Source organism: Pseudomonas sp. AC532, assembly GCF_979258965.1.
In genome coordinates this window covers 5,001-452,387 of record NZ_OZ409888.1, presented here as the reverse complement: position 1 = coordinate 452,387, position 447,387 = coordinate 5,001, and the positions used below count along the sequence as shown (strand labels likewise).

Genomic DNA, 447,387 nt, shown 5'->3' with positions numbered 1-447,387 from the left:
GGCGCTTTCGATCACGCCACCGCCAAGACAGATATCGCCATCGTAGAACACCACGGATTGGCCGGGCGTGACTGCGCGCTGTGGTTGATCAAAGATCGCGCGGTAGCCAACTCCGCTGCGCTCCAGCGTGCAGGTCTGGTCGGCCTGGCGGTAGCGCACCTTGGCGGTCAGCTGGCGTGGCGCCTCCAACTCGACCGGGTTTACCCAGTAGATCTGCGAGGCATGCAGCGCGCGCGAGAACAGCCAGGGGTGCTCGTTGCCCTGGCCGACGATGAGCACGTTGCGCGTCAGGTCCTTGTGCAACACGTACCAGGGCTCGTCACTGGCGTCCTTGAGGCCGCCGATGCCCAGCCCCTGGCGTTGACCGATGGTGTGGTACATCAGGCCATGATGGCGGCCGATGCTCTCGCCATCGGTGGTTTCGATATCCCCCGGCTGGGCCGGCAGGTACTGCTTGAGGAAATCGCTGAAGCGCCGCTCACCGATGAAGCAGATGCCGGTCGAGTCCTTTTTCTTGGCGGTGGCCAGCTGGTGCCTCTCGGCAATCGCACGCACCTGGGGCTTTTCCAGCTCACCGACCGGGAACAGGGTCTTGGCGATCTGTTCGCCACCCACGGCGTGCAGGAAGTAGCTCTGGTCCTTGTTGGGGTCGAGCCCCTTGAGCAGCTCGCTGCGCCCTTCGAGATCGCGGCGGCGCACGTAATGGCCGGTGGCGATCAGGTCTGCGCCAAGCATCAGGGCGTAGTCCAGGAACGCCTTGAACTTGATTTCCCGGTTGCACAGTATGTCAGGGTTCGGCGTGCGCCCGGCCTTGTACTCGGCCAGGAAATGCTCGAACACGTTGTCCCAGTACTCGGCTGCGAAGTTGGCGGTGTGCAGCTTGATGCCGATGCGCTCGCACACGGCCTGGGCATCTGCCAGGTCGTCCATGGCGGTGCAATATTCGGTGCCGTCGTCTTCGTCCCAGTTCTTCATGAACAGGCCTTCGACCTGGTAGCCCTGTTCGAGCAACAGCAGGGCCGAGACGGAGGAGTCGACGCCGCCGGACATGCCGACGATAACGCGCTGAGTGGCTGGATCTTGCATGGTCGGTATCAATACAGGCTTCAAAGGGCGTGATTCTATCAGGATGCGCAGGACGTTTCAGGCCAACGCGCGAGCGCCGTTACATCGGCTCATGAACCAGGCTGAGGGGGAAGCGGGCACCCGCCAGGTAATCGTCCAGGCAGCGCAGCACCAGCATGCTGCGCAAGCGCTCGGCCTCGGCTTTCAGCTGTTCGGGGGTCAGCCAGCGGATGCCGCTGATGTCGCTGTCCAGCGCCCGCTCCGGATGGTGCTTGAGCAGCCTGGCGGTAAAACAGATGCGCTGGTAGGTCACACCGTTGCTTGGCGCGGTGTATAGATAAATACCGGTCACGCCGGTGAGCTCGACGTCGCAGCCGGTCTCCTCCAGGGTTTCCCTCACCGCCGCCTGCTGCAGGCTTTCGCGGGGCTCAAGGTGGCCGGCGGGCTGGTTGAGCACCAGGCGACCGCCCTTGAGTTCTTCGACGAACAGAAAGCGCCCCTCGTGCTCGACGATGGTGGCGACGGTGACATGTGCATGCCAGTCCATGCTGACTCCTTTTCAGGTACTGAAAACGACAACCCCGGCACGGGGCCGGGGTTGTCGATGCTACACCTGCATCAATGCATTGCTCAGGCCAGGGAGGCCAGGGCTGCGTTGAGGGTTTCGCTCGGGCGCATGACTTTTTCGGTCAGGGCCTTGTCCGGCGCGTAGTAGCCGCCGATCTGTGCCGGTTTGCCCTGTACAGCGTTCAGTTCGGCAACGATCTTGGCTTCGCTGTCGCTCAGTGCCTTGGCCAGCGGCGCGAACTGCGCCTGCAGCGCAGCGTCTTCGGTCTGTGCGGCCAGGGCCTGGGCCCAGTACAGCGCCAGGTAGAAGTGGCTGCCACGGTTGTCGATACCGCCCACCTTGCGTGCCGGGGATTTGTCATTGTCCAGGAACTGACCAGTAGCCTCGTCCAGAGTCTTGCTCAACACCAGTGCCTTCGGGTTGCTGTAGGTGTTGCCCAGGTGCTCCAGGGAAGCTGCCAGCGCCAGGAATTCGCCCAGCGAATCCCAGCGCAGGAAGTTCTCCTCGACCAGTTGCTGAACGTGCTTGGGCGCGGAGCCGCCAGCGCCGGTTTCGAACAGGCCGCCGCCGCTCATCAGCGGGACGATCGACAGCATCTTGGCGCTGGTGCCCAGCTCCATGATCGGGAACAGGTCGGTCAGGTAATCACGCAGAACGTTGCCGGTCACCGAGATGGTGTCCTTGCCGTCGCGGATGCGCGCCAGGGAGAACTTGATGGCCTCGACCGGCGACAGTACGCGAATGTCCAGGCCGCTGGTGTCGTGGTCCTTAAGGTACTTTTCGACCTTCTTGATCATTTCGGCGTCGTGGGCGCGCGCCGGGTCCAGCCAGAACACCGCCGGGGTGTCGCTCAGGCGGGCACGGTTGACGGCCAGCTTGACCCAGTCCTGGATCGGCGCGTCCTTGGTCTGGCACATGCGGAAGATGTCGCCTTCTTCCACCTGCTGCTCCATCAATACCTTGCCGCTGGCATCGCTGACGCGCACCACACCATTGGCCTGGATCTGGAAGGTCTTGTCGTGGGAGCCGTACTCTTCGGCTTTCTGCGCCATGAGGCCGACGTTCGGCACACTGCCCATGGTGGTCGGGTTGAAGGCGCCATTGGCCTTGCAGTCTTCGATCACCGCCTGGTAGATGCTCGCGTAGCAGCGATCCGGAATCACCGCCTTGGCGTCCTGCAGCTCGCCTGCGGTGTTCCACATCTTGCCCGAATCGCGAATCATCGCGGGCATCGAAGCATCGACGATCACGTCGCTGGGCACGTGCAGGTTGGTGATGCCCTTGTCGGAGTTGACCATGGCCAGGGCCGGGCGCTCGGCATAGACGGCCTTGATGTCGGCTTCGATCTCGGCCTGTTTGTCAGCCGGCAGCTTCTTGATGCTGGAGTACAGGTCGCCGATACCGTTGTTCAGGTTGAAACCGGCTTCCTGCAGGGCAGCAGCGTGCTTGTCCAGAGCCGACTTGTAGAACTCGGCAACGATCTGGCCAAAGATGATCGGGTCGGAGACCTTCATCATGGTGGCTTTCAGGTGAACGGAGAACAGCACGCCTTGTTTCTTGGCGTCTTCGATTTCGGCCGCGATGAAGCTGCGCAGCGCCTTCTTGCTCAGTACCGAGCAATCCAGGAGTTCGTCAGCCAGCACGGCGGTTTTTTCTTTCAGCACGGTGCTGTTGCCATCAGCGCCGATCAGCTCGATCTTGACGCTGCCTTTGGCATCGATCAGGACGGCCTTTTCGCTGCCATAGAAGTCGCCGCTAGCCATGTGCGCCACGTGGGACTTGGAGTCTGCCGTCCAGGCGCCCATCTTGTGCGGGTGCTTGCGGGCATAGTTCTTGACCGACAGCGGTGCGCGCCGATCAGAGTTGCCTTCGCGCAGAACCGGGTTCACGGCGCTGCCCTTGACCTTGTCATAGCGGCTGCGGATGTCGCGGGCTTCGTCGCTGTCGCCAGTGTCCGGGTAGTCGGGCAGGGCGTAGCCCTGGGCCTGCAGTTCCTTGATCGCGGCCTTGAGCTGCGGCACGGAAGCGCTGATGTTCGGCAGTTTGATGATATTGGCTTCTGGCGTGGTAGCCAGTGCGCCCAGCTCTGCCAGGTGATCACCCTGTTTTTGAGCATCGCTCAGAAACTCGGGGAACAGGGCCAGGATACGGCCGGCCAGCGAAATGTCGCGGGTTTCCACGGCGATATCGGAGGAGGCGGTAAAGGCTTTGACGATGGGGAGCAGGGAGTAGGTCGCGAGCGCGGGGGCTTCGTCGGTGAGGGTGTAGATAATCTTCGAGCGTGTGGTCATATTTGATTTAACTCTCTTTTTGCTGAACTTGCACAAGGCACTGATCCGGGTGAGGTGGCTTCTGGCCACAGCGCGGCATCAATGATGTGAATTCGAAGTTCCATCCCGATGATGTTGGGTGCCGCAATCGACCGATGGGCAGGCAATTCGCCTCAACAAGGTCGGCACGACAGGTGCTGGAAGCCGTACTCCAGGCGAATGCGCCTCAATGACTACTCAGTCAGCGCCCGAGTATATCAAACCCGCGGACGATGGCAGTGGCCAAGTTGCATGCGCCGCTACTGTCGTGCAACGAGTCGAGCGGCGCGCCGGTATCAGGCGCCTCTCGGTCACGACGGCCTATCTTTGAACGCTCAGCTCACAGGGACTGAGCCCAGGGCGAGCCAGGAATAAAAAAGCCGGTCTTGCGACCGGCTTCTTTTGGGTAGGCAGTGACGAACGGATCAGACCTCGACCGGCTCCCCGCGCACTCTGCTGGTGGCGGTGGTGGTGGCAACCTCGGACGCCGCCTGGGCAGCGCTGATGTTCACGGCGTGGAGGCCTTTGGGGCCTTGAATAATATCGAAGCTCACGGCTTGCCCAGCCTTCAGCGTTTTATACCCGTCCATCTGGATGGCTGAATAATGGGCGAACAGGTCCTCATCTCTGCCATCGGCCAGAATGAATCCGTAACCTTTGGCGTTGTTGAACCACTTGACCTTACCACTTAGCATGCTGATATCCCTCTGCAAGGAACCCCATTGCTGGAGTATCATCCACATTAGATCCCGCGCTCATGAGACTGCTCTCACCTGCGCAAGCCCTTTGACCCCGTAGGGGTATCCATTGGTTGTAACACCCTTTTGCCTATAGTCAAGGCAACGCACGAAGCAGCGATAAACGGGTCATATTCTCTGCTATCGGTTTCCATTCACTCACGAACCTTTTAAATCCAGCATGCATGCAAGTAGCCAGATTCGACTAACATTCAATCAGGATCGACCCGCACCGCATGAGGACGACTCGTCGGGAGTTGCCGTCGAGGAATCCAAGCCGGCATTGCAGGCGCCTCCGCTCTATAAGGTGGTCTTGTTCAATGATGACTACACCCCCATGGATTTCGTGGTCGAGATACTTGAGACCTTCTTCAACCTCAATCGCGAGGTGGCGACCAGGATCATGTTGACCGTGCACACCGAAGGTCGCGCCGTCTGCGGTCTCTACACCCGCGACATTGCCGAGACCAAGGCTACACAGGTCAATCAGTACGCGCGGGAAAGCCAGCATCCATTACTCTGTGAAATCGAGAAGGACGGTTAACGCCGGCCGCTTGGGCATGAGGTGAAGCTATGTTAAATCGAGAGCTCGAAGTCACCCTCAATCTTGCCTTCAAGGAGGCACGTGCAAAGCGTCATGAGTTCATGACGGTGGAGCACCTCCTGCTGGCTCTTCTGGATAACGAGGCCGCAGCCAGTGTGCTGCGCGCCTGCGGCGCCAGCCTGGACAAACTGCGCAACGACCTGCAGGAGTTCATCGACTCCACCACACCGCTGATTCCGCAGCACGACGAAGAGCGCGAAACGCAACCTACCCTGGGTTTCCAGCGCGTTCTGCAGCGTGCGGTATTCCACGTGCAGAGTTCGGGCAAGCGCGAAGTGACCGGCGCCAATGTGCTGGTAGCGATCTTCAGCGAGCAGGAAAGCCAGGCCGTGTTCCTGCTCAAGCAGCAGAGCGTGGCACGCATCGATGTCGTCAACTTCATTGCCCATGGCATCTCCAAGGTGCCCGGGCAGGGCGCTGCACCGGATGCCGAGCAGGAAATGCAGGACGAAGAGGGTGGCGAGTCTGCAGCCTCCAGCAACCCGCTGGATGCCTATGCCAGCAACCTGAACGAGCTGGCTCGCCAGGGCCGTATCGACCCGCTGGTGGGTCGCGAGCATGAAGTCGAGCGCGTGGCGCAGATCCTCGCCCGCCGCCGCAAGAACAACCCGTTGCTGGTCGGCGAAGCGGGCGTCGGCAAGACGGCCATCGCCGAAGGCCTGGCCAAGCGCATCGTCGACAATCAGGTGCCCGACCTGCTCGCCGACAGCGTCGTGTATTCCCTTGACCTGGGCGCGCTGCTGGCCGGCACCAAGTACCGCGGCGATTTCGAGAAGCGACTCAAGGCATTGCTGACCGAGCTGCGCAAGCGCCCGCACGCGATCCTGTTCATCGACGAGATCCACACCATCATCGGTGCCGGCGCCGCGTCTGGCGGGGTAATGGATGCGTCCAATCTGCTCAAGCCGGCATTGTCGTCGGGCGAGATCCGCTGCATAGGCTCCACCACCTTCCAGGAGTTTCGCGGCATCTTCGAGAAGGATCGCGCCCTGGCGCGGCGCTTCCAGAAGGTCGACGTGGTCGAGCCGTCGGTGGAAGACACCATCGGCATCTTGCGCGGGCTCAAAGGTCGCTTCGAGCAGCACCATGACATCGAGTACAGCGATGAGGCCCTGCGCGCCGCTGCCGAGCTGGCGTCGCGCTACATCAACGACCGCCACATGCCGGACAAGGCCATCGACGTGATCGACGAAGCAGGCGCTTACCAGCGCCTGCAGCCGCAGGACAAGCGCCTCAAGCGCATCGATGTGCCGCAGGTCGAAGACATCGTCGCCAAGATCGCACGCATTCCGCCAAAGCACGTCAGCAGCTCCGACAAGGAATTGCTGCGTAACCTGGAGCGTGACCTGAAACTGACCGTATTCGGCCAGGATGCCGCCATCGATTCGCTGGCGACGGCCATCAAGCTGTCGCGTGCCGGCCTCAAGGCGCCGGACAAGCCAGTGGGCTCGTTCCTGTTTGCCGGCCCGACCGGCGTCGGCAAGACCGAGGCGGCTCGCCAGCTGTCCAAGGCACTCGGGGTGGAGCTGGTGCGTTTCGACATGTCCGAGTACATGGAGCGGCATACCGTGTCCCGTTTGATCGGCGCACCACCCGGCTATGTCGGCTTCGACCAGGGCGGTCTGCTGACCGAGGCGATCACCAAACAGCCGCATTGCGTGCTGTTGCTCGATGAGATCGAGAAGGCGCACCCGGAAGTCTTCAACCTGCTGCTGCAGGTCATGGACCACGGCACGCTGACCGACAACAACGGGCGCAAGGCGGACTTCCGCAACGTGATCCTGATCATGACCACCAACGCCGGCGCGGAAACCGCCGCGCGTGCGTCGATTGGCTTCACCTATCAGGATCACTCCTCCGACGCCATGGAAGTGATCAAGAAGAGCTTCACGCCGGAGTTCCGCAACCGCCTGGATACCATTATCCAGTTCGGCCGGCTCAGCCACGAAACGATCAAGAGCATCGTCGACAAGTTTCTCATCGAGTTGCAGGCGCAGCTCGAAGACAAGCGCGTCATGCTCGAGGTCAGCAATGCTGCACGTGACTGGCTGGCAGAGCAGGGCTACGACGTGCAGATGGGTGCACGGCCGATGTCACGGCTCATCCAGGACCGCATCAAGCGTCCGCTGGCGGAGGAGATCCTCTTCGGCGAGCTGTCCGAGCATGGTGGTACCGTCCACGTGAACCTGGAGAACGGCGAGCTGACGTTCGAATTCGAGACCACGGCGGAAATGGCCTAACGCGATTTGGCGGGCCCTCGGGCCCGCCAAGCTGAACGCGCTCGGCAAACGACGCACACGAAAACGCCCGGCATATGCCGGGCGTTTTCGTGTGCGCGTGCTGGCAGGTGGGAAGCGTGGCTTCCTGCCTGTTAGCGGGCGCGGTAGGTGATACGACCCTTGCTCAGATCGTAAGGTGTCAGCTCTACGCGCACCTTGTCACCAGTCAGAATGCGGATGTAATTCTTGCGCATCTTTCCGGAGATGTGCGCGGTAACGACGTGCCCGTTTTCCAACTCCACGCGAAACATGGTGTTGGGCAGGGTGTCGACGACAGTGCCTTCCATTTCGAAGCTGTCTTCTTTCGACATGCAGTAAAGCCCTCGGTATCCAATGAATGGCCCGGCGCAACTGGCCCCAGGCAAAAGCGGCATGCATTGTGCCCGAAAACCAGGGTTGACGCCAAGGGTCTGTTCCTGTTTCGGTGCAAGTGGGATTACGGTGCAAAATCTTGCGGCGTGAACAAGCGGTTCGGGGAGCGCTGCGTTTACTCGCACTTGCGGGCAGGCGGGGTTTGCAACCGAGCGGGATACGGGCTTTTGGCCACGGCACCGCCGGGCGTTGTCAGGTGAGCGCGACCCAGCGCTGATTGACGAACAGTTCGATCGGGCGGTACTGCGTCTTGTAGTTCATCTTCCGGCAGTTCTTGATCCAATAGCCCAGGTAAACCGCCTGAAGCCCCATGCGCCGAGCTTCATCGATCTGCCAGAGAATGGCGAAGCGGCCCAGGCTGCGGCGTTCCTCGTCGGGGTCATAGAAGGTATACACCGCCGACAATCCGTTGGGCAGCACGTCGGTCACCGCAATGGCCAGCAGGCGGCCATCGTCCCGGAACTCGTAAAAGCACGAAAACGACAGGTCACGTACCAGGAAGGTGGCGAACTGCTCGCGACTGGGCGGATACATGTCGCCGTCGGCATGGCGCTGCTCGATGTAACGCACGTACAGCGCATAGTATTCCTCGGTAAACAGCGGTCTCACCGCACGTACCTGTACCGACTCGTTGCGCTTGCTGATTCGCCGCTGCTGGCGGTTGGGCATGAACCGGGCAGCCGGGATCCGTGCCGGCACGCAAGCGCTACACCGCTGGCAATGCGGGCGGTAGAGGTGATCGCCGCTACGCCGGAAGCCGAGTTCGGACAGCTCGGCATAGGTTTGCGCATCCATGGGCTGGCTGGGATCGAGAAACAGGGTGGTGGCCTGCTCGTCGGACAGGTAGCTGCAAGGATGCGGTTGGGTGGCGTAGAACTTCAGGCGAGCCAGCTCGGTCATGATCGACTCCTGGATTTAGCCTTGAATCAGTGTATGTCAGCCAGCGCAAGCCGACCAGAATGATGCGGTCACCGGTCGGCCAGTGCTACGCCGATCTGCCAGGACGCGGTGCTCGGCTGATCGAGGAAACGCTGCAGGTAATCGGCAAAGGCTACCCGGCTGATGGCCCGCGCGCCCAGGCTATGCAGGTGCTGAGTCGGCATCTGGCAGTCGATCAGCTCGAAGCCCCATTGTTCGAGGTGCTCGACCAGGGTCACGAAGCCCACCTTGGAAGCGTTGTCGGCACGGCTGAACATCGACTCGCCAAAAAACAACCGACCCATCGCCAGCCCGTAAAGGCCGCCGACCAGTGTGCCTTCCTGCCAGACCTCCACGCTGTGGGCCAGGCCCTGCTCGTGCAGCGCGATATAGGCCTGCTGCATGGGCGTGGTGATCCAGGTGCCATCGGCGTAGTCGCGTGGCGCGGCGCATGCCTGGATGACGGCCGCAAAGGCCTGGTCGAAACTGACCTGATAATGCCCTTGGCGAAGCACCTTGCGCAGGCTTCGCGACACATGCAGCTCGCCTGGAAACAGCACGGTGCGCGGGTCCGGGGACCACCACAGCAGGGGCTGGCCGTCCTGGTACCAGGGGAAGCAGCCATGCCGGTAGGCAGCGATCAGGCGCTCGGCACGCAGATCGCCTCCCGCCGCCAGCAGCCCGTTGGGCTCGCGCAAGGCTTTGTCGAGTGGTGGAAAGGTCAGCGAGTCGCGTTGCAACCAGGTGAGCATGGGAGAAACCGCGGCAGGGGAGGGCGGAGTTGAATCCGCAGGAGGTGATCAGCGCAAGCCACAGGGCTGCGCTGAGTCGTCAGCAGGGCTTAATTGTCGTCGAGGAATTTTTCGACGTCGAGAGCCGCCATGCAGCCTGCGCCGGCCGAGGTGATGGCCTGGCGGTAGACGTGGTCGGCGACATCGCCCGCGGCGAATACACCCTCGATGCTGGTGGCCGTGGCATTGCCTTCGTTGCCGCCCTTGATCAACAGGTAGCCGTCGCGCATTTCCAGCTGGCCCTGGAACAGGTCGGTGTTGGGCTTGTGGCCAATGGCGATGAATACACCGGCCAGTGGCAGCTCATGGCTGCTGCCATCCTGGGTATTGCGCAACCGGGCGCCGGTCACGCCGCTGGCATCGCCGAGCACTTCGTCCAGGGTGTGGTTCCAGTGCAGGCGCACGTTGCCGTTGGCGGCCTTGTCGAACAACTTGTCCTGAAGAATCTTCTCCGAGCGCAGCTTGTCGCGACGGTGCACCAGGTGCACTTCCTTGGCGATGTTGGACAGGTACAGCGCTTCTTCGACAGCGGTATTGCCGCCGCCGATGACCGCCACCACCTGGTTGCGATAGAAGAAGCCGTCGCAGGTCGCACAGGCGGAAACGCCTTTACCGGCGAAGGCTTCTTCTGACGGCAGGCCCAGGTACTGCGCCGAAGCGCCAGTGGCAATGATCAGCGCATCGCAGGTATAGGTGCCGCTGTCGCCCTTGAGGGTGAACGGCCGGCTCTGCAACTCGGCAGTGTGGATGTGGTCGTAGATGATCTCGGTTTCGAAGCGCTCGGCGTGTTTCTGCATGCGCTCCATCAAACCCGGGCCTGTCAGGCCTTCCACGTCACCTGGCCAGTTATCGACTTCGGTGGTGGTGGTGAGCTGACCGCCTGGCTGGATACCGGTGATGATGACAGGCTTCAGATTGGCACGAGCGGCGTACACGGCGGCGCTGTAACCGGCTGGCCCCGAGCCCAGGATAATCAGGCGGGAATGCTTGACTTCGCTCATAAAAACACCTCATAAGCCTTTGTCACAAAAGAGAATGCATGCTCAAATTGAGCCGCACGGACGAATAGTGGCCGCTATGCTACACCGAAGCATGGAACAAGCGGGAGCCGGTGGGGCGATCAGCTCCCCATCACAGGCGCAGCTTGCCGTACAATGGCGGCATTTCGTCCTCCACCGATCATTCGGCGCGCTACCGGCGCAGGAACAGATGCGTTTTGAAGAATTCTAGCTCTACAGCACCGGCGCCTGCCTGGCGCCAGCAACTGCCGTATCGTCTCAAGGAGGGCGCGCTGATCGCTCTCGGTGCGTTGTGCCTCTATGTGTGGATGGCACTGCTTACCTACGACCCGGCCGACCCGGGCTGGACCCATACCAGCAATGTCCAGCAGGTGCACAACGCCGCCGGTCGTGCGGGCGCCTGGTTCGCCGACGTGCTGTTCATGGCCCTGGGCTATTTCGCCTACCTGTTCCCACTGCTGCTCGGCATCAAGGCGCTGCAGGTGTTCCGTGCCCGGCACGAACCCTGGCACTGGAGCGGCTGGCTGTTTTCATGGCGGCTGATCGGCCTGGTATTTCTGGTGCTGTCTGGCGCGGCCCTGGCCTATATCCATTTCCAGAGCAGCGCGGGCATGCCGGCATCGGCCGGTGGCGCGCTGGGTGAAAGCCTCGGGCAACTGACCGTCGCCGCCCTGAACGTGCAGGGCAGCACGTTGTTGTTCATCGCCCTGTTCCTGTTCGGCCTGACCGTGTTCACTGACCTCTCGTGGTTCAAGGTCATGGACCTGACCGGCAAGATCACCCTGGATCTGCTGGAGCTGGTGCAGAGTGTGGTCAATCGCTGGTGGAGTTCGCGTCAGGACCGCAAGCAACTGGTCGCTCAGTTGCGCGAAGTTGACGAGCGCGTCCACGACGTGGCTGCTCCCGTGGTGCGTGACCGCCGCGAGCAGGCCAAGGTCAAGGAGCGTCTGATCGAGCGTGAAGAAGCGCTCAGCAAGCACATGATCGAGCGCGAAAGCCGTCCCGCTCCGGTGATTTCAGCACCGCCGCCCCCCAAGGCTCCCGAGCCGAGCAAGCGCGTACAGAAAGAGAAGCAGGCACCCTTGTTCATCGACAGCGCCGTGGAAGGCACCTTGCCGCCCATCTCGCTGCTTGACCCGGCCGAAGCTAAGAAGATCGAGTACTCGCCCGAGTCGCTGGCAGGGGTGGGGCATCTGCTGGAGATCAAACTCAAGGAATTCGGCGTCGAGGTGTCGGTCGACTCGATCCACCCCGGCCCGGTGATTACCCGTTATGAAATCCAGCCCGCCGCCGGCGTCAAGGTCAGCCGTATCGCCAACCTTGCCAAGGACCTGGCGCGTTCGCTGGCGGTGACCAGCGTACGGGTGGTTGAAGTGATTCCCGGCAAGACCACCGTCGGCATCGAAATTCCCAACGAGAACCGCCAGATCGTGCGCTTCTCCGAAGTGCTGTCGACCCCGGAGTACGACGACGCCAAGTCGCCGGTCACTCTGGCCCTGGGCCACGACATCGGCGGCAAGCCGGTGATCACCGACCTGGCGAAGATGCCGCACTTGCTGGTGGCCGGTACCACCGGCTCCGGTAAATCGGTGGGCGTGAACGCGATGATCCTGTCGATCCTCTTCAAGTCCGGCCCCGAAGACGCCAAGATGATCATGATCGACCCGAAAATGCTCGAGTTGTCGATCTACGAAGGCATTCCGCACCTGCTGTGCCCGGTGGTCACCGACATGAAGGAGGCCGCCAATGCGCTGCGCTGGAGCGTCGCCGAGATGGAGCGCCGCTACAAGCTGATGTCGAAGATGGGGGTGCGTAACCTGGCGGGCTTCAACCGCAAGGTGAAGGATGCCATCGAGGCCGGCGAACCGCTCTCCGACCCGTTGTATCGCCGCGAAAGCATGGAAGACGAAGCCCCGCTGCTGAAGACCCTGCCGACCATCGTGGTGGTGGTCGACGAATTCGCCGACATGATGATGATCGTCGGCAAGAAGGTCGAAGAGCTGATCGCACGTATTGCCCAGAAAGCGCGGGCGGCCGGTATTCACCTGATCCTCGCGACCCAGCGGCCGTCGGTGGACGTGATCACCGGTCTGATCAAGGCCAACATCCCGACGCGCATGGCGTTCCAGGTGTCCAGCAAGATCGACTCGCGCACCATCATCGACCAGGGCGGCGCCGAACAGCTGCTGGGCCACGGTGACATGCTCTACATGCCACCCGGCACCAGCCTGCCGATCCGCGTGCACGGCGCCTTCGTCTCCGACGAGGAGGTGCACCGTGTGGTCGAGGCCTGGAAGCTTCGCGGCGCACCGGATTACAACGAAGACATCCTGGCCGGCTCGGAAGAGGGCGGTGGCGGTTTCGACGGAGGAGGCGGCAGTTCGGAAGGCGGCGACGACAGCGAGTCGGACCCACTGTACGACGAAGCGGTCAATTTCGTGCTGGAAAGCCGCCGCGCATCCATCTCCTCGGTGCAGCGCAAACTGAAGATCGGCTACAACCGTGCCGCGCGCATGATCGAAGCGATGGAAATGGCCGGCGTGGTCACCCCGATGAATACCAACGGCTCGCGCGAGGTCATCGCACCCGGGCAGAACCGCGATTAATCTGAAAGAGGATTCACATGCGCCTGATTCGCCTGATGCTGCTCGCCGTGCTCACCACCGCGAGCCTGTTCGCCCACGCTGACGACGAGGCTGCGGTCAAACGCCTGACCGAGTTGCTCAACCAGGCGCAGACCATCACTGCGCGCTTCTCGCAGCTGTCCCTGGATGGCAGCGGTACCCAGTTGCAGGAAACTTCCGGCGAGTTGGCACTCAAGCGCCCTGGCCTGTTCCGCTGGCACACCGACGAGCCGATGGAGCAGTTGCTGGTGTCCGATGGCAAGCAGGTGTGGTTGTACGACCCGGACCTCGAGCAGGTGACCATCCAGTCGCTCGACCAGCGCCTGACCCACACGCCAGCCCTGCTGCTTTCCGGCGACGTTTCGCAAATTCGTGAAAACTTCGAGATCACCTTCAAGGAAGGCGGCAGCGTGGTGGACTTCATCCTCAAGCCGAAGTCCAAGGACACCCTGTTCGACAGCCTGCGTCTGTCCTTTCGCAACGGCGTGCTCAATGACATGCAACTGATCGACAGCATCGGCCAGCGCACCAATATTCTGTTCATGAGCGTGAAGATGAACGAACCCCTGGATGACAAGCAGTTCAGCTTCGAAATCCCCGAGGGTGCAGACGTCATTCAAGAGTAGGTAAGTCGTGGATCTGTTTCGCAGCGCGCCCGTCGCCCAGCCACTGGCCGCCCGTCTAAGGGCGACCACGCTGGACGAATACGTCGGCCAGGAGCACCTGCTGGCCCGTGGCAAACCGTTGCGCGAAGCGCTGGAGCAGGGCGCCCTGCACTCGATGATTTTCTGGGGGCCGCCCGGGGTCGGTAAAACCACCCTGGCACGCCTGCTGGCCCAGGTCACCGATGCGCACTTCGAGACGATTTCCGCGGTGCTGTCCGGGGTCAAGGAAATCCGCCAGGCCGTGGAAGTGGCCAAGCAGCACGCCGCGCAGTATGGCCGGCGTACCATCCTGTTCGTCGATGAAGTGCATCGCTTCAACAAGTCGCAGCAGGATGCCTTTCTGCCCTATGTCGAAGACGGCACGCTGATCTTCATCGGCGCGACCACGGAAAACCCCTCGTTCGAGCTCAACAATGCCTTGCTGTCTCGTGCTCGCGTCTACGTGCTCAAGAGCCTGGATGATGCGGCGCTGCGCAAGCTGGTCGAGCGTGCACTGAGCGAAACCAAGGGCCTCGGTGAACGGCGGTTGAGCGTGCCGGATGAGAGCTTCGAGATCCTCAAGAGTGCCGCGGACGGTGATGGTCGGCGCTTTCTGAATTTTCTCGAGAACGCCGCCGACCTGGCCGAGGACGGCAGCGAGATCAGCCCCGCGTTGCTGCTCGACCTGCTGGGCGATACCCGGCGGCGTTTCGACAAGGGTGGCGAAGCTTTCTACGACCAGATTTCCGCGCTGCACAAATCGGTACGCGGCTCCAGCCCGGACGGCGCGCTGTACTGGTTCGCGCGCATGCTCGACGGCGGCTGCGACCCGCTGTACATCGCCCGGCGCGTGGTGCGCATGGCCAGCGAGGAGGTTGGCAATGCCGACCCGCGCGCCCTGACGTTGTGCCTCAATGCCTGGGACGTGCAGGAACGCCTGGGCAGCCCCGAAGGTGAACTGGCGGTGGCGCAGGCCATCGTTTACCTGGCTTGCGCGCCAAAGAGCAACGCGGTTTACAGTGCTTTCAACGCGGCCAAGCGCGACGTCGCCGAGAACGGCTCCCGCGAAGTGCCGCTACACCTGCGCAACGCACCGACCAAACTGATGAAAGAGCTCGGTTATGGCGACGAATACCGCTACGCCCATGACGAACCCGATGCCTATGCCGCCGGCGAAGACTACTTCCCGGAAGATCTCGAGCCGCGCCGTTATTACCAGCCGGTACCACGTGGCCTGGAACTGAAGATCCGCGACAAGCTCGCCCACCTGGCCGAGCAGGATGCCAGCAGCCCGCGGCAGCGGAGAACGTCATGATCGTCACGCTCGTTGCCGTCGCCGCAGGTGGTGCATGCGGCACCCTGGCGCGATTTGCCACGGGCAACTGGGTCAATGCGCATTGGCCGCAGCATTTCTATCTGGCGACCCTGCTGGTGAACCTCGTCGGCTGTCTGCTGATCGGGGTACTCTACGGGCTGTTCCTGCTTCGCCCCGACGTCCCCCTGCCGATTCGTGCCGGGCTGATCGTTGGCGTGCTTGGCGGTTTCACCACTTTTTCTTCATTTTCCCTGGACACCCTGCGCCTGCTGGAAGGCAGCCAGGCCCCACTGGCCCTTGGCTACGTGGCGGTCAGTGTCCTGGGCGGCCTGCTTGCCACCTGGGCAGGCCTTTCGCTAACCAAACTCTGATCGACGAGAACCTGAAATGCTCGATTCCAAACTGGTGCGCAGCCAACTGCACGACATTGCCCAGCGTCTGGCCACCCGTGGCTATGAACTGGACGTGACCCGCGTCGAAGCCCTGGAGGCGCAGCGCAAGTCCGTTCAGACCCGTACCGAGCAATTGCAGGCCGAGCGCAACAGTCGATCCAAGTCCATCGGCCAGGCCAAGCAGCGCGGCGAAGACATTGCGCCGCTGCTGGCCGACGTCGACCGCATGGGCAGCGAGCTGGAAGAGGGCAAGCGTGAACTGGACGCCATCCAGGCGGAACTGGACAACCTGCTGTTGAGCATTCCCAACCTGCCGCACGAGTCGGTACCGGTAGGTGCGGATGAAGACGACAACGTCGAAGTGCGCCGCTGGGGTACGCCCAGAGCCTTCGACTTCGCCGTGCAGGATCACGTCAGCCTCGGCGAACAGCACGGCTGGCTGGATTTCGAAACCGCCGCCAAACTATCGGGCGCCCGCTTCGCCCTGCTGCGCGGCCCGATCGCCCGCCTGCACCGCGCCCTGGCTCAGTTCATGATCAACCTGCACACCGCCGAGCATGGCTACGAAGAGGCCTACACGCCTTATCTGGTGCAGGCACCAGCACTGCAGGGCACCGGCCAACTGCCGAAGTTCGAGGAAGATCTGTTCAAGATCAGCCGCGAGGGCGAGGCCGATTTCTATCTGATACCGACCGCCGAGGTGTCGCTGACCAATATCGTTGCCGGCGAAATCGTCGACGCCAAAGAGCTGCCGCTGAAGTTCGTCGCCCACACGCCGTGCTTCCGCAGCGAAGCCGGTGCGTCGGGCCGTGATACCCGCGGCATGATTCGCCAGCACCAGTTCGACAAGGTCGAAATGGTCCACGTGGTCGAGCCGGGCAAATCCTTCGACGCGTTGGAAGAACTGACCGGCCATGCCGAAAAGGTGCTGCAATTGCTCGAACTGCCGTACCGCGTCCTGGCGCTGTGCACCGGCGATATGGGCTTCAGCGCGACCAAGACCTACGACCTGGAAGTCTGGGTGCCGAGCCAGGACAAGTACCGCGAGATTTCGTCCTGCTCCAACTGCGGCGACTTCCAGGCCCGCCGGATGCAGGCGCGCTACCGCAACCCGGAAACCGGCAAACCGGAACTGCTGCATACACTCAATGGCTCCGGCCTGGCAGTGGGCCGCACGCTGGTTGCGGTACTGGAGAACTACCAGCAGGCCGATGGCACCATTCGCGTGCCCGAGGTGCTGAAGCCATACATGGGCGGTATCGAGGTCATCTGAATGATGCAGGCAGGCAACGCCAGTTGATGGCGCCCTCCAGGCAGTAGCGCCGACCCCGAGTTGATCTCGGGGTCATTATTTTCATCTCGTCACTTGCGGGCGACTGTAGCGGGCTTCGTCATGGACTTTCTTCCCCTGTTCCACAAACTGCAGGGTCGTCGCGCTCTGGTGATCGGCGGCGGCGAGATCGCCCTGCGCAAGGCGCGCCTGCTGGCGGATGCCGGCGCGTTGCTGCGCGTGGTGTCGCCCGAGGTCGGCACGGAGCTGCGTGAGCTGGTCGGGCAGGGGGGCGGTGAGCTGCTGGTGCGCGAGTACCAGCCAAGCGACCTGCAGGGCGTGTCGCTGGTCATCGCGGCCACCGACGACGTGCCGCTCAATGCGCAGATATCCGAGCAGGCTCAGGCACTCGGGATTCCGGTCAATGTGGTCGACGCACCGGCGTTGTGCAGCGTGATCTTCCCGGCCATCGTCGATCGCTCGCCGTTGATCGTAGCCATCAGCAGCGGCGGCGACGCGCCGGTGCTGGCTCGGCTGATTCGCGCCAAGATCGAAACGTGGATTCCCGCCACCTATGGCCAACTGGCCGGCCTGGCGAAAGTGTTCCGCGCCCAGGTCAAGAGCCTGTTTCCCGATGTGCAACAGCGCCGCGTATTCTGGGAAGACGTGTTCCAGGGGCAGATCGCCGAAAGCGTATTCGCCGGCAAACTCGGCGAAGCACGCCGTCTGCTCGAAGACAAGGTCAACGGAGCGGCGCCTCGGGCCCTCGGCGAGGTCTACCTGGTCGGTGCCGGGCCTGGTGATCCGGACCTGCTGACCTTTCGCGCCCTGCGTCTGATGCAGCAGGCCGACGTGGTGCTCTACGACCGTCTGGTGGCACCGGCGATCATCGAACTGTGCCGCCGCGATGCCGAGCGCATCTACGTCGGCAAGCGTCGCGCCGAGCATGCGGTTCCGCAGGAACAGATCAACCAGCGCCTGATCGACCTGGCCAAGGCCGGCAAGCGGGTGCTGCGCCTCAAGGGTGGAGACCCGTTCATCTTCGGCCGCGGCGGCGAGGAGATCGAACAATTGGCCGCCCACGGCATTCCCTTCCAGGTGGTGCCCGGCATCACTGCGGCCAGCGGCTGTTCAGCCTATGCGGGTATTCCGCTGACCCACCGTGATCACGCCCAGTCGGTGCGTTTCGTCACTGGCCACCTCAAGGACGGCAGCGCCGACCTGCCCTGGTCGGAACTGATCGCGCCCAGCCAGACACTGGTGTTCTACATGGGTCTGGTCGGCCTGCCGACCATCTGCCAGCAGTTGGTCGCCCACGGCCGTGCCGCGAGCACGCCTGCGGCACTGGTGCAGCAGGGCACCACTGAAAATCAGCGGGTGTTCACCGGCACCCTGGCCAACCTGCCGGACCTGGTCGCGCGCCACGAGGTACACGCGCCGACGCTGGTTATCATCGGCGAGGTGGTGCAACTGCGCGACAAGCTGGCATGGTTCGAAGGCGCCCAGCACAGGGATTGATAACCCTGCGGCGACGCAGCCGGTGACCCGGCTGCGCAGATAAGAAGCCTGGGCGCCATGCTGCGCCCAGGCTGAGGGGGTCAATCCTGGCGCTTGCGATTGACCGTCTGCGCCGCCTTGATCACATCGCTGCCGATCTCGGCTTCGAACTGCTGCCACACCGGACGCATGGCTTCACGCCAGGCATCGCGCTGTTCAGCGGTGAGGGTGATGATCTGGCTCTTGCCGGATGCCTCGATACGGCGACGGTCGGCGAGGTTGGCTTCTTCGGCCTGGCGATTTACCGCGTAGGTCACCTCGTCGATGATGGCTTCCAGCTCGGTACGGATCTGGTGGGGGATGCCGTACCAGAATCGCGTGTTGCTGATCAGCATGTAGTCGAGCACGCCGTGGTTGGTTTCGGTAATGAACGGCTGCACCTCATGCAGCCTCTGGCTGTACAGGTTCGACCAGGGGTTCTCGGCGCCCTGCACCTGACCACTCTGCAAGCCTTTGTAGACCTCGGCGAATGGCATTTTCACCGACTTGGCGCCCAGTTGGGCGAACTGCGCATCGAGCACGTTGGAGTTCTGGATGCGGAAGTTCAGGCCAGCGGCATCGCCGGGCAGGCGCAGCGCCTTGGTCGCCGACATCTGCTTCATGCCGTTGTGCCAGTAGGCCAGGCCGACAATGTTCTGGTCTTCCATGGAGCGCAGCAGCTGGCGGCCCTTGGCACGCTTCTGGAAGCGGTTGACCGCATCCAGGTCATCGAACATGAACGGCAGGTCGAAGACCTGCAACTGCTTGGTGTACTTGTCGAACTTGGCCAGCGACGGGGCGAGCATCTGCACCTCGTTGTTGCGCAGCGCTTCCAGTTCGTTGGCATCGCCGTACAGCGAGGAGTTCGGGTAGACCTCGACCTTGACCTTGCCTCCCAGGCGTTGATCGACCAGGCGCTGGAACATTAGGGCACCCTGACCTTTGGGCGTGTCATCGGTCACCACGTGGGCGAGTTTGATGACCAGGGGCGCTTCCTGGGCGAGAGCGGTGTAGGAGGTGAGCGTCAGGGCGCAGGCGGCCGCAACGGCGATCTTTTTGAACATGCGGGTGACCTTATTCTTATCGAGTATTTTTGGTCGGACACTGGTTGGCAGAAGCGTCCGTGCGAGAACCGGTTACGGCTGGGTGCAAATTCTACTGCAATCATGGCGCCATATTTGTGACATCCGTCCGAGGTGCTGCATGAAGCTCGGCAGATTAGCGATCAGCCACCGGATTACAGCCTTGTAGCAGCGTTTTTTGCGGCAATCCACTGCGACATGTACTGCGTGCTCTTGTGCTGGTGGTGGCGCAGCATCAGGCCGACGAAATTGCGCCGCCGGTGCAACTCGCGGGTTGCCCACAGCGCTTCGAGCCGGGTGACGAGCGCCTGGCCAAGGCAAGCGCGATCGAAACGGCTGGCGAGCAATGCGCGACCCTGCTGCTGCGCCTCGAACCAGTGCAACTGGTCCTGATAAAGCAGCACCGCGTGCGCGGCGAAAGCGTCCGCATCCACGGCGATTCGCCCCGGCCAGGGCTGGTCGCCATGCATGCCTTCGCTGCCTATCGGTGTGGTGACGCTGGGAGTGCCGCAGGCCATGGCATCGGCCAGCTTGCCCTTGATCCCCGCACCAAAGCGCAGCGGCGCCAGGCAAACCCTGGCCTGGGCCATCACCCGGTGCGCATCGTCGACCCAGCCCAGTACATGGAAGCCCTGTTTGGGGTTGTGCAGTGCGGTTGCCTTGGGCGGCGGGTAGGCGCCATACACGTGCAACTGAGCCTGGGGCAGGCGCGCGCGAATCAGTGGCCAGAGGGCGTGTTTGAGCCATAGCACTGCATCCCAGTTCGGCGCATGGCGGAAGTTGCCGATGCTCAGGAAGTGCTGCCGTTCGGCGAAGGGCAGTTCGTCGACCACGGGAGGGATGAGCATCAGCGCGCAGTCAAGAAGCAGTGCAGGTGGTACCCCGAAATGCTCCTGCAACAGGGTCATTTCGAACCCGGAAATCACTAGCGTCAGATCGCAGCGATAGATCGAGGCGACTTCACGTTGCGCGATGTCGCTGCCGGCCATGGTTTCGTACAGCACCTGCGACGTGGCCAGCACAGGGCCGACCTGCTGCCGCTCGGTTTCATTACCACAGTTTTTCTGGCTGGCCTTGAGGAGTGCATGGCGGGCGTCGCGCAGGCAATGCAGGTCACTGGTATCGAGCACTCGCAGCGCCGTTGGCCAGGCGCGCTCGACACGCCAGGCGAACTGTTCCTCGGTGAAGAAACGGTCGAACAGCACCAGGTCCGGCTGCAGTCGGGCGACGAAGCCGTCGAACGTGTCGCAGTTCAGGGCCACCTCCACTTCGTCGATCTGCAGCTCGTGCAGATCCGCACGGTGTGACGACAACGCCGCCGCACTGGCGAAGGTGACCTGCCAACCCTGGCCACGAAATACCCCGAGCAGCTCGAGCATCCGGCTGCCGGCCGCCGAAGAACGCGGCTCCGGCCAGACGTACCCGATGACCAGTACCTTGCGCATGCCGGCTCAGCGCTTGCCGCGAATGCTGCGCCACAGGGTCAGCAGCACCAGCGCGAATAGCGCAGCGATGCTGGCCAGGGTCCAGACGGTGAAGGGCAGACCGAGAATCTTGTAGTCGTTCTGGCCGCAGATGCCGCCGCTCATGAACACCCCTGGCCAATACTCGTGCAGCGGCAGGCTTTGGTAATAGAACGGGAAGGGTGAGCAACTGAAGCTTTCCATGACGCCCAGTTCGATCAGCGTGACGTGCGCGTTGTCGATCAGCGCCATGCCGCTGGCGGCGAGCAGCAACGGCCAGAGCAGCACTACCAGCCAGGTTTGCCGGGCCGCCGCCGCAGCGCTCAAGAGCAGGGCAAGCACGCAAACCAGGGCCAGCCACAGGCGGATCTGCACGCACAGTGTGCAGGGTTCCCAGCCAAAGACGTGCTGCGCGACCAGGGCGCCGGCGAGCATGACGGCGCTGGCGAGGGCGATCATCAGCAGCAGCGGGGCAGGCGTGGTAGGGCGGGACATGGGGTTCTCCAGAAATACGGGGCGGCCAGTACCGCGATCAGGTGCCGTTTGTACCGGAAGGTGGCGTGCACGGCAATCGAGGATTCAGATGGCAATCATCATTTTTCAAGCACACATGCCAACGCCGCCGCGCCAGTGATCGCGGTGTCACGGGATTGCGTGAAGAATCATAAAAAAGCCCCACGGTCAGGGACATGAACCGTGGGGCATCAATGGCCAGCTACGCCAGCCGGGAGGGAACGGTGCACTCAGGTCTGTGGCTGCCAGCCGCCACCCAGCGCCTTGTAGATGGCGACGATGCCCTGGTACAGCTCGACCTCGGCCAGGGCCTGGCTGTCTTCGGCGGCCAGGCGCTCACGCTCGGCGTCCAGCAGGACCAGGAAATCGGCGGTGCCTTCGCGGTATTGCAACCCTGCCTGTGCCGCCGCCGCGCGGCTGGCCTCCGACTGGCGCACCAAGGCGAGCAGGCGTTCCTGACGCTTGCCGTAATCGCTGAAGGCGTTTTCGGACTCTTCCAGTGCCAGCAAAACCTGCTGCTCGTAACCGGCCAATGCACCGTCGGCATCCGCCTCGGCGCCGCGCAGGCGGGCGCGCACGCTGCCCAGGTCAAACGCGGCCCAACTGATGGTCGGGGCTACGCTCCAGGCACGCGCCGCAGACGAACCCAATTGCGAGCCGCGGCCCGCGGTGAATCCGAGGAACCCCGACAGGCTGACCCGCGGGAAGAGGTCTGCGGTGGCCACACCGACCTGGGCCGTGGCGGCAGCCAGTTCGCGCTCGGCGGCGCGAATGTCCGGCCGCCGGCGCAGCAACTCGCCGGGGTCGCCAATGGGCAGCGCCTTGGAGATGGCCGGCAATGGCCTGGGCGCCAGATCCACGCTGAGCTGGTCCGGGCGCTGGCCGAGCAGGGTGGCAATGCGGTTACGGGCACGCACCTGTTCGGCCTGCAGGCGCGGCACCGTGGCTTCGGTGGCGGCCAGGCGGGCATCGGAGCGCAGCACATCCAGCTCGCTGCCCATCCCAACCTCACGGCGGCGCTCGATGATATCTCGCGAGGCGCGCTGGTTATCCAGGTCATCACGGGCAATACGCTCGCGCAACTGGGCGCCGCGCAGCGTGCCGTAAGCATCCACCAGTTCCGCGATCAGGCTGACCTGCAGCTGCTGGTAGTCGGCCTGGGCAATGTCGATCTGCGCTTCGCTGGCTTCCAGTTGGCGTTGAATACGGCCGAACAGATCGAGTTCCCAGGCCATGTCCAGGCCCAGGTCATAGCGTTCGCTGTTGACCCGTTCCTCGCTAACTCCGGGTTGCTGGCCTTTGCCGATCTCGCTGCTGGCCCGACTGGTCACGGTCGGCAAACGGTCATTGGCGACGTCGTCGCGGATCGACCGAGCGGCACGCAAGCGGGCGTAGGCCACGCGCAGTTCGCGGTTGTCCTGCAGCGACTGCTGCACCAGCTGGCTCAGCGTCGGGTCCTCGAACTGCTGCCACCACTGGGCTTCGAAGCGGCTGCTGTCATAGCCAGCCCCGGCGCTGTGCGCCGAGTGCACGGTGGCACTTTGTGGCGCCTGGTAGTCCGGGCCGACCGCACAGGCGCTGAGCGCCAGGGCCAGGGCAGTCAGCAGCAGGCTACGAGGGATCATGTCGGTCAGCGAGTTCATGCCTGTACCTCCTGCAGACGGGCCGCCTTGCGCGCCTCGCGTTTTTCCACGAAGGCGCGGATAAGCACATAGAACACCGGTGTCAGCAGCAAGCCGAAGAAGGTCACCCCGAGCATGCCGCTGAACACCGCGACGCCCATGGCATGACGCATTTCCGCACCGGCGCCGCTGGACAGCACCAGGGGCACCACGCCCATGATGAAGGCGAAACTGGTCATCAGGATCGGCCGCAGGCGCAGGCGACAGGCTTCCAGCACCGCGGCGACGCGGTCCAGCCCATGCTCCTGCTGTTCCTTGGCGAACTCGACGATGAGAATCGCGTTCTTGCACGCCAGCCCCACCAGCACGATCAAACCGATCTGCGTGAAGATGTTGTTGTCACCACCGGCTAGGATCACCCCGGCGATGGCCGACAGCAGCGTCATCGGCACGATCAGGATCACCGCCAGCGGCAGGCTCCAGCTTTCGTACTGGGCAGCCAGCACCAGGAAGGCCAGCAGTACGCAGAGCGGGAACACGAACAGCGCGGTGTTGCCAGCGAGGATCTGCTGGTAGGTCAGCTCGGTCCACTCGAAGCTCATGCCGTTGGGCAACTCTTCCTTGAGCAGTTTGGCCATTGCCGCTTCGGCCTGGCCGGAGCTGTAGCCAGGCGCCGCCGCACCGTTGATTTCCGCGGTAATGAAGCCGTTGTAGTGCATCACCCGGTCGGGGCCGGAGCTATCGCTGACCTTGACGAAGGTCGACAACGGAATCATCTCGCCGCGGTTGTTGCGCACCTTCAGTTGGCCAATCTGCTCGGCCTCCAGGCGGAACTGCTGATCGGCCTGCACGTTGACCTGGTAAGTGCGGCCAAAACGGTTGAAGTCGTTGGCGTACAGCGAACCGAGATAGACCTGCATGGTGTCGAAGATCTGATCGATGTCCACGCCGTGGGTCTTGGCCTTCTCACGATCGATGTTGGCCTCGACCTGCGGCACGTTGACCTGGTAGCTGGTGAACAAGCCGGCCAGTTCCGGTACCTGACGGCTCTTGGCGATGATGTTCTGGGTCTCCTTGTACAGCTCGTCATAGCCCAGGTTGGCGCGATCCTGAATCTGCACGCGGAAGCCGCCGATGGTGCCAAGGCCCATCACCGGTGGTGGCGGGAAGATGGCGATATAGGCTTCCTGGATGCCTGCGAACTGCCCATTGAGCTCGGCGGCGATGGCGTTGGCGCTCAGCGACGCGTCCTTGCGCTCGTCGAAGTCCTTCAGGGTGACGAACACGATGCCGCTGTTCGGGCTGTTGGTGAAGCCGTTGATCGACAGGCCAGGGAATGCCACGGTGTTGGCGACGCCGGGGTGCTTGGAGGCGAGGTCGGACATTTGCTTGATCACCGCTTCGCTGCGATCCAGGCTGGCGGCATCTGGCAACTGGGCAAACGCAACGAGGTACTGTTTGTCCTGCGGCGGCACGAAGCCGGTCGGCGTGCTGGCGAAGCCCAGGTAGGTCAGGCCCATGAGGCCCGCATAGACGATCAGGGCGATGCCGCTGCCACGCAATACGCGCCGCACGGTACCCACGTAACCATTGCTGGCCCGCTCGAAAACGCGGTTGAACGGCGCGAACAGCCAGCCGCCAAACAGCCGGTCCAGGCCGCGGGAGAAACGGTCCTTGGGCTCGTGGTGGCCCTTGAGCAGCACGGCGGCGAGGGCCGGCGACAGGGTCAGGGAGTTGAAGGCCGAGATCACCGTGGAGATCGCGATGGTCAGCGCGAATTGCTGGTAGAACTGCCCGGTAAGGCCGGAAATGAACGCGGTAGGGATGAACACCGCGCACAGCACCAGGGCCGTGGCGACGATAGGGCCGGTAACTTCCTTCATCGCCTGCTTGGTAGCTTCGACCGGCGTCTTGCCGAGCCCGATGTTGCGCTCGACGTTCTCCACCACGACGATGGCGTCGTCCACCACGATGCCGATCGCCAGTACCAAACCGAACAGCGACAGGGCGTTGAGCGAGAAGCCGAACATGTGCATCACCGCGAAGGTGCCGATCAGCGACACCGGCACCGCGGCCAGGGGAATGATCGAGGCGCGCCAGGTCTGCAGGAACAGGATCACCACCAGCACCACCAGCACGATGGCTTCGAGCAGGGTGTGCACCACCGCCTCGATGGAGCCGCGCACGAAGATGGTCGGGTCGTAGACGATTTCGTAATCCACACCCTGGGGGAAGCTTTGCTTCAGTTCAGCCATGCGCTCACGCACCGCATCGGAAATGGCGATGGCGTTGGAGCCCGGGCGCTGAAAGATCGGCATGGCCACGGCAGGCTGGTTGTTGAGCAGCGAACGCAGGGCATATTGCTCCGAGCCCAGCTCGATCCGAGCGATGTCCTTGAGGCGGGTGATTTCACCGTTTTCGCCGGCGCGGATGACGATGTTCTCGAATTCTTCCTCGCTGACCAGGCGGCCCTGGGCGTTGATCGACAGCTGGAAGCTGGTGTCGCTGGCGGCGGGCGGCGCGCCCAGCGAGCCGGCGGCTACCTGGCGGTTCTGCTCGCGGATGGCGTTGACCACGTCGGTGGCGGTCAGCCCGCGCGAGGCGACCTTGTCCGGGTCCAGCCAGACGCGCATCGAGTAGTCACCGAGGCCGAACAGACGCACGTCACCGACACCGTCCAGACGTGACAGCTCGTCCTTGATGTTCAACGCTGCGTAGTTGGACAGGTAGAGCATGTCGTAGGTGTTGTCCGGCGACGTCAGGTGCACCACCATGGTCATGTCCGGCGAAGCCTTGTCGACCGTCACGCCGAGGCGCTGCACTTCGGTCGGCAGGGTCGGCATGGTGCGCGTCACGCGGTTTTGCACCTGCACCTGGGCGGTGTCCAGGTTGGTGCCCAGAGCGAAGGTGATGGTCAGCGTCATGCGCCCGTCATTGTTGGCCTGGGAGGACATGTACAGCATGCCCTCGACACCGACGATGGCCTGCTCCAGCGGCGACGCCACGGTTTCACCGATGACCTTGGGGTTGGCGCCCGGGAAGTTGGCAGTCACCACCACGGTGGGCGGTACGACTTCCGGGTATTCGCTGATCGGCAACTGAAACAGCGAGATGGCGCCGCCGATCAGGATGATCAGCGATAGCACGGCGGCGAAGATCGGCCTTTGGATGAAGAACTGGGAAAAGTTCATCGCAGGTGTTCCTTTGTTTAGCGGACACAGTCCAGCCTGCCCGCGCCGTCATCGGCGCGAGCAGGTTCTCGGGGATATGTAAGGGGAGGGCGAGGCCCAGGTTGTTACTTGAGGCTGACCTTCAGCGGCTGCTCGTCTCGCGCGGCGCGGGCCGTAGCCACCGCACGGCGTTGGCGCTCAAGTGCCGCGAGGGTTTTCTCGTCGGCCATCGGCACGGCCTGGGGGTCGACTGTGCTGCCCGGTATCGCTCGCTGCAGACCGTTGACCACGATGCGTTCGCCCTTGGCCAGACCATCACGGACGATGCGCAGCCCCTCCAGCTTCGGCCCCAACTGCACGGAGCGGTAGACCACCTTGTTGTCGGCACCCAGTACCAGCACGAACTTCTTGCCGAGATCGGTACCCACGGCGACATCCTGAATCAGGGTGGCGTCGTAGGTGCTGCTGCCGACCAGTTTCAGGCGTGCATACAGGCCTGGGGTGAAGCGCCCGTCGGTGTTGTCGAACACGGCGCGGCCACGGATGGTGCCGGTGCGCGGGTTGACCTGGTTGTCGAGAAAGTCCAGCTGCCCCAGGTGCGGGTTGCCGTCCTCGTTGGACAGGCCCAGGTACACCGGACTCTTGCCACGGCTGTCCTGACCGGCCTGGCGGGCCAACTCGGTGTATTTGAGAAATGCACGCTCGTCGGCATCGAAATAGGCGTACACCTTGTCGGTGGATACCACCGAGGTCAGCAGCGACTCGCTGGCGGTCACCAGGTTGCCCGCCGTGACTTCGGCGCGGCTAACGCGCCCATCGATGGGCGCGATCACGCGAGTGAAGCTGAGGTTGAGGCGAGCGTTATCCAGCTCGGCCTGGATGCCGGCGACTGCAGCCTGGGCCTCCTGGGCTGCGGTTTTGCGCGCATCGGCCAGCTCGGTGGAGATCGCGTTGCCTTCACGCAAGCGCTCGCCGCGACGTGCTTCGCTGACGGTGCGGGCCTGGTTGGCGCGGGCTTGCTGCAGCTGCGCTTCGAGGCGCTTGACCTCGGCCTGGAAGGGGCGCGGATCGATCTGGAAGAGCAGGTCGCCTTTCTTCACCAGGGTGCCTTCGTTGAAGCTCACCTTGTCGATGAAGCCCGATACCCGAGGGCGAATCTGTACTGACTCGGGGGCTTCGAGGCGACCGGTAAACTCGTCCCACTCGTTGAGCGGTTGCTCGATGACTTCCGCCACGCTGACTTTCGCGGCCGGCATCTGGGCCTGCGCGACGTCTTCGCTCTTGCCGCAGGCGGCGAGTACCAGGGTCGCGGCGAGTGCAAGAGGGAAGGGCCAGAGCCGGGTGTTGGGCTGTTCCATGATGACGATCCGCCAAGGTGTTGGTAGTGATGGAGGCGGAGTGTGTTCTCGGCTACCCGAAAGGCGCGAATCGAACGCTGCGAAGATAAATATCACTGCGAATGATGATATTACGATTTGGAATATAAATAGCAAGCTATCTATTTATATCGCATAGCGCCGCCGCCCGTAGACCGCGGGTTTATTCGAGGCTGTCCGGGTCGCCAAAAAACATCTGGATGCGCGAACGCAGCCAGCGCTCGGCGGGGTCGTTATCCTGCGCGCCGCGCCAGGCCATGGACATTTCGAAGCTGCTGCTTTCGAACGGCGGATCTTCGGCGCGCAAACCGCCTGCTGCTGTCAGGGTCGCGGCGGTATAGTCCGGTACCACGGCAATCAGGTCGGTACCGGCCAGTAGTGTGCCGAGCCCGTTGAACTGCGGCACCGCGAGGACCACCTTGCGGCTACGATTCAAGCGCGCCAGTTGATCGTCGACGAAACCATTGAGGTCGCCGGCGAACGACACCATCGCGTGAGGACGTGCGCAGTATTCATCGAGGCTCAAGGTACCCGGCACTGCGTCGGCACGCAGCAGCTTGGGCTTGCTGCGGCGCAAGGTCTTGCGCTTGGCGTTGGCGGGCAGTTCCTCGGTGTAACTGACACCGACGGATATCTCACCGGACGCCAGCAGGTTGGGCATCAGCAAGTAATTGGCACGGCGCACCACCAGCACCACGTTGGGCGCTTCGGAGCGCAGGCGGCGGAGCAGGGCAGGCAACAGGGCAAACTCGACGTCATCGGACAAACCGACCCGGAACACCGCAGTGCTGGTTGCCGGGTCGAACTCCGAAGCACGGCTCACCGCCGTCGAGATCGAGTCGAGCGCCGGTGACAGCAGCGCGAAGATCTCCTGCGCCCGGGCCGTGGGCTCCATGCTGCGCCCGGTGCGCACGAACAATGGGTCATCGAACAGGCTGCGCAGTCGCGACAGCGCCGCGCTGATGGCCGGCTGGCCGAGAAACAGCTTCTCGGCCGCGCGCGTCACGCTGCGCTCGTGCATCAGTGTTTCGAAGACGATCAACAGGTTGAGATCGAGGCGGCGCAGGTCGTTGCGGTTCATCCAGGTACCAAATGTGCGGGCTTGCCAGAGCGGGACGCCAGTGAGAGCCTTGTGCGCCAATAGTACGAGCAGTTGAGCGAGTTGGGGAAGACACCGGTATCATTGCTATATCCACACGTTCTGGTGGCCTATATCACTGTCAGGCATGACGACTATCAATCGTCGCGGGTGGTGTAGACCAGGGGCAGCAGATAGAGTCGATGGCAGTGAATAACCCATCCGCGATCAGTTGAGGTTGACGATGTCCCGCATGATCCGTTTCCACAAGTTCGGCGACGCCAGCGTATTGCAGTGCGAAGAAGTGCCGACGCCAACCCCGGGTGCCGGTGAGGTGCTGGTGCGTGTCCAGGCCCTTGGGGTTAGCTGGGGTGACGTACTGTGGCGCCAGAACCTGGCGTCGGAAGAAGCCAAATTGCCTTCGGGTGTCGGCTCGGAGCTGGCCGGTATCGTAGAAGCCGTGGGCGAGGGCGTCGATGACCTCGAGGTCGGCGCACAGGTTGCCGCCTTCCCGGCGAGTACCCCCAATCGCTACCCGACCTGGGGTGACCAGGTGGTGGTGCCGCGCTATGCGGTAACGCCTTATCCGGACGTACTTTCGCCGCTGGAAGCCAGCGTGCACTACACCGGGCTGCTGTTCGCCTACTTCGCCATGGTCGATCTGGCCAAGCTCAAGGCCGGTCAGCATGTGCTGATTACCGAAGCCTGCCATTGCCTGGCGCCGCAGTCGGTGCAGCTGGCCAAGGCGCTGGGCGCGAAGGTGATCGTTTCCACCAGCGTGCCCGACAGCCGCGAGTTCCTGCGCGAGCTGGGCGCCGACAAGATCATCTTCACCGAAGAGCAGGATCTGGTGCTGGAAGTCGAACGCTACACCGAAGGCAAAGGCGCCGAGGTGATCCTAGACCACTGTGCAGGCCAGCAGTTGAAGTTGCTCGGTGACGTGGCGGCGACCCGAGGCAAGTTGATCCTCTACGGCATCAATGGTGGCAACGACGCGGCGTTTCCTGCCTGTGCGGCCTTCAAGAAGCACCTGCAGTTCTTCCGCCACTGCGTGCTGGATTTCACAGGGCACTCGGAACTGGGTATCGAGCCGGACTACGCTGCGGTGCAGCGTGCGCTCAAGCACATCAACCAGTTGACGGCAGACCGGCTGCTCAAACCGCGCATCGACAAGGTGTTCGCCTTCGACGAATTCGCCGAGGCGCATCGTTACATGGAAGCCTGCCCGGATCGCGGCCGCGTCGCGCTGACCCTGGAATGATCAGGCGCTGACACGAAAAAGCCCGGCATATCGCCGCCGGCATATCGCCGGGCTTCTTCATGGGGCGACACCTCCCTGTGTCAGGCCCGCAGCATGCCGCTAACCGATTAAGCTTTGATGACCGCGCTCGGCTAGCTGCTTTCACGCACCCGCAGTTCGAAACCCAGATCGATATGCGGCGTTGCCGTGCGGCCATCGAGCATCTTCAGCAACAGGTTCGCAGCCTCACGCCCGACCTCGGTACGCGGCGTATGGATCGACGACAGCCGCGGTACGGTATGGGCCGAGGCCGGCAGGTCGTTGAAGCCTACCAGCGCGACCCGTTCGGGAACGGCAATGGCGCAGCGTTGCGCTTCGAACAGCGCGCCTTGGGCCAGGTCGTCGTTGCAAAAGAAGATGCCGTCGACGTCCGGGTGGCGTTGCATCAGTTCGCGAAACAGCTGCCCACCCAGGCCAATCGATGAGGGCAGGGGATGCAGCAGCTCCAGGGTGGGGTCGTAGACGCCGGCCGCCTGCAAGGCGCGACGAAACCCCTCGCCGCGCTGCATCACGCGCGGGTCCAGCTGCGCCGCGACATAGGCGAGACGCTTGCGACCCTGCTGCAGCAGGTGGTGCGCCACGGCTTCGCCAGCCGCCTGCTGGGAAAAGCCGACACTGGCGATCCCGGGCGCGCTGCTCAATTCCATCATGTGCACACAGGGAATGCGGCTGGCACTGAGCAGGTGACGAGTTGCCTCGGTGCGGTCAAAACCGGTAAGCAGCATGCCCATCGGCCGGTACGGCAGGTAATTGCGCACCAGCCGTTCCTCCTCGTCGCGGCAATAATGGTAATCACCGATCAGCACCTCGATGCCGCGCGGTCGCATCACTTCGTGAATGGCGTCGAGCGGCTCGATGAACAACTGGTTGGACAGCGACGGAATCAGCACCACCACCGACGTGCTGCGCGCCGACGCCAGGGTGCGTGCCGCAGGGTTGGCTACATAACCCAGTTCGTCAGCAGCCTTGCGCACTCGCTCGGCGAGATCCGCCCCCACGGTGGTGACGCCGCGCAGCGCACGTGACGCGGTAATGGTGGACACGCCGGCAAGCTCGGCGACTTCCGCCAGGGTGGGCATACCGAGGGTACGAGAGTTGCTCTGCGTCGGAGATTTCATCGCGAGGGGGTTGTCATGAGCTTGAATTGGCGTTTAAGGTAGCGCTGTCTCGATGCGTTGGCAACGCTGTGCGTTGGTTTTTTCCGCCCTCGATTCGTTGTCCTGGCGACTAGAAATACAACATTCGAAGCAGCCATCCGCCGTTTCTGTTACCGGCCAAAGATAGCGCTGTCTTCCGCTGGAGTTGCGATATGAATACCCCTGTACGTGCCTTGGTAGTAATGGGCGTCTCCGGTTGCGGCAAGAGCTGCGTCGGTGAGTCGATTGCCCACCATATCGGTGGCCACCTGATCGAAGGTGACCAGTTTCACCCGCCTGCCAACATCGAAAAGATGAGCACCGGCATTCCCCTGACCGACGATGACCGCGCCGACTGGCTGTCTCGCCTGGGCGAGGAACTGGCCAGCGCACTCAAAACCCATGATCGGCCGCTATTGGCCTGCTCGGCGCTCAAACGCAAGTATCGAGACCGCCTGCGTGAAGCGGTTCCCGGCCTGGGTTTCGTGTTTCTAGAACTGTCCCGCGAAGAAGCGGCGCGCCGCGTAGGTGATCGGCCTGGGCATTTCATGCCCGCAAGCCTCATCGACAGCCAGTTCGCTACCCTTGAATCACCGAGCGGCGAGCCGGCGACACTGACGCTCGACGCGACGCTACCCATCGACACCCTCGGCCAGAAAGCCGCTGACTGGTGGCGATCTGCAGATGACACCCGCTGATAACCAGCACAACCAGGCTTCTCCCATAACAAAGACAAGTGGAGACGATATGAAAAGCATCCAAAGCGCTCGGTTCACCGGGCACATTCCATCTAAAGACAATGCGTCTGTGATTACGCCAACAGAGGAGGGCGCTCGTCATGAATGAGACGACGTTGGGCGCCGGCCCATTACTTGGCATCGCTGCGGGCGCCGTACTGCTGCTGCTGGTTATGATCATCCGCTTCCGCCTGCATGCCTTCCTGGCATTGGTACTGGTCAGCGTCATCACCGCGTTGGCGACACAAATCCCTTACGACAAGGTGGTTCCTACCTTGCTCGGCGGGTTTGGCACCACATTGGCAGCCGTGGCCTTGCTGGTCGGCCTCGGCGCCATGATTGGTCGACTGCTGGAAATCACCGGTGGCGCCCAGGTGCTGGCCGATACGCTGATCAACAAATTCGGTGAGAAACGAGCCCCCCTGGCGCTCGGCATCGCATCGCTGCTGTTCGGCTTCCCGATCTTCTTCGACGCCGGCTTGATCGTCATGTTGCCGATCATCTTCAGTGTGGCCAAGCGCTTTGGTGGGTCGACGCTCACCTATGCGCTGCCTGCCGCCGGTGCGTTTGCTGCCATGCATGCTCTGGTCCCGCCACACCCGGGGCCGGTTGCCGCAGCAGATCTGCTGGGCGCCAATATCGGCCTGTTGGTCATCGTCGGTACCATAATCGCATTGCCGACCTGGTACTTCGGTGCCTATCTGTTCGGGCAGTGGGCTGGCAAGCGTTTCGATCTCAAGCTGCCGAGCAGCTTCCTGACCGATGTGGAGCGTGATAACAGCGTTGCGCCTCCGCCGTTCTCGCTGGTACTGACCATTCTGCTGATGCCACTGGTGCTGATTTTCCTCGACACCGGCCTCAATACGCTGAGCGTAATGGGCGCGGTAGATGGCAACAGCGGCTGGGTGCAATTCCTGCGCATGATCGGCAAAACGCCAATCGCCCTGCTGATTACCGTACTCTTCGCACTGATCGCGTTCAGCGGCCGCCACTCCCGCAAGCACCTGGAAAAGGTCTGTGAGGGCGCGCTCGGGCCCATCTGCTCGATCATCCTGGTAACAGGGGCAGGGGGCATGTTCGGTGGTGTGTTGCGCACCAGCGGCATTGGCGATGCACTGGCGGGCACGCTTTCGGACACCGGGCTGCCGGTTATCGTTGCCGCGTTCGTGATCTCTGCAGCGCTGCGCGTGGCTCAGGGTTCCGCCACGGTGGCACTCACCACGGCGGCGGCGCTGATGGCGCCAACCGTGGCCGCGACGCCAGGGCTTAGCCAGTTCGATTTGTGCTTTATCGTCGTTGCCATCGCCGGCGGCGCAACGGTGCTGTCCCACGTCAACGATTCGGGTTTCTGGCTGGTCAGCCGCTTCCTGGAAATGGACGAGAAGACCACTTTGAAAACCTGGACGGTTATGGAGACGTTGCTGGGTGGTATCGCGTTCATACTGGCGCTGATCGGTAGCCTGATTCTCTAGCATCGCGCTGCAACCGAGGCCTGCGTAGCAGCTGATAAAGCTGCTACGCAGGCTTTTGTCATGTTTGGAAACATGCGTTCTAGACGGATTCCTTAAGTCACCTACAGTAAAGAGAGGAACCATAAAGGCCGCACGAGCGTGCCACACGGAGCGTTCTCCATGCCGACCTTATCCAGCAAAGCGCCGCCATTCATTCATACCAGCCAAACCGGCTCACGCAACGTGCAGCTGGAGTTCATCTGGGCAAACGAACTGGGCAGTGTCGCCCAAGCGGTAATCGCCACATTCCACGACGATCACGGCAAGCCCCTCAAACAACTCGCACTGCAAGGACCATTCAGCGAATCCGGCAGCGCGCGCAGAGCTGTCATCGCAAAGGCCAATGCCTGGTTTGATCATGGCCAAGAATGAAGCGCGCTGATGGATCCGTTTAGACACGATGGAGGAAGTCGCTGTAATGCAGGCAAAATCGGCGGACTGACTCCCTGCCACGAATAGCCAAGACTTCGCATAATGTATATTATGTTAAATGACAGGCTATGTTGGAAATGTTCATGAGCCTCCTAAGCCACTGATTCGACCAATTCGTTTTCGACGTCTACTTTTTCAACGGTCAATCCGAATTTCATGATTCGCGAAGACTGCCCGTCGAATATAGCCACCATCCAATCTTAGTGGTTATAGTTTCAGCCACACTAGGATTGGCAATGAATACATGACCTACGCACTGATAGACAACGCCACCCTCACTGCCGTCCAGCGCGCCACCGGCGCGGTTGCAGTCAAGACCAGCGATACGATCAATGGAGACCTGTGCGCGTTAGAGAATTTCCTGCAAGGCAACCTCTTTTACGACGACCTCCTCTGCATAGACAACTACAAAGCAGACCACAGAGAAAGCCGCAAGCAACAATTCCCCTACCTCAGGTTCTTGTCGCCTACCGAGTTCGGGCTGGACGGGGTTGATACGGTCGCTCAAAAAGAAGCATCGCTGATTCGTCCTGAAATTCGCGGCGGCGAGTTCGTGGATGAGGACTTTAGTGCCCTTTTGGAGCAACTGAAAATGAACATGGTCTGCACCTGGGATCAAGCCTCCAGTGTGTATTACCTAACCATGAGGATGCTGGGCTACCGTGCGTCCGACGACTATGGCAAATACAGTGCCCTAAGCGCAGCAATCTTCGCAGAGTTAAGCGATGCAAGTGAAACGCGCGGACGTTGGTCGAAAGATGTCAAGCTAGTGGGTTCGGATGGACACGAATTCAGCAAGTCAGAGTTCACTGGAGAGTATCCTGGTGCCTATGGAGGTCCCACCAAGCAACTGGAGATGTTCGTCGCCTCGCTGAACTGGCTCGCGTACAAATCAATTTATTACACGACTGCAGCCAAACACCTGAAAGCAGACTCATTCATTCATCCCATCAGGCATGCCTATCAAGTGCACTGGATGAAGAAAGCCGGCGCCTTCGGCCATGACTTCACCGCCCGCCTCCTGGCAAACCTCTCGGACAAAACCAGTACGAGCATTTCGGAAATCCAGTCGCACGGAGCAACTCAGACCGTTGCTTTGGATCTACCCTTGTTTTCGGCATGGCTGACTCAATCCGCCGGAAGCGTTTCCGGTGCGATCGAGGCAGCTCGACAGATCCGCAGCGAAGACCATTTCGTAACGATGCGTGAAACCCTAAAGGCCATTCGAGTTGCCTTCGACGAGCAAGGGCTCGCGAGTGGAAACAAGCGCATCACCAAGCTCATGGATGATGTCGACAAGATTTGCGGCGACCTTAAACGCAGCTACGGCCTCAGGTCTGCCCAAGGTATCCAAGGCAGCTTTCTAATCAAGGCGGCAAGCTCTGTTACTAGCCTATTTGGGGTTTCGTTACCCGACCGGGATTTCGCTCTCTCCACTCCCGAGTTCATGAAGTCAGAATCGACTAAGGCGTTTACAACGGTTGTCAAGGACATCACCAAGGAACTCACTGCCATGGAGCGCTTGGGGGGGGTGCGGGATCTGATGGCCAGGTGCTTCAAGATTGAAGGTGAAGACTTCGGCGGGCCGAAGGTTCAAGAGCCAAAGTTCCGGTGGGTGAAGTCTGGGTGGCAGATGCCTATGTGAAGTAGAGCCACCTGTGTATTTAGCGGCTAATCCGTCATACGAAACGAATAGATTCATCGCGTATAAACACTGGACAATTAAGCAAGGACTGTATGAATTCTTTTGAATTTTTACTCTTCCGCGGAAAGCATCAGCTGTGTTGGCGTGCCGATGCGGTAGATGATGTGTCAACGTTCGCAATGGACATTGCGCCGTGCTTCGCTCAATCCGTCAACCCTGTTAATAATCAATTGGCGATATCGTGCAGACAGGTATCTCACCTGCGCTGAGAGAACGGATCAACGTTTTCGTTGAACTTTACAAAGAAATTGTTCCCAGAACTTACAAGATAAAAAGCTTTGTCAATCAGATCCCTGACGGGGAACATTTCTTCTATTTACTGAATCGCGCGAATTCTCTAGAGACCTTCGAGCCTAACAATTGAGGCTGTTGGGAGGTGCCATGAGCGAACAGCTCCGGGGCAAACCGCACTGCTCAATTCTGAGCCTGCCAACTTCTGCCAGATTTTCAACCAAGTCCCAAAGCATGTTTTTTGAACTAGCATCCATCAGCCTCTGGATTGGGACCGTGAGAGGCCGGGGCGGCGAGGCGAGGGATGTCGGGAAAACTAGGTTCATGAACATCAATCGATGAACGGCCGTATTCGTTGCGAGGACTTTGAGTCAGCAATCTCCGTCCCTTGAGCGGCTTATGAACATCTGACATCGCCCACTTGTTAAATTGCGTATTAGGTGCAGTGTCCAACCTTGAGTCCCGTTTTGGGCTAATAACGATTGCAGCGCCTCGATCCCAGGATTCGCTAACTGATCCCGTCGTTGAGCCATGGGAATCGCATCTCACCTAACCCGTTGCGCTGGCTACGAAATTGCCCTTCGCGAGAGGTTTCTGCGAAGGATTGAGAAATCCATCAAGCGGACCCACAGCCTTGACACGATCAGGGCATAGCGTCTCTGGGTATGAGTGCGCCGGGGTACTGAATGACCCGTGCCGCCAGTCGATGTGCCGCTACAGCTGCTTGTTCAGCAGATGAGCCCCGCAACCAGGCAGCGAGATAGCCCGCGCTGAAGGAGTCGCCAGCCGCTGTGGTATCCACCACCTTCACGACCTTTTCAGCCGCTACCTCCACCTGCTGATCGCCCTGCCTGACCAGGCAACTTTGAGCACCGCGCTTGATTACCACGTGGTACGTGCCATAGCCGCGATAGCGCTCCAAGGTCTGTTGAACCGTGGTTTCCTGGAATAATTCGTGCTCGTCGTCGAGTGTCAGCAACGCGATGTCTACCATCGGCAGCAGGCGCCCGTAGGTATCAAGCGCAGCCTGCCGATCACGCCATAAGCGCGGGCGATAATTGTTGTCGAAGATCAATCGGGCACCATTTCGGCGGGCTTGCGCAAGGCACGGCAGCAGCTTGCCTAACCCCTCCTCCCCTACGACTGCCAGGCTGATGCCGCTCAGATAAATCATCGCATAATCTTGCAACTGGTCGAGCACCGCTGCCGCGCCAGGCTGATTGAAGCAGTCACGAACGGCCGCCTCATTGCGCCAATACAAAAAGCGCCGTTCACCCTGCGGGTCGGTCTGAATGCAGTACATACCCGGCAAACGCTTCGGCAAGCGTTGCACCAACGACAGGTCGAGATTCTCTTCGCTCCAGCTACGGCACATGGCGTCGCTGAAGCTGTCATCGCCCAACGCGGTCACGTAAGACACCTGCCACTGCTCCGGCAGCAAGCGACGCAAGTACACCGCCGTGTTCAGCGTGTCGCCGCCAAAACTCTGGGTAATAGTGCCATCCGCGTGCTGTTGCAGTTCGATCATGCACTCCCCTATCAAAGCGATACGGGTCATCAGGCGAACACCAATTGCACTTTCGCGGCGCGATTTTTGTCGCCGGCCATTTCAAGCGCTTCGACAATCTGCTCCTGACCGAACTCGGCCGATAGCAACGGCAGCGGGTCGACACGCCCGCTTTCCAGCCAGCGTACCGATGTGGCAAATTCGTCGATGAATCGGAATGAGCCTACCAGCTTTACCTCTTTGACCAGGAGCAGCCCAAGCGGCATTTCTACGGTGGCGTGCCCCATCCCCACCTGCACCACAGTACCTTTGGGCCGTGTGAAGCTTGCCGTCGAAGCGATCGCCGCCGGCGCTCCGGAGGCCTCGAAGCACACATCAAAGTAGCCGCCATCTTCGGCCCATGCGTTGGTAACCGCGTCATCGCCGGGGTCAACCGCTTGGTCGGCACCCATCCTCAGCGCCAGCTCACGGCAACGCGGGCTCATGTCAGTGGCTACAACCAGCGAGGCGCCCGCGTTACGTGCGGCCGCCATCACCAGACAGCCGATGGGGCCCGAGCCGGTTACCAGCACTTTCTTGCCGATCATCTCTCCGGCCTGGTGTACCGCGTGCAGCGCTACCGCGAGTGGTTCGGCAAATACCATCACAGCGTCCGAAGCGTGCTCGGCGTAAGGCACGCACTGCTGCTCGGCCACTGCCACGTATTCGCAGAACCCGCCGTTGACGTGTGGGTTGAACTGCGCACTGCCCATAAACCTCATGCTGCGACAAACATTTTGTTTGCCCTGCAGGCATAGGGAGCAGCGGTTGCATGGCTGCGACGGGTTGATCGCCACTCGCTGGCCAATCTTCAGCGAGCTGCCCGTTGGTACGGCCTGCACCACCCCAATGAACTCATGGCCTAACACCAGAGGATTCTTGAGGATCGACATACCCGCCCGCGCATGCTGGTAGTAGTGGATGTCGGAGCCACAGATCCCGCCCCGCGCAACTCGTATCAGCGCCTGTTCTTCAGGCGCATAGGCCAGCGGCTGCTGCACGTAACGAACGTCCTTGATGCCGAAGGCAACGCACGCACGGTTCTCGATGGTCTGGATGGTCATTGTTGTTATCCTTTTATTGAAGGGCGCGCGTCGCGCAGTTGATCGTTGCCTGGCTCAGGAGTGGCGCTGCTGGATGGCAGCGAGATGACTTCAATGCGCCCAACCAGAAATACATAGGCAAGCAAGCCACATAAGGCAACGCCGGCCATATACAACATGGCGTACTGAAAGCTGTGGGTGCGCTCTAGAATCACCCCGATGACGATCGGGCTGATGATTCCCGACAGGTTGCCGAATATGTTCAGGAAGCCGCCGAGGGTGCCAATCAGATGGCGCGGAATCACGTCGCTGCATACTACCCAGCCGAGGTTGGAGAAGGCATTGGCGAAGAAGGCGATCGACAGTATGGCAATGGCGATCACCGGCTGGTCTTCGAAGAAGTTCACCAGGCAGATGCTGGTAGTCACGCCCAGCCCCAGCATCACAGGCAGCTTGCGGGCCAGGGTCCGGGAATGGCCGCGCTTGAGAAGCATGTCGCTGAGGACGCCGCCGCACAGTACGCCACACATGGCCATCAGGTAGGGGAACATCGCCCCTATACCCGCATTGGCGATGGACAGCCCCAGGCCCCGCTCCAGGTAAACGATGAACCAGGTCAGGAAGAAGTACAGCGTCGATGAGGCCGCGAACTGGGCGATGAATAATCCCCAAACCGTGCGCTGGCGCAGCACGTGACGTACATCGGGCCAGTTCACCTTGGTGCGATTGCCGCGCTGGTTAGCTGACCCGTAGCCGCCGCCCTTGCGGATCAATTCGAGTTCGGCCTGGTTAACCTTGGTGCTGTCAGCCGGGTCGCGGTAGGCGATCAGCCAGTAGACGCCAAAGACGATACCTACGCCGCCGGAGATGTAGAACGACGCCTCCCATCCCCAGGTCACCACGATCCAGGCCAACACCGGCGTCAGCACAGCCAGGCCTATATATTGGGCGCTGGAGTACGCAGCCGTCGCCCGGGCTCGTTCATGGTCAGGAAACCAGTTGGCGATGATCTTGGTGTTGGAGGGGAATGACGGCGCCTCAGCAACGCCGACCAACGCCCTACACACCAGCAGCATCACGAAGGATCCGGTGGCCGTGGCAAACACCGGATGCGAAGCGAACCCCATGAGGAACGTGAACAAGCTCCACAGGATGATAGCGCTGCCGTATAGCTTGCGCGGGCCTACGCGATCGAGCACATAGCCCACCGGCACCTGGCTCATGGCATAGAACCAGGTGAACATCGAAAACAGCAGGCCCAACTGCGTGGGCGACAAATCGAACTGGGCCTGAATGGCGCTGCCCGCCACCGACAGATTGGCACGGTCCATATAGTTGATTGCGGTGACCACAAATAGCATGGCCAGGATGGAAAACCTTGCGCGTGTAGGTTTCATGTATCTTCCTTGTTATTTTTATTCAGGCAGAGACGTGATTTACCGAGGCAGCTACAACGTGGCAAGCCACCCGCCGTCGACGTAAATGATCTGGCCACTCACGTAGTTCGATGCCTGGGAAGACAGGTACACGGCCGTACCGATCAGCTCATCCGGCTTGCCCCAACGGCGGCTTGGATTACTGGCCTTGACCCAGCGGTCGAAATCGGGATTGTTCACCAGCGCGGCGTTCATCTCGGTGTGGATGTAGCCGGGCCCAATCGCGTTGCACTGGATACCGTATTCGGCCCACTCCGCGGCCATGGCCTTGGTCAGCATTTTCACCCCGCCCTTCGCGGCGGTGTAAGGCGCGACCGTGGCCCGGGCTGCTTCACTGGTGAGCGAGCCGATATTGATGATCTTGCCGCCTTCGCCGCGAGCGACCATGCGCCGGGCAGCTGCGCGACCGACGATGAACGCACTGGTGAGATTGACGTCCAGCACCCGTTGCCAGTCGGCCAACGGCAACTCGAGCATTGGTTGGCGGTGTTGGATGCCAGCGTTATTGATGACGATGTCGACGTGCACGCCCTGGCTGTCCAGGCTGCTGAACACGGCTTCGACCGAAGCCTCGTCGGCCACGTCGAATGCAAAACCGGTAGCGCAATGCCCCGCGTCAACCAGTTGCGAGACAGCTTCGTCCATACGTTGAGCGTTAGTGCCGTTAAGGACCACCGCAGCGCCCGCTTCAGCCAAGCCCTTGGCATAGGAAAATCCCAGACCGCGTGTGGAACCGGTGATCAGCGCGGTGCGCCCAGACAGATCGAACAGTGAAGACATAGATCGCCTCTCCTCTAGCGCGTCGAAGCGCATTGTTGTTTTGGAGTTCGCTCTTCGAAGCCTCGGATGGCCTACTCATAACATATGTTGATGGTTGTAGGACAAGGCTTCGCTTCGCCATGCTTCTATCCTGAACCGCGTTTTAGCCAACAATCAAGGGGTTTTTTCAGGAAAATTCCGCTTCCCTCCCTTTTGCTTGTGAAAAAACTTGCAGGAGATACCGGAATAGAGTCAACTTATGTGACAAGTTGAAAACAAGAAATGAGTGGTCCGCCGTGAAACCTCAGAACATCGTCAATGACGTCTACGAGCAGATGAAGCGCAACATCCAAGAAGGGGTGTGGCCGCAAGGCAGCAAACTGCCGTCGGAATCGGAATTGATCACCAGCTTCCAGGTCAGCCGCGTCAGTGTTCGCAGCGCAGTGCAGCGCCTGCGGGGACTCGGCATTGTGGTGACACATCAAGGCAAGGGAACGTTCGTCATTGATCATCTCGACCAGCAGGGTCTGAGCGACAACCAGCCGATCATGCACCTGTCGCGAACCGAGTTCGATGACATGCGCGTGTTTCGCGAGACGGTGGAGTTCCGTTGCATGGAGCTGGCCGTCCAGCACGCCACCGAAGCGGACATCGGCCTCATCGAAGCGGCGCTCAACCGCATGCTGGTCAATCGCGATGACTACAAGCGCTACTCCCAGGCCGACTTCGATTTTCACTACGCCATCGTCAAGGCGTCGCACAACAAGATCTTCATCCATGCCATGGATTCGATCCGGCACATCTATCTGTATTACCTCGAAGAATTGAACCGCGTTCTGGGCATCACCCTGGAAAGCGTCAACGCCCATATCAACGTGTACATGGCGATCAAGAACCATGACGCAGTGGCTGCCGCCGAAACGCTCAACCAGGCGATGGCCAGCAACGTCGAGGCTATCAACGAAGCCCACCCACGTTCATGAGTCGAGAACCATCCAAAAACCGGAGATCGAGATGGAATCCATAACAATCACAAATGTAAAAACGATTCTGACCGCCCCCGGCGGCATTGACTTGGTAGTGGTCAAGGTGGAGACCAATCAGCCTGGCCTGTATGGTCTCGGCTGCGCCACCTTTACCCAGCGGATCTTCGCCGTGGAAGCCGCCATTGAGCAGTACATGAAGCCTTTCCTGATCGGCAAGGACGCTCTTCGGACCGAGGATATCTGGCAGTCCGGCGCTGTCAGCGGTTACTGGCGCAGCGGCCCTGTCATGAATAACGCGCTGTCGGGCATCGACATGGCGCTGTGGGACATCAAAGGCAAAGTCGCTAACCTGCCGGTTTACCAGATGCTCGGTGGTCGCTGCCGCGATGGCGTGCCGCTCTACCGACATTGCGATGGTGAAGACGAGATTGCCGTGGAAGACAGCGTTCGCGCGGCCATGGAAGAAGGCTACCAGCACGTGCGTTGCCAGATGGGCATGTACGGCGGCTCTGGTACCGAGGACTTGCGGCTGATTGCCGGCAAGCTGGCCCGCGCCAAGAATATCCAGCCCAAGGTATCGCCGCGCACCAAGACCCCTGGCATCTACTTCGACCCCGATGCCTACCTGCGCGCGGTGCCCAAACTGTTCGACCATCTGCGTAGCACGCTGGGCTTCGGCGTAGAATTCATCCACGACGTGCACGAGCGTGTCACCCCCATTGCCGCCGTGCAGTTGGCGAAGAATCTGGAACAACACCAGCTGTTTTTCCTGGAGGACCCGGTTGCCCCCGAGCACCTGGAATGGCTCAAGACCTTGCGAGCACAAAGCAGCACGCCTATTTCCATGGGTGAACTGTTCACCAACGTCAACGAGTTCAAGCCGCTCATTCAGAACAACCTGATCGACTTCATTCGGTGCCATGTCAGCACCGTAGGCGGCATCACCCCAGCCAGGAAGATTGCCACCTTCGCCGAATTCCATGGCGTACGCACAGCCTGGCACGGCCCTGGCGATATTTCTCCGATAGGCGTGGCGGCCAACCTGCACCTGGACCTGAGTACCACTAATTTCGGTATCCAGGAATGGACACCGCTCAACGACAATCTGCTGGAGGTATTCCCGGGCTGTCCGGAAATCGATCGCGGCTACGCGTACCTGAGCGACCGCCCCGGCATTGGTGTTGACATCGACGAAGAAAAGGCCAAGCGCTTCCCCTGTCAGGGCGGTCTGCCCGACTGGACCAACGCACGTCTGCCGGACGGCACTGCTGCCCGCCCTTGACCGCGCCTGCCCCGGCTGAACATTCCGGCGCCAGCGCCGGGATGCCCTTCTATAAGAGCAGGGGACTACCATGAACATTGAATGGCATCACCGACCGAGGCTTTTGCCAGCAAACGTTGATTCAGCCTGATTTCGCTGATTTTCATCACTTGCAGTCTGGCTTACCTCGGCCGCGCCAACCATTCCGAATGCGCGTTGATCAGGCCGCGAAAGATTTCCCGCTTCCCATCTACACTTCAACGGACACCACCACGGAGTCCACGGAATGGCCAGCAAGAGCGATTTGGTAAGAGCGCTGAAGATCTACAGAGAAAGAGCCGATGACGCCGTTGCCGAGCGAAGCAGGCAGATCGGTGTGGTCAGGGACCAATTGGCCGAGCTGTTCAGGATGGTGGATGTCGATATCTCCGGCATCGCCGGATTGGACCTGATCCGCACTCAAGACCAGCACGCCTTCGATGGCGCGATCATCGAGCTCGAGTCGCTGAAGATCGTTCTGGCAGGAAACACGGTCGACATCCGACCGGAGATCGTCGACTCGTCCCTGCAGGTGATCGTCAGCGACCTGACCCCCGAGCATCCAACCCTTGTCGTTCGAAAGGAGCACGGGCAATGGATCGTCTTTTCGGACGATACTTTCCTGTCACGGTTCAGCAACGACTTTCTCTTGAACCACCTGGTGGACCTGGTGAATCGCTCCTGAGCGACCCGCCAGGTATGGGGTTCAGGCGTGCACGCAGGGGGCTGGCGCTCTGCGGGTGGCCAGCGGTGGTAGCACGCTGAGCAGGCCCAGCAGCGCCAAACCGGCGCCTACCCACAGCGGTGCGCGCAGGCCATAGCCCGCTTCGATGGCGGCCCCTCCTCCCCAGCTGCCCAGCGCCAGGCCAGCGGTAATCACCGAGGTATGCAGGGTATTGACCAGCGGCCCGGACTCGGCGGCTTTCATCACCCGCGCCACCATGGCCGGGTTCAGCGCCACGCCGGTCAGGCCTATGGCGATGAAGCAGCCGAGGTTCAGCCACAACCGCTCTCCGGCCAGGGCAAAGCCGACCATCGCCAGCACCAGCATCAGCAGGCCCCAACCCAGTGCCGTGAGCGTGTGACTGTCGGCATAACGGCCGACGACCATGTTGCCCAGCAGGTTGGCAACGCCATACAACGCCAGCAGCGGCGCCACCATGCCGGGCGCCACGCCAACCTCGTCGATGAGGATCGGTATGCAGTAGCTGAAGGCGGCGAACGTGGCACCGATGATCAGCCCGCTGGTGAGGTACGCCGCCCACAGGCTGCGGTTACCCAGCGTGGTCCACTGGCGTTTCAGGCTGCTTTCCTGGCCGTCGCTGGCGGGCAGGCACAGCGCTGCGAACGCGGTGCAGATCAGCGCAAGCGCCACTACCGCCCAGGAACTGGCACGCCAGCCGTAGTGATGCTCGATCCAGGCGGTCATCGGCACACCCGCCACCGGCGACAGCATCAGCCCTGCCAGCACGACCGCCACTGCCCTGCCCCTCGCCTCCTGCGCCACCATCGCGGCGCACAGGGTCATGCACAAACCGATGCAGGCGGCGCTGGAGACCCCCATGAAGATACGCGCCAGGGCCAGCACCGGGTAACTCGGCGCTGCGGCGGCCAGGGCGCCGGCCGCCACATAGACTGCCAGCAGTCCGATCAGCGCATGCTTGTTGCCGATACCCCGCGCAAGCAGCAGCACGGTGACCGGCGGCCCACCGAGCGCCATGCCCAGGGCATACAGCGCGATAAGGTTGCCGACCTTGGCCAGGCTCACGCCAAAGGCGTCGGCCAGCGCCGGCATCATGCCGGCGACCATGAATTCGGCGGTCACCAACGAGAAGATCGTAGCGCCAAGCAGGTAAACGGTAGCGGGCAGTTTGTGGCGATGGGTCATGGGCATTTCAGGCGGGAAAACGGCTGCACACCCTATGCATTGTTGATCCAATGGTCAAATAATTGCGGCGCATGAGCTCATCGCCGGACGCGCCGCCGGCCTAGGCTGGCAGCGGCCCCGCCGCCGCCTGACCACGGGGCGGCAGCTACAGCACGCTGGCGAGAAACTCGCGCAGCCGCGGGTGTTGAGGGTTGTCCAGCAGCGAACGGGCGTCACCTGCCTCCACCACACGGCCGTTGTCCATGAACACGATGTTGTCCGCCACCTCCCGGGCAAAGCCGATCTCGTGGGTCACCACCACCATGGTGATGCCGGAGTGCGCCAGTTGCTTCATGACCTGCAGCACTTCGCCCACCAGTTCGGGATCGAGCGCGGAGGTCGGCTCGTCGAACAGCATCACGTCGGGCTGCATGGCCAGCGCCCTGGCGATCGCCACGCGCTGCTGCTGCCCGCCGGAGAGCTCGCGGGGCCAGGCCTGCGACCGGTGCGCCAGGCCCACTTGGTCGAGCAACTGCAGCGCCCGCGCCTCCACGTCGGCACGCTTCTGGCGAAGGATGCGAATGGGCGCATCGGCGATGTTCTGCAAAACGGTGCGGTGCGGGAAGAGGTTGAACTGCTGGAACACCATGCCGATACGCTGCCGCTGCTGGGCGACGGTGTTTTCCGGCAACTCGTACAGTGCCTGGCCCTTGCGGCAATAGCCGATCAGCGTGTCGCCGACGTGAATGGTGCCGCCATCGAGCTTTTCCAGGTGATTGATGCAGCGCAGCAACGTCGACTTGCCCGAGCCGGACGGCCCGAGAATCACCGTCACCGAACCCGCGGCGATGTCCAGATCGATGCCGTGCAGCACCGTATTGCCGGAAAACTGCTTGTGTACGCCCCGCAGGCGGATGGATTCACTCATGACTCGGCCTCCTGCGTGCCTTTGTGGCGGCGCAACCAGCTGCCGCGCGCCGGGCCATTGCCGCGGCTGAAGCGTACTTCCACGTAATGCTGCAGCACCGACAGCACGGAGGTCATCACCAGGTACCAGGCGGTGGCGACCAGCAACAATGGAATCACTTCATAGGTACGCTGATAGATGATCTGCGCCGAATAGAGCACGTCCTGCAGCGCGATCACCGAGACCACCGCAGTGGTTTTCAGCTGGCCGATCACCTCGTTGCCCGCGGGCGGCAGTATGGTGCGCATGGCCTGGGGCAGCACGGTTTGCCGGAAGATCTGGCCCGGTCGATAACCGAGTGCTTTCGCGGCTTCGAGCTGGCCCTGGCCGACGCTCTGGATACCGGCGCGAATGATCTCCGCCGCATAGGCGGACTGGTGGATGACCAGCGCCAGAACCGCCGCGCTGAACGGGCTGATCAGCTCGTTGGTTTCTGCACGCCACACTTCGCCCAAGAACGGCAGGCTCAGCGACAGTTGCGGATACAGCGCCGCGATGTTGTACCAGAGAAACAGCTGCACCAGCATCGGCACGGCCCGGAAAAACCAGGTGTAGCCCCAGGCGACGCTGACCAGCACCGGGTTGGAGGATAGCCGCATCAGCGCCAGCAGCGTGCCGCCGGCAAAGCCGAACACCACCGAGATCACCGTCAGCTCGATGGTCATCAGCACGCCGCGCAGAATCGACTCTTCCGTCAGGTTCTGGGCCACCACGTCCCACTCGAAACGTGGATTGTTGACCATCGAGGTGGCCACCAGCGAGAGCAGCAGCAAGACGATCAGGGCGCTGAGCCAGCGCCCCCAGTGACGGTGCTTGACGATACGGAGCCCGGCGATGTCGTCGTCAGGCCGTGGACTCATCGCAGGTTTTCTTCATTGAGGCCGGCGCTTTGCACCGCACCAAAACCGATTTCCCACTTGTCGAGGATCTGCTGGTAGGTGCCATCCTTGATCAGCGAATTGAGCGCTGCCTGGATCGGTTTGCCGAGTGCCGAGTCCTTCGGCAGGGCGATCGACACGATGGTGTCCTCGATGGTGATCTCGCCCGCCAGTTTCAGCGCCTTGACCTGAGAAGCCTGATAGCGCAGGCCCTCGTACGGGCCGAAGAACATCGGTACGCGACCGCTGATCACCGCCTGCACACCTGCCGGGCGGTCCGGAAAGATCGGTACGTTGATGGCCGGCTTGCCATCCGCGACGCAGGCTTCGCTGGCCTGCTGCAGACGGGTCACCTGTGAGGTACCGGCGCCGGCACCGACGGTCTGTCCGCACAGTTCGGCGAAGGTATTGAACGGGCCTTTATCGGCATCCGCACGGCCGATCAGCGCCAGTTTGGAGGCGTTGTAATAGCCGACGAAGTCCACCTGTTCCAGGCGCTTGGCGTTGGCGTCGATGTTGGAAATCGCGGCGTCGTAGCGGCCGGATTTCAGGCCCGGGATGATGTTGTCGAAACCGCCGGTGTCGCGCAGTTCGAGCTTCACGCCGAGACGATCGGCGACCGCGCTGATGATGTCGATCTCGCGCCCGGCCAGGGTCTTGTTGTCGGCCTGGTAGAAGGTGGTCGGCGGCGTGTTCGGGTTGGTGCCGGCGATGATACTGCCGCGTTTCTTGATCGCCTCGGGCAGCGTGTCATGCAAGGCGGCATCGGCAGCGGGTTTGGCGGTGGCGGCGAACGGCACGCCCTTGTCAGCGGCGAAGGCGCCGGACAGTGGCAACAGCGCGAATGCGACAGCGGTCAATGAGTATTTCATCGGGTTATTCCTTCTCGGTCGCCAGCGGGGCAACGGCGGCAAAATTTTCATCAATGGAGGGCAAGCCGAGGTTTTCACGCAGCGTGCTGTATTGGTATTCGGTGCGGAATAGGCCGCGGCGCTGCAGCTCGGGAATCACCAGCTCGACGAACAGTTCCAGCTGCTCCGGCAGTACGGCGGGCATGATGTTGAAACCATCTGCCCCGCCCTGCTCCAGCCAGTGCTGGAAATCGTCGGCGATATCCTGTGCGGTGCCGACCACCACCCGGTGGCCACGCGAACCGGCGGCTACGGCGGCCAACTGGCGCAGGGTCAGGTTTTCCCGGGCAGCCAGCTCGGTGAGCAGCTTGACGCGGCTCTGGCTGCCTTCGGTGGCGGGGATTTCAGGTACCGGGCCGTCCAGCGGATAGGCCGTCATGTCCACGCCGAAACGGGCGGACAACTGCTCGATGCCGTTGTCGATGTCCACCAGTTCGTTGAGCTGGTTCCACACCTCCTGCGCCTGCTCGCGGGTGCGCCCGACGATGGGCATCACGCCCGGCAGAATCAGCAGGTGGTCGGGGTGGCGGCCGGCGTCACGTACGAACTGCTTCTGGCTCTTGTAGAACGCCTGGCCCTCCTCCAGCGAAGACGCGGCGGTGAACACCACTTCGGCGGTTTGCGCCGCCAGTTGCTGCCCGGCAGGTGAAGAGCCGGCTTCGATGATCACCGGGCGGCCCTGAGGTGAGCGCGCGATGTTCAGCGGTCCCTGCACCTGGAAATGCTTGCCCTTGTGGTTGGCCGCGTGGATCTTGCTTTCATCGGAATAACGGCCGGTGTCCTTCTCGCGGACGATGGCGCCCTCCTCCCAGCCATCCCACAGCTTGAAGGCCACGTCGAGAAATTCGCGGGCCATTTCATAGCGGTCAGCGTGGGACGGCAGGTCTTCGCGGCTGAAGTTGCGCGCTGCATCGAGTGAGAACGAGGTGACCACGTTCCACGCGCCACGGCCACGGCTGATGTGGTCCACCGAGCACAACGCGCGAGCCAGGTGGAACGGCTCGTCGAAGGTGGTCGACGCCGTGGCTGCCAGGCCAATGTGCTTGGTTTGCACAGCCAGCGCCGAGAGCAGCGTCAGCGGCTCCAGGCGCGACATGGTGGATGGCAGACGGTGCACGCTGGTGGCCAACGCATCGCCCACGAAGAACATGTCGAACTTGCCCGCCTCCGCGGTCTTGGCGATCCAGGTGAACCAGTCGATATCCGTGGGCGAACCCTGCGCGCCTTCGGCACGCCAGCCGCCTACATGGTGCCCCAGCGCCTGCACGAACAGACCGAGGCGCAGCTGACGGGGTGAAGCGGGTTGCACGGGCATAACCAAATCCTTACTGACAGCGAACGAGGGAAACCAGACGATGCAAGGCAGCATCGTCTGTGAGATTTAGGTCCTGGCTGATCGCGGTAATCCGCTGCTCAGGCAGCGCGTGCAGGTTCTTGCGCAGTTTGGCCTGCACATCGGTGGGCATGGCGGCGGTCTCCTTGCGCGTCACGCAGTGGCTGTGGCACGAACCGTCGGCCATGAACAGGGTGACGCGGTGAAAACGCAGGTCCGGGTCGAGCTCGTCGGCAGGCGCCGTGACGTCCGGCACACGCTGCACGCGTGCGGCCAGCGCGGCGATGGTCGTGTCGACCGGTGCTTCGCCGTAGCGTTCGAGGGACACCGTGCCGTTGATCAACGCATCGGCAATCACGTACTCCAGGCTGAAGCGCGCCTCGACCCCGTTCACCGGCGCGACGATGTTGGGTGCGGTATCGGCGCCTGGCGGAAAGCTGACCTCGATGCGCTGCACCTGATGCAGGTCGACAGTGCCTCCCTGGCGCAGCACGAACGCCGCCTCGGCCGCACTGTGCGTGCCCCCACAGGTGGGATAGCGCTTGAACTCCAGGCCTGGTGAAGTGATCCGCCACGGCGCGCCCCACCCCGCCAACAGGTCGGCGGGATGCTCCACACCGAACCCCAAAGCACTTAGAAAGGCTTCCAGTACCCCTTCGCGCTGTGCAGCAAAACCGCGGCGGGCCAGCTCCACGCTGTTCACTGCGCCGCGAGCGGCGAACCCGGCATGCAGCGCCTTGGCCGATGAGCCGAACTGGGCACGCAGCCCAGAGGCCTGGGTTGCTGCCAGGCCGAGGGCGACTTCGCTGAGCGCCAGCGGCAGGCGCAGCAAACGGCACGCGGCGCCCGTTGCGGCAATTACCCCGAGCGTCGCGGTACTGTGCAAGCCGGCGGCGTAATGGCGGGTGCCAATGGCTTTGCCCAGCCTTCCTGCCAGCTCCACACCGACGATATAAGCATCCACAAAGGCATCAGCCCGCACAGACGGATCTTCAGCGCTCAATGCCAGCAAGGTGGACAGCACCACGGTGCTGGGGTGGCCGCGAAAGGTCGCGTGATAATCGTCGAAATCCAGTGCATGGCTCATGTAGCCAAGCTGCAGCGCCTGGTTCTCCACGCTACCCGCAGCCGGAAATACCGAACGAACCGTTTCCAGCCCCGAGTCGACAAGGAGCCCCTGATGCACCGGCAGCAGGCAGGCGAAATAGTCGGTCAGGCCGTCGCGGGCAAGCGCCCGCTCCGGCTCACCGGGCTGGCCGTTGGCAAGCGCTCGGGCCAACTGGCCGCTAAGGGAAGTAGACAAAAGACACCTGCATAGTAAGGCTATGACACCTATCGATAATTTTTACCATCGCGCATTTTCCTTGGGCCACAAATGCGCGGCAAATACTCAAAAGACATTTGCTTATTTCTAAAGGAAATAACCGGGCCATCCGGTCAGCATTATGCATGCTCGACCTAGCGTACTACCCGCCTCCACGGCTCGAGGCAGGTGTTCTACAGCGCATTGCGTCTGCACGCCGCCAGGCCGGTCAGCAAGCCCGGCTTAGCGGCAAGCTTCGGGTATGCGACCCGAGCATCGCCCCCGGCAACCGCGACGCCGCTGCCTCGTGCTGCCGTTCCTGCAAGACGCGGGCGGTCGATACCACGCCGAGCAGGCTCAAGGCGCAGTGCCGGTGTGCAGGTCCAGCGGATATTCGACGACCAGGTACAGGCGGTCGATGTCCGCGCCCGCCTGGGCGGCGTTGGCACGGTGGGTGACGTGCGCCACGCTCATGGACAGCCCCCGCGCAGCGCCGGTTTGCACCCTATACCCTACGCCCAGGTCGCGCTCCCAGTGCTTGCCGCCGCGCCCCTGCTGCGGCCGATAGCTGCCACCCTCGAACGGATTGTAGGCTCCGCCCTGCGGCGCCCGGGTTCCGTCGACACCGCTGCCACGAACATAGCGCTCCGAAAACGACAGCCCGGCGAGGCCGATGCGTTGGCCATTCCACTGGTAGCGAGCCTGCCAGGATGCTTCGTTGGGTCCGTTGAAATCGGCGAACTTGACCGCATTCGCCAGGTAGATCGAATCGCCACCGACGAAATCGAACGGCGTATCACCCTCGACTTTCTGGTAGCCCAGGCTCAGCGTGTGCGTGTCGAGCGCCACCCGGGCCAACAGGCTGTAGGCCAAGGTGTCGATCCTGCCGGCGCGAGCCGCGCCCGCGTCACGGGTGCGGTAGAGATTGCCATCCACCGACCAGGTGCCCTGGTGCAGCTTGATGTTGGCGTACGCCTGATGCCAGGTATCCTCCAGCGATGAGGCATAGAGCGCCCCGCCCCACGGGCGATCGGGCGGCGCCCAGGTCACCCCGGCGAGGCTGATGCCGCTAAAGCGGGTCGTGGCACCATATCCGGAAAAGTCACCTCGTCCGGAACTCGAATCCTGGTTCTTGAATGCCTCGAAGTGCCCGGCCTGCAGGGTGACGCCGGGCAACGTCCGGTCATCGAAGAACCAGCCCGTGGCGTATTCCGGCTGAAGGCGCTTGTCGCCGGTGTCGAAGACGGGCGTTTGCACCTCCATCTCACCATACGCCAGGGTTCGTTGGCCGTGAACCAGGCGCACTGCCCCACCAGCGGAGGCATACTCGGCGGCACTGCGTCCGCCGCTGTCCACCGGCAGCAGGCCGGTTCCGGCATGGCCGCGTCCGCCATCGAGCTTGAAACCCAGAAAACCGTGGAGGTCGACGCCCACGCCCAGGGTGGAGGGCGTGAGGTCACTGCGGTAACGGCCGATGAAGCCTTGCGCCCATTCACGGGTCAGGCTCTTGCCACTCGCGCTGTCACTGCGAAAATCGTTGTGGATGAGGTAGTTGCGCGACAGCAGCAGCGCATCTGCGGCCATGGCCGGAGATCCGGCAGCGACCATAACGCCCAGGGCGACTGCGTGGCCTGCCTTCATGCCACCTCCGCATCGATGGGCGGCGCCGCCAGTTCGTCGGCAGGGCCGCTGCGCCAGGTGCTGAGCATGGAAACGGCCATACAGTGCTGGCCGGCAAGCAAAAGAGAGGGTTTCATGGTCCACCCGGGTAACGAACAGGGAGGCTGACTATCGGCGTATTCCCCGCCGATTGATTGCACCCCTGTGCCGAAGACACTCGTGCCGAGCCGGTCACCACGCGCTGATGCCTCGCCACCTGCCGGTCTGGGCGGCCACGGCACCGTCACGGGTGGTAATCGAGCCGGCACTTTCATCGGCGCGCAGGCGTCAGAAGCGCACGGCCTCGTTCAAAAAGGGAACCCCATGTCCGCAATCCTCAAGCAGCTCCAAGGTGACGCAATACCCGAGGCGTACCGCCAGCCGGTTCGCGATACCCTGTACCAGGTGGTAGCCCAGGACGGCGAAACGTTTCTGTTCGTCGATGAGCTGGAGGCAGCGGCGAAAGTCGTCGAGCTGACCGAGGTGCCGTCCAGATCCCAATCTTGAGCGGCGCTGCCGACTGACCGGCCAGAGGCCAGCCCTGCAGATCGCAACCCGTTCAGGTAAACGGCAACAGCACCCGCACCGAGAGCCCACCCTGGCTGCGGTTGCGCAGGGTCAGCGTGCCGCCGTGCTCGAGCACCGTGGCGCGCGCAGCCGAAAGGCCCAGCCCGACGCCGCCGGTGTCCTTGTTGCGTGAGCCTTCGATTCGAAAGAAGGGTTTGAACACGTCTTCCTGGTACTCGGTCGGAATGCCTGGCCCACGATCGGTCACGCGTATCTCCACGGCGTGCGCGCGCTCCTCGAGCATTACGCCCGGCTCACGGCCGTATTTGATGGCGTTGTCCAGCAGGTTGCTGAGCAGACGTTTGATGCCGATCGGGCGACCGACGTACACCACGCGGCCAGGGCCAGTCAGCCGCACCTCCACGCCTGCGTCCTTGTAGTCGTCGACCACGGTGTGCAGCAGTTCGGCGAGGTCGAAAGCGGTCACTGGTTCGAGGCGCGCGTCGTCGCGAAAGAATTCCAGCGCACTATTGACCATCGCCTGCATCTCGTCGACATCGCGAAACAGCTTGGCTTGCTGCTCACAATCCTCGACGAATTCGCCGCGCAGGCGCATGCGTGTCAACGGTGCCCGCAGGTCATGGGAAATGGCGGCGAGCATCTGCGTACGGTCGTTGATGAAGTGCTGCAACTGCGCCTGCATGGCATTGAAGGCGACAATGGCGTGGCGAATTTCCTGGGGCCCTTCCACGGTGATCGGCGGCGCACGGAAATCGCTGCCAAAGCGCCTGGCACCGCGGGCGAAGCGCTCCAGCGGGCTCGCCAGGTGCCGCGTAGCGACCAGCGCGACGATGATCGTGGACAGCAGCACCAGGGCGATGACGATCAGGTTGCGCGGCAACTCGTCCAGGCCCCAATTGCGTTTCACTGCGGAAAACTTCACCCACGAGCCATCACGCAGTTCGACCAGCAAGGCGTAACCCGCGCGCGGGTCGTCCGCCGGCCAGTCATCCGGCTCGTACCCCTCGATCCTGGCGTGTGGATTACGCAGCTGTTTGCGCAGAAAGTCCTCGCCGGTGCGAAAGTCCGCGTCGTTGTCTGCGTGCGGCAGCCCCGCCTGCTCATACGCGGGCAGCCAACTGGTGGTGTAGGCCTCGTCGCTCGCGGACCTGGCGATGGCGGGCCGCTGTGCGGGCGGCGCAGCGTCGATGATGCGGCTGATGCTACCCAGGCTTTCCAGCAACCCGGTTTCCAGCAGTGGCGGCCGCGCCCAGACACCGGCGAGCTGGCTGAGCAGCCAGGTCAGCAGCAGCGCCGTGAGCATCGCCGCCATGGTGGTCAGGGCTATCCAGCGCGCCACGGTGTCGCTGGGGCGGGTGAGCCTGGCCAGCAGCTTCACCGTTTCACCAGCACGCTGGGGGTGAACAGGTAGCCACTGTTGCGCACGGTACGGATCATCGGCGAGCCGCTGATGTCGCCCTCCAGCTTGCGGCGCAACCGGCTGACCTGCACGTCGATGCTGCGATCGAAGGCCTCAAAGGCCTCGCCACGGGTCATGTCGAGCAACTGCTGGCGGGTCAGCACGCGGCGCGGGTGTTCGGCGAATACCAGCAGCAGTTCGAACTCCCCGCCGGAGAGCGGAATCATCACCTTGTCCGGCGAACGCAATTCACGGCGGGTCACGTCCAGCTGCCAGCCGGCGAACTCCAGGGTCGGCCGCGGCTTGTCGTTGAGCACGCTCTTGACCTCGCCGGTACGGCGCAACACCGCCCTTACCCGGGCCAGCAGTTCGCGGGCATCGAAGGGCTTGGTCAGGTAGTCGTCGGCGCCGAGTTCCAGGCCCACCACGCGATCGCTCAGTTCACCCATGGCAGTCAGCATGATCACCGCTACCGCGTGTTCGCTGCGCAGGCGCTGGCACAGCACCAGGCCGCTTTCGCCGGGCAGCATGACGTCGAGGATCACCAGGTCCGGCAGCCGCCGCTCCAGCGCCTGGCGCAAGCTGTCGCCGTCAGTCGCCACGTCGACGCAATAGCCGTGTTGCTCGAGGAATTTCTTGAGGAGGGCGAGGACTTCGAGGTCGTCGTCCACTAGCAGTAAATGAATCACGCGAGGCTCGCTGCCGGTCGTTCGGGGATGGGTTATCTAAAACCATTGGCGCAGGCGCGTCACATATTTCAATTCGGCAATAAAGCTGCGAATCCGCAACAGTGCAGACATCCGTGGGAAAAACGGCGGCGGCAGCATGCCTGCAGTTCCCATCGAGGTTTCACCATGCCGACCATTGCCCTCTCCTTTCCCTTCGCCCGTACACTGGCGCTCTCCGTTGCCGTCGCGCTGGCCGCTGGCTGTGCCAGCACACCGCCCGATGCGCCGTCCGCCACCTGCCAGGCCCTGAGCCATCCGGCCTACGACCCGGCCGAACCCGTCAATCGCGGCATTTTCGCCTTCAATCGGACGGTCGACGACTACCTGCTGTCGCCGGTCGCTCGCGGCTATCGACACCTGCCAGGGTTCTTCCAGAGCGGCGTGCACAATTTCGTGGCCAACTTCGGCGAGCCCAAGGTGTTCATCAACGACCTGCTGCAGGGCAACGGCCGACGCTCGGCGACGACGCTGGGCCGCTTCGCGGTCAACACCACCGTGGGCATCATCGGTCTGATCGACGTCTCGGGGCGTCTCGGCATGCAGCGCCATGAATCCGACTTCGGGCAGACCTTCGGGGTGTGGAATATCGCCAGCGGGCCGATCGTCGAGCTGCCGCTGTTCGGCAGTGCCAACCTGCGAGACGCCACGGGGCGCGTGCTGAGCTTTGCGGTGTCACCACTGGGCGACAACAGCGACACGCTGGAAACCCTAGACGCGGTGGATACCGTAGGCGGCGCAGTCGACGGCCGCGCCGAAGCCCTGCCGCTGACCGACGAGCTGCGCAAACAGCCCGATTACTACACGGCGCTGCGCGATTCGGTGGCCGAGCGTCGAGCGCGCCTGGTGCTCGAAGGCAAGCGCGGGGCCGAACTGGACCTTGCCGACGGCTGCGAGAATGAGGTGATGGATGAGTGACGACAAGGTACTGCTCTTGCACCGGCGGATCAGAACGCCGGACATCGCTTCACTGCACTGCCGTGAACTGGATTTGCGCATCGACGCCGATGGCCGTCACCTGGTACTGAGCCGCTATACCGAGCTGTATCGCGGGCACCGCTCGATCTGGGGCGCGACCCATGATCACAAGGTGCCGCTGGTCAGCCTGTTGCGCTGGGTGATCAGCCGGGAGCATCGGTCCGCCAGCGTTAACCGCTGATGCATCAGCGCGAGTGGCCTGCCTCGGCAGCCGGCCGGCCCCTGTATGCCTTATCGTGCTCGCTTGGGCCGGATCAACGGGCAGGTCGAGCAGTATTCCACCGGCTTGCTGGCCTCGTAATAGAAGCAGCAGGTGCGGCGGAAGCGTACAGCGCGTTCACCCTCGTCAAGCAGGGTGAGCGGACGGTTGAAGTGCGCCAGGGGGTTGTAGTCGAGGCCGAATACGTCGGCAGGCGCACCCTCTGTCAGCCAGCGGAAATCATCGGCACAGCGCTGGCGAGTGGCTGCGCAGTCGAGTTTGGCCAGACGCTTTTCATACAGCGAATACACCCGCACCGCGGTGTTTTCCCAGAGGATGCGCCGCGACACACCGGTGGCCCGGTGGAAGGTCTCCCACAGCGGCTGGAGCAGGCCGGCGAAAAGCTCGATCGCCACGCCCTCGCGCCAGGCTTCACGGGCACCAGGCAGGGGACGGCTGATCGCCAGGTCGCGCAGCGCCAGCGACGAACTCCACAGGCCATTATCGTGGCCATACTCGACAATGGTGTTGTCCAGCGACAGCTGCAGCCCCTTGTCGTACGCCGACATGGCGTACAGGCAGGCGCCGGTGAGCAGGAACGATTGGCGCTTGCCCAGCAGCGATGCGCTGGTGCGCCTTGACGGCGAGCCGATCAGCGGGCCCAACACATCCAGCAGCGCGGTGCACACGGCCTCGTCGAGCAGGTCGCGAGCAGCCAGGCTGCGCGGCAGGTCGCGTTGCCCCGCGCCGCGCAGCCGCAACGGCCCGCTCAGGGTCGCCCATTGCGGCTCGGTGAAAGGCTGCCCGCGGTTCATCGCGGAATATCCCGGCCAAAGGGGATGCACAGGGGGGTATGAAAGAACGGGTCGGCAATGATCCGACAGTTCAGGCCGAATACCTCCTTGACCAGCGCCTCGGTGAGGATCTCCGCGGGTCGCCCCTGGGCATAGGCAGTTCGCTGATGCACGGCGACCATGTGGTCGGCATAGCGGCACGCCAGGTTGAGGTCGTGCAGAACCATGACGATGGTCTTGCCCTCCTCCCGGTTGAGTTCACGCAGCAGGTCCAGCACTTCGATCTGGTGGGCCAGGTCGAGAAAGGTGGTCGGCTCGTCGAGCAGCACCAGTTCGGTTTCCTGGGCCAGGGTCATGGCGATCCAGGCGCGCTGTCGCTGCCCCCCGGACAACGCATCGACGGGGCGCTCGGCCAGCTCGTCCAGCCCCGTGCGGGTCAGCGCCCGGGCTACGACCGCTTCGTCCTCGGCCGACCACTGGCGCATCCAGCTCTGGTAGGGGTAACGGCCCAGCGCGACCAGCTGGCGCACGCTGATGCCCTCCGGCGGCACCGGCATCTGCGGCAGGATCGCCAGCTCACGGGCCACCGCCGCAGTCGGTCTGCGCTGGATGTCGATGCCATTGAGGATCACCGCCCCTGCTTGCGGCTTGAGCAGCCGCGCGAAAGATTTGAGCAGTGTGCTCTTGCCGCAGCCGTTGCTGCCGATCAGCACCGAGACCTGCCCACGCGGCAACTCGATATCCAGACAATCGATGATGGTCTGGCGCTGGTAGGCCAGGGTCAGGTTGTGGCTTGCGATCGAGGTCGAAGTCATGCGGTGGGTTCCTCACTGCCGCTGCTTGATCAGCAGGTACAGAAAATACGGGCTGCCGAACACGGCGACGAAAATACCGGCGGGCAGGTCCAGCGGCAGGAACAGGGTGCGCCCGGCCAGGTCGGCGAGCATCACCAGGTTGGCACCGACCAGCGCCGCCATGCAGGCCTGGGCAGCGAAACCAATGGGGATCAGTTGCCGGGCGATATGCGGTGCAATCAACCCCACGAAGGCCATCGCGCCGCCCCAGGCGATCGCGCCGCCCGCCAGTGCCACGCTTACCGCGAGCAACGCGGCGCGCAGCCACTGCACGCGCACGCCGATACCGCGGGCCAGCCCTTCATCCAGCTGCTGGACCACCACGTGCCGGGCCAGCAGCATCAGCAGCGGCAGCAGGCACGCCAGCAGCGTGGCCAGCGCCCGGACAGCCGGCCAGCCGGCGCCATACACGCTACCGGTCAGCCAGACGTAGGCCGACAGGGTGGTCGACAGCGGGCTGAACACCAGCATGAAGGTGGTGGCAGCGCCCAGCATGGCCGACACACCTACCCCTATCAGCACCAGCCGCAAGGGTGAAGTGCCCTGCTTCCAGGCCAGCGTATACACCGCCAACGCGGCAACCCCTGCGCCCATCATCGCCGCCAGCGGCAAGCCCACCATGCCCCATGTGCCGCTGAAAATGGCCAGGTACAACACCGCCGCGGTGCCGGCACCACTGGACAGCCCGAGCAGGTCCGGCGACGCCAGCGGGTTGCGCACGATGGCCTGCAAAATCAGCCCGGAAACCGCCAGCGCGCCGCCGATCTGCGCCGCCAGCAACAGCCGCGGCAGGCGCAGCTGCTCGACGATGAAGGACAGGCTCGCACTGCCCTCGCCGCCCAGCATGCGCAGCACGCTCCATGGCGACAGCACCACCTTGCCAAGGCACAGGTTCACCAGCACGACCACGGCGCTGAACAGCAGGGCCAGCAGCAGGCGGCGCGCTGGCTGCGGCTCGACGCGCCGGGAAAACCCGCGCCAGCGGATCACCGTCGGCTCAGCCATGACGACCTCCGCGCCTGGCCAGGGCGATGAAGAACGGCGCACCGAAGAGCGCCGTCATCACCCCGACGGGCATTTCCTGCGGCAGGATTACCACCCGCGCGAGCATATCGGCGACCAGCAGCAGCGCGGCGCCGAGCAGTGCACAGCCTGGCAGCAGCACGCGATGATCGATACCGATCAGGCGACGCACCACATGCGGCACGATCAGGCCAATGAAGCCGATACTGCCGGCCAACGCCACTGCGCTGCCGGCCAGCATCACCACCAGCACGCCCAATTGCAGGCGAGTCAGCCCCGTACGCTGACCCAGCCCGACGGCGATCTGCACGCCGGCATTGAGCACATTCACCTGCCCGCCAAGCAGGCACGCTGCGAGCAGGCCCACCAGCGCACAGGCAATGAATGGCTGTGCGCTGGCCAGGCTGCGCTCGCTGAGCGAGCCGGCCAGCCAGAACAGCACCGTATCCAGGCCTTGCTGGTCGATCACCAGCAGCGCCTGGCTGAACGCAGTGAACAGCGCGGTAATCGCTGCACCGGCCAGCACCATGCGCAGCGGGTTGAGCGCACCCTGGCCGAGGTTGCCCACCAGCCAGACCAGTGCGCCGGCCACCGCTGCGCCGATGAAAGCGCTCCACAACCACTGCTCGGGCGAGCTGATGGAAAACAGCGACAAACACAGGATCAGCGCAAAGGTCGCCCCGGCATTGATGCCGAACAAGCCTGGTGATGCCAGCGGGTTACGGGTCATCGCCTGCATCAGCGCGCCGGCTACCGCCAGGCTGGCGCCCACCACCACGGCGGTCACCGTGCGTGACAGCCGCGTGGTGCTCACCAGCAGGTAATCGATGTTCGACGGAGCGCCGTGCAGCAAGGCGTCGAGCACGCTGGACGGAGCAATCCAGCGGGCTCCGATGGACAGGCTGAGCATGCAGCAGGCCAGCAGGCAGGCGGCGGCGACCGCCAGTTTGCCGAGCGCCGTCATGGCCGGGCAACCGCCAGCAGGGTGCGCTCGATGTCATCGAGTACCCGGTTGGCTCCGAGGATTCCGCCGGAAAATATCCAGGCCACGCCATCCACCCACCACACCTGCCCCGCTTGCGGCGCCACCATTTGCCTCCACAGCGGATGCGCCGTCAGGCTCCGGTAGTGGCGCTGCACGCCCGGGCTGTCGGCCCGGCCGAACACGAAGAACACATCGGCATTCACCACCGGCAGGCTTTCACGGTTGCTGAGTTTGATCGACACCCCCGTGGCCGCCCGGCTCTGCTCGTTCCAGACGAAACCCAGTGCACTGAGCACGGCCCCGGCGAAGCTGTCCGGCAGGTAGCTGCGCAGGTGGTCCTCACGCACATCCAGCACCGAGACACTGAGCGGCCAGCGCTCGCCAAAGCGTGCCTGCAGGCGGGCCCGCAGCGCGGCGATGCGCAGGTTCCAGCCGGCCTGCAAGCTGGCTGCCTCGCCCTGGCGCGCGGTGGCGGCGCCCATCACGCTGAGGGTCTTCTGGAACTCGAACACTTCGTCCAGCATGACCACCGGGCACAGCTGTTCGAGCAGCCCGAGGATCCGCTCATGACGAAAACGTGACGCCACGATCAGGTCCGGTGCCAGCAAGGCGATGTCTTCGAGGCTCGGCTGGGTTTCCAGGCCGACATGGGGAACGCCGGCCAGCGCAGCGCGCAGGTAGCGATACATGGGCTGTTCGCTCCACGAATCGACCACACCGGCCGGCCGAATGCCAAGCGCCACCGCCGTGTCGGTGGCGCCCTGGAACAAAGTGATGACCCGCTGCGGTGCCAGCGCTGAGGCCGAGCGTGGCCACAGCGCAGCGCTCGCCAGCACGCTCAGCGACAACCGCACCGCCTCGCGCCGGGACAGCGTGCGAGGCACTTCAAGCGTCATGGAACAACCACACCCATCCTCAGAACCCCAGGGTGGCCGACAGGATGAAGGTGCGCGGCGTGGAAACAGTCAGGCCCGGCTCACTGTCATCCGAGGCGCCGGCCGAGATCCAGTCACGCGTGTTGAGCACGTTCTCGACCGTGCCGCGCAGCGTGACGTCCGTATCGTCGACCTTGAAGGCGTAGCGAGCGCCGAGGTCATAGCGCTCCCAGGAGTCGATTTCCTTGGTGTTGGCCTGGTCCAGGTACTGGGAGCTGCTGTACATGCCGCGAGCGGTCAGAGTCAGCCCCTTCACCTTTGGGATGTCCAGTTCGGCGCCCAGGTTGGCGTTGTACTCGGGGGTCGCAGGGGCGCGATTGCCGTCGGTGGCGCCGCCGTTATTGGTATCGGTCAGCTCGCTGTCGATATACATCACGCCGCCCATCAGGCGGAAACCTTCGACGGGTTCGCCGAACAGGTTCAGCTCTATGCCGTGGTTGATGCGCTTGCCGCTGGGGCCGAAGGTGCCCTCGACCTGCGTGCCGACTGGATCAGCGGTCTCGTAAGCCGGCTGTTTGATACGAAACACGGCAGCCGTAACGGCGAGCTTGCCCATGTCGTACTTCGCACCGGCCTCAAGCTGACGACTGATAAAAGGCGGGAATATCTCATCTTCGTTGTTGGAGGTAGATGGAGCAATCTTGCCCTGGCTCAGACCTTCCATGTAGTTGGCGTAGAGCGACAGCTGGTCAGTAGCCTTGAACAGGACGCCGACCGACGGCGACAGCTTCTCTTCGTCGTAGCCGGTTTCACCTTTGACGCCGTTCTCCCAGTCGTCGACTTTGATCCGCTGCCAACGCGCGCCCAGGGTGACCAGCAGGCGATCATCCATGAAACCCAGCGTGTCGGACAACGCGACGCCGCTGAAACGGTTTTCAGTGTAGACCTTTGGATCAGGACGAGTGCGCACGGCCGGCTCCGGCGTGGCAATCGGGTTATACAGATTGCCCGCACGGTTGGCGTAACGCCCGCCACCGTTTTCGAAGTCCAGTTCGAAATAATCAGCCGCCAGGTTCACTTCATGACTGACCGCCCCCGTCTGGAACCACTTGCGTACCCCGGCATTGACCGTGCGCACGTCTTCATCGCGGGTGAAATCACGCGGCGAAATGGTGAAATCACCGGCCGCATTGGTGATCGACACGTTGTGGCGCACAAAATCGTGATTGCTCTTGCGCGCGCCCACAGCACCATAAACCATGGTCGAATCATTGATATCGTACTCGCCACGCAGCGCCCCGAAGGTGTCGCTGGTCTCGGCCTTGGTCCAGGCCTGGGCGTAGTTGTGGCGCACGTCACTGGCTCTTGGCACAGGCGCAGCGTCAGCGACGAGCACGCGCTCCTGGGGCGCATCGGTGTCGCGCTCGGTGTGACCGACATCCATGGACAGGCGCAGGCGCTCGTCGCGGAAGTCCAGGCCTACCACGGCCATCTCGCGGTTGACTTCCTGGTGATCCCATTCGGTATCGCCGGATTGCTTGACACCGTTGAAACGGATGCCGAAACGGTTGTCTTCACCGAATCGACGGCCGACATCGACCGCGCCACCCACCTGGCTGTCCGAGGCATAGGTGCCGGTGAATTCGGTGATCGGCTTGTCGGTGGCGCGCTTGGGTACCACGTTGATGCCACCGCCCACGCTGCCACGCGGCGAGATGCCGTTGACCAGTTGGGTCGGCCCGCGAAGGATGTCGACGCGGTCGGCCATCTCCATATCGATGGAATAGGTCGGCATGATGCCGTACAGCCCGCCGTAGGAAACATCGCTGTTGAAGAGGCTGAAACCGCGAATGGTGAACTGCTCGAAGCGACCGCCGGCCGGGTTGGTGGAACGCACCGCCGGGTCGCTGGCGGTCAGGTCAGCCAGGGTCCGCGACTGGTTGTTCTTCACCGCCTCGCTGGTGTAGGTGGTCATGCTCAGCGGCGACTCCATGAAATCCCGCGAGCCCAGCAGCCCCTGCGAACTGCGGCGTGCCACCTGACCGCCGGCGTAGCGCTCGCCTTCGACGCTTTCCGATGGCAGCGTGACGCCGGTGATCGCCGTCGGCGCGATTTCCATCGCAGCACTGCCATCGGCTGCGGGCAGCAGGGTGTAGGCCTCGCTGCCAACTGGCTGCAGACGCAGCCCGCTGCCCTGCAGCAGGCGCGCGAAACCTTCGTCGACGCTGTAGCTGCCGGAGAGCCCTTGCGTGCTACGCCCGCTGACCAGCGCCGGGTCGACCGAAAGGCTCACCCCCGCCTGGCTGGCGAACCGGCTCAATGCCGCCCCCAGATCGCTACCCGGGATGTTGTAGCTGCGCTCCTCGGACTGAGCGTGAGCGGCGAACGGCGCCACCGCCCCGAGGCCGAGAAGCAGGCTCAGGCAGACCGTCGAGTAGGAAATGGATGACACCAGACGAGGCCGATGACGTGTCATGAAAGGCATTGGCGAGATTCTCTATTTGATTCGACTACTACCCATGACAGGCCAGTACGCAAAAAGGGACAGCCACCTGAATAAATTTTCCCGCCCGACGACAAATCTGGCTCCTCCCGCAGGAGCCGCGACCCCGCGGCGAATGGCGGGCGCGACATCGACCCTGCGGTACGGCCGCCATCTTTCGCGCCGGGGGGACGCTACGGGCCTGCTGCATTCGCGTAGGAGCCGCGACCCCGCGGCGAATGGCGGGCGCGACATCGACCCTGCGGTACAGCCGCCATCCTTCGCGCCGGGGGCGACGCTACGGGCCTGCTGCATTCGCGTAGGAGCCGCGACCCCGCGGCGAATGGCGGGCGCGACATCGACCCTGCGGTACAGCCGCCATCCTTCGCGCCGGGGCGACGCTACGACGCGGGTGGAAGTCAGGCGGAGCGTTCGCGGGGTACCAGGGTGACCCAGTAGCGGGTGCGGGCATGCACGTCCAGCGGCAGGCTGGCGGCGAGCAGGTCGAGGATGCCGTCGGTGTTGGCCAGGCGGAAGCTGCCGGTGACGCGTAGCGACTCCAGGGCTGGCGACCAGCGCAGAATGCCTGGCCGATAGCGATCCAGTTCGCGCAGAAAATCGCCAAGCGGCTGGTTGTCGGCCATCAGTACCCCGTCGCGCCAGTCTGGCGCCAAGGCATCGAAGGTCTGGGTGGACTCGATCTGCCCGGCACGCAGGCGCACCCGCTGACCAGGCCCCACTACGAGCGGCGCCCTCCCCTCTGGTGCCAGCTGGGCGGAACCGCTGAACACCGAGAGCTCGCATGTTTCGCTGTACTGGCGAACGCAGATCGCTCCGCTATTGACGATCACCCGCCCCTGGGCGGTATCGATGGCAAAGGCGGATGCGCCGGCGATCCTTACAGCGATCTCGCCGCGCACCAGGGCAAGTTGCCGCCGCCCGGCGTCAAGGTTCACCGCCGAGGCGGTGTTCAGCTCGATACTGCTGCCGTCGGCCAGGGTTTGGGTGCGGCGCTCGCCCGTTGCGGTGGAGAGGTCTGCCCGCCAGACGTCGATCGGCAGTTCGCGCGACACCAGCCAGGCCGCTGGGGCCGCCGCCGCCAAACCGAGCATACCCTTGAGCATCCGCCTGCGACCTGCGTCCGGGCGGTCGAGGCTGGCCATGGCGAGCTCCGGCGGCAAGCCGGCGAAACGGCTGCGCAGCGCCTGAACCCGCTGCCAGGCGTGCTCATGGCTGGTACTCAGTTCGCGCCAGCGTTGCAAACCGGCATGATCCTGTTCACTGGCCTCGCCCGACTCGATCAGGGCCAGCCACCGTGCCGCGGACCGCGCCGTTTGCCGGGGCTCGTCAGCAGCCTCGCGGCTCAACACAGCTCGGCCAGCAGACAGTGTTCATAGGCTTGCGCCATGTAACGCTTGATGCTGCGCTCTGAAACTTCGAGGCGCTCGGCTATCTCCCGGTAACCCAGCCCCTCGAGCTGACTGAGCAGGAAGGCACGCCGCACCACCCGGGGCAAGCCATCGAGCAGCTCATCCAGGGCCTGCAGGGTCTCCAGCACCAGCCAGCGCTGTTCCGGCGAGGGTGCACAGGCATCGGGCAACTGCTGCAGAGCATCGAGATACGCCTGCTCCAGGCTGCGCCGCTTGTGCAGGTTGATCAGCAGGCGCTTGCCGATGGTTTTCAGGTAAGCACGCGGCTCCTGCAGGTCGGCGATGGCCTGGGAACCCGAGAGCACGCGAATGAAGGTGTCCTGACTGAGGTCGGCCGCATCCCAGCCGTTGCCCATTCTGCGGCTCAGCCATTGTTCCAGCCAGGTGCGATGGTCACGGTAGAGATCGTGAAAAGCCTGCTCACTGGGTACCGCCGAACCGAACATTGCAGAACACCTGCCTAGAGAACCAATAACGAGATCGATTCTAATTAACAACTGTCCGGAGCGGTAGCCTTGTCGGTGGATTTCGCCGCCAGACCGGCCATGCACAAGGATTGTCGACCCCGCCTCGGCGGCGGCGATCACCCTACAAGGTACAGGCAGGCGCTTACTACGTGCATTGCACTGTCAGGCTGATCACCCCGGCGGCATGCCGGGTGCCGCAAAACATTTGGCAAGGAGGGGCGCTGGCCTCTATTGTGCTGCGACTTTTTCGACAAGACGGTCTGCCATGAAGCCTCTCTCCCTCCTGTTGCTCGGCATCATCTGTTCCTCCGCCTGGGCCGCCGATGCCCCTGCGACGGCGCCGGCCCCCGCCGCGCACTGGACGCTGCTGGATCAGTTCGAGAAGGCATATACCCTGGATGACAATGCCCGGGTGGTGCTGGTCGCCCGCAGCATGTCGACTGCACAACTGGTCAACGGAGCACTGGAAGAGCAGCCGGCGGGTTTTCTCGAATCTCGCCACGTGGTGTACGTAGCCGATATCGAGAAGATGCCGTCGCTGGCGAAGATGGTGGCGATTCCCGCCATGCGCTCGGCCAACTTCCGCATCATGCTCGACCAGACCGGCCGCGTTGCCAGCCGCTATGACGGTGACCGGGAAACCGTGCAGTGGCTGGAGCTCGAAGACGGCAAGGTAACCCGTGAGCAGCGCTTCACTGACGCAGCAAAATTGCGCAGCGCCCTGGAGGCACTGCCGGAGTAAGCTGAGCCTTCAGGCGAACAGCATGTTCAGAAAACGACCGATGTACAGGTCACCCCGGTACGCCTGATCCAGGCACTCCTGGGCCTTGGCCAGGTGACCGTCGAGGCGCTCGCGCACCCGCTCCTCGCCGTACAGGGCCAGCAGGGTCGATTTGCCATCGTCCTTGCCCTGGTCCTTGGCGTTGTTGGGGTTGGCATCCTGCAGATCATCGTACAGCTGTACCGCGTGGCCGAGTTCCTCGGCGAAGCACTGCAATACGCTGCGCAGCGGCTGCGGTGCATCGCTGATCAGATAGGCCATGTCCATGATCGCGCTGAACAGCACACCGGTTTTCAGGTTGTTGGTCGCGGCGATCTCTTCTTCCGAGCGGGCATGCTTGCCGTCGCGCAGGTCCTGCAACTGGCCCTGCACCAGGCCCTGGGAGCCAACCGTGTTGGCAACGATCTCCACCAGTTGGGTGCGCACTAGCGGCCGCAGGCCCTCAATCGAGGCAACCACGCCGAACGCCCGCGCCAGCAAGGCGACGGCGGCGAGGATGGCGATGTCCTCACCAAACGCGAGGTGCACGGTTGGGCGGCCGCGGCGGATCTGCGCATCATCCATGCAGGGCATGTCGTCGAGAATCAGCGAGGCGGCGTGCACCATCTCGATAGCGCAGGCCAGGTCCAGAGATTGTTGCTGATTGGCACCCAGGCCATTGGCGGCCAGCAACAGCAACAGCGGCCGCATGCGCTTGCCGGGGGCCAGCGCGCCATCGCGTACGGCGGCGGCTACCAGGTCTCGTTCGTTGCTGACTGCAGGCAGCAGGGCATCAAGGCGGCTATCGATCGCCGCGCGCAGTTGTGCCAGGTGTTCGGTAAATCCGCTGTCGATCGTTGCAGTCGCATAGGCTGTCATCGTTCCCTCTCTTCTCTTGTATTCCCGCAACACCTGGACACGTATTCAAGTACTGCAGGAGCGCGGCAACCAAGGATCCTGACACCGAAATGATCGCAACTGAAGCCGCTTTGTAATATTGGAACGTCTAATGCGTGCAGTTGCCTGATAATGTGGCCAATTCGGGCCGGCTGGCTATCGACATGCTATTCGATTATTCCGTTCTGGACAGACCGCATGCACCCCAAAATGATTCCTGCGCAATGGAGCCTGCATGAATAATAGCGACCTGAGTCGGCGTAAGGATGACCATCTGGATATCGTTCTGGATCGGCACAAGGCGGCGACCTGCGTCGATGCGGGTTGGTCGCGCGTGCACTTCGAGCATTGTGCCCTGCCAGAGCTCGATCTGACACAGATTGATCTACGCGCGTCGCTGCTCGGCATCACGCTGCAGGCGCCGCTGCTGATCAGTTCCATGACCGGTGGCGCGCAGCGCGCCGAAGCCATCAACCGCCACCTGGCCGAGGCTGCTCAGGAACTGGGCATCGCCATGGGGGTCGGCTCCCAGCGCGTCAGCCTGCAGACCGGCAATGACAAGGGCCTCACGCGTGAACTGCGCCGCCTGGCGCCAAGCATTGCGCTGCTGTCCAACATCGGCGCGGCGCAGTTGCTGGAACCCGACGGCCTCGACCTGGCGCGTCGCGCCGTCGACACCCTGGAAGCCACTGGCCTGATCATCCACCTCAACCCGTTACAGGAAGCCGTACAAGCCGAAGGCGACCGCGACTGGCGCGGCGTGCTGACCCAGATCGCGCGCATCACTGCCAGCCTGCACGTGCCGGTGATCGTCAAGGAAGTCGGTGCCGGGCTCTCCGTCTCGGTGGCTCGCTCGCTGGTCGAGGCTGGTGTGCAGGTGATCGACGTGGCCGGCGCCGGTGGTACCAGCTGGGCGGCCGTCGAAGGCGAGCGCGCGGCGAACGAGGCGGATCGCGCCGTGGCCATGGCCTTCGCGGGCTGGGGCATTCCTACCGCGACCGCGGTAGCGTCGATACGCGAGGCGCTGCCGGAGGTGACGCTGATCGCATCCGGCGGCGTGCGCGACGGCGTGGACGCCGCCAAGGCCATTCGCCTTGGCGCCGACATCGTCGGCCAGGCGGCCAGTGCGCTGCCCGGTGCGACACTGTCGACCGAGGCGGTGATCGAGCATTTCCAGGTCGTGATTCGCCAACTGCGCACCGCCTGCTTCTGCACCGGCTCCGCCAACCTGGCCGCGCTGCGCAATGCCCGGCTGCTTTCGACAGGCTCCTTACGAACGACTCAAGCATGACCCACTTCGCCGTCATCGCCCCGCCCTACTACAGCCACTTTCAAGCCCTGCAAGCCCTCGCCGTCGAGCTGATCGAGCGGGGCCACCGGGTGACCTTCTTTCATCAGTCGGACGCCGCGCACTGGCTCAGTGACCCGCATGTCGCGTTTCGCTCGGTCGGTGCCGGCAGCCATCCGCCAGGCAGCCTGGAGCGCACCCTGCGCCAGGCCGCCCGACCGGACACTCCCTGGGGTCTGCGCCGGATCATCAAGCAGATGGCCGGCACCACCGCCATGCTCTGCAACGAGCTGCCTGGCGCGCTGGCCGACAACCAGGTGGACGCCCTGCTCTGCGACCAGATGGAGCCGGCCGGCGGGTTGGTGGCGGAAGGCCTGGGCCTGCCGTTCGTATCGGTAGCCTGCGCGCTGCCGGTCAATCGCGAGCCTGGCCTGCCGCTGCCGGTGATGCCGTTCGCCTACGCCACCGACGAGCGCAGCCAGCACATGTACCGTGGCAGCAGCCAGGTCTATGACTGGCTGATGAAACCGCTGGGCACCGTCATCAACGATGCGGCACGGCGCCTCAACATCGCGCCGCGCACCGCCCTGCACGACTGCCTGTCGCCCCTCGCGCAGATCAGCCAGACCCTGCCGGGCTTCGATTTCCCGCGCAGCCAGCTGCCCGACACCTTTCATGCCGTCGGTCCGCTGCGCAGCCTGGCGACAACGCGCGAGGGCGAGTGGCCCATCGATAAACAGCGGCCTTTCTTTTTCGCCAGCCTCGGCACGCTGCAGGGCGACCGCCTCGGCCTGTTCGAGCGGATCGCCCGTGCCTGCCGTCGCCTCGACGGCCAGTTGCTGATCGCCCATTGCGGCAAGCTGAATGCCGCCCAGGAGCGTCGACTCATCGACTGCGGCGCCACCTGGGTCACCGACTTCGCACCGCAACAATGGGCGCTTGAGCAGGCCGATGCGGTGATCACCCATGGCGGGCTGAATACGGTGATGGATGCGATTGCCGCGCGCACACCCATGCTGGTGATGCCCATCGCTTTCGATCAACCCGGCGTAGCGGCGCGCGTCGCCTATCGCGGCGTGGGTAGCCAGCTCAGCCGCCGGGCCAGTGCCTCGCGCATCGAGGCGGCTCTGCGCGCACTGCTCGCAGAGCCGTTACCGGGTTTCGACGGGCTGATTGCCGAACTGCAGCAGGCCGGTGGTGTGCCGCGGGCTGCCGATATCGTCGAGGCAGCGGTCCTGCCATCCACCATGGAGCGCGCTGAAGGCCTATGACTTACGACTTGATTCTCGCCGGCGGCGGCCTGGCCAACGGTCTGATCGCCTGGCGCCTGCAGCAGCAGCGGCCCGATCTCACGGTGCTGTGCATCGAAGAGCAACCGCAGCTGGGCGGCAACCACACCTGGTCCTTCCACGACGGTGACCTGAGCGAGGCCCAGCATCGCTGGCTGGCCCCGCTGGTGGTGCAACGCTGGTCGAGCTATCAGGTGCACTTCCCGTACCTGTCACGCACCCTGGAAAGCGGCTACGCGAGCATCACCAGCGAGCGCTTCGCTCAGGTCGTTACCTCAGCTTTGGGCTCGAGGCTGCGCCTGGGCGCGCGGATCAGCGAACTGAGCCCGACCCACGTGACCCTGGAAGATGGCGAGCGGCTGCAAGCCCGTGCCGTGATCGACGGCCGCGGTGCACGCGCCAGCCAGCAACTGGTGCTCGGCCAGCAGGCCTTCGTCGGCCAGTTGCTGCGCCTGGAGCAACCCCACGGCCTGACGGCGCCGATCATCATGGACGCCCGGGTGCCACAGGGCGACGGCTACCGCTTCGTCTACGTGCTGCCCTTCTCGCCCGACACGCTGCTGATCGAAGACACCCACTACGTCGACCACCACCGTGCGTCCACCGAGCAGTTGCGCGCGCACATCGCCACCTATGCCCATCGCCATGGCTGGAAGATCGCCGAGTGCCTGCGTGAGGAACAGGGGATTTTGCCGATCACCCTTGCGGGTGACTTCGAGGCCTTCTGGGACGAAGCAGCCGGCCAGCCGTTGTCCGGCCTGCGCGCGGGGCTGTTTCACTGCACCACCGGTTATTCCCTGCCCCACGCAGTGCGCCTGGCCGACTGGCTGGTTGGCTATGAGCTGCGTGATGCGGCCACCCTGGCCCATGACCTGCGCGCCCATGCACGCGGTGAATGGCGCAACCAGGGCTTTTACCGTCTACTCAACCGCATGCTGTTCCTGGCCGGGCGCCCGAAAGACCGCTGGCAGGTGATGCAGCGTTTCTACGGGCTGCCTGCCGGGCTGATCGAGCGTTTCTACGCCGGCAGCAACCCATGGCAAGACCGTGCGCGCATTCTGATCGGCAAACCACCGGTGCCCGTCGGCGAGGCCATGCGTGCGGCCGTCCGTCATTCCCCCCAGCATTTCGAGACTCGTTCATGAACCAAGCGAAAACAGCCATCGTCATCGGCGCGGGATTCGGCGGGCTGGCCCTGGCCATTCGGCTGCAGAGCGCCGGCTTCCGTACCACGCTGCTGGAAAAACGTGACCAGCCGGGCGGCCGCGCCTACGTGTACCGCGATCAGGGCTTCACGTTCGACGCCGGGCCCACGGTGATTACCGACCCCAGCGCCATCGAGGAACTGTTCGTGCTCAGCGGCCGCAAGCTTTCCGACTACGTGGAAATGCTCCCGGTTGCGCCCTTCTATCGCCTCTGCTGGGAGGACGGCACGCAGTTCGATTACGCCAACGACCAGGCTGATCTGGATCGGCAGATCCAGGCGCTCAACCCCAGCGACGTAGAGGGTTACCAGCGTTTTCTCGCCTATTCCCGCGCGGTATTCAAGGAAGGCTACCTGAAGCTCGGCGCGGTGCCGTTCCTGTCGTTTCGCGACATGCTCCAGGTCGGCCCGCAGCTGGCTCGCCTGCAAGCCTGGCGCAGCGTTTATTCGATGGTGTCGAAGTTCGTCGAGCACGACAAACTGCGCCAGGCGTTCTCGTTCCATTCCCTGCTGGTCGGCGGCAATCCGTTTGCCACCTCCTCGATCTACACGCTGATCCACGCCCTGGAGCGTGAATGGGGCGTGTGGTTTCCCAAGGGCGGCACCGGTGCATTGGTGCAGGGCATGGTCAAACTGTTCGAAGACCTCGGCGGCACCCTGGAGCTGAACGCCGACGTGGCGTCCATCGACACCAAGGGCAACCGCGCAACCGGCGTACGCCTGCAGGACGGCCGTCATTTCGCGGCTGACTGCGTGGCCTCCAACGCCGACGTGGTGCATACCTACGACAAGCTGCTGGCCGAACACCCGCGCGGCCGCCAGGAAGGGCGTAGGCTGAAAGGCAAACGCTTCAGCAATTCGCTGTTCGTGATCCACTTCGGTCTCAAACGCCCGCAGCCTCAGCTGCAGCACCACACGGTGTGCTTCGGCCCGCGCTACCGCGAGTTGATCCAGGAGATCTTCCACGGCCACACCCTGGCCGAGGATTTCTCCCTCTACCTGCACGCCCCCTGCGTCACCGACCCCAGCCTGGCGCCGCCCGGCTGCTCGAGCCACTACGTGCTGTCGCCGGTGCCGCACCTGGGCAACGCGCCCATCGACTGGGAAGTCGAAGGCCCGCGTTACCGTGATCGCATCTTCGACTACCTCGAAGAGCACTACATGCCGGGCCTGCGCGACGATTTGGTGACCTGCCGGATTTTCACCCCCAACGATTTCCGCGATGAGCTGTACGCCTACCAAGGGTCGGCGTTCTCGCTGGAGCCCGTGCTGCAGCAAAGCGCCTGGTTCCGCCCGCATAACCGCGACGCGCAGCTGGAAAACGTCTACCTGGTCGGCGCCGGCACCCATCCAGGCGCCGGTGTTCCCGGCGTGATCGGTTCGGCGAAGGCAACGGCCGGCTTGATGCTCGAGGACCTGCAGCCATGAGCAGCACTGCGCCGGACGATCAGGCGCTGATCGAACATGCCAACCAGAGCATCGCCGTTGGCTCGAAGAGTTTTGCGGCAGCCTCGAAGCTGTTCGACGAGCCGACCCGGCGCAGCGCCGTGATGCTCTACGCCTGGTGTCGCCACTGCGATGACGTGATCGACGGTCAGCAAGCCGGCCATGACGCAGTGACCATCAGCCGTGAGGAAGCAGAGCGGCGCCTGGCCCACCTCAAGGCGCAGACGCGCGCGGTGTACGCCGGCGGCGAGCTGGACGATCCCGCATTCGCGGCCTTTCGCCAGGTGGTGCGTGCCCACGGCATTCCCGAGCAGCATGCGCTGGAGCACCTGGCGGGTTTCGAAATGGACGTGGTGGAACGCCGCTACCAGACCATCGATGACACCCTGCAGTACTGCTACCACGTCGCCGGTGTCGTGGGGCTGATGATGGCCCGGGTGATGGGCACCCGGGACGAAGCGACACTGGACCGTGCCTGTGACCTGGGCCTGGCGTTCCAGCTGACCAACATCGCCCGGGATATCGTCGACGATGCCGCTGTGGGCCGCTGCTACCTGCCCGAGCAATGGCTGGCTGAACTGGGAATACCGCGGGATCAGGTCGGCGCAAGCCAATACCGCCCGGCAGTTGCAGTGCTCGGTCAGCGCCTGGTGGCACTCGCCGAGCCTTATTACGCCAGCGCCCAGGCCGGGCTCACCGCCCTGCCCTGGCGCTCGGCCTGGGCAGTGGCAACTGCGGGAGCGGTGTACCGGCAGATCGGCGTGAAGGTGTCAGCGGCCGGCGAACAGGCCTGGGACGCGCGCATATCCACCTCAAAGGCGGAGAAGATCGGCGCGGTACTGACCGGTTTGCAGCGCGCGCTTACGAGTCGTGGCGCCCGTTGGCCCGCTCGCCCTGCGCAGCTGTGGCGACGTCCGCATCCGCCTTGCGCAGCGGCCCGTCATGCATCGCCCGTAACTGAGCCTTCAGACGCGCCGTAGAAGGCGCGTAGAGAAACCCGAACGACACGCAGCGCTCCTTGCCGTCCACGGCGTGGTGCATCAGATGCGCCTGGTACAGGCGCTTGAGGTAGCCGTTGCGCGGCACGAAGCGAAACGGCCAACGGTGGTGCACCAGGCCGTCGTGCACCACGAAATACAGCAGGCCGTAGGCGGTCATGCCAGCGCCAATCCACTCCAGCGGATGCATGCCCTGAGTCCCCAGGGCGATCAGCACGATGGCCAACCCGGCGAACACCACGGCGTACAGGTCGTTCTTCTCGAACCAGCCTTCGCGCGGTTCGTGGTGCGAGCGATGCCAGCCCCAGCCCCAGCCGTGCATCACGTATTTGTGGGCGTAATAGGCGACGCCTTCCATCGCCGTCAGCGTGGCGAAGAACACCAGCGCATTGACGATCATCGCGCCACCGCCACGCGAGGGCTGAAGCGCTCGTTATGCCAGCGCTCGTCAAACCAGGTGCGGTGATACATCGGGTGGGTGTGGCTGCTCAAACGCATCGCTCCGTTATGCCTGTGCTATCGACCGCCGTCGCTGCCATCCGCTCCATTTTCAAGGAGCTTGGCTGCTTGGGGTGACGATGAAAAGTCGCACCATCCTACAAGAACTGCGCGGCGCTCGCCGCACTGTTGCGGCCGAACTGCGGCCGGCCTGGACGAGCGGAAAAAAGTACCGCCGTTCAACGGCTTGACGCCCTCGCAAGCGCCAGCGCTGCAAAGCGGTCCCTGCAGCGGCAACGCCCCGCCACATGGGGCTTCAAGCGGCAAATCCAGCCTACTCCATACGAGCCGGCGAACGAAGCGGCCACTTGTCGCAGGCCTGCAATGGCCGGAACTCGGGGGCAGTCGACGAAGAATGGTGCGCGAAACAGTGTGCCGCTATCCGTGAAAACCGATGATGGAGGCTCAACCATGAGCATGATCGACACCCTGTTGGAGAACAAGGGAACGCCGCTGGAGAAGCAAACGTTCACCTGGCGCGAATTGGCCAGTAGGCCCATCAGCAAGCTGGACGACGACGCCTTCACCCGCGTGCGGGTAATCCTGATGAACGGCGTCGAGTCGGACGCCTTGCGCCTCAAGCATTTCGGTGCGCGTTTCAACAAGGCACTGCAACTGCCGCTGGCACAGATCCGCCGCGTCGAGCATCACCAGATGACCGCCATCAACTGGCTCCTGTCATCCGACCATTCGCCGCTGGAAACCACCGTGGCTTACGAGCAGACCGCCATCGAGATCACGGCTGCAGTGGCCCAGAACGAACCCGACCCTTACCAGGCGCAAACCTATCGCTTCGGCCTGCTCGAAGATTTCGACCACCTCTACCGCTACGCCGCGATGCTCGACCGGCTGGAGGGCAAGGACGCCAACAACATCCTGCAGGGTTACACGGACATCATTCCAGGCAGGCCGACCAGTGAACATCACCGCGCACCGGAAGATGACCTTCGCGACAGCTATGAGAAGGACAACGCCGCCCTGATCACCAAGATCCATGCCGCGCTGATCACCGGGGCCGAGTACCAGACCCACGACTACTACATGAACATCGGCCCGCTGTTCGCTGACCCGGTGGCGCGGGCGCTGTACGCCGAGATCGCCTCCGTTGAAGAGCAGCACGTAACCCAGTACGGCTCGCTGCAGGACCCCAGCGAAAGCTTCATGGAGAAGTGGCTGGTGCACGAGGCGATGGAGGTCTACACCTACGCCAGCTGCGCCGAGCAGGAAGACAACCCGCGCATCAAGGCGCTGTGGGAGCGCTTCGTGGACTACGAGCTGGGCCACCTCAACCTGGCCTGCGAGCTGTTCAAGCAGCACGAACGACGTGACCCGGCCGAGGTACTGGGCGGCCAGTTGCCGAAGATGATCGCGTTCAAGAGCCAGCGTGACTTCGTTCGTGAAACCGTTTCCCGGGAGGTCGATTTGCGCGCTCACGGCGTCGACTATGTGCCCAAGGACAAAGAAAGCCGCGCCTCGCTCGACTACCGGTCGCGCCTCAACGGCGAAGGCGTGCCGGCCAACGTGGTGTCCGCCGGCTACACCTGGAAACCCGGCACCGAACTCAACACCGCGGGAGAACAATGATGAGCGAACGTCAAGTGAACATCGGCATGAACCGAACCGGCACACAGATGGCGCCAGAAGCCACTCAGCAACAAGTCGAAGCGACTCGCCTGTTCCCCGCAGACATCCCCGGCGATATGCGCAGCTACACCGAAGCGCGCCAGCAGGCTATCGGCACGGCCGAACGGGTTGGGTCGGTGCCGCCGCCGGCCTCGGCTAAGGGAATGGTGAAAACCGCAATCGACAAGGTTATCGGCAGCAACCCGGAGGTACTGCTCGACAAGCTCGGCGAGCGCCTGGCCTTCGAGCGCACCGGCGTGCGGCTGTATGAGGCGATGATCGCCAAGGCCACTTCCGCCGTCGGCGCGACGCCGGCCATGGTGGCAACGCTGCGGGAGATCCAGGCTCAGGAACTCGAACACATGAACCTGGTACGCGAAGCAATCGAAACACTAGGCGGCGACCCGACCACCATGACGCCCTGCGCCGACGTGGCTGCCGTCAAGGCCCAGGGCGTTTTGCAGGTATTGACCGACCCGCGCACCACGCTGTCGCAATCGATGAGCGCGATCCTGACCATCGAATTGGAGGACAACGCCGCTTGGGAATTGCTGATCGAACTGGCCCAGAAGGCCGGGCATCCGTTGATTGCCGAAGGGTTCAAGCCTGCCTTCGAACAGGAGGAACTGCACCTGGCCACCGTGCGCGAGCTGATCCGCCGTGACTTGCTCGGGCAGGCAACCTGACACCCGCGCCCTTGCCCAACTGGACGGCCGCCTGCGGGCGGCCTGCTTGTCTGCCGTCGCTTCCGCTCGTCGTGCTGGTGGAGCCTGGCCGAAGCGTGGCAGTCAACCACTGCACACCCCACGATGCGCTGTAGAAGGCAATGCCCGATGATTGAAACCGAGAAAGACAGGGAACTCAAAGCGTGGCGATTGCTGCTCGAAGATGACGCCTACCGGCTGGACTGCCCCAAGGACTACCACGCCACACTGATACAGCGCGCCGATGAGCTGCTGCAACGTGATGTGCTCTGCCGTGACGACTGGCAGCTGCTGGTGACCGCTGCCGACCAAGCCTATGAAACGACCCTCGATGCCCTGGCGGACAAGCAGAACGACTGCCTGCCGCTGTCGACGCTGCGACTGCCAGACATGCCATGACGGCCCGTTCGCCGGTCAGCGCAGCCCGCCGTTCGCCCTCACGGCCGGGCCACGCTGTTTTCCTGCCCTAGCTGGCCAGTACCTCTGCCGGTGCGGCGGTCATTTCCTGATAACCCTGCGGGTTCATTTTCTGCCAACGCCAGGAATCGGCGAGCATCGCATGCAAGCCGCGGTTGGCACGCCACTGCAATTCGTTCCTGGCTTTACTGGGGTCTGCCCAGCACTTGGCGATGTCGCCAGGACGTCGCGCGACGATCCGGTAAGGCAGCGCTCGGCCGATCACCTGCTCGAAGGCATGGACCATCTCCAGCACCGAATAGCCCTGCCCCGTGCCCAGGTTCCACACGGACACACCGGTAGTCCGGTTGAGCCGCTCCAAGGCACACAAGTGTCCCTCGACCAGGTCAACGACATGGATGTAGTCGCGGATACCGGTACCATCGCGGGTCGGGTAATCGCCGCCATAGATGCTCAACTGCGGCTGCCGGCCCACCGCGACCTGCAGCATGTACGGCAGCAGGTTGTTGGGAATGCCGTTGGGGTCTTCGCCGATCAGGCCCGACTCGTGAGCGCCGACGGGATTGAAGTAACGCAGCAGCGCAATCGACCAACGCGGGTCCGAGTGGGCCAGCGCCTTGAGCACGTTTTCCGCCATCAGTTTCGACTGCCCATACGGGTTGGTCGGAATGCCGGTGGGGCAATCCTCGCGGATCGGCATGCTCACCGACTCGCCATACACCGTGGCCGAGGAGCTGAACACCAGTTGGAAGATCCCGGCATCGGCCATCGACTGGCACAGGGTAATGCTGCCCGCCACATTGGTTTCGTAATAGCGCAGCGGGTCGCGAACGCTTTCGCCCACCGCCTTGAGCCCGGCGAAGTGCATCACCGCCGTGACCGGCCAGCGTGCGAACACCTCATCGAGCAACGCGCGGTTGCGAATGTCGCCCTCGATGAAATGCGCCTGGCGCCCGGCAATCAAGGCAACGCGGTCGAGCGACGCCCGCGAGCTGTTGCACAGATTATCGATAACCAGTACCTCATGGCCGGCCTGCAGCAGTGCGAGCACTGCATGAGAGCCAATGTAACCAGCACCCCCTGTGACCACTATCATGTCTGCCTCCGCTGAAATCAGGTCGCTCGTTAGGCAGCCGCCTCTGTCGTTACAACGAGACGGACTGATTGCCTGATGGAAAAGATCGACTACAGAGATAACGACGAGGGTCTGTTCGCAGTAGTTCAGGTCGCAGGATGAACGCGCTGCCGGAAGACCTTTCAGCCGATCTTTTGAACTGCTGGCAACCGCGCATCGTCCACTTTTCGCATCTACCCGCTTAACCGAAACGGCCGTGCTAGAGCGCGCCGCTTCGCTTGTGCGGTCCATTTGAGGAGAGCTGAACATGAGTTGGGCAGGATCTTTCCAAACCCCTATAGGCAAGTCCGCGGCGCCATCGAACCAGGCTGAGGCGGCGGTCGTCTTCGACCCCTCGATCGCGACGCTGCTGTGTCTTTCGCACCTGCGTTGGAGCTTTGTCTACCAGCGCCCACAACACCTGATGTCGCGTTTCGCCGCGTCCTACAACGTGCTGTTCTTCGAAGAGCCGATCGGCACCGACGAAACCGACCCCTGGCTGGAAGTACGCCCAGACGAACAAGGTGTGCAGGTGCTGGTGCCGCGCCTGCCTGACGGGCTCGATGAACACGCACGCAATGCGGCGATGCGCAGCCTGCTCGACGACTACCTGGCCAGGCTGCAAGTCGACGACCTGCTGCTCTGGTACTACACGCCCATGAGCCTGGCCTTCTCCGATCACCTGCAGCCGCGCGTGACCATCTATGACTGCATGGACGAGCTGTCGGCGTTCCATGGCGCGCCGCCCCAACTGGTGGCGCGTGAACGCGAGCTGCTGGCCCGCGCCGACCTGGTGTTCACGGGTGGCTACAGCATCTGGGAGGCCAAGCGCGAACTGCACGACAACGCCCACGCGTTTCCCAGCAGCGTGGACATCACCCACTTTGCCGCCGCCCGGCAACCGCAGAGCGACCCGCCCGATCAGGCTCGCATCGGCCTACCGCGCCTGGGCTTCTACGGGGTGATAGACGAGCGCTTCGACATCGAGCTGCTCAGGGCGGTGGCCACCATGCGCCCCGACTGGCAGTTCGTGATGATCGGCCCGGTGGTCAAGATCGACCCTGCCGACCTGCCGCGTCTGGACAATATCCACTACCTCGGCGGCAAGACCTATGACGAGCTACCGGGCTACCTGGCCGGCTGGGACGTGGCCCTGATGCCCTTCGCCCTGAACGCCTCGACCCGCTACATCAGCCCGACCAAAACCCCCGAATACCTGGCGGGCGGTCGCCCGGTGGTGTCCACGCCGATCAACGACGTGGTGCGCAGCTATGGCGATTGCGGGCTGGTGCTGATCGCCGGCACACCCGAAGAGTTCGTCGCCGCGTGCGAGCAGGCCCTCGCCCTGGCGGCGGACCGCGACGCCATGCTGGCCGCGGCCGACCGCATCCTCGGCGACATGTCGTGGGACCAGACCCAGGCAACCATGAAGGAGATGATCGAATGCGCCCGTTGAACCCGCAGGACAGCTCGCCGACTCCGGCACATGCTCAGCAATCCGCAGCTCACGACGCCCCCTTCGACTACCTGATCGTCGGGGCCGGGTTTGCCGGCAGTGTGCTCGCCGAGCGCCTGGCCGCCGGCCTGGACAAGCGCGTACTGGTCATCGACCGGCGCTCGCACATCGGCGGCAACGCCTACGACCACCATGACGAGGCTGGTGTGCTGATTCACCGGTACGGGCCGCACATCTTCCACACCAACGCGCAGCGCATCGTCGATTACCTGTCGCGCTTCACCGCTTGGCGCCCGTACGAACACCGCGTACTGGCCGTCGTCGATGGCCAGCAGGTGCCGATTCCCATCAACCGTACCACGCTCAATGCCCTGTACGGCCTGGAGCTGCAGAGCGATGAAGAGGCCGAGCGCTACCTGGCCAGCCGCGCCGAGCCGGTCGACACCATCCACACCAGCGAGGACGTGGTGGTCAACCAGATCGGCCGCGAACTGTATGAGAAGTTCTTCCGCGGCTACACCCGCAAGCAATGGGGGCTCGACCCTTCGCAACTGGACAAGATGGTCACCTCACGCGTGCCGACGCGCACCAACACCGACGACCGCTACTTCACCGACACCTTTCAGCAAATGCCGCTGGAAGGCTATACGCGCATGTTCGAACGCATGCTCGATCACCCCAACATCAGCATCCAGCTGAACAGCGATTACCGACAGGTGCGTGACCAGGTCGCCTACAAGCACCTGATCTATTGCGGCCCCATCGACGAGTACTTCGATCATTGCTTCGGCAAGTTGCCGTACCGCTCGCTCCGGTTCGAGCACAAGAGCCTCGAGCAGGAACACTTTCAATCGGTAGCGACGGTCAACTACCCGGACGAGACGGTGCCTTACACGCGCATCAGCGAATACAAGCACCTCACCGGTCAGCAACACCCCAGCACCAGCATCACCTACGAATACCCGTCTGCAGAGGGTGATCCGTATTACCCGATTCCGCGAGCGGAGAACGCCGAGCTGTACAAGCGCTACGAGCAACTAGCGGCCGAAACGCCGGGCGTCACCTTTCTTGGCCGCCTTGGCACCTACAAGTACTACAACATGGATCAGGTCGTCGGCCAGGCACTGGCGCTCTACAAGCGTATCGAGGAAGCTCACAACGGTCCGGCGCCTGGCGAGAGCGCCGAACACAGTGAAAGCCTGGCCCGGCAAGCACCGTAAGGACGACCGATGCACTTACCTTCCCTGTTCGACAGCTTCTTCCTGGGCGGTTTCGAGTGTTCCACCCATAGGCGTGACGACGGCCTGCGGCTCGACCTGGTCGACAGCACGGGGCACGCCCGCTGGGCGAGTCAGGACTATGCTGCCCTGCGCCGTCATGGCATCCGCTCGGCGCGTGACGGGCTGCGCTGGCACCTGATCGAATCGACCGCTGGCCACTACGACTGGTCGAGCTTTCTGCCGCAGCTAAGAGCGGCCGAGCAAGCAGGCGTGCAGGTGATCTGGGACTTATGCCACTACGGCTGGCCAGACGGCATCGACATCTGGCGGCCGGAGTTCGTCGAACGCTTCGCGCGCTTTGCCGCAGCGGCCGCCCGCGTGATACGCGAGGAAAGCGACCGGGTGCCCTTCTACTCGCCGCTCAACGAGATGTCCTTCTGGGCCTGGGCCGGCGGCGAAGTGGGGTATTTCTCGCCGCTGGGCCAGGGCCGTGGCGATGAACTCAAGCAGCAACTGGTGCGCGCCAGTATCGCCGCCATCGAGGCGATCCGCGGGGTCGAGCCACGCGCCCGCTTCGTTCAGGTCGACCCGGTGATTCACGTGGTGCCGCGCATCAACCGCGCGGACGCCCAGGCCGAGGCCGAGCGCTACCGGCTCGCCCAGTTCCAGGCCTGGGATATGCTCGCCGGGCTGCAGTGGCCCGGCCTTGGCGGCCGCCCGGAATACCTGGATATCGTCGGCGTGAACTACTACCCGAACAACCAGTGGTTCGCGGGCGGCGGCACGCTGTGGCGTGGCGAACCCGGCTATCGGCCGTTCAGTGGCATTCTCGCCGAGGTCTATCAGCGCTACCGCCGGCCGTTGCTGGTCGCGGAAACCGGCGCCGAAGGTGAGCAGCGCGCCGAATGGCTGCGCTATGTCGGCGAGCAGGTGCGCCTGGCGTTGCAGCGTGGCCTGCCACTAGAGGGCATTTGCCTGTATCCGGTACTCGACTACCCCGGCTGGACGGATGACCGCCACTGCCAGACCGGCTTGCTCGGCTATGCAGACGCGGGCGGCGAGCGTCCGGTGTGTGGGCTGCTGGCTGACGAGTTGCGCGAGCAGCAGGCGCTGTTCGATGCCCTCTTCGACCAATTGGCGGCCCAGGCATGAGCCGCGAGGCGCGCCGCGCGCCCGACGAACTGCCAGGCCGTCCGGTTGCCTTTCTCGCCCACTACGTACGCCGGCGCCCCTGGCATTTCGGCGGCATGTTCGTGCTGATCCTCGGTGCCGGGGCCTGCGCGGTGGCCGTGCAGTACGGCATGAAGCTACTGGTCGACGCGATGGCCACCGATGATCGGCAACAGGCCCAGGTGTGGTTTCCACTGAGCCTGTTCATCGGTTTGATCGTGATCGAAAACGTGTTCTGGCGCCTCGGTGGCTGGCTCGGCTGCCGCACCGTGGTGGCCAGTTGCGTTGACCTGCGCGTGGACCTGTTTCGCCACCTCACCGGCCACCCGATGCGCTATTTCGCCCAGCACTTCGCCGGCGCGCTGGGTAACCGAATTTCCGCCACCGGCCAGGCGGCGGGCGCCATTTACGGCGGCCTGGCATGGAAGATCATGCCGCCATGCGTGGACTTTCTAGGCGCGGTGATCGTGCTGTTCACCGTGGACACGCGCATGGCCTGGGCGCTGATCTTCTTCGTTGCGGTCGTCGCGGCGCTGATCACCGCCTTCGGCATTCGCGGGCGCAGCAAGCACCAGCGCTTTGCCGCCCAGGCCGCGCGGGTCGGGGGTGAGTTGGTGGACGTGGTATCCAACGTCTGGACCATCAAGGCGTTCTCCGCACGGGATCGGGAAAGCCAGCGGCTTGCCGAGGAAATCGGCCTGGAGGCTCATGCGCAGCGGCGCAGCTGGATGTATCTGGAGAAGGCCCGGGTGATCCACGACATCTGCCTGTCGCTGATGGCCGGCGGCATGCTGGTGTGGGCAATCCAGCTGTGGATCGCCGGCACGGTGACGGCGGGCGATGTGGTGATGGTCAGCGCCCTGACCTTCCGGATCCTGCATGGCTCTCGTGACCTGGCCCTGGCGCTGGTCGACACCACCCAGCAGCTCGGCGCCATCGAAGACACCCTGCGCATCATCGTCCAGCCTCATGAGCTTGACGACCCGCACACCCAGCTGGCGCTGTCGCGTGGCGATATCGAGTTTCGCCACGTGACCTTCGCCTACCCGGACGGTCGCCGGGTGTTCGAGCACTTCGACCTGCACATTCCGGTGGGCCAGAAGGTTGGCATTGTCGGGCCGTCCGGTGCCGGCAAGTCGACGTTGATCAGCCTGATCCAGCGCCTCGACGACGTACAGGCCGGCAGCATTATGATCGACGGGCAGGACATCAGCGAAGTAAGCCAGGACAGCTTGCGCGCGCGCATGGCGGTGGTGCCTCAAGAGACCGCGCTGTTCAACCGCAGCATTCGCGAGAACATCCGCTATGGCCGGCCAGGCGCTACGGACGAAGACGTGATCGAAGCGGCGCAGCATGCGTTCTGCGACGCGTTCATACGCGAATTGCCACAGGGCTACGACACGCTGGTGGGTGAGCGCGGGGTGATGCTGTCCGGCGGACAACGCCAGCGTCTGGGGATCGCCCGCGCCTTTCTCAAAGACGCCCCGATCCTGATCCTCGACGAGGCAACCTCGGCCCTGGATACCCATTCCGAGGCCGAAATACAGGCCGCCCTGGCCAACCTGATGCAGGGCCGCACGGTGCTGGCGGTCGCGCACAGGCTGTCGACACTGGCGAGCTTCGACCGCGTCGTGGTGCTCGAGCGTGGCCACATCGTCGAAGACGGCCCGCCCGAGCAATTGCGGCAACAGGGCGGCAGCTTCGAACGGTTGTGGCGCGTGCAGGCAGCGGGCTTCGACGCGACCTGACAACCGTCTGCGCAACGCGACTCATGTAGAAGCGTCGACCTCGGCGCGAAACGATATTTGATGCACCCTGATCGTTGTGTTGCCCCTGCCATTCGCCCCGGGGTCGGGGCTCCTACAGGTAATCGCAGTCGTCTAGGTGAATGCGTCACCCGCCACCACCGTAGAAGCGTCGACCTCGGCGCGAAAAGGATAGTGGCTGCACCTTGATTACTGCGTTGCCCCTGCCATTCGCCCCGGGGTCGGGGCTCCTACGGGTAATTGCAGTCGTCTAGGTGAATGCGTCACCCGAGGCCACCGTAGGAGCGTCGACCCCGGCGCGAAACGATCGTGGCTGCACCACGGTGTAGACGTTGCGTCGCCATTGGCTCGGAAGCGACGTTCGTCCAGGCACAAAAAAACCGGGCTCTAAGCCCGGTTTTTCGCAGCGTCTGGCTTATCAGCCGCGGCCTTCGCGGTAGAGGTTTTCGAAGCAGAAGTTGGTCGCCTCGATGTAACCCTCGGCACCACCACAGTCGAAACGGCGGCCTTTGAATTTGTAGGCCAGCACGCAACCTTCCTGCGCCTGTTTCATCAACGCGTCGGTGATCTGGATTTCACCGCCCTTGCCCGGTTCGGTGTCCTTGATCAGGTCGAAGATGTCCGGGGTGAGGATGTAGCGACCGATGATCGCAAGGTTCGACGGCGCGTCTTCGGCCTTTGGCTTCTCGACCATGTGGCTGACACGGAAGATATCGTCGCGGATCATCTCGCCAGCGATCACACCGTACTTGTGAATCTCTTCCATGGGCACTTCCTGAACCGCGACGATCGAGCAGCGGAACTGGTTGTACAGTTTGACCATCTGGGTCAGTACGCCGTCGCCTTCGATGTTCAGGCACAGGTCATCGGCCAGCACCACGGCGAACGGCTCGTCACCGATCAGCGGGCGACCACTGAGAATCGCGTGGCCCAGGCCCTTCATTTCCACCTGACGGGTGTAGGAGAAGGTACAGTTTTCGATCAGCCGACGGATACCAACCAGGTATTTTTCCTTCTCGGTGTCGCGGATCTGGTGCTCCAGCTCGTAGCTGATGTCGAAATGGTCTTCCAGCGAGCGCTTGCCGCGCCCGGTAACCATGGCGATCTCGGTCAGGCCGGCGTTGAGCGCCTCTTCCACGCCGTACTGGATCAGCGGGGTGTTGACCACGGGCAGCATTTCCTTGGGCATGGCCTTGGTCGCCGGGAGAAAGCGTGTGCCGTAACCGGCGGCAGGGAACAGGCATTTCTTGATCATGTGTTTTCCTTGAGTGGTCGATATTGCACAAGTCGCCGAGTCGCTGACGTCAGGAAGTCTGACGCAGCCGTTCGTAGTAATAGGGCAGTCGCAGCAAGGCGTGGCGCGCGGCGGCCGCGCGTCGTTCATTGTTGTCACCGGGGAAGGTGATGGTTTCGCTGGTCACCCCCTCGTGTTCGGCAAGGCGGGTGGCGCAGGCGAAGCACATGGCGCCATCGAACACTTCCTGACCGCTCTTGTCGTCGGCCGTCGGTGCACCGGTAATGGCCAGGATGATGTCGGCGCTACTGGTCTTCAGCACGCCCAGCGCCATTTCCCGCGCCACCTCCTCGCTGTTCATGCCGAAGGTTTCGATGGTTTCCAGGCTTACCCCGAGGCTGGCTTGCATGGCACGCTTGGAATACACCACGAAACCGCTTTCGAGAACGCCGTCGCAGCCCGGCACTGCCGCGACCGTGGCGGCCAGCAAGCCGGCAGTGGATGATTCCGCAGTGCTGAGCACCAGGTTGTACTTTTCCAGAAAGTGCACCGCCTGCTCGATGTTTTGCATGCTGGTGTAGTTCTCCAACCCAATTGTTACTGTGTGTCTATGGCAGTGGGTTGGGCACACAAGTTCCGGACAATTCGCGGCGACCATCCATCACTCTTGCTGAACTCTGCAGCCGCTGGTTTTTCCCACCTTAGACAGCCGGACGACTTTGAGGGGTACCAACGTGAACACTCTGCGCAAGCTGCAGGACACCCATGAACTGCACGATGTCAGCGACGGTTCGACCCGTGATGCCTTTATCCAGGCACTGAGCGAAAAGGCTCGTCCCTTGTTCGAGGAGGCCGCCAGCTATGCCCGCAACCATGACCTCGACGTGGTCGTCGATCTGGTTCTGGAAAACGACAAGCCGCGCCTGATCCTCGCGGTCAGCAGGCCGGACGAGGGACTGGTCAGCAGCTACAGTCTGGTTGCCAACACCGCGTCGCGGCGCATGCTGCACGAGGAGTACTACGCCGATAGCGGCGATATCCATCGCCAGGAATCGTTATTGGCTTCGGTCAATGAGAAGGTCATCGATACCCGTCTGGCCAACTTCTTTCGCAAGGGCTTCGGCCTACCCCTCGACTACATCAACGAGCGCCATCCCATCGGCTTCTGGTAAACGGTCGACGTGAACGCGGATCGCGCTGATCCCGAGCACTACCCGCTGACGGGCGGCTTCGCACGCTGGGCTTGGCGTGTCGATCCGTCTCATCGAGCGCCGGGCCCTGGCCCAGTTGCAGGCGCCGCCAGCAGACCGGCGATACCGCCCTCACCTACGTCTCGCCACAGAGCACAATTACGAGCACGCCCTCTCGCCGCTGCACCAGGCCACCCGCGTGCTGGTGCGGCTGTACCCGATGACCGCCGCCCTGCCGGTCTGCGTGGCTGGCTCGGCAGCTGAAGCAGCCGATGCACTGACTCAGCTGTCGGCTGCGCGCTGCATGTTGACGCGCTGGCGCCATTCCATATAAGTCTTGAGGAACAGCGTGAACAGCGCCATGCACGCCAACAGCGCCGCGGCGGTGAAGGCCGCGACGGGCTTGTAGTCGTTGTTCAGTTGATCGACCAGCAGCGGCAGGGTCAGGGTCTGGTTGAGGATGGTACCGGACACCACCGAGACCGCACCGAACTCGCCAACAGCTCGCGCGTTGGTGACCACCACCCCGTACAGCAGCGCCCATTTGATGTTGGGCAGGGTGATGTGGCGGAAAATCTGCCAGCCATTGGCGCCCAGGCACAGCGCCGAGGTTTCCTCGTCATTGCCTTGGGACTGCATCACCGGGATCAGGATGCGCGCCACGTAGGGTGCGGTGACGAACACCGTGACCATGACGATACCCGGCCAGGCGAACATCAACTGCATGTCGCGCTCGTAGAACCAGCGCCCCAGCGCGGTTTCCAGCCCGTACACGACCAGGTAGCAGAGACCGGCGACCACCGGCGACACGGCATAGGGAATGTCCACCAGGGTGGTCAGCAGCTTGCGGCCACGGAAGTCGTAATGGGTCACGCACCAGGCCAGCAGGATGCCGAAGCACAGGTTCAGCGGTACGGTGAGCGCCGCCACCAGCAGGGTCAGGCCGATGGCGTGCTGCATGTAGTCCTGGGACAGGTTGTCGACCAGCGCGCTCCAGCCACCGCTGAGTGCCTTGGCGAAGATCAACGTCAGCGGAACCAGCAGCATCAGCGCGACCGCGCCGAGGCCAAGCACGATGAGCAGCCATTGATGCCAGTGTTGAGGTTTCTTCATCTGCTTTGCCGCTGCCATTTGAACAGACGCCCCTGCACCACCTGCAAGGCGAAGAGCAGGAACAACGAGGCCAGAAGGATCACCGAGGCAATCGCCGCCGCCGCCGGGTAGTTGAACTCCTGCAGGCGCACGAAAATCATCAGCGAAGACACTTCGGTTTTGAACGGGATATTGCCGGCAATCATGATCACCGCGCCAAACTCGCCAAGGCTGCGCACGAATGCCTGGGACGCACCGGTGATCAGCGCGGGCGCCAGGGTCGGCAACACCACGTAGGCGAAACTCTGCATCTTGCTGGCCCCCAGGGTGCTGGCCGCCTCCTCGTATTCGGTGCCGAGGCTCTGCAGTACTGGCTGCACGGTGCGCACCACGAATGGCAAGCTGGTGAACACCATGGCAATCAACAGGCCAGGATAGGCATAGGCGATCTTGATGCCCACCGCGTCGAAATATTGGCCGAGCCAGCCGTTGGGCACCAGCAAGGTGGCCAGGGTCAGGCCGGCGACCGAGGTCGGCAGCGCGAACGGCAGGTCCACCAGGGCATCGACCAGCCGCCGGCCAGGGAATTCATAACGGGTGATGATCCAGGCGATCAGCAGGCCAATCAGCAACGCCGCGACGGTGGAATAGAACGCCGCGCTGATGGTGACCTTGTAGCTCTGCACCACGCGCGGGTCGCTGATCGCCTGCCAATACTGGGCCCAGCTCATGTCGCTGACATAAAGCAAAAGCGCCGACAGCGGAAACAGGATGACCAGCGACAGGTAGAAAACGCTGAAACCGAAGCTCAGGCCGAAGCCTGGCAGCAACGGATTCTGCAGAAAGAAAACGGGGGTCTTGCTCACTCGGAAATCCTTGAATGCACAAACCGCCGAGGGTCGGCGGTTTGTGATACAGCTGATGCGGTTCAGCCCTCGGTGCTCGTCACGATCTCGCAAGCCCCAGGGCCGACGCGCAGTCGATCGCTGCAGTCAATTACCGGCCTTCGGCCAGAAGCTGGTCAAGAATACCATTGCCATCGAAGTGCTTGGCAGTGATCTCATCCCAGGTGCCGAGCACCTCGGTCGGGTTGATCAGGCGTAGCTCCTGGAACTGGCCAGCGGTTTCGGCGGCCACTTCCTTGTCCTGCACGCGGTAGTGATAGGTGGTCAGCAGCTTCTGGATATCCTTGCTGTACTGGAAGTCCAGGTAGGCCTTGGCAACGTCACGGGTGCCCTTCTCGTCGACCACCTTGTCCACCACGGCGACCGGAAACTCCGCCAGCACGCTGACCGGCGGCACCACCACTTCGAACTCGCCCGATTTGAATTCTTCGCCCTTGGCGATATTGACCACTTCCGATTCGAAGCTCAGCAGCACATCGCCCTGCCCGTTCTGGGCGAAGGCGACGGTGGCACCACGGCCGCCAGTGGGGAAGTTCTCGACGTTGCGCAGGATATTGCCGACGAACGCCTTGATTTTGGCCTCATCACCCTTGAACGCCTCATTGGCGTAGAGCCAGGCACCCAGGTAGCTGTAGCGGGCGTTACCGGAGGTCTTCGGGTTGGGGAACACCAGCTTCACGTCGGCACGGGCGAGGTCATCCCAGTTCTTGATGTTCTTGGGGTTGCCCTTGCGCACCAGGAAGGCAGTAGTGCTGTAGTACGGCGAGCTGTGGTTGGGGAACTGCTCGGCCCAGTCCTTGCGCACCAGGCCACGCTTGGCAAGGATGTCCACGTCGGTCACCTGGTTGAAGGTCACGGTGTCGACCTTCTTGCCCTGGATGATGTCCTGTGCCTGGCGCGAAGTGCCGGCGAACGACTGATCGATCTTAAGGTCCTTGCCGGTCTCGGCTTTCCAGTGGGCCTGGAACTTGGGATTGATCTCGGCGAACAGCTCGCGCGCGACGTCATAGGAGGCATTGAGAATTGGCTTGTCCGCAGCCAGCACAGCGGCGCTACCGAGCAGCGAGGTGGTGACGGCAGTCGCCAGCAGGAGTTTCTTCAGCATGGTCTGTCATTCCTTGATGCGCCCGGGGCGGGCTGTGTTGAGTTGAGCGTACGGTTTCCGTCTGTGCGGAACACTCGGCAGCCGACGGATTCTGCCGCAAGCGCTTATTCTGCAAAAGCACTTTTTATTCATACTCTAATACGAATAAAGAATTAGAGTCCCCTGGCGTCGCTTGTACATGGCAAAAGGCCTCGCAATTGCGAGGCCTTGGAGTAGGCGGCACGTGCGGCCATCAACTGCCGGGATTGGCGTAAGCCTCTTCGAAGAAATAATCCTTCCAAGAAGCTGCCTTGTTCTTCAGCACGCCCAGCTCATGCAGCTTCTCGGCATAGATGAAGGTGCGTTGCGGCGACACGGTGAAGTCGTTCTCCGGGTCCTCGATGATTTTCCTCACGAAGTCCAGCGGCAGCCTGGAGTTCTCCACGCGAATGTAGGTTTCGGCCGCGGCGGCCTTGTCGGCCTCGATGATCTGCGCTGCCTCGACCAGCGCGTCGTAGAAGGCCTTGTAGGTCTTCGGGTTCTCGTCGTGGAATTTCTCGGTGGCGTACAGCACGTTGAAGGTGGCCTGGCCGCCAAGGATGTCGTAGCTGCTGATCAGCTTGTGCACATTGGGGTTCTCCAGCGCCTGGTACTGGAACGGCGGGCTGGAAAAATGCGCGGTGATTTCCGAGCCGCCCTTGGTCAGTGCTGCGGTGGCATCCGGATGCGGCAGGCTGACGGATATCTTGTCGAAACGCTGGAAATCGGCATTGCCGTAGCGCTTGGCAGTCTCGATCTGCAGGGTGCGCGACTGAAAGCCGACACCGGCAGCCGGCACCGCGATGCGGTCTTTCTCGCCAAGATCGTCGAGGGTCTTCACCGCTTCACGGTTGCTCAGCAGGTAATTGGGCAGCGAGCCCAGCGAGGCCACGGCCCTGACGTTCTGCCGGCCATGGGTGCGGTCCCACACGGTGAGCATCGGCGGTACGCCGGCCGAGACCACATCGATGGCGCCGGCCAGCAGCGCCTCGTTCATCGCCGTGGCACCGGAAATGGTCCGCCACTCGACGTTGATGGTGTCCAGGCCCTGGGCCTTGGCGTGCTTCTCGATCAGTTGCTGGTCCTTGACCACGTGCAGCACCAGGTAACCGATGCCGAACTGTTGAGCGATGCTGATCTGGCCTTCCGCGTGAGCCGCCAGCGGTGTGGCCAGGGTGCCAAACAGGCCCAATGCGGCGGCCAGGCGGCCGAGTTTGAAAGTGTTGGTCATCATCTCTTCTCGTCATGTGAGTTCAAGTGTGTTGTGCAGGCAACGTGTGCTACGGTTTCGTGTTAGCGCTGCATCCCCCAGCGCTTGACGGTCACGCGTTCCAGCGTGGCGAACACCAGGTTCTCTACCAGCAGGCCGATCAGGATCACGGCGGCCAGACCTGCGAACACCTTGTCGGTGTACAGCTCGTTACGGTTCTGGAAGATGTACCAGCCCAGGCCGCCCTTGCCGCTGGACGCACCGAAGACCAGTTCGGCGGCGATCAGCGTGCGCCAGGCGAAGGCCCAGCCGATCTTCAGGCCGGCAAGGATCGACGGCAGCGCAGCGGGCACCAGAATGAACAGCACGAAGCGCAGGCCCTTGAGGCCATAGTTGCGCCCGGCCATGCGCTGGGTTTCCGAAACGCCGAGAAAACCCGCGTAGGTATTGAGTGCCAACGCCCACAGCACCGAGTGCACCAGCACGAAGATCAGGCTGTTCTCGCCCAGGCCGAACCACAGCAGCGAGAGTGGCAGCAGCGCGATGGCAGGCAGCGGGTTGAACATCGAGGTCAAGGTGGACAGCAGATCACGGCCCAGCTGCGTCGACACCGCCAGGGTGGTGAGCAGGAAGGCCATACCGATGCCGATCAGGTAGCCCTTGATCAGTACCGACAGGGAAATGGCGGTTTTCTCTACCAGCTCACCGGTGCCTACACCTTCGATAAAAGCGCGCGCGGTCTGCAGAAAACTGGGCAGCAGCAGGTCGTTGCCCTGGTAGCGGGCCGCCAGCTCCCAGATCAACGCCAGTCCCAGCAGGATCACCGACTTGCGCAGCCAGCCCTGTTGCCACAAGCGCTGCCCCAGAGACAGCTCGCGCTCGACCTTGAGGCCAGGCAACGGTTGCAGGGGGATTTCGTATTCCTCACGCCGTGCGGGGGAAAGACTCATGGTTTCAATCTCCTCAGTAGGCGATGCGGATGTCGTGGAAGCCCAGCTCGGCGCCTTGGCCGCTGTCGACCTCCTCGTCGAACAGCAGGCGATGGATGCGTTGCGCGGTCTGTTGGAAGGCCACACCACCGAGGCTGTGCAGGTCGAACTGATGGCTGTTGATCTCTGCCCGCACGCGGCCGGGATGGGGCGACAGCAGCAGAATGCGGTTACCGACGATCAGCGCTTCTTCGATGGAGTGGGTAACGAACAACAAGGTGAAGCGCACCTCCTCCCACAGCTCCAGCAACTCTTCCTGCATCTTGCGACGGGTCAGCGCATCGAGGGCGGCGAAGGGTTCGTCCATCAGCAGGATCTTCGGCTGCATGGCCAGCGCACGGGCGATGGCCACACGGGCTTTCATGCCGCCGGACAGGGTGTGCGGATAGGCGTCGGCGAACGCCGCCAGGCCGACCTTCTCCAGGTAATGCAGGGCGCGCACCTCGGCGTCCTTGCGATTCAGGGTGCGCGAGGCCAGCAGCGGGAACATCACGTTCTGCTTCACCGTCTTCCACGGCGGCAGCTGATCGAACTCCTGGAACACCACGATGCGATCCGGGCCCGGCTCGCGTACCTGGGCGCCGTCGAGGCGGATGCTGCCGCCCACCGGTTCGATGAACCCGGCCACCGCCTTGAGTAACGTGGATTTACCGCAGCCGGATGGGCCGAGCAGTACGAAACGATCGGCACGGTCCACTGCAAAGCTGACTTCGTGGGTGGCGCGTACGACGCGCTGCGGGGTGCGGTATTCGAGGCTGACCTTGTCCACCTGCAGAACGGTGTCGAAGGCGCCTGCATTCAGCGTCCTGGCCGTGTGGCCTTGCAGAGGGGCATTCATGGTTTCAGCTTCCCTGACCGATGGCGGCATCTTCGAAGAAGTAGTCCTGCCAGGTGGCCGGTTTGTTTTTGATGGCGCCGACGCGGTGCAGGAAGTCGGCCAGCGGATAGGTGTTGGTGGGGGTGACGGTGAACTGGAATCGATCGTTGTCGATGATCTTCAGCAGGTCCTCGCGGCTGATCTTGGCGCCGGTGACGCGGATGTAGGTGTCAGCTGCCGCGGCCTTGTCCTTCTGGGCGAAATCGGCCGCTTCGGCCAATGCACCGACGAAGGCCTTGTAGGTCTTGGGGTTGTCGTTGCGGAATTTCTCGGTGGCATACAGCACCGTCGGCGAGTTCGGGCCGAGTAGCTCGTAGGTATCGAGCACCACGTGCACATCCGGGTTTTCCAGCGCCTGATTCTGGAACGGCGGATTGGAGAAGTGCCCGGTCAGCTCGGTGCCACCCGTCTTCAGGGACGCGGTGGCATCCGGATGCGGCAGCGCCACGGTGTATTTATCCAGGCGGTTGAATTCCTTGTCGCCCCACTGCTTGGCGGCGGCGTACTGCAGGAAGCGCGACTGCACCGACACGCCCACCGCCGGAACGGCGATGCGATCCTTCTCGGTAAAGTCGGCGATGGTCTTGACCTTGGGGTTGTTGCTCAGCAGGTAGTACGGGAAGTTGCCGAGCGAAGCCACGCCCTTGACGTTCTGGCGCCCGTGGGTGCGATCCCACACGGTCAGCAGCGGGCCAATGCCGGCACCGGCGATATCGATGGCGCCAGACAGCAGCGCATCGTTGACCGCCGAGCCGCCGGAGAGCTGCTTCCAGTCGACCTTGATATCCAGGCCTTCGGCCTTGCCATGCTTCTCGATCAGTTGCTGATCACGCACCACGTTAAGCAGCAGGTAAACGATGCCGAACTGCTCGGCGATGCGGATCTGCCCCTCGGCGTGAGCGACTTGCGGCACCGCCAGGCTGCCTGCAAACAGGCTGAAACTCAGCGCGATGCCACCGGCGAGGCGGCCAAAACGGGGAACGAAGGAAAAGCGCTTACCTGCCGACATGTCGAGGCTCCAGTCAAAGGTGCAGAAAGTGGGGATTAGCGAACGAGTTGCAGCAGGTTGTTTTTCAATGAGCTGTCAAAAAGGCACATCGCCCTGAATCGTGGTGCGGTGCATGCGCCGGCGCAGATGGCTCGGGCAGCCGGTCGCCAGATGGATCAATGCGCGGTTGTCCCAGAACACCATGTCGTTCGGCTGCCACTGGTGGCGGTAGATGAATTCGGGCTTCGCGCTGTGGGCATAGAGCTCGGCGAGGATCTGCCGGCTCTCGTCCTCGGGGACGTCGAGAATGTGGGTGGTGAAGTTCTCGTTGACGAACAAACCCTTGCGCCCGGTTTCCGGGTGGGTACGCACCACCGGATGGACCACGGCCTTGACCTCGGCCAACTGCGCCTCGGTCAGTGTCGGGCGGCGGATGCCCTTGAACACTTCATCGGCATAGCGGGCGGTGTAGGAATGCGCCGCACGCTTGCCATCGATGGCCTGGCGCAGCTCGGCTGGCAGTGTCTCGTAGGCCAGTTGCTGGCTGGCGAACAGCGTATCGCCGCCCTCTTCCGGCAGCTCCTGGGCGAGCAGCATGGAACCCAGGCTGGGGAATTCCTTGTAGGACAGATCCGAGTGCCAGAACTTGCCGGCATCGCCGAGACCGATCGGCTGACCGTTCTCGACGATATTGGAAATGATGAAGACTTCCGGGTGGTTGGCCAGCAGGAACTGCTTGAGCACGTGAATTTGCAAGACGCCAAAACGACGGCTGAAATCGATCTGCTGCTGGGGCGTAATGTGCTGGTCGCGAAACACCACGACGTTGTAGTCGAGGTGAGCCCGGTGAACGCGGGCGAAATCGGCGTCGTTCAGTAGGTGGCTGAGGTCGAGGCCAACGATCTCGGCACCGACTGCAGCGGAAAAGGGGCGCACTTCAAAAGTCTGCGCTGGCTGATGATTGGCAGAACTCAAGGACACGGCAGACATTCGCGCAACTCCACACGTAAGGGCGCCAGCAAGGCGCGTCTCAGAAGCAGGTGTTAGGCACCTGTATTCAGTCGTGCGGCACGCCGGTTAGCCGGTGGGTACGCATTGGCGAACTATATAGATATAAGAATCGCCTTTTAAATATCGTTTTAGAATTAACTTATGGCTGGATCATCGATACGCCAGCATCGCGCTACACGTGACTCCAGCGCCCATGCAGCCACCTCGCTGCGGCATCGAGCAGAAAGCCCAGCACGCCGATCAACAGCACCATCGCCATCAGCTCCGAGTAGGCCAGACGGTCGCGCGTGTCGAGGATGTAGTAACCCAGGCCGGCACTGACGCCGAGCATCTCGCAGGGCACCAGCACGATCCAGAGGATGCCTATGGCCAGGCGTACCCCTGTCATCACGTGGCCGACGATGCCGGGCAGGATCACCCGCAGCAGGGTTTCCCGGCGCGTCGCGCTGAGGCTGCGTGCCAACTGTAGCCAGCGGCTGTCGAGTTGCTTCACGCCAGCGGCGGTATTGAGCAGGATCGGCCAGACGGCGGCGAAGGCCAGCAGGAAGTAGATTGGCTGATCACCGACGCCCATCAACATGACCGCGATGGGCATCCACGACAATGGCGAGATCATGCGCAGGAACTGGAATGCCGGTGTGGTCGCCCATTCCAGATGACGCAGGCTGCCCACCAGCAAGCCCAGCGGCACGCCGATAAGTAATGCCAGGCCCAGGCCAATGAAAATGCGCCTGAGGCTCACCAGTACGTGCTCGGCAAGCTCCGGGCGTTGAAGTAGTTCAATCAGGCTGACCAGCGTGGCCTGCGGCGTGAACAGGGCTGCCAGGCCCTCGCCACTGCTGAACAACGCCATCAGCAGCCACCACAAGCCGAACAGGCTAAACAGACCGAGCACGCCAAGCCCCCAGGGCCCGGCGTGTATACGTAGCAGGTTGATCAAACGGTAATCTCCTCGACTCGCTCGAAGCTGTCCGGTGCGCCGAATGCCTTTAGGCCGCCAACCGCTTCGATAGCCGTGCGCACGAATCGATCATCGACGAGATCCCGGGCAGTGGTGGCGGGGTCAAGGCTGGCGAGAAAGCCATTATTACCTTCGATCAGGGTGCCCTTCAGACGACGAATCAGTTCCTCTGTGTAGCTAGGGAACGGATAGGGCTGGAAGTCGATGCGTTTGTCGGCCCAGTCACCATGCTGGATCGCACCGCTGGCCAGGTACGCCTCACGCTCGCTGGCTGCAGGAGCCAGGACTTGCTTGAGCACTTGCGGGGTGTGCGGCGTGTAGCGATTGCTGCCGTCCTTGGACAGCAACTGCGCTGCCTCCTCGCGGTGGTCGCGGGTCCACAACTGCGCTTTGACGATGGCGTTCACCACCTTCTGCGACCACTGCGGCCGGTTGTTCAGGTCGTGTTCATGCATGAACACCACGCAGCAGGCGTGATTGCGCCACACATCGCCGGTGAAGCGCTGGATACGGCCTACCTTGAGGTTTTCCGCCAGGGCGTTGAACGGCTCGGCGACGATATAGCCGGCGATGCGCTTGCTGGCCAGGGCGGGCGGCATGTCCGAAGGCGCCAGCACGATCAGGTTGACCTCATTGGCGGCAAGGCTGGCGGTGGACGCCTTGCTCACTGCGGTCAGGCCAGCGTCTCGCAGCAGCTGTTGCACCACCACGTTGTGGATCGAATACCAGAACGGGATGGCCAAGGTCTTGCCGCCGAGCTGTTTGACATCAGTGATGTCCGGCGCCACGGTCAGGCCCGAGCCGCCGACATGGTTCCAGGCCACCACCTTAGCTGGCACCTTGCTGCCGTATCGCGCCCAGACGGTCATCGGCGACAGCAGGTGAATGACGTTCACCTGGCCGGAGATGAACGCCTCGATCACCTGAGCCCAGCTACGCAGCAGCACCGGGCGTTCGGACTCGATGCCTTCGGCCTCGAACAGGCCGTTGTTGTGCGCCACCAGCAGCGGCGTGGCGTCGGTGATCGGCAGGTAGCCGATGCGCACCGGCGCGTCGGGCTCGCTGGCCGCCCGCGCCTGCAGGCTGTTCAGTAAAGGCAATGCGCCGGCTGCGGTCAGCAGTGTGGCGAGTTTGAGAATGTCACGTCGGGAATGGGTCGGATCGTCCAGGCACATGCTGTGGCTCCTGCAGGGGTGAGGGTGCGTGATCGCGGCTCGCCCGCCGTAGGGTTTTGAGGATGTCGACGCGTAGCGCGCCAAGCTCGTCGACCAGATCCGCACGGGGGTGCGGCAGGTCGATGTGCCACTCGCCCAACGTGCGCGCCGGGGTGTCGCCCAGTAGCAGAATACGTTCGGAGAGCAGCAGCGCTTCATCGATGTCATGGGTGATCAGCACGGCTGCGGTGCGCTGTTCACGGATGATCTTGAGCAGCAACTGCTGCATCTGCGCCCGGGTCACTTCGTCCAGGGCGCCAAAGGGTTCGTCGAGCAGCAGCACCTGGGGCTCGCGCGCCAGGCAACGAGCCAGCGCAGTACGCTGGGCCATACCACCGGATAGCTCAGCCGGATAACGGCCGCGTGCCTCGCTCAGGCCCACCGCGGCGATTGCGCGTTCAATCAACGCCTCGCGCAGGGCTGCCTCACGGCGTGGCTGCCGAGCGAAATCCAGGCCGAAGGCGACGTTCTTTTCCAGCCTCAGCCAGGGCAGCAGCGAGGGGTCCTGAAAGGCCACCGCCACCCGCGGATGCGGGCCACGCAAGGCTTCGCCGAATAGCTCCACCCTGCCCTGGCTCGGCTGCTGTAGCCCGGCCAGCACCCGCAGGAGGCTGGATTTACCTACGCCGCTGGGGCCGAGAATGCTCACCACTTCTCCAGCCTGCAGATCGAGCTGAAAACCTTCGAGCACTTGCTGCCAGCCCTTGCCCTGGGGGTAAGCGAGGCCTATGTCCCGAGCCTGTAATACCGTGCTCACGCCGACACCCCGGCGGCTTTCTTCTGTAGCTCGGCACGCAGTTGCACTAGGCTGGGGGTGACCACCGGCACGAAGGCCGATTCTCGCCAGCGCCTGGCGAAACCATCGCCATGAGGCTGCAAATACGCGCGGCCACCACTGGCCTGCAGTTCCAGTTGCAGTGCTTGGGCGACGCGCTCGGCCAGGCCGATGCGCAGTGCGAACAACGCCGCTGGCTGAGCGAGGAAGCTGCCGTCATGCAGCCCCTGCTCGAGGCGCAAGCGCTCGAGGCCCAAGGTGTTCGCCAGTTGCTCGTATTCGCGGTTCAGGATCGAGCGCTGCGCCAACGCCGCATGCACCTCAGCCAGTGCGCGCTGTGCCAGGCCAATCGACAGCCCGCACTGCAAGCCCAGGAACGCCGGGCGTACCTGCGGCAGAAAACGTCTGGCGTCGGCAGCGATCAGCCATTCGCGGGGCAACTGCGCCTGATGCAATTGCAACGCAGCGGTGTTGCTGGACTGCAGACCGAGCAGTTGCAGGTCCTCGCTGCGCTCGACACCACCCAGATCTCCCGGAAATGCCGCCACGAACGGCTGGGCATCAGGCAGATCGATCGCTGCCGCCACCACGAAGCCGCTCTTGCGCAGATTGGTGACCCAGGGCAGCCGTCCATTCAGGGTCCAGCCTTCATCGGCGGGCTGAGCATTGACGCCCAGCTCCTCGACACCCGACAGGTACTTCATTGCATTCGACAGTCCGGTGGCGCCGGCCTGTTCGCCACTGAGCAGCGCAGGCAGCAGGCGCTCGCTCAGCGCCGGGTTGTCGCCCTGCAGTAGATACTCGATGAATGCACGCTGGCCCCAGAATACGAAGGCGGCCGTCAGCGAATGGCTGGCCACATCGGCCACCGCGCGTAACGCGTCGACCACGTGGCCGCCCTCGCCGCCCAGCACTTTCGGCACGCCAAGGCGCAGCACGCCGGCAGCCGCCAACTGCGGCAGCACGGCTTCGGCATCGCACTGGCCGCTGTCCAGCGACCCGGCCTGTTCATCGAGCCAGCGGCTCAGATTGGCATCCAGCATGGCGAAATCTCCTCTACGGCTCACGCGCCGGCCTGATCCCAACGATAACGTTCCAGTTCCGGATTAAGCGGCGTGTGGGCGAAGCTGTTGGCGAAGTTGCACAAGGTGGCCAGGCTCACCCCAAGAATCACCTCCAGGGCCTGGCCCTCGGTGAAGCCTGCCTGGAGAAATGCCTGGTACGCCGTATCGCTGACATTGCCGCGGGTGGCGATAATCTCGCGAGTGAACTGAGCCAGGGTTTCGTAACGGGTGTCCGGTAGCTCGCCGCGGGCGCGCAGTGCGTCGACGACCTCGGCAGGCAGCTTGGCCTTGTTGCTGGCGACCGCCGTGTGGCCGGCAACGCAGAAGGCGCAGCCGTGGGTGGTCGCGGCGATCAACTGGATCACCTCGCGCTCGGCGAGCCCCAGGCTGGTATTGCCATTCAGGCCGGAGACGGTGATGTAGGTTTCCAGCGCGGCCGGCGCATTGGCGAGCACGGCCAGCAGGTTGGGAACGAACCCGGAAGCGGCCTGGGCGTTGCGTAGAAAAGGCTGGGCCTCTACGGGAGCGGTTTCCACGGTATGCAAGGTCACGCGAGACATGGGATAACTCCAGGGTTGAGCGAATTACGATCGATTCTCTTGGTTATAAGAAAGCCAAACAATATGAGAAAGTAGCTATTACTTGCTCTTGAGTCTTTTCATTAGATGAATTCGTCCCTACCCCCCTTTGAATGGTTATTAGAGAGCCTGGAACTGGACACCAGCCTGTTCCATGTCGGCCGTTATTGCGGCAACTGGCAAGCCAGCACCCACGGCCTGGCCAGGGCGAGTTTCCATGTGCTGCTGCACGGTGATTGCTGGCTGCACCTCGACGATGGCGGTGAGCCCATGGATCTGCATGCTGGCGATGCAGTGTTCCTGCTCCACGACATTCGCTATCGCCTGTCCAACGCGGCGGATGTCGATGCAGCGCGCTGCAGCCCCAAAGTCGGGATGCAGCCGTTGCAGCAACAGCCCCGCGAGGGCGTAGGTCTGGTCTGCGGATTTTTCCATTTCCGCCCAGGCCTGAGCAGCCTGATCCTGCAGGCGCTGCCAGCTTTTCTGGTACTGCGTGCCGGTGATCCATCGCTCAGTGCGGCGCGCCGGCTGTTCGAGCTGATTCTCGACGAGTGCGCGCGGGGCGACGGCCCTTCCGATGCCTTCCTCGAGCGGCTCAGTCACCTGCTGTTTCTCTACGTCTTGCGCGAACAAGGTCAGGCCGAGCAACTCGGCGGCCTGCTAGGCCTGGCGCGTCAGCCACAGTTCAGCGCGCTGATCGAACAGCTTATCGCCCGCCCCGAACACAGCTGGCCCATGGAGGAAATGGCCAGCTACACCGGGCTGTCGCGCTCGGCTTTCTGCAAGCGTTTTCAGGAACTTGCGGGCACCTCGCCTGGGCAAATGCTGATCAGCCTGCGGATTCGTCAGGCCTCACGGCTGCTCAGGCAAGGGATCGCCGTTGCCGACGCCGCCGAATCCGTGGGCTATCAGTCGGTAGCGGCCTTCACACGGGCGTTCGCCAAAGTCACCGGCATATTGCCTGGGGCATTTCGGAAACAGTTCAACGGTACTACGACACCCTAAAAATAAAGACGCCGACAGAAGCTGAGCTTTTGTCGGCGTTTTGGTCAGCGCGGGAGAGCTCGCGGCGTTTAGAAGGCCGGGACTACAGCACCTGAATATTTCTTTTCGATAAAGGCTTTCACCTCCGGGCTGGTCAATGCGTCTGCCAGTTTCTTGATGGCTTCGCTGCTCTGGTTGTCCGGGCGTGTTACCAGGTAGTTCACGTACGGCGAATCCTTGTTTTCCAGCACCAGCGCATCCTTGTTCGGGTTTAGCTTGGCTTCCAGCGCGTAGTTGGTGTTGATCAATGCCAGGTCGACCTGATCCAGCACGCGCGGCAGCATGGCCGCTTCGAGCTGCTTGAATTTGAAGTTGTGCGGGTTGGTAGCCAGATCCTTCGGCGTTGCCTGGATGTTGGCCGGGTCTTTCAGGGTCAGCAGACCCGCGTGTTGCAGCAGTTGCAGCGCGCGACCACTGTTGCTGGCTTCGTTGGGGATGGCGATGGTGGCACCGTCCGGCAGTTCCTTCAGGCTCTTGTACTTGCGCGAATAGCCGCCGAAAGGCTCGACGTGCACACCCTTGACGATTACCAGATGGGTACCGCGGCTTTCATTGAAGCTGTCCAGATACGGTTTGGTCTGGAAGTAGTTGGCATCGAGTTGCTTCTGCTCGACCTGCAGGTTGGGCTGCACGTAGTCGGTGAATACCTTGATCTGCAGATCAATGCCTGCCTCGGCCAGCTTCGGCTTGATCAGTTCGAGGATTTCCGCATGGGGAACCGGTGTGGCGGCGATAGTGAGTGTTTCGGCAGCGGACACCTGGGTGGTCAGCACAGCAGCCAAGGCGGCCAATAGAAGCGTCTTTCTCATGTTTATTCTCGGTAGCACCGGTGGGGTCACCAGCGGCGGTAAGGGTTGAGCCGTGACCAGGCAGGACGGCGCGCGGACAATAAGGCCGTGAGTTGTTGGAGGAAAATACTTTTAATTCATTCCCATATTTCTTTTAGGAACAACGGGGATGCTACGCACTTGTTGTGTTTCGGGCGGTCACTTCTAAAGTGTTAGTCATTCCTCTTACTGCGGTGAATGCCATGATCAGTGAAGCCCTGAGCCGTTTCGAACGACTCGAACTGGTTCCCCACGCCACACCGCTGCAGCATCTGATGCGCCTGTCCCATCATGTCGGGCGCGACATCTACGTCAAGCGCGATGACCTGACCCTGTTCGCCCTGGGTGGCAACAAGGCGCGCAAGCTGGAATACCTTGGCGCCGATGCCATGGCGCAGCATGCCGACACCCTGATTACCGCAGGCGCCATCCAGTCCAACCACGTGCGCCAGACCGCAGCGCTGGCCGCCAAACTGGGGCTGGCCTGTGTCGCGCTGCTGGAAAATCCGATCGATACCCAGGAACAGAATTACCTGCACAACGGCAATCGCTTGCTGCTGGACCTGTTTGGCACCCGTGTCGAGGTCGTCGACAACCTCGACGAGCCGGACCTGCTATTGATGGCCAAGGCCGAGCGTTTGCGCGCCACTGGCAAGAGCCCCTATGTGATCCCGATCGGCGGCTCCAACGCACTGGGTACCCTGGGTTACGTCAAGGCCGGTATCGAATTCGCCGAGCAGGTCAGCGCCATGGGCCTCGAAACCGGCACCCTGGTGCTGGCCTCGGGAAGTGGTGCGACCCACGCCGGCCTCGCGCTGGCGCTGGCCCATGTGCTGCCAGACTGGCATGTGCTTGGTATCACCGTATCGCGCCCGGCCGACCTGCAGCGTCCCAAGGTACTGGGGCTGGTGCAGCGAACTGCCGAATTGCTCGGCATCGGTGTACCGGATGAGTTGACCATCGAGCTGTGGGACGACTATTACGGCCCGCGCTATGGCGAACCCAATACCGGCACACTGGATGCGATCCGCCTGCTCGCCAGCAGCCAGGGGTTGCTGCTCGATCCGGTGTACACCGGCAAGGTATTCGCCGGGCTGCTGGACGGCGTCCACAAGGGCGCCTTCGAAGAGGGTAAACCCATCGTATTTCTGCATACCGGTGGCGCCCCGGCGCTGTTCGCTTATCAGTCCTTGACGCCTTGATCGCTATATATAAATAATTTTCAGTTATTTCCACAGCCGCCCAGTCAACCCTAGAGTGCTGCGTCCCAACCACTGTCCGAGGCTCCATCATGACCATCGCCACACTGCGTCGCCATTTCCTTATCGGTAGCCTCGGCCTGGCGCTCTTCGCCGGCCTTGGCGGTCAGGCCTTCGCGGCCGATGACTTACAGAAAATCAAGGAAAACGGCAGCATCAAGGTCGGTCTGGAAGGCACCTACCCGCCTTTCAACTTTCAGGACGAGAGCGGCAAGCTGGCGGGGTTCGAAGTAGACCTGGCCACCGCGCTGGCCAAGGAGCTGGGCGTGAAGGTCAGCTTCCAGCCGACCAAGTGGGACGGCATTCTCGCGTCTCTCGAATCGGGCCGTATCGACATCGTGATCAATCAGGTGACGATCTCCGATGAACGCAAGAAAAAATACGACTTCTCCGTACCCTACACCGTCTCCGGTATTCAGGCACTGACCCGCAAAAGCGACGTCGACAGCGTCAAGACCGCAGCGGATCTTGCCGGCAAGAAAGTGGGTGTTGGCCTCGGCACCAATTACGAGCAATGGCTGAAGGAAAACGTACCGCAGGCCGATATCCGTACCTATGACGATGATCCGACCAAGTTCCAGGACCTCAACGTTGGCCGTATCGATGTGGTGCTGGTCGATCGCCTGGCCGCATTCGAGATGGTCGCCAAGACCGGCGAGCGCATGGCCGTCGCGGGCGAGGCTTTCTCGCGCCAGGAGTCGGGGATCGCGCTGCGCAAAGGCAACCCGGAGCTGCTCGCGGCCATCAACAAGGCCCTTGATAAACTGCGCACCGACGGCACCTTGAAACAGCTCTCCGAAAAGTGGTTCAAGGCTGACGTCACGCAATGACGCCGGACACCTTCCAACTGGTGCTGGACTCCCTGCCCTTTCTGCTCAAGGGCGCAATCTGGACGATCGTTCTGAGCCTTGGCGGCATGTTCTTCGGCATGCTCCTGGGCTTCGGGCTTGCCCTGGTCAGGCTCTACGCCATCGCCCCGCTGGGCTGGCTGGCACGGGTGTACATCTCGTTCTTTCGCGGCACGCCGCTGCTGGTACAGCTGTTCATCATCTACTTCGGCCTGCCTGAGCTGGGGCTGCAACTCGAGCCTCTGACCGCGGCGCTGATCGGCTTTTCGCTGAACATGGCGGCCTATGTCGCCGAGATCATGCGGGCCGCCATCGCGTCCATCGACCGCGGCCAGTGGGAAGCCGCTGCCAGCATCGGCATGAGCAAGAGCCAGACGATGCTGCGCACCATTCTCCCCCAGGCGATGCGCACGGCGCTGCCACCGCTGGGCAACAGCTTCATCTCGCTGGTCAAGGATACCGCGCTGGCTGCCACCATCCAGGTGCCCGAGTTGTTCCGCCAGGCCCAATTGATCACCGCCCGCACCTACGAGGTGTTTGCCATGTACCTGGCCGCGACGGTGATCTACTGGATACTCTCCAGCCTGCTGGCGCACTTGCAGAACCGTCTGGAAGCACGCGTCAACCGCCACGAGGCGGATAACTGATGGCCTCAAGCATGATCACCGTTCGCAACCTGAGTAAATCATTCAAGGGCCAGAGCGTACTCAAGGGTATCGATCTGGATATCGCCGCTGGCGAGGTCGTCGCCATCATCGGCCCCAGCGGCTCGGGCAAAACCACCCTGCTGCGTTGCCTGAACCTTCTGGAAACCCCTGATGGCGGCAGCATCCGCGTCGGCGAAATCGAAATCGACGCCGGCAAGCCGATCAGCCAGCAACAGGGGCTGATTCGCAAGCTGCGCCAGCAGGTGGGTTTCGTATTCCAGAACTTCAATCTGTTCCCCCACCGCAGCGCCCTGGAGAACGTCATCGAAGGCCCGGTGGTGGTAAAGAAACAGCCTCGTCAGCAGGCTATCGAGTTGGGTCGGCAACTGCTGGCCAAGGTGGGCCTGGCCGGCAAGGAAGACGCCTACCCGAAGCGCCTGTCCGGTGGCCAGCAACAGCGCGTGGCCATCGCCCGGGCGCTGGCCATGGAACCGGACGTGATCCTGTTCGACGAACCGACCTCGGCGCTCGACCCGGAACTGGTAGGTGAAGTGCTGGCGACAATCCGCGCCCTGGCTGAAGAAAACCGCACGCTGGTCATCGTCACCCACGAGATGAGTTTCGCCCGTGACGTGGCCAACCGGGCGATCTTCATCGACGGCGGCGTCATCGTCGAACAGGGCGATGCGCGTGAGCTGTTCAGCGCGCCCAAGCAGGTACGCACCCAGCAATTTCTCAGCAAATTTCTCGGCGAGGCAGCCACGCATCACTGATCAGGGCTGGTAATAGGCATCCCACAGCCGGTTGCGAAATCGGTTGCTGGGGTCCACCTGGCGCTTGAGCGCGAAGTACTCCGTTGCCCCTGGGTAACCCTGTAGAAACTGTTCGCGGCTGGCGTGAATCTGATACGGCAGGTAATGCCGCCCGCCACAGCGCAATGCGGCTGCAATAAGGTCACGGGTCCAGGCAGCTGCCCTTTCCCGCTCTAGCGGCGATGTGCCCTGGCGGTAATACAGCACCAGGGCGAAAACTTCTTCCGGCGCCCAACTGAGCAACGTGCGCGGATCGGCCTTGGCATGGCGAATGGACACGTTGATCAGCTTGGCCTGGTGCTGATGAGTCAGGCGCGCCAGTTCGCCAACGAACCGTTCCAGCTGCCCTGGCGGCACGAAGTACTCCTGCAGCACATAACTGAAATCCGGCCCGGATATCGGCTCCAGCTCGCTGACATCGAGGCTGGCCTCGTGGTTGCGCCATTGCACCTTGGGGCTGCGATACAGCAGCGGATCGAGTGCCGCTTCGCGCAATTTGATGCCCGCCGGCGAGCCGCTCATGCGAATGCCCGCGCGCTGCAGATGGCTGCCCTGCTGCGCTGGGCTCAGGCGGTCTGTTTCGGTCAGCGCTGCTTCGGTACGCCGATAGGAAACCGCGCGCACCGTGGAAAAGTCATCGGGATAGAGAATGCCGTTGTGCATCACCAGGTCGGGCTGGGCGGCTATCTCGCGGTAGAACCAGGGCCGATAGTCTTGCAGGGCCATGACCTGACTTTCGCGGGCGATACGGGTGTTCTCGACCAGGCCCAGCGTTGCCTCGATGATGACCCCAAGGCCACCGTAGCCACCGACCACGCCATGGAACAGCGCGGCATTATGGCTCGGGGTGGCGTCAACCACGCGGCCATCGGCGAGCACCACACGGATGGCCTTTACCGACCCAGCGATGGGCCCCTCGCCTACATAGCGGCCATGCACGTTGACCGATAACGAGCCACCCACCGTGAAGTTGGCGTAGGACTGCATGATTTGCGGCGACAAGTCGTATGGGTCGATGTATTCGAGTATCGCGCGCCAGGTAATCCCGCTCTGTACGCGAATCTCGCGGCGCTCGGCAGAGAACGACAGCACCTGGTCGAGACCACGCATGTCCAGCAACAGTGCGCCGTCTGCAGTGGTCTGCCCTCCCATGCTGTAACGCCCGCCGCCAATGCTGACGGGCCCCACGTAACTGCGCAGCGCATCGACGACATCCTGCTCGCTGCGCGGCGCGATCACGCGCGCCATCACCACAGGGTTCAGACCGCTCACGTCGTTGACCACTTGCTGAGCGGTAACGTTTGAGCCGATCAGGCAAAGACACAGAAGCAAGCGGTGCATCGAACCATCCTTGGCGAGCAGTGGAAGTTGCGAGAACGAACAGTCAGGCGATGGGTTTCACTCGCGGTCCAGCAAGTGGAACCGGGGTAGTGAAAAGCGCCAGCGAATCGCGGCCAGGCGAATGCCCAGCACCACCAGCATGGCCACACCGGTATCCAGCCAGTGCGGGGTTTCCAGCATGCGCAGCAGCACGAAGGTCACCGCGCCGGCCAGGCAGGCGGTGGCGTAGATTTCCTTCTTGAAGATCAGCGGGATTTCGTTGCAAATGACATCGCGCATCACCCCGCCGGCGACGCCGGTCATCACGCCCATGATCACCGCCGTACTGGACGGCATGGCGTACTGCAACGCCACCTCGGTGCCGATCACGGTGAACACCGCCAGGCCGAAGGCATCGGCGATCAGCAGGCCCTTCTCATGGATCGGCCGGGTCAGGCGCACCCAGATCACGGTGCCGACCGCCGCCACCGAGGCGACCAGGATGTAGGTATCGTTACGGATCCAGCTTACCGGATGGTTGTCGAGAATCACGTCGCGCAGGGTACCGCCGCCCAGTGCCGTAATGATGGCGATCACCAGCACCCCGAACAGGTCCATGGACTTGCGCCCGGCCATCAGCGCGCCGGTGATGGCGAAGACCGCCACCCCGAACAGGTCCGCCAGGTAGAACAACTCACTCATCGACAACTCAGTTCACCGGCGTGCGCAAGGTGACGAATTCCTCGGCGGCGCTGGGGTGAACGCCGATGGTTTCGTCGAACACCTGCTTGGTCGCCCCGGCCTTGAGCGCGATAGCCAGGCCCTGAACGATCTCGCCCGCATCGGGGCCGACCATGTGGCAGCCCAGCACGCGATCCGTCTTGGCGTCGACCACCAGTTTCATCAGCGTGCGTTCGTCGCTCTCGGTCAGGGCCAGCTTCATCGGCCGGAAGCGGCTCTCGAAGATCGTCACCTCATGCCCCGCCTCGCGCGCCTGCTCTTCGCTGAGGCCCACGGTGCCGATATTCGGCAGGCTGAACACCGCCGTGGGGATCATCCGGTAATCGACCTTGCGGTACTCGTCCGGTTTGAACAGGCGACGTGCCACCGCCATGCCTTCGGCCAGTGCCACGGGAGTCAGCTGCACGCGGCCGATCACGTCACCGATGGCCAGGATCGATGGCGCCTTTGTCTGGTATTCATCGTCGACCTCGATATAGCCCTTGTCGTCCAGGGTCACACCGGTGTTTTCCAGGCCGAGGTTGTCGAGCATCGGCCGCCGCCCGGTGGCGTAGAAGATACAGTCGGCCTGCAGCGTACGGCCATCCTTCAGGGTTGCCTGCAGGCTGCCATCGGCCTGTTTGTCGATACGCACGATGTCGGTGTTGAACTGCACGTCCAGGCCACGCTTGCCGAGCTCTTCATGCAGGTGGGTTCGCAGGGAATTGTCGAAGCCACGCAGGAACAGATCCCCGCGATAGAGCAGCGACGTCTGTGCACCGAGGCCGTTGAAGATCGAGGCGAACTCCACGGCGATGTAACCGCCACCCACCACCAGTACGCGCCTGGGCAACTCGTCCAGGAAGAATGCCTGGTTGGAGTTGATCGCATGCTCGTGGCCGGGAATCTCCGGAATGTGAGGCCAGCCACCGGTGGCGATGAGGATCCGCTGCGCGCTGTAGGTCTTGCCACCGACCTCGACGCTGTGTTCGTCGAGGAGCCGCGCGTGGCCCTCGAGCAACGTCACGCCGCTGCCTACCAGCAGCTTGCGGTAGATGCCATTGAGGCGTTCGATCTCGCGGTTCTTGTTGGCGATCAGCGTCGGCCAGCTGAAGCTCGCCTGGCCAGGCGTCCAGCCAAAGCCTTCGGCATGCTCGAACTCGTCGGCGAACTGCGCGCCATACACCAGCAGTTTTTTCGGCACGCACCCCACATTGACGCAGGTGCCTCCCAGGTAGCGACTTTCCGCCACAGCCACACGGGCACCATAGCCTGCCGAAAAACGCGCTGCGCGCACACCGCCGGAACCGGCGCCGATTACAAAAAGATCGAAGTCGTAGGTCATCACAGCCTCCTGAACAGATGCAGAGCATACCGTAAACGCGGCCCCCTGCCCGCCTGGCACTTCGACCAAACTGTCAAGGCGCGGCCCTGTCTAGAGCTTTAATCAAGGAGCACATTCATGCGCCCAGTTCTCACTCATTTGGCGTTGCACGTGCCGGATCTACAGGCCTGCATCGATTTCTACGAAGACTTTTGCGCCATGTGCGTCATCCATCGCCGCCCCGGCAAGGGCTCGGAGATCGTGTGGATGGCAGAGCCGGGCCGCGAGAGCGACTTCATCTTCGTCATCATGCCAGGCGGTGAGCCGCGTCAACTGGCAGCGGGCGACTACAGCCATTTCGGCTTCGCGCTGCAAAGTCGTGCCGAGGTCGATGCAGTCGTCAGCAAGGCCCGCGCCGCGGGTTGCCTGCTCTGGGCTCAGCGTGACGAGCCTTACCCGGTGGGCTATTACTGCGGTGTGCGGGATCCGGCCGGTCATCAGGTCGAATTCAGCTATGGCCAGCCACTGGGCCCCGGCGCCACCCCGGTCAATGCCAGCTGAAGGGTGCGCCTGGGCCTAAACGGCGCAGCCGGAAACCAGAGCATGAAAAAACCGCCCGAAGGCGGTTTTTCGTTACGGCCGCGAGCTGTCAGCCTTTGCCGGTCTTGTAGAGTTTCTCGAAGCAGAAATTGGTCGCTTCGATATAGCCCTCGGCACCACCGCAGTCGAAACGCTGGCCCTTGAACTTGTAGGCCAGCACGCAGCCGTCCTGGGCCTGCTTCATGAGTGCGTCGGTGATCTGGATTTCGCCACCCTTGCCCGGCTCGGTGTTTTCGATCAGCTCGAAGATATCCGGAGTCAGGATGTAGCGACCGATGATCGCCAGGTTGGAAGGTGCGTCTTCAGCCTTGGGCTTCTCGACCATGCTGTTCACGCGGAAGATGTCATCGCGGATCATCTCGCCAGCGATCACGCCGTACTTGTGGATTTCGTCCATCGGCACTTCCTGCACCGCGACGATCGAGCAGCGGAACTGGTTGTACAGCTTGACCATCTGGGTCAGCACGCTGTCGCCTTCCAGGTTCAGGCACAGGTCATCGGCCAGCACCACGGCAAACGGCTCGTCGCCGATCAGCGGGCGGCCACTGAGAATCGCGTGGCCCAAGCCCTTCATCTCGACCTGGCGAGTGTAGGAGAAGGTGCAATGGTCGATCAGCCGGCGGATACCAACCAGGTATTTTTCCTTGTCGGTATTGCGGATCTGCTCTTCGAGCTCGTAGCTGATATCGAAATGATCTTCCAGAGAGCGCTTGCCGCGACCGGTCACCATGGCGATTTCGGTAAGGCCGGCAGACAGCGCTTCCTCCACACCGTACTGGATCAACGGCTTGTTCACGATCGGCAGCATTTCCTTGGGCATGGCTTTGGTTGCCGGGAGAAAACGGGTGCCGTAGCCAGCGGCGGGAAACAAGCATTTCTTGATCATGGAAGTCCCTGAATGAGAGAGGGTTATCGACGCCGAAGCAGTTTATCAGGACGCTCGCGGCTTACAACGGCAGGACGGTCATCACTTAAAACGTTTGCTCTGCCACGCAGTCACAAACCATGAAACCCACCGCAACGCGAGGTTCGCATGTCCATTGACAATGATTTGAAGAAAGAGGTTCTCACCCGCCTGCTGCATGCTCACCCCGAGGGGCTAGGCAAGGAGGTGCTGGACAACTTCCGTGGCGAGCACGCGGTCGCCGATACGCTCAAGCACCTGCAGGACAGCGGGCTGATTCACGATGGCGCCGTCACCGGCAGCGCTGGCGCGCTGTCGCTCAGCTATCCCATCAAACTCAGCGCCTCGGGCGTCGAAACGGCCAAACGACTCCACGCCTGATCAGTTGCTCTAGCCCGCCTGGCAAGCTGCGCCGTTTTCTCTCACGAGAAAACGGCGTTCAGCTGTAAGGGCCACCCGAACTCTGCCTTTTGCTGGGCGTTACCGCAAACGGTCAATCGCTAGTGGGTATTTCCAGGTGATTACCGACTCCGAAGCACTTATGCTTGTGTCGCTGGCCCCCGGCAAGCCAGCCAACAGCGCCTTCAGGTGCAAGGTTTCGGCTACCTGCATGGCCGGGGCAGCAAAGCTTAGCCCGCACTGATGGGAAGTTCATCCGTAAATCCGGCAAGAAAGCCTACGGCGCAACTACGCTCACCGTGGGGCGAGAGTACTGTCGCGATGGGACTTCGCAAGAGCAGGAAGACATCTACAGTCCCTGCCCTACCAGCCTCTCAAAGGACTTCCACCGCGTCAGCTGGCCAATCAAGGACCGACAGATGAACCGCACTCTCTCCATATCTCTGCTAAGCGCCGCCACTCTGTTCGGCCTCGTCGCATACAAGGCCGTCTACAGTGACCGCGACCCTGAAAGGGTGGCCGCTGAAGCGCTAGAAAGTGCGACCGAAGTTGCGCGAATGACCGCCATCATGGTCAATCGTGAAGCGCCCCAAATCATTGACGAACAAGTCCGCCTCGAAAAAGCCGAGGCTGGCCCGGGCGCTCTGGTCACTTACCATTACACGTTCATCAACTACGACGGGGGCGAGTTCACTGAAGACGCGGTGGCTGAGATGCGCACCGATTTGGTGAAACAGACCTGCACCAACGCAGCGCTCCGCAAACCCATCGGTGATGGCTTGAAGTACGAATTTCTTTACGCCAACAACTTCGGGGCGACAGTGGCCAGGGTTTCTGTGTCTGCGGCAAGTTGCACTGCAGCCGGGCTTGCTTCGGTAGCAGCTGAATAATGGATCGAGCCTGGCTCAAAGTGGATTTCCAACAGTCCGAAACACAAGGATCGGACTCTCCGAATCGACAAGACGTTTATCCAGGCCACGATCTGGTTGGCCTGGAACGCTAAACCTACCTGCGCCGCCCGGACGGCAAGCGAATCGGCCGCCATGTAGATCGCCCCGGCATAGAGCTACACCGTGGCCGTTCCGATCTGGTAATCGATGGTTTCATCGACTGGGTGGTCGACAACGACGACAGTTACCAAGCCAACCTGCACATCTACCCGCAGATCAAATACGACCTCGCCAAGGCCACGGGCTGGGGCAAGAAATTCTACGTGGGCGTCGAGTACGACTGCTGGAAACAAAAATATGGCATCGATGAGAACGGCCCGCTGGCTGACGACCTGGGCGGCACCAACCAAAGCGCCATCAGCCTGCTGGTCAAGACGCACTTCTAACCGCGGCCGGCCTGGTTGCCCGTGAAAAGGCGCAACGCTATGAACGCCGTCGAGTGAACGCGCAAGCCAGGTTTGAATTCGGAAAGAGTCACTCGCAAGGATGCAGCGTTGCGCCGCAGATGGTGCCCCGAGCCGGAATCGAACCGGCAAGACCTTGCGGTCGGCAGATTTTAAGTCTGCTGTGTTTACCAATTTCACCATCGGGGCGGCGAAATATGCGAGGGCTGGACTATATACACCCCCAGGCACCGCCGCAAGGTCAAAGGGCGCAATAAAAAGCCCCGTAAATCATTGATCTACAGGGCTATTGAGCGGGTTTCCGGCACGCATCGCGGAGGCCGGCACGCCGGCCAGGCTCGCCGCCATGGCCGTAGGTCCCGTTACTTGCTGCCGCGACCAACCAACAGGCCGATCAACAAGCCGAAACCCGAGGCGACTGCCACGGATGTCCAGGGGTTGCTCTCGATACGGTCCTGGGCGTTGCCAATGGTTTCACGCCCCAACTCGACTGCCTCTCGGCTCTTTTCGGTAATGGTGCCTTTGGCCTCATTGAGCAATGCGATCACTTTTTCACGGGCTTCGTGTGCCTTGTCGCCGGAGAACGATTCGGCGTCACCCAGCGCTTTGCTGGCCTGATCGAGAAGTTTCTTCAGTTCCTTGGCACTGTCCTGTTGAAACTGATCCAGGCCGCTTTCCAGCGAAGTTTTACGGGCCATTTGCGAATTCTCCATAAGTGATTGTCGCTCATTTGGAGGCACAGCCAGTCGCCATAGTTCAGGTTTTTTGCCGCACGCGGGGTCATGCCCCTACGAATCGAGCGGTATCAGCCCGGTATGAGCGACATGTTCGCCTGCCATGCCGCGCACCCGGGCGCGCAGATCGAAGGGCATGTCCGGCTTGAAGACGATCGCATGACCAATCAACTGGCCGTCTTCGTCGACGCGCTCGCGCTCCTCCTCCATCCAGGTTTCCAGCTCGTCACCCGTCAACCCAAGCTCTTCGGCCAGCAGCGCATGAAAACGCTCCAGGTCGTAACCGTCGAATTTTCCACCATCCATAATCGTCACCTCCTCGGTCAGTACTGCTAACTGAGGCTGCACAACGCGGCGGCAGTTCACACTGTGTGATCACGAGCGCCAGGTACGACGTCAGGCCTGCCTGCGATCTTCTCCGCAATTGAGGGCGCGCAGATCCTGGCGCAGTTGCATGACCAACTGGGATATCTGTCGCGACGTGGATAGCTCGGCCCGGGATATGCCGCTGACATTCAGGTACACCCGGTAGGTGACCGGATCCCTGATCTGGATGGTCACGGACTCGTTGCTATCGATGGTGCAACTGCAGGCCAGTGGCAGAAATGCACATTCGACGATGCGGCGTTGTTCAAGGACGGACATCATCTTGGAAACTCCTTCCCCCTGTTGATGACGATCGAAGTCTAGCCCGTTTGCATTCGCCTGCATGTGGCATATTGCCGCCGCTCATCGGCTCGCCTCGGGCGCCCTCGAAAACAGGCCGTTTCGGCTGTTCAACCACTGGTAAGCGAGCCTGAACCTTGCGTTAGCGCATCCCTCATTACTCTCACAGCCCCTGAGCCGGGGCCAACGTGGATAGACGATGAGGTGTTCCATGCAGACAAATCATAATGTTGAAGGCACAGAACGTTTGCTGTCACTGGCGGTTGGCGTGATGGGCATCAGCAGTGGAATCAGACAGGGCGGCGTCGGCGGCCTGATCAAGCTCGCGGCGTCGGTGCTGATCGCGAAACGCGGCATCACCGGCCACTGCCAACTGAAGAGCCTGCTGGGCTCCTGCGAACGCGATGGGGGTCACGACGAACGTAGCGCTCCGAATCCCGAACGCCAGGAGGGAGCGGCCTCGAAACCCGACAGCCCGCCTCGAGACAAGGAGTCGCGGATGGATAACGCGCTCGAAGAAACCTTCCCGGCCAGCGACCCCATATCGCCCTGACAGGGGCTTTTTTAGACGCGCCGCTCGGCCAAGGATAGGCCGAATGTTTCCGGACGCTCGGCTTGGGCCGCGGTAAGGGCTCTCTACAGGAGCCCTGAATCTGCCCTGGCAGCCAGACCAATAGCGCCATTACTGCCGTTGCGAGCACACAAAAAAGCCCCGTAGTCAGTAACTACGGGGCTTTGCGTTTGGAGGCTGAGGTCGGAATCGAACCGGCGTTCACGGATTTGCAATCCGGTGCATAACCACTCTGCTACTCAGCCTTTAAACTGAACGGGCCGTACATGACGGCCCGTTGAAACTGGAGCGGGAAACGAGACTCGAACTCGCGACCCCGACCTTGGCAAGGTCGTGCTCTACCAACTGAGCTATTCCCGCTTGTCTTATCGACGGGCGCCATTCTATAGCTTCGCAACGCCTAGTCAAGCTCTTGATTCAAAAAAGTTATTTCTTTTCTCCGGTGACGCTGAGATGCGGCCAGGCAGCCAGCAGGTATTGCACCATCGACCACAAGGTCAGTACCGCGGCAATGATCAGCAGCACATAACCGATCAGCACCCAGAAGCCGAACAGCGGCGGATTGCCGAGCAAAATCACCAGGGCCACCATCTGTGCAGCGGTCTTCCATTTGCCCAGGTTGGAGACTGCGACATGCGCCCTGGCCCCCAGCTCAGCCATCCACTCGCGCAGCGCCGACACGACGATCTCGCGGCCGATGATGATGGTCGCCGGAACTGTCAGCCACAGGTTGGCATGCTCGGCCACCAGCAGCACCAGTGCCGTGGCGACCATCAGTTTGTCGGCGACCGGATCGAGAAACGCACCGAACGGTGTGCTCTGCTCCCAGCGGCGAGCCAGGTATCCATCGAGCCAGTCGGTGATGGCAGCAAATGCGAATACCGCGCTGGCAGCCCAGTAGCTCCACGAAAATGGCATGTAGAACAACAGGATGAAGATCGGGATCAGCAGAACGCGGAGCACCGTAAGGAGGTTGGGGATATTCATCGGCTCGACTGGACGGTTAGGTGAGGCGGCATTCTACTCGCTGTGCAGGGCGGCATAAATCAAACCGGCCAGCTTTTTACTAATACCGGGTGCTTTGGCGATTTCTTCGGCACTCGCACGGGACAGTTCTTGCAGACCACCGAAATGGTTGAGCAGTTCACGGCGCCGCTTGGGACCGACCCCCGCCACCTCCTCCAGGCTCGACGTACGCCGCGCCTTGCCGCGACGAGCGCGGTGCCCGGTGATGGCGAAACGGTGGGATTCATCGCGAATCTGCTGGATAAGGTGCAGGGCCGGCGAGTTGCCCGGCAGGGTGAATTCGTGAGCTGCATCATTGAGGTACAGGGTTTCCAGGCCAGGTTTGCGCGTGGTGCCCTTGGCCACGCCGAGCAGAATCAGTTCCGGCACTTCAAGTTCGGTCAACACTTCGCGCGCCATGGCCAGTTGCCCTTTGCCGCCGTCGACCAGCAGGATGTCCGGCAACTTGCCTTCGTTCTGCTTGATCTTGCTGAAGCGACGACTGAGCGCCTGGTGCATCGCGGCATAGTCGTCGCCGCCAGTGACACCTTCGATGTTGTAGCGCCGGTAGTCCGACTTGATTGGGCCTTCGGGACCGAACACCACGCAGGACGCGACCGTCGCCTCGCCGCTGGAGTGGCTGATGTCGAAGCACTCCAGGCGCTGCGGCACTTCGTCCATGTCCAGCGCCTCCGCCAGGGCATCGAAACGCCCAGCCATGTGCTCGCGGTTGGCCAGGCGTGCGCTGAGGGCCTGCTCGGCGTTGGTGACGGCCAGCGCCTGCCAGCGCGCGCGGGTGGCACGCACTCGGTAGCTGATGCCCAGCTCGCGGCCGCGCAGCGCCTGAATGGCGGCAATCAGTGTCGGGTAATCCTCGTGGGGCGCGTTGACGATCAGCTCGGTCGGCAGGTCTCGCTCCTGGCTGCCGAGGTAATACTGGCCAAGAAACGCGACGAGCACATCCTGTACCTCTTCCTCGATGGCCACTTGTGGAAAGAAGTTCTTGCTGCCCAGCACCCGCCCACCACGCACGCTGATCAGGTGCACGCAGGCGCCGCCAGGGTTGACCATCGCCGCGATAACGTCCACGTCGCCGGTGCCGCCCTCCATGCTCTGCTGATCCTGCACGCGACGCAGCAAGGCCATTTGATCACGCAGCTCGGCCGCCCTTTCGAAATCCAGGTCCATGGATGCCTTCTGCATGGCCGCCGACAGCTCGGCATTCAACGCGTTGCTGCGCCCTTCCAGAAACATGACCGAGTGACGCACGTCTTCGGCGTATTCGGCCGGCTCGACCAATGCCACGCAGGGCGCCTTGCAGCGCTTGATCTGGTATTGCAGGCATGGCCGGGTACGGTTCTTGAAGTAGCTGTCTTCGCACTGGCGTACCAGAAAGGCTTTTTGCAGCAGCGCCAGGCTTTCGCGGATCGCCCCGGCACTCGGGTACGGTCCGAAATAGCGGCCCTTGCGGTTCTTGGCACCGCGATGGATATCCAGGCGCGGATAGTCGCCATCGGACAGAAACACGTACGGGTAGGATTTATCGTCGCGCAACAGGATGTTGTACGGCGGCCGCCACTCCTTGATCAGCGTCTGTTCGAGCAGCAACGCCTCGGTTTCGTTGGCCGTGATGGTGGTTTCAACCTGGGCGATCTTGCCGACCAGAGCAGCCGTCTTCGGGGCCAGCCCGGTCTTGCGGAAATAGCTGGCAAGGCGCTTCTTCAGGTTTTTTGCTTTACCGACGTACAGCAGGTTGCTGCTCGCATCGAACATGCGATACACGCCTGGACGACCGCTGCAGGTGGCAAGAAAGGCACTGGCGTCAAACACGGGGATAACTTCAGCTGGTGGCATCGACCATGCCGTGGCGTACCGCAAGCAACGCCAGCTCCACATCACTGGTGATCGATAGCTTTTCGAAAATTCGGTAACGGTAGGTATTGACCGTCTTGGGCGACAGACACAGTTTGTCGGAGATGCTTTGTACCTTCTGGCAGCCGGCGATCATCAGGGCAATCTGAATTTCGCGCTCGGAAAGCAGATCGAACGGCGAGTTGCTGCTTTGCGGCTGGAACGATTTGAGCGCCAGTTGCTGAGCGATCTGCGGGCTGATGAAACGCTGCCCACCGAACACCATGCGAATGGCCTGGACCATTTCCTCCAGCGCGGCGCCCTTGGTCAGGTAGCCGGCCGCCCCGGCCTGCAGGAGACGCGTCGGGAACGGGTCTTCCTCGCAGACGGTAACGGCGATCACCTTGAGGTCGGGATGGCTGCGAATCAGCTGCGGGTCGCTTCGAGACCACCGATGCCGGGCATTTTTACGTCCATTAGAACGACGTCAGGTTTCAGCTCACGGACCTTTTTCAGCGATTCCTCGCCAGAGTTGGCCTCACCGATGACCTGCAAGCCGTCGATGTCAGCCAGCATGCGTGAAATACCCGTACGAACGAGGTCATGATCATCGACTACCAATACCTTAATCAAACGAACACCTCGTACCTGCGCGAACGCCGCGCAGCAACTGCATGGGAAACATCACCATACCAAAAAACCTGACGCCTGAGTTAGCCACCAACGTCAAATCGCAAGCGTCAATTATAGGTACATAGTGCCTGCACGCACCCTGTTCAAGGCAGCCGGTACCGATGAGCCACCACCAGTGGCCAGCATTCGGGCAAATTCATCCGTTGCCCCGGTCATGCAGTGGTAAACGCCTCTGCTCGCCGGTGCCGAGGCCCGATAATTTATGCGGAACGCCCGAGCACAGGCACGGCTCTGAATTTACAGACCGTGGCACACACCGAGGAAATCCGCATGGACATGCTCATCAAGCAACTCAAGACCGTAACAGCTGGCCGCTATCACATCGTCACGGAAACTTCCTCGGACGGCATGCAGGTCGATTGCCTCGATCTGCAGTGCAACCTGGTGGCAACCCGCAAGCTCTCTGCGGCGCAGTTGCAGAACAAAATCCTGATGACGGCTGTCTATGCCGACCTCAAGGGATCGTTGGGCTATTGAGCGATCCCGTCCGGATCAGCCCTGCCCTGCTGCCGAACTGAAAGCCATGGGGCCAACGCGTGGCCTTCGACTTCTCAGCCTGCCATTGGCGCATGCCGGTGCGCATTTAAATTCTGCCAGCAAGGGTGACTTTTCCTCGCCCGACAATTACTGTATGCACATACAGCAAGCAGGATCCACCCCATGGCAGCCGATACCGCCCCAGCCTCCCCTTCGTCTTACCAAGCCCTGGCTGCACGCGTTTCCCGCACCATCAACGCACCCGCCGCACAACGCGCTCGCTCCGCGGTTCTGCTTAAAAGCGAGAGCGACAGCGCGGATGACTGGGCCAGAATCCTTGACGAGATCGCCGAAAACGACAATGTCACCATCGCTTGGCGCGATGATGGCGTGCAGTTGTTCTGGACAGTGCCTCAGGAAGACTGATGCCAGTACATCACTCAATCGTCGGCGCTTGCATGGTTGCCGTGAAGGCCACATCTCTCGCGCGGTGTTACGAATAGAACTAATCTAGCCTTCCGTAACGGCCGCCCTCACAAGTAGAAGCCATGCCAAACCACTCGCTCAGCATAAGCGTGCAGTTACCTGCAGGCAGTTCTTTGGCGACCAGGCTCAATCACGAGCTCATAGAGCACCTACCGGTGGGTGTTTACCTGTGTGATGCCTCGGGTACGGTCGTGGCCTATAACCAGAAGGCCGCCGAAATCTGGGGTGAGGCGCCAATCCTGGAGGACTCCCAGGTCAAGTTCTGCGGCGCCCACAAACTGCTCACCCCCGAAGGCGTGCACGTTCCCCACGAGCAGACGCCTCTTGCGGAAATTCTCGTCACGCAAAAAGCCATCACCAACTTTCGCACCATCATCGAGCGCCGTGATGGCAGCCGAGTGCCGGTATTGGCCAACATCGTGCCGCTGTTCGACGGTACGGGCCTGATGGTCGGATTCATGAACAGCGTTCAGGATCTGCGCCACCAGGCCGAACAGGAACTGGCCCAGCAGCACCTGGAAAGCGCGCTGTTCCAATCGCAGAAAATGGAAGTGGTGGGCCAGATTACCAGCGGCCTTGCCCATGACTTCAACAATCAGCTGGCAAGCATGGCGATGGCCCTGTCGCTCATGGAAACCGAGGTGGAAGCGGCGAAGTCCGGCAAGCTGAGCAAATATTATGCGCTGTGCAGGGAGTCGGTCGAGCGCGCCACGGGGCTTGCGGAAAACCTCCTGCGCTTTTCCCGCAAGCGCGCCAAGCGGCTGGAGCGCGTCGATCCCAACCAGATCCTGCTTGGCATGGCATCACTGGTCCGCACGGCGGTCGGAAGCAAGATCATGCTCAACCTGAGCCTCGCCCCCGAGGCACGCTTCCTGAAAGCCAACAAGCAGCAACTGGAAAGCGCCATTCTCAACCTGGCGATCAACGCCCGGGACGCGATGCCCAACGGCGGCACGCTGACGATAAGTACCCATGAGGCGCACCTGGACCGTACCAACTTCACGCAGCACAACTCCAACTTCAAGCCGGGCAGCTATACGGTGATCAGCGTCATCGATACAGGCTGCGGAATGACGCCCGACGTGCTGGACAAGGTTTTCGCGCCGTTCTTCACCACCAAGCAGGATGGCAAGGGCACCGGCCTGGGTCTGTCGATGGTGCGCGGATTCGTCAATGAAATGAACGGCCAGCTCACGGTGGAAAGCGAGCCCGAAAAAGGCAGCTGCTTTCGCCTGCACTTTCCCTGCTATGGCTCCGAGCATTCCATGGCAATCGATGGTTCCGAGCCGCGCTAGCCTGGTGCAGTGCAGTGCAGTGCAGTGCAGTGCAGTGCGCACGATCACGCGATGGCAACGCGTGCGAAAAAACGTCGCTCAGCCTTTCTGGCGGCACCTGGCGAGGGCTGGCGAATGGGCCGTGTTCAGCCATTTGGCATTATTTGCGCGCATAAAAAAATCCCGGCGGGTTGCCGGGATTTTCGATTTGGTGGAGGGCCAGGGATTCGAACCCTGGGAACGCTACTAACGTTCGCCGGTTTTCAAGACCGGTGCATTCAACCGCTCTGCCAACCCTCCAGGTCGACATGGAACACTTCATTTTGCTGAAACATTCCTTTGCAACCTTATGGGCTGCGGGCGGCATCTTACCGGAACGTAACACACTGTCAAACACTCTGATTGGGCAGTACCCAAGGCTCTGTTATGATGCTTCTCGACCTTGGTCACGGAACCAATAGCCTTTATCAGGAGTGTCGCCATGCGCGAACAAGATTACGCAAACAGCCCTTCACGGGTTGAACAAACCGCAGTCAGCAGCGTTCTGCGCAACACCTACGGTTTGCTGGCTCTCACTTTGGCATTCAGTGGCATCGTGGCATTCATGGCACAGCGCGCGAACGTGCCGTACCCGAACATTTTCGTGGTGCTGATCGGCTTCTACGGTCTGTTCTTCCTGACCGCCAAACTACGTGATTCCGGCTGGGGGTTGCTGTCCACCTTCGCACTGACCGGCTTCATGGGTTACACCCTGGGTCCGATCCTCAACCGCTACATCGGCATGGCCAACGGCGCTGAAATCGTCAGCTCGGCCTTCATGATGACGGCGCTGGTGTTCTGCGGCCTGTCTGCCTATGTGCTGACCACCCGTAAGGACATGAGCTTCCTGAGCGGTTTCATCACCGCCGGCTTCTTCGTCCTGCTGGGTGCCGTGCTGGCCAGCTTCTTCTTCCAGATCAGCGGGCTGCAACTGGCGATCAGCGCCGGCTTCGTGCTGTTCTCGTCGGCCTGTATCCTGTTCCAGACCAGCGCGATCATTCACGGTGGCGAGCGTAACTACATCATGGCCACGATCAGCCTGTATGTATCGATCTACAACCTGTTCATCAGCCTGCTGCAGATCTTCGGCATCATGGGTGGCGACGACTGATCGGCAATACCCAGGCACTGAGAAGCCCGCCGTTCGGCGGGCTTTTTTATGTGCGCTCGATTACCACCAAAGGCTACTGCTGAGCCTTGTCGCGCATGCCTTTGAGGGTGTTGAACGGGGCTTCCACCACAAACTTGTTGGCCAACCAGGACGGCACGCTCCCACCCGGGTCCGAATACGCCTGATAGACCACCTCGACCATGCCGTCGGCCTTGGGCGTCATCTTCCAATAGCCCTCTATCTCCGCGACACGCACATAGCCCTGCTCCGGCGGCTGGTAATCCGCAACACCGTGCAAGGTGCGGGTTACGCTGCCATCAGCACCCTGTTCGGTCGTTACCTCGATGATCGAATCGCGTGGCGTCACCGGCCAGGGCGTGTTGAACCGCGCGTAGGTCCAGCTCCTGGCACCTTCATGCTTGAGCAGGCGCTGCTCCCTGCACTCGTGGATCCATGCGCAGGAGGCCACGACATTCTCCTGCAACGCCATGAGGCTGCTCATCTCGGTTTTGATCAGCGTCACGCCGCGGTACGCCTTGTAAGGCGAACCCGCTACGTCAGCCAGGTAGACCTTGATGCCCTCCTCATCCTTGACCAGTTTCCAGTCATCGGCGTGGGCGGCTGATGCGATACACAGCGCGGTGCTTGCTAACAACAATCGAGTCAACGACATGCTTCCACTCCAGCTTGATCCTGTAGGGTCAGACAGCGGCGGCCGTGGCGCCCTCCAGCCAGGCGATCAAACGAATGGCGTGTTCACGGTCGGTACCACAGACATCGTAATCGGCCGAGAATGCCGAACATACCTCGGGGCGGTCCGGATGGCCGAAAATCGTGCAACGGTTGTCCTCGCTGAGGTTTACGCAACGCATGCCAGCTGGTTTGCCATGGGGCATGCCAGGGATAAAAGAGGTGATGGATGGGGAAATGCAGCAGGCGCCACAACCGGGACGGCATTGCATGAAACGAACCCTCGAGCGAACCACTGCGCTGAACGACGCTGATTCTAACGTGTCAGGAAGGCTGCGGGCAGCCCCGGTGATCAGCCCAGATCGAGGCGGATGCTGAAGCGCGAGCCTTGCCCTGGGGTGCTGGCTACGTCCAGCTGGGCACCGAGGATATCCACCGCCAGCTGGTGGGTGATATGCAGGCCAAGACCTGTCCCCCCTGCCCCCGGCGCGTGGTGAAGAATGGATCGAAGATCTTTTGCAGATGCTCTTCGGTCATGCCCTGGCCATCATCGATCACCTCGATCAGACACTGGCGCTGTGCCTCGTCCATCAGTCCGCGCACCTGGACCACGCCTCTGGTACCCGGACCGAAGGCGTGAATCAGAGCATTGTCGATCAGATTTTGCAGGATCTGCCCGAGCGGCCCCGGGTAACTGTCGAGCATGAGGCCGTGGGGCACCTCCAGTTCAACGCGGTGCATGCCCTGTCGCAGTTTTGGCTGCAGCAACAGCACGACCTCATCGACCAACTCGCGCAAATCGAAACGCCGTCGCTCGGTGCTGGCGCGGTCAGTGGCCAACTGTTTGAAGGCCCGCGTCAACTGCGCCATCCGTTCGAGGCTGGTCAGAATGATGCTCAAGCCGTCATCGGTGCGCTGCACGAAACGCTCCAGCGCCGTGCGCTTCAGCCCTTCGCGCATCGCGCCCTGAAACTCCTGGCTGGCCCTCTCCAGCGTGGAAGCGGCCACGCTGGCGGCGCCGATGGGCGTGTTCAACTCGTGTGCGACCCCCGCCACCATGGTGCCCAGCGAGGACAACTTCTCGGCCTGTAGAAGCGCACGCTGAGTTCGTTGCAACTGATCCACCGTGTGCTGCAACTGTTCATTGCTGAGCGCCAGCGCCTGGCTGCTGACATACAGCTCATGCTCGGCGCGTAACCGCCGCGTTTCATCGATGGCGCGGCGCACACTGATCAACAGGCCGAGGCCCTGCAGAAGGCCAAAGAACAGCAGCACTCGCCACAGCACATCGCGGCGCAAGGCGCTCAGCTGTTCGGCGCGAAGGTGTGACAGCAACACCCAGTGGTCCGCCTGGTTCGAGGTAGCTGAGGCGGCGTCGCTCGGACGGAAATGGCTGAAGGTCCAGAATCCGGCCTTGTCGATGAACGAGCCACGCTGGCTTTCCTGCAACCGTCGCCAGCTCGATGGTTGGCGGCTGGCCAGGGTCAGCTCAGGCTTGCCGAGCATGAAACCCCAGGCATGCTCGGGTCGCTCGCCCAGCATCCAGTACCCTTCGTGATCAAGCAGTTGCAGCGAACCACCGTAGGCAACCGAAGTTTCCTGCAACCGCCCAAGCAGCCGCTCGGCACGATAGTCGAGTATCAGGATGCCGCGCCGTTCACCGCGCTCGCTGAATACCGGCACCGCGGCCCGCAATATGGGCACCAGCGCGCTGATGGTGCCATCCGCCCGGTACTGCCGATCCAGATCGAAGCGAGACAGGTATGACTCACCGCGAAACAGGTGCATGGTTTCCACGAAGTAGTATGCCGCGGAGTCGTTCTGCAGATTGGGTGCATCGACAAGCTTCGCCTTGCCGGCCCCGCCGTCAACCCGCACGCGCTCCATGCCGGTTTCATCGAGCCAGCGGATGCGCTGGTACACGCCACGGCTGTCGGAAAACTCGACGAACAGCTCGCTCAACGCCACATAACTGTCGTCGGATGCGTACTTGAGCGCCCGCGTCAGCAGCGGCTGCTGACTGAGGAACTGCAGGTCGCCGCGCAGGCTGGCGAGATGCCGCTCCAGTACCGCGACGCCCTCCGCCTGGCTGTCCGCCTGCGCCTCCAGCAACGGCTCGAGCCGATCACCAAGCATCCGTTCATACAGCAATCCGCTGAGTACGATGATCAGCAGCGACCAGGGCAGCAATAGCACCAGCAGGTTGCGTGGCAGGGGTTTCGACAACACCGCGCGCCACGCAGCAACCCGGCGAGCGATCACCGGCGCGCACGCTCGGTCAGCCAGACCAGCAGACTGTCGAGGGGCATCGGCCTGGCAAACAGATAGCCTTGCGCTTCGACACACTCATGCTGTTGCAACCACTCGGCCTGCTCCTGATTTTCCACGCCCTCGGCGATGACCGACATGCCGACGCGCTGGGCGATCTGAATCACCGCTTCGGCGATCGATCGCCCGTCCTCCTGGGCATTCAGTTCCTGCACGAAGCTGCGGTCGATCTTCAGGCGATCGGCCGGCAATTGCCGCAGGTAGCTGAGCGACGAGAAGCCTGTGCCGAAATCGTCGATGGCCACTTTAACGCCCATCTGCCGCAAGGCCAGCAGCTGTTCGCAGACCAGTTCGAACGAGCGCATGGCCACCGACTCGGTGATCTCCAACTCGACCTGGGTGGCACGCACGCCGGCGCTTTCCAAGTGCGACGTGAACCGCTCGATGAAATCCCGTTGCAGCAGTTGAGTCGCCGATACATTGATGGCCACCCGGATGTCACCGTGCCCCGCTTCGTCCAGTCGCCTGGCAGCCTGCAGCGACAAGCGCATCAGCAAATCGCCCAGCGGCAGGATGTAGCCGGTGGTTTCCGCCAACGGTATGAATTGTAGCGGCGGTATGGGCTTGCCATCGGCCGGGTACCAGCGCGCCAAAGCCTCGACGCCGGTGACTACGCCCGTGCGCATGTCCACCTGGGGTTGCAACTGGATACTGATCAGGTCGCTGGCCACGGCATCTCTCAGCGCCAGCAGCAGGCGAAAGGATTCGGCATGAGCGCCCTGCAACTGGCGATCATGCACCACATGCTGGTCATGCCCCAGTTGCTTGGCTTGTTTGAGCGTCAGCCGGGCATCCTGCAGCGCCACGCTGGCGGTATCGTCGAAATCGCGCAGGTAGAGCGTCACGCTGCTCAGGCTGTGGACCTGGCCCAGTTCATAGGGGCGATTGGGACGCCGGAACAATGCCACGATATCCTCGGCGCGCACTTGCTCTTCGGGGCCAAGGATGGCGAACAGGTCGTCACGCACCCGGGCGATCAGCACGTTGCTGTCGAAGGTTTCACGCAGGCGATTGGCAACCAGGCCAAGAATGAAATCGCCGTAACCCGTCCCGAACGCGGTATTGGCGCCGGAAAAATTGTCGATGTCGATCAGCACCAGCACGCGCTCGTGCTTGTTCGGGCTGTTCAGCGTCATGTCGAGCATGCGAATCAGCGCATTGCGGTTGGGGATCTTCAGCAGGTCGTCCTGGTAGGCCATTTCCTCCAGGCGACTGAACAACGCCACGTTATAGAGGCCACGGCTGATGCTGGCGCTGAACACTTCGAGCAGTTCCAGTTCGGTATCGTCCAGCGTGCGTTCGGTGGCCACATAGCAGGCGTAATCCGCGCCGGCCTGAAAGCGCGGAAAGAACAGCACGGTACAGTCGTCGAAACGCAGGGTGGTCTGTTTTTGCAGGCTACAGCGCAACGCGCTGGCGACGGCGTCGTCCCTGAGGCTATCGAGGTCGCCGTCGATGGAGCCATAGAAACGGCCGCTGGCGCTGATCACATGGGCGTTGGGCAATGTGCCCGGAGCGGCTTCCTTGGCCTTGACGCAGACGATGCCTTCAGCCTGCAGGTCCAGCAGCGAGGCGATCTCGGAAAGAATCTTCGCCGACAGCTCACGGGTGTTCTTCGAGCAAAACAGCGCGTTGCTGGACTCGACGATCATCTGCAGGCCGCGACGGGCACGCGCTGTCGCCTTGAGCTGCGAGTAGCTGCGCACGCCGGTGGTCAGCACCGTGCGCAGGCGTTCGGCACTCAGCTCGCTTTTCGACCAGTAGTCGTTGATGTCGTAATCCCGCATGACCTCCTGCACAGGTGCCATGCCGGGCTCGCCAGTCAGCAGCACGATACGGATCTCGGCGTTGCCGATAACTTCGCGCAAGGTCTTGACCAGGCGCAGGCCTGCATCCTCGGTCTCCATCACCACATCGAGCAGCACCAGGGCGATATCCTGCTGCTCGGCGAGAATCATCGCCGCCTCGCGGTTGCTGAAGGCCTGCTGAATATCGACCCGCCGCCCGAGAATCTCCATCTCGCTGATGGCAAAGGCCGTCGCACGCTGGAAGCCAGCATCATCGTCGACGGTCAGAATGCGCCACGTCGGCTGATGTGCACCCTCTAGAGGTTCATCCTCAAAAAGCACCACGGAGTCATCCATGAAAACACGCACCTATCACTCAGAGAGGAGGAAACATTACCTTCCGCGCCGCAAAGTATAGCCAGCCCTGGAAAGACACAAGACGCATGATGGCATTTCATACACGGCACCAATTCGGCCATTCGTCGGTCTGAAGGTCAGCGCTGATGAGCGGGCGTTATTCGCCGGGCAACGGACAAGGAGACGCTATGGGGCATTGGCTGGTCATTGATCTGGAAGCCACCACCGAAGAAGGTGGCTGGCCGGTCGAGCACATGGAGATCATCGAGATTGGCGCCAGCCTGGTGAACGCCAATGGTCACGAGATCGACCATTTCCAGCGTTTCGTGCGACCGTTGCGACGCCCCAACTTGACCCGTTTCTGCCGCGACCTGACCCATATCAGCCAGGCGGACGTCGACGCGGCCCTGGCATTGCCCGCGGTCTGGCAGCAGTTCGAACGCTGGCTGGAGCCGCACCATGCGCGACTGCAAGGCTGGTGCAGTTGGGGTGACTACGACCGCGTGCAATTGCAGCAGGACTGGCAACGCAACGAGCTGGCCAGCCATCTGCAGCGCCTGCCCCACCTGAACCTCAAGCAGCGTTTCGCCAAGGCCCGCCAACTGGCACGCCCGGTTGGCCTGAACGCCGCGCTGCAGTTGGCTGGTATCGGTTTCAGCGGCCAGCAGCACCGCGCGCTCACCGACGCGCGCAATACGGCACGCCTGCTGCCGCTGGTGATGGCCGGCTAGAGGGCTGCAGGAGAGGTGACGCCAATGGACGCCTTGGGCATACTGGCCGGCCATCTATCCCGCCCTTACGAGGACGCACATGTTCAAGGTCAACGAGTATTTCGACGGTACCGTCAAGTCCATCGCATTTGGCATGGCAGAAGGCCCGGCCACCATCGGCGTCATGGCCGCAGGCGAATACGAGTTCGGTACCAGCCAGCTGGAAGTCATGCACGTGATCGCCGGCGCACTGACCGTGAAGCTGCCAGGCAGCGACAGCTGGGAAACCTTCACGGCGGGCAGTCGCTTCACCGTGCCGGCCAACAGCAAGTTCCAGCTGAAGGTCGAGCAGGACACCGCCTACCTTTGCGAGTACCGCTAAGAGCGACAGCCTCCCCGTCAGCGTGGCGAAAGGGGGGCAACGCTCCACGGGTTAGCAGCGTCACCCTCATGATTGCCGCCGGCTAGGGTTTCTCCGGCATGCCGTCGACTACGCCAGCGGTATTGTCCAGCAGGCTCTTGGTGGCGGTTTGCAGAAAGCCTTCGAGGCGCTGCTTCATCAGCTCGTCGACCGGGCCTTCGATACGCTGGGCGGTCGGTTTGGCCCCCAGGCTGTAGCGGTACAGGCGCGGCTCGAAATCCTTGGGCTGCACCAGCACGCGATCGGCCGTCACGATGGCGACGGTCTGATCGCCACCCGACGGTTTGATCACACCGATGCCGCCATCGCCCTCCGGCAGGTTGAGCAGGTCGCGGCCCCAGCATTGGTGACGCACATCGCCACCGAGTCGGCCCATGATGGTCGGCACGATGTCGACCTGGGTACCGACGGTATGGCTGACCTTGCCGTATTTCTTTTGGATCCCCGGTGCGATCAGCAGCAGCGGTACGTTGAAGCGCTGCAAGTCCATTTCCGTCACCTGATCGAAACCGCCGAAGCCGTGATCGCCCACCACCACGAACAACGTTTCGTTGAAATAGGGCTCCTGGCGCGCTTTCTCGAAGAACTGGCCAAGCGCCCAGTCCGAATAGCGCATGGCGGTGCGGTGCAGGTTTTCCTTGCCGTCGATCATTACCGGCTCTACCGGCAGGTCCTTGGGCAACGCATAGGGGGTGTGGTTGGACAGCGTCTGCAGCAGCGCATAGAACGGCTTCTCACCGTAATTGGTCTTCAACTCCAGCGCGCCGCGGTCGAACATGTCCTGATCGGAAACGCCCCAGGTCGGATCCATGAATACCGGATCGACGAAATCCTCGCGGCCGATGAAGCGGGTCATCCCCTGGTTGCTGAAGAACCCGGACTGGTTGTCCCACTGGAAATTGCCGTTGTAGACGTACAGGTCGTCGAAGCCGCGGGCACCGAGCAGTTGCGGCAGCCCGGAAAACTTGTGGGCACCCTCGGGTGTGCGCATCAGGTACTCGAAACCAGGCAGATTGGGGAAGCAGGCCATGGTGGCGAACATGCCCTGATGGGTGTGTGTGCCATTGGAGAAGAAGCGGTCGAACAGCAGGCCTTCCTTGCTCAGCTTGTCGAAGTACGGCGTGATGTTGCCCGCGGCCCCCAGTGCACCGACCGAATGCCCGGCGAAACTCTCCATCAGGATGACCACCACATTGCGGATCGGCAGCGTGCCGTCGGCAGGCGGTGTGTACACCCGGCGGATGGCGGCATCATCGGCGTCGACCAGTTTGTCATCCGCAGTCAGCAGCATGTCGCGGGTGCTCTGCCTGGCCTGCTCGTCTGCCATGGTCGACTGCCAGGTGTTGTCACGGTGTGGCCCGAAGGTCGCCTGGGCGGCCGTGAACAGGGTCAGTGTGCCGTTGAGGCCCAGTTGGTTGGCGAACATCGACTCGGTGGTATAGGCATCGCCCCAGCGCAACGGCGGCCCTTGGCGCAGGTGGCCACGGGCTGCGATGACCGCGATCAGCAAGCACAGGAAAAACACCGACACGCGCCAGTACCAAGCCACCGTTGGGCACGGCGAGGCTGCGACACGCGGGGCCTTGGCACGGCTGGCGCGGTCGAACAGCGAGAACATCCACCACAACAGGCCGGTGATGACGAGCCAGGCAACTAGGTAACGCGCCACCGGAAACCCGTTCCAGAGCATGCTCATCACGGTGGCCTGGTCTTCTTGCAGGTACTGGAACACCAGGCTGTTCAGGCGCTGGTGGAATTCCTTGTAGAAGTCCAGTTCGGCGAGGCCGAGAAACAACGTGACGCTGGCGAAGGACGTCAGCCAGACCCGCTGCCAGATCCGCGCCAGCATCGCCCGTGTGCTCAACAGGGCGAGCAGCAGCGGCGCACAGGCGTACACCACCACCCGCAGGTCGAAGCGCAGGCCATTGAAAAAGGCTTCGGCGAACACCGCTGCCGGCGTGTCACCGATCAGCTCACGGTTGTAGACCAGCAATCCGGCGCGCAGCAGGCTGTACATCACCAGCAGCGCCAGGGCGCTGAAAACGGTGAAGAGCATTTGACTGCGTAACGGCTGGAGGGAATGCGAAGCGTTGCGAGGGGTGCCCTGAACTGCTGTAGGGTTCATTTCAATCAACCACCAAAGACGTATGACAGCCAGCACGCCATGAGTCACGGCTGCTGGTGGCCGGCGAGTATTCGGGTGGGGATGTGAAAATTTTGTCGCCAGGTGTCCAGCAGGCTGCCATGGGCGCCGGTCTTGGCGAGGAGTGGTTTGAAAGTCATCTTGCACGCTGACAAGAATCGGCCCGGCGGTTATCGTCAGAGCATGACCCAGAGCGAAACCATCATTCTGCCTTGTCGGGCACCCTGGAACTGGCTGCAGTTCCATGAGCATTTCACGCTCCGCGCCATCGCCGGCCAGGAAAGCCTCGGGGAGCGAGACTACTGCCGCAGTTTTCGCCTGGCGGGCGTCACCGGCTGGTTTCGCGTCAGCGCACTGCCCGACCAGAACGCGCTGCAACTGCTCTGCAGCGCCTCGGCCGGCGACTGCCTGGCGCCGTTGACCCAGCGTGTGCGGCGCATGTTCGACCTGGATGCCGACCCGGCCGTAATCGCCGCCCATTTCGCCAGTGACCCGCACCTGGCAACGATGCTCGCGCGCAATCCGGGCCTGCGCCTGCCTACCGCCTTTGATGCGTTCGAGCAGGCGGTGCGGGCCATCGTCGGCCAGCAGGTGACCGTGAAAGCGGCGGTGACCATTACCGGGCGCCTGGTCAACCGCCTCGGCGAGCCGCTGGATGACGGGCCGCCGGGCATCGACCGATTATTTCCCACCCCTGCCGCCCTGGCGGCTGCCAACCTGGATGGGATCGGCATGCCTGGCAAGCGTGTGCAGACGTTGCAGCACTTCGCCGCGCAGGTGGCCAGTGGCCAATTGCGCCTGGATATCAGCCACGGCGCGGCCGAGCTGGTCGAACGTCTGTGTGCCCTGCCCGGCATCGGCCCGTGGACCGCCGAATACATCGCCCTGCGCGCCTTCGGCGATGCCGATGCGTTCCCGGCCAGCGACCTGGGCTTGCTGAAAGCGCCGATCTGGGGCGCGGGCGGCATCAGCGCGCGCCAGTTGCAGGCCCACGCCGAAGCCTGGCGCCCCTGGCGGGCGTATGCCGCTGCCCATCTGTGGCACAACTATTCAGGAGGCTGAGGATGTTCTACCGCTACCACGACAGCCCCATCGGTCGTCTCTTCATGGTGGGAGACGAGCAAGGTTTGCAGCAACTGCTGATGGAGGTCGAGCGTACGCCCTGGCGGATCGCCGATCACTGGCGCGAGTCGGGCTCGCAACTGGACACCGCCAGCCGTCAGCTGGACGACTACTTCAGCGGTCGCCGACAGCGCTTCGAGCTGCGCCTCAACCCTCAGGGCACCGCGTTCCAGCAAGCGGTGTGGCGGGCGCTGCAGGAAATCCCCTATGGCCAGCTGGACAGCTACGGCGCGCTGGCCCGGCGCATCGACAGGCCCAGGGCGGTGCGCGCAGTTGGTGCAGCTAATGGCGCCAACCCGATCTGCATCATCATCCCGTGCCACCGCGTCATCGGCCGCGACGGCAGCCTCACCGGCTTTGCCGGCGGCTTGCCGCGCAAGCAACGGCTGCTGGAGCTGGAAGGCGCAGTGCCGCGGGCGCAGGAGTCGCTGTTCGATTAGGGCGCCGGCTCAGTCTTCCAGGCGCGGGAAACATGCGGCGATGTCGTCGCCGCTCGGCTGGCCTGCCAGTGCGCCACCCGCCGAGAGTCGCACCATCGCACAGTGGGGAAACTCGCCCAGGTCGAACCAGTAGCGAGTGCCTGCCGGTACCGACACCAGCGCGTTGCGTTCTGCCAGCAACGCAAACACGTAGTCATCGATGTGCAGATTCAGCAGCCCCTGCCCGGCCACGAACAGATAAAGCAACCCTCCCTGGGCGATGAGTTCCTGCGGCGGCTCGACAGGTTTGTCACCCTCACGCGGCCAGCGCCGCTGATCGATGCTGATAACCTCGACATCACCCAGGCCGCTGTCACGCTTGAGCTGCCGCAGCGCCTCGTCGAGCACGTCGAGGATCTCCGTGTGCGCCACGCCGGGCTGCAGTTTGCAATCGAAATCCAACAAGCGGAAATCGATACCGACCGCCGCCAGCGTGCTGGTGATGTCTTCGGCATGGCCCAGCACCTTGTTGGGAGTGTCGGGGCTGGACTGGTGGTGGACGCTGAGGCGACTCATGACGGTATCCTTTAGGTACTCGCTGCCGGCTGGGCAGCTCGATATGACGGATGCCCCGCGCGCCGTTAAGGCTGCGCCGGGTCAGCGGTGCGTCGGGCCATGATAACCGCTGCCGCCAGGGCGGCCAGCCCTGCCAGGGCAAAGGTCCACTGCGCGCCCAGCCCTGTCCAGGTGTAGCCGGCATACAAGGCGCCCAAGGCGCCGCCGATACCGGCAAGCGAAGCGTACAGTGCCTGGCCCTGCCCTTGCTGACGAGCACCGAAGCTGCGCTGCACGAAGGCGATCGAGGCGGCATGAAAGCCGCCGAAGGTGGCGGCGTGCAACACCTGAGCGAACAGCAGCACCGGCAACTGATCGGCGAGAAAGCCCATCAATACCCAACGCAATGCAGCAATGGCGAAGCTGGCGATCAGCACCTGGCGCAGGCTGAAATGCCTGAGCAGGCGCGCCATTGCCATGAACACCAGCACCTCGGCGACTACCCCCAATGCCCAGAGCAGGCCGATCAGCCCGCGGCTGTAGCCGAGCTGCTCCAGGTGAATGCTGAGAAAGGTGTAGTACGGCCCGTGAGACAGCTGCATCAGCGCCACGCACAGATAGAACGCCAGCACACCGGGTTGCCGGAGCTGCTGCAGGAAGCCGCCGCGACTGGCCGATTGTGAGGACGCCAGCGGCTGCGCATCCGGCACCCAGAAGCTGCTCAGGGCAATGCCGGCGATGATCAGCAGCAGCGCCCACGGATAGACATCCAGGCTGAGCAGATCGAATGCCTTGCCGAGGCCGACCACGCTGAGAATGAAGCCGATCGAGCCCCACAGGCGAATCTGCGCGTAGCGCGCCGACTGTTCACGCAAGTGCGCCAGGGTGATGACCTCGAACTGCGGCAGCACCGCATGCCAGAAGAACGCGTGCAGCGCCATCACCAGGGCCAGCCACGCATAGCTCTGGCTGACGAAGATCAGGCTCAGGCTGAGCAGCGTGCACAGCGCGCCGAGGCGCACGATCAGCAGACGCCGGCCACTGTAATCGCCCAGCCAGCCCCACAGGTTCGGCGCAATGCAGCGCATCAGCATGGGAATGGCCAGCAGCTCGCCGATGCGTGCTGGCGAGAATCCCAGATGTGCGAAGTACAGGCCCAGAAACGGCGCTGTGGCGCCGAGCAGCGCGAAGTAGAACAGGTAGAAGCCGGACAGGCGCCAGTACGGGAGGATGGGGGTCAAGCCTGACCACCCTGGCTGTCGAAAAACCGTCGAATCATCGCGCTGGCAACGCCAGGTTCACGCAGCGTGATCACCGCACCCTGGTCATCGACGGTGAAGTGCCCCTTGAAGGCTTCCGGCATGGCGTCGTACTGCCGGTTGATCTGCTCGAGGGTATCGCGCAGGCAAGCGTAGCCATAACGCTGGAGCAGATACGGCAACGCATTACGGCCCCGGAGCAGCTCGTATTCCTGATAGTTGTAGGGCGTGGACTGCTGCCTTTTTGCCAAGGTCTGGCGAAAGCCTGTCAGCATTTTTCGCAGATGCTCTTCGCTGGCCCGGCGCGCCAGGCCCCGCAGGGCGTAAACCTTCATGTCCAGATGGCGCTCCTTGCGGTAGGCCTGGGCGAAAAAGGCATCGAGCAGTGCGAAATCGAGGTCGTACAGCAGCATGAGGATCTGCTTGCGCACATCGAGCTGCTTGCTGCTGGTGTAGAGCGCAACGAGGTACCCAGCGCCCTGCTCGTCGATCTGACCCGGCTCCAGCACCAACAGCGCATCGCGAACTGCCGAAATGCGTTTGCCGGTGACGCTGCGTAGCACCTCGGGGAATTCGCTCATGCCGCCCTCGCCTTGCACGATGCCGGGACGCTCGCTCAACGCTGCGGCAATACCGGCGTACTCACGCGCACGTCAGCGTTCTGCCCGCGGTGGCGCAACAGGTGATCCATCAGCACGATCGCCATCATCGCCTCGGCGATGGGCGTGGCGCGAATGCCCACGCAGGGGTCATGGCGCCCCTTGGTGATCACGTCCGCCGCCTGGCCATTCACGTCGATGGAGCGCCCCGGCGTGGTGATGCTGGAGGTCGGCTTGAGCGCCAGGTGCGCAACGATCGGCTGTCCGCTGGAAATGCCGCCGAGAATGCCACCGGCATGATTGGAAACGAAGCCCGCTGGCGTCAGCTCGTCACGGTGTTCGGTGCCGCGTTGCGCCACCGACGCGAAGCCGTCGCCGATCTCCACCCCCTTGACCGCGTTGATACTCATCAGCGCATGGGCCAGCTCGGCATCCAGGCGGTCGAAGATCGGCTCGCCCAACCCCGGCATGACGCCTTCGGCGACCACGGTGATCTTCGCACCGACGGAATCCTGGTCGCGGCGCAGCTGATCCATGTAGGCCTCCAGCTCCGGCACCTTGTCGGGGTCGGGGCAGAAGAAGGCGTTGTCTTCCACCGAGTCCCAGGTCTTGAACGGGATCTCGATTGGGCCTAGCTGACTCATGTAGCCGCGGATGATGATGCCCTGGCTGGCCAGGTACTTCTTGGCGATGGCGCCAGCAGCCACGCGCATGGCGGTTTCCCGCGCCGAGCTGCGGCCACCACCACGGTAGTCACGCAGGCCGTACTTGTGGTGGTAGGTGTAGTCGGCGTGGGCCGGGCGGAACAGATCCTTGATCGCCGAATAGTCCTTGGACTTCTGATCGGTATTGCGGATCAGCAAGCCGATGGCGCAACCGGTGGTCCTGCCTTCGAATACCCCGGAGAGGATTTCCACCTCATCGGCTTCCTGGCGCTGGGTGGTGTGGCGGCTGGTGCCGGGCTTGCGGCGGTCGAGGTCGCGCTGCAGGTCGTCCAGGGAAATGTCCAGCCCGGGCGGGCAGCCGTCGACGATAGCGACCAATGCAGGGCCGTGGCTCTCGCCTGCCGTGGTGACGGTGAACAGCTTGCCGAAGGTATTGCCGGACATTGCGCGAGGCTCCACTAGGTTCGATCAGCAGCCTGCAATGAAAAGACAGGCTCGAGAGGAAAGCCGCTGAGTATACTCCGTGGCAACGGCGCAGATCACCCGCCAGCGAACCTTTGGCCAATTGCCAGCGTCCAACAGATCCCACCACAGACACCTTCCCATCATGCTGCGAGCCCTGCTTTTGACCCTCACCCTCTTCACCGGCCTGGTTCAGGCCGCGCCCATCCTGCGCGAACCGGTCAGCCTGGACACCGGTCAGGGCGTGCTGCATGGCTCGCTGATGCTGCCGCAACGCAGCGAAGCGGTGCCGGTGGTGCTGCTGGTGGCCGGCTCCGGACCAACCGACCGCAACGGCAACAACCCGGGCGGCGGGCACAACGACGCGCACCGTAAACTGGCCCAGGCGCTGGCGCAGCAAGGCATCGCCAGCGTGCGCTATGACAAGCGCGGCATCGCCGCCAGCTACGCCGCCACACCCCACGAGCGCGATCTCAGTGTCGAACGCTACGTGGCAGACGTCGTGGCCTGGAGCCACAAGCTGCAGCAGGACACGCGCTTCAGTCAGGTGATTCTGGTCGGCCACAGCGAAGGCGCATTGATCGCCAGCCTGGCCGCCCCCGGTGCCGATGCCGACGCGCTGGTGACGATTGCCGGCAGCGCGCGCCCGATTGACCAACTGCTCCAGGCACAACTGCGCGACCGCCTGCCACCGCGCCTGCGCGCCGAGAGCGACGCCTTGCTGGCCGCGCTGCGCGAGGGCCGCCAGGTAGCCGAGGTATCAGACGAGCTGACCGTGCTGTATCGCACCAGCGTGCAGCCCTACCTGATCTCGCTGTTCCGTCAGGACCCCGCCGCGGCCTTCTCGCGGGTACGGGTACCGGCCCTGATCCTGCAAGGCGACCATGACATTCAGGTCAGCGCGAGCGATGCTCGGGCGCTGCACGCCGCCAAGCCCGACGCGGAGTTGCAGATCATCACCGGCATGAACCACGTGATGCGTATCGTGCCGATGGATTTCGAGGCCCAGCTGGCCTCCTACGACAACCCCGACCTGCCCCTGGCCCGTGCGCTCACCAGCAACATCGCGCGGTTCATCAAGGCGCTGCCGCCTGCAGAACCGGCCATCGCTGCCGATAGCCAATAGATGAATATCAGCCGTTGCTGTCGGCCCGCGGCGCGCGCCCGGCAGCTACGTGAACAGGTCCACCCCTGAGGCAAGCGGTGGTTTAGCGAGGAATAACCCATGACCGACAGCGAATCGCCAGCCGTCGCCGCCCCGGAAACCGAGCAGGCTGAATCGTCCCACCCTTGGGCAGCGCTGGGCCCGGAGCACTTTCGCCTGCTGCGCCTGGCGCCGCTGCCAGTCGACCGCCACACCGGTGCGCGGCCGCTGCGTTTTGTTCAACTGGGCCGGGTGGAGCGGCACAGCAAGGAGCAGAGCCTGCTGCGCCTGAGCCTGCAATTGCCGGGGCAAAAGGTCCGCAAGGAGCAGAACGTGCTCGAACTGTGGCTCGACCACCGCGCCAAGGAGGCCCGTTTCGGCCCCGACAGCGGGCTGAGCCTGGAACCGCAGAACCGTGGCCTCGGCCGTTTTCTGCTGGCCCAGGCCGCCGCCTGGGCCAAGCAGCATTGCGCCCATTACACCGTGGAAAGCGGCCCGCTGCCGAGCCGCGACGCCTTCAGCGAAGATGCGCGCGCACGTCGTGATCACTGCCTGAAAGCCCAGGGCTTTGCCGTCGACTACCAGGACGGCCAGCTCAAGGCGCATTACAGCGCGGGCCGCCTCAGCGCGCTGCACAGCGACTGGAACGCGGAGAAGATCAGCTTCATCGAACAGCTCGATGCGGCGCAGATGCTCCAGCAGGCCGACCAGAACCTGCATGAGCAGGGCCTGCAACTGCGCAAGCAGCATGAACACCTCGAACAGCTCAAGCGCGACGACGGCGGCCTGCGCTTCACCATCGCCTGCCTGGTGGCGTTCAGCCTGTTTCAGGCCGGCCTGCTGATCTGGATCGCCACCCACTGAGCCGGCGGGCCTGGGTGTTGCCCCAGATGTGAAAAGGCCGTTGCCCTGGGGCAACGGCCTTTTCATGGGTGCCGCCAGGGTGATCAGACGCGGAAGTGGCTGACCATCGCCTGCAACTGGCTGCCAAGGCGCGCCAGTTCGACGCTGGAGGCCGCCGTCTCTTCGCTGGCCGCCGCACTCTGCTCGGCGATGTCGCGGACGTTGACCACGCTGCGGCTGATTTCCTCGGCCACTGCGCTCTGCTGCTCGGCAGCGGCGGCGATCTGCTGGTTCATCGCCTGGATGTTCGACACCGTGCGGGTGATGCTTTCCAGGGAGTCGCCGGCCTTGCGGGTCAGATCCACCGTGCTGTCGGTCAGCTCGCGGCTGCCCTGCATGATCGCCGCCACTTTCTGCGTACCCTGCTGCAGGCCGGCAACCAGCTCTTCGATCTCCTCGGTGGATTTCTGCGTACGCTGGGCCAGGCCACGAACCTCATCGGCGACCACCGCGAAGCCACGACCGGCCTCCCCGGCACGCGCCGCCTCGATGGCGGCGTTGAGAGCCAGCAGGTTGGTCTGTTCGGCCACCGCCTTGATCACGTCCATCACGCTGCCGATCTTGTTGCTTTCCTGCTGCAGATGGCTCATGGCCTCGGTAGAGCGCGTCACTTCCGCAGCCAGGCGCTCGATCTGCGCGATGGCCTCGCCCACCACCCTGTCGCCCTGGGTGGCTTCACGGTCGGCATCCGAGGCAGCGCGCGATGCATCCGCAGCGTTGCGGGCCACTTCCTGCACGGTGGCCGACATTTCATGCATGGCCGTGGCCACCTGGTCGGTTTCGATTTTCTGGCTGTTCACCCCGGCGCTGGTCTGCTCGGTGACCGCAGACAACTCTTCGGCAGCACTGGCAATCTGGGTGACGCCGTCGCGGATTCCGCCGATCAGATCACGCAGGGTGGTGCCCATGCGCTGGATGCCTTGCTGCAGCACGCCGATTTCGTCGCGGCGGGTAACCTGCAGCGTCTGGCTCAGGTCGCCCCCGGCGATACGCTCGACCGCGGTCAGGGTGTCCTGCAGCGGGCGAGTGATCTGCCGGGTGATCAGCCAGGCGGCAAGAATGCCGACCAGCAATGCCAGCACGGTGGTGCTCAACTGCAGGGTCCGTGCCGATGCGGTCTCGCTGTCGCGGCGCTCGACCTGGATAGCGATGAGCTCCTTGCTCAGCTTGACGATCTCGTAGCCCTGCTCGGTCAGCTCCTTGCGAGATGCAGCGATGGTTTCAGTGGCCGCCTTGAACGCCATCACCGCCGTGCGATAGCTGGCCAGCGCGGAGTCGACCTGGCTGACACGTTGCGGGTGCTCGGCGGAAAAGGTCTGGCGGAACTGGTCGAGGTCCTTGATGGTCGTCTCGATCTGGCTGATGGCCGCACGCTCGGCCTCGGCAGTGGGGTTGCTGACGTAACCACGAACCTGGAAGCGCACCAGTTGCCAGTCTTCCTTGGCCTTGGTGATGGCCTGGACCTGGCTGTCACGGCGTTCGTCATACGGGGGCAGGTCCATCACCGCGGTGTTGATCTGGGCGATCTGCTCACCGGCACTTTCCGCGTTGCGGGCCATTTCCTGGCGCGCCTCGCCAGCCGCACGGTACCCAGCGCGCATCTTGTTGAGCGACACCTGATAGGCATCGATCTGCGCGCCCTGCGCCTGCAGGCGACTGACGTTATCGGGGCTTTTGAAAGAGGCCAACACCTCGGCATGCTTGGCCTTGAAACCATCAAGGGACTTCTGCACGGTTTCGGCGACGGTTTCGTCACCATTGGCGAGCATGTACTGCAGACGGGTGATACGCAGTTCGGTCAGCGTATCGTTGAGACCGGTGATATTCGCTGTCCAGTCGCTGCGCTGGATCAGGCTGCCCATGCTGGTCCAACCAACCAGTGCGAGTGCACACGTGAGTGCAAGTACAAGGCCGAAGCCCAAGGCAAGTTTCAAGGTGACGCTGATGTTTGCGAACCAGCTGTTCATGGAGTTCTCTGACCTTTGTAAAGGGAGTGTTAAGCAGCTGTGTAATTGTTGTTGGAACAGGCTGACGTGGGTGGCTATCAACTCTATCGGCGGCCAACCCATCAACTTGAATGCCAGTCATCTTGCAGCCAATCGCGCCGCCGGAGCGGCACCGATAGAAGTCTATAATTGTATATATTTCATATAGATAAGTGATTATCGGGAACGTGCAAGGCTGCCTGTTCGACACGCACTCCGGCTCAAACCTGACTGACCCGCCAGATTCCAGCATCGAGTGCGCCGTAGATCGCCCGCCCCGGTGCCGCCTCGATCGCCATGCCGCCGGTGAATTCGCCAAATGCGGGCAGCAGTGTGATAGCGCGCTCGACGCTGAAGCACGGCATGCGCAGCCGATCGCGGCCTCGCCCGCGCAGCACGAATACCGGATGCAGGTGCCCGGCCAACACGTGCAACCCTGGGCAATCGAGGGGTTCGTGGCACAAGGCGAAAGGCCCCATGCGCCAGGGCTCAGCCACCACCTGGATGTCCAGCTCGGCGTCGGGATCGCCGGCGCTGCGATCATGGTTGCCACGCACGAGCACGATACGCAGCCCTGCATGCCGCTGCCGCCACTCGCTCAAGGCCCTCAGGGTGCTGCCGCCGCGCGCCGGACGGGCGTGCAGGAAGTCACCGAGCAGAATCACCTGGCGGGTCGGGTAGCTCGCCAGCATCACGTCCAGGCGCTGCAGGTTGCGCGCCGTGGTGCCTTGGGGCACGGGCTGGCCCAGGGCGCGGTAGGTGGCAGCCTTGCCAAAATGCGCATCGGCAATCAACAGGGCCTGCTCGGCAGGCCAGTACACCGCCTTGTCCGCCAGCAGCCAGAGGGTTTCGCCGGCAATCTCCACCGCCAGGTAAGGCGGGCTGCTCATGCCTCGCGGTCCTTGGCCTTGCGCCGCGGGCGGCCGTCCTTGCGCGCGCGTTCGCCGCGGCGCACGGGCGGTTCGATCTCGATTTGCGGACTGCCAAAAGCCGCCGCGCCCGGTCCTGCAGCTCGCTCCAGCTCGCCGAGCATGCGCGCGATGCGATCAGCGAGCTTCTCCGAGCTGAGCCGCTCGCGAAAGCGCTCGACCATCAGCGGGAAGGCCAGTGGCGTCGCCCGGCGCAACGCATGCAGGTCGAGACGTGCGCTGCGCATGCTGGCCAGGGTCCGTTGCAGTTGCATCACGTCGAGCTCCTGGCTAAGCACCTCGTCGTGAGCCTGGTTGAGCAGCAAGTTGCCGGGGTCGTACTGGCGAAACACATCGAAGAACAGCCCGCTGGACGCCTGCACCTGGCGCAAGCTCTTGCCCGCACCCGGGTAGCCGCCAAACACCAGCCCGGCGATACGGGCAATCTCGCGAAAGCGCCGCTGGGCCAGTTCGCCGGCATTGAGGCTGGCGAGCACGTCGTGCAGCAGATCGTCATCGCCGAACAGGTCGCCGCCCAGCCAGTGTGCCCAGTCCACCTCACTGGCGCACAGCAACTCCAGGCCATAGTCATTCACCGCGATGGAAAAGCTCAGCGGCTGGCGCTTGCCCAACCGCCAGGCCAGCAGGCTGGCCAATCCCAGATGCACGTTGCGCCCGGCGAAGGGGTACAGGAACAGGTGCCAGCCTTCCCGCGACTGCAGGGTTTCCGCCAGCAGGGTGCCGGGTGCGGGCAGCGCGGACCAGCCGGCCTGTACCTCCAGCAATGGTTGCAGCATGCGCATTTCCGGCCCGTCGAAGCGACCCTGGGCGGCTTCACCGAAGCGCGCCACCACCGCCTCGGCAAGGGCATTGGAAAGCGGCATGCGCCCGCCGTTCCAGCGCGGCACGCTGGCTTTACCGGCTGCGCTGCGTTTGACGTAGGCGGTCATGTTCTCGACGCGCACCAGCTCCAGGGGCCGGCCGCCGAACAGAAACACGTCGCCTGGGCGCAACCGCGCGATGAAGCCTTCCTCGACACTGCCCAGAGAACCGCCGCCACCGCCCTTGCTCCACCATTTCACGGTCAGGCTGGCGTCGCTGACGATGGTTCCCACGCTCATCCGGTGGCGACGCGCCAGGCGCGCGCTGGGCACCCGCCAGATGCCCTCCTCGTCGGGCTCGACGCGCTGGTAGTCGGGGTAGGCGCTGAGTGATTCGCCGCCCTGGCGCACGAACGCCAGCGCCCAACGCCACTGCGCCTCGTCGAGGTCGCGATAGGCCCAGGTGCTGCGCACTTCGCGCAGCAGCTCGTCGGGGCGGAAGCCGCCGCCCAGCGCCACGCTGACCAGGTGCTGCACCAATACGTCGAGCGGCTGGTGCGGAGATTCGCGGGCCTCGACGCGGCCCGCTGCCACGGCATCCTGCACCGCGATGGCTTCGATCAGCTCCAGCGCGTGCGTTGGCACCAGGGTCGCCCGCGAGGTACGCCCTGGTGCGTGCCCCGAGCGCCCGGCGCGTTGCAGCAGCCGCGCAACGCCTTTGGCCGAACCGATCTGCAGCACCCGCTCGACCGGCAGGAAATCAACCCCCAGGTCCAGGCTGGAAGTGCACACCACCGCCTTCAGCTTCCCCTGCTTGAGCCCCGTTTCGACCCAGTCGCGCACCTCACGGGCCAGCGAGCCATGGTGCAGGGCGATCAACCCCGCCCAGTCCGGGCGCGCCTCAAGCAGGGCCTGGTACCACAGCTCCGATTGCGAGCGGGTGTTGGTGAACACCAGGGTGACGCTACTGTTGTCCAGTTCCTCGACCACCTGCGGCAGCAGTCGCAGACCCAGGTGCCCGGCCCAGGGGAAGCGCTCCATGGCCGCTGGCAGCAGGGTGTCGATGCGCGGTGCGGTGCCCTGCTCGCCACGTACCAGGCAGCCGTCGCCATCGGGCAGCAGCACGTCAAGGGCGTGCGCCTGATTACCCAGCGTGGCCGACAAACCCCATACGATCAGCTGTGGGTTCCACCGGCGCAGGCGCGCCAGGGCCAGTTGCAATTGCACCCCGCGCTTGTTGCCAAGCAGTTCGTGCCACTCGTCCACTACCAGCATGCCGACATGGGCGAACTGGGCCTTCGCGTCGGCACCGGTGAGCAGCAGGGTCAGGCTCTCCGGTGTAGTGACCAGTGCCGTCGGCAGCCGCCTGGCCTGGCGCTGGCGCTCGGCGCTGCCGGTGTCTCCGGTGCGCATGCCCAGCGTCCAGGGAATGTCCAGGCCATCGAGCGGCGCCTGCAAGGCACGGGCGGTATCCGCTGCCAGGGCGCGCATCGGGGTGATCCACAATACCGTGAGCGGCGCGGCCGGCGGCGGGCGTTTGCTGCTCACGGCGCTCTTCGCTGCCTTGGCGTTGGCGAAACGATTGAGCGCCGCCAGCCACACGGCGTAGGTCTTGCCGGCTCCAGTGGAGGCATGCAGCAGGCCGCTGCGCCCCTCGGCGACGGCCTGCCATACCTCCCTCTGGAACGCGAAGGCCTTCCAGCCGTTACGCCGCAGCCAGGTCGCGGCCAGGCTCACGGCAGCAGTTCCTGCAGCAGCGCCAGGGTATCCGCCTCCTCGACCGCCTTGTCATGACGCCAGCGCAACATGCGCGGGAAGCGCACCGCGATGCCGCTCTTGTGGCGCGGCGAACGGGCGATGCCTTCAAAGCCCAGCTCGAATACCAGGCTGGGCGTGACGCTGCGCACCGGGCCGAACTTCTCCACGGTGGTCTTGCGCACGATGGCATCGACCTTGCGCATTTCTTCGTCGGTCAGCCCGGAATAGGCCTTGGCGAATGGCACCAGGCGCCTCTCCGGATCACCGGGCGGTCCATCCCACACCGCAAAGGTGTAGTCGCTGTACAGGCTGGCACGCCGGCCATGCCCGCGCTGGGCGTAGATCAGCACGGCATCGACACTCAGCGGATCGATTTTCCACTTCCACCAGACGCCGACATCCTTGCTGCGGCCGACCCCATACGCCGCTTCCCGGCCTTTGAGCATCATGCCCTCCACGCCCAGCGAGCGGGACGCTTCGCGCTGGGCGGCCAACTGCTGCCAGCTGTCGCCATGCAGCAAGGGCGACGGCATCAGGCGCGGGCTGGCACAGGCCGCCACCACCTGCTCCAACTGCGCACGGCGCTGATGCTGCGGCCGGGTCCGCCAGTCCATCCCTGACCATTCGAGCAGGTCGTAAGCGAGCACGGCCACCGGCACTTCATCGAGCAACTTGCGGCTCAGGGTCTTGCGGCCGATACGCTGCTGCAGCAAGGCGAATGGCTGGATACCGTAGTGCTCGAGCTGCGCTTCGACCTGGTCATTCAACCGTTCGGGGGGCTGGTCGGCAGCGTCCGCCATCAGTTCGCCCTGCCTGGCGGTAGCCTCGGGCGCATGCCGCCAGACCACCAGTTCACCATCGATCACCGTGCCGTCCGGCAGCAGTGGCGCCAGTTCCTGCAACTCGGGAAACCGTTCACTGATCAGCTCCTCGCCGCGCGACCAGACCCACAATTGGCCATCACGCTTGACCAGCTGCGCACGGATGCCGTCCCACTTCCACTCGATCAGCCAGTCGCTGGGCGCGCCCAGGCTGGCGTCAAACTCGTCCACGGGGCGTTGCAGTGCATGGGCGAGAAAGAAAGGGTACGGCTGGCCGCCGCGCTGGGCGTGCTCGTCATCCGACTCGGCGGCGATCAGTCGCTCATAGGCGGCCGCCGTAGGCCGGTGCGACAGGTCGGTGTAGCCCACCAGGCGCTGAGCGACACGCTTGGCGTCGACCGCGGCGACGGCGGCCAGCGCGCGGGTGACCAGCAGCTTGGAAACACCGACCCGGAAAGCGCCGGTGATGAGCTTGATGCTGACCATCAAAGCGGGCTGGTCGAGCTGCGCCCACAGCGCATCGAGACGCATGGCCAACTCGTCCGGCGGCAGCCCGCGCAGTGGCAGGAGCTTGTCCTCCACCCACACGGCAAGCCCGTCCGCCGATGTCGAGGAAGCCGGCGGCAGTAGCAGTGCGATGGTTTCCGCCAGGTCTCCGACCGCCGAATAACTCTCCTCGAATAGCCAGTCCGACAAACCGGCGCGCTGCATGGCCAGTTCGCGCAACTGCCTCGATGGCACCAACTGGCGGGGCCTGCCGCCAGCGAGAAAGTACACCGCCCAGGCGGCGTCAGCCGGCTCCGCGGCGCGCAGGTAGTCCTGTAGCGCGGCCAGTTTGGCGTTGCTTGAAGTCGTCGCGTCGAGGCGTGCGTACAGCTGCGCGAAGGCGATCATGCCGCAGGCTCCGTGGCCGCATCGTCTTCCTCGCCGTACTCGGTGGCGAACGCCTGGGCATCCAGCCCCTGCTCGCGCAGGTGGCGCACCAGGATGTTCACCGAGCCGTGGGTGACCATCACCCGCTCGGCGCCGGTCTGCTCGATGGCCCACAGCAGGCCGGGCCAGTCCGCGTGGTCGGACAATACGAAGCCGCGGTCCACACCGCGGCGCCGACGCGTGCCACGTAGCAGCATCCAGCCGCTGGCGAACGCATCGCTGTAGTCACCGAAGCGCCGAATCCAGGTGCTGCCACCGGCCGAGGGCGGTGCCAGGATCAACGCCTGGCGCAGCAGTGGATCACCTTTGGGCACCTCGCCGGCATAGCGGGTTTCGGGCAGGTATACACCGGCGTCGCGGTACACCTGATGCAGCGGTTCCATGGAGCCGTGGCCGAGTATCGGCCCGATGCCGGCATCGATGCCATGCAGAATGCGCTGCGCCTTGCCGAACGCGTAGCAGAACAGCACGCTGGCACGGCCGGCCTGCTGGTTTTGGCGCCACCAGTCGTTGATACCGGCGAAGATCTGCGCCTGGGGCTGCCAGCGATAGATGGGCAGGCCGAAGGTCGATTCGGTGATGAAGGTGTGACAGCGCACCGGTTCGAAAGGCTCGCAGGTGCCGTCTGGCTCGACCTTGTAATCGCCGGACGCCACCCAGATCTCACCGCCGTATTCGAGCCGCACTTGGGCCGAACCCAGCACGTGCCCGGCAGGATGCAAGCTCAGGGTGACGCCGTGGTGGTCGATACGCTCCCCGTAGGCCAGGGTCTGCAGATTGATATCGCGGCCCAGGCGGGCTCGCAAGATGCCCTCACCCGCCGCAGCGGCCAGGTAGTGGCTGCTGCCGGTACGGGCATGATCACCATGACCGTGGGTGATGACGGCACGCTCGACGGGGCGCCAGGGGTCGATGTAGAAGTCTCCGGGTGGACAATACAGGCCTTCAGGCCGTGCGATCACCAGATCCAAGCAGCGACCTCCGGAAATTGGAATGTGCGAAAGAGAAGAGTTACCAAGCCGGTGAGGTCGCCAACGGCTGATGCCGTTGGCGACCTGCCTGCGTCATCGACGCAGGCGCTGGCTCATATGTAGCCGAGCAGCAATAGCACCAGCACGATGACCAGCACCAGACCCAGGCCGCCGGTAGGCCCGTAGCCCCAGCTGCGGCTGTGCGGCCATGCCGGAATGGCACCAATCAGCATCAGGATCAGAATGATCAGCAGTATGGTTCCCAAGCCCATGGCTTTCTCCTTGCTTATCTAACAGCGGCCAAGGTTGCATGGCGCGCCGGGCGTCGGAGGCCTGTGGCAGGCATCCGTTCGAGTGCAGGGCATGGCGCTGCGGCGAAGCCAGCGTCTGGCAGAGCGCTCGTCGCAGCGCCATGCCCTACTCTTTTTACGACTTGGCAACGAAGCGGAAAGTGCGAACTTTTAATCGCCCTGGTGCAAGCAAGCCACCCATCCGCATGGCAGATTGGCGCGCTGGGGGCAGCTCTGCTGTCAGGACATCCCCGGGGGAGCTTCCCTCGCCGCTGATTGCCTGTGCGGCGCGAAACGCGCGGTACGGCCACCATCATTCGCGATGATCGTCGCTGCCAAGAGATTGCCCCTCAGGCCGCCTAAGCGCCAAGGGCGAAGCGTGCAGCGCGCTCGATCATGTCGGCATCGGGGCGCACGCCGGTGTACAGGACGAATTGCTCCACGGCCTGCAGTACGATCACCTCGCCCCCGGTAATCACCGGTTTACCGAGCGAGCGCGCCAGGCGGATCAGCGGGGTTTCCACCGGCACCGCGACCACGTCGAACACCCATTGCGCGTTGGCCACGGCGCGTTCGTCGAATGCCAGTTGCGAGGCCTCTGCGCCATGCATGCCCAGGGGCGTGACATTGACCAGCAACTGCGCCGGCTGTTCATCGAGCGTGGCGCACCAGCTCACCCCGCACTGGCCGGCCAACGCCCTGCCGGCCACTTCGTTGCGAGCGACGATGCAGCCCTCGCTGAACCCGCTGTCGCGCAACGCACAGGCCACCGCCTTGGCCATTCCGCCACTGCCACGCAGCGCATAACGGCTGCCGGTCGGCACGCCATGCTGCCTGAGCAACTGCATCACCGCGCTGTAGTCGGTGTTGTAGCCGGTCAGTTGGCCGCCATCGGCAACGATGGTGTTGACCGACTGCAGGGTGGCCGCCGAGTCATGCAGGCCGTCGAGGTGTTCGATACAGGCTTCCTTGAACGGCATCGACACCGCACAACCGCGAATGCCCAGCGCACGGATGCCGCCGATGGCGGCTGGCAGGTCCGTGGTGGTGAATGCCTTGTACAGGTAGTCGAGCTGCAGCTCCCGGTACAGGTAGTTCTGAAAGCGCGTACCAAAGTTGCCGGGCCGGCCGGACAGCGACATGCACAGGCGGGTGTCCTTGTTGACGGTAAGGGTCATCGCCAACCTCAGAAGATGTAGTCGGTGGTCAGGAAGTTGGAGGCGCGCTGGCGGATCACTTCGCTGACCAGCGCCTTGTTGTCCTCGTTGAAACGCGTCGCCACCAGGGTGCGAATCGAGAAGGTACGCAGCGCGTCATGCACGGACAACGTGCCTTCGGCGGAATCCTTGCGACCGTTGAACGGAAAGGTGTCCGGCCCGCGCTGGCACTGGGCGTTGATATTGATGCGCCCGACCTGATTGGCGAAGGCATCGACGAGCCGACCGATCTGCCGCGCATCGTTGCCGAACAGACTCAGCTGTTGACCGAAATCCGACTGCAGCACGTAGTCGATCACCTCTTCCACATCCCTATAGGGCACCACCGGCACCAGCGGACCGAACTGCTCTTCGCCGTACAGGCGCATCGCAGGCGTCACCGGGCACAACAGCGCCGGGTAGAAGAAACTCTCGCGGTGCTCGCCGCCGCCCGGATTGATGACTTTCGCGCCCTTGTCGATGGCATCGGCCATCACCGTTTTCAGGTAATCGACCTTGCCCGGCTCAGGCAACGGCGTCAGCGCCACACCGGGCTCCCAGGGCATGCCCGGTTTGAGCTGGGCCATGGCGGCGCTGAACTTGTCCAGGAATGGCTGCAGCACAGCCTCGTGGACGAAGAGGATCTTCAGCGCCGTGCAGCGCTGGCCGTTGAACGACAGCGCGCCGGTGAGGGCCTCGCTTACCGCGTTGTCGAGGTCCACATCGGGCAGCACGATGCCGGGGTTCTTGGCGTCCAGCCCAAGGGCGGCGCGCAGGCGGTGAGGTTTGGGGTGAAGTTTCTTCAGGTCACTGGCGCCCTTGTGGGTACCGATGAAGGCGAACACGTCGACCTTGCCACTTTCCATCAGGGCGCTGACGGTTTCCCGACCACGGCCGTAAATGATGTTGATGACCCCTGGCGGGAAGCTGTCGCGGAACGCCTCCAGCAGCGGGCGCATCAGCAGCACGCCGAACTTGGCCGGTTTGAATACCACGGTGTTGCCCATGATGAGGGCCGGGATCAGCGTGGTGAAGGTCTCGTTCAGCGGGTAGTTGTAGGGGCCCATGCACAGCGCCACGCCCAGCGGCACCCGGCGGATCTGGCCGAGCGTGCCCTGCTCCAGTTCGAAACGGCTGGAGCGCCGATCCAGCTCCTTGAGCGCGCCGATGGTGTCGACGATGTAATCGCAGGTACGGTCGAACTCCTTTTCGGAGTCCTTGAGGTTCTTGCCGATCTCCCACATCAACAACTTGACCACCGCGCCGCGCTGTTCGCGCATGCGTGCCAGGAAGGCTTCGACGTGGGCGATGCGTTCAGCAACGCGCAGGTTGGGCCAGTGGCCCTGGCCGTGATCATAAGCGGCGACGGCGGCATCCAGCGCGGCCAGTGCCGCATCGGCATCGAGCAACGGCGTGCTGCCCAGCAGCACCTGGCGCTCGCCCTGCTCCTCGGCTAGATGGATCGGGCTGCGCACCTGCGCCAGCGGCCCCTGCCAGTGGCGCAACTCGCCCCCAACCAGGTATTCGCGTTGTTCGACCGGAGCGTCGGGCCGGTAGGCTTCAGGGATGTCGTGCAGGCGGGGGAACAGCGTGGTGGGATCGAATGGACCGGACATGGCAGGCTCCAGGGCGGAGGAAGCCCGACCAGGCGGCCGGGCCATGGCGAACGGGTTCGCTCAGTCGAGCAGTGCCAGTGCGTCGGCGCTGGCCTGGCGCACGGCGTCCCAGCCGGCCGAGCTGTCGAGCATCCAGCTGCCACCCACGCACATCACGTTGGCCAACGCCATGTAGCGCTTCAGGTTGTCGGGACTGACGCCACCGGTCGGGCAGAAACGAATGTCGCCGAACGGCCCACCGAGGGCCTTGAGCGCAGCGGTACCGCCACAGACTTCCGCCGGGAACAGCTTGAAGCGCCGGTAGCCAAGGGCATAACCGACCATGATTTCCGAAGCGCTGGCAACACCGGGCAACAGCGGAACCGGGCTATCCAGGGCAGCACGCAACAACTGCTCGGTGGAACCCGGGCTGACGATGAACTGCGCCCCGGCCTCCTCCACCGCCTTGAGCATGTGAGTATCGAGTACGGTACCGGCTCCCACACACAGGTGCGGCCGCTGTTCACGCAGAAGGCGGATGGCGGTCAGCGCGTGCGGGGAACGCAAGGTGATTTCCAGTACCTGCAAGCCGCCGGCATCCAGCGCGTCGGCCAGCGGCAGAATGTCTTCTTCGCGGGCGATGGTGATGACCGGCATGATCCGTGCGCGTGCGCACAATGCGTCGATGCTGGTGATCTTTTCAGCCATGGTGGGTGCTGGGCGGCTGATATCGTGTGTCATGTCTTTCGGTCCTTGTTGGCCTCAGGGGCACCAGTAAATTTCTAACGGTGCGCGAATGAACGCGCTGATCGGCATGTTGCGGTGATCACGCTGCTGCAATGCCTGCTCCAGCACACGCAGCTTGCCCTCGCCCTCGATCGACAGTAACGGCAGGCGCGCGGCCTTGAGCACGGGCAGGGTCAGGGTCAGGCGTTGATGCGGCACGCTTGGCGCAAGCATCGGCAGGCAGCGACGCTCACCCTCTTCACGCAGCGCTTCATCCAGATTGGGGCTGTTGGGAAACAGCGAGGCGGTATGCCCGTCGGTGCCCATGCCCAGTACCAGCACATCGATGGCCGGCAGATCCTCTAGCGCCTGCTCGGTGAGCGCCGCGGCCTCGTCGAGACTGCTAGCGCTGTGATACAGGCCAAGCAGTCGTGCTTCGGCAGCCGGCCCCTGCAGCAGGTGCTGGCGTACCAGCGCCTCGTTGCTGTCTTCATGGCCAACCGGCACCCAGCGCTCGTCTGCCAGGCTGACCAGCACCTTGGCCCACGGCAGTGGCTGTTGCGCCAGGGCCTTGAAGAAGGCGATCGGGCTGCGCCCACCGGACACCACCAGAGTGGCCTGGCCGCGGCTGTCTATAGCCTCGCGCAAGGCACCGGCGACATTGTCGGCCAGGGCCTGGGCAAGGTGCTGTGAACTGTCATGGCTGCGGGCGACCACGCCCACCGGAAATTCAAGGTCAGAGATCGCCATACCAGGCCCTCCCGTCACGGGTGATCAGGGCGATGGAACTCATCGGCCCCCAGGAGCCGGCGACGTACGGTTTGGGTGGGTCGCCGAGTTTCTTCCAGCCGGCAATCAGTTGGTCGCACCATTGCCAGGCGTGTTCGATTTCATCCTTGCGCACGAACAGATTCTGGTTGCCGCGCATCACTTCCAGCAGCAGGCGTTCGTAGGCATCGGGAATTCGCGAACTGCCGTAGGTTGCCGAAAAATTCAGTTGCAGCGGACCGCTACGCAGCTGCATGCCCTTGTCGAGCCCCTGGTCCTTGGTCATTACCTGCAGGGAAATGCTCTCGTCCGGCTGCAGCCGAATGATCAGCTTGTTGCCGATCAACTGGCGCTGCTCGGGGGCGAAGATATAGTGCGGCGGCTCTTTGAAATGGATGACGATCTGCGACAGCTTCTGGGCCATGCGCTTACCGGTGCGCAGGTAGAACGGGACACCGGCCCAGCGCCAGTTGCGGATATCGGCGCGCAAGGCAACGAAGGTTTCGGTATCGCTATGGGCGTTGGAATTATCTTCTTCGAGATAACCCGGCACTGGTTTGCCATCGCTGGTGCCGGCCACGTACTGGCCGCGTACCACATGGCGAGACAGCTGCTCGGCGTTCATCGGTTCCAGCGCCTTGAGCACCTTGACCTTCTCGTCACGGATGGCATCGGCGGACAGGTCGCCGGGTGGGTCCATGGCGATCAGGCAGAGCAGCTGCAGCAGGTGGTTCTGGATCATGTCGCGCAGCTGGCCGGCCTTGTCGAAATAGCCCCAGCGGCCTTCGATGCCGACCTTTTCCGCCACGGTGATTTCCACGTGGGTGATGTGGTTCTGGTTCCACTGGGTTTCGAACAGGCTGTTGGCGAAACGCAGGGCGATCAGGTTCTGTACCGTCTCCTTGCCCAGGTAATGATCGATTCGATAGACCTGGGTTTCGGGAAAGTAGGCTGCCACGGCATCGTTGACCGCGCGGGACGACTCCAGGTCATGGCCGATCGGCTTTTCCAGCACCACCCGGGTATTCTCGGCCAGGCCGACTGCAGCCAGGTTGGCGCAGATACCGCCGTACACCGAGGCCGGCGTGGCGAAATAGGCGATCAGCTGGCGGCCGCTGCCGACCGCTTCGGCCAGCTGCGGGTAGGCATCGGCTGGCAGGAACTCCATGCTCAGGTAGCGCAGGCGCGCCTGAAAGCGCTGCATCACCGCTTCGTCCAATTCGTTGGCAGGCAGGTAGCGGCGCAGGTGCGTATCGATGGCCGCCAGGTGCGTGGCCGGGTCCCCTCCTTCGCGGGCCAGGGCGAGCAGTCGGGTGTCCTCGTGCAGCAGGCCGGCTCGATCGAGCTGGTAGAGGGCGGGGAACAATTTGCGCAGTGCCAGGTCGCCCAGGGCACCGAACAGGGCAAAGGTACAAGGCTCAACGGGAATCATCGACATGATCTTTGTTCTTCTATCAAGTTGCCGTATTGATACCGGTTAAGCGCCAGCAGCGCAACCCGGAATGTAGTAATAAAAACAACATTTTTTATAGACTGCGGCGTATCGACAGGCAGTAGACACGTGCAGGTCGGGGGTCTGTTGCCGTTTCAGCAACGCGGCTTGTGCTTAAACGGCAACAGACCCTAGGATAAACCCGGCATTTCATCGGACAAGGACAACAATGGACCGCGTGCGCAACCTTCTCGAGCAGATCCAGGGCCGCCTCGACAGCCTCAACAAGGCCGAACGCAAGGTCGCCGAAGTGATCCTGCACAACCCCCAGCAGGCCACTCGCCTGAGCATCGCCGCCCTCGCCCAGACCGCCAAGGTCAGTGAACCGACGGTGAACCGCTTCTGCCGCTCGTTCGGGGTCAATGGCTACCCGGAGCTGAAAATGCAGCTAGCGCAGAGCCTGGCCAGCGGTGCGGCCTATGTAAGCCGTGCGGTGGAAGCCGACGATGGTCCCGAGGCGTACACCCGCAAGATTTTCGGCAGCGCCATCGCCTCGCTGGACAGCGCCTGCCAGAGCCTCGATCCGCAACTGATCAGCCGTGCCGTGGACCTGCTGATCCAGGCCCGGCAAATCCACTTCTTCGGCCTGGGCGCATCGGCACCGGTCGCCCTGGATGCCCAGCACAAGTTCTTTCGCTTCAACCTGGCGGTGTCAGCCCACGCCGACGTGCTGATGCAGCGCATGCTGGCCTCGGTGGCGCATACCGGCGATCTGTTCGTGATCATTTCCTACACGGGGCGTACCCGCGAGTTGGTCGAAGTGGCACGCCTGGCCCGGGAAAATGGTGCCTCGGTGCTCGGCCTGACTGCAGCCGGTTCGCCTCTGGCCCAGGCATGCAGCCTGAGCGTACATATCCCGCTGCCCGAAGACACCGACATCTACATGCCGATGACCTCGCGGATCATCCAGCTCACCGTGCTCGACGTGCTGGCGACCGGCATGACCCTGCGCCGCGGCGCGGACTTCCAGCCGCACCTGCGCAAGATCAAGGAAAGCCTCAACGCCAGCCGCTATCCGGCCAGCGAAGAACAAGGCTGAGCGGCGAAACGACGATCTCGTAGGGTGGGTTAGGCGCCTGTTGCCGAACCTGACAACAGCACAATTTAACGATGCGCCGTAACCCACCAGGCATCACCGAATACCGCCTGGTGGGTTACGCGGCGCGCCATTACCGCGGTCAGCGCCAGCTCTGCCAATGGCGCCGCTAACCCACCCTACGAAACGGCACACCTGCCATCACTTCCACCAGTACTCCACCTGCACGCCGAAGTTGGAGCCATTGCGGGCGCTGCCAAAGGCGCCGGTGTCGGACAGCGCCGAACCTTCAGCCAGCAGGTTCGCCGCTTCCTGAGCCGCCTTGTTCCACGTGGCGTAGGTGTAATACAGGCGAATTTCCGGGCGTTCGAAGAAGCCAGGACCGTTCGGCGACCACGTGGGCGCAACGGTGAATTTGCTCAGTTTGCGGGTGCCGCCACTGGCGTCCACCTGATCGTGGCCGATCTCGCCAACCAGCTTGAACTGCTGCGTGAAGGCATAGCTGGTGCGTCCGCCTACCGACCACCAGTCCTGGTCCTGGCCGTCATCACGCTTGTCTTTCTGGTAAACGGCCTGCACCTGGCCACCCAGACGCGGCGTCATCTGGAAGTCGAAGAACTCGACCACGCGCCAGCTCTTGGCACTGCGATCCAGGGTCGGGTCACCGGTGTAGCCAAGGCCGGTCCCAGGCCCTTCGCCATATTGCAGGGCAAACTTGTTGTCGCCACCCAGACCGAGGAAGTTCTTCTGCACGTGCTGCCCGGTCACCGCCCAGCCGCTGTTCGCATCTTCAACGGAAGATGGCTTGTCGACGTAGCTGACGCCCACCTCGAACTCGCCGCCCGGGTTGGTCACGAAGCCGCCAACGTTGAAGTCGTGGCGGTTGATGTATTCCTTCTGGTCGTAGCTGTCCTTGCGCGAGAACACGTAGCTGTACTTGTAATCGCCGATCTTCATCTCGTCGATACCGAAACCGGTAGCGCTCTGGTTCCAGTAGTAGAAGTCGGAGATATGGATGTCGTTACGTTTGTAGAAACGGCGCCCCGCCCACAACGAACCGCCATTGAGCGCCGGCATGTTGCTCCACTCGGCATACATCTGATTCATCCGGGCGGTGCCGCGGTCGCCGGTGAACTTGGGCGTATGTCCATACTCGTTGAACAGCTGCGCCATGCCCTCGATGCTCAGCACCGAACCGTCGTCGAGCGAGAACAGATCCTGGCGCAGATCCAGCTCGGCGTAGTGTTCGCATTCGTTACCCAGTCGATACTTGGACCGCGCCCCTGGCAGTTGGAAGCACGACTGCCGGCCGTTGCCATCAGCCGTACCGGCGCCGCTGCGCACGTAGCCCGTAAACTCCAGCGCCATTCCCGTGACCGGCAGCGTCAGGGAGCCCAGCGCGATGGCCAGACCGATACCCGTTGATCGTTTCATATCCTCTCCTGCTGTTTTTATTGTTGTTACCGCTCTGCAATGCCGGCGTCAGGACTGCGAAGCCGACTCCTTCAACGATTCTTCAACGAGGTGACGTTACTGGGCTGCGCCACTACCGCCAGCGGCCGCACACGCTCGCCCGTGGCGGCGTCGAACAGCAGCGCGCGCGCGGCATCGATGGTCAGCTCGACGCTCTGGCCGATGCCTGGCGCCTGATCCGGCGCCAGGCGACAGCACAGCTTGCTGTCATTGACGCTGACGAATACCAGGGTGTCCGGCCCGGTGGGCTCGGTGACCTCGACCACCGCAGACAGCGAGGCGGCCTGGCCGGGTGCGCTGGCCGGCTGGATCTGTTCGGGGCGGATACCGAGCACGAGCGTGCGCTGCTCGGCGCCTTCGGGCAGTTGGCCGAGCGGCAACTCGCAGCTGCCGCTCGACGAACTCAGCGTCGCCCATACCTGGCCCGCGCGGCGCTGCAACTGCACGGGGACGAAGTTCATCGGCGGCGAGCCGATGAAGCTGGCCACGAACAGATTGGCAGGGTCGTTGTAGATGGCCTGCGGCGTGCCGAACTGCTGGATCACGCCCTCCTTCATCACCGCCACCTTGTCGCCCAGGGTCATGGCCTCGATCTGGTCATGGGTGACGTACACCGTGGTGGTCTTCAGGCGCTGGTGCATCAGCTTGATTTCGGTGCGCATCTCCACCCGCAGCTTGGCGTCGAGGTTGGACAGCGGCTCATCGAACAGGTAGATCTTCGGCCGCCGCGCCAGCGCCCGGCCCATGGCCACGCGCTGCTGCTGGCCGCCGGACAGCTGGCCCGGCTTGCGTTTGAGCAGGTGCTCGATCTGCAGCAGCTTGGCGACCCGTGCGACCTCCTCGTCGATGGCTGCCGGGGCCATCTTGCGCATCTTCAGGCCGAAGGCGATGTTGTCGCGCACGCTCATGGTCGGGTACAGCGCGTAGGACTGGAACACCATGGCGATGTCGCGATCCTTGGGGCTCATGCCGCTGATGTCGGTATCGTCGACCAGGATCGCGCCGTTGCTGATGCTCTCTAGCCCGGCAATGCAGTTCATCAGGGTGGACTTACCGCAGCCCGAGGGGCCGACCAGAATCAGGAACTCACCCGCATCAATCTTCAGGTCGATGCTTTTGAGCGTGTCCGCCAGGCCGCTGCCATAGGACTTGTTGACGTTGCGCAGTTCGAGCGTTGCCATGTACTTCTCTCCATTTTGAAAGCGTCGCGAGCGAAGGTCAGGCAAGGCGGAGTCAGGTGAGGAAGCGGAGCTTAGGCCGCTAAATGAGCTTTCCGAACCTGAATCCAACGCCGCATGACCGAGCGCAGTAGCTTTCAACCCTTCACCGCGCCGGCCGTGAGGCCACGCAGAAAATATTTGCCCGCCACGATGTACACCAGCAGGGTCGGTAGCCCGGCGATCATCGCCGCGGCCATGTCCACGTTGTATTCCTTGGCCCCGGTGCTGGTATTCACCAGGTTGTTGAGGGCCACGGTGATTGGCTGCGAATCACCACTGGCGAACACCACGCCGAACAGGAAATCGTTCCAGATCTGGGTGAACTGCCAGATCAGGCAGACCATGATGATCGGCAGCGACATGGGCAGCAGGATGCGTCCGAAGATGGTGAAGAAGCCGGCGCCGTCGAGGCGCGCCGCCATGACCAGGGCATCCGGCACGCTGACGTAGTAGTTGCGAAAGAACAGCGTGGTGAAGGCGATGCCGTAGACCACGTGGATCAGCACCAGGCCCGTGGTGGTATTGGCCAGGCCGAACTTGCCGAGGGTGAACGAGGCTGGCAGCAACACCGTCTGGAACGGCAGGAAGCAGCCGAACAGCAGCAGCCCGAAGAACAGCTGCGAACCACGAAAGCGCCACATCGACAGTACGTAACCATTCAGGGCGCCGACCGCGGTGGAAATCAGCACCGCGGGCACGGCGATCTTCACCGAGTTCCAGAAGTAACCGCCGACCACGTCCCAGGCCTTGACCCAGCCGATCAAAGTGAACGCTTCAGGCCACGAAAGCAGGTTGCCGGCACGCACGTCCTCGGGGGTCTTGAAGCTGGTCAGCAGCATCACGATCAGCGGCACCAGATACAGCGCCGCGGCGAACAGCAGGGTGGCGTAGATCGCCACACGGCTTGGGCTGAAGGCTCTAGTCATGGCGTTTGCCCCGCAATTCCGAGTAGAGATAGGGCACCAGAATCGCCAGGATCGCGCCGAGCATCATCATCGCGCTGGCCGAGCCGATGCCCATCTGGCCGCGGCTGAAGGTGAAGTTGTACATGAACATCGCCGGCAGATCGGAGGAGTAACCGGGGCCGCCAGCGGTCATCGCCGCGACCAGGTCGAAGCTCTTGATTGCGATATGCGCGAGGATCATCACCGCACTGAAGAACACCGGCCGCAGGCTCGGCAACACGATGCGCAGGTAGATGGTCGGCAGGCTCGCGCCGTCGACCTGGGCGGCGCGGATGATCGACTGGTCGACGCTGCGCAGCCCGGCGAGGAACAACGCCATGACGAAGCCCGAGGCCTGCCACACGGCAGCGATCACCAGGCAGTAGACGACCCGGTCCTGATCCACCAGCCAGTCCAGCCGGAAACCTTCCCAGCCCCAGTCGCGCAGCATCTTGTCGAGACCCAGGCCGGGGTTGAGCAGCCATTTCCAGGCGGTACCGGTGACGATCATCGACAGCGCCATGGGGTACAGGTAGACGGTGCGGATAAAGCCTTCGCGGCGGATGCGCTGATCCAGCAGCACCGCCAGCAGCACGCCAATGACCAGGCTGATGCCGATGAACATGCCGCCGAACACCATCAGGTTCTTGCTGGCCACCCACCAGCGGTCGTTGTCCATCAGCCGCACGTACTGCTGCAAGCCGACCCACTTGTAGCTGGGCATGAAACTGGAATTGGTGAATGACAGCACCAGCGTCCAGAGGATGTAGCCATAGAAGCCGACCAGCACCACCAGCATGCTCGGCGCCAGCACCAGCTTGGGCAGCCAGCGTAGCAGCGCGTCGAAGGGTGAGGCCTTGCCGATTACCGTCGTGACACTCATCGGTATTACCAGTGTGGAGATGAATTTCAGGGCGAACGCCGCCCACGAGGGGCAAATTGCCCATCGCAGAGGGATTGGGGAAAGTGCGCGGGCCGCCAGCGACGGCCCGCTACAGCGCTACTGTGCGGACTTGATAGCCGCGTAGATCTGCGCGCCGGCCTTGCTCGGGTCGGCGTTCTTCTCGCTCATGAAGTTGGTCACCACGTCGAAGATCGCCCCCTGCACCGCCAGGTTGGTGGCCATGCTGTGGGCCATGCTCGGCTCCAGCTTGCCGTTCTTGTCGGCCTCCTGGAAATCCTTCATGGACGCCTGGGCGCAGCTGTCGAACTTGTTCATGTCCAGATCCGAGCGTACCGGGATCGACCCCTTGTTCTCGTTGAACACGTACTGGAACTCGGGCTCCAGAGCGATGCGCGCCAGCGCGTGCTGGGCGGCGATGTCGCCTTCGTTCTTGAGCTTGAACATGGCCATCGAGTCGATGTTGTAGGTGTAGCTGCCGGCGGTGCCCGGCATCGGCACGCACTGGTAGTCCTTGCCGGCCACCTTGCCGGCGGCGGTCCACTCGCTCTTCGCCCAGTCACCCATGATCTGCATGCCGGCCTTGCCGTCGATGACCTCGGCGGTAGCCAGGTTCCAGTCACGCCCGGCACGGTTGTCGTCCATGTAGCTGGAGAGCTTCTTCAGGGCGGTGAACACTTCGGTCATCTGCGGGCTGGTGAGGGTCGCCTCGTCGTTCTCGACGAAGGCCTTGTGGTAGCCCTCGGCGCCCATGATGGCCAGCACCAGCCCTTCGAACACGGTGCTGTCCTGCCACGGCTGGCCACCGTGGGCCAGGGGTACGAAGCCGGCGGCCTTGAGCTTGTCACCAGCTGCGTAGAGTTCGTCGAGGGTGGTCGGCGCCTTGTCGATACCGGCCTTCTTGAACACCTGCGGGTTGATCCACAGCCAGTTGACGCGGTGGATGTTCACCGGCACGGCGACGTAATGGCCGTCGTACTTCATGGTGTTGGACACGGTCTTGGAGAGCAGCCCGTCCCAGTTATTGGCCTTGGCGACGTCGTCCAGCGGGGCGAGCAGGTCCAGCGCGCCCCACTCCTGCAGGTCCGGGCCCTTGATCTGCGCAGCGCCGGGCGGGTTGCCGGAGACCACTCGGGTCTTCAGTACGGTCATCGCGGCGGAACCTGCGCCACCAGCCACAGCGCTGTCTTTCCAGGTGTAGCCGTCTTTTTCGACCAGCTCACGCAGAACCTTTACGGCCGCCGCCTCGCCGCCAGACGTCCACCAGTGCACGACTTCGACCGTACCTTTGGAGTCGGCTGCCAGGGCAGTGAGGGGGAACAGCGAGGCAAGGGAAACGGCAGTGGCAAGACGGGTGATCGTGTTCATCGAAGTACCTTTCTTGTTGTTAGAAGCAAGTCGTGGTGCTTGCGTTGCAGGGAGTGTAATCAGGGATCGCAGGCTGCCAGGTAACGAAGGGATGCGCGAATGTCACCACCCCGTTACATCACGGCCAGCGCCGTAGCCAGGCTCGGCGCCAGCGCCAGGCGCGGCAGTAACACAGCCTGGTAGGCGTGATAGAGGTCCGGCTTGCCCGGCCAGACGCTGGCGGCGGGCCGATTGTCCGGGTCCAGTTCATGGTGCCAGCTGCCCCGTTGCAGATCGATGAAATGACTGGCGGTGAACTCCCAGAAACGTCGGTACCACTGCTCGTAAACCGGCTCGCCGGTCCGCCGCAACAGTGCCGCCGCCGCCGCACTGGCCTCGGCCTGCACCCAGTGCAGGCGTGCCCTCACCACCGGTTGGCCAAGCCAGTCGAGGCTGTAGACCAGCCCCGGCTTGCCGTCGGCCTGCCAGGCATCGCGGCAGGCGCTGGCGAACAGCCCGCGAGCATCCTCCAGCAACCAGTCTGGCGCGCCGAGCCCGGCGCGGATCAACGCCGCCTCGAGGTGCAACAACAGGCGCGCCCACTCGAAACTGTGGCCCGGCGTGCTGCCGTAAGGCCGGAAGGGATCGGCGCGCTGCTCGGTGTTGTAGTCGGGCAGGGCCTGCCAGTGCCTATCGAAATGCTCGACCACCACGTAGCCGCGTGAGGCGGCATGCCCGTGGATCAGGCGCTCGACAATTCGCAGCGCGCGTTGCAACCAGAGACTGTCGCCGGTGACATCGGCCAGGGCCAGAAACGCCTCGGTACCGTGCATGTTGCTGTTGGCGCCGCGATAGGCCTCTTCCTGCGACCAGTCGGCGCTGAAGCTCTCACGCAACGCGCCCTCCTCCTCGCTCCAGAAATGTCGCTCGAGCATGGCGATCGCCTCGGCCAGCAGCGCCTCGGCGCCCGGCCTGCCGGCAGCCTGCGCGGAGCTGGCGGCCAGGGCCACGAAGGCATGCAGGTAGGCAGACTTGTCGCCCCTGCGACTGGCATCGGCGAACCAGCCGCCAGCCTGTGCGTCACGCAAGGCGCCCTGCAACGCAGCGATGCCGTGGTCGACCAGATGGACATAGCCGGGCACGCCCTGGATGTACGCCAGGGCAAAACAGTGGGTCATCCGGGTAGTGTGAATCAGCTCGGCGCTGGCGCCCGCCGGCAGACGACCAGTGGAGTCCAGAGCAGCGAAGCCCTGCTCGACACAAGAAGCGGCGGCGAACGGCAACAGGCGCATGCCTTCAGCATTCAGCCAGGCCTGGTGAGCCGGTTGCACCAGCCAGCTATAGGAGGGCAATGCAGGTGTTTTCATTGTTGTTATTCCATGCGAACGATGGGGCCAACTAGCCGTAGCCTGGGTTGAGCGCGGCGATACCCGGGAACTGCAGCCGCCCGGGTTACGCCTTCGGCTAACCCAGGCTACAAAAGCCAATTGCCAGCATCAGTGGCGCATCCGCCCACAAATCGTTAAAGAGTCTACCGGTAGCTGCGTCTTGCCCAGGTAACGAAGGCTGGTCGCTTTGTCACCGCCTGGTGACATTCAATCCGGCGAACGTGGCAGTTGTAGCGTCACTCGCAAGCCGCCCTCGCGCAAATTCTGCAAGCTCACCTCGCCGCCATGGCTATGGGCGATGTTGCGGGCGATGCCCAGCCCCAGGCCATACCCCTGCTGTTGCCCGGCGAGACGAAAATGCGGCTCGAACACCTGCTCCAGGCGCTGCTCGGGCACCCCGGGCCCTTCGTCGTCGACGTGCAGTACGTAGTCGCCGCCGTCGTCCTCGACGTGCAGGTGCGCCTTGTGCCCGTACTTGAGCGCGTTGTCGATCAGGTTGCCGATGCAGCGGCGCAGCGCCAGGGGCTTGCCCAGGTAGGCGGCACTGGCCTGGCCATGCAGCGTCACCCGGCCATTGCCGCCCGGCGCCAGGTAGGGTTCGACCAGGCAGTGCAACAGATGATTGAGGTCCACCGGCTCGATGTTCTCGTGGATGTCGGTGTCCTTCACGCACTGCAACGCGCCCTTGACCAGCAGTTCCAGCTCGTCCAGATCGCGGCCGAACTTGGTTTGTAGCACTTCGTCGTCGAGCAGTTCGACGCGCAGGCGCAGCCGGGTGATCGGCGTGCGCAGGTCGTGGGAGATGGCGCTGAACAGCTGGGCGCGCTCGGTCAGGTAACGACTGATGCGCTCGCGCATGGCGTTGAACGCCCGGCCGACCTCGACCACCTCACGGCCCCCGCCTTCGAGCACCGGCTGCACATCGGCGCCCAGCGACATGTGCCGCGCGGCGCGCGCCAGGCGCTTGAGCGGGCGACTCTGCCAGTGCACCAGAATGCCAATGAACAGCAGCAGAAATCCGCTGCTGAGCAGGATGAACCACAGCTGCTGGGTTGGCAGAATCGGCTCTTCGAGGCTGGTGTAAGGTTCGGGCAACAGCGAGGCGATGTACAGCCACTCGCCCGGCGCCAGCTGAATCTGGGTGACCAGCACCGGCGGATTGACCGGCTCCAGGGTCAGCGCGTAATGCGCCCAGGAACGCGGCAGCTCGTCGAGTTTCAGGCCACCGTTGAAAATGCGCAGGTCGTCCGGGCTGACGAACGTCACGGAGATGTCCGCGCTGTTGCCCAGCGACGCCCGCAGCACTTCGCTCACTGCGTCGGTGACCGCCTGCTTGCGCGGGGTGCTCGGCAGCAGGTGCATGACCAGCGGCCGGTCATTGAGGCTGACCACGAAACGCGTGCCGCCCATGCTGCGCAACTGGTCGAGTACCAGCGGCCGGTAGGCGACCGGCAGTGAGCGGAAGTAACGCACGCTGGCCGACATCGAATGGGCCAGGCTGCGCGCCGTGGTTACCAGCCCTTCGAGCTGCGTGGCGCGCAGCTGCGACAGCCAGATGGCACTGGACAGCGCCTGGGCGACCAGTACCGAGAGCAGCGTCAGCAGCAGCATGCGGCCCAGCAACGAGCGTGGAATCGGCAGCAGCCGACGCCAGTCAACGCGCATTGCCGGCCTGGGCGGTAACGGCCGCCGCCAGTTGGTAGCCACTGCCGCGCACGGTGCGGATCAGCCGCGGCGGCTTGCCGGTGTCGCGCAGCCGCTGGCGCAGGCGGCTGACGGCCATGTCGACGATGCGTTCGAGGGGCATCATCTCGCGGCCGCGGGTGGCGTTGCCAATGGTGTCGCGGTCGAGAATCTGCTGTGGGTGATCGAGAAACAGCTTGAGCAACGCGAAGTCGGCGCCGGACAGCAGCACCTCTTCGCCATCGAGGTGGAACAGCCGATGGCTGACCATGTCCAGGCGCCATTCATCGAAGGCCAGCACGTCGGCGCCGCGTTCCTGGGAGAAATGCACACGGCGCAGCAGCGCCTTGATGCGCGCCAGCAGCTCGCGAGGGCTGAACGGCTTGCCGAGGTAGTCGTCGGCGCCCAGCTCCAGGCCGATCACCCGATCGGTCTCGTCGGAGCTGGCCGTCAGCATGATGATCGGCACCTGGGCGAAACGCTGATGGCCGCGGGTCCAGCGGCACAGGCTGAAGCCATCCTCGTCGGGCAGCATCACATCGAGGATCACCAGGTCCGCGCCCCCTTCGCACAGCGCCTGGCGAAAGCCGGCGCCATCGGCCACGGTACGCACCTGCAGGCCGGCGCGGCCGAGGTAGGTTTGCAGCAGCTCACGAATATCCTGGTCGTCATCGACCAGCAGGATGGATTTTCCAGTAGGGCTCACATCGATAATCCTTGTTGTTGTTATCAGCGATGCTTGGACAAACGAACCGGGTGCTAGCTCCGTAACAGTTGCTGTTGGGCCGCAACCCCCGCGCCCACCAGGCCCGGGTAGTCGGCGGTGACCAGCCAGACTGGCAGGTCATCGAAATAATCGCTCATGCAGCCCTTGTCGCGCAGGCTACGGGCGAAGCCACTGGCCAGGAAGAAGTCGGCGAAACGCGGCACCATACCGCCGGCGATGTACACACCGCCGCGCGCGCCGAGCGTCAGCACGTTGTTGCCGGCAACACGGCCGAGCAGGCAGCAGAACAGCTCCAGCACATTGACCGCCAGCGGCTCGCCTTCCAGCGCAGCGCGCGTGACCTGGGCCGCGCTCTGCAGCGAGGCCGGCTGGCCATCCACCACGCACGTGGCTCGGTAGAGCGCCAGCAGCCCGTTGCCGCTGAGCGCGCCCGCCTCGGCACTGACGTGCCCGAGCTGTCGGTGCAAGGCTTGCCAGATCTGCGCCTCGCGCGCGCTGCCGACGGGTAGGTCGACGTGCCCGCCCTCACCGGGTAGCGCGTGCCAATTGCCATCGGGCAGCGACAGCAACGTACCGACACCCAAGCCCGTGCCGGCGCCGATCACCACGCTGGGGCGCCCTGGCTGCGCGGTGCCGGGGCACACGCTGATGTACTCATCCTCACGCAGCCGGGTCATGCCCAGGGCCATGGCCGAGAAATCGTTGATCAGCAGCAGCTCGCGCACCTGCAGCTCGGCACAGAAAGCCGCACGGCTGATGCGCCAGGGGTTGTTGGTGAAGCGAAAGGGGTCGACTTCCACCGGGCCGGCACAGGCCAGGCAGATAGTCTCGACCTCGCCCAGCGCCAGACCCTCGGTTTCCATGTAGGCCTGGATGGCCTGCTCGACGGTGGCGTGATCCGCCGTGGCCGACACCCGTACCGACTCCAGGCGCTCGTCGCGCCACAGGGCGAAACGTGCGTTTGTGCCGCCGATGTCGCCGACCAGCGCCAGGCTCATCGCAGCGAGTCCAGTTCGGCGGTGAAGGCACTGGCGCCCTCTTCCGCCGGGCTGAAGGCCGCGCGCATGAAGGCGAACAGCTCGCGACCACAGCCGATGCCGGTGCCTTGCGGCCGCGGCGCGCAATCGCGGGCCGCCCACTCGATCTCGTCGACGAGGATTTGCAGGCGCCCCTCTTTGCCGTCCACGCGAATCACGTCACCGTCGCGCACCCGCGCCAATGGCCCGCCGTCCCAGGCCTCCGGGCTGACGTGAATGGCCGCCGGCACCTTGCCCGAGGCACCGGACATGCGCCCGTCGGTGACCAGTGCCACCTTGAAGCCGCGATCCTGCAGGATGCCCAGGTACGGCGTGAGCTTGTGCAGTTCCGGCATGCCATTGGCCTTGGGCCCCTGGAAACGCACCACGGCAACAAAATCGCGCTCCAGCTCGCCGGCCTTGAAGGCCTCGGCCAGGTCGCTCTGGGTTTCGAAGACACGCGCAGGTGCCTCGACGACCTGGTGCTCCGGCGCAACGGCCGAGACCTTGGCGACGCCATTGCCGAGATTGCCCTGCAGCACGCGCAGCCCGCCCTCGGGCGAGAACGCTTCGGGCACGCCGCGCAGGATGTTGCGGTCCAGGCTCTGCTCAGGGCCCTCACGCCATACCAGGCGACCGTCATCGAGAATCGGCTCTTGGGTGTAGCGGGACAGGCCGTGCCCGGCAACGGTGTAGACGTCCTCGTGCAGCAGCCCGGCCTCGAGCAGCGTGCGCACCATGAACGGCACGCCACCGCAGGCATGGAAGTGGTTCACGTCAGCCTGGCCATTGGGGTAGACCTTGGCCAGCGTCGGCGTCACGGCAGACAGATCGGCCATGTCCTGCCAGGTCAGCTGGATACCGGCAGCACGGGCAAAGGCTGGAATGTGCAGGGTATGGTTGGTCGAACCGCCGGTGGCATTGAGCGCGACCACCGAATTGACGATGGCCTTCTCGTCGATGATCCGGCACAGCGGCGTGTATTCGCCGCCCTGGCGGGTCAGGCGCACCACCTGGTGTGCGGCCTCGGCGGTCAACGCATCCCGCAGCGGCGTGTAGGGGTTGACGAAGGAGGAGCCCGGCAGGTGCAAGCCCATGATTTCCATGACCACCTGGTTGGTGTTGGCGGTGCCGTAGAAGGTGCAGGTGCCGGGGCTGTGGTAGGACTTCATCTCCGATTCCAGCAACTGCTCGCGGGTCGCCTTGCCTTCGGCGTAGAGCTGGCGGACCTCGGCTTTTTCCTTGTTGGGAATGCCCGAGGGCATTGGCCCGCCCGGCACGAAGATCATCGGCAGGTGGCCGAAACGCAGCGCGCCGATCATCAGCCCCGGGACGATCTTGTCGCAGATGCCCAGCAGCATCGCCGCATCGAACATGTTGTGCGACAGCGCCACGGCAGTGGACATGGCGATCACTTCACGGCTGGCCAGGCTCAGTTCCATGCCCGGCTCGCCCTGGGTCACGCCGTCGCACATTGCCGGCACCCCGCCGGCGACCTGCCCGACGGAGCCGACAGCGCGCAGCGCCTGCTTGATCAGTTCGGGATAGTGCTCGTACGGCTGGTGCGCCGAAAGCATGTCGTTGTAGGCCGTGACGATGCCGACGTTGGCCTCGTTCATCAGCCGCAGACGCTGCTTGTCTTCAGGGGAGCCACAGCCGGCAACGCCGTGGGCAAAGTTGGCGCACTGCAGTGCACCGCGGTGTGGGCCTTCGCTATCGGCGGCGGCCATCTGCGCCAGGTAACGTTCGCGGGTCGCACGGCTGCGGGCGATCAGGCGGTCGGTTACCTCGAGAATGCGGGGATGCATGGTGTCGACTCCAGGCTACAGGTAGCAATTCGAATTGTATTTTTATCAAAATACTGACAGCTAAAACGCTTGATTTCTACTTTCATGAGAATAATCTTGTTTTTAAAACAACATATAAGGATCAGCGCTCATGACACTGCGAATCGCCATCAATGGTTTCGGCCGCATCGGCCGTAACGTGCTTCGTGCACTCTATACCCAGAACTACCGCGAAAACCTGCAAGTCGTCGCGATCAACGACCTGGGTGACAGCGCCATCAATGCGCACCTTCTCAAATATGACAGCGTACACGGCATTTTCGATGCGTCCGTCGAGGTCGACGGGCAGAACCTGGTCATCGATGGTGACCGCATTGCCGTCAGCGCCCTGCGCAACCCGGCCGACCTGCCCTGGAAGGATCTCGATATCGACGTGGTGTTCGAGTGCACCGGGTTGTTCACCGAACGCGACAAGGCCGCAGCGCACCTCGGTGCCGGTGCCCGCAAGGTGATCATCTCCGCCCCGGCCAAAGGCGCCGACGCTACCATCGTGTACGGCGTCAACCACGACAGCCTGCGTGCCAGCCACCAGATCATCTCCAACGCCTCCTGCACCACCAACTGCCTGGCGCCGGTCGCCCAGGTACTGCAGCGCGAGCTCGGCATCGAGAGCGGCCTGATGACCACCATCCATGCCTACACCAACGACCAGAACCTCTCGGACGTCTACCACAGCGACCCGTTTCGCGCGCGCTCGGCGACCCAGTCGATGATTCCCACCAAGACCGGCGCCGCCGAAGCGGTCGGCCTGGTGTTGCCGGAACTGGCGGGCCGACTGACCGGCATGGCGGTGCGCGTACCGGTGATCAACGTCTCGCTGGTCGACCTGACCATCCAGGTGCAGCGCGACACCAGCGTCGAGGAGGTCAACGCCCTGCTGCGCGCGGCCGCAGAGCAATCCCAGGTGCTGGGCTACAACACGCTGCCACTGGTGTCGTGTGACTTCAATCACAACCCGCTGTCGTCGATCTTCGATGCCAACCACACCAAGGTCAACGGCCGCCTGGTCAAGGTGCTGGCCTGGTACGACAACGAGTGGGGCTTCTCCAACCGCATGCTCGATACCTGCCTGGCTGCCCACGCGGCTCAATAAGGCCAATGGCACCCGGCGCGGCGAATTACGCTCGGTAAATCGCCGCGAGCGGATTACAATTGCCGCCCGCTTGAACCTCGATGCCGGCCCCGGATGCTCGACCACCTCGTGGTAAGCGCCAGCCGGTCACCAGGCAGCAGGTACATTGTCATCCGAACATCACTGGAAGCCGCATGGACTCTAGCCGCACCACACTCGAACAGCATTACACCGCGGTTCTTAATGCGTTCATGGGCGCGCCATAAACCTTTATAATCAATAGGTTACGGTTTCAGCTTGCGCCATCAAGCGCGTGAAGACGCAGGGTTTGGTACGAAAAATGGTACAAGCCTAGGGGCCAATAAATAGAGGGAGCGCACTCGTACGAGTGAGCCGTTCTACCTACAGCTAACCGTCCACAACTGATCCAGTCGCGTCGTAAAGCTCTGGCTCATCATCTCCCGGCGCATGCCCCACTCAGGGGACAATTCCACTCGCCCGGGCCGGAGTGTTCCCCTTCCCCATTTAGCGTTGATCTCGTCGAGCACAGTCATGATCTTGGTCGACTCGATCGGCTGCTGCGGCGCGAATAGGTCGCCGGTGATTTCGTTGCGCTGGCACAGCCCCAGCAGCATCACTTCGGCCTTGCTGTAGGAGTAGCCATCGCGGAACACCTGGTCGAGGGCGTGCATCGCGTAGTGGGTAATCATCCGGGTATCGTCGCTGGCGTAGGGTAGCTGCACCAGCATGCCCTTGGCGTACTTCGCTTCATCAGGGTTGTGCATGCCAGTGCGGATGCCGACCCTGATCTGCCTGCATACGGACTGTTGAGCCCTGAGCTTCTCGCAGGCCGTCGCAGTGTAGGTGGCCACCGCCTGGCGAATTGACTCAATGTCGCGCAGGCGCTTGCCGAACATTCTGCTCGAACAGATTTCCTGTTTCGGCGGCGCCGCCTCCTCGAGGCTCAGGCAGGCAACCCCGCGCAACTCGCGCGCGGTCTTCTCGATCACCACGCTGAATTGCTTGCGCAGCGTCCAGGCGTCGGCCTGGGCGAGATCCCATGCAGTTCGAATGCCCTGAGCGTTGAGGTGTTCCGTCATCCGCCGCCCAACACCCCACACGTCACTCACCGGCAGCACCTTTAATACCTTGTCGCGCCGATCAGGGTCGCGCAGGTCGACCACCCCGCCCGTCTGCCGCTGCCACTTCTTTGCCGAGTGGTTGGCCAGCTTTGCGAGGGTTTTGGTGGCTGCGATCCCCACACCGGTCGGAATGCCGGTGTACTTCAGCACGCGCGCGCGGATATGCCGGCCGATCTGCTCGAGGTCGCCAGGCACCCCAGTCAGGTCGGCGAATGCTTCGTCGATACTGTAGATCTCGACCGTCGGGACCATGCCCTCGATGACGGTCATTACCCGCTCGCTCATATCGCCGTACAGCGCGTAATTGCTGCTGAACGGCATGATGCCGTGGCGGCGCAGGTCATTCTTGATCTGAAAGTAAGGGGCGCCCATTTTCACAAAGGGCTTCGCGTCGGCGCTGCGAGCGATCACGCAGCCGTCGTTGTTGCTCAGCACAACGATCGGCACCCGCTGCAGATCAGGCCGGAAGACGCGCTCGCAGCTCGCGTAGAACGAGTTGCAATCGACCAATGCAATCGCCTGCTCAACCATGGCAGCGGTGCCGCCGAATGCTGTCCGTCACCACAGCCCAGATCAGCAGCTCGTCGCCCTCCATCACGAACCGAGGCGCGTATTTCGGATTCTCTGATCGCAGCACTATGTGCTGACCATCGCGGGCCAGCGTCTTCACCACCGGCTCGCCATTGATGGCGGCGATCACGATGTCACCGGGCACGGCGTCCAGCGCCTTGTTCACTACCAGCACGTCACCGTCGAAGATACCGGCCCCGGTCATGCTGTCACCTTCCACCCGCACCAGGTACGTCTGCGGCGCATGGATATCGAGCAGCTCATCCAGCGAGATTTTCTGCTCGAGGTGATCCTGGGCGGGGCTGGGGAAGCCGGCCGGCACGCGGAAAGAAAAAAAGGGCAGCTCGCTATTGGAGCTGCCCACTGGGCCAAGAATGGTTGCGTTGCCCATGAGAGAGACCTGAGAATAATGCTGTATGCATATACAGATACCAAATCAGGCAAGTCGCGGTCAAAGAATCATGATGGCCAACTGACGACCGGAGGGTTCCATGTGCGGACGATTCACTCAGTACCGAACCGTTGACGAATACGCCAAAGCCCTGCAGCTCGGCCTGCTCGAGGGCGACTGGTCGAACGAACCACTGGCCCGCTACAACGTCGCTCCGCAATCGCGAGTGATGCTCCTGCACCAAGATGATCAAGGCGTTCGCATAACGAGCACCAGGTGGGGATACGCGCCACACTGGGCGCAGGGCAAGCGCCCGCCCGCGATAAATGCGCGCGTTGAAACGGCAGCGACCAGCAATTACTTCAGGGGAATTTGGAAGAGTGGCCGCGCCCTCGTGATGGCGGACGGCTGGTACGAGTGGAAGAAAGATCCATACAACCCGAAGGTCAAGCAGCCCTACTACATCAGGCTGAAGGGAGGCTCACCGCTGTTCTTCGCCGCGATCGGCGACATCCCAGGGCAGAGTGAGTCGGGCGGGTTCGCAATCATCACGGCTGCAAGCGATCAGGGCATGGTCGACATCCACGACCGGCGCCCAGTTGTACTGCCGCCAGATGTGGCCAGAGAATGGATGCAACCCGGCCTAATGCCAGAACTGGCCGAAGATTTGACTCGGCATCACGATATCCACGCAAATCAGTTTGAGTGGTATCCGGTCGACAAGGCGGTGGGCAACGTGAAAAACCACGGGCCGGAACTGATTGTGAGCATTGAGCAACCGCTCTTTTGACTACGTGGATCGGGATCGTCAGAAGGTGATGGCCAAACGCCTTCAAGATATGGCAACGTAGGGTATATCGATCAAAACCGAGGGATGGTCATGCTTGAGCGCATTGAAAGGATTCATGGTGTCGGTCTACTACATTCCGTTGATGGCAGGCGCTACAAGCTCGACAAGAACCAGCTTATCTATGCAGAAAATGGACGGGGTAAATCGACTCTTGCGAGTGTTCTGCGATCAGTAGCCACAGGTGATCCGAAATCAATCATAGAGCGAAAAACAATCGATTCCGCCACTCCACAAATGGTGGACCTACAATTTGAGAATGGGCAGAAAGTTAAGTTTGATGGTGTGAGCTGGTCTTCGAGTCGTCCTGAGATGGTCGTTTTCGACGCAGACTTTGTAGAAGCAAATGTTCATTCAGGAGGAATGGTAACCCCGAATCAAAGGAAAAGCTTACTTGGCTTTGCCCTTGGCACTAAAGCAGTAAAAGCGCAGGCGGCCGAACACCAAGCAAGCTCGGCAGCCTCCGCAGCCGCCGCTAAAGTTTCGCAGATTACTCAGCAACTCTCCGGCTATCACGTCGGACTTACCTTGATTCAATTTACCAAGCTGGCGCAAGACCCGGATGCCGATAGGAAAATTAGCGAGCTGGAAAAAAAGGTCCAGCTAGCAAACAATATAAACGCCATTTTAGCGAGACCGATACCTGTCGCCATTCCACTGCCGCTATTTGATATAGAAACTCTATTTTCTATCTTAAATAAGTCCCTCGCCGACATCGAGAGCGATGCTGAAACCATTGTAAATAGCCACTACAGTACATGCTCAGCCTCGGGATATGAGGCCTGGATCAGCGATGGCCAGAAATTTGACAACCGGGAAGATTGCCCTTATTGCGGACAAAGTACCACAGACGTCAAATTGATCAGCGCTTATAAAACTCATTTCAATAAGGCATATAGCGAACTGAAACAACAAGTTTCTGTTCTCGAGCGTGGAATCGCGGCTCGCACCAGCGATTCTATCATCGATAACTTTGGCAAAAATTCTGCTAATGCAGAAGCACAGGTCGCTCAATGGCGCCAGGAAATATCAATCCCTGAGATTCGTTTGCTAGACGCTGAAGCAAAAAGCTTACTCGAAAATTTAAGAGCGCACCTGAATTGCTTGGTCGAAAACAAGCTTAATAGGCCACTCGACGTTATCGGTACGCAAGCAGACAAGCAACTGGCTTTGCGCTACTGGGATTCAATCACCACGCTGCTCAATTCTACGAACCAAGACATAGCAAGCTCGGCGGCTTTGATTGCAAAATACAAGACAGGACTGGCGCAAGAGAATCCCGCCGCCCTGAATTCGCAAATAAATATATTGCGGGCCGGTGTTACCCGCTACACGGCAGCAGTAGTTAATCTCCTAGCGGATTTTAGTCTAGCAAAAACAGCAGCAACTGATGCTGAAAGGGAGAAAAAAGCAGCTAGATTAAAACTCAACGCCGAAATGGAGAAAATACTAGAGAACTTCCAAACCGCAATCAATGGGATTTTAGATAAATTCGGGGCCTCGTTCCGAATTGAAAAGATGGATTCTAATTTCAACGGCGGTGCAGCAAGAAGCGAGTATGGCTTATTATTACGGGGAGTATCCATCTCGTTAAATGGACCACCAAAGTTCTCTACAGCTCTGAGCGAAGGCGACAAGCGAACGCTAGCATTTGCTTTCTTCCTAGCAACAATAAACGCCGATCCAGATATATCAAAAAAAACTGTTGTTATTGACGACCCCATGTGCAGCCTGGATGCAAATAGAAAACATCAAACCCGGCAATATCTCAAACAACTCGCCGAAAAAGCACATCAATTAATCGTGCTCGCACACGATCCTTTTTTCATCAGAGAACTTAAGTTAGAACTCGAGAACGGCAACGCTCCCTTGAACACACTTCAGCTTAAATACTCTCAAGATGGCTATAGTGCCTTTGATGAACTGAACATCGACAAAGAATGCGAATCGCCTTATTACAGGCATCATCGCATGCTTGTCGAAATGATTTCAGGTTCAGGAGGCGACCAACGTGCGACGGCAAAGGCGATCAGGCCGTATCTAGAGGGATACCTCCATCGTAGATTTCCGGGAGAGATCCCTAAGGGACTCATGTTTGGCCAGGCAATCGGGCACCTAAAGCAGTGCCCCAAACTCTCTCCATTCATTTCAGGAATAATCGAAGAGCTACAAGAAATAAATACCTATGCAGGTCAATTTCATCACGACACAAATCCTGGACTTTGCGAATCCATACCCGTAATGACGGGAGAACTTATTGGATTTTGCACCAGGGCTTTGAATGCCGCATATCGAGGTAACGCTTTATAATGCACGCCCTTCCAGTACGGAGGGGCGTCGAATTAAAAAAGCCCCCCTAGAGCATCCGGCTCCCAATTCATGATCACCAGCTCGCCGGTCGTCTCGGCCTGCCCCTTGCGCTGATTGGTGCAGCTGTACTTGATGTCCAGCCGCTCCATGTGAAAGCCATCGAAAGCACGACGGATGTCGGGATGGTCGTTGATGCTGACCATCACCTTCCCCTTGCAGCGCCGCATGAAGTCTGCCATCCGCTCATACTCCTCGAACGGAAAACCTACCCCATAGCCTTCGGTCTTCCAGTACGGCGGATCCATATAGTGGAAGGTGTGGGCACGGTCGTAGCGCTCAGCGCATTCGAGCCAGCCCAGATTCTCAACGTAGGTGCCGGCCAGGCGCTGCCAAGCGGCCGACAGGTTCTCCTCGATCCGCATCATGTTGAAGGCCGGCGCCGTGGTGGCCGTGCCGAACGTCTGGCCGGTGACCTTGCCGCCGAATGCGTTGTGCTGCAGATAAAAGAAACGCGCGGCCCGCTGGATGTCGGTCAGCGTCTCGGTGCGGGTGATCTTGTGCCACTCGAAGAGCTGGCGGCTGGTCAGCGCCCACTTGAACTGGCGGACAAATTCTTCGAGGTGGTTCTGCACCACCCTATACAGCGACACCAGGTCACCGTTGACGTCGTTCAACACCTCAACCGGAGCAGGCTGGGGACGCATGAAGAACAACGCGGCGCCTCCGGCGAACGTCTCGACGTAGCATTCATGGGGTGGGAAAAGCGGGATGAGGCGGTCGGCAAGGCGGCGCTTGCCACCCATCCAGGGAATGATTGGAGTAGTCATTGAGTGCAAACCTTTACTGTATGAATAAACAGGTGCTAGGCTCGCCGCGCTTCGTGCACGAGGCGGAGGCCTTGGCTTGGCTTGCAGGTACGTTCTGCGGGTCAGGTGTCGGGCTTGGGTGTTGGCGCACCCAGGCCCGACGCCTCTTTTTCATTTCGGCCGCTGCACGGCCTGACGCTCGATGCAGGTGATCACCTGCGCGCTGCACTGCTCCAGCTCAAGCTCCAGCGCGTCGACGGCGCGTCGCCAGTCGTCATTCACCACCAGCGCCTGCCGGCCCGGCATGCGGCACGGCACCAGGCTGCACTCCATGCGAGCCGCGGTAGGCGGCGGGGTCGGTGGTTTCGGGTCGCGCGTACAACCGGCCAAGATCCACAGGCACACCACCAGACAGATATACAGCCACGGCTTGATCATTGCGTTTCAGCTCCTCGAGGGCGGCCGACTGCGTGGCCTGATTACGGTTGATGGTCTGGCCAAGCTGCTGCAGGCGGCGGTCGACATCGGCCAGCTGGCCGAGCGTGACTTGCTGCTGAGCCAGCACACCGGCCTGCAGCTCGATCATGGCCTGGGCGTCAGCCAACTGTTGCTCTGCCCTGCCCGCGCGCTGATTCTCGATGTCGATTCGTGGCGCCATGCCCCACCAGACAATGCCGGCAGCGCAGGCCATGAGCAGCAGAACACCGGCCGCCTTCGCGACCAGCTGGTACTGAGCAGGGATCACGATTCGCGCACCGAGAGTGCGGCGCTGCCGAGGGTTGCCAGCGGCTCGCTCGGCACCTGCAAGCCTTCCGGCCAGCGATAGCCACTCACGCGGCCAACGGAGAACGCCTTGATGTTCACGGCGTCGGACTGGTTGCCACCCAGGATCAGCAGGTTGCCGGCCTTATCGCGGCCAACGGCAAAACCCACGTGGCCACCACCCTGCCGAGTGAACACCACGATGCAGCCCGGCACTGGCAGCCCTAGCTGCTGCCCCCAGTCCAAGTAGGATCGAGCGCTCTCGAAACGGCTTGAGCGAACGCCTACCCGCTCCAGCATCGCGCCGACGAAAGCGGCACACCACGGCGTCTCATCATCCTTGATGCCGCCACGCTTGATGTCGCGCCACATCTGCAGGATCTCAGGGCTGTGCTGCGGCCCCTTAATCTCTGTCAGACCAATGTGTTTTCGGGCCTCTGCGACCCACGGTTGTTCTTTCATACATTTTCTCCGGGCATGAAAAAGCCCGCTCTAGAGCGGGCTGCTGGGTGATGGTCTACTCTGCTGAGACCGTTGATAAGCAAGGAAGCAATGACATGGCACTGATACTCACCCGCAAAGCAGGCGAAGACGTGCGCTTGATGTTCGATGAGGACATGACTGCAGCACAGCTGGACGAGCTGATCCGCGAGGGGATTACCGTACGGGTCGTCGAGCAGAGCCCCTCACATAACCAGGTGAAGCTCGGTTTTAGCGCACCCCGCTCGGTATCGATCGTAAGAACTGAACTGCTTGAGCGCGACGCCTTGCAGGAAGCGTGATACGCACACCTAGGATGAGGTGATTACATGCCAACAAGGAAACCCAAGCTGCAGGCCTTCGCCAATCGCTACGTCGCAGAGATGATCGTCAGCGATCCTCCGAACGTCATCGACTTCCTCGGCGAAGACTTCTCACCGAACGAGCAAGTCGCTGTCTATCGCGTCCTTGAAGGCATCCGCGCGCGGTTGCTGGCCGAAGCCGAGCTGCTGGATTCGCTCCCTCTCAGACATCGATATCCAGGTGCGGCAAGTTCGGCGCCGGACCGGTGATCGTGCCGTCGGCAATGTAGGCTTTGCTGCCCACCTGCACGTCGACGCCGCGGACGGTGACTCGCGTGCCGGTGCGTAGCTCTGCTGTACTGATGCCGGCGGCCGCGTTGATGCTTCGGATGATCGCGACTGTGCGCACGCCGCCAGGCAGCAGGCCGATGAAGCGCTTCCAAGGGTTAACCGTCGCCATCAGTGGTGCCTCTCCAGTTTCAGATCCTGCCAAACACGCACGGCGCCGGTTCCCTCGGCGCTGATATCGGTCGACAGGCAGGCGCCGTACCACGCCCCGCCCGGCTCCGGCACCTTGCAGAGCATGGCGGGCAGCACCAGGCCGACGCCGTGGTCGTCGGTCTTGTGGAAGAGCGGCAGCCGGAAGCCGACGACCTCGATGTCACCACCCTTGCTCAGCTCATGCACGCCACGGGCGCGGTTGGCTCCCTCGCCAGTGATCCAATCGTCAAACACGTCCGCGGTCGGGTTATCGCCAGCAGTGCCTGCCCGGCGAACCAGCATCGACACGCCATGGCTGGTGCCCGAGACGTAGCAGGCATTCCAGGCCGGCTGCGGCGTCCACTCGCCATCAAGCTGGGTCAGCATCGCTGGCGGGATGATGCGATCCACTGGCGAATCAGACAGGCCCCATTCCCAGGGCGGCACGACGTAGCGCGGGCGGATCTCCAGCACGTCGCTGTCTCGCGCGGGCCGCACCACGGCTCCCACCGTCTCTGCGATACGCGCAATCACCTGCATCGGTGTCTGGCTTTGGTAGCTCAGCGCGCCGGACGGGAAGGTCCAGTCACGCGGGCCGATGTTCTCGGTGTCCCACTCGATGGTGAACCCTGTGTTTAGCAGCTCGCTTTCCGCAGCCTGGCGAGCCGTGATCGGTGCGTTGTTCAAGCCGGTGCGTAGCGGCGCGTAAGGTGCCGCCAGCAACTGCGAACGCGTGGCGCCGGTGATGCTGTAGGCCTCAGCCGGGAACTTGAGTTGCCGGCTGTAGCGCTCGACCAGCAGCACCCACACCCAGCCATTGATGTTCAGCTCCACTTCTCTCGCGCCATCGGCATCCGGGCGCACCAGGTCGAGGGCGGCTTTCGTGAAAATGTCGGCGCTGAACTTCCAGCTGAAGCTGTCGGCGTCGAGCCCAATGCGCAGGCTCTTCGCTTCGATGGGCGTGCGCGACGGCAGCACCACCAGGTTGACGGTATTGGCGATCATGTATGTGTCCAGAATGGTGGGATCGGTCGGCGGCACGGGCAGCGGCTTCACCGGCCCCGGGTAGTCGACGTACTCGATGCCGGTCAGCGGGCCGTCCAGCACGCGCGCCTTGCCCCATGGCACGCGATAGCCCAGGTTGATCCGGCGAGCGGTGGACCACCGCACTGCGGTGCCTCCGGTGTCCGCCGGCTGGATGCGCGGCGTTTCAGGCACAAAACGAAAATCGAAGTACACCTGCGGTGCAGCCGACGGGAAATACGGCCGCCCGCCGAACGAGAAAACCAACGGGCCGTTGCCAGGCAGGTACAGACTGTCCTGCAGGGCGGTCTCAGCGTCATACCGCGGCCCGTATTCGTTAACGCGCCTTATCCCCACGCTCAGCCCTAGCTCCTTGCGCGCCGGCTTAGGGTTATAGATCAGCAGCAGACGCAGCCCTATGGGCCGGATCGTGTGATCCCAGCCCAGGTTGAGCGATGCATCCTTGATTGGCACGTCGATCCAGCCTGTTTGCATCGAGTCGCCGTCGCGTTGGCCGGCCTCGAACCATGCCGAGGCGCGCGACAGATCCGCCGCCGGCACCAGCTCCCATGCCAAGGCCAGATGCGTTCCATCCTGCACGCTGGCTAGCTGCCAACCCGAACCCGCACCAAGATCTGCAGGCTGCGTCTTTCCCCGGGGCACGAGAAGGCCCTGGCGGTCGACCGGAGCCCCACAGCCCCAGCCACCACCAACAGTAATTGAAAGCATCAGATCCTCTCGACAGGCACCGGCCCATGAGCCAGCGGGCGGAAGTACCGCAAGGCAACAGCGCGAGCGGTGCCCAGTGGACGCGACGGATTTTCACCGATGGCGGGCCACCACTCTGGCTCAGCTGCTGGCAGTGTCCCGGCCTCGGTCACTTCATAGATCCAGCCAGTGAAAGCAGCCGGCCGCACGCGATCCCCGATGGCCACAGCCAGGCCGGGAACGAAGCGCACGCCGTAATCATCGAGCGCGATAGCGTAGATCGTGCCCGAGGTCGTGACCTTCAGGTCAAGGTTTGCCAAGCCCTGGTCCGACGTTTGCCCGTAACCTGCCACCCGCCACTGACCATCATCCATGCGTTCGACGATGACCGTCTCGCACGATGCCCAGGCGCCCTCGATTGTGCCAATAGCTGCTAGCTTCGCGTCGACGGTGGGCACCTGATTGCCGCCGTCGCTTTCCGTCAGGTTGAACAGTAGGTGGTTTGCGGTCTCGCTGAGTGTCGGCCAGCGTGACATGCCCAGCCGGGGCTCGGTGTATTCGTAAGCCTGTGCAAGCACTTCCCGGTAGATCACCGCTCGACTCAAATACTGAGGGTTCAGCCCCCCATCATAGAAGTTGGCTAGAGCCTGATTAGTGTCCGAGCGCTGGAGCGTAACCAGCCAACGCGGCGAAGGCTCACCTTCCCGGCGCACTTCCACAGAGATGGGCACGAAGATCAGTTTCGGCCTGAGGACATCCATAGGCTTTTTGCCCATGGACTTGTATTTGCCGAATCTAGGATCAAGGGGAGCGGCAAAAGCCCGCTTCCACATGACCTTCTTAGCCAGCACCCGGACATTAAGCATCCCAGTACTTCTCTTTCAGGCAGAAAAAAGACGTGCCCCACTGGTTGGGGATCATATAAATCGGATCGTCGTTGTACTCGAAGGGAATTAGACACCCAGGCAACGTACCCCCTTTGCCAAGAGCGCGACTCACCTCGGCAGATGAGCGATGGCTGTAAAACTCGTCTCGAAGAATACCTGGCAGCCGGGCGATATATCCCAGAGTAGGGTCGTAGACGTGGTGAGGGCAAAGCTGCATATCTGGGGCATAAGCTGGCACAGACAGTTTACTACCCAGATATGCCGTAGGCAGGCTGCAATACGCCTGGATAGTAGGCATTAACGCCGTTTCCACCGCCCCGGTGAAGGGATTACGCAGGCGAGTTCCATACTGAAGGACGTAGCCCCCATTAGCCTCAGAACTAAAGGTATAGTCAGCGGCTTCAAATGAGCCCCCCAAAGCCATGTGATTACCGGGCCCAGACTTAGGGATTTCCGGGTCAGGGAACACAAAGTTACCGAAGAAGTAATTCGTCCCGTAGTAGCCTTGGGCGGTATTGGGATTATCCCCATACCCCGCCATCCCGTCGGACGAAGTGCTGTTGCCATTGGTGATGATATGTACCTGGGAACCTCGGGCAATTACAAACCAATTTCCCATTGGCTCAGCATAGTAGCGCGCAGGAACTACCCAGTGCCTCGCCGAGTTGGACGAATAGTCCACTGAATGGTTATAAGAGCGAACATTTGTCCCAATTGGGGGAAAAACGGTAGCGTCAGATACAAACTCAGAAAGAAAAAGCTGAGTTTTAGGCGCGTAATTGTATGGCGTTGTCCCTTTACCAAAGCTGTAAAACACACCATCAGGGGACTTCAGCGTGAAATGCTGGGGCAAGTTAGCGTGAATGAGGGTCCACCCCTGTCCAGGCTTTGCGCTAGCACCAGACCCATAGCCGGTGACCAGACAGGGGTACAGCAGGTTGTACCAACCTACTACCCCATTTGTGGCGGTATCCACCATGCCCAACTTCAGAGGTGGTGCACCTACGTCAAGGTGCGAGTACAGCGTTGCATCAGCCATTAGTCTGCGTCTCCACGAATCTGCAATTTAAACTGGTCATCGTTGACGGTGCCCTGTCCGCTGATGACCGTACGGATTACCCACATCGGCCCAAGCGCAGAGTCGGTATTGAATCGAACTGCGTTACCGGCCGCCCAACCGCTGCCCCACCCTTCCCGACGAATCGTGAAGTACGGCTGGCCAGTCAAAGCGTTGATTGGCGAAAGATCACTGCCAGTGCTGCCAGTCGCGATCACACCCAGCTGCTGCTCCACCACGTTGAACGACGTGTTGCTGGTGAACACCAGCGCCCACTTACCAGCGATGGCGCCGGCGTTGGTGATAATTGACGGATAGCTCAGCTGGTTGTAGTTCGCGGTGGTGGTGTTACCCGTAGGGGCGTCTGCCCAATTCGGGTCGCCCTGGCTCCACGTCTGCTGGGTGAACCAGGTGTGCACGCGCGACTGCAGATCACCCCAAGCCACTGCGCTCGACACCATCGCCTCTCCGGCAGGCAGATCCCAAGGAATCGGCGAGCTCAGGCCGACCTGGCCGGTGATCTGCACCTCGACGCACAGCGCCATGTGCTCAACGCGATCTCGAATGATCAGCGGCGTGCTCAATGGCGCACCGTCTTCAGCCTGCATAACCAGCGGGTTCGCCCAGGTAACGGCGCCGGATTCGCGATCAGCGTTGAACGACGCCGCACGCAGCACGTGGCCATCACTATCGACCACCTCGATGTCGGCCTGCTGCTGCCTGGCGAGCGTGACCGTCCCGCCCGCGATTGGCGATGCCACGACCGTTTCTGAGGTGTGGTGGATCACCAGCACGTCGCCATCGCGGTAGATCGGCACGCGCCCATCGGCAGGCAGGCGAACCGGATCGAGGCCGAGCAAGCCAGCATCGAGCGGCAGACGCGTTTGCACAACCGCGTTGTAGCGCGTCAGCAGCGGGATCACCGGGACGTCGCTTTCGCCTGAGTCATCGTCCGGGTTCGTCGTGAACGTCAGCCTGGCGATGCCAGTGGTAGCGTCAACAACCCCGTGGATGATGCCGTTGGAAAATACGCCGTTCAGGTTCGATACCGCGGTGACCACCTCGGCCGTGTCCGTGCGCACTGCGGTCACTTGCATGCTGCCAGCGCGCAGCGGCGCACCTGGCGTGCGGAACGTCGCAGCCGTAACGCTGAACCCCGTTGAGGCTGTCAAACATGCGAGCAGCGTGACAGCGCCCAGAGCGTTGCCCGAGTAGCTGTTGATCGTCGCGGTGCGGCCGACATAATCGACAGCGCCAACAGCAGTGCCACCGTTGGTTGCGCTGGCAATGTCTCGATAGAGGATCCCGCTGCGGTCGGTGTACAGCGAACCGTTCCAGCTGAACAGCAACGAGCCCGGCACGATGGCACTGCCAACGCCAGGCAGCAGGTCGACAGTGATGGGCGGCTGCGCCTGCGTGTGAGTAGTCTCGTCCGAACTTGCCCCGGCTGCCTGCGATTTCGCGGAGAGCGTGCCGGCGAACTGCTCGCGCTGCTGCACTGGCGTGGTTACCAGCACAGGCTCAGTTCCCCGGCCGGTCACATTCGACAGCGTGCGAGTGCTGTAGGTGTACTCGATGTAGTCATACAGCCGGGCAACCTGAAGGGTGCACTGCCCGGTTTGGTAGTTAATCGAACCGACGCGCCCGCCCTGCCACCCACCGCCACCGTTGTCGCTGGCGGTGTTGCTTACCTCAGCCGTACCGTCGTAAACCGGCAGCGCGTTACCGCTCTCGATTACCTTCCAGTTGATCGCGGGCGCGGCCTGGCGACGCGTGGTCAGCCAGTCAATACGCACGCTGCCAGGCTTGAGCGGAGCGCCGGGAATGGTGAACGTCGCTATGCCGGATGCATCGCTGGTCACGCTCAGCGGCGCATCATCCACCGAGCCGCGGCGAAAGGTGTATTCGATCCCGGATGCTGGCGGGGCGCTCAGTTTCATCACCAAATCACCGGTCGCGTAGACGATGGTTCCGGTGCCGCCATTGCCGCTCAGCGTGCCGAGGCCATCGTCAGTCAACGTCCTGGCTGTGCCGGCGGTGAACGATGCGGCGAAGCTGCCTGGCTGAATGCCGCCGCCCGGCAGCGTGTAGCGCACCTCGATCTCAGGCACCACAGCGGTACCGGCGTGCCCGGTGATCGCGTTGTCGGCGGAACTGACGTAGCTGAACACCAGCGAGCTGCCCACATCCGGCAAGGCGTTGAGCGTCAGATTGACCGAGCCGGTAGCCATGCTGATCGTCCCGGCGCCTTCACCAGTCAGCAAACCATCGCCGTAGTCGCGCAACTCATACCACTTCCCGAGGGCGAGGAACGCCACAGAAAGCGTGCCTGCCCGCGGAATAGCACCGGCGAGGTTCAGGGTGTAGACATACCCGCGATTGCCCAGCGTGACAGGAACCTCACCCGTGATCGTGTCACCGGTGGCTGCAGCACCCGGCCGATATGTCGCGTTGGCGTTGCCCGTCCAGCTGGTGCCGGTACGGATCAGCGTCACTTCGCCTGTCTGGTAATCAACGCTGCCAGAGGTGATCCAGTTGCTGCCGCTCACGTAGCGCAGCCCACCCTTACTGTCGTCAGCAAACACGCCGCCGCCGACGGTCAGCGTCAGGGTGCCCGGCGCGCAGCCAGTACCGAGAAACGTACGCGCCTCGCCAGCAACAGCGCCGGCGGCGACGGTCAGGCTCACAGTACGAGCCGGGCCGGATGGGATGTAGATCTGCCGCTGGTAGCCGCCCAGCAGGTCGACCAGCGCCGACTCTTTGGTGGTGCTTGGCACGAGCTGGGCGTACACGCTAGTCACTCGAACGGTAAGCGCGCCCTGTGCGACCGCATCGGCCAGCGGGCTGATGCCGTAGTAACGCGCGGCGTCCGCGACCTGGGTGCTGAGCACGCGCGCTTTGGCTGCGCCGTCCAACGAGGTAGGCGTGGTACCGGCCGGCGTTACCTGACCACCTGGAAATGCGGTTAGCAGCGGAGCCGACAGTTGCAGATCCAAGCGGCGCCGGGTGAAGTTCACGAAGTTGGCGTTGCCGTAGTCATAGGTGAACTGCTCCAGACGCGACTCGACACCGATCACTCGGACGTACTGCATCGTTGTGGCCGTGGCGAGCTGGAACACATCCCCGCTTTCCGGCACGCGCTGCTCCTCGCGCTGAACGCAAGCGATTGCCCGCTGCCCTGCCAATTGCGTGCCCAGTAGGTCGAATTGAGCCATCGACGCAGCGGCCACATAGCTTTCGATCAGATCCTGGGCGTCGGTGCGCACGTCGGTCTGGCTGCCTGTGTTGAACAGCAGCACGCTTACGCGCGGATCTGCAGGCCCTTGGGTCACAATACCGTGTGCGCCCAGGTAGGCGTCAGCGTTCTCGGTCATCACACCAGCGCTGACCTTGCGCAGGTTGATGCGGCCGATGGTGCGGTCGAGCCGGCTGATATCGGGGAACAGGTTGTTGACCTGGCCGTCGACAATCGCACGGCCGGTTGCGCGGCCACCGCCATCGTCGGCATCGGTCAGGCGCTGGGATTCCAGCAGTTTCACATCGGTGCTGTTGATCGTCATGCCAATCTCCGGGCATTAAAAAACCCGCCGGGGCGGGTTCGTTGGTCAAGGTACGGGGTCAGGCTCGGGTGCCGGATCAGCCGGCGGCGCAACGGTGATCAGCTTCAGGGTCAATTCGTATAGCCAGTCAGGGCCAGGATCCACCAACCGAAACAGCGGCCTGGCCTGCAGCGGCGAGCCGTCCACTCGGCTCCAGGTCACGTGGTGCTGGGCGCCAGTCGGCAACGTCAGCAGCATTACGATCAAAGGCTGGTCACGCAGCGCCTCAAGGGCACGCACAGTTGCCAGAGTGAACCAGGCGCCGCCATTGCTGGCCAGGGTGATTGGCCGGCCATAGCGCTTCACGCCCTCCTGAATAATCAACGCGCCGCTCAGTGAGCGCTCCTGCTCTTGAGCGACTGGGTCCCACCCCCACTCGTCCGTCCACTCGATCTGCTCGCCACCCAAGTCGGGATCAGCGGCAAGGTCGATGGTGTCCAGGGTAAATGCCATTAACGTGCCCTCAGCGCGGCGTCTTCTAGGATGCTCAATAGGGTGGCTTCATCAGCGGCGCTACCCACCGCCACATCGACAGCCTTGCCAGCCAGCTCAAGCCGGATGACACGCGACGGTTGCTGCGGCGTCTGAGCAGCGTCAGTAGTCGCCGCCGGCGCGGTGGCCTTGGCTATCTCCTCCTGCCGCTTCTTCTGCTCTTCAGCCTGCCGCTGTTGGGCTGACTCAGCCTCGATCTGCCGGAGCATGCCGAGCGCTCTGCTGGCATTGGCTACGGCCTGGCTGTCGCCACCCGCGTTGGCTTCGGCCAGCTGCGCTTCCAGCTCACGGCGCCTCGACGCAAAGCGGCGGCGCTCGATGTCCTCGGTACGCCCCTGCAAACCATCCAGCTCGTCCCGCAGGCTGTCGAGTGTTGAGCGAGTCGACTGGCCCATCTGCTCCATCGAGTCCTGAGCGGATTTGATGGCACCATCCAAACTGCTCAGGTCAGAGTCATCGAGCAGACCGAGAGCATTGCGCAAGCCCCGCGCACGCGCCTCGAACTGCCTGGTAGAGATGCTGCCGCGGTCATAGCTCTCCATCAGGCGCTGCAGCTGCGCCTGCTGGCCCAGGTACGCTTGCTGGGTCTTGAGGCTGGCTTCCTGCATGTCCAGCTGCCAGCGACCCAGCGGGCCGGTAAACGGGCTGCCCATTTGGCTGCGCACGTCGCCCAGCGCCTTGCTGACGCGCCCCAACGAATCGACCGTGGCATCCAGGCTGCTGGTGTCGATGCTCATGTCGGCCGTCTTGATGCCGCGCAGTCGGTCGAACGCTTCCAGAGCGGCCGCGCTCAGCGCCGCAAGCGGCCCCCGAGCCGTGTTCATTACCTGGTCATAGAAGCCAGACATCGCGCTCATGTCTTGCCGAGCGTCGCTGGATTCCTTGCGCCGCTGCTGCATGGCCGCGTCACCGGCTCGGCGTTCGGCCTCCATGCGCTTGCCTGATTCCCGCCGCAGCTGCTCGCTGGTGACGATGGCCTGCTTGTCGGATTCGTTCTTGGCGTCCTGTGCCTTCTTGCCGCCTTCGACTGCGCGCTTCAGCTCGGTCTGGCGTTCGGCAGCTTTATTCAGCTCCCGGTTGTAATCGGCGGCGGTGATCACACCGTCGTTGTAGAGCTTGGTCAGCGCCGAGTTGATGTTGCGGATATCAACAGCCGTCTTAGCGCTGCTGATCGCTGCCTGCACATCGGCCAGCGTCTTCAGGCTGGTGGCCGCACCCTTTACTGCCGTCGAGGTAGAAGCCGCTGCACCGCCCAGTTCCTTGAGCCGCGCGTTCAGCACCAGAGTGCCGTTGCTGTATTCCTCCTGAGTCAGTCGCCCCGCCTGGTAGGCGTTGAACATCTCCCGCCCGATCTCGCGCAGCTGGGCCACGCCAGTGACCGAGCTGATCTGATTCAGGGCGTTGTTGATATCGGTGACGCGCTGGACGATGTGCTCGAACTGATCGTCAGCAGCCTTCTTAATGACCTCGGTTTGCTCGGTAGCTTTCTGCTCGACGCTCTCATTGAGAAAGCTCCAGGCGTCCGCCACCTGGCCGTAATCCGTTTGCGCCTGTGCGGCGTAAGCGGTACTGAGTTCGCCTAGGAAGGTATAGAGCCCGTCAGCCTTGGCCTTGATGTCCTCACCGCCGAAGACATTGGCGATCTGACCTGTGGCCAATGCCAGGCGGCCTAGTGTTTGCTGAACCGCGAATGTCAGCGCAGCAGCCGACGCATTGATCGTACCGGCGAACGTATTCCATACCGTCGTCAAAGCCGCGGTCGCGTACTGCCCCGCACTAACTGTCTGGTCAATGGCCGGACCGATCTTGCTCGCCATGCCAGCGGCTTTCGCAGCCAGGCTTTCAAAATCAACGGTGGCCAGCTTCTCAACGTACTTCGATACCGCCTCAGCACCATTGGTGAACGTGTCCGACAGGTGTTGAGCGAGACGATCCAGGCGGCCATCGTTGGCCATGGCGTCGAGCCCGTCTGCCATCTGCCGCAGCTTGTTCTGGATGTACTCGAAGGCGCCGCTGTCACCCACTCGCCCTGCGAAGTCGCCGAACTGGTTCGTGATGGTCTTCCAGAGACCCAGCCCGGTGTTCAGCTTCGCAGCAGCAGCGGCACCGCCGTAAGCCTCGCTCATCATGTCCATGATGACGGCCTGAGCTTCGGCGGTTCGGCCAGTTGCAACCAGCTGCCGCAGCAGGCGCTTCTGGTCTTCTTCGAGCTTGAAGCCCTGCCGGCCAAGCGCCCCCATGGCATCGACAGGTGATTGCAGCGCCCGCCCGACTATCTCGGCGGACTGCTCAGCGCTGATACCAAGCCGCTGCTGCTGATCGATGACGATCTGCATCGCTTTGGGAAACTGCTCACCAACGATGTCCGTATAACTCAACAAGCGCGTCTGGGCAGACTGGACCTGCTCATCGGTAAGCAAGGAGTTGTCGCGAAAGCCCCGGGCCATTTCGAGCAGCTGCTCAGCAGTGAAACCGGCGGCATTGCCGGTGGATTGCAGCGCGGCTTCAAGCTGGGCCAGAGCGGACCCGCTATCCATGCCATCGGCGATGACAGCGCGGATGCCGTCGCGCACCAGGTTCATACCGCCCCGGACGAGATTAACTATCCCGTTCAGCGAGAGGTAGGCGGCACCATAGGCAGCAACCTGGCGAACGCCACTGGCCATCGCGGTGCGTACCGCGCCTACTCGACCAGCGTGCTCAGCCGCGGTGCGGCTGGCCCTGGCCTGCTCGCGCTCAAGGGCGCGGAGCTCCTGGCCATTGGCGGCCAGCGCCTGCTTGGCGTTGTCGACTTCCCGCGCCAGGCGCTTCTCTTCTTCGGCCAGGCGGGTGGTATCAACGCCGGCAGCCCTGGCCGCTTTCTCGTGGGCGCCCAGGTCACCGGTCAAGCTGGCTACCACTCGCCGCAGCCGAGCACCTTCGCGCTCGGCATCCTTCAGCGACTGCTTGAGGCCCGCCCCTTCAGGGTTAGCGTTTAGCGCCTCGCGCAGTTCCTTGATGCTTTCTTCGGTCTGGCCCAGCACCCGCTGTGACTGATCGAGCGCACGCTGGGTGGCCAGCATATCGCGCACCAGACCGCGCTCGCCTTTCGCACTATCCAGCTGCTCATTCAGCGAGGCGGCCTGGTTGCGCAGCTCCTCGAGGGCCTCGGTCGACTTCTTCGCCTCGGGCGACAGCTCATCCTTGCCGCGCAGAATGAACTGAATCAGACGATCTTTGATGCCGGCCATGCTTTTCTCCAGGCGAAAAAAAACCCGCCGAGGCGGGCTTTTACAAGGGAGTTAGCTAGCGTGCCTCGGCTACAGAGACCTCCGCCAAGTTATCGCCCTTGAAGTAACAGGAAATATCAAACCTCAGTTCAACTCCGAACGAGTTCTTGGCCGTGAACTGAGATGCAAATGTCGCGCGACCATCAGGAAAATCCGCAAATGCCGCCGACCAGAACCTTGAGAAATCCACTGTACTGGGATTGTTCGCACGTCTGCGTGCCGCTGATTCGCAAGCCTCAGCCGCATCCGCGCGCTTGATGGCAGGCCCGAAGTCTTCAACTTCAATGGGCACGAGCTTTGGTGCGTTAAGCAACGTGCCGCTAGCTGAGCCGGTGCATGGTTTGTCGGTAAACTGCGTCTTACCAGACTGATCTACACACTTGTAGATTGGCGCAGCATTGGCCCAACCAGCGGCTAGCGCCAGAATAAAAAATAGGTGCCGCATGTGGATCCCTCCTCAAAACCCAGGAATCTAACACTGCTGGGAGTGGCTAGGGCAAGCGGCCGTCCATGGCCGAGATGATCACGCTGCCTTATTGACAATATCCATCTGGCAAAACTTGCTGATGTCATTGGTCAACACCAGCGGATCAGCCAGCAGTTCGGCCGGGCCTTCCAGCTTCAGGTACTCCTGACCAAACACCGGCAGCGATGCCAGCATGCCGAACTTCACGCGGCGCAGGCGTAGGCTGTAGGGCTCACCGCTCTGCGCATCGTTGAGGCCAGCGATGAATATCTCCAACTCAACCGCGCTGCCGTTGAGCATCTGCAGCGCGCTGGATGCACGTTTGGTGTAAGTGAACAGCACACCCGCCGCGGTGATCTTGGAGCCAGCAGTGCGCAGGATGCCATGAGGGGTAAGCAGGTAGTCGACGCCAGCTGTCAGCTCTGTGTCGTCTGCGCCCTTTACAGTCACCGGCTTGCTGAGGTCTGGCAGATACTTGAAGGGAATCAGCTCCCCCTCGACGCCGCCAGCAGTAGCCGGCTCATCTACTTGTTCGCCAGCAGCGATGCTCTGGATTGTGGATCGGGTGATGCGTGCCACGTTGGTTTCGGTGAAGTCGTACAAACCCACGGTGGAGGTGACATCCGTCACGCGCTCACGCACGTTGCGGTTACCGCCGCCGCCGCGGAAGTTCGGCAGCGTCTGGCGGTTGGTGGTAAAGGCGATGTTGAAGGCATCACAGTTGCCCATATCCAAGAGCGGATCCTGGGATTGATAGGCACGAGCATAAGCAATGCCCTCGCCAATGAACGAGCGGTCAACTTGAGACATTGAAGGTTCCTCTGTCGAATGGGGTCAGTGCGGCTCAGGCCTTTGCTGCAGGCGCTTCGGCTTCGGCTTTTTTGTCGGCCTTCGGCTTGGGGGTGTAACCACGCTCGATGGCGTGGTCAGCTACGGCCTGGGGCACGTCCTGTTCGCCCTTCTTGAAGTGCTTGGTCACGCCGCCGGATTGGAAGTTGAAGGCGTGGGTAATGTTGATCTTGGGCATTGCGATTTCCTCACTTGAGGGGCTGCACGTAGGTGACCTGAACAGGCATCACGTGGCATGCCCAGCGCCGGCCCTCAGTGGGCGGCATGGGTGTTTCGGGTTGAAAGGCGATCTGCTGAACGCCCTGTGTCTTGAGATCGCCCTTCGTGCCAGGGAGCGCTGCTTTGATGCCGATGCGGGCAGCACGCAGCAGCGGAGCAAAACCCCGCCGCCGAGTGATAGCCGTGATGTTCAGCGTGACCTGCTCGCGCACGCTGGCACCGCCGGGGGCACGCTCCAGCTCCTCAGCACCACCGGGTTGGATGACGATGAAGTCATCTGGCAGGCCTTCGGTGTCTTCGGCATCGATTACGCGAAGCACGCTGTCCTCAGTCACCTGGCCGCCGAAGAACTCCACGACAGCCAGGCGCGCGATAACCTCCGCGACGATTTCGGATTGCTTGTCGATCAGCATGGTTATGGCACCACGTAGAAGGTGACCCAGTGGCCGTCATCGCTGGCGATACCATCGATGTGCCAGGTTTTGGCATCGGCGCCCCAGGCACTCGGGTCGAGCCGGAACGAGCCTTTGCGGTCGTATTGGCCGAGCGAAGCACGCCGCACGGCGATGGTCACCGAACGCCCTACCATCCCAGTCACCACGTCCACGCGCTCCGCGTCCTTGTCCAGCATGACCGCCAGCCCCTGCCGCTGTGGGGTGCCGTTGGCGGACAAGAAGTCCGCCAGGCCGTCGCTGAGGCTGTCTTCGATGGCGGCATCCATTGCCGCCAGTGCTTCGCCGAAGCCCGCCACGTCAGATGGTGACTGTGCGCACAGCCAGCGGCTTGGTGCACAGGTGCAGCGGATTGGATTGCGCCTCGCCGGCGATGCCCTTGTCATACGGCAGGCGCTCGAGCTTGGAGTAGAACGGCAGGCCCAGGGTGTTGACCGTTTCCATGTAATCGGCCGGCGCGAAGGCGGTGATGAACAGACCCGGTACGCCCTCCGGCACGATGTGGGCTTCTTCTGGCTCCACGAAGTGCGTGCCGCCGAGCTGACCTTTGTAGCGCTCCCACACCACACCGCCGAACTCGAACGCCAGGCGCCGGTCACCACGAAGCTGGGATGCTTGCAGGGTATTCAGGTAGGTGTCGCGCACGCTTTTGTGAGCGATCAACTTGGCCCAGAATTCCTTACCCGCGTAGCCGCGGGCTGTGCTGGATGGCGTGGTGCCCAGAGCTTCTTCCTGCTCATCCAGCACGTCGACCAGAACCACACTGACGTCCGTTTCCGGATCGTCGAGCCCCAGCGAAATAGGATCAGGGCGATCCAGACTGAAGGCTTGATAGATATCCAGCAGTTCGGTCTTCCCATCAGCATCAAGGATCAGGCCTTTGATGGCGCCGATACGCTGATACTCGTGGGTAAGCTCCATCTGCAGGCGCGCCTTGCGGATGCGGGCCTCGACCACTGCCTGAGCAGATTGCAGCTCAGTGCGCGAGCCAAAAGCACGAATGCCTTGGATCTCGTCTGCGTAGATGGTGAAGGTTTGCGGCAGGTGGATGGTGTTGAACGGGATCAGCTTGCGCTTGCTTGCAGCGACGACTTGCGGCACGCCACCGCGCGGCTTGGCCTCGACAAGCTGCAGGGTAGTGCCGTCCTTCTCGATCTGCTGGGTAACCGTAGAGCTGCCCTGCTCTTCGAACAAGCCTGATGCGGCGATCTGCCCAGGCACTACGTGTTCTTCGTTGATCACTGCGAGCAGGTTCGTGACGCTGAACGCCTCGTCTTCAAAAATCGAAATCTCAGCCATGACAGGCTCCTAGAAATGACGAACCCCGCAGCAGCGGGGTTCAGGGTGTCGGGTGGACAGCGGGCTTCTAGCCGCCGAGCTTGGGGTTATCCGGCAGCGAGGTACGGACCACGATGCCCAGGGCGAGCAGTTCAGCTTCGCCCGCCGCGTCCAGGCCGGTCAGCAGGCTGTCGATCACTTCGGCATCGCGGACGATGGCGGCGGCCTTGACGTCGTTGTCAGTGGCATCGATGTTGGCCCACAGCACACCACTGGCGGCGCGCCGGCCGTCATTGGCACCGGACTCATCGTAGGCAACCCACTCGCCCAGGCCGGCCTGGACGGCGATGGCGAACTCGTCGCCTTTCGCAAACGGCGTGACGCCTTCTGCGAGATCGAAAGTCAGCCCACCCCCCACGAACTGGGTGCCGGCTACGCCCTTGCCTACTTCATTACCGCCCGGACCGGTGACCGTGTACTTGGCGCCCTCGGCGCCGGCGGCGGTCACGCTGACCAGGTAGCTGCCCGTAACGGCTGCGCTGGTTACGACGATGCCATTGAGCACGCCGTTGCCGGCGTTCTCCGCGTTAGCGGTCACCTGGCCAGCGTTAGCAGACGTGAGGATGGCAATCAGCGTACCGGCCAGCAGCTTGCCGGCGCCGGCACTGATTACGATGTTGGCGCGGCTGCGGTAGCCGCTCGCCTCCGACAGGAGGAATTCCCCGGCGTGAACGCCTTCGGTTTTGATGTTCATGTTTCCTCCTTACGAGGTTTTGGGTTTGCGGCTGTTGTAAATCGCGCCAGGGTCGACCGGCTTCGCCGAGGGCGCTGGCGGGTTTTCTGGCAGTGGGGGTTTGTTGTCGATGTGCACGGCGTTGCTGTTGGCAACCACCTTGTCGAACAGCTTCACACGGGCCTGGTCGACGGACAGACCACCCTCGATCAGGGATTGGGCTTCATCCGGCAGCTTCGCCACTACGCAGAGATCACGCACCGCCTTCGCACGCACCAGGTGCTCTTGCACCGCTGCTCGGCTTTTCAGGCCGCTGGCCTTGATCAAGTAGGAGGCGACGTTGCCCAGCCCTGCTGACTGGCAGTCTGCGGCGAGCTGTTCAGCGAGTACTGCCGGCTCCAGTTCGGGATCAGGTTGCGGTTCAGGATCCGCGGCGGGATCGGGGTCTGGCTCTGGGTCGGCGCTGGCCAACAGATCGTGCGCAGCCTGTGGCGCATGCTGGTAGCGGTTGAGTATCTTGCCTTGGCTGTTGCTGAACTTGGGGTAGTCACCAGAAAGCACCTCATCGACGAAGCCGGCGGCCTTGGCTTCTGGTGCGGTGAACCAGGTTTCTTCATTGATGAGCCGGCGCAGCTCAGCATCCTCGATGGTCAGCGGCCGATGTTGGTAGCTGGCGACAATGCCGTTGAAGGCTTTGTCCATCATGTCAGCGACCTTGCGGAGGTCTTCGCTGTCGCCCGCTGCGAACGTCCACGGGTTATGGATCATGTACAGCGCGTTGTCGGCCATCTCAACACGGTGGGCGCCTGCAGCCACAACACTGGCAGCGCTGTAGCAGGCCCCATCGATTCGAGCCGTGCAGCGATCACCCAGGCGGTTCAGAGTGTTATGGATGGCGATGCCGTCGAACAGGTCGCCCCCAATGGAATCGATGGCCACTACGATCGGTGACGATCCATCGTCAACCGCCTGCAAGTCTCGGATGAAGTCTGCCGAGGTGATCCCCCAGTAGCCGATCTCGCCGTAGAGATAGATCTCAATAGCCTTTTCGGCACCCTCACCGACCGCACGAATGCTGTACCAGTGCTCTGCCTGCACCTCAGGTGCGCCACTGGCGCGGTTGAAGATGCGCGGATTGGCTAGGGTACAAACCCCATGCAGGGTGGCGGCCAGCATTACTGCGAGCCAGTTATGACGGATGGCTTTCATTATTCGTCCTCGGGTTTCGCCGGCTGGGCCGGGCTGGTATCGCTGCTGTAGGTGAGCCCCAGGCGTGTCGCTCGCGCGTTATCCTGGGCGTTCTCTTCGTCGATCTGCTCGGCGTCGTAGCCGGTGCGCAGCACGTGTTCGCTGCGGCTGGCCAGGCCGCCTTTGATTTCCTTGAGTTTGCCGTCCACGTCCTGCACCGGATGGATGTAGGGGTGGCCCTGCGGTACCCAGCGAGTGCGCTGGTATTCGCGGCGGCGTGCGGTGTAGTCAGGCAGGTCAATCGAGCCAGAGAGCACGGCAGCATCCAACCAGGCCTGCCGCACCGGGCGGCACAGCTGGAACACGTAAACGCCGAACTGCAATTGCTCGATGCGCCGGCGAAAATCGTTGAGCAGCACTCGCAACACGCGATCGCTGATGTCGCCCATATCCCCAGTCAGCAGCTCATACGGCAGGTCGACACCAACAGCGGAGGCCTGCAGCTGCTGCCGCATGAATTCGACATAGGTGCCGCCTGCATCTGGCGGGTCGGAGAAGGTGACCTCCTCGCCTTCCATCAGCTCCTGCATAGAACCGGGCTCGAGCCCAACAAGCGGCGCGCCGTCACGATCCACGACGACTGGCAGCCCCGTGAGCGGGTCGATCTCAGGCGGCCCACCCTCAACAGCCTTGCGGGTGATGAAGCCGGCGAAGAGGTTGGCCACCTCCTGCCTGAACAGTACGGCGTCGTCGTAGTTGTCCAGCGACTTCAGCCGCAGCAGCACCGGAGCCAGACGCGGGATGCCGCGTAGCTGGCCGCCTTCGGTAGGCTCGAAAATGTGCAGCACCTGGTCGGCCGGTATACGGTTCAATACGTTGTAGCCAACCGACATCAGTTGCGAATCACCCGGGTGGGTGCTGTACATCCAATACGCCACCCGTTGACCGATAGCGTTGAACTCAATGCCCGCGCGAACGTTGTTGCCGGCCCGGGTGCGGAAGTTGCGATCCAACGGCACATATTCAGCCGCCAGCACCTGCAGCTGCAGCGGTACGGCGAAGCCGTCCTCAGGGCGACGGTAGCGAAGGCGCACGAAGCACTCACCAGTTTCCTCGACCATGCGGGCGATCATCGCCTGCTGGCCGTAGAAGTCGGCTAAGCCATCGGCGTCGGCCTCATCTACCCAGTCCTCCCAGAGCTGACGCAGCTCCGCGCGGAGCGCATCGTTTTTGATGGAAGCGCGCGGTGTGATGCCGGTGCCTATGATGTTGCTGACGCGCTTGCTGATCGCACTGAAGGCGTACGGGTCGTTGCGCACCGCCGCTTTGGAGCGCTTGCGCAGAGCGGGCAGCGCCGGCAAAGCGATTGCGTTGAGCGCGCCCTCCGGTGCATCCCAGCCGAGGGCGCGGCGACCGGTGCCGGCACCTTCGTAGCTGTTACGCAGGCGCTTGGGTATTCCGCGGGTGCGCGTCATAGGATGCCTTTGCCTCTGCTGAAGAGCCGGGTGATGCGTGGCCGTCGTTGAGCCTGGGCCGCTTCCTTCGCTGCATCGGCGGCGTACTGCTCCTCGAGCATGCGCAGACTGGCGAGCGCAGCACGGTCCAGGCGACGGTCGCCCTTCTGGATCGACTGGCCTGTCTCCAGGATCTGTTTGATTGAGGCCCGGACTTCCGCCAGGCGCTGTTTGGCATCGGTCATGGTTGCCTCGGTTGCTGTCAGCGGCGTTTCAGGTACCCACTGCTGGCCACGCGCCGACCGGGCCGCACTGCGGCTGGTTTGGCAGGTGTTGCTGGTGGGGTCGGTGTTGCAGTGGTGGGCGCTGGTTTTGCCTGCACGGGCTCGGCGGGCTTCGCTGGGCGGTCTGCGAATAAGCTGCCCTGGCTGACGGCAGCCCGCAGCCTTGCCCACTCGGGTTCTTTGTAGCGATGCAGGCCCAAGTAGTGAGCCATCGCCAAGTTGTAAACCAGCAAGTCGAGCGCTTCGTTACGATCGGCTTTGCCCTTCACCCACTCGATGCGTTTGTGGCCTTTCACGTAACGCGCAATCTTCCGTTCCGCGACAGCCTGCTGGTACCAGTCTTCAGGCAGGTCCTGAGAAAAGTGGATGGCACCCGGGCCTTCGTTGAGCGGATAGCGGTTGTAGATCCAATCCTTTGCGGTGTCGGTACCAACCATCCATAGCTCAACGCCGTGTTTCTCGACCGAGCCCTTGCGGGTCACGTCAACCTTGGAAGGTCGCTGCGCGATGACGGGCCGGCCGGGCTTGCTTGCGCCTTTAACGGCGAACACGTTGCGCCAACGGCGTAGGCGGCAGAACTGATACACCTCGTCGGTGTGGTGGCCACCAGAGTCGACAGCCGTGGCGCAGATCGCCATTTCGACACCGGAAGTGTGGCGGTACCGCGCCTTTAGCTTCTCGTCCAGGGCGAGCCAGGTGCGTTCATCGGAGGGGTCACCGCTGATCACTTGCTGATCGATCACCCAACGCTCCATGCCCTCGCCCCACCCCAGCACCAGCAGCTCGAGGCGGTTGTGCTGGGTGTCCACAGCCGCGGTCAGCATGAGCACGCCAGACGGCACGGAGCCGAGTTCGTAATCCTCAGCCCGCGCCTGCAGCTCTTTGGCCTGGGTGACCTCCATGGCGCTGTCCCAGAGCCGGGCCAGGCGGGTGTTGTAGAACACCTGCATGGGCTCGAGGTCGCCTTTATCCTGGGCCTTCTTGGCTTTGTCGTACTGCTTTGCCAAGCCGAGCCAGCTAACCCACCCCAGCGGTGCGTAGAGCGCGTTGAGGTAGAAGCCGACCGTTTCGCCATCGCCTTCAGCGTGGGCGCGCCACTCACCGTTGGCGAGCATTTCGCCCTTGTGGTGCTCATCGATGAGGCACCCACAATCAGGGTTTGAACACAGGTACTGCACGTGGGTGTAATCAGCCGTGTACTTGAGGTTTTCCCATTCCAGCACCTGCATTTCGCTGCAGTGCGGGCACGCGACGTAGTAATGGCGCTGGTCGCTTTCAGCGAACAGATCCGCGATGCGAGAGGCGCCCTTGACCGTGGGCGAGCTGGAGAAGTAAACCTTGGCGTTACGGCCGAAAGTCGAGGTGCGCGTCTCCGCCAGTTCGATGGGGTCGCCTTCGTTATCGACGTCGACATCCCAGCGGTCTACCTCATCGCCGTACACGTAACGCGCGGCGAGCTCTGCCAGGTTGGCCGCGGAGCCGGCGGTGGTCGCGTAAAGCGTGCCGCCTTCGAACTCCTTGGTGTCCATGGTGTTGCGGGCGTCGCGGGAGCGGGCCTTGGCGACCCGCTCTTTCAGTACGGGCGTCGCCTCGATGGTGTGGCCAACCCTGGTGGATACCCGTTTGGCCAGGCCGAGTGTGGGCAGCAGCATCAGGATGTTGGACGGCGCCATGTGGATGCAGCCGCCGATGAAGTTGAGCGCGATCTGCGTCTTCATCAGCTGTGACGCAACCATGGTCACGACGCGGCGGCACGGGTGGGCCGGCGACAGGCAGCGCATCGGCTCACGCGCATAGGGCGTTCGAGCGGTGCGGTACGGCCCAGGCTCAGCGGCACCGGATTCGCGCGGAATGCGCATGTACTCATCGGCCCACTCGTCGATCCACAATTCAGGATCCGGCGTGAGGCCACGCATGTATGCCGACCGGTACACGGCGGCACCATCGGCATAAGGTTCAGGCATGGTCGTCAGTTCGCTGGTTTGAGTGCGTCCACCAGGTCGGAGGCGCTAACGCGATCGGCGTCCTCGAGCACGCGGCGAATGCCAGCGGTGAGTAGGCGCTCCACTTCCCAGGGATCGCTGATCGCGGCGATCTCCGGGGATATCTGTTTGGGCAGCCCGAGCAATAAGTCTCGAAGCATGCGGCCGGTGGCAAAGGCAGCGTTCTCAACGGAGGTCACGTCAGCCAGCTGGCCGTGCTGCTTCAGGTATTCGTCTTCGGCCAGTAGCGCGAGGAAGTGCTCGCGGTGGGCCCGGGCTTTCTGGAAGTCGGGCTTGCCGATGGTGGTCGGCGGGGTTTCGGTGAGCGGCGCGCCTGGGGCGATGTGAGCTGTGACACCTTTGGTGATCCGCTCCTGTTCGTGACGCTCGGCGACACCAGCCTTGCTGGGGTCGGCGGTCTCGGCCAGCAGGGCGTTGGTGGCGATGACATCGACGCGGCCATCCGCTGTCAGCACCAGGCGACCCAGCTTGCCCAGCTTCGACACGTATGGCTTCGACCACCCTTTGGCAGCCGCGAATTCTGACTTGCTGAGCACGTCCATAAGATCACCTGTTAACCGTTCACCTCATGCGGTTAACCAGTTCACCGCTGTTAACTAACTCTCAAGCCCAGCCGCTAACGCGAAAGCGGGGCTCGAATTACCCTTACGGCCCACGGCGCTCTAGGGGCCCCCGGCCTTTCCGGCAGCGGCTCGCCCCTCTGGCTAACCTCCCTGCCGGCCACCGGGGCGGCGGCTGAAGTTGGTCGGCAGCTTCCCGCTCAGGGCATCGGCGATTGCCTTGTCGATGTTCGCTTCGAGCTGTGCATCGTTCTCGGCAACGCGTCGCACCACACCATGGAAGTCCAGGCGCTCGCTGTACTGCGGCTGACGCACGAAAGCGATGACCACTGCCACCGCCTTGCCCCGCCGCTCTGCAATTCCAATGGGCGTCCTGCCGCGCTTGAGTACGAAGAACGCCGTGGAGTGGCCCTTGCGAAGTGAGCGTCGGCTCGCCGTAGCGCTGTGATCCGAGCCGGACCGGTTAAGTGCTTTCAACCCTGACAGGATCTGCATGATGTGGCCGCGTTGCATGTTCCCGTACTGATCAAGCCTGGCACCCGCACCTGGCACAGCGAAGAGCCCAGCAGGCAAGATCCCAGCCTGACGCAACCACGCTTCAGACGCGCGACGCTGGCGGCTGCCGCCGAACACCTGAGGTGCAACCCAATCCTCAGGCGAGAACTGCTTGCCGGTAGCAGCTCCGTCCTTGCCATCCTTGATCCACAATGCCGCCTCAAGGTTGCTCGGACGTGCGTTGATCTTCCTGATCGAGTTCAGAGTAAAGGGCGTTGGGCGATCAAACACGCTGCTCATCTCAGCGCGGACCAGTGGCTCGGCTTGGTTGAGGGTATGGTTCAACGCATCGGCCAAGGCCCGGTTCGCAAGCGCGGGCTCCAGCTGCTGGAGCGCTGCCAGCACATCATCGAGGTCATTGGCGTTTATAGATCCGCGCATTAAAGTCCACCCTGACCAACACAACGACATGGATTGACCCAATGGATTTCGTAGCAACCCTGATCACAATTGCAGCGGCTTTGGTCAGTGCGTATCTGCACTTCCTGAACTCAAGCCCTGAAACCCGGGCGGAATTCATCAGGTCCACAAAGACGCTCATAGGGTCGGCCGGAAGGATTGCGACTTATGTGGTGATCCTGCTTATTACGATCATGTCAGCAGCTGCCATCTACCTCTTTTGGACGAGCGATAAGCCCATAACTCGCCCGGAGGTAGTCATGCTCTTCCTGCACTTCTTTAACCTGAGCATGTATGGATTCATGAGCGTTGCGATTCCCGCCAAGGCCATTCGTAAGCGGCGAAACCCGGAAACTGATGAGAGCGATAAACCGGTCCCCCAGCCTGACGTTGAAGACTGATTACTTCTCCTACCTCGGGCGCCTGCGATCGGGGCCAGTCCAGACTGAGTTCTCAGGTCGCAGCACCACCGCCAAGTTGCCGCCTGCTCGCCATACCGAAAATGCGAACACAGCCAGCAGCCCCACCAGCGGCCAGGCATCGGCCGTTATGGTCAGGTCACCGCGGAAGATGTTGATCACCGCGGCACCGGAACACGCCATGACGATATACGCTAGGCACGACATACCCCGGCGGAAACGCAGAGAGCCGCGGCTGAACGTGAACAGTCGGACGAACACCGCCCCGCACAGCCAGCAGGTGATCTGAGTCAGGATTAGGCTAACCATCAGCGTCTCCTCGAGCGACCGGCGGGCCGCGCTTCTTGATCGCGGCAATCGACAGCGTGACCACCATGGCAGCAGCAGCGAAAGCAGCGGGGCCGGAGTAAGCGAACGGCCTGATACCCCAGAGCGTCAACTCGGTGAGCGCGGGGCTGAAGAGGTAGCCCATGGTCAGGCTGATACCGAAGTACACCAGCCGCTCGAACAGACCCAGCTCAGGGCGAGCCATGAAGAACACCAGCGCACCGCAGAACGCGCCGGTGGCAGCGTTGCCGTCAACACCAGCAAACAGGCCAGCCGCGCTGACGCCAAGCGCGCCGGCTACAACGACACCGCTCGGCTCGCTCATATCTACCTCCCAGGCGGCCAAGGGCCAGAAACGAAGAAGCCCCACCAATCGGCAGGGCTTCGGAATAGTTGCCCCCTTTCGGGGGCGGTGACGGCGCGGGGGCTACCGTCGAGGGGCGCAGCACAGCGCTCTGTGTTTATCGCGGGCACCGCAATAAAGCCTGGGCACCTTTTACCCCCTCAACATGCAACCACTCAACGGCCAATTTTCGGTGGTTCAGTTCGTTACGGGTTGAACAGAGTTCGTACCGGGTTCGTACCAAAGTGCGGCGACGAACGGTCATTTACCAGCAGCCAGCGAAGCCACCGCCAGCATGAACGCCACGCCCCTGCGCTGCTCCCAAAGCTGCCGCTTCTGCTGCGCTGCCTGCTTGGCTGCTGACCGCCCTCTCTCCAAACGCTTGCGAGCGTTCAACTCAACCGGCGTCAGGGTCGCAGTCAGTGCGCCCTTGCCCATCAACCGCGGCAGCTCATCCGCCAACGCCAGGTGCAGGTCAGTCACCCGTGTGCGATAGGTACGCTGGGAGATACCCAACACCCTGCACTGGTCGGCCACCGGCCGCTTTACCTGCTGCCCGTAGCGCACCACTGCCAGCCCCCGAAGAACACGGCCCAGCGCACCCAGCCCCGCGGGCTCATCCGATGCCAGCCCATCCAGCGCCTGCTGCACCAACCGGGAGGCCGGCGACATCACCAGGCTGTGCTCCACGCTGGTCATCAAACACCGCGACCCACCAACAGCACGCCCGCCCTCTTCATCCATCGTGCCCAATGGCGAGCGGATGCTCACGTCCAGGGCCGGGCTGATCACCTCGTTGCCCCACGCCACCAGCAGCGCCTCGATCACCTCATTCATCGCCAATCCCCCCGCCAAAACCCAACCCAACACAAAAAGCCCCAACCCAACACACACCCAACACACCTAAAACCCTTATGAAACAATGCCTTGAAAGAAACTGTGTAGGGTGTGTTGGGTTGGTAAGGTTTTTTGAATCCTCGCGTAGAGAAAAAACGCAGCCGTCAGCCATTGAAGGGAATGAAGATATTTTTCTCATACGTGCGCGCGCGGGCGCGTAAACCCAACACACCCAACACACACCGCCACAACACCCGGAAACACTGGTACTCAAGTGTGTAAGGTTGCCCATACCAACCCAACACAGACCCAACACACCCAACACACTTTTGCGCGCACTCATGCCGCAACCTCCTGCACGTGGTCCCACTTATCCACGTGCCAGCCGTGTTTACGGGCCCGAGCGCGCCATTCGGTCACATGCTTGCCCAGCTCGGCCGCACCCACGGATGGTGGCAGGAAGGAAGCCTCATCCTTAGGGAAGAAGAACGCCGCGAACCGCCGTGTGTTGCGGTCCGTCCACGGAATCGCCCGCGTCTTGTCCAGGCCCATGGTCGTCACGAACAGCGAGAACTTCGTCTGGCTCATCGCGTGCTCTTTGTTGCGCTGGCACCATTCCAAGAACAACGCATACAGGTCACTGCTCAAGCACCCACCCCACAGCCCCTCGCCGAACTCACCGAGGCGCCACTGGTGCATGAAGGTCTGCCAAGGCGCCCGGCTCAACGCCACCAGGCGATCGCGCGCCGGCGTAACCGGCGGCTTCGTCTGCGGGTCGAACTCGCCCAGGTCATACGCCAGCAGCCAGGCGTAAAATGCCTCCACCCCGCCGTTATCCAGCTCATGCTTGATCGCCTTCTGCCGCTCGGGCGATAGCTTCTCCTCCGGCCACATCACCAGGAATCGCCGGTCGCTGTCGCTGATCGGCCACGGCACGATCTCGTTGGAGAGAAACACCGCATTCATGTGCGAAGCCTCCTCCCACCCGTTCACGAACTTCGACTCGATGCGCACCGTCTGCCCGGTGATCAGCTGCTTGATCTTCCCCACCTGGTTGTACTTCTGGTCGCGGCTCACAACCTCCTCGAACACCGCCCACATCTTCCCGCTCTGCCAGGCGTTGAACGAGCCCTCCAGCTGCGTCTGCCCCACCGTCGCCGAATACTGGCCGTAGATGCGCCCCATGATCACCGAGAACAACAGGCTCTTACCCGAGCCCTCAGTGGTCGAATGCATCAGCACCGCCGTATCCATCTTCGCGCCCGTGTGCTGCAGCGGGTAAGCCAGAAAGCGCGACAACCACTGCGCCGCATCCTCCGCGTGGTTGCACAGGAACGACACAAGCCAGATCAGGTTCTCGCACGCCGCGTCATCGCGCTTCGGCTCCAGCGGCAAGCCCTCGAACGTGTTGATGTACACCTCAGGGTCATGCGTCATCGTCGGGTCGAACACAATGTGGTTCATGTCCACCACACGCCGATCCGGGCTGTTCAGCCACAAGCTGTACGCATCACCCAGGGCCATCTTCACCGCGCCCTCGGCAATGCGCCGCTTCTTCGCGTAGTCCCAGGCATCCTTCGTCCCGTCGATGTACACATAGCGCGTCATCATCGGCATCGAGAAATCGCCCAGCGCCTTGCCGGCCAGCGCCTGGGTGCGCTCGTTATCCTTTACCCACTCCTCGCTCACCCGCTTCTTGCGCTTATCGGTGACCGCCTCCCACTCCTTGAACGCCTCCTTGCCGATGTGCGCAATGAAGCCCGACTTCTTGATCTTCTTCGCCGCATCGATATCCCACACATGCGTGGTGCCCTCGATCAGCGCATACCGCCGCAGCAGCCAGGCCAACGAGAAGCCTCCCCCCGCCCCCCGGTGCTGGTGGTGCCGCCCTCGCTGGCGGCTTCGTCGTCAGATGGGGCCGGGGGAAGGTCATCAGCTTGCGGCGGCAGCTCAGGCACGGGGGCCGCCGGCGGCGCATCCGCCATCGGGCCGCTTTGTTTCACCACCTGTTTACGCTTGCTCGCGTGATCCAGCCCGAGCAACTTTGCCGCGGCCTTTACCGCCGCCTTCTGGTCGCCGTCGTGCTCGAGGAGGCAGAACACATCGAATGGGTCATTCCAGTGGCCGTTCGCCAACGGGTCGGCGCCGTGGTGCGAATACACCCGCCCCTCATCGTTGATCGAGATACCCGGCAGGCCCGTTGAGCTGCCCGGGTAGAGCCACTTCTTGCCACGCTTCATGTAACCGGCGGCCTGCAGCAGGCCAGCGGCGTCATAGGCGCGGTTATAGGCATCCACAACGGACTCACCCTTCCCGCCGGTGCCGGCCGGGGCCTGGGTCGGCGCCGCTGCCTTCTTGGCAACCGGCTCCGGTGCCTTCGGCGCCCATGGGCAAGCGTCCAGCGCCATGCGCTTGAACACCTCCCAGTTAGTCCAGATGTTCACCAGGTCGCGCGGCAGCTCCGCGAACGCATCGCCGGTCGGCGCCGTACGCCAGGTGTAGGGCTGGCCGGTACCGGGGTGAATCGAGGGCGGCAACACATCCTGCACTTCGCCCCCGCGCAGCTCGAACACAGTGATCGGGGCCAGCGCCTTCGCCTTGGCCCGCATCTCGGCTTCCAGCGCCCTATCGCCGATCTCCTGCGCGCGCTTCACCGCCTTCATGGCCAGCTTGTGCTTCGAGCCGTCCGGGTCTTCAGGGTTGGGCCACACCAACGAATGCCGGCTGAACTCACAGCCAGCAGGCACTCCGAACATGATGCGAAACCGCTCCGGGTTGCCCACGCTGGTCGCGTGCTCAGCGGCCACGTCGTCCAGGCTCATGCCCAGCAGGTCGCTCAGCACCTGGCGCGTCCATTCCACGTGGTCCACGTCCAGCGAGCAAACGCCGCTTGCACCGAGCAACACACCCATGTTCTGTTTCGGGTGCTTCGTCCAGTGCGCCTCGGCCTTCGCCGCATCAGTGATATACCCGCCGGGCTTGTTCCAGCCCTTGCCGGTTGGGCCCTTCTCGCCCTCAGGTATCGGCACCAGGGCCAGTTTGAAGTTCTCGATATACCGCCGCGCCCAGGCAGCGATGGGGGCTGGGGAAGTTGAAGCCTTGGTCATTCGCCCTGCTCCACCCGCTTGAACTCGACGACCCAGACCCACGGATTGGCGCGCCACGAGTCATCGCCGTTGATGGATGCCCATAGCCCGGCGAAGCCGTGGATAACGGCCTCCTTACACTCATGCCGGCTGGGCGAGGTTTCGAGGAACTGCCTGCACATGGCCGAATCAACGCCCTCGGCTTCGGCCTGGTCGCCGCTGATGTCCTGCAGGCGCTCGACGCGGACGGCGGTTATTTCAAGCAGGATGCGGCTGTACCGGCGGTGCAAGTGAATACTGGGCACCGAGCGCTCAGGCAGCAGACCGTCATAGCTGGGGCCTGTCTGCTTATCTTCATCGTCGAACAGCGAGCACAAGTAAACGGTTTCGCCGTGCCGGCCGCCGGCGGCGTAGTAGTGACCGTACTCTGGATCGAGGCGAAGGCTTTCGCGCACCCAAAGCCGGTCGCCTGGCTGGCCATAGGGGCAGGCTCGATCGATCACATGCTGTGGCTCGTTCTCTAGCACCAAGGCGCCAGGCGTGTAGATGTTGCCCAGGTCTGGATGCTTTACCGGCTTGGCGATTCGACGGGTAACTGTCTTCCGGCCTTCAAGGAGGGCACGCACCATGGGGCCGCTGAACACAATCGGACGCTCTTTCATGCCCGAGCCTCCCGATAAGCCTGACAATCCACGCACGTCTGGCACCCCGGTACCGCCAGGCGCCGCGCAGCCGGAATCTCGATACCGCAGCTCTCACAATGCTCGGCGCTGATGGTGTAGGCCGGCGCTACCGCCTTGCGGTGAGCCAGGATCGCCCCAGCCCGCAGGTGTTCTTCGCGTTCGCTCGCGAGGTCGAGTTCATCAGCCATGGCGGCGGCCCTCCATTGCTTCCCGCGCGCCGGCCATGATGCCCAGCAGCTTGCCAATCAGCGCATAGCCGTGCTCCTCCAGCGCTTCAACCTCGTGCGCCTCCCATTTGCAGTCCGCTGCACCGCCCACCAGGCTGCCGACGAACTTGCCCTCTTTCTCCAGCAGCCGGCTCAGTTGCTTGAGCGCGTCGTGGCTGGCTTGCACCGGCTTCGGCTGGTAGCTCACTACGCCATACACCTGCTCGAACCACTCGCGCACGGCCGGCCCGCGGGCCAGCTCGACAACGCGGGCCAGCTGCAGGGTGTTCAGGTGGTGGTCAGGGTAGGAACTGGAGAGGCGTTTCTGAAAGGGCCCGTAGGGCTCTTCGAGGATCGCGCAAACGGCTGTGTGGCCGCCGTGGAATTCTCGGCAATCCAGATCGATCGCCGCCGCGAGCGAGCGCACCGGCCCGCCCGTCATTGCTGTGCTTGTGCTCATTGGTAGTAAACCCCGCGAACTACCATAGCCACGGCTTCGGGGAATCCCCTATTCTATGGCTACAGCGCCCAACACCCTCAGTCATTGCTGTGCCTCGGGGTGTTGGATGTTGAGGCGGAACGGTTGGTAGCCGCTCCGCCGGAACGCCGGTACCAGGGCTGTATCTTTCGCGAGTGCACGCCCTGTGTTCCGGCCTCTATTTCACCTGCCGCCATGGCGTCAGGCTTGTTGCCCTGCTACTGCCGGCCCCGGTTCGCTGGTAAGGCCCCGGTACCGGCAACGCCACCCCGCATAGCGGTGGTAAGTGATGGCGGGTGATTCAAGCGGCTTGCGAGCCTGAGTAGAGCAATTGCTCCTCGGCTACACCGAAATGCTGAAGAACCTCGGGAATGCTGACGTAACCATCGCTCTCATGAGCCAACGCCAGCAGCAGCCGAAACCGCGGCTCCTTTCGGGCGTACAGCACATGAACCTTCATGTAACCGATAGTCACGTTGCACCGCTGCGCGTAAACACAGAGCGGGTTGCCTTCGGGCGCTTTCGGTTTGTCGAGCGAGCGGATGTATTCGCTGAGTTTCATGGTTCACCTCTGACGCAGATTCTTACCCATCGGGTATTGCTTTGCAATAGCCAATGGGCACTTACCCATTAGGTAACCGATAAGCGAAAATTCAAGGATGAAAAAACTACCCACCATCCCCGAAATTCGTCACGCCAACCTGCGCCGCGAAATGGGCACGCGCCCCCTTTCAGTGGCCGAACTGGCTCGACAACTTGAAAAAGAAACCAGTCAGGTCGGCCAGTTTGCGGGCCCTACTCGCCATAAGGGTATTGGCGACGACATGGCTCGGCAGATCGAGGAAGTGCTCGGCTTGAGCCCGTACGATCTCGACATACCCGCCACAGCGCTGACGCTGGCGGAGAAAGCAGGTACTCACAAGGCCGACGCATGGCCCATCGGGGTACCTAAAGGGAAGCTACCGGTCGTAGGCGTTACAGCCGCGGGAGCAGCAATGGAAATCATCGATTTATACCAGCCGGGCACAGCCGAAGAATGGTTGGATGCGCCCGGAAATCCCACGCCGAATGCCTTTATCCTCAAGCTCGACGGCTTTTCCATGCAGCCGAAATTCTGGAGTGGCGACAAGGTGTTAATCGAGCCGGCCCTAGAATGGAAGGCAGGTGACTTCGTGTTCGCCAAAAAGGCTGATCACACCGCTGGCACCTTCAAAAAGCTGATCGAGGAAGAAGGCAGACTATTCCTATTCGCGCTTAATGAAGACTTCAAGCCTCGCATTCAGGAGATCGACGACACCTGGATGATAGTGGGCAAGGCGACATGGCGATTCGATCAGCTTTAAAAAATACCCGATAGGTATTTACTCCAATACCCAACAGGGATAATCTCTGCCGTACCCACTTACCAAGGGTTTACGGCAATGAATCAGGCACAGCACAGCAATACCCGCTGCCCGGTGGTCATCCACCCGGCAGCGGCATCTAACCCCGCCACCGTTCGCAGCATCCAGCAGGCCACCGGCCAACTGGTGATGATCGTCTGCGGCCGCCCGCAACTGCGCAGCACCACCCTGCCCGCCTTCGAAGACTTCAGCGGTTTTGAAGGAGGTGCAGCATGAACCCCACCATCCAAACCCTGATCCTTCAGATCACCTATCTCTGCCTGCAGATCAGCAGCCAAGGCAAGTGGCATGCCTTCTCGCGCCTTTCGGGCCACGTGCGCAACTTCAATGTGCACGTACTGGATGCTGATACCGACTATGACGGCCCACACCATCACGTGTTGGATCAGGACGTCAAATACCAGTGCGGACGCTATGACAGCCCCGAAGATGTTCAAGAAATTGAGCAGAAGGCTGTCACCGAGCTGCAGCAGGTACTGGCCGAGCTGGAGCGGTATCTAGACCTTAAGCAGCTCGGGCAGAAGATCGTTTCACAGATGGAATCGCGGCGGGAGGTGCTGCAATGATTACCCTAATCCTCACCTTCGCCTCGCTCGACCTATTGCGCGCCGCGTTGATTCACGGTGGCAGCACCACGCTGAAGCTCGCCCGCCCAGGCGACAGCAACCAGGCCATCCGCGCAAACATCGAAACCGAGTGCACCGAGCACCGCATCCGCCTGCGCGTCAGCCTGGCCGATATCACCGGCGAACTGACCCTTGACCCGCACGAAGAGAAGTTCTTCGACCAGGCCAAGCTCTTCATCGAGGACTTGGCCAACGGGCGGCTCGAAACGGGAGCCCCACGGCCAGAAAGCGAGGCGGATCAGCCCGCAATCGCAAGCCTGAGTACCTGTGACGAACGCACCCTGCGTACGGTGTGCCGCCAAGGCGGTAGCACCACGCTCAGCACCGGCACCACCGTGAACGTGCACGCCAGTCCAGACGGCTCACGGTTCGTAGCTGTAGCCGCACAGGGAACCAATACCCATCTAGCGATGGGCAGCGCGCAAGACGTTTACCTGTCGCTCGCCGAACACATCCAGCAGCTCGCAGCAGCCTGAGGTAACCGCCATGAATCGCGACCTCAAAGCCACAGCTCAAATCCTCGGCCTGCGTGACCGCCAATTGCGTGCACGTCTGCGCGAACTGCGCCTGCTCACCAACGCCGGCGAGCTACTCATCGGCCCGCGCACCGAGGGCCGCCTGTTCGTCGACCCACGCAGCCGCTGGAACAAGCGCTTTCAAACCTACAGCCACTACGGCGTGGTCATGACCACCGAAGCCGGCGTGGCCTGGCTGGCCGAGCAGCTCGGCATAACCGTCACCACTATGCCGCCACGTCAGGCAGGGAGCCCAGCATGAGCACCAGCGCAATCAGCAACGCCATCGGCGCGCTCAAGCTGGCCAGCGTGCACGTTGAGCATCCCACCGCCTTGAGCGGCAGCACGCTGTTAACCACCAGCAATGAGGCCATTGCACGCCTCACCGCCGCCTACCCGCACCGCGAAGAGCTCGGCCGGCTGTACGCCGAGCTGGTGCGCGTCACGCCCCGCGGCCACCTGCCCTATGTGGCGATGGAGAAGCACGACAGCGCGCCGTACGCCGCCATCATCGTCAACGCCACAGGCGAGGTGGTGCACCGCCAGCGCGCCAAAAGTATCGACGGCCTGGTGCAGCTCGTGGCGACTCGTTTCACTCCACCGCAGGCCACGCAATGAGCACGCTGGAACAACTGCGCCGCCGCTACTCGGCCAACTACATCACCGCCGAAACGCTGCTCGCCGACCACCTGCCCCACATTGGCAGCGTGCCGCACCTGCGTCGCAAGGTTCGCACCGGCAAGCTCGACATCAAGATCCAGCAGATAGACCCCAGCTCCAACCGCAGCCCGTGGGTCATCTACCTGCACGAACTCGCCGACTGGCTCGACCGCCAGGAAGCAGCAGCCGCCAGCGCGGCATAACCGGCCCCACCAAGGCCATTTACCGAGAGGCACAGCACCATGAAAGCAACCGATAGCGCCGAGTTCATCGGCTCCCTGAATGCGGGCGTGTTCGCCCAGCAATTGGGCCGCGCCCTGTCTGACGTGGCCGCAGGCGTGGTCGACCACGGCAAAGAGGGCTCCGTCACTGTCACCTTCAAGCTCAAGCAGATCGCCCAAAGCAACCAGGTGAACGTCAGCCACAAGCTGGACTACGTGCAGCCCACCAAACGCGGGAAGAAGCGCGAAGACACCACCCTCGACACGCCCCTCTACGTCACCGAGGAAGGCCTGCAACTGTTCCAGACCAACCCCACGGCCCAACTCTTCAAAGAGAAGGACACCCCGGTACACGCTCGCGACTGATCGGCAGCACAGCCGCACCAACCGCTGTACCCATTCCCTTGAATCGTTAGGAACCACCCATGTTCAACAAAGAAACCCTGCAGCACATCGAAGCCCAAGCCCTCGCCGCAGCGGGCGCCCGCATCCAGCTCCCGGGCGGTGCCACCCTCGCCGTGCTGCCCGAGGCCGTTCACGCTGTCAGCCTTGAGCAGCACGAAGCCACGCGCTACCGCTTCCGCGGCGGGTTGCACACCCACTCCATTCGCGACTACTCCAACTACGTCGCCCAGCACCTGAACGATGCGGACGCTCTGAAACCGGCGGGCTTCGTCAATCAGGAGAAGATGAACGCCACCGTGATCTTCAACCTGGGCACGCCAGACCTGGCCGGCCATGCTGACGACACCGCGACCATCGCCCTCAAGCCAACCGCCGCATTCAAGGCAGTTGAAGCCATCGTCGGCCAAAAGCTGAGCCAGCAAGCCCTGGCCGAGTGGCTGGAAGACTGGGCCAGCAACCTCGAAGCCTCCGCCGGCGAGGAGCGCCTGAACATCGCCCAGGCCATTGCCGGCATCCGCCACATGCGCATCACGGCCACCAGCCAGCGCGACAGCTCGGTCGGCGACCTCTCCGCCCGCCGCAGCTCCATGGATGAAATCGAAGCCAAGAGCCAGGACGTACTGCCCACCAGCTTCAACTTCACCACCGTGCCCTACGAGGGCCTGCAGCCGGCGCTGATCAACCTGCGCCTGTCCGTCATCACCGGCGATGCCGCGCCCATCCTCAAGCTGCGCTGGGTCGGGGAAGAAGCCCAGCGAGAAGAGTTCGCCATCGAGTTCAAGGATGCGCTGAACGCCGAAATCGGCGGGCTGGTACCGCTCACCATCGGCACCTTCACCCTCGGCAAGTAAGCCACCAACCAACACCAGCCGGCCCTTACCAAGCCGGCCTCCACCACAGCACAGAGGCACAGCACATGCACTCCAACCCCCACCTCCTACTGATCGGCGCCCTACTCGGTTTGGGCATTGGCCTGGCGTTCCACTTCGTACTACTGCGCAACGCCAAGCCACGCATCCGCGCCCAGGGCTACAGCGCCGGCAGCCAGGCCCGCCAGCCGCTGATCGACGAGCTGCAACACAGCATCAATAAGCAAGCACTGGAGATCACCAGCCTAAAAGGCCAGCGGCTCAATCTCATGCACGACCACCATCAGGCGCTGGAAGCGATCTCCCAGGCCGCTGACGAGCGTGTGCAGGCGCACGCCCAACGCAGCCTCAGCGACCATGAGCTGTTGTGGGTGAAGCGAGCGATCGTTCAGCTCGAAAAGTCGTCAGCAACCTACAAGGCCATTGGCAATGACCAGCGCACCCGCGACACCAACGCAACGCGGGAGCAGCTGCAGGGGTTGGTAACCCGCATGACGGCCGCACCTACCGGCGCCCAGCGCAGCGTCATCGTTCATGGCCCCGAGGGCTGCGGCAAAACACGCGACGCTTCACGCATCGCCGAAGCTTTGGGCCTCAGCAAGATCAAGGATAACTGGCACCATGATGCCCCCATCGAGGCCGCCGACACGCTCTATCTGACCAACTATGCAGGCCCGTACATCACCTGGCGCAACGTCATGACCTACGACGAAGCCATGCAGCGAGTAACTCAGCTGGAGGCCGCAGCATGAAAACCCTCTGCATCTACCACGCAAACTGCGCAGATGGCTTCGGCGCCGCCTGGGTCGTACGCAAAGCCCTGGGCGCCGAGAACGTCGACTTCCACCCGGGCAAATACGCCGAGCCCGCACCTGACGTCGAAGGCCGCGACGTGATCCTCGTGGACTTCTCCTACAAGCGCGACCAGCTGCTGCAGCTCGCCCAGTCCGCCCGCTCAATCCTGATCATCGACCACCACAAGAGCGCCGCCGAAGACCTGGCCGAGATTCCGCCAGCTCCGGCCAACTACAGCGACTGGCTCGCCGCACAGCAGGCCCTTGGCGCCGTGTTCGATATGCAGCGCAGCGGCGCCGGGCTGGCGTGGGATTTCTTCTACCCCGTCTCGAAGCGCCCCTGGCTGATCAACCACATCGAGGATCGTGACCTTTGGCGGTTCGAGCTGTACGGCACCGAAAAGGTGATGGCCAGCCTGTTCACCTTCCCGCAGCGATTTGAGACCTGGGACGATCTCATGGAGTGCGACTTTCATGACTTACATGAAGAAGGCGCAGGCATCCTGCGCAAGCAAGCCAAGGACGTCGACGACCTTGTGCCCAACGCGCGCCGCCTCACTATCGGTGGCCATAACGTTCCAGCCCTGAACTGCCCACACTTCATGGCCAGCGACGCCGGCCACATCCTCGCCCAGGGCGAACCCTTCGCCGCCTGCTACAGCGACACACCCAAGGGCCGCGTCTTCTCCCTGCGCAGCCAGCCCGAAGGCCTCGACGTATCCGAAATCGCCAAAGCCTACGGCGGCGGCGGCCACCGCAATGCAGCCGGCTTCACCGTGCCATTCGACCATGAGCTGGTGACCGGCTTCTTGCAGGCCGAGCTCATCACATCACAGCTGGCCGCCATGCCAGAAGGCTACGTGGTCATGCCCGCCAGCCTGACAGCCGAGAATGGCGCCAAGGGCCTGCTGATCGGGGACTTTCACTTCAACACAAAACTGATCATCGACGGCAACGAAGAGCTGCTCCACTGCACCGTCCCTTGGGACACCATAAAGGCAATCTACGCCAAAGCTGTCGCCGGGCTGGCGTTGCAAGCAGGGCAGGAGGCACAGCCATGACGTGGATCCTCACCAACCAGGGCATCCGCTTCGAGCTGCTCAAGCCCACAGCGGCAATGATCCACCCCGCAGATATCGCCCACAGCCTGGCCAGGCTTTGCCGCTTCAACGGCCACACAAGCAAGCACTACTCCGTTGCGGAGCATTGCTTCCGCGCGCATGAGCTGGTCGAGCCCGAGCACCAGTTGGTCACCTTGCTCCACGACGCTACCGAAGCCTACATCGGCGACATGACGCGCCCGCTCAAGCTGGCGATGCGAGGGTACGCCCAGGACATGGCAGTAGATGACGTGTATGGCCAGGTCGAACAGCGCATCTGGCTCGCCATCTGCGAACGCTTCGACCTCGACCCCGAGCTACCCGACCAGGTGAAAGAGGTCGACATGTACCTACTCGCCGTCGAACGCCGCGACCTCATGCCCACCCACCCCGACGCCTGGGAATGCATCCAAGGCATCGAGCTGCCCGCGTGGCGCATCAAACCATGGAGCGCCGAGGAAGCCCGCGACCGCTACTTCCAGCGACTGATGTCGCTGCTGAGCACCACCCACCGCGCGAGGGCTCAGGCATGAATTACCCATTATTCCCAAGGCTTTCCATGCTTTTTGAACAATGCTTCTTCTTCATCGAGAAGCCTGTCCAAGAGCATGTTGAGCGACCCAGTTTTAACCTTCATCTTGTGCCATATCTCTGTTTGATGCGTCGGCGGGCTACGGGAAATCAAACACATCAAGCCGGCGGCATCTTTGATGTTCAGCAGAAAAGTTATGTACCTAGGCCCGAACGCATCAACAGGCAAACGCTGTACTTCCGCATCGTTCTGCTGGAGTCTCAACTCATAATGCTGCTGAGCAAGGCTGCGCGACCTGCCAATCATTGGGCCACGCTTTTGAAGGCCGGCCAGCAAATCGAGCTGGTGCTGCACAAGCGAGCGGACACTCTCAATCGCAGCCTTGCGATCCAAGAAATCACCCTCACGGCGATCCTCCTCGTCAGCCTGCCTCTGGCTTACAGGCACAGCGATCGCCACAGCAATGCCTATCAAAGAGCCTATTGCCTGAACCCAAGCGGCCGGATCCTGAAGAGAGTTCTCCTGAAGGAGAATGCCCACCGCCCAAGTGATAACTATGACTACGATCAGCGCACCGAGCCCAGCGCAAAGCTTTCTAGCGATACGAACGTACTTCTTCAATTCAACCAATTCCGTTTGAACAATGGTGCGTCAAGCTTGCCCGGCTCCGGCTGTGAGTTACAAGGGAGAGCAGCATGACCAGCCTCTACCGCATCCACCCCCAACCCAGCTTCAACTTCGGCGGCCTGGTCATCGACAACTTCGCCGGCGGCGGCGGCGCATCCACCGGCATTGAAATGGCCCTCGGCCGCCCGGTCGATATCGCCATCAACCACGACCCCGAAGCGATCGCCATGCACGAGGTCAACCACCCGCACACCAAGCACTTCTGCGAGAGCGTGTGGGAGGTCAACCCGCGCGAAATCACGGGCGGGCGCCCCGTCGATCTCTGCTGGTTCAGCCCCGACTGCAAGCACTTCAGCAAGGCCAAGGGCGGCAAACCCGTGCGCAAGGAGATCCGTGGCCTCGCCTGGGTTGCCATCCGCTACGCAGCCACCGTGCGCCCGCGCGTGATCATGCTCGAGAACGTCGAGGAGTTCGTCACGTGGGGCCCACTGGCGGACGGTCGCCCGTGCCCGAAGAACAAGGGCCGCACCTTCAAGAGCTTCGTCAACGCCCTCAAGCGCCACGGCTACCAGGTGGAATGGAAAGAGCTGCGTGCCAACCTCTACGGCGCCGCCACCATCCGCAAGCGCCTGTTCCTGATCGCCCGCTGCGATGGCAACCCCATCGTCTGGCCGAGCCCCAGCCACCTGGCAGCCGCCAGCGTCGAGGTCAAAGCCAAGCAGGCAAAACCACAGCGGCTGGCAGCGGATATCATCGATTGGTCGCTACCCTGCCCGTCGATATTCACCCGCAAGCGCCCGCTCGCCGAAGCCACCCTGCGCCGCATCGCCCGCGGCATACAGCGCTACGTGATCGACAGCGACAAGCCCTTTCTGGTCAAGGTCAACCACGGCTACGACTACTTCCGCGGCCAGTCCCTGGATGAACCGCTGCAGACGATCACCAGCAAGCTCGGTACCGCCCTGGTTGCGCCGGTGATCACCAAGTTCCGCAGCAACGACCGTGGCAGCTCGATTGAAGAGCCGCTATGCACCATAACCGCTAACAGCTTCATCAAGCGTCCAGGCGGCGCCGCGCCGATCGGTCTAGCTATGGCATTTCTGGCCAAGCACTACGGCGGCAACTACACCGGCCCGGGCGCGTCGCTGGCCGAGCCAGCCCCCACCGTCACCACCGTCGACCACAACGCCCTAGTACTCGCCCACATCCAGCGTGACTTCGGCAGCAGCGTTGGCCACGCGGCCGACGAACCCCTGGCCACCATCACGGCAGGCGGTGGCGGCAAATCGGCACTGGTCGCCAGCAGCCTGATCAAGCTGCGCGGCACCAGCCGTGACGGCCAGCCAATTGACGAGCCGTTGCACACCGTAACGGCATCAGGCAACCACCTCGGCGAAGTGCGCGCGTTCCTGCTCAAGTACTACGACACCGGCATAGGCCAGAGCCTGGCCGAGCCTCTGCACACCGTCACAACCAAGCATCGCCTCGGCCTGGTCATGGTGAAGGGTGAACCGTACGAGATAGTCGACATCGGTATGCGCATGCTCGAACCCCACGAGCTCTACGCCGCGCAAGGCTTCCCCGCCAACTACATCCACGATCGCACCGCCACCGGCAAACGCCTCAGCAAAGCCAGCCAGGTACGCATGTGCGGCAACAGCGTCTGCCCACCCGTAGCCGCAGCACTCGTGCGCGCCAACTTGGTGGATGTGCAGCAGAGCGAGGTGGCGGCATGACCATCGGCAGTCTGACCCTATTTCGGTACCTAATAGCCGCCATTTCCCGAATGAAAGGTCCTAACTTGCTGAGCAACCCAAGCCCAGGAGTTGCGCATGCAAAAGTATCTTCGTTTCACCGCCCTCATCATGCTTTTGGCCAACCCGATGACGGCAGAAGCACCGACCCTCGGCTGGAGGTGCGCTTATGAGCAGCTCCAGCTTCCAGAAAGTTGAGATACACACCTCGAGCCTCACCGGCAATGCCCTCGCGTGGGCTGTCGGAGAGACCGAGGGGCTGGACATGTACATCAAGCCCGGGCAGTACGCCAGCGCACCAGGCGTGTTCGCCAACATCAGTGGCCGCGCCATTCGCTGGTGGCCCGAGCAGGATCCGGCACAAGCCTGGCCGCTGCTCGTGAAACACGGACGTCGCGAACGCCTGCACCTGGATTTCCAATGTAACGGAGCAAGCTACCTCGAGGCGGGCATTCGGTGCGGGCACACGGCACGCGACATGCTAACGGCAGCCCTGCGCGCAATCGTGAGCATGAAGCTCGGCCCGATCGCCCTGATTCCGCGCGAACTCCTGCCGCAGCGCACGTACACCACCAACCCAGGCGAATCAGTCATGAGCATAGCGCTGCGCGAACTCAAAGATGAGAAGCGCTGGAAGGAGATCCGCGACCTCAACGCAGAGGCGCATCCAAACATGGGCCCACACGACTACTACCCCGTGGGCACGGTACTGGCGATGCCGGAAGGCGGTGCAGCATGACCTGCACCATCTTCCACAGCACCGAAATGCCTGAAGGCCGCGGAGCCCTGCTCACCGGCAGCATCCCACGCAAACCCATGCGCTGGGCTGTCGAGTACCTGATCAAAACCCCGGACGGTCGCACGCTGGTCGAGAGTACCAAGATCATCCAGAAGGCCAGTTACGACGAACTTTACGCAATCATGGACGCCACCATCGATGCCCTCGGCAACGAGGCCGGCAACCTGGCCACCTTCATCAGCTGGCGAGCCACCGCCCACGGCGGCACACGCGCCAAGCGTAACAACCGCCGCGCCAAGGCCTCGCGGAGGCGAACATGAGCGCCGCTGAAAACCTCGAGTACATGCCAGACAAGCTCGACGAACGCGCCATGGCAGAGCATTTGCGCCTGACTTATCGGGCCATCCAAACACGCCGCCTCAAGGGCAAGATCCCACACGGTGTGTGGAATAAGGTCAACGGCGACATCATCTACAGCATCAGAAGGTATGACGAATGGCTGGAAAGCAACTGGGCCTGCCCGCCGGCGTGGAGTTCGCAGGCAGGACAATCCGAATTCGATTCAGCTGGAAGGGAGCAGACCCAGTCCGGCGATGCGAAACGCTCGCCTATCCGCAAACGCCGAAAGGCATCGCAGCCGCCTCAGCGCTACGAGATCAAGCTACCAGCCTGATCAAACACGGCGTTATGACCGAGGCGAAATACCTCGAACTGTTCCCGGCCACCAGCTACGCCAGCTCGACGGCCACGCAAAATTTCTTCGAGTACGCAAACCGGTGGGTGCTTTCGCGCGAGGTGGTCGACGGCACTCGCCGCAACTACGTTTCCTGCATGAACTGCTACTGGTTGCCCAACATCGGGGGAATGCCCATCAACCAGATAACGCCAACCCTTCTCAAGGAGGTAATCGCGCGGATCGACTGGCCATCGGCACCAACGAGGCGAACCGCAATTCAGCGCTTGAGCACGATCTTCGAATCGGCGCTGGTGGAAGAACTGGTCACCCGCAATCCATGCAAGTCGGTGGAGCTGCCGCGTCGCGCAAAACCAAAGATCGATCCTTTCACGCAGGCAGAGGCGGAGCAGATCATCGAGTGGTTTTACGCAAACCGGAAAGGGTCGATGGCGGTGTATCCCGCCTACTTTGAATTCGCTTTCTTCACCGGAATGAGACCAGGTGAAATAGCTGCGCTGCGCTGGAATGAAATCGACGAGGAGAACCGCACAGCCCACGTCTGCCGCATCGTGGTCGACTACAAGATTCAGGAGCGCACCAAGACCAAAGAAGATCGGGTGGTCAAGCTCAACTCCCGGGCGATGCATGCCCTAGAAACGGCTAAAAAGGTGCGGGACCTACGAGCGAAGCAAACAACTCGCCAGCACCCCGTATCACCGTACGTCTTCCCTCCCAGCCGCAACTTTGAATACATCCAGCAGGCAAGCGTGACAGACGCCCACTTTCGAAAAGCGCTGACGGCCCTGAACATCCGGCCGCGCCGGCAGTACAATTGCCGCCACACCTACGCGACCATTTGCCTGATGGCAGGTATGATGCCCGCCTTCATCGCCAATCAGCTGGGCAATACAGTCCAGGTGCTGCTTTCGACCTACGCCCGCTGGCTAAACTCCAGCAATGACTGGGCAGAGCTGAATAAGATCGAAAAAGCCCTGAATGGTACAGAATTGGTACGCTGACAATACCGGACACCCTGGAAGCCCCATGGAATCAAGCGTTAAGAAGTTAGAACAGCACTACACCGCCATCCTCGGCCAACTCGGCGAAGACGTCTCCCGTGAAGGCCTGCTAGACACGCCCAAGCGTGCCGCCAAAGCCATGCAGTACCTCTGCAACGGCTATCAGAAGACCCTGGAAGAAGTCACCAATGGTGCGCTGTTCAGCTCCGACGCCAGCGAGATGGTGCTGGTCAGGAACATCGAGCTGTATTCGCTGTGCGAGCACCACCTGCTGCCTTTCATCGGCAAGGCCCACGTCGCCTACATTCCCAATGGCAAGGTGCTGGGCCTTTCCAAGGTCGCGCGCATCGTCGACATGTACGCCCGTCGCCTGCAGATCCAGGAAAGCCTCAGCCGGCAGATCGCCGAAGCGGTCCAGCAGGTCACTGGCGCGCTCGGCGTGGCCGTGGTCATCGAAGCCAAGCATATGTGCATGATGATGCGCGGCGTGGAAAAGCAGAACTCTTCCATGGTCACCTCGGTGATGCTCGGCGAATTCCGCGACAACGCCGCCACCCGCAGCGAGTTTCTCAGCCTGGTCAACAACTGAGAACAGCTCCTGCAGGAGCACCACCCACCCCGTATTAGCCTCGCCCCGGCGCGAACGATGGCAGCCATACCGCACCATCGCGTCACGGCCACCATTCGCCGCGGAGTCGCGGCTCCTGCAAGTGATCGCGGCATCACCACCTCTCGCGTAGGAGCGGCGCCCTCGGCGCGAACGATTGCGGCCATACCGCACCACCATATTACGGCCACCATTCGCCACGGGGGCGCGGCTCCTACAAATGATTGCGGCATCACCACCCATCGCGTAGGAGCGTCGCCCCCGGCGCGAACGATTGCGGCCATACCGCACCACCATATTACGGCCACCATTCGCCGCCGGGTCGCGGCTCCTACAAGTGATCGCGGCATCACCACCTCTCGCGTAGGAGCGTCGCCCTCGGCGCGAACGATTGCGGCCACACCGCACCACCCCATCACGGCCACCATTCGCCGCGGGGTCGCGGCTCCTACAAATGATCGCGGCATCACCACCCATCGCGTAGGAGCGGCGCCCCGGCGCGAACGATTGCGGCCATACCGCGCCACCCCATCACGGCCACCATTCGCCGCGGGGTCGCGGCTCCTACAAGTGATCGCGGCATCACCACCTCTCGCGTAGGAGCGTCGCCCTCGGCGCGAACGATTGCGGCCACACCGCGCCACCCCATCACGGCCACCATTCGCCGCCGGGTCGCGGCTCCTACAAGTGATCGCGGCATCACCACCCGTCGCGTAGGAGCGGCGCCCTCGGCGCGAACGATTGCGGCCATACCGCGCCACCCCATCACGGCCACCATTCGCCGCGGGGTCGCGGCTCCTGCAAGTGATCGCGGCATCACCACCCATCGCGTAGGAGCGTCGCCCTCGGCGCGAACGATTGCGGCCACACCGCACCACCCCATCACGGCCACCATTCGCCGCGGGGTCGCGGCTCCTGCAAGAGCGGCGCCCTAGCGCTGGTGGCCTACGTCAGGTTTTCTCGACGAACTGCAATTCGGCCAGCCGGGCGTACAACGGGTTGCCAGCGATCAGTTCGGCGTGATTGCCCAAAGCAACCAGGCGGCCCTGATCGAACACGGCGATGCGGTCCGCGCTCTTCACAGTCGCCAGCCGGTGGGCGATCACCAGCGTAGTGCGGCCGCGCATCAGCTCCGGAAGGGCCTGCTGGATCAGGTGTTCACTTTCCGCGTCGAGGGCGCTGGTGGCTTCGTCCAGCAGCAGGATCGGCGCATCCACCAACAACGCCCGGGCAATCGCCAGGCGCTGGCGCTGGCCGCCGGAGAGGCCAAGCCCGGCGTCGCCCAGGTGGGTCTCATAGCCCTGCGGCAGGCGCTCGATGAACTCATGGGCATGGGCCGCACGCGCCGCGGCCTCCACCTCGGCGCTGCTGGCGTCCAGGCGGCCATAGCGGATGTTGTCTGCCACGCTGCCAAAGAAAAGCGCCGGGTGCTGGGAAACCAGCGCAAAGCTGTCGCGCAGCACCTGCGGATCGAGGCGCTCGATCGGCAGCCCATCGACCAGAATTCGCCCCTGCTGCGGGTCATAGAAGCGCAGCAGCAGATCGAACAAGGTGGACTTGCCGGCCCCGGACGGCCCGACAATGGCCAGGGTTTCCCCGGGCGCGACCGTCAGCTCGATGTTTTCCAGGGCCAGGCTGTCGGGGCGCGTCGGGTAGGCGAAGGACAGCCCCTGCACCTCGATACGCCCCTGTATCGGCTGCGTCGGAACCAGCTCGCCGTCGAGCGGCGCATGGATCTCGTTGCGTGCGCTGAGCAACTCGCTGATGCGTTCGGCCGCGCCGGCGGCCCGCTGCAGCTCACCGATCACTTCGCTGAGGGTGCCGAACGAGGAGCCGACAATCAGGCTGTAGAAAACGAACGCAGCCAGTTCGCCGCCGCTGATGCGCCCGGCGATCACGTCCATGCCACCGACCCAGAGCATCACGCCGACGGCGCCCAGCACCAGCACGATCACCACGGTAATCAGCCAGGCCCGCTGGGCGACGCGCTTGCGCGCGATGTCGAACGCGGCCTCGGCGGACAGGCTGAAACGGCGGCGGTCCTCGGCCTGGTGGTTGTAAGCCTGTACCGTCTTGATCTGCCCGAGCACTTCACTGACGTAGCTGCCGACATCGGCGATGCGGTCCTGGCTGAGCCGCGACAGCTCGCGCACCCGCCGGCCGAACAACAGGATTGGCGCGACCACCAGCGGCAAGGCGGCCAGCACGATGGCGCTCAACTTGGGGTTGGTGACCACCAGCAGGATCATCCCGCCGACCAGCATGATCAGGTTACGCAGCGCCATCGACAGTGAAGAGCCAATCACCGATTGCAGCAGCGTGGTATCAGCGGTCAGCCGCGACTGGATCTCCGAGCTGCGGTTGTGCGCATAGAAACCCGGGTGCAGCCCGACCAGATGATCGAATACCCGTTTGCGGATATCCGCCACCACCCGCTCGCCCAGCCAGGACACCAGATAGAAACGCGTGTAGGTGCCCAGCGCCAGGGCGAGCACCAGCACGAAGAACAGCAAAATCGACTGGCGCAGCGCTTGCGGCGACTGGGTAGCCAGCCCCTGATCGACCAGTAATTTGATGCCCTGCCCCATGGACAAGGTGATCGCTGCCGTAAACATCAACGCCAGCAGCGCGCCGACGACGCGCCCGCGATAGGGGGCGATGAACGCCCACGAGATGCGTAGCGCGTCGCGCTGGCGGGAGGACAGAAAAAGACTCATGGCGGGCTCGTGGGCTGACGGCGGTAGGGCTCTGCCCAGCAGATGGGGGCGCGGCCCGCCAACATCAAGCGCCAGGCCGCAAACCTGGCGACTTCACCACCGCGGTATGCGACAGGCCGCCCAGCGATGGCGGTTGCACCGCTGCCTGAAAGGCGCCGCCCAGACCCACGATGATCGAGGCCCGCCACCCCTGCCCGCGAGGTGCAGACGCGGTGGCCTGCAGGGTGCACCGCTAAACGTTACCGTGGCCGCTATGCCTGACCCTGGTTCAGCGACTCGGCGCCCAGCTCGCCCCACAGCTCCTCGGCCAGGTGAAAGGTCGCGTTGGCTGCCGGAATGCCGCAGTAGATCGCGCTCTGCATGATCACCTCCTTGAGCTCTTCGCGTGTCACGCCATTATTCCTGGCGGCCTTGAGGTGCAGCTTCAACTCGCCCTCGCGGTTCATACCGATGAGCATGGCGATGGTGATCAGGCTGCGGGTATGGCGTGGCAGGCCCGGGCGCGTCCAGATGTCGCCCCAGGCATGCCGGGTGATCATTTCCTGGAATTCTTCATTGAACGGCGTCAGCTTTTCCAGGCTGCGGTCGACGTGGGCATCACCCAGCACCGCCCGGCGGACCTGCATCCCGGCTTCGTAGCGTTGTTTCTCGTCCATCAGTTGCTCCGGTCTCGTGGGGTGGAACACGCGCATCGGCGGGCAGCCGTCGATGCAGGTGGCCTCAGGTGGCCTGCAGAAAGCTCAGCACACGTGCGGTGAACAGCTCGCCCGCCTGCACGTTCGACAGGTGAGCCGCGTCGAACTCGACCAGCTCGGCGCCCTCGATATGCGTCTGCAGGAAGCGACCATGCTCTGGCGTGGTCACCGCATCGCCACTGCCGCAGACGATCAGCGTCGGTGCCTTGATGGAAGCGACCTGCTCACGGAAGTCGGCATCACGCACCGCGGCGCAATTGGCGGCGTACCCCTGGGGCGCGGTCTGCGCCAGCATGGTGACGATGGGCTCGACCTTGTCCGGGTGTTCGGCGGCGAACGCGGGCGTGAACCAGCGCTCGATGGACGCGTCGCGAAGATCGCGCATGGCCTTTTCGCCGCCTTTGAGCACGGTGTCGATACGGCTGTTCCACACTTCATCGGTGGCGATCCTGGCCGCGGTGTTGCACAGCACCAGCCGCGCCAGGCGCTCGCCGGCATTGATGCCGAACCACTGACCGATCAGGCCACCCATGGACAGGCCGCAAAAATGCACCCTGCCGATACCCAGCGCATCGAGCAGCGCCAGTAAGTCGCGACCGTTCTGCTCGATGCTGTAGAAGCCCGGGCTGACCACCGACTGGCCGTGACCGCGGGTGTCGTAACGCAGTACCCGAAAACTTTCGGTGAACGCCGGGATCTGCGCGTCCCACATATGCAGGTTGGTGCCCAACGAGTTGGACAGCACCAGCACCGGCGCGTCGGCCGGCCCTTCGAGCAGGTAGTTCAGGTCGCCATCGGCGAGGGTTACCACAGGCATGACAATCTCCTGGCAAATCGTTGAAGGACGTCAGCGCAGCCGCCGCGCGGCTCGCTAACGTGAAAGAGCGGGTTGATCCAGTTGACGGCTTTGTGCCACGGCGCGTTCCACCCAACGGCGCGACTGGCCGAGGTAATGGGCGGGGTCGAGCAACTGATCCAGTTCCTCTGTAGACAGTTGCGCGCACACCTCGGCGTGGGCGCCCAGCACCGCGCGCAAGTGCGCGCCCTCCTTCACCGCCTGCTTGCAACATTGTTCGACCAGGTGGTGAGCGGCGTCCCGACCGATGCGTTGCGCCAGGGCAATGCTCACCGCCTCGGCCAGCACCAGCCCACGGGTCAGGTCGAGATTGGCCGCCATCCGCGCGGCGTCAACTTCCAGGTCCGGCGCCAACAGCAGCGCTTGTTGCAGGGCACCGGACACCAGGCAACACAGCTGCGGCAGGGTCTCCCACTCCGCGTGCCAGAGGCCCAGGCTGCGCTCGTGTTCCTGGGGCATGGCGGCAAACATCGTGGCCACCAGCCCTGGCGCGCGAGTGGCAGCGCCGATGAGCACCGCGGCGCCAACCGGATTACGCTTGTGCGGCATGGTCGAGGAGCCCCCCTTGCCTGGCGCAGCAGGCTCGAACAGCTCGCCCGCCTCGGTCTGCATCAGCAGGCTAAGGTCGCGGCCCAGCTTGCCCAGGCTACCGGCAATCAGGCCGAGCAGGCTGGCGAACTCGACCAGACGATCACGCTGGGTGTGCCAGGGTTGCTCGGGCAATTGCAGATCCAGCTCGGCGGCCAATGCCTCGGCCACCGGCCAGGCCTTGTCGCCCAGCGCCGCCAGGCTGCCGGACGCACCGCCAAACTGCAGGCACAGCAGGCGGGGCTTGATTTCCTGCAGGCGTTGCCGATGGCGGTCGAGTGCGCCAAGCCAGCCGGCGATCTTCGCGCCCAGGGTCACCGGGGTGGCGTGCTGCAACCAGGTGCGCCCGGCCATCGGGGTCGCGGCGTGGCGTACGGCTTGCGCGGCCAGATCCCCGCTCAGCGCCTGCAGATCCTGCTCCAGCAGGCCGATGGCGGCACGTAGCTGCAGCACCAGGCCGCTGTCCATGACGTCCTGGCTGGTAGCCCCCAGGTGCACGTAGCGTTCGGCTTCGGCATTGCGGGTGGCGATGCGCTTGCCCAGCGCCTTGACCAGCGGGATGGCCGAGTTGCCGGCACTGCCGATGGCAATGGCCAGGGCGTCGAAATCGTACAGTTCCGCGCGGCAGGCGGCTTCGATGTCCGCGACCACCGCGGCAGGGATCACCCCCACCCTGGCTTCTGCCCTGGCCAGCGCCGCCTCGAAGTCGAGCATGCCCTGCACGCGGCCGTGGTCGCTGAACACCTGGCGCATTGCCGCGCTGGTGAAGTAGGCATCGAACAACTGGCTGCCGGGCCTTGGACTCATGCGCTGTAAACTCCGTGGTCAATGATCATGATGAAGGTAGCTGGCCTGGCGCGGCAGACGCAGGCTGACCAGAAAGGCCAGCACCATCATGCCCGATACGTACCAGTAAAACGTCTGTTCCAGGCCGATGGACTTGAGCCCCAGCGCCACGTACTCCGCAGAGCCACCGAACAGCGCATTGGCGACCGCATAGGCCAGGCCGACGCCGAGGGCGCGGACTTCCGGCGGGAACATCTCGGCCTTCACCAGGCCGCTGATCGAGGTATACAGGCTGACGATGGCCAGAGCCACGATGATCAGCAGAAAGGCCATTAGCGGGCTCTGCACCGTTTGCAGCAACGCCAGGATCGGCCAGGTGAAGATCGCCCCGAGCGCGCCGAACCAGAGCATCGAGGTGCGCCGGCCGATGCGGTCGGACAAGGCGCCGAACAGCGGCTGCATGATCATGAACAGAAACAGCGCAGCGGTCATGATGCCGCTGGCGGTCTTGGCGCTCATGCCGGCCGAGTTGACCAGGTACTTCTGCATGTAGGTGGTGAAGGTGTAGAAGATCAGCGAGCCGCCGGCGGTGTAGCCCAACACGGTGAAGAACGCCGCCTTGTGGTGTTTGAACAGGTAGGCGACGCTGCCCGATTGCTTGTTGCCGATCTGATCCTGCTTGGCGGTTTCATCGAGCGAGCGCCGCAGGTAGAAGGCCACCACCGCCGCCATCGCGCCGATCACGAACGGGATGCGCCAGCCCCAGGCACGCAATTGGTCTTCGCTGAGCAGCTGCTGCAGGATCACCACCACCAGCACCGCCAGCAACTGGCCGCCAATCAGGGTGACGTACTGGAACGATGCGAAGAAGCCGCGCTGGCCCTTGAGCGCCACCTCGCTCATGTAGGTCGCGGTGGTGCCGTATTCGCCGCCCACCGACAGGCCCTGGAACAGCCGCGCCAGCAACAGCAACAGCGGTGCCAGCGCACCGATGCTGGCATAGGTCGGCATGCAGGCAATGGCCAGCGATCCCAGGCACATCATCAGCACCGAGATCATCATCGAGACCTTGCGCCCGTACTTGTCGGCGACGCGGCCAAATACCCAGCCGCCAATCGGCCGCATCAGAAAGCCAGCGGCGAATACACCAGCGGTGTTGAGCAACTGAACGGTCGGGTCATCGGAAGGAAAGAAGGCCGGTGCGAAATAGATCGCGCAGAAGGCATACACATAGAAGTCGAACCATTCCACGAGGTTACCCGAGGAGGCGGCGACGATGGCGAAGATGCGCTTGCGGCGCTCTTCAGGGCTGTAATTCGGGGTTTCGTACACCGTGCTGGCATCAGAACTCATCATGCATACTCACTGGTAGGGAACGGAACGGCTCCCTACTCCGACTCATATGTAACCAAATGATTCGTCATCTCGAGTCACTTATCCTCGTCAGGCCACGGGGTCGTGGACCGCGCCCTGGCGAGGACAGCCGAAACCTTTAACAGCGCTTGGTGCAGAAATCGGATGATCAACGTGATACCCGTGGGAGCGGGCGGGGACGCCTAGTCCATGCCCGCGAATCGGGCGCATGGCGCCCTACCACAGAATGCGTGGTCTGCCTCAAACCGCAGGTGGGTAGCGACGTAGGGTGGACAACGCTCTTTTTGTCCACCATTGCGATTGCAGAGCGTTGGATGGAAAAAGCGCCGGCTACACGCCCCGGCCCACCCTACGACAGGCAGCTTCGCCACCCTACAAAAACACCCCTTCAAACCCGCTCGATGGCCAGTGCCAGCCCCTGCCCAACGCCTACGCACATGGTCGCCAGGCCGAGCTTGCCCCCGGTCTTCTCCAACTGGTGAACAGCGGTCAGCACCAGGCGGTTGCCGCTCATACCCAGTGGATGACCAAGGGCGATGGCGCCACCGTTCGGGTTGACCCTGGGGCTATCGTCCGGCAAACCGAGGTCGCGGGTGACCGCCAGCCCCTGGGCGGCGAAGGCTTCGTTGAGCTCGATGACGTCGAAGGCATCGATCTGCAGATTCAACCGCGCCAGTAGCTTGCGCACGGCTGGCACCGGGCCGACGCCCATGACACGTGGCGCCACCCCGCCGCTGGCCATGCCCAGCACCTTGGCGCGCGGCTTGAGGCCGTACTTCCGTACGGCTTCGGCAGAGGCCAGGATCATCGCAGAGGCGCCGTCGTTGAGACCCGACGCGTTGCCGGCGGTGACGGTCTTGTCGGCGCCATTGACCGGCTTGAGCCTGGCCAGGCCCTCGGCGGTGGTGTCGGCACGCGGATGTTCGTCGGTATCGACGACCACCTCGCCCTTTCTGGTCTTGATCACCACCGGGACGATTTCCTCGGCGTAGTAGCCGCTTTGCTGCGCCGCGGCTGCACGCTGCTGGCTGCGCAAGCCGAAGGCATCCTGGTCGGCGCGGCTGACGCCGTAGTCCTCGGCGACGTTGTCACCAGTGACCGGCATCGGGTCGACGCCATACCGCTCTTTCATCAGCGGGTTGACGAAGCGCCAGCCCAGGGTGGTGTCTTCGAGCTTCTGGCCACGACCGAAGGCGCTGTCGGCCTTGCCCATCACGTAGGGCGCGCGGGTCATCGACTCGACGCCAGCGGCGATGGCCAGCTCCATCTCACCCGTGGCGATGGCGCGGAAGGCAGCACCCACCGCTTCCATGCCCGAAGCGCACAGGCGGTTCAGCGTCACCCCCGGCACCGTCTCCGGCAGACCGGCGAGCAGCAGCGCCATGCGCGCCACGTTGCGGTTGTCCTCGCCGGACTGGTTGGCGCAGCCCATGAACACTTCGTCGACCGCCGACCAGTCGACCTGAGGGTTACGCTCGACGAGCGCCCGCAGCGGGATCGCCGCCAGGTCGTCGGCGCGTACTGCGGAGAGCGCGCCATTGAGACGACCAATCGGCGTGCGCACGGCGTCGCAGATGAATACCTCGCGGCTCATTCGTCACCCCCTGTCTGGCCATGGGCTGCGGCGGTGCGTGCTTCCAGGTCGCGCAGGGCGGCCAGCTCCTCTGCTTTCGGCGCCTCGGTGATGGTCACGTCATCGGCGAAGCGAATCTGCCAGCCGGTGTTCTCGATCACCTGCTCACGGCTCACGCCCGGATGCAGCGCGGTGACGATAAATTCGTTGCTGCCGGCTTCCGGCTCCATGATGCACAGGTCGGTGATGATCGCCACCGGCCCCTCGCCGGGCAGGCCCAGGCGCTTGCGGTGGTCGCCGCCTTCGCCATGGCCGACCGAGGTGATGAACGCCAGCTTGTCGACGAAGGTGCGGTGACCCTGCTTGAGGATGATCAGCACCTTCTTCGCGCTACCAGCGATCTCCGGCGCACCACCGGCTCCGGGCAAACGGACCTTCGGCGCATGGTAATCACCGATCACCGTGGTGTTGATATTGCCGAACTTGTCGACCTGGGCTGCACCGAGGAAGCCCACATCGATGCGCCCGCCCTGTAGCCAGTAGCGGAAGATCTCGCCGGTCGGCACTACGGTGTCGGCGGTTTCGGCCAGCTCGCCGTCACCGATGGACAGCGGCAACACGCTCGGCTTGGCGCCGATCGGGCCGGATTCGTAGATCAGCACCACCTGCGGCGCATGGGTCAGGCGCGCCAGGTTGGCGGCCTTGGAGGGCAAACCGATGCCGACGAAGCACACGCTGCCGTTACCGAGGCGGCGCGCAGCGGCCACGGTCATCATTTCATTGGTGTTGAAGTCGCTCATCACTTGGCCTCCCCGTTCAGTTTCGCCTGGTACTGCGCAAAATCCTCGGTACCACGGATGTATTCATCGATCCAGGCGGTGAAGGTCTCGCGGTCGCGGGCGATGGGATCCCAGGCCTGGTAGAAGCGGTTGTCGCGCTCGTAGTAGCCGTGGGCGTAAGACGGGTGAGCCCCTCCGGGCACGACGCACACCGCGGTCAGTGCCCAGGTCGGCAGCACGCAGGCGTTCATCGGCGCCTGCAGGTCATCGACGATTTCCTCGACGGTGACGATGCAGCGTTTGGCAGCCAGGGCGGCCTCCTTCTGCACACCGAGAATGCCCTGGATCAGCACGTTGCCCTTGCGGTCGGCCTTCTGCGCGTGGATGACGGTGACGTCAGGACGCACGCTCGGCACGGTGGCCAGGCTCTCGCCGGTGTACGGGCATTCGATGAAGCGGATCTCCGGGTTGACCTTCACCAGATCCGAGCCCTGGTAACCGCGCAGCACGGCGAACGGCAGGTTGGAGGCGCCGGCAACGTACGCGTTGGCCATCGCGGCATGGCTGTGCTCGCTGATTTCCAGCTTGTGCGGCCAGTGCTTTTCCACCGCATCGCGCAGGCGGTGCAGCGAACCGACGCCGGGGTTGCCACCCCAGGAAAAGATCAGCCGCTTGGCGCAACCGGCCCCGATCAGCAGGTCGTAGACCAGGTCCGGGGTCATGCGCACCAGGGTCAGATCCTTCCTGTTCTGGCGGATCAGCTCGTGGGAGGCAGCGGTGGGAATCAGGTGGGTGAAGCCTTCGAGGGCAACGGTGTCGCCATCGTGAACGAAGCGCTCGACCGCTTCGCGCAGGGAGAGAATCTCAGCCATGGTAGTTCCCGTCTTAGTGCTATGGATACCGTGAGCGGCGTGCGCCGGATGATCACAAGGTACCCACCCCATAGCCTGCTAACAATCCGATAATCGCTTATCTGTTCGATAATCGAACGAGACTTTTTCGAAGCTGCCGGGCTCACTGGCGTGCTCAACGGTTGCGTCGGTAGGTTTGCGACGGCAACTCGCCAAACCGGCGCCGATAGGCGTCGGCGAACCGCCCGAGGTGCAGGAAACCATGGTCGAGAGCGATTTCCGTGATGCTGCGCACCTGGCAGGCCGGATCGAGCAACCGGGCGTGGATGCGTTCCAGCTTGCGCTGGCGGATGTAGTCTTTCGGCGCGATGCCGGCGTGGCGCTCGAACAGCGCGTACAGCGAGCGCTCGCTGACATTGGCGACGGTCAGCAATTGATCGATGCCGATGTCCTGGGTCAGGTGTCGCTCGATGTAGTCGACCAACTGCTCGAACGACGAGGCCTGGGCCTGGGGCTGTACACGCTGCACGTTGTTGCCGAGCAGCGCGAGCAGCTTGCTGGCGACGATGCGCACATAATGTTCCTGGACCTGAGGCATGCTGGCAGCCGCCTCGGCCTCCTCGCAGATCAGCATCAACAGGCTGGCCAGGCCGTCCAGCGCGCGGATGTCGTGGCGTGCGGCGGTGAAGCGGATCCCGCTGTCGGGCAGCATCCAGCGGTTCTCCAGGCACGTGTTCTCGAACAGGCTGACCGGCAGCTTGACGATGAATTTCTCGCAGTCCGCCGAATAGGTCAGGTCCACCGGGTCGTCAGGGTTGATCAACAGCAACTCGCCCGGTACGTAGAAGTGTTCCTGATGGCCGCACTGCGAACGGCAATGCCCCTTGAGCAGCACCTGCAGGTGGTAGATGGTCTCCAGCGCAGGCGACGTGACCCGCACGCTGCCGCCGTAGCTGATGCGGCACAGGTCGAGGCTGGAGAACTTGCGGTGGTTGAGGCTTGCCTCGGGAAACCCGCTGGTGGGCAAGCGTATGCAGTGCGAGCCCACGTGCTGATTGACGTAGTCCGACACTGCATAAGGGTCGGCGCGCAGGAATACGCTGCTGCGTTCGCTCAGCAATGAATTGTTCATCATCAGGCCTCGTTGTTTTTCTTATAGGGCGCAACCGCCGACAGCCGGCAGCCCGCGGGTCATGCGGCGATTCTAACCCTCCCTCGATAGCGCGCCATGCCGGGATCATAAAGGGTTACATGTACCCGGGATTGGGGCTGTCGACATGCGCACAAGCCCCTCGCGCCGGCTACTCGGCAGGCAGTGAAATCGCCAGCGACGCCTGCCTGGCCACCACCTGGCGACGGTAGATGAACAGCATCATGGCCACCGCGGCGACCGCGCCAGGCGCTGCGAACACCAGGAAATTCAAGGGTAACGGCAACTGCGCGGCGAGCAACGCACCGCCCACCACCGGACCGATGATGGCGCCCGTTCGCCCAACCCCCATGGCCCATCCCAGGCCGGTCGAGCGAACATGGGCGGGATAGAATTGCACCGCGCAGGCATTGGCGAGAATCTGCGTGCCGATGGTGCCGGCCCCGGCAATGGCGACCAGCAGATAGAGCACGGGGGTGGGGCTTTTCAGCCCCAACAGGCTGATCGACACCGCCGCCATGGCAAAGAAGGCCACCAGTACCCTGTCGAGACGAAAACGGTCACCCAGCCAGCCGCCGCCGATGGCGCCGCCGATGGCGCCGACGATCGCGCCGAGATTCAACACGATCAAAAATCCAAGGCTCGAACTCAGCCCGTAGCCGGCGTTGTTCATCAACTTCGGCAGCCAGGAATTGAGCGCATAGACCATCAGCAGGCAACAGAAGAAGGCGACCCAGAGCATCAGCGTGGAAAATGCCCGACCGCCCTCGAACAGCTGCCCGATCCGGGCGTTGGAAACGCTGCCGGAAACGATGCTGAACCGATCGCCCGGAGTTGCCGTGTAGCTCGGCTCTACCTGCTGCAACACCGCGCTGGCCCGTGCCTGGGCGCCCGAAGCGAACAGGAAGCTCACCGATTCTGGCAGGTGGCGCATGGCCAATGGCAGCAACAGCAGCGGCACGGCGGCGACATAGAACACCGACTGCCAGCCGAACTGCGGGATCAGCACGATCCCCAGGCCGGCCGAGAGCATGCCGCCGACCGAGTAGCCGCTGAACATGATCGCCACCAGCAGCCCGCGCCTGCGTTTGGGCGCGTACTCGTTCATCAATGCCACCACGTTGGGCATCACCCCGCCAATGCCCAGGCCGGCGATGAACCGGCAGATGCCGAACTCGGTGGGGTTGCGCGCCAGGCCGTTGAGCACGGTGAAGAAGCTGAACAGCACCACGCAGAACGCGATGACCTTTCGCCGCCCGATCCGGTCGGACAACGAGCCGAAGAACAGCGCCCCGAACATCATCCCGAACAAGGCATAGCTACCCAGCGCGCCGGCTTGCAGGGGCGTGAGCCCCCATTCCTGCATGAGCACCGGCAGCACCACCCCGTAGATCACCAGGTCGTAGCCATCGAACACGATGATCAACGAGCACCAGAACAGCACTCGCCAGTGAAAGGCGTTGAACGTCGCGTTGTCCAGCAACGCATTCACATCTATGGTTCGCATGGCATCGATCTCTTGTTGTTATATCGATTGGGCACCGGTGCGCCTTAGGCAATGCCGGGCTGGCCGGTGCCGATACCGGGTGCAGGGTGCCGGGTTACTCAGGCATCGACTGCGGAGCGCCAGCCAAGCAGCGCCCTGGCTCGCGCCACGTCTGCTTCCTGATCATGATTCCATAGCCAGGCGAAGCGGCTTTCCAGCGCCGCGACCATGGCGTCCTCGTCATCACCGATGTGCGGGTCGCGCAGCTCGTACAACTCACCCGCCTCCCGGGAGGTGCGCTGCACGCGACAGGCCCTTGGCCGGCGCACGCTGTCATAGGCGCGCAGCACGGCGGGAACCTGCTCGGCGGTAAGCTGCGGGTCGGCCAGGAGCTGGGCAAGGAAGTAGGCATCTTCCAGGCCCTGGCCAGCCCCGGCACCCTGGTGCGGCAGCACTGCGTGGGCGGCATCGCCAACCAAAGCGACGCGCTCGTGGACGTACCCATCGAGCTCGGGCAGGTCGTGCAGCGCCCAACAGGTCGGCGCCGCAATGCACTCGAGCAGCGTCAGGGCTGCCGTGCCCCAACCGGCGAAGTCCTGGAGCATCTGGCGCTGGCTGGCTTCGCGCACCCAGGGCTCGCCTGACGGCCACTGAGGCGCGGGCGCAGTGCGATCGGACACGAACGCCACCACGTTGATGATCCGCCCCTGCTTCACCGGAAAGGTGAGGATGTGGCCATCGAGCCCCAGGTACATCTGCGGCACGTCCACCAGGTGTTCGTCCACGCCCTTGGCACGGAAGGCCTCGCGCAAGCGCTGGCTGTCGATCATGCCGCGATACGCACAGGTTCCGCTGAACTGCGGCCCGTGGTCCGCCTCGCCAAGGGCGGCGAGCACATGCCCGCGCACTGCCGATTTGATGCCGTCGGCGCCCAGCAGGAGATCACCGCGGTACTCGCTGCCATCGGTGAAGTGCACGCACACCTCGTCGCCCAGGTGCTCGATGTGCCGGGCACGCTTGCCGAAACGGGCGATCCCGCCCGGCAGACAGCCCGCCAGTGCATCGAGAAAATCCGCGCGATGCACCGAGGACTGCCCAACGCCCGGCGCCACACTGGCGCCCAGGTAGCCGGCATCGCGGCCACGCCGCCATTCGAACCACACGTCCTGCCAGGGCTGCGGCGTGCGATCCGCCAGTTTCGCGTACGGCTCGGCCAGGCCCAGGCCGGCGATGGCGCGCACCGCATTGGCACCAAAGGAAACCCCGGCACCGACCTCGCCAAACGCCGCGGCCGACTCGAACAGGTCGACCTTCAGGTGGGCATGCCGGCACAGACCGAGCGCCAATCCCACGCCGGCAATGCCGCCGCCGACGATGCCAATGCGCAGCGGGCGTTTATGCTGGTTGTCTTTCATGCGTTCTCTCCACGTCCATCTCGATGATCAGTGCCGACGGCAGCACGCCAGGCGCGCACGGATCGCGGTGGCCGGGCCCTGCGGGGCGCCGGGTATCGCCGAACGGTGTGCCGGTTCGGCAGCGGGTGCAGCGCACGGCGCGGACAAACGCCCGGCCGTGCCGAAGCGTGTCAGGCTTCCAGGGCGCGGACCCGCTCGTGACGCTGCTGCGCCTTGGGCTCGGCAGTGGCCTGGAGGGTGAAATCGAACTCGATTTCGGCGAAGCGCCCTGCCACCCCGTGGGCCCTGGCGCGCTCGGCATCCTCGAAGAAGTCGATCCTGGCGATCAGCTCATCGCGGGTGGCATAGGCGAAGTCGTCGTGCAGGTACTTGTCGCCATCGAGGTTGATCTGCGTGGTGAGGTGGCGATAGCCAGGCGCCGATATGAAGAAGTGCACGTGCGCCGGACGCTGGCCATGGCGGCCAAGCTGGTCGAGCAGCTGCTGGGTCGGACCATCCGGCGGGCAGCCGTAGCCGGACGGCACGATGCTGCGAAAGCGGTAACGACCTTCGGCGTCGGTCTCGATGCGCCGGCGCAGGTTGAACTCCGACTGCGCGGGGTCGAAGTAGGAATAGGTACCGCCCGTGTTGGCGTGCCAGACGTCGACGATGGCACCTGCCAACGGCCTGCCGTCGGTGTCCAGTACGCGGCCCTGCATGAACAGTGGCGTGCCGGCGTCCGTGCCGTCGTCCAGGCGCGCCTCGCCCTGGCTCAGGGGGGCGCCGGCGACGTACAGCGGGCCTTCGATGGTGCGTGGCGTGCCGCCGGTACGGCCGGCCTCTTCATCCTCGGCATCCATCAGCATATCGAGGTAGTGCTCGATCCCCAGGCCGGCGACCACCAGCCCCGCTTCCTGGCGGGCGCCCAGTTCGTTGAGGTAGTGCACCGCCTTCCAGAACTCTTCGGGGGTGATCTGCAGGTCCTCGATGATCTTCGCGGTGTCGTTGAGTACCCGGTGCACGACCGTTTTCATGCGGGCGCTACCCTGATCGTTGCTGAAGCCACTGGCTTGCTCGAAGAACTTCTGCACAGCCACGGTCTGCGCGATACGTACGGTCATGGTCATTTCCTCATCTTGTTGTTGTCTTGAACGAAGGATGCAGGCGGCTCAGCGATCGTCGTCATGGATCGACGACGGATGGCGACACAGCGCCATGACTTCGATCTGCATGTAGGGGTATAGCGGCAGTTGCATCAGGGTGTCATGCAGGGCCTGGGCATCCGGCACATCGAACACGCTGACGTTGGCGTACAGCCCGGCGATGCGCCACAGATGACGCCAGGTGCCCTCGCGCTGCAGGCGCTGCGCCAGTTGTTTCTCATCGGCCTTCAGACGATTGGCCTGCTCGACCGGCATGTCGGCAGGCAGCTTTACGGTCATGCGTACATGAAACAGCATGGCAATCTCCTCGATAGCGGTTAACGACGGCGAAAGTGCTGCAGGCGCTCGTCATCGAGCGCCACACCCAGGCCCGGCGTGGTCGGAATCTTCAGCTCGAAATCACGGTACACCGGCGCCTCGACGAGAATGTCCTCGGTCAGCAGCAGCGGGCCGAACAGCTCGGTGTGCCACTCCAGCCTGCCCAGGGTGGCGAAGGCATGGGCCGAGGCCAGGGTGCCGACGCTGCCTTCGAGCATGGTGCCGCCATACAGACCGATGCCCGCGGCCTCGGCGATATGGGCACTGCGCAGTACGGCCAGCGGGCCGCCGTTCTTGGCGATCTTCAGGGCGAACACCGGGGCCGCACCGGCACGCGCCAGGTTGAAGCTGTCTTCCACGCTCTCGATGGCCTCGTCGGCCATGATCGGCACCGGGCTGCGGGCGCTGACGCGCGCCTGGGCCTGCACGTCCTGGCGGGGAATCGGCTGTTCGATCAGGTCGACACCGGCATCGCCGAGCGCCTGGCAGGCGCGCACGGCCACCGCTTCGCTCCATGCCTGGTTGACGTCCACGCGCACGCTCGCGCGTTCACCCAGGGCGCGCTTGATGGCCGCCACGTGGGCGATGTCCTGCGCCGCCTCGCGGCTGCCGATCTTCAGCTTGAAGACCCGGTGGCGCCGCAGGTCGAGCATGCGTTCGGCTTCGTCGATGTCCTTGCCGGTGTCGCCGCTGGCCAGCGTCCAGGCAACTTCCAGGCCGTCGCGCAGGCGCCCACCGAGGAGCTCGGCGACCGGCAGGCCGAGTCGCTTGCCCTGGGCATCGAGCAGCGCGGTTTCCACCGCCGACCGCGCGAAGGTGTTGCCGCGTATCGACCGATCGATACGCTGCATCGCTGCATTGATGTTACCGGCGGGCTGGCCGACCAGCAGCGGCGTGAAATAGGTATCGAGGTTGGTCTTGATGCTTTCCGGGCTTTCCCCGGCATAGGCCAGGCCACCAATGGTGGTCGCCTCGCCGATTCCCTCGATCTCGTCGCTGCAGCGCAGACGCAGGATCACCAGGGTTTGCCGCTGCAACGTGTGCATCGCCAGTTTGTGCGGGCGAATGGTCGGCAGGTCGACGATCAGGGTGTCGAGGCTTTCGATCAGCGGAAGGCTCATGGGCGGTGATCCCCGTGCAGGTCGCGGCGAGCGGCGCGCGCTGCTGGGTCACGGCGCTGCTGCGCCTCGCTCAACGGGCGCGCCAGGCGCGAGTAATCGGCATAAGAAGAAAGGATGCGAATCGTCACGAGCATATCCTTCAGGTTTTGTTTTTGTGCAGGCACAGATTGACCTCAGCAAATACGCCAGTCCAATATTGAATCGGTCTGGTTGCATACCCTGGAGGTATCATGGAACTGCGCCACTTGCGCTATTTCCGCGTGTTGGCGGAAACCCTCAATTTCACCCGTGCAGCGGAGCGCCTGCACATCGCCCAACCGCCGCTGAGCCGGCAGATCCAGCAGCTGGAGGATGAACTGGGCGTGGCGCTGATCGAGCGCGGCAGGCCCCTGCGCCTCACCGAAGCCGGGCGGTTTTTCTACGAGCATTCCGTGCAGTTGCTCGAGCAGCTCGGCCGCGTCAGCGAAGACACCCGGCGCATTGCCGAAGGCCAGCGGCGCTGGCTGGGAATCGGCTTTGCACCCTCGACCCTGTACGGCGCCCTGCCGGAATTGATCCGCCAGCTGCGCAGCGAGGCGGCCATCGAACTGGGGCTCTCCGAACTGATTACTCTGCAGCAGGTGGAAGCGCTCAAGCGCGGGCGCATCGACATCGGCTTCGGGCGCATCCATATCGAAGACCCGGCCATCGTCCAGGAGGTGATCCGCGAAGACCCCCTGGTCGCCGCCCTGCCCGCCGGCCACCCGCTGCTTGCCGCGCCGGCCTCGTTGCAGGCACTGGCCAGGGAGCCGTTCGTGCTCTACCCAGGCACCCCACGGCCCAGCTATGCCGACCATGTGCTCGGGCTGTTCAGCCGCAACGGCCTGAAGATTCGCGTGGCGCAGATGACCAACGAACTGCAGACCGCCATCGGCCTGGTGGCAGCCGGCATCGGCATCACCCTGGTGCCCGCATCGGTACAACGCCTGCATCGCGACGACATTGGCTATACCCCCCTGCTCGACGCCAGCGCCACCTCGCCGATCGTGATCAGCTACCGCAAGGACGATGACTCGCCATTGCTCAGGCGCTGCCTGAAGCTGGTGAAGAATCTGGATAGTGAGTAAGGGCGAATTGGCAGGCCGAGCCGCCAAGTCCATTGCGCGCGGAAAACATCGCGGGCATGGCCCGCTCCCACCGATGACTGCTGTTCTCCTGTGAGCCTTAAGCCCGTAGTCCGTAGTCCGTAGTCCGTAGTCCGTAGTCCGTAGTCCGTAGGATGGGTGGAACCCATCGCAATTTGATGGGTTCCAGCCATCCTGCGACTTGTCCTCGATGGACCACCAAAGCGCCAACGACGCCCTCGAAATCACCCTATGAATACCGGCGTTCTGCTATCCCCGTGGGAGCGCGCCACGCGCGCGAAAATCGCGCCATGGCCTACTCCCAGAGGCACTGCACAGAGGCCGATCTTGCGTACTCAGGTTGGTCCGGGGATTACCGGCCGCTCGCTACCAGGATTGCCCCAGCGGCTCAGAGCAGCGTCCAGGTGTACGAAAGAATCAGGCGGTTCTCGTCAATGTCGCTGCGGTAGTTCGAGCGCGCCATGACGTTGCGCACGCGCACGCCCAGCCCCTTGAGCGCACCGCCCTGCACGACATAGCCGATATCCAGGTCGCGCTCGCGGTCCTTGCCTTCGAAGCCACGGCCGGTGTCGACGTTGTTGCCGCGGATGTAGCGCACCGTGGTGGTCAGCCCGGGTACGCCGAGTGCGGCGAAGTCGTAGTCGTAGCGGGCCTGCCAGGAGCGCTCGTCGGTGTAGGCGAACTCGTAGGTGGGCACCTCGTTACCCAGCGGCGTGACGTTGGCGAACACCCGCGGGAACGGGTCGTCTCCGAACATCGCCTGGTAGCCCACATAAAAGGTATGGCCGCCATGCTTGGCCGACAGCAGCGAGTAGAAGGCCTGGTTGTCGATAGTGCCCAGCAGCCGGTCGCCATCTTCCTGGCTGTCGAAATAGCCAAGGCTGGCGCCCAGCGTCCAGGCGCCCATTGGCTCGCTGTGCTTGAGGCCGGCGAAGCGCTGGTTGTAGATGTCTTCGAGCTGCGCGTACCACAGGCTGGCGGTGGTGCGCTTGGCGTTGAAGGCGTAGTCGGCCCCCAGGTAGTTGAACGCGTCGCTGCTGACCTGGCGCTGCGGCACATGGCCGAGCATGGCCTGCAGCTTGTCGTCGCCGGCCTCGTTGCGCAAGCTGGTTGAGCGCAGGTGGCCGCCCTGCAGGGTGAGGCCGTCGATCTCCCGGGACACCAGCGACGCGCCCTGATAGCTGGGCGGCAGCAGGCGGATGTCGCTGAAGGTCAGCACTGGCAGGTTGGGCTGCAGCTCGCCAAGGCGCAGTTCGGTCTGTGAGTAACGGGCCTTCAGCGCCACGCCGAGCCGGCTGTATTCGTCGGCCGCCTCGCCGTTGTCACGCACCGGCAGCAGCCCGGTATTGGCCCGATCCGGGCTGCTGTCGAGTTTGATACCGAGCAGGCCCTGGGCATCCAGGCCGAAGCCCACCACGCCTGGCGTATAGCCGGATTTGAAGTCGAGGATGAAACCCTGAGCCCATTCCTCGGCCTTGGATTGACGGTTGGCCCCGACGATATCGGAGAAATCCCGGCTGAAGTAATAGTTGCGCGCCTGCAGGGTCGCACTGGTGCCCTCGACGAAGCCTTCGTTGGCGGCCTGCACCGCAGCCGGTAGGCTCAGCACGCCCAGGGAAATTACATACAAGGTCTTGGATTGCTTGCTCATGGTGGCTCTGCTCTTGTTGTTATCGTATGGGTACCGCGGCACTTCGCCACAGGGCGTGGCGTGCCGAAGCAGAAAACAGGTGTCAGCGAGGCGCTTGATCTCGCCTCGCGGGCGCGACCTGCCCGGAGCCGGTCGCGGCTCTGCAGGTCAGCAGCCAATGGGCGAACACCCCGAAGATCAGCCCCCAGAACGCCGCACTGAGGCCGAGAAAAGACATGCCGGAGGCGGTGACGAGAAAGGCCACCAGCGCTGCTTCGCGCTCCTCGGGTACCGCCATGGCGGTTGCCAGGGAAGCTGCGATGGCGCCGAACAGGGCAAGCCCTGCCAACGCCGCGACCAGGGCCTGGGGAAAGGTGCTGAACAGACTGACCAGGGTCGCGCCAAACACGCCGAACAGCAGGTAGAACAGCCCGCCGACCACACCGGCCACATAGCGCCGCTCCGCCCGCTCATGGGCTTCACGGCCCGTACAGATGGCGGCGGTGATCGCCCCCAGTGCCAGGCCATGGCCCGCGAATGGTGCCAGCAACAGGCTGCCCAGGCCGCAGCTGGCCAACACGGGTCGCGCCGGCACCTGGCCGTAGCCGCTGCTGCGCAGCAAGGCCATGCCGGGGATGAACTGCCCGGTCAACGCCACCACCGCCAGCGGCACACCGATGTTGAGGATCGCCGCCCAGGAGAACGCCGGAGTGATCCACACGGGCGTGGCCAGGCCGAGCACCCAGGCGTCCGTGCCGAGCTCGCCACGGCCGATCACCAGCCCGACGCCGACCAGCAACACGGCCAGCACCGCGTAGCGTGGCGACAGGCGCTTGCACACCAGGTAAGTGACGAACATCGCCAGCACCAGCAGCGGCTGCTCCTGCAGCGATACGAACAGCGCACTGCCGAAACCGAACAGAATGCCCGCGAGCATGGCCGCACACACCGACAGCGGCAGCCGGGCGACCACCTTGTCGAAGGCCCCGCTGAGGCCCACCAGCAGCACCAGCAGGTTGGCGACGAGGTAGGCGCCCACTGCCTCGCCGAGGCTGACCTGAGGGAGCAGGCTGACCAGCAGCGCCGAACCCGGCGCCGACCAGGCAATCACCACCGGCGCCCGGTAACGCAGGCTGAGCACGATACCCAGCACGCCACTGCCGATGCTGATCGCCCAGATCCACGACGACAGCACCTCGGCCGGCAGGCCGGCCGTGTGCGCAGCCTGGAAGATGATCAGCAGCGGCCCGGCATAGGAAATCACCGTGGCGATAAACCCGGCGACCAGCGCCGACAGCGACATGTCCTTGAACAGCGTCATTGCATCGCTCCGTCAAGCGGGCGGCCGCAGCCGCTGCCGGCCAACCTGCAGCAGGCCGGTCGGCGGGTGTGGTCAGGGTACGAATGAATGCGCCGATCAGGCCTTGCCGGGTTGCAGGCCGAGCCTGGCGACGCTGGAGCTGTTCAGGACGAACACCAGCATCGCCAGGGCCCCAATGGCACCGGGGATGGCGAAGGCCATGAAGTTGAGCTGCAACGGCAACTCGATGCCCAGCAGCGCGCCACCCAGCAGCGGACCGACGATGGCGCCGTTGCGGCCGATACCCGAGGCCCAGCCAAGCCCGGTGGAGCGGATCGACAGGCCGTACAGCTGGGCCGTGCCGGCATACAGCAGAATCTGCGTGCCGATGGTGGTTGCCCCGGCAATGAAGATCAGCAGGTAGAGCACCAGCGTCGGGCTCTTGAAGCCCAGCAGGCTGATCGACACGGCCGCGGCAATGAAGAAGCCCAACTTGACCTTGGTCAGGTTGAAGCGGTCGCCCAGCAAGCCACCGAGAATCGCCCCGGCCATGCCGCCGAAATTCAGGGCCAACAGGAACGACAGGCTAGACCCCAGGCTGTAGCCGGCATTGGCCATCAGCTTGGGCAACCATGAACTCAACGCGTAGACCATCAGCAGGCAGCAGAAGAACGCCACCCAGATCGCCAGGGTGCGGATCGCCAGGCCGTCGCGAAACAGCTCCAGCACGGACACGCTGCCGCCCTTGCGCTCGTTGACGACCAGGTGCGCATCGGCGCCCAGGGTCTGGCTCGGGTCGAGCCGGTTGAGCAAGGCACGGGCCTGTTCGTGCTCACCACGGCGCACCAGAAAACCAATCGACTCCGGCAGGTAGTAGAGCACCACCGGCAACAGCAGCAGCGGCAGCGCGGCAACGAAGAACATCGACTCCCAGCCGAAGCGCGGCAGCATGAAGATGCCCACACCGGCGGACAGCATGCCGCCCAGCGAGTAGCCGCTGAACATCACCGCCACCAGGGTGCTGCGCATCTTCTTTGGCGCGTATTCGTTCATCAGCGCCACGGCATTGGGCATCAGGCCACCGCAGCCCAGCCCCGCAATGAAGCGGCAGATGCCGAATTCGGTGGGGTTACTGGCAAAGCCGTTGACGATGGTCGCCACGCTGAACAGCGCGAAGCAGATGGCGATGCCTTTCTTGCGGCCGATCTTGTCGGCCAGGCTGCCGAACAACAGCGCACCGAACATCATGCCGAACAACGCATAGCTGCCCAGGGCACCGGCCTGCAGGGGCGTCAGCCCCCACTCCTGCATGATCACCGGCAACACCACGCCATAGATGAACAGGTCGTAGCCGTCGAATATCAGCAGCAATGCGCAGAGACACATCACCAGCCAGTGAAAGGAATTGAAGCGGGCGTTGTCGATTACCTCGTTGACGTCGATGTTACGCATGGCATGGGTCTCTTATTGTTGTTGTGAAGCCGTGGCCGGCATTGCCGTCCTGTTCTGCTGGTGCTCGATGACGTGCTAGCCGAGATCGCCACCACCGACCGGCAGGGTCACGCCGGTGATGTAGGACGCTTCGTCGGAGGCCAGGAACAGGATCGCGCCGACCTGCTCGTCGAGCGTGCCGTAGCGTTTCATCAGGCTGCTGGCGACGGTCTGGTCGACGATCTGCCCATACCAGGTCTTCTCCTGCTCGCTCTGCTCGGCGCTGTTGCGCGGAATCCGTCGTGGCGGCGCTTCGGTGCCGCCCGGCGCAGTGGCATTCACGCGAATGCCGCGCTCGGCGTTCTCGAACGCCAGGCAGGCGGTCAGGGCATTCACCCCGCCCTTGGCGGCACCATAGGGCACACGATTGAGGCTGCGCGTGGCAATGGAGGAAACGTTGACGATGGCACCACCGCCCTGCTCCAGCATCACGGGCAAGGCGGCGTGGCAGCACCATAAGGTTGGGAACAGCGAGCGACGCACCTCCGCTTCGATTTCCTCTTCGCAGTAATGCTCGAACGGCTTCGCCCAAATGGTGCCGCCCACGTTGTTGATCAGGATGTCCAGGCGGCTGAAATGCTCCACGGCCTGCGCCACCACCTGCTGGCAATCGCCATAGCGCTCCAGATCAGCGGTCAGGGTCAGCAGCTCGGCGCCCTGCCCCAGCTCGTCGCGCAACTCGTGAACCAGCTCGGCACGGTCCACCGCGACGATGCGCGCGCCTTCGGCAGCCAGGCGCTCGACGACCCGCCGACCAATTCCCTGCGCCGCCCCGGTGACCAATGCCACCTTGTTGTCGAATCGCTTGTACATGGCGCTCTCCTCAGGCAGTCAGGGCTTGCCGATCGGTGCTGACCACCTGGGTCGGGGTGAACTTCTCGTAATGGAAACTCGCGGGCGTCACGCCCAGCTCGCTGAAATGCGCGCGCACGGCATCGACCATCGGCGGCGGCCCGCACAGGTAGACGTCGACGTCGCCGTCGTTGAGCATCGCCGCGCTCATGTGCGCAGTGACGTAGCCCTTGCGCGGGTGCAGGGACTGCGGCTCGGCCACGCAGGTGATGAACACCAAGGTCGGCAAACGCTTGGCCAAGGCCTGCAAACGCTCGACCAACACCAGATCGAGATCGCGGGTCACCCCGTAGATCAGGCTGATCGGCTGCTCGCAGCCGCGCTCGGCCAGTACCTCAAGCATCGACAGAAATGGCGCCAGGCCGGTACCGCCAGCCAGCAGCAACAGCGGGCGGCGTACCTCGCGCAGGTAGAACGTGCCCAGCGGCCCGGTGAACTGCAGGCGCTCGCCAGGTTTGGCCCCATCCAGGTAGGCGCTCATCAGCCCGCCGGGCACGCGCTTGATCAGGAAACCGAAGCGCGACTCACCGGGCTTGCTGCTGAACGAGTAGGCACGGACCTGGCTGCCGCCAGGCACGGCAATATTCACGTATTGCCCCGGCAGAAAGCTTGGCGGCACTGACCCGCCAGCGACATCGAAGCAGACTTCGAGGGCTGCATCGGCGTGGGGGGTGATCGCCACCAGCTCACCCTCGAAGCTGCTGGTGCCGGTCTTGCAGGCGGTCGAGGGAACCGGCACGGCGATCACGCAATCCGAGGCCGGAACCATCTGGCACGTCAGCACCAGGCCCTGGTCGGCCTCGTCGTCGCTGAGGGCGTCCTCGATGTAATCCTCGCCCTGGTCGTACTCGCCATCTTCGCAGCGGCACTTGCAGGTGCCGCACACACCATCGGAGCAGTCCATGGGCAGGTTGATGCGGTTGCGGTAGGCGGCATCCAGCACCTTTTCGTTGGCCTTGCAGTCAATGAAGCGGGTAACCCCGTCTTCGAAATTCAAAGCGATGGTGTACGTCATGGCGGTACCTCGACGCCGCCGCCAGCCAGTGGCGAGTGGCAGCGCACGGACTCAAATGTGGTAGATGTCGAGCACCTGGTGCACGTAGTCGTTCTTGAGCACCACCTTCTTGCGGGTGATCAACGGCTGGTCGCCGCGCAGATCCAGGCGATAGAACGAGGTGCCGAAATACACGTCGGTACTCTTGTAGCGATGGCTCAGGGTCTGCCAGTTGAAACGCAGTTCGACCTGCTCGGCGCTTTCCTCCAGCACCTCCAGGTTGGCGATGAAGTGCGCCGTGCGCGGCTCCGGCGTGCTGGCGCTGGAGCGCTCGGTCTTGATGCGAAACACCCGGTCCTCCAGCCCTTCGCGGTTGGGGTAATAGATCAGGGAGATCTCCCGCTGCGGATCCTCGGTCAACTGGTCGTCATCGTCCCAGGCCGGCATCCAGAACACCGCCTTGCTCGAATAGCACTCCAGCCATTCGTCCCACTGACGGTCGTCGAGCAGGCGCGCTTCGCGGTAGATGAAATCGAGGATCAGCTGGCGGTTGGCGCTCATGCGGCGTGCTCCCCGTCGGTGGCGATCAGGCTCGCGCGTTCGCTGTCGATGGCCTTGCGCATGGCCTGCGCCCAATAGGCGTGCTGGCGCACGAACAGGCCTTCGTCTTCGGACTTCACCCCGCTGAGCAGCGGCTGCATGCCCATTGCCCTGGCATTGTCGTCAGCGCCTTCAATCCAGTGGCTGGCGCCGCGGCTGAGGTCGTTCCACTGCGCAGCCTGGCCGGCGTAGCCGGTCTGGCAGGCGCGAAACTCTTCCAGATCGTCCGGCGTGCCCATGCCGGTCACATTGAAGAAATCCTCGTACTGACGGATGCGCAGCGCCCGGGCCTGATCGCTCTCGCCCTTGGGCGCGAAGCAATAGATGGTCACTTCCGTCTTGTCGACGGCGATGGGTCGCACCACGCGAATCTGCGTGGAGAACTGATCCATCAGGTAGACGTTGGGGTACAGGCACAGGTTGCGGGTCTGCCCGACGATGATGTCGGCGCGGGTGTCGCCAAATTGCTCGGCCAGCGCATCGCGGTGCGCGAACACCGGACGCACTTCCGGGTTGATCAACCGCGTCCACAACAGGATATGGCCGTGCTCGTAGGCATAGAAACCACCAACGCTCTTCGACCAGCCGTTGGCATCCACGGTGCGCGTGCCTTCGGCTTCGTAGTTGCGGCGTTGCATGGTCGCCGCGTAATTCCAGTGCACCGAGCTGACGTGATAACCGTCGGCGCCATTCTCGATCTGCAGTTTCCAGTTGCCGTCGTAGAAGTACGACGAGCTGCCGCGCAGCACCTCGATGCCGTCCGGTGCCTGGTCGACGATCTGGTCGATGATCACCCGGGTTTCGCCCAGGTACTCCTCCAGTGCCGGTACCGCCTCGTTGAGGCTGCCGAACAGGAAGCCGCGATAACTCTGGAAGCGCGCCAGGCGCTTGAGGTCGTGGGAGCCTTCGCAATCGAAGCTGTCCGGGTAGCCGCCGGTTTTAGCGTCCTTAACCTTGAGCAGCTTGCCGGCATTGCTGAAGGTCCAGCCGTGGAACGGGCAGGTGAACGAGCCCTTGTTGCCCTGCTTGCGCCGGCACAGCACGGCGCCGCGGTGCGCGCAGGCATTGATCAAGCCATGCAGTTCGCCCTGCTTGTCGCGGGTGATGACCACGGACTGGCGGCCAATGTGGGTGCTGAAATAATCGTTGATTTCAGCAATCTGGCTTTCATGGGCCAGGTACACCCAGCCGCTTTCGAAGATGTGCTTCATCTCCAGATCGAACAGCTCCGGGTCCGTGAAGACATCGCGGCGGCAACGGAAGATCCCCTTGGCAGGGTCTTCCTGGACAGATTCGGCAAGTTGCCGGGCAAGGCGATCATAGGTGCCGGTCATGGGTCGTACCCCTCCGTTGTTCTTGTATCAGGCAGGGCCAGATTAAGCGGGGGGTACCAGGGGCAATAGCCATTTGCTGCAGATCGCTATCCAGTTCCTGCAAGCGGTCCGGTTGCTCAGGCTGGATCATGATGATCCAGCCTGAGCGCAGCTCTTTTGACGCGCCACTGGCGGGTAACGGCATCGGGCGGCGTGCGCACTTGCTGCGCCGCAATACAGGCCCGTTCGGAGCGCCTGTGCCTTCGCTGGCGGCACTTTCCTGCGGGCACAAAAAAGGGCGACCGAAGTCGCCCTTTTCTCTGGATTACCCGAACTTAGTTCTGGTTTTCCATTTGCGCACGAATCAGATCACCGATGGTGGTCGGACCGGAAGTTTCAACTTCCTGCTTGCTACGCATTTCCTTGATGGCTTCTTTCTCGTCTTCAACGTCTTTCGACTTGATCGACAAGCTGATCACGCGGCTCTTGCGATCGACGCTGATGATCTTGGCTTCAACTTCTTCGCCTTCTTTCAGAACGTTGCGCGCGTCTTCAACGCGGTCACGGCTGATTTCGGAGGCTTTCAGAGTCGCTTCGATGCCTTCGGCCAGGGTGATGATAGCGCCCTTGGCGTCGACTTCTTTCACGATACCGCGAATGATGGTGCCTTTGTCGTTGACGGCAACGTAGTCGGAGAACGGATCTTCTTCCAGTTGCTTGATGCCCAGGGAGATGCGCTCGCGCTCCGGGTCGACCGACAGGATGACGGTTTCCAGCTCGTCGCCCTTCTTGAAACGACGTACGGCTTCTTCGCCCACTTCGTTCCAGGAGATGTCGGACAGGTGAACCAGGCCGTCGATGCCGCCGTCCAGACCAATGAAGATACCGAAATCGGTGATCGACTTGATGGTGCCGGAGATCTTGTCACCCTTGTTGAACTGACCGGAGAAGTCTTCCCATGGGTTGGTCTTGCACTGCTTGATACCCAGGGAGATACGACGACGCTCTTCGTCGATGTCCAGAACCATGACTTCCACTTCGTCGCCAACCTGAACGACTTTCGACGGGTGGATGTTCTTGTTGGTCCAGTCCATTTCGGAAACGTGTACCAGGCCTTCCACGCCTTCTTCCAGCTCTGCGAAGCAGCCGTAGTCGGTCAGGTTGGTCACGCGCGCCATGACGCGGGTGCTTTCCGGGTAACGTGCCTTGATAGCAACCCATGGGTCTTCGCCCAGTTGCTTCAGGCCCAGGGAAACACGGTTACGCTCGCGATCGTACTTCAGAACCTTGACGTCGATCTCGTCGCCAACGTTGACGATCTCGGACGGGTGCTTGATACGCTTCCAGGCCATGTCGGTGATGTGCAGCAGGCCGTCGACGCCACCCAGATCCACGAATGCGCCGTAGTCGGTGAGGTTCTTGACGATACCCTTGACCTGCTGGCCTTCCTGCAGCGATTCCAGCAGGGCTTCGCGCTCTGCGGAATTTTCGGCTTCCAGGACGCTGCGGCGGGAAACGACAACGTTGTTGCGCTTCTGGTCGAGCTTGATGACCTTGAACTCGAGTTCTTTGCCTTCCAGGTGAGTGGTATCACGCACCGGACGGACATCGACCAAGGAACCTGGCAGGAACGCACGGATGCCGTTAACGTCGACAGTGAAGCCGCCTTTAACCTTACCGTTGATAACGCCCTTGACCACTTCCTCAGCGGCGAAAGCTGCTTCCAGGACGATCCAGCACTCGGCGCGCTTGGCTTTTTCGCGGGACAGCTTGGTTTCACCAAAGCCATCTTCAACCGCGTCCAGCGCTACGTGGACTTCGTCACCGACCTTGATGGTCAGCTCGCCTTGTTCGTTGAAGAACTGCTCCAGAGGGATGACGCCCTCGGACTTCAGGCCAGCGTGAACGGTAACCCAGTCGCCGTCGATGTCGACCACGATGCCAGTGATGATGGCACCCGGCTGCATGTCCAGGGTTTTTAGGCTTTCTTCAAAAAGTTCTGCAAAGCTTTCGCTCATGTTGATTCCTGTTGGATCGGGCGGGGATTCGCCCTGCTCCGCATTCCAGACAATGCGGGTTTATTCATATAAAAGGAGGCCTACGGGACGTGGACTGGTCTCCCGTATGCCTCCCCTGCGAGCCGAAAGTGGCTCTTTTCAACCGGCGAGGTCGCGATTGGCGACTTCGCTCAGAATTCGTGCAAGCACCTGCTCGATGGACAACTGGGTGGAATCCAGCTGAATTGCGTCGGCTGCCGGCTTGAGCGGCGCCACGGCGCGTTGGGTATCACGCTCGTCACGTGCCCGTATCTCATCGAGAAGACTCGCGAGATTAACATCATCGCCCTTGGCCTTCAACTGCAAGTAACGGCGATTGGCCCGCTCCTCGGCGCTGGCCGTCAGGAATACCTTCAGCGGGGCGTGAGGGAACACCACGGTGCCCATGTCACGGCCATCGGCCACCAGGCCCGGCATCTCGTTGAAGGCGCGCTGGCGCTGCAGCAGCGCATCACGCACGGCGGGCAGCGCGGCAACCTGCGAAGCACCGGCGCCGACCTGCTCGTTGCGGATGGCGTCGGTCACCTCCTCGCCTTCGAGGATGATGCGCTGTGGCTTGCCGTCACCGGCCGCGAGAAATTGCACGTCGAGGTGCGCGGCCAGCAGCTTCAGCGACTCCTCGTTGGTCAGGTCGACGCCATGATTGCGCGCGGAGAACGCCAGCAGGCGATACAGCGCGCCGGAATCGAGCAGGTTCCAGCCCAGCTGTTTGGCCAGCAGGCCGGCAACCGTGCCCTTGCCCGAGCCGCTTGGGCCGTCGATTGTGATGACCGGCGCGTGCGTGTTCATTGCTGACCCTCCACGGCGACACGAATGCCCACCTGCTCGGCCAGCGCGAGGAAGTTGGGAAACGAGGTGGCGACGTTGGCGCAGTCGTGAATGCGGACCGGCGCGCTGGCGCGTAACGAGGCGACACTGAAGGCCATGGCGATGCGATGGTCGCCGTGGCTGTGCACTTCGCCCCCGCCGATGGCCTGGCCCCCTTCGATGATGATGCCGTCCGCGGTGGGCTCGACCTTGACGCCCAGGCTGGTCAGGCCGTCGGCCATGACCTGGATGCGGTCTGATTCCTTGACCCGCAATTCCTCTGCGCCACGCAGCACGGTGCGACCTTCTGCACAGACCGCGGCGACGAACAGCACCGGGAACTCGTCGATGGCCAGGGGCACCAACTCCTCGGGAATGTCGATGCCCTTGAGCCGGGCACCGCGGACCCGCAGGTCTGCCACCGGCTCGCCGCCGACCTCACGCTGGTTTTCCAGGGTGATGTCGCCGCCCATCAGGCGCAGGATGTCGATCACGCCGGTGCGTGTCGGGTTGATGCCGACATGCTCGAGCAGCAGGTCACTGCCCTCGGCGATGGACGCTGCCACCAGGAAGAAGGCGGCCGAAGAAATGTCCGCCGGCACTTCGATACGGGTGGCGGTCAGTTTGCCGCCGGCTTGCAGGGACGCCACCGGCCCCTTGGACTCGACGGCGTAACCGAAGCCTCGCAGCATGCGCTCGGTGTGGTCACGGGTCGGTGCCGGCTCGGTGACGGTGGTCACGCCTTCGGCATACAGGCCGGCGAGCAGCAGGCAGGATTTAACCTGGGCACTGGCCATCGGCAGGGTGTAAGTCAGCGCCTTGAGCTTCTGGCCACCACGGATGGTCAGTGGCGGGCGGCCGTCCGGACCGGTCTCGACGATGGCACCCATGTCCCGCAGCGGGTTGGCCACGCGGTTCATCGGCCGCTTGGACAGCGAGGCATCGCCGGTCATGGTCACGTCGAACGGCTGCCCCGCCAGCAGACCGGAGAGCAGTCGCATGGAGGTACCGGAGTTGCCCACGTAGATCGGGCCGGGTGGCGGCTTCAGGCCATGCAGGCCAACACCATGGATGGTCACGCGGCCGTGGTGCGGGCCTTCGATGACCACACCCATGTCGCGGAACGCCTGCAGGGTCGCCAGGGCGTCTTCACCTTCGAGGAAGCCTTCGACCTCGGTGGTACCTTCGGCCAGCGAGCCGAGCATGATCGAGCGGTGGGAGATGGACTTGTCGCCTGGAACGCGGATACGCCCACGCACAGTGCCACCAGGATTAGCCAGGAAAACCAGATCGTTCGAGTGCATAGCGTCCACATAGGCCCGACGGGCCAGTATTTTGCTGAAATGTTCGCGGGCCACGCGGGCGCGCGTGAATACGCCCAGCAGGTGATGCCCGTCCCCTGCGTGCACCGCGTCGCGCAAGGCGTCGAGGTCATCGCGAAATACGTCCAGAGTGCGCAGCACGGCCTCGCGGTTGGCGAGGAAGATGTCGTGCCACATGACCGGATCACTGCCGGCGATTCTCGTGAAATCGCGGAAGCCACCAGCGGCGTAGCGGAAGATTTCCAGATTTTCGTTGCGTTTGGCCAGCGAGTCGACCAGCCCGAAAGCCAACAAGTGCGGCAGGTGGCTGGTGGCGGCAAGCACCTGATCGTGGTGCTCGACCTGCATGTGCTCGACATCCGCACCCAGCTCGCGCCATAGCTGATCGATGCGCTGCAGGGCCACGGCGTCGGTCTGCGGCAGCGGCGTGAGGATCACCTTGTGGCGCTTGAACAGCTCGCCATTGGCGGCCTCCACCCCGCTCTGCTCGGAGCCGGCTATCGGATGGCCCGGCACGAAACGCGCCGGTACGCCGCCGAATACCGCATCGGCTGCGCGCACCACGTTGCCCTTGGCACTGCCGGCATCGGTGAGGATGGCGTTGCCCAGGTCCAGCCTGGCCAGTTCGGCGAGCACACGCTCCATGGCCAGGATGGGAACGGCCAGCATGATCACGTCGGCGCCCTGGCAGGCGACAGCCAGCTGCGCCTCGCAGCGGTCGACGACGCCAAGCTCGACGGCCAGGCGCCGGGCCTGGGGATCCAGGTCGACACCGACCACCTCGCGGCACACGCCCCGCGCACGCAGGCCCTTGGCGAACGAGCCGCCGATCAGCCCCAGGCCGACCACTACCAGGCGTTCGGCCAGCAGTCGGCTACCTGCTGCGGTGTGTTCAGTCACGCGTTCAGTACCTTGCGCAGCGCTTCCAGGAAGCGGGCGTTCTCGGCCGGCAGGCCGATGGAGACGCGCAGGTGATTGGGCATGCCGTAACCGGCCACCGGGCGCACGATCACGCCTTCGCGCAGCAGCCCCTGGTTGATCGCCGCGGTGTCGCGCCCGAAGTCGATGGCCAGGAAGTTGGCCTTGGACGGGATCCAGCCCAGGCCCAGCTCGCGGCAACCGTCTTGCAACTGCAGCATCCCGGCGGCATTGACCTCACGGCTGCGCGCCAGATACTCGGCATCGTCGAACGCCGCACAGGCCGCGGCGAGTGCAAAGCTGTTGACGTTGAATGGCTGGCGCACACGATTGAGCACGTCAGCGATCGCCGGGCGGCTCAAGCCGTAGCCGACCCGCAGCGAGGCAAGGCCGTAGGCCTTGGAGAAGGTCCGCGAGACCAACAGGTTGGCGTGGTCGGCGAGGAAATCCAGGCCGTTCGGCAGCTCGTCGCCCTCGGCGTATTCGATGTAGGCCTCGTCCAGCACCACCAGTACGTTTTCCGGTACCCCGGCGAGGAAGTCTTGCAACGCCTGCTTGCCGAACCAGGTGCCGGTCGGGTTGTTGGGGTTGGCGACGAACACCACCCGGGTATTGGCGTCGATGGCCGCCAGCATGGCCGGCAGGTCATGGCCGAAATCCACGGCCGGCACCACCTTGGCCTGGGCACCGACGGCCTGGGTGGCGATCGGGTAGACGGCGAACGCATGCTCACTGAACACCGCGTTCAGGCCAGGTGCCAGGTACGCACGGGCGACCAGCTCGAGGATGTCGTTGGAGCCATTGCCCAGGGTCACCTGGGCCGTGCTGACGCCGCAGCGCTCGGCCAGCAGGGTTTTCAGGGTGAAGCCGTTGCCATCGGGGTAGCGGGTCAGCTCGTCCAGCTCGGCACGAATCGCCGCCAGCGCCTTGGGGCTTGGGCCGAGCGGGTTTTCGTTGCTGGCCAGTTTGACGATGCTGGCCGGATCCATGTTCAGCTCACGGGCCAGCTCGTCGACCGGCTTGCCGGGCACGTAAGGGGACAGTTTCTGCACGCCTGGCTGGGCCAGGGCGATGAAATCACAGCTCATATACAGGCCTCAGGCTGCAGGTCCCAGGCTGCGGATACAAGCCTGATTGCGCCTGTAGTCCGCAAACCCGCGGCCTGGAGCCGCAGTTAAAGTACTGCCTTGGGGTAGGAACCCAGCACCTTGAGTGCCACGGCTTCCTGATTGATCTTTTCCAGCACGTCCTTGATCAGCGGGTCGCGGTGGTGACCGACGAAGTCGATGAAGAACGCATAGGTCCATTTGCCGCTGCGCGACGGACGCGTCTCGATGCGGGTCAGGTCGATACCGTTCTGGTGGAACGGCACCAGCAGCTCATGCAGCGCGCCAGGCTTGTTGCGCATCGAGACGATGACCGAGGTCTTGTCGTCGCCGGTTGGCGGGACTTCCTGGTTGCCGATGATCAGAAAGCGCGTGGAGTTGTCCGGGCGGTCCTCGATCTTCTCGGCCAGGCGGGTCAGGTCGTACAGGTTGGCCGCCATGTCGCCGGCGATCGCCGCCGAGTTCCACTCGCTCTTCACCCGCCGTGCCGCGTCGGCGTTGCTGGAAACCGCCACGCGCTCGACATTCGGGTAATGGGCGTCCAGCCACTTGCGGCACTGGGCCAGGGACTGGGCGTGGGAATAGATACGGGTGATGCGGTCGGTCTTGGTGGCATCGCCCACCAGTAGATGGTGGTGGATGCGCAGCTCCACCTCGCCACAGATCACCAGGTCGTGTTCGAGGAAACTGTCGAGGGTGTGGTTGACCGCACCTTCGGTGGAGTTCTCCACCGGCACCACGCCGAAGTTGACGGCGCCGGCGACCACCTCGCGGAACACTTCATCGATCGCCGCCATCGGCTGACTGATCACCGCGTGCCCGAAATGCTTCATCGCCGCGGCCTGGGAAAAAGTACCTTCCGGGCCCAGGTAAGCGACCTTCAGCGGATTCTCCAGGGCCAGGCAGGAGGACATGATTTCACGAAACAGGCGGGCCATTTCTTCGTTGCCGAGCGGGCCGCGGTTGCGCTCCATCACCCGCTTGAGCACCTGCGCTTCGCGCTCGGGGCGGTAGAACACCGGCACCTCGCCTTCCGGCAGGGAAGCCATCTTCACCCGCGCCACTTCTTCGGCGCAGCGCGCGCGGTCACTGATCAGTTCGAGAATCTTCTCGTCCAGGCTGTCGATGCGCAGGCGCAAGGCCTGCAGCGCCTGATCGGTATTGGCATCTGCGCTCATCAGCCGTGCTCCTTTTCGAACTCCGCCATGTAGGCGACCAGCGCCTCGACCGCATCCAGGCCCACGGCGTTATAGATGGAGGCGCGCATGCCGCCCACCGAGCGGTGGCCCTTGAGGTTGAGCAGGCCACGGGCATCGGCACCGGCCAGGAACGGCTTGTCCAGGCGCTCGTCGCCAAGGCGGAACGGCACGTTCATCCACGAGCGGGCATTGCGGGCGATCGGGTTGCTGTAGAACTCGCTGGCGTCGATCACGCCGTACAGCAAGTCCTTCTTGGCCTTGTTGCGCTGTTCCATGGCGGCGACACCACCCTGCTCTTTCAACCACTCGAACACCAGGCCGGACAGGTACCAGGAGAAGGTCGCCGGGGTGTTGTACATCGAGCCGTTATCGGCGGCTACTTGATAGTTGAGCATGGTCGGGCAACTGCTGCGTGCACGGCCGAGCAGGTCTTCACGGATGATCGCCACCACCAGACCGCTGGGGCCAATGTTCTTCTGCGCGCCGGCGTAGATCAGGCCGAACCTGGAGATGTCCACTTCACGCGAAAGGATGTCCGAGGACATATCGACCACCAGCGGCACGTCGCCAGCCTCGGGAATCCAATCGAACTGCAGGCCACCGATGGTTTCGTTGCTGGCGTAATGCAGGTAGGCGGCATCCTTGGACAGCTGCCACTCGTTCTGCCCGGGAATCGCGAAGTAATCGTAGGCCTTGGCGCTGGCGGCGACATTGACGTTGCCGTAGCGACGAGCCTCGTCGATGCTTTTCTTCGACCAGATGCCGGTGTCCACGTAGTCGGCAGTGCCGTCTTCGGGCAGCAGGTTGAGCGGGATTTCCGCGAATTGCTGGCTGGCGCCACCCTGCAGGAACAGTACTTTGTAATCGGAAGGAATGGTCAGCAGGTCGCGCAGATCCTGCTCGGCCTTTTCAGCGATGGCCGTGTATTCGTCGCTGCGATGGCTCATTTCCATGACGGACAGGCCTTTGCCCTGCCAGTCGAGGAGTTCAGCCTGGGCACGTTGCAGAACGGCTTCGGGGAGCGCGGCCGGGCCGGCGCAGAAGTTATAGGCTCGCTTGCTCACAATTCACTCTCGCTTGACTGTCTGGTTACAGCGCTACATCTATCTGGCGAAATGCTGCCCGCAACACCGGGGTGTTGCGGGCAAAGCGGCGCGCTTACGCGTCGCGGTCTTCCACTGGCTCGTCGCCTTCGGCTGCCGGCTCTTCGCCAACAGCGGCTTCGCCGGCCTCATCGATTTCAGCGACGACGATAGGATTGCCCTCTTCGTCCAGCGCCTCCTCGATGTCTTCTTCGGAAGGCTCCTGCACCCGCTCCAGGCCCACCAGTTTCTCGTCCTTGGCCAGTTTGATCAGCGTCACGCCCTGGGTGTTACGACCGGAACTGGACACTTCGTCGACACGGGTGCGCACCAGGGTGCCCTGATCGGAAATCAGCATGATCTCCTCGCCGTCCTGCACCTGGATGGCGCCGATCATCGGACCGTTACGTTCCTTGGTGACCATGCCGATCACGCCCTGGCCGCCACGACCGCGACGCGGGAACTTGGAGAGCGCCGTGCGCTTGCCGAAACCGCGCTCGGAAGCGGTGAGGATCTGCGCGCCGGACTCGGGAATCAGCATGGAAATCAGGCGCTGGTCCTTGCCGATGCGCATGCCGCGGATACCACGAGCGCCGCGGCCCATGACACGCACCACGCTCTCGGCGAAGCGGATCACCTTGCCGGCACTGGAGAACAGCATGACTTCCTTGGCGCCGTCGGTGATGGCCGCGGCGATCAGGGTGTCGCCTTCCTTCAGCTTCAGGGCGATCAGGCCGTTGGAGCGCGGGCGGCTGAACTGCACCAGCGGGGTTTTCTTCACGGTACCGGAGGCGGTGGCCATGAAGATGTAGGCGCCAGTCGGCTCGGCCACCAGTTCGGCGGTCTCGCCTTCGACTTCTTCGATTTCGGCGACTTCCGCTACTTCTTCGGCTTCGACAATCTCGCCTTCGAGCACGGCGTCGTCGCTGTCGTCGATGTCCTCGGCACCTGCCTGCTGCTGCAGGGCCTCGAGGTCGATCTGCAGCATGGTGGTGATGTACTCACCCTCCTCCAGCGGCAGCAGGTTGACCAGCGGACGACCGCGCGCGGCGCGCGACGCCTCGGGGATTTCGTAGGTCTTGAGCCAGTACACCTTGCCCTTGCTGGAGAACAGCAGCAGCGTGGCGTGGCTGTTGGCGACCAGCAGATGAGCGATGTAGTCCTCATCCTTGATGCCGGTAGCCGACTTGCCTTTGCCGCCACGGCGCTGGGCCTGGTAGGACGTCAATGGCTGGGTCTTGGCGTAACCACCGTAGGAGATGGTCACCACGCGTTCTTCTTGCGGGATCATGTCCCCAAGGGTCAGGTCCAGGCGCGAATCGAGGATCTCGGTACGGCGCTTGTCACCAAACTCGGCCTTGACCGCCTCGAGCTCCTCGCGAATCACTTCCATCAGGCGCACGGCGCTGGTGAGGATGCGGATCAGCTCACCGATCTGGGTGAGGATTTCCTGGTACTCGGCCAGCAGCTTTTCATGCTCCAGGCCAGTCAGGCGGTGCAGGCGCAGGTCGAGAATCGCCTGGGCCTGTTCCGGCGACAGGTAGTACTTGCCGTCGCGCAGACCGAACTGCGGGTCGAGGTTTTCCGGGCGGCAGGAATCGGCGCCGGCGCGCTCGACCATGGCCTCGACCGCGGTCGATTCCCATGCGGTGGAGATCAGCGCTTCCTTGGCTTCCGACGGCGTCGGCGAGGCCTTGATCAGCGCAATGACCGGGTCGATGTTGGACAGCGCAACCGCCTGGCCTTCAAGGATATGGCCACGCTCACGTGCTTTGCGCAGCTCGAATACGGTACGCCGGGTCACCACTTCACGGCGGTGCAGGATGAACGCCTCAAGCATGTCCTTGAGGTTGAGAATCTTCGGCTGGCCGTCGATCAGCGCGACCACGTTGATGCCGAATACACTCTGCATCTGGGTCTGGGCGTAGAGGTTGTTGAGGATGACCTCCGGCACTTCACCACGACGCAGCTCGATGACCACGCGCATGCCGTCCTTGTCGGACTCGTCGCGCAGCTCGGTAATGCCCTCGAGCTTCTTCTCTTTGACCAGCTCGGCGATCTTCTCGATCAGCCGCGCCTTGTTCAATTGGTACGGCAGCTCGGTAACGACGATCTGCTGGCGACCACCGACCTTGTCGATGTCCTCGACTTCGGCACGGGCACGGATGTAAATCCGCCCACGGCCGGTGCGGTACGCCTCGACGATGCCGGCGCGGCCGTTGATGATGCCCGCGGTCGGGAAGTCCGGGCCGGGGATGTACTGCATCAGGTCGTCGACCGTCAGCTCCGGGTTGTCGATCAGCGCCAGGCAGCCGTCGATCACTTCACTGAGGTTGTGCGGCGGAATGTTGGTCGCCATGCCCACGGCGATACCGCTGGAACCGTTGACCAGCAGGTTGGGGATCTTGGTCGGCATGACCGCCGGGATCTGCTCGGTGCCGTCGTAGTTGGGCACCCAGTCGACGGTTTCCTTGTGCAGGTCGGCCAGCAGCTCATGGGCCAGCTTGGTCATGCGCACTTCGGTGTATCGCATGGCGGCGGCGTTATCGCCGTCCACCGAACCGAAGTTGCCCTGGCCGTCCACCAGCAGGTAGCGCAGCGAGAACGGCTGGGCCATACGCACGATGGTGTCGTAAACGGCGGTATCACCGTGCGGGTGATATTTACCGATCACGTCACCGACCACACGGGCGGACTTCTTGTACGCCTTGTTCCAGTCGTTGCCCAGTTCGCTCATGGCGAACAGCACCCGGCGATGCACGGGCTTGAGGCCATCGCGCGCATCCGGCAAGGCACGCCCGACGATCACGCTCATGGCGTAGTCGAGGTAGGACTGTTTCAGTTCGTCTTCGATGTTGACCGGGAGGATTTCTTTGGCCAGTTCGCCCATGAGTAGCCTGATTCCTTTTTTCTGGTGAAGCTCCGCCCATTCAAGAGGAATCGGGCGAAGCGCGTCGCAATGGCATCAGGCCAGCGACGACTCACGACAAATCAATACGTTATGCCATGTATTCGAGCAGTGACGGCAACCGCTGGCGGCGCCCCTGAAAACTGCCGGAGCTTACCACAAAGCATGCCCTGCACCTATCCCCGGCGGCGCACCGAACGGGAAGTCAGTGCAGCCGCTTGCGTGACATCAATTGCGCCAGTTTGGCGGTGTCCGGGCGTTCGATAACGCCTTTCTCGGTGACCAGAAAGTCCACCAGGTCGGCGGGCGTGACGTCGAATCGCGGCTCGATCTCGTCCACCCCGGCCACCCGCTCACTCTGCCGATAGCCCAGCGGCGCATGGCCGAGCTCGTGGAAACAGGTTTCGCCGCTGTCGGCCTGCAGGTCGATGAGGGTGCTCGGCGCCACCACCATCAGCCGGACGCCATGGTGCATGGCCGCTACCGACAACTGATAGGTGCCGATCACCCCGAGCACATCGCCATTGGCGGCGATCCGTTCGGCGCCGACGATGGCCCAGGTGATACCCCGCGCTTTCATCAGGTGGGCCAGGGCGGCATCGGCACTGATGCCCACGGCGATACCCTCCTCGACCAGTTCCCAGGCGGCCAGCCTGGCGCCCTGCAGCAGGGGGCGGGTTTCGCCGAGGTAGCAGCGTTCGAGCAGGCCTTCGAGCTGCGCCCCGCGAATCACCGCCAGCGCGGTGCCGAAGCCACCATTGTTGAGCGCCCCGGCGCAGCCGATGCTCAGCAGGTTCTGGGCGTTGCCCTGAAAACCGCGAATCAGCTCGACACCCAGCTGCGCCATCGCCAGGCTCGCCTCGCGATCGCGCTGGTGAATGCCATGGGCCTCGTCTTCGAGCAATGCCAGGGGCTCGTCACCGGAGCGGCAGCGCGCCAGGCGTTGATGCATCTGCTGCAGCAACCAGTCGGCGTCACGGGTAGGCAGGCCAGCCGCCACCAGGACCTCGCTGTCGGCCTGCAGGCCGGCCTGCAGGTCGCCGCCCTGGCCCGCCCGCTGGCGGGCACCGAGCACCAGCGCATAGGCGCTGCACAGGGTCTTCGCCGAGGCGCCCTGCACCGCTCCGCGCAGCAGCAACCCGGCCAGCGCCGAGACCGAATGGCAGGCATGCCATACCTGCTCACCGGGCAGGCGTTCCTGGTCGAGCACTTGCAGGGCTCCGTCGCGCCACACAAAGCCCACGACCTGCTCGGCAGCCAGCATTCGCTCGCGCATCACCCACTCCATCCTAGAAAGCCGGCCAGTATACGCCGTGCCAACAGCCAGCCGCACGCGGCTACCGCATGCGGCAACGCCCCACACCTTCAAGACCACGGCATTCCTCTATAGACTCAGCGTTTTCGCTGACGGAACCCACCCATGGCCGACGCCTCGCTGGACCTCTTGCTGCTGCCTACCTGGCTGGTACCGGTCGAGCCGGCCGGTGTCGTGCTGCATGATCACGGCCTGGGCATCAAGGATGGCAAGATCGCCTTGATCGCACCGCGTGACGAAGCCCTGCGCCGTGGTGCGACGGAAATCCGCGAGCTACCCGGTCGCCTGCTGACGCCGGGATTGGTCAACGCCCACGGCCACGCCGCCATGACGCTGTTTCGTGGCCTGGCCGACGATCTGCCACTGATGACCTGGCTGGAAAAGCACATCTGGCCAGCGGAGGCCAAATGGGTCGATGAGCAGTTCGTCCAGGATGGCACCGAACTGGCGATCGCCGAGCAGATAAAAAGCGGCATCAGTTGTTTCGCCGACATGTACTTTTTCCCGGAAATGGCCTGCGAGCGGGTGCACGCCAGCGGCATGCGCGCGCAGATCAGTATTCCGGTGCTGGATTTCGCCATTCCCGGCGCCCGGGATGCCGATGAGGCGTTGCGCAAGGGCGTGACGCTGTTCGACGACATGAAACATCATCCGCGCATCAGCGTCGCCTTCGGCCCCCACGCGCCCTACACCGTCAGCGACGCCAATCTGGAGAAACTGCGCATCCTCGCCGAAGAAGTGGACGGCGGCATTCATATGCATGTGCAGGAAACGGCGTTCGAAGTGCAGCAGAGCCTCGAACATTACGGCGAGCGCCCACTGGCCCGCCTGCACCGCCTCGGTTTGCTCGGCCCACGCTTCCAGGCCGTGCACATGACCCAGATCGATGACGACGACATTGCGCTGCTGGTGTCCACCAACAGCAGCGTGATCCACTGCCCGGAGTCCAACCTCAAGCTGGCCAGTGGATTCTGTCCGGTGGAGAAGCTCTGGCAGGCTGGCGTCAACGTCGCCATCGGCACCGACGGCGCCGCCAGCAACAACGACCTGGATCTGCTCGGAGAAACCCGCACCGCCGCGCTGCTGGCCAAGGCCGTGGCCGGTTCGGCCAGCGCGCTGGACGCCCACCGCGCACTGCGCATGGCCACCCTCAATGGCGCACGGGCGCTAGGCCTGGACGGCGAGATCGGCTCGCTGGAGCTGGGCAAAGCCGCCGACATCACCGCCTTCGACCTGCGCGGCCTGGCCCAGCAGCCGGTCTACGATCCGGTGTCGCAACTGATCTACGCCACCTCGCGAGACTGCGTCGAACACCTCTGGGTCGCCGGCAAGCCGCTGCTCGAAGATCGCCGGCTGACGCGCCTGGACGAACAACGCATCATCGCGAACACCCGGCAATGGGGCGCGAAGATTGCCGGGCGTCCGACTCATTGAGTACAAACTACGGCAAACTGTCACACCTCAACGACCAACCTGGCACGCATCACGCCGGGCAAAGCTGGCACCATGAACGCTTCACGCGTCCTGCCATACGCATTCGCTTTATTCAGGGAATACCATGAGCAACGTCGACCACGCTGAAATCGCCAAATTCGAAGCCCTCGCCCATCGCTGGTGGGACCGCGAGAGCGAATTCAAGCCTTTGCACGAGATCAACCCGCTGCGGGTCAACTGGATCGACGAGCGCGCCGGCCTGGCCGGCAAGAAGGTACTCGACGTCGGCTGTGGCGGCGGCATCCTCAGCGAAGCCATGGCCCTGCGCGGTGCCAGCGTGACCGGCATCGACATGGGCGAAGCACCGCTGGCCGTGGCGCGCCTGCATCAACTGGAGTCCGGCGTGGAAGTGGATTACCGGCAAATTACCGCCGAGGCCATGGCCGACGAGATGCCAGGTCAGTTCGACGTGGTCACCTGCCTGGAGATGCTCGAACACGTACCTGACCCGTCCTCGGTCATCCGCGCCTGCCACAAGCTGGTCAAGCCCGGTGGCCAGGTGTTCTTCTCCACCATCAACCGCAACCCCAAGGCCTACCTGTTCGCGGTGATCGGTGCCGAGTACATCCTGCGCCTGCTGCCACGCGGCACCCATGACTTCAAGAAATTCATCCGCCCATCCGAGCTGGGCGCCTGGAGCCGCGACACCGGTTTGCAGGTCAAGGACATCATCGGCCTGACCTACAACCCGCTGACCAAGCACTACAAGCTGGCCAACGATGTCGACGTCAACTACATGGTGCATACCAGCAAGGCTGAGTGACACCGTGAGGCGAGCGCACCGCCAGTGCGCTCGCTGATCACCCTGCTGGTCTGGCCAGCGGCGGCTGCTCCGCCAACGCCTTGACCCACTCCACGCATGCCTGAATCGCCAGAGCCACGTCGCCCACCTCGACGGCCTCGGCCGGGTGATGACTGACCCCTCCCGCACAACGGACGAACAGCATGCCGACCGGCCAGCGTTCGGCCATGGCGATCGCATCATGACCTGCGCCACTGGGCAGCGACAGGCTGCGCCCCTGCACTCGAGTCAATACCCGCGCCAGGGAAGCCTGCATGGCGTCGTCGCAACGGGTCGCCGGTATGCCGTAGTACTGGCTGGAATGGAACTGTAACCCGCGCTGCCGGGCAATCGCCTCACCCTGCTTCAACAGGTCGTCGAGCAAATCTGCCAGCGCCTGATCCTGCGGGCCTCGTACATCCAGGGTCAGGGCCACCTCACCGGGAATCACGTTGACCGCACCCGGTAGGCACTGCAGGCTGCCCACCGTGGCCACCAACTGCGGATCGCGCTGCACAGTCTGCGCCTCGATGTAGACCATCCACTGCGCCGCAGCGGCCAAGGCATCCTGGCGGTGGCTCATCGGCACGGTACCGGCATGCCCGGCCATGCCGACGAAGCGGCAATTCAGACGGCGCGCACCGTTGATGGCCGTTACCACGCCCAGCGCCAACTCTTCACGCTCCAGGCATGGGCCCTGTTCGATATGCAGCTCCAGGTAGGCGGCGAAATCACCTGCTTGGCGGGCTGCGCTGGGGATGTTTGCTGCATCCAGGCCAAAAGCAGCCATCGCCTGGGCAACGCTGACGCCGCCAGCGTCGGCCTGATCGATCCAGCCCTGCGGCCAACTACCGGTCAGGCCGCGGCTACCCAGCAAGGTTATACCGAAGCGCGTGCCTTCCTCGTCACCGAAACCGACGATCTCGATGGCCAGGGGCAGACGTATGCCGCGGTCGTGAAAGTACTGCACGGTTTCGATGGCAGCGACCACGCCGAGCATGCCGTCGTAACGGCCGGCATTGCGCACGGTGTCCAAGTGCGAGCCGAGCAACAGCGCCTGGGCGCCAGCACTCTGCCCTTCGTAACGCCCACAGATGTTGCCGACTGCATCCTGCCAGACGCGCATGCCGGCGGCGCGCATCCACTCGCCCACCAGCGCGTTGGCACACAGATGCTCGGCCGACAGGTAAACACGGGTCAGGCCCTCGGCAGACTCGCTGATTGCCGCCAACTCGTCGCAGCGCGCCATCACCCGAGCGCCGGCACTGGCGGCGGAGCGCGTTTCCATGGCGCCCATCAGTTGCGCTCGCCGTAGTGATCCCAGGCCGCCTGCATTGCAGCGCCCTGAGTGGTGCGCAGGCCGAGGCGATTGAGCACCGCTTCGAGGGCGCAGAGGGTCTGCATCACGCAGTCCTTGCGGGCGTTGTAGCCCATGGTGCCGATGCGCCAGACCTTGCCGGCCAGCGGCCCGAACGAGGTACCGATCTCGATGCCGAAATCCTCGAGCAGCAGCCTGCGCACCTGGTCGCCGTTGACCGCTTCGGGAATCACCACACCGAGCACATTGTTCATTTTGTGATCAAGATTGCCAAAGGTCTCCAGGCCCATGCCCTGGATGCCCTTGAGCAGCGCATCGCCATGCAGCTTGTGGCGAGCGATACCGGCATCCAGCCCCTCTTGCTCGATCACCCGCGCGCACTCGCGGGCAGCGAACAGCGCGGAGGTGGCTTCGGTGTGGTGGTTGAGGCGCTCGGGCCCCCAGTAATCGAGGATCATGCCGAGGTCGAAATAGTTGGAGTAGATCATCTCGTCGTCGCCGTCCCGATGGGCAGCGGTGCGGATACCGGCCTCCACGCAGGCGCGACGACGAATCACCCCCACCATGCGCTCGCTGAGCGTGACAGGTGCAGTGCCGGAGGGCCCGCCCAGGCACTTCTGCAGGCCGGCAGAAACCGCGTCCAGGCCCCAGGCGTCGGCTTCCAGCGGGTTGCCGCCCAGTGAGGCAGTGGCATCGGTGTAGAACAGCACGTCGTGGCGGCGGCAGATCTCGCCCAGTTCGGCCAGCGGCTGCAGCATGGTGGTCGAGGTATCGCCCTGCACGGTCAGCAGCAGGCGCGGCTTCACGCGCCTGATCGCATCCTCGATCTGCTGCGCGCCAAACACCTCGCCCCAGGGCACCTCGATGGTATGAACCTCGGCACGGCAGCGTCGGGCAATTTCACACAGCAAATGGCCGAAGCGGCCGAACACCGGCACCAGCACCCGGTCGCCGGGGCGGATCGCCGAGACCAGAATGGCCTCGATACCCGCGCGCGACGTGCCGTCGACCAGCAGAGTGGCATCGTTGGCGGTGCGGAACACGCCCCGGTAAAGCGCCATCACTTCGTTCATGTAGCGGGTCATGGCCGGGTCGTACTGGCCGATCAGCTGGCTGGACATGGCGCGCAGCACGCGCGGGTCGGCATTGATCGGCCCCGGCCCCATCAGCAAGCGCTGGGGCGGGTTCACGGGCAGGAAAGTCGTGCTCATCGGGGGATTCTCGTTCTTGAATACGCTCAGTTCAGTCCGCGCACGGACGAGATGAACTGCTTGAGTTCGGCGGTCTGCGGGCTGGCGAACAGTTCACGGCTGGCGCCCTGCTCCCACACGCGCCCCTGGTGCATGAATACCACGCGGTCGCCGACCTCCTGGGCGAAGTTCATCTCGTGGGTCACCAGAATCAGGGTCATGCCCTCTTTCGCCAATTGTTCGAGGACCTTGAGCACTTCGCCGACCAGTTCGGGGTCGAGGGCCGAAGTGATCTCGTCGCACAGCAGCACCTTGGGCGACATGGCCAGGGCGCGGGCGATGGCGACCCGCTGCTGTTGCCCACCGGAAAGGCTCGCCGGGTAATAGTCCATGCGATCGCCGAGGCCGACCTTGTCGAGCATCTGCGCGGCCAGTTCGCGGCACTGCGCATCGCTTTTCTTCAACACCCGGCGTGGTGCCAGCATGACGTTCTCGCGGGCGGTCATGTGCGGGAACAGGTTGAAGCTCTGGAACACCATGCCGACCGAACGGCTGATCTCGCGCGCTTGCGAGTCGCGGTCGGTCACGGTCATGCCGCCGAGCTTGATGCTGCCATCCTGGTAGCCCTCGAGCCCGTTGATGCAGCGCAGCAAGGTGCTTTTCCCCGAGCCGCTGCGGCCAATGATCGACACCACCTCGCCCACCTCGATGTCGAGATCGATGCCCTTGAGCACGTGATTGTCGCCGTAGTACTTCTGTACCTGATCAATGGTGATGAGCGGCATTGAATTTCTTCTCCAGATACTGGCTGTAACGCGACAGCGGATAACACATCAGGAAGTAGCCCAGCGCCACCAGGCCGAACACCTTGAACGGCTCGTAGGTGACGTTGTTGAGGATGGTGCCGGCCTTGGTCAGCTCGACGAAACCGATGATCGACGCCAGCGCGGTGCCCTTGACCACCTGCACGGCGAAACCCACGGTCGGCGCGATGCCGATGCGCAGCGCCTGGGGCAACACCACGCGAAACAGCGTCTGGCCGAAATCCAGGCCCAGGCACCGGCAGGCTTCCCACTGGCCCTTGGGCAGCGCACGGATGCTGCCGTGCCAGATGTCGACCAGAAACGCGCTGGTATAGAACGTCAGTGCCAGCGAGGCGGCCGTCCACGGCGATACATCGATACCCAGCAACGCCACACCGAAGAACGCCAGAAACAGCTGCATCAGCAGCGGCGTGCCCTGGAACAGCTCGGTGTAGCCGCGAATCAGCCAGTGCGGCCAGACGCGCCTGGACAGCCGCGCCATGACCATCGGGATGGCCACCAGCGTACCGCCGATGAATGCAGTGAGGGACAGCAGAACGGTCCAGCGCGCCGCCAGCAGCAGGTTGCGCAGGATGTCCCAGTCGGTGAAGGTGGTCATCATGGCTGCTCTCCAAACCATTTGCGGCCAGCCGCCAGGAGCAGCTGGCGCATGGCGATGGACAGCGCCAGGTACAGTAACGTGGTCATCAGATAGACCTCGAAGCTCAGGAAGGTCCGCGACTGGATCAGGTTGGCGGCAAAGGTCAGTTCCTCGTGCGACACCTGGGAAACCACAGAAGAGCCAAGCATGACGATGATGCACTGACTGACCAGCGCCGGGTAAATGCGTTTGAGCGACGGCGGCAGGATCACCCGGAGGAAGGTTTGCGTACGGCTCAACCCCAGCACCCGCCCTGCCTCCCACTGGCCACGAGGAGTGACCTGAATGCCGGCCCGAATGATCTCGGTGCTGTAGGCACCCAGGTTGATCAGCATGGCCAGCAGCGCCGCTTCGCCCGCGGTGAGCTTCAGCCCCAGGCTGGGCAGGCCGAAGACGATGAAGAACAGCTGCACCACGAACGGCGTGTTGCGGATCAGCTCGACGTACGCACCCCACAGGCGACTGAAAACGCTTGGCCGGCCACTGCGCAGTGCGGCGCCGAGAATACCCAGGGCCACGCCGCCCACGGTGGCCATTACCGTCAGCTGGATGGTCACCCAGAGGCCGGCAAGCAGCTCCGGCCAATAGGGCCACAGTGCGGAAAAATTCAGCTGCGCCATCATCACGAGGCCCTATGCGCCCAGGTTGGCGGGCAGCGGCGCCTTCAGCCACTGTTCGGACAAACCGTTGAGCGTGCCGTCGGCCTTGGCCTGCTCGATCAGCGCGTCTACCTTGGCCTTCAACGCGGCCTCGCCTTTGCGCAGGCCGATGTAGCACGGCGAGTCTTTGAGCATGAACTTGGCGACCGGCGCCCGATCGGCGTTCTGCCGCTCGATGGCCGCCACCACAAGATTGCCGGTAGCGACGAACTCCACCTGCCCGGACAGGTAGGCCGACAGTGTGGTGTTGTTGTCCTCGTAGCGTTTCACCTGCGCGCCGCTTGGCGCCACTTCGGTCAGGACCATGTCTTCGACGGCACCGCGAGTGACCCCGATCGATTTACCGACCAGCTCATCGGCCGCGTTCAGGTTGTTGTCCTTGCCGCCGAATACGCCGAGGAAAAACGGCGCGTAGGCCGTGCTGAAATCAATGACCTGCTCACGCTCGGCGTTCTTGCCAAGGCTGGAGATAACCAGGTCGACCTTGTCGGTCTGCAGGTACGGCACGCGGTTCGCGCTGGTCACGGGCACCAGCTGCAACTTAAGTTTCATTTCCTTGGCCAGGTACCGGGCCATGTCGATGTCGTACCCTTGAGGTTGCAGATCGGTGCCTACCGAACCGAAGGGCGGAAAATCCTGCGGCACGGCGATGCGAATCACGCCGCGCTTTTCGATGTCCTGCAACTGATCGGCTTGTGCCGCGCCGGCCTGGGTCAGCATTAGCCCGGCAGTCAGTATTGCCAGCAAGCCCTTCTTCATACTCGACACCTCGTTAACGTTGACAATGAAACAAAAGATTCGTTAACGACGATTTTGCAACCAACGTGCCATCCCCATGTAAAACGCCAGGTGTGCCGTCACTGATGACGATTACACGGCTCAATCCAGGAAATATGGGCATTGCAGCGAAAGGTCCGTAGAGTTTTGCCATTCGCCCAGCACCGCCGGGCCGCTGAGCGTCATAAAAAAGAGCGCCATAAAGGCGCTCTTTGAGCTGATCACGCACCAAGGATGTGCGCTATCGCTGTTCCAACTCGTCCAGTTGGCTATAAAGCGCGGCGATCTGGTGAATACGTTGACGCCCCTCGCTCAGTTGCTCGTGCAGAACGGCATTTACCAGCAGGTTGATCAGGCTGTTGGTACTCGCATAGCTGTCGAATGCCGACACGCTGTCCAGCGGGGCACATAGCCGCCAACGGGCCAGCTCGATGATCGCCTGGGCCTGCGGCTCGCAGATGACCAGCGTTGGAATCCGCTGCAACTGCAATGCCTGCAGAACCGGGCGAATGATGCGCGGGCGGCGACGGAACGCGAACACCACCACCAGGTCCTCGGCGCTCAGATCAACCAGTTCCTCCGCCACTGTCTGCCCTGGCTGCGGCAACAGTTGCACCCCACTGCGAATCTGCAGCAATTGCTGGCGCAGATGCAGGGCCGCCGGAAATGCATTGCGCATGCCGATGATCAGCACTCGCCTGCTAGTGCCAAGCACCTTCACCACCTCGGTGAACTGCTGAGCGTCGATGGCATTCACCCACTGGCTGAGATTGGCCATCTCCTGCTTGTAATGGCGCGCCAGCAGGGTATTGCCCTGCACCACATCACGGTTGTCGGCCACCGGCATGCCGCTTTGGCGCAGATTTCGCAGTTCCTCGCGCATGTCCTTGTACGTTTCGTAGCCCAGGCGCTTGAACAGCCGGCTCACGGTGGCCTTGGACACACCCGTAAGGCGCGCCAGCTCGGCACTGTTGTAGCTGACCAGGTCGTCATAATGGTCGAGCACGAAGTCGGCGACTCGCTGCTCTTGCGGAGCAAGCTGCGAATAATGACTGCGCAGACGTTCATCCAGCTGATTCATGGGCGCGCCTTGTAACTTTCGTTTCATTGAACCGATGATATAGCAGCTACCCGTTCGCTTGAAGTCGCATCCGGTATTGGACTCGATGCAGACCGCCCCCCGTCAACCGCGTCAGCAGGCGCCACCGTTGTTCCCGAGAGGAGTCCACCATGACACAGATCACCCCCGACTGGGCTGCTTACGTCGCGCAGATGGAACAGGTTCTGGCCCTCGAGCTGGACGAAACCCGTCGTGCCGAATTGCTCACCCAGTTTAGCCGCATCGCTGCCATGGCCGCGCCGCTGATGGAGCGCACGCTCGACGACCGGCTGGAAGTCGCGGGGGTGTACAAGGCATGAATCCCGCCCTTCTATCCATCGCCGAGGTTCGGCGCTCGCTCGTTTCGGGCGAACTCAGTGCACGGGAAATCGCCGAGCACAGCCTGGCGCATATCGAACGACACAACCCGGCCATCAATGCCTGGACCGAAGTCACTCGGGCGCGCATGCAGCACGAGGCGGACGAAGTGGATCGCCAGCGTCGCCTGGGCATCGGCCTGCCCACCCTGGCGGCAGTGCCCTATGCGGTGAAGAATCTGTTCGACGTGACCGGCCACTCGACCCTGGCAGGCGCCCGGCTGTTTGCCGACCGCCCCGCCCCAGGCCGTGATGCCTGGGCGGTGCGCCAGCTGACCGCGAAAGGCGCGCTGCTCTCGGGCATGCTCAACATGGACGCCTACGCTTACGGTTTCACCACGGAAAACACCCACTTCGGCGCCACGCGCAATCCACATGATCGGTCACGTATCGCTGGGGGTTCCTCGGGTGGCTCGGCCGCCGCCGTCGCGGCGGGCCTGGTGAACTTCACCTTGGGCACCGACACCAACGGCTCGATTCGCGTGCCGTCCTCGCTGTGCGGCGTGTTCGGCCTCAAGCCAACCTTCGGCCGCCTGTCACGCAGCGGGACGCACCCCTTCGTGGGCAGCCTCGATCATATCGGCCCATTGGCGCGCCGGGTCGCCGACCTTGCCGAGGTCTACGACGCACTGCAGGGCCACGATCCCGACGACGGCTTCCAGGCGCAGCAGGCGAGCGAGCCGGTTGCTGGTCTGCTGCAGCGTGACCTCGATGGGCTGCGCGCCGGCGTGCTCGGCGGCTACTTCCAGCAGTGGTGCGACGACAGCGCGCGCAGCGCGGTTGCCGAGGTCGCCAGGGCCTTGGGCGCCAGCGAGGAAATCATCCTCGCGGATGCCGAGCTTGCGCGCACCTCGGCATTCATCATCAGCGCCTCGGAAGGTGGCAACAGCTACCTGCCTGCCCTGCGCCGTTCGCCGCAAGCCTTCGAGCCCTTGTCGCGAGAACGGCTGCTGGCAGGCGCGATGATTCCAGCCGCCTGGTACGTGCAGGCGCAGCGCTTGCGTCGACACTTTCAACAACAGGTGTTGCCTTTGTTTGCGGGGGTGGATGTGCTGATCGCACCGGCGACGCCCACCACCGCCACCTTGATCGGCCAGGAAACCATGCGCATCAACGGCGCCAATCTACCGACCCGCGCCAGCATGGGCATGCTGGCGCAGCCCATTTCCTTCCTCGGCCTGCCCGTGGTCACCGTGCCGCTACGAACCGCCAACGGACTGCCAATCGGCGTGCAGCTGATCGCCGCACCGTTCAACGAGCAAGCCTGCCTGCGCGCCGCCGCTGCGCTCGAGCGCCTGGGTATCGCCCATGCTGCGCCGGCCAACCTGGAGTAACCCGATGAGCCCTGAACAGATAGACCACCCCGACGTGCTGGCCGAAGTCACCCAGGCATTTCAGCGCTACGAACAGGCGCTGGTGAGCAACGACATCGAGGTACTCGACGAATTGTTCTGGCACGACGAGCGCACCGTGCGCCTGGGCGCTGGGGAAAACCTCTACGGTATCGACGAGATTCGTCGGTTTCGCGCAGCCCGGCCCGCAGCAGGGCTGCAGCGCACATTGAGAAATTCCGTCATCACCACCTACGGTGCCAGCTTCGCGGTATGCAGCACCGAGTTCACACGAGCCGGCAGCGACAGGATCGGTCGCCAGCAACAGAGCTGGGTGAAACTGGAAGGCCGCTGGCGTATCGTCGCCGCCCAGGTCAGCCTGATGAGCTGAGCACGCGCGCCGCCATGGCTGCACACTGCGACAAACTGACATACAGTGAGTGACGTACCACAGCCCAATCCGGCGCCGGAAACTGGCAACATGGGGCGCCAGCCTCGCTACGCCATGCCGGCGGCCTGGGGCTCAACGTCAACGATACGGTTCGGATTCCCAAGGAGGCCTGATGCGCTTGCGCGCGGTTCTTTTCGACATGGACGGCACACTGCTCGACAGCGCGCCGGATTTCATCGCCATCTGCCAGGCCATGCGGGCCGACCGCGGCCTGCCGCCAGTCGATGACAAACTGATCCGCGACCACGTCTCGGGCGGGGCTCGGGCGATGATCGTCAACTCTTTCGACATCGACCCGATGAACGAAGGCTTCGAAGCCTTGCGCCTGGAGTTTCTGGAGCGTTATCAGGATCACTGTGCGGTGCTTACCCGCCCCTTCGACGGCATGCAAACGCTGCTCGACGACATCGAGCGCGCCAAGCTGATATGGGGCGTGGTCACCAACAAGCCACTGCGCTTCGCAGAGCCGATCATGCAGCGCCTGGGCCTGGCCGAGCGCTCGTCCATCCTCATCTGCCCGGACCACGTGACGCGCAGCAAGCCAGACCCGGAGCCGATGATTCTGGCCTGCACCACGCTCAAGCTGGATCCGGCCAGCGTGCTGTTCGTCGGCGACGACCTGCGCGACATCGAGTCCGGCCGCGCAGCCGGCACCAGGACCGCCGCGGTCACCTATGGCTACATCCACCCCGACGACAATCCACGGCACTGGGGCGCGGACGTGGTGGTCGACCATCCGCTGGAACTGCGCACCGTGCTCGATCAGGCGCTGTGCAGTTGCTGAGACGCTCGCCCATCCAATGACAGCAGTCAGCGACGGCCCCAGTGCCGTCGCTCGGAATCACCCCGCCAGCCCGTCGGCACACTTCGATTCGCCCTCTACATACCCGCTACCTGAAGGACCCAGCCATGTTCGACTACACCGCCCGACCCGACCTGCTCAAGGATCGCGTGATTCTGGTCACTGGCGCAGGACGCGGAATCGGTGCCGCCGCGGCACGTACCTACGCCGCCCACGGCGCCACCGTGCTGCTGCTCGGCAAGAACGAAGACAACCTGGCACGCACCTATGACGCCATCGAGGCGGCCGGTCACCCGCAGGCGGCAGTGATTCCCTTCGACCTGGAAAGCGCGCTGCCGCACCAGTACGACGAACTGGCGGCAATGCTGGAAAAGGAATTCGGCAGGCTCGACGGCCTGTTGCACAACGCCTCGATCATCGGCCCGCGCACGCCGCTGGAACAGTTGTCAGGCGAACACTTCATGCGCGTCATGCAGATCAACGTCAACGCCACCTTCATGCTGACGAGTACCCTGCTGCCACTGCTCAAACTCTCCGGCGACGCCTCGGTGGTATTCACCTCAAGCAGTGTCGGCCGCAAGGGTCGCGCCTATTGGGGCGCGTATGCGGTCTCCAAGTTCGCCACAGAGGGGCTGATGCAGGTGATGGCCGATGAAATCGACGGCGTTACGGCTATCCGCGCCAACAGCATCAATCCCGGCGCCACCCGCACCGACATGCGGGCTCAGGCTTATCCCGGCGAAAACCCGGACAACAATCCCCTGCCCGACGCCATCATGCCGGTCTACCTGTATCTGATGGGCCCGGACAGCCACGGCGTAAATGGCCAGGCATTTGACGCGCAATAACCTTCTGGCGAGTTCCCGTCGCCTTTGATTTTGCAATCGTGCGCAGGGCGACAGGAAATTGTCAGCCCTGCGCAAGCCCCGGCAAATCCTTGCCGGGGTTCTGACGGCGGATTGCCATTAATGGCCTTGCGCCGCCCTCCGTTCGTCTTAACCCCTTGAACCTAAAGGCCTCCAGGCAGCCGAAAAAATATGGCACGAAATTCGCTGTATGGCTTTCAAGCCGCAACAAAGCGCCAGAGGTTCATCAAAATGGTTCCACCTAGCCAGAAAAACACGATCGATTTCGACGCTGCCAAGCTGCAGCGCCTCGGCTTCTCGAATCGTAAGGATCAGGCCCGCCCGGTCAGTCTTGCCCAGTTGCGCCAGCGCCTCGGCCTGCAGTTGCAGACCAGCCTGGACGCGGAACGCATTCTCGGCATGTTCTTCCGTGAGCTGCAGCACCTGGTTCCGGTGGATGCCATGGGTTACCAGCACACGAGCAGCGACTTGCGGCTGGAGATGGGCCAGCAGGCCAACCACTCGGCCACCTACCGCCTCAGTCACGAGAGCGAATACCTGGGCGAGTTGACCTTTCGCCGCCGCCAGCGTTTCGCCGATCAGGAACTGGCGCAGCTCGAATCCCTGCTTGGCAGCCTGCTGTTCCCGCTGCGCAACGCCCTGCTGTATCGCGTCGCGATCCAGAGCGCGCTGCGTGACCCGCTGACCAACACCGGCAACCGTGTCGCCATGGATCAGGTGCTGGGCCGCGAAGTGGAACTGGCCCGCCGCAATGGGCAACCGCTTTCGCTGCTGATGCTCGATATCGACTATTTCAAGCGCATCAACGACGAGCATGGCCACAGCGCCGGTGACGAAGCGCTGAAGGCCGTGGCCACTACCCTGAAGAATCAGTTGCGCAACATCGACATGGTATTCCGCTATGGCGGCGAGGAATTCCTCGTGCTGCTCTCCGGCACACCCCGCGAAGGTGCTGCCCTGGTGGGCGAACGTCTGCGTCAATCGGTGATGGATCTGCAGTGTCTGGCGCAGGGCAAGCCCATCGAACTGTCGATCAGCCTCGGCTGCGCCACCCTGGAAGCCGGTGAGCCGATCGAAAGCCTGCTCGGGCGTGCGGACAAGGCGCTTTACAGCGCCAAGGGCAGCGGTCGCAACTGCATGGCCATGGCGGGCTGAAACCGCCGGCGCAACAAAACCGATCGACAAAAAAAGGCCCCGCTCACGAGAACGGGGCCTTTGTTCATGATCGCTGGCAGCCTTGCCGCTGCCCGGGATCAGTTACTGCGGCTTGCGGCTGCCTCGCCCGAAACCGGGACGCTGGCCATCGCCGGCCGGGCGGCCGCGACGGTTGTCGGCGCCCGCCGGTTTGCGCGGGGCACGCTCGCCGGACTCGGCACGCTCAACGCGCGGTTTGCCAGGCTTCTTGCCCACGTCACGCGGGCGCTCGGCCACCGGCGTGCCGCGCGACGGCTCGCTACGGCCTTCACCGCGCGGCGCCCGTGGCGCACGCGCCGGACGCTCACCCTGCTCCTCGCGGGCACCACGGCCACTGCTGGAAGCTGGCGCGGCGCCGCCGGCCGCAGGGCGCAACGCGCGGCCAGGACGTTCACCACGGCCCAGCGGCTTGGCCGCCTTGCGCTGCAGGCGGTCCAGCTTGTCGCGGGCCTTCTCCTTCATTTCCGGCAGTGCGACCGGCTTGAGACCGACTTCCTCGCTGAGGATGTCGACTTCACGCTGGCCCATTTCGCGCCAGCGGCCCATCGGCAGGTCGGAGGTCATGAACACCGGGCCGAAACGCACGCGCTTCAGGCGACTGACCACCAGGCCTTGGGATTCCCACAGGCGCCGCACTTCGCGGTTACGACCTTCCATCACCACGCAGTGGTACCAATGGTTGAAGCCTTCACCGCCAGGCGCTTCCTTGATGTCGGTGAACTTCGCCGGGCCGTCTTCGAGCATCACGCCAGCCTTGAGACGTTCGATCATCTCTTCGTCGACTTCGCCGCGCACGCGCACGGCGTACTCGCGGTCCATCTGGTAGGACGGGTGCATCAGGCGGTTGGCCAGCTCACCGTCAGTGGTGAACATCAGCAAGCCGGTAGTGTTGATGTCGAGGCGGCCGATGTTGATCCAGCGACCCTCTTTCGGACGCGGCAGGCGATCGAACACGGTTGGGCGCTTTTCAGGGTCGTCGCGGGTGCAGATCTCGCCGTCGGGCTTGTTGTAAATCAGTACGCGGCGCACGCTTTCCGCCGCTTCTTCGCGGCGCAGCACGCGGCCATCGATGGCAATGGCGTCATGCAGGTCGACGCGCTGGCCGAGGGTGGCGTCTTTGCCGTTGACCTTGACGCGGCCGGCGCTGATCCAGGATTCGATTTCGCGGCGTGATGCCAGGCCCAGGCGAGCCAGGACCTTCTGCAGTTTCTCGCCAGCGGGGCTGTATTCTTCGGTTTCACTCATCTGGGCACCTCCCGGTGTTCTCTGGTGATGGGACGACCATGTCGTCGAAGGGGCGCGCATCATACGCGGATAAGGCACTCGACGCACCTGGCGCAAGAGCATAGCCGACCAGATGAACGCGTCCAGCGCCTGGTGGCCAACTCAGCGTTTGCGACGCGCTTTGTCACCGAGAACCAGCAGGCGCATGTCGGCTTCAGCCAGGACCAGGCGCTGTTCGCTCTTGTCGAGCTTCTTCCAGGCCTTTATCTCGGCCTTGCTGCGCCCGCAGCCCAGGCAGATGTCGTTGTCGAACTTGCAGACACTGATGCAGGGATCTTTCATGGGCTCTCTTCACGGCTGTCACGCTCAGTTGCAGAGACATCGCCCAGCTCGTCGCGGTTCGGCCCTTCGTCACCCTGTGCCAAGTCATCGAAATCGGTTTTCAGGCCCTGCTCCATGGCGTCGAGCTCGGCCAGCAGCGAGCCGAAGCTGGTCTGGGAAGCGGACTCGGAACGGCTATCCGCCTGTGCCTCGTCGCCCATGGCGAGATCGGCGCGAGCCTGCAGACTCTGCGGCACGTCCGGATCGTCGTCCTGGGCGAGGATCGGCTCGGGCTCCAGCTCGCGCAACGCGGCCAATGGAGGCAGCTCATCGAGATTCTTCAGGTTGAAGTGATCGAGAAAACCCTTGGTGGTGGCGAACATCGCCGGGCGACCAGGTACGTCGCGATAACCGACCACGCGAATCCACTCGCGCTCCTGCAGGGTTTTGACGATCTGGCTGTTGACCGCCACGCCGCGAATCTCTTCGATCTCGCCGCGAGTTATCGGCTGGCGGTAGGCGATCAGCGCCAGGGTTTCCAGCAGGGCGCGCGAATAACGTTGCGGGCGCTCCTCCCAAAGCCGGCCGACCCAGGTGGAAAGGTTCTCGCGAACCTGCAGGCGGTAGCCGGAGGCCACCTCCTTGAGTTCGAACGCGCGCCCCTTGCAACTGCCGCCGAGAATGGCCAGCGCCTTGCGAAACACGTCGGGCTCCGGCCGTTCGGCCTCCTCGAACAACTCCATGATCCGCTCGAACGACAGCGGCTTGCCAGACGCGAGCAAAAGGCCCTCGAGCAAGGTTGCAAGTTGCTTGGGATCGGACAGATTCATCGTCAGGAGATACCGCGAGTGAGCTACAAAAAAAACGCGAGTCTAGCAGCTCATTCGAACTCGCTCTCGTCCTCTTCGACGCCCGCCACGCGCAGGCGCACATGCACGGCGGCAAAGGCGTCGTTCTGCACCAGCTCGACCAGCGACTCCTTGACCAGCTCGAGAATCGCCATGAAGGTCACCACCACGCCGAGGCGACCTTCCTCGGCCGTGAACAGTTCGACGAAGGGCACGAACTCGCCGCCCTTGAGCCGCTCCAGCACGTCACTCATGCGCTCGCGGGTCGACAGCGTCTCGCGGCTTACCTGGTGGCTTTCGAACATGTCGGCGCGGCGCAATACCTCGGCCATGGATACCAGCAGCTCCTGCAAACTCACCTCCGGCAGCAGCTTGCGCGCGCGCGCTTCAGGCGCTTCGACACGTGGCACGGTGAGGTCGCGGCCGACCCTGGAAAGGCCGTCGATGCCTTCCGCCGCCGCTTTGTAGCGCTCGTATTCGAGCAGCCGGCGGATCAGCTCGGCCCGCGGATCGTCTTCCTCCGCCTCGGCTTCGGCCGAGCGCGGCAGGAGCATGCGCGACTTGATCTCGGCGAGCATGGCGGCCATCACCAGGTACTCGGCGGCCAGCTCCAGGCGCACGCTGTGCATCAGCTCGACATAGCCCATGTACTGGCGGGTGATCTCCGCCACGGGGATGTCCAGCACGTCGATGTTCTGTTTGCGAATCAGGTAGAGCAGCAGATCCAGCGGGCCTTCGAAGGCTTCGAGAAAGACCTCCAGGGCATCCGGGGGGATGTACAGGTCCACCGGCAGTTCGGTCAACGCCCGGCCATACACCACGGCAAACGGCAGTTCCTGCTGAGCGCCGGCCTGGCTGTCGACGGGGGCGGCCGTGTCGGTCGTCAATTCAGCGCTGCTCGGCAAACGGCGACGGATCGCCACAACCGACGCGGATCACCTCGGGCTCGTCGTCGAGCAAGCTGATCACCGTGGACGCTTCCAACCCGCCGAAACCACCATCGATGATCAAATCCACCTGATGCTCGAGAATCTGGCGCATCTCGTAGGGATCGCTCATTGGCAAATCCTCACCCGGCAGGATCAGGCTGACGCTCATCATCGTCTCGCCAAGCTCTTCGAGCAGCGCCGAAGCGATCGGATGATTGGGCACGCGCAAACCGATGGTGCGCCGCTTGGGGTGCAGCAGCATACGCGGCACTTCCCGGGTGGCGTTGAGGATGAAGGTGTAGGGGCCAGGGGTGTGATTCTTCAGCAGGCGAAAGGCCGCGGTATCCACCTTGGCGAAGGTGCTGAGCTGCGAGAGGTCGCGGCACACCAGGGTGAAATTGTGCTTGTCGTCGAGCTGGCGCAAGCGGCGGATACGCTCCAGCGCGCTCTTTGCGCCCATCACGCAACCGACCGCGTAGGAGGAGTCGGTGGGATAGACCACCACCCCGCCCTTGCGGATGATTTCGACCGCCTGCTTGATCAGGCGGGCCTGGGGACTCTCCGGGTGTATCTGGAAAAACTGGCTCATGGTCAGGGGCTCTCAAACGGCATCGGCAGACGGGGCGCAGGCGAACCGCGTCCAGATGGGTGACAGATCATCGGGCAACGGCCGGTACAAACCGAGTTCCGACCAGTCGCCAGGCGCATGAAAGTCGCTGCCAACACTGGCCAGCAGGCCGAATTCGCGCGCCAGGATCGCCAGGCCACCCACCTGCTCGGCAGGCTGCATGCCATTGACCACCTCCAGCGCGTGCCCGCCGGCTGCCGCAAAGGCGGTCACCAGCTTGCGGCGCTTGCTGCGAGTGAAATCGTACTGCCAGGGATGCGCCAGGCTGATCCATGCGTTGGACTGACGCAGGGTCGCGAGCGTTTCATCTAACGTCGGCCAGTGCTGCTTGACGTCGCCCAGCTTGCCGGAGCCCAGCCATTTGCGGAACGCATCGGCGCGATCCTTGACGTAACCACCGCGCACCAGGAATTCGGCGAAATGCGGCCGCGCCGGCGCGTTGCCGCTCTCGCCCTGGGCCAGCTGGAGGGCGCGCGCCCCTTCCAGCGCGCCATCCATGCCCTTGAGCGCCAGGCGCCGGGAAATCTCCTCGGCGCGCAGCCAGCGCCCCTGGTGCAGGTCGGCAATCGCCTGGGTCAAGGCTGGTGCGTCACGGTCGAAGGCGTAGCCGAGCACGTGGATGGTCGCCCCGCCCCAGGTGCAGGACAACTCGATACCGTTGACCAGCCGCACGCCCAGGGCCTGCGCAGCGGCTCCAGCTTCATCGAGCCCTTCAAGGGTGTCGTGATCGGTCAGCGCCAGCAGCTGCACGCCGCGGCCATGGGCACGTGCGACCACCTCGGCAGGCGGCAGGGCGCCGTCCGAGGCGGTGCTGTGACAGTGAAGATCAACCTGCATAAGGGGCGCTTTCCCGACGATTCATGTTTGTTATTATGCCCCGGCTGGCGGATTCTTGCTGGCACGCGCTGCGTTCTCTCCCTCTGTTCGCGAACCCAAGGATCGACATGCTCTACGCCATCATCGCCACCGACGTGGAAAACTCCCTGGACCGTCGCCTCTCCGTGCGCCCCGCCCATCTGGCGCGCCTGGAGAAACTGAAAACCGAAGGCCGTCTTGTTCTCGCTGGCCCGAACCCTGCCATCGACAGCAACGACCCGGGCGCTGCGGGTTTCAGCGGCAGCCTGATCGTCGCCGAGTTCGAGTCGCTGGACGCCGCCAAGACCTGGGCCAATGCCGACCCGTACCGCGACGCCGGCGTATACGCCGAGGTGATGGTCAAGCCGTTCAAACACGTGCTGCCATGACCGGGAATCGTCACCGCCAACCATGAGCGACCTGCTGCTGATCGATGACGATGTCGAGCTCTGTGACCTGCTGGCCAGTTGGCTGACCCAGGAGGGCTTCCGTGTGACGGCCTGCCATGACGGCCGCAGCGCCCGTCAGGCCCTCTCGCAAGCGGCCCCCGATGCCGTAGTGCTGGACGTGATGCTGCCGGACGGCAGCGGCCTGGAGGTGCTCAAGCAACTGCGCAGCGAACACCCCGAGCTGCCGGTGCTGATGCTCTCGGCCCGTGGCGAGCCGCTGGACCGGATTCTCGGCCTGGAGCTGGGCGCCGACGATTACCTGGCCAAACCCTGCGACCCCCGCGAGCTGACCGCCCGCCTGCGCGCGGTGCTGCGCCGCAGCCTGCCGCCGGCCGCCACCAGCCAGCTGGAGCTGGGCGACCTGCGCTTCAGCCCGGCACGCGGCGTGGCAGCACTTGGCGCAGATGGCCAGGAGATCGTCCTGACCCTTTCCGAAAGCCGCGTGCTGGAGGCGCTGCTCAAGCAGCCCGGCGAGCCGGTGGACAAGCAGGCGCTGGCGCAACTTGCCCTGGGCCGCAAACTGACCCTTTACGACCGCAGCCTGGACATGCACGTCAGTAACCTGCGCAAGAAAATCGGCCCGCACCCCGATGGCCGGCCACGGATCATCGCTCTGCGCGGCCGCGGCTATTACTACGCAAGCTGAGCGCCTGCCTGCGACCGGCCTGGGCACTCGCCAATCGCCGTCGCTCTTTACCCTGCCTTTACCTTGGCTGACTGCGCCTTACCTTGGAACCCCTAATCTGGGCACATCCGGCAACTGGCCGGTTTCGAGACAAGGAGATACACCATGCGCAAGACCATGACCGCCCTGCTCCTCGCCATGACGCTGCCGACGCTGGCAATGGCAGCCCCCGGCGGTGACCACCGTCCAGGCAGTGATCACGGCCCGCGCTTCTTTCAGCAACTGGACCTGAGCAAGGACCAACAACGCCAGGTGCACAAGCTGATGGGCGAGCAACGCAAGAACGATCGCGAACTTACCCAACGCTATCTGGACAAACTGCCGGCAGCCGACAAGCAGGCACTGGAAACCGAGCGCAAGGCATCGCGTGAGAAGCAACAGACTGCCATCCGCGCCCTGCTGACACCCGAGCAGCAGAAGGCCTTCGATGAGCAGGCTGCCAAAATGAAAGAACGCAAAGCCGACCGCCAGGCCTTCGAAGCCTGGAAGCTCGAACACAAGAAAGCCGGCTGACCGCCGTACGCGACGCCTGCAACCTGGGCGCCGCGCCACTTCATCGACCTGCGCCACTACCGTGGCGCAGGTTTTGGCGTTTCAAGGAGCTCCTGTGCGTTCATTGTTCTGGCGAATCTTCGGCAGCTTCTGGCTGGCGATTGCCCTGGTAGCCGGCCTGTCCATGCTGCTGGGTCGCGCCCTGAACCAGGACGCCTGGATTCTCAATCAGCACCCCGGCCTGGAAGACCTGCCTGCCCTCTGGGTAAAGGCCTACGAAACAGGTGGCGAACGTGCCGCGCAGGCTGTACTCGAACAACGCAAACGACGCTTTCGCATCGACACCCAGGTGCTCACGGAAGCGGGCCAGCCCGCGGTACGCGGCACCTTTCCGCCACGCGCCGCGGCCTTCGAAGAACGTAACGAAGGCGATCGGCGCCTGCCCTGGCGGCGCCTGACCACCGATTACACCAGCCCGTCGAGCGGCGAAACCTACCTGTTCATCTACCGCATTGCGCACCCGGAGCTGGACGCCTGGCACCGTGGCAGCCTGCTCTGGCCGCTGAGCGCGCTGGGCATCGCCCTGGTGGTGCTGACCCTGCTCAGCCTGCTGCTGACCCTGTCCATCACCCGCCCACTGAATCGCCTGCGTGGTGCGGTGCACGACCTCGGCCAAACCACTTACCAGCAGAATAGCCTGGCGCGCCTGGCCAGCCGGCGTGACGAACTGGGCGTGCTGGCCAACGACTTCAACCGCATGGGCGCGCGCCTGCAGGACCTGATCGGCAGCCAGCGCCAGCTGCTACGTGACGTTTCCCACGAGCTGCGCTCGCCACTTGCCCGCTTGCGTGTCGCCCTGGCGCTGGCGGAGCGCGCCGAGCCAGCGGAGCGAGAAAAACTCTGGCCGCGGCTGATTCGCGAGTGCGACCGCCTGGAAGCGCTGATCAGTGAAATCCTCGCCCTCGCCCGCCTCGATGGCGAACCCGGCTCGGCGCAGCCCATCGACCTGGCTCAGCTGGCCGGTAAATTGCGTGACGACCTGAGACTCAGCCATCCCGACCAGCAACTGGACATCACCTTGCAACCCGGCATGCACCTGCATGGCTGGCCGGACATGCTCGAGCGGGCGCTGGACAACCTGCTGCGCAATGCCCTGCGCTTCAGCCCCGCCGGCCAGCCCATCGAACTGAACGTGGTGCGCCGCGCGGGCGAGGTCTACCTGGAAGTTCGCGACCACGGCCCAGGCGTCGCCGAACAACACCTGGCGCAACTGGGCGAGCCATTCTTCCGCGCGCCCGGCCAGAGCGCACCCGGCCACGGCCTCGGCCTGGCCATCGCGCGCCGCGCCGCGGAACGCCACGGCGGCTACCTGCACCTGGACAACCATCCCCACGGCGGCTTCACCGCCAGGCTGGTGCTGCCGCTGGCCATACCCGCCTAGCGGTCCGGTCGCGGCCTGCGAGGCGAGCCGGTCACAGCGGCAAACCGTACGTCAGGACGGAAAGGGCCAGGCGCGGACGAAATCTTCGACCGCCAACGGCACCGGCGTACGCAGTTCGCGCTCGGGCGTGCCGATATAGAGGTAACCGACGACCTGCTCGTTATCCGCCAGCCCCAGACCGGCATCCACGTAGGGATCATGGGACAGCTCACCGGTGCGCCACACGGCACCGATGCCCTGCGCATGGGCGGCCAGCAGAATGGCGTGGGCAGCGCAGCCGGCAGCTACCACCTGCTCCTGCGCAGGCACCTTGGGGTGCTTTTGCACGTGGGCGATCACCACGACCAGCAACGGCGCCCGTAGCGGCATATTGCGCGCCTTGACCAACGCCTCTTCGCTGACATCGGCGGATTTCGCCGTCAGTGCGTTGGCATACAGCACGCCCAGAGCCTGCCGGGCCTCCCCTTCGATGGTCAGGAACCGCCAGGGACGCAATTGCCCGTGATCCGGTGCGCGCAAGGCGGCGCGAAAAAGCTGCTCGCGCTGGGCCGCGGTTGGCGCCGGCTCGACCAGGCGGGGAACGGAGACACGGTTGATCAGCGCATCGAGGGCATCCATCGGCTCACCTCCAGAAAAAACAGCGAGTCTACCAGCCCAGGCAACCGGTCATCACACATGCCGCGCTACGCAACCGTGGCCATAGCGCAGCACGTGCGTCGTGCCCGCGATTCGCTGCGGGGGCGCAGCTCCTACGACAGCGGCCAGCGCCTGCCAACAGCGCCACCACCGCGTAGGCGCGTCGCCCCCGGCGCGAAAGCGATTGCGGCCATACCGCAGCACCTGCGTCGTGCCCACCATTCGCTGCGGGGGCGCAGCTCCTACGACAGCGGCCAGTGCCTGCCAACAGCGCCCCCGTGTGGGAGCGTCGCCCCCGGCGCGAAAACGATTGCGGCCATAGCGCAGCGCCTGCGTCATATCGGCCCCGAGAGTCAGGCGACGCGGTCTGGTGACAATTCCGGCTCCAGGGGCGGCATCAGCGGCGGCAGGCCGTGGGCGCGCCGGGCTTCATCGCAATGCGGGTTGTGCTGGCCGTTGGCCCAGGAGGCCTCGAACTCCCGGCACGTACTGGAGCGCTGCTCGTAGAGCGTGCAGCGCGTGCCGTGGCCGACATCACCCAGCAATGCGCTGCAGCGCGACGGCTTGGCCTCGGTACCGCGCATGGCAACACGGTGCGGGGTGATTTGGATTACCTGGTCGTCCGGCACGCTTCCGCCTGCTGACTGACACTCACCCCAGAAGAAAGACACACGAAAATGCGCGCAGCAGGCGCCGCACGCGAGACAAGGATTGGACATGATTCGAAAGGGCTCAGAAACCGGCAAGGGCCGGCACCTGAGGGCGTATTCTAATCATGGCCATGAACTTGTAAAGAGTGCCGAAAACCCCTTGTGCAGCGTGCTGAAGGCCGCCCGACAGACAGGTTTACAGCAGTGGTGGCACGGGTAGAATGGCGCCACTTTTTTGCGGAAAAAACCCGATGGCCTGGCCGACTCTGAGACTCATCGCGTTCATCAACGGGATTTTCCTGATCACCCTGGCCACCGGCATGACCGGCCCCATGCTGACGCTGCTGGCCTTCGATCGCGCGCCCGAGCTGAGTCCCTTCATCTGGTCAAGCCTGATCACCTTTGTCGCCGGGCTGGCAATGGTCGTGCGCGGGCGTCCGCAGGACGTTCACCTGCGCCCCCGTGACATGTACCTGCTGACGGTCTCGAGCTGGCTGATAGTGTGTATTTTTGCCGCCCTGCCGTTCATGTTCACCCAGCACATGAGCTATACCGACGCGTTCTTCGAAAGCATGTCGGGGATCACTGCAACGGGTGCCACGGTGTTGACCGGCCTGGACAGCATGTCGCCCGGCATTCTGATCTGGCGCTCGATGCTGCACTGGCTCGGCGGTATCGGCTTCATCGCGATGGCGGTGGCGATTTTGCCGATGCTGCGCATCGGTGGCATGCGCCTGTTCCAGACCGAGTCTTCGGACCGCTCGGATAAAGTCATGCCGCGCTCGCACATGGTCGCCAAGTACATGGCAGTTGCGTATTTCGGCATCAGCCTGCTCGGCTGTCTGGCCTTCTGGCTGGCCGGCATGAGTTTTTTCGACGCCATCAACCATGCCATGTCGGCCATCTCCACCGGCGGCTTTTCCACCTCCGACCAGTCCCTGGCCAAATGGACGCAACCCGCCGTGCACTGGGTCGCGGTGGTGCTGATGATCCTTGGCAGCCTGCCGTTCGTGCTCTACGTCTCGACCCTGCGCGGCAACTTCAGCGCGGTACTGGGCGACCAGCAGGTTCGCGGATTTCTTGCCATCCTGCTGAGCGTCTGGTTGAGCATGGGCACCTGGTACTACCTGACCACCGACCTGCACTGGCTCGACGCCGTGCGCCACGTGGCGGTCAATGCTACATCGGTCATGACCACCACCGGCTTCGCGCTGGGCGACTACTCGCTGTGGGGCGGCTTCGCCGGGATGCTGTTCTTCTACCTGGGGTTTATCGGCGGCTGCTCGGGCTCCACCGCTGGCGGCCTGAAAATCTTTCGCTTTCAGGTCGCCTACATTCTGCTCAAGGCCAACCTGATGCAACTGGTCCATCCGCGCGCGGTGATCAAGCAGCAGTACAACCGCCACCGCCTCGATGAGGACATCGTCCGTTCGATTCTCACCTTCTCGTTCTTTTTCACCATCATCATCGCCGTGCTGGCCCTGGCGCTTACCCTCTGCGGCCTGGACTGGATCACCGCGTTGAGCGGCGCCGCCAGTACCGTGTCCGGCGTCGGTCCGGGCATGGGCCCGATCATCGGCCCGGCCGGCACCTACGCCAGCCTGCCGGACATGGCCAAATGGCTGCTGACCCTGGGCATGCTGATGGGCCGCCTGGAGATCCTCACGGTGCTGGTCCTACTGATGCCGGCTTTCTGGCGGCATTGATCGGCCGGCCGCGGCAGACGACCGGGCGACACGGACGCCCCGAATCGGCCTAGACTTCCTCGCATAACAACAACAGGAAGCCACCGATGAGCAGCCAGCCCCGGGCGCGATTCAACTCCTTCGCCGAGTTCTACCCCTATTACCTGCAAGAGCACCGCCACCCCACCTGCCGCCGCCTGCATTACCTTGGCAGCCTGCTGGTGCTGCTGGTACTCGGCTATGCGCTGGTCAGCCAGCAGTGGCTGTGGCTGCTGGCCGTGCCGGTGATCGGTTACGGCTTTGCCTGGCTCGGGCACTTCGTCTTCGAGCGCAACCGCCCGGCCACTTTCCAGCATCCGCTGTACTCGCTGATGGGCGACTGGGTGATGTTCAAGGATGTGTTGACCGGCCGAATCCGCTTCTAGGCGGTGCCAGCCCCAAACCGGTAATGGTGCTTATATGACCGCTCGCCGAGGTTATGGCATTGCGCCTTTGCCGCCCTCGACGCCAGCGTATATGATCCCGTTTTTCCGCTGGCCCCGTCCGCGCGCCGCTTGCAGCACGGCGTGCGGTAATGCAGTCGGATTCTCGGCAGGGATCGTCACCACCGCATGAATGCAACTCTTTCTTCCGTTCCAAACGGGCTACCCGCGATGCCGATGCGCGAATACTACTCGCGCGTGCTGGCCTATATCGCGTTGGCCGCCAGCATCGCAGCCGGCACCTACGCCCAGGCCTTCAGCTACGACATGCTGTGGATGGTGCCCTACGCGCTGCTCTACCCGCACCTGGCCTACTGGCTGAGCCAGCGCTTTCGCGACGAACACCCGCGGCGCACCGTGATCTCATTGCTGTTCGTCGATGCTCTGCATTGCGGCGCTGCTGCTGCCCTGCTGGGTTTCTCGGTGGTGCCGAGCCTGATGTGCCTGCTGACCCTGAGTTTCAGCGCGCTGATCGTCGGCGGGCTCCGCGACATGGGCCTGGCGCTTCTGGTGGCGTTCAGCGGCACGCTGCTCACCGCCTCGCTGACCGACCTGCACATCGCGCCGCAAACACCTGCCCTCGTGGCGTTTGTAAGCATCCTGTTCACCACACTATACGTCTGCATCACCGCCTACTTCGTCCACCAGCAGGGCATCCGCCTGAACCAGGTGCGCAGCGAGATCAAGAGCGAACAGGAGAAGGCCGCACGACTGGCTCGCAACCTGGCCAAGTACCTGTCGCCTCAGGTGTGGGAGTCGATCTTCAGCGGCAAGAAGCATGTGCGCCTGGAAACCCAGCGCAAGAAGCTCACGGTGTTCTTTTCCGACATCCGCGGTTTCACCGAGTTGTCCGAGGAACTGGAAGCCGAAGCCCTGACCGACCTGCTCAACACCTACCTCAACGAGATGTCGAAGATTTGCATGAAGTTTGGCGGCACCATCGACAAGTTCATCGGCGACAGCGTGATGGTGTTTTTCGGTGACCCCAGCAGCCAGGGTGCCAAAAAGGACGCCATGGCCGCCGTGTCGATGGCCATCGCCATGCGCAAGCACATGAAGGTGCTGCGCCAGCACTGGCGCGCCCAGGGCATCACCAAGCCCCTGGAGATCCGCATGGGCCTCAATACCGGCTACTGCACCGTAGGTAACTTCGGCGCCGATACGCGCATGGACTACACCATCATCGGCCGCGACGTGAATCTGGCCAGCCGCCTGGAGAGCGCCGCCGAAGCTGGCGAAATCCTCATCTCCCACGAGACCTATTCGCTGATCAAGGACGTGATCATGTGCTGCGACAAGGGCCAGATCACCGTCAAGGGCTTCAGCCGCCCGGTGCAGATCTACCAGGTGGTGGACTTCCGCCGCGACCTGGGCGCCACCTCGAGCTACGTCGAGCACGAGCTCCCCGGTTTTTCCATGTACCTGGATACCAACGGCATCCAGAACTTCGACAAGGAGCGGGTCATCCAGGCCCTGCAGCAGGCCGCCGAAAAGCTGCGGGACAAGATCATCATGTGATGCCGCGAGGCACCGCGCGACTAACTCAGCAGCCGCGGGCGACCTGTACCGACAGGCCGAGGTTTAGCGGCTCGCCACTGAGCAGCGGCTGGCGGGCCAGAAATTCGACCGCCGATGCCCGCCAGGCGTGCTGCAGCGCCGCTTGCGCACAACGCGATCGATCCAGTTCCAGCGCTGCCAGGCAGGCCTGCTGCAGGTCGTTTCCCAGCACGCCGGTCACCCCTGGCACCACCACGTCCAGCGGCCCCGGCACGGCGAATGCCGCTACGGGTGTGCCGCACGCCTGGGCTTCGAGCATCACCAGCCCATAGGTGTCGGTCAACGAAGGGAACACCAGCACACTGGCGCGGCGATAGCACTCGGCGAGCGCCTCGCCATGCCGATAACCAAAGAACTTCACGTCGCCATGGCGCTGTTGCAGAGCCTGGCGCTGCGGCCCATCGCCTACTACCCACTTTTCACCTGGCAGATCCAGCGCGAGAAACGCCTCCAGGTTCTTTTCCGGCGCGACCCGCCCGACATACAGGAACACCGCCCTGACCGGTGCCACGGCCTGCTCTCGGGGCGCGAACAACCGCGTATTCACGCCCTTGCGCCACAGCACCAGGCGCTGCAGACCCTGCGTGGCGAGCCCTTCGCGCAGGCGCTCGGTGCTCACCAGCACCGCCCGGCTGGCCCGATGAAAGCGCCGCAGGTAGGCGTAGCCCAGATCCAGGGGCAGCCAGCGGCAACGGGCGCTCAGGTATTCGGGAAAGCGCGTGTGCACCGCACTGGAGAAGGCCAGCCCGCGGCGCCGCAGCCAGCGGCGTGCGGCCCAGCCCAGCGGCCCTTCGGTGGCCAGGTGCACGGCGTCAGGCGCAAAGGCTTCGATGGCGGCAGCGACACGCCAGAGGTTCCACGCCAGGGGGATTTCCGGGTAGCTGGGGCAAGGCACGCAGCGAAACGCCGCCGGCGACAGCACCTCGACCTGGTGCCCCAGTTCGCGCAATTCGCCCAGCAACGCCTGCAGGCTGGTCACCACGCCATTGACCTGCGGTACCCAGGCGTCGGTGACGATCAGCAGCCTCATGCCGCCGGCTCGATGACTGCGATCCTGTCGGCCTGCAGTCGCGCCAGGCGCTCCTGTTCTTCAGCCAGCCGATAGAGTTCGATCCGCCCGTCGGGGTGTTCGATCAACGCCGTACAGGATTCGACCCAGTCGCCGCAATTGAGGTACTCGACCTCGCCCAGCGTACGGATTTCCGCGTGGTGGATATGCCCGCACACCACGCCATTGAAACCGCGCCGCGCGCATTCGTGGGTAATGGCTTCCTCGAAGTCGCTGATGAAGTTCACCGCGCTCTTGACCTTGTGCTTGAGGTACGCCGACAGCGACCAGTAACCGTAGCCGTAGCGGCGGCGCCAGTGATTGAGCCAGCGATTGAGCACCAGGGTGAAGGTGTAGGCGGAGTCGCCGAGAAACGCCAGCCAGCGGTGGTAGCGGGTGATCACGTCGAACTGGTCGCCATGGATGACCAGCAGCCGCCGACCGTCTGCGGTGACGTGCTCGGCCTCGTCGACCAACTGAATGTTGCCCAGCAGCAGCTTCGAATAGCGACGCAGGAACTCGTCATGATTGCCGGTCACGTAGATGACCTCGGTGCCGCGCTTGCTCATGGTCAGCAGGCGTCGGATCACGTTGGTGTGGGCCTGCGGCCAGTAGATGCCGCCGCGCAGCTTCCAGCCATCGATGATGTCGCCCACCAGGTAGATGCGCTCTGCCTGATAACGTTTGAGAAACGCCGCCAGGTGTTCTGCCTGGCTGTCGCGTGTGCCCAGATGCACATCGGAAATCCACAACGTGCGAACGTGCTGCTTGCGGCTTGGCCTTACCAGTTGTGCGATGCTCATCGGGCGCTCTCCTGCATATTTCGGCCGAGCTTGCGCGAACGCGGTGAAATGATTGTGACCAGGCCGTGGCGATTCGATGACAGCAAGGGCCGTGCAGCCTGCTAAGCGGCGCAGCATGTCGGCTGTGCCTGGCTGCCTCGCCTCCAGCGCGCCGGTTACGTTACGGGTAAACTGCGACGACCGTCGAGGAGGTTGCCATGTCATCGCTCTTGTCAGTGCGTCATTACCATCAGGACACCGTCTGCCACGCGCACGACCACGCGCAGCTGGTTTTCGGCCTGAGCGGTCACTTGCAGTTCGAGGTCACAGGCCTGGGCGCCCGCATCAGCCGGCAGACCCTGGTAGTGGTGCCTGCGGGCGCGCGTCATGCCTGCAACAGCCGCGATGGCAGTGAATGCCTGGTCCTCGACGTGCCCGATGACAAATGGCTGCAGCAGCACTTGGGCAACCATGCCGATACCAGCCGTCGGTTGCTGGAGACCCCGCGGGCCCTGGATTTGTCGGTGACCCAGAGCGGGCTGGTCAATTGGCTGGCCGCCAGCCCGATCAATGATCCGCTGGTGGCTCGACAAGGCTCGATTCTGCTGCTCGCCGCCCTCAGCCTCGATACCGATACGCCCCCTGCCGGCGGCCTGCCGCTGGCGCGGCTGGACGCCTATATCGAGCGGCGCGCCGAATACCCGATTCAGGTGGCGGATCTGGCTCGCATCGCCGGCCTCTCTGCCGCGCGCTTTCACCACCGTTTCGTCGAGCAAACCGGCGTCACCCCCATGGCCTACGTGCGCGACAAACGCCTGCGCCTTGGCCGGCAGTTGCTGCACAACAGTCGCCTGGGCGTCGGCGAGATTGCCGCCAGGGTTGGCTACGCTTCGCAGAGTGCTTTCACCGCGGCGCTTTCCCGACACTTCGGCGAGACACCCAAAGCACTGCGTGCGCGCCAGACTCGCGACAAATAACGCCAGTCACGCGACAGCGGAACCTGTTCAGGGCTCTTACAGTGGAGGCCCGAACAGGAGAGTCATCATGCAGGTCATCGAGTGGCAGGACTTCGAACGTGTCGAGCTGCGCGTCGGCACCCTCATCAGCGCGGCGCCCAACGAAAAGGCCCTGAAACCTGCCTATGTGCTGCAGGTGGATTTAGGCGAGCTGGGCATCCGTACCTCCAGCGCGCAACTCACGGCCCACTACAGCGCCGCAGAACTGCTGGGCCGCCAGGTGCTGTGCGTGTGCAACTTCGCCCCCAAGCGTATCGCCGGGGTGCGCTCCGAAGTGCTGGTTACCGGCGTGTACGACGGCGATGGCAAGGTGGTGCTGGCCAGCTTCGACAAGCCGCTGCCCAATGGCGCCCGCCTGGCATGAATCGCAGCCGCGCAGCGCTGATGCCACCAATGCCATACCCCACCATGCCCTGGCAAAGCAGCTCAGCTCGGCCCAGAACGCTCGTTGTGCCCCAGATCGCGCGTCGGATCGATCTGATCGCGCACCCGCTGCTTGAGTACCTTGGCCTCGGGAAATCCGCCATCGGCCTTGCGCTCCCAGATCTGCACGCCGTTGCAAAGAATACGAAACGTACCCCCGGTAGCCGGCTCCAGGCTCACCCTGGCAAGGTCATCGGCAAAGGTAGACAGCAGCTCCTGGGCCAGCCAGGCCGCGCGCAGCAGCCATTGGCACTGCGTGCAATAGATGATGGTCACATCGGCTTTGGCGTTCATGGGTCGGCTCCGTGGCTGAGAAGGACATCCTAGCCCACCGCGAGTCAGGCTTGCCACGCGGGTCAAGCACGGCGCCGATCTGGTGACCGTGCCTCACCATTCGCTCGAGACCGCGCGCCGAGGCCCCGGCAGCCGCGCCTGCGGGGTGATCGGCGACCAAACTGGTGCCGACGCTGCGCAGGGCGAGCGAACACCAGCTCAGACGCGCAGCTCCATGCCTTCCTTGAGGAAACGCGGCGCGATATAGCGCTCGAAGTGCGCCTCGGACAGCAGGAAGAACTCCCGGTCGATGGCGTCACGCAGGTCAGGCAGTTCCCAGTCGCGAAACTCCGGCAACAGTACGATTCCGTAAGCATCCAGCTGGCTAATCGCCCGGGCGCCACGAGCCAGCAGTTGATACGCCCAGCAATACGGCGATTGATGCGCCACATAGCGGATCTGCCGTTGCTGCAGCTGTTTGAGCAGGAGTTGCTCGTCGAAAACTTCCAGCTTGGCGGCCATCACCTGCACCAGCAGCACCTCCAGGCGCAGCCACACCGACTGTTTTTCCTCGTCGCTGTAGCCGTTCCAGTTGATCACTTCATGGTGGAAGCGCTTGCAGCCACGGCACACGGTATCGCCGAATACCGTGGAGCAAAGGCCTACGCAGGGCGTCTTGATCGGTTGATTGGGCATGCGTTACATCGATACACGAGACTTGAGAGCGAGCATCTTAGCCCTTTGTCTAATATGGATCACCCCAGAGGGTGATGGGTCTTTCGCTTACCTTTGTCGCAGTTTTCCGCTAGAATCAGCGCGCCTTGCGAAAGGCGCCAATGTCCGTTGGAAGCTGTTTTCAAAGCGTCACGAGCACAGTCGATCCTGCAGGTACGATGTTGGCGTGGTCACCCTCAGACCATGCCAGCCCCTCATCAGACCCGTCCTGCAGGCGTAAAACTTTGAAAGCAGCTTCCGGATGGAAGCATTGAAACCATCGTGCTCAGCCCATGAGGCTGCGCCACGGATGTGTTTAATGCGTTCCTGCATGCGTCCCGGACACCCTATTTGGGACCACTGATGAGGGTAATAACTGTGCTTGAAGCCTACCGCAAACACGTAGCAGAGCGTGCCGCCCAGGGTATCGTGCCCCAGCCGCTAAACGCCGAACAAACCGCCGGTCTCGTCGACCTGCTGAAGAATCCGCCGGCCGGCGAAGAAGAATTCCTCCTCGACCTGATCACCAACCGCGTGCCGCCAGGCGTCGACGAAGCGGCCTATGTGAAAGCCGGTTTCCTCTCCGCTGTCGCCAAAGGCGAAGCGACCTCCCCGCTGCTCGACAAGAAGCGTGCGACCGAACTGCTCGGCACCATGCAGGGCGGCTATAACATCGCCACCCTGGTCGAGTTGCTCGATGACGCCGAATTGGCCGCCATCGCCGCTGAACAGCTCAAGCACACCCTGCTGATGTTCGACGCGTTCCACGACGTTGCCGAAAAAGCCAAGGCAGGCAATGCCCACGCCCAAGGCGTGCTGCAGTCCTGGGCTGACGGCGAGTGGTTCAAGAAGCGCCCGACCCTGGCCGAGAAGATCAGCCTGCGGGTTTTCAAGGTAACCGGCGAAACCAACACCGACGACCTGTCGCCCGCTCCGGATGCCTGGTCGCGCCCGGACATCCCGTTGCACGCCCTGGCCATGCTGAAAATGGCCCGCGAAGGCATCGTGCCTGACGTGCAAGGCTCCATCGGCCCGATGAAGCAGATCGCCCAGATGTACGGCGACGGCTTCCCGGTCGCCTACGTCGGTGACGTGGTCGGTACCGGTTCCTCGCGTAAATCCGCCACCAACTCGGTGCTGTGGTTCTTCGGCGACGACATTCCGTTTGTTCCGAACAAGCGTGCTGGTGGCTTCTGCTTCGGCACCAAGATCGCACCGATCTTCTACAACACCATGGAGGATGCCGGCGCCCTGCCGATCGAGTTCGACGTGTCGAACATCAACATGGGCGACGTGATCGACCTGTACCCGCACCAGGGCAAGGTCTGCAAGCACGACAGTGACGAAGTGATCACCACGTTCGAACTGAAGACCCCGGTACTGCTGGATGAAGTTCGTGCTGGCGGCCGTATTCCGCTGATCGTCGGCCGCGGCCTGACCGAGAAGGCGCGTGCCGAGCTGGGCCTGGGCCCAACCGACCTGTTCAAGCTGCCGGAAGCCCCGGTCGACACGGGCAAGGGTTACACCCTGGCGCAGAAGATGGTCGGCAAGGCCTGCGGCCTGCCGGAAGGCAAAGGCGTTCGCCCTGGCACCTACTGCGAACCGAAGATGACCACCGTCGGCTCCCAGGACACCACTGGCCCGATGACCCGCGACGAGCTGAAAGACCTGGCGTGCCTGGGCTTCTCCGCCGACCTGGTGATGCAGTCCTTCTGCCACACCGCGGCCTATCCGAAGCCGATCGACGTCACCACCCACCACACCCTGCCGGATTTCATCCGCACCCGTGGCGGCGTGTCGCTGCGTCCTGGCGACGGCATCATCCACAGCTGGCTGAACCGCATGCTGCTGCCGGATACCGTTGGTACCGGTGGTGACTCGCACACCCGCTTCCCGATCGGCATTTCCTTCCCGGCCGGTTCCGGCCTGGTTGCCTTCGCCGCTGCCACCGGCGTCATGCCGCTGGACATGCCGGAGTCGGTTCTGGTGCGCTTCAAGGGCAAGCTGAACCCAGGCATCACCCTGCGTGACCTGGTACACGCCATCCCTTACTACGGCATCCAGAAAGGTCTGCTGACCGTCGAGAAGAAAGGCAAGATCAACGCCTTCTCCGGCCGCATCCTGGAAATCGAAGGCCTGGACGACCTGACCGTCGAGCAGGCGTTCGAGCTGTCCGACGCCTCGGCGGAGCGTTCCGCGGCGGGTTGCACCATCAAGCTGCCGGAAAAGGCCATTGCCGAGTACCTGACCTCGAACATCACCCTGCTGCGCTGGATGATCAGCGAAGGCTACGGCGATGCACGCACCATGGAACGTCGTGCTCAGGCGATGGAAGCGTGGTTGGCCCAACCGGACCTGCTGTCCGCCGACGCCGATGCCGAATACGCCGAAATCATCGAAATCGACCTGGCCGATATCAAGGAGCCGGTTCTCTGCGCGCCTAACGATCCGGACGACGCGCGTCTGCTGTCGACCGTTCAGGGCGAGAAGATCGATGAAGTGTTCATCGGTTCGTGCATGACCAACATCGGTCACTTCCGCGCGGCCGGTAAGCTGCTGGAGCAAGTCAAAGGCCAGCTGCCGACCCGTCTGTGGCTGTCGCCGCCGACCAAGATGGACGCTCACCAGCTGACCGAAGAAGGCTACTACGGCATCTACGGCAAGGCCGGCGCGCGCATGGAAATGCCGGGCTGCTCGCTGTGCATGGGTAACCAGGCACGCGTCGAGCCGAATTCGACCGTGGTGTCGACCTCGACCCGTAATTTCCCGAACCGCCTGGGTGATGGTGCCAACGTGTACCTGGCTTCTGCCGAGCTGGCCGCTGTCGCGTCCATCCTGGGCAAGCTGCCGACCGTCGAGGAGTACATGGAGTACGCGAAGAACATCGACAGCATGGCTGCCGACGTTTACCGCTACCTGAGCTTCGACCAGATCGCCGAGTTCCGCGAAGCAGCGGCCAACGCGAACATCCCGGTCGTTCAAGCTTAAGGCTTCACCTGCGTTAGAAGGCCCCGCCTGGTGCGGGGCTTTTTTATGCGCGCCGGAAATCCAGGGTTGGCGCGGAAACGCCCCGCCCAACAACTGTACCGGACACAGCTGTACTGGCTGGCCGACTGTAGGGGAAAAGCACCAGAAGGCTGTATCTGCCAGCACGACAGCCCGCTCGGCTAGGGTTAGCCATCGAATTTTCCTGCCGGGAACCGCTCCATGCACACCGATGAACGCGCTTTACTGGCCGACGCTGATCGTCGCGCCCTCGCCTATTACGACAGCATCGAGCACCGCCGGGTCTACCCGCTGGAAAGCGCCATCGCGGCGCTGGACGGCTTCGACCAGCCCCTGCCAACCGCCGCAAGTCTTGCCGAGCAGGTGCTACACAAGCTCGACGAACTGGGCACGCCCGCCACCGTCACCAGCAACGGTCCGCGCTATTTCGGTTTCGTGATCGGCGCCACTTTGCCTGCCGCCGCAGCCGCCGAGCGCATGGTGCTGGCGTGGGATCAGTGCGCGTCGTCGTTCGATAATTCTCCGGTTGCCGACAAACTGGAGAAGGTCGCTGCCCGCTGGGTCTGCGAGGCACTGGGCCTGCCGACCGAAAGCGCCGTCGGCTTCGGTACCAGCGCCACCGCCTGCACCCTTGCCTGCCTGTCGGCAGCACGCCGTCAGTTGCTGGCGAAACGGGGTTGGGATTTCGATCAGGACGGTTTGATCGGCGCCCCGGAGATTCGCGTGGTGATGTCCGAAACAGCCCACATCACGGTGAAAAAGGCCTTGCGCGTGCTTGGCTTCGGCATGCGCCGCCTGCAACTGGCGCCGGTCGACGAACACGGCCGCATCGACCCGGCCAGGCTCCCGGAACTGGATGACCGTACCCTACTGATTCTCCAGGCTGGCGAGGTCAATACCGGTGAGTTCGACCGCTTCGCCGAACTGATTCCTCGCGCCAGAGCCGCCGGTGCCTGGGTGCATGTAGACGGTGCATTCGGCCTGTGGGCGCGAGCGTCTTCGTCGGCCGGGCTGGCCGATGGCATCGAACAAGCGGACAGCTGGACCACCGACGGCCACAAATGGCTGAACACGCCGTACGACAGCGCCATGGCCATCTGTCGCGATGGCGATGCCCTGGCCGCCGCGATGAACAGCGACGCTGCCTACGCCATGGCCTCGAAAGAGGCACAGAAGAACCTGACCCTGGAGTTTTCCCGCCGTGCGCGCGGCGTGGCGATCTGGGCGGCGCTGGCAAGCCTGGGCCGCGACGGCTTGCGCGACATGATCGACCGGCATATCCGCCAGGCAGGCTACTTGGCCGAGGCGCTGCGTGGCGGCGGCTATCAGGTGCTCAACCGGGTGCGACTCAATCAGGTGCTGGTGCGCGGCGACTCGGACGAGCAAACCGCTGCGATTCTCAACGCGGCGCAGGGCTCAGGCGAAGCCTGGTTCGGCGCCACCGTCTGGCAGGGCCGACCGGCTTTTCGCCTGAGCGTGAGCTCCTGGCGCACCACGGATGCGGATATCGAAACCCTCATCACCCTGCTGCTGCGCCTGAAAAATGCTTGAGCCAGCCCCGATACGGAATCAGCGCTCGCCTTTCAGCACTTGCTGAAGCAGCGTGAACGCCGCATCCACACGAGGTTCCAACGGCACGTTGCGGTTGGCCAGCAGGACCAGGCCAATCTCTTCATCGGGGATGAAGGCGACATAACCACCAAAGCCATTGGTCGAGCCGGTCTTGCTGAAGAGTACGCCCTGCTCGGAGATCTCTCTGGCGCTCAAGCGGCTGGCCGGCTGACTTTCGAGGGCCAGGGCCGGTGCGTTGCCGGCTAACAGCCGCTCGCGGGAAACCGGCCAGGGATAGCGTTCCCAGATCATCGCCTGGGTGAACTCGGATGTTCGAGTAACGCCCTGATGCGTTGTCTGTATGGCGGTGGAAAGCTGTTCAGGCACCACGACGGCCCCCAGGTTGATATCGACGAAGCGCAGCATGTCGTCGATATCCGACTTCAAGCCGTAGGCTTCGGCATCGAGCATGCCCGGGTTGACCCGTATCGCTGCGTTGGTCTCGCGCGCATAGCCATAGGCATAGTGCTTCATCTGCGTAGCAGGCACTTCGACGTAAGTATGCTGAAGAGCCAGTGGCTGCAGCACGTTGTCGTGAAGCGCCTGGGCATAGGACTGCCCGAATGCCTGAGCCGAGATCCGCCCAAGCATGCCGATACTGACGTTGGAGTAAGCGCGCTCATGGCCACTGCCGGCCACCGGCTGCCATTGTTTCAACCAGGCCATCAGGCTGGCGTCGTCTTTGGCCACATCCGGCGGCTGCAATGGCAGGCCGCTGCTGTGGTGGGTGGCCAGGTCCATGAGGCTCAAGGCGCCGAAGGGGCGCTTACCCAGTTCGGGTATGTGCTTCGCCACCGGGTCATCGAGCGACAACAGCGAACGCTGCTGCGCGACTGCCGCCAGGGTAACGTTGAAGGTCTTGCTCAACGAACCCAGCTCGAACAGCGTGTCGGAGTCGACCGCGATGGCTGCTGCCCGGTCCGCCATACCCTGGGTGTACACATAATGCCTGCCCTTCCAGGTCACGCCGACAGCCAGACCCGCAACGTCGTACTTTGCCATCAGTGGCTTGAACACTTCAGCGGCGCGGGCCTGAAACGCCTGCTCGGACATGGCAACGGCAGGCAGCGACAGGGCCAGGCTGGCGGTGAACAGGCCCGTGGCGATATATCCGTGATTCATCTCGATGACGGCTCTCTGTTTAGTGTGACGTGACGCCGATTCGCGTTGCCCGCGGGTCAGCATCGGTGTTCGAGTCGTGGCCAAGGATATCGTTTCATGCCGGCCGCGGGCGACCGTGGAGCACGCGAGGTTGTTTCTGCTGGGCTCTCGACAAAGCTTGCGGCTCGAGATTATCGTCCGCCCAGGCCACCGCAGTGGCCAACGTCGCTCGGACGGTTCCGGGCGCTTACGTTGTTCGAGGAAAGCATGGCTGACCAAGCTCCGCGCCGCTTTGCGCGCATCGATCGTCTCCCCCCTTACGTTTTCAACATCACCGCTGAACTGAAGATGGCCGCTCGCCGCCGTGGCGAGGACATCATCGACCTGAGCATGGGCAACCCCGATGGCGCGACGCCGCCGCACATCGTGGAGAAGCTGGTGCAGGTCGCCCAGCGTGAAGACACCCATGGCTACTCCACCTCACGCGGTATTCCGCGCCTGCGCCGGGCGATCTCGCGCTGGTACCAGGACCGCTATCAGGTCGACATCGACCCGGAAAGCGAAGCCATCGTCACCATCGGCTCCAAGGAAGGCCTGGCGCACCTGATGCTGGCCACTCTGGACCATGGCGACACGGTGCTGGTGCCCAACCCCAGCTACCCGATTCATATCTACGGTGCGGTGATCGCCGGCGCCCAGGTGCGCTCGGTGCCGCTGGTGCCAGGTGTGGATTTCTTCATCGAGCTGGAACGAGCGATCCGCGAGAGCATCCCCAAGCCGAAGATGATGATCCTTGGCTTCCCGTCCAACCCCACCGCGCAGTGCGTGGAGCTGGACTTCTTCGAGCGCGTGGTGGCCCTGGCCAAGCAGTACAACGTACTGGTCATCCATGACCTGGCGTATGCCGACATCGTCTATGACGGCTGGAAAGCCCCGTCGATCATGCAGGTGCCGGGCGCCAAGGACATCGCCGTGGAGTTCTTCACCCTGTCCAAGAGCTACAACATGGCCGGCTGGCGGATCGGCTTCATGGTCGGTAACCCGGAGTTGGTCAACGCCCTGGGAAGGATCAAGAGCTATCACGACTACGGCACCTTCACCCCACTGCAGGTGGCGGCCATCGCGGCGCTGGAGGGCGACCAGCAGTGCGTGCGCGACATCGCCGAGCAGTACCGCCAGCGCCGCAACGTACTGGTCAAGGGCCTGCACGAGCTGGGCTGGATGGTCGAGAACCCCAAGGCTTCGATGTACGTGTGGGCGAAGATCCCCGACGCCTACGCGCACCTCGGCTCCCTGGAATTCGCCAAGAAGCTGCTGGCCGAAGCCAAGGTCTGCGTGTCGCCGGGCATCGGCTTCGGTGACTACGGCGATGATCATGTGCGCTTCGCACTGATCGAGAACCAGGATCGCATTCGCCAGGCCGTGCGTGGCATCAAGGCGATGTTCCGGGCCGACGGATTGCTCGAGGCGCCTGCCGGCAAAGCGCCGCGCAAGGCCGCCGAAGGGGCTTGAAGCCAAGGGCGCGGCACCGCAAGGGTGCCGCGCCGTCTGACAACTCGTTTATGATCCGCGCTCCAGCCCATGACGAGCGCGCCATGCAGGATCTCGGCAACTACCCCCACATTCGCCAGTCGGCCATCCGTTCGCTGTTCGAAATTTTCGAGCAATCCAGCGAAGGCACCATCATCGTCGACCGCGACGCGCGTATCGTTTGGATGAACGAACGCTACGCCCAGCGCTTCGGCCTGCGCAGCGCCAGCGAGGCCATTGGCCGCCCCTGCGAAAGCGTGATTCCCGGCAGCCTGCTGCGCGATGTGGTGAAGAGCGGCCGTCCGATCCTGCTGGACATGATGGACACCCCCCGCGAGCCGCTGGTGGTCATGCGCCTGCCCATCCACGACGATGCCGGCCAGGTGATCGGCGCCATCGGCTTTGCGTTGTTCGACGAACTGCAATCGCTGTCGCCACTGCTGGCCCGCTACCAGGCAATGCAGCAGGAGCTGGCCTCCACCCGTTCGCAGCTCAAGTCGCGGCAGGCCAAATACAGTTTCGCCCAGTTCATTGGCACCAGCGCCCGCAGCCTGGAGGTCAAGCGCCTGGCGCGGCGCAGCGCCACCAGCGACTCGGCGGTGTTGCTGCTGGGCGAGACCGGCACCGGCAAGGAGTTGCTCGCCCATGCCATTCACAATGCCTCGCCGCGAGCCAGCAAACCCTTCGTCAGCCTGAACACCGCGGCTATTCCCGAGACGCTGCTCGAAGCGGAGTTCTTCGGCACCGCGCCGGGCGCCTTCACCGGTGCAGACCGCAAGGGCCGCGCCGGCAAGCTGCAGATTGCCCATGGCGGCACGCTGTTTCTCGACGAGATCGGTGACATGCCGCTACCGCTGCAGAGCAAATTGCTGCGCGTGCTGCAGGAAAAGGAATTCGAGCCGGTGGGCTCCAACGAGGTGCTGCGCAGCGATGTGCGGTTGGTCGCCGCCACCTCCATCGACCTGGAGGCAGCGGTGCGCAAAGGCGCCTTCCGCGCCGACCTGTACTACCGCCTCAACGTGCTGACCATCGCCGTACCGCCACTGCGCGAGCGTCTGGAAGACCTGCCGGCGCTCTGCGAAGCGATCTTCGATGCACTCCAAGGCCGCCACGAACTGCACCCCGAGGCCTTGGCTCTGCTGGCCCGCCACGCCTGGCCAGGTAACGTACGCGAACTGCACAACGTGCTGGAACGGGCTTGCCTGCTCAGCGATGACACGCTGCTCGATCATACGGTCGTGGCCGCAGCCATCGGCACCCTTCAGGTACTGCCCGAGACGCCGGGCGTGGCGAAGGACGACGGGCAGATCGAGGATTTCCACCAGGCACGAGCAGACTTCGAACGCGCGCTGATCCGCAAGGCACTGGCCATCACCGCGGGCGATGTTCCGCAGGCTGCGCAGCGGCTGGGCCTGGGGCGCTCGACCCTGTATCGGAAGATGCTGGAGCTGGGCCTTTCGTCCTGATTTCGGGACTTGTCCCATTTAAGGGACTACCTCGCAAGGCCCATAACTAAGGCTCGGCACCCGAATTCTGTCCCGAGTTTGCGACAGACGACCAGCGAGGCGCCTGAGCTAAAAATAAAATCATTGCAATTCAACGAGTTAGAAACCTGGCATAGAACTCGCTATGCACCCGCTGCGGGCCCACCCGCCGCCGACAACAAAAACAAAAGCGCCCACAGCGCCTGTGCGAATGACTCGAAGGCCACGGCAGCCTCTCGATTCGCCACGCTGCAGGGTCAGGAGATAGTCGATGAGTGTCATCATCGCCCTCGCTGCACTGGCTCTACTGATGCTGGCCGCCTACCGTGGCTACAGCGTCATCCTCTTCGCCCCCATCGCCGCCCTCGGCGCCGTGCTGCTTACCGATCCCAGCGCCGTGGCGCCCGCCTTCACCGGGGTGTTCATGGAAAAGATGGTCGGCTTCATCAAGCTCTACTTTCCGGTATTCCTGTTGGGCGCCGTGTTCGGCAAGCTGATCGAGCTGTCGGGGTTCTCGCGCTCCATCGTCGCGGCGGCCATCCGCCTGTTCGGCACCGGCCAGGCGATGCTGGTGATCGTGCTGGTCTGCGCCCTGCTCACCTACGGCGGCGTGTCGCTGTTCGTGGTGGTGTTCGCGGTGTACCCGTTCGCTGCCGAGATGTTCCGCCAGAGCAATATTCCCAAGCGACTGATTCCGGCAACCATCGCCCTCGGCGCATTCAGCTTCACCATGGATGCCCTGCCCGGCACGCCGCAGATCCAGAACATCATCCCCACCACATTCTTCAACACCACCGCCTGGGCCGCCCCCTGGCTGGGGCTGATCGGCAGCCTGTTCGTACTGGGCATCGGCATGCTTTACCTGCGTCGCCAGTTGAACAAGGCGCTGCGCGCCGGTGAAGGCTACGGCACGCAGTTGCGCAACGAACCGGAAACCCCGGACGACATCAAGCTGCCCAGCCCCTGGCTGGCCCTTGCGCCGCTGGTGCTGGTGGGCGTGGCCAACCTGTTGTTTACCCACTGGATTCCCGAGTTCTACGGCAAGACCCATAGCCTGCAACTGGCCGGCATGGCGGCGCCACTGCAGACCGACGTCAGCAAATTGACCGCGATCTGGGCCGTACAGGCGGCGCTGCTGGCGGGCATTGCCCTGGTGCTGGTCAGCGCCTTTGGAGTGATTCGCGAGAAGCTTGCCGAGGGCACCAAGGCGGCGGTCGGTGGCTCGTTGCTGGCCGCGATGAACACCGCCTCGGAGTACGGCTTCGGTGCGGTGATCGCCTCGCTGCCCGGTTTTTTGGTCCTTGCCGACGCGCTCAAGGGCATCCCTGATCCGCTGGTCAAGGAAGCGGTGACCGTTACCCTGCTGGCCGGCATCACCGGCTCGGCGTCGGGCGGCATGAGCATCGCCCTGGCGGCCATGTCCGACAGTTTCATCGCCGCGGCCAACGCCGCCAACATCCCGCTGGAGGTCATGCACCGCGTCGCTTCCATGGCCAGCGGCGGCATGGACACCCTGCCTCACAACGGCGCGGTGATCACCCTGCTGGCCGTTACCGGGCTGACGCACCGCGAAGCCTACAAGGACATTTTCGGCATCACCATCATCAAGACCGTCGCGGTGTTTTTCGTCATCGGCGTCTTCTACAGCACCGGCATCGTCTAATTTTCATGAGGCACGCAGCCCTGATCGAGGGCCGCATGCATGAGGAGTTCGTATGAATCTCAAAGGCAAGACCGCTCTGGTCACCGGCTCTACCAGCGGCATCGGCCTGGGTATCGCACTGGTACTGGCCGAAGCAGGCGCCAACCTGCTGCTCAATGGCTTCGGTGATGCCGAGGCGGCCACCAATGCCGTGGCCGCGTTCGGCGGCAAGATCGGCCACCACCCGGCGGACGTCTCCGATCCACAGCAGATCGAGGCGATGGTCGCCTACGCCGAGCGTGAGTTCGGCGCCCTCGACATCCTGGTCAATAATGCCGGCGTCCAGCACGTAGCGCCCGTGGAGAGTTTTGCTCCCGAGCGCTGGGACGCGATCATCGCCATCAACCTGTCCTCGGCGTTCCACACCACCCGCCTGGCATTGCCCGGCATGCGCCAGCGCAACTGGGGGCGCATCATCAATATCGCCTCGGCCCACGGGCTGGCTGCGTCACCCGGCAAAAGCGCCTACGTGGCGGCCAAGCACGGGCTGATCGGCCTGAGCAAATCCGTGGCGCTGGAAACCGCCACCACCGGCATCACCTGCAACGCCATTTGCCCCGGCTGGGTACTCACGCCTCTGGTACAGGCGCAGATCGATGCCCGCGCCGCCGAGAGCGGCGACAGCGAAGCTGAACGGCGTAACCTTCTCGCAGAGAAGCAGCCGTCTCTGGAGTTCGTGACGCCCAAACAGCTCGGCGAACTGGCCCTGTTTTTGTGCAGCGATGCCGCCGCCCAGGTGCGCGGCGCGGCCTGGAACATGGATGGCGGCTGGCTGGCACAATAAATGGAAACCGGCAGGGCTGAACGGCCCTGCCCGCGAATAAAAAAGTAGTGAGGTAACCCAATGCAGCAACCGCTCTGGACGCCCACGGCCGAACGCATCAGCGCCACGCGAATGGATGCCTTGCGCCGCTTCGTCAACAGCCGCCACGGCCTCGCTCTGGCCGACTACCCGGCGTTGCACGCCTGGAGCGTGAGCGAGCGCGAAGCGTTCTGGCAGGCCATCGTCGACGTCTTCGACATTCGCTTCAGCCAGCAACCACGTGCCGTGCTCGAAGAAGGCCCGGCCATGCCCAGCGCCCACTGGTTTCCGGGCGCCACGCTGAACTTCGCCGAGCATCTGCTGCGCCGCCGCGACGAGCGCCCGGCCATCGTCGCCGTGGCCGAAGACGGCAGTCGCGAGCAGCTGAGTTACGCGCAACTGGCCACCCACGTTGCCGGCCTGCAGCGCAGCCTGCGGAACGCTGGAGTGGGCGTCGGCGACCGGGTCGCCGCCTTCATGCCCAACACCTGGCAAACCCTGGTCGGCATGCTCGCCACCGCCAGCCTCGGCGCCACCTGGTCAAGCTGCTCGCCGGATTTCGGCACCCAGGGGGTGATCGATCGTTTCGGTCAGATCGAGCCCAAGGTGCTGATCGCCTGTGCAGGTTATCGCTATGCCGGCAAGAACCTCGACCTGACCGGCAAGCTCAACGACATTCTCTCGCACCTGCCCACCCTGCAGCAGTTGGTCGTGGTGCCCTATGCCAATACCGGCTGCCAGGCCGGGGATTTCCACACCCAGGCCCGGGTCGAGTGCTGGAACGACTTTTACCGCGCCGAGGGCGAACCCGTCTTCACGCCCGTGCCTTTCGAGCACGCGCTCTACATCCTCTATTCCAGCGGTACCACCGGCGTACCCAAGTGCATCGTCCATGGCGCCGGCGGCACACTGCTGCAGCACGTCAAGGAGCTGGGCCTGCACGCCGACGTGACGGCCGACGACACGCTGTTCTACTACACCACCTGCGGCTGGATGATGTGGAACTGGCTGGTATCCGGCCTGGCCCTGGGCGCCACCCTGGTGCTGTACGACGGCTCGCCCTTCCACCCCGAGCCCACGCGGCTGATCGACCTGATCGACGCCGAGGACATCAGCGTGTTCGGCACCAGCGCCAAGTTCATCGCCGCCCTGGAAAAGGCCGGCGCCAAGCCACGCAGAACCCACCGGCTGAACCGGCTCAAGACCATTCTCTCCACCGGCTCGCCGCTGGCCCACGAGAGCTTCGATTACGTGTACCGCGACATCAAGGCCGATGTCTGCCTGTCGTCCATCTCCGGGGGCACCGACATCGTCTCGTGTTTCGCGCTCGGCAACCCCGTGGCGCCGGTGTACCGCGGCGAAATCCAGTGCAAGGGCCTGGGCATGGACGTGCAGGTGTGGAGCGACGACGGCAAGGCGGTGACCGACGACAAGGGCGAGCTGGTCTGCACCCGGCACTTCACGTCCATGCCGATTGGTTTCTGGAATGACCCCGATGGCGAAAAATTCCGCAGCGCCTACTTCGAGACCTTCCCCGGCATCTGGGCACACGGCGACTACGCGGAAGAAACGCCCCATGGCGGGCTGATCATCCACGGCCGTTCGGATGCCGTGCTCAACCCCGGAGGCGTGCGCATCGGCACCGCCGAAATCTATCGTCAGGTAGAGAAGATCGAACAGGTGCTGGAGTCCATCGCCATCGGCCAGCAATGGGACGGCGATGTACGTGTGGTGCTGTTCGTGCGTCTGCGCGATGGAGTACAGCTCGACGAAGCGTTGCACAAGCAGATCTGCCAGGTGATCCGCGCCAACACCACGCCGCGCCACGTGCCGGCACGGATCATCGCGGTGGCGGATATCCCGCGCACCATCAGCGGCAAGATCGTCGAGCTGGCGGTGCGCAACGTGGTGCATGGCCAGCCGGTAAAAAATACCGATGCGCTGGCCAACCCGGAGGCGCTGGAGCTGTATCGCGACCTGCCGCAGCTACAGGGCTGAAGCGAGCCGTCGGTCGCCGCTGGCGATCGACGGTGACTCCGCGCAAACATCCCGGCCAGCAGGGCCACGGGCGATGCTCATCCTACTAACGGTTCACAGATATCCTGCCCGGCACGTTCTATACTCGTGATATACCGCCAAGGAATGTCTGCGTTGCGCCTTCTTGCCTGCCTGCTTCTTTTGCTGCTGCCCTGCTCGCTGCCTGCCGAGCTGCGTGATATCCAGCTTTACATGCCGGACGCGCCGCCATTGGCTCTGCATGGTGATGACGGCCACGGCATCACCGGCGACATAGCAGTCATGGCGCTGCAGCGGGCCGGCTATAACCCGGTGGTGGTCAATGCCCCCTGGGCGCGTGCGCAGAAGCGCGCCCAGGAGTCGCGCGACGTGATGGTCGTGCCGCTCTCGCGTACCCCGCAACGGGAAGAGCATTTCACCTGGGTGGCCAATATCCAGCCGCTGTCGCGCGCCTTCTTTACCCTCGACAAGCCGGTGGCCAGCCTGGAAGAGGCGCGCCAGCGCTACCGTCTGGTCGCCGTCGGGCTGGGCTCCGCCCAGGAAGAAATTCTCAGGCGCAGTGGTTTCCAGGACGAGCAACTGTATGCGCTGAAGCTCGGTGACCAGCCGATCCAACTGGTCAGACGCGGCCGCGTGGACGCCTGGTTCACCACCGAGCTGGAAGGCCGGCACGTGTGGGATGAAGGCCCAGACCTGGCGATGAGCGCGTTGCTGGCGCCGCTGGACATGTACATCGCCTGTTCGCTGCAATGCGATCCGCAGGTGGTCAAGGCCGTGCACAGTGCCCTGGAAGACATGCGCAAGGACGGCAGCCTGCAGCGCATCACCGAGCGCTACGTGCCAAAGCGCTAGGCCCATCACCGATTGCGGGGTGGCGATTTTTCTGCTCGACTGCGCACCTACCCCATTCGAGGAGTCAGCATGGCCAGCTATCAGGCCCTCTTCGCCATCGGCGAGTCTTTCGACGCTTTTACCCATCGCGGCCTGCCCGACGAAATCGCCGCAGTAGCGCGTGTACAGGAACGTCTGAACGCCAGCGATACGTTCGACGCCACAACGCTGCAACGCCTGCAATCCGTAACAGGGCGTTATCACCTGCTGGCGGCTGGCGAAATGTGGTGCCCTGACTGCCAACTCAATGTTGCGGCGATGCACCATATGCAGACCCTGCAGCCGCGTATCGATTTAGCGATCATTACCAAGGGCCGTGCCGAAGACGAGCTGCGTGATCGCCTGGCGCTCGAGCGCATCCTGATTCCGGTTGTCGCCGTGCTCGACGAGCACTTCGAACTCATCGGTCGCTTCATAGAACGGCCGCAGGCTGTCATCGACGGCGGCGAGGCAGCCAAACCGGACTACCGCGCCGGCCGCTACCTGCAAAGCACGCTGACCGATCTGCTGGAGCTTATCGAGGCCCACGAAGGCCGGGCGCCAATCGGCACCTGACAGGCGCGGGCGCCGCGATTGCTGGCACAATACGCGCCCCCCGAACGAGGAACCCATGATGGCAAAGGCTATGGCCCGCCACATTCTGGTCAAGACCGAAGCGCAAGCCGCTGACCTGAAAAAGCGTATCGCCGCAGGCGAGGCCTTCGACGTGCTGGCACGCAAGCACTCGACCTGCCCCTCCGGCAAGAAAGGCGGCGACCTGGGCGAAGTACGCCCTGGGCAGATGGTGCGCGCCATCGACCAGGTGATCTTCAAGAAAGCGCTGCGCGAGGTGCATGGGCCGGTCAAAAGCCAGTTCGGCTATCACTTGGTGCAGGTGTTCTTCCGCGACTGAGTGCGTTCCATGCACAGGCGGTTACAGCCGGTCGCCTTGGGCTGCGCCGCACCTATCAAGCTGGCAGGATGGACGCCAACGCTGCAAAAGGAGATGAACGATGACGTTTGGACCCCTGGTAACAACCGAGTGGCTGGCACGTGAAGGCAATGCCGCGGACGTGGTGCTGTTCGACGCCAGCACCTACCTGCCCAACGAAGCGAAGAATGGCCGCGCCGAATACCTGAAAGCGCATGTTCCCGGCGCCCGTTTTTTCGATATCGAGGCCTTTTCCGACCCCGACACAGCGCTGCCCCACACCGTGCCGTCCCAAGGACGCTTCGCGCGGCTGATCGGCGCCGAAGGCGTGGGCAACGACGCCCGGGTGGTGGTGTATGACCAGAAGGGGCTGTTCTCCGCCGCGCGCGCCTGGTGGCTGTTTCGCTATTTCGGTCACCTGAATGTCGCGGTACTCGATGGTGGGTTGCCCAAGTGGCTGGCCGAGCGGCGCCCCACCGAATCCGGCGAGCCGGCTGCGACGCGCGAACGCAGCTTCCAGACCAACGTGCACAGCCGCAAGGTACGCGGCTTGGGCGATGTGCTGGAAGCAATCGAGCGCGACGACACGCTGATACTTGATGCCCGCGCTGCCAACCGCTTCGATGGCAGCACCGCCGAAGCACGCCCGGGAGTCGCCTCCGGGCACATCCCCGGCAGCCACAACCTGCCTTACAGCCGCCTGCTGCGCAGCGACCACACCCTGCAGCCAGCCGATACCCTGCGTACTTTGTTCAGCGCAGCGGGTGTCGATGGCAAGAAGCCGGTAATCACCAGTTGCGGCAGCGGCGTTACCGCAGCGGTATTGCTGCTGGGGCTGGAAGTGGCCGGGCTACCGGAAGGCGCCCTGTATGACGGTTCCTGGACCGAATGGGGCAGCCGCGCCGACACCCCGAAAGCCATCGGCGTGGTGTGACGTCTCGTCGCCCGCCTCGACCGGCGGGCGCCTATAGCGCGTGAGACTGGTACAACGCGCTCAGCGCTTCGCCTCGCAGTTGCGCCAGCTGCGCCGAGCGGCGATCACGCGGGCGCGCCACCGACACCGCCAGCTCACGCTGCAAGCGGCTGGGCGTACCGCCGAGCATCAGCACCCGATCACTCAAGTAGAACGCCTCGTCCAGGTCATGGGTGACCAGCAGCACGGCGACTTCATAGCGGGCCGCCAGCTCCGCCAGCAGATCCTGCAGTTTCATCCGTGTGAAGGCATCCACCGCGCTGAACGGCTCGTCGAGCAGCAACACGCGTGGTTTGCCATACAACGCCCTGGCGATAGCCACGCGCTGCGCCTGGCCGCCGGACAGCTGCTTGGGCAAGGCGTCGCCGCGGCCCTGCAGGCCGACGTCAAGCAGCAGCCGTTGCACCCACCTGTCATCGCCTACCCCGCCGTCCGCAAAACCGATGTTCCCGGCCACGCTCAGCCAGGGCATCAGCCGCGGCTCCTGAAACACCACGCCAACGCCGTTGCCACGTACGCGACTGAGGTGCCCGTCGAGCTGCAAACCGCCCAGAAAATCGCGATCCAGCCCGGCCGCGATGCGCAGCAGCGTGCTCTTGCCGCAGCCGCTCGGGCCGAGCAGGCTGATCACCTCGCCCGCATCAAGGCTCAGGCTGACATCTTCAAGCACCCGCACACCCGCAAAGGCCTTGTGGATGTTGTGCAATTGCAGCAGTGCACTCATGCGCCGCTCTCCCCGCCCTGATAACTGTCTCGCCAACGCAGGGCGCGGTTTTCCCAGGCCTTGAGCAGGCTGTCGCTGAGTTTGCCAAGCAGCGCCAGCAACAGGATTGCGGCGATCACCAGATCCGGTCGCGAGGTTTCCCGCCCATCGCTGAGCAGGTAACCGAGGCCGCGGGTGGCGGCGATCAGCTCGGCGGCGACCAGGAACATCCAGCTCAGGCTCAGCGCACCGCGCAGCCCGGTGAACAGGCTTGGCAGCGCAGCCGGCAAGAGAATGCGCCGCACCAGCGCCAGCGTCGACAGCCCGTAGAGCTGTCCCACTTCCACCAGTTTGCGGTCGATATTGCGGATACCGGCCAATAGCGCCAGGTACACGGGAAAGAACGCGCCCAGGGCGATCAGTACGATCTTCGGCGTTTCGTCGATACCCAGCCAGAGCAGCAGCAAGGGTACCCAGGCCAGGCTGGGGATCGCCCGCAGCGCCTGAAAGGTCGGTTCCAGATACGCCTCGGCACGCTGGCTCAGCCCGACCCAGGTGCCGATAACGATGGCCAGCGCTGCACCGATCAGGAAGCCGGCGCCGACTCGCAACAGGCTCGCGCTCAGGTGCCGCCACAGCTCGCCGCTTTGCGCCAGCAGGTGCAGCGTCTGCGCTACCTGGCTGGGCGCGGGCATCTGGTGACTCGGCAGCACACCGCTGCGCACCAGGGTTTCCAGCAGTGCCAGCAACAGCACCGGCACCACCCAGCCACGTAGGTCGTTCAATCGGGGCCGCCACGCTGGTACAACACGGCTGATGGCAAGGCTTAGCGCCTTCATCAGTTACCTGCCCTGGCTACGGGCTGGCCGATCACCTTGGCCGCCAGTTGCGGCGCGATCAACTGATCGACCACCAGCGCCACGTCGGTGCCCGGGCGCACCAGCTGCTCTTCAAGCAGGATCGGCGCCGCCGCTTTCAGCGCCTTGACGTGCTCCGCACCGGGCTGCGAATTGCTGAAATCCGTACGTGAAAGCTGCAGCCTGGCGACCTCCAACGGCAGCCTGGCTTGGTCGGCGAGCAACTGGGCCAGCGCATCAGGATGGGCAATCGCCCATTGGCGCGCCTGCTCGTAGGCCGCGATGACCTGCTGGACCAGTTCCGGCTGCTGGTTGGCGAAGGTCTCGGTCACGCTGAGCACGCTGTAGCTGTTGAAGTCGCGGTTGCGATAGAGCAGGCGCGAACCAGCCTGTAACTCGCTCGACGCCATCAGCGGATCGAGCCCGGCCCAGGCCTGCACGTCACCCCGTTCCAGGGCCACACGGCCGTCGGGGTGCTGCAGGTGGACGATCTCCACGTCGTTCTTGTTCAGCCCGGCTTCGTGCAGGCTCTGCAGCAGGAACAGGAAGGGATCGGTGCCCTTGGTGGCAGCCACCTTCTTGCCTTTGAGGTCGGCCACGGACTTGATCGGCGAATCCTTGGGTACCACCAGCGCCGTCCACTCCGGTCGGCTGGCCACGTAGACCGTGTTGATTGGCGCACCGTTGGCGCGGCTCAGCACCGCGGCCAGGCCGGCGGTGGAGGCAAAATCGGTACTGCCGCCATTGAGGTATTCCAGCGAGCGGTTGCTGCCTTGGCTCAATACCCATTTGACACTGATACCCTGCGGCGCCAGGGCTTTCTCGAGCAGCCCCTGCTGCTTGAGCACCAGGCTGGTGGGCGCGTAATAGGCATAGTCCAGGCGCACCTCTTTGGGAGGCGCAGCGTAAACGGCGGCGGGCAGCCAGGCGCTCAACAGGGCGGCCAGACCGACACCCAGGGTCAGTTTGTTCATGCTCATCTCCTCGTAAATAAAGGCGCCTTCCAACCCGTTGGCGGGCCGGTCAGGAGATGTCATTGCAAGCGGTCGCGCCGTGCGGCAGACAGTGGAGCCGTTGGCGGCTACCGCGTTGCGGTGTGCAGAATGTGTGTTGCCGAGGGGCCGATACGGTGGTTCGCTGCCAGCCAGATCACCAATTTACGAGAGGCGGCTTAATCCCTAAAAAGAATTGTTTTCTCGGTTCTAGTAACAAATTTGCATAACGGTTCCAACTCTATGCCAGGCCTAAGCTAATGACTAAAAAATATTTAGTGCGGGTTTTCCAGATGACATAGCGTTGCTGCACCGGATCACCGGACCTCTCCCTTTTCACTCCCAGCTCGCGTGATCCGCTCGCATTTGCGGCCGCACGCGCTGCCATCGAGGCCCGTTATGTCCAATCCGCGTTCAACGCCTTCACGTGCTGCGCCCCATCCCGGCTACTTCCCCGTTTGCGCGACGCGATCTACCGGGATCAGTGCGCCATGAACGCCGAGGCCCATGTGCATGCCCATCCGGGTGACGAGTCCCTATTCGCGGCGCACCTGTTTCCCGCCGATTTCGGCAACCGCACCGCCAAGGTCGAAGGCCTGGCGCGGCGGCTGTCCGCCAGTGCCGTGCAGCGCGACCGCGCAGGCGGCACTGCCACGGCCGAGCGCGAACTGCTGCGTGACAGTGGCTTGTTGAGCCTGGCCGTGCCCCAGCAATACGGCGGCCAGGGAGCGCCATGGCCGGAGATCTACCGCATCGTGCGCTACCTGGCAGCGGCGGACAGCTCCCTGGCCCACCTGTTCGCCTTCCAGCATCTGCAGGTGGCTACCGTGCTGCTGTTCGGCACTCCCGAGCAGCAACGTCACTGGCTGACGCGCACGGTCCAGGAACGCTGGTTCTGGGGCAATGCCACCAATGGCCGCGACACCGGGCTGACGCTCAGCACCCGCGAGGAACACTTCGAGCTCAACGGCAGCAAGTCATTCTGCTCTGGCGCACTGGGCGCCGATGCGCTGGTGATCAGCGCGCCACGGCACGGCAAGGCGGATGACCGCGTATTCATCGTGCTGCCCAGCCAACGCGAGGGCCTGGCGGTGAACAGTGATTGGGACGGCTTCGGCCAGCGCCAGACCGACAGCGGCACGGTGCAGTTCGAGCAGGTGTTCGTCGACAGCCGCGAGCTGCTTGGCCCGGCTGGTCCCAGCCCGCGCACCAGCCTGCGCGCCTGCCTGTCGCAATTGATCCTGACGCAGCTGTACCTGGGTAACGCGCAGGGCGCACTGGACGCGGCGCTGCGCTACACCCGCGAGCACAGCCGCCCCTGGCCGGCGTCCGGGGTCGCTCAGGCCAGCGAAGACCCGTTCATTCAGCAGCGCTACGGCGAATTGTGGCTGCGCTATCGCAGCGCCCTACCCTTGGCCGAACAGGCTGCGCAGCGCTTGCAAAGCGCCTGGGAAAAACCAGCCCTGACCGCCACCGAGCGCGCCGAAGTCGCCCTGGCCATCAGCGAAGCCAAGGTGGTCGCGGTTCGCGCAGCCCTCGACATCACCAGCCAGATCTTCGAAACCATGGGCGCGCGCGCCACCAGTTCGCGCTACGGCTTCGACCGTTTCTGGCGCAACGTGCGGGTGCACAGCCTGCACGACCCCATCGACTACAAGGTGCGCGATCTCGGCCACTGGCTACTCAGCGGCCAAGGCCCGCAACCCTCGTTGTACAGCTGATCGCGCTCATTCACCCAAGCCGTTCGCCACCGGACCACCGGAGCCTCGATTCTCGCCGCAGCGCGCGCCCACCCACGCGCCGCTGCGTGCACATCCATACGATGAGGTTCACATGGCCAGTCCGATTACCCTTGAGGACAGCGTATCCGACCAGGATGTCGCCCCTGCGCTACACCCTGCCGCCTTTCTCGTCAGTGACGCCGAAGCGCTGGAGGCCGCCCACGCCCTGGCTCGCGCCGCCGAGGCCGAGGTGATCGTGCGTGACCGCGAGCGGCGCCTGCCGTGGGAGTTGGTGGAGCGTTTCACCGCCAGCGGCCTGGGCAGCATCGCCGTGCCGCGTACCTACGGCGGCCCGCAGTTGTCGTACGCGACCATCGCCGAGGTGTTCCGCATCATCAGTGCCGTTGATCCGGCGCTGGGGCAGATCCCGCAAAACCACTTCGGCCTGATCGGCCTGCTGCACGCCGCCGCCAGCCCGGAGCAACAGCAGCGCCTGTTCGCCAGCGTGCTCGCGGGCTGGCGCATTGGCAACGGCGGCCCGGAGCGCGGCAGCAAGCACACTCTGGATATCCAGGCGCGGCTGACCCAGCGAGGCGGCCGCAAGCTGCTCAGTGGTGAAAAGTTCTATTCCACCGGCGCGCTGTTCGCCCATTGGGTAACCGCCAAGGCGCTGGACGATCAGGGCCGCCCGTGGCTGGCATTCATCCAGCGCGGCCGCCCGGGCCTGCGCATCGTCAACGACTGGTCCGGCTTCGGCCAACGCACCACGGCCAGCGGCACCGTGCTGCTTAACGAGGTGGAAGTCGACGAAAACAACCTCGTGCCGCTGTGGCCATTGGCTGACAAGCCGAGCATCCAGGGCGCGTTTTCCCAACTGATCCAGGCGGCCATCGACCTTGGTATCGCCGACGGCGCCCTGCGCGATGCCATCGCCTTCGTGCGTGACAAGGCGCGGCCGTGGATCGATGCCAAGGTCGAGCGTGCGGGTGACGACCCGTACGTGATCGCCGAGGTCGGCCGCCTGCAGATCGAACTGCACGCCGCCGAAGCGCTCCTGCACAAAGCCGCTCGCGTGCTCGATGAAACGGTTGCGGCGCCCATCGACGCCGAGGCAGCTGCCCGCGCCTCTATCGCCGTGGCTGAAGCCAAGGCGCTGACCACCGAGGTTTCCCTGGCCGCCAGCGAAAAGCTGCTGGAACTGGCCGGCAGCCGCGCCACCCTGGCCGAGTTCGGCCTCGACCGCCATTGGCGCAACGCGCGTACCCACACCCTGCACGACCCGGTGCGCTGGAAGTACCACGCCATCGGCGCCTGGCACCTCAACGGCGGCCGTCCAAACCGCCATTCCTGGATCTGACCCATGAACGCACCTTTCAATACCGCCGCGGTGAAGATCCGCGACGACGCCCAGGCGCTGGCCACTGCCGACCGCCTGGGCGAGCATTTCGCAACCGGCGCAGCCGAGCGCGATGCCACACGCCAGTTGCCCTACGGCGAGCTGGAACAATTCAGCCAGTCAGGCCTAGGCGGCATCAGCGTGCCCACGGTGCATGGCGGCGCGGGCGTCTCCAGCGTTACCCTGGCCAAGGTCATCGCGCGGATTTCCCAGGCCGATGGCTCGCTCGGGCAAATCCCGCAGAACCATTTCTACGCCCTGGAAGTGCTGCGGGTAAACGGCAGCGAGGCGCAGCAACGCCGCCTGTATGCCGACGTATTGGCTGGCCAGCGCTTTGGCAATGCCCTGGCCGAGCTGGGCACCAGGACCGCGCTGGATCGCAACACGCGCCTGGCCCGCACGGCCAGCGGTTACCGTATCGACGGGCGCAAGTTCTATTGCACCGGCGCCCTCTTCGCCCAACGCATCCCGACTCTGGCGATCGACGAAAACGGCGTTGGTGTCCTTGCCTTCGTGCCGCGCCATGCCGACGGCCTGCAGGTGATCGACGACTGGAGTGGCTTCGGCCAGCGCACCACCGGCAGCGGCAGTGTGGTGTTCGACGGCGTGGCAGTGGCTGCCGATGACGTGGTGCCGTTCCAGAGCGCTTTCGAGCACCCGACCACCGTTGGTCCGTTCGCCCAGTTACTGCACGCGGCCATCGACACGGGTATCGCCCGTGCCGCTTATGAAGACCTGCTGCACTTCGTGCGACACAAGTCGCGGCCGTGGATCGATGCTGGTATCGACAAGGCCTGTGATGACCCGCTGACCCAACAGGATATCGGCAAGCTGCGCGTTCGCCTGGCCGCCACCGAGGCGCTACTGGAGCGTGCAGGTGAATTCGTCGACCGCGCCCAGGCCGCGCCAGATGCCGACAGCGTAGCGGCGGCCTCGATTGCGGTGGCCGAAGCCCGGGCGATCAGCACCGAAACCTCGCTGCTGCTGGGCAGCAAGCTGCTGGAACTGGCCGGCAGCCGCGCCACCCTCGCCGAGTACGGCCTCGACCGCCACTGGCGCAACGCGCGCACCCACACCTTGCACGACCCGGTGCGCTGGAAGTACCACGCCGTTGGCGACTTTTACCTCAACGACCGTCTGCCGCCGCGCCGGGGGACGATCTGATGAGCAAACAGATCCTTCTCAACGCGTTCAACATGAACTGCGTCGGGCATATCCATCACGGTTTGTGGACGCATCCGCGCGACCAGTCGACTGACTTCAACACGCTGAGCTACTGGACCGAGCTGGCCCAGTTACTCGAGCGCGGGCTGTTCGACGGCCTGTTCATCGCCGACATCCTCGGCGTTTACGACGTGTACCAGAACGGCATCGACCTGCCCCTGCAGGAAGCCATCCAGTTGCCGGTCAACGACCCGCTGCTGCTGGTGTCCGCCATGGCCGGGGTCACACAGCACCTGGGTTTCGGGGTGACCGCCAACCTCACTTACGAGGCGCCCTACACTTTCGCCCGGCGGCTCTCCACCCTTGATCACCTTACCGGCGGCCGGGTCGGCTGGAACATCGTCACCGGCTACCTGGAAAGCGCGGCAAAAGCCATGGGCCTGAGCCAGCAGGTCGAGCACGACCGACGCTACGACCAGGCCGACGAATACCTGGAGGTGCTTTACAAACTGCTCGAAGGCAGTTGGCAGGATGACGCCGTGGTAGCAGACAGACAACGGCGCGTTTATGCGCAGCCCGGCAGCGTTCACAAGGTCCGCCACCATGGCGAGTTCTATCAGGTCGAGGGTCACCACCTCAGCCAGCCCTCGCCGCAGCGCACGCCGCTGCTGTTCCAGGCCGGTTCGTCGGCGCGCGGTTCACGCTTTGCCGGGCAGCATGCCGAATGCGTGTTTATCGGCGGCAATAGCATTGATGCGGTGCGCAGCGAAGTCGACAAGGTGCGTGCCAGCGCCCTCGCCGCCGGGCGCGAGGCCGGCGCCATCAAGGTGTTCATGGGCATTGCGGTGATCGTCGCACCCAGCGAAGCCGAAGCGCGCGCCAAGCACGCCGAGTACCTGCGCTACGCCAGCCCGGAAGCCGGCATCGCGCACTTTTCCAGCTCCACCGGGATCGACCTGGCCGCCTTTGGCCTGGACGAACCGATTCAGGCGCGCAAAACCAACGCCATCGAATCCGTAGTGAAAACCTTCGGCGGCTGGACCAAGCGCCGCCTGCTGGAACAACACGCGCTTGGTGGTCGTTACCCGCTGGTGATCGGCTCGCCCGCCCAGGTAGCCGACCAGTTGATCACCTGGATCGACGCCACCGGCCTGGACGGCTTCAACCTCACACGCATTGTCACCCCGGAGAGCTACGCCGACTTCATCGATCTGGTGGTTCCCGAGCTGCAACAGCGCGGGCGCTACAAGACCGCCTACGAAGACGGTGCCCTGCGCCACAAGCTGTTCGGCAACGGCCCACGGCTGCCCGCCAATCATCCCGGCGCAGGCTGGCGCGATCCGGCACGCCTGCAACGCGAAACCACCAGCCACCACAACCTGCAAGGCTCAGCGCAAACGCGCTGAGCCTGCTTTGAACACAACAAGGATGCTAATCATGATTAAAACCTTGAAAACCCTGACCGTCGGCGCCCTGCTGGCCGCTTCATTGGCCCATGCCGAGCCGGTCCTCAAGCTCGGCACCACCGCGGCCTTCGCGCCGCCTTTGGAGGCCGCCGTGGCCGAGGCCAAGAAGCAAGGCCTGGACGTGGAGCTGATCGAGTTCACCGACTGGATCGCCCCCAATGTCAGCCTGGCCAATGGCGACATCGACGTGAACTATTTCCAGCACATTCCCTTCCTGGAGAACGCCAAGGCCGAGCGCGGCTACGACCTGGTGCCAGTGGCCCGCGGGGTGATCAACAACGTGGGCCTGTACTCCAAGCAGTACAAGGATTTCGCCAGCCTGCCGGACGGCGCCAAGGTGGCCATCGCCAACGACCCGGTCAACGGCGGGCGCGGCCTGCAACTGCTACAAAAGGCCGGGCTGATCGAGCTCAAACCGGGCGTTGGCTACAAGGCGACCCAGCAGGACATCACCGCCAACCCGAAGAACATCCGCATCATCGAGCTGGAGGCCGTGCAGTTGGTTCGTGCCTATGAAGAGGTCGATGTGGTGCAGGGCTATCCGGCTTACATCCGCCTCGCCAACACCTTCGATGCAGGCTCCGCCCTGCTGTTCGACGGCGTGGACCACCCCGAATACATCATCCAGTTCGTTGCCCAGCCGGCCAAAGCAGAGGATCCGCGTCTGCTCAAGTTCATCGAGATCTACCAGCACTCGCCGGTCGTGCGTGCCGCGCTCGACAAGGCCCACGGCAAGCTCTACCAGGCCGGCTGGGAGAGCTGACATGAGCGGCTTCGATCCCCATTTGCAGCAGGCGGCCGAGGCCAGCCTGGCTGCCAGCGTTCACCTGCATTTCGACAAGCTCGGCAAGGCCTATCAAGGCGCCGCGGGCCCGGTACAGGCGCTGGTCGATATCGACCTGTCGATCTGCCGCGGCGAAGTGTTCGGCATCATCGGGCGCAGCGGCGCGGGCAAGTCGTCGCTGCTGCGCACCATCAACCGCCTGGAGCAACCCACTAGCGGCCGGGTGCTGATCGATGGTATCGACATCGCCGGCTACGACCAGGATCGACTGGTGGCGCTGCGCCGACGCATCGGCATGATCTTTCAGCACTTCAACCTGATGTCCGCCAAGACCGTGTGGCAGAACGTCGAGCTGCCCCTCAAGGTCGCTGGCGTGCCGCGAGATCCGCGCCAGCGCAAGGTGCGCGAATTGCTCGAACTGGTCGGCCTGCAGGACAAGTACGACGCCTACCCCGCGCAGCTCTCCGGCGGCCAGAAGCAGCGCGTGGGCATTGCCCGTGCCCTGGTGCACGACCCGCAGATTCTGCTCTGCGACGAAGCCACCAGCGCGCTGGACCCGGAAACCACCCACGCCATTCTCGGCCTGCTGCGCGAGATCAACCAACGCCTGGGCCTGACCGTGGTGCTGATCACCCACGAGATGGCGGTGATCCGCGAGATCTGCGACCGCGTGGTGGTGCTGGAGCGCGGCGAAGCGGTCGAGCAAGGGCCGGTGTGGCAAGTATTCGGTGCGCCGCGCCACGAGGTTACCCGCACCCTGCTCGCTCCGCTGCAACACGCCCTGCCGGCAAGCCTGCAGCAGCGCCTGCAAACAGAGCGCGGTAGCAGTTCGGATGATCTGGTGTTGCGCCTGCATTTTTCCGGGAGCGGCCTGGAGCCGGATTTGCCAGCGTTGGGCGCCGCACTGCGCGGCAGCGCCACCTTGCTCGACGCCAGCCTGGAACAGATCCAGGGTCATGCCGTGGGTCATCTGCTCCTGTCTGTCGGCCCATCGGGCATCGCCCACGAAACGCTTATCGAAAACGCCCGTTCGCTGGCCGACCACGTGGAGGTACTGGGTTATGTCGCTGCTGGTTGAACGCCTCTGGCAAGGCTTGCTGGACACGTTGCTGATGGTCGGTGTGTCTTCCCTGCTGGCCCTGCTGGCAGGCATTCCGCTCGCGGTATTTCTGGTCACCAGCAGCAAGGGCGGTATCTTCGAGGCGCCCCGCCTGAATCAGGTGCTGGGCGCCATCGTCAACCTGTTCCGCTCCATCCCCTTCCTGATCCTGATGGTCGCGTTGATCCCCTTCACCCGCCTGGTTGTTGGCACCACCTATGGCGTCTGGGCTGCGGTGGTGCCACTAACCATCGCCGCCACGCCGTTCTTCGCACGCATCGCCGAAGTGAGCCTGCGTGAAGTCGACCACGGCCTGATCGAAGCCGCCCAGGCCATGGGTTGCCACCGCCGGCACATCATCTGGCACGTGCTGCTCCCTGAAGCCCTGCCTGGCATCGTCGGTGGTTTCACCATCACCCTGGTCACCATGATCAACTCCTCCGCCATGGCCGGCGCAATCGGCGCAGGTGGCCTCGGTGACCTCGCCTACCGCTACGGCTACCAGCGCTTCGACACACAGGTGATGCTCACGGTGATCGTTGTGCTGGTGGTGATGGTCAGCTTTATTCAGTTTGGCGGGGATAAGTTGGCGCAGCGGTTGAATAAGCGGTAAGGCGAGAGGTCTTCCCTGCCAAAGCAAGCCCTGATTTTCAGGGGCTTGCTTTAACTATGTCGCAGAAATACGACGTGGCTAAGCACCTTGCCTATCCGCAACAGACGGACGCCGGGCAAATCGAGAACGGCTCAGCGCAATTTTCTCCCGCACTTGATCGAGCAGGCGAAACGGCTGCCATCGCGGCCCCGAGGGCAGCCTGGGATGAGCGGCCGGTGGCTGACGTGGTTTGCCGTGCAATCGCACCCGGCTCATTGAACGCGACGGCCTCGCCCAGTACAGTGTTCAGCTTGATCGAGGCAGCACTGCGCAATGAATACAGCACAAGCCATCATCCCGAAAATCGTCGAACTGCTTACCCAAGAGCAACTGCCCATTGGCAGTCACCTGGCCGCCCAGAAAATCGCCGACCGCCTGAACGTGTCACGCTCCCCCGTCAATGACGCCCTGCAGTCACTGTGCGAAACCGGCCTGCTGGTGCGGATGAAGAACCGCGGCTACTTTCTCGCCCAGGAGCCTGAGAACCATGGCCCGGCCAGCCGCCCCGCCGCCCACAACCCTATCGGCGAAACCTACTTCGCCCTGGCGGATGATCTGCTGACCGGCAAGCTACCCATGGCCATTTCCGAGAGTGCCCTCAAGGCCCGCTACCCGCTCACCGGGACCCAGCTGCAAGCGTTGCTAGCGCGCATTTCCAGCGAAGGCTGGGTGAGCCGCAGGCCGGGTTATGGCTGGGAGTTCTCCTCGATGCTGACGACGCCCGACAGCCTGCTGCAATCGTATCGCATGCGCCTGGCCGTGGAGCCGGCAGCCCTGCTGGAGCCGGGCTATCACCTGGACCAGGCGATCATCGAGCGCTGCCGCGCGGTGGAACTGGCACTGATCAATGGCGGCATCGAAACCGCCAGCGCCGACGACCTGCACGAGCGTGGCGTACGGTTTCACGAAGCGTTGGTGGAGGCGTCAGGCAATCCGTTCTTCATCGACACCATCAGGCGCATCAACAAGGTGCGGCGCCTGCTCTCCTACCGCTCGATGAAGAACCGCACCCGCTACGTCGAGCATTGCGAGCAGCATCTGCACATCCTCGATCTGCTCGAAGCCGGCCAGGCGCAGCAGGCCTCCGATGCGCTGCGCGACCACCTGCAGGCAACCCTGAGAAACCTCGGCGAGATCAACGCTCTCCTGGACCCGACCAGCAACTAGCCAGGCAGCATGCTCACGGCATAGCGTGCGGCGGAGCTACCGATGCGCCCTCGATAGCGTGTCGGGCCAGGGCTGCGGCGACGAACCCGGATGCCTTCATCTCCTCGACGAAGCTCGCCAGGAAACGCTGCGCCTCTTCGCCCCGTTCACGCGGCACGCCCATCGCCTGACGGATCACCATGAAACGTCCTGGCAACAAACGCAGGCCGCCCATGCGCGCGGCATCGGCTTCCAGCTGCTGGCGAACGCCGGCTGCCACCTCATGGCCATGGGCAAGGAAGTGCTCGACCACCGCCGGCGAGGTGGGCGCCCGCTCGATACTCGCCTGCTGCAGCTCGCGGCTCAGAAAGAGGTCATAGGCACTGCCCTTGCCGACCGTGACGCGGGTCCCGGCCTGGTCCACCTGGTCATTGCTGTGCAAGGGCGACTGCTCGGTGACCAGATAGGCCCCTTCGATCAACACGTAGGCGTCGGTGAAAGCGATCTGCTCGGCGCGCTTGGGGTCGATGGCGAAAAAGCCGAAATCGGCCTGCCCGCGTTCCACCGCTTCAACCGACTTGCCGGCGGCATCCCACACCACCAGTTCCAACTCGACGCCGAGGCGTTCGGCCAGCGCGCGGGCCAGGTCGATGGAAACGCCCCGCGGCTCGCCGGTATGCGGATCACGCCCGGCCAGTATCGGATTGCCCAGGTTGATCGAAGCCCTGAGGCGGCCGTGCGGCGCAAAGGCCTGGATGAGGGATGCGGGTGTGCTCATGGTAGGGCTCGCTGGCGGTGAGGAATGAAGGATGAGGTCATGGACGGTATCGGTCGTCGAGCGCATGGCGGCTTCGATCAGGTCGTTGCGATACGGCGCAACGACCGAACTCGCGCGCGGCTTCCACCACCGCTGTCCCGGGCAGTGCGAACCGGCGCCGCAGGCTAGCTATCACGTCTTGCAGCCTGCGCGTTACACGCGGTGTTTTCCAGCATCAGTTGCAGCGCGGTAATAGTCCGCGCTGGGTGGCACAGGGCAGACCATCGATGAGCCCTGCCACTGCGCGCCGTCAGCCAACTGATCAACTGGACAGGTGTTTTTGTCATTTGCACTGAAATTACATTTTATGTGATAGAAATGTAATCGTATTGGTGTTGGAGGCTCAACGCAATCGCCTCGCCTCCCCCGATAACGCTCAGTGAAAAGAGAACGCCGTAGCCGTTGCACCCTGCTTGCGGATAACGCCTGCACGGCCCGCGACCGACCCGGCGCCAACAATAAAGACTCCACTGGAGAACACCCATGCAGACATCCCTGCGCACCCTCCTGCTCACTGCATCATGCCTGCTGCTCGGCGGGCAGGCCCTCGCGGAAGAACCGCGTCGCCCCGAGTGCATCGCCCCGGCGGCCCCCGGCGGTGGCTTCGACCTGACGTGCAAACTGGCGCAGAGCGCCTTGCTGCAGAGCAAAATGCTCAAATCACCGATGCGCGTGACCTACATGCCAGGTGGCGGCGGCGCGGTTGCCTACAACGCCGTTGCCGCCCAGCGCGCCGCCGACCCTGGCACCATCACGGCGTTTTCCAGCGGTTCGCTGCTCAGCATGGCGCAGGGTAAATACGGTCGCTACGACGTGAACTCGGTGAGATGGCTGGTCGGCCTGGGAACCAGTTATGGCGCCCTGGCGGTACGTGCCGACTCACCCCTGAAGAACCTCGACGATTTGATTGCCGCATTGAAGGCGGATCCCACCAAGGTGGTCATTGGCACCAGCGGTACGGTAGGCGGCCAGGACTGGATGCAAACCGCGCTGATCGCCCGGCAGGCAGGTGTCGACCCGGGCAGCATGCGCAACGTGGCGATGGAAGGCGGCGGCGAATTGGCCACTGCGCTACTCGGTGGGCACATCCAGGTGGCAAGCACCGATATCGCCGACTCGGTACCCCACATTCGAAGCGGCGACATGCGCATTCTTGCCGTGCTATCCGAAGAGCGTCTGGAAGGTGACGTGGTATCGGTCATCCCTACGGCCAAAGAACAGGGCTACGACGTTACCTGGCCGGTTATACGCGGTTTCTATGTGGGCCCGAAAGTCAGCGACGAAGCCTATAACTGGTGGAAGAATGCCTTCGACCAGCTCCTGGCTTCGGAAGATTTCGCCAAACTGCGCAAGGACCGGCAGTTGTACCCCTTCGCCATGACCGGTGAAGAACTGGACGCCTTCGTCAAGCAACAAACCGTCGAGTACACCGCACTGGCCAAGGAATTCGGCCTGATCCAGGAATAAATAGGCCGCGCCAGACCGCATTCCCTGGGCCTCGCCCAGGGAATGCACCGCCTGTTGCGGAGTTCCCCGCCCGCACCACATTGTTTGAGGCCATCACTCGCCCTTCTGCTAGCGCCTGATCGGTCTGCCTGATTGCTGCAGGCGCGGACGCCGAAGCAGCCAAACGGGCTCCGACAGCGGCGCCTCCCCCGGCACCTGCGCCGCCAGCACGCAAGCGCCTCTCGCCAGGCCTCAATACAGGTGGCCGTATAACTGGCGTCACACGTATGAGACAATCTGTCGGATGTCGGACATGAAACCCGCCTTTATTGCCCAGCAGCCTGGCCACTCCGTGCCACCGCTGCTCTTCACATACGCGCGCTGAACCCCGCTCTGCCTTAGACCAAAAGCAGACGAACAGCCTCGATAGTGGTACCGAACCGTTATCCGGCCAAGATGCGCGAAGCCAAGTTATTGATAGGTAAGCACTTTGATTTCCACAGCTAACATCACGATGCAGTTCGGTGCCAAGCCGCTGTTCGAGAACGTGTCCGTAAAGTTCAACAACGGCAACCGCTACGGCCTGATCGGCGCCAACGGCTGCGGCAAGTCGACCTTCATGAAGATCCTCGGCGGTGATCTCGAACCGTCCGGCGGCCAGGTCATGCTCGAGCCGAATGTGCGCCTCGGCAAACTGCGCCAGGATCAGTTCGCCTACGAAGAATTCAACGTGATCGACACCGTGATCATGGGCCACGAAGAGTTGTGGAAGGTCAAGGCCGAGCGGGATCGCATCTACTCGTTGCCGGAAATGAGCGAAGAGGACGGCATGAAGGTCGGTGAGCTCGAGGGCGAGTTCGCGGAGATGGACGGCTATACCGCCGAATCTCGCGCCGGCGAGCTGCTGCTCGGCCTGGGCATTGCGCTGGAACAGCATTTCGGCCCGATGAGTGAAGTCGCGCCCGGCTGGAAGCTGCGCGTGCTGCTGGCACAGGCACTGTTCTCCGACCCGGACGTACTGCTGCTCGACGAACCGACCAACCACCTGGACATCAACACCATCCGCTGGCTGGAAACGATACTCACGGCGCGCAACAGCACCATGATCATCATTTCTCACGACCGTCACTTCCTCAACTCGGTCTGCACCCACATGGCCGACCTGGATTACGGCGAGCTGCGCCTGTTCCCCGGCAACTACGACGAATACATGACCGCGGCGACCCAGTCGCGCGAGCAGCTGCTGTCGGACAACGCCAAGAAGAAGGCGCAGATTTCCGAACTGCAGAGCTTCGTCAGCCGCTTCTCGGCCAACGCCTCGAAAGCCAAGCAGGCCACCAGCCGTGCCAAGCAGATCGACAAGATCCAGCTGGCCGAGGTCAAGCCGTCGAGCCGGGTCAGCCCGTTCATTCGCTTCGAGCAAACCAAGAAGCTGCACCGCCAGGCCGTGACCATCGAGCAGATGTCCAAGGGTTTCGATGGCAAGCCGCTGTTCAAGAACTTCAGCTTCACGGTAGAAGCCGGCGAGCGCGTGGCGATCATCGGGCCCAACGGCATCGGCAAGACCACCCTGCTGCGCACTCTGGTCGGCGAGCTGAAGCCCGATGCCGGTGCGGTGAAATGGACGGAGAGCGCCGAAGTCGGCTACTACGCCCAGGACCACGCCCATGACTTCGAGGATGATGTCAGCCTGTTCGACTGGATGGGCCAATGGACCACCGGCGAACAGGTGATTCGTGGCACCCTCGGCCGCATGCTGTTCTCCAACGACGAGATCCTCAAGTCGGTCAAGGTCATTTCCGGTGGCGAACAGGGCCGCATGCTGTTCGGCAAGCTGATCCTGCAAAAGCCCAACGTGCTGGTGATGGACGAACCGACCAACCACCTGGACATGGAATCCATCGAGGCGCTCAACCTGGCGCTGGAGAACTACCCGGGCACGCTGATCTTCGTGAGCCATGACCGCGAGTTCGTCGGCTCTCTGGCCACTCGCATCATCGAGCTGTCGGCCAACGGCGTGACCGACTTCAGCGGCACCTATGACGACTATCTGCGCAGCCAGGGCATCATCGTCTGATCAGCTGAGCCGGCACGACCAAAAGCCCCGTCATCTACTGGATGACGGGGCTTTTTCGTGTAGATGGTTTTTTAATGGGTATCGCCGCTTCGCTCCTCGACCTACGCGGCCAGCCCCGAGCTAACGCCCCGTAGCCTGGGTTGAGCATCGCGATACCCAGGAAATCTCCCCGGGTGTCGCTGCGCTCGACCCAGGCTACGGAGTAGCAGGCAACATGACACCAAACAACAGATACAAAAACGCCGCTCTATTGAGCGGCGTTTTGCATTGCAGCTAGCAGCTAGAACCTGTTTACGACCTTGCGAGCTAGAGAACTGCAAGGCCTAGGCGGCCCCGCAAAAACAGGCGAGGAACGGTCGGAGTCGCGGGCGACTGTACTGTTGTACATGAGCATTCCGAGCCTGTTTTCAACGCCGCAGGGCCGACGCGCAGCTAGTCGTAAATAGGTTCTCAGGCAGAGAGCTCGACCAATAGCTTGTTCAGGCGCTGCACATAGGCGGCCGGGTCTTTGAGGCTGTCGCCTGCAGCCAGCGCCGCCTGGTCGAAGAGGATGTGCGACAGGTCGCCAAAACGGTCTTCGTCCGGCTCGGCATCCAGCTTCTCGATCAGCGGGTGGTTAGGGTTGAATTCGAAGATCGGCTTCGAATCCGGCACCTTCTGCCCGCTGGCCTCGAGGATCTGACGCATCTGCAGGCCCAGGTCCTGTTCGCCAATGGCCAGGATGGCCGGCGAGTCGGTCAGGCGGTGGGACACACGCACCTCGGCAACCTGCTCGCCCAGCGCACTCTTCAGGCGCTCGACCAACCCTTCCTTGCTCTTGGCGACTTCTTCCTGAGCCTTCTTGTCTTCTTCCGAGTCCAGCGAGCCCAGATCCAGGTCACCGCGAGCCACGTCAACGAACGTCTTGCCGTCGAATTCGGTGAGGTAGCTCATCAGCCACTCATCGATGCGATCGGTGAGCAGCAGCACTTCGATGCCTTTCTTGCGGAAGACTTCCAGGTGCGGGCTGTTCTTGACCTGCGCGTAGGACTCGCCGGTGAGGAAGTAGACCTTGTCCTGGCCTTCCTTGAGACGACCGATGTAGTCGCCCAAAGAAACCACCTGCTCACCCTCGCCTTCGGCCGTCGAGGCGAAGCGCAGCAGGCCGGCGATCTTTTCCTTGTTGGCGAAATCTTCCGCCGGGCCTTCCTTGAGGACCTGGCCGAAGTTCTTCCAGAACGCCTTGTACTGCTCGGGCTCGTTCTTCGCCAGTTTCTCCAGCATGTCGAGCACGCGCTTGGTCAGGGCCGACTTCATGGAGTCGATCACCGGATCCTTCTGCAGGATTTCGCGGGAGACGTTCAGCGACAGATCGTTGGAATCGACCACACCCTTGATGAAGCGCAGGTACAGGGGCAGAAACTCGTCAGCCTGGTCCATGATGAACACGCGCTGCACGTACAGCTTCAGGCCACGCGGTGCTTCACGCTGGTACAGATCGAACGGCGCGCGGCCCGGCACGTACAGCAGCGAGGTGTATTCCAGCTTGCCTTCGACCTTGTTGTGGCTCCAGCTCAGCGGGTTGTCGTAGTCGTGGGAAACGTGTTTGTAGAATTCCTGGTACTGCTCGTCGGTGACCTCGGTACGCGGACGCGTCCACAGCGCGCTGGCGCGGTTGACCACTTCCCACTCAGGCTCCGCGGGCTTGTCTTTCTCTTCACCGTGGAATTCCTTCGGCAGCTCGATCGGCAGGCCGATGTGGTCGGAATATTTCTTGATGACGTTGCGCAGGCGCCAGCCATCGGCGAACTCTTCTTCGCCGCTCTTGAGGTGCAGAACGATTCGGGTACCGCGCTCGGCCTTCTCGACGGTGGCGATCTCGAAATCGCCTTCGCCTTTGGACGACCAGTGCACGCCCTCGCCTGCCGAGAGGCCGGCACGACGAGTGAAGACCTCGACCTGGTCGGCGACGATGAACGCCGAATAGAAGCCCACGCCAAACTGGCCGATCAGATTCGAGTCCTTCTTCTGGTCACCGGAGAGATTCTTGAGGAAGTCGGCAGTGCCGGATTTGGCGATGGTGCCCAGGTGCGCGATGGTTTCTTCGCGGCTCATGCCGATGCCGTTGTCTTCGAGGGTGACGGTCTTGGCGTCCTTGTCGAAGGTCACGCGGATCTTCAGCTCGGCACCGCCCTCGAGCAGTTCGGGCTTGGCCAGCGCCTCGAAACGCAGCTTGTCTACGGCGTCGGAGGCGTTGGAGATCAACTCGCGCAGGAAGATTTCCTTGTTGGAATACAGCGAGTGAATCATGAGGTGCAGCAGTTGCTTCACCTCGGTCTGGAAGCCCAGGGTTTCTTTTTGAGTTTCCACACTCATGGTCATCTAACTCCACATTGATGGCTAAGCCGCGGTACGGCGGATGACCATCAGGTGGGGGCACCGCGGGAAAACTTCAAGTCATTCGTCGATCAGTTCGACATGCACGATGTCCGTTTGCGGCATGGCAAAGCGCGCCTCGCCCGAACCATTGAGGCGCTGGCTGAGAATCAGCTGGCCCTGTTCGATCCCGACGAGCCGCCCCTGGATCGAGTTGCCTTTCTCGCTGAATGCTCGTAACGGCTGATTGATGTAGCGCTGTGGCTCGGCGAGCAGACGCACCAGGGAGAAATCCTGGCGTGGATCCCCGGCCGCCTCGGTCGCGCGCGACGCAGCGGGCTCGATGGGCGCAGCCGCAGGGGTGCTGCCGGCGGCGGGCAGGTTGGCAAAGCGATCGTCATCCACCCGCCAGCCCTGCTGTGGGTGTTTGCTCAGGCTGAGCGGCAGACGCTGCTCACGGCCATCGATACGCGCCGTCACGTCCAGCATCAGGTTACTGCCCGTCACGGCCATCACAGGCAAAGGCGAAAGCTGCACATCGCGGGTGGTGAAGCGCCGCTGCAGATAGTCGGTGAGTACATACGCCAGGGTGTCGCGCGAGTCGATACGGCGATCCACCCTGCCCTCGTGGTAACGCAGGCCGTTGCGAAACACCTCGATCGTGCCACTCAGGGTGGTCTCGAATTGCGCTGGCAGTACCAGGTGAAAGTCGCCAACCAGACGATTGGGCGCCTCGGCACGCAGGTCCAGGTGCAGGGTGTAACCGCCCTTTAGCTGACGCGCCTCGGGCAATTCCTGATCGGGCAGCAGCCAGCTCAGCTCGATCTCCGGTAACGCGCCCTGGTCATCGGGTAGAACGTCCATGCGCACCCCGTCAGCCGCCAGTGGCAGGCCACGAATGATCAATTCACGTCGCGCGAAGAAATCCTGCCCTTCGCGCAGGCTGAGCGCGCCGTCTACCAACTCCCCTTCACGTGGCACGAACGGCTCGCCATTGAGCTGGCCATGAAGCTGGATGTTCAGGTCACCGGGCTCCTGTTTTTCCGGCTGCAGCCACTGCAGGCCCAGGATGGCTTCCAGGCGCTGCGGATCCTGCCCGGCCATCACCGCCAGGCCGACCACCAGCGGGATGAAACCCAGCGCGCAGCAGGCCAGTGCGTGCCTGGCCCGGCGCCAATGGCGCACGATGAACAGCAGCGTCAACGGTGGCAGCAGGCACGCCCAGCCCCACAGCAGGCTCGTGGCGAACCCGCGCATCACCAGCAGCACCAGGCCGACGAGAATCAGTAGCAGACCACTCAGGATCAGCAACGCGTCCATTCAGTTTCCTTAGATCAGTAGCCAGGCTCGGCGGCGGATGCGCGATCTGCAGCGATAAACGAGCGTCACGATAATCATCGGCGCGCGCCGATTCCATCGGGTAATCAAGAATTTTCCAGTTTTGTGACAGGCCCTGAATTGGTGCTTTCAGCAGTATGGGCAGTGCTTTATGGGGCATCGAGCAGAAAGGAAATGAACTTATACCCCTTTAGGCGCCTCGAAAAACCGTAATGGTATTTACCCAAAGGAGACGCACCACCATGCAAAAATCAGTCGCTTACGCCTTCATGCTGGCTGCCACGCTGGGCCTTGCGGCCTGTGACAAGCCGTCCGAAAACAAAGCCGAAGATGCTCAGGAAGCCCGTACCGAAGCCCAGGAGTCGATGAACGACGCCGCTGAGGAGAGCAACGAAGCTGCCCAGAAGGAAGCTGAAGCTGCTCAGGAGAGCGCCGCCGAGCAACAGGAAAACTCTCAGCAAACCACGCCTGAAAATGCCACTCCAGGCGATTCCAGCATGCCGGCTACGCCGCCAGCAGTTCCCGCGGAGCCAGCGGCACCTGCAGAACCTGCCAAGCAGTAATGATTCTGTACGTTATCCGCAGCTTGCTGCGGATAACGTCACTCTCCAAATGCCTTTCCCCAAGGCTACCGGCTGAAGCGCTCAGAGCGCCGGCGTCAGCATAAGCAACAGGCTGCACACCAGCCCCACTATCCAGACCGCACTGCGTTGCCAATGCATATCTGCCCAATAACAGAGCAGGTAGAGCACCCGCGAGACCACGAACACCACTGCCAGCACATCCACCAGCCACCCACTGCTCTGCGTGACGTGAGCCATCAGCACGCCTGCTGCAAACAGCGGAAATATCTCGAAGCTGTTCTGATGCGCGGCCAATGCACGTGCCCCGAACCCCTTGAGACGCGCCTGCTGCGCGCGTGGATCGTGGTTATCGTATTGCCCTCCTTCTTCCTTCATTGCCTTGGCTACCGGCATCTTCGCGATGAAGATCAGCAAGGCACTGATGAATACGCACCAGAATGGAATACTCACTCGACTTTCTCCTTGGCCGGCTCGAAAGTCGGCGTTTGCGTATAGACCATCACTTCCAGTACGTCGGAGTGAAATTCACGGCGATACAGCACCACCACAACGCCTGCGCTAACCAGCATGAAGAACCACGGGTTGATGAACCAGGCGAGCGTCGCCATACCGAAGTAATAGGCTCGCAGGCCGTAGTTGAACTGGTTGGCCGCCATCGAGATCACCCGCGCGGTACGCTCGCCAAACGCCTTGCGCTCCTGCTCGGTGACGTGCCGCTCGCCGATCATCGGCGCGGAGCCCACCAGCACGGCGGCAAAGTTGTACTGGCGCATGCACCAACTGAACGTGAAGAAGGCATAGACGAAGACCACGGCCAGGCACAACAGCTTGGCCTCCGACATGCTGCGGCTGGCAGCCTGCACGAACGGCAAATCGGCCAACAGCGACACCGCGCGGTCCGATGCACCGAGCACCGTGAGGATGCCGGCCAGGATGATCAGGGTACTGGAGGCGAAGAACGAGGCGTTGCGCTCGAGGTTGCCGATCACGTTGGCGTCGGCGATACGGTTGTCGCGCAGCAACATGCGGCGCATCCAGTCTTCTCGATAAAGATGCAGAACGCTGGCCAGGCAGGGCGTTGTACGGCCCTTGGCCTGGGCATAACGGGTGTAGCCGCCCCAGCACAGGACGAACCACAGAACGGCGAGTATGTGCGGCAGATATTCTTCACTGATGGACATGCAGGCTCCTTGTAAGGCTGGAGCGATTATAGCCGTGCACGATAATAAAAAGCCGCTCGGGGGAGCGGCTCTTGGGAAGGTCAGGCAGCGGCAGGTCGCCGCGCGCCCAACGCCCGGTCAACCAGACAGGCGATTGCCAGGGTCACCAGCACAGGCACCAGCCAACCCAGGCTCTGAGCGGCCAAGGGCAGTTTGGCGAAGATGGCCGGCACATAGTCGCTCCAGCCGGCTGCGCCCAGGCCGTCAGCCACGCCAAAGATCAATGTCACCGCCATCACCGGCACGAATACACGGCTTTGCGAAAGCCAGAAACGGCTCGCCAGGCTCAGCGCCACCAGCACGATGGCCAGCGGATACAGGCCGACCAGCACGGGAACCGAGACGCTGATCAGTTGCGTAAGCCCCTGGTTGGAAACCGCCAGGCTGAATACCGCCAGAACCACCACCACGGCGCGGTAGGGCACCTTGAGCAGGTCGCTGAAGAACTCGCCGCAGGCGGTCAGCAAGCCAACCCCAGTGGTCAGACAGGCGAGGATGATCACCACGGCCAGCAACAGCGAACCGGCAGAACCGAAGGTATCGTTCACGTAGGCGGTAAGAATCTGCCCGCCATTTTCCGCACCTGCAGCCAGCTCATGGCTGGTCGCGCCGAGGTAGAACAGCGACAGGTACACCAATGACAACGCCACCGCCGCGATGATGCCGGCAATTACGCAGTAACGGGTCACCAGGCCATGATCGGTGATACCACGCGCGCGAACCGCATTGGCGATCACGATGCCGAATACCAGGGCGCCCAGCGCATCCATCGTCAGGTAGCCCTGCAGGAAGCCCTGCACCAATGGCTCGCTGCGATAGGCACCGGTTGCCATCCCGACCTCACCAGCCGGGGCGAACAGCGCGGCGCCACCCAATACGATCAGTGCCACGATCAGCACCGGCGTGATGAACTTGCCGACCCGATCGACCAGGCGACCCGGGTTGAGCGACAGGAACAGCACGGCGGCGAAATACACCACGCTGTATGCGAACAGCGCCGTGGCACTGCTGCCGACAAAAGGCTGCATGCCAATTTCGAACGATGCGACAGCCGTCCTCGGCGTGGCAAACAGCGGTCCGATCGCCAGGTACACGGCAACGGCAAGCGCGATACCGGCCCAGCGCCCCAGCGGAGTGGTCAAGGTTGGCAGGCCGCCGCCCACCCGGGCCAGGGCCACCACCGTGAGCAGCGGCAGGCCGACCCCGGTGAGCAGAAAGCCAATCGCCGCGGCGGCGATGTTCTCGCCAGCGGCCAGGCCGGCACTGGGTGGGAAGATGATGTTGCCCGCGCCCAGAAAAAGCGCGAACGTCATGAAACCGAGAGCCAGGATGTCCAGGCTTTTCAAGCGAGTCATAGAGGGAAATACCGCTGGCAGAAAATCAAGAAATGTTCCGGAGGGTTTCCATCGGGATCAGGGGAAACGTTGTCCGGGCTCGTGGGCCGGACCAGTGGAGGCAAAGTTTCGTCTGCTTGTGGCAGAACGTATGCCGGGGCGGCATGGTAACCAAAATCGGCAGTTATCTCGAAATTGCCGAATAAACTGTCGAACAGCTGTAAGTTGGCGTCGCCTGAACGAAAAAGGCCACCCGAAGGTGGCCTTTTTCTGTTCGGATGGCTTACGCCTTCTTCACTTCCCAACCGGTCAGCTCGGCCAGGGCCTTGCCGATGTCAGCCAGGGAACGCACGGTTTTCACACCAGCGTCCTGCAGTGCAGCGAATTTCTCGTCTGCAGTGCCTTTGCCGCCGGAAATGATGGCGCCAGCATGGCCCATACGCTTGCCGGGAGGCGCGGTCACACCAGCGATGTAGGAAACTACAGGCTTGGTGACGTTGGCCTTGATGTAGGCAGCTGCTTCTTCTTCAGCCGAACCGCCGATCTCGCCGATCATGACGATCGCTTCGGTCTTCGGGTCTTCCTGGAACAGCTTCAGGATGTCGATGAAGTTGGAGCCCGGGATCGGGTCACCGCCGATGCCCACGCAAGTGGACTGGCCGAAGCCGGCGTCGGTGGTCTGCTTGACGGCTTCATAGGTCAGGGTGCCGGAACGCGACACGATGCCTACTTTGCCTGGCAGGTGGATGTGGCCTGGCATGATGCCGATCTTGCACTCGCCCGGCGTGATCACGCCTGGGCAGTTCGGGCCGATCAGGGTAACGCCCAGCTCGTCGCAGGTGACCTTGGCATCCAGCATGTCCAGGGTAGGAATGCCTTCGGTGATGCACACGATCAGCTTGATGCCGCCGAAAGCAGCTTCCAGGATCGAGTCCTTGCAGAACGGAGCCGGAACGTAGATGACCGAAGCGTCAGCGCCGGTCGCTTCCACAGCTTCCTTCACAGTGTTGAACACTGGCAGGTTCAGGTGGGTAGTGCCGCCTTTGCCTGGAGTCACGCCGCCAACCATCTTGGTGCCGTAGGCGATGGCTTGTTCGGAGTGGAAGGTACCTTGCGAACCAGTGAAACCCTGGCAGATAACCTTGGTGTCTTTATTGATCAGGACGCTCATTACTTGCCCTCCGCAGCTTTGACGACTTGCTGAGCAGCGTCGGTCAGGCTGGTTGCCGCGATGATGTTCAGGCCGCTTTCGGCCAGGACTTTGGCACCCAGTTCAGCGTTGTTGCCTTCCAGACGGACGACAACCGGAACCTTGACGCCCACTTCCTTCACTGCGCCGATGATGCCTTCGGCAATCATGTCGCAACGAACGATACCGCCGAAGATGTTCACCAGAACGGCAGCAACGTTGCTGTCGGACAGGATGATCTTGAAGGCTTCGGTTACGCGCTCTTTGGTTGCGCCGCCACCTACGTCGAGGAAGTTGGCTGGCTTGCCGCCGTGCAGGTTGACGATGTCCATGGTACCCATGGCCAGGCCGGCACCGTTGACCATGCAGCCGATGTTGCCTTCGAGGGCAACGTAGTTCAGTTCGAACTTGGCAGCGTGGGCTTCACGGGCGTCGTCCTGCGACGGGTCGTGGAAGGTCTTCAGCTTCGGCTGACGGTACATGGCGTTAGCGTCGATGTTGATCTTCGCGTCCAGGCAGTGCAGGTCGCCGTCGGCCTTGATGACCAGCGGGTTGACTTCCAGCAGAGCCAGGTCGTGATCCTTGAACAGCTTGGCCAGACCTACGAAGATCTTGGCGAACTGAGCAACTTGCTTGCCTTCCAGGCCCAGCTGGAATGCCAGCTCGCGACCCTGGAACGGCTGAGCGCCGACCAGCGGATCGATAGTGGCCTTGAGGATCTTCTCAGGAGTTTCATGAGCGATCTTCTCGATGTCCACGCCACCTTCGGTGGAAGCCATGAACACGATACGACGGCTGGAACGGTCAACGACCGCGCCCAGGTACAGTTCCTTGGCGATGTCGGTGCAGGACTCGACCAGGATCTTGGTGACCGGCTGACCATTGGCGTCAGTCTGATAGGTCACCAGACGCTTGCCCAGCCAGTTGGCGGCGAAAGCCTTGGCGTCTTCCTTGCTCTTGACCAGTTTCACACCACCCGCTTTACCGCGGCCACCAGCGTGTACCTGAGCCTTGACGACCCACTCGGTACCACCGATTTTTTCGCAGGCTTCTGCTGCTGCTTCCGGGGTGTCTACGGCGAAGCCCTTGGATACGGGCAGGCCGTATTCAGCGAACAGCTGCTTACCCTGATACTCGTGAAGATTCATGCTTGTCTACCGTTTTCGTTTAGGTATTGCGCATCGGTGCTGCACTGACGTGCCGCACCACCTGTGACCGCCTCTAGGCAGTCCGGCGCACATTCCGCGCATGGGCCTGAGCCCTGCGCGGGCAATGCACCGTGGTTCTGCTTCGCGAAAAATCGTCTGTACGGCACCGGCCGAAAGGCCGGCACCAGACGAACGACTTCTTAGCGTTTCTTGCGGTTGGCAACGTGAATTGCGCCACCGTTTACTGCCAGCGCTGCTTCGTGCAGGGCCTCGGACAGGGTCGGGTGCGAGAAGACCATCATGCCCAGGTCTTCAGCGCTGGTCCCGAATTCCATGCCGATGGCGCCTTGCTGCACCAGCTCTGCCGCGCTCGGGCCGATCACGTGTACACCCAGTACGCGGTCGGTGTTGGCATCGGCGATGACCTTGACGAAACCGCCGGTGTCGTTGGCTGCCATGGCACGGCCGCTGGCGGCGAACGGGAAGGTACCGACGTTGACGGCAACGCCCTCGCCCTTGAGCTGCTGCTCGGTCTTGCCGACCCACGCGATTTCCGGGTGGGTATAGATGACCGACGGGATCAGGTCATAGTTCATCTGCGCCTTGTGACCGGCGATACGCTCGGCAACCATCACGCCCTCTTCCGAGGCCTTGTGAGCGAGCATCATGCCGCGCACCACGTCACCGATGGCGTAAACACCTGGAACGCTGGTGGCGCAGTGGTCATCGACGAAGATGTAGCCACGCTCGTCCAGATCCACACCGCTGTCCGAAGCCAGCAGATCAGTGGTGACCGGGCGACGGCCAACGGCAACGATCAGCTTGTCGAACACGATCTTCTGTTCGCCAGCCGAGTCGGTATAGTTGACGGTGACTTGCTTCTTCTTGACTTCGGAACCGGTCACGCGAGCGCCCAGTTTGATGTCCAGGCCCTGCTTGGTGAGGATCTTCAGGGCTTCCTTGGCAACTGCTTCGTCAGCAGCCGGCAGGAACTTGTCCAGTGCTTCCAGAACGGTCACTTCAGCGCCCAGACGGGCCCATACCGAACCCAGTTCCAGACCGATGACGCCAGCGCCGATGACGCCCAGCTTCTTCGGTACCGATTGAAACTCCAGTGCGCCGGTGGAGTCGACGATCACGTCCTGGTCGACCGGAGCCGGCGGGATGTCGATCGGACGCGAACCGGAGGCCAGGATCACGTTCTCGGCTTCGACGACGGAAGTCTTGCCGTCTTTGTCGGTGACTTCGACTTTCTTGCCAGCCAGCAGCTTGCCGTGGCCTTCGAGCAGGGTCACACCGTTAGCCTTGAACAGGCCGGCAACACCGCCAGTCAGGTTCTTGATGATGGTGTTCTTGCGACCGACCATGGCCGGTACGTCGATGCTCAGGCCCTTGGTGCTGATGCCGTGAGCGGCGAAGCCGTCATGGGCTTCGTGGTATTTCCAGGAGCTGTCCAGCAGCGCCTTGGAAGGAATGCAGCCGACGTTCAGGCAGGTACCACCGAGGGCGATCTTGCCGTCCTTGTCCTGGTACTTCTCGATGCACGCGGTTTTCAGGCCGAGTTGGGCAGCCTTGATGGCGGCAACATAGCCGCCAGGGCCGGCACCGATGACTACCACGTCGAATTTCTGGCTCATAAAAGATTCCTTTTAGCTTCAAGCTTCGAGCTCAGGCATGGGTGGCGAGCCCGGTGGGACTCGCCACTCGCTACCTGCAGCTGCGTTTAGATGTCCAGCAGCAGACGAGCTGGGTCTTCCAGCAGGTTCTTGATGGTCACCAGGAAGGTCACGGCTTCTTTGCCGTCGATCAGGCGGTGATCGTAGGACAGTGCCAGGTACATCATCGGGCGGATCACGACCTGACCATTCACGGCCACCGGACGCTGGATGATGTTATGCATGCCGAGAATCGCGGCCTGCGGCGGGTTGACGATCGGCGTCGACATCATCGAACCGAAGGTGCCGCCATTGGTGATGGTGAAGGTGCCGCCGGTCATCTCTTCGATGGACAGCTTGCCGTCACGGGCTTTCTTGCCGTAGGCAGCGATACCGGCTTCGATATCGGCCAGGCCCATCAGTTCGGCATTGCGCAGTACCGGTACGACCAGACCACGGTCGCTGGAGACGGCGACGCCGATGTCCTGGTAGCCGTGGTAGACGATGTCGTTGCCGTCGATCGAGGCGTTGACCGCCGGCAGACGCTTCAGTGCCTCGGTGGCCGCTTTGACGAAGAAGGACATGAAGCCCAGGCGAGTGCCGTTGTGAGCTTTCTCGAACTGGTCCTTGTACTTCGAACGCAGCGCCATGATCTCGGACATGTCGACTTCGTTGAACGTGGTCAGCATGGCCATGTTCGACTGCGCTTCGACCAGACGGCGAGCCACGGTGGCACGTACGCGGGTCATCGGCACGCGCTTCTCGGTACGGTCGCCAGCAGCGGCCACAACCGGAGCGGCAGCAGCAGGCGCGGCAGCCGGCTTGGCAGCAGGCGCGTTCTTCTTGGCTTCAACGGCTGCGACCACGTCTTCCTTGGTCACACGACCGCCCTTGCCGGAACCGCTGATGCTGTTCGGGTCGATGCCGTTTTCTTCGGCCAGCTTGCGTGCAGCAGGCGACAGGATCTGGTCATCGCCAGCAGCGCCGGCAGGTGCAGCGGCCTGAGCCGGAGCAGCTGCGGCCTGGGCAGGCGCGGCAGCGGCCGGAGCAGCTGCGCCACCCTCGGTCAGGGTGCCCAGCACTTCATTGGAGAGTACGGTATCGCCTTCGTTCTTGACGATTTCGGCAACCACACCATCGGCCTCGGCCAGTACTTCGATAACGACCTTGTCGGTTTCGATGTCAACGATCAGCTCATCACGCTTCACCGCTTCACCGGGCTTCTTGTGCCAGGTTGCTACGGTGCCGTCGGCGACCGATTCGGGGAATGTAGGGGCTTTGATCTCGATAGCCATTGTGTTCTGTTCCTTAAATTCGGTTTGTTCGAGAAGGTGGCCTCACGCGGGCCACCTTCTTCGCGATGGCGTTTAAACGGTGAAGGCATCCTGCAGCAGTTTTTCCTGCTGCTCGGCGTGCATCGAAGCGTAACCACAAGCAGGTGCGGCCGAAGCATCACGACCCGCGTACTCGAGCACCAGAGATTTCTTGTGCGTCGCGGTAGCACGACGCATGTGGTGCTGGCTGCAATACCAGGCGCCCTGGTTCATCGGCTCTTCCTGACACCAGACGACATGCTTGAGGTTCTTGTAGCTGGCGAACACCTCATTGAGGTCGTCTTCCGGGAACGGATACAGCTGCTCGATACGCACGATGGCGATATCGTCGCGGCCTTCGGCACGGCGTTTCTCCAGCAGGTCGTAGTAGACCTTGCCACTGCACAGTACCAGGCGCTCGACCTTCTTCGGGTCGAGGGTATCGATTTCCGGGATCACGGTCTGGAACGAGCCTTCGGCCAGATCTTCCAGGGTCGAAACGGCCAGCTTGTGGCGCAGTAGCGACTTGGGCGTCAGCACCACCAGCGGCTTGCGCAGCGGGCGGATGACCTGACGACGCAGCAGGTGGTAGATCTGCGCCGGCGTGGTCGGTACCGCTACCTGAATGTTGTGCTCGGCGCACAGCTGCAGATAACGCTCCAGACGTGCCGAAGAGTGCTCCGGGCCCTGCCCTTCGTAACCGTGCGGCAGCAGCATGGTCAGGCCGCACAGCCGGCCCCACTTGGTTTCGCCGCTGGAAATGAACTGGTCGAACACCACCTGGGCGCCGTTGGCGAAGTCGCCGAACTGGGCTTCCCAGATCACCAGCGCGTTCGGCGTGGTGGTGGCGTAACCGTATTCGAATGCCAGTACCGCTTCTTCCGACAGGAAGGAGTCGTACAGGTCGAAACGTGGCTGACCTTCATAGAGGTTCTGCAGCGGCAGGTAGGCGCTACCGTCCTTCTGGTTATGCAGCGCCGCATGGCGGTGCGAGAAGGTGCCACGGCCCACGTCCTGGCCGGTGATACGGATCGGATGACCTTCGACGAGCAGGGTCGCGTACGCCATGGTTTCGGCGTAGCCCCAGTTCAGCGGCAGGCCGCCGGCGCCCATCTTGGCGCGATCTTCGTAGATCTTGGTGACCTGGCGCTGAACGACGAAGCCGTCCGGCGTTTCCAGCAGCTTGTTGGACAGCTCCTGCAGGGTCTTGAGATCGAAGCGGGTGTCGTGACGCGCGGTCCAGGCGTGCCCCAGGTAAGGGCGCCAGTCGACGAACAGCTCCTTGTTCGGCTCTTTGACCAGGCTCTTGACCACGTGCTGGCCGTTGTCCAGTGCCATGCGGTACTCATCGACAGGTGCCTGCACGGCTTCTGCCGACAAACGACCGGCGCTGGTCAACGCTTCGGCGTACAGCTCACGGGTAGTGCGCTGCTTGGCGATCTGCTGGTACATGAGCGGCTGGGTACCACTCGGTTCGTCGGCCTCGTTGTGGCCGCGGCGGCGGTAGCAGACCAGGTCGATGACCACGTCACGCTTGTACTGCATGCGGTAATCGACGGCCAACTGGGTCACGAACAACACGGCTTCCGGATCATCGCCATTCACATGGAAGATCGGCGCCTGGATCATCTTGGCGACGTCGGTGGCGTACTCGGTGGAGCGCGCATCGTCAGCACGGTTGGTGGTGAAACCAACCTGGTTGTTGATCACGATGTGGATGGTGCCGCCCGTCTTGTAAGCACGGGTCTGCGACATCTGGAAGGTTTCCATGACCACGCCCTGACCGGCGAAGGCCGCATCACCGTGCAGGGAGATAGGCAGAACCTTGTCACCCACGGCATCGTTGCGACGGTCCTGACGGGCACGCACGGAGCCTTCTACCACTGGCGACACGATTTCCAGGTGAGACGGGTTGAACGCCAGCGCCAGGTGAACTTCGCCGCCGGTGGTCATCACGTTCGAGGAGAAACCCTGGTGATACTTCACGTCACCGGAGCTCAGGCCTTCGACCTTCTTGCCTTCGAACTCGTCGAACAGGTCACGCGGATTCTTGCCGAAGGTATTGACCAGTACGTTCAGGCGGCCACGGTGGGCCATACCGATGACGATCTCCTTGGTGCCGTAAGAGCCGCTGCGCTGGATGATCTCGTCGAGCAACGGAATCAGGCTCTCGCCACCTTCGAGACCGAAACGCTTGGTGCCCGGGTACTTGGTACCGAGGTACTTCTCCAGGCCTTCGGCAGCCGTCAGGCGCTCGAGCAGGTGCGCCTGCGCCTCGGCGGAAACCTGGGGACGACCGCGCACGCTTTCCAGACGCTGCTGGAACCAGCTGCGCTGCTCGGAATCGGTGATGTGGGTGAACTCGGAGCCGATGGTGCGACAATATGTCTGCTGCAAAGCATCGCGGATTTCCCGCAAAGTGGCTTCTTCTTTGCCGATTGCCAGGCCACCCGTGCGGAAGGTGGTGTCCAGGTCCGCGTCGGTAAGGCTGTAATGGCTGATCGACAGATCAGCAGGAACAGGGCGCTGCCACAGCCCAAGCGGATCGAGCTGGGCCGCCTGGTGGCCACGCATGCGGAATGCCTGAATCAACCGCAACACTTCGACCTGCTTCTTCTCGTGTTCGCTGCTGACGGTTCCGGCTGAAGCCGGTTGCGCACGGCGCTGGTTTTTGGCCAGCAACACGAAATGATCACGAATCGTGGAGTGCGATACGTCGTTGGCGGTGCTGCCTTCGGATGGCAACTTATCGAAATAAGTGCGCCACTCTTCCGGCACGGCGTTGGGATCGTGCAGGTAGAGCTCATAGAGCTCTTCCACGTAGGCAGCGTTACCACCGGATAGGTGGGCACTGTCCCACATGCGCTGCATCACGCTTTCTTGCATGCTTGGTCACCCTCGGTAAGGGGACACCACCGGCGAGGACACCGACTGGCTTGCGAAGTCATGTAACAGCGACTTCCACAAAGCCACCAAGAATCCTGCAGATAGTCCGGGCACCAGCCCGAATGCCCCTGCTGGTCGTCATATTTTTCGTATAAGGCCGTCGGCGGCTAGACCGACGTCCTGGCTATACTGCAACACCGACATGAAGTCGGTGCGGCAGGCGTTGCGGGTCAAGCTAAAGAGCAGTGAATCAGGTGCCGCTCTGCAACAGCATGTTGCGTACGTGACCGATGGCCTTGGTCGGGTTCAACCCTTTGGGGCACACGTTCACGCAGTTCATGATGCCGCGGCAACGGAACACACTGAATGGATCATCCAAAGACGCCAATCGTTCCGCGGTCTTGGTATCTCGGCTGTCCGCCAGGAAGCGATAGGCTTGCAGCAGCGCGGCCGGGCCCAGGAATTTGTCCGGGTTCCACCAGAACGACGGGCAACTGGTCGAACAGCACGCGCACAGGATGCACTCGTACAGGCCGTCGAGCTTTTCGCGCTCGTCCGGGGACTGCAGGCGTTCGATCGCCGGCGCCGGAGTATCGTTCTGCAGGAACGGCTGCACCTTCTCGTACTGCTTGTAGAAGATGCTCATATCGACGACCAGGTCGCGAATGACCGGCAGCCCGGGCAGCGGGCGAACCACCAGCTTGTTGCCCTTGACCACACCGGAGATCGGCGTGATGCAGGCCAGGCCGTTCTTGCCGCTGATGTTCATGCCATCGGAACCGCAGACGCCTTCACGGCAGGAACGACGGTAGGAGAAGCCTTCGTCCTGTTCCTTGATCAGGGCCAGTACGTCGAGCACCATCAGGTCTTTGCCGTCGATCTCGACGTCGAAGTCCTGCATGAAGGGCGCTTTGTCCACTTCAGGGTTGTAGCGATAAACGCTGACTTTCAAGCTTTTGCCAAGAGACATGGTAGCCACCCTTAATAAGTACGAACTTTGGGTTCAAACGCCGGGACCGTCTTCGGCGAGAAGTTGACGTCACGCTTGGTCACGCGCTTCTCACCCGGGAAGTACAGGCTGTGGCACAACCAGTTGGTATCGTCACGGTCCTCGTAGTCTTCACGGGCGTGTGCGCCGCGGGACTCGGTACGGGTATCGGCGGCGATAGCAGTGGCTTCGGCGACTTCCAGCAGGTTCTGCAATTCCAGCGCTTCGATACGCGCGGTGTTGAAGGCCTGGCTCTTGTCAGCGATCTTGACGTTGGCGATGCGCTCACGCAGATCAGCCAGCTGGGTAATGCCCTTCTTCATGTATTCGCCGGTACGGAATACGCCGAAGTAGTTCTGCATGCACTGCTGCAGCTCTTTACGCAGCGGCGCAACTTCTTCACCGGTGCTGCGCTCGTTGACGCCGGACAGGCGCTTGAGCGACAGCTCGATATCGGTGGCGCTGGCACCGCGGACTTCCACGCCTTCCTTCAGCGCTTTTTCCAGGTGCAGACCAGCGGCGCGGCCGAACACGACCAGGTCGAGCAGCGAGTTGCCGCCCAGACGGTTGGCACCGTGAACCGATACGCAGGCCACTTCGCCAACCGCGAACAGACCGTCGATGATGCGGTCGACGCCATTGGCGTCCTGGGTGATCGCCTGACCATGAATGTTGGTGGCAACGCCGCCCATCATGTAGTGGCAGGTCGGGATCACGGGAACGGGCGCAACGACCGGGTCAACGTGTGCAAAGGTCTTGGACAGTTCGCAAATGCCCGGCAGGCGGCTGTGCAGCACTTCCTCACCGAGGTGATCGAGCTTGAGCAGTACGTGGTCCTTGTCAGGGCCACAGCCATTACCGGCAATAACTTCCTTGACCATGGAGCGGGCCACCACGTCTCGACCGGCAAGGTCTTTGGCGTTGGGCGCATAACGCTCCATGAAACGCTCGCCATGGGCGTTGATCAGGTAACCACCCTCACCCCGGCAGCCTTCGGTGACCAGCACACCCGCGCCGGCGATGCCGGTCGGGTGGAACTGCCACATCTCGATGTCCTGCACCGGCACGCCAGCACGCAGCGCCATGCCGATACCGTCACCGGTATTGATCAGTGCGTTGGTGGTCGAGGCGTAGATACGGCCAGCACCGCCAGTGGCCAGAACCACGGCCTTGGAGCGGATGTAGACGGTTTCGCCGGTTTCGATGCAGATGGCGATGACGCCAACCACTGCGCCGTCCTGGTTCTTGACCAGATCGACTGCGTACCACTCGTTGAGGAACGAGGTGCCAGCCTTCAGGTTGGCCTGGTACAGCGTATGCAGCAACGCATGACCGGTACGGTCGGCAGCGGCGCAGGTGCGCGCGGCCTGAGTCGGGTTGTCCGGCCCTTTGGACTGGCCACCGAACGGACGCTGATAGATGCGGCCCTGCTCGGTACGGGAGAACGGCAGGCCCATGTGCTCGAGTTCGAACACCGCTTCCGGGCCGACGGAACACATGTATTCGATCGCGTCCTGGTCACCGATGTAGTCGGAGCCCTTGACGGTGTCGTACATGTGCCAGCGCCAGTCGTCGTTCGGGTCGTTCGAGGCAATGGCGCAGGTGATACCACCCTGGGCCGATACGGTGTGCGAACGAGTCGGGAAGACCTTGGTGACCACTGCGGTTTTGTGACCGCCTTGCGCAAGCTGCAGCGCAGCGCGCATACCGGCACCGCCACCACCGACGATGATGGCGTCATAGGAAAGAGTACGAATGCTAGTCATGAATCAGAAACCCCAAAGAATCAGCACGCCCCAGACGAAGAACACGAACATGGCGATGCCACATACGGCCTGGAACAGAAAACGCACAACGGTGGCCCACTTGCCCAGCGCGGTCGGCGTCAGGTAGTCGGTGGAGATCGTCCACATGCCTACCCAGGCGTGAACGCCCAGCGCGACGAGGGTCAGCAAGCTGAAGATGCGCATTGCATTATTGGAGAACAGACCATGCCATTCGGCGTAGCCCATGCCTGGATTCAGGACGATGTAGCCCAGCAAAAACAGGACATAAGCCGCGAGAACGACCGCAGAAACACGCTGTGCCATCCAGTCATAGAGGCCCGAACGCGAGAAATTCGTGACATTAGTTACCATATCCACACCCCCAGCAGCACGATCACGATCGCCGATACGACGAGAACGATTTTGGAACCCAGCTTGCCGCCTTCCAGCGTCTCACCGACTCCAGCATCCATGATCAAGTGGCGCACACCGGCCACCAGGTGGTACAGCAGAGCGGACAGCAGTCCCCAGATCACGAACTTGGCCAGCGGGCTGGTCAAGCATTCTTTCACCTGAGCGAAGCCTTCTTCCGATGACAGCGATTTGTCGAGCCCGAACAGCAGCACGGCAATGCCGAGAAAAAGGATCACGCCGGATATACGGTGAAGAATGGACGTGTAAGCAGTGACTGGGAGTTTTATCGTCCGAAGGTCTAAGTTTACAGGTCGTTGGCTATTCACGGCTTTATTATCACACTGAGAGCCCCAGCTATCAGGGCTGAGTTGTCGGGAAGCGCACTGGTCAGGTACCCATCACCCAAGGAGTGACAACCACCAGAATCCGGGCCTAAAGCCCTTGGCAGTCGGGCGCAGAGTATAGACAGTTAGGTCGCTAATGACAACGCGCATACCTCGACCTTCTACCGATTGCATCCACCTAGGAAAAGGCGTAATAGGCCGCGCGGTTTTGTCGCACATAGCACGCTCAAACCCTTCTATTACCTGGGTTTTCGCAAATTGACTTTCAGATTCATAACACTATAGTGGTGCGGGCCCTGCGTGGGGGGCCGACTGATGATTCCAAGCATAACTAGGAGGCCAAACATGGCTGACAAAAAAGCGCAGTTGATCATCGAGGGCGCAGCCCCCGTAGAGCTGCCCGTTTTATCCGGCACCGTTGGCCCTGATGTGATCGACGTGCGGAGCCTGACTGCCACGGGCAACTTCACTTTCGACCCCGGCTTCATGTCGACCGCCTCGTGCGAGTCGAAGATCACCTACATCGATGGTGACAAGGGCATCCTGCTGCACCGCGGCTATCCCATCGAGCAGTTGGCCGAAAAAGCCGACTACCTGGATACCTGCTACCTGCTGCTCAACGGCGAACTGCCGGACGAAGAGCAGAAAGCGGCATTCGTCAGCACCATCAAGAACCACACCATGGTTCACGAACAACTGAAGACCTTCTTCAACGGCTTCCGTCGTGACGCCCACCCGATGGCCGTCATGTGTGGTGTGGTTGGCGCCCTCTCGGCCTTTTACCACGACTCCCTGGACATCAAGAACCCGCAGCATCGCGATATTTCCGCGATGCGCCTGGTCGCCAAGATGCCGACCATCGCCGCCATGGTGTACAAGTATTCCAAGGGCGAACCGATGATGTACCCGCGTAACGACCTGAGCTACGCGGAAAACTTCCTGCACATGATGTTCAACACGCCGTGCGAGACCAAGCCGATCAGCCCGGTGCTGGCCAAGGCGATGGACCGCATCTTCATCCTGCATGCCGACCACGAGCAGAACGCCTCCACCTCCACGGTGCGCCTGGCCGGTTCGTCGGGTGCCAACCCGTTCGCCTGTATCGCTGCCGGTATCGCGGCGCTCTGGGGCCCGGCGCATGGCGGTGCCAACGAAGCCGTTCTGGCGATGCTGGACGAGATCGGTGACGTGTCGAACATCGACAAGTTCATCGCCAAGGCCAAGGACAAGGACGACCCCTTCAAGCTCATGGGCTTCGGGCACCGCGTCTACAAGAACTTCGACCCCCGCGCTCAGGTCATGAAGCAGACCTGCGACGAAGTACTGGCCGAGCTGGGCATCAACGACCCTCAGCTGGAACTGGCGATGAAGCTCGACGAGATCGCCCGCAACGATCCGTACTTCAAGGAACGCAACCTGTACCCGAACGTCGACTTCTACTCGGGCATCATCCTCAAGGCGATCGGCATCCCGACCAGCATGTTCACCGTGATTTTCGCCCTGGCGCGCACCGTCGGCTGGATCTCGCACTGGAAGGAAATGCTCTCCAGCCCTTACAAGATTGGCCGTCCGCGCCAGCTGTACACCGGCCCGACCAAGCGCGATATCAAGTAATACGCCAGCGTTGAATAGCCTGTGAACTGAAAGCCCATATCCTCGGATATGGGCTTTTTCGTTTCTACTCGCGCCGATCAGGCCTTATCATGACGCCCTGTCCACGAACCCGGGCCGTTCATGAAATTCGCCATCGCCCTGTTTTCGCCTCCTTCCGCGCCCTCCTCCCGCCGCGCCCTGCGCTTCGCTGAAGCCGTGCTGGAGGGTGGCCACGAGATCGTGCGCCTGTTCGTCTATGGCGATGGCGTGCACAGCGCCTCGGGCAATGTGGTCAGCCCCCAGGATGAAACCGATGTGGCCCACCAGTGGCGCGAATTCATCGGTACCCGCCAGCTCGACAGCGTGGTGTGTATTGCCGCCGCCCTGCGCCGCGGTGTACTCGACGAGGCAGAAGCGCTGCGCTATCAGCGCCAGGCAGCCAACCTGCCGGCACCCTGGATACTTTCCGGACTCGGGCAACTGCACGAGGCGGCGCAACTGGCCGATCGCCTGATCTGTTTTGGAGGCGACTGAATGAGCCGTTCGTTGCTGATCATCAGCCGCAGGGCGCCATGGAGCGGGCCAAGCGCCCGTGAGGCGCTGGATATCGCCCTGGCGGGCGGCGCCTTCGATCTACCCATCGCCATGCTGTTTCTCGACGATGGCGTTCTGCAACTGGCGCCTGCCCAGAAGGCGCAAGCCGTTCAGCAGAAAGACCTGACCGCCAACCTGCAGGCGCTGCCGATGTTTGGCGTCGAGTCGCTCTACGCCTGCGCCCACAGCCTCGCACTACGCGGCGTGAACGACACCACGCTGGCCGTCGAACGCCTGGACGCAGACGGCCTGCGCGCCCTTATCGACCGCTACGACCAGGTGATCACCTGCTGATGACGACCCTGCACGTTGTATCAACCTCACCGTTCAGCGACGATCGCCTGGACAGCTGCCTGCGCTTGCTGGGCCGTGGCGACGGCCTGCTGTTGTGCGGCGATGCCACTTACGCCGTGCAACCGGGCAGCCGTCACGCCGACGCACTGGCGGCGCTGCCCGGCGTAGGGCTGTATGCCCTCGACGAAGACCTCCAGGCCCGTGGGCTGCAGCCTGCGGTAGCCGTCGAGCAGGTGGACTATCCGGGTTTCGTCGCCCTCGCCTGCCGTTTCAGCAAGGTGAATACCTGGTTATGAACACCCTGATCATCGATGACCGTCACATCGAGTTGGACAAGGACGGCTACCTGGTCGATCTGCAGGACTGGTCCGAAGACGTCGCCAACGCGCTGGCCGAGCGCGAAGGCTTGCGGCTGAGCGACGAGCATTGGGAAATCCTCGGGCTGCTGCGCGCGTTCCACGACGAGTTTCAGCTGTCGCCCGCCAACCGCCCGCTGATCAAGTACACAGCGCTCAAACTCGGCCCTGACAAGGGCAACAGCCTGCACCTCAATCGCCTGTTCAATGGCACTCCCGCCAAACTCGCCGCCAAGCTGGCGGGCCTGCCCAAGCCGACCAATTGCCTATGAACCTGATCACCCCAGCCGAACACCCTTTTGCCGTTTTCGTGCGCATTCTCGGCAAGGGCAAGCGCGGCGCCCGCAACCTGACTCGTGAGGAAGCCCGCGACGCCATGGGCATGATCCTTGACGGTGAGGTCGAGGATGCCCAACTGGGCGCCTTTCTGATGCTTCTGCGCCACAAGGAAGAGAGCGCCGAGGAGATGGCCGGCTTTACCGAAGCGGTGCGTGCGCGCCTGCCGGCACCCGGCATCGCAGTGGATTTCGACTGGCCCACCTACGCCGGCAAGAAACGCCACCTGCCCTGGTTCCTGCTGGCCGCCAAGGCACTGGCGGCCAGCGGCCTGCGCATCTTCATGCATGGCGGCGGTGCGCACACCGCCGGGCGCCTGTACAGCGAGCAATTGCTCGGCGAACTGGACATTGCGCTGTGCCGTAACTGGGGCGAGGTTTCGCACCACCTGGATAACGGCAACCTGGCCTTCATGCCGCTGGGCGACTGGATGCCCGCGCTGCAGCGCATGATCGACCTGCGCAACGTGCTGGGCCTGCGTTCGCCGATCCACTCCCTGACGCGCATCATCAATCCGCTGGCGGCGCGTTGCGGCCTGCAGAGCATCTTCCATCCCGGCTATCAGGCAGTTCATCGCGAGGCCAGCCAACTGCTGGGCGATCACGCCATCGTGGTCAAGGGCGACGGCGGTGAAATCGAGCTCAATCCGGATGCGATCTGCCATTTGTATGGCACGCAGGATGGCGAGAACTGGGACGAGGACTGGCCGATGCTCGCCGAGCGCCGCCACGTCAAGCCGGAACGCCTGGACACCGCGCATCTGCGCGCCGTATGGCGGGGCGAGGCCGAGGATGCCTATGGTCAGTTGGCGATCATCGCCACCATGGCCCTGGCATTGCGCGGCCTGGGCTTGCCGCGCGAGGCGGCGTTCGCCGAGGCGCAAGTACGCTGGCAGGCCCGACACATGTCGAACCAGTCGATTCGCTGAACTCGGTTTTTAGGTGTTCTGTCGATAGCTGACTGGGTAGAGTTCCAGCCACTAGCTGACAGGGGAAATAACCAACATGGGCTTACTGATCGAAGGGCAATGGCACGACCAGTGGTACGACAACGGCGCCGGTGGCCGCTTCAAGCGCGAAAACGCACAGCGCCGTAACTGGATCACCGCCGACGGCTCGCCGGGGCCGTCTGGCGATGGGGGCTTCGCGGCTGAAGCGGGTCGCTACCACCTCTACGTATCCCTGGCTTGTCCCTGGGCCCATCGCGCGCTGATCCTGCGCAGCCTCAAGGGGCTCGACGAGCTGATCGATGTATCGGTGGTCAGTTGGCTGATGCGCGAGAACGGCTGGACCTTCGACACCGCGCACGGCTCCACTGGCGACGCGCTGGATGGCTTCGACTTCCTGTATCAGCGCTATACCCGCGACGACCCCGACTACACCGGCCGGGTGACCGTGCCGCTGCTGTGGGACAAGCAGCAACAGCGCATCGTCAGCAACGAATCCGCGGAGATCATCCGCATGTTCAACTCGGCGTTCGACGGGCTGACCGACAACCGCCTGGATTTCTACCCCGAGGCCTTGCGCGGCGAAATCGACGCGCTCAATGCGCGCATCTACCCGAGCGTCAACAACGGTGTGTACCGCGCCGGGTTCGCCACCACACAGGTCGCCTACGAGGAAGCCTTCGGCGAACTGTTCGGCGAGCTGTCGGTACTGGAAACCCGCCTCGGCCAATCACGCTACCTCACCGGCGACTACCTGACCGAGGCAGATTGGCGACTGTTCACCACCATCGTGCGCTTCGATGCGGTGTACCACGGCCACTTCAAGTGCAACCTGCGACGCATCGCCGACTACCCCAACCTCAGCAACTGGCTGCGCGAGCTGTACCAATGGCCGGGCGTGGCAGCGACCGTGGACATGTGGCACATCCAGCACCACTACTACGCCAGCCACCAGACCATCAACCCTACCGGCATCGTGCCCAAAGGTCCGGCGCTGGAATTCGATGCGCCCCACGACCGCGAGCGCCTGCCGGGCAAGGGCGTATACCGCCACGGGTAACCAGCACCTGGCCTTTAGCCTGGGTTAGCCGCAGGCGTAACCCGGGATTGTTGGCGCGCCATGAAGATCCCGGGTGTCGCTGCGCTCGACCCGGGCTATGAATCGTGGTTAATCCTCGCCTTCTTCGAGCTGCTGCTCGTCCCAACCACCGCCCAGCGCGGTGATCAGTTGCACGCTGGCCGTCAGGCGGCTGCCCAGCAGTGTCAGCGCGTTGCGCTCGTTGCTCAGCGCGGTGGCCTGCACGTTGACCACGCTGTTGTAGTCCACCGTGCCGGCGCGGTACTGGTTTTCGATCAGGCGCAGGGATTCGCGTGCGGCGTCCAGCGCCTGAGCCTGCACCTCGGCCTCGCGGCCCAGCACGCGTTGCTGCACCAGGTAATCCTCGACCTCGCGGAAGCTGTCGAGCACCGCCTGACGGTATTGCGCGACCGTCTGGTCGTAGGCTGCTTCGACCCGCTCGCTCTCGGCGCTGCGCCGCCCACCATCGAACAGCGTCAAGGCCAGTTGCGGCCCCACCGACCAGAAGCGGTTGGGCAGGTTGATCCAATCGGCAAAGCTGCTGCCGCGATACCCGCCCGTCGCGGACAGGGTAAGGTCCGGGAACCAGGCGGCCTTGGCCACACCGATCTCGGCGTTCGCGGCGATCACCCGACGCTCGGCAGCCGCCACGTCGGGGCGGCGCTCCAGCAATAGCGAGGGCACGCTCGCCGGCACTTGCGGCAGCGCAGGCAGGCTTTCCCGACGGGCGATGCTGACCTCGCTCGGCGGCACGCCGATCAGCACCGCGATGGCATGTTCGAGCTGCGCGCGCTGCCACTGCAGGTCAATGGCCTGGGCCTCGGTGCTACGCAGCTGGGTGAGGGCCTGGGCAACGTCCGAACGCGGCACGATGCCGGCCCGGTACTGGTTTTCGGTAAGGCGCAGCGAACGCTGATAAGCCTCCACCGTCGCATCGAGCAGGCGCTGCTGTTCATCCAGCACGCGCAATTGCAGGTAGCTCTGCACCAGTTCCGATTGCAGGCTCAGGCGCAGCGCAGCGAGGTCGGCAGCACTGGCTTCGAACGCGGCCCGGTTGGACTCCAGGCCGCGCCGCAATCTGCCCCACACGTCCAGCTCCCAGCTGGCATTGAGACTCAGGTCATAATTCTTGGAAATGCTCGCCGAGTTGGAACCGCCAATCGCGATGCCATCGGAAGTGCGCAGCGTGCTCTCGCCACCGCCCTGCCCGGCGCGGGTCATCCCGGCGCTGGTCGACAGTGTCGGGAAGAATGCTGCGCGGCCACCGCGCAGCAGCGCGCGGGCCTGGCGATACTGAGCTTCGGACGCCGCCAGGTTCTGGTTGGAGACGTTCAGACGCCCCACCAGTGCGTTCAGCTCGCCGTCGCCATACAGCTCCCACCAGGCGCCACGTTCCAGTGCGTCGGCAGGCACCGCGGCCTTCCAGCCTTCGGCCTGCTTGAACTGCGCCGGCGTAGTGATTTCCGGGCGCTGATAATCCGGGCCGACGGCGCAGCCGGCCAGGGCGACGCTCAGCGCCAGCAGAGCAAATGTGCGGCGGGTTGCATGAGTCATAAAGGCGTTTCCAGAGCAGCATCGGTGCGCACGCCACGCCAGCGGTTGACCCGGTGGCGCAGGCGGTCGAGATAGAGGTAAACCACCGGGGTGGTGTAGAGCGTGAGCAACTGGCTGAGAATCAGCCCGCCGACGATGGTGATCCCCAGTGGCTGGCGCATTTCCGAGCCTTCGGCGCTGCCGAGCATCAGCGGCAAGGCGCCGAGCAAGGCCGCCAGCGTGGTCATCATGATCGGCCGGAAGCGCAGCAGGCAGGCGCGGCGAATGGAGTCGGCCGGGCTCATGTGTTCGTTGCGTTCGAGTTGCAAGGCCAGGTCGATCATCAGGATGGCGTTCTTCTTCACCACGCCAATCAGCAGGAACAGGCCCAGCAGCGAGATCAGGCTGAACTCGGTGTTGAGCAGTTGCAGCGCCAGCAACGCGCCGACCCCCGCCGACGGCAGCGTGGACAGAATGGTCAGCGGGTGTACGTAACTTTCGTAGAGAATGCCGAGCACGATGTACACCACCACCAGCGCCATCAGGATCATCCACGGCTGGTTCTGCTGCGTTTGCTGGAAGGCCGCGCCAGTGCCGCCCAGGGTCCCCTGCACCTCGGTGGGCAGGCCGATGCGCGCCACGGCGCGGTCGATGGCCTGGGTGGCCTGATCGAGACTCACACCCTCGGCCAGGGAGAAACCGATGTTCTCCACCGCGAACTGTCCCTGGTGGCTGATGCGGTCGTCTTCCAGGCTGCGTTCCCAACGGGCGATCGCCGACAGCGGCACCCGCGCACCGTCGGCGGTTATCAGCTGGATCTGCGTCAGGGCCTCGGGGCTCTGGGCATGACGCGGGTTGATTTCCATGACCACGCTGTACTGGTTGAGGCTGTCGTAGATGGTGGAAATCTGCCGCTGGCTGAACGCATTGTTGAGCACCCCGGTGACCAGGCTCATGTCGATACCCAGTCGCTTGGCCTCGTCCCGGTCGACCACCAGGCGGATCTGCGGCGCGCCGCCATCCTCGCTGGCGTCGATGTCGGTGAGTTCCGGCAGCGCGCGCAACGCCTCGCGCACCTTCGGCAGCCATTCGCGCAGCGCGTCGAGGTCGCCGGACAGCAGCATGTACTCGTTTTCCGAACTGCGCCCCTGCCGCCCGCCGACCTGCAGGTCCTGATCGGGCATGAGGAACATCCGCCCGCCGGGGATCTTCGGGGCATTCTTGCGCAGCCGGTCGATCACCTGCTGGGCCGACAGGTCACGCTCGCCCAGCGGCTTGAGACGCACGATCATGATCGCGTTGTTGATCCCGCTGCTGCCACCGATGAAGCCGGCCACGCTATCCACCGCCGGGTCGGCCAGAATCGACCGGCGATAGGCCTCCATCTTGGGTTGCATCACCTGAAACGACAGACCGTTGTCGCCACGGATGAAACCCATCAGTTGCCCGGTGTCCTGCTGCGGCATGAAGGTCTTGGGAATGCTCACGAACAGGAACAGGTTCAGGGCGATGGTCGCGAACAGGCTGATCAGCATCAGCAGCGAATGGCGCAGCGCCCAGTCCAGGCTGCGCTCGTAGGCCTGCATGATGCGCGCGCCCATCACCTGCAGGCGCCCTGGCCGCTTTTCTTCGCGCTCCGGCTCGGGTTTCAGCCAGCGCGCGCAGAGCATCGGTGTGAGGGTCAGCGAGACCAGCAGGGAGATGACGATGGCCACCGCCAGGGTGATGGAGAACTCGCGAAACAGGCGCTCCACCAGGCCACCCATGAACAGGATGGACAGAAATACCGCGACCAGCGACACGTTCATCGACAGCAGCGTGAAGCCGACCTCGCGCGAGCCCTTGAAGGCCGCCGCCATCGGCGTTTCGCCGGCTTCGATGTGACGGGAAATGTTCTCCAGCACGACGATCGCATCATCCACCACCAGGCCAGTGGCGATGATCAGTGCCATCAGTGACAGGTTGTTCAGTGAGAACCCCAGCAGGTACATCGCCGCGAACGAACCGACCAGCGACACCGGCACCGCCAGCGCGGGAATCAGCGCCGCACGCCAGCGACCCAGAAAAGCGAACACCACCAGAATCACCAGAGCCACGGCGATCAGCAGGGTGTGCTCGGCCTCCTTGAGGGTGGCACGTATCACCGGCGAGCGGTCCATCGCCACTTCCAGGTTGGCGCTGGCGGGAATCACCCCGCGCAGTTCCGGCAACAAGGCGCGTATGCCGGCCACGGTCTCGATGATGTTCGCCCCGCTCTGCCGGTTCACCACCACCAGCACGGCCTGCTTGTCGTTGTAGAAACCGCTGTTGTAGCGGTCCTGCACGCCGTCGCTGACTTGGGCCACATCGCCGAGGCGGATCGCCGCCCCGTCCTGATAGCGAATGATCATCGGCACGTAATCGGCGGCGCGCTCCAACTGGTCGTTGGCCTGCACCTGCCAGTGACGATGCCCGTCCTCGACGGCGCCCTTGGGCCGCTTGGCATTGGCCGCGGCGATGGTCGCGCGCACGTCATCCAAGGCCACCCCGTACTGGTCCAGCAGGCGCGGCTCCAGCGCCACGCGCACGGCGGGTAGCGAGCTGCCACCGATCTGCACCTCGCCGACGCCGGTGACCTGGGAAAGCTTCTGGCCAACGATGGTCGAGGCGACGTCGTACAGCTGGCCCTTGTCGAGCACTGTGGAGGTCAGCGACAGCACCATGATCGGTGCCTGGGACGGATTGATCTTGCGGTACGTGGGCATGCTGCGCATGCCGCTGGGCAGCAACTCGCGGGACGCGTTGATCGCCGCCTGCACCTCGCGGGCGGCGGCGTTGATGTCGCGGTCCAGATCGAACTCGATCATGATCCGCGTGCTGCCCTGGCTGCTGTTGCTGTTCATCTGGCTGACACCGGCGATGGCCCCCAGGGAGCGCTCCAGCGGTGTCGCCACGGTGGCGGCCATTACCTGCGGGCTGGCACCAGGCAGGCTGGCCTGCACGGTGATCACCGGAAAATCCATGTTCGGCAGTGGCGCCACCGGCAGCAGACCAAAGCTGACGCCGCCGAGCAGCATGATCGCCAGGCTCAGCAGCAACGTCGCCACCGGGCGGCGGATGAAGGGTGCCGAGAGGTTCATGCGCGCTGCACACCGGCCGCGCTACGGCCGCTGAAACGTCGCGCCAGGCGGTCGAAATACAGGTAGATCACTGGCGTAGTGAACAGCGTGAGCACCTGGCTGAGCAGCAGGCCACCGACCATCACCAGGCCCAGCGGCTGGCGCAGCTCGGCGCCGGAGCCGGAAGCGAGCATCAGCGGTATGGCGCCGAACAGCGCAGCCAGGGTGGTCATCAGGATCGGCCGGAACCGCAACAGCGCCGCCTGGTAGATCGCATCGTGGGGCGTCATGCCCTGGTGCCGCTCCGCCTCCAGGGCGAAGTCGATCATCATGATCGCGTTCTTCTTGACGATGCCGATCAGCAGAATGATGCCGATGATCGCGATCAGCCCCAGGTCGTTGCCCGTCAGCAGCAGCGCCAGCAACGCGCCGACCCCGGCCGAGGGCAGCGTGGAGAGGATGGTGATCGGGTGGATGTAGCTCTCGTAGAGCACGCCAAGCACGATATACATGGTGACGATAGCCGCCAGGATCAGTAGCAGAGTGGACGACAACGAGGCGCGGAACGCCTCGGCGGCACCCTGGAAGTTGACCTGCACGCTGACCGGCATCTCGATTTCCTGCTGCACGCGCTCGATCACCGCCACCGCATCGCCGAGGGCGACACCGGGACTGAGGTTAAACGACAGCGTGGCCGCCGGAAACTGGCCGATATGGTTGATCAACAGACTCGCCGCCCGTTCCTCGACCTGAGCCAGCGAGGACAGCGGCACCTGCCCGCCTTCGGCGGTCGCCACGTGGATCTGACGCAATGCCGCCGGGCCGATGCTGCCCCCATCGGCACTCTCCAGCACCACCCGGTATTGGCTGGATTGGGTGTAGATGGTGGAGATCTGCCGCTGGCCAAAAGCGTCGTAGAGGGCATCGTCGATAGCCGACACGCTGACCCCGAGCCGCCCGGCCAGGTCGCGGTCGATTCTCAGGTACGCCTGCAACCCGCGGGTCTGCAGGTCGCTGGTCACGTCACTGAGTTCCGGCTGCTGGCGCAGCGCCTCGACCAGCTTGGTCGACCAGGTTTCCAGCAGCTCGGGATCGGGCGTTTCCATGCTGAACTGGAACTGGGTACGGCTGACCCGGTCCTCGATGCTCAGGTCCTGCACCGGCTGCAGGAACAGCTCGATACCGCTCAGCTTGGCCAGCGCCGGGCGCAACCGCTCGATCACCTCGGCGGCACTCACGTCACGTTCGGCATGCGGCTTGAGGTTGATCAGCATGCGCCCGCTGTTCAGCGTCGGGTTATCACCGTCCACGCCAATGTACGAGGACAGGCTGACCACCGCCGGGTCCTTGAGGATCACGTCGGCCAGGCGCTGCTGGCGCTCGCTCATGGCCGCGAAGGAAATCGACTGCGGCGCCTCGGAAATGCCCTGGATCACCCCGGTGTCCTGCACCGGAAAAAACCCCTTGGGCACCGCCAGGTACAGCACCACGGTCAGGGCCATGGTGCCGATGGCGACCAGCAGGGTCAGCGGCTGGTGGCGCAGCACCCAGCGCAGGCCGACCGAATAGCGCTCGATCATGCGATCGATAACCGCCCCACTGGCCTTGTAGAAACGGCCCTGCTCGGCTTCCGGTTCGTGCCTGAGCAGGCGTGCGCACATCATCGGCGTCAGCGTCAGGGAAATCGCCAGGGAGATCAGGATCGCCACCGCCAGGGTGATGGCGAACTCGCGGAACAGGCGCCCGACTACATCGGCCATGAACAGCAGCGGAATCAGCACGGCGATCAGCGACAGGGTCAGCGACACCAGAGTGAAGCCGATCTGCCGGGCGCCCTTGAGCGCGGCATTGAGTGGCGTCTCGCCGTCTTCGAGGTGGCGGGCGATGTTTTCCAGCATGACGATGGCATCGTCCACCACGAAACCGGTGGCGATGGTCAGCGCCATCAGCGTCAGGTTGTTGACCGTGAAGCCCGCCAGGTACATCACGCCAAAGGTGCCGATCAGCGACAGCGGTACCACCACCGACGGGATCAGCGTCGCCGACACCTTGCGCAGAAACAGGAAGGTGACCATCACCACCAGGGCGATGGCCAGCATCAGCTCGTGCTGCACGTCGCGCACCGCGGCGCGGATGGTCTGGGTGCGGTCGGTAAGGACCGTGACCTCGACGCTGGCCGGCAACCCCTCGGTGAGGTTGGGCAACAGTGTCTGGATACGGTCCACCACATCGATGACGTTGGCGCCAGGCTGGCGCTGTACGTTGATCAGCACCGCCGCGTTGCGATTGGCCCAGGCAGCCAGGCGCTGGTTCTCGGCGCCGTCGACGATCTGGGCGACATCACGCAGGCGCAGCGCGCCGCCGTTGGCGTAGGTGAGGATCAGGTTGCGGTACTCGTCGGCCGAGCGCAGCTGGTCGTTGGCGTCGAGCTGGGTGACGCGCGTCGGGCCGTCGAAGTTGCCCTTCGGCTGATTGACGTTGCTGGCATTGATCAGCGTGCGCACATCCGACAGGTTCAGGCCATAGGCTGCCAGGGCCTGCGGGTTGACGCGAATGCGCACGGCCGGGCGCTGGCCGCCGGCCAGCGACACCAGGCCTACGCCAGTGGTCTGTGCGAGCTTTTGCGCCAGGCGGGTGTCGACCAGGTCATGGACCTGGGGCAGCGGCAGCTCCTTCGAGGTGACTGCCAGGGTCAGCACCGGGGTATCGGCCGGGTTGACCTTGTTGTACACCGGCGGCGCCGGCAAGTCGTTCGGCAACAGGTTGGTGGCACCGTTGATCGCCGCCTGTACCTCCTGCTCGGCCACGTCCAGCTGCACGTCCAGGTTGAAGCGCAGGGTAATCACCGAGGCGCCCCCGGAGCTGGTCGAGGACATCTGCTGCAGCCCGGCCATCTGCCCGAACTGGCGTTCCAACGGCGCGGTCACCGCGCTGGTCATCACGTCAGGGCTGGCACCGGGGTACAGGGTCATCACCCGAATGGTCGGGTAATCGACTTCGGGCAGTGCCGAGACCGGCAGCAGCCGATAGGCGATCACACCACTCAGGAAGATCGCCAGCATGATCAGCGTGGTGGCGACCGGGCGCAGGATGAACAGGCGGGAGACGTTCATGAAGCGCTACGCACCCGCGGCGCCGTTTCCTCGGTAGGTGACGGCTCGCGCGTGCCCTCGCCGATCACCTCGACCTTGTTGCCGTCACGCAGCCGGTCGGTGCCCTCGACCACCACGCGCTCGCCCGCGGCGACACCCTCCTCGATCACCGTCAACTCGCCATCGCTGGGGCCGACCTTGACCGCCCGGACCTGCACCTTGTCTTCTGCGTCGATGGCGTACACGAAGGTGCCACTGGCGCCGAACTGCAGCGCGGCGACCGGTACCAGCAAGGCATCCTCACGAACCGACACCTGCAAACGGGTGTTGACGAACTGGTTGGGGAAGAGCGTCTCCTCGGCGTTCTCGAAACGTGCCTTGAGCCTGACGGTACCGGTGGTGGTGTCGATCTGGTTGTCCAGGCTCTCCAGCACGCCGTCGGCCAGCTTGCTGGTCTCGCCGCGATCCCAGGCCTGCACGATCAGCGTGCGATCATTGCGTACCTGCGCCAGTACCGCTGGCAACTCGGCCTCGGGCAGGGTGAAGGTGACGGCGATCGGCAGCGTCTGGGTGATCACCACGATGGGATCGGTATCGCCGGAGCTGACCAGGTTGCCCTGGTCGATCTGACGAATGCCCAGGCGGCCATCGATGGGCGCGCGCACCTTGGTGAAATCCAGGTTCAGCTTGGCCTGCGCCACGGCCCCCTGGTTGTTCTGCAACGTGCCGCGGTACTGGTTGACGAGTGCTTCCTGGGTATCCAGGGTCTGCCGGGCGATGGAGTCCTCGGCGAACAGACCGCGGTACAGCGCCAGGTCCTTTTCGGCATTGCGCAATTGCGCCTGGTTTTCCGCCAGGGTGCCCTGGGCCTGCTGCAGGGCAATTTCGTAGGGGCGCGGGTCGATCTGAGCCAGCACATCGCCGGCCTTGACCGGCTGGCCGTCCTTGAACAGGATCTTCACCAACTGGCCGTCCACCCGGGCGCGCACATTGGCAGTGTTGTAGGCGGTCACCGTGCCAAGGGCCTTGATGACGATGGGAAAGTCCCGCGACTCGACGTGGGCGATGCGCACCGGCACGTTGTTGAAGCCCCAGCCCATGTCGCCCTGCGGTGCGGGTTTGGCCGGCCAGAACCACCAGATAAGACCAACGACAGCCGCGAGCAGAAGCAGGCCGATGAACCACTGACGTTTGGAGGATGGAGCATTGCGCGTTGTGTTGACTTCGGACATGGGCCAATCGCTTTCGGGAAGAGCGTGAACGATAAGCACTGTAAGGCCCGAAGCAAAGCCTCTTTACCGGCTATTTACCTCCAGCGACGCTTTGCGCCGGGTGGACGGCACCTGAAGCCGACCAGAGGGCGCTGCAGCTGTTTCAGCAGCGCAGTGAGGCCTCGGCGAGGTGCGCGCGCAAACCGACGAATCGCGATCGGCAGCGGCGGCACCTGCCCGGCGGGTCAGAATGGCTTCAGGTCGAAGACGATCGGCATCCAGTAATAAACCGCTGCGGTGATGACTCCGATGCTGAGCAGGTTGAGCCAGATGCCGGCGCCCGCCATGTCGGCCACCTCCAGCTCGCCGGTACTGAACACGGCAGTATTGGGCGGTGTGGCGACCGGCAACATGTAACAGGAGCCGGCGGAGAGCGCCACCGCTGCCATCATGATCAAAGGGTCGATACCGATGGCGATGCCCAGGCCGGCGGAGATGGGCAGTACCAGATTGGCCACTGCCGTATTGGAAAGAATCTCGGTCATCGCCAGCACGATGACCACCAGCAGCAGGATCACCATGAAGGTTGAGAAGCCCTGCAGGCCCTGCAAGGCGGTGCCGAGCCAGTCGTTGACGCCGGATACCTGCAGGCTGACCGCGAGCGCCAACCCGCCTCCGAACAGGATCAGCACGCCCCAGGGCAGCTTTTCCAGATCCTTCCATTCCAGGATGCGTTCACCAGGCCGAGTGCTGGGCAGGAAAAACAGGGTGATGGCGCCGAGCATCGAGATGCTGGCGTCTGGCAGCGTACCCAGGCCGGCGAGAAAGGCGAACGGCGCGATGCTCTCCGCCAGCAGGGTGATCAGCGGTTTACCGACCCACAGAGAGACGGTGACCAGGAACACGCTCATGACGATCCACTCTTCACGGCTGATCGTTCCCAGCTTGCTCCGTTCATCCGCGACGAAAGACACCGGGCTCTGTTGCTGCACGGCAATCCGAAAGCGCAGCCGAGTCAGGTAGATATACAGGCAGACGAACATCACCAGCGCGACCGGGCTGGCGAATAGCAGCCATTGCACGAAGGTTACTTCGATGCCGAACTGCAGCGAGGCGATACCCGCCAGGGCCGCGTTGGGCACTGCGGCGACCAGGGTGGCAAGGCCGCCGATGGTGGCGCTATACGCGACCGCGAGCAGCAGCGATTTGGCAAAATTATGGGCGTCGGTGCCTTCGAGGATGCCCTTGTTGCGCACTTCACTGATAAGCGCGGTCGCCACCGGCAGCATCATCAATGCGGTTGCCGCGTTGGAGATGAACATGCTCAGCGAGGCGGTGGCCAGCATCACGCCCAGCACGATGCTATGGCTGCGGGTGCCGATGAAACCGATGATCGCCAGCGCCATGCGCCGGTGCAGATTCCACTTCTCGATGGCGATGGCGAGAATGAAGCCGCCCATGTACATGAAAATCACTGGCTCCGTATAGGCACGCGACACGGTGCCGACCGAGGCTCCACCGAACAACGGCAGGTAGACCAACGGGATCAACGATGCCACGGCCATGGGCACCGCTTCGGTGACCCAGAAAATGCCGATCAGAGCGACTGCGGATAGCACCACCCGGCCCTCATGGGCAATCACGGCGTCAGGGATCAGCCAGTACGTCAGCATAGCCGCCAAAGGCCCGAGGAGCAGGCCGATCAGTTTGGGTCGGGTATAGGTTGCCATTTCCGGCATAGAGCACCTGTCAGGGATCAAATGGAATATGAAGCGCTCCGGCTGCCGTGGTCCCGGGACGGGCCTAGCGAGATAGATTTGCGCGCACCAGTGGCGCAGGCAACAGGTCGTCGGTCTTATACGGGACGAGGCAAGTGACGAGCCAAGCGGGAGCCGATAGGGCGGCAATAGTAACGATCTCGGCGCTCAGGTGCCCCTGGCTCGCCTGGCAATTAGGACTTGCGCAGTAACAGGAGATGTCTGAGGGAGTGACCGTGAGCGCGCCTGTAGGACGCTGACGAGCGAAGCGCCTGCGCACGGCCCTCCTTCCTGCGTGATGGCCGGGGCGATGCAGCAGCAAAGCCCGCAGCAGTCGGGAGGCCTGACGCTCCCGTTACAGGATCACCCGGTGCTCGGCCTGGCCCTGGGCCGGCACCTCGACGGCGAACAATTTGCCAGCCTGGGGCTCGGCAGCCAGTTGCTCGTCATCGAGGCCTTCACGGGCCGAGGTGGCGAACAGCGTCGACAGGCCCGGCCCGCCAAACGCCGGGCAGGAAATCTGCGAGGCCGGGAACGCCACCGCCTGCTGGAACTGCCCGTCGGTGTCGTAGCAGGCCACCCGTGACGCGCCCCATTGCGCGCTCCACAGGCGCCCCTGAGTATCGACCACCGCACCATCGGGATTGACGCCCGCTACACGGCCATCGATGAACGGCTGCGCCTCGCCCCGCGGCCAGCCATGCTGTTCGTCGAGCGGCTGGCGCCAGATCTGCTGGCGCGCGGTGTCGGCGAAGTAGGCGTAACGCCGGTCGGGGGAAAAACAGGTGGCGTTGGTAATGCTGATGTTCGCGAACAGACGACGCAGCTCGCCGCGGTAGTAGCGGTAGATGGCGCCGGCCTGCGGCTCGGCGTTCAGGCCCATGGTGCCGATCCAGAAGCCGCCCCAGGGATCGGCACGGCCGTCATTGGAACGGTTCAGCGGATTGCCCGCCTCCAGCGCGCAGAGCGTTTCGCGCGCCCCGGTGGCCAGGTCGAAGGTCAGCAACGCCGTCTCGCTGGCGATCAGCAGCACCTGCTCATCGACCCAGCCAGCCGCAGAGACGCGCTCGTCGAACGTCCACTCCAGGGCTTGGTCACCCTGCCGGCTGAGCAGGCGCCGGCCGAGAATGTCGAACCAGAACAGCTGTTCGCGCTGCGGGTGCCAGAACACCCCTTCACCCAGGGTGCAGGCACGGGGATCGGCAATGCGTGCTGCGGTGGTGCCGTTCGGATTTGCCGCCATGCTCAGGCTCCTCGTTGAATGTGCGCGTGGGCAGCGGCCAGGCCGGCCAGGGTGACCCGCTCGGCGTCGACGGTCAGCGCCGTGATGCCCAGGGTGTCGAGAGCGCGCCGATAGCGTTCGGCTAATTCACCGGCTCCGATGACACAGACCTGCTGGCCTCGCCAGCGTTCACCCAACGCACCGAGTTCCTGGCCGATCAGCAGACCGGACAAGCGCGCCCGTGCGGCCGGAGGCGCAAGCCCTTCGAGCAACCCTTCGGCGCGCAAGCCGAACAGCGCACCGATCAGCCGCAGGTCGCCTTGCGCGCCGGCGTGCAGGCCTGCGGCGAAGGCGACCTCGTCCATCGGTTGATCAGCATCGCCCTGCATGCCATGACGCAGCACCGATTGCTGACTCAGCAAGGCGAACAGCTCGCCAGTCATGAAGGTCTGGAACGCGACCACTTGCCCGTCACGCACCTCGGCCCACTTGCTGTGGGTGCCTGGCAGGCAGACCACGCCGTGATAAGCGGGCTGTTCGGCGAGCAGGCCGGCAACCTGGGTTTCCTCGCCGCGGATCACGTCGGCAGGCGTGCGCTGGCAGAGCCCGGGAATGATCGACACACGCAGCCGCGGATCGCCAAGCGTGGGGCTGACCATCCGTTCTGCCGCCAGCGGTACGCACGGAACCTGCGCATAGGGGGCCTCGCGCCAGCCTTGTCGCGCGCCGACCATGCCGCAGGCGACCACCTCGATCACCCGGTCGTCGGCCAGCCAGTCGCCGACCAGCTCGATCAAGGCGCCCTCGAACTGATCCGGCGCCAACGTGCTCATGCCGCGCGCCGACGAGGCGCGCTGGAGGATCTCGCCGCTCGCCGACACCGCCCACGCACGCACCTGCGAAGTGCCCCAGTCGACTGCGATCCAGCTGATCGCGGCGCCGCTGCTATCCGTCATGTCGATGCCCTCGCGGTCTCAGTGGCTATCCTTGGGAATGCCGGCACCGCGGCAACCCTTCAGGAAATCGAAATCCGCACCGCTGTCGGCGCCCTCGACATGGTCGTGGAACAGCTTGATGTAGCCGCTGGTAGGCGGCTCCACGGTCGGCTGCCATTCGGCCAGGCGCTGACGCAGCTCGGCCTCGGGGATGTCCAGGTGGATGCGCCGGGCCTCCACGTCCAGCTCGATCATGTCGCCATTGCGCACCACCGCCAGCGGCCCGCCGGCCGCCGCTTCCGGCGTGGTGTGCAGCACCACGGTGCCGTAGGCCGTGCCGGACATCCTTGCATCGGAGATGCGCACCATGTCGGTGATGCCCTTGCGCAGCACCTTGGGCGGCAAGCCCATGTTGCCGACCTCGGCCATGCCCGGATAACCGCGCGGGCCGCAGTTTTTCAGCACCATCACGCAGTTTTCGTCGATATCCAGGCTCTCGTCGTTGATCTTCGCCTTGTAGTCGTCGATGTCCTCGAACACCACGGCGCGGCCACGGTGCTGCATCAGGTGCGGCGAGGCCGCCGAGGGCTTGAGCACCGCCCCGCGTGGGGCAAGGTTGCCGCGCAACACGGCGATGCCGCCCTTGGCGGTCAGCGCGTTGTCCACGGGGCGAATGACGTCCTCGTTCCAGTTGCGTACGCCCTTGACCTCCTCCCAGATGGTTTCCCCGGAGACGGTCAGCGCGCCCTTGTGCAGCTTGCCGCCCTCGCCCAGCATGCGGATCACCACCGGCAAGCCACCGGCGTAGAAGAACTCCTCCATCAGGTACTTGCCTGACGGCATCAGGTTGACGATGGTCGGGATGTCCTGGCCGAGGCGGTCCCAGTCATCCAGCGTGAGGTCGACACCGACACGGCCGGCGATCGCCAGCAGGTGAATCACCGCGTTGGTCGAGCCGCCGATGCTGCCGTTGACGCGGATGGCGTTCTCGAAAGCCTGCCGGGTCATGATGTCGGACGGTTTCAGGTCGTCTTTGACCATCTGCACGATGCGCCGCCCGGTGAGGTGCGCGACCACCCGGCGACGGCTGTCGACCGCCGGGATCGCCGCGTTGCCGGACAGCGCCATGCCCAGCGCTTCGGCCATGCTGGCCATGGTGCTGGCGGTGCCCATGGTGTTGCAGGAGCCCGGCGAGCGGGACATCGACTGCTCGGCCTCGAGGAAGTCCTCGCGGCTCATCTTGCCGGCCTTGATGTCTTCCGACATCTGCCACAGTGCGGTGCCCGAGCCGACCCGCTCGCCACGGAACCAGCCGTTGAGCATCGGCCCGCCGGACACCACGATGGCCGGAATGTCGACGCTCGCCGCGCCCATCAACAGCGCCGGGGTGGTCTTGTCGCAACCGGCCAGCAGCACCACGCCGTCCAGCGGGTTGGCGCGCAGCGCTTCTTCCACATCCATGGCCGCCATGTTGCGGTACATCATCGCGGTCGGGCGCAGCGAGCTTTCCCCGGCCGAGAACACCGGAAACTCCAGCGGCAGGCCGCCGGCCTCGTAGATGCCGTGCTTGACGCGCTCGGCCAGGTCACGCAGGTGGGCATTGCAGGGCGTCAGCTGCGACCAGGTGTTGCAGATGCCGATCACCGGGCGGCCGTCGAACAGGTCGGCCGGAAGCCCCTGGTTCTTCATCCAGCTGCGGTGGTAGATGTGGTCGCGCGAATTGCCGCCGAACCATTCAGTGGAACGCAGCTTGCGCGGCCATACCGCCGGCTTGAAGGTGCTCATACCCAACCTCCGTCAACGATGAAATTCTGCGCGGTGCACATCGCCGCCGCATCGGATGCCAGGAACAGCGCCATGTCGGCGATGTGCTCGGGAAGCAACTGGCCGGGCATGCACTGGTTCTGGCGAATCTGTTCCTTGGCCGATTCATCGACCCACATGGCCAGCTGCTTCTCGGTCATCACCCAGCCTGGCACCAGGGTGTTGACGCGGATGCGGTCCTTGCCCAGGTCCCGCGCCAGGCCACGGGTCAGGCCGTGGGTGGCGGCCTTGCTGGCCGCGTACACCGGGTAGCCGGCCGAGGCCATCATCCAGCCCACGGAGCCGAAGTTGATGATCGAGCCGCCACCGGCCTGGCGCATCATCGGCACCACCGCCTGGGTGGCGAAGGTGGCATGGCGCAGGTTGACGGCGATCAGGTCGTCGAAACGCTCCACGCTGATCGAGTCCAGCGCATGGCGTACATCGTTGGCGGCGTTGTTGAGCAGCACGGTGATCGGCCCGAACTGCTCGGCGACCTTGTGAATGGCAGCCTGGTAGGCCTTGACGTCGGTGATGTCGCAGCGCAGGAAACGCACCTGGTGCCCTGCCTCGCTCAACTCGCTGACCAACGCCTGGCCTTGCTTGTCGTCGATGTCGACGAAGGCCGTACGAGCGCCCTGCCGCGCGAATGCGGTGACCAGCGCCCGGCCGATGCCGGTGGCACCGCCGGAGATCAGCACGGTGCGCCCGGCCAGGTCGGCGTATACCGCCTTGCCTGATGGTTGATTGTGGCTATTCATGGCCTGTTACCTCGTGTTCATCGCGCGGCGCACAGGTTCGTGCCTGGCGCCCGCGGTACTGCGGAAAAGATGGTGACAGCGACTGAGCGTCTCTTAACGGGACTTGCTCTTGTTCACCACGTCAAAGATCACCGCGGCCAGCAGTACCAGGCCCTTGATCACCTGCTGCCATTCGATGCCGATGCCCAGGATCGACATGCCGTTGTTCATCACGCCCATGATCAGCGCACCGATCACCGCGCCGATGATCTTGCCGACCCCGCCGGACATCGACGCACCGCCGATGAACACCGCGGCGATCACGTCCAGCTCGAAGGACACGCCGGCCTTGGGCGTGGCGGTGTTCAGCCGCGCGGCGAAGATCAGCCCGGCAAGCGCGGCGAGCATGCCCATGTTGACGAAGGCGAAGAAGGTCAGCCGCTCGGTGTTGATGCCCGACAGCTTGGCCGCCTTGACGTTGCCGCCGATGGCGTAGATGCGCCGGCCCAGCGTGGTGCGGTTGGTCAGGAAGGTGTAGGCACTGATCAGCATGGCCATGATGATCAGCACGTTCGGTAGGCCGCGATAGGTGGCCAGCAGGTAGGCGATGTAGACGATGGCGCCAGCGATCAGCAGGTTCTTGATGACGAAGAACGGTGCCGGCTCGTCGACGATGCCGTAGCGCTTGGCGCGGCGGCGGGCACGTACCGCCAGGTAGATGATCAGCCCGGCAGCGAACAGGCCCAGCACGATGGCCGTCACATTGGGTTTGCCGACCCCGAAGATGTCCGGGATGAAGCCGTTGCTCATCAGCTGGAAGCTGCTGGAGAACGGGCCAATCGACTGGCCATCGAGCACGGCCAGGGTCAGGCCACGGAACACCAGCATGCCGGCCAGGGTGACGATGAACGAGGGGATCTGCCAGTAGGCGATCCAGTAGCCCTGGGCCGCGCCGATCAGGCAGCCCATCAGCAGGCACACCGGCACCACCACCGAAGTCGACCAGCCCCATTGCACCATCATCACCGCCGCCGCGGCGCCGACGAAACCGACCACAGACCCCACCGACAGGTCGATGTGCCCGGAGACGATCACCAGCAGCATGCCCAGGGCCATGATGATGATGTAGCTGTTCTGCAGCAGCAGGTTGGTGAGGTTCACCGGGCGCATCAGGGTGCCGTCGGTGAGCACTTCGAACAGCGCCATGATGACTACCAGGGTCATCAGCATGCCGTAATCGCGAATGTGACTCTTCAGATGGCTCAGCAGCGAGGGCCGGGCCGGCTGCTGGGTTTGCCCGCTCGAGGTGGCTTGGTTGTCTGTTTGCATGGAGTTGTCCTCGCTCACGCCTTGACGATCATCGACATGATCTTTTCCTGGCTCGCTTCGTCGCGCGCCAGTTCGCCCAGGAAGGCGCCTTCGTTCATTACGTAGATGCGGTCGCACATGCCCAGCAGCTCGGGCATTTCCGAAGAAATGATGATCACGCCCTTGCCATCGGCGGCGAGCCCGTTGATCAGGCTGTAGATCTCGAACTTGGCGCCGACATCGATGCCCCGCGTTGGCTCATCGAGGATCAGCACCTCGGGTTTGGCGAACAGCCATTTGCTGAGCACCACCTTCTGCTGATTGCCACCGGACAGGTTGAGTACCTTCTGGAACACGCCCGGCGTGCGGATATGCAGCGCCTCGCGGTACTGCTCGGCGACGCGCCGCTCTTCGTGTTCGTCGATCACACCATGGCTGGACACTCCCGGCAGGTTGGCCAGGGTGGTGTTGCACAGGATGCTTTCGTCGAGCACCAGGCCAAGGGCCTTGCGGTCCTCGGTCACGTAGGCGATACCGTTGTCGACGGCGCGGCGCACCGTCGACACGTCGATTTCCTTGCCGCGCAGGTACACGGAACCGGAAATGTTGCGCCCGTAGCTCCTGCCGAACACGCTCATCGCCAGCTCGGTGCGCCCTGCCCCCATCAGCCCGGCGATGCCCACCACTTCCCCGGCCGCCACGCTCAGGCTGACGTTGCGGATCATCTGCCGGGACGCCGACTCCGGGTGCCAGACGTTCCAGTCACGAATTTCCAGCAGGGTTTCGCCGATCTGCGGCGTGCGCTCGGGGTAGCGGTTCTGCATGTCGCGGCCGACCATGCCGCGGATGATGGTTTCTTCGCTGACCACTTCGCTGTGGCAATCCATGCTGCTCACCGAGGCACCGTCGCGCAGCACCGTGATGCTGTCGGCAACACGGCTGACTTCGTTGAGCTTGTGGGAAATGAGGATCGACGAGATGCCCTGGGCGCGGAATTCCAGCAGCAGGTCGAGCAGCTTCTGGCTGTCGTTCTCCTGCAGCGCCGCGGTGGGTTCGTCGAGGATCAGCAGCTTGACGTCCTTGGCCAGCGCCTTGGCGATCTCCACCAATTGCTGCTTGCCGACGCCAAGTTTCTCCACCGGGGTGGTGGCGACCTCATCCAGGCCGACCTTGCGCAGCAGTACCTCGGTGCGCTGGTAGACCTCTGGCCAGTCGATCACCCCGTTGCTGGCGATCTCGTTGCCGAGAAACAGGTTCTCGGCGATCGACAGCAGCGGCACCAGGGCGAGCTCCTGGTGGATGATGATGATCCCTTCGCGTTCGCTGTCGCGAATGCCAGCAAAGGCCAGCGGCTTGCCTTCGTAGACGATTTCGCCCTCGTAGCTGCCATGGGGATAGACGCCGCTGAGCACCTTCATCAGGGTCGACTTGCCCGCGCCGTTCTCGCCGCACAGGGCGTGAATCTCGCCACGGCGCACCTTGAGGTTGACGTTGTTGAGCGCCTTGACCCCCGGGAACGTCTTGGTGATGCCGCGCATTTCCAGAATGATGTCTTGCTGCATGGCTTTATCCGTCCGCAAGGCACGCGACCACCGCAGCGCGCGTGCCATGCTCAGGTAAACAAAAGGGTGGATGGCCGGCAGCGTAATGCTGCCGGCAGGTCGCGCTTACTGGACCTGGTTCTTGGTGTAGTAGCCGCTGTCGATCAACACCTTTTCCCAGTTGCTCTTGTCGACCGTGACCGGTTGCAACAGGTAGGAAGGCACCACTTTCTTGCCGTTGTTGTAGGTCTTGGTGTCGTTGATCTGCGGCTCGCTGCCTTCGAGCAGCGCCTTGACCATGCCGACGGTGACTTCGGCGAGCTGGCGGGTGTCCTTGAAGATCGACGAATGCTGCTCGCCGGCGAGGATCGATTTCACCGACGGCACTTCCGAATCCTGCCCGGTGACGATCGGCATCGGCATGTCGCCGGAACCATAGCCAACACCCTTGAGGGACGACAGCACTCCGATGGAGATGCCGTCATAGGGCGACAGCACGCCATCGAGGCGCTGTTTGGTGTAGTTGGCTGACAACAGGTTGTCCATGCGCGCCTGGGCGGTGGCGCCGTCCCAACGCAGGGTGCCGACCTTGCCCATGCCGGTCTGCCCGGAGAGGATCTTGATCTCGCCTTTGTCGATCAGTGGCTGCAGTACCGACATCGCGCCGTCGTAGAAGAAATAGGCGTTGTTGTCGTCCGGCGAGCCACCGAACAGCTCGACGTTGTAAGGGCCTGGGCCACGCGCCTGCATGCCCTTGACCAGGGACTCTGCCTGCAGCACGCCGACCTTGGTGTTGTCGAAGGTGGCGTAATAGTCCACGTACTCGCTGTCGCGGATCAGACGGTCATAGGCGATCACCTTGATGTCTGCCGCGTTGGCGTTTTCCAGGGCATTGGTCAGCGTAGTGCCATCGATAGCCGCGATGACCAGGACGTTGACGCCCTTGACCATCATGTTCTCGATCTGCGAAACCTGAGTGGGAATGTCGTCTTCGGCGTATTGCAGGTCAGCCTTGTAGCCGGCTTTCTCCAGCTGTTTGACCATATTGTTGCCGTCGTCGATCCAGCGCGCGGACGACTTGGTAGGCATGGCGATACCCACATAGCCTTTTTCGGCAGCACCAACGGATGCAGCGCTGACCAGCGTGGCGCCCATGGCCATGGCGGCCACGAGTTTACGGACTGTATTCATTCAGCTTCTCCTGGCGACGCCTGGCGCGCTCAGGAACGCGCGACATCGCGATTATTGTTGTTCGGGCAACGAAGAGCTCAAAGCAGCCCTGACGATAGAAGCCAGCCGCATATCAAGCAAATTCATATTTCGCCAATTTGCATACCAATTCTGTTATGCCATCAATCGACAGCGTGCGTGAGCAGGCGCACACTTGCAGCGCCTCCACAACGACAACGACGAGCGCCGTCATGGATATCGGAATTGCCCGACACCTGAAGATTCCCCAACTGCGTCTGATCGCCGCAATTGCCGAACACGGCCAGCTTGGCCTGGCCGCCGATGAGCTGACCGTCACCCAGCCGGCCGCCTCGCGCATGCTGGCCGACATCGAGCACACCCTCGGCGCCCGGCTGTTCGAGCGCCACGCCAAGGGCATGGTGCCGACGCTGATCGGCCGGGCACTGGCGCGCCGCGCGCACAACATGCTGGTAGAACTGCGTGACCTGGCCCAGGACGTCGAAGAGCTAAAGCGCGGCGAAGGCGGCATGACCACCGTGGGCGCCGTCACTGGCGCCGCGGTGGGTTTCGTGATTCCTGCCATTCGCCAGCTCAAGGCCATCTCGCCGCGCGCCGACGTGCACGTCAACGTCGCCGCCAGCGACGAGCTGGTGCATGACCTGGCCGCTGGCAAGAACGACTTCGTACTGGCCCGCCTGCCCCGCGGGGTCAACCCGGCGAACTTCGAGATCTATCCCGCGCGTACCGAGACCCTGAAGCTGATCGTGCGCCAGGATCACCCGCTGGCCAATGTCGACCAGGTGACGCTGCGTGATCTCTCGCCCTACGAATGGGTGATGCAGAGCCACCGGGCGCCGATCCGCGAGGCGATGGAAACCGCCTTTCTCAGCGCCGGCGCGCCGCTGCCGAGCAACATCACCAACACCACCTCGTTGCTGGCGATGATTGCCATCCTGGTGTCTTCATCGGCCATCGCGCCACTGGCCAGCGAGGTACCGGACCTGCTGCTCGGCGACCAGGTCGGCGCCAGGCTCAAGGTGTTGCCGCTGAACATGACCATCGAGATGTCGCCTTACTACCTGCTGCTGGCCAAGGGTCGCGAGCTGTCTCCGGTCGCCAACCGCCTGCGGCGCCTGGTGAGCGCGGCGCTGAACAACGCCAACTGAGCGGCGTACCGTTATTGCCGGCTTTCGTCCGCCGGCTCGAACAGCTCGACCAGCCAGTCGACGAACACCCGCACCCGTTGCGACAACTGCCTGTGCGGTGGATACAGCGCCGTCAGTTGCATCGACGCCGGCGGGTATTCGGCCAGCACCTGCTGCAGGGTGCCGGCACGCAACTGTTCGCGAACGTGGTACAGCGGCGCCTGGATGATCCCCATCCCGGCCTCGCAAGCGGCCACATACCCTTCCGAACTGCTGATGGCGATACAGCCCGGCATCTCCACTTCCCGTCGCTCGCCGTGCACCTGGAAGTCGAAAGGAAAACGTCGCCCGGTGAGTGGCGAGACGTAGTTGACCGCCCGGTGCCCGCTCAGCAGGTCATCCAGATCGCGCGGCATGCCATGCCGAGCGATGTAGGCGCTGCTGGCACAGGTGACCTGCGGCAAGCGTGCCAAGGGCCGGGCGACCAGGCTCAGGTCATGCACGTCACCGGCTCGCACCACGCAATCGACCCCCTCGCGAACCAGATCGACGGGCCTGTCGCTGGCACCGATCTCCAGTTCGATGCGTGGATAGCGCGCGAAGAACCCTGGCAGTTCGGCAATCACCACGCGGTGACCGAGCGACGCGGGCAGATCGATGCGCAAGCGCCCCTGGGGGTTGCGCCGGGCTTCGGAAAACAGCGATTCCGCATCCTCGATATCAGCCAATACGCCCAGGCAGCGCTGATAATAGGCGCTGCCATCGAGCGTCGGGCTCACGTGCCGGGTGGTGCGCTGCAGCAATTGCGCGCCCAGATGCCGCTCCAGTTGCTTGATCAACTGCGTCACCGACGCCCTGGGCAACCCCAGGCTATCGGCGGCCTTGCCAAAGCCGCCGAGTTCGACGATGCGCGTGAATACCTGCATGGCGAGCAAGCGATCCATGGACCAATTATTTCCCAAAAGCAAATAGTGCGTACGCTTTTAGCCCCTTTATCTACCCAAACGCAACAACCAGACTTCTCGCTCCACTGCTTGCAAGGAGCTGACGATGAAAACACGCCAATTGGGGAAACGCGGCCCGCAGGTATCCGCCATCGGCCTGGGCTGCATGGGCATGAGCGATTTCTATACGGCCGGCCGTGACGACCAAGAGTCGATGGCCACCCTCCATCATGCCCTGGAGCGCGGCATCAACTTTCTGGATACCGCCGACATGTACGGCCCCTACAGCAACGAACAATTGCTCGGCCGCGCTCTCAGGGGGCGGCGCCAGCAGGTCTTTCTGGCCAGCAAATTCGGCATCCTCCGCGATCCCGGCGACGCCCACAAACGCGGCGTCAGCGGTCATCCCGACTACCTGCGCACGGCTCTGGAGGGCAGCTTGCAACGGCTCGATAGCGATTATCTGGACCTTTACTACCAGCATCGCATCGACCCTGATGTGCCGATCGAGGAGACCGTCGGCGCCCTCGCCGACCTGGTCGCCCAGGGCAAGATCCGCCACATCGGCCTCAGCGAAGTCGCTCCTCACACGCTGCGCCGCGCTCACGCCGTACACCCCATTGCCGCCGTGCAAACCGAGTATTCGTTATGGACGCGAGACCCCGAGGAAAACGGCGTGCTGGCGACCTGCAGGGAGCTGGGCATCGCCTTCGTACCCTACAGCCCGCTTGGCCGGGGATTTCTCACTGGGGCGTTGAAGAGCCCGGACGATTTCGCGCCCGATGACTACCGCCGCCATAGCCCGCGCTTTCAGGGCGAAAACTTTCACAGGAACCTGCAACTGGTTGCCCATGTGCAGGCCATGGCCGCCAACAAGGGCGTCAGCGCCGCCCAGCTGGCGTTGGCATGGGTGCTGGCCAAGGGTGACGATATCGTGCCGATCCCCGGCACCAAGCGCCGCCGTTATCTGGACGAGAACCTCGCGGCGCTGGATGTCCAGTTAAGTGCAGAGGATGTCTCGAGATTGGATGGGCTGTTTCCATCTGAAGCGGTGGCCGGCGCTCGCTATGCTCCAGGCTCGCTGCGAACGCTGCACCTGTAAAACCAAAACGGCCTGCGCAAGGCAGGCCGTTTCGCGATGGTGAGCCGCTTACTTGAGTACCGCCAGGGCCGCCTCATAGTCAGGCTCGCTGCCGATCTCGGCGACCAGCTCGCTGTGCAGCACCTTGTCGTTTTCATCCAGCACCACCACGGCGCGGGCAGCAACGCCGGCGAGCGGACCGGAGCTCAGCGCCACACCATAATCCTTGAGGAACTCGGCGCCGCGCATGGTCGACAGGTTGATGACGTTTTCCAGGCCTTCGGCGCCGCAGAAACGCGCCTGGGCGAACGGCAGGTCGGCGGAAACGCAGAGCACTGCGGTGTTGGACAGTTCGCTGGCCTCGGCGTTGAATTTGCGCACCGAGGTGGCGCAGGTTGGCGTGTCCACACTCGGGAAGATGTTCAGCACTTTGCGCTTGCCCGCCAGGCTGCTCAGGCTGACGTCCGCCAGGCCGGCACCGACCAGGTTGAACGCAGGGGCCTGCTGGCCGACTTGCGGCAGTTGGCCATCGACCTGAACCGGGTTACCGCGCAGGGTTACTTGAGCCATGAAAATGATCCTTTTCTATGTGGTAGAAGCACGCTTGGGCCGTCATCCTACGTCAGGACAGTGTCCACTAGAAAGCGCACAGGCGCATTGCGAGCGGGTCCTTGCCGTTCGTCCTCAGGTGGGGCCGGCGCGCAGTTGCCGGCAGCCCTCGTCTCGAACAGGCAGTGGGTACCGATGGGCCACCCGCTAGTCCCAGCCTGTGCAGCCGATGCGCCTGGCACGGTGGTAGTCGGCCCAGGCGTCGGTCTCGAGCAGGTCTTTCTCGCCCTCGTTCTCCCAGCCCCTCTCGTCGCCCTGGCTGATCATGAACAGCGACCAGTCGTAATGCGCGCGCAACGTGGTGCATTCCAGCTTCGCCTGGTCGACGTTTGCCGGCATGGGCCTGTTCATCAACTCTTTTTCGCGCTCAGTGAAAGGGCCGATGGCCGAACAGGCGCCCAGCCCGGCTAAACCGACCACCAGCAAGGCACGGTATTTCAGGTTGCGAAGCCTTTGCATGCAATGCCCTCCCCGGCGTTCAGGCTTTGGAGCGGGCGATGCGCCCCGACTTGATCTCGGCGGCATATTTGGCCAGGCGCTCCTCGCCATTGATCAGTACGCCCACCATTCTGAGGATGGCCCAGGCGTCCGCTTCGTTCTCCGTGCCGCGCAGCCGTTCGGCGATCTGCACCAGGTCGACGGATGCCCACTTCAGGTCTTCGGCGATGGTTTTCAGGTCGTGCTTGAGTATTTGTGTCTGCCGCTGGCCCATGGGGTTCCCATCTGTCGGTGGAGTGGATGTTCGGGCTTCATGCTAACAGCCGCAACGCGAGGTTGCCGACCGCCCGCTGTGAAGGGCCCTGGCTGGTGCCGCGCCGCGGGGCTAGAAATCCCGCTTGTAGAACAGATCCAGGGAACTGGCCAGGCCGCTGGCAGCCTCCAGGTACAGGCGGCGGCTGAGCGCATAGCGCAGCGCCACGGTGTTCACCGGCTCGAACACCCCCACGCCGTAACGCAAGGTCAGGCGTTCGGAAAGGTTGCCGCTGGCCACCACACTGGTGGTGTTGCCGCTGCCTTCGGTGTCCAGCTGAAAATCCTCGATGCCCAGGCTCTCGGCGACCGAACCGGTAACCCCGGAGCTGCCGGCAACACCCAGCGCCAGGGCCGCCTGGGCGAGCATGTTGCTGTCCTCGTTGCCGTTGGACAGCGGTCGGCCCAGCACCAGGTAGGACAACGCCTGTTCCTGGCTCATCGCCGGCTCGGAGAACACTTCGCTGCGGGGCTGGTCGGCACTGCCGGTCAGGCGCAGGCCAGCGATGACGTCATCGACCCGGCGGATCGCCTCGATATCCAGAAACGGCTGGTCAATCGGGCCGGCGAACAGCAGGCGCGCGCGGCGAATGGTCAGGCGCTGGCCGTAGCCGCGGAAACTGCCCTTGTTGAGGTTCAGCTCACCGCGGGTATCCAGGTCATTGCCTATGTGCACCCGCCCGGCCAATTCGGCATTGAGCCCGAAACCGCTGAAGGTCAGCTTGTCGCTGCCGACCTCCACGTCGATGTCCATGCTGATCGCCACCGGCTGCTGCTCGCGCGCCTCTGCGCCAACGATGACGGCGTCGTCAGAGACCTTCACGGTGGACGGCGGCAGCTCGCGTACCACGATCCGGCCGCGGGGGATCGACACCTTGCCACTGACCGAAAGTTGGTCGTCGGCCAGGCGCACCTGGATGTCCGGCTCCACGTCCAGGGTCGCATAAGGCTCGACGATCACCGGCAAGCGATTGCCCTGCACGCTGAGGCTGCCACTGAGTGGGCCGCCCCAGGCCAGCGCGCCGCTGAGCCTGCCCTGCCCCTGCTCGCCACTGCGCCAGCCACCATTGAGCTGCAGACTTTCACCGGCGATCAGCACGCGCACCTGCAGGTCTTCGAAGTTGGTGGGCAACTCGCCGCCGGAAATCTCTCCATCCGTGAGCGCCAACTGGCCGTTGACCTGCGGCCTGAGCAAGTCGCCGGACAGGCTGCCGCTGCCATCCAGGCGCCCGGCCAGACGCTCCACCATCGGCACGAACGGCCGCGCGATGGCCAGATCGAGGCCGCTCAGGCGGAATTGCCCGGACAGCGGCTTGTTCTGCGGGCGCGGGTCTAGCTGCGCCTGCAGCGACAACTCGCCAATTCGCGGCCCGCGCAGGTTCAATTCGCTGTCGATGCGTTGCGGGCGCAATTCACTGCTCAGACGCAGGCTGTCGTAGGCGAAATCGACCCAGTGCTCGCCATCGCGCACCTGCCAGGTGCCCTTGCCGGCATCCACCACCACTCGCCCGCTGGGGCCGGCGGCAGGCAGGTCCAGATGGACGTCGGCATCGAGCTGTCCTTGCCAGGCGAAATCCTTCGGGAACCAGGGCGAGAGGCTCTCGAGTGGAAAATTGGCAAGGCGATAACGGATCTTCGGCTCCGGCTGCAAACGTTGGTTCTCGCCACACAGGCTCGCGCCACCGGAACGCAGGCAATGGGCGCCAAGATCGACCTCGCCGTTGGCCAGGCGCACCAGCGAAGCCGGCTGCTGCAGGCGCCAGTCCTGACCGCCGGCCTGCACCTGCACGCGGCTCAGGCGCCCGCGCCAGTTGCCTTGATCCAGCGTACCGTCGAGCGCCAGGCTGGTTTGCAGTTGCGGCCCTTGCAGGCTCAGGTCCAGCTGCTGCTGACGCTGGTCACCGCTGCCATTGACGGTCAGATCGCCGATGGCGGTAGCGCCGCTGGCGATGCCCAGGCCGCGCAGCTGCACCCTGGCCTGGCCGCTGCCGGCCAGGGATGCATCCAGGCCGAGGTGCCGCACGCGCGTTGTCTGGAACGCCAATCCCTGGCCCTCGAGGTTGAAGGTACCCTGCGGCGCCTGCAGGCTGCCGGCCAGGTCGAGTCGCCCCGTAGCCTGCCCCTGCAGGCCGGGCCACAGCTGGCCGAGGCGATCGAGCGCGATACGCAGTTCGCCCTGCAGACGCTGGTCCAGCTGAGCACTGCCCTCGATACGGTTGGCGCCGAGGCGAATGCTCAGCGCACTCAGTTGCCAGCGCTCCCCGGCCCCCTCCACCTGGGTCTGCAACTGCGCCGGCTGACCGCGCAGACGCCCTTGCAGGTCGAGGTCGCCAGTCAGCTCCAGGCGCCCGTCGAGCATCTGTCCCTTGCTGCGAACCGGCCCACCGATGCGTCCCGGCAGCTCGGCAACCCAGTAGGCCGGATCGAAATCGCTGACCTGCAGGTGCGCATCCCAGCGAACCGCATCGGCGAAGCCAAGGGTAAGCTGGCCCTCGATCGCGCCCTGGCCGGCACGCACCTGCAGTTGCGGCATATGCACCTGTTCAAGGTCACCGCTGAGCGGCGTCTGCACGCTGAACGCCCCCGCCGGGCCATCCAGGTCCGCGGACAGGTTGCCGAGGTAATTGCCATTGTCGTAGGCGAGGTCGCCGGTGAGTTTCTTGAGGGTCACCGGCGGTGCTTCGTCCAGCGGATACAGACGCAGCCAGGGAAAGTCCTGCCAGTCGACATGGGTATCGGCGCTGAAACCGGACTGCCAGTCCAGTCGCCCATCGATCGCCAGATACTGGTTCTGCGCAGCAGTAAGACGCAGCGTCTCGACAGTAGCGCCCAGGGCATCGACGCGCCCACGCAAGGCCAGCGCCACCGGTTCGCCCTCGGCCGGCAGGCTGGCGCTGCCCTCGATGCCGTAGCCGTCCTGCAGATCGCCGGCTACCTGCACCTTGAGGGCGTCCAGGCGCAGCGTATCAGGCAGCGCGGCATTGGCCTTGAAACCATCGGCGGTGAAGGTGAGAGTCGCCGGGATGTGCTCGACCAACGGCTGTACCTCACCGCTCAGGCGCCCAGCCAGGTAGCCGGTGCTGTCCACCGTGAGCGCCAGGCGCTGGCGCAGGTTGCCGTCCACCTGCAGGGCCAGCGTCCAGGGGGCGGCGCCCGGCGAGGGCAGCGCCGCACTGCCCCGTACGGTAAGCGGCCATTCGCCACTGGGCTGCAGCCGTCCCTGCAGGTCGATGCTCAGGTCATCACGGCGGACATGCAGCCGGTGGATGTCCAGCCCGTCGCCCGCCCAGTCCGCGGAGAGCTCCAGGCCTTGCAGTTGATCGTCACCGTTGAACTGCAGGCTGCCAATCCACACCTCGCCGATTTGCAGAGCCAGCGGCAGATCGAGCTGCGGCAGGCTGAACGGCTCTTCGCTCGGCGGCTCGTTACCGGGTGCGAAATTCAATTCGATGCGCTCGCTGCGCAATTGGTCGATACACAGCGTCAGGCGCAACAGGCAGGATGGCGACCAGGCGAACTGCGGCTGACCGACCAGCACCTGATCTTCGCCCTGGCGCCAGATCACCCGCTCCGCGGTCCAGCGCCCACCCAGGTGACCGTCGAACCCGTCGACCTGCAGCCCGGGCACCAAGCCAAGCGTCCAGCGGCTGCCGGCCCCCGTGGCCAGCATCCAGACCAGCAGCACGATCAGCAGCGTCAACAAAGCCGCCAGGCTCAGCCCGGCGTATTTGAGCGCGCGCCTCACAGTTCCGGCCCCATGGAGAAGTGCAGGCGCACGCCACCCTCGTCATCCAGAGGATGTGCCAGGTCGAGGCGCAGCGGCCCCACGGGCGATACCCAGCGCATGCCGATGCCCACCGCGCTTTTCAGCGTTGGGAAGTCCAGAGAGTTGAAGGCGTTGCCAGCGTCATAGAAGGTGGCCACCCGCCATTTGTCCGCCACGCTGTACTGGTATTCGGCACTGGCAGCGAACATGTAGCGCGCACCGATCTTGTCGCCCTGGTTGTTCTCCGGTGACAGGCTCTGGTAGTCGTAACCGCGCACGCTCTGATCGCCACCGGCAAAGAACCGTAGCGACGGCGGCACGGAGGAGTTGAAGCCCTTGGACTCGGTGCCGCCAAACTGCGCACGCCCCAGGAAACGGTGGTTGTGCCACAAGGTGGTGAGCCCCTTGAGCAGCACGTTGCCATGCAACACGTCCGAGTCGGCGAGCAGGCCTTCTTTCGCAACCGACGCATCGAACTGCAGACGGTAACCATGATTGGGATCGATGCGGTTGTCGCTGCGCAGGTAGGCATAGCTAACGCCTGGCATCAGTAGCGTGCTCAGGCCCGTGTCATCGCCCAGGCGATATTCCTCGCGTTGCCATTTCAGGGAGATCACTCGTTGCCAGCCGCTGTCCAGTTTGCTGTGCCACTCCGGGCCGACCGTCAGCAGGCGACTGAGGCTGTCGGTGTCGGCGATCTCTTCATACTGATAACCGCCGGCGATGCGCAGCTTGTCGGTCAGTGGCGGATCCCCTGGCACGTCGTACCATAAACCGACGTTCTGCCGCGGCGCGGAGAGCTCCATCTCGGCGCCATAGCTGTGCCCCTGCGGGTTGGCCCAGTGGCGCTCCCAGTTGGCTCGGCCGCGTGGCCCGACGTCGGTGGAAAAGCCCAGGCCGAGGCCCATGGTGCGCGGCAGGCGAGTCTGCAGGTGAACCGTGACCGGAATTACCTGCTGCTCGGCTACCGCCGGGCTGGCGTCAACCCGTACCGACTCGAAATAGCCGCTGGAGCGCAACGCCTGGTAGAGCTCGGCGATGCGCTCGGAGTCGTACGGCGTGCTGACAGGAAACGGCACCATGCGCTGCAGCAGCTCGTCATCGAACGGCATGTCACCTTCGAAGGCCACGTCGCCAAGGCTGTAGCGCGGGCCGCTGTCATAAATCAGCTCGATATCGGCCAGGCCGGCCAGGGGATTGATGCGCAGGCTCTGCTGGGTGAAGCGCCCCTGAAAGAACCCGTACCGTGATGCCTGATTCTGGATATGCCGCTTGGCCGCCTCGTAGCGACCATGGTCGAGCCGGGCGCCCTCGACCAGCTGCGCATCCGCGGGCAGGCGAAAAGCACGCATCTGCGCAGCCGGACCGTCGACTCGAACCGTCACGCTGCCGATGCGAACAGGCTCGCCCGGCACGATGTCCACTTTCAGGCCTGGCGGTGTCTGTTCGAGCACCTGAGTGCTGATTTGCGCCTGGTAATAGCCAAGCGCCTGGGCGGCTTTTTCCGCCTGCCCCTCGACTACGCGGCGGTAGCGCTGCAGGGCCTCGACATCGCGCTCGCCGAGGCTGCCGATGTAACCTTCCACGTTGCTTTTCAAGGCGGTGTTGGCCGGATGTACGCTAACTACCAGGCGTGCATCTTCGGCCAGCAGAACCGAACTGAACATCAATAATGCGCAGCTCGCGCCTAGTCTGCAGATAACTCTCATGGCCGCGATGCTATCACGGCGCAAGCCCCATTCCAGTGCATGTACGAATCGAAACGATTTTAACCGCTGGCCGTACTCGCTGGCCGTCGAACGGCCTGATCGGCTAGCATCGCCCGCTTTACCGCCAGACTGACCAGGATCTCCGCCATGAAGCTCGTTTCCTTCAACATCAACGGTTTGCGGGCGCGCCCGCACCAGCTCGCTGCGCTGATCGAAAAGCACCAGCCAGATGTGATCGGTCTGCAGGAAACCAAGGTCAGCGACGACCAGTTCCCGGAAGCCGAGATCCGCGCGCTGGGCTATCACGTGCACTACCACGGCCAGAAAGGCCATTACGGGGTCGCGCTGCTCTCACGCCAGGCGCCGCTGGAACTGGTGAAAGGCTTTCCGAACGATGGTGAAGAGTCGCAGCGCCGCTTCATCTATGGCACCTATGCCGATGCCCATGGCAACCCCGTCACCGTGATGAATGGCTACTTTCCGCAGGGCGAGAGCCGTGACCACCCCACCAAGTTTCCTGCCAAGCAGCGCTTCTACGCCGACCTGCAGGACCTGCTGACCGGCCGCTTCGCCAGCGACCAGGCCCTGGTGGTGATGGGCGATATCAATATTTCGCCCGAGGACTGCGACATTGGCATTGGCGAGGTCAACCGCAAACGCTGGCTCAAGACCGGCAAATGCAGCTTCCTGCCGGAGGAGCGTGAATGGCTGGCAACGCTCAAGAGCTGGGGCCTGGTCGACAGTTTCCGCCAGCTGCACCCGTTGGTCGATGACCGTTTCAGCTGGTTCGACTACCGCAGCCGCGGCTTCGAGGACGAGCCCAAGCGCGGCCTGCGCATCGACGTGATCCTCGCCTCCAGGGTGCTGCAGGAACGCTTCAGGGATGCAGGCATCGACTATGAATTGCGCGGCATGGAAAAGCCGTCCGACCATGCGCCGATCTGGCTGGAGCTGAACTGAGCCGGCCGGTCATCTTCCGGTCATTTTTCTGTCTTATCGTCGCAGCACTTCAGCCAACCCGTTCAAGGTGTTTGCCGCATGCTGCGTGCCCTCCCCGTTTGTGACCGTGAAACCTGGAGCCGAACCGCAACCTTCCTGTTGCTCGGCTTCGCCTGCTACCTGACCCCCTGGACCGCCTTCGCAGCCCTGCCGCTTCCCACTGGCGACAAACCGGCCTTGCGCATCCAGGGCTCCAACACCATCGGCGCCAACCTCGGCCCGGCCCTGGTCAAGGGCCTGCTGCAGCAACAGGGCATGCGCAGCATCCGCACGGCCACCGGCCAGGAAAACGAGCAAGTGATCTCGGCAATCAACGGCGCAGGCCGCACGGTCAGCGTACAGATCGCCGCCCATGGGTCGGGCACCGGATTCAGCGCCATCAACCAGGGCAGCGCCGAGTTGGCCGCCTCGTCGCGGCCGATCAAGGACAGTGAAGTGGCAACGCTTTCTTCGCTCGGCGATATGAAAAGCCGCGACGCCGAGCAGATCATTGCCATCGATGGCCTGGCCGTGATCCTGCACCCGGGCAATCCGGTAGGTACCCTGAGCATCGAGCAGTTGGCGCAGGTGTTCTCCGGCGAGGTTAGCGACTGGGCTCAGCTCGGTGGCCGCGCCGGTTCCATCAGCCTGTACGCCCGCGATGACAACTCCGGTACCTACGACACCTTCAAGGAACTGGTACTGAGCGCCAACGGCAAGCAGCTGTCGGCCGCCGCCAGGCGCTTCGAATCCAGTGAGCAGTTGTCCGACTCGGTGGCCAGTGATGTGAACGGCATCGGCTTTATCGGCCTGCCCTACGTGCGCAAGGCCAAGGCGGTGGCTATCGCCGCAGGCGAGTCGCAACCGATGCTGCCCAGCGTGACGCTGATCGCCACCGAGGATTACCCGCTATCGCGCCGGTTGTTTTTGTACGGCCCACCGAAAAACGCCAACCCGTGGGCCGAAGCCCTGCTGCAGTTCGCCCAGAGCCCGCAGGGCCAGGCGATCGTTGCGCAGAACGGCTTCATCGCGCAGACCGTGCAGGCCGTCAGTATCGCCCCCACGCCGCAGATGCCAGCGGCGTATCAGGCCCTGGCCCGCGAGGCCCAGCGCCTGTCGGTGAACTTCCGCTTCCAGGAAGGCAGCGCGACGCTCGACAACAAGGCGGGACAGGACCTGCGCCGGGTAATGGACTACCTCAGGCAACACGACAAGCTGCAAAGCAAGGTGGTGCTGGTTGGCTTTGGCGACCCCAAGGCCGTATCGGCACGCGCACAACTGCTCTCCAAATTGCGCGCCATGGCGGTACGCCGGGAACTGGTGCGCGAGGGCGTAGTGCTGCGCGAGGTGGCAGGCCTGGGTGACGAGTTGCCGGTCGCCGACAACGAAGGCGACGCCGGCAGGCTCAAGAATCGCCGTGTGGAAGTCTGGGTCTATTGAGTTTTCTCAAGCGTGGCAGGCGCTTGCCCTGCCACAGGATTCATCCTAGCCTTGTATGCATGTGACGCCGGGCCCCTCTGGCGATGAGTGCACCTCATCGTGATGTCGGAGTCACTAAGTTGAATCTCAACTTAGGCACCAACAGGGAGGGCCCATGACAGCTCTACATGCCTTTATGTCCACGCCGCTTCTCGGCACCCCTTATTATTTCTGGCTGGCGTTCATCGTCATCGTCATCGCGCTGCTGGTCTTCGACCTGGGCGTGCTGCACCGCGACCAGCATGAAATCGAAATGCGCGAAAGCCTGCTGCTGTATGCGGGCTACTTCAGCGTCGGCGTCGCGTTCGGCGGTTGGGTATGGTGGGAGCTGGGCGCTACAAAGGCGCTGGAGTTCTACACGGGCTTTCTGGTCGAACAGTCCCTGTCGATGGACAACGTTTTCGTCATGGCGATGATTCTCGGCTTCTTCGGCATTCCACGCAAATACCAGCACCGCGTACTGTTCTGGGGGATCATCGGGGTAGTCGTGCTACGGGCGATCATGATCGGTCTGGGAACGGCGTTGGTCCAGGAATTCGACTGGATCCTCTACGTGTTCGGCGCGTTCCTGCTGTTCACCGGCATCAAGATGCTGTTCAGCAAGGACCATGACGAGCATCCGGACCTGTCGCAGAACAAGATGTTGATCTTTCTGCGCAAACACATCCGGGTCACCGATGACCTGCACGACGGCAAATTCCTGGTGCGCCAACAGGATCCGGCCAGCGGCAAGATGCTGCTGTTCGCCACCCCGCTACTGTTGGCGCTGGTGCTGATCGAGCTGGCGGATCTGGTATTCGCCGTCGACAGCGTGCCGGCGGTATTTGCCATCACCCAGGACCCGTTCATCGTCTATACCTCGAACATCTTCGCGATTCTCGGCCTGCGTGCGCTGTATTTTGCCCTGGCGGCACTGATGCATCGTTTCGTGTATCTCAAGTACGCCCTGGCGATCGTATTGATGTTCATCGGCAGCAAGATCTTCCTGCATGGCTTCATCAAGGTACCCGCGCTGCTCTCTCTCAGCGTTACCATGGGCGTGCTGGCCGGCGGCGTTCTGCTTTCGCTGTTGAAAACCCGCGACAAGAAGCCTGAAGAGACGACGTGAACCAAGCGGACGTGCAGATCGAGCGGTTAACCAAAGGCGATGGCATACGCTGGTGCGTGCGCCTGGGCAAACGCACCCTCCTGTTCGACGACGAGGGCGCTGCACGTGCCTTTGCAGCGCAACTGCACATGCGCCTGAACGGTGAAAAACTGTCACGGGTTCCAACGCCTGACGAGCCGCCAGGTGCCTGAGACCGCTATTTCATGTACCTGCCCAACTCATGTTTGCCAATGGCCGCCCTGTGCACCTCGTCCGGGCCATCGGCAAGCCGCAGGGTGCGCTGCATGGCATACCAGTAAGCCAGCGGAAAATCGCCGCTGACCCCTGCCCCGCCGTGCAGTTGAATGGCCCGGTCGATCACCTTGAGCGCCACATTCGGTGCCACCACCTTGATCTGGGCGATTTCGCTGGCCGCAACCTTGTTGCCGACAGTGTCCATCATGTAGGCCGCGTTCAGCGTCAGTAGCCGTGCCATGTTGATTTCCATCCGCGACTCGGCGATCAGGTCGAGGTTGCCGCCCAAACGAGCCAGCGGTTTGCCAAAGGCGGTACGCGCAAGTGCGCGCTCGCACATCAGCTTGAGTGCTCGCTCGGCCATGCCAATGGAGCGCATGCAGTGGTGGATGCGACCCGGGCCAAGGCGCCCCTGGGCGATCTCGAACCCTCGACCCTCACCGAGCAGCACATTGGTGTAAGGCACGCGGACGTCCTCGAAGAGCACCTCGGCGTGGCCATGGGGGGCATCGTCATAGCCAAACACCGGCAGCGGCCTGAGCACCTTCACGCCCGGGGTATCCATGGGCACCAGAATCATCGAATGCTGCTGATGGCGGTGACCACCCGGGTTGGTCAGCCCCATGAAAATCATCACCTTGCAGCGCGGATCGCAGGCTCCGGAAGTCCACCACTTGCGCCCATTGATCACCCAGTGATCACCATCGCGCACAGCGCTGGCCTGCATGTTGGTGGCGTCCGAGGACGCGACGTCCGGCTCGGTCATGGCAAATGCCGAACGAATCTCGCCGCTCAGCAGCGGCTCGAGCCACTGGCGCTTCTGCTCCTCACTGGCATAGCGCACCAGCACTTCCATATTGCCGGTGTCCGGTGCTGCGCAGTTGAACGGCTCGGGGCCGATCAGCGAACTGCCCATGATTTCCGCCAGCGGAGCGTACTCGGTGTTGGTCAGCCCTGCGCCGCGTTCGGAATCGGGCAGGAACAGGTTCCACAAACCCTCGCCTTTGGCCCTGTCCTTGAGCTGCTCCATGATCGCCGTAGGCTGCCAGCGATCACCTTCGGCAACCTGACGCTCGAATTCGGTTTCGGCCGGGTAGACATGGGCCTCCATGAAACCGCGGACGCGTTCACGTAACTGCTGAACCTTGGGGGAATAGGCGAAATCCACGGCGCACCTCGGCTGCATTTTCTATAGTGCAAACGATGCTAGTGGAGGCGGGATAATTAATCGAAGCTATTTTCAGCGTGTATTAACATTCATCACCGATATAAGATCGGCCGACAAAAACAACGTGCGGAGTCGCTCAGGCATGAACCTGAACAAGGTCGATCTCAATCTCTTCGTAGTCTTCGATGCCATCTACAGCGAAGCCAACCTCACCCGCGCCGGGCAAATCGTCGGCATCACTCAACCGGCGGTGTCCAACGCGCTGGCGCGCCTGCGCGAAACCTTCAACGATCCGCTGTTCGTGCGCACCGCGCAGGGCATGGTGCCAACGCCAATGGCGCAGAACATCATCACTCCCGTACGCAACGCCTTGCAGCAGTTGCGCATTTCGGTACAGGAAAGCCGCACGTTCAACCCTGCCCAGGCGAACAAGAGTTTTCGCATCAGCATGACCGACCTCACCGAGGCGGTGGTGCTGCCGCCGCTGTTCCAGCGCCTGCGCAGACAGGCACCCAACGTGACCATCGAGAGCATGCTGGTGCGCCGTCGGGAAACCACCAAAGAGCTGGCCGCAGGGCGCCTGGATTTCGCCGTCGACGCACCGCTGAATATCGATCCGCAGGTCCGTCACGTCAAATTGATGGAAGATCGCTACGTTTGCGCCATGCGCCCGGATCATCCGCTGAGCAAGGACAAGCTGAGCCTGGAACAGTACCTGTCGCTGACGCACATACATATATCCAGCCGCCGCAGCGGCCTGGGCTATGTCGACCTGGCACTGGGCAAGATGGGCATTCAGCGGCGCATCGCACTGCGCTCGCAGCATTACCTGATGGCCTGCCGGGTGATGCGCGATACCGACATGGCGATCACCGTGCCGGAACGCTTCGCCAGGGACAACGACCTGCATTTCAGCGACCTGCCGGTAGCAGCCATACCGGTTCTGGAAACCCACCTCTACTGGCACGAGAGCACTGACCAGGATCCTGCGAATCGCTGGATGCGTGAGCAGATCATCGAGATCTGCCAGCGCATTGCGATACTCGAGCGCAAAGCCGCTGCCTCCCTGGCGGCCGGCTGAGGCGGCCTCAGCTGGAGTAGTCGAGCACCGTCCAGACCCGCGTAAGCCCTTCACCGATCACGCAACCGGAAACGTCCAGCTGCTTGTTGTCATGCAGGGTCATGCGGGTCGTCACCCCGTCTGCGGCATCCTGGCGCTCGACCAGCCACTGCACCTTGCCGCAGTTCGGCGTATCGATCACGTAGCTGGCGGCCACGGGCGCATCATTGCTGGGCAGCTTGATGGCATCGACCACCACGCCATGCTCTTCGACGCGCTTGCCGTCTGAAACCAGCACCGCCCAGGCCTGGCGGTCTTCGATGATCAGGTAGTTGGCATTGACCTTGGGTTGTTCGACCTGCGGCTGCACGCAGCCTACCAGTGTCACCAACAGCACAAGTGTCATGAGTATGTGTTGCATTGTTATGGCCCTCGGCACCTGCCGCAGGCGCTCTGCGCGCCTGCGGATATGGGAGTCATGAAGCGTCAGGGCTCACTATCGTTGAATACTGTTTATTTGTACAGTATTTTTGTTTTACCCTAGCAGCCATCAACACGCTGACCGAAAACCAGGATTGCCCTGGCTGGATCGGGCGTAGAGGGGGAGCCTAATGATGCTGGACGTAATGCAACTCAAATACTCGATCAACCGGATGCCGCTGGACAAGGTTCGTCCTATCGTCGATGAGCTGCACCTGGAGGGGATCGTTACCGAAGGTAAAACGCCGTTCAATCGCCTGCACTTCAACACCTGCTTCGCCGAAATCGAAGCGCTGCTGCAACGCGGCGGCTATCACCGGCAGCTCGATGTGGTGGGTTATCAGGGGCTTGCTTATGCGATGTTCGACCCCAATCGCTGGGAAGCCGTTGACGTGCTGCGTTGGCTCAGGGATTACGTGGAAGAAGTCCAGGCCTGCCCCGCTTCATAGCGAGTCGTCTACAGAGTGCAATGCACAAAAATGGTCCACCAAAAGGCGCCCGAGTCAGCCAAAACGGAGCGCACATCGCCTGATCAGCATTTGGCGCGATGCTTGCTTACTCATTCAGGACACTAAGACGGCGGCCCGTTATGGGAAGCCGGGTAACGGACACGGCGCCTGCCAGACGGCCTTCCCCCATCGGGTCGCTGGTAGGTGCCGTTTTTATTTACCAATGCCAGCTTTTCGCAGGCAAAGAAAAACCCGGCCTAGGCCGGGTTTTTCCTTTCACCTGAGCCTATTACTGGGCTTGGGCTTCTACTTCAGCTTCTACACGACGGTTGATCGCGCGGCCTTCTTCGGTAGCGTTGTCAGCAACCGGACGCGATTCGCCATAGCCAGCGGAGTTGACGCGATCAGCGCCTACGCCGTACTGGTTGACCAGTACGTCACGAACGGCGGTAGCGCGACGCTCGGACAGCTTCTGGTTGTAAGCGTCAGTACCGACGGAGTCAGTGTGACCTTCAACAGTAGTGCTGGTCTGCGGGTACTGGTTCATGAAGTCAGCCAGGTTTTTGATATCACCGTAGCTTTCTTCTTTGACAGCGGCCTTGTCGAAGTCGAACTTGACGTCCAGCTCAACGCGGACGACCTGCGGGGCTTCTTCAACAACCGGAGCCGGCTCGGCAACCGGGGCCGGAGCAGGTTCGGTAACCTGAGCAACCTGACGGGTGCTGCCACCGAAGTTCAGACCAACACCGACACCGGCTTGCCACTCGGTGTCACCTTTGTCGATGTTGTACAGGGCTTCAACGCCGGCACGGGCGTAGAGCATTTCGGTGAAGTAGTACTTGGCACCGCCGCCGGCGATAGCCAGGGTGGAGGTATCGCGACCGCCGCGGTTGGCGTCGCCGATGCTCTGGTGGCCAACGCCGCCAGAAACGTAAGGACGCAGACCTACGCCCGGCTCACCGAAGTGATACAGAGCTTTAAGATCAGTCAGGTTGCCCTTGATGTTCTTGCTGCCAGCAGCGCCTTCGCCACGCAGGTCGTGGTACTCGCCGTACGACAGTGCCAGCTCGACATCGTCAGTCAGGTAGTAACCAACGCTGGCGCCAAACTGGTTGCCTTCGTCATGAGCGAAATCACGCTGAGTGTCGGTGAAATAGCGATTGGCAAATCCTTCCACCTCGACAGCGCCTTGGCCTTGAGCCAGCACGCCCATCGAGGTTGCGGCTACCAAGGAGCCAATGACAACGCCTAAGGTGTTTTTCAGTTTCATCCGTTAAATCCCCATCTATAGAGTGATTGATTCACATGCAGATAGACATGCGAGTCGTCGGTAAGTTTAGGAAAACTCACCTATGCCAGTGAAAGTTCGCCCCGAACTAACTTTCGGTAATTCCTGCAAACTTTTCCCGCAATCTGTCCAGCGCGCGCTTGTAGCGCATTTTCGTGGCGCTGAGCCCCATGTGCATGATGTCGGCGATTTCCTGAAACTCCAGCTCTGCAACGAAACGCAGTACCAGAATTTCGCGATCAATCGGATTGACGTGCACGAGCCAGCGATCCAAGCCACCTCGGTCCTCTACTTTCGGCGCCTTTTCTTCAGACGCCTCTTCCAGAGGATCCAGACTCAGCGCATCCGTCAACCGACGCTTGCGACGCTCCTTGCGGTACTGAGTAATGCATTCGTTGTAGGTAATGCTGTAAAGCCAGGTCTTGAACTTCGACTTTCCCTCGAAGTTTTTCAGCCCGTATAGAACTTTTAACATCACTTCCTGACAGACATCGTCGGCATCTCGATCGTTCCCTAAATATCGTGCGCATACGTTGAACAGGGTGCGCTGGTAGCGGCGCATGAGTTCTTCGTAGGCGCGCGTGATATGGAACAGCTCATCATGCGCACGCGCTACCAGCTCCTCATCGGAGAGCTCGCGTGGGTCATAGCGCAGAGACGGTGATTGAGGTGCGTTCAAGACGGATCGAGCCAACGGTCAGGACGAAACAGCCAGCACCTGCTCGAGCAGGTCGCCGACTGGGCGCATAGGGTAGCAGAGTTGGCCCCTCAGCGGCTGCTTACCCGCTGCTCGAGAAGCACTCGGTTGGAGAGCGAAACCAATTCTCCCGAATCCGTCAAAACCGTGGTTTTCACCGTTCCGATTTCCTCGATCTGCCCTTCGACGCCGCCCACTTCGATTTCCTGGCCGACCTGATACAGCTCGCGCACGTAAATACCGGCGAGAATCTGACTGGCCAGCTCTCGACTGCCCAGCCCGAGCGCCAGTGCGACGGCCAGGCCCACGGAGATCAGCACGATGGCGATGACGTTATTGAGCAGGTCGGTCTTTACCTCAAGCTGGCCGATGGCCACGGAGATGCTGATGATGATCACCAGCCCCTGGGCCAGGCGTGCCAGGCCATGGGCGTAATCGAGGCCGACACCTTCGGCGGCGCCGCGTACCAGGCCACTGAGCAAATGAGCCAACAGCACGCCGGCGAGCAGGATCAGCGCCGCGCCGAATACCTTCGGCAGGTACAGGGCGAGCACGTCGAGCGTTGCCGACACGCGCTCCAGGCCCAGCGACTCGGCCGCTGACACCAGGAAGATCAGCAATACGAACCAGTAGACGATCTTGCCGATCAACGCCGAAACCGGTACCTGGAAGCCCGCACGGCCGAGAATCTTGGTCAGCCCGGTGCCCGCCATCAGGCGGTCGAGGCCGAGTTTGCCGAGCAGCTTCGAGAGCAACGTATCGAGGAGCTTGGCGACCACGAAACCGAGTAGCACCAGCACCAGGGCCACGAACAGGTTCGGAATGAAGCTGGCGACTTTCGTCCACAGCGCCGTCATCGCGGCGACCAGGCTATGAGTCCAGGGGTCGAGTTCCATTTTCATTGAGCCTTATCAGTAGAGCGAGCAGAAGCCCGGCGACGCGACACCGGAGCGACATGGGAGGCGCCATTGTTGAGCGCGATCATCAGGGCGCCGGCCCAGTGCCCCATCAGGCCGAACAGATCGCCGGCGCCGACCTGGCGGTTGGCGGTCTTCAACACGCGATTCAGGCAGGCATCGTCATCGCGCGCCGGCGAAGATGGAGCTTTCAGCAGATCACGCAGGGATTCTTCGAATGGATCGTGCATGGCAGACCTCACAGAACGTCTTCGCTAGACGAAGCGCCTGCAGGGCAAGTCACATCACACCCAGCGCAAGCGCCGGAACAACAACCACTGGCCGAAGCCGATCGACAGCATCAGCAGGCAGGCGACCAGGAACCCGTAGGGGCTGTCGGCGCCCGGAATGCCGCCGACGTTGATGCCCAGCAAGCCGGTGACGAAACTCATCGGCAAGAACACGCAGGTGATGATGCCGAAACGAAACATGATGTGGTTCATGCGCACGTCCATGCGCCGATTTTCCGTCTCGAGCAGCAGGCCGATGCGCTCGCGGGTCAGCTCCAGCTCCTCGAGATAACGCAGCAGGCGGTTGTTCAACTCGTTCCAGTAAACCCCGTCCTCGTGGGTCAGCCAGGGCAGTTGGCTGCGCGTCAGTTGCATATAGATGTCACGTTGCGGCGACAGGAAGCGCCGAAGATTGGCCGCACGTCGGCGGATCTGCAGCAACAGGCCGTGGTCGGGCAAGGCCCGCTCGTCACGGTCGACTTTCTCTTCCTGGCCATCGACCCATTCACCTAGCTCGCTGACCAGGTCCTCGACCCTGTCCGTCAGGTAATCACTGAGCTGCAGCATAAGCTCGGAGGCGGTCTTCGGGCCGTTGCCGGCCTGCAGCCGCTCGATGAGGTCCTCGGTGGCGCGCAGCGGTCGCAGGCGCAGGGAGATGATGCGCCGCGCCGCGGCGAATATGCGCACCGACACCATGTCCTCCGGCTCTGCACCCGGATTGAGGTTGACGCCACGCAGAAACAGCAGCAGTTCATCGTTGGCCAGAGGCAGGGCCCGGGGCCGGGTGTTTTCCTCGAGCAACAGGTCGCAGGCGAAGCCGCTCAGACCACTGTCGCGGCGCAACCAGCTCTGGGTCTGCGGGTGGCTGCGGTCCCAGTGCAACCACAGGCTCTGCCCCTCATCCAGTTGCAACCCGTCGAGCTGCTCGCGCGCCACCGGTCGGGCACCGCCTTTGCCATCCAGCACAAAGCCGTGCACCAGGCCCCACTGCGCGTTGTCTTCTTCGTACATCCCTACCCCTGATGATGGATTTCGGCGGCCTGCTCACTACCGTCGCCCGCGCTAGTCGACCTGCAGCGCCTGCGGCGAGACGATGATGCCGTTGTTGTCGGCGTACAGGTACTCGCCCGGGCGGAAGGTCACGCCACCAAAGTTGACCACCACGTTGAGGTCGCCCAGGCCACGTTTTTCGGTCTTCATGGGATGGCTGCCAAGGGCCTGCACGCCAAGATGGGTCTGCGCCAGCACATCGACATCGCGCACGCAGCCGTAGATGACCATGCCTTCCCAGCCGTTGTGCGCGGCCTTTTCGGCGATCATGTCGCCAAGCAGCGCGCAGCGCAGCGAAGCGCCGCCATCGACCACCAGCACCTTGCCGGCACCGGGCTGGTCGGCCTGGGCCTTGACCAGCGAATTGTCTTCGAAGCATTTGACGGTGACGATCTGACCACCGAACGAATCGCGACCGCCAAAGTTGCTGAACATCGGTTCCACGACGCTTACCAGTTCCGGGTTGGCGTCACACAGATCGGGAGTGATGTAGTGCATGGCAAAGCTCCTGAATGGATGTTCGAGGCCTGCAGCATAGTCCGATCGACGCCCCCGGTCAGGCGGGCGTCGACTGGCGACGGCCATGGTAGCCGGATCACGGCGCGGCAGGAATGGCCGCCCCGCTTTCTTCGTCCGCCACTGTCGCCGGCATCCGCCGCTCGCCCTCCAGCCACCGCTGCACCAGTGGCCAGACCTCTTCCTGGGCCGGCTTGCTGACCAGCATCTGCACATGGTCGTAGTCCTGCTGAAAACCATTGGCGCTGGCCAGGTTGACGAACTCGCGATCGCGGGAGGCGAACTGCTCGAACAGGGCACGGCATGCCGCAGGCGGACAGTCGCGATCGCCTTCGCCGGCGACTGCCAGCAGTGGCACCTGCACCTGGCGCAACCCAGCCCACCAGTCGTGCTCGGCATCGCCGAAGCGGCCGAACAGGCGGTGCCAGCACAGCGCTTCGAGGGCGATGCCGATCGGCTCGTCTTCCGGACCGCGTTTGAGCCGCGATCCGGACAGCACCACGCAACGCTTGAGCAGCAGCCGCGCCAGCCATTCAATGGGCGGCACCTTGAGTGGCCAGTAGCGACGACTGACCTCGGCACCGAACAGGCCCACGCTGGCGATTCCCGGTTGCGTCAGGTGACCGCCACCGAGCGCAGCGGCCAGGATCACGCCGCCCAGCGAGTGACCAAGCCAATGCGCAGGCTGCGGGTTCATTTCCGTCACGAAAGCAGCGATTGCCGGCAAATCGTAGCGCGCATAGTCGGCCACGCGATTGTGCCGGTACCCGAGGTTGCGCGGCGACAGGCCATGGCCGCGCATTTCCGCGATCCAGACATCAAAGCCGGCACGCGCCAGATAAGGCCCCAGGCCGACACCGCCGGGCGAGTACCAGAAACGTCGATTGGAAAAGCTGCCGTGCAGCAGAATCACCGGCTGGCCCCGTTCGCCCAGGTGGCCTGCCAGGCCCAGGCGAGTGAGCGCCAGCTCGACGCTGAAATCCGTACTGTTGCCGGGTTTGAGGCGGTAAACGTCTTCGCTCAGGTCGCCACGCAGCTCGGCACTCATCAGCGCAACGGGGAACAATTCACTACTGCTTTGCATCGTCTTCGCTCTGCTACAACAGGCTGCCGGCTGCGACGCATCGCCTGGCGGCAGCCATAAAAAAGGGCAGGTAGAACCTGCCCTGGGGGTCGGTGTTCAACCCGTGACCATCAGCTCTGTTGACCTTCCGCCAGGAAGAACCAGGTCTCCAGCACCGAATCCGGGTTCAGGGACACACTCTCGATGCCCTGCTCCATCAACCACTTGGCCAGGTCAGGGTGATCGGAAGGCCCCTGGCCGCAGATACCGATGTATTTGCCGGCCTTGTTACAGGCCTGGATAGCGTTGGCCAGCAGCTTCTTGACCGCCGGGTTACGTTCGTCGAACAGGTGCGCGACGATGCCCGAGTCCCGATCCAGCCCCAGCGTCAGCTGGGTCAGGTCGTTGGAGCCAATGGAAAAACCGTCGAAGTACTCGAGGAACTCGTCGGCGAGAATGGCATTGGACGGCAGCTCACACATCATGATGACCTTCAGGCCATCCTGACCACGCGCCAGGCCGTTCTCGGCGAGCAGGTCGACCACCTGCTTGGCCTCCCCGAGGGTGCGCACGAACGGCACCATGATCTCGACGTTGGTCAGGCCCATCTCGTTACGGACCTTTTTCAGCGCCCGGCACTCCAGCTCGAAGCAGTCACGGAACGACTCGCTGATGTAGCGCGAGGCACCGCGAAAACCGAGCATCGGGTTCTCTTCTTCAGGCTCGTACAGCTTGCCGCCGATCAGGTTGGCGTACTCGTTGGACTTGAAGTCCGACAGGCGCACGATGACCTTCTTCGGCCAGAACGCGGCGGCCAGGGTGCTGATACCCTCGACCAGTTTCTCGACATAGAAGCTCACCGGGTCGGTATAGCCGGCGATGCGTTTCTCGACGCTCTCGCGGATTTCCGGCGGCAGGCCGTCCATGTTCAGCAGCGCCTTGGGGTGCACGCCGATCATGCGGTTGATGATGAATTCCAGGCGCGCCAGGCCGATACCGGCATTGGGCAACTGGGCGAAGTCGAAGGCGCGATCCGGGTTGCCGACGTTCATCATGATCTTGAACGGCAGCTCGGGCATGGCGTCGACCGAGTTCTTGCGAATGTCGAAGCCCAGCTCGCCTTCGAAGATGAAGCCGGTGTCGCCCTCGGCGCAGGACACCGTCACGCCCTGGCCGTCACGCAGCATGTGGGTGGCGTTGCCGCAGCCGACCACGGCCGGAATGCCCAGCTCACGAGCGATGATCGCCGCGTGGCAGGTGCGCCCGCCGCGGTTGGTGACGATGGCGCTGGCGCGCTTCATCACCGGTTCCCAGTCCGGGTCGGTCATGTCGGACACCAGCACGTCGCCGGGCTGGACCTTGTCCATCTCCGACACGTCGTTGATCACGCGTACCTTGCCGGCGCCGATCTTCTGACCGATGGCGCGCCCTTCGACCAGCACGGTGCCGGTCTCCTTGAGCAGGTAGCGTTCCATCACGGTAACGTTGGCGCGGCTCTTCACGGTTTCCGGGCGGGCCTGGACGATGTACAGCTTGCCGTCGTCGCCGTCCTTGGCCCACTCGATGTCCATCGGCCGGCCATAATGTTTCTCGATGATCATCGCCTGCTTGGCCAGTTCGGTGACCTCGGCGTCGCTCAGGCAGAAGCGCGCTCGCTCGGCGCGATCGACATCGACGACCTTGACCGACTTGCCGGCCTTGGCTTCCTCGCCGTAGATCATCTTGATCGCCTTGCTGCCCAGATTGCGGCGCAGGATTGCCGGGCGACCGGCCTCCAGGGTCTGCTTGTGGACGTAGAACTCATCCGGGTTGACCGCACCCTGCACCACGGTTTCACCCAGGCCGTAGGCGCCGGTGATGAACACCACGTCGCGAAAGCCCGATTCGGTGTCGAGGGTGAACATCACACCGGCGGTGCCGGTTTCCGAACGCACCATGCGCTGCACACCGGCGGACAGGGCGACCAGTTTGTGGTCGAAGCCCTGGTGCACGCGGTAGGCGATGGCGCGGTCGTTGAACAGCGAAGCGAAGACTTCCTTGGCCGCGCGGATGACGTTCTCCACACCGCGGATGTTCAGAAAAGTTTCCTGCTGGCCGGCGAAGGATGCATCCGGCAGGTCTTCGGCGGTGGCGGAGGAGCGTACGGCAACTGCCATGTTGTCATTGCCACCGGCCATCGCCGCGAACGCGGTGCGGATCTGCTCGTTGAGCTCGTTCGGGAACTCGGCGTCCATCACCCACTGGCGAATCTGCGCGCCGGTCTTGGCCAGGGCGTTGACGTCGTCGACATCCAGGGCATCCAGCGCCGCATGGATCTGCGCATTGAGCCCGCTCTGCTCGAGAAAGTCGCGATACGCCTGGGCCGTCGTGGCGAAACCACCGGGAACCGAAACGCCGGCACCCGCCAGGTTGCTGATCATCTCGCCGAGGGAGGCGTTCTTGCCCCCTACATGCTCGACATCGTGATTGCCGAGCTTATCGAGGGAAACTACGTACTCTGCCAAGGTGATCTCTCCACTTCAGTGTTGGAAAAGCTCATGGGCTGGAAACGTCGCCGGCTTGCGCCGCGTGGACAATGGCCTGGCCCTGGAAAATAAGTAACAATGCAAACCCATCAGGGCCGGCAAAAAACCGACCTATCATAGCCAAGATTCGTTCCCAGCTTATAGGCCATTTGCGCAATGAAACGAACTGCGTACTTCATCTCGGACGGCACCGGCATTACCGCAGAAGCCCTGGGTCAGAGCCTGCTCGCCCAGTTCGAGACCATTGGCTTCACCAAGCTCACGCGACCGTACGTGGACAGCGTGGAAAAGGCGCGCGCCATGGTACAACAAATCAATAATGCCGCCGATAAGGATGGCGCCACGCCGATCATCTTCGCCACCATCGTCAACCAGGAAATCCACGATATCCTCGCTGAGTCGCGCGGGTTCATGATCGACATCTTCTCGACCTTCCTGTCGCCTCTGGAGCAGGAACTCAACTCGCACTCCTCCTATTCGGTGGGCAAGTCGCATTCGATCGTCCACAACGCCAACTATATGGAGCGTATCGAGGCGGTCAACTTCGCGCTCGACAATGACGATGGCGCCCGTACCCACTATTACGACAAGGCCGACCTGATTCTGGTCGGCGTATCACGTTGCGGGAAGACCCCGACCTGCCTGTACATGGCCATGCAGTACGGTATCCGCGCGGCCAATTACCCGCTTACCGAAGACGACATGGAGCGCCTTCAGCTGCCCGCCTCGTTGAAGAAATACCGCGACAAGCTGTTCGGCCTGACCATCGATGCCGATCGCCTGGCGGCCATTCGCAACGAGCGCAAGCCCAACAGCCGCTACGCCAGCTATGCTCAATGCGAGTTCGAGGTGCGCGAGGTGGAGAGCCTGTTCCGCCGCGAGTCGATCAACTTCATCGACTCCACGCATTTCTCGGTAGAAGAAATCTCCGCCAAGATCCTGGTGGAAAAAGGCGTCGAACGGCGCTTCAAGTAACCTGCCACGCTGGACATGCCATGACCTTGCTCGATGCCGTGCTGTTTGCCCCCATCGCCCTGCTGATCGCTCTGACGCCAGGGCCCAACAACTTCTGCGCGATGAACAACGGGATCCGTCATGGCATCGATGCGGCCGTACTGGCGACGACCGGCCGGGTGGCGGCATTCGCGATCTTTCTGGGTATTTCCGCCATCGGCCTGGGCGCCATGCTGCTGGCCTCGGAAAGGGCCTTCACGGTGATCAAATGGGTCGGCGCGCTGTACTTGGTTTACCTGGGCATCAGTGCCTGGCGCAGCCGGGAATTCAGCGGCCTGGATCTGGATGCCGCTGCGCCCGCCGTGCAGCCGCAGCGGCGCGTCGGCCGCCTGATGCTGCAGGAATTTCTGATCGGCATCAGCAATCCCAAGGCGATCCTGCTGTTCGCTGCGGTATTCCCGCAGTTCATCAAGCCGGGGCAGCCAGCCATTGAACAGTTCGTCTACCTGGGCGCCACCTACCTGCTGGCCGAGTACGTGGCGTCGCTGGCCTACGCCCTGTTCGGCCGGCAGATCCGCCGGTTCATCCGCACCCGCCGAGGTGCGCAGCGCCTTAACCGCACCACGGGCGCGTTTTTCATCGGCGCCGGCGGCATGTTGATCGGCACCACCCAGCACTGAGCCCGATGCCCGGCGGCGCTAGCATGTGTCGCCTGGCACCCTCACCCAGCCTTCCATCAGGATCCGCGCGCTGCGGCTCATGACCGCTTTGGTCACCGACCACTGCTCGCCCTCCTGCCGCGCCTCGGCGCCAACGCGCAGGATCCCGGACGGATGGCCGAAGCGCACCGCGCTGCGCTCACCACCGCCCGCCGCCAGATTCACCAACGTACCCGGAATGGCTGCCGCCGTAGCAATCGCCACGGCGGCCGTACCCATCATGGCGTGGTGCAGCTTGCCCATCGACACGGCCCGTACCAGCAGGTCGATGTCCGCCACCTCGACCGCTTTGCCGCTGGCCGACCGATAGGGTTTTGGGGGGGCGACGAACGCGACCTTCGGAGTGTGCTGGCGGGTCGCAGCCTGCTCCACGCTGCTGATCAGCCCCATGCGCAGGGCGCCCGCGATGCGGATCTGTTCGAGGCGCTGAAGCTGTTGCGGATCGCCATTGATGTCGTCGCGCAGTTCGGTGCCCTGGTAGCCGATGTCCTCGGCGTTCACGAACACGGTGGGAATCCCGGCGCTGATCAGGGTCGCCCTGAGCGTGCCGACACCCGGCACCTGCAGCTCATCCACCCGGTTGCCGGTGGGAAACAGGGCAGCGCCCTCCTCGCCGTCATCGGAAGGATCGAGAAATTCCAGCACGATCTCGGCTGCAGGAAAGGTCACGCCGTCCAACTCGAAATCGCCGGTTTCTTGCACCTCGCCCTGGCTCACCGGAACGTGGGCAATGATGGTCTTGCCAATGTTGGCCTGCCAGATACGCACCACGCAGGTGCCGCTCTCGGGAATGCGCGCGGGGTCGATCAGCCCAGCATGAATGGCGAAGGCGCCCGCGGCGGTGGACAGGTTGCCGCAGTTGCCACTCCAGTCGACGAAGGCCTTGTCGATGGCCACCTGGCCATACAGGTAGTCGACGTCATGATCGGCCTGCTGGCTCTTCGACAGGATCACGCACTTGGAGGTCGACGAGGTGGCGCCGCCCATGCCGTCGATATGCGCCGAATACGGATCGGGGCTGCCGATCACCCGCAGGAACAGCCTGTCGCGGGCCTCGCCCGGCACCTGGCAGGGTTGCGGCAGGTCTTCCAGGCGAAAGAATACGCCCTTGCTGGTACCGCCACGCATGTAGGTGGCGGGGATTCGGATCTGCGGTTGCTGCGCCATGCTTGTCGTCCTGGCTGGTTGAGGAAGCCCAGCGATGCATCACGCGCTGGCGACGCACCTCTGCGGATTCAGGTAGGGAGGCGCTTGCGCCGCCCACTCGACTGGTTCAATACCGGGCGAACCGAGGAAGCCCAGGTGTCGCCTGAGCGTTCAAGCCACTGCACCTTCGAGAAAATCCTTGGCGAAGCGCTGCAGCACGCCACCGGCTTCATAGATCGAGACCTCCTCGGCGGTGTCCAGCCGGCAGGTCATCGGCACATCGAGGCGCTCGCCGCTGCGCCGCGTGATCACCAGCGTCAACTGCGCACCTGGCGTGCGCTCACCGAGCACGTCATAGGTTTCGCTGCCATCGATGCCCAGGGTCAGGCGCGTGGTGCCCGGCCTGAACTCCAGCGGCAGCACGCCCATGCCAATCAGGTTGGTGCGGTGAATACGCTCGAAACCTTCGGCGGCAATCGCCTCGACCCCCGCCAGACGCACGCCCTTGGCCGCCCAGTCGCGGGACGAGCCCTGTCCGTAATCGGCGCCGGCGATGATGATCAGCGGCTGCTTGCGCTGCATGTAGGCTTCGATGGCTTCCCACATCCGCACCACTTGGCCTTCCGGTTCCAGGCGGGTCAGCGAGCCCTTCTTTACCTGGCCGTCGACCACCGCCATTTCGTTGACCAGTTGCGGGTTGGCAAAGGTGGCGCGCTGGGCCGTGAGGTGATCGCCGCGATGGGTGGCGTAGGAATTGAAGTCCTCCTCGGGCAGGCCCATCTTCGTCAGGTACTCGCCTGCCGCGCTGTTCGCGAGGATGGCGTTGGAAGGCGACAGGTGATCGGTGGTGATGTTGTCCGGCAGCACAGCCAGCGGACGCATGCCGGTAAGCGTGCGCACCCCGGCCAGCGCACCTTCCCCCTCTTCATCCCAATAGGGGGGACGACGAATATAGGTGCTCATTGGCCGCCAGTCGTACAGCGGGCTGATGCGTTCGCCGTTGTCCGGCTGAACGGCGAACATCGGGATGTAGACACGGTGGAACTGCTCCGGTTTGACGCTGGCGGCCACCACGGCGTCGATGGCCTCATCGGCCGGCCAGATGTCCTTGAGGCGAATCTCGCGGCCGTCGACCACGCCCAGCACATCTTTCTCGATATCGAAACGAATGGTGCCGGCGATCGCATAGGCGATCACCAAAGGCGGTGAGGCCAGGAACGCCTGCTTGGCGTACGGATGAATGCGCCCGTCGAAGTTGCGGTTACCGGAGAGCACCGCGGTGGCGTACAGGTCTCGGTCGATGATTTCCTGCTGGATCGCCGGGTCCAGCGCGCCACTCATGCCGTTGCAGGTGGTACAGGCAAACCCGACGATGCCGAAGCCGAGCTTTTCCAGCTCCGGCAGCAGGCCGGCAGCCTCGAGGTACAGTTGCACCGCTCGCGAGCCAGGCGCCAAGGAGGACTTGACCCAAGGCTTGCGCACCAGACCCAGCTCATTGGCCTTTTTCGCCAACAGGCCGGCAGCGATCACGTTGCGCGGGTTGCTGGTGTTGGTGCAACTGGTGATGGCCGCGATGATCACCGCGCCATCGGGCATCTGCCCGGGCACCTCCTGCCAAGCCCCGGCGATTCCCCGCTCGGCGAGCGCCGAAGTCGGCAGGCGCTTGTGGGGGTTGGACGGGCCGGCCATGTTGCGCACCACGCTGGACAGATCGAAGCTCAGCACGCGCTCGTACTCGGCGCTGACCAGGTCATCGGCCCACAGACCGGCAGCCTTGGCGTAGGTTTCCACCAGGCGAACCTGCTCGTCGTCACGGCCGGTCAGCTTCAGGTACTCGATGGTTTGCCGGTCGATGGCGAACATCGCGGCGGTAGCGCCGAACTCCGGGGTCATGTTGGAAATGGTCGCGCGGTCACCCAGGGTCAGCGCCGCCGCGCCTTCGCCGTAGAACTCGAGGTAGGCGCCGACCACCTTGGCCTGACGCAGGTATTCGGTGAGCGCGAGCACCACGTCCGTGGCGGTGATGCCGGGCTGCGGCCGACCGGTCAGCTCGACGCCGATGATATCCGGCAGGCGCATCCACGAGGCCCGCCCAAGCATCACGCTCTCCGCTTCCAAGCCACCTACACCGATGGCGATCACCCCCAGCGCGTCGACATGCGGCGTGTGGCTGTCGGTGCCCACGCAAGTGTCGGGAAAGGCTACCCCGCCCTGTACTTGCACCACCGGCGACATCTTCTCCAGGTTGATCTGGTGCATGATGCCGTTGCCCGGAGGGATCACGTCGACGTTCTTGAAGGCCTTCCTGGTCCACTCGATGAAGTGGAAACGGTCCTCGTTGCGGCGATCCTCGATGGCGCGGTTCTTGGCGAAGGCATCCGGGTCGAAACCGCCGCATTCCACCGCCAGAGAGTGGTCGACGATCAACTGGGTCGGCACCACCGGATTGACCTGAGCGGGGTCGCCGCCCTTGTCGGCGATCGCATCACGCAGCCCGGCCAGATCCACCAGCGCGGTCTGCCCGAGGATGTCATGGCACACCACACGCGCCGGGTACCAGGGAAAATCCAGGTCACGGCGGCGCTCGATCAATTGCTTCAGCGAGGCCGTAAGCGTGTCGGGATCACAGCGGCGCACCAGGTTTTCCGCCAACACCCGCGAGGTGTATGGCAGCGTGGCGTAGGCATCGGGTTGGATGGCATCGACCGCCGCACGGGCATCGAAGAATTCCAGCGTGGTGCCTGGTAGAGGCTTGCGGTTGGCGCTGTTCATATCAGGACTCGGTCACGGTAGTGGTGGCGGGCCTGGTGCGGCCCGCTCTGTAAGGGTTCAGCGATCCTGCACGGGCACGAAAGGCCGCTGCTCGACCCCGATGTATTCGGCGCTCGGGCGGATGATACGGTTGTTGGCGCGCTGCTCGAACACGTGGGCCGTCCAGCCGGACACCCGCGAGCAGACAAAAATCGGCGTGAACAGCGCGGTCGGAATGCCCATGAAGTGATACGCCGAGGCATGGTAGAAGTCGGCGTTGGGAAACAGTTTCTTCTGCTCCCACATGACCCGGTCGATCGCCTCGGAGACGGGAAACAGCAGCGTGTCGCCGACTTCATCGGCCAGCATCTTGCTCCAGCCCTTGATCACCTCGTTGCGAGGGTCGGACTCCTTGTAGATCGCATGGCCGAAACCCATGATCTTGTCCTTGCGCTCGAGCATCGCCAGGGTGCCGGCGGTGGCATCTTCTGCCGAGGTGAAGCGCTGGATCATTTCCATCGCCGCCTCGTTGGCACCGCCATGCAGCGGCCCGCGCAGGGAACCGATGGCCGCAGTGACGCAGGAGAAAATGTCGCTGAGCGTCGAGGCGCAGACCCGCGCGGTAAAAGTCGAGGCATTGAATTCGTGCTCCGCATAGAGGATCAGCGACACGTTCATCACCTTCACATGCAGCTCACTGGGCTTCTTGCCATGCAGCAGCGCCAGGAAATGACCGCCGATGGTCGCCTCGTCACTGTTGCACTCGATGCGCTGGCCTTGATGGCTGAAGCGGTACCAGTAGGTCATGATCGCCGGAAAGGCACCAAGCAGCCGGTCAGCCTTGTCGCGCTGCTGCTCGAAACTGGTCTCGGGCTCAAGGTTGCCCAGGACCGAGGCGCCAGTGCGCATCACATCCATCGGGTGGGCATCTTTAGGGATGCGTTCCAGCACTTCCTTGAGCGCGGCAGGCAGATCGCGCAGGCCCTGCAGCTTTTGCAGATAGCCGTCGAGCTGCGCCTGGGTCGGCAGCTCGCCATACAACAACAGGTAGGCGACCTCCTCGAAGATCGCCCCCGCCGCCAGTTCGCGTACGTCATAACCACGGTAGGTCAGGCCGGCACCCGTCTTGCCCACGGTGCACAGTTCGGTCTGCCCGGCTACCTGGCCGCGCAGGCCCGCGCCACTCAACACTTTTGCTTCAGCCATTGCTCGCTCCCGTTTTCTTGAAATTGTCGGATGTGCAATTCGTACCGCGCCGCCTCGTCAGCGGCACGGGTTTCAGCTCTTTTTCTGGGCAAACAACGCATCGAGCCGCTGCTCGAAGGCGTGATAATCGATGCGCTCGTATAGCTCCATGCGAGTCTGCATGGTGTCGATGACATTCTGCTGCGTGCCATCACGGCGAATCGCCGTGTAGACGTTTTCCGCCGCCTTGTTCATGGCCCGGAATGCCGAGAGCGGATACAGCACCAGCCCCACGTCGGCCGCGGCCAGCTCGTCGGTGGTGAACAGCGGGGTGGCGCCGAACTCGGTGATGTTGGCAAGGATCGGCGCCCTCACCCGGGCGGCGAAGGTCTTGTACATCTGCAGCTCGGTGATGGCCTCCGGAAAAACCATGTCGGCCCCCGCCTCGACACAAGCGGCAGCGCGATCCAGCGCGGCCTCAAGGCCTTCGACCGCGAGTGCATCGGTGCGCGCCATGATCACGAAGCTGTCGTCGGTGCGCGCATCCACAGCGGCCTTGATGCGGTCGACCATCTCCTGCTGCGAGACGATCTCCTTGTTCGGCCGGTGGCCGCAGCGCTTGGCGCCGACCTGGTCTTCGATATGGATGGCGGCGGCGCCGAACTTGATCATCGACCTGACGGTGCGCGCCACGTTGAATGCCGAGCTACCGAAGCCGGTGTCCACGTCCACCAGCAGCGGCAGGTCGCAGACATCGGTGATCCGGCGCACGTCAGTCAGTACGTCATCCAGCCCGGTGATGCCCAGGTCCGGAATGCCCAGCGAACCGGCGGCCACTCCGCCGCCTGACAGGTAGATGGCCTTGAACCCGGCGCGCCTGGCGAGCAGCGCGTGGTTGGCATTGATGGTGCCGACGACTTGCAACGGCTGCTCGTTGGCAACCGCATCGCGAAAGCGCTGGCCTGGCGTGCTCTGGCTCATGACGTGCCTCGGGGCTTGACGGGGATGGGGTGGGCGTTCTGGTAGTGGCGTTCGACGTTGCGCTTGGACGCTGCGATGTGTCGGCGCATCAGCAGCTCGGCGAGTTCGCCATCACGCTCGGCGATAGCATCGAGAATCCGGTGGTGCTCAGCGAACGCCTGTGGCGGCCGGTTGGGCGTGGCGGAGAACTGGATGCGGTACATCCGTACCAGTTGATAGAGCTCGCCGCAGAGCATCTTTACCAGGGTGCGATTGCCGCTACCGTGGATGATCCGGTAGTGAAAGTCGAAATCGCCTTCCTGCTGGTAATAGCCCACGCCGGCCTGAAAGGCTTCGTCGCGCTCGTGGGTGTCGAGCACGCGGCGCAGGTCATCGATCTCGACCTGGGTCATGCGCTCGGCAGCCAGTCGGCAGGCCATGCCTTCCAGGGACTCGCGAATCTCGTACAACTCGATCAGCTCCTCACGGTCCAGCGAGACCACCCGAGCGCCCACGTGGGGAACGCGCACCAGCAGACGCTGACCTTCCAGGCGATGGATCGCTTCGCGCAACGGACCTCGGCTGATGCCGTAAGTGCGCGCCAGCTCAGGCTCGGAAATTTTGCTTCCCGGCGCGATCTCGCCCTTCACTATCGCCGCCTGGATGCGCCTGAATACATGCTCGGAACGCGTTTCCACGTCCTCCTCGGCAGACAGGCTTAGCACACTGTACTCCTGCACATTGTCGACACTCAGCCGTTAATCTTGCTGACAACCCTAGACAAAAAGCGTCAATCGCACAATTGCCAAACATCATTGTTGACAATAAACCGCTTGTGTCTCGAAAGCGCGCACACGCATAACATGGCTATAAACAGCGATAACCGTCTGTCACCGTTGAAAAAGCCCATGGTAGAATGCGCGCCATTCAACGCCTGGAACGGGTGTACCGGGGCGCCTGCTAGACTCACCTCCAGCGAACCACGGCCCCGCCCAGATTCGCGCTATCAGAAGCGATCCACCCGACAGGTTCTATGAGACTCAAGCCCTTTTCCGTACTGTGCAGCCTACTGCTCCTGCCAGGCCTAGCCGCCGCGGCCGACAAGACCATTTATGGCCTGAATGAATACGTCAGCCTCGATATCGATGTGGAAGTGGCCGCCAAACTCGACACCGGCGCCCAGACCGCTTCGCTCAGCGCACGCGATATCGAGCGCTTCAAGCGCGATGGCGAACGCTGGGTACGCTTTTATCTGGCCATCGACGATGCCCACGCCCATCCGATCGAGCGCCCACTGGCACGCATCAGCAAGATCAAACGCCGCGCTGGCGACGTCGACTCCGACGACGAGAAGACCTACACCGCTCGCCCGGTGATCGAGCTGGATGTGTGCATGGGCGGTACTCGCCGCGAGATCGAGGTCAACCTCACCGACCGCAGCGCCTTCCAATATCCGCTGTTGATCGGCTCCGATGCACTCAAGCGCTTCGATGCCCTGGTCGACCCCAGTTTGAAATACGCAGCAGGGAAACCTGCCTGTACCACCGCAAAATCCGGCGAGTAATCCCATGCGCTCTCTCACCCTGCACCTGAAAGTCCTCATCACCATCCTGGTGAGCCTGGGGATCGCGATTACCGCCTATCAGATATTCGTGCTTGGCATTCCTGTCAGCAGCGACGAAACCGACGACCTGTGGAACATCGACACCCGTGTCGAATTCCAGGCCAATGGTCGCGACCCGATCAAGCTGCAGATGTTCGTGCCGCCACTGAACCAGGATTACGTCAGCCTCAACGAGAGCTTCATTTCCAACAACTACGGAGTCAGCGTCAATCGTGCCGACAGTAACCGCAAGGTGACCTGGTCGGCGCGCCGCGCCAGCGGCAAGCAGACGCTTTACTACCGCCTGGTGCTGACCAAGCGTTACAGCGGTGAGCAGGCCAAGGCAAAGGGTCCGATCTTCCGCGACAGCATTCCGGTCGAAGGCCCCGAGAAGATCGCCGCCGAAGCCCTGCTGGCGCCGATTCGCCAGCATTCGGCCGACGTCGAAACCTTCATCAGCGAAACCATCAAACGCGTCAACAACACCAGTGACGACAACGCCAAGTTGCTGCTCGGTGGTGATGCCTCGACCCTCAAGAAGGCTCAGGCAGTCGAACTGCTGCTGTCCATCGCCCACGTACCGATGGAGCGCGTGCACACCATTCGCCTCGAGGCGGACATTCAGCAGAGCCCGGAACTGTGGCTGCGCAGCTTCAACGGTGACCGCTGGCTGTACTTCAACCCGGAAAGCGGGGAACAGGGCCTGCCAACCGATCGCCTGGTCTGGTGGACCGGTGACGAGCCGCTGATCACCCTGGATGGCGGCCGCCAGGCGACCACCACCTTCACCCTCAACAACAGCGAGATGAACGCCATTCGGCTCGCTCAGCTGACCGACGAGAACACCGACGCCGACTTCCTCGAGTATTCGCTGTACGGCCTGCCTCTGCAGACCCAGCAGACCTTCATGATCATGGTCATGATCCCGATCGGCGTCCTGGTCATCCTGATCCTGCGCAACCTGGGCGGCCTGCAGACCCTGGGGACCTTCACCCCGGTGCTGATCGCCCTGGCCTTCCGGGAGACGCAACTAGGCTTCGGCATCTTCCTGTTCACAGTGATCACCGCACTCGGCCTGTCGCTGCGCTCCTACCTGGAGCACCTGAAACTGCAGATGCTTCCGCGCCTGTCGGTGGTATTGACCTTCGTGGTCGTGCTGATCGCCACCATCAGCCTGTTCAGCCACAAGCTCGGCCTGGAGCGCGGCCTGTCCGTGGCGCTGTTCCCGATGGTGATCCTGACCATGACCATCGAACGCCTGTCGATCACCTGGGAAGAACGTGGCGGCAGCCACGCCTTCAAGGTCGCCATCGGCACCCTGGTGGCCGCGACCCTGGCGCACCTGCTGATGAGCGTGCCGGAGCTGGTCTACTTCGTGTTCACCTTCCCGGCGATTCTGCTGATCCTGGTGGGTTTCATGCTGGCGATGGGTCGCTACCGCGGCTACCGCCTGACCGAACTGTTCCGCTTCAAAGCCTTCCTGAAGGATTGAGCCAATGTTAGGTCTCTGGAAAACCTGGAAGGCCCTTGAAGCCAAAGGCATCATGGGCATCAACCGACGCAATGCGGACTACGTGCTGAAGTACAACAAGCGGCACCTGTACCCCATCGTCGACGACAAGATCATCACCAAGCAGCGCGCCATCGAAGCCGGCATTCACGTGCCGGAAATGTACGGCGTGATTTCCACGGAAAAGGAAATCGACAACCTCGACAAGATCATCGGCGAGCGCAGCGATTTCGTCGTCAAACCGGCGCAAGGCGCCGGCGGTGACGGCATCCTGGTGATCGCTGACCGTTTCGAGGATCGCTTCAAGACGGTATCGGGCAAGATCGTCAGCCATGCCGAGATCGAGCAGCAGATTTCCAGCATCCTCTCGGGGCTGTACTCCCTGGGCGGGCACCGGGACCGCGCGTTGATCGAGTACCGCGTGACCCCGGACACCATCTTCAAGAGCATCAGCTACGAGGGCGTGCCCGACATCCGCATCATCGTGCTGATGGGCTATCCGGTGATGGCCATGCTGCGCCTGCCGACCCGCCAGTCGGGTGGCAAGGCCAACCTGCACCAGGGCGCCATTGGCGTGGGTGTCGACCTGGCCACCGGCGTGACCCTGCGCGGCACCTGGCTGAACAACAAGATTACCAAGCACCCGGACACCACCAACGCAGTGGATGGCGTGCAGCTGCCGAACTGGGATGGCTTCATGAAGCTGGCCGCCGGCTGCTACGAGCTGTGCGGGCTGGGCTACATCGGCGTGGACATGGTGCTGGACCAGGACAAGGGCCCGCTGATTCTCGAGCTCAATGCCCGCCCCGGCCTGAATATCCAGATCGCCAACGACTGCGGCCTGACTCACCGCGCCCATGCGGTGGAAGCGCGCCTGGCTGAATTGGCCGCCAAGGGCATCCAGGAAAACGCCGAGGAGCGCACACGCTTCTCTCAGGGGTTGTTCGGCCACGTACCGGTGGCCGAAATCTGAAGCCCTACCCTGCTGCCGAACCGATCGGCAGCAGGGCTTTCGCGCTACAGGCTAAAGCCGCCGTCACGCACTCTTTCGAGAGCCGCGCGGCAATGCACGGCAGCAAACACCCTGACGCCGGCGAGCGGTTCGCGCTTGGCAGTGACCATCTGGCAGTACCAGCCGATACTCGTCGGGACGTGCCGGCGCTTTGCCGATACGACCTGCCCCGGCTGCGCCACAGCTTTGTTACCATAGCCGCCTCACCCACATGCCTGCGGAGCCCGTAATGGATCTCGACCTGGACAGACTCAATGCCGAATTTGCCAATCAGCCGGAAAAGCTGATCGAGTGGGCGATCGGCCTGGGCAAACCGGCGATCTGCACCACCAACTTCCGCCCGTTCGAAGCCGTGATCCTGCACATGGTCAGCCAGGCCAAAGCGGACATTCCGATCGTGTGGATGGACAGCGGCTACAACACCGACGCTACCTACCAGTTCGCCGACGAGGTGACCCGCCAGCTCGGCCTCAACCTGGTCACCTACCTGCCCAAGCGCAGCCGCGCCCACCGCGAAGCCATCGACGGCCCGACGCCGGCGCTGGACGACCCGCGCCACGCGGCATTCACCGAAGAGGTCAAGCTGGAGCCATTCGCCCGGGCGCTGCGCGAAACCGCGCCGAGTGTCTGGTTCACCGCCCTGCGTGCCACCGATACCGCGGTACGCGCTCAGATGCAGCCTGTCAGCATCAATCCGGACGGTTTGATCAAGGTCGCGCCGCTGCTGCATTGGTCGTCCAAGGACCTGTATCAGTACCTGACGGCCCACGGCCTGCCAAACAACTTCGATTATTTCGACCCGACCAAGGGTGAAGATAACCGCGAGTGCGGCCTGCACCTGAGCCACTGAATGCCACGCCCCTGAACGATGGCGCCTTTGCAGAGCATGTGAAAACGTAGCGAGCGAAGGTCAGGCAAGGCAAAAACCGGCGAAAAAGCGCAGTTTACGCGTTGTAAATGAGCATTTTGAGCTGGTTTTTAACGCCGCATGACCGAGCGCAGTAGTTTTCACATAGTCTGCCTAGGCGCCATCTTCGTTACCGCTGCCCTCAGTGCAGCGGCAATTCGATCCCTTTGAACATGTCTTCCAGCTCGACCTTGTTGTGACACTGCACCGCTTTGGCCAGCACGTCACGGTTCAGGTGCGGGGCGAACTTCTCGATGAAGTCGCACATGAAGCCGCGCAGGAAAGTGCCCCGCCGGAAGCCGATCTTGGTGACGCTCGACTCGAACAGCTCGCTGGCATCGAGCACCACCAGGTCAGGATCGAGCGTCGCATCGACAGCCATCTTGGCCACGATACCGACACCCAGGCCCAGCCGGACATAGGTCTTGATGACGTCGGCGTCGGCGGCGGTAAACACCACCTTTGGCGTGAGGCCGCGGTGACTGAAGGCTTCATCGAGCTTGGAGCGACCGGTGAAACCAAAGGTGTAGGTAACGATTTCGTGCTCGGCCAACGCCTCCAGCGTGAGTTTCGGCAGCTTGGCCAGCGGGTGCCCCTGGGGCACGATCACGCAACGATTCCAGCGGTAGCAGGGCATCATCACCAGGTCATTGAACAGCTCCAGGCCTTCTGTGGCGATGGCGAAGTCGACGGTGCCATCGGCGGCCATTTCGGCAATCTGCGTGGGCGTACCCTGGTGCATATGCAGCGCCACTTCCGGGTACTGCTTGATGAAGCTGCTGATCACCGGCGGCAGCGCATAACGCGCCTGGGTATGGGTGGTCGCAATCGACAGTGTGCCCTTCTTCTCGTTGGAGAATTCCTGGGCAATCTGCTTGATGCTTTCCACCTTGCGCAGGATCTCGCCAGCGGTGGTGATGATTCGCTCGCCAGCAGGCGTCACGCGCGTCAGGTGCTTGCCACTGCGGGCGAAGACTTCCACGCCCAGCTCGTCTTCGAGCAGACGGATCTGTTTGCTGATACCGGGTTGCGAGGTGTAGAGGCTTTGCGCCGTGGCCGAGACGTTGAGGTCATGGTGCGCGACTTCCCAGATGTAGCGCAGTTGCTGAAGCTTCATAGAAATCCCTCAAAGCGGATAGGCAGCCTGATCGCCGGCTCGTCATATAACCATATTAATGGTTAATGCGGTATATATAGATTTTTTTTGCCGGGATAGACAGCGTCTACTCGTGGCGAGAGCGATGCTGCAGCATGGGTACCAGATAGACCGGCACATCGCACAGCTGCAGCAACCGGGACGCGGTCCGGCCCACCGGCACCTCAAGCGCGGCGCCGTGGCTATGACTGCCTACGACCAGCAAATCGACACCGAGTTTCTGCGCCTCCTCGAGAATGGATATCGGCGGGTCGCCCCGCAGCACCCGTACCGATACGATCAGTTCGAGGTCTTCACGGTTGTCACCCAGCTCATCGCGAAAGCCTTCCAGCACGCGCAGTTCGATGCTGTTCATGACCGTTTCCAGCCCGGTGCTACGCAGCTCCTTAAGGCGTTCTTCGTCCACGTAGGTTTGCAGGACGGACTCGGCGAACAGGCCCATGGGCTCTACCACATGCACCACATAGAGACGCGCATTGAAGCTGCGGGCGAGCGCCAGCGCGTGCTGCAGGACATAAGGTGCATAGAGGCCGAGATCGGTTGCATAGAGAATCGAACGAATCATGCGGCCTCCTCGACTGCCAATACGGCGGGGATCGCTTGAGCTTAGCAGCCAGCATGGAAAGTGAGCAGCAATGCGCTGCAGGGGTGGCCGTCGTCACGTTCGCAGCGACCGCTCATGGCAGCTCGTCGGGCACGCGGCGCAGCGCGTCATCGATGCTGCGAACCAGCTCGGCGTGGCCTAGCCGGCAGTTCAGCGCCCCCTGAAAGTGGCCCGCATGCACCACGAACAACGCAGGCAGGTGAAACACGTCGTAACGTTGAACCAGGCCACCGCTGGCGCCTGCGTCGATCCACACCAGACGCTCGACGGGAAGCGCGAGCGCCGGCAATCGCTCGCGGGCATAGCGACAGGAGGCGCACCCCGGCGAGGTGAATATCACCAGGGAGGTGCCTGGCAGGCTCAGTAACTGCTGATCGGCATCGAGGTCGGACAATTGCAGTTCGCTGGTAGGGAGGGGTCGACCGGCACCGGTCGTATCATGGTCACTCATGGGCGGCCTGTTGCTCGGAAGGGTTGGCGCAGCGTCATGTGAGCCTGCTGACCCAAGCATGCCGGATAGCTTTACGCCTTCACAGCCCGATTATCATTGTCTAGCCGTGCGCTAACGCGCTAAGGTTCCGCTTCCCCGCTGTGCCCATACCGCTGTGCCCGCTGCACGGGGATCGCTGGCGGCCGGCTTCCGTGACCTGATGACGCAATAGATGAAAAGCACGATGGCTGATTTACCAATTAACGACCTAAACGTCGCCTCCAACGAAACCCTGATCACGCCGGAACAAATCAAATCCGAGATTCCGCTGACCGAACGCGCCCAACAGACGGTTTCCGCTGGTCGGCAGGTGGTGCGCGACATTCTCGACGGCAAGGATCACCGCCTGTTCGTGGTCGTCGGCCCCTGCTCGATCCACGACATCAAGGCCGCCCACGAGTACGCCGAGCGCCTGAAGGTACTCGCCGAGGAAGTGTCCGACACGCTGTACCTGGTCATGCGCGTGTATTTCGAAAAGCCGCGCACCACCGTCGGCTGGAAAGGCCTGATCAACGACCCCTATCTCGATGACTCCTTCAAGATCCAGGACGGCCTGCACATCGGCCGCAAGCTGCTCCTTGACCTCGCGGAGATGGGCCTGCCCACCGCCACCGAAGCGCTTGACCCGATCTCGCCACAGTACCTGCAGGATCTGATCAGCTGGTCCGCGATTGGCGCACGCACCACTGAATCGCAGACGCACCGCGAGATGGCTTCAGGCCTGTCGTCGGCCGTCGGCTTCAAGAATGGCACCGACGGCGGCCTGACGGTCGCCATCAACGCCCTGCAGTCGGTCTCCAGCCCCCACCGCTTCCTGGGCATCAACCAGCAGGGCGGCGTATCCATCGTCACCACCAAGGGCAACGCTTACGGCCACGTGGTATTGCGCGGTGGCAACGGCAAGCCGAACTACGACTCGGTGAGCGTGGCGATCTGCGAGCAGGAACTGAAGAAAGCCGGCATCAAGGCCAACATCATGGTCGACTGCAGCCATGCCAACTCCAACAAGGATCCGGCACTGCAGCCACTAGTGATGGAGAACGTCGCCAACCAGATTCTCGAAGGCAACCAGTCGATCGTCGGCCTGATGGTCGAAAGTCACCTGGGCTGGGGTAGCCAGTCGATTCCGAAAGACCTGCAGCAGCTCCAGTACGGTGTGTCGATCACCGACGCCTGCATCGACTGGCAAAGCACCGAGAAAACATTGCGCTCGATGCATGCCAAGCTCCGCGATGTACTGCCCCAGCGCCAGCGCGGCTAAAGCAGGGGCAGCAGTCAACAAAACGCCGGGCAGATGCCCGGCGTTTTCGTGTGCGGCGTAAGCCTCAACCCTGTTCGGCGGTGCCCTCGCGGCGCGCCATGTAGCGTTCCACGTAGGAGCAGGACGGGATCACCGTGTAGCCCATGCGCTCGGCATAATCGAGCGCCGTTTCCGTCAACGCCGCCGCGATGCCACGTCCGCGCAGCGAGTTGGGCACGAAAGTGCGGTAGATATCCAGGGTCTGCTTGCCCAAATCCATATAAGACAGGTATGCGCGATCACCATCCACTGTGGTCTCGAACTGGTGACCGGCAAGGTCATGGTGAATGGACAGTGAGTCGCTCATTACTACTCCTCTCGATTGGCTCGAACATCGACACGGCCCCGATGGCTTGCGTACATTCGGTAACATTAGGATATAAGGCCATTCTAGATGAGAAAGAGCAAGACGAAATCGGCCCTGATCGGTGTAGTTCCGTACGCAGTGCCAACATCCCGACCCGACGGCAACCTGGCGGCGCCGACACATGCTGTTCAGTAATGCTTCTGTACAGCGACGCCCCCGGTTTAAGCGCGCTGCAGGGGCGTGAAAAAATTCAGGAACCCTTGCTCACCGTCCGTTTACTTACTAAAAGTTACAGGTAGTATGTACGCCGGTCATTTTCCGGGTTCGGGATTTGGCTTCAATAAGCAAAAAACTTACCCCAAGGGGAACACGATGAACAACGCTCTGAAATTCTCTGCTCTGGCTCTGGCCGCAGTTCTGGCTACCGGTTGCAGCAGCGTTACCAAAGAAACCGAAGCTCGCCTGACTGCAACCGAAGACGCAGCAGCCCGCGCTCAAGCCCGTGCCGACGAAGCCTACCGCAAGGCTGACGAAGCACTGGCCGCTGCTCAGAAGGCTCAGCAGACCGCTGACGAAGCCAACGAGCGCGCCCTGCGTATGCTGGAAAAAGCCAGCCGCAAGTAATAGCCCTCGGGCTACTGAAAAAGCCGGCCCTAGTGCCGGCTTTTTCATTGCCGAAATCTTTCGGCAATGATCGCGCAGAAAAAACCGCTGTAGATGACAGCGGTTTTCGGTCACAGCGGCGCGCCGGTCAGCGCGCAGGTGCCTGCGCCTGAATGACCGCATCGCGCGGCGCCGCGATCTCGATCGGCAGGCCGTCCTGCGAGGCGACCACCTCGCGCACCACGTCCCAGTCGAGATTCTGCGCATTCAGGTCGCTGCGCTTGAGCAGCGCATTGACCACCGCCGCATTCTGATCCCCCACGGGCGCGCCCTCTTCCTCGCCGAGTGGTGCATGAGCCTCGAGGTAGACCTTGCCGCTGCTGACGCCGAACTTGTAGGGCTCGTTGATGATACGCACCGCCGTGCCGACCGGAACCTTGGCAGCCAGATCGAGCACGTTATTGTTGAGCATGCGGAAACAGCCGTGGCTGACGCGCATGCCGATGCCAAACTTCTTGTTCGAACCATGGATCAGGTAGCCAGGCACCGAGAGCGTCATCTTGTATGGCCCCAGCGGGTTGTCCGGGCCCGGTGGCACATAGCGCGGCAGCGGGTCGCCCTCCGCGGCGTGCTCGTCACGTATCGACTGCGGCGGGTACCAGCCCGGGTTCGGCGTTTTTGCGGTGATGCGCGCCTCGGTCACCGGTGAGCTCCAGCCTTCGCGCCCGATACCCAGCGGGTAGGTATGAACGACGTTCTCCCCCTTGGGGAAATAATACAAGCGGTACTCGGCGAGGTTGATCACGATGCCCTCGCGAGGCCCCGGCGGCAGGATGAAGCGCGTCGGCAGCAGGATGTCGGTGCCCTCGCCCGGCAACCAGGCATCGACGCCCGGGTTGGCGGCGACCATTTCCAGATACCCGAGATCATTGGCCGTGCCGATATCGGCGAAGGTGTCTTCGTAACGCGCCTTGATTACCTGGATTTCGCCCACCACGTCCTCGCCAGGGGGCGGCAGCGGTAATTCCAGTGCCACAGCGGACGCTGTGACACAGAGGGCACACAACGACAGACAGCGGGCAACAGCTGAAACGCGCGGCGACATGCAGGAAACCCTTGAAATAGAGGTAATGATGAAAGATGGATTGTATACCGCCGGCGAACTCAGCGCCCTGGCCAGGCCGGGCGCTCACCGCGCCGCTGTGCATCGAGGGTCGCCAGGCAGGATGGGCACAACCGCCGATCCTGCAACATGGGACGCTCCAGGTCACGCCACAAGGGCTGCGCCGGCAGCAGGCCGCCGCACAACGTTCGATCGGCATGAGCGCCCAGCTCCAGCTGTCGAGCAACCAGGTGCACGCGTGCCTCGCGGCAGGCGAACAGGTCGAGCTGCTCGTCCGGCTCGATCAGTTGGTAAGCGTACAGAGACCAGGCGGGTCGCAGCATGGGGGGCTCCAGGGCGGGGGCGCCACATTAGCCGAAACACCGCCGGTGGAAAAGCCCGTCAAAGCAATGGTTTGAGCGCTGGCCAGACATTCTCCAGCATCATCGGCTGGGCCTCCACGGCGGGATGCACGCCATCATCCTGCATCAACGTGGCAACGCCGCCGACGCCCTCGAGAAGAAACGGCACCAGTGGTACGTTCTTCTGGGCTGCCACGTCGTCAAACACCTTGGCGAACGCCGTGGTGTAGCGTTCGCCGTAGTTGGGTGGAATGCGCATGCCGAGCAGCAGCACCTTGGCACCCGACTCGCGGGACGCATCGATCATCGAGGCAAGATTCTGTTGCAATTGACTGGGCGGCAGGCCGCGCAGCCCGTCGTTGCCACCGAGCTCGACGATCACCAGCTCCGGATCATGCTCGGCAAGCAGCGCAGGCAGCCGTGCGGCGCCGCCGGCACTGGTGTCGCCACTGATCGAGGCGTTCACCAACTGGTGCTCGAAACCCTCCTTCCTGAGGCGTTCCTCCAGCAGATGAACCCAGCCCTGCCGGGTATCCATGCCAAAAGCCGCGCTGATACTATCGCCGACGACCAGCACGGTCCCCGCCTGCGCCATCTGGCCCAACAGCAGCAGGCCGAGAACAGCCCCCTTCAACATCGCACGCATCGGGATTCCTCATGAGCTCTAGCATTCTGTCTGCGCAGAACCTTAACAAAGTGGTCTCCAGCGCGGAAGGAGAGTTGACCATCCTGCATGACCTTTCACTGCAATTGGAAAAAGGCGGCAGCCTGGCCATCGTCGGCAGCTCGGGCTCCGGCAAATCCACCCTCCTGGGCCTCCTGGCCGGGCTCGACCTCCCCAGCAGCGGTCGCATCGTGCTGGCCGGCAACGACCTGGGCAGCCTGGGCGAAGACGAGCGCGCCCGGGTGCGGGCCGAGCATGTCGGTTTCGTATTCCAGTCTTTCCAGCTACTCGACAGCCTCAACGCGCTGGAAAACGTCATGCTGCCACTCGAACTGGAAGGCCGCCGCGACGCCCGCGAGCGGGCTACGGGATTGCTCGAACGGGTCGGCCTGGGCGCACGACTTAGCCACACACCCCGCCAGCTCTCGGGGGGCGAGCAACAGCGCGTGGCGATTGCGCGCGCATTTGCCGCCGATCCGGACGTGCTGTTTGCCGATGAGCCGACCGGCAACCTCGACAGCCACACCGGCGAGCGGATCAGCGACCTGCTGTTCGAACTGAACCAGGAGCGCGGCGCCACCCTGGTACTGGTCACCCACGACGAACGCCTGGCGGCCCGCTGCCAGCGCCTGATCCGCCTGGAAGGTGGCCACCTCGTGGCGCCGGTGAACGCCTGATGAAAACCCTGTCCTTTTTCGGCCTGCTGTCGCTCGCTGGCCGGCAGCTGCGCCGTGACGCGCGCGCCGGTGAACTGCGCGTGCTGTTTTTCGCCTTGCTGATCGCCGTCGCATCCAGCACCGCCATCGGCTATTTCGGTGCCCGCCTGAATGACGGCATGACCTTGCGCGCCACCGAATTTCTCGGCGCCGACCTGATTCTGCGCGGGAGCGCGCCAGCAGACGCCGCGCAGATTGACGCGGGCGTGTCACGAGGCCTGACCCACGCGCAGGTGGTGGAGTTCTCCAGCGTCATCGCCACCGATGCCGGCATCCAGCTGGCCAGCGTCAAAGCAGCTGGCGATGGCTATCCACTGCGCGGCAACTTGAAGAGTGCAGCCGAGCCCTATGCCGAAGAAACGGTGAGCCCGGGCCCGCGGCCAGGCGAAGCCTGGGCCGAAGCAAGACTGCTTGCGGCGCTCAATCTGACTGCCGGCGACGAGATAGAAGTGGGGGCCAAGACCCTGCGCCTGACGCGCGTGCTGACCTATCTGCCTGACGAGGCTGGAGACTTCTACAGCCTCACGCCCCACGTACTCATACACCTGGACGACCTGCCCGCCACCCGCGTGGTGCAACCCGGCAGCCGCGTGCGCTACATCGAGCAGTGGAACGGCCCCGGTGACGTCCTGGCCAGCTACCGCCAAGCCGTCGAGCCGACCCTGGCGGCGCACCAGCGCTTCGATGAAGCCCGCGATGGCAGCCGCAGCGTGGGCAATGCCCTTGACCGTGCCGAGCGTTATCTCAACCTGGCCAGCCTGGCGGCGGTACTGCTCGCCGGGGTTGCCGTCGCCCTGTCCGCGGCACGCTTCGCCAGCCGCCGCTTCGATGCCAGCGCCCTGCTGCGCTGCCTGGGGCTCTCCCGGCGCCAGGCCCTGGGCCTGTTCAGCCTGCAACTGGCCATGCTCGGCCTGGTCGCCAGCCTGAGCGGTGCGCTGTTCGGCTGGCTTGCCCAGCATGTGCTGTTCCAATTGCTGCAGGGCCTGCTTCCGGCCCAGATCCCGCCTGGCGGCCCGTGGCCGGCGCTGGCCGGTATGGCCACGGGTCTGGTAGCCCTGGCAGGCTTCGCCCTGCCGCCGCTGGCTGCATTGGGCCGAGTACCGCCGCTGCGGGTACTGCGCCGCGACATGCTGCCGGTGCCGGCCAGCTCCTGGCTGGTGTATGGCACCGCGCTGCTCGCCCTCGGGTTGATCATGTGGCGCCTGAGCCTCGACCTACCGCTGACCCTGGCCTTGCTGGGCGGCGGTCTGGTGACCGCCCTGCTACTCGGCGGCCTGTTGCTGCTCGGGCTGCAGAGCCTGCGCCGCCTGCTGGCGCGTGCCTCGCTGCCGTGGCGCCTGGGTCTCGGCCAGTTACTGCGCCGGCCCCTGGCCGCCGCCGGGCAATCGCTGGCCTTCGGCCTGATCCTGTTGGCCATGGCGCTGATCGCCCTGTTACGGGGCGAGCTGCTCGACACCTGGCAGAACCAGTTACCCGCCGACGCGCCCAATCATTTCGCCCTCAACGTGCTGCCCGCCGAGCGGGACGCCTTCGCCGCCCGCCTGGCGGAACTGTCCCCGCATCCCGCGCCCCTCTACCCGGTGGTGCCGGGCCGGTTGGTGATGGTCAACGGTGAGCCGGTTCGCCAGTACGTCAGCAAGGATTCTCGCGGTGAACGCGCCGTACGCCGCGACCTGAACCTGACCTGGGGAGCCGACCTGCCAGAAGGCAATACCATCACGGCAGGCCAGTGGTGGACGGCAGAAAATGGCCAGGAACTGCCCGGCGTCTCGATCGAGGACGAGCTGGCGCAGAGCCTGCAAATCAAACTGGGCGACCGGCTGACCTTTACCGTTGGCGGCGTCAACCGTGACGCCCAGGTGACCAGCCTGCGCAGCATCGACTGGAACAATTTCCAGCCGAACTTCTTCATGATCTTCGAGCCCGGTACCCTGCAGGATCTGCCGGTCACCTACATGACCAGCTTCTACCTGCCACCGCAGCAGGAGCGCCAACTGGTCGAGTTGTCGCGGGCCTTCCCCGCAGTCACTCTGCTGCAGGTGGAGGCGCTGCTCGATCAGTTGCGCAGCATCCTCGCTCAGGTCACCATCGCCATCGAGTTCGTGCTGTTGTTCGTGCTCGCCGCCGGCCTGGCGGTGCTGTTCGCCGGATTGCAATCGACGCTGGACGAGCGCATCCACCAGGGCGCCCTGCTGCGCGCGCTGGGTGCCGAACGCAAGCTGCTGATTCAGGCACGGCGTGCCGAGTTCGGCCTGCTCGGCGCGACCAGCGGCCTGCTGGCGGCCCTGGGTTGCGAGCTGGTCAGCTTCCTGCTCTATCGCTTCGCCTTCCAGATGGACTGGCAACCGCATCCGTGGCTGTTGGTGCTGCCACTGATCGGTGCCCTGTTGGTCGCCACCGCAGGCGTACTGGGCACGCGGCGTTCACTGGACGCCAGCCCACTGACCGTTCTGCGCGAGGGTTGATAGACTTGGCGCCCCTATTCGTCTGAGCCCAGCATGAGCCGATACCGCCCACCACGCGCCGCCGGAACGCCCCTCATCACTCCCGAAGGTGAGGCGCGTTTACGCGCCGAACTGCATGAGCTTTGGCATGTACGCCGCCCCGCGGTCACCCGTTCGGTCAGCGAGGCGGCGGCCCAGGGCGACCGCTCGGAGAACGCGGAGTACACCTACGGCAAGAAAATGCTGCGCGAGATCGACAGCCGCGTGCGCTTTCTCACCAAGCGCCTGGAGAAGCTCAAGGTGGTCGACACCCGCCCGAGCGATCCGGGCAAGGTGTATTTCGGCGCCTGGGTGACACTCGAAGATGAAGATGGCAACGCCTCACGTTACCGCATCGTCGGCCCTGACGAACTGGACCTGAAGCTTGGCCTGATCAGCATCGACTCGCCGCTGGCCCGCGCACTCATCGGCAAGGGTCTGGATGCGGAAGTGCGCGTACAGACGCCGACCGGTGACAAGTTCTGGTACGTCATCGCCATCGACTACCCCTGATCTCAACGCAGAGTGATCAAGCCCTGACGAGCGATCCGTGTCAGTTGGCCGAGTGCCTCGGCGCTCGGCCGCTGCAGCACGGCAAAGTCGAAACTGTCGTCGGCGAAGCGTTGCAGCGACTCGTCATGCTCGGCGAATTGCACGAGAAAAGCGCGCTGTCCCGGGCGGCGACTGGGCCAGCCGTCGAGGTAGCGCAACAGCGTCGGCTGGTGAGTGCCGCCGAGCAGAATGCGCGGGTTGCGCCGGATAAGACCGGAGGTGATGGGAGCGATACGAATCTGCGCGGCCTGGTGGCAGGTCATGGGTGTTGGTCTCCGCCTCGAAAATCCCGCTGGGCAGCGGTGAGAGGCAACACCGAACCAGCGCTTTAGCGGAATTTCGAGATTCGTTGAGAATCCCTGAGGCGCCCCGCAAGTAGCTGTTTAAATCGGCGCAGGTGGCAATCCTAGAGACTCCGGGATCGCCCTGTCAATAACGAAGAAAGCCCGCATCAGCGGGCTTCCAGCGACTGGTGCGACTCAACCGGCGATGCGCTTGTCGACGGACAGGCGGCCCGCACCTTCGACCAGCAGAGCCAGCGTGGCCGCCATTAGCGCCAACGCGAATTCATAGCCGTTGTTGCTCATGAAGAATCCATTGCCAATGTGCACAGAGAAAATGGCCACCACCAGAGTGAAGGTCAGTGCCGCCGCGGCCGGACGCACCAGCAGGCCGATGATCAGCGCCAGGCCCCCGAAAAACTCGGCGCTGCCGGCCATCAATGCCATCAGGTAACCCGGCGCCAGGCCGATGCTTTCCATCCACTGCGCCACCCCCGCCAGTCCATAGCCGCCAAACCAACCGAACAGTTTTTGCGCACCGTGGGCGGCGAAGATGACACCGACCAGCACTCGCAGGATGGTCAGGCCGTAACCTGCACGGGTGGTTGCGAGGGATTTGATGAGCGCGTTCATTGAGCTATTCCTTTGCGGTATGGGTGAGATGGCGTCATATTAATTTAATTAACAGATATGAAAACCCAATAAATTGCCTAAAAAAGATCGAATAGTTCGATTATTTACGCATGCTCACCGCCTGCTTGGCAGGCTCCAATGAATAGCGCTCACGAGCGTAGGCCAGGTAGTACTTGTTGACCGCATTGACGTAGCTGACCACGCCCATGCCGAGCTCCTCCATCGCCACCCGCTCCACCTGGAAAAACCACTGATCGGGATTAAGGCCACGCCTGCGGGCCTCCGCACGCAGGCTTTGCACACGCTGTGGTCCCAGGTTGTAGCCGGCCAGCACGAAGGCCATGCGCTCACGCTCGTTGAGGCGCGGACTGTTGAAGAAGCCGCGGCGAATCTTCGCCAGGTACCTGGCGCTGGCCTGCACGTTGTTTTCCATCTTAGAGATATCAGCGACACCAACGCTGCGTGCGGCAGCCTGGGTGATCTGCATCAGTCCGGTCGCGCCACTGCTGCCCCGCGCGCCAGGGTTGAGGGTCGACTCCTTGAACGCCAGCGCGGCCAGGGCCAGCCAGTCGAAGTCATGCTCGTCGGCGTAGCGCTGCAGCACAGGCCGCACGCGCTCGAGGCGCTGGCGCTCGGTGCGCCCCATTGGTGAATGGACCTTGTAGAGCCGCCGGTAGACGCGCTGGAACGCGGCATCCTGATCATCTGGCACGCGGTACCCTTCCAGGAAACGATCAACGCTGGCGCTGAGCATCGGCGCATCGCGGCGCATGTACCAGCGCATATCGCCCTGATCATCGAGCACCAGATGCCGGTCGACGCGCAACTTGGGCATTACCTTGGCCCAGCGCTCGGCGATGTGCAGCTCCACGGCAGTGAAATCGAAGATCCCGGCCTGGACCATCTCCAGCACATCTTCGACGGCCAGGCTTGGATCCACCCACTCCACCACGATGGGCTGCAACTTGCGCGCCTCCAGCCGCAGATTGATGCCCTGCAGGGCTTCCTTGGCAATGCTGCCCACCGGCAGCGACAGGCTGCGCCCGGCCAGTTGCTCGAGGCGCTGATAACGCCGATTGCCCTGCCGCGCGACGATGACCACCGGCACATCGCGGCGAATCGCCTCGCTGGCGATGACGCTGGTACCGCCCTTGCTGCTGAGCAACTCACCGGGTGCCACCAGGTCACCCTCGCCGCGCTGCAGCGCAGCCAGCAATTGATCCTTGGCCTTGGGGATCATTTTCAGGCGCAATGCGCGACCGTCCCGGGCATTGCGGTTCAGGTATTGCTCCAGGGCGCGCAGACGTTGGTATTCGACCCCGATGCTTTGCCCCTTGACCTCGCCGGAGCTGTTGCGGCTCTGGTTCACCAATACCCGCAACTCACCGCTGGCTCTGATACCGGGCAGATCGCGCACCACTGCAGGCTTGGTGACTTCCACCGGGCCGGCAATGCGCGCGACTGCCGAAATCGGCAGACAAAGCACCATGCACAGCACGAGAAGGACACGCAATATCGACGCTCCGCAGAATAATGGCCGGCTGACAGCCACTGGCGGTCAGCCGAAAGCTGGGCGCGGAGGGTCGCACAGCTGCACTTCTGACGCCAATAAATTGTTGTTTTTACTTCACAATAATTGCATAAGCCTTTGTTATAGCTGGCTTTTCAAGGTCAGCAACAAGCTCTGTTATGCTGCGTCCCTCACGTTTCCAAGGTCACACCATGCAACTCATCGACATCGGCGTCAATCTGACTCACGAAAGCTTCAACGACCGCCGCCAAGCGGTGCTTGCACGGGCATTCGAGGCAGGCGTATGCCAATTGGTGCTCACCGGCACCAGCCTGGCCGAAAGCGACCATGCGTTGCGCCTGTGCCAGCAGCTAGACGAGCACGGTGACCGCCTGTTCAGCACGGCGGGGGTGCACCCCCATGACGCGAGGAACTGGAGCAGCGACGACGCGCGGCACCTGCGCGCCCTGCTGGCCGAACCGCAGGTGAGAGCCGTCGGCGAGTGCGGGCTGGACTTCAACCGTGACTTCTCGCCCCGCCCCCTCCAGGAGAAAGCACTAGAGGAACAGTTGAGCCTGGCGGTAGACCTGGGCCTGCCGGTGTTCCTGCACGAACGTGATGCTCACCCGCGCTTCGTGCAGATCCTGCGCGATTACCGTGACCGCCTGCCCGCCGCAGTGGTGCATTGCTTCACCGGCGAGCAGCGGGCGTTGTTCGACTATCTGGATCTGGATCTGCACATCGGCATCACCGGCTGGATCTGCGACGAACGCCGCGGCGCGCATCTGCATCCGCTGGTCAGAGAGATTCCCGTCGGGCGCCTGATGCTGGAAAGTGATGCCCCTTACCTGCTGCCCCGTAGCCTGCGACCAAAGCCGAAAAGCGGCCGCAACGAGCCGGCCTATCTGGGCGAGGTATTGCGCGAAGTGGCACTTCATCGTCACGAGAGCGAAGCCCGGCTCGCCGCGCATACCACCGCCTGCGCCCGTGCTTTTTTCGGCTTGCCGGTGATCACCGAACACGAACACGAACACGAACACGACATTTAGGCTGCGGCCCAGCTCGACCATACTCATCGGGCTGCGCCCGCCCGTCGGCACGCTCATCATCCAAGGCGGGCTTGCGGAGTTGACCGACGAGGCATCGCGGGCCATCCGCCAACTCAAGCCGTAACAACAAAAGCTATCTGCTGCATAGGAGGGATCAATTCGCTGTCAGGCACATCACCGCCCTAGACTGGCTCCATCTGATGCAGGAGCCCGTCATGACCCCACACACCGCTACCCTCGCCCAATCACGCTGCACCGAATCGCTCGACATGCCGGTGCTGGCCATTGCGCTGCCCTTGTTGCTGGTGTCGCTCGTACTGGCCGGCAGCAGCACCAGCCCGGTGGCACTGGTCCTGTCGGGATTGGGTGCGATGGCCGCGTACGCCTTGGCGCGCCAGGCGCTAGCTCCCACTGCAGATGCTCAGCCGAACACCGTCACCGTCTGACGACTGATCGCCAGCAACTCGCCTTCATTGCTCCAGAGTGCTGCCGCGACATGGCCGTAGCCATCGCGGGCCTGCTCGATTTCTGCGCGATACAGGCACCATCGATCCGAGGTCAGCGCAACCAGCGGCTGCATGAACTCGATCGTCCAGGTCAGTGAGCTGCCGGGCGCAGGCGCCTTGAGCAGCGACAGCACCGCCGGAGGCCAGGCATCGACAAGGCCGAGCAGGTGCGCTTCGTCGAGCGATTCGACCTGCTGCTGGTCGCGAAAACGCACCCAGCCCCCCATTTCTCGCGACTGGCTGCCACTGAATGGCAAACCGCCCAGCCCCCAGCGCATGGCAATATGACGGGTGAATTCCGGCGTGACCTGGGGGATATAAGGCAGCTCCTGGCTATTCTCCACGGCCTTGATCAGCGGCGCGGGTTGCGCATCGACCCTGACCGATGAGGAACGTCCGGCGCCAAAGCTGCCCTGCACCAGCGCCACCACCTGGCCGTTCTGCAACGCGCGGCCCAGCACCTGGCTGACCGCCTTGCCCTCGCGCAGTACCTCGGCCTCGAAGCAGGTCGCCACGCCAGGCTCGACCGGTGCGACGAAACTGATCGCCAGCGAACGCGGCGGGCGGTCGGCCGGCACCTTGGCGCGCATGACGCTGTACACCAGCGCCGCCACCACACCACCAAAGCTGGCCCGCCCCTGCCCCCAGTCAGCCGGAATCGTCAATGCCTGCGGCGTACGCTTGACCTCATCGAGCAATGCGAAGAAATTCATATGCACCTCCCCTGTATGTCATCCGATGGTAGGGGCCCCGGCCATTAACGGCGAGCCTGAGGTGCAGGCCAGTTCGGTCATTTTCAGGACATACCGCCCAATTCATTCAAGTGCCGTGAGCAGACGCGCCTGCACCCCGTGCGCCTTGTGGTCGGCATCCTCCATGGACTGCCGCCAGGCGGCCTCGAACACCTGTAGATCTGGCTCTCGTTCGGCGCGGGCCAGCCATTGCAGGTGGTCGTGCCAGTCACCCAGCACCGCCTGGCCTTTTTTCAGCAGCTTGAGTTGCTTGTCGGACAACGGCGACAGCTCTGGGTATGCTTCGGCGGTGTAGCGCACACGCTTGATGAGCAGCCGCACGCGATGCCGGTCATGCTCGGCATCACGCAACGCTTCCACCAGGCGGGCGCGCTGTTTGCGCAGGTAACGCCGCACCTTCTTGTGCAGCTGATCCAGCTCGCCGCTCGCCTGCTGACGCGCCAGTTCCTGCGGCCATTCGTCCAGCGCGCGAAACAGCGCCGGCAGTTGACGGCTCCCTAGAAGCAAGGCATCCCCGTTGGCCCGCTCGGCCACACGCCGATCAGCGGCAGCGTGCTCGCCCTGCTCACGCAGCGTGGCGATCAACACCTCGAGGTCTCGCAGTGGGCCACTCAGGCGACCGAGCTCGGCTGCACGCTGCTGTAGCGCATCACTGCCCGCCGCTCCCTTCAACGGCTTCAACAGGCTGCGCAGCCTGCGCAGGCAGACCCGCATGTCATGCAGCGCCTCGTCATCGGTGTGGGCCTGCAACCGCTCACGGCAGGCATACAGCGCCACCTGCAACTGCAGCACTTCGCTGCGCAACGTGCCAACAAAACCACTCATCGCAGGTACTCCTGAAAACCGTTCAATGGGGTCGACTCCAACGCCACGGCAGCTGACGACGAAGCGCTTTCAGCTGTTGGACTAGCACCGTGGTGGAGATGTTCTGCTCCGCATACCGCTGAGTTTCGTAGGTTCGCGTAAAGGTGTTGATCGCCTCCGCCTGTCCGGGCAGTGCCTGGGCAGCGCGTAGCGCGAAAGCTCGCGGCCCCTCGCCGGGAAACCGCTGGATGGCATGGCGTGCCAACAAGCGCTCGAAGCGCAGGAATACCCGCTGCAACGGGTCGCGCTCGACGCGCCAGGGCTTGAACAGCCACAGCGACAGCAGGCCCAGCAGCACACCACCACCGCCGACCAGGGCAAGGATCAGGCGAGTGGCATCGACCTGCCCGAACCAGCGCTGCAGCAGCTCGAACTGCTGGGCACCCTGATAGCCCAGAACGAAGCGCTGCCAACCATAATTGAGCTCGTCCCAGGCCAGACGCACCTCGTTGAGCCAGGTCAGGTTACGGTAGCGCAGCGGTGAAAACGGCGAATCGGCGAGAAAGCTCTCCTCACCCGCCAGCGCCTGCTCCAGACCCTGTTCGATGCGTTCGGGCGCGACCTGAAAGGTCGGGTCCACGCTGGTCCAGCCTTTTTCCGGCTGCCAGTATTCGACCCAGGCGTGGGCATCGAACTGACGCACCTGCACATCCTGGCCGTTCCCGCTCAGCTCACCGCCCTGGTAGCCGGCCACCACGCGGCTGGGTATCCCGGCGGCGCGTAGCACGAACGTCATCGCCCCCGCATAGTGGGCACAGAAGCCACTACGGGTATCGAACAGAAACTCGTCGATGGCATCCGCGCCCAGCGGCGCAGGCCGGAGGGTGTACACGTAAGGCTGACGATTGAAATGGCGCAGCAGCGCCGCGACCAACTGCTCATCCTGCGGGTGCTGCTGGCGCAGCTCCTGGGCCCAGGCACGGCTGCGCGCATCGCCCTGTTGCGGCAGTCGCAACCAGGTCTGCATGCCGTTCGCACGCGCCTCGGGTTCGCGCACGGCCCGCGGCCAGGAGGTAACGTCATAGAGCAGCGCACGGTCCACCGGGCGGTTACGCTGCAGGCGGAAATCACCCATCTGCCGGGTACCCTGCAGATCGCTCTGAGCGACGTCCAGCGCGAACAGCCAGGGTCGCGTGGTGGGCTGCATGACGATGCTGTAGCGCAGCGCATCACCACGCGGCTGCCACTGCGGCGGCGGCGAGAACTGCGCCGCTGATGATTGCGACCAGCGCCGCCCGTCGTAATGGTCGAGCGTCAAGGCACGCCAGTACAACGCTTCGCGTGGCGGCACCTGGCCTTCGAAACTGGCGCGAAACGCCAGCGCCCCCGAACGGGTCAACTCGGCGATATCGCCCGGCGCCATGCTGTCGGCCAACCCCGTCACCGCGCCACGTTCATTGGGTACCGGCAGCGACCACAGCGGCCCCATGCGCGGAAAGAACAGGAACAGCAGCAGCATCAGCGGCAGCGCCTGCACGAGCAGGCTGGCAGAGAGGCGCAGGGTGCGCCACGGGCGGCTGGCAGTGCCACTCTGCTGCAGGCCGATCAGGGCCGCGAGCAAGGCGCACACCGGTAGCAGGCTGAACAGGGCGACGAGGATGCTGTCATCGAACAGATACGCGGTGACCACCACGAAGAAGCCGAGGAAAATCACCACCAGTGCATCGCGCCGCGTGCGCATCTCCAGCAGTTTGAGAATGAACGCAGCGATCAGCAGCACCACCCCGCCGTCCAGCCCGACCAGCGTGCCGCGCGACAGCAGCACGCCAAGCGCTGCCACTAGGATCAGGCCGACTCGCACCGCCAACGTCGGGTAGCCTGCGCGCATGCGAAATATCTGCACGCGCCAAAAGGCGCAGCCAATCCACAGGCCGATCACCCAGAGCGGCAGATGACCCAGATGGGGAACTATCACCAGCGCCTGCGCCACCAGTAGCCAGGTCAGGCTGATCCGCGGAATGCCCTGGATCGCGCTCATGCACGGGCTCCATGCAGCGCCAGCGCTCGCAGGCACTGTTCGCGGTGGCGCTCTCCGATGTCCGCCGCGAACACGATCCCCGGCAGTTGCAGTGCAAACGGCTGCTGGCGCTCGGACAGCACCAGCACCCAGTGACAGAGCAGCGACAGCCGGCTCTCCACATCGCCGCTGAGCACCTCGAAATCCAGCAGCAGGTCACGGCCGTTCTGCGCCGTGAAATCCTTGACCAGCAAACCCTGGCCGCGCGAATACGCTTTCCAGTGCAGACGCTTACGCGAGTCGCCAGGCTGATAGGTCCGCAAGCCCTGAAAATCGTCGCTGCCCTGGCCGTGGCTCAGGGTACCGTGCTCCTGATCATCGTCGCTACCGCCGGCCGCCAGCGGCAGTTCGCCTTGCAAAGGGCGCGGATAAACAAGCACCGCCTGGTCCAGGTCGACCAGGCTCCAGGCCACCAGCAACCCCAGGGGAAATCGGCTTTCCACCCGCAAGCGCCCAGGCTGCAGCCAGCCACGGCGTGCAGTGGGCACGCTCAGTTCGCACTCCACCGCGCCGCTGGCGGGCACATCCTGCTGCAAGGTGTCGGCCGGAGGCCAGCCCAGCGCGATGGCCTCGTGGCCGCGGCCGCGGCTCTCGAGACGCACGCGCAGACGCGCCTGCTCGCCGGCGAACACCGCGCCCGCGCCTCCGGCATGCAGCACCAGCCCGGCCAGGTTGCGGTAGGTGTGCAAAATGGTAACGACGAACACCGAGCCCAGCAGGAAAGTCAGCCCGTAAGCCAGGCTGCTCTGGTAATTGATGGCAGCCAGAAGCATCACCATCAGCGCCGCGAGAAACGCCATGCCGACGCGCGAGGGCAGGATGAAGATCCGCCGCTGATTGAGTTCAATACTGGCCGCCGCCGGAATGCGCTTGACCAGCCAGCGACTCCAGCGCTGCCTGATGGTATTCCTCAAAGCGCCGGCACCTCACGCAGCAGCCACTGCACCAGAGCGCCACCACCATGCCCGGCCGGGTCGGCCTGATCGCGCAGGCGGTGCCCCGCCACCGACGGCAGCACCGCTTGCACGTCCTCGGGAATCACGTAATCACGCTGCGCCAGCAACGCCCAGGCGCGCGCCGCCGCGAGCAGCGCCAGACTGCCACGCGGCGACAGTCCCCAGGCAAACTGCGGTTGCGTGCGCGTGGCCTCGACCAGCCGCAACACGTAGTCGACCAACGCATCGCTGACCCGCACCTTCGGCACTTCGGCCTGCAGCCTGGCGAGCTCGGCATGATCGAGCACCGCATCGAGCGTTGGCAGCACCGAGCGACGCGGCTCGCCCAGCAGCAACGCCTTTTCCGCCGCACGCGCCGGATAACCGAGCGACAGGCGCATGAGGAAGCGATCGAGCTGCGACTCCGGCAGGGCAAAGGTGCCACTCTGGCTGATCGGGTTCTGAGTGGCGATGACAAAGAACGGATCTGGCAATGGCCGGGTCGCGCCCTCGATGGTCACCTGGCCCTCCTCCATCGCCTCCAGCAGCGCACTCTGGCTCTTGGGTGTGGCACGGTTGATCTCATCGGCAAGCACCAGCTCGGCGAAGATCGGCCCCGGGTGGAAAAGAAATTGCCCGCTGTCCTTGTCGAACACCGAGGTGCCGAGGATATCGCCCGGCAACAGATCGGAGGTGAACTGGACGCGCTGGAAGCTCAGCCCCAGTACCTTGGCCAGGGCATGGCTCAAGGTGGTCTTGCCCATGCCCGGCAGGTCTTCGATCAGCAGGTGACCACGCGCCAGCAGGCAGGTCAGCGCCAGGCGCACCTGCGCCTCCTTGCCGAGCAGCACCTGGTTCACGGTGTCCAGGCAGGCGTCCAGTTTCGTGTGCATCGTTCACTCCCTCAGGCAAGTGAGTCGATGCTACTGGCCCGGCGGTGGCTGGCAAAGCATTACGTAACCTTTGCTGACGAAAGTGTGGGCCAGGCCCGGACTTGAGCATCAGCAGGCTGTTTCATGGCGTGCTGCCGGGGGTGGAGGATACTGGCGCTAGGTTGACGGCGGCACCGGCCAGCAAAGCAGCACCATCGGACCGTCAGCCGCCTGGACGGCGGCTTGCCGGGTTCGCCATTCAAGCTGTACCGGTTACCGTCACCCGGGTCGCTGCAGGTCGAAGGTGTCGCGGGTCCGGCTGTAGGCGGCACCTCCAAGGCGACCGATCAGGTCGAGACGATGCGGGTCGACCCTGCCCTGTTCGGTGAGCACCTCATCCGCGACGTGCGCGAGCAGCACCTCGGCAAAAATGAGGTGGTGGTTGGGCTGCTGGCGGGGGTAGCCGATGATCTCGGCCACGCGGCACTCGAACGCCACCGCTGCGCCAACGACACGCGGCGGCGCCACCCGAGTACTGGGTAGCGAGGCGATTGCGCAGTGTTCGAACTCACTGCTGCTGCGCGGCAGGACCGCGGCACTGGCATTCATCGCCTCGGCCTGGGCGAAGGAGACCAGATGAATAACCAGTTCGCCCGTTTCCTGAGCGTTACGCAGCGTGTCTTTGAGCAGGCCATCGTCCCGGGTGCCGACGTTCACCATCAGCGTGGCCGGCTCGTCACTGATGACCTGGAAGAAACTGAAGGGTGCCAGGTTGGCGACGCCGTCCCTGGAAAGGCTCGACACCCAGGCGATGGGCCGGGGTGTGACGGTTGCGGCAAGCCAGCGGTAACGCTCCAGCGGGGTCAGGTCGGCGAAATCGAGCAGCATTGCATTCTCCAGGCAATCAGGTCGCCGTCAGCTTACCCAAATCGGCCGGCAGGGCCTGCGTTCAATGCCGCAGGGCCGCAGCCGGCGGTCGAGGTCAGCGGCCTGCCCGCGATTCACGAATATAGAAACGGGCCTTTTCCGATTTGTTGGTGCAGCCCCGGAACGCCTCGAACTGTTGCTGAGTTTTCGCCGCCGTCATCAACGATGCGGCCTTGGAGTAACTGACGGTACCGGCAAAGCCTTCGGCCTTGGCCAGATCGAGCTCCTGCCAGGCCGCGTCCAGCTGGCTTGCACAGCTATCGCGGTACGAGGTGGTCGCTGAGCAGCCCGCCAACAGCGCAATCGGTAAAAGAATCCAGGCTTTCATGTCGCATACTCCAGAAGTTGACCGGCAATCATGTTGCCGGTGCTGATTATGACGGCACGCCAGAGAAAAAGTGCCACTATCACCTGGGCGGCGTGACACACACTGCGCAGTTTTTGCAGAGCGGTTTCGGGGGGAGCGGGATGAGCAAGAAAGTGGCACTGGTGCTGGGGTCCGGTGGTGCACGCGGCTACGCGCACATCGGGGTAATCGAAGAGCTGGAAGCCCGCGGTTACGAGATAGGCTGCATCGCCGGCTGCTCCATGGGCGCGGTGGTCGGGGGCATCTATGCGGCCGGCAAGCTCAAGGATTACAGCGACTGGACACAGAGCCTGGATTATCTGGATGTGCTGCGCCTGCTCGACGTCAGTTTCCGGCTTGGCGCCATTCGTGGCGAGAAGGTGTTCGGGCGGATTCGCGACATCGTGGGAGAGATCAATATCGAGTCGCTGAACATCCCCTTCACGGCAGTCGCCACCGACCTCACCAACCAGCAGGAAATCTGGTTTCAGGAAGGCTGTCTGCACCAGGCGATGCGCGCCTCGGCGGCGATTCCCAGCCTGTTCACCCCGGTCATCCAGGGCAAGCGCATGCTGGTCGATGGCGGCTTGCTCAATCCGCTGCCCATCGTGCCCGTGGTGTCCAGCCATTGCGACCTGATCATCGCCGTCAACCTCAACTCGGCCCAACAGCAGCATTACCAGTTACCGGTGATCGAGCGCCCGGCTGCGCTGAAGAGCCGCTTCGATCAGTTGATGACGTCACTGGGCTCGCGCCTGCCGACATTACGCCGCAGGGAGGGCGGCGACGATCAGCTTCTGCTGCTCGACAACCAAGCCGGGCCGCGCATGCCCCGGCAACCCGATCTGTGGCTGCAGGACCCGATCGATCCCCATGCGCAACAGCCAGCCGCCGCGCCACAGGGCGGCAGCGCGCCGAAGTCGGCGAGCGGCTCCCGGGTGGCCAGCATGGTGGGACCGGCTTCGCTGCTGGAACTGATCAACCAGAGTTTCGAAGTCATGCAGACTTCGCTGTCACAGTACAAGATCGCCGGGTATCCGCCGGACATCCTGATCAACGTGCCGAAGCGGGTGTGCCGGTTCTTCGAGTTCTACAAGGCGCCGGAGCTGATCATGCTGGGCCGACAGATTGCCAGCGACACCCTCGACAAGTACGAACGCGGCGACCGCTAAGGCCGCCGCTCAGCGCGGCGGGGTGCGTTCTTCGGGCGGCGCCAGCCCAGCCGGCGCCTTGTGCGCGACCCAGTCGCTGAGCAGGCTGTAGGCCACCGCCAGCAGGGTGGGCCCGAGGAACAGGCCCATGAAGCCGAAGGCCAGTATGCCGCCGAACACGCCAAGCAACACCACCACCAGCGGCAAATTGCCGCCGCGGCTGATCAGGTAGGGTTTGAGGATGTTGTCCACGCCACTGATGATGAAAAATCCCCAGACGCCGAGGAACACCGCCATACCGATCTCGCCTTGCCAGACCAGCCAGGCGACTGCCGGCCCCCAGATCAACGGCGGGACCATGATCAAGCTGCAGGCGAAGGTCAGCAGGCCGAGCAGCAAGGCGCCGGGAATACCGGCGATCATGAAACCGATGTAGGCCAGAATGGCCTGCGCCACCGCGGTGCCGAGCACGCCGTTGACCACTCTCTGCACGGTACCGGCAACCAGTTCGAGGTAGTGCTCGGCGCGCTCGCCAATCAGCCGCTCGAGCAGGCTTTCGACGAACGCCGCCAGGCGTGGCCCATCGCGATAGAAGAAGAACACCAGAATCAGGCTGAGCGCCAGTTCTAGTATGCCGCCACCGATCTTGGCGCTGCGTACCAGCAGGAAGTTGCCGACCTGGCCCAGGTACGGCTGCACCGTGGCGAACATTGCCGACCCCTGCTGATCGAGGGTTTCCCAGATACTCACCAGACGGCCACCAACCAACGGTAGCGATGCCAGCCAGTCTGGCGGAGCCGGCAGGCCTTCGACCTGAAAGCCCTTGATCATATCCGTGCCGTCACGGATATGATCGGCCAGGTTGACCCCGAGCATCACCAGCGGCACCGCCACCAGCACGATCCATACGCCGGTCAGGATGCCCGCGGCTACCGACTGGCGGCCCTTGAGCATCCGGGTCAACCAGCGCATTACAGGCCAGCTGGCGAACGACAGCACGGCGGCCCAGAACAATGCCGACCAGAACGGAGCCAGCACCCACAGGCTGGCACCCAGCAGCCCCAGTAACAGGATCTGCACCAGCAAACGGTCATTATTCGGCATTTTTCAATGTTTCCAGCACATCAGACTCGGGCCACTAAGCCTGCTCTACGCTTAATGCGGTAGGGCGATGCAAGACCTGAACGGCCCAAAAGAACAGACGAGGACGCGCAGTCTACTGATGTGAACGGGCATTCCGAATCTATTTTTAAAGCAGCGCCGGCGCTCGTCACACTCGAGCAGCTTCGGGTGTACTCAGCGTAGCACGTCGATACGCAGCCCATCGCCCGTGCTCTCGCCGATCTCCAGGCGGGCCGCCCTCACCCGCTGTTCGATCAACGCCTCACGCCAGGCTTCGGCCTGGGCACCCGACAGGCTGACCCGCAGGGTGCTGTCCAGATTGAGGCTACGCGCCAGCAGCTCGCTCCACTCGTCGTCCGGCGCAATGCGCCGCGGCAGGCGCAGCTCACCGGTGCTCTTCAGCTGCCGCGACAACGTGGCAGGCGTTGGCAGCACCTTCGCCAACGGCTGGTTGGCTGCCAGCGACTCGACGTGCAGATAGGCGCGGCGGTTACCGCGGGTGATGCTGTACAGCGCTACCAGGTTGTCCTGGTTCGGCTCGGCCAAACGCAGCAAGGCATAGGCTTGCTGGTTATCCGAGCCATACAGGGTGGAGTTGCCGAATACCGCATTGGCCCACAGGCTGCTGGAGCCACACTCCCGCCCCTCGCACCAATACAGCACATGGGCATCCTGATCCTGTAGCGCCTGGCGGGCCTGGGTGAATACCTCGGTGGCAGTGTGGGTGCCCGGCAGCTCGTAGGTGATGGCGGTGAACTGTCCTTCGGCAAGGACCTCACGCTCGTAGCGCAGGCGCCCGCTGATGCGTCGGATGGTCCCCTGCGGGTAGATACGTTCCTGATCCGCCGCCTCCTTGAAGGTGACGATCTCGCTACCGGGAAACCGCGGCAGCACATCGAGGTCGCGGCTGCCGGCGACGTCAGCCGTGGCAGCACCGCTGACCAGCATCAGGACAAACAGGTAGCTCAAGCGCATGAGCACGCTCGCTGCTCGCGGCTGTCTGGGGTCAACAAGGTCGATGGCAGAGCGGCACTCTCAGGGGACGCGAACAGCGCTTCCAGCGCGAAGGTGTACAAATCGGTCATGCGGATCTCCATTGCAATGCGACACCTTTCCCCACTTGCAGCAGGCCGTCAAGGCGCGCTCAGGAAAGCTTTGAAACAGTCTGCTACCAATTGCGCACCCTGCTCATCGTCGAGGTGCAGATGATGCCCGCCCGGCAGCCGCTCGACCTCGATTGCGGTCTGCGCCAGCCATTCATCCAACCCCTCGCGGGGCGCCAGCAGCCCGTGCTCGGCCAGCACCAGCCGGGCCGGGCACTGCAGGCCCGCCACGAAGGCACGGACATGGTCGCGGGTCAGCCGCAGCGGCGTCGGCAGTGTCAGGTGGTTGTCGGTGCGCCAGGTATAGCCACCCGGCACGGGCATCAGCCCGCGCTGGGCGAGCAGCTCGGCGGCCTCATAGCTGACCAGCCCCACGCCACGCTGGCGCACCTGCGCGGCGCGCTCCAGGCTCGGATAGACCGGCTTACGCTTGGCAGGCAAGGCCAGTCGCGCGCGCAGGGAATCAGCGAGTGAGGTGACCGCGGCACCGGCTTCGGTGGTTGGCGGAATCAGGCCGTCAATAAGCGCCAGGCGCTGAACACGCTCAGGAAAGGTGGCGGCCAACAGCACGGCGACGATCGCCCCCATGGAATGGCCAAGCAGGCTGAAGCGCTGCCAGCCGAACTGCTCGGCCACCTGCAGCACGTCATAGGCGTAGTCCCACAGCGCATAGCCCGCGCCCGGCGGACGGTGATCCGAATGGCCGTGACCGGCAAAATCCAGGGCGACAATCCGCAAGCCGGGCAGCTTCGGTGCCAGCCGGGCGAAGCTTGCCGCATTGTCCAGCCAGCCATGCAGGGCGATCACCGGCGAGCCCTGCTCCGGGCCATGGATTCGAGCGGCCAGGTCGATGTGCGGCAGGCGCACACGCAGCTCGTCGACGCCCGACATCAGCACTCGCCCCCCGCCGTGACTCGCCAACGCGCCAACAGCGCGCGCAGCAGCCGCGCGGTGTCATCGGGGTGTTCGAGAGGAAACATGTGCCCACCCGGCAGCGTGAAAAATTCTCCCCGCGGTGCGCGCCGGGCCATGCGCCCGTGGTGCGCGAGGACCACCCGGCTCTCGGCGCCCTTCACCAGCGCCAGCGGTACCTGGAGCTGCTGCGGTTGCCCGGGGCTGATGTGCGGCACGCTGCGGTAGATGCTGATCTCGGTCGCCGCTTCGAAGCACAGGCGCAGGCCGTCTGCATGTGCCTGCAGACCGTGTTCGACATAGGCATCCAGGCAGTCCGGATCGAAGCGCCTGAACAGCGCCCGGTCAGCGAAGTAGCGACGGGCCTCGAACCCATCGACAAAGGCTTCCCGGCGCCCCAGGGTCCGCCCGGCAGGGGTGAGGCGATCGATGAACCCGAAGCGCTTGGCGGCACGTATCACCATCTGGTCGGTGCGCGTCAACAGCGGCGAGTCGAGCATCACCAGGCCGCGGTAGAGCTCCGGCCTGCGCAGCGCGGCGTGGTAATGCAACACCCCGCCCAGCGAATGCCCTACCCCCCACACAGGGCCCGCACACTGCTGCAGATGGTGAAGCAGTTCGTCGACCAGGTTGCTCCAGTTGTCGTTAACCGGAAAACGCGGATCGTGGCCGTGCCGAGGCAAATGCTGCACCTGATACTCGGGGGCCAGCGCCGCAAACAGCTTGCCGTAGGTGGCGGAGGGAAAGCCGTTGGCGTGGGCGAAGAAGATAAGCTCGGACATGATGATGGCGCTGCTGGCGGGCAATGCCGGGATTGTCGGCCAGCCTCTGGCGCACGGCAACGACCGTAACGGTCAGGAAGCACGACGCTCCGGCCAAATCCCGTGCCTGGCAGGCCGCCGTCACCGCTCGGGAGGCTGGCCGCCGAGCGGCACGATGGCCATGGTCAGCCGCGCGATACAGCTGGGCCGGCCGTCATCGCCGGCGAGACGGATATCCCACACATGCGTGGTGCGCCCCAGGTGCACCGGCCGGGCCACGGCAGTGACACGCCCCGAGCGCAGGCCCCGCAAGTGATTGGCATTGACCTCGAGGCCAACACAGAAGAACTTCTCGGTGTCGATGCACAGGTAGCTGGCAGTGGACCCAAGGCTTTCCGCGAGCACCACCGAGGCGCCGCCGTGCAGCAGGCCGTAGGGCTGGTGGGTTCGCGCATCGACCGCCATGCTGGCGGTAATGGAATGCTCATCGAAAGCTTCGAAACGGATACCCAGCAACTCGCCGATGCTGTTGCGCTGCGAGGCGTTGATGTCGTCGAGATTGGGCGTCTGGCGCCAGAGGGTCATGGATCATCCTTATTATTGGTGGCCAAGCCGCCATCGAGGCAGGTATTGATAGGGCCCGTCGTCGAAGTAACGCCCCAGCCGCGGCTCAGCGCACGTCGGGATGGGCCAGCGATACCAGGCTCATCAGACCGGCAATGATATCGTCCCCTTCGAGCAACGCCAGGCTGGCCGTGTGCATGGGCAGCGGTTGTTGCCGGTGCCCATGCACCAGCAAACCGCCGAGCGCGCCGATGAAAGGCTGATGCGAAACCAGCAGGATTTCGCTGCCGCGCAGGCGCTGCAGCATCGTCAGGCTCTCGCGCGGATCGCTTTCGGGGGTCAGCCACGGCACCGTCTGTAACTCGCACCGCAGGTCCAGGCCCTCATGCACCAGCGCAGCGGTCTGCTGGGCGCGTCGGTAAGGGCTCACCAGCATGGCCTGCAGTGCTGCACCGCGCAGGTGCTCGAGCGCCTGGCGCACCTCACGTCGGCCGTCACCCGTCAGCGGCCGTTCGGCATCGGTGCGCGCCTCGGCATGGGCTTGTCCATGGCGTAGCAGCCACAGCCTCATGACAAGGCGCTCACAGCTTCGGCTCCTCGTCCCTGGGCGGATGCGCAACCGGGGGCACGTTGTGTGCCGGCTCGCCCTGCGGCGGGCGCGGGGTCGGCCAGTCAGCGAACGGCCAGGGCTTGGCCTCGCTGTTGAACGTGCCGAAGCGACCGATCTGCGCCAGGTACTGACTCAGGCTGTCGCCAAATCCCAGCAGGCCGAGGTGTGGCGCGCCATATACCAGCCGATAGATCAATTGCAGCAGAACAACCGCAGCCAGTAGCAACTCGGCCACTTGCCAGACCAGCAGGAACAGCAGCATCCAGACAATGCGCAGCCCGATGGGCTCGCCTTTGGGATGTTCATTCATATTCGGACCTCTCAGAAGCCAGTGGCTGGAATGAAATCGACATCGGTCTTCGGTTCTGCCCGCATCAATGCCTCGATCACCTGATCCAGGGTGCGTCCCTCGAACAGGATTGCATGCAACCCGGCAACCAACGGCATATAAACCTGCAATTCGTCGGACCTTGCCTTCAGCACCTTGATGGTATTGACCCCTTCCGCCACCTCACCCAGGCGCTCGACCGCCTCTTGCAGGCTCAAACCTTCGCCGAGCGCGAAGCCGACCTGGTAGTTGCGGCTTTTCGGCGATGAGCAGGTGACGATCAGGTCACCGACACCGGCCAGGCCAAGGAATGTCATGGGGTTGGCGCCCAGGTGCACGGCGAAACGGGTCATTTCCGCCAGTGCCCGGGTGATCAGCATGCTCTTGGTGTTTTCGCCCATACCAAGGGCCGCCGCCATGCCGGCGATGATCGCGTAGACATTCTTCAGCGCTCCGCCCAGCTCGACGCCAAAGCGGTCGGCACTCGCGTAGACGCGGAAGGTGCGGCCGTGCAAAACCGCCTGCACCTCGCGGCACAGGTCTTCGTCCTCGCTGGCGACGACCGTGGCGGTCAACGTATGCGCGGCGATTTCCCGGGCCAGGTTCGGCCCCGAGATCACGCCGATTCGCGCCCCTGGGGCGACCTCTTCGAGAATCTGGCTCATCAGCTTGAACGTCTGCGCCTCGATACCCTTGGTGGTGCTGACCAGCATCTTGCCGGTGAGCAGCGCCGACACAGGCTGGAGCACCTGGCGCAAGGCGCTGGAGGGCAGCGCCACGAATGCCAGCGCGCAGCTGCCGAGCACGGTCGGCAGATCGGTGCTCGGCTCGACACCATCGAGCACCTTGACGCCCTTCAGATAGCGCGGGTTCTCGCGATTCACGCGGATGGCTTCGGCCTGTACCGGGTCGCGCATCCAATGCAGAACGCGATGGCCATTCTGCGCCAGCAGGTTGGCGATCGCGGTACCGAAACTGCCGCCGCCAAGCACTGCAATAGGTTGCTGTTGAGTCATGACCGATCCGTAATGAGCCTATGGCAATGCGCGCATTATACGACTCGCTCGTCACACGGCCAGCCTTGCGGCCTCGTGGCGGGCACACACCTGCCTGGCAAACATAAATCGGCCTTTTGGCAGCCTATGGCTGGCAAGGCGACGCGCCTCGGTTAACATGCAGCCCACTGCGCGTACAGGGCCGTTGCGTGACCACCAGAGTTCCAGCCTCCTTCCCGTTTCTTTTGCTGACCTGCATGGCGGCAGGCGAAGCCGTGGCCGACGACATCTTCAGTGGCGGCCAGACCGTGCCGCAGGTACTCACCGCCACCCGTTTGAAACAGGCGCCGGCCGCCGTGCCGGGTAGCGTCACGGTGCTCGACCGCAGCCTGATCAAGGCCAGCGGCGCCCGCGACATCGCCGAACTGCTGCGCTTGGTGCCAGGCATGATGGTCGGCTACCGCACCGGCAATCAGCCGACCCTCAATTACCATGGCGCCAGTGCCTCGGAGGCGCGGCGCCTGCAGGTGATGGTCGATGGCCGTTCGGTCTATCACCCTGGGCTCGCGACCGTCGACTGGTCGGACATTCCGGTGGCGATCGAAGATGTCGAGCGCATAGAAGTGTTTCGCGGCCCCAACACCGTGAGCTACGGCGCCAACGCGCTGATGGGGGTCATCAGCATCTTCACCCGCAATCCGCTCGACAGCCAGGGCACCCGGCTCAAGGTTACCCGCGGCCAGCGCGGTATCGCCGACTACCATGCCAGCCAGGGCAACGCCTGGGACGATGGCGCCCTGCGCCTGTCGATCAGCGGCCAGCAGGATGACGGCTTCGACCACGACGAGACCGATGCGCCCTACCGCGACAGCCGCCGACTCGAACGCATCAACCTGTCCGTGACCCAGCACCTGGACACGCGGCACAGCCTCGACTGGCAGCTGGCGGCGAAGGAAGGCAGCAACCAGCGGCCTTACCTGCACGAACCGCTGTTCGAAGGCATTGGCCTTGGCGACACGAACTCGGACATCAAGGCCCGTGATTACGCGGGCTCGCTGCGCTGGAGCTTCGAACAGAGCGCCAGCCACAGCCTGTCACTGCAAACCTCCCTGCAACATTGGGAACGCCTGGAACGCTGGCGCGCCTGCGAAGCGGAAATTGCCTTCAGCCCGCAGCTGGCCGAGCTGTGGTCGCTCAACCCCGGGTATGTAACGCGTTTGACCAGCGATCCGTTCGGCAGCGTACCCACGGGTACCGCCCAGGAGCGCGCCCTGGCGACGCAGATTCAGCAGCAACTGGCCGCGGGCGCAACGCGCGAGGTGTGCGGCATGGCCAACCAGAACATCCGCGAAACCCGCTACGACGTGGAGCTGCAGGATACCCTCAGCCTGGCGGACAACCTTCGCCTGCTCAGCGGCGTGGGGTACCGCCATGACCAGGCGGACTCGCAAACCTATTTTGGTGGCCGCCTCGGCAACCAGGTCTGGCGCCTGTTCGGCCACCTGGAATGGCAGGTCGACAAGCACTGGCTGCTGCAGGGCGGCGCCATGCTCGAAGACGACCGGCTCACCGGCTCGTCGCTGACGCCACGGCTTGCCGTCAACTACCTGATCACCCCCCGGCATGGCCTGCGCATGGTCTATTCGCAGGCGGTACGCTCACCGGACATGTATGAGAATAACGCCAACGCGCGCTACCGGGTCCGTGGCCTGCAGCCACAACCTTTCGGCCAGCGTGACGCCAACTACTTCCTGCATGCGCGGGGCCCGGGCAACCTCGAAAAGGAAGTCATCCGTTCTCACGAGCTTGGCTACAACGGCCTGTTCGCCCACGCCGGGCTGAGTGTCGACCTCAAGCTTTTCTACGACGAGATCCACAACATGATCAGCGAACCGCTGCGCGCTGATCGTTTCGCCCCTGACAACAGCCACCGCATGCGCTTCAGTGGTGCCGAAGGCCAGCTGGATTGGCAGTTCGCCCGCAGCGACCGCCTGCGCCTGAGCTACGCCTATGTCGATTTCAGCGCCACCAGCAAAACCGACCAGCGCCTCACCGCCCGTAACAGCGGCTCGGCCGGCTGGTTGCGAGACTGGGGGCTGGGCTGGTCGAGCGGGCTGTTCTATTACGGCGCGGATCGCCTCAACGAGCGCCGCTTCGAGCGCACCGACCTGCGCCTGGCCAAACGCACGGCCCTAGCCGGAAGCACGCTGGAGGTGGCCGGGGTGATGCAGTGGCGACTCGACGACGAAGCCCTGACCTGGCGCGAGAACAACTACGACGACCGTCGCCTGTTCTACGTCAGCGCCGAGCTCGATTTTTAGATGCTCGCCCGTCGCCTTTCGATAACGCTCAGCCGGCGCCCGTGGCGGCGCTGCCTGCTGCTCCTGCTGTGCGTGCTGCACGGCCCGCTGCAGGCTGACGAATTGCTGCTCAGCAGCGCCGGGGATACCAGCATCCTGCAGGGATTCGGCAGCGCCCTGACGTCCGCCCGCCCCCAGGACCGCGTGCGCATCGTGCCGCTGAACGACCTGCCGCCCCTTGACCAGTTGCCGGCCGACAGCCGCCTGATACTTTTCGGTCAGCCGGCGCTGGCCTGGCGCCTCAGCGCCCCGCAAGGTCCGCCCACACTGGTGTTGCAGGTCAGCAAGGCGCAGGCCCGTGCGACCCTCGGCGATCACGCACCGAGCAATCTCAGCGTGCTCTGGTCCGACCCCGCACCGCTGCGCCAGTTGCGCCTGGCCAAGCACCTGCAGCCGCATATCAGCCGAGTCGGTGTACTGCATGGCGCGCACAGTGCATTCCTGCTCGACGAGATTCGGCAGGCCGCCGCCAGCCTTGACCTGCAGATCGTCTCCGAAGGCTGGCCGAACACTCGCGACAACCGCCCCCTGCTGCGCCTGTTGCACACCAGCGATGTGCTGCTGGGCCTGGCTGACGACGACCTGTACAACCCGCAGACGGCCAAGAATCTGCTGCTCACCAGCTACGGCCAGCAGCGCGCCTTGATCGGCCCCAGCGCCGGCTTCGTCCGCGCCGGCAGCCTGGCCAGCACCTACAGCGACCAGGCTGACTGGCTGCAGACCCTCGGCAGGCTGCTCGACCAGCCACCACAGCGCTGGCCCCAGGGCACCTACTCGACCACATTCAAGGTGCTCGGCAACACCCAGGTCGCGCGTGCGCTGGCAGTGGAGCTGCCCAGCGACGAGGACCTGGCACGGCATCTGGCAGAAGGAGAAACGCCATGAAAGCCTGGCGTGGCGATAACATCCATATCCGCACCCAGCTCATCAGCGTCGGCCCGGCGCTGTTGCTGACCCTGCTGCTGACCGGCTTTCTGACCTTCAACCGCCTGCAGGACCTGCGTGCCGAAATCAACCACACCGGGCAATTGATCGCCAGCCAGTTGGCGCCAGCGACCGAATACGGCGTGATTTCCGGCAACCGCCAGGTACTCGAGGCGCTGCTGCAGGCCACGTTGAAAACGCCCCATGTGCGTTTCGTCGAAGTGCGCGACCGTGACGACAACATCCTCGTCTACCTGGAACAGCCCGAACATTCGCAATCGGGCAACGGCCACCTCGACATCTTCCAGGCCCCGATCCAGCAGCAACAGGTCGACCTGGGCCCTGACTTCATTCAGCAGAACGCGGTCGCGCCAGACTCCCCGCTCGACGATTACCTGGGCCGGGTAGTCGTCGGCATGTCCAGTGACGCCTTCAACACGCGCCAGCAGGAAATTCTTCTCAAGGTCGCCCTGCTGGTGCTGTTCGCGCTGGTGCTGACCTTCCTGCTGGCCCGTCGCCTCGCCAGGCGCCTCTCGCAGCCGCTGAGCGCGATGGGCACTGCGGTCACCGCGATCCAGGGTGGCAACTACCAGACCACCCTGCCGGAAGTGGGTGGCGGCGAGCTGGCCACCCTCGCGCGGCATATCAATCAGCTCGCCTCCGGCCTCAACAATGCCGCAATGGAGCAGCGCCAAGCCATGACCCTGCTGATCAAGGCACGTGAGGAGTCGGAGCTGGCCAACCGTGCCAAGTCGGATTTTCTGGCGATGATGAGCCACGAGCTGCGCACCCCGATGAACGGCGTTCTAGGCATGCTGCAGTTGCTGGAAACCACCGAGATGAGCCAGGAACAGCGCGAATACGCGGCCTTGGCCACGGAGTCGACGGAACACCTGCTCAAGGTCATCAACGACATTCTCGACTTCTCGCGCATCGAACGCGGAGCTCTGGAGTTGGAGCTGATCAGCTTCAACCTGCCCGTGCTGCTGAAAACAGCGCTGCAAGCCTTCCAGCATAGCGCCCAGCAACGCGGCCTGGCGCTGCGCCTGGAACTAGGCCAGGCGCTGCCGTCACTGCAGGTACAGGGCGACCCCACCCGGCTCAGGCAGATTCTGGTCAACCTGATCGGCAATGCGCTGAAGTTCACCGAGCGCGGCGAAGTGCGCGTCGAGGCGCACTGGCAAGCGCTCGACGAGCAAGTCCTGTGGTTCACCTGCCGCGTGCACGACACCGGCATAGGCATCAGCAGCGAACGGCTGGAGACCATGTTCGACGCCTTCCAGCAGGCCGACAATTCAATCTCCCGCCGCTACGGCGGCACGGGGCTGGGCCTGCCCATCGCGCGCACCCTGGCAGAGCGGATGGGCGGCACCCTGAAGGCCTCCAGCCAACCCGGTCAGGGCTCGTGCTTCACCCTGGAGATTCCGCTGCCTTTCGCGGCGCAGCAGCCATCTCTGCACCCCGTCGCCTCATCGCCCGGCCCGGCATTGCAGGAAACTCTCTCGGTGCTGCTGGTGGAGGACAACCCGGTCAACCAGACGGTAATCGAGGCGATGCTGCGCAGCCTGGGTTACCAGGTCACCCTGGTGGCAGATGGCGCGCAGGCCGTTGCCGCCGTGCCGCATGGGCGCTTTGCCGCGGTGCTGATGGACTGCCGCCTGCCAATCATGGACGGTTACGAAGCCACCCGGCGTATCCGCCAATTGGGCGCTGCCGGCCAGTTGCCGATCGTCGCACTGACAGCCAACGCCCTGCAGGGCGACCGCGAAGCCTGCCTGCAGGCAGGAATGAACGATTACCTCGCCAAGCCGTTCAAACGTGCTGAACTACAGGAATTGCTGGAACGCTGGCTGTCATCAAGCCGTTAGATGACTAGTCAGAACGACGGAAATGTTGCACGCTTGCTGGCTGAAGTGGGCGTCGGAGCGGCATTTGTGACACCATTGGCCGCAGCAGAGTACAACTGTACTCACCACACTGTGACTTTCACCACAACGCAACAGTCTATGACTAGGCTGCTGGCATGCGCTTACCAATGCGCTGCCGGCCAGGACGATTTACCCAGCCGAGGCGCGTGGGGATTATTGAGGAGCTCGCATGACCAAACAAAACGCCTTCACCCAGGAAGACCTGTTGCGCTGCAGCCGCGGCGAACTGTTCGGCCCGGGTAATGCGCAACTGCCCGCCCCCAACATGTTGATGATCGACCGGATCGTCCACATCAGTGAAACGGGCGGCAAGTACGGCAAGGGCGAGATTGTCGCAGAGCTCGATATCAATCCTGATCTGTGGTTCTTTGGTTGCCACTTCGAAGGCGACCCGGTCATGCCTGGCTGCCTGGGCCTCGATGCCATGTGGCAACTGGTCGGCTTCTTCCTCGGCTGGCAGGGCAACCCTGGCCGTGGCCGCGCGCTGGGTTCGGGCGAAGTGAAATTCTTCGGCCAGGTTCTGCCCACCGCCAAGAAAGTCACCTACAACATCCATATCAAACGCACCATCACCCGCTCGCTGATCCTGGCAATCGCCGATGGCAGCGTGAGTGTCGATGGTCGCGAGATCTACAGTGCCGAAAGCCTGCGCGTCGGCCTGTTCACTTCCACCGACAGTTTCTAAAGGATCCTTTCCATGCGTCGCGTCGTTATTACCGGTCTAGGCATCGTTTCCTGCCTGGGCAATGACAAAGAAACCGTCTCCGCCAACCTTCGCGCTGGCCGCCCCGGTATCCGCTTCAATCCGGAATACGCCGAAAAGGGTCTGCGCAGCCATGTTTCCGGCTCCGTCGACCTGAACCTGGAAGAACTGATCGACCGCAAGCTGTTCCGCTTCATGGGTGATGCCGCGGCCTACGCCTACCTGGCGATGGATCAGGCGATCAAGGATTCCGGGCTGAGCGAAGAGCAGGTTTCCAACCCGCGTACCGGCCTGATCGCCGGCTCCGGTGGTGCCTCCACGCTGAACCAGATGGAAGCCATCGACACCCTGCGCGAGAAAGGCGTCAAGCGTGTCGGCCCATACCGCGTCACGCGCACCATGGGCAGCACCGTTTCCGCCTGCCTGGCGACCCCGTTCAAGATCAAGGGCGTCAACTTCTCCATCTCCTCGGCCTGCGCGACCAGCGCGCATTGCATCGGCCAGGCCATGGAGCAGATCCAGCTCGGCAAACAGGACGTGGTCTTCGCCGGCGGCGGCGAGGAAGAACACTGGAGCCAGAGCTGCCTGTTCGATGCCATGGGCGCGCTCTCCACCCAGTACAACGAGACCCCGGAAAAGGCCTCTCGCGCTTACGACGCACACCGTGACGGCTTCGTCATCGCTGGCGGCGGCGGCATGGTCGTCGTCGAGGAACTGGAGCATGCTCTGGCGCGCGGCGCGAAAATCTACGCCGAGATCGTCGGCTACGGTGCGACCTCGGACGGCTACGACATGGTTGCCCCGAGCGGCGAAGGTGCGGTGCGCTGCATGCAGCAGGCGCTGGCCACCGTGGACACGCCCATCGACTACCTGAACACTCACGGCACCTCGACGCCTGTTGGTGACGTGGCCGAAATGAAGGGTGTTCGCGAAGTATTCGGCGACAAGGCACCGGCCATCAGCTCGACCAAGAGCCTGTCCGGCCACAGCCTGGGCGCCGCCGGCGTGCACGAGGCGATCTACTGCCTGCTGATGATGGAAGGCAACTTCATCACCGCCTCGGCCAACATCGAGGAGCTGGATCCGGCGGTAGCCGACCTGCCGATCCTGCGTGAAACCCGCGAAGACGCCAAGCTGGACACCATCATGTCCAACAGCTTCGGCTTCGGCGGTACGAACGCTACCCTGGTACTGAAGCGCTGGGCCGGCAACTGATAACGGCCTGATACAAAAAACGGCGCCCTCGGGCGCCGTTTTTTATGGCTGGGATTGATCGCGGCACCAGGGAGTGAGCCCGCCCGCCCGCCCGCCGGCCTGCGGTGAGCGGCGGTGCGGTCAGCGCGAGGCTGGTAGCGCCGCCTTGACGTGGCGCGGCAGGATCGAGAGAAAATTGTCCCGGGCGACCTTGTGGGCAACATCCTCGGGAAGCTGGTCGAGAAAACGATCGAACCCCTGCATGTACTCACCCATGCTGTCGAAGCGACCGACCACGTCGGAGCCGATCATGAAACGCTCTGGATACTGGCTGACCAGCTTCACCCATTTCGGGTCCGGCTTGCCGTTCTCATCGGTGAGATAAGGCCGGCGCATGGTCCAGGACAGATCGATATACAGGTTGGGGTAGCTTTCCAGCATGCGCGCCACGGTGTCGAAGAGGAAATCCAGTTTCTCCTGGTGCCGGTGGATCTCCATGCTGGTGCCGGCATGGGCCCAGATGAAGCGTACATGGGGATGATTGCGCAGCGGCTCCTCGATTTCCTGCAGATAGAGCGGGTTGCGCTCGCGCTTGGAGGTGATGTTGGAGTGCACCATCACCGGCAGGTCATACTCGGCGGCCAGGTGGTAGACACGGGTCATCGCCTCGTTGTTGGCCCGTGGCGTGCTGCCCTCGATGAGCGAGGTGAGGTCATCGTGGCGGGTGAACACTTCGCCAATGCCCTGCCATAGGCCAGGATCGAGTTCGAGCATGCGGCGGATATGGGCATCGGAATTCTTGTCGTTGGGATTGAAGCCGGACAGGAACGGATGAAAGCGGTGGCGTTGCGCCTCGGGCACCTGCTTGTAGGCATGGGCGATCAGCACATCGGTGGCGCTGTACCAGTAGGCGGCGGCATCGTCACCGGCGTAGTAGCGCGGGCGCTTGGGCTCGTCTTCATGCCATTTCTTGGCGACCGGAATACCCGAGAACATCACGTGGTCGACCTTCGCCTCGTCCATGCGCTGCAGCAAGATGTCCATGCCGGCGCTTTCCTGGAAGAAATCCACATAGTGCAGGTGGGCGTCGCTATAGCGGTATTCGCGTGCCTCGACCAGGCCGGCCAGCAGCCCCGCGGACAATAAAAAACCAAGACGAATCAGATGCATGCTGGCGTCCTCCTGACGATGAGCAGCATAGACTGCCGCCGCTTCGCTCAAGTTCATGCCTTATTGCGGCGCAGCCGGGGCAACGACGAGACTATTTGTTTCACTGCGCAGGCATCCGAAACGCTTCGTCTCGGGTATAACCCTTGGCACCTGAGGACGCAGCCCATGACAGGATGACGGCATGTCTGACCCGATATTCGATTACGAGACCACCCTGGAGGCCTGCGCACGCAGCGACGAGCGCGCTTTCCAGGCGCTGTACCGTCAGGAAGCATCGCAAATGCTGGGACTGGCGATCAGCCTGCTGGGCCAACGCGACCCGGCCGAGGATTGCCTGCACGATGCCTTCGTACAGATCTGGCGCAACGCCGGACGCTTCCAGCGCTCGCTGGGCAGCGGCCGTGCCTGGATCTACAGCATTCTGCGCTACCGCGCGCTCAACCAACTGCGCCAGCGCGGCCGCACCGTGGCGCTGGCGGACGACATTGCCGATCACCTGATCGACGAAAGCCCCTCGGCCGCCGAGCAACACGAACAACAGTCGGACAAACGTCATTTGCGCGCCTGCCTGCAGAAGCTCGAGCGCCCGCGGCGTCATCCGGTTCTGCTGGCGTTTTACCGCGGCCTGACCCATGAGCAGATCGCCGAGCGCCTGACCACCCCCCTGGGCACCATCAAAGGGCGCATTCGTAGCGGTCTGCGCGCACTGCAGGAGTGTTTGCAACGATGATAAGCACCGACCCCGCAGAACGCCGAGCGCTCATCGGCGAGTATGTCCTGGGCCTGCTAGAGCAGGATCAAGCCCGGGAAATTGCCGAGCTGATAGCGCGCGACCCGCAAGCTGCGGCCATGGCACTGGAATGGGAGCAACACTTTCTCGAGCTCAGTGACCGGCTTGATCCCAGCACGCCCTCGCCCGGAGTCTGGCCGCGCCTGCAGCAGACCCTCAACCTCGGTCACCAGGTCAATCGCTGGCAGGCCTGGTGGTCGAACCTCACGACCTGGCGCTTGACCAGCGCGGCCTTGGCGATGGCACTGATCATTGCCTTGCTGCCGATGCCGTGGCGTAGCGAAACAGCGCCGGCTATTTACACCGCTGTTCTGCAACCCCCGGGCGAAGCAGCAGCGCCGGGCTGGGTAGTTCATATCGACGCGAGCGGTACCTTGGTGCTCGACCCGTTACGCGAGGATCAGGTGGTGGCGGATCGCTCGGTGCAGTTCTGGACGCTTGTTGATCCGAAGGATGGCCCCCGCTCGCTCGGCCTGGTCGAGCCAGGCGAACGGCTTACCCTGTCAGCCGAGCAGATCGGCGCAGTGCGTGCCGGTCAGCTCTTTGAACTGACCCTGGAGCCGTCCGGTGGCTCGCCGTTGAACAGGCCAACAGGTGAAGTGCTGTATATCGGGCGCGCGGTCGTGGCGGCTCTGGACTGACTGGATGCAGGCCAGGAAACGGCAAATGTAAATAAATATGTCTGCCGACATCTGTAGCGCCATCTCATGGGTATTGATAACAGGTGCTTCATCACGGTGCCTGGATGCGAGCGCGAAGAGACCTTCGCGCCTTACCCATAGAGAGGACGCTCATGAACATTTCCAAGAAAATGCTCGGTATCGCCATCACCACCGCTGCCCTGGGCTGTGCTACTGCCAATGCCGATGATCTGCTGGCCTTGAGTTCCACCGGCAAATTGCTGCACATCGACACCAAAACCCTCATGGTTGCCTCTGACGTGAAACTCAGCGGCGTCTCCAGCCTACGCGGCATCGATGTACGTCCGGCGAATGGCTGGATTTATGGCCTGGACGACGACGGACAGCTCTACAGCGTTGACGCAAAAAGTGGCAAAGCCAGCAAAGTTGCCAAGCTCAATCAGGCACTGACCGGGAAGGGCCAGGCCGTGGTCGATTTCAACCCGGTGGCAGACCGCCTGCGCCTGATGTCCGTGGACGGCACTAACCTGCGCGTCAATGTCGAGAGCGGTGAGGCCGTGGTCGATGGCAAGGTCGCCTACGCCAAAGATGGCCCCTATGCAGGCAAGACCGCCAAGGTAATGGCCGGCGCCTACACCAATTCCTACAAGGGGACCGAGAAGACCGCGCTGTACACCGTTGATCTGGCCAGCGGCAATCTAATGCTGCAGAACCCGCCAAATGATGGCGTCCAGCAGGTGGTTGGCAAGATCGCCGATGGCCTGAAGAGCGCAGCACTGGATATCAAGAGTGACGGTAAAGGCGGCAACACCGCTTACCTGTTGACTGGCACTACCCTGCACCAGGTCAATCTGGAAACCGGCAAGGCCAGCGCGCTGGGCGAGATCAAGGACTTGCCTGACGACATCATCGACATCGCAGTTCTGCCCGCGATGTAAAAGGCATCGAGGGAGGGCCGCCCGGCTCTCCCTCGTCGCGATCGACGTTACTCGAACACTTCATCCAGCAGGTTGTTCATCGCCTGGAAGGCACGCGCCGCAACCAGCGGGTGATACTGGTTGCTACCCGGCGTGTTGGCCTGCGGGTTGGTGAACGAATGCACCGCACCACCATAGCTGACCAGTTGCCAGTCGATTTTGCTCGCTTTCATCTCCGCCACGAATCCATCTACCTGCTCCTGCGGAACCGCTGGATCGTCTGCGCCATGCAGCACCAGCACCGGCGCCTTGATGTTCTTGGCATCAGCAGGATTGGGCGTGTCCAGGTTGCCATGAAAGGACACGAATGCCTTCAGCGGAGCGCCAGAGCGGGCCAGTTCCAGCACCGTGCCGCCCCCAAAGCAGAAACCGATCGCGCCCAGCTTCGCGGTATCGAGCGCGACCTGGCTGGTTTGCGACTTGAGCACTTCCACCGCTGCCTGGGCACGTTTGCGCATCAACGCCCGGTCACTGCGCACGGTGGTGGCCGCAGCCTTGGCTTCCTCAGCATTGCTGGGACGAATCGCCTTGCCGTACATATCGGCCATGAACACCACGTACTTGTCGCCGGCCGCGCGGGCGGCCTTCTGGGCGGATGCATCATTGACACCCATCCAGTTGGGCACCATCAACAGGCCGGGACGGGGATCGGTCACGGCATCATCGTAGATCAGCAAGCCTTCGAACGGCTCCCCGTCGATCTCGTAGGGAACGTTCTTGACCACCACACCGGCTTCGGCCAACCCAGCCAGCCCCAGCAACGCTAACGACAACAGTGATTTCTTCATTGTTTGACTCCCACCGTGCATGTGCCCACTCGATACAGCCGAAGCTGCGCCAGGTCCACAAGGAAGCACATTTGCGACGCCAGGGAAACCCATAGCGCCGCAGGCAGAAGCCGAATCAGGCGGCGGCGAACAGCGCGTGGATCTGTTCGTGAGCAACGCGCAGTGCGTTGGCTTTCGGCTCTTCGCCATAAGCCAGACCTTCGGCACGCACCACCTGGATATCGGTGATGCCCAGGAAGCGCAGCACGAAAATCAGATATTGCTCATGGGCCTGTCCACTGGCTTGACCCGCGTGCACACCGCCAGCGCTCGATGCGATGATCACTCTCTTGCCACCTGCCAGGCCCTTGGGCCCGTTTTCATCGTAGGCGAAGGTCTTGCCGGCCACCGAGATGCGGTCTATCCAGGCCTTGAGCTGGCTGGGGATGGAGAAGTTGTACATCGGCGCACCGATCACGATGGCATCAGCGGCGAGAAATTCTTCCAGCGTTGCCTGGGCAAGCTCCACCTCATGGGCCTGTGCGGCGTCACGCAGTTCGGCCGGTGTACCGCCGGCAACCAGGCTGGCGGCAGAAAAGTGGCTCAGGGCATCGCTGGCCAGATCGCGATAAGTGACTTGCACACCGGCGTGGCTATTGCTCCGGGCGTCGACGACGGCGGCGCTCAGTTGGCGAGAAGCGGAGGCGTTGCCGAGAATGCTGGAATCGAGGTGAAGAAGTTTCATAGGTGGGCTCCTGAAGCAAAATGAGGTCATCAATGTTCGATGGGTTAATCCTACCCATGAATACAATCTGCGATTAGTCGGCAAAAATGCGATTATGCGTTCTACTGATGGGACAAATATTGCCGTTAGCAGGAGCGTGTGGTGCAGGATCTCAACGACCTGATGTATTTCGCCAAAGTGATCGAGCATGGCGGGTTCAGCGCTGCCGGGCAGCAGTTGGGCATCCCCAAATCTCGCCTGTCGCGGCGCGTAGCCGAACTGGAAGCACGCCTGGGGGTGCGATTGCTGCAGCGCACCACGCGCAAACTCGCACTGACCGAGACCGGGGAGCGCTTCCTGCGCCATTGCCAGGCAATGCTCCTCGAGGCCGAGCAGGCCCAGGAGGCGGTGGCGTCGCTGAGCAGCGAGCCGCGTGGCAAGATTCGCGTGTCCTGCCCGAGTGAGCTGGCCCGTGCGGGCCTGCATCACGTCATCAGCGCCTTCCTGTTGAAATATCCCCTGGTTCAACTGGACATGATCCTGACCAACCGCCGGGTGGATCTGCTTCAGGAAGGTATCGACGTCGCCCTCAGGGTCCGTGATCAAAGTGACGAGGATCCGTCGTTGATCGCGCGCCAGTTGGCACCGGCGACGGCATACCTGGTGGCTGCACCTGCGTTGCTGAATGGGCTCGCCATCGTCACCCCGGAGGATCTGCAACAACTCCCGGCACTCGGTGCGGTGGGCATCGACAGACGCATTCATCACCTGCTGAAGAACCAGGCCGGATTGCGCCGTGAGGTGACTTTCGAGGCACGTCTGAGCATCGAAGACTTCGACATACGCCGTGAAGCGGCGCTGCAGGGGCTGGGATTTACCATGCTGCCGTACGCCAAGTGCGTGGCGGACCTGCAGGCCGGACGGCTGGTTCGCCTGCTGCCCGACTGGAATCTGCCAGGCGGCCATTTGCAGGCCGTCTATCCTCATCGGCGTGGCATGTTGCCGGCGGTGCGGGCCTGGCTTGAGCATCTGGTTCAGGCAGGCGCCGAAGGCTGGCTGCTACCCACGACGGATGCGGGCGCGCTTCAATCCGCACCGACGCCTTGATTCACCTTTCACTCACTATCAACCAGGAAGCCCGATGACCGCTAGCAAGCCCCCTGTTCCCGGCCAGACCGCCCGAATCCTTGCAGTGGTTATCTTCACGTTCATCGGCTTCCTGTGCGTAGGCCTGCCGCTCGCAGTGCTGCCCGGATTCGTGCTAAACGACCTGGGATACGGCTCGGTGATGGCCGGCCTGGTGATCAGCCTGCAGTATCTGGTCACTCTGGTTTCGCGGCCGATCACCGGCGCCCTGATCGATCGCATCGGCCCCAAGCGCGCGGTGGTGTATGGCCTGGCCGGCGCAGCGGGCAGTGGCGTGCTGACGCTGGCGGCGACCAGCCTGTACGGCTTTTCCAGCGAAGCGGGCCTGGGTTTGCTGCTCGCTGGCCGCGTCGCGCTGGGGGTTTCCCAGGCGCTGATCGGCACAGGATCGATCACCTGGGGAATCGGTCGGGTGGGCGCCGAAAATACCGCCCGAGTAATCTCCTGGAACGGCATTGCGTCTTATGGCGCCATCGCCATTGGCGCCCCCCTCGGCGTACTGATGGCTGCCTCGCTCGGTCTGTGGAGCATCGGCGTCGCGATCACCCTGTTCAGCCTCGGTGCGCTCTGGGTGGCGCGTGACAAACCCGCGATCCCGGTCATACAGGGCAAACGCCTGCCGTTCCACAACGTTTTCCTGGCCATTGCCCCCAATGGCGTGGCGCTCGCCCTGGGTTCCATCGGTTTCGGCACCCTGGCGACCTTCGTCACTCTGTATTACGCCAGCCTTGGCTGGGAGCATGCAGCGTATTGCCTGAGCGCGTTCGGCGTGGCGTTCATTGCCGCGCGCCTGTTGTTCGCCGGGGCCATCGAGCGCCGCGGCGGCTACCGCGTCGCGACCATCTGCCTGGCCATCGAAAGCCTCGGGCTGTTGCTGCTATGGCTCGCGCCGGTTCCGGCGCTGGCGTTGTGCGGCGCCGCGTTGACCGGTTTCGGCCTGTCGCTGGTCTACCCGGCACTGGGGGTCGAGGCGATCGGTAACATTCCTGCCGCCAGTCGCAGCTCGGCGCTGGGCGCGTATGCGCTGTTCTTCGACCTGGCGCTTGGCATTGCCGGGCCGCTGATGGGCCTGATTGCCAGCGCCTATGATTATGGCGCGGTGTTCCTGGCCTCCGGCCTGCTCTCGCTGCTTGGCCTGGGCCTGACGCTGCTTCTGCTGCGCCGTGCCGAGCGGCCGCGAGCAGCCCAGCCATGAGCCGGGACGAGCTCATCGCCTTTTGCCTGCAACTGCCGGGCGCTCGCGTCGACTACAAGTGGGGCAGCAACCAGGTGTTCTCGGTGGCGCACAACAAGATGTTCGCGATCATCGACTTTCTGGGCGACAACCTCGCCTTCAAGGTGGATGACGCCCTGTTTCTCGGCTACACGGACCGCCCGGGCATTCGGCCCGCCCCCTACCTGGCGCGAGCCCACTGGATAAGCATGAACGGCAGCCAGCCGCCCCTGAGCGACGGCGAGCTGCGCGAACTGCTGGCCCGCTCGCATCAACTGGTGGTAAGGCGGCTATCGAAGACGCGCCAGGTCGGGCTGCTGCTCGACCTATAACAGGCCGCGCAACAGGCCGCCGGTGTACGTGCCGGCGAGCAGCAGTTGGTCAGCCCAGAACAATTGGTGCAGCGCAACGATGCACCAGAACAACAGCTGATAGGAGCCCTTGCGGGTCTTGTGGCGCAACGCCTGCTGCGCAACCAGCGCGCCGGGCCAGCCTCCGGCCAGTTCGATCAGGTGCAGGGTGTTTTCCGGGATGCGCCGGGCGCCATTCCGGGCGCTGCTCTTGTCGTGCCAGTAAAGAGCGAAGCACAGCAGGCTTGCCAGGCAATAGATCAGCAGCGGCCAGAGCACCTGCTGGTCGGCAAGCCAACGCAGCGAACCAGACAGCGGCAGGCTGCACAACAACGCAAACAGCGCCAGCTTGGCCAGCGGATTACGCAGCGTAGCTGCGGGCTGACGTGCACTACGGCCATGGCGCGGGGCCGCAGCTCGCCCTTTGCGAGCAGGGACTGCGGCTCGCGGTTTGACGCGAATCTGCGGCTGGTCGAGGCTCAGCTCGCCGGCCAGCCGAAAATGCTCGGCACGCCAGCGCCCTCGCTCGTCCCGACTGGCGATGAACAGCACCTGGTCGCCCACGACGGGCCGCCGATCGCCGCGTACTGCCGAGATGTGCGCAAACACCTCGGCCCCTCCTGCAGCAGGCAAGATGAAGCCGAAACCCTTGTCATCATTCCAGCTCTTGATCCGGCCGGCCTGCTCCCTCGTTTGCATGCGCTTCCCTGCCCTTCGAGACGATCAGCCTTCGGCCGTGCTCCAGTCGATGATGCCGAACTGCCAGGTTGCCAGGATCACCAGGCCAAAGGCGATTCGGTACCAGGCGAACACCGCGTAGCTGTGATTGGCAATGAACACCAGCAGCGCGCGCACCGTCAGCATGGCGACGACGAACGTGGTGACGAAGCCGATGGCGAACATCGGCAGGTCGCTCCACTGCAGAATGTCACGGTATTTGTAGAGCGAGTAGACGGTGGCGGCGACCATGGTTGGCATGGCCAGGAAGAACGAGAACTCGGTAGCGGCCTTGCGCGACAGACCGAACAGCAGGCCACCGATGATCGTCGAGCCCGAGCGTGAGGTACCGGGGATCAGGGCCAGGCACTGGGCGAAGCCGACCTTGAGGGCCAGCTTCCAGTCCATGTCATCGACCGACTCCGCCACGATGCGGTGCTGACGCTTCTCGGCCCAGAGCATGATCACCCCGCCGATGACCAGCGCGGCGCTGACGGTGATGGGATTGAACAGCCAGTGCTCGATGAGATCGGCGAACAGCAGCCCGAGGATCACGGCCGGAATGAAGGCCACCAACACGTTGACGGTGAACCGCCGCGCCACCGGATCGCTGCCGATGCCTGTCACCACCGACAGAATGCGCTGCCGGAACTCCCACATGACCGCGAGGATGGCGCCCAGCTGGATGATGATCTTGAACGCCGTGGCACGCTCGCCATTGAACGCAAGCAGATCACCGACCACGATCAGGTGGCCGGTACTGGAAATGGGCAGAAATTCGGTGAGGCCTTCAACGATACCCAGAATCAGCGCCTGAAAAGCGAGCCAACTGTCCATCAAAACTCCTACGGATGTGCCAGGCGGGCTGGCTGGAAAGGGGATGATTCTCGGACTAGAGCGGCTGGTGGAGGTTCCAGCAGGGCCGAAAAAAGCGGCAGTTATAAAGCAGATGCATTCAATTTCAAACCGCTATCGCCTCACCGTGCATTCGCCAGCCGGGTTGGCCGACCGGCACGGCAAGACGACGGTCATGACAAGGGATAGAATGCGCCCCCGCACCTAGACTCACTCAGGGAATCCATGTCGCCACTTGAAGCCTGCGCCTCGCTGCTTGGATTGATCGCCGTGTGGCTGACCGTACGCCAGAACCCCTGGTGCTGGCCCATCGGCCTGGTCATGGTGGTGCTTTACGCCTGGGTGTTTTTCCAGGCCAAGCTGTATTCCAACACGCTGCTGCAATTCGTGTATGCGGCGTTGCAGCTTTATGGGTGGTGGCAGTGGACGCGCGGCGAGCATCCCGATGAGCGGCTCCAGGTGTCACGTCTGGGCCTGCTGCAAACCAGCCTTGGGATGGCAGCGGGTCTGCTGGGCTCGCTGTTGCTGGGCACGCTGATGGCCACCTACACCGACGCCAGCGCTCCCTGGCAGGACGCTACGCTATGCGCCTTCAGCCTGGTGGCGCAGCTTTGGATGGCCAACAAGCGCCTGCAGTGCTGGTTGCTGTGGATCGTTATCGACCTGCTGTTCGTGGCGCTGTTCATCCAACAGGCTCTGTATTCGACGGCAGCACTCTACGGCCTCTTCACCCTGCTGGCGTGCCACGGCTGGCTGACCTGGCGACGTGAGCTGGCGGGCCGACCGTCATGAAGGTACTGGTCCTGACCGGCCCGGAATCCAGCGGCAAGAGCTGGCTGGCCAATGAGTTGCAGCACCAGTTCGGCGGCATCGTCGTTGGTGAGTATGTGCGCCACTTCATCGATCACCATCAGCGCGACACGGTCTACGCCGACATATCGGCCATTGCCAGGGGCCAGCTCCAGTGGGAGGACGCCGCGCGGGCCAAGCGCCCTCACCTGCTGATCCTCGATACCCACCTGCTCAGCAACATGCTCTGGAGCCGTGCATTGTTCGCGGACTGCCCTGGCTGGATGGAGGCCGCGTTGCTCGAGCGCGAGTACCACCTGCACCTGCTGCTCGACCCACGCGGCGTCGACTGGATCGGCGATGGCCAGCGCTGCCAACCGGAGCTGGCGCAACGCCTGGCGTTTCATCAGGCCTGCGCACAATGGCTGACAGAACACCGGCAGGCCGTCGTCGAGATAGCCGGCAGCTGGCATGAACGTCACGCCGAGGCAGTCCGTGTGGTCCGGCACTGGTTGGCCGCTTGAGGATAAAGCCCACAAAATGCTCGACAGAGCGGCCTGGCATCTTGCCATTAGCTGGCAGCATGGGCATAAAGGGAGCATTGGCAGACTGCAACAAGGACGTACCCGATGCGCTTTATTCGCCGCAGCGTGAAGATCATTCTTCTGCTCCTGCTCCTAGCTGTACTGATCGTCGTCTACTTCATCGCCTACCCCAATCTCCCCGCCTACAAGCCGGCTGACAAGCTGCACTACCTGGGGCAATGGAGCGACCAGGACCGTCAGTTCTACTACTACACGCCGCAGGGCACGCGGGTGAAGGGTCTGCAATACGCCTGGTTCTCGGCCCTCGAACAGCCTTTCGGTACCCGCAAATTCGCCGCGCCCGAGTACCTGGCACGCTTCGGCTTTCTCGTGCAGCCAGGCCAAAAGGCCACGCCGCTCAATCCCGGCAACTTGCCGGTAGGTTTCGCTCGCCATCAGGACGATGAAAGCGGTGTTCAGTACCTGGATATCACCTGCGCCGCCTGCCACACGGGCGAGCTGCGCTACCAGGGCCAGGCCGTGCGTATCGACGGCGGCGCAGCGCTGCACTCGCTGGCGTCTACCGTGCCAACCTTGAAGGGGGGCAGCTTCGGTCAGTCGCTGGGCATGAGCATGGCGCTCACCTACTACAATCCGCTGAAGTTTCGCCGCTTCGCCCACGAGGTGCTAGGCGAACGCTATGAGCGCGATTACGACGCGCTGCGCGGCGAATTCAAAACCGTTCTCGATCGGCTGTTGAGCACCGCCTACGGCGACTGGCACCGGGGGCTCTACCCGACCGAAGAAGGCTTTGGCCGTACCGATGCTTTTGGCCGCATCGCCAATACCACCTTTGGGGACAGCATCGATGCCGCCAATTACCGCGTGGCCGACGCCCCGGTCAGCTACCCGCACCTCTGGGACATCTGGAAATTCGACTGGGTGCAGTGGAATGGCTCGGCCATGCAGCCGATGGCACGCAACGTTGGCGAGGCCCTCGGGGTCGGCGCCACGTTGCACCTGCTTGACGATAGCGGCCAGGCCGTTGCGCAAGACCAACGTTACGCCTCCAGCGTGCGCATCCACGATCTGTATGCACTGGAGGAGACGCTCAAGCGCCTGCGGCCACCGGCATGGCCAGAGCAGGTCTTCGGCAAGGTGGATATCACCTTGGCCAGCCAGGGCCGCGCCCTGTTCAGGGAGAACTGCGCCCATTGCCACGCACCACAGGTGACCCCGGCGGACCAGCGCATGGCCCCGGAGCGTGATCCCGAATGGCACATGCGCGTCATCCCGACGTCCATCGTCGGCACCGACCCCACCACTGCCGACAACATTGCCGACCATCGTTTCGATATCCGCAAGCTCGGCTGGACGAAAGCCGAACTGGCTAGACTCGACGTCAAGCTCTACAGCAACAGCCTCGACAAGATCGACTTCAGTGCCATCTCCACCGCCGAGGCACTGGCGTACGTCACAGCCTACGTAGAGGAGCGGGCCTATCGCGACAACAGCATCACGGCAGAGCAACGCCGACGCATGGACGGCTATGGCCTGCCTATCGGCGTTCAGGAAATTCGTGGCTACAAGGCGCGTCCGCTGGACGCCATCTGGGCTACCCCGCCCTTCCTGCACAACGGCTCGGTGCCCACGCTGTTTCACCTGCTGTCCCCCATTTCGGAGCGCCCCAGCCGCTTCTGGGTCGGCAATTTCGAGTTCGATCCCAAGCACGTCGGCTTTGTCAGTGACAAATTCGACGGCGGCTTTCTTCTCGATACCGCTATCCGTGGCAACAGCAACCGTGGCCATGAATTTCGCGATGGCTGCCGCAACAACGGCGTGATCGGCCGCGGCCTGCAGCCGGCGGAGCGCTGGGCGCTGGTCGAATACCTCAAGGTCCTGGGTAATCCCCGCCTTGAGAAACAACTGCGCGAGGTTGCCGACAAGCCCTGGAACCCAGGCCCATCCTGCCAGGGCAGTATGGCAACGAATCACCGGGAGTCCGACGATGTTTAAACGATTCTGGCTTTGGCTTGGCCGGTTCCTGGGCAAGACGCTACTCGTGCTGCTGGTCCTCGGCCTGGCCGGCTGGGGCCTTGGCACGGCTTACTACAGCTGGAAGTTTTCCGGCCCGGTATCCAGCGAAGAACAGATTCCCGCCAATGAGGCAGCCCTTACCGCAGGCATCATCGAGGACGCGATCCGCGTGGTGGAGCAACACCGCGACAACACCCGTGTGTTGCGCGACGCCCATGCCAAGGCTCACGGCTGCGTGAGAGCAGAGGTCACCGTAAAAGCGGATCTCGACGAATCATTGCGCCATGGCGTGCTCCACGAGCGGGGTAAAACCTGGCAGGCGTGGATGCGCCTATCCAACGGAAACGCCTACCCGCAGTTCGACCGTGCGCGAGACGCCAGGGGCATGGCCATCAAGCTGCTCGAGGTGCCCGGCAACACATTGCTGGCCAACCCCCGCCATACTGGCGAGCAGGACTTCGTGATGTTCAATCACCCCACATTTTTCGTGCGTGATGTCGCCGAGTACCAGAGCAACTTTGCCGCCCAGGCAGACGGCAAGAAAGCCTTGGCCTTCTTCCCTAGCTGGGACCCGCGCAGCTGGGAACTGCGCCACCTGATCATCGCCCTGAAAACCCTCTCGCCAGCACCCGACAGCCCAGTGGAAACCACCTACAACTCCATTGCGCCGTTCAAGCTGGGTCCGCACAACATCAAGTACCGGGTCATCCCTACTCCGGAAAACTGTCCTGCCTACGCGATTCCCAAACCCAACACCGACCTGCCCAACTTCTTGCGCAGCGCGCTGTATCAGCAGTTGTCGCTGGATCGCATGCCGGCCTGTTTCGCCCTGCAGGTGCAACGCCAGAACCCCGATTACTACATGCCGATCGAAGATCCGAGCGTAGAGTGGGACGAGCGCATTTCACCGTTCGAAACCGTCGCCGACATTCGCCTCCCTGCCCAGGATTTCGATAGTTCGGCGCAAAACCTGTTTTGCGACAACCTATCCTTCAATCCATGGCATGCGCTGCCCGAACATCGACCGATCGGTGGCATCAACCGGTTACGCAAGGCGGTATACGAAGCGGTCAGCGTGTATCGCCACGATCGCAACGCAGCAATGACGAAGTGAGCGCCCTGGATGGGAACAGGCTGCTAGAATTGCAGCCTGTCGGCACCCTACACAAAGAGACTGGCCTTGGAACTGTTCAAAGAATTCATCTTCGAAGCCGCCCACCGGCTTCCCCACGTACCTGAAGGCCACAAGTGCGGGCGCTTGCATGGCCATTCATTTCGAATCGCAGTCTATATCGAGGGAGACGTGAATCCGCATACCGGCTGGATCCGCGACTTTTCAGAGATCAAGGCCATCTTCAAGCCGATCTACGAACAACTCGATCACAACTACCTCAATGAAATTCCTGGCCTGGAAAACCCGACCAGTGAAGTACTTGCCAAATGGGTATGGCAACAACTCAAACCGCTGCTGCCGGAGCTGTCGCGCATCCGCATTCACGAGACCTGCAGCAGCGGCTGCGAGTACCGTGGCGACTGATTGCTTCGCATCGTCCAAGAGCCCGCCTGCAGCGTAATGCTGTTCACTTAAGCGGAGCAGCCTTACGATCCACCGGATAACGGGTTTTGGAAATCTTCACCGTCCGCGGTCTTGGTGGCCTCGGACGGTGATCCAGAAACAGTCCCCCGATACCTCCGCGCAACTCTACCAACCGCCTACCTGTTGCCGATACCGGATTGGCGGCCGCCATGACGATCAATTGCACAGCGATGTACTGGCAGGCCGGCTTGAACCGTATGTCCGAAGGCGTTCGGCCGAAGGCTACTGCGGCTTGGCTGGCCTCTCGTCGTATGACGTTGTAAGCCAGCAACAGACCCCAGACCTCCTGATAAATCAGCTCGACCTTCTTGCTGCGCAGTGTCACGGCGTTCTGCTGCATCGAGCTTTTGATATCTCGAAACCCCAATTCAATCTCCCAGCGCTCCAGGTACAGCTGGGCTACAGCTTCTGCGCTGTAGTTCTCGGCAGGTAGCGATGTGAGCAGCGACCTGATCTGCCCCATGCTTTCATAGCTGACTTCCCGCGCCTCCCAGTGTGTAGGCAAGTTCGGGTTTCGCTTGCGCGCCTGGGGCGAAACCTTCATCCGAATACGACGATCGTGCTCGCCATAACGCTCGACTTCCTCCATGACCAGCTTCTTGCGAGCCGGCGTTAACCAGTGACGATTGTCGCCACCCTCAGCGACGCTCAACAACAGATCCGCGCCCCAAAAGCCTTTATCGAACAGCGTTATCGAGTTGTCCGGAATCTGCTCAAGGAGGGTCTCGGCCAAGCGCATCTCACTACCACGGTACGGGCTGAGTTGGGCATCGAGGATCACGTGGGAACGCACATTCATCAGCGCAACCAGGCGTAACATGGGAAACGGTGTCTGGCGCTCGGTACCCGTGTTGCCCGAGCCGAAATGCTCTCGCAACTCAGGTGAATCGGGTGTTCTCAGCAACGCACCATCCACCGCGAACACCTGCAAACCGCCCCAGTCATCCCCCTCGTATCGCTCGCAGCCCCATTGTTTACCTGTCTGGCGAAACAAAGACTCGACTGGATCGGCTCCCAGTCGCTTCCGTGCTTCAGTTACGCCGCTACGTGCCAGTAGCTGATCGGAGGCCAAGCCTTGGGCGCAGATATTCAGGCGTCTGGCCACTTCGTGCACAGGCTCGTCGCGAAACAAGGCCATGCCCAGCACCAACCAAAGCACTTGGTCGCTTGGCAGACGCCGCCGCCGGATAGTGGCTTGTGCAGATAGGTCCAACGCACTGGCAACCCATTCAACAGGGATATTCTGGGTGAAGGTGCTGAGGTCTGAGAAATTGAAGAGGTCGCCGAGGTCGAGCAATTGCTGCTGAATAGGCATAAAAAAATCCGATACCAGGGAGCTGGTATCGGATTTTCTAGAAGTCCCGGCTTAGGCTCAAATGCTTAAGTGAACAGCATTACGCCTGCAGCGGGCTTTTTATTGCCTGAAAAACCAGCCAGCGATAGAACGATTGCCCTGCGCACTGCAGGTCTGCAGGCCGCCCTGCCAGGGTCGACTAACTCAAACACGGACTTACCGCTCAAGCCTAGCCGTATGGGAGAAGACGCTCCACCCTTCCACCACAAGATCGCCACTGCCCTCACCTGCACGTACTGCGTAGCCTGGGTCGAGCGAAGCGACACCCGGGAGACCATCGAAGCCAACGCACCGCACTGAACAGCGCATTACGAGGCTACTGCCTGCGCCCACGGCCCCGCCTTTCTTTTCCCTGGCGGCTGGCCTACTTTTTTGCCGCCACAAAGACGAAACCCCAGACCTCTGTCGAGATCTGGGGTTTCTGGTAGAAGCTTGACGATGACCTACTCTCACATGGGGAGACCCCACACTACCATCGGCGATGCATCGTTTCACTACTGAGTTCGGGATGGGATCAGGTGGTTCCAACGCTCTATGGTCGTCAAGCAATCCGGTTGGGGAGTCGGTTTTTAGGTCGCTTCCCCGAATTGGGTATGTGATATCAGTTGGTGTTGCGTGTTCGTTTTACAAATTTTCGGCATTACTGTCGACTTCTACCGTCTAACAGCCAAATTGTTTGGGTGTTATATGGTCAAGCCTCACGGGCAATTAGTACTGGTTAGCTCAACGCCTCACAACGCTTACACACCCAGCCTATCAACGTCGTAGTCTTCGACGGCCCTTTAGGGAACTCAAGGTTCCAGTGAGATCTCATCTTGAGGCAAGTTTCCCGCTTAGATGCTTTCAGCGGTTATCTTTCCCGAACATAGCTACCCGGCAATGCCACTGGCGTGACAACCGGAACACCAGAGGTTCGTCCACTCCGGTCCTCTCGTACTAGGAGCAGCCCCTCTCAAATCTCAAACGTCCACGGCAGATAGGGACCGAACTGTCTCACGACGTTCTAAACCCAGCTCGCGTACCACTTTAAATGGCGAACAGCCATACCCTTGGGACCGGCTTCAGCCCCAGGATGTGATGAGCCGACATCGAGGTGCCAAACACCGCCGTCGATATGAACTCTTGGGCGGTATCAGCCTGTTATCCCCGGAGTACCTTTTATCCGTTGAGCGATG

The 447,387-nt window shown here is 63.2% G+C and carries 423 protein-coding genes, 4 tRNA genes, 2 rRNA genes and 5 pseudogenes (2 of these 434 running past the window's edge); 165 read left to right on the top strand and 269 right to left on the bottom strand.

Features of this window, described 5'->3' with window-relative positions:
• The 4 genes from mnmA to cspD form a co-directional block, all read right to left on the bottom strand.
• On the bottom strand, positions 1-1,086 hold the 5' portion of the coding sequence (mnmA, locus tag ACZ0AV_RS02190) for a tRNA 2-thiouridine(34) synthase MnmA (protein ID WP_499149526.1). 30 nt of this gene lie to the left of the window's left edge; the window shows 1,086 of its 1,116 coding nt (coding positions 1-1,086); it begins with the start codon at positions 1,084-1,086; the stop codon falls past the left edge of the window.
• Positions 1,087-1,165: 79 nt separating this feature from the next.
• Positions 1,166-1,612 carry an NUDIX hydrolase gene (locus tag ACZ0AV_RS02185; RefSeq protein WP_499149525.1) on the bottom strand — a complete coding sequence of 149 codons (447 nt, stop codon included), beginning with the start codon at positions 1,610-1,612 and terminating at the stop codon, positions 1,166-1,168.
• 83 nt (positions 1,613-1,695) lie between these two features.
• Complete coding sequence (locus ACZ0AV_RS02180) at positions 1,696-3,924, bottom strand: NADP-dependent isocitrate dehydrogenase (protein WP_499149524.1); 2,229 nt, start codon at positions 3,922-3,924, stop codon at positions 1,696-1,698.
• A 443-nt stretch (positions 3,925-4,367) separates the two neighbouring features.
• A complete protein-coding gene (cspD, locus tag ACZ0AV_RS02175; RefSeq protein ID WP_499149523.1) occupies positions 4,368-4,637 on the bottom strand; it encodes a cold shock domain-containing protein CspD in 270 nt (89 codons plus the stop codon).
• 223 nt (positions 4,638-4,860) lie between these two features.
• On the opposite strand from cspD, the gene clpS reads away from it, so the two are divergent.
• Positions 4,861-5,223 carry an ATP-dependent Clp protease adapter ClpS gene (gene clpS / locus ACZ0AV_RS02170; protein WP_499149522.1) on the top strand — a complete coding sequence of 121 codons (363 nt, stop codon included), beginning with the start codon at positions 4,861-4,863 and terminating at the stop codon, positions 5,221-5,223.
• A 29-nt stretch (positions 5,224-5,252) separates the two neighbouring features.
• Entirely contained in the window at positions 5,253-7,523 is a 2,271-nt protein-coding gene (gene clpA, locus ACZ0AV_RS02165; RefSeq protein WP_499149521.1) for an ATP-dependent Clp protease ATP-binding subunit ClpA, read from the top strand.
• Between the two features lie 131 nt (positions 7,524-7,654).
• Here the strand turns inward: clpA and infA are convergent, their stop codons facing one another.
• The 4 genes from infA to trxB all read right to left on the bottom strand — a co-directional run bounded on the left by infA (position 7,655) and on the right by trxB (position 10,644).
• Positions 7,655-7,873: a translation initiation factor IF-1 gene (gene infA, locus ACZ0AV_RS02160; RefSeq protein ID WP_002553999.1), complete on the bottom strand. Its 219-nt coding sequence runs from the start codon at positions 7,871-7,873 to the stop codon at positions 7,655-7,657.
• Positions 7,874-8,126: 253 nt separating this feature from the next.
• A complete protein-coding gene (locus tag ACZ0AV_RS02155; RefSeq protein WP_499149520.1) occupies positions 8,127-8,834 on the bottom strand; it encodes an arginyltransferase in 708 nt (235 codons plus the stop codon).
• Positions 8,835-8,902: 68 nt separating this feature from the next.
• Positions 8,903-9,604 carry a leucyl/phenylalanyl-tRNA--protein transferase gene (gene aat, locus ACZ0AV_RS02150; RefSeq protein WP_499149519.1) on the bottom strand — a complete coding sequence of 234 codons (702 nt, stop codon included), beginning with the start codon at positions 9,602-9,604 and terminating at the stop codon, positions 8,903-8,905.
• A gap of 89 nt (positions 9,605-9,693) precedes the next feature.
• Positions 9,694-10,644 carry a thioredoxin-disulfide reductase gene (trxB, locus tag ACZ0AV_RS02145; protein WP_499149518.1) on the bottom strand — a complete coding sequence of 317 codons (951 nt, stop codon included), beginning with the start codon at positions 10,642-10,644 and terminating at the stop codon, positions 9,694-9,696.
• Between the two features lie 215 nt (positions 10,645-10,859).
• Here trxB and ftsK point away from each other — a divergent pair, with 215 nt between their 5' ends.
• From ftsK to cysG, 6 genes are all read left to right on the top strand, one after another.
• Positions 10,860-13,268 carry a DNA translocase FtsK gene (ftsK, locus tag ACZ0AV_RS02140; protein ID WP_499149517.1) on the top strand — a complete coding sequence of 803 codons (2,409 nt, stop codon included), beginning with the start codon at positions 10,860-10,862 and terminating at the stop codon, positions 13,266-13,268.
• Positions 13,269-13,285: 17 nt separating this feature from the next.
• Entirely contained in the window at positions 13,286-13,912 is a 627-nt protein-coding gene (gene lolA / locus ACZ0AV_RS02135; protein ID WP_499149516.1) for an outer membrane lipoprotein periplasmic chaperone LolA, read from the top strand.
• Positions 13,913-13,919: 7 nt separating this feature from the next.
• Positions 13,920-15,245, top strand: coding sequence for a replication-associated recombination protein A (locus tag ACZ0AV_RS02130; RefSeq protein WP_499149515.1), 1,326 nt, complete (start codon positions 13,920-13,922; stop codon positions 15,243-15,245).
• Positions 15,242-15,616 (top strand): fluoride efflux transporter CrcB, encoded by a 375-nt coding sequence (gene crcB, locus ACZ0AV_RS02125; protein ID WP_499149514.1) that lies wholly within the window; start codon positions 15,242-15,244, stop codon positions 15,614-15,616. Before ACZ0AV_RS02130 ends, crcB begins: the two co-directional genes overlap by 4 nt.
• Before the next feature lie 16 nt (positions 15,617-15,632).
• Positions 15,633-16,910 (top strand): serine--tRNA ligase, encoded by a 1,278-nt coding sequence (serS, locus tag ACZ0AV_RS02120; protein ID WP_499149513.1) that lies wholly within the window; start codon positions 15,633-15,635, stop codon positions 16,908-16,910.
• A 120-nt stretch (positions 16,911-17,030) separates the two neighbouring features.
• Positions 17,031-18,425, top strand: a complete 1,395-nt coding sequence (cysG, locus tag ACZ0AV_RS02115; RefSeq protein WP_499149512.1) for a siroheme synthase CysG — start codon at positions 17,031-17,033, stop codon at positions 18,423-18,425.
• An 80-nt stretch (positions 18,426-18,505) separates the two neighbouring features.
• Here cysG and ACZ0AV_RS02110 read toward each other — a convergent pair whose 3' ends face one another.
• From ACZ0AV_RS02110 to ACZ0AV_RS02080, 7 genes are all read right to left on the bottom strand, one after another.
• The gene (locus ACZ0AV_RS02110; protein WP_499149511.1) at positions 18,506-19,507 is read right to left on the bottom strand and encodes a TRAP transporter substrate-binding protein; all 1,002 of its coding nucleotides are present in this window, start codon (positions 19,505-19,507) and stop codon (positions 18,506-18,508) included.
• A gap of 173 nt (positions 19,508-19,680) precedes the next feature.
• Positions 19,681-20,970 carry a glycosyltransferase gene (locus tag ACZ0AV_RS02105; RefSeq protein ID WP_499149510.1) on the bottom strand — a complete coding sequence of 430 codons (1,290 nt, stop codon included), beginning with the start codon at positions 20,968-20,970 and terminating at the stop codon, positions 19,681-19,683.
• 6 nt (positions 20,971-20,976) lie between these two features.
• Positions 20,977-21,483 (bottom strand): disulfide bond formation protein B, encoded by a 507-nt coding sequence (locus ACZ0AV_RS02100; protein ID WP_499149509.1) that lies wholly within the window; start codon positions 21,481-21,483, stop codon positions 20,977-20,979.
• 248 nt (positions 21,484-21,731) lie between these two features.
• Complete coding sequence (locus ACZ0AV_RS02095; protein WP_499153265.1) at positions 21,732-23,126, bottom strand: efflux transporter outer membrane subunit; 1,395 nt, start codon at positions 23,124-23,126, stop codon at positions 21,732-21,734.
• A 14-nt stretch (positions 23,127-23,140) separates the two neighbouring features.
• Positions 23,141-26,314, bottom strand: coding sequence for an efflux RND transporter permease subunit (locus tag ACZ0AV_RS02090; protein ID WP_499149508.1), 3,174 nt, complete (start codon positions 26,312-26,314; stop codon positions 23,141-23,143).
• 104 nt (positions 26,315-26,418) lie between these two features.
• Positions 26,419-27,651 carry a multidrug efflux RND transporter periplasmic adaptor subunit MexE gene (gene mexE / locus ACZ0AV_RS02085; RefSeq protein ID WP_499149507.1) on the bottom strand — a complete coding sequence of 411 codons (1,233 nt, stop codon included), beginning with the start codon at positions 27,649-27,651 and terminating at the stop codon, positions 26,419-26,421.
• A 181-nt stretch (positions 27,652-27,832) separates the two neighbouring features.
• A complete protein-coding gene (locus tag ACZ0AV_RS02080) occupies positions 27,833-28,750 on the bottom strand; it encodes a LysR family transcriptional regulator (protein WP_499149506.1) in 918 nt (305 codons plus the stop codon).
• A gap of 241 nt (positions 28,751-28,991) precedes the next feature.
• Here ACZ0AV_RS02080 and ACZ0AV_RS02075 point away from each other — a divergent pair, with 241 nt between their 5' ends.
• Complete coding sequence (locus tag ACZ0AV_RS02075; RefSeq protein ID WP_499149505.1) at positions 28,992-30,008, top strand: zinc-dependent alcohol dehydrogenase family protein; 1,017 nt, start codon at positions 28,992-28,994, stop codon at positions 30,006-30,008.
• A 131-nt stretch (positions 30,009-30,139) separates the two neighbouring features.
• Here the strand turns inward: ACZ0AV_RS02075 and gntR are convergent, their stop codons facing one another.
• Complete coding sequence (gene gntR / locus ACZ0AV_RS02070) at positions 30,140-31,165, bottom strand: HTH-type transcriptional regulator GntR (RefSeq protein ID WP_499149504.1); 1,026 nt, start codon at positions 31,163-31,165, stop codon at positions 30,140-30,142.
• Between the two features lie 191 nt (positions 31,166-31,356).
• On the opposite strand from gntR, the gene ACZ0AV_RS02065 reads away from it, so the two are divergent.
• From ACZ0AV_RS02065 to ACZ0AV_RS02050, 4 genes are all read left to right on the top strand, one after another.
• Positions 31,357-31,881: a gluconokinase gene (locus ACZ0AV_RS02065; RefSeq protein ID WP_499149503.1), complete on the top strand. Its 525-nt coding sequence runs from the start codon at positions 31,357-31,359 to the stop codon at positions 31,879-31,881.
• 140 nt (positions 31,882-32,021) lie between these two features.
• Positions 32,022-33,392, top strand: a complete 1,371-nt coding sequence (locus ACZ0AV_RS02060; protein WP_499149502.1) for a GntP family permease — start codon at positions 32,022-32,024, stop codon at positions 33,390-33,392.
• A gap of 159 nt (positions 33,393-33,551) precedes the next feature.
• On the top strand, positions 33,552-33,803 hold the full coding sequence (locus ACZ0AV_RS02055) for a hypothetical protein (RefSeq protein ID WP_499149501.1): 252 nt from the start codon (positions 33,552-33,554) through the stop codon (positions 33,801-33,803).
• 304 nt (positions 33,804-34,107) lie between these two features.
• Positions 34,108-35,508 carry a hypothetical protein gene (locus tag ACZ0AV_RS02050; RefSeq protein ID WP_499149500.1) on the top strand — a complete coding sequence of 467 codons (1,401 nt, stop codon included), beginning with the start codon at positions 34,108-34,110 and terminating at the stop codon, positions 35,506-35,508.
• Between the two features lie 934 nt (positions 35,509-36,442).
• On the opposite strand, the gene kdgK is transcribed toward ACZ0AV_RS02050, so the two are convergent.
• From kdgK to ACZ0AV_RS02030, 4 genes are read right to left on the bottom strand one after another with little or no spacing between them, the layout of a single operon-like run.
• A complete protein-coding gene (gene kdgK / locus ACZ0AV_RS02045; RefSeq protein ID WP_499149499.1) occupies positions 36,443-37,357 on the bottom strand; it encodes a 2-dehydro-3-deoxygluconokinase in 915 nt (304 codons plus the stop codon).
• A complete protein-coding gene (gene idnD, locus ACZ0AV_RS02040; RefSeq protein WP_499149498.1) occupies positions 37,357-38,409 on the bottom strand; it encodes an L-idonate 5-dehydrogenase in 1,053 nt (350 codons plus the stop codon). Before idnD ends, kdgK begins: the two co-directional genes overlap by 1 nt.
• 5 nt (positions 38,410-38,414) lie before the next feature.
• Positions 38,415-39,785, bottom strand: coding sequence for an MFS transporter (locus tag ACZ0AV_RS02035; protein WP_499149497.1), 1,371 nt, complete (start codon positions 39,783-39,785; stop codon positions 38,415-38,417).
• 51 nt (positions 39,786-39,836) lie between these two features.
• Complete coding sequence (locus tag ACZ0AV_RS02030) at positions 39,837-40,604, bottom strand: SDR family oxidoreductase (protein WP_499149496.1); 768 nt, start codon at positions 40,602-40,604, stop codon at positions 39,837-39,839.
• A 275-nt stretch (positions 40,605-40,879) separates the two neighbouring features.
• On the opposite strand from ACZ0AV_RS02030, the gene ACZ0AV_RS02025 reads away from it, so the two are divergent.
• The 3 genes from ACZ0AV_RS02025 (at position 40,880) to ACZ0AV_RS02015 (ending at position 43,554) form a co-directional block, all read left to right on the top strand.
• A complete protein-coding gene (locus tag ACZ0AV_RS02025) occupies positions 40,880-41,566 on the top strand; it encodes a FadR/GntR family transcriptional regulator (protein WP_499149495.1) in 687 nt (228 codons plus the stop codon).
• The gene (locus ACZ0AV_RS02020; RefSeq protein ID WP_499149494.1) at positions 41,481-42,851 is read left to right on the top strand and encodes an enolase C-terminal domain-like protein; all 1,371 of its coding nucleotides are present in this window, start codon (positions 41,481-41,483) and stop codon (positions 42,849-42,851) included. Before ACZ0AV_RS02025 ends, ACZ0AV_RS02020 begins: the two co-directional genes overlap by 86 nt.
• Positions 42,852-43,116: 265 nt before the next feature.
• Entirely contained in the window at positions 43,117-43,554 is a 438-nt protein-coding gene (locus ACZ0AV_RS02015) for a hypothetical protein (protein ID WP_499149493.1), read from the top strand.
• Between the two features lie 21 nt (positions 43,555-43,575).
• Here ACZ0AV_RS02015 and ACZ0AV_RS02010 read toward each other — a convergent pair whose 3' ends face one another.
• The 7 genes from ACZ0AV_RS02010 to ACZ0AV_RS01980 form a co-directional block, all read right to left on the bottom strand.
• Positions 43,576-44,757, bottom strand: coding sequence for an MFS transporter (locus tag ACZ0AV_RS02010; RefSeq protein ID WP_499149492.1), 1,182 nt, complete (start codon positions 44,755-44,757; stop codon positions 43,576-43,578).
• Positions 44,758-44,902: 145 nt separating this feature from the next.
• Positions 44,903-45,664 carry an amino acid ABC transporter ATP-binding protein gene (locus ACZ0AV_RS02005; protein ID WP_499149491.1) on the bottom strand — a complete coding sequence of 254 codons (762 nt, stop codon included), beginning with the start codon at positions 45,662-45,664 and terminating at the stop codon, positions 44,903-44,905.
• A complete protein-coding gene (locus ACZ0AV_RS02000; protein WP_499149490.1) occupies positions 45,661-46,563 on the bottom strand; it encodes an amino acid ABC transporter permease in 903 nt (300 codons plus the stop codon). The genes ACZ0AV_RS02005 and ACZ0AV_RS02000 overlap by 4 nt, the downstream gene beginning before the upstream one ends.
• Positions 46,560-47,453, bottom strand: coding sequence for an ABC transporter substrate-binding protein (locus tag ACZ0AV_RS01995; protein WP_499149489.1), 894 nt, complete (start codon positions 47,451-47,453; stop codon positions 46,560-46,562). The genes ACZ0AV_RS02000 and ACZ0AV_RS01995 overlap by 4 nt, the downstream gene beginning before the upstream one ends.
• Positions 47,454-47,457: 4 nt before the next feature.
• Positions 47,458-48,807: an LLM class flavin-dependent oxidoreductase gene (locus tag ACZ0AV_RS01990; RefSeq protein ID WP_499149488.1), complete on the bottom strand. Its 1,350-nt coding sequence runs from the start codon at positions 48,805-48,807 to the stop codon at positions 47,458-47,460.
• 10 nt (positions 48,808-48,817) lie between these two features.
• Positions 48,818-50,128 carry an MmgE/PrpD family protein gene (locus tag ACZ0AV_RS01985; RefSeq protein ID WP_499149487.1) on the bottom strand — a complete coding sequence of 437 codons (1,311 nt, stop codon included), beginning with the start codon at positions 50,126-50,128 and terminating at the stop codon, positions 48,818-48,820.
• A 357-nt stretch (positions 50,129-50,485) separates the two neighbouring features.
• Positions 50,486-51,769, bottom strand: coding sequence for an OprD family outer membrane porin (locus ACZ0AV_RS01980; RefSeq protein WP_499149486.1), 1,284 nt, complete (start codon positions 51,767-51,769; stop codon positions 50,486-50,488).
• Between the two features lie 342 nt (positions 51,770-52,111).
• Here ACZ0AV_RS01980 and ACZ0AV_RS01975 point away from each other — a divergent pair, with 342 nt between their 5' ends.
• On the top strand, positions 52,112-52,294 hold the full coding sequence (locus tag ACZ0AV_RS01975) for a hypothetical protein (protein WP_499149485.1): 183 nt from the start codon (positions 52,112-52,114) through the stop codon (positions 52,292-52,294).
• A gap of 52 nt (positions 52,295-52,346) precedes the next feature.
• Here the strand turns inward: ACZ0AV_RS01975 and ACZ0AV_RS01970 are convergent, their stop codons facing one another.
• Positions 52,347-53,627: an ATP-binding protein gene (locus ACZ0AV_RS01970; RefSeq protein ID WP_499153264.1), complete on the bottom strand. Its 1,281-nt coding sequence runs from the start codon at positions 53,625-53,627 to the stop codon at positions 52,347-52,349.
• A gap of 62 nt (positions 53,628-53,689) precedes the next feature.
• Positions 53,690-54,403 (bottom strand): response regulator, encoded by a 714-nt coding sequence (locus ACZ0AV_RS01965; protein ID WP_499149484.1) that lies wholly within the window; start codon positions 54,401-54,403, stop codon positions 53,690-53,692.
• Between the two features lie 165 nt (positions 54,404-54,568).
• Between ACZ0AV_RS01965 and ACZ0AV_RS01960 the strand changes: the two genes are divergently transcribed.
• Complete coding sequence (locus ACZ0AV_RS01960; protein WP_499149483.1) at positions 54,569-55,357, top strand: MlaA family lipoprotein; 789 nt, start codon at positions 54,569-54,571, stop codon at positions 55,355-55,357.
• On the top strand, positions 55,350-55,598 hold the full coding sequence (locus ACZ0AV_RS01955) for a hypothetical protein (protein ID WP_499149482.1): 249 nt from the start codon (positions 55,350-55,352) through the stop codon (positions 55,596-55,598). The genes ACZ0AV_RS01960 and ACZ0AV_RS01955 overlap by 8 nt, the downstream gene beginning before the upstream one ends.
• A 50-nt stretch (positions 55,599-55,648) precedes the next feature.
• Here the strand turns inward: ACZ0AV_RS01955 and ACZ0AV_RS01950 are convergent, their stop codons facing one another.
• The 8 genes from ACZ0AV_RS01950 to ACZ0AV_RS01915 form a co-directional block, all read right to left on the bottom strand.
• Entirely contained in the window at positions 55,649-56,431 is a 783-nt protein-coding gene (locus ACZ0AV_RS01950; protein ID WP_499149481.1) for an IucA/IucC family C-terminal-domain containing protein, read from the bottom strand.
• Complete coding sequence (locus ACZ0AV_RS01945; protein WP_499149480.1) at positions 56,428-57,225, bottom strand: ABC transporter ATP-binding protein; 798 nt, start codon at positions 57,223-57,225, stop codon at positions 56,428-56,430. Before ACZ0AV_RS01945 ends, ACZ0AV_RS01950 begins: the two co-directional genes overlap by 4 nt.
• Before the next feature lie 12 nt (positions 57,226-57,237).
• Positions 57,238-58,269 carry a FecCD family ABC transporter permease gene (locus ACZ0AV_RS01940; RefSeq protein ID WP_499149479.1) on the bottom strand — a complete coding sequence of 344 codons (1,032 nt, stop codon included), beginning with the start codon at positions 58,267-58,269 and terminating at the stop codon, positions 57,238-57,240.
• Positions 58,262-59,251 (bottom strand): FecCD family ABC transporter permease, encoded by a 990-nt coding sequence (locus ACZ0AV_RS01935; protein WP_499149478.1) that lies wholly within the window; start codon positions 59,249-59,251, stop codon positions 58,262-58,264. Before ACZ0AV_RS01935 ends, ACZ0AV_RS01940 begins: the two co-directional genes overlap by 8 nt.
• A complete protein-coding gene (locus ACZ0AV_RS01930) occupies positions 59,248-60,168 on the bottom strand; it encodes an ABC transporter substrate-binding protein (RefSeq protein ID WP_499149477.1) in 921 nt (306 codons plus the stop codon). The genes ACZ0AV_RS01935 and ACZ0AV_RS01930 overlap by 4 nt, the downstream gene beginning before the upstream one ends.
• A gap of 19 nt (positions 60,169-60,187) precedes the next feature.
• Positions 60,188-62,632 carry a TonB-dependent siderophore receptor gene (locus ACZ0AV_RS01925; protein ID WP_499149476.1) on the bottom strand — a complete coding sequence of 815 codons (2,445 nt, stop codon included), beginning with the start codon at positions 62,630-62,632 and terminating at the stop codon, positions 60,188-60,190.
• A 416-nt stretch (positions 62,633-63,048) separates the two neighbouring features.
• Positions 63,049-63,996 (bottom strand): FecR domain-containing protein, encoded by a 948-nt coding sequence (locus tag ACZ0AV_RS01920; protein ID WP_499149475.1) that lies wholly within the window; start codon positions 63,994-63,996, stop codon positions 63,049-63,051.
• Positions 63,993-64,505: a sigma-70 family RNA polymerase sigma factor gene (locus tag ACZ0AV_RS01915; protein WP_499149474.1), complete on the bottom strand. Its 513-nt coding sequence runs from the start codon at positions 64,503-64,505 to the stop codon at positions 63,993-63,995. The genes ACZ0AV_RS01920 and ACZ0AV_RS01915 overlap by 4 nt, the downstream gene beginning before the upstream one ends.
• A gap of 286 nt (positions 64,506-64,791) precedes the next feature.
• Between ACZ0AV_RS01915 and ACZ0AV_RS01910 the strand changes: the two genes are divergently transcribed.
• A complete protein-coding gene (locus ACZ0AV_RS01910; RefSeq protein ID WP_499149473.1) occupies positions 64,792-65,268 on the top strand; it encodes a hypothetical protein in 477 nt (158 codons plus the stop codon).
• 9 nt (positions 65,269-65,277) lie between these two features.
• On the opposite strand, the gene ACZ0AV_RS01905 is transcribed toward ACZ0AV_RS01910, so the two are convergent.
• The gene (locus ACZ0AV_RS01905; RefSeq protein WP_499149472.1) at positions 65,278-66,165 is read right to left on the bottom strand and encodes a polyprenyl synthetase family protein; all 888 of its coding nucleotides are present in this window, start codon (positions 66,163-66,165) and stop codon (positions 65,278-65,280) included.
• Between the two features lie 253 nt (positions 66,166-66,418).
• Here ACZ0AV_RS01905 and fni point away from each other — a divergent pair, with 253 nt between their 5' ends.
• Genes fni through crtB form a run of 5 tightly spaced genes read left to right on the top strand, consistent with a single transcriptional unit; the run spans position 66,419 to position 72,390 of the window.
• Entirely contained in the window at positions 66,419-67,474 is a 1,056-nt protein-coding gene (gene fni, locus ACZ0AV_RS01900; protein WP_499149471.1) for a type 2 isopentenyl-diphosphate Delta-isomerase, read from the top strand.
• Positions 67,471-68,742, top strand: a complete 1,272-nt coding sequence (locus ACZ0AV_RS01895) for a glycosyltransferase (RefSeq protein ID WP_499149470.1) — start codon at positions 67,471-67,473, stop codon at positions 68,740-68,742. The genes fni and ACZ0AV_RS01895 overlap by 4 nt, the downstream gene beginning before the upstream one ends.
• Positions 68,739-69,905, top strand: coding sequence for a lycopene beta-cyclase CrtY (gene crtY / locus ACZ0AV_RS01890; protein WP_499149469.1), 1,167 nt, complete (start codon positions 68,739-68,741; stop codon positions 69,903-69,905). The genes ACZ0AV_RS01895 and crtY overlap by 4 nt, the downstream gene beginning before the upstream one ends.
• The gene (locus ACZ0AV_RS01885) at positions 69,902-71,392 is read left to right on the top strand and encodes a phytoene desaturase (RefSeq protein WP_070883707.1); all 1,491 of its coding nucleotides are present in this window, start codon (positions 69,902-69,904) and stop codon (positions 71,390-71,392) included. The genes crtY and ACZ0AV_RS01885 overlap by 4 nt, the downstream gene beginning before the upstream one ends.
• The gene (gene crtB, locus ACZ0AV_RS01880) at positions 71,389-72,390 is read left to right on the top strand and encodes a 15-cis-phytoene synthase CrtB (RefSeq protein ID WP_499149468.1); all 1,002 of its coding nucleotides are present in this window, start codon (positions 71,389-71,391) and stop codon (positions 72,388-72,390) included. Before ACZ0AV_RS01885 ends, crtB begins: the two co-directional genes overlap by 4 nt.
• Here crtB and ACZ0AV_RS01875 read toward each other — a convergent pair.
• Entirely contained in the window at positions 72,272-72,808 is a 537-nt protein-coding gene (locus ACZ0AV_RS01875) for a sterol desaturase family protein (protein ID WP_499149467.1), read from the bottom strand. The two genes, crtB and ACZ0AV_RS01875, sit on opposite strands and share 119 nt — an antisense overlap.
• A 509-nt stretch (positions 72,809-73,317) precedes the next feature.
• On the opposite strand from ACZ0AV_RS01875, the gene ACZ0AV_RS01870 reads away from it, so the two are divergent.
• The 3 genes from ACZ0AV_RS01870 (at position 73,318) to ACZ0AV_RS01860 (ending at position 75,632) form a co-directional block, all read left to right on the top strand.
• Complete coding sequence (locus tag ACZ0AV_RS01870; RefSeq protein ID WP_499149466.1) at positions 73,318-74,490, top strand: hypothetical protein; 1,173 nt, start codon at positions 73,318-73,320, stop codon at positions 74,488-74,490.
• Complete coding sequence (locus ACZ0AV_RS01865) at positions 74,490-75,215, top strand: ferritin Dps family protein (protein WP_499149465.1); 726 nt, start codon at positions 74,490-74,492, stop codon at positions 75,213-75,215. Before ACZ0AV_RS01870 ends, ACZ0AV_RS01865 begins: the two co-directional genes overlap by 1 nt.
• Positions 75,216-75,362: 147 nt before the next feature.
• The gene (locus ACZ0AV_RS01860; protein WP_499149464.1) at positions 75,363-75,632 is read left to right on the top strand and encodes a hypothetical protein; all 270 of its coding nucleotides are present in this window, start codon (positions 75,363-75,365) and stop codon (positions 75,630-75,632) included.
• A 67-nt stretch (positions 75,633-75,699) separates the two neighbouring features.
• On the opposite strand, the gene galE is transcribed toward ACZ0AV_RS01860, so the two are convergent.
• On the bottom strand, positions 75,700-76,746 hold the full coding sequence (gene galE, locus ACZ0AV_RS01855; protein ID WP_499149463.1) for a UDP-glucose 4-epimerase GalE: 1,047 nt from the start codon (positions 76,744-76,746) through the stop codon (positions 75,700-75,702).
• A gap of 286 nt (positions 76,747-77,032) precedes the next feature.
• Here galE and ACZ0AV_RS01850 point away from each other — a divergent pair, with 286 nt between their 5' ends.
• The 4 genes from ACZ0AV_RS01850 to ACZ0AV_RS01835 are packed head-to-tail and all read left to right on the top strand — an operon-like array spanning position 77,033 to position 82,358.
• The gene (locus ACZ0AV_RS01850; protein ID WP_499149462.1) at positions 77,033-78,220 is read left to right on the top strand and encodes a glycosyltransferase family 1 protein; all 1,188 of its coding nucleotides are present in this window, start codon (positions 77,033-77,035) and stop codon (positions 78,218-78,220) included.
• Positions 78,208-79,440, top strand: coding sequence for a UDP-galactopyranose mutase (glf, locus tag ACZ0AV_RS01845; RefSeq protein WP_499149461.1), 1,233 nt, complete (start codon positions 78,208-78,210; stop codon positions 79,438-79,440). Before ACZ0AV_RS01850 ends, glf begins: the two co-directional genes overlap by 13 nt.
• A 9-nt stretch (positions 79,441-79,449) precedes the next feature.
• Positions 79,450-80,592: a glycoside hydrolase family 1 protein gene (locus tag ACZ0AV_RS01840; RefSeq protein ID WP_499149460.1), complete on the top strand. Its 1,143-nt coding sequence runs from the start codon at positions 79,450-79,452 to the stop codon at positions 80,590-80,592.
• Positions 80,589-82,358: an ABC transporter ATP-binding protein gene (locus ACZ0AV_RS01835; protein ID WP_499149459.1), complete on the top strand. Its 1,770-nt coding sequence runs from the start codon at positions 80,589-80,591 to the stop codon at positions 82,356-82,358. The genes ACZ0AV_RS01840 and ACZ0AV_RS01835 overlap by 4 nt, the downstream gene beginning before the upstream one ends.
• Before the next feature lie 436 nt (positions 82,359-82,794).
• Here ACZ0AV_RS01835 and galU (ACZ0AV_RS01830) read toward each other — a convergent pair whose 3' ends face one another.
• Positions 82,795-83,631: a UTP--glucose-1-phosphate uridylyltransferase GalU gene (galU, locus tag ACZ0AV_RS01830; protein WP_499149458.1), complete on the bottom strand. Its 837-nt coding sequence runs from the start codon at positions 83,629-83,631 to the stop codon at positions 82,795-82,797.
• Positions 83,632-83,680: 49 nt separating this feature from the next.
• The gene (locus ACZ0AV_RS01825) at positions 83,681-84,181 is read right to left on the bottom strand and encodes a CinA family protein (protein ID WP_499149457.1); all 501 of its coding nucleotides are present in this window, start codon (positions 84,179-84,181) and stop codon (positions 83,681-83,683) included.
• Between the two features lie 163 nt (positions 84,182-84,344).
• Between ACZ0AV_RS01825 and ACZ0AV_RS01820 the strand changes: the two genes are divergently transcribed.
• Positions 84,345-84,782, top strand: coding sequence for a hypothetical protein (locus ACZ0AV_RS01820; RefSeq protein ID WP_499149456.1), 438 nt, complete (start codon positions 84,345-84,347; stop codon positions 84,780-84,782).
• A 300-nt stretch (positions 84,783-85,082) separates the two neighbouring features.
• Here the strand turns inward: ACZ0AV_RS01820 and cysW are convergent, their stop codons facing one another.
• From cysW to ACZ0AV_RS01755, 13 genes are all read right to left on the bottom strand, one after another.
• Complete coding sequence (gene cysW, locus ACZ0AV_RS01815) at positions 85,083-85,913, bottom strand: sulfate ABC transporter permease subunit CysW (RefSeq protein ID WP_499149455.1); 831 nt, start codon at positions 85,911-85,913, stop codon at positions 85,083-85,085.
• On the bottom strand, positions 85,910-86,758 hold the full coding sequence (cysT, locus tag ACZ0AV_RS01810; RefSeq protein WP_499149454.1) for a sulfate ABC transporter permease subunit CysT: 849 nt from the start codon (positions 86,756-86,758) through the stop codon (positions 85,910-85,912). Before cysT ends, cysW begins: the two co-directional genes overlap by 4 nt.
• Positions 86,759-86,888: 130 nt before the next feature.
• Positions 86,889-87,902 (bottom strand): thiosulfate ABC transporter substrate-binding protein CysP, encoded by a 1,014-nt coding sequence (gene cysP / locus ACZ0AV_RS01805; protein ID WP_499149453.1) that lies wholly within the window; start codon positions 87,900-87,902, stop codon positions 86,889-86,891.
• A 232-nt stretch (positions 87,903-88,134) separates the two neighbouring features.
• The gene (locus tag ACZ0AV_RS01800; protein ID WP_499149452.1) at positions 88,135-89,151 is read right to left on the bottom strand and encodes an ABC transporter substrate-binding protein; all 1,017 of its coding nucleotides are present in this window, start codon (positions 89,149-89,151) and stop codon (positions 88,135-88,137) included.
• A gap of 62 nt (positions 89,152-89,213) precedes the next feature.
• A complete protein-coding gene (locus ACZ0AV_RS01795; protein ID WP_073266963.1) occupies positions 89,214-90,080 on the bottom strand; it encodes an ABC transporter permease in 867 nt (288 codons plus the stop codon).
• A gap of 13 nt (positions 90,081-90,093) precedes the next feature.
• Positions 90,094-90,957: an ABC transporter ATP-binding protein gene (locus ACZ0AV_RS01790; protein WP_499149451.1), complete on the bottom strand. Its 864-nt coding sequence runs from the start codon at positions 90,955-90,957 to the stop codon at positions 90,094-90,096.
• 4 nt (positions 90,958-90,961) lie between these two features.
• Positions 90,962-92,005 carry an ABC transporter substrate-binding protein gene (locus ACZ0AV_RS01785; protein ID WP_499149450.1) on the bottom strand — a complete coding sequence of 348 codons (1,044 nt, stop codon included), beginning with the start codon at positions 92,003-92,005 and terminating at the stop codon, positions 90,962-90,964.
• Between the two features lie 75 nt (positions 92,006-92,080).
• Complete coding sequence (locus ACZ0AV_RS01780) at positions 92,081-92,974, bottom strand: TauD/TfdA dioxygenase family protein (protein WP_499149449.1); 894 nt, start codon at positions 92,972-92,974, stop codon at positions 92,081-92,083.
• Positions 92,975-93,167: 193 nt separating this feature from the next.
• On the bottom strand, positions 93,168-93,917 hold the full coding sequence (locus tag ACZ0AV_RS01775; RefSeq protein WP_499153263.1) for an ABC transporter permease: 750 nt from the start codon (positions 93,915-93,917) through the stop codon (positions 93,168-93,170).
• 14 nt (positions 93,918-93,931) lie between these two features.
• Positions 93,932-95,131, bottom strand: a complete 1,200-nt coding sequence (locus ACZ0AV_RS01770) for an ABC transporter substrate-binding protein (protein ID WP_499149448.1) — start codon at positions 95,129-95,131, stop codon at positions 93,932-93,934.
• Positions 95,097-95,927 carry an ABC transporter ATP-binding protein gene (locus ACZ0AV_RS01765; RefSeq protein WP_499149447.1) on the bottom strand — a complete coding sequence of 277 codons (831 nt, stop codon included), beginning with the start codon at positions 95,925-95,927 and terminating at the stop codon, positions 95,097-95,099. The genes ACZ0AV_RS01770 and ACZ0AV_RS01765 overlap by 35 nt, the downstream gene beginning before the upstream one ends.
• Entirely contained in the window at positions 95,924-96,988 is a 1,065-nt protein-coding gene (locus ACZ0AV_RS01760; protein ID WP_499149446.1) for an acyl-CoA dehydrogenase family protein, read from the bottom strand. The genes ACZ0AV_RS01765 and ACZ0AV_RS01760 overlap by 4 nt, the downstream gene beginning before the upstream one ends.
• A gap of 20 nt (positions 96,989-97,008) precedes the next feature.
• A complete protein-coding gene (locus ACZ0AV_RS01755) occupies positions 97,009-97,569 on the bottom strand; it encodes a carboxymuconolactone decarboxylase family protein (RefSeq protein WP_499149445.1) in 561 nt (186 codons plus the stop codon).
• Positions 97,570-97,674: 105 nt separating this feature from the next.
• Here ACZ0AV_RS01755 and ACZ0AV_RS01750 point away from each other — a divergent pair, with 105 nt between their 5' ends.
• Entirely contained in the window at positions 97,675-98,592 is a 918-nt protein-coding gene (locus ACZ0AV_RS01750) for an AraC family transcriptional regulator (RefSeq protein WP_499149444.1), read from the top strand.
• A 68-nt stretch (positions 98,593-98,660) separates the two neighbouring features.
• Here the strand turns inward: ACZ0AV_RS01750 and ACZ0AV_RS01745 are convergent, their stop codons facing one another.
• Positions 98,661-99,440 (bottom strand): MetQ/NlpA family ABC transporter substrate-binding protein, encoded by a 780-nt coding sequence (locus ACZ0AV_RS01745; RefSeq protein WP_499149443.1) that lies wholly within the window; start codon positions 99,438-99,440, stop codon positions 98,661-98,663.
• A gap of 221 nt (positions 99,441-99,661) precedes the next feature.
• Here ACZ0AV_RS01745 and ACZ0AV_RS01740 point away from each other — a divergent pair, with 221 nt between their 5' ends.
• From ACZ0AV_RS01740 to tcyN, 4 genes are all read left to right on the top strand, one after another.
• Positions 99,662-100,660, top strand: a complete 999-nt coding sequence (locus ACZ0AV_RS01740; RefSeq protein ID WP_499149442.1) for a D-cysteine desulfhydrase — start codon at positions 99,662-99,664, stop codon at positions 100,658-100,660.
• Positions 100,661-100,749: 89 nt separating this feature from the next.
• Complete coding sequence (gene tcyJ, locus ACZ0AV_RS01735) at positions 100,750-101,547, top strand: cystine ABC transporter substrate-binding protein (RefSeq protein ID WP_499149441.1); 798 nt, start codon at positions 100,750-100,752, stop codon at positions 101,545-101,547.
• Complete coding sequence (tcyL, locus tag ACZ0AV_RS01730) at positions 101,544-102,212, top strand: cystine ABC transporter permease (RefSeq protein WP_499149440.1); 669 nt, start codon at positions 101,544-101,546, stop codon at positions 102,210-102,212. Before tcyJ ends, tcyL begins: the two co-directional genes overlap by 4 nt.
• An 11-nt stretch (positions 102,213-102,223) precedes the next feature.
• The gene (tcyN, locus tag ACZ0AV_RS01725; RefSeq protein WP_499153262.1) at positions 102,224-102,985 is read left to right on the top strand and encodes an L-cystine ABC transporter ATP-binding protein TcyN; all 762 of its coding nucleotides are present in this window, start codon (positions 102,224-102,226) and stop codon (positions 102,983-102,985) included.
• Here tcyN and ACZ0AV_RS01720 read toward each other — a convergent pair whose 3' ends face one another.
• Genes ACZ0AV_RS01720 through gorA form a run of 3 tightly spaced genes read right to left on the bottom strand, consistent with a single transcriptional unit; the run spans position 102,986 to position 106,409 of the window.
• Positions 102,986-104,365, bottom strand: a complete 1,380-nt coding sequence (locus ACZ0AV_RS01720) for an FAD-binding oxidoreductase (RefSeq protein ID WP_499149439.1) — start codon at positions 104,363-104,365, stop codon at positions 102,986-102,988.
• Positions 104,366-104,422: 57 nt separating this feature from the next.
• Positions 104,423-105,046, bottom strand: coding sequence for a trimeric intracellular cation channel family protein (locus tag ACZ0AV_RS01715; protein WP_499149438.1), 624 nt, complete (start codon positions 105,044-105,046; stop codon positions 104,423-104,425).
• A gap of 7 nt (positions 105,047-105,053) precedes the next feature.
• Positions 105,054-106,409: a glutathione-disulfide reductase gene (gene gorA, locus ACZ0AV_RS01710; RefSeq protein ID WP_499149437.1), complete on the bottom strand. Its 1,356-nt coding sequence runs from the start codon at positions 106,407-106,409 to the stop codon at positions 105,054-105,056.
• Between the two features lie 117 nt (positions 106,410-106,526).
• Here gorA and ACZ0AV_RS01705 point away from each other — a divergent pair, with 117 nt between their 5' ends.
• Positions 106,527-106,949 (top strand): VOC family protein, encoded by a 423-nt coding sequence (locus ACZ0AV_RS01705; RefSeq protein ID WP_499149436.1) that lies wholly within the window; start codon positions 106,527-106,529, stop codon positions 106,947-106,949.
• A gap of 88 nt (positions 106,950-107,037) precedes the next feature.
• Here ACZ0AV_RS01705 and galU (ACZ0AV_RS01700) read toward each other — a convergent pair whose 3' ends face one another.
• Positions 107,038-107,874, bottom strand: coding sequence for a UTP--glucose-1-phosphate uridylyltransferase GalU (gene galU, locus ACZ0AV_RS01700; RefSeq protein ID WP_499149435.1), 837 nt, complete (start codon positions 107,872-107,874; stop codon positions 107,038-107,040).
• Positions 107,875-108,021: 147 nt separating this feature from the next.
• Here galU (ACZ0AV_RS01700) and ACZ0AV_RS01695 point away from each other — a divergent pair, with 147 nt between their 5' ends.
• From ACZ0AV_RS01695 to ACZ0AV_RS01685, 3 genes are all read left to right on the top strand, one after another.
• Positions 108,022-108,273 (top strand): hypothetical protein, encoded by a 252-nt coding sequence (locus tag ACZ0AV_RS01695; RefSeq protein ID WP_499149434.1) that lies wholly within the window; start codon positions 108,022-108,024, stop codon positions 108,271-108,273.
• A 437-nt stretch (positions 108,274-108,710) separates the two neighbouring features.
• Positions 108,711-109,181, top strand: coding sequence for a hypothetical protein (locus ACZ0AV_RS01690; RefSeq protein ID WP_499149433.1), 471 nt, complete (start codon positions 108,711-108,713; stop codon positions 109,179-109,181).
• Between the two features lie 224 nt (positions 109,182-109,405).
• Entirely contained in the window at positions 109,406-109,627 is a 222-nt protein-coding gene (locus tag ACZ0AV_RS01685; protein WP_499149432.1) for a hypothetical protein, read from the top strand.
• A gap of 120 nt (positions 109,628-109,747) precedes the next feature.
• Here ACZ0AV_RS01685 and ACZ0AV_RS01680 read toward each other — a convergent pair.
• The 4 genes from ACZ0AV_RS01680 to ACZ0AV_RS01665 all read right to left on the bottom strand — a co-directional run bounded on the left by ACZ0AV_RS01680 (position 109,748) and on the right by ACZ0AV_RS01665 (position 111,027).
• Positions 109,748-109,834: transfer RNA gene (locus ACZ0AV_RS01680), tRNA-Leu, on the bottom strand.
• Positions 109,835-110,007: 173 nt separating this feature from the next.
• Positions 110,008-110,343: an ElaB/YgaM/YqjD family protein gene (locus ACZ0AV_RS01675; protein WP_499149431.1), complete on the bottom strand. Its 336-nt coding sequence runs from the start codon at positions 110,341-110,343 to the stop codon at positions 110,008-110,010.
• Positions 110,344-110,433: 90 nt separating this feature from the next.
• A complete protein-coding gene (locus ACZ0AV_RS01670; RefSeq protein WP_499149430.1) occupies positions 110,434-110,685 on the bottom strand; it encodes a hypothetical protein in 252 nt (83 codons plus the stop codon).
• Between the two features lie 90 nt (positions 110,686-110,775).
• Entirely contained in the window at positions 110,776-111,027 is a 252-nt protein-coding gene (locus ACZ0AV_RS01665) for a DUF1652 domain-containing protein (protein WP_499149429.1), read from the bottom strand.
• 229 nt (positions 111,028-111,256) lie between these two features.
• Between ACZ0AV_RS01665 and ACZ0AV_RS01660 the strand changes: the two genes are divergently transcribed.
• Entirely contained in the window at positions 111,257-111,598 is a 342-nt protein-coding gene (locus tag ACZ0AV_RS01660; RefSeq protein ID WP_499149428.1) for a YgaP family membrane protein, read from the top strand.
• Between the two features lie 189 nt (positions 111,599-111,787).
• Here ACZ0AV_RS01660 and ACZ0AV_RS01655 read toward each other — a convergent pair.
• The 5 genes and pseudogenes from ACZ0AV_RS01655 to gacA all read right to left on the bottom strand — a co-directional run bounded on the left by ACZ0AV_RS01655 (position 111,788) and on the right by gacA (position 115,105).
• Positions 111,788-111,861: transfer RNA gene (locus ACZ0AV_RS01655), tRNA-Cys, on the bottom strand.
• Positions 111,862-111,900: 39 nt separating this feature from the next.
• A tRNA-Gly gene (locus ACZ0AV_RS01650) sits at positions 111,901-111,976 on the bottom strand.
• Positions 111,977-112,042: 66 nt separating this feature from the next.
• Positions 112,043-112,603 carry a CDP-diacylglycerol--glycerol-3-phosphate 3-phosphatidyltransferase gene (gene pgsA / locus ACZ0AV_RS01645; protein ID WP_499149427.1) on the bottom strand — a complete coding sequence of 187 codons (561 nt, stop codon included), beginning with the start codon at positions 112,601-112,603 and terminating at the stop codon, positions 112,043-112,045.
• Positions 112,604-112,636: 33 nt separating this feature from the next.
• Entirely contained in the window at positions 112,637-114,475 is a 1,839-nt protein-coding gene (uvrC, locus tag ACZ0AV_RS01640) for an excinuclease ABC subunit UvrC (protein WP_499149426.1), read from the bottom strand.
• Positions 114,462-115,105, bottom strand: a pseudogene (gene gacA / locus ACZ0AV_RS01635) (response regulator transcription factor GacA). The gene uvrC and the pseudogene gacA overlap by 14 nt, the downstream one beginning before the upstream one ends.
• A gap of 330 nt (positions 115,106-115,435) precedes the next feature.
• Between gacA and ACZ0AV_RS01630 the strand changes: the two are divergent.
• From ACZ0AV_RS01630 to ACZ0AV_RS01620, 3 genes are all read left to right on the top strand, one after another.
• Entirely contained in the window at positions 115,436-115,642 is a 207-nt protein-coding gene (locus ACZ0AV_RS01630) for a hypothetical protein (protein WP_499149425.1), read from the top strand.
• Between the two features lie 183 nt (positions 115,643-115,825).
• Positions 115,826-116,068, top strand: coding sequence for a DUF1654 domain-containing protein (locus ACZ0AV_RS01625; protein ID WP_499149424.1), 243 nt, complete (start codon positions 115,826-115,828; stop codon positions 116,066-116,068).
• 122 nt (positions 116,069-116,190) lie between these two features.
• Positions 116,191-117,423, top strand: a complete 1,233-nt coding sequence (locus ACZ0AV_RS01620; RefSeq protein WP_499149423.1) for a two-component system sensor histidine kinase NtrB — start codon at positions 116,191-116,193, stop codon at positions 117,421-117,423.
• 188 nt (positions 117,424-117,611) lie between these two features.
• Here the strand turns inward: ACZ0AV_RS01620 and ACZ0AV_RS01615 are convergent.
• Positions 117,612-117,702, bottom strand: a tRNA-Ser gene (locus tag ACZ0AV_RS01615).
• Between the two features lie 181 nt (positions 117,703-117,883).
• Here ACZ0AV_RS01615 and ACZ0AV_RS01610 point away from each other — a divergent pair.
• Positions 117,884-118,552 carry a Bax inhibitor-1/YccA family protein gene (locus ACZ0AV_RS01610; RefSeq protein WP_499149422.1) on the top strand — a complete coding sequence of 223 codons (669 nt, stop codon included), beginning with the start codon at positions 117,884-117,886 and terminating at the stop codon, positions 118,550-118,552.
• A 73-nt stretch (positions 118,553-118,625) separates the two neighbouring features.
• Here the strand turns inward: ACZ0AV_RS01610 and ACZ0AV_RS01605 are convergent, their stop codons facing one another.
• From ACZ0AV_RS01605 to ACZ0AV_RS01590, 4 genes and pseudogenes are all read right to left on the bottom strand, one after another.
• Positions 118,626-119,225: an START domain-containing protein gene (locus ACZ0AV_RS01605; RefSeq protein WP_499149421.1), complete on the bottom strand. Its 600-nt coding sequence runs from the start codon at positions 119,223-119,225 to the stop codon at positions 118,626-118,628.
• A 28-nt stretch (positions 119,226-119,253) separates the two neighbouring features.
• Positions 119,254-119,514 carry a YkgJ family cysteine cluster protein gene (locus ACZ0AV_RS01600; RefSeq protein ID WP_499149420.1) on the bottom strand — a complete coding sequence of 87 codons (261 nt, stop codon included), beginning with the start codon at positions 119,512-119,514 and terminating at the stop codon, positions 119,254-119,256.
• An 80-nt stretch (positions 119,515-119,594) separates the two neighbouring features.
• Positions 119,595-121,378 (bottom strand): annotated as a pseudogene (locus tag ACZ0AV_RS01595) (sensor histidine kinase).
• A 122-nt stretch (positions 121,379-121,500) separates the two neighbouring features.
• Positions 121,501-123,714 (bottom strand): putative bifunctional diguanylate cyclase/phosphodiesterase, encoded by a 2,214-nt coding sequence (locus tag ACZ0AV_RS01590; protein WP_499149419.1) that lies wholly within the window; start codon positions 123,712-123,714, stop codon positions 121,501-121,503.
• Positions 123,715-123,902: 188 nt separating this feature from the next.
• Between ACZ0AV_RS01590 and ACZ0AV_RS01585 the strand changes: the two genes are divergently transcribed.
• The gene (locus tag ACZ0AV_RS01585) at positions 123,903-124,445 is read left to right on the top strand and encodes a 3'-5' exonuclease (protein ID WP_499149418.1); all 543 of its coding nucleotides are present in this window, start codon (positions 123,903-123,905) and stop codon (positions 124,443-124,445) included.
• Positions 124,446-124,524: 79 nt separating this feature from the next.
• A complete protein-coding gene (gene ppnP, locus ACZ0AV_RS01580) occupies positions 124,525-124,806 on the top strand; it encodes a pyrimidine/purine nucleoside phosphorylase (RefSeq protein WP_070883149.1) in 282 nt (93 codons plus the stop codon).
• Between the two features lie 82 nt (positions 124,807-124,888).
• Here the strand turns inward: ppnP and ACZ0AV_RS01575 are convergent, their stop codons facing one another.
• Positions 124,889-126,970 carry an LTA synthase family protein gene (locus ACZ0AV_RS01575; RefSeq protein ID WP_499149417.1) on the bottom strand — a complete coding sequence of 694 codons (2,082 nt, stop codon included), beginning with the start codon at positions 126,968-126,970 and terminating at the stop codon, positions 124,889-124,891.
• Positions 126,971-127,171: 201 nt separating this feature from the next.
• Here ACZ0AV_RS01575 and ACZ0AV_RS01570 point away from each other — a divergent pair, with 201 nt between their 5' ends.
• Both ACZ0AV_RS01570 and ACZ0AV_RS01565 read left to right on the top strand, forming a co-directional pair.
• Positions 127,172-128,050 carry a DNA-3-methyladenine glycosylase family protein gene (locus ACZ0AV_RS01570; RefSeq protein WP_499153261.1) on the top strand — a complete coding sequence of 293 codons (879 nt, stop codon included), beginning with the start codon at positions 127,172-127,174 and terminating at the stop codon, positions 128,048-128,050.
• 2 nt (positions 128,051-128,052) lie between these two features.
• Positions 128,053-128,550, top strand: coding sequence for a methylated-DNA--[protein]-cysteine S-methyltransferase (locus tag ACZ0AV_RS01565; protein WP_499149416.1), 498 nt, complete (start codon positions 128,053-128,055; stop codon positions 128,548-128,550).
• Between the two features lie 9 nt (positions 128,551-128,559).
• Here the strand turns inward: ACZ0AV_RS01565 and ACZ0AV_RS01560 are convergent, their stop codons facing one another.
• The 4 genes from ACZ0AV_RS01560 to aroC form a co-directional block, all read right to left on the bottom strand.
• On the bottom strand, positions 128,560-129,105 hold the full coding sequence (locus ACZ0AV_RS01560; protein ID WP_499149415.1) for an acireductone dioxygenase: 546 nt from the start codon (positions 129,103-129,105) through the stop codon (positions 128,560-128,562).
• Positions 129,106-129,170: 65 nt separating this feature from the next.
• A complete protein-coding gene (locus ACZ0AV_RS01555) occupies positions 129,171-130,325 on the bottom strand; it encodes an MFS transporter (RefSeq protein WP_499149414.1) in 1,155 nt (384 codons plus the stop codon).
• Complete coding sequence (locus tag ACZ0AV_RS01550) at positions 130,322-130,924, bottom strand: hypothetical protein (RefSeq protein ID WP_499149413.1); 603 nt, start codon at positions 130,922-130,924, stop codon at positions 130,322-130,324. The genes ACZ0AV_RS01555 and ACZ0AV_RS01550 overlap by 4 nt, the downstream gene beginning before the upstream one ends.
• Before the next feature lie 35 nt (positions 130,925-130,959).
• Positions 130,960-132,051 (bottom strand): chorismate synthase, encoded by a 1,092-nt coding sequence (gene aroC, locus ACZ0AV_RS01545; RefSeq protein WP_499149412.1) that lies wholly within the window; start codon positions 132,049-132,051, stop codon positions 130,960-130,962.
• Between the two features lie 163 nt (positions 132,052-132,214).
• On the opposite strand from aroC, the gene ACZ0AV_RS01540 reads away from it, so the two are divergent.
• Positions 132,215-133,195, top strand: a complete 981-nt coding sequence (locus ACZ0AV_RS01540) for an alpha/beta hydrolase (protein ID WP_499149411.1) — start codon at positions 132,215-132,217, stop codon at positions 133,193-133,195.
• Between the two features lie 99 nt (positions 133,196-133,294).
• The gene (locus ACZ0AV_RS01535; RefSeq protein WP_499149410.1) at positions 133,295-134,077 is read left to right on the top strand and encodes a hypothetical protein; all 783 of its coding nucleotides are present in this window, start codon (positions 133,295-133,297) and stop codon (positions 134,075-134,077) included.
• An 83-nt stretch (positions 134,078-134,160) separates the two neighbouring features.
• Here the strand turns inward: ACZ0AV_RS01535 and ACZ0AV_RS01530 are convergent, their stop codons facing one another.
• The 12 genes and pseudogenes from ACZ0AV_RS01530 to zwf form a co-directional block, all read right to left on the bottom strand.
• Positions 134,161-134,865 carry a methyl-accepting chemotaxis protein gene (locus ACZ0AV_RS01530; RefSeq protein WP_499153260.1) on the bottom strand — a complete coding sequence of 235 codons (705 nt, stop codon included), beginning with the start codon at positions 134,863-134,865 and terminating at the stop codon, positions 134,161-134,163.
• 198 nt (positions 134,866-135,063) lie between these two features.
• Positions 135,064-135,978: pseudogene (locus ACZ0AV_RS01525) on the bottom strand (methyl-accepting chemotaxis protein); the annotation flags it as partial.
• A 344-nt stretch (positions 135,979-136,322) separates the two neighbouring features.
• A complete protein-coding gene (pdeM, locus tag ACZ0AV_RS01520; RefSeq protein WP_499149409.1) occupies positions 136,323-136,991 on the bottom strand; it encodes a ligase-associated DNA damage response endonuclease PdeM in 669 nt (222 codons plus the stop codon).
• A complete protein-coding gene (locus ACZ0AV_RS01515; RefSeq protein ID WP_499149408.1) occupies positions 136,988-139,567 on the bottom strand; it encodes a ligase-associated DNA damage response DEXH box helicase in 2,580 nt (859 codons plus the stop codon). Before ACZ0AV_RS01515 ends, pdeM begins: the two co-directional genes overlap by 4 nt.
• Complete coding sequence (locus tag ACZ0AV_RS01510; RefSeq protein ID WP_499149407.1) at positions 139,564-141,303, bottom strand: ATP-dependent DNA ligase; 1,740 nt, start codon at positions 141,301-141,303, stop codon at positions 139,564-139,566. The genes ACZ0AV_RS01515 and ACZ0AV_RS01510 overlap by 4 nt, the downstream gene beginning before the upstream one ends.
• Entirely contained in the window at positions 141,300-142,313 is a 1,014-nt protein-coding gene (locus ACZ0AV_RS01505) for a ligase-associated DNA damage response exonuclease (RefSeq protein WP_499149406.1), read from the bottom strand. Before ACZ0AV_RS01505 ends, ACZ0AV_RS01510 begins: the two co-directional genes overlap by 4 nt.
• Before the next feature lie 113 nt (positions 142,314-142,426).
• A complete protein-coding gene (locus tag ACZ0AV_RS01500) occupies positions 142,427-142,585 on the bottom strand; it encodes a DUF3309 family protein (protein ID WP_004373322.1) in 159 nt (52 codons plus the stop codon).
• Positions 142,586-142,962: 377 nt separating this feature from the next.
• Positions 142,963-143,781 carry a shikimate 5-dehydrogenase gene (locus ACZ0AV_RS01495; protein WP_499149405.1) on the bottom strand — a complete coding sequence of 273 codons (819 nt, stop codon included), beginning with the start codon at positions 143,779-143,781 and terminating at the stop codon, positions 142,963-142,965.
• A gap of 8 nt (positions 143,782-143,789) precedes the next feature.
• A complete protein-coding gene (locus ACZ0AV_RS01490; protein WP_499149404.1) occupies positions 143,790-145,415 on the bottom strand; it encodes an NADP-dependent glyceraldehyde-3-phosphate dehydrogenase in 1,626 nt (541 codons plus the stop codon).
• Between the two features lie 60 nt (positions 145,416-145,475).
• Complete coding sequence (locus ACZ0AV_RS01485; protein ID WP_499149403.1) at positions 145,476-146,135, bottom strand: bifunctional 4-hydroxy-2-oxoglutarate aldolase/2-dehydro-3-deoxy-phosphogluconate aldolase; 660 nt, start codon at positions 146,133-146,135, stop codon at positions 145,476-145,478.
• Between the two features lie 21 nt (positions 146,136-146,156).
• Complete coding sequence (gene pgl / locus ACZ0AV_RS01480; RefSeq protein WP_499149402.1) at positions 146,157-146,870, bottom strand: 6-phosphogluconolactonase; 714 nt, start codon at positions 146,868-146,870, stop codon at positions 146,157-146,159.
• Positions 146,857-148,326, bottom strand: a complete 1,470-nt coding sequence (gene zwf, locus ACZ0AV_RS01475; protein WP_499149401.1) for a glucose-6-phosphate dehydrogenase — start codon at positions 148,324-148,326, stop codon at positions 146,857-146,859. The genes pgl and zwf overlap by 14 nt, the downstream gene beginning before the upstream one ends.
• Positions 148,327-148,558: 232 nt before the next feature.
• On the opposite strand from zwf, the gene ACZ0AV_RS01470 reads away from it, so the two are divergent.
• Positions 148,559-149,419 (top strand): MurR/RpiR family transcriptional regulator, encoded by an 861-nt coding sequence (locus ACZ0AV_RS01470; RefSeq protein ID WP_499149400.1) that lies wholly within the window; start codon positions 148,559-148,561, stop codon positions 149,417-149,419.
• A gap of 198 nt (positions 149,420-149,617) precedes the next feature.
• Here the strand turns inward: ACZ0AV_RS01470 and ACZ0AV_RS01465 are convergent, their stop codons facing one another.
• The 10 genes from ACZ0AV_RS01465 to edd all read right to left on the bottom strand — a co-directional run bounded on the left by ACZ0AV_RS01465 (position 149,618) and on the right by edd (position 161,923).
• A complete protein-coding gene (locus ACZ0AV_RS01465; protein WP_499149399.1) occupies positions 149,618-150,850 on the bottom strand; it encodes a maltoporin in 1,233 nt (410 codons plus the stop codon).
• Between the two features lie 71 nt (positions 150,851-150,921).
• Positions 150,922-152,070 carry an ABC transporter ATP-binding protein gene (locus tag ACZ0AV_RS01460; protein WP_499149398.1) on the bottom strand — a complete coding sequence of 383 codons (1,149 nt, stop codon included), beginning with the start codon at positions 152,068-152,070 and terminating at the stop codon, positions 150,922-150,924.
• Between the two features lie 134 nt (positions 152,071-152,204).
• Complete coding sequence (locus tag ACZ0AV_RS01455; protein ID WP_499149397.1) at positions 152,205-153,035, bottom strand: carbohydrate ABC transporter permease; 831 nt, start codon at positions 153,033-153,035, stop codon at positions 152,205-152,207.
• On the bottom strand, positions 153,028-153,936 hold the full coding sequence (locus ACZ0AV_RS01450; protein ID WP_499149396.1) for a carbohydrate ABC transporter permease: 909 nt from the start codon (positions 153,934-153,936) through the stop codon (positions 153,028-153,030). Before ACZ0AV_RS01450 ends, ACZ0AV_RS01455 begins: the two co-directional genes overlap by 8 nt.
• 117 nt (positions 153,937-154,053) lie before the next feature.
• Positions 154,054-155,322, bottom strand: a complete 1,269-nt coding sequence (locus ACZ0AV_RS01445; RefSeq protein WP_499149395.1) for an ABC transporter substrate-binding protein — start codon at positions 155,320-155,322, stop codon at positions 154,054-154,056.
• A 113-nt stretch (positions 155,323-155,435) separates the two neighbouring features.
• Complete coding sequence (locus ACZ0AV_RS01440) at positions 155,436-156,668, bottom strand: D-mannose isomerase (protein ID WP_499149394.1); 1,233 nt, start codon at positions 156,666-156,668, stop codon at positions 155,436-155,438.
• A gap of 228 nt (positions 156,669-156,896) precedes the next feature.
• Positions 156,897-158,354, bottom strand: a complete 1,458-nt coding sequence (locus ACZ0AV_RS01435; RefSeq protein ID WP_499149393.1) for an ATP-binding protein — start codon at positions 158,352-158,354, stop codon at positions 156,897-156,899.
• Entirely contained in the window at positions 158,344-159,078 is a 735-nt protein-coding gene (locus tag ACZ0AV_RS01430) for a response regulator (protein ID WP_499149392.1), read from the bottom strand. Before ACZ0AV_RS01430 ends, ACZ0AV_RS01435 begins: the two co-directional genes overlap by 11 nt.
• Positions 159,079-159,131: 53 nt before the next feature.
• Entirely contained in the window at positions 159,132-160,097 is a 966-nt protein-coding gene (locus tag ACZ0AV_RS01425; protein ID WP_499149391.1) for a glucokinase, read from the bottom strand.
• Positions 160,094-161,923 carry a phosphogluconate dehydratase gene (gene edd / locus ACZ0AV_RS01420; protein ID WP_499149390.1) on the bottom strand — a complete coding sequence of 610 codons (1,830 nt, stop codon included), beginning with the start codon at positions 161,921-161,923 and terminating at the stop codon, positions 160,094-160,096. The genes ACZ0AV_RS01425 and edd overlap by 4 nt, the downstream gene beginning before the upstream one ends.
• A gap of 130 nt (positions 161,924-162,053) precedes the next feature.
• On the opposite strand from edd, the gene gap reads away from it, so the two are divergent.
• Positions 162,054-163,055, top strand: a complete 1,002-nt coding sequence (gene gap / locus ACZ0AV_RS01415; protein WP_499149389.1) for a type I glyceraldehyde-3-phosphate dehydrogenase — start codon at positions 162,054-162,056, stop codon at positions 163,053-163,055.
• Between the two features lie 377 nt (positions 163,056-163,432).
• Here gap and umuC read toward each other — a convergent pair whose 3' ends face one another.
• Together umuC and ACZ0AV_RS01405 are read right to left on the bottom strand one after the other, a co-directional pair.
• Positions 163,433-164,707, bottom strand: coding sequence for a translesion error-prone DNA polymerase V subunit UmuC (gene umuC / locus ACZ0AV_RS01410; RefSeq protein ID WP_499149388.1), 1,275 nt, complete (start codon positions 164,705-164,707; stop codon positions 163,433-163,435).
• Positions 164,700-165,137, bottom strand: coding sequence for a LexA family protein (locus ACZ0AV_RS01405; RefSeq protein ID WP_499149387.1), 438 nt, complete (start codon positions 165,135-165,137; stop codon positions 164,700-164,702). Before ACZ0AV_RS01405 ends, umuC begins: the two co-directional genes overlap by 8 nt.
• Before the next feature lie 100 nt (positions 165,138-165,237).
• Between ACZ0AV_RS01405 and ACZ0AV_RS01400 the strand changes: the two genes are divergently transcribed.
• Positions 165,238-165,927, top strand: a complete 690-nt coding sequence (locus tag ACZ0AV_RS01400) for an SOS response-associated peptidase family protein (RefSeq protein WP_499149386.1) — start codon at positions 165,238-165,240, stop codon at positions 165,925-165,927.
• Positions 165,928-166,017: 90 nt separating this feature from the next.
• Positions 166,018-168,294, top strand: a complete 2,277-nt coding sequence (locus tag ACZ0AV_RS01395; protein ID WP_499149385.1) for an AAA family ATPase — start codon at positions 166,018-166,020, stop codon at positions 168,292-168,294.
• Between the two features lie 32 nt (positions 168,295-168,326).
• On the opposite strand, the gene ACZ0AV_RS01390 is transcribed toward ACZ0AV_RS01395, so the two are convergent.
• The 4 genes and pseudogenes from ACZ0AV_RS01390 to ACZ0AV_RS01375 all read right to left on the bottom strand — a co-directional run bounded on the left by ACZ0AV_RS01390 (position 168,327) and on the right by ACZ0AV_RS01375 (position 170,324).
• Complete coding sequence (locus tag ACZ0AV_RS01390; RefSeq protein ID WP_499149384.1) at positions 168,327-169,121, bottom strand: DNA adenine methylase; 795 nt, start codon at positions 169,119-169,121, stop codon at positions 168,327-168,329.
• Positions 169,122-169,271: 150 nt separating this feature from the next.
• Positions 169,272-169,451 (bottom strand): annotated as a pseudogene (locus ACZ0AV_RS01385) (hypothetical protein); the annotation flags it as partial.
• On the bottom strand, positions 169,375-169,845 hold the full coding sequence (locus tag ACZ0AV_RS01380; protein ID WP_499149383.1) for a hypothetical protein: 471 nt from the start codon (positions 169,843-169,845) through the stop codon (positions 169,375-169,377). The gene ACZ0AV_RS01380 and the pseudogene ACZ0AV_RS01385, both read right to left, overlap by 77 nt.
• Positions 169,842-170,324: an NlpC/P60 family protein gene (locus tag ACZ0AV_RS01375; RefSeq protein WP_499149382.1), complete on the bottom strand. Its 483-nt coding sequence runs from the start codon at positions 170,322-170,324 to the stop codon at positions 169,842-169,844. Before ACZ0AV_RS01375 ends, ACZ0AV_RS01380 begins: the two co-directional genes overlap by 4 nt.
• Positions 170,325-170,419: 95 nt before the next feature.
• On the opposite strand from ACZ0AV_RS01375, the gene ACZ0AV_RS01370 reads away from it, so the two are divergent.
• Entirely contained in the window at positions 170,420-170,644 is a 225-nt protein-coding gene (locus ACZ0AV_RS01370; RefSeq protein WP_499149381.1) for a carbon storage regulator, read from the top strand.
• A gap of 27 nt (positions 170,645-170,671) precedes the next feature.
• Positions 170,672-170,914 (top strand): hypothetical protein, encoded by a 243-nt coding sequence (locus ACZ0AV_RS01365; protein ID WP_499149380.1) that lies wholly within the window; start codon positions 170,672-170,674, stop codon positions 170,912-170,914.
• Here ACZ0AV_RS01365 and ACZ0AV_RS01360 read toward each other — a convergent pair.
• The 7 genes from ACZ0AV_RS01360 to ACZ0AV_RS01330 are packed head-to-tail and all read right to left on the bottom strand — an operon-like array spanning position 170,868 to position 181,556.
• On the bottom strand, positions 170,868-171,104 hold the full coding sequence (locus ACZ0AV_RS01360; RefSeq protein ID WP_499149379.1) for a hypothetical protein: 237 nt from the start codon (positions 171,102-171,104) through the stop codon (positions 170,868-170,870). The two genes, ACZ0AV_RS01365 and ACZ0AV_RS01360, sit on opposite strands and share 47 nt — an antisense overlap.
• The gene (locus tag ACZ0AV_RS01355) at positions 171,104-172,876 is read right to left on the bottom strand and encodes a hypothetical protein (protein WP_499149378.1); all 1,773 of its coding nucleotides are present in this window, start codon (positions 172,874-172,876) and stop codon (positions 171,104-171,106) included. The genes ACZ0AV_RS01360 and ACZ0AV_RS01355 overlap by 1 nt, the downstream gene beginning before the upstream one ends.
• Entirely contained in the window at positions 172,876-173,721 is an 846-nt protein-coding gene (locus ACZ0AV_RS01350; protein WP_499149377.1) for a hypothetical protein, read from the bottom strand. Before ACZ0AV_RS01350 ends, ACZ0AV_RS01355 begins: the two co-directional genes overlap by 1 nt.
• A complete protein-coding gene (locus ACZ0AV_RS01345) occupies positions 173,714-174,781 on the bottom strand; it encodes a hypothetical protein (RefSeq protein WP_499149376.1) in 1,068 nt (355 codons plus the stop codon). The genes ACZ0AV_RS01350 and ACZ0AV_RS01345 overlap by 8 nt, the downstream gene beginning before the upstream one ends.
• Positions 174,781-178,359: a hypothetical protein gene (locus ACZ0AV_RS01340; protein WP_499149375.1), complete on the bottom strand. Its 3,579-nt coding sequence runs from the start codon at positions 178,357-178,359 to the stop codon at positions 174,781-174,783. The genes ACZ0AV_RS01345 and ACZ0AV_RS01340 overlap by 1 nt, the downstream gene beginning before the upstream one ends.
• A 45-nt stretch (positions 178,360-178,404) precedes the next feature.
• Positions 178,405-178,851 (bottom strand): hypothetical protein, encoded by a 447-nt coding sequence (locus tag ACZ0AV_RS01335; protein WP_499149374.1) that lies wholly within the window; start codon positions 178,849-178,851, stop codon positions 178,405-178,407.
• Positions 178,851-181,556, bottom strand: a complete 2,706-nt coding sequence (locus ACZ0AV_RS01330) for a phage tail length tape measure family protein (RefSeq protein WP_499149373.1) — start codon at positions 181,554-181,556, stop codon at positions 178,851-178,853. Before ACZ0AV_RS01330 ends, ACZ0AV_RS01335 begins: the two co-directional genes overlap by 1 nt.
• A 30-nt stretch (positions 181,557-181,586) precedes the next feature.
• Between ACZ0AV_RS01330 and ACZ0AV_RS01325 the strand changes: the two genes are divergently transcribed.
• Positions 181,587-181,868, top strand: a complete 282-nt coding sequence (locus ACZ0AV_RS01325) for a hypothetical protein (protein ID WP_499149372.1) — start codon at positions 181,587-181,589, stop codon at positions 181,866-181,868.
• A 307-nt stretch (positions 181,869-182,175) separates the two neighbouring features.
• Here ACZ0AV_RS01325 and ACZ0AV_RS01320 read toward each other — a convergent pair whose 3' ends face one another.
• The 13 genes from ACZ0AV_RS01320 to ACZ0AV_RS01260 form a co-directional block, all read right to left on the bottom strand.
• The gene (locus ACZ0AV_RS01320) at positions 182,176-182,604 is read right to left on the bottom strand and encodes a DUF4124 domain-containing protein (RefSeq protein ID WP_499149371.1); all 429 of its coding nucleotides are present in this window, start codon (positions 182,602-182,604) and stop codon (positions 182,176-182,178) included.
• Between the two features lie 78 nt (positions 182,605-182,682).
• Positions 182,683-183,435, bottom strand: coding sequence for a phage tail tube protein (locus tag ACZ0AV_RS01315; protein WP_172139018.1), 753 nt, complete (start codon positions 183,433-183,435; stop codon positions 182,683-182,685).
• Between the two features lie 34 nt (positions 183,436-183,469).
• Complete coding sequence (locus ACZ0AV_RS01310) at positions 183,470-183,652, bottom strand: hypothetical protein (protein WP_499149370.1); 183 nt, start codon at positions 183,650-183,652, stop codon at positions 183,470-183,472.
• 10 nt (positions 183,653-183,662) lie between these two features.
• Positions 183,663-184,106, bottom strand: a complete 444-nt coding sequence (locus tag ACZ0AV_RS01305; protein ID WP_499149369.1) for a hypothetical protein — start codon at positions 184,104-184,106, stop codon at positions 183,663-183,665.
• A 2-nt stretch (positions 184,107-184,108) separates the two neighbouring features.
• Positions 184,109-184,414, bottom strand: a complete 306-nt coding sequence (locus ACZ0AV_RS01300; protein WP_499149368.1) for a hypothetical protein — start codon at positions 184,412-184,414, stop codon at positions 184,109-184,111.
• Positions 184,415-184,445: 31 nt separating this feature from the next.
• Positions 184,446-185,444, bottom strand: a complete 999-nt coding sequence (locus ACZ0AV_RS01295; protein ID WP_499149367.1) for a major capsid protein — start codon at positions 185,442-185,444, stop codon at positions 184,446-184,448.
• 67 nt (positions 185,445-185,511) lie between these two features.
• Positions 185,512-186,177 (bottom strand): head decoration protein, encoded by a 666-nt coding sequence (locus tag ACZ0AV_RS01290; protein WP_499149366.1) that lies wholly within the window; start codon positions 186,175-186,177, stop codon positions 185,512-185,514.
• A 9-nt stretch (positions 186,178-186,186) separates the two neighbouring features.
• On the bottom strand, positions 186,187-187,365 hold the full coding sequence (locus ACZ0AV_RS01285; protein WP_499149365.1) for a head maturation protease, ClpP-related: 1,179 nt from the start codon (positions 187,363-187,365) through the stop codon (positions 186,187-186,189).
• Positions 187,365-188,819 (bottom strand): phage portal protein, encoded by a 1,455-nt coding sequence (locus tag ACZ0AV_RS01280; RefSeq protein ID WP_499149364.1) that lies wholly within the window; start codon positions 188,817-188,819, stop codon positions 187,365-187,367. The genes ACZ0AV_RS01285 and ACZ0AV_RS01280 overlap by 1 nt, the downstream gene beginning before the upstream one ends.
• Positions 188,816-189,043, bottom strand: coding sequence for a hypothetical protein (locus tag ACZ0AV_RS01275; RefSeq protein ID WP_499149363.1), 228 nt, complete (start codon positions 189,041-189,043; stop codon positions 188,816-188,818). The genes ACZ0AV_RS01280 and ACZ0AV_RS01275 overlap by 4 nt, the downstream gene beginning before the upstream one ends.
• Before the next feature lie 17 nt (positions 189,044-189,060).
• Positions 189,061-191,046, bottom strand: coding sequence for a phage terminase large subunit family protein (locus ACZ0AV_RS01270; RefSeq protein WP_499149362.1), 1,986 nt, complete (start codon positions 191,044-191,046; stop codon positions 189,061-189,063).
• A 5-nt stretch (positions 191,047-191,051) separates the two neighbouring features.
• Positions 191,052-191,627, bottom strand: a complete 576-nt coding sequence (locus ACZ0AV_RS01265) for a terminase small subunit (RefSeq protein ID WP_499149361.1) — start codon at positions 191,625-191,627, stop codon at positions 191,052-191,054.
• 162 nt (positions 191,628-191,789) lie between these two features.
• Positions 191,790-192,581 (bottom strand): hypothetical protein, encoded by a 792-nt coding sequence (locus ACZ0AV_RS01260; protein WP_499149360.1) that lies wholly within the window; start codon positions 192,579-192,581, stop codon positions 191,790-191,792.
• Between the two features lie 41 nt (positions 192,582-192,622).
• Here ACZ0AV_RS01260 and ACZ0AV_RS01255 point away from each other — a divergent pair, with 41 nt between their 5' ends.
• Complete coding sequence (locus tag ACZ0AV_RS01255) at positions 192,623-193,000, top strand: hypothetical protein (protein WP_499149359.1); 378 nt, start codon at positions 192,623-192,625, stop codon at positions 192,998-193,000.
• A 9-nt stretch (positions 193,001-193,009) separates the two neighbouring features.
• Here the strand turns inward: ACZ0AV_RS01255 and ACZ0AV_RS01250 are convergent, their stop codons facing one another.
• The 8 genes and pseudogenes from ACZ0AV_RS01250 to ACZ0AV_RS01215 form a co-directional block, all read right to left on the bottom strand.
• A complete protein-coding gene (locus ACZ0AV_RS01250) occupies positions 193,010-193,327 on the bottom strand; it encodes a phage holin family protein (RefSeq protein WP_499149358.1) in 318 nt (105 codons plus the stop codon).
• The gene (locus tag ACZ0AV_RS01245) at positions 193,320-193,670 is read right to left on the bottom strand and encodes a putative holin (protein ID WP_499149357.1); all 351 of its coding nucleotides are present in this window, start codon (positions 193,668-193,670) and stop codon (positions 193,320-193,322) included. The genes ACZ0AV_RS01250 and ACZ0AV_RS01245 overlap by 8 nt, the downstream gene beginning before the upstream one ends.
• 279 nt (positions 193,671-193,949) lie before the next feature.
• Entirely contained in the window at positions 193,950-194,525 is a 576-nt protein-coding gene (locus ACZ0AV_RS01240) for a hypothetical protein (RefSeq protein WP_499149356.1), read from the bottom strand.
• A gap of 339 nt (positions 194,526-194,864) precedes the next feature.
• Positions 194,865-197,632: pseudogene (locus ACZ0AV_RS01235) on the bottom strand (bifunctional DNA primase/polymerase).
• Complete coding sequence (locus ACZ0AV_RS01230) at positions 197,629-198,273, bottom strand: hypothetical protein (RefSeq protein ID WP_499149355.1); 645 nt, start codon at positions 198,271-198,273, stop codon at positions 197,629-197,631. The pseudogene ACZ0AV_RS01235 and the gene ACZ0AV_RS01230 overlap by 4 nt, the downstream one beginning before the upstream one ends.
• On the bottom strand, positions 198,270-198,482 hold the full coding sequence (locus tag ACZ0AV_RS01225; protein ID WP_499149354.1) for a TraR/DksA family transcriptional regulator: 213 nt from the start codon (positions 198,480-198,482) through the stop codon (positions 198,270-198,272). Before ACZ0AV_RS01225 ends, ACZ0AV_RS01230 begins: the two co-directional genes overlap by 4 nt.
• On the bottom strand, positions 198,475-198,960 hold the full coding sequence (locus tag ACZ0AV_RS01220; protein ID WP_499149353.1) for a hypothetical protein: 486 nt from the start codon (positions 198,958-198,960) through the stop codon (positions 198,475-198,477). The genes ACZ0AV_RS01225 and ACZ0AV_RS01220 overlap by 8 nt, the downstream gene beginning before the upstream one ends.
• Positions 198,961-199,279: 319 nt before the next feature.
• A complete protein-coding gene (locus ACZ0AV_RS01215; RefSeq protein ID WP_499149352.1) occupies positions 199,280-199,540 on the bottom strand; it encodes a hypothetical protein in 261 nt (86 codons plus the stop codon).
• Positions 199,541-199,637: 97 nt separating this feature from the next.
• On the opposite strand from ACZ0AV_RS01215, the gene ACZ0AV_RS01210 reads away from it, so the two are divergent.
• The 19 genes from ACZ0AV_RS01210 to folE all read left to right on the top strand — a co-directional run bounded on the left by ACZ0AV_RS01210 (position 199,638) and on the right by folE (position 211,507).
• A complete protein-coding gene (locus ACZ0AV_RS01210; protein ID WP_499149351.1) occupies positions 199,638-200,321 on the top strand; it encodes a LexA family protein in 684 nt (227 codons plus the stop codon).
• Positions 200,322-200,399: 78 nt separating this feature from the next.
• Complete coding sequence (locus tag ACZ0AV_RS01205; RefSeq protein WP_499149350.1) at positions 200,400-200,597, top strand: hypothetical protein; 198 nt, start codon at positions 200,400-200,402, stop codon at positions 200,595-200,597.
• On the top strand, positions 200,594-200,947 hold the full coding sequence (locus ACZ0AV_RS01200) for a hypothetical protein (protein WP_499149349.1): 354 nt from the start codon (positions 200,594-200,596) through the stop codon (positions 200,945-200,947). Before ACZ0AV_RS01205 ends, ACZ0AV_RS01200 begins: the two co-directional genes overlap by 4 nt.
• Complete coding sequence (locus ACZ0AV_RS01195; RefSeq protein ID WP_499149348.1) at positions 200,944-201,483, top strand: hypothetical protein; 540 nt, start codon at positions 200,944-200,946, stop codon at positions 201,481-201,483. Before ACZ0AV_RS01200 ends, ACZ0AV_RS01195 begins: the two co-directional genes overlap by 4 nt.
• A 10-nt stretch (positions 201,484-201,493) precedes the next feature.
• Complete coding sequence (locus ACZ0AV_RS01190) at positions 201,494-201,784, top strand: hypothetical protein (RefSeq protein WP_499149347.1); 291 nt, start codon at positions 201,494-201,496, stop codon at positions 201,782-201,784.
• Positions 201,781-202,140: a hypothetical protein gene (locus tag ACZ0AV_RS01185; protein WP_499149346.1), complete on the top strand. Its 360-nt coding sequence runs from the start codon at positions 201,781-201,783 to the stop codon at positions 202,138-202,140. The genes ACZ0AV_RS01190 and ACZ0AV_RS01185 overlap by 4 nt, the downstream gene beginning before the upstream one ends.
• Complete coding sequence (locus ACZ0AV_RS01180) at positions 202,137-202,385, top strand: pyocin activator PrtN family protein (protein ID WP_499149345.1); 249 nt, start codon at positions 202,137-202,139, stop codon at positions 202,383-202,385. Before ACZ0AV_RS01185 ends, ACZ0AV_RS01180 begins: the two co-directional genes overlap by 4 nt.
• Before the next feature lie 39 nt (positions 202,386-202,424).
• Positions 202,425-202,769 (top strand): YfdP family phage-associated protein, encoded by a 345-nt coding sequence (locus ACZ0AV_RS01175; RefSeq protein ID WP_499149344.1) that lies wholly within the window; start codon positions 202,425-202,427, stop codon positions 202,767-202,769.
• Positions 202,770-202,828: 59 nt separating this feature from the next.
• On the top strand, positions 202,829-203,659 hold the full coding sequence (locus ACZ0AV_RS01170) for a DUF2303 family protein (RefSeq protein ID WP_499149343.1): 831 nt from the start codon (positions 202,829-202,831) through the stop codon (positions 203,657-203,659).
• 65 nt (positions 203,660-203,724) lie between these two features.
• The gene (locus ACZ0AV_RS01165; protein WP_499149342.1) at positions 203,725-204,429 is read left to right on the top strand and encodes a hypothetical protein; all 705 of its coding nucleotides are present in this window, start codon (positions 203,725-203,727) and stop codon (positions 204,427-204,429) included.
• Complete coding sequence (locus ACZ0AV_RS01160; protein ID WP_499149341.1) at positions 204,426-205,532, top strand: phosphohydrolase; 1,107 nt, start codon at positions 204,426-204,428, stop codon at positions 205,530-205,532. The genes ACZ0AV_RS01165 and ACZ0AV_RS01160 overlap by 4 nt, the downstream gene beginning before the upstream one ends.
• Entirely contained in the window at positions 205,529-206,104 is a 576-nt protein-coding gene (locus tag ACZ0AV_RS01155; RefSeq protein ID WP_499149340.1) for a phosphohydrolase, read from the top strand. The genes ACZ0AV_RS01160 and ACZ0AV_RS01155 overlap by 4 nt, the downstream gene beginning before the upstream one ends.
• Complete coding sequence (locus ACZ0AV_RS01150) at positions 206,101-206,802, top strand: hypothetical protein (RefSeq protein WP_499149339.1); 702 nt, start codon at positions 206,101-206,103, stop codon at positions 206,800-206,802. Before ACZ0AV_RS01155 ends, ACZ0AV_RS01150 begins: the two co-directional genes overlap by 4 nt.
• On the top strand, positions 206,799-208,466 hold the full coding sequence (locus tag ACZ0AV_RS01145) for a DNA cytosine methyltransferase (protein ID WP_499149338.1): 1,668 nt from the start codon (positions 206,799-206,801) through the stop codon (positions 208,464-208,466). Before ACZ0AV_RS01150 ends, ACZ0AV_RS01145 begins: the two co-directional genes overlap by 4 nt.
• Positions 208,467-208,653: 187 nt before the next feature.
• A complete protein-coding gene (locus ACZ0AV_RS01140) occupies positions 208,654-209,223 on the top strand; it encodes a phage protein NinX family protein (protein ID WP_499149337.1) in 570 nt (189 codons plus the stop codon).
• On the top strand, positions 209,220-209,543 hold the full coding sequence (locus ACZ0AV_RS01135; protein ID WP_499149336.1) for a hypothetical protein: 324 nt from the start codon (positions 209,220-209,222) through the stop codon (positions 209,541-209,543). Before ACZ0AV_RS01140 ends, ACZ0AV_RS01135 begins: the two co-directional genes overlap by 4 nt.
• Positions 209,540-209,896: a hypothetical protein gene (locus ACZ0AV_RS01130; RefSeq protein WP_499149335.1), complete on the top strand. Its 357-nt coding sequence runs from the start codon at positions 209,540-209,542 to the stop codon at positions 209,894-209,896. The genes ACZ0AV_RS01135 and ACZ0AV_RS01130 overlap by 4 nt, the downstream gene beginning before the upstream one ends.
• Positions 209,897-209,910: 14 nt before the next feature.
• Complete coding sequence (locus tag ACZ0AV_RS01125; RefSeq protein ID WP_499149334.1) at positions 209,911-210,918, top strand: tyrosine-type recombinase/integrase; 1,008 nt, start codon at positions 209,911-209,913, stop codon at positions 210,916-210,918.
• A 25-nt stretch (positions 210,919-210,943) separates the two neighbouring features.
• The gene (gene folE / locus ACZ0AV_RS01120) at positions 210,944-211,507 is read left to right on the top strand and encodes a GTP cyclohydrolase I FolE (RefSeq protein WP_499149333.1); all 564 of its coding nucleotides are present in this window, start codon (positions 210,944-210,946) and stop codon (positions 211,505-211,507) included.
• Between the two features lie 968 nt (positions 211,508-212,475).
• Here the strand turns inward: folE and ACZ0AV_RS01115 are convergent.
• The 15 genes from ACZ0AV_RS01115 to ACZ0AV_RS01045 form a co-directional block, all read right to left on the bottom strand.
• The gene (locus ACZ0AV_RS01115; protein WP_499149332.1) at positions 212,476-214,242 is read right to left on the bottom strand and encodes an ABC transporter transmembrane domain-containing protein; all 1,767 of its coding nucleotides are present in this window, start codon (positions 214,240-214,242) and stop codon (positions 212,476-212,478) included.
• Positions 214,243-214,493: 251 nt separating this feature from the next.
• Positions 214,494-214,898: a 4-carboxymuconolactone decarboxylase gene (gene pcaC / locus ACZ0AV_RS01110; protein ID WP_499149331.1), complete on the bottom strand. Its 405-nt coding sequence runs from the start codon at positions 214,896-214,898 to the stop codon at positions 214,494-214,496.
• A 64-nt stretch (positions 214,899-214,962) separates the two neighbouring features.
• Positions 214,963-215,754 (bottom strand): 3-oxoadipate enol-lactonase, encoded by a 792-nt coding sequence (gene pcaD, locus ACZ0AV_RS01105; protein ID WP_499149330.1) that lies wholly within the window; start codon positions 215,752-215,754, stop codon positions 214,963-214,965.
• Positions 215,755-215,808: 54 nt separating this feature from the next.
• On the bottom strand, positions 215,809-217,188 hold the full coding sequence (locus ACZ0AV_RS01100) for a 3-carboxy-cis,cis-muconate cycloisomerase (protein WP_499149329.1): 1,380 nt from the start codon (positions 217,186-217,188) through the stop codon (positions 215,809-215,811).
• Positions 217,189-217,206: 18 nt separating this feature from the next.
• Positions 217,207-218,520, bottom strand: coding sequence for an MFS family transporter (locus ACZ0AV_RS01095; protein ID WP_499153259.1), 1,314 nt, complete (start codon positions 218,518-218,520; stop codon positions 217,207-217,209).
• 409 nt (positions 218,521-218,929) lie between these two features.
• On the bottom strand, positions 218,930-220,135 hold the full coding sequence (gene pcaF, locus ACZ0AV_RS01090) for a 3-oxoadipyl-CoA thiolase (protein WP_499149328.1): 1,206 nt from the start codon (positions 220,133-220,135) through the stop codon (positions 218,930-218,932).
• Positions 220,132-220,914 carry a CoA-transferase subunit beta gene (locus tag ACZ0AV_RS01085; protein WP_499149327.1) on the bottom strand — a complete coding sequence of 261 codons (783 nt, stop codon included), beginning with the start codon at positions 220,912-220,914 and terminating at the stop codon, positions 220,132-220,134. The genes pcaF and ACZ0AV_RS01085 overlap by 4 nt, the downstream gene beginning before the upstream one ends.
• The gene (locus ACZ0AV_RS01080) at positions 220,914-221,765 is read right to left on the bottom strand and encodes a CoA transferase subunit A (protein WP_499149326.1); all 852 of its coding nucleotides are present in this window, start codon (positions 221,763-221,765) and stop codon (positions 220,914-220,916) included. Before ACZ0AV_RS01080 ends, ACZ0AV_RS01085 begins: the two co-directional genes overlap by 1 nt.
• 154 nt (positions 221,766-221,919) lie before the next feature.
• The gene (locus ACZ0AV_RS01075; RefSeq protein ID WP_499149325.1) at positions 221,920-222,876 is read right to left on the bottom strand and encodes an AraC family transcriptional regulator; all 957 of its coding nucleotides are present in this window, start codon (positions 222,874-222,876) and stop codon (positions 221,920-221,922) included.
• A 169-nt stretch (positions 222,877-223,045) separates the two neighbouring features.
• A complete protein-coding gene (locus ACZ0AV_RS01070) occupies positions 223,046-224,401 on the bottom strand; it encodes an MFS transporter (RefSeq protein WP_499149324.1) in 1,356 nt (451 codons plus the stop codon).
• Between the two features lie 98 nt (positions 224,402-224,499).
• Positions 224,500-225,795, bottom strand: coding sequence for a salicylate 1-monooxygenase (gene salA / locus ACZ0AV_RS01065; protein WP_499149323.1), 1,296 nt, complete (start codon positions 225,793-225,795; stop codon positions 224,500-224,502).
• Between the two features lie 170 nt (positions 225,796-225,965).
• Positions 225,966-226,895: a catechol 1,2-dioxygenase gene (gene catA, locus ACZ0AV_RS01060; RefSeq protein WP_499149322.1), complete on the bottom strand. Its 930-nt coding sequence runs from the start codon at positions 226,893-226,895 to the stop codon at positions 225,966-225,968.
• A gap of 48 nt (positions 226,896-226,943) precedes the next feature.
• A complete protein-coding gene (gene catC / locus ACZ0AV_RS01055; RefSeq protein ID WP_499149321.1) occupies positions 226,944-227,234 on the bottom strand; it encodes a muconolactone Delta-isomerase in 291 nt (96 codons plus the stop codon).
• Positions 227,235-227,254: 20 nt separating this feature from the next.
• Positions 227,255-228,376: a muconate cycloisomerase family protein gene (locus ACZ0AV_RS01050; protein ID WP_499149320.1), complete on the bottom strand. Its 1,122-nt coding sequence runs from the start codon at positions 228,374-228,376 to the stop codon at positions 227,255-227,257.
• Positions 228,373-228,504, bottom strand: coding sequence for a hypothetical protein (locus ACZ0AV_RS01045; protein WP_499149319.1), 132 nt, complete (start codon positions 228,502-228,504; stop codon positions 228,373-228,375). The genes ACZ0AV_RS01050 and ACZ0AV_RS01045 overlap by 4 nt, the downstream gene beginning before the upstream one ends.
• A 102-nt stretch (positions 228,505-228,606) precedes the next feature.
• On the opposite strand from ACZ0AV_RS01045, the gene ACZ0AV_RS01040 reads away from it, so the two are divergent.
• A complete protein-coding gene (locus ACZ0AV_RS01040) occupies positions 228,607-229,482 on the top strand; it encodes a LysR family transcriptional regulator (protein WP_499149318.1) in 876 nt (291 codons plus the stop codon).
• 406 nt (positions 229,483-229,888) lie between these two features.
• Here ACZ0AV_RS01040 and ACZ0AV_RS01035 read toward each other — a convergent pair whose 3' ends face one another.
• The 15 genes from ACZ0AV_RS01035 to ACZ0AV_RS00965 all read right to left on the bottom strand — a co-directional run bounded on the left by ACZ0AV_RS01035 (position 229,889) and on the right by ACZ0AV_RS00965 (position 250,355).
• Positions 229,889-231,151, bottom strand: coding sequence for an OprD family porin (locus tag ACZ0AV_RS01035; protein ID WP_499149317.1), 1,263 nt, complete (start codon positions 231,149-231,151; stop codon positions 229,889-229,891).
• Between the two features lie 82 nt (positions 231,152-231,233).
• Positions 231,234-232,451, bottom strand: coding sequence for a benzoate/H(+) symporter BenE family transporter (locus tag ACZ0AV_RS01030; RefSeq protein WP_499149316.1), 1,218 nt, complete (start codon positions 232,449-232,451; stop codon positions 231,234-231,236).
• A 96-nt stretch (positions 232,452-232,547) separates the two neighbouring features.
• Positions 232,548-233,882: an MFS transporter gene (locus ACZ0AV_RS01025; protein WP_499149315.1), complete on the bottom strand. Its 1,335-nt coding sequence runs from the start codon at positions 233,880-233,882 to the stop codon at positions 232,548-232,550.
• A gap of 75 nt (positions 233,883-233,957) precedes the next feature.
• The gene (locus tag ACZ0AV_RS01020; protein ID WP_499149314.1) at positions 233,958-234,734 is read right to left on the bottom strand and encodes a 1,6-dihydroxycyclohexa-2,4-diene-1-carboxylate dehydrogenase; all 777 of its coding nucleotides are present in this window, start codon (positions 234,732-234,734) and stop codon (positions 233,958-233,960) included.
• 10 nt (positions 234,735-234,744) lie between these two features.
• Positions 234,745-235,788, bottom strand: a complete 1,044-nt coding sequence (gene benC / locus ACZ0AV_RS01015; protein ID WP_499149313.1) for a benzoate 1,2-dioxygenase electron transfer component BenC — start codon at positions 235,786-235,788, stop codon at positions 234,745-234,747.
• Between the two features lie 51 nt (positions 235,789-235,839).
• Positions 235,840-236,328 (bottom strand): benzoate 1,2-dioxygenase small subunit, encoded by a 489-nt coding sequence (benB, locus tag ACZ0AV_RS01010; protein ID WP_499149312.1) that lies wholly within the window; start codon positions 236,326-236,328, stop codon positions 235,840-235,842.
• Positions 236,325-237,701 carry a Rieske 2Fe-2S domain-containing protein gene (locus tag ACZ0AV_RS01005; protein WP_499149311.1) on the bottom strand — a complete coding sequence of 459 codons (1,377 nt, stop codon included), beginning with the start codon at positions 237,699-237,701 and terminating at the stop codon, positions 236,325-236,327. The genes benB and ACZ0AV_RS01005 overlap by 4 nt, the downstream gene beginning before the upstream one ends.
• Positions 237,702-238,015: 314 nt before the next feature.
• Entirely contained in the window at positions 238,016-239,698 is a 1,683-nt protein-coding gene (rpsA, locus tag ACZ0AV_RS01000) for a 30S ribosomal protein S1 (protein ID WP_070883014.1), read from the bottom strand.
• Positions 239,699-239,836: 138 nt separating this feature from the next.
• On the bottom strand, positions 239,837-240,526 hold the full coding sequence (cmk, locus tag ACZ0AV_RS00995; RefSeq protein ID WP_499149310.1) for a (d)CMP kinase: 690 nt from the start codon (positions 240,524-240,526) through the stop codon (positions 239,837-239,839).
• A complete protein-coding gene (locus ACZ0AV_RS00990; RefSeq protein ID WP_499149309.1) occupies positions 240,523-242,766 on the bottom strand; it encodes a bifunctional prephenate dehydrogenase/3-phosphoshikimate 1-carboxyvinyltransferase in 2,244 nt (747 codons plus the stop codon). The genes cmk and ACZ0AV_RS00990 overlap by 4 nt, the downstream gene beginning before the upstream one ends.
• Positions 242,763-243,872: a histidinol-phosphate transaminase gene (hisC, locus tag ACZ0AV_RS00985; protein ID WP_499149308.1), complete on the bottom strand. Its 1,110-nt coding sequence runs from the start codon at positions 243,870-243,872 to the stop codon at positions 242,763-242,765. Before hisC ends, ACZ0AV_RS00990 begins: the two co-directional genes overlap by 4 nt.
• 86 nt (positions 243,873-243,958) lie before the next feature.
• Positions 243,959-245,068, bottom strand: coding sequence for a prephenate dehydratase (gene pheA / locus ACZ0AV_RS00980; RefSeq protein ID WP_499149307.1), 1,110 nt, complete (start codon positions 245,066-245,068; stop codon positions 243,959-243,961).
• On the bottom strand, positions 245,068-246,153 hold the full coding sequence (gene serC, locus ACZ0AV_RS00975; RefSeq protein WP_499149306.1) for a 3-phosphoserine/phosphohydroxythreonine transaminase: 1,086 nt from the start codon (positions 246,151-246,153) through the stop codon (positions 245,068-245,070). The genes pheA and serC overlap by 1 nt, the downstream gene beginning before the upstream one ends.
• 94 nt (positions 246,154-246,247) lie before the next feature.
• A complete protein-coding gene (gyrA, locus tag ACZ0AV_RS00970) occupies positions 246,248-249,061 on the bottom strand; it encodes a DNA gyrase subunit A (RefSeq protein WP_499149305.1) in 2,814 nt (937 codons plus the stop codon).
• A gap of 223 nt (positions 249,062-249,284) precedes the next feature.
• On the bottom strand, positions 249,285-250,355 hold the full coding sequence (locus ACZ0AV_RS00965) for a s-methyl-5-thioribose-1-phosphate isomerase (protein ID WP_499149304.1): 1,071 nt from the start codon (positions 250,353-250,355) through the stop codon (positions 249,285-249,287).
• Between the two features lie 144 nt (positions 250,356-250,499).
• On the opposite strand from ACZ0AV_RS00965, the gene ACZ0AV_RS00960 reads away from it, so the two are divergent.
• On the top strand, positions 250,500-251,828 hold the full coding sequence (locus ACZ0AV_RS00960) for a TRZ/ATZ family hydrolase (protein ID WP_499149303.1): 1,329 nt from the start codon (positions 250,500-250,502) through the stop codon (positions 251,826-251,828).
• 124 nt (positions 251,829-251,952) lie between these two features.
• Positions 251,953-252,651 (top strand): bifunctional 2-polyprenyl-6-hydroxyphenol methylase/3-demethylubiquinol 3-O-methyltransferase UbiG, encoded by a 699-nt coding sequence (gene ubiG, locus ACZ0AV_RS00955; protein WP_499149302.1) that lies wholly within the window; start codon positions 251,953-251,955, stop codon positions 252,649-252,651.
• 37 nt (positions 252,652-252,688) lie between these two features.
• Here the strand turns inward: ubiG and hpxK are convergent, their stop codons facing one another.
• From hpxK to ACZ0AV_RS00920, 7 genes are all read right to left on the bottom strand, one after another.
• Entirely contained in the window at positions 252,689-253,957 is a 1,269-nt protein-coding gene (hpxK, locus tag ACZ0AV_RS00950) for an allantoate amidohydrolase (RefSeq protein WP_499149301.1), read from the bottom strand.
• An 8-nt stretch (positions 253,958-253,965) separates the two neighbouring features.
• The gene (locus tag ACZ0AV_RS00945; RefSeq protein ID WP_499149300.1) at positions 253,966-255,198 is read right to left on the bottom strand and encodes a pyridoxal-phosphate-dependent aminotransferase family protein; all 1,233 of its coding nucleotides are present in this window, start codon (positions 255,196-255,198) and stop codon (positions 253,966-253,968) included.
• A 26-nt stretch (positions 255,199-255,224) separates the two neighbouring features.
• The gene (locus tag ACZ0AV_RS00940; protein ID WP_499149299.1) at positions 255,225-255,962 is read right to left on the bottom strand and encodes an amino acid ABC transporter ATP-binding protein; all 738 of its coding nucleotides are present in this window, start codon (positions 255,960-255,962) and stop codon (positions 255,225-255,227) included.
• The gene (locus ACZ0AV_RS00935; RefSeq protein WP_499153258.1) at positions 255,943-256,599 is read right to left on the bottom strand and encodes an amino acid ABC transporter permease; all 657 of its coding nucleotides are present in this window, start codon (positions 256,597-256,599) and stop codon (positions 255,943-255,945) included. The genes ACZ0AV_RS00940 and ACZ0AV_RS00935 overlap by 20 nt, the downstream gene beginning before the upstream one ends.
• The gene (locus tag ACZ0AV_RS00930; RefSeq protein WP_499149298.1) at positions 256,599-257,264 is read right to left on the bottom strand and encodes an amino acid ABC transporter permease; all 666 of its coding nucleotides are present in this window, start codon (positions 257,262-257,264) and stop codon (positions 256,599-256,601) included. Before ACZ0AV_RS00930 ends, ACZ0AV_RS00935 begins: the two co-directional genes overlap by 1 nt.
• Before the next feature lie 9 nt (positions 257,265-257,273).
• Complete coding sequence (locus ACZ0AV_RS00925; RefSeq protein WP_499149297.1) at positions 257,274-258,068, bottom strand: transporter substrate-binding domain-containing protein; 795 nt, start codon at positions 258,066-258,068, stop codon at positions 257,274-257,276.
• 250 nt (positions 258,069-258,318) lie between these two features.
• Positions 258,319-259,158: a MurR/RpiR family transcriptional regulator gene (locus tag ACZ0AV_RS00920; protein WP_499149296.1), complete on the bottom strand. Its 840-nt coding sequence runs from the start codon at positions 259,156-259,158 to the stop codon at positions 258,319-258,321.
• Positions 259,159-259,307: 149 nt separating this feature from the next.
• Between ACZ0AV_RS00920 and hpxX the strand changes: the two genes are divergently transcribed.
• The 6 genes from hpxX to ACZ0AV_RS00890 all read left to right on the top strand — a co-directional run bounded on the left by hpxX (position 259,308) and on the right by ACZ0AV_RS00890 (position 264,158).
• Complete coding sequence (gene hpxX, locus ACZ0AV_RS00915) at positions 259,308-259,496, top strand: oxalurate catabolism protein HpxX (RefSeq protein ID WP_499149295.1); 189 nt, start codon at positions 259,308-259,310, stop codon at positions 259,494-259,496.
• Entirely contained in the window at positions 259,493-260,887 is a 1,395-nt protein-coding gene (locus ACZ0AV_RS00910) for an AtzE family amidohydrolase (protein ID WP_499149294.1), read from the top strand. Before hpxX ends, ACZ0AV_RS00910 begins: the two co-directional genes overlap by 4 nt.
• A gap of 4 nt (positions 260,888-260,891) precedes the next feature.
• A complete protein-coding gene (gene hpxZ / locus ACZ0AV_RS00905) occupies positions 260,892-261,275 on the top strand; it encodes an oxalurate catabolism protein HpxZ (RefSeq protein ID WP_499149293.1) in 384 nt (127 codons plus the stop codon).
• 172 nt (positions 261,276-261,447) lie between these two features.
• The gene (gene mupP, locus ACZ0AV_RS00900) at positions 261,448-262,119 is read left to right on the top strand and encodes an N-acetylmuramic acid 6-phosphate phosphatase MupP (protein ID WP_499149292.1); all 672 of its coding nucleotides are present in this window, start codon (positions 261,448-261,450) and stop codon (positions 262,117-262,119) included.
• A 125-nt stretch (positions 262,120-262,244) separates the two neighbouring features.
• Positions 262,245-262,985 carry a YciK family oxidoreductase gene (locus ACZ0AV_RS00895; RefSeq protein ID WP_499149291.1) on the top strand — a complete coding sequence of 247 codons (741 nt, stop codon included), beginning with the start codon at positions 262,245-262,247 and terminating at the stop codon, positions 262,983-262,985.
• A 249-nt stretch (positions 262,986-263,234) separates the two neighbouring features.
• Positions 263,235-264,158: a GGDEF domain-containing protein gene (locus ACZ0AV_RS00890; protein WP_499149290.1), complete on the top strand. Its 924-nt coding sequence runs from the start codon at positions 263,235-263,237 to the stop codon at positions 264,156-264,158.
• A gap of 102 nt (positions 264,159-264,260) precedes the next feature.
• On the opposite strand, the gene rluB is transcribed toward ACZ0AV_RS00890, so the two are convergent.
• From rluB to ACZ0AV_RS00860, 6 genes are all read right to left on the bottom strand, one after another.
• On the bottom strand, positions 264,261-265,442 hold the full coding sequence (gene rluB, locus ACZ0AV_RS00885) for a 23S rRNA pseudouridine(2605) synthase RluB (protein WP_499149289.1): 1,182 nt from the start codon (positions 265,440-265,442) through the stop codon (positions 264,261-264,263).
• A gap of 141 nt (positions 265,443-265,583) precedes the next feature.
• Positions 265,584-265,763: a DUF1289 domain-containing protein gene (locus tag ACZ0AV_RS00880; RefSeq protein ID WP_499149288.1), complete on the bottom strand. Its 180-nt coding sequence runs from the start codon at positions 265,761-265,763 to the stop codon at positions 265,584-265,586.
• Positions 265,760-266,572 carry an SMC-Scp complex subunit ScpB gene (gene scpB, locus ACZ0AV_RS00875; protein WP_499149287.1) on the bottom strand — a complete coding sequence of 271 codons (813 nt, stop codon included), beginning with the start codon at positions 266,570-266,572 and terminating at the stop codon, positions 265,760-265,762. The genes ACZ0AV_RS00880 and scpB overlap by 4 nt, the downstream gene beginning before the upstream one ends.
• 50 nt (positions 266,573-266,622) lie before the next feature.
• Positions 266,623-267,477 (bottom strand): segregation and condensation protein A, encoded by an 855-nt coding sequence (locus ACZ0AV_RS00870; RefSeq protein ID WP_499149286.1) that lies wholly within the window; start codon positions 267,475-267,477, stop codon positions 266,623-266,625.
• Between the two features lies 1 nt (position 267,478).
• On the bottom strand, positions 267,479-268,108 hold the full coding sequence (locus tag ACZ0AV_RS00865) for an L-threonylcarbamoyladenylate synthase (RefSeq protein ID WP_499149285.1): 630 nt from the start codon (positions 268,106-268,108) through the stop codon (positions 267,479-267,481).
• Positions 268,109-268,120: 12 nt separating this feature from the next.
• Positions 268,121-268,984 carry a PHP domain-containing protein gene (locus ACZ0AV_RS00860; RefSeq protein ID WP_499149284.1) on the bottom strand — a complete coding sequence of 288 codons (864 nt, stop codon included), beginning with the start codon at positions 268,982-268,984 and terminating at the stop codon, positions 268,121-268,123.
• Between the two features lie 107 nt (positions 268,985-269,091).
• Between ACZ0AV_RS00860 and ACZ0AV_RS00855 the strand changes: the two genes are divergently transcribed.
• The 4 genes from ACZ0AV_RS00855 (at position 269,092) to ACZ0AV_RS00840 (ending at position 272,069) form a co-directional block, all read left to right on the top strand.
• Positions 269,092-269,391: a YciI family protein gene (locus tag ACZ0AV_RS00855; protein WP_499149283.1), complete on the top strand. Its 300-nt coding sequence runs from the start codon at positions 269,092-269,094 to the stop codon at positions 269,389-269,391.
• A 22-nt stretch (positions 269,392-269,413) separates the two neighbouring features.
• Positions 269,414-270,097, top strand: coding sequence for a response regulator transcription factor (locus ACZ0AV_RS00850; RefSeq protein ID WP_499149282.1), 684 nt, complete (start codon positions 269,414-269,416; stop codon positions 270,095-270,097).
• Between the two features lie 144 nt (positions 270,098-270,241).
• Complete coding sequence (locus ACZ0AV_RS00845; protein WP_499149281.1) at positions 270,242-270,649, top strand: Spy/CpxP family protein refolding chaperone; 408 nt, start codon at positions 270,242-270,244, stop codon at positions 270,647-270,649.
• A 94-nt stretch (positions 270,650-270,743) separates the two neighbouring features.
• The gene (locus ACZ0AV_RS00840; protein ID WP_499149280.1) at positions 270,744-272,069 is read left to right on the top strand and encodes a HAMP domain-containing sensor histidine kinase; all 1,326 of its coding nucleotides are present in this window, start codon (positions 270,744-270,746) and stop codon (positions 272,067-272,069) included.
• A 51-nt stretch (positions 272,070-272,120) separates the two neighbouring features.
• Here the strand turns inward: ACZ0AV_RS00840 and ACZ0AV_RS00835 are convergent, their stop codons facing one another.
• Together ACZ0AV_RS00835 and ACZ0AV_RS00830 are read right to left on the bottom strand one after the other, a co-directional pair.
• The gene (locus ACZ0AV_RS00835; protein ID WP_499149279.1) at positions 272,121-272,687 is read right to left on the bottom strand and encodes an NAD(P)H nitroreductase; all 567 of its coding nucleotides are present in this window, start codon (positions 272,685-272,687) and stop codon (positions 272,121-272,123) included.
• 371 nt (positions 272,688-273,058) lie between these two features.
• The gene (locus ACZ0AV_RS00830; protein WP_499149278.1) at positions 273,059-273,424 is read right to left on the bottom strand and encodes a YkgJ family cysteine cluster protein; all 366 of its coding nucleotides are present in this window, start codon (positions 273,422-273,424) and stop codon (positions 273,059-273,061) included.
• A gap of 182 nt (positions 273,425-273,606) precedes the next feature.
• Between ACZ0AV_RS00830 and ACZ0AV_RS00825 the strand changes: the two genes are divergently transcribed.
• From ACZ0AV_RS00825 to ACZ0AV_RS00815, 3 genes are all read left to right on the top strand, one after another.
• Positions 273,607-275,061 carry a TrkH family potassium uptake protein gene (locus ACZ0AV_RS00825; RefSeq protein ID WP_499149277.1) on the top strand — a complete coding sequence of 485 codons (1,455 nt, stop codon included), beginning with the start codon at positions 273,607-273,609 and terminating at the stop codon, positions 275,059-275,061.
• Positions 275,062-275,147: 86 nt separating this feature from the next.
• The gene (locus ACZ0AV_RS00820; RefSeq protein WP_499149276.1) at positions 275,148-275,465 is read left to right on the top strand and encodes an Mpo1-like protein; all 318 of its coding nucleotides are present in this window, start codon (positions 275,148-275,150) and stop codon (positions 275,463-275,465) included.
• 186 nt (positions 275,466-275,651) lie between these two features.
• On the top strand, positions 275,652-277,040 hold the full coding sequence (locus tag ACZ0AV_RS00815; RefSeq protein ID WP_499149275.1) for an adenylate/guanylate cyclase domain-containing protein: 1,389 nt from the start codon (positions 275,652-275,654) through the stop codon (positions 277,038-277,040).
• Between the two features lie 25 nt (positions 277,041-277,065).
• Here ACZ0AV_RS00815 and ACZ0AV_RS00810 read toward each other — a convergent pair whose 3' ends face one another.
• Positions 277,066-278,109 carry a glycosyltransferase family 4 protein gene (locus ACZ0AV_RS00810; protein WP_499149274.1) on the bottom strand — a complete coding sequence of 348 codons (1,044 nt, stop codon included), beginning with the start codon at positions 278,107-278,109 and terminating at the stop codon, positions 277,066-277,068.
• Positions 278,106-278,930 carry a UDP-2,3-diacylglucosamine diphosphatase gene (locus ACZ0AV_RS00805; RefSeq protein WP_499149273.1) on the bottom strand — a complete coding sequence of 275 codons (825 nt, stop codon included), beginning with the start codon at positions 278,928-278,930 and terminating at the stop codon, positions 278,106-278,108. Before ACZ0AV_RS00805 ends, ACZ0AV_RS00810 begins: the two co-directional genes overlap by 4 nt.
• A gap of 197 nt (positions 278,931-279,127) precedes the next feature.
• Here ACZ0AV_RS00805 and ACZ0AV_RS00800 point away from each other — a divergent pair, with 197 nt between their 5' ends.
• Together ACZ0AV_RS00800 and ACZ0AV_RS00795 are read left to right on the top strand one after the other, a co-directional pair.
• Positions 279,128-279,886, top strand: coding sequence for an AraC family transcriptional regulator (locus ACZ0AV_RS00800; protein WP_499149272.1), 759 nt, complete (start codon positions 279,128-279,130; stop codon positions 279,884-279,886).
• A gap of 67 nt (positions 279,887-279,953) precedes the next feature.
• Positions 279,954-280,289, top strand: coding sequence for a tRNA-binding protein (locus ACZ0AV_RS00795; protein WP_499149271.1), 336 nt, complete (start codon positions 279,954-279,956; stop codon positions 280,287-280,289).
• Positions 280,290-280,351: 62 nt separating this feature from the next.
• On the opposite strand, the gene ACZ0AV_RS00790 is transcribed toward ACZ0AV_RS00795, so the two are convergent.
• Together ACZ0AV_RS00790 and ACZ0AV_RS00785 are read right to left on the bottom strand one after the other, a co-directional pair.
• Positions 280,352-280,642 (bottom strand): Rdx family protein, encoded by a 291-nt coding sequence (locus ACZ0AV_RS00790; RefSeq protein ID WP_499149270.1) that lies wholly within the window; start codon positions 280,640-280,642, stop codon positions 280,352-280,354.
• Positions 280,643-280,840: 198 nt separating this feature from the next.
• Positions 280,841-281,317: a DUF1289 domain-containing protein gene (locus ACZ0AV_RS00785; protein WP_499149269.1), complete on the bottom strand. Its 477-nt coding sequence runs from the start codon at positions 281,315-281,317 to the stop codon at positions 280,841-280,843.
• Between the two features lie 396 nt (positions 281,318-281,713).
• Between ACZ0AV_RS00785 and acnB the strand changes: the two genes are divergently transcribed.
• On the top strand, positions 281,714-284,323 hold the full coding sequence (acnB, locus tag ACZ0AV_RS00780) for a bifunctional aconitate hydratase 2/2-methylisocitrate dehydratase (RefSeq protein WP_499153257.1): 2,610 nt from the start codon (positions 281,714-281,716) through the stop codon (positions 284,321-284,323).
• A gap of 219 nt (positions 284,324-284,542) precedes the next feature.
• On the top strand, positions 284,543-285,892 hold the full coding sequence (locus tag ACZ0AV_RS00775; RefSeq protein WP_499149268.1) for a pyridoxal phosphate-dependent decarboxylase family protein: 1,350 nt from the start codon (positions 284,543-284,545) through the stop codon (positions 285,890-285,892).
• An 18-nt stretch (positions 285,893-285,910) separates the two neighbouring features.
• On the opposite strand, the gene ampC is transcribed toward ACZ0AV_RS00775, so the two are convergent.
• Positions 285,911-287,074 carry a class C beta-lactamase gene (gene ampC / locus ACZ0AV_RS00770; protein ID WP_499149267.1) on the bottom strand — a complete coding sequence of 388 codons (1,164 nt, stop codon included), beginning with the start codon at positions 287,072-287,074 and terminating at the stop codon, positions 285,911-285,913.
• 246 nt (positions 287,075-287,320) lie between these two features.
• Here ampC and alaC point away from each other — a divergent pair, with 246 nt between their 5' ends.
• From alaC to sseA, 9 genes are all read left to right on the top strand, one after another.
• On the top strand, positions 287,321-288,565 hold the full coding sequence (gene alaC / locus ACZ0AV_RS00765) for an alanine transaminase (protein WP_499149266.1): 1,245 nt from the start codon (positions 287,321-287,323) through the stop codon (positions 288,563-288,565).
• A gap of 83 nt (positions 288,566-288,648) precedes the next feature.
• A complete protein-coding gene (locus ACZ0AV_RS00760) occupies positions 288,649-290,049 on the top strand; it encodes a sigma-54 interaction domain-containing protein (protein WP_499153256.1) in 1,401 nt (466 codons plus the stop codon).
• Positions 290,050-290,338: 289 nt separating this feature from the next.
• The gene (locus ACZ0AV_RS00755) at positions 290,339-291,730 is read left to right on the top strand and encodes a GntP family permease (RefSeq protein WP_499149265.1); all 1,392 of its coding nucleotides are present in this window, start codon (positions 290,339-290,341) and stop codon (positions 291,728-291,730) included.
• Between the two features lie 52 nt (positions 291,731-291,782).
• Complete coding sequence (locus ACZ0AV_RS00750) at positions 291,783-292,553, top strand: 3-hydroxybutyrate dehydrogenase (protein WP_499149264.1); 771 nt, start codon at positions 291,783-291,785, stop codon at positions 292,551-292,553.
• A 60-nt stretch (positions 292,554-292,613) separates the two neighbouring features.
• On the top strand, positions 292,614-294,569 hold the full coding sequence (locus ACZ0AV_RS00745) for an acetoacetate--CoA ligase (RefSeq protein ID WP_499149263.1): 1,956 nt from the start codon (positions 292,614-292,616) through the stop codon (positions 294,567-294,569).
• Positions 294,570-294,722: 153 nt separating this feature from the next.
• Positions 294,723-295,439, top strand: a complete 717-nt coding sequence (locus ACZ0AV_RS00740; protein WP_499149262.1) for a substrate-binding periplasmic protein — start codon at positions 294,723-294,725, stop codon at positions 295,437-295,439.
• A 69-nt stretch (positions 295,440-295,508) separates the two neighbouring features.
• A complete protein-coding gene (locus ACZ0AV_RS00735; protein WP_499149261.1) occupies positions 295,509-296,033 on the top strand; it encodes a thioredoxin family protein in 525 nt (174 codons plus the stop codon).
• A gap of 58 nt (positions 296,034-296,091) precedes the next feature.
• The gene (locus tag ACZ0AV_RS00730; protein WP_499153255.1) at positions 296,092-296,370 is read left to right on the top strand and encodes a peptidylprolyl isomerase; all 279 of its coding nucleotides are present in this window, start codon (positions 296,092-296,094) and stop codon (positions 296,368-296,370) included.
• A 100-nt stretch (positions 296,371-296,470) separates the two neighbouring features.
• Entirely contained in the window at positions 296,471-297,322 is an 852-nt protein-coding gene (sseA, locus tag ACZ0AV_RS00725) for a 3-mercaptopyruvate sulfurtransferase (protein ID WP_499149260.1), read from the top strand.
• Positions 297,323-297,353: 31 nt separating this feature from the next.
• Here the strand turns inward: sseA and ACZ0AV_RS00720 are convergent, their stop codons facing one another.
• The 3 genes from ACZ0AV_RS00720 to ACZ0AV_RS00710 are packed head-to-tail and all read right to left on the bottom strand — an operon-like array spanning position 297,354 to position 299,895.
• Positions 297,354-298,085: an ABC transporter ATP-binding protein gene (locus tag ACZ0AV_RS00720; protein WP_499149259.1), complete on the bottom strand. Its 732-nt coding sequence runs from the start codon at positions 298,083-298,085 to the stop codon at positions 297,354-297,356.
• Entirely contained in the window at positions 298,082-298,903 is an 822-nt protein-coding gene (locus ACZ0AV_RS00715) for an ABC transporter permease (RefSeq protein ID WP_499149258.1), read from the bottom strand. The genes ACZ0AV_RS00720 and ACZ0AV_RS00715 overlap by 4 nt, the downstream gene beginning before the upstream one ends.
• A complete protein-coding gene (locus ACZ0AV_RS00710) occupies positions 298,903-299,895 on the bottom strand; it encodes an aliphatic sulfonate ABC transporter substrate-binding protein (protein ID WP_499149257.1) in 993 nt (330 codons plus the stop codon). Before ACZ0AV_RS00710 ends, ACZ0AV_RS00715 begins: the two co-directional genes overlap by 1 nt.
• 509 nt (positions 299,896-300,404) lie before the next feature.
• Here ACZ0AV_RS00710 and ACZ0AV_RS00705 point away from each other — a divergent pair.
• The 8 genes from ACZ0AV_RS00705 to ACZ0AV_RS00670 all read left to right on the top strand — a co-directional run bounded on the left by ACZ0AV_RS00705 (position 300,405) and on the right by ACZ0AV_RS00670 (position 309,362).
• Positions 300,405-301,634, top strand: coding sequence for an acyl-CoA dehydrogenase family protein (locus ACZ0AV_RS00705; protein ID WP_499149256.1), 1,230 nt, complete (start codon positions 300,405-300,407; stop codon positions 301,632-301,634).
• A gap of 112 nt (positions 301,635-301,746) precedes the next feature.
• Entirely contained in the window at positions 301,747-302,991 is a 1,245-nt protein-coding gene (locus ACZ0AV_RS00700) for an SfnB family sulfur acquisition oxidoreductase (protein WP_499149255.1), read from the top strand.
• A 3-nt stretch (positions 302,992-302,994) separates the two neighbouring features.
• On the top strand, positions 302,995-304,194 hold the full coding sequence (locus tag ACZ0AV_RS00695; RefSeq protein ID WP_499149254.1) for an SfnB family sulfur acquisition oxidoreductase: 1,200 nt from the start codon (positions 302,995-302,997) through the stop codon (positions 304,192-304,194).
• On the top strand, positions 304,194-305,600 hold the full coding sequence (locus ACZ0AV_RS00690) for an LLM class flavin-dependent oxidoreductase (RefSeq protein WP_499149253.1): 1,407 nt from the start codon (positions 304,194-304,196) through the stop codon (positions 305,598-305,600). Before ACZ0AV_RS00695 ends, ACZ0AV_RS00690 begins: the two co-directional genes overlap by 1 nt.
• Positions 305,601-305,631: 31 nt before the next feature.
• Positions 305,632-306,423, top strand: coding sequence for a MetQ/NlpA family ABC transporter substrate-binding protein (locus ACZ0AV_RS00685; protein WP_499149252.1), 792 nt, complete (start codon positions 305,632-305,634; stop codon positions 306,421-306,423).
• Position 306,424: 1 nt separating this feature from the next.
• Positions 306,425-307,522: a methionine ABC transporter ATP-binding protein gene (locus ACZ0AV_RS00680; RefSeq protein WP_499149251.1), complete on the top strand. Its 1,098-nt coding sequence runs from the start codon at positions 306,425-306,427 to the stop codon at positions 307,520-307,522.
• Positions 307,506-308,156 carry a methionine ABC transporter permease gene (locus ACZ0AV_RS00675; protein ID WP_499149250.1) on the top strand — a complete coding sequence of 217 codons (651 nt, stop codon included), beginning with the start codon at positions 307,506-307,508 and terminating at the stop codon, positions 308,154-308,156. The genes ACZ0AV_RS00680 and ACZ0AV_RS00675 overlap by 17 nt, the downstream gene beginning before the upstream one ends.
• A gap of 312 nt (positions 308,157-308,468) precedes the next feature.
• Positions 308,469-309,362 carry a GntR family transcriptional regulator gene (locus tag ACZ0AV_RS00670; RefSeq protein ID WP_499149249.1) on the top strand — a complete coding sequence of 298 codons (894 nt, stop codon included), beginning with the start codon at positions 308,469-308,471 and terminating at the stop codon, positions 309,360-309,362.
• A gap of 13 nt (positions 309,363-309,375) precedes the next feature.
• On the opposite strand, the gene ACZ0AV_RS00665 is transcribed toward ACZ0AV_RS00670, so the two are convergent.
• Positions 309,376-310,119 (bottom strand): ABC transporter substrate-binding protein, encoded by a 744-nt coding sequence (locus ACZ0AV_RS00665; RefSeq protein WP_499149248.1) that lies wholly within the window; start codon positions 310,117-310,119, stop codon positions 309,376-309,378.
• Between the two features lie 522 nt (positions 310,120-310,641).
• Here ACZ0AV_RS00665 and ACZ0AV_RS00660 point away from each other — a divergent pair.
• Both ACZ0AV_RS00660 and ACZ0AV_RS00655 read left to right on the top strand, forming a co-directional pair.
• Positions 310,642-311,625: a tripartite tricarboxylate transporter substrate binding protein gene (locus ACZ0AV_RS00660; protein ID WP_499149247.1), complete on the top strand. Its 984-nt coding sequence runs from the start codon at positions 310,642-310,644 to the stop codon at positions 311,623-311,625.
• Between the two features lie 469 nt (positions 311,626-312,094).
• On the top strand, positions 312,095-313,681 hold the full coding sequence (locus ACZ0AV_RS00655) for an ABC-F family ATPase (RefSeq protein WP_499149246.1): 1,587 nt from the start codon (positions 312,095-312,097) through the stop codon (positions 313,679-313,681).
• Positions 313,682-314,131: 450 nt separating this feature from the next.
• Here ACZ0AV_RS00655 and htpG read toward each other — a convergent pair whose 3' ends face one another.
• Complete coding sequence (gene htpG / locus ACZ0AV_RS00650) at positions 314,132-316,036, bottom strand: molecular chaperone HtpG (protein WP_499149245.1); 1,905 nt, start codon at positions 316,034-316,036, stop codon at positions 314,132-314,134.
• Between the two features lie 81 nt (positions 316,037-316,117).
• Complete coding sequence (locus ACZ0AV_RS00645; RefSeq protein WP_499149244.1) at positions 316,118-317,356, bottom strand: MFS transporter; 1,239 nt, start codon at positions 317,354-317,356, stop codon at positions 316,118-316,120.
• Positions 317,357-317,616: 260 nt separating this feature from the next.
• Here ACZ0AV_RS00645 and ACZ0AV_RS00640 point away from each other — a divergent pair, with 260 nt between their 5' ends.
• Positions 317,617-317,937 (top strand): hypothetical protein, encoded by a 321-nt coding sequence (locus tag ACZ0AV_RS00640; protein WP_499153254.1) that lies wholly within the window; start codon positions 317,617-317,619, stop codon positions 317,935-317,937.
• Between the two features lie 81 nt (positions 317,938-318,018).
• On the opposite strand, the gene ACZ0AV_RS00635 is transcribed toward ACZ0AV_RS00640, so the two are convergent.
• The 12 genes from ACZ0AV_RS00635 to sdhC form a co-directional block, all read right to left on the bottom strand.
• Positions 318,019-318,408: an MAPEG family protein gene (locus ACZ0AV_RS00635; RefSeq protein ID WP_499149243.1), complete on the bottom strand. Its 390-nt coding sequence runs from the start codon at positions 318,406-318,408 to the stop codon at positions 318,019-318,021.
• Complete coding sequence (locus ACZ0AV_RS00630) at positions 318,405-319,139, bottom strand: DUF599 domain-containing protein (protein ID WP_499149242.1); 735 nt, start codon at positions 319,137-319,139, stop codon at positions 318,405-318,407. The genes ACZ0AV_RS00635 and ACZ0AV_RS00630 overlap by 4 nt, the downstream gene beginning before the upstream one ends.
• Before the next feature lie 80 nt (positions 319,140-319,219).
• Positions 319,220-320,533 (bottom strand): branched-chain amino acid transport system II carrier protein, encoded by a 1,314-nt coding sequence (gene brnQ, locus ACZ0AV_RS00625; RefSeq protein ID WP_499149241.1) that lies wholly within the window; start codon positions 320,531-320,533, stop codon positions 319,220-319,222.
• Positions 320,534-320,795: 262 nt separating this feature from the next.
• A complete protein-coding gene (gene sucD, locus ACZ0AV_RS00620) occupies positions 320,796-321,683 on the bottom strand; it encodes a succinate--CoA ligase subunit alpha (RefSeq protein WP_042553712.1) in 888 nt (295 codons plus the stop codon).
• Positions 321,683-322,849, bottom strand: coding sequence for an ADP-forming succinate--CoA ligase subunit beta (gene sucC / locus ACZ0AV_RS00615; protein WP_042553713.1), 1,167 nt, complete (start codon positions 322,847-322,849; stop codon positions 321,683-321,685). The genes sucD and sucC overlap by 1 nt, the downstream gene beginning before the upstream one ends.
• Positions 322,850-323,049: 200 nt before the next feature.
• Positions 323,050-324,486, bottom strand: coding sequence for a dihydrolipoyl dehydrogenase (gene lpdA, locus ACZ0AV_RS00610; protein ID WP_499149240.1), 1,437 nt, complete (start codon positions 324,484-324,486; stop codon positions 323,050-323,052).
• A gap of 86 nt (positions 324,487-324,572) precedes the next feature.
• A complete protein-coding gene (gene odhB / locus ACZ0AV_RS00605; protein ID WP_499149239.1) occupies positions 324,573-325,799 on the bottom strand; it encodes a 2-oxoglutarate dehydrogenase complex dihydrolipoyllysine-residue succinyltransferase in 1,227 nt (408 codons plus the stop codon).
• A gap of 72 nt (positions 325,800-325,871) precedes the next feature.
• Positions 325,872-328,703 carry a 2-oxoglutarate dehydrogenase E1 component gene (locus ACZ0AV_RS00600; protein ID WP_499149238.1) on the bottom strand — a complete coding sequence of 944 codons (2,832 nt, stop codon included), beginning with the start codon at positions 328,701-328,703 and terminating at the stop codon, positions 325,872-325,874.
• Positions 328,704-328,953: 250 nt separating this feature from the next.
• On the bottom strand, positions 328,954-329,673 hold the full coding sequence (locus tag ACZ0AV_RS00595; RefSeq protein ID WP_499149237.1) for a succinate dehydrogenase iron-sulfur subunit: 720 nt from the start codon (positions 329,671-329,673) through the stop codon (positions 328,954-328,956).
• 11 nt (positions 329,674-329,684) lie between these two features.
• The gene (gene sdhA, locus ACZ0AV_RS00590) at positions 329,685-331,457 is read right to left on the bottom strand and encodes a succinate dehydrogenase flavoprotein subunit (protein WP_499149236.1); all 1,773 of its coding nucleotides are present in this window, start codon (positions 331,455-331,457) and stop codon (positions 329,685-329,687) included.
• Between the two features lie 3 nt (positions 331,458-331,460).
• Positions 331,461-331,829 carry a succinate dehydrogenase, hydrophobic membrane anchor protein gene (gene sdhD, locus ACZ0AV_RS00585; RefSeq protein WP_499153253.1) on the bottom strand — a complete coding sequence of 123 codons (369 nt, stop codon included), beginning with the start codon at positions 331,827-331,829 and terminating at the stop codon, positions 331,461-331,463.
• Positions 331,823-332,197, bottom strand: coding sequence for a succinate dehydrogenase, cytochrome b556 subunit (sdhC, locus tag ACZ0AV_RS00580; RefSeq protein WP_070883123.1), 375 nt, complete (start codon positions 332,195-332,197; stop codon positions 331,823-331,825). Before sdhC ends, sdhD begins: the two co-directional genes overlap by 7 nt.
• 363 nt (positions 332,198-332,560) lie before the next feature.
• Between sdhC and gltA the strand changes: the two genes are divergently transcribed.
• The 7 genes from gltA to ACZ0AV_RS00545 all read left to right on the top strand — a co-directional run bounded on the left by gltA (position 332,561) and on the right by ACZ0AV_RS00545 (position 337,394).
• Positions 332,561-333,829 carry a citrate synthase gene (gltA, locus tag ACZ0AV_RS00575; RefSeq protein ID WP_042553721.1) on the top strand — a complete coding sequence of 423 codons (1,269 nt, stop codon included), beginning with the start codon at positions 332,561-332,563 and terminating at the stop codon, positions 333,827-333,829.
• A 120-nt stretch (positions 333,830-333,949) separates the two neighbouring features.
• Positions 333,950-334,342: a sulfurtransferase complex subunit TusD gene (tusD, locus tag ACZ0AV_RS00570; protein ID WP_499149235.1), complete on the top strand. Its 393-nt coding sequence runs from the start codon at positions 333,950-333,952 to the stop codon at positions 334,340-334,342.
• Entirely contained in the window at positions 334,343-334,696 is a 354-nt protein-coding gene (gene tusC / locus ACZ0AV_RS00565; protein ID WP_499149234.1) for a sulfurtransferase complex subunit TusC, read from the top strand.
• Positions 334,696-334,992, top strand: a complete 297-nt coding sequence (gene tusB / locus ACZ0AV_RS00560) for a sulfurtransferase complex subunit TusB (protein WP_499149233.1) — start codon at positions 334,696-334,698, stop codon at positions 334,990-334,992. Before tusC ends, tusB begins: the two co-directional genes overlap by 1 nt.
• Positions 334,989-335,324: a TusE/DsrC/DsvC family sulfur relay protein gene (locus ACZ0AV_RS00555; protein WP_499149232.1), complete on the top strand. Its 336-nt coding sequence runs from the start codon at positions 334,989-334,991 to the stop codon at positions 335,322-335,324. Before tusB ends, ACZ0AV_RS00555 begins: the two co-directional genes overlap by 4 nt.
• Complete coding sequence (locus ACZ0AV_RS00550; RefSeq protein ID WP_499149231.1) at positions 335,321-336,316, top strand: glycosyl transferase family protein; 996 nt, start codon at positions 335,321-335,323, stop codon at positions 336,314-336,316. Before ACZ0AV_RS00555 ends, ACZ0AV_RS00550 begins: the two co-directional genes overlap by 4 nt.
• 76 nt (positions 336,317-336,392) lie before the next feature.
• Positions 336,393-337,394: a glutathione S-transferase family protein gene (locus ACZ0AV_RS00545; protein WP_499149230.1), complete on the top strand. Its 1,002-nt coding sequence runs from the start codon at positions 336,393-336,395 to the stop codon at positions 337,392-337,394.
• Positions 337,395-337,502: 108 nt separating this feature from the next.
• On the opposite strand, the gene ACZ0AV_RS00540 is transcribed toward ACZ0AV_RS00545, so the two are convergent.
• From ACZ0AV_RS00540 to chvE, 12 genes are all read right to left on the bottom strand, one after another.
• Complete coding sequence (locus ACZ0AV_RS00540; protein WP_499149229.1) at positions 337,503-338,966, bottom strand: efflux transporter outer membrane subunit; 1,464 nt, start codon at positions 338,964-338,966, stop codon at positions 337,503-337,505.
• A complete protein-coding gene (locus tag ACZ0AV_RS00535) occupies positions 338,963-342,064 on the bottom strand; it encodes an efflux RND transporter permease subunit (protein WP_499149228.1) in 3,102 nt (1,033 codons plus the stop codon). Before ACZ0AV_RS00535 ends, ACZ0AV_RS00540 begins: the two co-directional genes overlap by 4 nt.
• Positions 342,061-345,156, bottom strand: coding sequence for an MdtB/MuxB family multidrug efflux RND transporter permease subunit (locus ACZ0AV_RS00530; protein WP_499149227.1), 3,096 nt, complete (start codon positions 345,154-345,156; stop codon positions 342,061-342,063). The genes ACZ0AV_RS00535 and ACZ0AV_RS00530 overlap by 4 nt, the downstream gene beginning before the upstream one ends.
• Positions 345,153-346,367 (bottom strand): MdtA/MuxA family multidrug efflux RND transporter periplasmic adaptor subunit, encoded by a 1,215-nt coding sequence (locus tag ACZ0AV_RS00525; protein ID WP_499149226.1) that lies wholly within the window; start codon positions 346,365-346,367, stop codon positions 345,153-345,155. The genes ACZ0AV_RS00530 and ACZ0AV_RS00525 overlap by 4 nt, the downstream gene beginning before the upstream one ends.
• Positions 346,368-346,591: 224 nt before the next feature.
• Complete coding sequence (locus ACZ0AV_RS00520) at positions 346,592-348,076, bottom strand: SLC13 family permease (protein ID WP_499149225.1); 1,485 nt, start codon at positions 348,074-348,076, stop codon at positions 346,592-346,594.
• A gap of 382 nt (positions 348,077-348,458) precedes the next feature.
• Positions 348,459-349,346: an SMP-30/gluconolactonase/LRE family protein gene (locus ACZ0AV_RS00515; RefSeq protein WP_499149224.1), complete on the bottom strand. Its 888-nt coding sequence runs from the start codon at positions 349,344-349,346 to the stop codon at positions 348,459-348,461.
• Between the two features lie 2 nt (positions 349,347-349,348).
• Positions 349,349-350,281: a 2-dehydro-3-deoxygalactonokinase gene (locus ACZ0AV_RS00510; protein WP_499149223.1), complete on the bottom strand. Its 933-nt coding sequence runs from the start codon at positions 350,279-350,281 to the stop codon at positions 349,349-349,351.
• A gap of 18 nt (positions 350,282-350,299) precedes the next feature.
• Positions 350,300-352,045, bottom strand: coding sequence for an L-arabinonate dehydratase (araD, locus tag ACZ0AV_RS00505; protein WP_499149222.1), 1,746 nt, complete (start codon positions 352,043-352,045; stop codon positions 350,300-350,302).
• The gene (locus tag ACZ0AV_RS00500; protein ID WP_499149221.1) at positions 352,042-352,824 is read right to left on the bottom strand and encodes an SDR family NAD(P)-dependent oxidoreductase; all 783 of its coding nucleotides are present in this window, start codon (positions 352,822-352,824) and stop codon (positions 352,042-352,044) included. Before ACZ0AV_RS00500 ends, araD begins: the two co-directional genes overlap by 4 nt.
• 93 nt (positions 352,825-352,917) lie before the next feature.
• Complete coding sequence (gene mmsB / locus ACZ0AV_RS00495; RefSeq protein WP_499149220.1) at positions 352,918-354,132, bottom strand: multiple monosaccharide ABC transporter permease; 1,215 nt, start codon at positions 354,130-354,132, stop codon at positions 352,918-352,920.
• 14 nt (positions 354,133-354,146) lie between these two features.
• Positions 354,147-355,673 carry a multiple monosaccharide ABC transporter ATP-binding protein gene (mmsA, locus tag ACZ0AV_RS00490; RefSeq protein ID WP_499149219.1) on the bottom strand — a complete coding sequence of 509 codons (1,527 nt, stop codon included), beginning with the start codon at positions 355,671-355,673 and terminating at the stop codon, positions 354,147-354,149.
• A gap of 105 nt (positions 355,674-355,778) precedes the next feature.
• Entirely contained in the window at positions 355,779-356,843 is a 1,065-nt protein-coding gene (gene chvE / locus ACZ0AV_RS00485) for a multiple monosaccharide ABC transporter substrate-binding protein (protein ID WP_499149218.1), read from the bottom strand.
• 230 nt (positions 356,844-357,073) lie between these two features.
• On the opposite strand from chvE, the gene ACZ0AV_RS00480 reads away from it, so the two are divergent.
• Complete coding sequence (locus ACZ0AV_RS00480; RefSeq protein WP_499149217.1) at positions 357,074-358,009, top strand: LysR family transcriptional regulator; 936 nt, start codon at positions 357,074-357,076, stop codon at positions 358,007-358,009.
• An 11-nt stretch (positions 358,010-358,020) separates the two neighbouring features.
• Here ACZ0AV_RS00480 and ACZ0AV_RS00475 read toward each other — a convergent pair whose 3' ends face one another.
• Positions 358,021-358,932: a LysR family transcriptional regulator gene (locus tag ACZ0AV_RS00475; RefSeq protein ID WP_499149216.1), complete on the bottom strand. Its 912-nt coding sequence runs from the start codon at positions 358,930-358,932 to the stop codon at positions 358,021-358,023.
• A gap of 106 nt (positions 358,933-359,038) precedes the next feature.
• On the opposite strand from ACZ0AV_RS00475, the gene ACZ0AV_RS00470 reads away from it, so the two are divergent.
• A complete protein-coding gene (locus ACZ0AV_RS00470) occupies positions 359,039-360,034 on the top strand; it encodes an aldo/keto reductase (protein ID WP_499149215.1) in 996 nt (331 codons plus the stop codon).
• A 48-nt stretch (positions 360,035-360,082) separates the two neighbouring features.
• Here the strand turns inward: ACZ0AV_RS00470 and tpx are convergent, their stop codons facing one another.
• The 5 genes from tpx to ACZ0AV_RS00445 all read right to left on the bottom strand — a co-directional run bounded on the left by tpx (position 360,083) and on the right by ACZ0AV_RS00445 (position 366,847).
• The gene (gene tpx / locus ACZ0AV_RS00465) at positions 360,083-360,583 is read right to left on the bottom strand and encodes a thiol peroxidase (protein ID WP_499149214.1); all 501 of its coding nucleotides are present in this window, start codon (positions 360,581-360,583) and stop codon (positions 360,083-360,085) included.
• Between the two features lie 186 nt (positions 360,584-360,769).
• Positions 360,770-361,081: a hypothetical protein gene (locus tag ACZ0AV_RS00460; RefSeq protein WP_499149213.1), complete on the bottom strand. Its 312-nt coding sequence runs from the start codon at positions 361,079-361,081 to the stop codon at positions 360,770-360,772.
• 19 nt (positions 361,082-361,100) lie between these two features.
• Positions 361,101-361,334 (bottom strand): hypothetical protein, encoded by a 234-nt coding sequence (locus ACZ0AV_RS00455; protein WP_499149212.1) that lies wholly within the window; start codon positions 361,332-361,334, stop codon positions 361,101-361,103.
• 111 nt (positions 361,335-361,445) lie between these two features.
• Complete coding sequence (locus tag ACZ0AV_RS00450) at positions 361,446-365,117, bottom strand: translocation/assembly module TamB domain-containing protein (RefSeq protein WP_499149211.1); 3,672 nt, start codon at positions 365,115-365,117, stop codon at positions 361,446-361,448.
• On the bottom strand, positions 365,114-366,847 hold the full coding sequence (locus ACZ0AV_RS00445) for an autotransporter assembly complex protein TamA (RefSeq protein WP_499149210.1): 1,734 nt from the start codon (positions 366,845-366,847) through the stop codon (positions 365,114-365,116). The genes ACZ0AV_RS00450 and ACZ0AV_RS00445 overlap by 4 nt, the downstream gene beginning before the upstream one ends.
• A 147-nt stretch (positions 366,848-366,994) precedes the next feature.
• Between ACZ0AV_RS00445 and xthA the strand changes: the two genes are divergently transcribed.
• The 4 genes from xthA (at position 366,995) to ACZ0AV_RS00425 (ending at position 370,603) form a co-directional block, all read left to right on the top strand.
• Positions 366,995-367,807, top strand: a complete 813-nt coding sequence (gene xthA, locus ACZ0AV_RS00440) for an exodeoxyribonuclease III (protein ID WP_499149209.1) — start codon at positions 366,995-366,997, stop codon at positions 367,805-367,807.
• 78 nt (positions 367,808-367,885) lie between these two features.
• Positions 367,886-369,265, top strand: a complete 1,380-nt coding sequence (locus tag ACZ0AV_RS00435; RefSeq protein WP_499149208.1) for a substrate-binding domain-containing protein — start codon at positions 367,886-367,888, stop codon at positions 369,263-369,265.
• Between the two features lie 154 nt (positions 369,266-369,419).
• A complete protein-coding gene (locus ACZ0AV_RS00430) occupies positions 369,420-370,412 on the top strand; it encodes a TerC family protein (protein ID WP_499149207.1) in 993 nt (330 codons plus the stop codon).
• The gene (locus tag ACZ0AV_RS00425; protein ID WP_499149206.1) at positions 370,409-370,603 is read left to right on the top strand and encodes a hypothetical protein; all 195 of its coding nucleotides are present in this window, start codon (positions 370,409-370,411) and stop codon (positions 370,601-370,603) included. Before ACZ0AV_RS00430 ends, ACZ0AV_RS00425 begins: the two co-directional genes overlap by 4 nt.
• Positions 370,604-370,608: 5 nt before the next feature.
• Here the strand turns inward: ACZ0AV_RS00425 and ACZ0AV_RS00420 are convergent, their stop codons facing one another.
• A complete protein-coding gene (locus ACZ0AV_RS00420; protein WP_499149205.1) occupies positions 370,609-371,814 on the bottom strand; it encodes an acyl-CoA dehydrogenase in 1,206 nt (401 codons plus the stop codon).
• Between the two features lie 142 nt (positions 371,815-371,956).
• On the opposite strand from ACZ0AV_RS00420, the gene ACZ0AV_RS00415 reads away from it, so the two are divergent.
• A complete protein-coding gene (locus tag ACZ0AV_RS00415) occupies positions 371,957-372,895 on the top strand; it encodes a LysR family transcriptional regulator (RefSeq protein WP_499149204.1) in 939 nt (312 codons plus the stop codon).
• 7 nt (positions 372,896-372,902) lie between these two features.
• On the opposite strand, the gene ACZ0AV_RS00410 is transcribed toward ACZ0AV_RS00415, so the two are convergent.
• A complete protein-coding gene (locus ACZ0AV_RS00410; protein ID WP_499149203.1) occupies positions 372,903-373,295 on the bottom strand; it encodes a hypothetical protein in 393 nt (130 codons plus the stop codon).
• Between the two features lie 193 nt (positions 373,296-373,488).
• Here ACZ0AV_RS00410 and ACZ0AV_RS00405 point away from each other — a divergent pair, with 193 nt between their 5' ends.
• Positions 373,489-373,803 carry a transcriptional regulator gene (locus ACZ0AV_RS00405; protein ID WP_499149202.1) on the top strand — a complete coding sequence of 105 codons (315 nt, stop codon included), beginning with the start codon at positions 373,489-373,491 and terminating at the stop codon, positions 373,801-373,803.
• 289 nt (positions 373,804-374,092) lie between these two features.
• Here ACZ0AV_RS00405 and ACZ0AV_RS00400 read toward each other — a convergent pair whose 3' ends face one another.
• The 8 genes from ACZ0AV_RS00400 to ppsA form a co-directional block, all read right to left on the bottom strand.
• Positions 374,093-375,073 (bottom strand): OmpA family protein, encoded by a 981-nt coding sequence (locus ACZ0AV_RS00400; protein ID WP_499149201.1) that lies wholly within the window; start codon positions 375,071-375,073, stop codon positions 374,093-374,095.
• Positions 375,074-375,179: 106 nt separating this feature from the next.
• Positions 375,180-375,770 (bottom strand): RNA polymerase sigma factor SigX, encoded by a 591-nt coding sequence (gene sigX / locus ACZ0AV_RS00395; protein ID WP_499149200.1) that lies wholly within the window; start codon positions 375,768-375,770, stop codon positions 375,180-375,182.
• Positions 375,771-375,859: 89 nt separating this feature from the next.
• Complete coding sequence (locus ACZ0AV_RS00390) at positions 375,860-376,684, bottom strand: mechanosensitive ion channel family protein (RefSeq protein ID WP_499153252.1); 825 nt, start codon at positions 376,682-376,684, stop codon at positions 375,860-375,862.
• A gap of 2 nt (positions 376,685-376,686) precedes the next feature.
• Complete coding sequence (locus ACZ0AV_RS00385; RefSeq protein ID WP_499149199.1) at positions 376,687-376,935, bottom strand: CrfX protein; 249 nt, start codon at positions 376,933-376,935, stop codon at positions 376,687-376,689.
• Positions 376,936-376,989: 54 nt separating this feature from the next.
• A complete protein-coding gene (gene cmaX, locus ACZ0AV_RS00380) occupies positions 376,990-377,985 on the bottom strand; it encodes a divalent cation transporter CmaX (protein ID WP_499149198.1) in 996 nt (331 codons plus the stop codon).
• Between the two features lie 51 nt (positions 377,986-378,036).
• Positions 378,037-378,522 (bottom strand): ribonuclease E activity regulator RraA, encoded by a 486-nt coding sequence (gene rraA, locus ACZ0AV_RS00375; RefSeq protein ID WP_499149197.1) that lies wholly within the window; start codon positions 378,520-378,522, stop codon positions 378,037-378,039.
• 97 nt (positions 378,523-378,619) lie between these two features.
• Positions 378,620-379,624: an alpha/beta fold hydrolase gene (locus tag ACZ0AV_RS00370; RefSeq protein WP_499149196.1), complete on the bottom strand. Its 1,005-nt coding sequence runs from the start codon at positions 379,622-379,624 to the stop codon at positions 378,620-378,622.
• A gap of 110 nt (positions 379,625-379,734) precedes the next feature.
• Positions 379,735-382,107, bottom strand: a complete 2,373-nt coding sequence (gene ppsA, locus ACZ0AV_RS00365) for a phosphoenolpyruvate synthase (RefSeq protein WP_499149195.1) — start codon at positions 382,105-382,107, stop codon at positions 379,735-379,737.
• 177 nt (positions 382,108-382,284) lie between these two features.
• Between ppsA and ppsR the strand changes: the two genes are divergently transcribed.
• Positions 382,285-383,103: a posphoenolpyruvate synthetase regulatory kinase/phosphorylase PpsR gene (ppsR, locus tag ACZ0AV_RS00360; protein ID WP_499149194.1), complete on the top strand. Its 819-nt coding sequence runs from the start codon at positions 382,285-382,287 to the stop codon at positions 383,101-383,103.
• Positions 383,104-383,123: 20 nt separating this feature from the next.
• Positions 383,124-383,762, top strand: a complete 639-nt coding sequence (locus tag ACZ0AV_RS00355; RefSeq protein WP_499149193.1) for a LysE family translocator — start codon at positions 383,124-383,126, stop codon at positions 383,760-383,762.
• An 18-nt stretch (positions 383,763-383,780) separates the two neighbouring features.
• Here the strand turns inward: ACZ0AV_RS00355 and prpF are convergent, their stop codons facing one another.
• From prpF to ACZ0AV_RS00330, 5 genes are all read right to left on the bottom strand, one after another.
• Complete coding sequence (gene prpF, locus ACZ0AV_RS00350; RefSeq protein WP_499149192.1) at positions 383,781-384,968, bottom strand: 2-methylaconitate cis-trans isomerase PrpF; 1,188 nt, start codon at positions 384,966-384,968, stop codon at positions 383,781-383,783.
• 150 nt (positions 384,969-385,118) lie between these two features.
• Positions 385,119-387,719, bottom strand: a complete 2,601-nt coding sequence (acnD, locus tag ACZ0AV_RS00345) for a Fe/S-dependent 2-methylisocitrate dehydratase AcnD (RefSeq protein WP_499149191.1) — start codon at positions 387,717-387,719, stop codon at positions 385,119-385,121.
• Positions 387,720-387,776: 57 nt separating this feature from the next.
• Positions 387,777-388,904 carry a bifunctional 2-methylcitrate synthase/citrate synthase gene (gene prpC / locus ACZ0AV_RS00340; RefSeq protein ID WP_499149190.1) on the bottom strand — a complete coding sequence of 376 codons (1,128 nt, stop codon included), beginning with the start codon at positions 388,902-388,904 and terminating at the stop codon, positions 387,777-387,779.
• Between the two features lie 72 nt (positions 388,905-388,976).
• Positions 388,977-389,864 carry a methylisocitrate lyase gene (gene prpB / locus ACZ0AV_RS00335; protein WP_499149189.1) on the bottom strand — a complete coding sequence of 296 codons (888 nt, stop codon included), beginning with the start codon at positions 389,862-389,864 and terminating at the stop codon, positions 388,977-388,979.
• Positions 389,861-390,568 (bottom strand): GntR family transcriptional regulator, encoded by a 708-nt coding sequence (locus ACZ0AV_RS00330; protein ID WP_499149188.1) that lies wholly within the window; start codon positions 390,566-390,568, stop codon positions 389,861-389,863. The genes prpB and ACZ0AV_RS00330 overlap by 4 nt, the downstream gene beginning before the upstream one ends.
• A gap of 308 nt (positions 390,569-390,876) precedes the next feature.
• Here ACZ0AV_RS00330 and rloA point away from each other — a divergent pair, with 308 nt between their 5' ends.
• The 4 genes from rloA (at position 390,877) to ACZ0AV_RS00310 (ending at position 394,818) form a co-directional block, all read left to right on the top strand.
• Positions 390,877-391,407 (top strand): retropepsin-like aspartic peptidase RloA, encoded by a 531-nt coding sequence (rloA, locus tag ACZ0AV_RS00325; protein WP_499149187.1) that lies wholly within the window; start codon positions 390,877-390,879, stop codon positions 391,405-391,407.
• Positions 391,408-391,411: 4 nt separating this feature from the next.
• Positions 391,412-392,938 (top strand): osmotic stress tolerance membrane protein RloB, encoded by a 1,527-nt coding sequence (rloB, locus tag ACZ0AV_RS00320; protein ID WP_499149186.1) that lies wholly within the window; start codon positions 391,412-391,414, stop codon positions 392,936-392,938.
• A gap of 4 nt (positions 392,939-392,942) precedes the next feature.
• Complete coding sequence (locus tag ACZ0AV_RS00315) at positions 392,943-393,929, top strand: alpha-L-glutamate ligase-like protein (RefSeq protein ID WP_499149185.1); 987 nt, start codon at positions 392,943-392,945, stop codon at positions 393,927-393,929.
• Between the two features lie 268 nt (positions 393,930-394,197).
• The gene (locus ACZ0AV_RS00310; protein WP_499149184.1) at positions 394,198-394,818 is read left to right on the top strand and encodes a phosphoadenosine phosphosulfate reductase domain-containing protein; all 621 of its coding nucleotides are present in this window, start codon (positions 394,198-394,200) and stop codon (positions 394,816-394,818) included.
• Positions 394,819-395,017: 199 nt separating this feature from the next.
• Here ACZ0AV_RS00310 and cysB read toward each other — a convergent pair whose 3' ends face one another.
• From cysB to ACZ0AV_RS00295, 3 genes are all read right to left on the bottom strand, one after another.
• On the bottom strand, positions 395,018-395,992 hold the full coding sequence (gene cysB, locus ACZ0AV_RS00305) for an HTH-type transcriptional regulator CysB (protein WP_499149183.1): 975 nt from the start codon (positions 395,990-395,992) through the stop codon (positions 395,018-395,020).
• Between the two features lie 106 nt (positions 395,993-396,098).
• A complete protein-coding gene (locus ACZ0AV_RS00300) occupies positions 396,099-396,596 on the bottom strand; it encodes a universal stress protein (RefSeq protein WP_499149182.1) in 498 nt (165 codons plus the stop codon).
• Positions 396,597-396,708: 112 nt separating this feature from the next.
• Positions 396,709-397,086: a YbbN family protein gene (locus ACZ0AV_RS00295; protein WP_499149181.1), complete on the bottom strand. Its 378-nt coding sequence runs from the start codon at positions 397,084-397,086 to the stop codon at positions 396,709-396,711.
• Between the two features lie 223 nt (positions 397,087-397,309).
• On the opposite strand from ACZ0AV_RS00295, the gene ACZ0AV_RS00290 reads away from it, so the two are divergent.
• On the top strand, positions 397,310-398,386 hold the full coding sequence (locus tag ACZ0AV_RS00290; protein ID WP_499149180.1) for a 3-deoxy-7-phosphoheptulonate synthase: 1,077 nt from the start codon (positions 397,310-397,312) through the stop codon (positions 398,384-398,386).
• A 64-nt stretch (positions 398,387-398,450) separates the two neighbouring features.
• Here ACZ0AV_RS00290 and ACZ0AV_RS00285 read toward each other — a convergent pair whose 3' ends face one another.
• The gene (locus ACZ0AV_RS00285; RefSeq protein ID WP_499149179.1) at positions 398,451-398,732 is read right to left on the bottom strand and encodes a GNAT family N-acetyltransferase; all 282 of its coding nucleotides are present in this window, start codon (positions 398,730-398,732) and stop codon (positions 398,451-398,453) included.
• A 372-nt stretch (positions 398,733-399,104) separates the two neighbouring features.
• On the opposite strand from ACZ0AV_RS00285, the gene oprI reads away from it, so the two are divergent.
• Complete coding sequence (gene oprI, locus ACZ0AV_RS00280) at positions 399,105-399,356, top strand: outer membrane lipoprotei OprI (RefSeq protein ID WP_070883071.1); 252 nt, start codon at positions 399,105-399,107, stop codon at positions 399,354-399,356.
• A gap of 127 nt (positions 399,357-399,483) precedes the next feature.
• Here the strand turns inward: oprI and ACZ0AV_RS00275 are convergent, their stop codons facing one another.
• From ACZ0AV_RS00275 to ACZ0AV_RS00265, 3 genes are read right to left on the bottom strand one after another with little or no spacing between them, the layout of a single operon-like run.
• Positions 399,484-400,440, bottom strand: a complete 957-nt coding sequence (locus ACZ0AV_RS00275) for a L,D-transpeptidase family protein (RefSeq protein WP_499149178.1) — start codon at positions 400,438-400,440, stop codon at positions 399,484-399,486.
• A 59-nt stretch (positions 400,441-400,499) separates the two neighbouring features.
• Positions 400,500-400,781, bottom strand: coding sequence for a hypothetical protein (locus tag ACZ0AV_RS00270; RefSeq protein WP_499149177.1), 282 nt, complete (start codon positions 400,779-400,781; stop codon positions 400,500-400,502).
• A 58-nt stretch (positions 400,782-400,839) separates the two neighbouring features.
• Positions 400,840-401,445 carry an arylesterase gene (locus tag ACZ0AV_RS00265; protein WP_499149176.1) on the bottom strand — a complete coding sequence of 202 codons (606 nt, stop codon included), beginning with the start codon at positions 401,443-401,445 and terminating at the stop codon, positions 400,840-400,842.
• 11 nt (positions 401,446-401,456) lie between these two features.
• Here ACZ0AV_RS00265 and ACZ0AV_RS00260 point away from each other — a divergent pair, with 11 nt between their 5' ends.
• The 3 genes from ACZ0AV_RS00260 to greB are packed head-to-tail and all read left to right on the top strand — an operon-like array spanning position 401,457 to position 405,175.
• Positions 401,457-402,140 carry an ABC transporter ATP-binding protein gene (locus tag ACZ0AV_RS00260; protein WP_499149175.1) on the top strand — a complete coding sequence of 228 codons (684 nt, stop codon included), beginning with the start codon at positions 401,457-401,459 and terminating at the stop codon, positions 402,138-402,140.
• Positions 402,140-404,644 (top strand): ABC transporter permease, encoded by a 2,505-nt coding sequence (locus ACZ0AV_RS00255; protein WP_499149174.1) that lies wholly within the window; start codon positions 402,140-402,142, stop codon positions 404,642-404,644. Before ACZ0AV_RS00260 ends, ACZ0AV_RS00255 begins: the two co-directional genes overlap by 1 nt.
• 33 nt (positions 404,645-404,677) lie before the next feature.
• On the top strand, positions 404,678-405,175 hold the full coding sequence (gene greB / locus ACZ0AV_RS00250) for a transcription elongation factor GreB (RefSeq protein WP_499149173.1): 498 nt from the start codon (positions 404,678-404,680) through the stop codon (positions 405,173-405,175).
• Positions 405,176-405,177: 2 nt separating this feature from the next.
• Here the strand turns inward: greB and ACZ0AV_RS00245 are convergent, their stop codons facing one another.
• The 3 genes from ACZ0AV_RS00245 to ACZ0AV_RS00235 form a co-directional block, all read right to left on the bottom strand.
• Entirely contained in the window at positions 405,178-405,477 is a 300-nt protein-coding gene (locus tag ACZ0AV_RS00245) for a class I SAM-dependent methyltransferase (RefSeq protein ID WP_499149172.1), read from the bottom strand.
• Between the two features lie 216 nt (positions 405,478-405,693).
• A complete protein-coding gene (locus ACZ0AV_RS00240; protein ID WP_499149171.1) occupies positions 405,694-406,128 on the bottom strand; it encodes a DoxX family protein in 435 nt (144 codons plus the stop codon).
• Positions 406,129-406,228: 100 nt separating this feature from the next.
• Positions 406,229-407,644 (bottom strand): MltF family protein, encoded by a 1,416-nt coding sequence (locus tag ACZ0AV_RS00235; protein WP_499153251.1) that lies wholly within the window; start codon positions 407,642-407,644, stop codon positions 406,229-406,231.
• A gap of 206 nt (positions 407,645-407,850) precedes the next feature.
• Between ACZ0AV_RS00235 and ACZ0AV_RS00230 the strand changes: the two genes are divergently transcribed.
• Both ACZ0AV_RS00230 and ACZ0AV_RS00225 read left to right on the top strand, forming a co-directional pair.
• Positions 407,851-408,687 carry a TatD family hydrolase gene (locus tag ACZ0AV_RS00230; RefSeq protein WP_499149170.1) on the top strand — a complete coding sequence of 279 codons (837 nt, stop codon included), beginning with the start codon at positions 407,851-407,853 and terminating at the stop codon, positions 408,685-408,687.
• A gap of 215 nt (positions 408,688-408,902) precedes the next feature.
• Positions 408,903-409,133, top strand: coding sequence for a hypothetical protein (locus ACZ0AV_RS00225; RefSeq protein ID WP_499149169.1), 231 nt, complete (start codon positions 408,903-408,905; stop codon positions 409,131-409,133).
• Here the strand turns inward: ACZ0AV_RS00225 and ACZ0AV_RS00220 are convergent.
• The 7 genes from ACZ0AV_RS00220 to ACZ0AV_RS00190 all read right to left on the bottom strand — a co-directional run bounded on the left by ACZ0AV_RS00220 (position 409,109) and on the right by ACZ0AV_RS00190 (position 415,888).
• Positions 409,109-409,906 carry an acyl-CoA thioesterase gene (locus ACZ0AV_RS00220; protein ID WP_499149168.1) on the bottom strand — a complete coding sequence of 266 codons (798 nt, stop codon included), beginning with the start codon at positions 409,904-409,906 and terminating at the stop codon, positions 409,109-409,111. The two genes, ACZ0AV_RS00225 and ACZ0AV_RS00220, sit on opposite strands and share 25 nt — an antisense overlap.
• Before the next feature lie 102 nt (positions 409,907-410,008).
• The gene (locus tag ACZ0AV_RS00215; protein ID WP_499149167.1) at positions 410,009-410,770 is read right to left on the bottom strand and encodes a CHAD domain-containing protein; all 762 of its coding nucleotides are present in this window, start codon (positions 410,768-410,770) and stop codon (positions 410,009-410,011) included.
• A 22-nt stretch (positions 410,771-410,792) separates the two neighbouring features.
• A complete protein-coding gene (locus ACZ0AV_RS00210) occupies positions 410,793-412,787 on the bottom strand; it encodes a transglutaminase TgpA family protein (protein WP_499149166.1) in 1,995 nt (664 codons plus the stop codon).
• Positions 412,784-413,740, bottom strand: a complete 957-nt coding sequence (locus ACZ0AV_RS00205) for a DUF58 domain-containing protein (RefSeq protein WP_499149165.1) — start codon at positions 413,738-413,740, stop codon at positions 412,784-412,786. Before ACZ0AV_RS00205 ends, ACZ0AV_RS00210 begins: the two co-directional genes overlap by 4 nt.
• Positions 413,737-414,654, bottom strand: coding sequence for an AAA family ATPase (locus ACZ0AV_RS00200; protein WP_499149164.1), 918 nt, complete (start codon positions 414,652-414,654; stop codon positions 413,737-413,739). The genes ACZ0AV_RS00205 and ACZ0AV_RS00200 overlap by 4 nt, the downstream gene beginning before the upstream one ends.
• 258 nt (positions 414,655-414,912) lie before the next feature.
• Positions 414,913-415,521, bottom strand: coding sequence for a flavin reductase family protein (locus tag ACZ0AV_RS00195; protein WP_499149163.1), 609 nt, complete (start codon positions 415,519-415,521; stop codon positions 414,913-414,915).
• A gap of 94 nt (positions 415,522-415,615) precedes the next feature.
• Positions 415,616-415,888, bottom strand: coding sequence for a hypothetical protein (locus ACZ0AV_RS00190; RefSeq protein ID WP_225832731.1), 273 nt, complete (start codon positions 415,886-415,888; stop codon positions 415,616-415,618).
• Between the two features lie 140 nt (positions 415,889-416,028).
• Here ACZ0AV_RS00190 and ACZ0AV_RS00185 point away from each other — a divergent pair, with 140 nt between their 5' ends.
• Positions 416,029-417,078, top strand: coding sequence for a patatin-like phospholipase family protein (locus ACZ0AV_RS00185; protein ID WP_499149162.1), 1,050 nt, complete (start codon positions 416,029-416,031; stop codon positions 417,076-417,078).
• A gap of 9 nt (positions 417,079-417,087) precedes the next feature.
• Here the strand turns inward: ACZ0AV_RS00185 and ACZ0AV_RS00180 are convergent, their stop codons facing one another.
• From ACZ0AV_RS00180 to ACZ0AV_RS00145, 8 genes are all read right to left on the bottom strand, one after another.
• Positions 417,088-418,161, bottom strand: coding sequence for an AI-2E family transporter (locus ACZ0AV_RS00180; RefSeq protein ID WP_499149161.1), 1,074 nt, complete (start codon positions 418,159-418,161; stop codon positions 417,088-417,090).
• A gap of 192 nt (positions 418,162-418,353) precedes the next feature.
• Complete coding sequence (locus ACZ0AV_RS00175; protein WP_499149160.1) at positions 418,354-419,154, bottom strand: DUF4892 domain-containing protein; 801 nt, start codon at positions 419,152-419,154, stop codon at positions 418,354-418,356.
• Positions 419,155-419,312: 158 nt separating this feature from the next.
• On the bottom strand, positions 419,313-420,176 hold the full coding sequence (locus ACZ0AV_RS00170; protein ID WP_499153250.1) for an alpha/beta fold hydrolase: 864 nt from the start codon (positions 420,174-420,176) through the stop codon (positions 419,313-419,315).
• Complete coding sequence (locus ACZ0AV_RS00165; protein ID WP_499149159.1) at positions 420,173-420,976, bottom strand: alpha/beta fold hydrolase; 804 nt, start codon at positions 420,974-420,976, stop codon at positions 420,173-420,175. The genes ACZ0AV_RS00170 and ACZ0AV_RS00165 overlap by 4 nt, the downstream gene beginning before the upstream one ends.
• Before the next feature lie 120 nt (positions 420,977-421,096).
• Positions 421,097-421,540 carry a hotdog fold thioesterase gene (locus ACZ0AV_RS00160; protein WP_499149158.1) on the bottom strand — a complete coding sequence of 148 codons (444 nt, stop codon included), beginning with the start codon at positions 421,538-421,540 and terminating at the stop codon, positions 421,097-421,099.
• Between the two features lie 85 nt (positions 421,541-421,625).
• Complete coding sequence (sixA, locus tag ACZ0AV_RS00155; RefSeq protein ID WP_499149157.1) at positions 421,626-422,090, bottom strand: phosphohistidine phosphatase SixA; 465 nt, start codon at positions 422,088-422,090, stop codon at positions 421,626-421,628.
• Between the two features lie 10 nt (positions 422,091-422,100).
• A complete protein-coding gene (locus tag ACZ0AV_RS00150; protein WP_499149156.1) occupies positions 422,101-422,439 on the bottom strand; it encodes a DUF4389 domain-containing protein in 339 nt (112 codons plus the stop codon).
• Between the two features lie 11 nt (positions 422,440-422,450).
• A complete protein-coding gene (locus tag ACZ0AV_RS00145) occupies positions 422,451-423,473 on the bottom strand; it encodes an NAD(P)H-dependent glycerol-3-phosphate dehydrogenase (RefSeq protein ID WP_499149155.1) in 1,023 nt (340 codons plus the stop codon).
• 236 nt (positions 423,474-423,709) lie between these two features.
• On the opposite strand from ACZ0AV_RS00145, the gene ACZ0AV_RS00140 reads away from it, so the two are divergent.
• The 5 genes from ACZ0AV_RS00140 (at position 423,710) to fabB (ending at position 430,582) form a co-directional block, all read left to right on the top strand.
• Positions 423,710-425,773 carry a TonB-dependent receptor plug domain-containing protein gene (locus ACZ0AV_RS00140; protein ID WP_499153249.1) on the top strand — a complete coding sequence of 688 codons (2,064 nt, stop codon included), beginning with the start codon at positions 423,710-423,712 and terminating at the stop codon, positions 425,771-425,773.
• Positions 425,774-426,697 carry an ABC transporter substrate-binding protein gene (locus tag ACZ0AV_RS00135; RefSeq protein WP_499149154.1) on the top strand — a complete coding sequence of 308 codons (924 nt, stop codon included), beginning with the start codon at positions 425,774-425,776 and terminating at the stop codon, positions 426,695-426,697. It abuts the gene before it with no gap.
• A complete protein-coding gene (locus ACZ0AV_RS00130) occupies positions 426,694-428,604 on the top strand; it encodes an ATP-binding protein (RefSeq protein ID WP_499149153.1) in 1,911 nt (636 codons plus the stop codon). Before ACZ0AV_RS00135 ends, ACZ0AV_RS00130 begins: the two co-directional genes overlap by 4 nt.
• A 229-nt stretch (positions 428,605-428,833) precedes the next feature.
• Positions 428,834-429,349 carry a 3-hydroxyacyl-[acyl-carrier-protein] dehydratase FabA gene (gene fabA / locus ACZ0AV_RS00125; RefSeq protein ID WP_042553806.1) on the top strand — a complete coding sequence of 172 codons (516 nt, stop codon included), beginning with the start codon at positions 428,834-428,836 and terminating at the stop codon, positions 429,347-429,349.
• 12 nt (positions 429,350-429,361) lie between these two features.
• Positions 429,362-430,582: a beta-ketoacyl-ACP synthase I gene (gene fabB, locus ACZ0AV_RS00120; RefSeq protein WP_499149152.1), complete on the top strand. Its 1,221-nt coding sequence runs from the start codon at positions 429,362-429,364 to the stop codon at positions 430,580-430,582.
• Between the two features lie 120 nt (positions 430,583-430,702).
• On the opposite strand, the gene ACZ0AV_RS00115 is transcribed toward fabB, so the two are convergent.
• Positions 430,703-431,731: an amidohydrolase family protein gene (locus ACZ0AV_RS00115; RefSeq protein ID WP_499149151.1), complete on the bottom strand. Its 1,029-nt coding sequence runs from the start codon at positions 431,729-431,731 to the stop codon at positions 430,703-430,705.
• Between the two features lie 181 nt (positions 431,732-431,912).
• Here ACZ0AV_RS00115 and ACZ0AV_RS00110 point away from each other — a divergent pair, with 181 nt between their 5' ends.
• The 3 genes from ACZ0AV_RS00110 to ACZ0AV_RS00100 all read left to right on the top strand — a co-directional run bounded on the left by ACZ0AV_RS00110 (position 431,913) and on the right by ACZ0AV_RS00100 (position 434,100).
• Positions 431,913-432,461: a sigma-70 family RNA polymerase sigma factor gene (locus ACZ0AV_RS00110; RefSeq protein ID WP_499149150.1), complete on the top strand. Its 549-nt coding sequence runs from the start codon at positions 431,913-431,915 to the stop codon at positions 432,459-432,461.
• Positions 432,458-433,162: an anti-sigma factor gene (locus ACZ0AV_RS00105; protein WP_499149149.1), complete on the top strand. Its 705-nt coding sequence runs from the start codon at positions 432,458-432,460 to the stop codon at positions 433,160-433,162. Before ACZ0AV_RS00110 ends, ACZ0AV_RS00105 begins: the two co-directional genes overlap by 4 nt.
• Positions 433,163-433,314: 152 nt before the next feature.
• A complete protein-coding gene (locus tag ACZ0AV_RS00100) occupies positions 433,315-434,100 on the top strand; it encodes a DUF4394 domain-containing protein (protein ID WP_499149148.1) in 786 nt (261 codons plus the stop codon).
• 47 nt (positions 434,101-434,147) lie between these two features.
• On the opposite strand, the gene ACZ0AV_RS00095 is transcribed toward ACZ0AV_RS00100, so the two are convergent.
• Positions 434,148-434,927 carry a dienelactone hydrolase family protein gene (locus ACZ0AV_RS00095; protein ID WP_499149147.1) on the bottom strand — a complete coding sequence of 260 codons (780 nt, stop codon included), beginning with the start codon at positions 434,925-434,927 and terminating at the stop codon, positions 434,148-434,150.
• 115 nt (positions 434,928-435,042) lie between these two features.
• Positions 435,043-435,651, bottom strand: coding sequence for an FMN-dependent NADH-azoreductase (locus ACZ0AV_RS00090; RefSeq protein ID WP_499149146.1), 609 nt, complete (start codon positions 435,649-435,651; stop codon positions 435,043-435,045).
• A 141-nt stretch (positions 435,652-435,792) separates the two neighbouring features.
• On the opposite strand from ACZ0AV_RS00090, the gene ACZ0AV_RS00085 reads away from it, so the two are divergent.
• From ACZ0AV_RS00085 to ACZ0AV_RS00075, 3 genes are read left to right on the top strand one after another with little or no spacing between them, the layout of a single operon-like run.
• Positions 435,793-436,737, top strand: a complete 945-nt coding sequence (locus tag ACZ0AV_RS00085) for a LysR substrate-binding domain-containing protein (RefSeq protein ID WP_499149145.1) — start codon at positions 435,793-435,795, stop codon at positions 436,735-436,737.
• A 34-nt stretch (positions 436,738-436,771) separates the two neighbouring features.
• A complete protein-coding gene (locus tag ACZ0AV_RS00080; RefSeq protein WP_499149144.1) occupies positions 436,772-437,971 on the top strand; it encodes an MFS transporter in 1,200 nt (399 codons plus the stop codon).
• The gene (locus tag ACZ0AV_RS00075) at positions 437,968-438,321 is read left to right on the top strand and encodes an MmcQ/YjbR family DNA-binding protein (RefSeq protein ID WP_499149143.1); all 354 of its coding nucleotides are present in this window, start codon (positions 437,968-437,970) and stop codon (positions 438,319-438,321) included. Before ACZ0AV_RS00080 ends, ACZ0AV_RS00075 begins: the two co-directional genes overlap by 4 nt.
• Here ACZ0AV_RS00075 and ACZ0AV_RS00070 read toward each other — a convergent pair.
• Together ACZ0AV_RS00070 and ACZ0AV_RS00065 are read right to left on the bottom strand one after the other, a co-directional pair.
• On the bottom strand, positions 438,316-439,038 hold the full coding sequence (locus ACZ0AV_RS00070) for a DUF1294 domain-containing protein (protein WP_499149142.1): 723 nt from the start codon (positions 439,036-439,038) through the stop codon (positions 438,316-438,318). The two genes, ACZ0AV_RS00075 and ACZ0AV_RS00070, sit on opposite strands and share 6 nt — an antisense overlap.
• 24 nt (positions 439,039-439,062) lie before the next feature.
• Entirely contained in the window at positions 439,063-439,893 is an 831-nt protein-coding gene (locus ACZ0AV_RS00065; protein ID WP_499149141.1) for an undecaprenyl-diphosphate phosphatase, read from the bottom strand.
• Between the two features lie 243 nt (positions 439,894-440,136).
• On the opposite strand from ACZ0AV_RS00065, the gene pnuC reads away from it, so the two are divergent.
• The 5 genes from pnuC (at position 440,137) to queD (ending at position 444,798) form a co-directional block, all read left to right on the top strand.
• The gene (pnuC, locus tag ACZ0AV_RS00060) at positions 440,137-440,703 is read left to right on the top strand and encodes a nicotinamide riboside transporter PnuC (protein WP_499149140.1); all 567 of its coding nucleotides are present in this window, start codon (positions 440,137-440,139) and stop codon (positions 440,701-440,703) included.
• Positions 440,700-441,224, top strand: coding sequence for an AAA family ATPase (locus ACZ0AV_RS00055; protein ID WP_499149139.1), 525 nt, complete (start codon positions 440,700-440,702; stop codon positions 441,222-441,224). Before pnuC ends, ACZ0AV_RS00055 begins: the two co-directional genes overlap by 4 nt.
• A 105-nt stretch (positions 441,225-441,329) precedes the next feature.
• Positions 441,330-443,240 carry a di-heme-cytochrome C peroxidase gene (locus ACZ0AV_RS00050; protein ID WP_499149138.1) on the top strand — a complete coding sequence of 637 codons (1,911 nt, stop codon included), beginning with the start codon at positions 441,330-441,332 and terminating at the stop codon, positions 443,238-443,240.
• Positions 443,233-444,375 (top strand): catalase family protein, encoded by a 1,143-nt coding sequence (locus ACZ0AV_RS00045; RefSeq protein ID WP_499149137.1) that lies wholly within the window; start codon positions 443,233-443,235, stop codon positions 444,373-444,375. The genes ACZ0AV_RS00050 and ACZ0AV_RS00045 overlap by 8 nt, the downstream gene beginning before the upstream one ends.
• Positions 444,376-444,441: 66 nt before the next feature.
• Positions 444,442-444,798, top strand: a complete 357-nt coding sequence (gene queD, locus ACZ0AV_RS00040) for a 6-carboxytetrahydropterin synthase QueD (RefSeq protein WP_499149136.1) — start codon at positions 444,442-444,444, stop codon at positions 444,796-444,798.
• Between the two features lie 43 nt (positions 444,799-444,841).
• Here queD and ACZ0AV_RS00035 read toward each other — a convergent pair whose 3' ends face one another.
• The 3 genes from ACZ0AV_RS00035 to ACZ0AV_RS00025 all read right to left on the bottom strand — a co-directional run.
• Positions 444,842-446,173, bottom strand: coding sequence for an IS4 family transposase (locus tag ACZ0AV_RS00035; RefSeq protein WP_499149135.1), 1,332 nt, complete (start codon positions 446,171-446,173; stop codon positions 444,842-444,844).
• Positions 446,174-446,642: 469 nt separating this feature from the next.
• Positions 446,643-446,758, bottom strand: a 5S ribosomal RNA gene (gene rrf, locus ACZ0AV_RS00030).
• A gap of 141 nt (positions 446,759-446,899) precedes the next feature.
• Positions 446,900-447,387 (bottom strand): 23S ribosomal RNA (locus ACZ0AV_RS00025) (it continues 2,403 nt past the right edge of the window).

What these genes read in the sequence shown, in the direction of transcription:
- ACZ0AV_RS02185 (WP_499149525.1), bottom strand. Translation starts at nt 1,612, where the DNA reads ATGGACTGGCATGCACATGTCACCGTCGCCACCATCGTCGAGCACGAG.
- ACZ0AV_RS02180 (WP_499149524.1), bottom strand. Translation starts at nt 3,924, where the DNA reads ATGACCACACGCTCGAAGATTATCTACACCCTCACCGACGAAGCCCCC.
- cspD (WP_499149523.1), bottom strand. Translation starts at nt 4,637, where the DNA reads ATGCTAAGTGGTAAGGTCAAGTGGTTCAACAACGCCAAAGGTTACGGA.
- clpS (WP_499149522.1), top strand. Translation starts at nt 4,861, where the DNA reads ATGCATGCAAGTAGCCAGATTCGACTAACATTCAATCAGGATCGACCC.
- clpA (WP_499149521.1), top strand. Translation starts at nt 5,253, where the DNA reads ATGTTAAATCGAGAGCTCGAAGTCACCCTCAATCTTGCCTTCAAGGAG.
- infA (WP_002553999.1), bottom strand. Translation starts at nt 7,873, where the DNA reads ATGTCGAAAGAAGACAGCTTCGAAATGGAAGGCACTGTCGTCGACACC.
- ACZ0AV_RS02155 (WP_499149520.1), bottom strand. Translation starts at nt 8,834, where the DNA reads ATGACCGAGCTGGCTCGCCTGAAGTTCTACGCCACCCAACCGCATCCT.
- aat (WP_499149519.1), bottom strand. Translation starts at nt 9,604, where the DNA reads ATGCTCACCTGGTTGCAACGCGACTCGCTGACCTTTCCACCACTCGAC.
- trxB (WP_499149518.1), bottom strand. Translation starts at nt 10,644, where the DNA reads ATGAGCGAAGTCAAGCATTCCCGCCTGATTATCCTGGGCTCGGGGCCA.
- lolA (WP_499149516.1), top strand. Translation starts at nt 13,286, where the DNA reads ATGCGCCTGATTCGCCTGATGCTGCTCGCCGTGCTCACCACCGCGAGC.
- crcB (WP_499149514.1), top strand. Translation starts at nt 15,242, where the DNA reads ATGATCGTCACGCTCGTTGCCGTCGCCGCAGGTGGTGCATGCGGCACC.
- serS (WP_499149513.1), top strand. Translation starts at nt 15,633, where the DNA reads ATGCTCGATTCCAAACTGGTGCGCAGCCAACTGCACGACATTGCCCAG.
- cysG (WP_499149512.1), top strand. Translation starts at nt 17,031, where the DNA reads ATGGACTTTCTTCCCCTGTTCCACAAACTGCAGGGTCGTCGCGCTCTG.
- ACZ0AV_RS02110 (WP_499149511.1), bottom strand. Translation starts at nt 19,507, where the DNA reads ATGTTCAAAAAGATCGCCGTTGCGGCCGCCTGCGCCCTGACGCTCACC.
- ACZ0AV_RS02105 (WP_499149510.1), bottom strand. Translation starts at nt 20,970, where the DNA reads ATGCGCAAGGTACTGGTCATCGGGTACGTCTGGCCGGAGCCGCGTTCT.
- ACZ0AV_RS02100 (WP_499149509.1), bottom strand. Translation starts at nt 21,483, where the DNA reads ATGTCCCGCCCTACCACGCCTGCCCCGCTGCTGCTGATGATCGCCCTC.
- ACZ0AV_RS02095 (WP_499153265.1), bottom strand. Translation starts at nt 23,126, where the DNA reads ATGATCCCTCGTAGCCTGCTGCTGACTGCCCTGGCCCTGGCGCTCAGC.
- ACZ0AV_RS02090 (WP_499149508.1), bottom strand. Translation starts at nt 26,314, where the DNA reads ATGAACTTTTCCCAGTTCTTCATCCAAAGGCCGATCTTCGCCGCCGTG.
- mexE (WP_499149507.1), bottom strand. Translation starts at nt 27,651, where the DNA reads ATGGAACAGCCCAACACCCGGCTCTGGCCCTTCCCTCTTGCACTCGCC.
- ACZ0AV_RS02080 (WP_499149506.1), bottom strand. Translation starts at nt 28,750, where the DNA reads ATGAACCGCAACGACCTGCGCCGCCTCGATCTCAACCTGTTGATCGTC.
- ACZ0AV_RS02075 (WP_499149505.1), top strand. Translation starts at nt 28,992, where the DNA reads ATGTCCCGCATGATCCGTTTCCACAAGTTCGGCGACGCCAGCGTATTG.
- gntR (WP_499149504.1), bottom strand. Translation starts at nt 31,165, where the DNA reads ATGAAATCTCCGACGCAGAGCAACTCTCGTACCCTCGGTATGCCCACC.
- ACZ0AV_RS02065 (WP_499149503.1), top strand. Translation starts at nt 31,357, where the DNA reads ATGAATACCCCTGTACGTGCCTTGGTAGTAATGGGCGTCTCCGGTTGC.
- ACZ0AV_RS02060 (WP_499149502.1), top strand. Translation starts at nt 32,022, where the DNA reads ATGAATGAGACGACGTTGGGCGCCGGCCCATTACTTGGCATCGCTGCG.
- ACZ0AV_RS02055 (WP_499149501.1), top strand. Translation starts at nt 33,552, where the DNA reads ATGCCGACCTTATCCAGCAAAGCGCCGCCATTCATTCATACCAGCCAA.
- ACZ0AV_RS02050 (WP_499149500.1), top strand. Translation starts at nt 34,108, where the DNA reads ATGACCTACGCACTGATAGACAACGCCACCCTCACTGCCGTCCAGCGC.
- kdgK (WP_499149499.1), bottom strand. Translation starts at nt 37,357, where the DNA reads ATGACCCGTATCGCTTTGATAGGGGAGTGCATGATCGAACTGCAACAG.
- idnD (WP_499149498.1), bottom strand. Translation starts at nt 38,409, where the DNA reads ATGACCATCCAGACCATCGAGAACCGTGCGTGCGTTGCCTTCGGCATC.
- ACZ0AV_RS02035 (WP_499149497.1), bottom strand. Translation starts at nt 39,785, where the DNA reads ATGAAACCTACACGCGCAAGGTTTTCCATCCTGGCCATGCTATTTGTG.
- ACZ0AV_RS02030 (WP_499149496.1), bottom strand. Translation starts at nt 40,604, where the DNA reads ATGTCTTCACTGTTCGATCTGTCTGGGCGCACCGCGCTGATCACCGGT.
- ACZ0AV_RS02020 (WP_499149494.1), top strand. Translation starts at nt 41,481, where the DNA reads ATGACGCAGTGGCTGCCGCCGAAACGCTCAACCAGGCGATGGCCAGCA.
- ACZ0AV_RS02015 (WP_499149493.1), top strand. Translation starts at nt 43,117, where the DNA reads ATGGCCAGCAAGAGCGATTTGGTAAGAGCGCTGAAGATCTACAGAGAA.
- ACZ0AV_RS02010 (WP_499149492.1), bottom strand. Translation starts at nt 44,757, where the DNA reads ATGACCCATCGCCACAAACTGCCCGCTACCGTTTACCTGCTTGGCGCT.
- ACZ0AV_RS02005 (WP_499149491.1), bottom strand. Translation starts at nt 45,664, where the DNA reads ATGAGTGAATCCATCCGCCTGCGGGGCGTACACAAGCAGTTTTCCGGC.
- ACZ0AV_RS02000 (WP_499149490.1), bottom strand. Translation starts at nt 46,563, where the DNA reads ATGAGTCCACGGCCTGACGACGACATCGCCGGGCTCCGTATCGTCAAG.
- ACZ0AV_RS01995 (WP_499149489.1), bottom strand. Translation starts at nt 47,453, where the DNA reads ATGAAATACTCATTGACCGCTGTCGCATTCGCGCTGTTGCCACTGTCC.
- ACZ0AV_RS01990 (WP_499149488.1), bottom strand. Translation starts at nt 48,807, where the DNA reads ATGCCCGTGCAACCCGCTTCACCCCGTCAGCTGCGCCTCGGTCTGTTC.
- ACZ0AV_RS01980 (WP_499149486.1), bottom strand. Translation starts at nt 51,769, where the DNA reads ATGAAGGCAGGCCACGCAGTCGCCCTGGGCGTTATGGTCGCTGCCGGA.
- ACZ0AV_RS01975 (WP_499149485.1), top strand. Translation starts at nt 52,112, where the DNA reads ATGTCCGCAATCCTCAAGCAGCTCCAAGGTGACGCAATACCCGAGGCG.
- ACZ0AV_RS01970 (WP_499153264.1), bottom strand. Translation starts at nt 53,627, where the DNA reads ATGGCGGCGATGCTCACGGCGCTGCTGCTGACCTGGCTGCTCAGCCAG.
- ACZ0AV_RS01960 (WP_499149483.1), top strand. Translation starts at nt 54,569, where the DNA reads ATGCCGACCATTGCCCTCTCCTTTCCCTTCGCCCGTACACTGGCGCTC.
- ACZ0AV_RS01955 (WP_499149482.1), top strand. Translation starts at nt 55,350, where the DNA reads ATGAGTGACGACAAGGTACTGCTCTTGCACCGGCGGATCAGAACGCCG.
- ACZ0AV_RS01950 (WP_499149481.1), bottom strand. Translation starts at nt 56,431, where the DNA reads ATGAACCGCGGGCAGCCTTTCACCGAGCCGCAATGGGCGACCCTGAGC.
- ACZ0AV_RS01945 (WP_499149480.1), bottom strand. Translation starts at nt 57,225, where the DNA reads ATGACTTCGACCTCGATCGCAAGCCACAACCTGACCCTGGCCTACCAG.
- ACZ0AV_RS01940 (WP_499149479.1), bottom strand. Translation starts at nt 58,269, where the DNA reads ATGGCTGAGCCGACGGTGATCCGCTGGCGCGGGTTTTCCCGGCGCGTC.
- ACZ0AV_RS01935 (WP_499149478.1), bottom strand. Translation starts at nt 59,251, where the DNA reads ATGACGGCGCTCGGCAAACTGGCGGTCGCCGCCGCCTGCCTGCTGGCC.
- ACZ0AV_RS01930 (WP_499149477.1), bottom strand. Translation starts at nt 60,168, where the DNA reads ATGACGCTTGAAGTGCCTCGCACGCTGTCCCGGCGCGAGGCGGTGCGG.
- ACZ0AV_RS01925 (WP_499149476.1), bottom strand. Translation starts at nt 62,632, where the DNA reads ATGCCTTTCATGACACGTCATCGGCCTCGTCTGGTGTCATCCATTTCC.
- ACZ0AV_RS01915 (WP_499149474.1), bottom strand. Translation starts at nt 64,505, where the DNA reads ATGTTCGGTTCGGCGGTACCCAGTGAGCAGGCTTTTCACGATCTCTAC.
- ACZ0AV_RS01910 (WP_499149473.1), top strand. Translation starts at nt 64,792, where the DNA reads ATGAAGCCTCTCTCCCTCCTGTTGCTCGGCATCATCTGTTCCTCCGCC.
- ACZ0AV_RS01905 (WP_499149472.1), bottom strand. Translation starts at nt 66,165, where the DNA reads ATGACAGCCTATGCGACTGCAACGATCGACAGCGGATTTACCGAACAC.
- fni (WP_499149471.1), top strand. Translation starts at nt 66,419, where the DNA reads ATGAATAATAGCGACCTGAGTCGGCGTAAGGATGACCATCTGGATATC.
- ACZ0AV_RS01895 (WP_499149470.1), top strand. Translation starts at nt 67,471, where the DNA reads ATGACCCACTTCGCCGTCATCGCCCCGCCCTACTACAGCCACTTTCAA.
- crtY (WP_499149469.1), top strand. Translation starts at nt 68,739, where the DNA reads ATGACTTACGACTTGATTCTCGCCGGCGGCGGCCTGGCCAACGGTCTG.
- ACZ0AV_RS01885 (WP_070883707.1), top strand. Translation starts at nt 69,902, where the DNA reads ATGAACCAAGCGAAAACAGCCATCGTCATCGGCGCGGGATTCGGCGGG.
- crtB (WP_499149468.1), top strand. Translation starts at nt 71,389, where the DNA reads ATGAGCAGCACTGCGCCGGACGATCAGGCGCTGATCGAACATGCCAAC.
- ACZ0AV_RS01875 (WP_499149467.1), bottom strand. Translation starts at nt 72,808, where the DNA reads ATGATCGTCAATGCGCTGGTGTTCTTCGCCACGCTGACGGCGATGGAA.
- ACZ0AV_RS01870 (WP_499149466.1), top strand. Translation starts at nt 73,318, where the DNA reads ATGAGCATGATCGACACCCTGTTGGAGAACAAGGGAACGCCGCTGGAG.
- ACZ0AV_RS01865 (WP_499149465.1), top strand. Translation starts at nt 74,490, where the DNA reads ATGAGCGAACGTCAAGTGAACATCGGCATGAACCGAACCGGCACACAG.
- ACZ0AV_RS01860 (WP_499149464.1), top strand. Translation starts at nt 75,363, where the DNA reads ATGATTGAAACCGAGAAAGACAGGGAACTCAAAGCGTGGCGATTGCTG.
- galE (WP_499149463.1), bottom strand. Translation starts at nt 76,746, where the DNA reads ATGATAGTGGTCACAGGGGGTGCTGGTTACATTGGCTCTCATGCAGTG.
- ACZ0AV_RS01850 (WP_499149462.1), top strand. Translation starts at nt 77,033, where the DNA reads ATGAGTTGGGCAGGATCTTTCCAAACCCCTATAGGCAAGTCCGCGGCG.
- glf (WP_499149461.1), top strand. Translation starts at nt 78,208, where the DNA reads ATGCGCCCGTTGAACCCGCAGGACAGCTCGCCGACTCCGGCACATGCT.
- ACZ0AV_RS01840 (WP_499149460.1), top strand. Translation starts at nt 79,450, where the DNA reads ATGCACTTACCTTCCCTGTTCGACAGCTTCTTCCTGGGCGGTTTCGAG.
- ACZ0AV_RS01835 (WP_499149459.1), top strand. Translation starts at nt 80,589, where the DNA reads ATGAGCCGCGAGGCGCGCCGCGCGCCCGACGAACTGCCAGGCCGTCCG.
- galU (WP_499149458.1), bottom strand. Translation starts at nt 83,631, where the DNA reads ATGATCAAGAAATGCCTGTTCCCTGCCGCCGGTTACGGCACACGCTTT.
- ACZ0AV_RS01825 (WP_499149457.1), bottom strand. Translation starts at nt 84,181, where the DNA reads ATGCAAAACATCGAGCAGGCGGTGCACTTTCTGGAAAAGTACAACCTG.
- cysW (WP_499149455.1), bottom strand. Translation starts at nt 85,913, where the DNA reads ATGAAGAAACCTCAACACTGGCATCAATGGCTGCTCATCGTGCTTGGC.
- cysP (WP_499149453.1), bottom strand. Translation starts at nt 87,902, where the DNA reads ATGCTGAAGAAACTCCTGCTGGCGACTGCCGTCACCACCTCGCTGCTC.
- ACZ0AV_RS01800 (WP_499149452.1), bottom strand. Translation starts at nt 89,151, where the DNA reads ATGACCAACACTTTCAAACTCGGCCGCCTGGCCGCCGCATTGGGCCTG.
- ACZ0AV_RS01795 (WP_073266963.1), bottom strand. Translation starts at nt 90,080, where the DNA reads ATGAGTCTTTCCCCCGCACGGCGTGAGGAATACGAAATCCCCCTGCAA.
- ACZ0AV_RS01790 (WP_499149451.1), bottom strand. Translation starts at nt 90,957, where the DNA reads ATGAATGCCCCTCTGCAAGGCCACACGGCCAGGACGCTGAATGCAGGC.
- ACZ0AV_RS01785 (WP_499149450.1), bottom strand. Translation starts at nt 92,005, where the DNA reads ATGTCGGCAGGTAAGCGCTTTTCCTTCGTTCCCCGTTTTGGCCGCCTC.
- ACZ0AV_RS01780 (WP_499149449.1), bottom strand. Translation starts at nt 92,974, where the DNA reads ATGTCTGCCGTGTCCTTGAGTTCTGCCAATCATCAGCCAGCGCAGACT.
- ACZ0AV_RS01770 (WP_499149448.1), bottom strand. Translation starts at nt 95,131, where the DNA reads ATGTGCCTGGACGATCCGACCCATTCCCGACGTGACATTCTCAAACTC.
- ACZ0AV_RS01760 (WP_499149446.1), bottom strand. Translation starts at nt 96,988, where the DNA reads ATGCTGGATGCCAATCTGAGCCGCTGGCTCGATGAACAGGCCGGGTCG.
- ACZ0AV_RS01755 (WP_499149445.1), bottom strand. Translation starts at nt 97,569, where the DNA reads ATGTCTCGCGTGACCTTGCATACCGTGGAAACCGCTCCCGTAGAGGCC.
- ACZ0AV_RS01750 (WP_499149444.1), top strand. Translation starts at nt 97,675, where the DNA reads ATGAATTCGTCCCTACCCCCCTTTGAATGGTTATTAGAGAGCCTGGAA.
- ACZ0AV_RS01745 (WP_499149443.1), bottom strand. Translation starts at nt 99,440, where the DNA reads ATGAGAAAGACGCTTCTATTGGCCGCCTTGGCTGCTGTGCTGACCACC.
- ACZ0AV_RS01740 (WP_499149442.1), top strand. Translation starts at nt 99,662, where the DNA reads ATGATCAGTGAAGCCCTGAGCCGTTTCGAACGACTCGAACTGGTTCCC.
- tcyJ (WP_499149441.1), top strand. Translation starts at nt 100,750, where the DNA reads ATGACCATCGCCACACTGCGTCGCCATTTCCTTATCGGTAGCCTCGGC.
- tcyL (WP_499149440.1), top strand. Translation starts at nt 101,544, where the DNA reads ATGACGCCGGACACCTTCCAACTGGTGCTGGACTCCCTGCCCTTTCTG.
- tcyN (WP_499153262.1), top strand. Translation starts at nt 102,224, where the DNA reads ATGATCACCGTTCGCAACCTGAGTAAATCATTCAAGGGCCAGAGCGTA.
- ACZ0AV_RS01720 (WP_499149439.1), bottom strand. Translation starts at nt 104,365, where the DNA reads ATGCACCGCTTGCTTCTGTGTCTTTGCCTGATCGGCTCAAACGTTACC.
- ACZ0AV_RS01715 (WP_499149438.1), bottom strand. Translation starts at nt 105,046, where the DNA reads ATGAGTGAGTTGTTCTACCTGGCGGACCTGTTCGGGGTGGCGGTCTTC.
- gorA (WP_499149437.1), bottom strand. Translation starts at nt 106,409, where the DNA reads ATGACCTACGACTTCGATCTTTTTGTAATCGGCGCCGGTTCCGGCGGT.
- ACZ0AV_RS01705 (WP_499149436.1), top strand. Translation starts at nt 106,527, where the DNA reads ATGCGCCCAGTTCTCACTCATTTGGCGTTGCACGTGCCGGATCTACAG.
- galU (WP_499149435.1), bottom strand. Translation starts at nt 107,874, where the DNA reads ATGATCAAGAAATGCTTGTTTCCCGCCGCTGGCTACGGCACCCGTTTT.
- ACZ0AV_RS01695 (WP_499149434.1), top strand. Translation starts at nt 108,022, where the DNA reads ATGTCCATTGACAATGATTTGAAGAAAGAGGTTCTCACCCGCCTGCTG.
- ACZ0AV_RS01690 (WP_499149433.1), top strand. Translation starts at nt 108,711, where the DNA reads ATGAACCGCACTCTCTCCATATCTCTGCTAAGCGCCGCCACTCTGTTC.
- ACZ0AV_RS01675 (WP_499149431.1), bottom strand. Translation starts at nt 110,343, where the DNA reads ATGGCCCGTAAAACTTCGCTGGAAAGCGGCCTGGATCAGTTTCAACAG.
- ACZ0AV_RS01670 (WP_499149430.1), bottom strand. Translation starts at nt 110,685, where the DNA reads ATGGATGGTGGAAAATTCGACGGTTACGACCTGGAGCGTTTTCATGCG.
- ACZ0AV_RS01665 (WP_499149429.1), bottom strand. Translation starts at nt 111,027, where the DNA reads ATGATGTCCGTCCTTGAACAACGCCGCATCGTCGAATGTGCATTTCTG.
- ACZ0AV_RS01660 (WP_499149428.1), top strand. Translation starts at nt 111,257, where the DNA reads ATGCAGACAAATCATAATGTTGAAGGCACAGAACGTTTGCTGTCACTG.
- pgsA (WP_499149427.1), bottom strand. Translation starts at nt 112,603, where the DNA reads ATGAATATCCCCAACCTCCTTACGGTGCTCCGCGTTCTGCTGATCCCG.
- uvrC (WP_499149426.1), bottom strand. Translation starts at nt 114,475, where the DNA reads ATGCCACCAGCTGAAGTTATCCCCGTGTTTGACGCCAGTGCCTTTCTT.
- ACZ0AV_RS01630 (WP_499149425.1), top strand. Translation starts at nt 115,436, where the DNA reads ATGGACATGCTCATCAAGCAACTCAAGACCGTAACAGCTGGCCGCTAT.
- ACZ0AV_RS01625 (WP_499149424.1), top strand. Translation starts at nt 115,826, where the DNA reads ATGGCAGCCGATACCGCCCCAGCCTCCCCTTCGTCTTACCAAGCCCTG.
- ACZ0AV_RS01620 (WP_499149423.1), top strand. Translation starts at nt 116,191, where the DNA reads ATGCCAAACCACTCGCTCAGCATAAGCGTGCAGTTACCTGCAGGCAGT.
- ACZ0AV_RS01610 (WP_499149422.1), top strand. Translation starts at nt 117,884, where the DNA reads ATGCGCGAACAAGATTACGCAAACAGCCCTTCACGGGTTGAACAAACC.
- ACZ0AV_RS01605 (WP_499149421.1), bottom strand. Translation starts at nt 119,225, where the DNA reads ATGTCGTTGACTCGATTGTTGTTAGCAAGCACCGCGCTGTGTATCGCA.
- ACZ0AV_RS01600 (WP_499149420.1), bottom strand. Translation starts at nt 119,514, where the DNA reads ATGCAATGCCGTCCCGGTTGTGGCGCCTGCTGCATTTCCCCATCCATC.
- ACZ0AV_RS01590 (WP_499149419.1), bottom strand. Translation starts at nt 123,714, where the DNA reads ATGGATGACTCCGTGGTGCTTTTTGAGGATGAACCTCTAGAGGGTGCA.
- ACZ0AV_RS01585 (WP_499149418.1), top strand. Translation starts at nt 123,903, where the DNA reads ATGGGGCATTGGCTGGTCATTGATCTGGAAGCCACCACCGAAGAAGGT.
- ppnP (WP_070883149.1), top strand. Translation starts at nt 124,525, where the DNA reads ATGTTCAAGGTCAACGAGTATTTCGACGGTACCGTCAAGTCCATCGCA.
- ACZ0AV_RS01575 (WP_499149417.1), bottom strand. Translation starts at nt 126,970, where the DNA reads ATGAACCCTACAGCAGTTCAGGGCACCCCTCGCAACGCTTCGCATTCC.
- ACZ0AV_RS01570 (WP_499153261.1), top strand. Translation starts at nt 127,172, where the DNA reads ATGACCCAGAGCGAAACCATCATTCTGCCTTGTCGGGCACCCTGGAAC.
- ACZ0AV_RS01565 (WP_499149416.1), top strand. Translation starts at nt 128,053, where the DNA reads ATGTTCTACCGCTACCACGACAGCCCCATCGGTCGTCTCTTCATGGTG.
- ACZ0AV_RS01560 (WP_499149415.1), bottom strand. Translation starts at nt 129,105, where the DNA reads ATGAGTCGCCTCAGCGTCCACCACCAGTCCAGCCCCGACACTCCCAAC.
- ACZ0AV_RS01550 (WP_499149413.1), bottom strand. Translation starts at nt 130,924, where the DNA reads ATGAGCGAATTCCCCGAGGTGCTACGCAGCGTCACCGGCAAACGCATT.
- aroC (WP_499149412.1), bottom strand. Translation starts at nt 132,051, where the DNA reads ATGTCCGGCAATACCTTCGGCAAGCTGTTCACCGTCACCACGGCAGGC.
- ACZ0AV_RS01540 (WP_499149411.1), top strand. Translation starts at nt 132,215, where the DNA reads ATGCTGCGAGCCCTGCTTTTGACCCTCACCCTCTTCACCGGCCTGGTT.
- ACZ0AV_RS01535 (WP_499149410.1), top strand. Translation starts at nt 133,295, where the DNA reads ATGACCGACAGCGAATCGCCAGCCGTCGCCGCCCCGGAAACCGAGCAG.
- ACZ0AV_RS01530 (WP_499153260.1), bottom strand. Translation starts at nt 134,865, where the DNA reads ATGTCGGCCACCGTGCAGGAAGTGGCCCGCAACGCTGCGGATGCATCG.
- pdeM (WP_499149409.1), bottom strand. Translation starts at nt 136,991, where the DNA reads ATGAGCAGCCCGCCTTACCTGGCGGTGGAGATTGCCGGCGAAACCCTC.
- ACZ0AV_RS01510 (WP_499149407.1), bottom strand. Translation starts at nt 141,303, where the DNA reads ATGATCGCCTTCGCGCAGCTGTACGCACGCCTCGACGCGACGACTTCA.
- ACZ0AV_RS01500 (WP_004373322.1), bottom strand. Translation starts at nt 142,585, where the DNA reads ATGGGCTTGGGAACCATACTGCTGATCATTCTGATCCTGATGCTGATT.
- ACZ0AV_RS01495 (WP_499149405.1), bottom strand. Translation starts at nt 143,781, where the DNA reads ATGACCCTTACCGTCAACAAGGACACCCGCCTGTGCATGTCGCTGTCC.
- ACZ0AV_RS01490 (WP_499149404.1), bottom strand. Translation starts at nt 145,415, where the DNA reads ATGTCCGGTCCATTCGATCCCACCACGCTGTTCCCCCGCCTGCACGAC.
- ACZ0AV_RS01485 (WP_499149403.1), bottom strand. Translation starts at nt 146,135, where the DNA reads ATGACACACGATATCAGCCGCCCAGCACCCACCATGGCTGAAAAGATC.
- pgl (WP_499149402.1), bottom strand. Translation starts at nt 146,870, where the DNA reads ATGGCGATCTCTGACCTTGAATTTCCGGTGGGCGTGGTCGCCCGCAGC.
- zwf (WP_499149401.1), bottom strand. Translation starts at nt 148,326, where the DNA reads ATGTCGATGATTCCCGTTGAGCCTTGTACCTTTGCCCTGTTCGGTGCC.
- ACZ0AV_RS01465 (WP_499149399.1), bottom strand. Translation starts at nt 150,850, where the DNA reads ATGAAACGATCAACGGGTATCGGTCTGGCCATCGCGCTGGGCTCCCTG.
- ACZ0AV_RS01460 (WP_499149398.1), bottom strand. Translation starts at nt 152,070, where the DNA reads ATGGCAACGCTCGAACTGCGCAACGTCAACAAGTCCTATGGCAGCGGC.
- ACZ0AV_RS01455 (WP_499149397.1), bottom strand. Translation starts at nt 153,035, where the DNA reads ATGACTAGAGCCTTCAGCCCAAGCCGTGTGGCGATCTACGCCACCCTG.
- ACZ0AV_RS01450 (WP_499149396.1), bottom strand. Translation starts at nt 153,936, where the DNA reads ATGAGTGTCACGACGGTAATCGGCAAGGCCTCACCCTTCGACGCGCTG.
- ACZ0AV_RS01445 (WP_499149395.1), bottom strand. Translation starts at nt 155,322, where the DNA reads ATGAACACGATCACCCGTCTTGCCACTGCCGTTTCCCTTGCCTCGCTG.
- ACZ0AV_RS01440 (WP_499149394.1), bottom strand. Translation starts at nt 156,668, where the DNA reads ATGAAAACACCTGCATTGCCCTCCTATAGCTGGCTGGTGCAACCGGCT.
- ACZ0AV_RS01435 (WP_499149393.1), bottom strand. Translation starts at nt 158,354, where the DNA reads ATGCGCGTTGACTGGCGTCGGCTGCTGCCGATTCCACGCTCGTTGCTG.
- ACZ0AV_RS01425 (WP_499149391.1), bottom strand. Translation starts at nt 160,097, where the DNA reads ATGAGCCTGGCGCTGGTCGGCGACATCGGCGGCACAAACGCACGTTTC.
- edd (WP_499149390.1), bottom strand. Translation starts at nt 161,923, where the DNA reads ATGCATCCCCGCATTCTCGAGGTAACCGACCGCCTGATCGCCCGCAGC.
- gap (WP_499149389.1), top strand. Translation starts at nt 162,054, where the DNA reads ATGACACTGCGAATCGCCATCAATGGTTTCGGCCGCATCGGCCGTAAC.
- umuC (WP_499149388.1), bottom strand. Translation starts at nt 164,707, where the DNA reads ATGGTTGAGCAGGCGATTGCATTGGTCGATTGCAACTCGTTCTACGCG.
- ACZ0AV_RS01405 (WP_499149387.1), bottom strand. Translation starts at nt 165,137, where the DNA reads ATGGGCAACGCAACCATTCTTGGCCCAGTGGGCAGCTCCAATAGCGAG.
- ACZ0AV_RS01400 (WP_499149386.1), top strand. Translation starts at nt 165,238, where the DNA reads ATGTGCGGACGATTCACTCAGTACCGAACCGTTGACGAATACGCCAAA.
- ACZ0AV_RS01395 (WP_499149385.1), top strand. Translation starts at nt 166,018, where the DNA reads ATGCTTGAGCGCATTGAAAGGATTCATGGTGTCGGTCTACTACATTCC.
- ACZ0AV_RS01390 (WP_499149384.1), bottom strand. Translation starts at nt 169,121, where the DNA reads ATGACTACTCCAATCATTCCCTGGATGGGTGGCAAGCGCCGCCTTGCC.
- ACZ0AV_RS01375 (WP_499149382.1), bottom strand. Translation starts at nt 170,324, where the DNA reads ATGAAAGAACAACCGTGGGTCGCAGAGGCCCGAAAACACATTGGTCTG.
- ACZ0AV_RS01370 (WP_499149381.1), top strand. Translation starts at nt 170,420, where the DNA reads ATGGCACTGATACTCACCCGCAAAGCAGGCGAAGACGTGCGCTTGATG.
- ACZ0AV_RS01365 (WP_499149380.1), top strand. Translation starts at nt 170,672, where the DNA reads ATGCCAACAAGGAAACCCAAGCTGCAGGCCTTCGCCAATCGCTACGTC.
- ACZ0AV_RS01360 (WP_499149379.1), bottom strand. Translation starts at nt 171,104, where the DNA reads ATGGCGACGGTTAACCCTTGGAAGCGCTTCATCGGCCTGCTGCCTGGC.
- ACZ0AV_RS01355 (WP_499149378.1), bottom strand. Translation starts at nt 172,876, where the DNA reads ATGCTTTCAATTACTGTTGGTGGTGGCTGGGGCTGTGGGGCTCCGGTC.
- ACZ0AV_RS01350 (WP_499149377.1), bottom strand. Translation starts at nt 173,721, where the DNA reads ATGCTTAATGTCCGGGTGCTGGCTAAGAAGGTCATGTGGAAGCGGGCT.
- ACZ0AV_RS01345 (WP_499149376.1), bottom strand. Translation starts at nt 174,781, where the DNA reads ATGGCTGATGCAACGCTGTACTCGCACCTTGACGTAGGTGCACCACCT.
- ACZ0AV_RS01340 (WP_499149375.1), bottom strand. Translation starts at nt 178,359, where the DNA reads ATGACGATCAACAGCACCGATGTGAAACTGCTGGAATCCCAGCGCCTG.
- ACZ0AV_RS01335 (WP_499149374.1), bottom strand. Translation starts at nt 178,851, where the DNA reads ATGGCATTTACCCTGGACACCATCGACCTTGCCGCTGATCCCGACTTG.
- ACZ0AV_RS01330 (WP_499149373.1), bottom strand. Translation starts at nt 181,556, where the DNA reads ATGGCCAGTGGCGTTCGCCAGGTTGCTGCCTATGGTGCCGCCTACCTC.
- ACZ0AV_RS01320 (WP_499149371.1), bottom strand. Translation starts at nt 182,604, where the DNA reads ATGCGGCACCTATTTTTTATTCTGGCGCTAGCCGCTGGTTGGGCCAAT.
- ACZ0AV_RS01315 (WP_172139018.1), bottom strand. Translation starts at nt 183,435, where the DNA reads ATGTCTCAAGTTGACCGCTCGTTCATTGGCGAGGGCATTGCTTATGCT.
- ACZ0AV_RS01310 (WP_499149370.1), bottom strand. Translation starts at nt 183,652, where the DNA reads ATGCCCAAGATCAACATTACCCACGCCTTCAACTTCCAATCCGGCGGC.
- ACZ0AV_RS01305 (WP_499149369.1), bottom strand. Translation starts at nt 184,106, where the DNA reads ATGCTGATCGACAAGCAATCCGAAATCGTCGCGGAGGTTATCGCGCGC.
- ACZ0AV_RS01300 (WP_499149368.1), bottom strand. Translation starts at nt 184,414, where the DNA reads ATGGATGCCGCCATCGAAGACAGCCTCAGCGACGGCCTGGCGGACTTC.
- ACZ0AV_RS01295 (WP_499149367.1), bottom strand. Translation starts at nt 185,444, where the DNA reads ATGGCTGAGATTTCGATTTTTGAAGACGAGGCGTTCAGCGTCACGAAC.
- ACZ0AV_RS01290 (WP_499149366.1), bottom strand. Translation starts at nt 186,177, where the DNA reads ATGAACATCAAAACCGAAGGCGTTCACGCCGGGGAATTCCTCCTGTCG.
- ACZ0AV_RS01285 (WP_499149365.1), bottom strand. Translation starts at nt 187,365, where the DNA reads ATGAAAGCCATCCGTCATAACTGGCTCGCAGTAATGCTGGCCGCCACC.
- ACZ0AV_RS01280 (WP_499149364.1), bottom strand. Translation starts at nt 188,819, where the DNA reads ATGACGCGCACCCGCGGAATACCCAAGCGCCTGCGTAACAGCTACGAA.
- ACZ0AV_RS01275 (WP_499149363.1), bottom strand. Translation starts at nt 189,043, where the DNA reads ATGACCGATGCCAAACAGCGCCTGGCGGAAGTCCGGGCCTCAATCAAA.
- ACZ0AV_RS01270 (WP_499149362.1), bottom strand. Translation starts at nt 191,046, where the DNA reads ATGCCTGAACCTTATGCCGATGGTGCCGCCGTGTACCGGTCGGCATAC.
- ACZ0AV_RS01265 (WP_499149361.1), bottom strand. Translation starts at nt 191,627, where the DNA reads ATGGACGTGCTCAGCAAGTCAGAATTCGCGGCTGCCAAAGGGTGGTCG.
- ACZ0AV_RS01260 (WP_499149360.1), bottom strand. Translation starts at nt 192,581, where the DNA reads ATGCGCGGATCTATAAACGCCAATGACCTCGATGATGTGCTGGCAGCG.
- ACZ0AV_RS01255 (WP_499149359.1), top strand. Translation starts at nt 192,623, where the DNA reads ATGGATTTCGTAGCAACCCTGATCACAATTGCAGCGGCTTTGGTCAGT.
- ACZ0AV_RS01250 (WP_499149358.1), bottom strand. Translation starts at nt 193,327, where the DNA reads ATGGTTAGCCTAATCCTGACTCAGATCACCTGCTGGCTGTGCGGGGCG.
- ACZ0AV_RS01245 (WP_499149357.1), bottom strand. Translation starts at nt 193,670, where the DNA reads ATGAGCGAGCCGAGCGGTGTCGTTGTAGCCGGCGCGCTTGGCGTCAGC.
- ACZ0AV_RS01240 (WP_499149356.1), bottom strand. Translation starts at nt 194,525, where the DNA reads ATGAATGAGGTGATCGAGGCGCTGCTGGTGGCGTGGGGCAACGAGGTG.
- ACZ0AV_RS01230 (WP_499149355.1), bottom strand. Translation starts at nt 198,273, where the DNA reads ATGAAAGAGCGTCCGATTGTGTTCAGCGGCCCCATGGTGCGTGCCCTC.
- ACZ0AV_RS01225 (WP_499149354.1), bottom strand. Translation starts at nt 198,482, where the DNA reads ATGGCTGATGAACTCGACCTCGCGAGCGAACGCGAAGAACACCTGCGG.
- ACZ0AV_RS01220 (WP_499149353.1), bottom strand. Translation starts at nt 198,960, where the DNA reads ATGAGCACAAGCACAGCAATGACGGGCGGGCCGGTGCGCTCGCTCGCG.
- ACZ0AV_RS01215 (WP_499149352.1), bottom strand. Translation starts at nt 199,540, where the DNA reads ATGAAACTCAGCGAATACATCCGCTCGCTCGACAAACCGAAAGCGCCC.
- ACZ0AV_RS01210 (WP_499149351.1), top strand. Translation starts at nt 199,638, where the DNA reads ATGAAAAAACTACCCACCATCCCCGAAATTCGTCACGCCAACCTGCGC.
- ACZ0AV_RS01205 (WP_499149350.1), top strand. Translation starts at nt 200,400, where the DNA reads ATGAATCAGGCACAGCACAGCAATACCCGCTGCCCGGTGGTCATCCAC.
- ACZ0AV_RS01200 (WP_499149349.1), top strand. Translation starts at nt 200,594, where the DNA reads ATGAACCCCACCATCCAAACCCTGATCCTTCAGATCACCTATCTCTGC.
- ACZ0AV_RS01195 (WP_499149348.1), top strand. Translation starts at nt 200,944, where the DNA reads ATGATTACCCTAATCCTCACCTTCGCCTCGCTCGACCTATTGCGCGCC.
- ACZ0AV_RS01190 (WP_499149347.1), top strand. Translation starts at nt 201,494, where the DNA reads ATGAATCGCGACCTCAAAGCCACAGCTCAAATCCTCGGCCTGCGTGAC.
- ACZ0AV_RS01185 (WP_499149346.1), top strand. Translation starts at nt 201,781, where the DNA reads ATGAGCACCAGCGCAATCAGCAACGCCATCGGCGCGCTCAAGCTGGCC.
- ACZ0AV_RS01180 (WP_499149345.1), top strand. Translation starts at nt 202,137, where the DNA reads ATGAGCACGCTGGAACAACTGCGCCGCCGCTACTCGGCCAACTACATC.
- ACZ0AV_RS01175 (WP_499149344.1), top strand. Translation starts at nt 202,425, where the DNA reads ATGAAAGCAACCGATAGCGCCGAGTTCATCGGCTCCCTGAATGCGGGC.
- ACZ0AV_RS01170 (WP_499149343.1), top strand. Translation starts at nt 202,829, where the DNA reads ATGTTCAACAAAGAAACCCTGCAGCACATCGAAGCCCAAGCCCTCGCC.
- ACZ0AV_RS01165 (WP_499149342.1), top strand. Translation starts at nt 203,725, where the DNA reads ATGCACTCCAACCCCCACCTCCTACTGATCGGCGCCCTACTCGGTTTG.
- ACZ0AV_RS01160 (WP_499149341.1), top strand. Translation starts at nt 204,426, where the DNA reads ATGAAAACCCTCTGCATCTACCACGCAAACTGCGCAGATGGCTTCGGC.
- ACZ0AV_RS01155 (WP_499149340.1), top strand. Translation starts at nt 205,529, where the DNA reads ATGACGTGGATCCTCACCAACCAGGGCATCCGCTTCGAGCTGCTCAAG.
- ACZ0AV_RS01150 (WP_499149339.1), top strand. Translation starts at nt 206,101, where the DNA reads ATGAATTACCCATTATTCCCAAGGCTTTCCATGCTTTTTGAACAATGC.
- ACZ0AV_RS01145 (WP_499149338.1), top strand. Translation starts at nt 206,799, where the DNA reads ATGACCAGCCTCTACCGCATCCACCCCCAACCCAGCTTCAACTTCGGC.
- ACZ0AV_RS01140 (WP_499149337.1), top strand. Translation starts at nt 208,654, where the DNA reads ATGAGCAGCTCCAGCTTCCAGAAAGTTGAGATACACACCTCGAGCCTC.
- ACZ0AV_RS01135 (WP_499149336.1), top strand. Translation starts at nt 209,220, where the DNA reads ATGACCTGCACCATCTTCCACAGCACCGAAATGCCTGAAGGCCGCGGA.
- ACZ0AV_RS01130 (WP_499149335.1), top strand. Translation starts at nt 209,540, where the DNA reads ATGAGCGCCGCTGAAAACCTCGAGTACATGCCAGACAAGCTCGACGAA.
- ACZ0AV_RS01125 (WP_499149334.1), top strand. Translation starts at nt 209,911, where the DNA reads ATGACCGAGGCGAAATACCTCGAACTGTTCCCGGCCACCAGCTACGCC.
- folE (WP_499149333.1), top strand. Translation starts at nt 210,944, where the DNA reads ATGGAATCAAGCGTTAAGAAGTTAGAACAGCACTACACCGCCATCCTC.
- ACZ0AV_RS01115 (WP_499149332.1), bottom strand. Translation starts at nt 214,242, where the DNA reads ATGAGTCTTTTTCTGTCCTCCCGCCAGCGCGACGCGCTACGCATCTCG.
- pcaC (WP_499149331.1), bottom strand. Translation starts at nt 214,898, where the DNA reads ATGGACGAGAAACAACGCTACGAAGCCGGGATGCAGGTCCGCCGGGCG.
- pcaD (WP_499149330.1), bottom strand. Translation starts at nt 215,754, where the DNA reads ATGCCTGTGGTAACCCTCGCCGATGGCGACCTGAACTACCTGCTCGAA.
- ACZ0AV_RS01100 (WP_499149329.1), bottom strand. Translation starts at nt 217,188, where the DNA reads ATGAGTCCAAGGCCCGGCAGCCAGTTGTTCGATGCCTACTTCACCAGC.
- ACZ0AV_RS01095 (WP_499153259.1), bottom strand. Translation starts at nt 218,520, where the DNA reads ATGAGTTCTGATGCCAGCACGGTGTACGAAACCCCGAATTACAGCCCT.
- pcaF (WP_499149328.1), bottom strand. Translation starts at nt 220,135, where the DNA reads ATGAGCCGCGAGGTATTCATCTGCGACGCCGTGCGCACGCCGATTGGT.
- ACZ0AV_RS01085 (WP_499149327.1), bottom strand. Translation starts at nt 220,914, where the DNA reads ATGAGCGACTTCAACACCAATGAAATGATGACCGTGGCCGCTGCGCGC.
- ACZ0AV_RS01080 (WP_499149326.1), bottom strand. Translation starts at nt 221,765, where the DNA reads ATGGCTGAGATTCTCTCCCTGCGCGAAGCGGTCGAGCGCTTCGTTCAC.
- ACZ0AV_RS01075 (WP_499149325.1), bottom strand. Translation starts at nt 222,876, where the DNA reads ATGAACAATTCATTGCTGAGCGAACGCAGCAGCGTATTCCTGCGCGCC.
- ACZ0AV_RS01070 (WP_499149324.1), bottom strand. Translation starts at nt 224,401, where the DNA reads ATGCGAACCATAGATGTGAATGCGTTGCTGGACAACGCGACGTTCAAC.
- salA (WP_499149323.1), bottom strand. Translation starts at nt 225,795, where the DNA reads ATGAAAGACAACCAGCATAAACGCCCGCTGCGCATTGGCATCGTCGGC.
- catA (WP_499149322.1), bottom strand. Translation starts at nt 226,895, where the DNA reads ATGACCGTACGTATCGCGCAGACCGTGGCTGTGCAGAAGTTCTTCGAG.
- catC (WP_499149321.1), bottom strand. Translation starts at nt 227,234, where the DNA reads ATGCTGTTTCATGTACGCATGACCGTAAAGCTGCCTGCCGACATGCCG.
- ACZ0AV_RS01050 (WP_499149320.1), bottom strand. Translation starts at nt 228,376, where the DNA reads ATGAGCCTTCCGCTGATCGAAAGCCTCGACACCCTGATCGTCGACCTG.
- ACZ0AV_RS01040 (WP_499149318.1), top strand. Translation starts at nt 228,607, where the DNA reads ATGGAACTGCGCCACTTGCGCTATTTCCGCGTGTTGGCGGAAACCCTC.
- ACZ0AV_RS01035 (WP_499149317.1), bottom strand. Translation starts at nt 231,151, where the DNA reads ATGAGCAAGCAATCCAAGACCTTGTATGTAATTTCCCTGGGCGTGCTG.
- ACZ0AV_RS01030 (WP_499149316.1), bottom strand. Translation starts at nt 232,451, where the DNA reads ATGACGCTGTTCAAGGACATGTCGCTGTCGGCGCTGGTCGCCGGGTTT.
- ACZ0AV_RS01025 (WP_499149315.1), bottom strand. Translation starts at nt 233,882, where the DNA reads ATGCGTAACATCGACGTCAACGAGGTAATCGACAACGCCCGCTTCAAT.
- ACZ0AV_RS01020 (WP_499149314.1), bottom strand. Translation starts at nt 234,734, where the DNA reads ATGTACAAGCGATTCGACAACAAGGTGGCATTGGTCACCGGGGCGGCG.
- benC (WP_499149313.1), bottom strand. Translation starts at nt 235,788, where the DNA reads ATGACGTACACCATCGCTTTGAATTTCGAAGACGGGGTTACCCGCTTC.
- benB (WP_499149312.1), bottom strand. Translation starts at nt 236,328, where the DNA reads ATGAGCGCCAACCGCCAGCTGATCCTCGATTTCATCTACCGCGAAGCG.
- ACZ0AV_RS01005 (WP_499149311.1), bottom strand. Translation starts at nt 237,701, where the DNA reads ATGACCGGCACCTATGATCGCCTTGCCCGGCAACTTGCCGAATCTGTC.
- rpsA (WP_070883014.1), bottom strand. Translation starts at nt 239,698, where the DNA reads ATGAGCGAAAGCTTTGCAGAACTTTTTGAAGAAAGCCTAAAAACCCTG.
- cmk (WP_499149310.1), bottom strand. Translation starts at nt 240,526, where the DNA reads ATGAACACGCACGCGCCGGTCATCACAATCGACGGCCCAAGCGGCTCG.
- hisC (WP_499149308.1), bottom strand. Translation starts at nt 243,872, where the DNA reads ATGAGCTGTGATTTCATCGCCCTGGCCCAGCCAGGCGTGCAGAAACTG.
- pheA (WP_499149307.1), bottom strand. Translation starts at nt 245,068, where the DNA reads ATGAGCGCAGATGCCAATACCGATCAGGCGCTGCAGGCCTTGCGCCTG.
- gyrA (WP_499149305.1), bottom strand. Translation starts at nt 249,061, where the DNA reads ATGGGCGAACTGGCCAAAGAAATCCTCCCGGTCAACATCGAAGACGAA.
- ACZ0AV_RS00965 (WP_499149304.1), bottom strand. Translation starts at nt 250,355, where the DNA reads ATGCGCGAGCGAATGCTGGCTGCCGAGCAGGTCGTGGGCTTTGTGTGG.
- ACZ0AV_RS00960 (WP_499149303.1), top strand. Translation starts at nt 250,500, where the DNA reads ATGGCCGACGCCTCGCTGGACCTCTTGCTGCTGCCTACCTGGCTGGTA.
- ubiG (WP_499149302.1), top strand. Translation starts at nt 251,953, where the DNA reads ATGAGCAACGTCGACCACGCTGAAATCGCCAAATTCGAAGCCCTCGCC.
- hpxK (WP_499149301.1), bottom strand. Translation starts at nt 253,957, where the DNA reads ATGGAAACGCGCTCCGCCGCCAGTGCCGGCGCTCGGGTGATGGCGCGC.
- ACZ0AV_RS00945 (WP_499149300.1), bottom strand. Translation starts at nt 255,198, where the DNA reads ATGAGCACGACTTTCCTGCCCGTGAACCCGCCCCAGCGCTTGCTGATG.
- ACZ0AV_RS00940 (WP_499149299.1), bottom strand. Translation starts at nt 255,962, where the DNA reads ATGCCGCTCATCACCATTGATCAGGTACAGAAGTACTACGGCGACAAT.
- ACZ0AV_RS00935 (WP_499153258.1), bottom strand. Translation starts at nt 256,599, where the DNA reads ATGACCACCTTCACCGACTGGGACATCCTGCGCAACCTGCTGCTGGCG.
- ACZ0AV_RS00930 (WP_499149298.1), bottom strand. Translation starts at nt 257,264, where the DNA reads ATGATGGCGCAGCTGAATTTTTCCGCACTGTGGCCCTATTGGCCGGAG.
- ACZ0AV_RS00920 (WP_499149296.1), bottom strand. Translation starts at nt 259,158, where the DNA reads ATGAATCAGCTGGATGAACGTCTGCGCAGTCATTATTCGCAGCTTGCT.
- hpxX (WP_499149295.1), top strand. Translation starts at nt 259,308, where the DNA reads ATGACACAGATCACCCCCGACTGGGCTGCTTACGTCGCGCAGATGGAA.
- ACZ0AV_RS00910 (WP_499149294.1), top strand. Translation starts at nt 259,493, where the DNA reads ATGAATCCCGCCCTTCTATCCATCGCCGAGGTTCGGCGCTCGCTCGTT.
- hpxZ (WP_499149293.1), top strand. Translation starts at nt 260,892, where the DNA reads ATGAGCCCTGAACAGATAGACCACCCCGACGTGCTGGCCGAAGTCACC.
- mupP (WP_499149292.1), top strand. Translation starts at nt 261,448, where the DNA reads ATGCGCTTGCGCGCGGTTCTTTTCGACATGGACGGCACACTGCTCGAC.
- ACZ0AV_RS00895 (WP_499149291.1), top strand. Translation starts at nt 262,245, where the DNA reads ATGTTCGACTACACCGCCCGACCCGACCTGCTCAAGGATCGCGTGATT.
- ACZ0AV_RS00890 (WP_499149290.1), top strand. Translation starts at nt 263,235, where the DNA reads ATGGTTCCACCTAGCCAGAAAAACACGATCGATTTCGACGCTGCCAAG.
- rluB (WP_499149289.1), bottom strand. Translation starts at nt 265,442, where the DNA reads ATGAGTGAAACCGAAGAATACAGCCCCGCTGGCGAGAAACTGCAGAAG.
- ACZ0AV_RS00880 (WP_499149288.1), bottom strand. Translation starts at nt 265,763, where the DNA reads ATGAAAGATCCCTGCATCAGTGTCTGCAAGTTCGACAACGACATCTGC.
- scpB (WP_499149287.1), bottom strand. Translation starts at nt 266,572, where the DNA reads ATGAATCTGTCCGATCCCAAGCAACTTGCAACCTTGCTCGAGGGCCTT.
- ACZ0AV_RS00865 (WP_499149285.1), bottom strand. Translation starts at nt 268,108, where the DNA reads ATGAGCCAGTTTTTCCAGATACACCCGGAGAGTCCCCAGGCCCGCCTG.
- ACZ0AV_RS00860 (WP_499149284.1), bottom strand. Translation starts at nt 268,984, where the DNA reads ATGCAGGTTGATCTTCACTGTCACAGCACCGCCTCGGACGGCGCCCTG.
- ACZ0AV_RS00855 (WP_499149283.1), top strand. Translation starts at nt 269,092, where the DNA reads ATGCTCTACGCCATCATCGCCACCGACGTGGAAAACTCCCTGGACCGT.
- ACZ0AV_RS00850 (WP_499149282.1), top strand. Translation starts at nt 269,414, where the DNA reads ATGAGCGACCTGCTGCTGATCGATGACGATGTCGAGCTCTGTGACCTG.
- ACZ0AV_RS00845 (WP_499149281.1), top strand. Translation starts at nt 270,242, where the DNA reads ATGCGCAAGACCATGACCGCCCTGCTCCTCGCCATGACGCTGCCGACG.
- ACZ0AV_RS00835 (WP_499149279.1), bottom strand. Translation starts at nt 272,687, where the DNA reads ATGGATGCCCTCGATGCGCTGATCAACCGTGTCTCCGTTCCCCGCCTG.
- ACZ0AV_RS00830 (WP_499149278.1), bottom strand. Translation starts at nt 273,424, where the DNA reads ATGTCCAATCCTTGTCTCGCGTGCGGCGCCTGCTGCGCGCATTTTCGT.
- ACZ0AV_RS00825 (WP_499149277.1), top strand. Translation starts at nt 273,607, where the DNA reads ATGGCCTGGCCGACTCTGAGACTCATCGCGTTCATCAACGGGATTTTC.
- ACZ0AV_RS00820 (WP_499149276.1), top strand. Translation starts at nt 275,148, where the DNA reads ATGAGCAGCCAGCCCCGGGCGCGATTCAACTCCTTCGCCGAGTTCTAC.
- ACZ0AV_RS00815 (WP_499149275.1), top strand. Translation starts at nt 275,652, where the DNA reads ATGAATGCAACTCTTTCTTCCGTTCCAAACGGGCTACCCGCGATGCCG.
- ACZ0AV_RS00810 (WP_499149274.1), bottom strand. Translation starts at nt 278,109, where the DNA reads ATGAGGCTGCTGATCGTCACCGACGCCTGGGTACCGCAGGTCAATGGC.
- ACZ0AV_RS00805 (WP_499149273.1), bottom strand. Translation starts at nt 278,930, where the DNA reads ATGAGCATCGCACAACTGGTAAGGCCAAGCCGCAAGCAGCACGTTCGC.
- ACZ0AV_RS00800 (WP_499149272.1), top strand. Translation starts at nt 279,128, where the DNA reads ATGTCATCGCTCTTGTCAGTGCGTCATTACCATCAGGACACCGTCTGC.
- ACZ0AV_RS00795 (WP_499149271.1), top strand. Translation starts at nt 279,954, where the DNA reads ATGCAGGTCATCGAGTGGCAGGACTTCGAACGTGTCGAGCTGCGCGTC.
- ACZ0AV_RS00790 (WP_499149270.1), bottom strand. Translation starts at nt 280,642, where the DNA reads ATGAACGCCAAAGCCGATGTGACCATCATCTATTGCACGCAGTGCCAA.
- ACZ0AV_RS00785 (WP_499149269.1), bottom strand. Translation starts at nt 281,317, where the DNA reads ATGCCCAATCAACCGATCAAGACGCCCTGCGTAGGCCTTTGCTCCACG.
- ACZ0AV_RS00775 (WP_499149268.1), top strand. Translation starts at nt 284,543, where the DNA reads ATGCACACCGATGAACGCGCTTTACTGGCCGACGCTGATCGTCGCGCC.
- ampC (WP_499149267.1), bottom strand. Translation starts at nt 287,074, where the DNA reads ATGAATCACGGATATATCGCCACGGGCCTGTTCACCGCCAGCCTGGCC.
- alaC (WP_499149266.1), top strand. Translation starts at nt 287,321, where the DNA reads ATGGCTGACCAAGCTCCGCGCCGCTTTGCGCGCATCGATCGTCTCCCC.
- ACZ0AV_RS00760 (WP_499153256.1), top strand. Translation starts at nt 288,649, where the DNA reads ATGCAGGATCTCGGCAACTACCCCCACATTCGCCAGTCGGCCATCCGT.
- ACZ0AV_RS00755 (WP_499149265.1), top strand. Translation starts at nt 290,339, where the DNA reads ATGAGTGTCATCATCGCCCTCGCTGCACTGGCTCTACTGATGCTGGCC.
- ACZ0AV_RS00750 (WP_499149264.1), top strand. Translation starts at nt 291,783, where the DNA reads ATGAATCTCAAAGGCAAGACCGCTCTGGTCACCGGCTCTACCAGCGGC.
- ACZ0AV_RS00745 (WP_499149263.1), top strand. Translation starts at nt 292,614, where the DNA reads ATGCAGCAACCGCTCTGGACGCCCACGGCCGAACGCATCAGCGCCACG.
- ACZ0AV_RS00735 (WP_499149261.1), top strand. Translation starts at nt 295,509, where the DNA reads ATGGCCAGCTATCAGGCCCTCTTCGCCATCGGCGAGTCTTTCGACGCT.
- ACZ0AV_RS00730 (WP_499153255.1), top strand. Translation starts at nt 296,092, where the DNA reads ATGGCAAAGGCTATGGCCCGCCACATTCTGGTCAAGACCGAAGCGCAA.
- sseA (WP_499149260.1), top strand. Translation starts at nt 296,471, where the DNA reads ATGACGTTTGGACCCCTGGTAACAACCGAGTGGCTGGCACGTGAAGGC.
- ACZ0AV_RS00720 (WP_499149259.1), bottom strand. Translation starts at nt 298,085, where the DNA reads ATGAGTGCACTGCTGCAATTGCACAACATCCACAAGGCCTTTGCGGGT.
- ACZ0AV_RS00715 (WP_499149258.1), bottom strand. Translation starts at nt 298,903, where the DNA reads ATGAAGGCGCTAAGCCTTGCCATCAGCCGTGTTGTACCAGCGTGGCGG.
- ACZ0AV_RS00710 (WP_499149257.1), bottom strand. Translation starts at nt 299,895, where the DNA reads ATGAACAAACTGACCCTGGGTGTCGGTCTGGCCGCCCTGTTGAGCGCC.
- ACZ0AV_RS00705 (WP_499149256.1), top strand. Translation starts at nt 300,405, where the DNA reads ATGAACGCCGAGGCCCATGTGCATGCCCATCCGGGTGACGAGTCCCTA.
- ACZ0AV_RS00700 (WP_499149255.1), top strand. Translation starts at nt 301,747, where the DNA reads ATGGCCAGTCCGATTACCCTTGAGGACAGCGTATCCGACCAGGATGTC.
- ACZ0AV_RS00695 (WP_499149254.1), top strand. Translation starts at nt 302,995, where the DNA reads ATGAACGCACCTTTCAATACCGCCGCGGTGAAGATCCGCGACGACGCC.
- ACZ0AV_RS00690 (WP_499149253.1), top strand. Translation starts at nt 304,194, where the DNA reads ATGAGCAAACAGATCCTTCTCAACGCGTTCAACATGAACTGCGTCGGG.
- ACZ0AV_RS00685 (WP_499149252.1), top strand. Translation starts at nt 305,632, where the DNA reads ATGATTAAAACCTTGAAAACCCTGACCGTCGGCGCCCTGCTGGCCGCT.
- ACZ0AV_RS00680 (WP_499149251.1), top strand. Translation starts at nt 306,425, where the DNA reads ATGAGCGGCTTCGATCCCCATTTGCAGCAGGCGGCCGAGGCCAGCCTG.
- ACZ0AV_RS00675 (WP_499149250.1), top strand. Translation starts at nt 307,506, where the DNA reads ATGTCGCTGCTGGTTGAACGCCTCTGGCAAGGCTTGCTGGACACGTTG.
- ACZ0AV_RS00670 (WP_499149249.1), top strand. Translation starts at nt 308,469, where the DNA reads ATGAATACAGCACAAGCCATCATCCCGAAAATCGTCGAACTGCTTACC.
- ACZ0AV_RS00665 (WP_499149248.1), bottom strand. Translation starts at nt 310,119, where the DNA reads ATGAGCACACCCGCATCCCTCATCCAGGCCTTTGCGCCGCACGGCCGC.
- ACZ0AV_RS00660 (WP_499149247.1), top strand. Translation starts at nt 310,642, where the DNA reads ATGCAGACATCCCTGCGCACCCTCCTGCTCACTGCATCATGCCTGCTG.
- htpG (WP_499149245.1), bottom strand. Translation starts at nt 316,036, where the DNA reads ATGAGTGTGGAAACTCAAAAAGAAACCCTGGGCTTCCAGACCGAGGTG.
- ACZ0AV_RS00645 (WP_499149244.1), bottom strand. Translation starts at nt 317,356, where the DNA reads ATGGACGCGTTGCTGATCCTGAGTGGTCTGCTACTGATTCTCGTCGGC.
- ACZ0AV_RS00640 (WP_499153254.1), top strand. Translation starts at nt 317,617, where the DNA reads ATGCAAAAATCAGTCGCTTACGCCTTCATGCTGGCTGCCACGCTGGGC.
- ACZ0AV_RS00630 (WP_499149242.1), bottom strand. Translation starts at nt 319,139, where the DNA reads ATGTCCATCAGTGAAGAATATCTGCCGCACATACTCGCCGTTCTGTGG.
- brnQ (WP_499149241.1), bottom strand. Translation starts at nt 320,533, where the DNA reads ATGACTCGCTTGAAAAGCCTGGACATCCTGGCTCTCGGTTTCATGACG.
- sucD (WP_042553712.1), bottom strand. Translation starts at nt 321,683, where the DNA reads ATGAGCGTCCTGATCAATAAAGACACCAAGGTTATCTGCCAGGGTTTC.
- sucC (WP_042553713.1), bottom strand. Translation starts at nt 322,849, where the DNA reads ATGAATCTTCACGAGTATCAGGGTAAGCAGCTGTTCGCTGAATACGGC.
- lpdA (WP_499149240.1), bottom strand. Translation starts at nt 324,486, where the DNA reads ATGAGCCAGAAATTCGACGTGGTAGTCATCGGTGCCGGCCCTGGCGGC.
- odhB (WP_499149239.1), bottom strand. Translation starts at nt 325,799, where the DNA reads ATGGCTATCGAGATCAAAGCCCCTACATTCCCCGAATCGGTCGCCGAC.
- ACZ0AV_RS00600 (WP_499149238.1), bottom strand. Translation starts at nt 328,703, where the DNA reads ATGCAAGAAAGCGTGATGCAGCGCATGTGGGACAGTGCCCACCTATCC.
- ACZ0AV_RS00595 (WP_499149237.1), bottom strand. Translation starts at nt 329,673, where the DNA reads ATGTCTCTTGGCAAAAGCTTGAAAGTCAGCGTTTATCGCTACAACCCT.
- sdhA (WP_499149236.1), bottom strand. Translation starts at nt 331,457, where the DNA reads ATGACTAGCATTCGTACTCTTTCCTATGACGCCATCATCGTCGGTGGT.
- sdhD (WP_499153253.1), bottom strand. Translation starts at nt 331,829, where the DNA reads ATGGTAACTAATGTCACGAATTTCTCGCGTTCGGGCCTCTATGACTGG.
- gltA (WP_042553721.1), top strand. Translation starts at nt 332,561, where the DNA reads ATGGCTGACAAAAAAGCGCAGTTGATCATCGAGGGCGCAGCCCCCGTA.
- tusD (WP_499149235.1), top strand. Translation starts at nt 333,950, where the DNA reads ATGAAATTCGCCATCGCCCTGTTTTCGCCTCCTTCCGCGCCCTCCTCC.
- tusC (WP_499149234.1), top strand. Translation starts at nt 334,343, where the DNA reads ATGAGCCGTTCGTTGCTGATCATCAGCCGCAGGGCGCCATGGAGCGGG.
- tusB (WP_499149233.1), top strand. Translation starts at nt 334,696, where the DNA reads ATGACGACCCTGCACGTTGTATCAACCTCACCGTTCAGCGACGATCGC.
- ACZ0AV_RS00555 (WP_499149232.1), top strand. Translation starts at nt 334,989, where the DNA reads ATGAACACCCTGATCATCGATGACCGTCACATCGAGTTGGACAAGGAC.
- ACZ0AV_RS00550 (WP_499149231.1), top strand. Translation starts at nt 335,321, where the DNA reads ATGAACCTGATCACCCCAGCCGAACACCCTTTTGCCGTTTTCGTGCGC.
- ACZ0AV_RS00545 (WP_499149230.1), top strand. Translation starts at nt 336,393, where the DNA reads ATGGGCTTACTGATCGAAGGGCAATGGCACGACCAGTGGTACGACAAC.
- ACZ0AV_RS00540 (WP_499149229.1), bottom strand. Translation starts at nt 338,966, where the DNA reads ATGACTCATGCAACCCGCCGCACATTTGCTCTGCTGGCGCTGAGCGTC.
- ACZ0AV_RS00535 (WP_499149228.1), bottom strand. Translation starts at nt 342,064, where the DNA reads ATGAACCTCTCGGCACCCTTCATCCGCCGCCCGGTGGCGACGTTGCTG.
- ACZ0AV_RS00530 (WP_499149227.1), bottom strand. Translation starts at nt 345,156, where the DNA reads ATGAACGTCTCCCGCCTGTTCATCCTGCGCCCGGTCGCCACCACGCTG.
- ACZ0AV_RS00525 (WP_499149226.1), bottom strand. Translation starts at nt 346,367, where the DNA reads ATGTCCGAAGTCAACACAACGCGCAATGCTCCATCCTCCAAACGTCAG.
- ACZ0AV_RS00520 (WP_499149225.1), bottom strand. Translation starts at nt 348,076, where the DNA reads ATGGCAACCTATACCCGACCCAAACTGATCGGCCTGCTCCTCGGGCCT.
- ACZ0AV_RS00515 (WP_499149224.1), bottom strand. Translation starts at nt 349,346, where the DNA reads ATGGCGGCAAATCCGAACGGCACCACCGCAGCACGCATTGCCGATCCC.
- ACZ0AV_RS00510 (WP_499149223.1), bottom strand. Translation starts at nt 350,281, where the DNA reads ATGACGGATAGCAGCGGCGCCGCGATCAGCTGGATCGCAGTCGACTGG.
- araD (WP_499149222.1), bottom strand. Translation starts at nt 352,045, where the DNA reads ATGAGCACCTTCAAGCCGGCGGTATGGCCGCGCAAGCTGCGTTCCACT.
- ACZ0AV_RS00500 (WP_499149221.1), bottom strand. Translation starts at nt 352,824, where the DNA reads ATGAATAGCCACAATCAACCATCAGGCAAGGCGGTATACGCCGACCTG.
- mmsB (WP_499149220.1), bottom strand. Translation starts at nt 354,132, where the DNA reads ATGCAAACAGACAACCAAGCCACCTCGAGCGGGCAAACCCAGCAGCCG.
- mmsA (WP_499149219.1), bottom strand. Translation starts at nt 355,673, where the DNA reads ATGCAGCAAGACATCATTCTGGAAATGCGCGGCATCACCAAGACGTTC.
- chvE (WP_499149218.1), bottom strand. Translation starts at nt 356,843, where the DNA reads ATGAATACAGTCCGTAAACTCGTGGCCGCCATGGCCATGGGCGCCACG.
- ACZ0AV_RS00480 (WP_499149217.1), top strand. Translation starts at nt 357,074, where the DNA reads ATGGATATCGGAATTGCCCGACACCTGAAGATTCCCCAACTGCGTCTG.
- ACZ0AV_RS00475 (WP_499149216.1), bottom strand. Translation starts at nt 358,932, where the DNA reads ATGGATCGCTTGCTCGCCATGCAGGTATTCACGCGCATCGTCGAACTC.
- ACZ0AV_RS00470 (WP_499149215.1), top strand. Translation starts at nt 359,039, where the DNA reads ATGAAAACACGCCAATTGGGGAAACGCGGCCCGCAGGTATCCGCCATC.
- tpx (WP_499149214.1), bottom strand. Translation starts at nt 360,583, where the DNA reads ATGGCTCAAGTAACCCTGCGCGGTAACCCGGTTCAGGTCGATGGCCAA.
- ACZ0AV_RS00460 (WP_499149213.1), bottom strand. Translation starts at nt 361,081, where the DNA reads ATGCAAAGGCTTCGCAACCTGAAATACCGTGCCTTGCTGGTGGTCGGT.
- ACZ0AV_RS00455 (WP_499149212.1), bottom strand. Translation starts at nt 361,334, where the DNA reads ATGGGCCAGCGGCAGACACAAATACTCAAGCACGACCTGAAAACCATC.
- ACZ0AV_RS00445 (WP_499149210.1), bottom strand. Translation starts at nt 366,847, where the DNA reads ATGAGAGTTATCTGCAGACTAGGCGCGAGCTGCGCATTATTGATGTTC.
- xthA (WP_499149209.1), top strand. Translation starts at nt 366,995, where the DNA reads ATGAAGCTCGTTTCCTTCAACATCAACGGTTTGCGGGCGCGCCCGCAC.
- ACZ0AV_RS00435 (WP_499149208.1), top strand. Translation starts at nt 367,886, where the DNA reads ATGCTGCGTGCCCTCCCCGTTTGTGACCGTGAAACCTGGAGCCGAACC.
- ACZ0AV_RS00430 (WP_499149207.1), top strand. Translation starts at nt 369,420, where the DNA reads ATGACAGCTCTACATGCCTTTATGTCCACGCCGCTTCTCGGCACCCCT.
- ACZ0AV_RS00415 (WP_499149204.1), top strand. Translation starts at nt 371,957, where the DNA reads ATGAACCTGAACAAGGTCGATCTCAATCTCTTCGTAGTCTTCGATGCC.
- ACZ0AV_RS00410 (WP_499149203.1), bottom strand. Translation starts at nt 373,295, where the DNA reads ATGCAACACATACTCATGACACTTGTGCTGTTGGTGACACTGGTAGGC.
- ACZ0AV_RS00405 (WP_499149202.1), top strand. Translation starts at nt 373,489, where the DNA reads ATGCTGGACGTAATGCAACTCAAATACTCGATCAACCGGATGCCGCTG.
- ACZ0AV_RS00400 (WP_499149201.1), bottom strand. Translation starts at nt 375,073, where the DNA reads ATGAAACTGAAAAACACCTTAGGCGTTGTCATTGGCTCCTTGGTAGCC.
- ACZ0AV_RS00390 (WP_499153252.1), bottom strand. Translation starts at nt 376,684, where the DNA reads ATGGAACTCGACCCCTGGACTCATAGCCTGGTCGCCGCGATGACGGCG.
- ACZ0AV_RS00385 (WP_499149199.1), bottom strand. Translation starts at nt 376,935, where the DNA reads ATGCACGATCCATTCGAAGAATCCCTGCGTGATCTGCTGAAAGCTCCA.
- cmaX (WP_499149198.1), bottom strand. Translation starts at nt 377,985, where the DNA reads ATGTACGAAGAAGACAACGCGCAGTGGGGCCTGGTGCACGGCTTTGTG.
- rraA (WP_499149197.1), bottom strand. Translation starts at nt 378,522, where the DNA reads ATGCACTACATCACTCCCGATCTGTGTGACGCCAACCCGGAACTGGTA.
- ACZ0AV_RS00370 (WP_499149196.1), bottom strand. Translation starts at nt 379,624, where the DNA reads ATGCAAAGCAGTAGTGAATTGTTCCCCGTTGCGCTGATGAGTGCCGAG.
- ppsR (WP_499149194.1), top strand. Translation starts at nt 382,285, where the DNA reads ATGAAACGAACTGCGTACTTCATCTCGGACGGCACCGGCATTACCGCA.
- ACZ0AV_RS00355 (WP_499149193.1), top strand. Translation starts at nt 383,124, where the DNA reads ATGACCTTGCTCGATGCCGTGCTGTTTGCCCCCATCGCCCTGCTGATC.
- prpF (WP_499149192.1), bottom strand. Translation starts at nt 384,968, where the DNA reads ATGGCGCAGCAACCGCAGATCCGAATCCCCGCCACCTACATGCGTGGC.
- acnD (WP_499149191.1), bottom strand. Translation starts at nt 387,719, where the DNA reads ATGAACAGCGCCAACCGCAAGCCTCTACCAGGCACCACGCTGGAATTC.
- prpC (WP_499149190.1), bottom strand. Translation starts at nt 388,904, where the DNA reads ATGGCTGAAGCAAAAGTGTTGAGTGGCGCGGGCCTGCGCGGCCAGGTA.
- prpB (WP_499149189.1), bottom strand. Translation starts at nt 389,864, where the DNA reads ATGAGCCAGAGCACGCCAGGCCAGCGCTTTCGCGATGCGGTTGCCAAC.
- rloA (WP_499149187.1), top strand. Translation starts at nt 390,877, where the DNA reads ATGAGACTCAAGCCCTTTTCCGTACTGTGCAGCCTACTGCTCCTGCCA.
- rloB (WP_499149186.1), top strand. Translation starts at nt 391,412, where the DNA reads ATGCGCTCTCTCACCCTGCACCTGAAAGTCCTCATCACCATCCTGGTG.
- ACZ0AV_RS00315 (WP_499149185.1), top strand. Translation starts at nt 392,943, where the DNA reads ATGTTAGGTCTCTGGAAAACCTGGAAGGCCCTTGAAGCCAAAGGCATC.
- ACZ0AV_RS00310 (WP_499149184.1), top strand. Translation starts at nt 394,198, where the DNA reads ATGGATCTCGACCTGGACAGACTCAATGCCGAATTTGCCAATCAGCCG.
- cysB (WP_499149183.1), bottom strand. Translation starts at nt 395,992, where the DNA reads ATGAAGCTTCAGCAACTGCGCTACATCTGGGAAGTCGCGCACCATGAC.
- ACZ0AV_RS00300 (WP_499149182.1), bottom strand. Translation starts at nt 396,596, where the DNA reads ATGATTCGTTCGATTCTCTATGCAACCGATCTCGGCCTCTATGCACCT.
- ACZ0AV_RS00295 (WP_499149181.1), bottom strand. Translation starts at nt 397,086, where the DNA reads ATGAGTGACCATGATACGACCGGTGCCGGTCGACCCCTCCCTACCAGC.
- ACZ0AV_RS00290 (WP_499149180.1), top strand. Translation starts at nt 397,310, where the DNA reads ATGGCTGATTTACCAATTAACGACCTAAACGTCGCCTCCAACGAAACC.
- ACZ0AV_RS00285 (WP_499149179.1), bottom strand. Translation starts at nt 398,732, where the DNA reads ATGAGCGACTCACTGTCCATTCACCATGACCTTGCCGGTCACCAGTTC.
- oprI (WP_070883071.1), top strand. Translation starts at nt 399,105, where the DNA reads ATGAACAACGCTCTGAAATTCTCTGCTCTGGCTCTGGCCGCAGTTCTG.
- ACZ0AV_RS00275 (WP_499149178.1), bottom strand. Translation starts at nt 400,440, where the DNA reads ATGTCGCCGCGCGTTTCAGCTGTTGCCCGCTGTCTGTCGTTGTGTGCC.
- ACZ0AV_RS00270 (WP_499149177.1), bottom strand. Translation starts at nt 400,781, where the DNA reads ATGCTGCGACCCGCCTGGTCTCTGTACGCTTACCAACTGATCGAGCCG.
- ACZ0AV_RS00265 (WP_499149176.1), bottom strand. Translation starts at nt 401,445, where the DNA reads ATGCGTGCGATGTTGAAGGGGGCTGTTCTCGGCCTGCTGCTGTTGGGC.
- ACZ0AV_RS00260 (WP_499149175.1), top strand. Translation starts at nt 401,457, where the DNA reads ATGAGCTCTAGCATTCTGTCTGCGCAGAACCTTAACAAAGTGGTCTCC.
- ACZ0AV_RS00255 (WP_499149174.1), top strand. Translation starts at nt 402,140, where the DNA reads ATGAAAACCCTGTCCTTTTTCGGCCTGCTGTCGCTCGCTGGCCGGCAG.
- greB (WP_499149173.1), top strand. Translation starts at nt 404,678, where the DNA reads ATGAGCCGATACCGCCCACCACGCGCCGCCGGAACGCCCCTCATCACT.
- ACZ0AV_RS00245 (WP_499149172.1), bottom strand. Translation starts at nt 405,477, where the DNA reads ATGACCTGCCACCAGGCCGCGCAGATTCGTATCGCTCCCATCACCTCC.
- ACZ0AV_RS00240 (WP_499149171.1), bottom strand. Translation starts at nt 406,128, where the DNA reads ATGAACGCGCTCATCAAATCCCTCGCAACCACCCGTGCAGGTTACGGC.
- ACZ0AV_RS00230 (WP_499149170.1), top strand. Translation starts at nt 407,851, where the DNA reads ATGCAACTCATCGACATCGGCGTCAATCTGACTCACGAAAGCTTCAAC.
- ACZ0AV_RS00225 (WP_499149169.1), top strand. Translation starts at nt 408,903, where the DNA reads ATGACCCCACACACCGCTACCCTCGCCCAATCACGCTGCACCGAATCG.
- ACZ0AV_RS00220 (WP_499149168.1), bottom strand. Translation starts at nt 409,906, where the DNA reads ATGAATTTCTTCGCATTGCTCGATGAGGTCAAGCGTACGCCGCAGGCA.
- ACZ0AV_RS00215 (WP_499149167.1), bottom strand. Translation starts at nt 410,770, where the DNA reads ATGAGTGGTTTTGTTGGCACGTTGCGCAGCGAAGTGCTGCAGTTGCAG.
- ACZ0AV_RS00210 (WP_499149166.1), bottom strand. Translation starts at nt 412,787, where the DNA reads ATGAGCGCGATCCAGGGCATTCCGCGGATCAGCCTGACCTGGCTACTG.
- ACZ0AV_RS00200 (WP_499149164.1), bottom strand. Translation starts at nt 414,654, where the DNA reads ATGCACACGAAACTGGACGCCTGCCTGGACACCGTGAACCAGGTGCTG.
- ACZ0AV_RS00195 (WP_499149163.1), bottom strand. Translation starts at nt 415,521, where the DNA reads ATGCTGCTCGATTTCGCCGACCTGACCCCGCTGGAGCGTTACCGCTGG.
- ACZ0AV_RS00190 (WP_225832731.1), bottom strand. Translation starts at nt 415,888, where the DNA reads ATGAAAGCCTGGATTCTTTTACCGATTGCGCTGTTGGCGGGCTGCTCA.
- ACZ0AV_RS00185 (WP_499149162.1), top strand. Translation starts at nt 416,029, where the DNA reads ATGAGCAAGAAAGTGGCACTGGTGCTGGGGTCCGGTGGTGCACGCGGC.
- ACZ0AV_RS00180 (WP_499149161.1), bottom strand. Translation starts at nt 418,161, where the DNA reads ATGCCGAATAATGACCGTTTGCTGGTGCAGATCCTGTTACTGGGGCTG.
- ACZ0AV_RS00175 (WP_499149160.1), bottom strand. Translation starts at nt 419,154, where the DNA reads ATGCGCTTGAGCTACCTGTTTGTCCTGATGCTGGTCAGCGGTGCTGCC.
- ACZ0AV_RS00165 (WP_499149159.1), bottom strand. Translation starts at nt 420,976, where the DNA reads ATGTCCGAGCTTATCTTCTTCGCCCACGCCAACGGCTTTCCCTCCGCC.
- ACZ0AV_RS00160 (WP_499149158.1), bottom strand. Translation starts at nt 421,540, where the DNA reads ATGACCCTCTGGCGCCAGACGCCCAATCTCGACGACATCAACGCCTCG.
- sixA (WP_499149157.1), bottom strand. Translation starts at nt 422,090, where the DNA reads ATGAGGCTGTGGCTGCTACGCCATGGACAAGCCCATGCCGAGGCGCGC.
- ACZ0AV_RS00150 (WP_499149156.1), bottom strand. Translation starts at nt 422,439, where the DNA reads ATGAATGAACATCCCAAAGGCGAGCCCATCGGGCTGCGCATTGTCTGG.
- ACZ0AV_RS00145 (WP_499149155.1), bottom strand. Translation starts at nt 423,473, where the DNA reads ATGACTCAACAGCAACCTATTGCAGTGCTTGGCGGCGGCAGTTTCGGT.
- ACZ0AV_RS00140 (WP_499153249.1), top strand. Translation starts at nt 423,710, where the DNA reads ATGGCGGCAGGCGAAGCCGTGGCCGACGACATCTTCAGTGGCGGCCAG.
- ACZ0AV_RS00135 (WP_499149154.1), top strand. Translation starts at nt 425,774, where the DNA reads ATGCTCGCCCGTCGCCTTTCGATAACGCTCAGCCGGCGCCCGTGGCGG.
- ACZ0AV_RS00130 (WP_499149153.1), top strand. Translation starts at nt 426,694, where the DNA reads ATGAAAGCCTGGCGTGGCGATAACATCCATATCCGCACCCAGCTCATC.
- fabA (WP_042553806.1), top strand. Translation starts at nt 428,834, where the DNA reads ATGACCAAACAAAACGCCTTCACCCAGGAAGACCTGTTGCGCTGCAGC.
- fabB (WP_499149152.1), top strand. Translation starts at nt 429,362, where the DNA reads ATGCGTCGCGTCGTTATTACCGGTCTAGGCATCGTTTCCTGCCTGGGC.
- ACZ0AV_RS00115 (WP_499149151.1), bottom strand. Translation starts at nt 431,731, where the DNA reads ATGCATCTGATTCGTCTTGGTTTTTTATTGTCCGCGGGGCTGCTGGCC.
- ACZ0AV_RS00110 (WP_499149150.1), top strand. Translation starts at nt 431,913, where the DNA reads ATGTCTGACCCGATATTCGATTACGAGACCACCCTGGAGGCCTGCGCA.
- ACZ0AV_RS00105 (WP_499149149.1), top strand. Translation starts at nt 432,458, where the DNA reads ATGATAAGCACCGACCCCGCAGAACGCCGAGCGCTCATCGGCGAGTAT.
- ACZ0AV_RS00100 (WP_499149148.1), top strand. Translation starts at nt 433,315, where the DNA reads ATGAACATTTCCAAGAAAATGCTCGGTATCGCCATCACCACCGCTGCC.
- ACZ0AV_RS00095 (WP_499149147.1), bottom strand. Translation starts at nt 434,927, where the DNA reads ATGAAGAAATCACTGTTGTCGTTAGCGTTGCTGGGGCTGGCTGGGTTG.
- ACZ0AV_RS00090 (WP_499149146.1), bottom strand. Translation starts at nt 435,651, where the DNA reads ATGAAACTTCTTCACCTCGATTCCAGCATTCTCGGCAACGCCTCCGCT.
- ACZ0AV_RS00080 (WP_499149144.1), top strand. Translation starts at nt 436,772, where the DNA reads ATGACCGCTAGCAAGCCCCCTGTTCCCGGCCAGACCGCCCGAATCCTT.
- ACZ0AV_RS00075 (WP_499149143.1), top strand. Translation starts at nt 437,968, where the DNA reads ATGAGCCGGGACGAGCTCATCGCCTTTTGCCTGCAACTGCCGGGCGCT.
- ACZ0AV_RS00070 (WP_499149142.1), bottom strand. Translation starts at nt 439,038, where the DNA reads ATGCAAACGAGGGAGCAGGCCGGCCGGATCAAGAGCTGGAATGATGAC.
- ACZ0AV_RS00065 (WP_499149141.1), bottom strand. Translation starts at nt 439,893, where the DNA reads ATGGACAGTTGGCTCGCTTTTCAGGCGCTGATTCTGGGTATCGTTGAA.
- pnuC (WP_499149140.1), top strand. Translation starts at nt 440,137, where the DNA reads ATGTCGCCACTTGAAGCCTGCGCCTCGCTGCTTGGATTGATCGCCGTG.
- ACZ0AV_RS00055 (WP_499149139.1), top strand. Translation starts at nt 440,700, where the DNA reads ATGAAGGTACTGGTCCTGACCGGCCCGGAATCCAGCGGCAAGAGCTGG.
- ACZ0AV_RS00050 (WP_499149138.1), top strand. Translation starts at nt 441,330, where the DNA reads ATGCGCTTTATTCGCCGCAGCGTGAAGATCATTCTTCTGCTCCTGCTC.
- ACZ0AV_RS00045 (WP_499149137.1), top strand. Translation starts at nt 443,233, where the DNA reads ATGTTTAAACGATTCTGGCTTTGGCTTGGCCGGTTCCTGGGCAAGACG.
- ACZ0AV_RS00035 (WP_499149135.1), bottom strand. Translation starts at nt 446,173, where the DNA reads ATGCCTATTCAGCAGCAATTGCTCGACCTCGGCGACCTCTTCAATTTC.